Raw genomic sequence first — 461,373 nt, forward strand, 5'->3', positions numbered from 1 at the left:
TATTAAATCCGGATTTAACCTTGGAAGATGTAGCACAACAAGTGGGCTTTAGTGAAACCAGTACCTTCCATCGCGCATTTAAAAAATGGACAGGGGTTACCCCAGGGCTTTATCGTCAATTGCATGGTTATCATTAATCAAACATAGATGAATTTAAAAGTATTTTTGCTGATCCTAAGCCCAAGTGATACTTGGGCTTTTTTATGCCTGATCATTTCAGCTAAAATTTCTTGTAAGATATAAGCGGTAAAGCGCAAGCGAGTTATTTGATAGTGTACCTGCTTAATTCTGATCTGATTTAAACAGTGAGTTTGATTTAAATAAATAGACAGAAGCCATTTAAAATATTTTTGACTGGATATATAGATGACATGTTTGATTAGAAAAATTGATCCCTCAGATATAGCGCAACTGATCGAAATAGAAAAATCTGCTACACAAGCATTTTCAAGCATTCCCGAGTTATCTTGGCTGGTCGAAAGCCCCGTATTGTCAGCACAAGATCACTTACAATTGATTTCTTCTGCTTACGCATTTGTCGCGATTAATCAAAAGAATCAAGCTACAGGTTTTTTATATGCAGAAAGACAAGCGCTTGATTTATATATTATCGAGTTAGATGTGAGTGCTGCATTTCAAAAACAAGGGATTGGTCGGCAATTGATTGAATATGTGATTGCTACTGCTCAGGGAGAGGGCTGTGATGCTGTGACCTTAACCACCTTTCATGATGTGATTTGGAATCGACCATTTTATGAAAAATTAGGCTTTGAAAAGATCAATGCGCTTGAGATGCCTCTCTATCTTGAGCATAAACTTGAGCATGAAGTTGCATGTGGTTTTTCTCGTAACAGCAGATGTGCAATGAGATTGGCACTTAATTGAAATACGTGATTTGTTTTCGTTTTCCCATTCAGAACGAACCAGCCAATTGACAAAAAATATCAACTGACTATTTCGTTCTCGTCATTGAACTCTCAACTTTATAACGTACACTCAAAGCAGATAACAACCTAGAAGTCATAAGAAGGAACAGCTATGAGCGAGGCTTACATCATTGATGCCATTCGCACACCACGCGGAAAAGGAAAAAAAGATGGTTCACTGTATGAAGTGAAACCAATTACATTATTAACCACATTGCTCAATGAATTGAAAGATCGTCATCAGCTTGATACTTCAAAAGTAGACGATATCGTACTGGGTTGTGTAACACCAATTGCCGAGCAAGGCGGTGATATTGCTAAAACTGCTGCAATTGCGGCAGGTTGGGACAATGATGTTGCCGGTGTGCAAATCAACCGTTTCTGTGCTTCAGGTCTTGAAGCCGTCAATATGGCTGCACAAAAAGTACGTTCAGGCTGGGAAGACATTGTTGTTGCTGGCGGCGTAGAGTCTATGTCACGAATTCCAATGGGTTCTGATGGTGGGCCTTGGGCGCTGGATCCTGAAACAAATTTAAAATCACATTTTGTTCCTCAAGGGATTGGCGCGGACTTAATTGCTACGCTCGACGGTTATAGCCGTACAGATGTGGATGAGTTTGCTGCCAACTCACAACGTAAAGCTGCTGCTGCACAGGCAGCGGGACGCTTTGATCAGTCCGTGGTTGCAGTGAAAGATAAAGCTGGTGTTACGATTCTTGAAAAAGATGAATTCATTAAACCAAGTACAACTGCTGAAGGTTTGGCAAAACTTAATCCAAGTTTTGAAATGATGGGTGGAATGGGCTTTGATGCGATTGCATTACAACAATATCCAGAAGCACAAAAAATTAACCATGTACATCATGCTGGAAATTCATCGGGCATCGTAGATGGTGCTGCCGTAGTGCTGATTGCTTCTGAAAAAGCTGTCAAAGAGCAAGGTTTAAAACCTCGTGCAAAAGTGTTGGCAACAGCATTGGTTGGAACAGATCCAACCATTATGCTCACAGGTCCTGCACCTGCTGCGCGTAAGGCGCTGACAAAAGCAGGTCTCAGCATAGATGATATTGACCTCTTTGAAGTAAATGAAGCCTTTGCATCTGTGGTGATGCGTTTTATGACTGAACTTAAAGTTCCAGCTGAAAAAGTCAATGTAAATGGGGGCGCGATTGCAATGGGGCACCCATTGGGCGCAACAGGGGCAATGATTCTTGGTACGCTGCTTGATGAATTAGAACGTCAGGGTAAAAAACGTGGTCTAGCAACATTGTGTGTAGGTGGTGGCATGGGTATTGCGACCATTATTGAGTTGGTATAAGGAGAATAATAATGAGTGCAATTCAATATGAAAAAAATGCGGATGGCATTGTTATTTTAACGATGGATTCTCCAAACCAGTCTGCAAATACCATGAACGCTGATTTTCGTGTGGCTTTAGAAAATGTTGTGTCTAAGCTTAAATCTGAAACAGATTTAAAAGGTGTGATTTATCGTTCTGCGAAAAAAACTTTTTTTGCCGGCGGTGATTTGGATGAGCTGATTGAGGCAACGCCAGAACATGCCACTGAATTCTTTAATATGACTGCCAAGCTAAAAGGTGATCTTCGTACGATTGATACCTTAGGTGTTCCTGTGGTTGCGGCGATTAATGGTACAGCGCTAGGTGGTGGTTGGGAAATTGCTTTAAGTTGTCATTATCGTATTGCTTTAAATGATCCAAAAACCAAATTAGGTTTGCCAGAAGTAACACTGGGCTTACTTCCAGGTGGTGGCGGTGTGGTGCGTATGGTGCGTCTGCTAGGTTTGCAAAATGCATTCCCATTCCTCATGGAAGGTAAGCAATTCGGGGTAGATAAAGCCAAGTCTTTAGGTTTAGTCAATGAGCTTGCGGATAGCGAGCAAGACATGCTGGACAAAGCGATTGCTTGGATCAAAGCCAATCCAAAATCTCAACAGCCTTATGATGTGAAAGGCTATAAAATTCCAGGTGGCGATCCTAAAACGCCTGCGGTTGCTCAGATCCTGGCAATTGCACCTGCAATGCTGCGTGATAAAACCAAGGGCTGTTATCCAGCGCCTGAAGCGATCATGGCCGCTGCAGTTGAAGGTGCCCAAGTTGATGTAGATACCGCTTTCCGTATAGAGGGGCGTTACTTCACTTATCTTGCAACAGGGCAAGTTGCCAAGAATATGATTGGAACGTTCTGGCATGGTTTGAATGCAATTAAAGCAGGTGCAAGTCGTCCTAAAAACATTGCCAAGTGGCAAGCGACCAAAGTGGGTGTACTTGGTGCAGGCATGATGGGCGCAGGTATTGCATATTCGACAGCAATCAAAGGCATTCAAGTTGTGCTAAAAGATGTCTCTGTGGAAAATGCTGAAAAGGGTAAAGCTTATAGTCAAAAACTATTGGATAAACGTGTTTCGCAAGGTCGTATGAGCGCGGAAAAGCGTGATCAAGTTTTAAGTTTGATTACCGCAACAGCATCTGCAGAAGACTTAAAAGGCTGTGATTTGATTATCGAAGCTGTATTTGAAAATCAAGAATTAAAAGCCAAAGTGACTCAAGAAGCGGAACAATTTCTTGCCAATAATGGTGTCATGGCGTCAAATACATCAACATTACCGATCACGGGTTTAGCCAAAGCCTCTAAAGATGATACGCATTTTATTGGTCTACATTTCTTTAGTCCTGTCGATAAAATGCAACTGGTTGAAATCATCAAAGGTAAAAATACCTCTGCTGAAACCTTAGCAAAAGCCTATGACTATGTGCAACAAATTGGCAAAACACCAATTGTGGTCAATGATAGCCGTGGTTTCTTCACCAGCCGTGTGTTTGGTACATTTGTGCAAGAAGGTTTGCGTTTACTGCACGAGGGTGTACATCCTGCACGTATTGAGATGGCAGCACTAAAAGCAGGTATGCCTGTTGGCCCATTGGCGATTCAAGATGAAGTGGCATTAACGCTTTCTGAGCATGTGGCCAAAGAAACTCGTAAAGCCCTTCAGGCTGAAGGTAAGGATTTACCGCTTTCAGGTGCTGATGATGTTATTGAAACCATGATTCACACCTTTGAACGTAAAGGCAAGGCTGCGGGTGCTGGTTTCTATGAGTATCCTGAAGGTGGCAAAAAGCATCTTTGGGATGGCTTAAGCCACTGGAAGAAAGATGTTGATATTTCTGAACAGGAAATGATTGACCGTTTCCTATTTGTTCAGGCTTTAGATACCTTACGTTGTTATGAAGAACATGTCTTGGAATCTGTGATTGATGCCAATATCGGTTCAATTTTTGGTATTGGCTTTGCACCGTGGACGGGTGGTGCGATTCAATTCTTAAATCAGTATGGTTTAGAAAAAGCTTTGCTTCGAGCGAACTCGCTTGAAGCAAAATATGGCGAACGTTTTAAAGCACCGCAAAAGTTAATTGATCAAATTCCACATGGAAAGATTATCTGATTTTTATATATTGCTTTAAAAATTGTAGATGAATGTCTCAAGCATAGATTAGACAATGATTTGCACAGAAAGAGGTCAAGGACCTCTTTCTTTTTTCGAATAGATTTTGCTTTTTACAGAATAAAAGTGTATGAAAAATATGCAAAACCAGTTAATATCTGGCTACAGCTTTAGTACAAAAAATGTCAGTAACACTTATAAAATAAAGAGAGAAAAGCAATGTCACAAAATAAAACCGAAGATCAATATAATGCGATTGATTGGTTTAAAAAATGTTTAAGTAATTATGCCAATTTTTCTGGGCGTGCTCGCCGTAAAGAATATTGGTTCTTTGTATTGGTACAGTTTGCTGTGCTGATCATTGCAGCAATTATTGACTCAATCATTTTTAAGAAACCATCTGTATTGTATTTTATTAGTGCATTAGCGCTGATCGTGCCTTCAATTTCAGCTGCTGCTCGACGTTTACATGATACGGGAAGAACAGGTTGGTGGTACTTGATTGCTTTTGTTCCTTTTGGCGCTTTTGTTTTAATTTACTGGTTAGCTTCAGATACCAAACCTGAAACAAATCAGTGGGGTGGTCCTGCAAAGTAATTTTTGCAGATTAAAAAATAGGGCATTCGCCCTATTTTTTATGAATTAAATCAAGGTCATATTTTGTCTATCAAGTGAATATTTTATAGGTTAAATCGTGATAAAAGTGGATTGATTTGGTGTGTGATGGTGTTGCTAAATTTGAAAAAATAGCAATAATCGAAGGACCGACTAAAGTCTGATACTTCCCTTATAAAAGGATTGGGAATTCACATGGATTTAATACAAAGCAATGGTCAACCCCGTTATGGGCGTTTTAAAGATGTGCCGAGTAAGATTAATGTTAATCAATATATCTACAAAACCCCGTATGGCAAAGTATTAACAGGTTGGCGTAAACATTTAAAATATAAAAAGTTTAAATTTTGTGGTATCCAGCATGAACACTATTCTATCGGTATCGCAATTGCCGATATTGGTTGGGCAGGACATGGCTTTATTTATGTCTATGACCATTCAATGAATGAAGTTTTAGAATGGAATGCCAATACGATCTTAGGGCGAGGGACAAGCTTAGATGAGCAGCCTTTGTATAGCCAAAGTCACTTTAATAAATCACCTTTTGAATTTGAAATGCAACATGCCAATGGTGTGCGTTATATACGGGCAACTCGAAATGGTGAAGAGCAGTTAAAAGCCCGCATTTTTTGTGCAGGAACGGAACCTTTAAGCTTATGCAGTCCCAATGGTATTAATGGTTGGACTTATACGCAAAAGAAAACCACCTTGGCTGTAGAAGGCTTTTTTATCAGTAAAGACAAAGCACGTATAGATTTTAATGAAAAAACTTTGGCATCTCTCGATGACACCTGTGGATTTCTAAGACCCGAAACAGCATGGTTTTGGTTATCGTGTAACTTTTGGGATACGCAAGGAAACCGTATAGGTTTAAACCTCGCTTCGGGTGTAAACGAGAGTTTTGGCAATGAAAATTGTCTTTGGGTCAATGGTGTTCTATATGCAGTTGCCGATGTACTGTTTGAAAAGTTAGATGCAAACCTGTGGTCAATTCGCTCTTTAGACCAGAAATTAAATCTGACAGTAGAAACCGGCTGGCGGAGATTTGAAAACTTAAATTTACGTTTGGTGGGGAGTCAGTTTAGCCAATGGCAATCACGCATTAGTGGTACGGTCGAATCTGAAGTGGGTGAGTGTATTCAGTTAGATCAAGCCTATGGTTTGTTGGAACAGCATTACGCGAAATGGTAAGGCTGTTCTTATTTAAAGCTTTTTAACCTTATAAAGCAGCCTTCCAAAATGCTTCACCTGCTTGAATCGGATCATTGGTTTCGGCCAAAACATCGACCCAAACCTGATATTGTCGAATCACAGGGTGTTGGCTCGGATGAAAGTCAGGCTTAAACCAATCTAAGTATTGTTCACGCATTGCTGATAATTTACCGTGTTTGCCAAAAAACCATGGAATACCTTTGAGTGCAAATTGAGCACGTTGCAAACGACTGAATCCATCGTATTTAAGCATGACATTGGCACGGTAAAAGGTAAATCCAAACATTTGTAAAGTGACAAAGGCAAGCGCAAATTTACGCAAGTTTTCAGGAACTTCTCCAACCTCTTTCATGACATCAAAAGCGACATCTCGATGTTCCATTTCTTCGATTGAATGCCAAGCAAATAGAGCACGTACAAAAGGGTGAACCTCTGCTAAAGTCTCTTGTTTACTGTAAAAAGTTTCTGCCATTAATGCGGTAAGATGTTCTGCTGCGGCAGTCATGGCAATGTTGTACTGTTTGGAACGATGTTTCAGTATATGTTCGAAATGTGCACCCATAAATTTTACAAACTGATCAACAGGCATGCCTTGGTGCAGCATTTCTTCATTCATTTTGTCATGTGCAATACCGTGCTGTGCTTCCTGTCGAATAAAATCCGTGACACGTTGCTGTAAATCTGGATCGGTGATTTTGTCACGCAGTGCCCGAACACTTTGAATGAAATATCTTTCACCTACAGGAAAGGTCAAACTCAGCGCATCAAACATACGGGTACGAAAAGGGTCATTATCAAACCAAAAGCGTGGAACTTCATTCAATCTAAAATCTAAATTGCTACGAACCACAGGATCAACTTGGTGTTTTACATATGCATTCATTGTTTTATTTCTCGCATTATTCAGTTCAAATCCCTATTCAGGATAGAACTGATCGGTTTATATCAAGACAGCTATAGTCCAGCCTGCCAAAATGCTTCACCTGCTTGAATAGGATCATTGGTTTCAGCCATCGTATCGACCCAAACTTGATATTGTCGAATTACAGGGTGTTGGCTCGGATGAAAATCTTTTTTAAACCAGTCTAAATATTCATTTTTCATTGCAGATAAAATCCCTTTTTTACCGAAGAACCAAGGCAATCCTTGCGTTGCCATTTTTAAACGTTCTATACGGCTGAATCCATCATGTTTAAGCATGATATTGGCACGGTAGAGGGTAAAGTTGAACATCATTATGGTGGTAAAGGCTAAAGCAAATCGACGTAAGTTGTCAGGGACCTCACCGACTTGTTGCATCACATCAAAGGCCACATCTCGATGTTCCATTTCTTCAATAGAATGCCACGCCAGTAAGGCCCGGACATAAGGGTGTGCTTCAGATAAGGTTGCTTTATGGCGGTAAAATGTTTCTGCCATCAAAGCGGTGAGATGTTCAGCAGCAGCTGTCATCGCAATATTGTATTGAGGCGAGCGTTGGCTCAATTCAAATTTAAAAATCTTACTTAAAAGTTGGATAAATTGATCGACAGGCATGCCTTGATCTTTCATAACCTGATTCATTTTGTCATGCGCAATACCATGTTGGGCTTCTTGACGAATAAAATCAGCAACACGTTGTTGTAAATCTGGATCGGTGATTTTGTCACGGAAGAGTCGGACACTTTCTATGAAATAGCGTTCACCATCTGGGAAGGTCAGACTGAGTGCGTCAAATAGTCGTGTGCGGAATGGATCTCCACCAAACCAGAAGCGCGGCACTTCCTCAAGTTTAAAGTTGAGCTTGGTTCGAACCACTGGATCGACCTGATATGTAACTAATGCATTCATTTTATTTTACTTGCATCACTGTTGATGATTTCAGTATGTCGGGATTTTGCAAGTTTGTTTTGACAGATATTGCCATTTTTTATACATTTTACGACAAAATGAAAATTTGCAATGTCAATTTTCTAAGTTAAAGGATTAAAAAGAGTGCAAGACGATGCAGGAATTACAGATCCCAAATGGTTATTTTCATCTCTGGCAGATGTATCTGTCTGAACGAGGGATTGATCTTGCGACGCTTGATTTCTTACAAGTGGATGAAAAAAAACATTTAATTGGAATTTTGTCACAGCCGATTGATACACAATCTTCCTATTTCTTCTTTCATCAACTGATTGAAAAAACCAAACAAGCGCTAGATTGCCCTCAGATCGTTTTTGAAATGGCAGAATATGTGCGACCTGAGCATTTTGGTGTTTTGGGCTATATGGCATCACGAAGTACAACCGTGGCAGAAGCTTTACAAAATATTATGCGCTTTAGCCGTTTGGTGATTGATGGTGACGAAGTTATTCCAATGCAAATGCAGCTCAAGGGAGAATATGTACATTTAATTTGGCCCTTTCATCATGAAAAATATATTCTTATTAATGAATTTACCAATGCGTTAATGATGCATCTCGCGCGTAAAATTGTACCGCCAAATCAATTTCCATTGCATGCGGTGCATTTTGCTCATGCACCACAGATGGCAATCTATCATTATCAAAAGTTCTACGGCTGTGAAGTCTCTTTCCATCAACCGCAATATAGTTTTGTCTTAGCCTCAGCAGGTTTAAATTTAAAAATCCAACAGGCAGATCCATCCTTAATGCAGCTTTTGGTCAAACAAGCAGAGGAGGCTATTGCGTCTAAACCTCGCTATGAAACCATTGCTCAACGCTTACATTTGATTGTGGCAGAATATTTAAAGTTAAAACAACACGCCCCAAAAATCGAAGAACTTACTCAAGAACTTCATATATCCACACGGACTTTACAACGACAGTTAAGTGACTTACAGACATCGTTTAAAAAAATTGTAGAGATTGAACGGATGAAGCGTTGTGAGTTTTTATTGGAAAGCCACATGCCGTTCAGTGAAATAGCGATGCAGTTAGGTTATTCAGATCAGTCAGCTTTAACCAGAGCATATAAGGCCTTTAGTGGGCAGACCCTGCTCGAGAAAAAACAACAGTTGAAGTCATTGTGAAAAACCAGTGCAAACAAAGTATGCTTAAAAAGCCAAGCACTTAGATAGCATCGCTGCTATCTAAGTGCTTAGTACGATTGTGATTTTTTAATTTATGCTCAAAACACAGGTTGATCTGATTGTTGAATTGGTTTTTTAAAACCATGATTCAGCATGATTTCAAGTTGTCTTTAACTTGGGAAATCTAAATACGATTGCCAAGACTGCAAATATTGCCAATACCCAACAATAGTAAATCGAACCAATCAGCTCAACAGGGGACAGTTTGGCAATTGAGCATGCAAGTAATAGTTGTGCACCGTATGGAATCAAGCCCTGAACCACACAAGAGAAAATATCCATAAATGCGGCTGCACGTTTGGGATCAACAGCATATTCTTTGGCAACTTCTCGTGCCATGTCTCCAGATAAGATGATGGCAACCGTATTATTTGCGACAAACACATTTGAGAAAACCACAAGGAAACTAATTCCAATTTCTCCCGCACGTTGTTGACCGATTTTAAATCGACGAGTTAAGGCATAAATACGTTGAATTAACCATTCTAAACCGCCTTCTTTTTGCATAATGGCAGATAAACCACCTAAGAACATAGAAAGTAAGGCAACCTCAAACATACCCACAAAGCCATCATAAATAGCGGAATTGTATTTAAGTAGGGTAAATTCAGGATTTTCAATGATGCCAAGACAACCTGAAAGTACTATTCCGATAGTCAGTACTGCAAGTACATGTAAACGTGTAAATGCTAAAAAGAACACGATTACATAAGGCAAAATAAGCCATAAGTTATAGTTTTTATATTCAATAGTTTGTGCATGATGACTGGTCAAAATGTAAACCAATATAGTGATAATCGCAGCAGGCAGTGCAATCCAGATATTCACTCGAAATTTATCACGCAGTTCTACATTTAGACTTCGAGTTGCTGCAATAGTGGTGTCTGAAATCATGGATAAGTTATCACCAAACATTGCCCCACTGACCACAGCACCAATTGCATAAATGGGCTGAATATCCGTTGCTTGAGAAAAACCAAAAGCAATCGGCGCACATGCAGCAATGGTTCCCATCGATGTTCCCATTGCTGTGGCAATAAAGGCGGAAATGATGAAAAGCATCGGCAGGACAAATTCAGATGGAATAATTGATAAACCAAATTGAACAGTGCAGTCCACACTACCGATGGCACTGGTTACGCTGGCAAAGGCACCTGCAAGCATAAAGACCATAAACATCAAAATTAAATTGGGATGGCTTGCACCATGCAAAAATGTTTCTATAGCGGCATTGATTTTCCCTCTATATAGCAGGATGGCTAAAATAATTGCAGGAAGAGCAGCAATAGGGGCTTTCACTTGATAAAAAGCAAACTCAGTACCAATGATCGTGTGATAAATACCACTGCCTAAAAAAATGGCTAAAAAAACAATAAGCGGCAAGAGCGCAAGCACGCTGGCTTGCACTTTAGCCTGAGAATGTGTGGTCATAAGAGGAGATAAAAAATCAGAATCCTGACTAGTATAAACAGCTTTTGCAATTTCTGAAAAATAATTAAGTGATGTAGGTGATAGGGTGTTTGGCTGTAGAGTGATGATTTAACTTTATTTTTTACTCATAATGATATTTTTTTACAAGCTTGAAAATAGGTAGCTTTGATCATTGTCCTCAACTTGAAAATAGCGCTAAATGTATCCATGGGTTGTTTTATTATTTGTGATATAAAACAAGATACGCGAGAGCGACTATGTGACTCTATCCTTTGAGTAAAAAATAGCGTTACAATGCAGTGTCTTGTATTTATACATTTGGATGATTAAACCGTAAATAAATCCATTTTGAATTTATTTACTGGTGTTTAATGATCTAAAAACTCCTCAAGTTTGAACAATTCAAGGAATGTACAATCCTATGTCACGTTTAGCCACTCGTTTTGCACAGCTTAAATCTCAACAGCGTAAGGCTTTGGTTTCTTATGTTATGGCGGGTGATCCTCAACCACATGTAACCGTACCATTGTTACATCAAATGGTTGCAGCAGGCGTAGACGTAGTTGAACTTGGATTGCCATTTTCCGATCCTATGGCAGATGGTCCAGTGATTGCACTTGCAGCAGAGCGCGCTTTAGCTGCGGGTACCAATACCTTTGATGCCTTGAATATGGTTAAAGAATTTCGCCAAAAAGACACAACAACGCCAGTTGTTTTAATGGGGTATTTAAACCCTGTTGAAGTGATTGGTTATGAAAAGTTTGTGGCTTATGCGAATGACTGTGGTGTTGATGGTGTACTTCTTGTGGATTTACCACCTGAAGAAGCACAAGGTTTAGATGAAGTATTGCAAAAGTACAATATGGATCAAATCTTCTTGCTTGCACCAACCTCTACCGATGAACGTATTCAGCATGTAGTGAAACAAGCAAGTGGCTTTATTTACTATGTGTCTCTAAAAGGCGTAACGGGTGCAGCAACATTGGATACAACGGAAGTTGCAGCACGTATTGAAAAAATCAAAACCTTTACCGATATTCCAGTTGGGGTAGGTTTTGGGATTAGTGATGCCGCTTCTGCAAAAGCAGTAGGTCAAGTTGCTGATGCAGTGATTGTCGGAAGTGCTTTTGTCAAACCATTTGCAAATCTTGCACCAGAACAAGCTGTTGAAGCAGCAGTGAATAAAGTCAAGGAGCTTCGAGCCGCGCTCGATGAGTTAGTATGAATCAAGAAGTGAAATCAGGGAAAATCCTCAGCGCAACAACGCCGTGGACAGATCGTACAGTTCCAGGCATTCATATGCCTGACCAACAACAAACACTCAAAGCGACGTTTACAGAACCAACCATTGAGTGCCCTGAATGTCATGCACTCGTGACTCGTACTGCAATGTCTTTCAATGCTTATGTTTGTCCATCATGCGATGAACATTTGAAAATGAAAGCACGTGATCGTTTAAATTGGTTTTTTGATAATGTGACCACTGAACTCGGTCAAGAATTTGCTGCAAAAGATCCTTTACATTTTGTAGACAGCAAGCCTTATCCAGAGCGTATTAAAGAAGCGCAGGAAAAAACAGGTGAAACTGAAGCCCTTGTAGTGATGCAAGGTCAAGTTAAAAATATTGCAATGGTTGCATGCGCATTTGAATTCGACTTTATGGCTGGATCAATGGGTACTGTGGTCGGTGACCGTTTTGTACAAGCTGCTGAAAAAGCAATTAAAGACAAGCAACCACTGATTTGTTTTGCTGCTTCAGGTGGTGCTCGTATGCAGGAAGGCATGTTGTCTTTGATGCAAATGGCGCGTACCTCTGCGGCGATTCAAAAAATCAAAGATGCACATCTTCCGTATATCGTGGTATTAACCCATCCAGTGTATGGTGGTGTAACAGCATCATTGGCGATGTTAGGTGATGTACATATTGCTGAACCTAAAGCGATGATCGGTTTCGCGGGTAAACGTGTGATTGAACAAACAGTACGTGAGAAGCTGGAAGAACCGTTCCAACGTGCGGAATTTTTGCTTGATCATGGTGTAATCGATCAAATTGTTCATCGTCACGCATTACGTGATACTGTATATCGTATTGTAGCGAAACTGATGAATTTGCCTTGAACAACCAAACAGCACCTTTAAATACTGATGATTTACAAACATGGCTCGATTATTGGAGCCATGTTCACGTTACAGGGATTGATTTAGGCTTAGAGCGCGTGATTCCTGTGGCAGAACAACTCGGGGTGATTAACCCTAAAGCCAAAGTGATTACCGTTGCTGGAACAAATGGCAAAGGTTCAACCACAACAACTCTCGCTGCGATTTTGAATGCGCAAGGGTTGAATGTTGGTTTATACCAGTCTCCACATATTTATCGTTTTAATGAACGGGTTAAGCTGGCTGGACAAGAAGTTAATGATCAAACTTTGATTGATGCTTTTGTTGCGGTTGATCAAGCCCGCCGTATTTGTAACTTATCTTTATCTTTTTTTGAAGCCACGACTTTGGCTGCATTTGTTATTTTTAAACAAAAACAATGTGATGTTTGGGTACTTGAAGTCGGTCTTGGTGGTCGTTTGGATGTGGTCAATGTGATTGATCCAGATGTGGCTGTGATTACCAATATTGGTTTAGATCATACCGATTGGCTTGGCGATACGATTGAAAAAATAGCTTTTGAAAAAGCCGGTATTATCCGAGCAAATATCCCTGTCATTTTTGCCGGCGCACAAGATATACCACAAGCGATACAACATAAAGTACAAGAAACCAATGCTACGCTATATGCGTTAAATCATGATTATTTTTATGATAGCTCAGAAGATGGTCAATCTTGGAATTTTGCAAGCTCAGGAACGACATTAAAACTTCCTTTGGGACACTTGGCACTGGAAAATATTTCTGCGGCTGTTGCTGCAATTTTGGTAAGCGGTTTAACGGTTTCACAACAGGCAATTTCGCAAGGTATTCAGAACGCACAGTTGTCAGGGCGCTTTGAAATTAGAAAAATACACGATAAAACAGTAATTTTTGATGCGGGACACAATCCGCATGGTGTAGAATTTTTGTTAAAGCAATTGCGAAAATTCCTAGAATACAATAAACAGTACACAGAAGTTGTCTCTGTTTTTTCAATGTTGTCCGACAAAGATGTAGATTCTGTGGTCAAGTTGTTGAAAAATACTGTATTAAAGTGGAAAATTGCACCATTAACTGTGCCTCGTGCGGCATCATTGGAACAATTACAAACTGCTTTACAGCATGAGACAGTTGAACAGTTTGATTGTGTACAAGCAGCATTTCAATCAGCGCTTGCAGAAACCAATAATAATCAGCTGATTTTGGTGTGTGGTTCATTCCATACCTTAGAAGCGGTCTGGGAGTATTTAGACGAATGTCAATGAATAACAAACAACGCTGGATGGGTGGTGTTGTTTTATTAAGTGGTGGTGTTCTATTGGCGGCATTGCTTCTAAAAGGTAAAGAAGAAATCCACCAAAGCCAAGTAGAGACACAGCCGACAAGCCAAGCTCAGCAAAATAAAGCGACACCTGCAGGTGAGCCTGTACAATTGCAGCCATTGACTGTCGATGTTGCGACTGAAAAACGTCTGTTAGAAGAGCAGAAGCGTGCCCGTGAAAAAGCGGTTGCTGAACAAGAAGCAAAAGCAGCAGATTTTTTACGTACGCAACAACAGGCAGAAGCAGATGCTGCACGTAAAGCAGCTGAAGAGTATGCCGCTGCAAATGCAAGACGTGGTGCAGCTGCTGCGGCAGCACAGGAAGGGGCAGATATTCCTCCTGAGCTGGTACAGGATGAAAAAGCCAAAGCACAACAGAAAGCAGCAGAGCAGAAAAAACTTGAACAGCAAGATGCTCAATTAAAGCAAAAAGCTGATGCTGAAAAAAAGTTAGCTGAGCAGAAGCGTCAAGCTACCGCAGAAGCAGATAAAAAAGCCGCTGAAGAAAAGAAACGTAAATTAGAAGAACAACAAAAAGCAGATGAAAAACGTAAGCTAGATGCGGAAAAGAAAGCCGCTGCTGAGAAAAAGCAAGCGGAAGACAAGAAAGCAGAAGCGGATAAAAAGCACAAAGCACAAGAAGAAGCAAAGAAAAAAGCGGAAGCTGAAAAAGCACGTGATTTGCTTGAAAATGGTGATAAGCAATGGATGGTACAAGTTGCGCTTGCCGCCAATGAAGCCAATGCAGATGCTGTCGCTGCTAAACTACGTGCCAAGGGCTACAAAGTGACTAAGAGTCCAACCTCAAAAGGTATTCGTATTATGGTTGGACCATCGAAAGATCGAGAGACTGCGGATTCAGCACGTAAGAAGATCAATTCTGATGCGAGTCTAGGCATGAAGTCGGCTTGGGTAATCGAGTGGGTACCTCTAGATCGACGTTAAACGCTATGAGTTAGGTATTTGTGGTTAAAGATGGATTCGCGAGCTGCTCACGGATCCATTTTATATTTTCAGGGGTAAAAAGTTTTTCAATATTGCCCCAGATTGGATGAAAGCCATAACCGCCATGCTTCATTTCATTTAAAGCATCATTCACAGACCAGTTCTCAAAAATAATTCGGTACATTGCAACACTTGCCCCAGTACGATCAGAACCGTGATAGCAATGGATTAAAACCTTCTGGTTGTGGGCTTTTGCGATTTGAATTGTTTTCATGATATTGAGTAGATCATGACGATCAATTGCCCAAGTATTGATCGGGATATGAACCAATTGAAAGTTCTGTTTTGAAAAGACGGTTTTATCTTTATTGCGACTTCTTAAATTAATTACCATATCAATTTGATTGGTTTTTAACTCAGGAATAAGTTCAGCACTGGGTTGTTCACTGCGAAAAACGGTGTCACTGATCCGATAAAAATTATACTGTGGAGCAACGATGGTTCCCCATTGTTTTGGGCGCTCATGATCTGGAAGTGCAGCAGTTGTCATACATGCTGAAAGCTGTACGCTGAGTGCGAAGATAGTGGTATAACGTAATAATTGAGATTTAAGCATGTTTTAAATATCGGTCTAGTTCAACAGGATCGTGGGCACAGATAATTTCAATTTTTGCTTCATTCTGTGCAAGCAGTTGCAGTTGTGATAATGTTTTTAAGCGCAATGTATTATCTTCCGCTAGGAGATATTCAATTTTGTCGAGCGCGCGTAATTTATTCTTAGGGTTGAGTTCTAGATGATTAAAATAAGCATCGCCACAGAACAATAACCATCTATCTTGTTGTTTGATCGCTATACCGCAATGCCCTACAGTATGACCGACTAAAGGAATCAATAAAATTTCATCATTGAAAATATTAAAACCTTGAACTTTTTGGAAGTTAAACCATGCTTCGCCATTTTTAGGTTCAAGAAAATTCCAGTAACGATGATTTTTAAATTGTTGTGGTCGATAACGCAATTTATTCATGACTGAAAGTTTTTGTGCTGCATTAAACTCATTAGATAAGATGTGCACCGTGGCATTGGGAAAGTCTGAAATACCACCTGCATGATCTAAGTCTAAATGACTGACCAAAATATGTTGAACATCGGATGGTTTAAAACCCAATTGTTGAATTTGAGAAATGGCTGTGAGATTGAAATCAGCTTGTATGCCACTGATTTTAGTAAAAGCTTTACCTAAACGGGTTTGTGGATGTAGGTAGTCTTGCATCCCAAAACCGGTATCGACCAATACAAGACCTTTGTCTGTTTCAATCAATAGGCAATGGCACACCATTTTGCCATACAAACCTTTTTGTCCGTATAGTGGTGCACACATCGGACACATGGTTCCACAATGTAAATGATGTACCTTATAAATCATAATTAAGCATTTGTTTTTAGGATTGTGCTTTGTTTATAAACTGAATTGAGAAAAATACCAATCTAAAAATGATAGAGTTATGGTAATTCAATTATTCATGTTGAAATTAGGGGGAGCAGTTAAAGTTTTAAAATATGATATTTAGAAACTTTAACTTTATCAAGTTAAAACAAAGTATTGATTAACTCGGTGTAATTTGAGCTGATACTTTTGGATCTAATCTAAGGAAAAGTAAATAAGCGCTTATTCAAAAGCGCTTACATCACCTACACCACGACGGATAATTTCAGGGTTCGCTCCTGATAAATCAACGATACTGGTGGTGGTTAAGGTACCTAAACCACTGTCAATAAACACATCAATACGTTTTTCCAATAATTGTTCAATATCGTAGGGATCATCCATTGGTGCATCTTGACCAGGTAAAATCAAAGTACTGGTTAGTAAGGGTTCTCCCAACTCTTTTAATAGCATCTGACAGACGGGATTACTTGGAACACGTAAGCCGATGGTTTTTTTCTTGGGATGCATCAAGCGTCGTGGAACTTCACTGGTTGCGGGTAAAATATATGTGGTTACGGCTGGGGTATTGGCTTTAAGTAGACGATACATTGCATTGTCTACTTTGGCATAGGTTGCAATATCAGATAAATCTGCACAGATAATCGCGTATTGATGCTTTGCCCCTAGACCACGGATCTGAGCAATACGCTCCATTGCACTTTTATTTCCAATCTGACAGCCGATTGCATACGCTGCATCAGTTGGGTAAACCACAACATCACCTGCTCGAATTCTTTCGACTGCTTGGCTGATTAAACGTGGTTGAGGATTGTCAGGATGTACTCTTAAATGCAGCATATTTATTCTCCTGATTTATTGTTAATTCAATTATTACTTGGGAAAGTAAATCGTTGCAATCAATGTTTTAAAAAAATTACGGGTTTAATCAAGATCGTTACGATTAAATTCAGTGCTTTGTAATGTTTTGCCACCTCGAGTACATAGACAAATACACTGAATGAAGTGTTTTGCATCGCGTGGAAGTTTGGCTTTACCCGAAAAAAAATCCTGAACTTGTGCATAAACACTGTCTTTAAATGTCGAGCCGTCACCACCTTCACCAGTCAGATTATCCAGCGAAACTCGAAATTTTCGTCCAAATGCTTTGGAAAATAACCATTCAATGGCTTGAGGCTTGATTTCAACCTGCTCAAATAAGGCTTGTTGTTCAGCTGTACGACCATCGGGTGCATACCAATAACCGAGATCAGGCAATAAACGGCGTTGTTCTCCGGCAATGCTCCAATGACTGATTTCATGAAGAGCGCTGTTGAAAAAACCATGTGCAAACTGAATACGGGCAGGGTTGTGTTCGCTAGCAGGGAAATACTCTGGTTCAAAATCACCACGAACAAGCGTCACATTTAGGTGGGAAAACCAGTGATTAAAGTGTAAGATAAGCCAATCAACGTGTTGCACTTCTGTTTGTAAGTTAGCCCATGATAAGCGTTGCACATCGGCGGCTTGCAATGTGTTTTTAGAAGTTGAATGCGTATTGAATTGTAATGAAGTAGTGACTTCAGGTTGCGGCTGCAACTGATGCATGGCTTGTATTACTCAAGAGATCTGTCTAAATAAGTACAAAATTGTATCTTAATCTTTGACAGAGTACCTATGAATTTGTAGAATTGCCGCCTTAATTATGTCAGCAAATACCTTTCCGGCACAGATAGAGCCGTTTAAATGGGCTGAACAAGGCTTTACATGGTCAGGTACCCTGCCATTGTCTCGCTTTGTTCGTATTTCCCGTGAAGCTGTTGGATCAATTGATGATCAATTGATCAATATAGACTGTAAGCTATCAATGGATGCGTATCATCGTATTGTTTGGCTAGATGGTCATGTAGATACTAAAGTTCCAATGGAATGTCAGCGTTGTCTGGATTCTGTTGAAATTACACTAGTTTCTGACTTCCATTTGGCTTTAATAGATGATGAGTCACTGATAGAGCGCTTGGATGAGGATGCTGATTTCATCGTACTAGGTGAAAGTGAAGCAACAATTAAAGGGGATTATTTAACCAATACTCCTTCGACTGTTGATTTACTTGCACTTTTAGAAGATGAATTGTTATTGTTGATGCCTCTGTCTCCTAAGCATGACGCTTGTGAACATAAGCATCAACCAGCCGTTCAGGACACTGTTGAAGAAAAACGGGATAATCCGTTTGAAGTTTTGGCAGGTTTGAAGGGTAAACTTAACTAAATTTTGTGTTATACTGTTAAGTTAAGACAACCGAATTTGTTCTGATCCATTTTTTCGATTTGTAAGGAGCCATCATGGCCGTTCAGCAAAACCGTAAAAGTCGCTCTCGCCGTGACATGCGCCGTTCACATGACGCTTTAACCGAGAATGCATTAACTGTAGACCAAACTACTGGTGAAACTCACCGTCGTCACCACGTGACTAAAGATGGTTTCTACCGTGGTCGTCAATTATTCGCTAAAGCAGCTGATGCTGAATAATTGGTGAACTATTAAGCGCAAGCTTAGTAAAAAAATGGGAGCGAAAGCTCCCTTTTTTTGTTTTCAATGACTGGGTTTTTTGTTGTATTTCGCAATTAAATAAATTTTTTTTTAATGTAAAATTGCGCCATCGGAAACGATCAAGATTAAATAAGGGACTTTTTATATGTCTGCCAAACGACTCGAACAAGCAGCTCAAGCAACAAAAACTGCATTTTTGTTTCCAGGTCAAGGTTCACAAAAAGTGGGTATGCTTGCTGAACTTGCAGAACAGTTTAGTGGTGTACAAGAAACCTTTACTGAAGCATCAGATGCCATCGGTTTTGATTTATGGCACATTGCACAAAGCGGTGAAGGTTTAGATCAAACTGAAAATACTCAACCTGTTTTATTGACAGCAAGTATTGCTTTATGGCGTGTATGGTTAGATCTTGGTGGTGTTGCGCCAAAATACCTCGCAGGTCATTCATTAGGCGAATACAGTGCTTTAGTTGCTGCAGAGTCGATGACTTTGGCAGATGCAGTCAAGTTGGTAAATTTACGCGGTAAATTGATGCAAAGTGCTGTGCCTCAGGGGCAAGGCGCGATGGCGGCTATTCTCGGTCTGGATGACGCGAAAGTACTTGAACTGTGCGAGCAAGCCAATGTGCAAGGCCGTGGTTCTGTTGAAGCTGCAAACTATAATGCACAAGGCCAAGTTGTTATCGCAGGTGATAAAACTCTAGTCGAAGCTGTCATGACCGTTGCCAAAGAAAACGGCGGTAAAGCAATTGCATTACCTGTATCTGTACCATCACATTGTTCTCTAATGAAACCTGCTGCCGAACAGTTTGCAGAAGCTTTGGAACAAACTGCCATTGAGCTACCAAGCATTCCTGTAATACAAAATGTCAATGCTGGAATCGCGACAGATACAAGCCAATTACGCTTAGCGTTAACAGCGCAATTGTATCAGTCAGTACAGTGGACTAAAACCATGCAATTCATCCAAGACCAAGGTATTCAGTATGTTGCTGAATGTGGTCCAGGTAATGTATTGGCGAATTTAGCAAAACGTTTACCAAATATCGAAAAAGCATTTCCACTCGATACACAAAGTCGTATGGAAGATGCACTGAATGCTATCTTAGTGGCTGAAGGGAAAATTGCATGACACAAGAACGCAAAGTCGCATTAGTGACAGGCGCGAGCCGAGGGATTGGTGCTGCCATCGCTCAGCAATTGATTCAAGACGGTTATTTTGTTGTAGGTACGGCAACATCAGCAGTGGGCGCAGAAAAACTTTCAACAGTTTTTGCTGAAAATGGTGCAGGTGCATTACTTGATGTACGTGATGGTGCTGCAATTGATGCATTGGTATCTGACATTGAACAAAAATATGGTTCAGTGATGATACTTGTGAACAATGCAGGGATTACCAAAGACAATTTATTGTTACGTATGTCTGAAGATGATTGGGACGATATTCTCAATATTCATCTTAAAGCTGTATTCCGCTTATCTAAACGTGTATTGAAAGGCATGACCAAAGCGCGCTTTGGACGCATTATCAATATCAGTTCTGTTGTTGCGCATTTTGCTAACCCAGGACAAGCCAACTATTCTGCTGCAAAAGCAGGGATTGAAGCTTTCAGTCGCAGTCTTGCAAAAGAAATGGGAAGCCGTCAGATTACAGTCAACTGTATTGCGCCTGGTTTTATCGCAACAGAAATGACTGAGCAGTTAAGTGAAGATATTCGCAAAAAAATGAGTGATCAAGTTGCGTTAAACCGATTTGGTCAACCAGAAGATATTGCAAATGCAGTAAGTTTTTTGGCTTCTGACAAAGCCAGTTACATTACAGGCACAGTATTACACGTAAATGGTGGTTTATACATGGCGTAATGCGATGTATAAACTTTGAAAAAAGTAAATATTCAATTAAACTATCAGGCAATTAAAAGCCGCCACAAGCAATGAGGAGAATTCCTGTGAGCGATATCGAACAACGCATTAAACAAGCTGTTGCAGAACAATTAGGTATCAAAGCTGAAGAAATCAAAAACGAAGCATCTTTCATGGATGATTTGGGTGCTGATTCTCTAGACCTAGTAGAACTTGTTATGTCTTTCGAAAATGACTTCGACATCACTATTCCAGATGAAGATTCTAACGAAATCACAACTGTTCAATCAGCTATCGACTATGTAACTAAAAAACTTGGTTAATGTGTTGATTGTATAGCACGTTGTTGTTATACGTAAAAAGACCACCTTTAGGTGGTTTTTTTATGCCTGAATTTAGCTGTGTTGAGTGCATGCATGCTTGGCGATCCTTAACCTAAAAAAGCAATTAAATAAGTTTAAAATCAAAAACATTGGTTACATACCGTTACCTTTTTATCACCAATGACAACGCACACCCTGACGCTTTTTCGCTATAAAAATAGAGTTCTTAAATTTGTATAACAGTTCACAGTAATACATTCTCAGTAAAACAATTTTCAATAATGATATGGAGTACGACATATGGGTCTTTTTGATTTTATTAAAGGAATTGGCAAGAAAAATACTGCACCAGCTGAGCCACAAGCGGCACCAGCAACGCCAGCAGAACCATCTGCACAAGAAATTGCCAATAAGTTGTTGGGGCACATTAAAGCGTTAGGCTTGCCAGTAACAGGGCTTTCTGTAAGTTATAATAGTACTTCTGATTTGGCCACGATTCACGGTCAGGTACAAACTCAGGCTGATAAAGAGAAAATCATTCTTGCTGTGGGGAATATCGACCATGTGGCGCAAGTTGATGATCAAATGACAGTGGCAGCACCTGAGCCTGAAAGTAAGTTTTATACGGTTAAATCAGGTGATAATTTGTCTAAAATTTCAAAAGAATTTTATGGTGATGCCAACCAATATAATAAAATTTTTGAAGCGAACCGCCCATTGTTAAAAAATGCGGATGATATTTTCCCAGGACAAGTTTTACGTATTCCTGCATAACATTTGTTCGCTGATCTTTGATCATAAAAGGCACTTCGGTGCCTTTTCTATTTTTAAATGATTTTGTTTTTATTTTAGTATTTTATTATTTGACGTGTTTTGAAGGGTAAAAGTGTTTCGTTGCAATCAGTGGATCTTAAAAAAGACCACATCAAGTTTGGATGTGATCTTTTGAAGTTAGTTAGCTCTAATCTAAAAAAACAATATTGCATATTATTTGTTGGGTTGTGGGGTAAGACGAAGATAAGGCTTAACCGCCGTATAACCTTTTGGGAAGCGTTCTTTAAGCTCCGCTTCATCTTTGATCGACGGGACGATGACAACATCTTCACCATCTTGCCAGTTTGCAGGTGTGGCAACTTTATAATTGTCAGTCAGTTGTAATGAATCAATCACACGTAGAATTTCTTTAAAATTACGTCCAGTTGATGCAGGGTAAGTAATGATTAAGCGAACTTTCTTATTGGGATCAATAATAACTAAAGAACGTACGGTGAGGGTTTCGCTGGCATTTGGATGAATGAAATCATACAGCGTCGACACCTTACGATCTTTGTCTGCAATGATTGGAAAGTTTACAGTGGTATTTTGTGTTTCATTGATGTCATTGATCCAACCTTTATGTGATTCAACATCATCGACTGAAAGGGCAATGGCTTTTACCCCACGCTGTTCAAACTCATCTTTTAATTTTGCGGTATAGCCCAACTCAGTGGTACATACTGGCGTATAATCGGCAGGGTGTGAGAATAAAACACCCCAACTGTCGCCCAAGTAATCATAAAACTTAATTGGACCTTCACTAGATTCCTGAGTGAAATCTGGTGCAATATCACCTAATCGTAAAGTCATTTTGAAACCTCAATATCTAAAAATGTTGTTTGTTATTTGGCTCGTCCAAACTACTATTACCCAGTTTTTTTATAATTAAAAATAGTGTTTTTGTATTTCTTTATGAAGAAAATAGATATTAATAAAAGAAGCATATGAAAAAAAACATAGAATTGATCTCTACCTCACTGCAAATATCGGTTAAATTTGCTACATTAATGCGCCTTAGCTGATACGTGCTAGAACTAATCGTCAGATTTTTTTGATTGGATTTGTGCAAAACCCTTGTACTTCAAATTTCTACCACCATAATATCGTCTGAGAAAAATTTATTTCACAAAGATTTAGAGAGTTTATATGTTGGCAAGTCTGATCGGAGGAATCTTCGGTACTAAAAACGAGCGCGAACTAAAACGTATGCGTAAAATTGTCGATAAGATCAATGCGCTCGAGCCGACGACATCTGCACTCAGCGATGCAGACTTATCTGCAAAAACTGAAGAATTCAAACAAAGATATAAGAAAGGTGAAAGCCTAGATAAATTAATGCCAGAAGCGTTTGCGGTGTGTCGTGAAGCAGCAAAACGTGTCATGGGTATGCGTCATTATGATGTGCAGCTCATTGGTGGTATTACTTTGCATGAAGGAAAAATTGCAGAAATGCGTACAGGTGAAGGTAAAACCCTGATGGGTACTTTGGCTGTATATTTAAATGCAATTAGTGAACAAGGTGTTCATGTCATCACGGTCAACGATTACTTGGCACAACGTGATGCTGAATTAAACCGTCCGCTTTATGAGTTCTTAGGTTTAAGCGTTGGTGTAATCTATTCGATGCAATCACCAATAGAGAAAGCTGAGGCATATCGTTCAGATATTACTTACGGTACCAATAATGAATTTGGTTTCGATTATCTGCGCGATAACATGGTTTTCTCTATGGCAGAGAAAAAGCAACGTGGTTTGATTTATGCGATTATCGATGAGGTCGATTCGATCTTGATCGATGAAGCACGTACACCGTTGATTATTTCGGGTCAAAGTGATGATTCATCACAGCTTTATGTTGCAATCAATAGTATTCCACCGAAGTTGCATGCTCAAAAAGAAGAAAAAGTCGCAGATGGCGGTCATTTCTGGATTGATGAAAAGCAACGCCAAGTTGAAATGACTGAAGTCGGTTATGAAACTGTTGAAGATGAACTGATTAAAATGGGCTTGTTGGCTGAAGGCGAAAGCTTATATTCACCATCAAATCTAAATTTGGTTCATCATGTGTCTGCTGCAATTCGTGCACATTTCCTTTATCAACGTAATGTTCACTACATCGTACATGATGGTGAAGTAATCATTGTCGATGAGAATACTGGTCGTACCATGCCAGGTCGTCGTTGGTCTGAAGGTTTGCACCAAGCTGTTGAAGCCAAAGAAGCGTTAGACGTTCAACCTGAAAACCAAACTTTAGCAACAACAACATTCCAGAACTATTTCCGTTTATACAAAAAGCTTTCAGGTATGACAGGTACTGCTGATACTGAAGCTGCGGAAATGAAAGAAATTTATGGTTTGGATGTGGTGCTTATTCCAACCCATCGCCCGATGATTCGTAATGACCAAAACGATTTAATTTATTTAAACCGTAATGGTAAATACAACGCAATTATTGAAGAAATTCAGAAAATTCATGAAGCAGGTGTTGCACCTATCTTGATTGGTACTGCAACCATTGAAGCTTCAGAAATTTTATCTGATAAGTTACGAGATGCGGGTATTACCCATGAAGTCTTGAACGCTAAACAACATGAGCGTGAAGCAGACATTATTGCTCAAGCGGGTTCACCGCGTGCTGTGACCATTGCAACCAATATGGCAGGTCGTGGTACCGATATTTTGCTTGGTGGTAACTGGAAAGCAAAACTTGCCAAAATTGAAAACCATACTGAGGAAGATGAAGCCCGTCTTAAAGCGGAATGGGAACAAAACAATGAAATGGTGTTAAGTTCAGGTGGTTTACACATCATCGGTTCTGAACGTCATGAATCACGTCGTATTGATAACCAGTTGCGTGGTCGTTCTGGTCGTCAAGGTGACCCAGGTGTTTCACGTTTCTTCTTGTCATTAGAAGATGATTTGATGCGTATTTTCGCGGGTGATCGCGTTGTTGCAATGATGCGTGCGATGGGACTACAAGAGAATGAAGCCATTGAGCATAAAATGGTGTCGCGTTCTATTGAAAATGCACAGCGCAAAGTTGAAGCACGTAACTTCGATATTCGTAAAAACTTGTTGAAATACGATGATGTAAATAACGAACAACGTAAAATTATTTACTCTCAACGTGATGAAATTTTAGAAGAAAGCTCACTTCAAGATTATATTGAAGAAATGCATCGTGAAGTCGTAAAAGGCTTAATCGAAACCTATATTCCACCTGAATCAATCCATGATCAATGGGATATTCAAGGGCTTGAAAATGCATTGAATGAAGACTTAGGTATTAATCTTCCTGTAAATCAATGGTTGGAAGAAGATCGTCGTCTTGATGAAGAAGCCTTGGTTGAACGTATTTCTGATGAGATTGTCACGCGTTACCGTAATCGTCGTGAACAAATGGGCGATGATACTGCTGCGACACTTGAACGTCACTTCATGCTGGGTTCTTTAGATCGCCATTGGAAAGACCATTTGGCTGCGATGGATTATTTGCGTCAAGGGATTCACTTACGTGGTTATGCACAAAAGAACCCTGAACAAGAATATAAGAAGGAAGCCTTCAATTTATTCGTCAATATGCTGGGTGTGATTAAGTCTGACGTGGTTACTGATATTTCTCGTGTGCATATTCCAACACCTGAAGAGCTTGCTGAAATGGAAGCTCAACAACAGGCTCAAGCTGAATCTATGCGTCTTAACTTTGCACATGATGAAGTGGATGGTTTAAGCGGTACGCTTAGTAATGAGATTGTTGATGCACAATTCACTAATAGTGATGAGATTGCAGCACCAGAAAGCCGTAATGCACCTTGTCCTTGTGGTTCAGGTTTGAAATACAAACAATGTCACGGCAAAATCTAATTGAGTGAATAGACCCTGAAAGTGTTACAAAAAAGCAGAACAATTGTTCTGCTTTTTTTACAAGTTATTACCATGCGTTAATTTTTATTGCAGGAAATGTGATTAAGTGGTATTAAGTTGCTCAATTGGAAAAGATCTTTGGGAAGATAATGAAAAAATTATTAAAACCTTTATTTGTTGCAACTTTAGCAGTTCCAGCATTGGCATTTGCAGATACGGCACCACAAACGACGACAGTGGAAAAAGTACAAGCTGCTACAGGCGCAGTGACAGCCCAAGCAGAAGTAAAAAATGAAACCACGACTGTAATCAGTCCACGTACTGGTATTCGTTATACTTTAGGTAATACAGGCGGACGCCCAATTATTTTAAAAACTGCGGCGATTGCAGCGGTAACACCTGCTACGGTTAATCGCGTTGTTGCTTCAAATCCAGCATTGTCAGTATCTAGTCAAGAAAAAGTAAAGCAAGCATTATTGGCTGCGGATACCACGACTGCTGTTCAACAGTAATACGTTGCTGATGTAATGAAAGCCAGTATATTTACTGGCTTTTTTATTTTATATTCAAATGAATAAGCTTTTCTTATAGTAAAAATAAATAAGCATTTTAATAAGCTCGATTTTTATAGAGAATTCTAATAAGCTGTGTTTTCATTCTAATTCATGTGGACATTTGAAAATGGCTGTTGGTGACGTGTCTATGCCGCATATGCATGTGGTACAAGGTGTAAAAATTGGCTCTGCTGAGGCGTATGTCCGTTATCCAAATCGACGAGATTTAGTTATTTTTGAATTTGCACAAGGTACCAATGTTGCAGGTGTATTTACCCAAAATGCATTTTGCGCAGCGCCAGTTCATGTGTCGAAAGCGCATTTAGCACAAGCTAATCCACGCTATTTGGTCATCAATACTGGGAATGCTAATGCAGGTACAGGAAAATTGGGTATGCAAAATGCACAATTGACCTGTTTAAAGCTTGCTGAGTTAGCGCAGGTAGAAGAATTTGAGGTATTGCCATTCTCTACAGGGGTTATTGGCGAACAACTGCCGATTGAGCGTTTAACGCAAGGTTTACAGCCTGCACTAAATAGTTTGAATGACGCTTCATGGCCGGACGCTGCGACTGGGATCATGACCACGGATACCACACCAAAAGGCGCCTCAGAACAGTTCGAGCTTGATGGTATAACGTATACAATGACTGGGATTTCTAAAGGTGCAGGCATGATTCGCCCCAATATGGCGACCATGCTGAGTTTTGTTGCAACCGATGCGCCAATTGCACGAAATCTTGTGCAAAAAATGTTAAAAATTAGCGCAGACCAATCATTTAATCGGATTACTGTGGATAGTGATACTTCTACCAATGATTCATGCATCTTTGCTGCAACCGGAATGGCTGGTGGTGTAGAAATTAGCAGTGAAGATGATGCACGTTATAGTGTGGTTTTGGATGTTTTATCGCGTGTGATGAAGCGTTTGGCGCAACTGATTATTCGTGATGGGGAAGGGGCGACCAAATTCATTACTATCACGGTTGACGGTGGAAACGACACACAAGAATGCTGCGATATTGCTTATAGCATTGCTCATTCACCATTGGTTAAAACGGCAATTTTTGCGTCTGATCCAAACTGGGGGCGTATCCTTGCTGCGATTGGTTATGCTGGTGTGAAAGATTTGGATGTTGAAAAAATTCAAGTCTGGTTAGACGACGTGCAAATTTGTAAAGATGGTGGTGCTGCTGAAGATTATACCGAAGAAGCTGGTGCACGGGTAATGTCACAGACAGAAATGACCATTCATGTAAACCTTGGTCGAGGACAGGCCAAAGATACGGTCTACACCTGTGACCTATCCTATGATTATGTGAAAATTAATGCGGACTATCGTTCTTAACTACTGATTTTTTAAGGAGCCTCATTCGTGAGGCTTTTTTATAACAAAACATTTTTCGTGGTGAATTTATGTGCGCTAAACCGTACAATCAATTCACAAGTGTATAAACGCTAGCATGATGCCAGCGACAAGGAAAGAGAAGACCTCTTATGAATGATGCGAATAATTTAATTGCCAACGAAGCAAAATCGGTTGTGCAAGCGCATTTAGATCGTTTAGGTGAACCTAAGGACAATAGTCTGAGTCCAGCGGTAAAACAGCAGAAGTTTGCGCAAATTAAAGCTGAGTTGCAAAAGAACAATGCTGTTTTGGTGGCACATTATTATTGTGATCCAGATGTACAAGAACTTGCGGAAGCGACAGGTGGTTGTGTTTCTGATTCTTTAGAAATGGCACGTTTTGGACGTGATCATGAGGCATCTACTCTGGTGGTCGCTGGGGTTAAATTTATGGGAGAAACCTCAAAAATTCTTTCTCCTGAAAAAACAGTCCTTATGCCAACTTTGGAAGCAACCTGTTCGCTTGATCTCGGTTGTCCTGTAGATGAATTTACCGCATTTTGTGATGCGCATCCTGAGCATACTGTTGTGGTCTATGCCAATACCTCAGCAGCAGTTAAAGCACGTGCAGATTGGGTGGTGACTTCAAGTTGTGCTGTAGAGATCATTGAACACTTAGACAGTTTGGGCGAGAAAATTATTTGGGCACCAGATCAACATTTAGGCCGTTATATTCAAAAGAAAACCGGTGCTGATATGTTGCTTTGGGATGGTGCTTGTATCGTGCATGAAGAGTTTCGTGCCCGTGGTATTGAAAAGATGAAAGCGCTGTATCCGAATGCAGCTGTATTGGTGCATCCTGAGTCACCAGAATCCGTGATTGATATTGCGGATGCGGTGGGAAGTACCTCACAACTGATCAAAGCAGCCCAAACATTACCACAAGACACTTTAATTGTGGCTACAGACCGTGGCATTTTCTATAAAATGCAACAAGCTGTGCCGCATAAGACCTTGATTGAAGCACCTACAGCAGGTGAGGGTGCAACTTGTCGTTCTTGTGCGCATTGCCCGTGGATGGCAATGAATGAATTAGATGGTATTTTGGCAGTTTTGCAAAAGGCCGATCAAGAAATATTCGTAGATGCTGCTTTGGCTGAACGTGCTAAATTACCTTTAGATCGTATGTTGAACTTTAGTGCTCAATTAAAACGATAGAAATTGTATAAAAAACATCTGAAATGTTTGATTAATATACATTTGACGTGTTTTTTTTACTTTTTTTCAAGATAGGTGTTGACGTCTTGTGGCGTCACGCCTAGAATGCACACCGTACCGCACGATGTGCGATACACAAAAGCTGAGATGAACGGAGCATAGCACAGCCTGGTAGTGCACCTGGTTTGGGACCAGGGGGTCGTAGGTTCGAATCCTACTGCTCCGACCAATTCTTCAAGGCAAGTTAATCTGTGATATTAGTATCATTGGTCATGCGCCTGTAGCTCAGTTGGATAGAGCATCCGCCTTCTAAGCGGATGGTCACAGGTTCGAATCCTGTCAGGCGCACCATATGTTGCTTGATACTATAGATCCTAAAACTTAATGTGACGGTGGATGTAGCTCAGTTGGTAGAGCCCCGGATTGTGATTCCGGTTGTCGTGGGTTCGAGCCCCATCATTCACCCCAATTCCTTAAGTTAGTTGTAAATTCGGAGCATAGCACAGCCTGGTAGTGCACCTGGTTTGGGACCAGGGGGTCGTAGGTTCGAATCCTACTGCTCCGACCATTTAAGCATTAGCTTAAATATAAATTATCCGCTTAAAGGCGGTTTTTTTATGCCTGAAATTTGTGTTTGTCAACGAAGCGTCAAATTCTATAGATCTAAAAAAAGATCTCCGTAGAGATCTTTTTTAATAAAGAGAAGATTATCAAGGAATAATAATCACCGCAACACGACGGTTTTCAGCTTTATTCTCTTCTGAATCATTTGATTTAAGTGGCTGGTCAGCCCCTTTTCCAATCACTTGGATATTTTGTGGATTAAATTTTTGCTCAATGAATATATTTGAAACATTTTGAGCACGTTCTTTGGATAATTTTAAATTGTATTCAGGATTTCCGATATTATCGGTATGACCTACAATTTTAAGCTTATCGAGATGATATTTATTTAATTGCGTGGCTAAACGAACCAATTCAGTTTGACGTTCGGTATTAATATTCGATTCATTAAAACCAAACAATAAACGTTCTGGTAGACCTAGACTCCAACCTTCATCCGTTAATACAAAACCTTCTTTCTTAAGTACACGAGCTTGTTTATAGCTCAACCCACCTAGATTCATACAACCTGTAAGTGCTAGGCAGAGTATTGCAAGAATAGAAAGTTGTACGTTTTTTAAAGTCATAAAAACCCCCTAATATTATGAATGGTAAATAAACCAATGATGCTGTAAAGATTTTGCTTTGTACATGGCTTGATCTGCTTGAGAAATTAAGTCTTCTGGGCTTGAGGCCTGGCTAGAGATAGCAATACCGATACTAAAGCTAAAAGAAATCGATTGTCCTTTATAGATTAAAGGATCGTCACAACATTTAATCAGATTTTCCGCAATAGAGATGAGGTGTTCAATTTTAGAAATGGAACGTAAAATAATTGCAAACTCATCTCCTGCAAGACGCGCGACAAAATCATCTTGGCGAATATGGCGTCTTAATCGTGAAGCCATTTCTTTTAAAACTTCATCACCGACCAAATGTCCATATTGATCATTAATAGCTTTAAAATTATTATTATCAATAAATAATAAAGCTAAATTTTCACGTTGATTGGTGTCTTCATATAAATTACATAACACTTGATAAAAATAATTACGATTAGGTAATTCGGTTAAATGATCATGTTGAACTTGATAAGAAAGTTCACTATTCTCATTTTGAAGATGGGTATGCCAAGATTGAATTTCATCTAAGAGTTGGTTGAACACACTGTTTAAGTCTTGAAATTCTTTTACATCACTTTTTGGAAACCTTAAGTTATACGCCTTTTGATTTCTTAAGAGTTGTGCAATTTGTATAATTGGTAAAAAAGAACCCATAATATGGCGATAGGTTAAGTTTACTGACCACCATACAGCAAAAACCATAAAGAGCATGCCAAACGCTAAGCCAGTAAAAATTTTAAAAATAAACATTAAAATTTCATTGGAACTTCCATATAGAACAACTTGACCAACCAGCTTTCCTTGATGTTGGACGTTTAACTTGATGGAATCTTTTAAAAAGATATGATCAAAAAAGTTTTGAATATATGAATAGTGTTCAACATTTTTTAGGCTTTCAGCAACTTTATGACCTTGATTATCATAAACCTCAATCAGGCGTACTGAATGTTGAAAGGTGTATTCATTGATAATCTGCGAAATCGCGATTCTATCTGAGAACACCAGCGCAGGTTGAACACGTTCAGACACGGTTCGACTGATTAATAATAGGTTTTGTTTCGCATAAGATTCAACGGTAAATACTGAAATCGTGACAAAAGTAGACGTACTAATAAATAAAGTGATTGCAAAGGTCGTAAATTGAGATTTACGAAACAATGTTTGTAGAGAACTCGATTTAAAAAATTTATTCATCATTATTTTAATCCGAATTCTTTGCCAGTAATAAAACACGTGGGTCAACATGTATTTTAGACTGAGCTAAACTATCAAGATTCACTTTAAAAATAGTATTTCCTGTTTTGTTGGTGGATAAGCAAAAAACGCTGCCAATTTCACATTCAGAATTACTTGAGCTAAACGATAAAATAGATGAATTTAATGATTTCCCAATAAGGGCCTGTTCGGTTTGTGCTGAAGTATTGGAAAAAAATACCGCATCACAATGACGATTTTTTAGATCGGCGGAATGTATCGCACTTATATTAAAAGGAGACTTATTTGATTTGATATAAGCAGAAAATTGGTTTGCATAAGATGCATTATCAACGACGCATAATTCTGGATTCGGAGTGTTCCATTTTGCATAACTTAATATCGACAATGTCATCATGAAAATATTATGTGACGAATTGGCTGAGGAATAGTTGCAGCAAAAGAGCAAAATTCCTAAACAGAAGCTTCTTCTATTTATAAAACGGGCCATATTCGACTTAATTTATTAAATGATAAAATTATTTCAAATAGTTTAAAGAAAAAAAACAAATATAAATAGCTTAAAATTTAAATAAAAACATGTTCTGCTTTATTAGTATGAGAAAAAATGGTGCAAAAAATAGCTAAAAATGGACTTTTTTTGCTATTTTGGTCGAAAAAATGTCCAGTTGATAAAAAAGTTTAAAAAAAGGGGTTGTGTTGGATTGGGAATGCTGTAGAATGCACATCCATCGGCGGTGATGTTAAATAAAACTTCTGATAAATCAGGCACTTGATTAAGTTGTTAAGATTTCGAATTGAGATTTTAAGATGATGTTAGGGTTGGGTTTGTTAGAAAAAATAATTAACATTATTGATTGACTTTTTAGAGATAGAGAGTAGTATAGCCGACCTAGCTTGATGCTGACGAAGCATTGAGAAGATCATTAAGAGAATATGAAGAACAACTTGTGTGGATTTTTACTGATTGATTGATCGAAATATTATCATTGATTGATTGGTTTAAATTACTCGAAGTTTATTTGAGAGAATTTGTCAGTACATTGATGAGCCAGAATTGTGACCTTAAGTCACTAATGATTTTTAACTGAAGAGTTTGATCATGGCTCAGATTGAACGCTGGCGGCAGGCTTAACACATGCAAGTCGAGCGGGGGAGATTGCTTCGGTGATTGACCTAGCGGCGGACGGGTGAGTAATACTTAGGAATCTGCCTATTAATGGGGGACAACATCTCGAAAGGGATGCTAATACCGCATACGCCCTACGGGGGAAAGCAGGGGATCACTTGTGACCTTGCGTTAATAGATGAGCCTAAGTCGGATTAGCTAGTTGGTGGGGTAAAGGCCTACCAAGGCGACGATCTGTAGCGGGTCTGAGAGGATGATCCGCCACACTGGGACTGAGACACGGCCCAGACTCCTACGGGAGGCAGCAGTGGGGAATATTGGACAATGGGGGGAACCCTGATCCAGCCATGCCGCGTGTGTGAAGAAGGCCTTATGGTTGTAAAGCACTTTAAGCGAGGAGGAGGCTCCTGTAGTTAATACCTACAGTGAGTGGACGTTACTCGCAGAATAAGCACCGGCTAACTCTGTGCCAGCAGCCGCGGTAATACAGAGGGTGCGAGCGTTAATCGGATTTACTGGGCGTAAAGCGTGCGTAGGCGGCTTTTTAAGTCGGATGTGAAATCCCCGAGCTTAACTTGGGAATTGCATTCGATACTGGGAAGCTAGAGTATGGGAGAGGATGGTAGAATTCCAGGTGTAGCGGTGAAATGCGTAGAGATCTGGAGGAATACCGATGGCGAAGGCAGCCATCTGGCCTAATACTGACGCTGAGGTACGAAAGCATGGGGAGCAAACAGGATTAGATACCCTGGTAGTCCATGCCGTAAACGATGTCTACTAGCCGTTGGGGCCTTTGAGGCTTTAGTGGCGCAGCTAACGCGATAAGTAGACCGCCTGGGGAGTACGGTCGCAAGACTAAAACTCAAATGAATTGACGGGGGCCCGCACAAGCGGTGGAGCATGTGGTTTAATTCGATGCAACGCGAAGAACCTTACCTGGTCTTGACATAGTAAGAACTTTCCAGAGATGGATTGGTGCCTTCGGGAACTTACATACAGGTGCTGCATGGCTGTCGTCAGCTCGTGTCGTGAGATGTTGGGTTAAGTCCCGCAACGAGCGCAACCCTTTTCCTTATTTGCCAGCACTTCGGGTGGGAACTTTAAGGATACTGCCAGTGACAAACTGGAGGAAGGCGGGGACGACGTCAAGTCATCATGGCCCTTACGACCAGGGCTACACACGTGCTACAATGGTCGGTACAAAGGGTTGCTACCTAGCGATAGGATGCTAATCTCAAAAAGCCGATCGTAGTCCGGATTGGAGTCTGCAACTCGACTCCATGAAGTCGGAATCGCTAGTAATCGCGGATCAGAATGCCGCGGTGAATACGTTCCCGGGCCTTGTACACACCGCCCGTCACACCATGGGAGTTTGTTGCACCAGAAGTAGGTAGTCTAACCGTAAGGAGGACGCTTACCACGGTGTGGCCGATGACTGGGGTGAAGTCGTAACAAGGTAGCCGTAGGGGAACCTGCGGCTGGATCACCTCCTTAACGAAAGATTGACGATTGGTAAGAATCCACAACAAGTTGTTCTTCATTGATGTATCTGAGGGTCTGTAGCTCAGTTGGTTAGAGCACACGCTTGATAAGCGTGGGGTCACAAGTTCAAGTCTTGTCAGACCCACCAAGTCTACTGAACACAGAAGAGCAGATATATTAAGATCTTAAGCTGGGGACTTAGCTTAGTTGGTAGAGCGCCTGCTTTGCACGCAGGAGGTCAACGGTTCGACTCCGTTAGTCTCCACCACTAATTAAAGACTAAGTGATTACAGAACTTAGTAAGCCGATAGCTTATTAAGTTCTGTGATTTATCACAGTTAACTACTTGCTGACGAGGCGGTAGTGAATCATTAACAGAATATATTTGAGTTGAAATAATTGTTTAAACTCGTTTTAGTTGATGTTAGCAAGTAATTGTTAATGTTGAATGAAATGAGCACTAGCGATAAAACTGAATCAAGCGTTTTGGTATATGAATTAAATTGAAGCTGTATGGTGATTAAATTCACAGGCAACAAATAGAAGTGATTAAGTTCACATTGTTGATCCTCCTTGTAGGGATTAACGACTGTTTGGGGTTGTATAGTCAAGTAATTAAGTGCATGTGGTGGATGCCTTGGCAGTCAGAGGCGATGAAAGACGTAATAGCCTGCGATAAGCTTCGGGGAGGCGGCAAATATCCTGTGATCCGGAGATTTCTGAATGGGGAAACCCACTTACCATAAGGTAGGTATCGCATGATGAATACATAGTCATGCGAGGCGAACGAGGGGAAGTGAAACATCTCAGTACCCTTAGGAAAAGAAATCAATTGAGATTCCCTCAGTAGCGGCGAGCGAACGGGGATCAGCCCATTAAGTTATATGTGTTTTAGCGGAAAGCTCTGGGAAGTGCTACCGTAGAGGGTGATAGTCCCGTACACGAAAGGGCACATATAATGATGACGAGTAGGGCGAGGCACGTGAAACCTTGTCTGAATATGGGGGGACCATCCTCCAAGGCTAAATACTCCTGACTGACCGATAGTGAACCAGTACCGTGAGGGAAAGGCGAAAAGAACCCCTGTGAGGGGAGTGAAATAGATCCTGAAACCGCATGCATACAAGCAGTGGGAGCCGACTTGTTCGGTGACTGCGTACCTTTTGTATAATGGGTCAGCGACTTATATTCAGTAGCAAGGTTAACCGCATAGGGGAGCCGTAGAGAAATCGAGTCTTAATAGGGCGTTTAGTTGCTGGGTATAGACCCGAAACCGGGTGATCTATCCATGAGCAGGTTGAAGGTTGGGTAACACTAACTGGAGGACCGAACCCACTGTCGTTGAAAAGCCAGGGGATGACTTGTGGATAGGGGTGAAAGGCTAATCAAACTCGGTGATAGCTGGTTCTCCCCGAAAGCTATTTAGGTAGCGCCTCGGACGAATACCATAGGGGGTAGAGCACTGTTTCGGCTAGGGGGTCATCCCGACTTACCAAACCGATGCAAACTCCGAATACCTATGAGTACTATCCGGGAGACAGACTGCGGGTGCTAACGTCCGTAGTCAAGAGGAAAACAATCCAGACCGCCAGCTAAGGCCCCCAAATTATAGTTAAGTGGGAAACGATGTGGGAAGGCATAGACAGCTAGGAGGTTGGCTTAGAAGCAGCCACCCTTTAAAGAAAGCGTAATAGCTCACTAGTCGAGTCGGCCTGCGCGGAAGATGTAACGGGGCTAAAACTATATGCCGAAGCTGCGGATGTATACTATGTATACGTGGTAGGGGAGCGTTCTGTAAGCCGATGAAGGTGTATTGAGAAGTATGCTGGAGGTATCAGAAGTGCGAATGCTGACGTGAGTAACGACAAAACGGGTGAAAAACCCGTTCGCTGAAAGACCAAGGGTTCCAGTCCAACGTTAATCGGGGCTGGGTGAGTCGACCCCTAAGGCGAGGCCGAGAGGCGTAGTCGATGGGAAATTGGTTAATATTCCAATACTTCTGTGTAATGCGATGAGAGGACGGAGAAAGTTAAGTCAGCCTGGCGTTGGTTGTCCAGGTGAAAGGCAGTAGGCATGCATCTTAGGCAAATCCGGGGTGCTCTATGCTGAGAGCTGATAGCAAGCTAGTTTACTAGCGAAGTGGCTGATACTATGCTTCCAGGAAAAGTCTCTAAGCTTCAGTTACACAGGAATCGTACCCTAAACCGACACAGGTGGTCAGGTCGAGTAGACCAAAGCGCTTGAGAGAACTCTGCTGAAGGAACTAGGCAAAATGGTACCGTAACTTCGGGAGAAGGTACGCTGCTGACGGTGATAGGACTTGCTCCTTGAGCTATTGGCAGCCACAGAAACCAGGCCCCTGCAACTGTTTATTAAAAACATAGCACTCTGCAAACACGAAAGTGGACGTATAGGGTGTGATGCCTGCCCGGTGCTGGAAGGTTAATTGATGGGGTTAGCGTAAGCGAAGCTCTTGATCGAAGCCCCAGTAAACGGCGGCCGTAACTATAACGGTCCTAAGGTAGCGAAATTCCTTGTCGGGTAAGTTCCGACCTGCACGAATGGCATAATGATGGGGGCGCTGTCTCCAGCAGAGGCTCAGTGAAATCGAAATCGCCGTGAAGATGCGGTGTACCCGCGGCTAGACGGAAAGACCCCGTGAACCTTTACTGCAGCTTGACATTGAACTTTGATCTTACTTGTGTAGGATAGGTGGGAGGCTTTGAAGTAGTGACGCCAGTTGCTATGGAGCCATCCTTGAAATACCACCCTGGTAATATTGAGGTTCTAACTCTGTCCCGTTATCCGGGACGAGGACCATGTCTGGTGGGTAGTTTGACTGGGGCGGTCTCCTCCTAAAGAGTAACGGAGGAGTACGAAGGTGCGCTCAGCGTGGTCGGAAATCACGCGTAGAGTATAAAGGCAAAAGCGCGCTTAACTGCGAGACCCACAAGTCGAGCAGGTACGAAAGTAGGTCTTAGTGATCCGGTGGTTCTGTATGGAAGGGCCATCGCTCAACGGATAAAAGGTACTCTGGGGATAACAGGCTGATACCGCCCAAGAGTTCATATCGACGGCGGTGTTTGGCACCTCGATGTCGGCTCATCTCATCCTGGGGCTGAAGCAGGTCCCAAGGGTATGGCTGTTCGCCATTTAAAGAGGTACGCGAGCTGGGTTTAGAACGTCGTGAGACAGTTCGGTCCCTATCTACCGTGGGCGTTGGAAATTTGAGAGGATCTGCTCCTAGTACGAGAGGACCAGAGTGGACGAACCTCTGGTGTACCGGTTGTGACGCCAGTCGCATCGCCGGGTAGCTATGTTCGGAAGGGATAACCGCTGAAAGCATCTAAGCGGGAAGCCTACCTCAAGATAAGATTTCCCTAGGACTTTATGTCCTCTAAAGAGCCGTTGAAGACTACGACGTTGATAGGTTGGATGTGGAAGTGCGGTGACGCATGAAGCTGACCAATACTAATTGCTCGTGAGGCTTGACTATACAACACCCAAGCAGTTGTATACGAAGCATCATTTGATTCATAAAAGATCAAACATACTTGATTTAGTTGTAAAGCTAGTTAAACTATTCAACTCAAATGTTCTGTTAAACTCATTTGGTACGAAGTAAGGCATTTAAATAAGACCCGAACAAGTCCATAACAGTTTGCTGGCGACAATAGCAAGAGTGAACCACCTGATCCCTTCCCGAACTCAGAAGTGAAACCTCTTAGCGCTGATGGTAGTGTGGGGTTACCCATGTGAGAGTAAGTCATCGCCAGCTTTTAAATCTAAAACACCCCGATCTCTAACGAGAGCGGGGTGTTTTTTTATGGGTGGTGTTTATAGGCTTAATGAAAAGAAAACTGCGAAAGGAAATATAAAAGCTCTAGCCTTAGCAGGAGCTTTTAAAAATCATTAGAAAGATTCTACTTAAACAATAAAATCATTAATCTTTAAAATGAACAGGAATCCATTGATAGCTCTTCCCATTTGCTGAGTAAATATGTCCAATGCCTGGGAATGGTAAATGAGGTGCTGCGATGGTTTGCCCATGTTTTGCATAATCAGCAAACTGCTTTAATCGGGTTTGAACAGCTGTTTTCGGGTCAATATCATATTCTATTGCTGTTTCTGGTTTATCGAATTGTACTGTATGAGAGTGGACAATATCTCCAATAAAAACAATATCTTCACCCGTTGTTTTTAGTTTATAACTAAAATGCCCTGGGGTATGACCAGCAGTACTGATCACTTCAAATCCGCTGATGTTGTCACCCAGTTTAAATGTTTTAAACTGTTTTTTAACTTGATAGGGTGCAAGGGCGGCTTTGATCTTTTCGACAGTTGCTAAGTAATTGGCACGTTTATCTTGCGCTATTTTTTCAGCTTGTTTCGGATTTAGCCAATAATTTGCTTCATCTTCAGAGACATAGATGGTGGCATTTGGGTAGTTTGCTATGCCATTTTTACTGACACCACAGGAATGATCAGGATGTAAATGTGTCAGTAAAATCGTATTGACTTGTTCAGGTTGATGACCTGAAGCTTTGAGATTTTTTAATACAGAGCCTAGATGCGCACCGAAACAATCTGCAGTACCGCTATCCACCAAAACCAGTGATTTACCTGTGTTAACTAAAAATGCATTCACCGATGTTTGTACACCTTTGGCTTGATCTGCATGATATTTCTTTAAAATTTCTTGAACCTTATCCTGTGAAATATCTTTAAATAGTGTGGGAGACATAAAGTTGGTGCCATCTAGCAAGGCGGTAATTTGTGTATTGCCCAACTGATGTTGGTAAAACCCTGCTACTTGCGCTTGTTGTTCAATGATCGGTAATGTTTTGGTGATTTCTGCTTGTGATGTAAGAGGGAATAAGCCGAATAAAAGTACTGATAATGATAGGGCAGTTTTTTTCATTGGAGTTGATCAGAATTAATTTAACGAATTATTTTTTAACATGGATTGGTTCATCACGGCGCTTTTTATATATGAAAAACAATCTACTTTTGTAAGCGAATTTTTTATTAATATACACAATGATCGAATCAGCTATGTGAGGTCATTCATTGATATCCTGACGATTTCTGGCTCTTTTCCATTCAATAAAAGTACAAATTAGTGTTGTTGGTAGTATAAGGACAAACTGGAGATAAAGAAAAGTCAATAAAGGAGAAGGCGTGACTATAGCAATGATAAGAATAAAAGGGGCTAGCATAAAGCCTAAAAGACACCCATAGATTAAACTATAACGCCAAGAGGCTAACGCTAATTTACTTGCAAAAAAGTGCTTAAATAAGAGATTGGTAATAATGGCTGGAATGCATCCTAGGAGATAACCAATTGGAGTAATCAAGATGAATGCAGCGATCATTGGAAATATAATAGATGGTGTAATGAGTCCTTTTAAAAACCGCATTGGATCATAAAAAAATAATCCGCTGTGAAATGTGATAGTGATAATAAATGTACCAATGAATGGACCACAGAGGATAAATGCAGATATTTTTCCTTGGTTATTCTTTGATATATCCATATTGAGGCGAGCCCCTTTTTTTCATTTTTATAATGTGAATGTAGTAAAACATTAGCATAAAAAAAGACTTCCGAAGAAGCCTTTTAGTGATTTATGATCTTCTAGGATGAGATAATCAATAATTAAGAAACTTTATCACCTGGTTTCGCACCAGATTCAGGTGAAATCACCCAAACACCATCACCATTCCCAGCAGCAAGCACCATACCATTTGAAATACCAAAACGCATTTTACGCGGCGCAAGGTTTGCAACCATAACCACCAATTTGCCAGTTAAGTCTTCAGGTTTGTAGAACTCACGGATCCCACTGAATACATTACGTGGTTCAGCTTCGCCGACATTTAGAGTCAATTGAAGCAGTTTATCAGAACCTTCTACTGCTGCTGCTTCTAAGACTTCAGCAACACGCAAGTCGATTTTGATAAAGTCATCGATCGTAATGATTTCTGCTTCACCCACTTTGGCTTCAGGCTTTTTCTCTTTGGCTTTTTCAGTTTTCTTTTCTGCTTTTGCTGGTGTTGCAGCCGCTAAAGATTCTTTTGATGCATCGACCATTGCAGCAACTGCTTTTGGATCAACACGTTGCATCAATGGCTGGAATTGAGCAATTTCATGCGCAACTAGAACCGTTTTTCCTGAAGCAAAATCAAAACTTTCAAGTTTTAAGAAGTCTTGAACTTGTGTTGCTAAAGTTGGTAGTACAGGTGCTAAGTAAACTGCCAATTGGTGGAATAGGTTGATTCCAACAGAACAGACATCATGAACTTGTTGTTCCTGACCTTCTTGTTTTGCCAAAGCCCATGGTTTTTTCTCATCAATATACTGATTTGCACGATCAGCAAGTGCCATGATTTCACGTATAGCGGTTGAAAACTCACGCGCTTCATAAGATTGAGCAATCGAAGCACCCGCATCAATGAAACTTTGAACCAGCTCAGGTTCAGCACATGTTGCAGACAAGCTATTGTTAAAATTGCTGTTAATGAATTTTGCACAACGACTGGCAATATTCACAACTTTTCCTACTAAATCTGAATTTACTTTTTGTACAAAGTCATCAAGATTCAAATCAGAATCTTCAACCTTATCAGAGAGTTTAGAAGCAAAGTAATAACGTAAATATTCAGGATTTAAGTGCTGCAGATAGGTTTCAGCTTTAATAAATGTGCCACGCGATTTTGACATTTTTTGACCATTTACAGTCAAGAAACCATTTACGAATAGGCCTGTAGGGGTGCGGTAATTTGCACCTTCTAACATTGCAGGCCAGAACAACGCATGGAAATATACAATGTCTTTACCAATGAAGTGGTAGACCTCATTTTTAGAATCTTTTTTCCAGTAGTCGTCAAAGCTTAATTCTGGGCGTTTCGTTTTGATGTAATTTTCAAAACTTGACATATAGCCAATCGGAGCATCAACCCAAACATAGAAATATTTATTTGGTGCATCTGGAATTTCAAAGCCGAAATAAGGTGCATCACGAGAGATATCCCAATCGTTTAGACCATTTTCAAACCATTCATCTAACTTATTTGCGATCGAAACAGGTAAACGACCTTCGTCACGCGTCCATTTTTGCAAGTATTCGGCAAAGTTTGGGAGTTTAAAGAAATAATGATCTGATGATTTTTCAACAGGTGTCGCACCACTTAATGTTGAGCGTGGATTTAATAACTCTGTTGCATTATAGGTCGTACCACATACTTCGCATGAGTCGCCATACTGATCTTCCGCTTTACATTTTGGACAAGTCCCTTTAATGAAACGGTCTGACAAGAACATGCTTTTTTCAGGATCAAACAACTGAGTAACAGGACGAATCGCAATATTGCCTGCCTCACGGTTTTTAATATAGATTTCCTCAGAACGGGCTTTATTTTCATCGCTATTGGTTGAATCATAGTGATCGAAATGTACGCCAAAGCCATCAAAATCACGGATATGCTCTTTTTGCACATTGGCAATTTGCGCTTCTGGACTAATCCCATTTGCTTCTGCACGGAGCATGATTGCTGTACCGTGTGCATCATCCGCGCAGACATAAGTCACGTCATGACCCATTGCACGCATGGCACGAACCCAGATATCTGCTTGGATGTAGCCGAGTAGGTGACCCATATGAATAGGACCATTTGCGTATGGAAGGGCGTTAGTGACTAAAATATTTCGCACGGATATAACTCTCTTTCTCAAAGTTAATGCAAGGGCATTGATTTTAGCGTAATTGCTATGAAGATGCACAACAGAATAGGTGAATTCTTTTCAAATGTAGATTTTTATGCATATTCTTATATCTGCCAATTCATTATTATAGAATGGTGTATTCGTGTATTTCCCAAGAGCAATAAATCTATGATTGATGATGAATATTTTGATGATGACCAGCCTGTAACCCGTATTCCACAAAATCAAAATAGTAAAAATCTGATTGAAAAAAATATTCTGAAACAAGCTGAACGCTATTTTGCAGATATTTCTGAAAATGAACATCAGTATCTTATTGAAACACTCAATGGGTTTGCTCAAGAAGAGCCTTATTTTGAAGTTTTAGCCAATCAATTGGATCAGCCTGTAGGGGCTAAAATTGCCAATGATGCTCTCAATCTATTGCATTTTTGGCAATTGATACATGAAGCTGAAGATATTGCTCAGTTTAATCTTTTAGATGTGATCAACAGTGCGTTTTTTCAGTCTGAGATGTTTAAAGCTTTTGATCAATTAGCGCTGGGTGAGCAGAAGCCACAATACCAAGCTGTGTTAGAACAAAGCTTTAAACTCTATCAATTAGAGTTGTATGCGGGATGTATTCCATTGCTTTATGCTCAATTGGAAGGTTTGTTAACGGCTGTTTTAGTTCAAAATGGTTATTTAAAACAACAGGACACTAAGTTTATTGATGTCTATAAAATCGTTCCTGGGTTAAAAGGTCATGAGATTAAAAGTTTGTGGCATAAAGCTAAAATTGCCAATGAATTGAATCATTATTTTTTAGAGTTGGCTGCTTATAAGATGGATAGTAGTTCAACGGTGAGTATGACACGGCATAACATTCTACATGGTACGGATTTGAATCATTTTAATCAGGGTCGCAGTTTCGTATTGTTTATTTGGCTATTTGCGGCAGTCAGTTTTATGGGAAATGTCCGATCATAAAGTTCCAATCGTGATGATTCTTCACCTAAACTTCACATCCTAATCAAACACGCTACATTTTAATTTTAGAAACTAACACCAAGATCGAAGAAGGAGAAAATCATGCGGTCTTGGTATGTATTTGTTGCTTCAGCATTTGCAAGTTTAGCGGCTGTTCTCAGTTTAGTTGTGCCATTTTGTCTTTTTCTATATTTTTATCAGGGCGATTTATTTATTTCAGCTTCTGAACGAACTTCAAGCCGAGGCATGGAAGTCGTATTGTATTTAACTCCATTTTTACTACTGGTCGGGTTTTTTAGTTACACAGTTATTTTTAAAGTATTTAAAGTACCTCAAAAAATCATCGAAACAACACAGATTATAAAATCTATAACTTTGATCTTTATCATGATGCTAAGTTTTTTATTCTTAGTTTTATGTTTAGATGGTGCTCTATCTAGTTTTATCGAGGCATTGAGTTATTTAATCTTCGTTTATTTACTGTTATTGCTCCCGTTTTGTATCGGTCTAGTTCTCGGAAATGCAGTTTACTTCATTTTATGCAGAAAATTTAATGCGAAGAATATGTTTAGAAAACAAGTACATCATTGGGTTTAAATTTGCGTTTCATGTTATGTTCGAACTTCGATATCAATAAGAAATTACTTATGCTTAAACTGATTGCCGAAGACTTTATCCAAGTGGATAAAATTGATTTAGTTTTACCTTTATATCAACAATTAGTTGAGCAAACTAAACGAGAAGCGGGCTGTATTGCCTATGATTTATACCATGATTTACGCAATACAGGGCATTTTGTATTTATTGAGGAATGGGTGGATCGAGCTGCTTTAGATGCCCATGTTCAATCCTCCCATTTTCAGGATTTAGTCCCGCAAATTGATCAACATAGAAGACAAGACGGAATTTTTACCCATATGCAGCATTATGATGAATTGTTTAAAAAATGAATATTTAGCATTCATCTTCAATCATTTTCTTAATTTTGATTGCCTTTTCAAAATGATCAAGCTGATGGGTTTTAATCCACCATTCTGCTACTTGCATTAAGGTTTCTGGGTCATCATTTTTATTGGCAAAGAATGCATAAAAAGATAAACCAACATCATCTCCCTTTTTAGCAATTTTATCATTACAGACTCGGATAATTTTTTCTTTCATTAAGTGTTGCATTCGATAAGACTCAGTGTTTGTTTTAATTCAATGATTTTCAATCAATCAGAAGAGGCTATTTTATTCATTTTGAAACAAAAAAACACATCGCTACAAACTGTGTATGAATTGTTAAAGAAATGCATCTTTTTACATTTTATGGAGTTTCAGTTGTTATAACTAGGGTGAGACTTAATTAAATAGGAAGAAAATCATGACAAATTTAGACGATTTAAAAAACAAAGCTTCTGAAGTAATTGATGATGTGAAGTTAAAAGCCAAAGAAGCAAAATTAGGTGCTGAAAAGGTTGCAGATGACCTCAAACATAAAGCAAAAGAAACACTGCTTAAAGGTGAGCAAGCTGTAAATGATTTGAAGCACAAAAAAGATGATGAAAAGTAATTTGAACAATCACTGAACAGCGCCACGCTGTTCAGTGATACTTTTTATTTAAGGTTCTTTACGAATCCACTCGATTTCACGAATCTGATTATTCACTACCGTAAAAGTATAAGTTACATTCTCAATCTCATAGATATAGTTGGATACGGTAACCGTCGTTTTACCTTCTTTACGTTCATAAGTGTTCATTGAAATTGGAGATTGGCCAATCCGTGTCGACATTTCCGTCAAACTATCACCTACAGAAACCAATTGTCCTGAAGATGTACGCACCGCAGTTGTAGATGTTCCAGCAAAAGCTGAACTCGAAATGATTAAAGAAAAAACTAAAAATAATAGAGACTTCATAGACCTACCTTATTATTGTCAAAAATTACACAAAGTTGTTATGACCCAATGTGACTATAGCTATTTTTTATCCAGAATTTGTATGGGAATTATTAAGACAGCGTTTGTCATAGCAAACTAAATCGCAAAAACTAAAAGTTCATTCTGAACAATGAGATAAAATGATTGAATGGATTATTTTGGATGCTAAACCAACTAAATCAGTAGGATTAATAACAACATTCAAAAAGCTGAATAGAAGTTTGCTTAACCTCAGGTCAATTTACAGTTAAACTATCTGTTCTCAGTATTAATTGTATTTGCAAATTTGGAGCAAATCTATGTCGTGGCTTTCTTCGCTTAAATCAGTTTTTTCTCCTGCGCAGGAGGTGAAAGAGGAAGAAGTCCAATCTGTTTTGCAAAACTATATTTTGCCAAATTCAAATGTCTTAAAAGATCGTATTACCCAAGTGAATGTTGTAGGTCGAGTATTACAACTGACAATTAATACTTATCCTGAAGAGGCAGATCATTTACAAAAAATTCATGATGATCTCGCCAATGCATTGGAGAAGTGCGGTATTCAAGAGTTGAATCTGCATGTGATTCAACAAAAAATTCAACATGATTCGAGTTGTGGCAGTGACCAACATGGAAAAGCAGGGCATAGTTGCGCTTCAAAGCCCAAAGAGCAACATCCTAATCTTCCTCCAGTTGTCGATGCTTCTGCTAAAATGGCAAATACACAAGAAGATCCTAATAATCCACCGATTCAAAAAGCAGCACCACAACAACGAGATATTCCGAAACACCCTCGAATTCAAAATGTGATCCTTATATCATCGGGTAAAGGTGGTGTGGGTAAATCAACTACCACAGTAAATATCGCATTGGCTTTGCACAAACTAGGCTTAAAAGTCGGGGTTTTGGATGCTGATATCTATGGTCCAAGTATTCCAACAATGCTGGGGAATGCTGGACAAACACCTAAAATAGAAGGTGAAAATTTTGTACCATTAGAAGCTTATGGTATGGCGGTACTTTCAATCGGTCATTTGATTGGAAAAGAAAATACACCAGTTGCTTGGCGTGGTGCAAAAGCCACAGGTGCATTGATGCAACTGTTTAATCAAGCGCTATGGCCTGATTTAGACGTTCTAGTCATCGATATGCCACCTGGTACTGGTGATATTCAATTAACCCTTGCCCAGCGTATTCCTGTAACAGGCGCTGTGATTGTGACAACACCTCAGAATGTAGCCCTGATGGATGCGGTGAAAGGAATTGAACTGTTTAATAAAGTACATATTCCAGTTATGGGGGTGGTGGAAAATATGTCGACACATATTTGCTCAAACTGTGGTCATGAAGAACAAATTTTTGGTACAGGTGGCGGCGATCAATTGTCTGAGCAATATAATATTCCGTTGTTGGGACGATTACCTCTAAATGTTCAAATTCGTGAAAATGCTGATGCTGGTAAACCTTCTGTGGTAGCAGGAGATGTTGCTGCAGAAAACTATATGGCTATTGCTGAAAAAATTGCACAAGCTTTACCTAAAGCCGAAAAAGATCCGCATAGAATTTTCTAAGAATTGATCTCTAAAGCGTCCTCTCTTTATTTTAACCATTGAATTAAGGAGAGGATAATTGAGAATGAATCAATGAAATATTTAAACTTACTCGATAATAAGGTTTTTATTAGTCTTACCAATACTGCCAATGGTGATGTTAATAGTGCTACACGTTTTTATTATTCCCAAAAGGGGCTGATGATTACTGCAAAATACGAGGGTGGGATGATACAAATTGGTTCTATCGTTGGAAAGATGCTTTCAGATTTTGAATTCGAAATATATTATCAACATTTAACTGTGACGAACGAACTTAGAATTGGACAATGTAAAACAAAAATTGAACTATTGGATAATGATGTGATTAAGCTGATTGAAGATTGGCAGTGGTTGAATGGGGATTTATCAACAGGTCATTCTGAGTTAATTGAAGTTATTCCCAACTCAAAAAATAAAATTTAAATCGCCTTCTCTTAACTATCTGTATAAAAATATAGAAAATTGATCAACTGGTATATTCATTGCTTAGCTATAATTTCTAATTTAAACCATTGAGTAGACCATGCTATTAAAAAAAATCTTATGTGCTTTAGGAATCTGTAGTTCGATGTTCTTGACTGCATGTAATGATAGTGATTCAGATAAAACCAATTCTAATTCAATGACACAGAAATCATTGCAACCCATCATCATTCAAGGTGCATTACCTGTAGAGTCTGAGCAAATGGCCTCAAAACTAAGCAATTCTACAGTCGAAACGTTTGGTGGTTGGACGTTTTGGAAAGGAACCTATCAAGGTTATCCAGTGATTATCTCTAAAACAAGAATGGGAATGAGCAACTCTGCTGCCGCAACAGCAATTGCGATTGAACGTTATAAACCCATTGCGATTATTAACCAAGGAACATCAGGTGGACATGATCCAGATCTTAATGTCTATGATATTGTTTTAGGTCGTTACACCACCAATATTGGTGCATTTAGAACACCTAAAAAAGCAGTTGAAGAGGGTTCAAATTCTCTTGAATGGACAGAAGCTTTTGATGTGTTGCCTACGGATGAGTCTGATCCTGAACCGATTGCGATTCGTAAATTTGAAGCAGATAAAGATCTGTTATTGGCAGCACAGCGTGCAAAAACCAATTATAGCAAGGGCCGTGTGGTTGAAGGTACTATTGGTTCAGCAGATGTTTGGAACAATGAGTTGGACCGAATTGCATTTTTCCATAAAAACTATGGCACTTCTGTAGAGGAAATGGAGGCGGCATCTGTGGCACAAATTGCCAGCCAATATAAAGTACCATTCCTTGGTGTTCGTATTTTATCGAACAATATTACCAACGGGGGCGCATATGACCCAGGTACTGGAGAAGCATGCCAGCATTATGTTTTAGATGTGGTTGTTGAATATATGAAAGCTAAACAAGCCGCTTTAAAGTAATTTTTTATCAAAATAAATTGGAGTTTGCTTAGAGAGTTTTTGGCTGTTTTTTACGGCTATTCCACTTTTTAATCACGCTCCAACGCCAGTAAATACGTGTCACAATAAAGAGTAGCGATGCAAATACAAATGCTTCAATAAACAAACCAGTTGCAAGAATTTTGGCTAGGCTAAAATCAATATGCCCATGGCCAAAGTTTTTGATCCAATGAATGATTTGATGGAAAACACCGAGTAACATTTCCTTATTAATCATATGCACATGATAAATTTTGGAACCAATCCAAAAGGCAAAAATCAAAATTGGCACAATGGTTAAGGGATTCATGATCCAAGCTAAAATTAAACCAATCGGTAAATTAGCTTCAAAGAATAATACTGAAAAAATAATTAATAAGGTGTGGAATGGAATAGGCAAGATGCCCCAAAAGGTACCAATAAACATTGCCTTAGAAATTGATTTACGATTGACATACCAAAGCTGAGGACTTAAGGCTTTATCGCCAAAAATCTTCATGAATTTCAAATTATTGACTCGCTCTGGACTAGGGAGCCAAGACTGAAAAAAATGCTTTGCCATAAAAGTAGAAAATGCAAGAAAGGTAACTATTGTGCATCAATGTAGATAAAAACGACAACCTTTCTGACAAAAAACCTAATGAGTAAGAGAGAAATATGGATAAAGAATAGTCAATAAAACTGAAAATTTACTTAAAAAGCCCTTGATTCGTACCAAAGATAACCTTTAACGGAACTACTTGGTATTTTACCGCTAATCAGTGTGCTATTTGGGAATAAACTTACTGATTTAAAAGGTATTATTATTGATTTTAAAGTTTGATTTTGGACATAAAAACAGCATTTCTTCGATCAGTGACTTTGCAGTTTTTATCTGATTTTAAGTTTTCAAAGCATTGAAAATAAAATATATTTTTATTTAGGGTAATGTTCTTCAATAAGTTCTCTTACAATTAATTTTTTGCCAATTCAATTTAAAAGATTTAATCTGCGATCAATCCATTGATGAGGTCATTTAATGATTTCATGGTTTTTTATTGGCTTGGTGGTGACGATTCTTTTGACACCAGGACCAACCAATACGCTTTTAGCATCTTCTGGAATTCAAGTTGGAATTCGAAAATCTCTTGCATTAATTCCAGCGGAAGCGCTTGGCTATCTTATCTCCATTACCATTTGGGGATTAATTATTGGATCTGTGTCTAAACAGTTTCCAAGTGTACCTGTTATTCTTAAATTATTTAGCGCAGGCTATATTTTATTCCTGGCTTTAAAATTATGGCGTACAGCAAATCGAGATGAAAACTTTAATCATGCGACAATTCGGGCGCGTGAGTTATTTTTTGCAACCCTTTTAAACCCGAAAGCACTTCTTTTTGCTTCTGCAATTTTCCCAACCCACGTATGGCAAAATGCGTCTGCTTATACTTCACATATGTTGGTGTTTTTATTGTTAATCGTACCGATTGCATTTTTTTGGACATTTATTGGTTCTGTGATTTGCAGTAATAAAGTGACTTGGCTCAATCAGCGTAATATGCAAAGAACTGCGTCTTTAGTTTTAGTGAGTTTTACTGTACCACTGAGCTACTCAGCACTTTTAAGCCTTTAACAATCGATTATAGTTAAACTTAAGTTTGTACGTTTACTTACAGACTTGGGTTGCTCTATTTCGTCATAAACATTCCTTTCAAAAGCAATTTCAGTTAAAGTACAGCGCAGTAAATAGCACAGTTTTGGGATAGAGATAAATGGCAATTAAGTCTGATCGTTGGATTCGTGAAATGAGCGAAAAGCACGGTATGATTGAACCGTATGCAGAAAACCAAGTGCGTTATGATGAACATGGTGAAAAGCTAATTTCTTATGGCGTATCTAGCTATGGTTATGACGTACGTTGTGCGCGTGAGTTTAAAGTCTTTACCAATGTTCACTCTGCCATTGTCGACCCTAAAAATTTCGATGAACGTAGTTTTATCGACATTGAATCTGATGTTTGTATCATCCCTCCAAACTCATTTGCGTTAGCACGCACTGTTGAATATTTCCGTATTCCACGTAATGTTTTGACGATCTGCCTAGGTAAATCGACTTATGCACGTTGCGGTATCATTGTAAATGTAACGCCACTTGAACCTGAATGGGAAGGTCATGTGACATTAGAGTTTTCAAATACGACGAATTTACCTGCGCGTATTTATGCCGGTGAAGGTGTTGCTCAAATGCTGTTTTTTGAATCTGATGAAGTTTGTGAAACCTCTTATAAAGATCGTGGTGGTAAATACCAAGGTCAGGTTGGGGTAACCTTACCTAAAGCTTAAATTAAAGATGAGCTGAAAGAAGCAAGTGTAAATCACTTGCTTTTTTTATGTATATATCAACATGATAAATATGTTTAATATATTATTTTTCAATAAAAATTTTTAAATAAAATCATAATTAAACATAACCAAATGAGATTTAAATGTATTTAAAATTATTGTTTTTTTATCGGAAAGTGTAAAAAAATCTCGGTATAAATTTTAATCTATGATATAAAAAGATGCTAAATATAAATGTTATTTATATCATTTTATTTTTTCAAGATTCGAAGGATAATTTAGCGTTGGTATAAAAATAAGGTCAAGCTTTGCTAAGGATGGAAGCGTACAATGTTCGAAAGAAAATATTTAAGTGTTGTATTACTAATATTGAGTGTTTTAGCAATGAGTACGACTCATGCTGCGACTTTACAGGCATTGACTGACGAACAATTGTCAGAAACGACAGGTCAAGCACTCATGAGTTTGACTTATATTGCACCAACAGATACTGCGAATTTAGAGGCTCGCCGCACAGGTGGGGATAGTACTGTTGGGTTTTATAAACTAGGTTTAGAAGCGACTGTCGAATTAAATGCAAATATCAAAAAACTTCAATTAGGTTGTGGTGGTACCAATGGAAGTGGTGCTTGTGATTTAGATTTAGATAGTGTTTCTTTTGGTTGTATTACAGGGGCAGCAGGCTATTGTATTACATCTGCATCAACAAACCCGAATCAACCTACTGGCATTGATAGTAATAATGCCATTAGTAATCAAAAGAATATGAAGGATTTTGTCTTAACAAATCCTTATTTTCAATTTGCAATTAAAAATCCTAATAGTGCCTCTACTCGAGAAGTTGTTGGTATACGTATAGGAGCAGAAAAAGCAGAAGGCCCATTATCTATCGGTAATTTAAATAGTTTTAGTGGATATTTTACAGGAAAGGCAAATTTAACAATGTTAGGTGAAACAAATGTTTCACCTGTAACCTCAACAACCTGGAATTCAAGAGCGATATCAACACCTAGTGCTTTTCTAGGATTGGATGATGCTACAATTTTAAACCTAGGTTTAGCTTCAGTAAAATATAGTGAAATTACCGCAAATTATTCAACTGTAAGTAGAAATGGTTTAGCTGTTTCTGTCGTTGGGAACCGTGTTAGTCAAGCAAAAATAATAGGTTTGGACTTAAGTTCAGTTGTAGATGATATTATAAATGGTACTTCAACCACTTCAGCATTGGAGTTAAATACCAGTAACTCTTGTGTAAGGATTATTGGTATTTGTTCTGGATCTTTTGGTGCAAATATTGGTAATGCTTTATTACCAGTGTTAAGAGGCGGTATTTCCGATTATATTAAACAACAGTTAGCAACAGGATTAGGCACTTCTGTTTCGGGATTGAGCACTTATCAAATGCCTTATAATTTAAGTAACGTGCATCAAATAGATGTGAATTCAAATACTTTTGGTATTGCTCTATCTGCACAAAATTTACAATATCCTGATTATGCAGCAGCAGTGAGTAAAGGTTGGAGTATGTATCTTCAAGATGCTTTTACGCTTAATATTTCAGATAAAGTAAGTAATCTTGTGAGTAATATTGCTTCAAGTTCAAATGCGAAAGATGGAAATATTACTTTATTAGAACAGCCTTATCGTAATTGTTATGGTTCATTAAAATTCTGTTAATTTTTTATTGGTTTATAGTGACTTCAAAATAAAAGGACTAAGCCCTGTGCAGTACAGGACTCAGTCCTTAAAAACCCCTTAATTAATCCGTCCAACTTATAGGGGGCAGATCATTCAATGGGTTTTTTATAGTTTAAATTGTATTCCCACAGATGTCTGTCGTTCCAACTGGATAGGTGAACTGAATTTGTGTTTGAGTTGTATCAAAATCATAACTACATGCAGCCCAACTGCTTATAAAAATTGAATTTATCATTAAACCGAATATCATTCTTTTCATGGTGTATTCCTTTTTATTTTGAGATTTTACTATAAAGTTAAAATGGAATAGATTTGAAAATATCCGATAAAAAGGTTTAAAAAATTTAAATATTAAATACTTGATTTAAGTGGGTTCATTTTAATTAAAATGTTTGAACTATTTTTATATCTATCTTTGATTTTTTATTTATATTTGAATTTAAAAAGTTTTTATTCTTGAAAATTTCTATAGAATTTTTTTCATGTGTTTTGATGCTATTTGGCATTTTGGTTTACTAACAAAAATTACAGTCATTTTGTCGGAAATTTAACCTATATTTAAAAACATTATGATAGATTAATCACATTATATTTCTCTATTGAAAACTAAAATACATTTTCATAACAGTAAGAGCCTAAATTTTATGAAGTTTATCTAAGATTAGGTTTGGTTATTGGAACAGTAGAGTCTCACAATTTTGAACATAATCTAAGGATAAGGAGATGTTCATGCTTAAAATAAAGCCTTTGCGTGTAGCACTTTTTTCATTCAGTGTCTTTGCAATGTCTGCTGTATATGCACAGTCTACAACTTTAAAAAGTATGTCTGATGAGCAACTCTCTGAAACGACAGGTCAAGCCTTAATGAGTTTGACTTATGTTGCACCTACAGATTCAGCAAATATGGAAGCAAAACGAACAGGTGGAGATAAAAGTATTGGATTTTATAAATTAGGTTTAGAAGCTGAACTTGAATTAAATGCTAATATTAGAAAATTACAGTTAGGTTGCGGTGGTGTAAATGGCGCAGGGAACTGCGACATTGATATTGATAACTTGGGTTTGAGTGGTGTGGGAAACGCTGCAACATCTAATACAGATAGTGCTTCTGACCGAGCTGCTCGTGTAGGATCAAGTGCTGTTTTAACCAATCCATTTATTCAATTTGCAATTAAAAACCCTGAAAGTGCCTCTACACGGCAAGTCGTGGGAATAAATTTAAGTTCTGAAAAAGCAGTGGGGCTGCTGACGTTTGGTACTGAAAATAGTAGTACAAAAAATGGAATTAATTCCTTAAGTGGATATATGCAAGTTGCTGCTACGACTGGAACAGCATTGGTCAATGGTTTTGGTACGAGTAATGTTGCTGGAGAAGCAGCCAGAACACAGTTAAGACAATCTGATGGTTATAATGCGATTAATGGTAGGGCTTGTTGTCTTATATTTGGAGCATCAGTTGGGTTTTCTACGACTTCTTATGACCTTAATTTGAGGGATCAAGCAACTGGAAGTAATATTTTAAAGGGTGACTTAGTTCTTCCTCAACAAGTTATCACTGGTAAGCGTATCAATAGCGCAATTTTAAACGCCACTGCAAATGTTAGAACAATTGATTTATCCGGTACAATTAGTGCAACAGCATTGGCAATCATTCCCCTCAATAATAAATCAACTTCAGGAAGCATCAATAACTTAATCGTTGATGCAACAATTAATGAAGATTTGGGTTATTTTCATAAAGCCAGTTTAAATGGGACACCCGCTTCTTTATCTCTGCAAGGGCAAGATATTCAGTGGACAGGAAATAAATCAGTTGCTCAAAAGGGTTGGTGGTTAGAGCTGTCTAATCCAATTGATATTGGTAAAATTGATCCAACAGATAAGGTTGATATTCCAAAAGCGACATTAAACGCGATCATGGATCAAGTAGGTGCGTATTTAACCGATCATCCTGTTGATTGTGGTAGTTTTTTGGCTTTGAACTGCCTCGCAGGTACAGCCGTTCCTGTTGGGACTGTTGATTTAATTAATGCGCCTCATGCAACTATGCCATTAAATAATATACAGTTAGCTAAACAGGATTTTACTCCAAACTGTTACGGCTCATTAAAGTTTTGTTAATCAAATGCTTATTATGTTTTGGCAGTAACTGTGTTAAAACTTATGATGAGTTTATTGCTTAAAAAGATTCATTTGTCGGAAATGATGGATTTTAACCAAAAAAACTTTGTCATAATTAAAAAAATTACATAGTATGAAGTGTGATAGACATAACAAAACTGTATAAACAAGGATATGTGTTTTTGTACAGTTTGAAGTCGGAAATTTAAGAAATAAAATAAAATATGGTGCGGAGCATCGTATAACACAGGAAGGTCGTGGATGACTACACTCAATTATACGGTAAAATTTCATAAAACCGTTTTGGTGAGTTTCATTGGTTTATGTTTAAGCCAATCTTGCTTCGCACTCGAAGAAATGTCTGATGAAAAGTTAAGTGATACTACAGGCGAAGGTATTGCCTTATTGCCTAGAGACACTTATATGGTTTTTCAGGGCGCTGGAATTAACCAAACTCAAGATACTGTGCTTACAAATCGTAGTTTAGACACCGGCTATATCTATTATGTTCCTGTGGGACCATTGTCATCAATCGTTCAAGATACCAATAAAGATGGTGTTGTGAATGCCAGTGATCATTCAGTCGGGAAAGCTGATTTATATCTATATGGTTTAGCGTTGTCTAAAAATGCCAGCAATAATGCCAACCTTAGATTGGATGCGGGATCAACCAATGGCGTAGCGAATGCTGCGATTAAAAGCTGGGGAACTGCAACCAACCCTTGGATATTCAATGTAAAAACAGACCTTAATGTACCTGACTTTGGTGCAGGTGCGGGTTCTGTGACATATTTAAATTTTGAAGCGCCGTTATATGAAAATTTATATTCATTTGCTGCTGATAAGAAAACAGTGACGACCAGTGCTTTTGTCAATGATGTCGGTGGGGAAGATGCATATAACCTTAAACTTGCATTTTGGGCAGATGGTTTTGTACGCGATCAAAGTAAGGCAGACAAAGATCCAAATCAATTTAATTTAGGTGAGGGGTTTAGTACCACTGCAACAGGTCGAGCAAATCGTATTCGCTTGCAAGGTATCTTTAACGGTTTTGGATTAAATGGCAGTAAAATTCAATTATTCCAAACGCTCGGTGGTGCTACAAATACGGGTGGTATGAGTGCTTTTTATAACAATACTTTAGGTTTGGCTGGTGTTATACGATTAAATAGTGGTGATGGTTCAAAGTTATTGGGAACATCTACAGCAAACTCATGGACTACTCCAGCGAACTTGATGAGCCATGTTTTTAGGATTAGCACTCAAGAATGTGGAGTTGGTAACTTAAATGGTTGTACCACTCCAGCAGCGCAAGACATCTTATCGACTCCAGCAATTAATGGCGGAACAGCACCGACTTTTTCAGATAAAGAAGGTATTTATATCTATAATTTGAATACCAATTTGGTGCTCGGTTCATTATATCAGCCTTTGATTCTCGGATCTGATGGAACAAACTTTAGTATAGAGCTGGCTAGGATCCCAAATAAAGAATCAATTTATAAGAAGATCTATACGGATTATACAGGGGCGGATACTTCATATACAGGCTCCACTTGTAATGTTTATAACTGTGGCACAAGTTCAATTGCGGGTTATCAAGGCAGTTCAGCAACACACAGTAGTATCAGTATAGGGACTGTTTATAGTATGGATGCAGGGAAGACTTTACTTGCAGATAAATCAGCAGGGGCTGTAGGGGTTTCATTTAATCAATTAAATAATGCCACCAGTTCAAATGTACAGAATAACTTAGGATCTGCCTTGATTGATGGAATGCTGATTCAGCATATGAAAATAACCACCAAAGGCTTATAGGATAGGAAGAAATATAATGAAAAAAACAGTACTTCTTATTTTAACCAGTTTGGTGAGTTTTCATTTGGCTGCGATGGAGGCTTTAACTGATTCTGACATGCAGCAAGTCGAAGGGCAAGCAGGTGCCGATTTATCTTTAAAATTGGTACTGAATCAAATTAATGCAAGTGATTCATATTACACCACAAATAATGCTTATAAGTTCGATAATGGTACTGGCGGTATTTGTGAGAAATTACAATTTTGCCATTTGGCATTGTCTGTCAATAATCGCTATGTTGATGCAAATGGGTTAGCCAGTAGTACTGAAGGGAATAAACTTTGGGTGGTCTTTAAAGGTGTACAAGGGACAATTAATATTCAGAAATTAGGTTTGGATGGTGTTGATTTGGTCTATAAAAATACCACTGCTATGCAGATGATCAAGCCCGCAATTCAGTTATCTTTTGATGCGAATCAACCGATTCAAATTCGTAATTTTGGCTTCAACTCTCTTTCTATCGAAAAAGATGATTTCACCAGTAAGACCAATCCAGATGGAACAGTTACAGAAAATTCATCGGGTGCAACGGAAGGCCAGTATGGTTATTTAAAAGCCAATAAATATGTAGCAAAACCTCAAACAACGGGTGCTAATGGCTCAACGGCAAATAATTATGATGTGGGTCGAGAAACAGGCTTTATGGGCGTACAAATGAACGGTAATCTTGTGCTGCAGGGCAAGCTGATGATGTTTAGTTGTGATTCTACAATGAATAAGCGTTGCTAAAATAAATCTGAGGGTTTAGGGATGAACATTAAAAAACAACAACATGGAAAAAGATTTATTTTAAATACATTGGCTTTGAGTTTGTTGGCTATACATGCACCCGTTTATGCATTACAAGCTTTGGATGATAGCGATTTAAGAAATGTAAATGGTCAGGATGGCGTACATATAGAGGCAAGCTTAAAAGAAGCCAATATTAAAACATTGTACTGGACAGATCAGGCAGGTCGCGCAGAAGCAGATGCAACCAGTCAAGCGCTCGTTGCAACAGCAGATACAGTTAAAATACAACAGAGCAATACTTCTACAGATCCATTAAAAGCAGATATCAAGCTTAATATGGGAACTGTTGCGGGCAAAACTGGAGTGAATTTAGATTTATCACTCTCTCCTATGCTGATGACCGTCGATTCATTTCGTGTTTGTGATAGTGATCCAAGCGGAGCACGCTGTAGTGCAAAGTTGGGTAATTTAGCGGTACAAACGGCTTCAAATACCAGTATTGGATTAAAAACAAGCAATGGTCTTTTAAGTAAAACAGATCAAGTTGAGCTAACTTTAGGGCTTCAAAATGCCAACATTTATTTAGGCCAAAGCAGTGCCACAAATCAATTAAACCAACTGATTTTAAAGAATTTTAACTTTAACTTTAAAGGAAAAGGTTTTGCGTTTATCGATGCAGCTGAAGGCTTTAAATTACAAACGAATGCTGGAAGTAATATTGCGGGTGCAAATCAGGCACCAGATACGAACTATGGTTATGTGGATTTAACCCGTGTGGTTGATCCAGCTTCATTAAAGGCGGGTTTTATAAACACAGGCAGTTATGGAAATGGGACTTCCACAACCAATGCGGGTTTAAATCTTGAAATTATGGTGAATAATAAAGGCATCAATCCTACATCGCTTTATGATGTCGATAGCTATAATACGCCAACTGGTGCTAAAGGGCTGATTCGCGTAGGTGCCAGTGGGCGTATGGTGAATGGTTCATTGCAATTTCGTGGTGTACAGAATGCCAGTAGTTTAATTGGTTCTGCTGTTAATTCGAGTGGTGCAGACACTGGAAAAGATATTGTTGGTGGTTCAGGTATCGCATTTCGTATGAAGACGGATTTCACCAAAGAAGGTGACACCATGCTTGCTGGTGGTGGCGATGCAACAACTTTGGAAATTGGTGGTGCTGGATTAAATAGTTACGGTTTTGAGTTTGGTAATTTAACCGGTTTACAAAAGGGAACGCGTGCTTCTTTTGACACAGGAAATGTTTTTTTAAATCTTACCGACTCTAAGCAAGTTACGATACCGGTAAACACAACCTTCCAAAATTCAAGTTTTGGTAATGGTCAGGCTTTAACCAATTTAAGTGATTATAAACAAGATATTTATACGACCCTATCAGCGGGTAATCGCCCTTATGCTGTGGTCGCTTCAATTCGTGGTGGGGAGTTCCAAGCCATCTCTAGACGAGGGCGATTTACCACTGCCGCTGGTGTGGCTGCTGGTAATTTATTTACCGAGAGTGGTTTAAATAATCAGTGGGGGTTGGCTTTACCTTTTTATAACTTAAATGCCAATTTAGCCATGTATGGCACAACAGTTGATGCTGATAAAGCTTATTACTATTCAGCAGATGGTACGAAAAGCAGTGTTGCAGCTACAGCGGGCACACAAACCTCTAGACTCGGTTTTTCTTTAGGTTTAAGTACAGAGGGTGTGGATAAAAGTGGTACAACTAAGCTTGGCAATAAAACAACCTCGATTTTGGTGATTGATGGTGGTCAGGTAAAAAATGATGCAGGTGTTCCGATTGCCGGTACCTCTAAAGACTATTATTTAGGTTTAAGAAACATCGATATGTTGCTGAAAGGCAATGGTAGTATCGGGGTGGAAAACGGAAGTTTAAATTTAAGTTTAAAAAATATGTTGGTGGTGATGGCGGCTGAAGTTGCGGCAGGTTATCTACCTGGAACAACCTATGCATCATGTGCAGGTGGTATTGCAACAGCAAGCGTTGCTTGTGGCAACAAAGGAGCATCTGATTCCAATAATTTCGCCAAAAGTGATGATGTGTTGTTTGGTCTAAAACTTCGCTTTGGTGGGGATATGGATTTGTCACTTATTCCAAATAGTGAAATGAAAGCGGATGGTACAGGTAATCGTTTAACTGTGGTCGGTGATTTAAAATTAGCAGCTACAAATAACACCATCCAGATTAGTGATCCTGTCAATGGTTCTATACTTGGTTTAGATAACTTGACGGGTGATATTCGCTTTAACAATGCTATTGTGCTCAGTAAAAACTCAACGAGTGGGACTGGTCAGGTTGGATTTAATGCAAGTTTACAATTTAATCCAACACAGTCAGTCGGCGGTGTATTTAGAGCGAGAGATTTAAACTTCTATCCTCCATCTATGAATGGCGCTTTAGTTTCGGGTGCACGCTTAGGTGAAATTGCGTTGACAGGAGGTCGGTTGACCAGTGAATTTAACATTGTTCCTCGGAATTAATGCGTTATTGGTCGGCTAGTGCTTTTATCGTACAGAATTTCTGATTAGACTGTGATGTGGTAGGCAGTATATAAATTTTCCTAAGGATTAGGATAATGAAAAAAAATAGAAACCTAGGATGTATATCATTATTGATACTGAGTCCAATTGCGCTGGCAATGGAACCTATGGATGATCAAAGTCTTTCCCAAACAACGGGGCAAGATGGGATAAATGTTGGTATAAATTTGAGTAAAGTTCAACTCAATCAAATTTCAATTATTGATCGTGACGGGTTAGGCTCAACTGTGAATGATGCAAATAAAGCATCGCTGGTTCTTGCGGGTAAAAGTGCTGGTACGCTTGCTGACCAAACTGTTGATATCACTTTTCTAGGCGCTTCAAATACCCCAACGATGAACATAGTCATGGATACCGATGGGGGCGCTACAGGTGGAGCAAGTGGTAAACCTTTTGCCAATATCGGAATGAGCTTTGCAAGTAATATTACCGGGATTAAAGTTTCACCATTTGCGCTTTACTTGGCTGGAGCGAGTTCATCTTCAGGGCCTGCTGGATATCAATCTATTTTTACAGGTACCAGTGAAAAATCCGATGTCATTAAATTTTTAAAACTGAATGATGGTTTTGATATCAACTTTGCTGCTGCCAAACCCACCATTAATTTACAGTTAGGTAATGCACCTCAAGGGCGTATGATTGCTTTTGGTGGGGCAATTCAATCGATTTGTGGTACGGGATCAGGCTGTGCTATTGCACTTTTATCTGATGATAGCGATATTGGTGCAAATTTTAACTTCCAATTAACTGGAACAGATAAGGTCAATGGTTTTTCATTAAACGGTTTCTATGCTGGCGTTGAACCAACAGGTTTTGTCTTTGGTAATACGGGTGAATCGAGTAAGTTTGATCTGGGTATCAATCAGATGATTATGGGAACGAGTGGGGCAAGTGCGGCAGGGACTTTTAATGGTCTGCAAAATGGCTCGATGGGGAACTTTGGGGCAATCGGAACATCAGTTACAGATTTAAAAGTCAAAATTAATGGTCTGTAATGCTGGTCTATAAAATATCAAAGCATAAAAAACCCTATAAGTTGTGTGACTTATAGGGTTTAGTTTATTTCAGGGCTTTTTTAATGCGATTGAAAAATTACTTCACTAATTTAGCCAATAACTCATCTTTGCTTAAATTTACAGATTCGGCATCTCTACGACCTTTGTATTCAAAAGTTCCAGCATCTAAGCCTTTTTCACCAATGACAATACGGTGAGGAATACCTGTTAATTCCAAGTCAGAGAATTTAACACCAGGACGCTCATTACGATCATCCAGTAATACATCATAGCCTGCGGCTTGTAATTCAGCATAAAGTGCTTCAGCTGCTTCAAGCGTACGTGGAGATTTTTGCGCATTCATTGGCACAATTGCAACTTCGAAAGGGGCAATTGCAGATGGCCAAATAATACCTTTCTCATCAAAGTTTTGTTCGATCGCGGAAGCAACTACACGGGTTACACCAATTCCATAACAGCCCATTGTCACCACTAATGGTTTGCCGTCATCACCCAAAACTTTACAGCCGAGTGCTTCTGAGTATTTGGTACCCAATTGGAAAATATGACCGACTTCAATACCACGTTTAATTAAAATCGTGCCTTGACCATCTGGAGATGGGTCACCTTCAACCACATTACGTAAGTCAAAAACTTCTGTAAATGTTGCATCACGGTCCCAGTTGATACCAGTGGCATGCTTATCGACTTCATTGGCACCCGCAACAAAATCTGAAAGCACAGAGGCTGCACGGTCAACAATCACAGTTAAGCCTTTCTCAACCAGTCCTTGTGGTCCACAGAATCCCGCAGTTAAATCTAGAGCATTAAGTTGAGCATCTGTTGCAAATGTTAAAGGTGCTGCAATCAGTGGATGCTTTTCAGCTTTAATTTCATTGAGCTCATGGTCGCCACGCAGGAATAACGCGATTACAGGAACATGACCCTTTTCATCAGCAATACCTTGTACAAGTAAGGCTTTTACCGATTGCGCTGGATCTGTATTTAAAAATGCAGAAACATCAGCAATGGTTTTTTGATTTGGTGTGTCTACAATTTTTAGATCTTGGCTAGGTGCTGCACGCTCACCAGTCAATACTGCTTCAGCCATTTCAACATTGGCCGCATAGTCAGATTCGGTTGAGAAAGCGATATCGTCTTCACCACTTGATGCAAGTACGTGAAATTCATGTGAACCTGAACCACCAATCGAACCTGTATCTGCTTGAACAGGGCGGAAGTTTAAACCTAAGCGGGTGAAAATTCGGCAATACGTATCGTACATAACATCATAAGTTTCTTGTAATGACGCTTGATCGACATGAAAAGAATAAGCATCTTTCATAATAAATTCACGCGAACGCATCACACCGAAACGTGGACGAATTTCATCACGGAACTTAGTTTGAATTTGATAAAAATTCATTGGAAGTTGTTTATAACTTTTTAATTCATTGCGAGCCAAATCCGTAATGACTTCTTCATGTGTCGGACCCAGAACAAAGTCATTGCTATGGCGGTCTTTAAAACGCAACAGTTCTGGGCCGTATTGTACATAACGACCAGATTCTTCCCATAGTGAAGCCGGCTGCGTCACGGGCATTAATGTTTCCAAAGAACCTGCACGATTCATTTCCTCACGAACAATCGCTTCAACTTTATTGAGCACACGTACACCCATCGGCAACCAAGTGTATAAACCTGAAGCCAATTTACGGATCATCCCAGCACGTAACATGAGCTGATGTGAAATGACTTCAGCATCGTTTGGGGTTTCTCTTAACGTTGCAAATAAAAAGCGACTCGCGCGCATGGAAACTGTCCTAAAATTTTTAGATTTAAAGGAATGATTATACGATAAAAAAATACGATAAAAAAATAAGCTGAACATTTTTAATGATTGTTTAAATTGAAAACTTTATATTCTTATACTGACGATACCATCAGAGCTCGGTTTTAACTTGAAATTAGCCGATATCGTGAAAGGTTGTTTAAATCATTTATATTGTTTTGTTAAGTTCTTATCAATAATAGAGCCAAGGAATTCCGAATTAAAAGGTGATTATTCAAGTTTTTTAAGGCGGTTAATAATATCATCATAGTAGGTTTGTGTCTTGCGGTAGTTGTCTTGTAGGCTTCCAATATAATTCTTTGTTTTATCTAAGTTTTCAGAATTATATTTGATCCGATCTTTGAGTGTAACAGGAACAGAGTTACCTTTGCGGTAGTATTCCATTTCTTGTCTTTTAAGTATAATACGATCACTTTGAAGCTGTTTAAGTGTTTGGTTTTGTAGCGTTATTTGTTGTTTTATATTGCTTAGAAGTTCATTTCTTTTGTTGACAGCGACAGATGAGTTGCCATAGGCACGCTTTAAGCGCGCATCTTGTTCTAATTTACGCATTTCAGATGCGCGTGACGTCGATTGCTGTAAATCTTTTTCGACATTATAAGCATGATTACGTTTGATCACTTGCATGTTGCGATCAAGCGCTTCATAACCATTTTTTATGTGTGCTGGTGTAACCGAGGTGCTGATATTGGCCACCCCATTTTTATCATAATATCGATACCATACCGCTTTAGCCTGAGGCGTATCAGCATAGACCGATAAAGTACAGATGAGTAAGCTGACTGAAAGGGCGGTATTGCATATTTTTTTTGTTTTTGACGCTATATTTTGGTAATAGATTATTCTATCCATTTAAAGTCTACCATCCCCAAAAAATCAATGTAAGTTATATGATTTTGAAACTATCTTTGGTCATTTTATGTGGTTACAAAATTTTAATAAACAATTAACTTCTAAAAAAAAGCAGAATATTTTTTTTTATGTGAGCTTTACTGTGTTTTACTGTTTGAAGTGAGATTTCCGACAAGAAATGTTCATTGATAAAGTGAGTTAATATATGTTAAAAAAACATGATTAATTGTAAAAATAAATCTGTACAGCACAATTCATTCCAAGCTTACGGAAAGGGGCATTAAATGGACGATAAATTTCAAAATCTAAAAGTCATGGTGATCGATGATTCTAAAACCATTCGTCGTACTGCTGAAACATTATTACAAAGAGAAGGTTGTGAAGTTGTCACTGCTGTAGACGGTTTTGAAGCCTTATCTAAAATTGCTGAAGCAAATCCAGATATTGTTTTTGTTGATATCATGATGCCTCGTCTGGATGGCTATCAAACCTGCGCTTTGATTAAAAACTCCCAAAATTATCAAAATATTCCAGTCATCATGTTATCCAGTAAAGATGGCTTATTTGATCAAGCAAAAGGTCGTGTTGTCGGTTCAGATGAATATTTAACAAAACCATTTAGTAAAGATGAACTATTAAATGCTATTCGCAATCATGTGACTGCTTAAATGAACGGTTAATTTGGGGGAAATAATGACAAAAATTTTAATAGTTGATGATTCACCAACAGAAATGTTTAGATTTAAAGAAATTCTAGCTAAGCATGGATTTGAAGTGATTGAAGCAACCAATGGTGCAGATGGTATTACACTGGCGCAAGCTGAATTGCCGGATCTTGTGTTAATGGATGTTGTTATGCCTGGTGTAAATGGTTTCCAAGCGACTCGTCAGATCGCACGTGGTGCAGCCACCAAGCATATTCCAATTGTGATTGTAAGTACTAAAGATCAAGAAACCGACCGCGTTTGGGGAAAACGTCAAGGGGCTTGTGACTACTTAACCAAACCGATTGATGAGAATCAGCTGATCAGTACGATTAAGCAACATCTACAAGCAGGATAATGTATGGCAGCAAATGGATTTATCGAATTACTTCGATTGTCTAAGCGAGGAAATAAAAATTACGCTGACAATGAAAATGAAGTAAACCGATGGTCAGGCATTGCATTTGAAATGATGGGGCAATATTTTGTTGCGCCTTTGGGTGAGGTTTCAGAAGTTATTTATCCGCCAAAATACACACCCGTTCCCAATGTTCAGGGATGGGTGAGAGGTTTAGCGAATATTCGCGGACGGTTATTGTCAGTTTCTGATTTGGCTTTTTATTTAACGGGGCAAAGAAGCCAATTTCTACCTACTCAAAAAGTCTTATGTATTAGTCATAATGACCACTATGTTGGTCTGATCGTAGATCAGGTTTTGGGGATTCAACATTTTAATAAAAAAGGCTTTTTTTCTAAAAACAATCAATTAGAAGAAAACCTTCAAACCTATTGTCAGGGATATTTTCAGCAGCATAATCAGGCTTGGAATATATTCTTGTTTAGTCGTTTATTAAATGATCCTCAATACATGAATGCATCAGAAAAATTTATAAACTAGCTTTGACGCCTAATGAGAGTTAAGCGAATCGGGAGAAGCTGAATGGGCTTTAAACTAAAGAAGAAAAATACAGGGGATACTGCTCAAAAAAGTAGTTCAGGCGTATTAACCAAAACCAAATCAAAAATTGATGAATTTGCTAAGTTGTTTGGGGAAAGCGACAAATCAAAGCCATTTATTCAAATGGCAATTGCCAGCATCATCGTTGCGATTATTTTGCTTTTGGTTCTATTCTATACAGTTCCTCGAAATAACGACTTAACTCGTAGCTTGGGTGAATTAAAACTTTTATCACAGACCTTATCACGTCAAGCAACTGAAGCCACCGCATCGGGTTCGAAAGACTCAATTGATGCTTTAGTTGCATCGCAAAAGAAATTTAAAGAAAACTTAGATGTCGTCAAAGATATTCATGCGTCTTCAAAACAAGTGGAAGGCGTTGAAAAAACTTGGAAACAAGTTTCTGCTGATATCGACATGATTGCGACACACCAAAAAATCATTAACCAATTATATGACACCAACATTGCTGTTGCGGATGTGATCCCGGGCATGCAGGCGGAATATAACGCAATGGTTGATCAAATGGCACGTGACAACATGTCAAGTACACAGGTTGTTATCGCGAAAAACCAAGTATTCCTTGCAGAACGTATTTTACGTTCTATTGGTTCAGTATTAAGTGGTTCGGATAATACCCGTGCTTCAGCAGACGACTTTAATGCGGATACTGAAACATTTGGTACGTATTTAAATGCGCAACTCAATGGGAGTGCCGATTTAGGTGTAACACGTATTGATAAACCTGAACTACGTGAGTCTTTAGAAAGTATTAAAGCGGATTACAATGAAATTGTGCAATTGGCATCAACTTCTGTACTAAAGAACTCTGATCAGATTTTTAAAGTACGTCAGGCATCGTCAGACATCTTTGCGCAATCGGATAATTTATTAAAAGGTTTGGATCGACTTTCGGTAAATACTGGTGTGGGTACGATTTTACCTGCATTGATTTTACTTCTTGCTCTCGGCGCATTCTTATTTGCTGTATTTAAACTTCTTGGTTTACGTAGTGAGTCAGATAAAGTTCGTGTAACACGTTTACAAGACGAGTATGACCGTAACCAGAATGCGATTTTACGTTTACTTGATGAAATTGCCGATTTGGCAGATGGTGATTTAAGTTCGTATGCAACGGTATCGGAAGACTTCACTGGTGCAATTGCCGATTCGATTAACTTTGCGATTGACCAATTACGTGACCTAGTATCTCGAATTAATGACACTTCTCAAGAAGTTGCACAATATACGCAGAATACCCAACAGATTACCAACCAGTTGGCTGAAGCTTCTGAGCATCAGGCGCAAGAGATTGCAGGGGCATCAACAGCGATTAATGAAATTGCACAGTCAATTGACCACGTATCTGCAAATGCTGCTGAATCAGCAGAGGTAGCACAGCGCTCTGTACAAATTGCATCAAATGGTGCAGATGTAGTAAACCGTTCAATCGAAGGTATGGATACAATTCGTGAGCAGATTCAAGAAACATCTAAGCGTATTAAACGTTTGGGTGAGTCTTCTCAAGAGATTGGTAACATCGTATCGTTGATTAATGATATTGCCGACCAAACCAACATCTTGGCATTAAACGCAGCAATTCAGGCATCTATGGCCGGTGAAGCGGGTCGTGGTTTCGCCGTGGTTGCGGACGAGGTACAGCGTCTTGCTGAACGTTCAGCATCTGCAACCAAACAGATTGAAACACTGGTTAAAACCATTCAGACCGATACCAACGAAGCCGTAATTTCAATGGAACAAACCACCTCGGAAGTTGTGCGTGGTGCGAACCTTGCAAAAGATGCGGGTGTTGCCTTGGGTGAGATTCAAACAGTATCAAGTAACTTGGCTGGTTTGATTGAAAGTATTTCTGAGTCGGCGAAATTACAGTCTGCTTCAGCAGGTCATATTGCAAATACGATGAATGTCGTACAAGAAATTACTTCACAAACCACTGGTGCAACATTTGATACAGCCCGTTCGGTTTCTGAATTGGCAAGTATGGCGGATTCATTACGTCAATCAGTTTCAGACTTTAAACTGCCTGACTAAAACGATTGATACTTTATATATGTGCAATATCGACTGTAACAAGTGGCTATTGCACAGAATGGAACGCCTTCTAAAGCCATTCAACTTGACTGTATTTTGAAAGGTTTTAGTCCCAAAGACGGGAACTAACATAGAAGCCTGAGCTATGAAAGAAATATTAAAACATTTAGTGGAACACGTTACTTTACCTGAAGATGCGTATCTTGGTCAGGATGAGGAAATTTTAGAAATTTTTGTAGAAGAACTTGAAGAAATTTTTGAACAGCTACAAACCTCTCTTGATCGATGGCAACTCGAAGAGTTTAAAGATACCGAATTGGTCAATATTCGCCGTTATTTTCATACGCTTAAGGGGTCTGGGCGTATGGTGGGGGCTAAACGTTCTGGTGAACTTGCTTGGACTGTTGAAGATACATTAAATCGTATTATTACGAAAAATCTGGAACTTACTTCCGAGATTCAACACTATGTAAGTGCAGTATTTAATATTTATAAGTTCAAACTCTACTCAGAGTTTTTAAATCGAAAACCGCATCATTTAGATTTAGCACCTTTGGTATATTTGGGGCAACAGCTACAACAGAAACAAAGCTTAGAACCTGCTTTAGACGAGTTATTGGCATTATCAAATACACTGGATAATGAAAATGTCATTACTGGTTTGGAGATTGGTGAAGATACTGCAACAACAGAAGTAACCTCAATGACCACTCCGCATGTGGTTGATCTCGTTGCAGTTGGCTCTACAGATGCGACTGAAGAAGAAGTGGCAGTTGAATCGACTGTTGCAGATGATAGTTTAACCTCTGAAACCTTAGAAATCTTTGTTGAAGAGTCAGAGGAGCATCTGGCGGCAATTAAAGACTTTTTGCACTTAGAAGAACATACGCCTGATCAATATAATCGCTTGATTCGTGCCTTGCATACTTTGCGTGGCAGTTCTTCAATGGCGCATGTCAATGAGGTCTTTGAAGCAAGTGGTAAGGTCGAGCATTTATTTAAAGTATTGGTTCAAGAAGATACCGAGTCCTCAAAAAATGAAAATGCGCTACTGACTTACTATGCTGAATTTGTCAGTGATTATCTCTATGTTTTAAAGCTGAAAGGTAATCAAGCTGTTGAGCTACAAACCATTTATCAAAAATTTAATGATGCTTGGGAACGCTACGATTTCCAACATCAATATCAACATTCGCAAACGGGTTTAGTCACACAATTGGTTGATCTTGAGATCGATCTATTACTTGATGCCGAGTTTGAGTTTGATAAACGCGCCCAAGTTGAATATCCAGCATATTTCCAACAACTGGCTCAACAAGCGCAGATGTTGATAGATCATACCAATAATCGTGCTGCACAAGGCATTCATGATTTTAGTCTTGCTTTAAAAGATGGTTATGAACAAGTTATTCGCAAGCCTGATTTATTAAATACTGATTATGCTTTTGAAATGTTTTCTAAGGCCCATCAGGAATTTATTCATTTATTCGATACTTTGGCCTCAGGACAAAGAGTCAGCCTAAATGAATCAACACAAGCGATTTTGGCTGAGTTACATGACTATTTACATCAAGAAATTGACACTGGTGTTGCTGGTCAAATTGTTGAAACAAGGTCTGCGCTAGATACTCAACAGCAGCCAGATACAGTCTCAATGGCAGCGAACCCTGTTGAATCAGTAGGGAACTATGTACTGACGCAAATTAATCTGGATAAACAGAATATTGACTCAGAACATAGTCAACGTGAATTTGATGCTGATGTTCTCGATATTTTTATTGAAGAAGCCGACGAATTGTTGGTTGGAATGGACCATGACTTAAATACGTGGTCAAGCCATCCTGATGACACAACCGCATTAAACAATTTGATGCGTTATTTGCATACCTTAAAAGGTGGTGCAAATATGGTGCAAGCCACCCATATTGGTTTGATTGCGCACGAGTTGGAAACCATTTATGAACGCGTGATTAAAGGTCAACTCAAAGCAGAACCACACATTATTCAAGCGATTCGTTTAATTCAAGATGATGTGGCAGATCGTATTCAATTGATCCGTGAAAAATCAATTGATTATCCAGCTACTCATATTCTCAGTGTTTTACACAATATTGATCAGCAAGGTCCGATTGAAGCTGTTCAAGCATCAACTGCGGTTGAGCCACAATTTAGTCATGATGCAGTAGATTTACATGAACTTGAATATGTTGCAGATGATATCGTTTTAGCGATTGATCAAACTCCAGAACTGCTTGAAACTGAACCGTTGGATCAAGATCAACAACCTGCAATTGATGATGCTCAATTGTTTATAGATGCAAATCAAGATGCAGGTTTAGATCCTGTTGAAGTTGTTGCTCGAGAAACCTTTATTGAAGAAGCACGAGAGCTGATTGATGATGGTTTGAGCATCTTATCTCAATGGTTTGATCAGCGTAGCAACCGTAGTTTCCTTCTCCAATTACAACGTATTGCACACAGCTTAAAAGGCGGTGCAAAAATGGTGAAATTAGAAGAAGTGGCTGATATTGCATATGAATTAGAAAATGCATTTGAGCAATTTGGTTTACATAATTTTAACTCGAATGTTTATGATGGTTTATTGGAAAAAACCTTTCATTGGCTAGATGCTGCAATCTTTAAACATCACTATGATAATTTTGAAGGCTTAAAATCGAGCTTACATAGTATTGAATATGTTGATGTATCCGCACAGCTTCCAGAAAAACTATCTCGAACAAACTTAATCTTTGAGCAATCGATCAGTGAGTTTGTTCAAGGGGATGGTACAGAGCCACCGTCAATGTTGGGTGAATGGGATCTTTCACAAAAAACTGAATCCAACAATGAGATGATTCGTATCTCTGCGGATTTGGTTGAAAAAATGATTGACCTTTCTGGTGAAAACGCGATCAACCGTTCACGTATTGAGATGGATTTGGGGCAGTTAGGGAATACCCTGACTGATATGGAGTTGGCTATTCAACGTTTGGCAGATCAGCTACGCCGTATGGAAGGCGAGTTAGAAAGCCAAATCATTGCAAAACATGGCGATTTAAGCGCTCGCTATGCTGATTTTGACCCTTTAGAAATGGACCAATATTCATCTCTAAACCAGTTATCAAAATCGTTGGCTGAATCGGCATCTGACTTGGTTGATTTTAAGACCACGTTGGCTGAAAAGATTCGTGATACTGAAGGTTTATTGCTTCAGCAATCTCGTATTCAAGCTGAAATTCAGGAAAGCTTGATGCGTACTCGTCTGGTACCATTCTCAAGATTGCTGCCTCGATTACAGCGCTTGGTTCGCCAGACCTCTTCAACCGTGAATAAACCCACTGAACTTTTAGTCAATAATACTGAAGGGGAGTTGGATCGTAATATTCTGGAAAAATTAGTTTCACCGTTAGAGCATATGTTGCGGAATGCGATTGACCACGGGATTGAAGATGCTGAACAACGTCAGAAATCGGGCAAAGCGTTGACTGGTCGAATTGATTTGAATATTAGTCGTCAAGGTACGGATGTACTTGTCTCGTTTAAAGATGATGGTAAAGGAATTGATCCAAAAGTTATTCGTGATAAAGCAATCGAAAAAGGCTTAATCAAAACGGATCAACAGTTAGAGCCTGAGGAAATCCTACAGTTTATTTTCCATCCTGGTTTTAGTACAGCACAGCAAGTGACACAAATCTCTGGTCGTGGTGTTGGCTTGGATGTTGTGCAAAGTGAAATTAAATCACTTGGTGGACAAGTGAGTGTCAGTTCTGAGTTGGGGCATGGTTCAACCTTTACGATTACCGTACCTACAACAGTTGCGGTCAGCGATGCCTTGATGGTGAAAGTCGGTGATCAGCAATTTGCAGTCCCATTATCGCAAATTGATCGTATTGTTCGAATTTCACCAGCCGCTTTGGAAGAATATTTTGAAACTCAAAATGACTATTTTGATATCGATTTCCAAAGCTATAAGCTACGTTATTTGGGTGAGTTTACCTCGAATCAAGTCACTCCACGGTTACATGGGCTTGCACATTCATTACCAGTGTTGTTGATCAAGGGAAGCTTGGGGCAATCGATTGCCATTCTGGTTGATCAGTTAATTGGTTCGCGTTCACAAATTGTGGTTAAACCGATTGGTAAGCAGTTTGCTACCATCAATGCAATTGCGGGTGCAACTATTCTGGGTGATGGTCAGGTGTGTTTGATTCTGGATGGGCAAAATATTGCACGACAAGTTCAAGCATCTACCCGTGGTAGTGCTGAACATCTTCAACATGATAAACAACGTCATCGTGATCAACGCCGTTTGATTATGATCGTGGATGACTCAGTTACCGTTCGTAAGGTTACTTCACGTTTGCTCGAACGCCAAGGTTTCGATGTGATTACTGCGAAAGATGGTGTGGATGCGATTGAGCAACTTGAAAATGTCAAACCAGACTTGATGTTACTGGATATTGAAATGCCACGAATGGATGGTTTTGAAGTCACCAACTTGGTTCGCCACCACGAAATTCACCGCGATTTGCCAATCATCATGATTACGTCAAGAACAGGTGAAAAACATCGTGAACGGGCATTTAGCTTAGGTGTGACAAATTATATGGGTAAACCATTCCAAGAAGCTGATTTATTGGAAAATATTGAAGCTTTGTTGACGGTTAAATAGGAACGCTCATGACAAAGAATATTGAAAAATCTGCAATTGATAAAATTAGCACACGGGAATTACAGCATTTAATTACGGTGTCTACTGGGTTTATTGATGCATATATTATTGATTGTTATGATAAAGCGCCAATGTTATTACCCCAAAATGTGGTGCTTTCTGCTCAGAATAGTCCAACCTATGTCAATGTCGTGGAATGGCATGAAAAGAAGTTGCCGACATTTAGTGTCAGTGATCCTAAAAAGACCTTGGGTGTCGCACTGATCATTGAAGGGGAAGATGCAGATGAGCGTTTTGCCTTGATGTGCAATGAAATGCCAAGTTCGATACGGCTACGGATTTCAGAGGTGGTTGACGCAGAGGATAGCATCAAAGATAAGACGATTTTACAATATGTGAAAATTGGCGATAAGACTTATCATGTGCCGGATTTGGATCAAATCCAGTTACAGATTGGGATAAAGAAGACTTGATCTGTAATGCTTTCAAAGCTTATCTGTAAAAAAGGACGCATTTGCGTCCTTTTTTACTCAGTTACTCAGTGAGAATCGCTCAACTTAAGCGAGTAATTCGACTAAGATTTGTTCGTAAATTTCAGCCAAAGGCTCTAATTCAGCAATATTCACATGCTCATTAATTTGATGAATCGTCGCGTTTAAAACACCTAATTCAAGCACTTGAGCGCCTGTCGGTGCAATAAAACGACCATCAGAAGTTCCACCACTGGTTGAAAGCTCTGTCTCTGTTCCTGTCACATTTTTAATTGCAGTTCGTGCAGCATTAACCAATTCACCGACTGGGGTTAAGAAGGGCAAACCTGATAACGTCCACTCAATATCATAATCAACATGATGACGATCTAAAATCTCAAGAACACGTAATTTGAGTTGATCTGCTGTCACTTCAGTTGAGTAACGGAAGTTAAAGGTAACGGTCATCGTGCCTGGTACAACATTGGTTGCGCCTGTACCTGCTTGAATATTGGAAACTTGGAATGAAGTCGCAGGGAAGTATTCATTGCCATTGTCCCATACCGTATCACAGAGTTCAGCTAAGGCTTTTGACGCGGTATGAATGGGGTTGATGGCTAAATGTGGGTAGGCAACATGGCCTTGTTTCCCTTTTACTGTTAACACTGCATTTAATGAACCACGACGGCCATTTTTTACGATATCGCCCAGCGTATCTGTACTTGAAGGCTCACCGACAAGGCACCATGTCATTTTTTCATTACGTGCTTCTAAAGTTTCGACAACTTTAACCGTACCATTGATAGAAGGACCTTCTTCATCAGAGGTGATTAAAAAAGCAATAGAACCTTTATGGTTGGGATGATTCTTTACAAAACGTTCAGATGCAACCACCATTGCAGCCAATGCTGTTTTCATATCAGCACTACCACGACCATAGAGTTTGCCATCACGAATTTCAGGAAGGAATGGATCAGACTCCCATGCATCAAGATGACCTGTAGGCACAACATCGGTATGACCTGCAAAACAGAAAACTGGAGATGCCGTTCCGCGTCTTGCCCAAAGATTATCAACATCTTCAAAACGCATATTTTCAATATTAAAGCCAATAGCAGACAGACGATCTGCCATGATGGTTTGGCAGGTATGGTCTATAGGTGTCACAGAAGGCTGGCGAAGAAGTTGTAAACTCAGTTCTAAGGTATCCGAATGATTCATGGACATTGATCAAGTAAGTAAATTGAACAATATAATAGAGGAAGATAAAACCGAATGAAAACCTTAAAGCTTGAGAAAGGATAAAACTATTTAAATTGGCATTAAAAAAGCCTTATCTATTGAGATAAGGCTTATGTTGTAGAATGAAGTTGATACTTACAATTTATTTTCAACTTTTTCTGCAGAATTCGTAACAGCATCCCCCGCTTTAGATACATCCTTACCAACACCTTTAAATGTGTTGCAACCAGCTAAAACAAAAGCGAATAACATTGAAACTGCTAAAATTTTTTTCATTACTATCTCCGTGTTTCACGCGTTAATTAGAATTTTAGTATACGAGTATCAGGTTAATATATCGTTATGTTTTTATGAGTGGATTGGTTAATCCATGTATAAGAAACGTGAATAATTAAGCATTTATGTCAAAGAAAAGCGCCAGAGGAGCTTGGCGGTACATATAAAATTGCAGGCTATTTTTATTATGATATAAACCATTACACCAAAATTGGGCAGCAGCTGAACTTTGTTTTAGATCTGGGCAAATCCATTCATGCCGTTGTAGACGGTAAAAATCTTTTGCAATGTGATGTCCCCATTGACCCAATCGACGTTGCGTGTTGATCCATGAGGGCGGTGCAACATCGTCTTTATTGTCAGGCAGATAAAGCTGTCCTTTCATCACAGCCAGTTTCTTTTCAATTTTAAGATCTAAAGCCTCGGTAAATTGAAATTGTTTTTCTGAGAAATGATTCAGTTTTCGTAAAAGGGTGTCGCTACGATTTAGACCATACCAATGCTTTAAGTGTAAGTTTGATTCGCCTAAATAGTACTTTAAAGCAACTTCCCAATGCTCGATCTGTTTTGTGGCCTGATTACGAACAAGGAAATCAATTTCGCCTAATGTATTCTTTGCTTCAATAATTTGGATACTATGCTGAATCAGTTGATAGTGTTGATTGGCTTCATCTTGTAACCAGAACCAAAATAAATATTCAAAACGTAAACCTAAACGTGTGCTTTTAAGCTGTTGTACAAATTCAATGAGTGGGGTGGGGTCGTGATCGAGTTGATCTAAGCGTGTTTGAAAATCTATATATTGTTGTTGCCAAAATGCCGAGGTGTGTACTTCAAAACGATTTTTAATTTCTAATTCATCAGGCAGATGTTGAATAATATTGGGACTGGCAATGCAAAAAGCCAATTGACGAACAATAGGGTGTTTGTACTTTAACCAAGGTTCAAAGTAGTCTGTCATTGTATGCTGTCCTAAACTGAAGACTCACTCAGTTTATTTTTAAGAAAAGGTCTTTAGCGTGTTGAGATTCAAGCAAATAAGTGGATAAACATGCAAGCTCAATTTTGACTGTATTGGAAATGATGAACACCGTGATTTTAAAATACAATGATTTCAATTGATTTAAAATATACTGGCAAAATCATTTGGGCGGTATACTAGTCGAATGGGCAGATTGAGTTAATCTATGAAAGTTTTGTTTTGGCGAACATTGGTGATTGTTTTTATTGTACTCGGGTTTATTGGGGCAATATTACCGGGAATGCCAACGACAGTTTTCCTCATCTTGGCCGCTTGGGCGGCATCAAAAGGTTGGCCACAGGTTGATGCTTGGTTACTCAATCATCCAAAATATGGTGCAACGCTTCGTGCTTGGCGTGAAAATGGGACTGTGCCACGTAAAGCAAAGTGGATCGCCAGTATTATGATGTTGATCAGTGGGGTGATCATGTTATTCACCAATGCGCCACTGGCTGTGAAGATTTTTACCGATGTGACCATGTTGATTGTGGCTATCTGGCTTTGGTTGCGCCCTGAACCAAAACCTATTGTAAAAAATCTGAATGAAATGGATAAATTCGAATAGCCTTCATTCGATGTTTTGATCATTCAGTACTGAATATTTTATTAAGTTTATAGCAAATAGATAATAGGGTTAAAATATTGATTAAATGATCTACTCAATTTAATTAAAATATGGGTTTGAATATTTTATAAATAGATAAATAATAAACAAAAAACACCAATTTAAACTAAAATGATCTATTTTTTAATCACTCAAACCTAAAATAGGTAAAACATCGAGAAAAGCGTTTGACACTCAGTAAAGATTCTCTATAATGCACCTCACAAACGATGAAGTCGTTAGGGCGCTTAGCTCAGTTGGTAGAGCGTCTGCCTTACAAGCAGAATGTCGGCGGTTCGATCCCGTCAGCGCCCACCAAGCTTTAACGTTGAATTTTTAGTGCAGCGGTAGTTCAGTTGGTTAGAATATCGGCCTGTCACGCCGAGGGTCGCGGGTTCGAGTCCCGTCCGCTGCGCCACTTAAATTTAATCATCGTATGTATAGCAATTCATTTGTTAAAGTGCAGCGGTAGTTCAGTTGGTTAGAATATCGGCCTGTCACGCCGAGGGTCGCGGGTTCGAGTCCCGTCCGCTGCGCCACTTTAGAATGATTTTGCAGTGACATGTAATACTGAATTAGAGTCTAAATAGTTTTTTATTTATTCTAGTTTAGGGCGCTTAGCTCAGTTGGTAGAGCGTCTGCCTTACAAGCAGAATGTCGGCGGTTCGATCCCGTCAGCGCCCACCATATACAATGCAGCGGTAGTTCAGTTGGTTAGAATATCGGCCTGTCACGCCGAGGGTCGCGGGTTCGAGTCCCGTCCGCTGCGCCATTTATCTTATTTCCTGAGATCAAGATATTTGGATGTATAAGAATTTGAAAGGGAATATTGTTTTCTTTTATGTTCTGATAAAGTAATATTGTGATGATCCTCACTCAGGGCGCTTAGCTCAGTTGGTAGAGCGTCTGCCTTACAAGCAGAATGTCGGCGGTTCGATCCCGTCAGCGCCCACCATATACAACGCAGCGGTAGTTCAGTTGGTTAGAATATCGGCCTGTCACGCCGAGGGTCGCGGGTTCGAGTCCCGTCCGCTGCGCCATTTATCTTTTTTCCTGAGATCAAGATATTTGGAATGGTAAGAATTTGAAGTTTTTGATTTTTAAAGATCAAACATTATAGACTTCATATCGCTTACTCCCCATCTTTAGGATAGAACTTAAGATTAAATCATCGATTTTCTTATAGGTTCAAACAGAGTAAACAACTTTGTTTATCCACACTCAGGGCGCTTAGCTCAGTTGGTAGAGCGTCTGCCTTACAAGCAGAATGTCGGCGGTTCGATCCCGTCAGCGCCCACCACATTTTCCAATCTAGTTATTTGTTTAGAACTTCTGTATAATATATAAGCATAAGTATTTTAAAAATAAATTTTCTATGCGAAATCCATATCAACGTAAAGCTGCATCTTCAACTCAAAAAAACTCAGTCCAAACCCTAGACCAATACAAACATTTTGTCGAAATGATTGTTTCACAAACCAAGGTTTTTGTTCTTTATGATGATGGCTGGGCTTTGTGCGCATCACCGACAGGGCAACAGTCTTTAGCTGTTTGGCAAAGTAAAAATTTGGCACAACTTCTGATTAAAGATAACTGGAGCCGTTACGAAGTACAAGAAGTTGAACTCATTGTTTTTATTGAACAGATGATTCCTTTTATCAAACAAAATAATACCGCAATTTCTATAAATTTAACCCCTGAAGGGCGGAATATTTTAGTTTCGACAAATAAATTTTTACTCGATATCAAAAATTATTTATATCAGATGTATACGACTCAACCTGAGTTATTTCAAAACAATAAACGCTTACCGTTACCACGTAAAATTCGCTTACATCAGTAACGCTGTACAAACAATGATATGGCTTTCTGTACCTTAATATTCACCGAGCACCCAACCGCTAATATAAGCAAAATACTCTCTTAACCATGCGTTATAGCGTGTCGTGAGTGGAGTTTTAGCCCCTACAGTAATGAAGTTGTGATAGCCTTGCTTTCTGGCGATTGCTGCGGCACGTAAGGTGTGAAAATCACTGGTCACAATCGCAATTTTAGAGTCTAAAGTTAAACCATGCGCTTTTAAAATCGCTTGGCTATTTTTTAGATTTAAGTCAGTACTGGTACTTTTATTTTCTTGTAGGATTCTACTGGCTTGGATTTGCATATGCTCTTGTAAATATTGCGACATAATTTCTGCTTCAGGTTTTTCTTCACCAAAATCTAAACCACCACTGACAATGATCAAAGCTTGTGATTGTTGTTTTGCAATTTCACCGGCTTGATCTAAACGTTTTGCCAGGGTCGGTGAGGCTTTTCCTTGGGTAATGCCGCTGCCTAACACAATAATGGCTTGTAGATTATTTTCTGCTGTATTTTGTTGGGATTTTAAGTGGATGTAACCAAAGAAGCCGATTAAGCTGACTGACCAAAGTGTAAATAGAACCCATCCTAAGCGCCAGATTTTCTTTAACTTTAAGTGTTGGGCCAAATACTGCTGAATGTGTTGGCTCCATAGCGCTGTAGTGATAAAGACTAAGCCAATCAGCAAAGGGAGTATTGTTCCTAAGTGGATTTTTTTATATAAAATTAAAATAAATCCATCGAGGAATAAGACAAATCCCAGCAAAAAAAAGACAATGCGGAAGAGTTTATTGTTATACATGGGTGAAAACAAATCATTAAAAATTAGTCTAATTCTAAACGAAATCTGTGCATTTATTATATATGAATCAAAAAAAACCGAGCAATTGAGCTCGGTTTTGGCGGGTAAATTTATTCAATAGACCCTAATAAACATCACGACGATAACGACCATCTAAACGTAATTGTTCAACGGTGTCTTCTCCAAGGATAGCAATTAAAGCGAGATCAACATCAGTCGCCATACCATTGATACTGCCACAGACATAGATTACCGCATCATTGGCCACCCATTTTTTCAGTTCTTCGGCATGATCACGCAGTTTATGATGTACATAAATTTTTTCAGTTTGATCACGAGAGAAAGCTAAATCAATACGTTTTAGCATTGCTGTATTTTGCCAAGCTTGAATTGTATCTTTAAAGAAATAATCGTTTGCTTGTTGGCGTTCACCGAAAATCAACCAGTTTTCAGTATAGTCCATACGGACACGCGCATGAATCAAACTCATTAATCCCGCAATCCCGGTACCATTTCCGATGCAGATAATCGGGCGGTTATCGGTAATTAAATGGAAAGATTCATTATTCCGAATTCTTAACGCAATTTTATCACGCAATTGCACATGTTCTGTCAGCCAACCAGAACCGAGACCAAGCTCACCTTGAGGATTTTGTTGCTGACGAACCACCAAACGCAACACTTGCTGACTTGGAATACTGGCAATCGAATACTCACGAGTTGGTAGCGTAGGGAGTTGCTGGAGTAAGTGTTCCATATTGGCAAAAGGTTCAATAGCAACGGTTAAATCGCGATTCCAAAGCGCTTCTTGAATGCTTTGTTCGAGTGAATCCACTTTTGTCTCTGCATGAACTTGATATTTATCCAAGAACAATTGAATACGTTCTGGACTATTTCCCGTTTGAATTTCAGCAATATCACCTGCTTGCCAAGCTGTATCATAGCTGGCTTGTAATTCAAGATTAAATGCGGGTGCGCCTAAGCTGTTTGGATTGAGTAATTCTCGTTTTGTTAGACGCCATTGATCAAAAACTTTATCAATAGACATTGTTTGTAGATCGAGTTTTGTGGCTTTTGCTAAAGCATCATTCCAATGTTGGATATCTGCATTATTGCCATTATTGACTTCAAGCGTAGCAAACAATTGTTGCGCACCAGATTGTTTTAACCATGCGTCTATGCGATGCCCAAAGCTACAATAGGTCTCAGGATAGTCTTGTGAACCCAATGCTAGAACCGCATATTTTAAATGTGAAAGATCCAATGATGTAGCCATGAGCTTTTTCTCAAAGTGCGAGGCTAAGTCAGGTGCTTCACCTGTACCATAGGTACTTGCAATCAAGAGAATCTGTTTGGCTTGCTTGAGATCATCTTCAGAGAGTTGTTGTACAGCTTTTACCGTTGTTGGCTGATGGGCTTCTTGTAGACTGGTTGAGGTGCGCCATGCCAATTGCTCAGACATTCCTGTTTGAGAGGCATAAGCAATTAACCAAGGTGTTGCATTTGGATCAATTTGAATTGCTGAACCCGCTTGTTTTGCAGCAAGGGTGAGTCGCTTTTGCTTACGACGTTTTAAATACAGCATCCATCCCGTAACAAAAAATAATGGCATTGCCAATGCTGCAAGCATTGCGATGAATTGAAAAACTGGGCCAAAGAAACTACCACGGTGCACAGGGAGCATACTTCCCATGATTTTTTCATTGAGTGGTTTGCTTTCGTATAAGTCTAATTTTTCAATTTGTGCAGTTTGATAGTTATAGGTTGCTTTATTTCGTGCACGCTCATGTTGTGGAATAGCATCAACAAAGGTGAGTTCAACTTTACCATCTGGCTTTTTAGGAATCGAAACAGTCAGGGTCGAATAGTCACGTTTAATTTGAGCATTAAACCCATTCCATGTTTGAGTAAGTACATGTTGAATTTGTTCTGGTTTTAAACCTTCTTTATTCTCATGCTTATTTTCACGGTCTGGCTGTTGATGACCTGTCGTTGGATTTTGCTTTTCGCCACGTTGTTGTGGTTGTTGTTGAGGATTGCCCGAAGCCCCTTGACGTCCTTGACCTTCTCCACCGCGTGCCGCTTGCATTTCAGGCTGAGGTCGTTCAACCCCCATTACTTTAAACATACCATTACGCCACCAGTCATACGACCAATACAGCCCTGTACATGCTAAAAGTAAATAAAAGATCACCACCCACGTTCCGACAACTGCATGTAGATCCCAAAGGAAATTACGACCTTTGAGTTTAGGCTTAATGGCAAACCATTGTTTAAAAGAATGCTTTTTCGGCCAGCGTAAATAGAGGCCACTGAGTACAAAGAAAATTAACATCAAGGTACTGGCGCCAGTAATTTGTTTACCGACTTCACCCACAGTTAAGTTACGATGCAGTTGCTGTATAAATTGAAAAAAATCTTTGCCTTTCACTTCTGGAAGAACTTCGGCCGTGTAAGGGTTTACCATCATGGTATAACCTCTACGTGCGCCTTCTTTGACAATATTAATGTTTGAAGCTTCTTCAGCGGCTTTCGCGACAGTAATACTGTTGATCTTCATTTCAGGGTTTTGGGTTTGGAAATGTTGATAAATTTCAGCAGGCGTGAGTTTTGCCTGATTTTCAACTTTTACCGTGTAGCTGTCTGGATTTAACCATCTTTGAATAGGTTGTTCATAAGAATAGATTGCACCAGTCACTCCCATAATTGAGAGAATTAAACCAGCCGTAATCCCTAGAAACCAGTGAATTTGAAAAAAAATCTTTTTAAACATGGCAATGCAAAGGGCAGAATATTTTTGATAGCAAATTATAGCTGAATAAATCGGAGAGATAATGAATTTTGCAGATAATATTTATTCTCATTATCATTTTTATTAAAATAGCGAAGTACAAAAAAACCTCCAAAAATGGAGGCCTTTTAAAATTTTAAATTAAAGTGTCTTGGGTTCACCAACAACTTCTTTTAAATGTTTACGCAGTGTTTCAAAGGGAAAATTCTTGCTATCCATACGTTTAGGTAGAATATATGCGCCTTGTTGGCCTTTCACTTTAAAGTTTACCAGTAAGAATTCAGGGGTGTTGTACCATTCATAAATGTCTTTCCAAGCCACGGTTCCAACACCTTCTTGTACACCCATTTGTTGACGCATCACAATACCACTTGGCTGTACACCTAATTTTACACCTTTGATTTCCTGAACTGGAAATTCATTCATCTTGCGTTTTACATACCATTCAAGACCGAATTTGCGAACCAAAAGATAGATAGCAACTGCAGCAAGAACCACCCAAAAAATAATGGTTGAATAGTTTTTAATTAAAGCGATGCCAAGTAATGAGAGTATGACTGCTACACCCATGATTGCCCAAGCTTTAATCCCAATTTTATTGGTACTACGCCAAATTGCAAGTTGAGCGCCGCGTTGTTCGGCTTCCGAAACTTCGTACGGAACAGGTTGTAAGGTATAAGCGTAAATATTCTTGGCAGTCATAGTGTCAGTAATGTATGTAAATCTAGTCAGAGTTTAGCACTAAATCTCAAGATTTAGTGCACCTATTGTACCAAATAACGATGCAATTTTGATGCAGATTTATAAAGAAGCCAATTCAGTAGATTGATCATCTCGTTCATGGCTTAAATTCTGTTTCAAGCTACTCAGTTGCTTTAAAATACTGAACATTAATGACAATTGTTGAAGAATAATGAGTGATTTAGAGTCTTCTGACTCGGATTGGCTTAAACGGGTACGAATGGCTTTCAACATATTGTGCGCGGTTAAATCAGGCATTTCATCCCGTAATAAAGCCCCAGAGATATCATCTAAAGCTTGATCCAATAAATTAAGCACCTGTTGGTCTTTCACTTGCTCACGATGTGCACCGAGTGCTGCGATATAGCTAAGAAAGGTATGATTTAGACATAAGAACTCAAAAGCTAAGCTTTTTTGACTTGGGTCAAAATCTGGTTCAGTGGCAAGGGTTGAAATCAGTGAGGCAACATCTGCATCTCGATTATGTGCAGCACGACGAACAATTCGATACTCTAAACTATTATTGCGCCCTTGATGATATTGAGCGACAACATTGGCCAAATAATTGCATTGAGCTTCAAGTGAACGTTGAATGGTGCGGGGTAAACGACGGAACTTCCAGTCAGGGAAAATAAAGCTGACACCGAACCAGGCGAGGGCACAGCCAATCACTGTATCAATCATACGAGGTAGCGCTGCCTCATAGCCAAGTCCATCCAAGTTAAAATTGATCAATGCCATGATGGTAATAAAGGCAGTGGCTTGGGCATATTGTTTACTGCGTAAATCAAAAAACAATACACCACTAAGTACGAGTAATAAGAGTTGTCCTTCAATAGAGGGCACAAAATACAAAATTGCATAACCTAAAATAATGCCGCCTAAGGTTCCAATAATCCGTAATCTCAAACGTCGTTTGGTCGCATTAAAGTTTGGTTGGCTGACAAACAGTGCGGTTAATAGAATCCAGTAACCGTATTCAATATTGGTGAGTTGCACAAAAACATAGCCAATAAACAAAACAATCGAAACGCGAATTGCATGTCTAAAAAGTACAGACTCAGGGGTTAAATTTTGTTTGATTCGAATGACAATATCATCCCAACCTTTGAGGTCATCATCTTTAAGTTGGTTTTCGAAATTTTTACTTTGATCGTATTTTATATGTCGTTCAGTTTCGAGATTTTGTAATTGGGCATCAATCGACTTTAAGTTTTGATAAAGCGCAAACAGTGAATTGACCCAAATTAAGTCATAATTTTCTTCTTTTTTGAGTTTATCCAGCGAGTATCTGAGGTTTTTAAAAGCATGCTCAAAACGGACATTATGCTGGTAGGTGGTGCGGTGTAAGATACTATCACTCAAATCCTTACAGGCTTTACCTTGCAGCGCTAAAATACGTTGGAAACGAAATAACACATCGCTATGTTCAAACATTTTGGCCAGCTTTTGATAATCAATATGTGCTGAATCGGCCCGTTCATGAATATCTTGTGCAACAAAGTAATATTGTAAACTACGACGCGTATCACGTTGTCCTCGGTCACCTTTTAAACGCGTCAACAAGGCGGTACGCATATCATTAAAAATGCTGATGAGCTGTCCATTTTCCATAGACAAACTAATCATACTGTCTTGATAGCTGGTCGGTGTCATATCGACATCAAACAAATTAGATTTGGAAAACAGAAAATTACCTAATGATGAAAAACATTGAGACAATTTGTCTTGAACTTGCCGTACCGGGAACAGTAAAAAACTGATGGTTGAAATAAGCCCATACCAAATTGCACCAATCACCAATAGACTTGGCTGGATATACCATTGATCAAATAAATGCACCCCAAGCATGGAATACACAGAAACCACCAGACAGCCATAAGAAATGGTGGCATAGCGACGTCCCAAAGAACCCAATAAAATCCAACCAATACAAGAAACAATCAAACCTAAGGCAAACAGAATAGGGTATGGAAAGAGCAGGCTCACTGAGGCAGCGGTGATAAAGAATCCGATATAGGTATAGATCAAATTCATGATACGTACAGAGAATCGATCGTCTATATCACTGAGACCTGCTGCAACCACTCCTAAGGTCAGTGGAATGGTCATTAACTGCTGTCCCAACAGATAAGGTACAAATGCAGTCCCTGTGAAGGCAATGATCATTCTCAAGTTATACATGAAACTTGTGTTGTAGGTTGCTTTTCTGAGTTTTAACAGCCAAGTGTTCAAAGGAAATCCTTGTTAAATCAATAGGGTGTTATGTACTTGGGCAATGCGATTTGACTTATATGGCTTTTCACTTATCTTTGTGACAAATCATACAATGGACAGTGTAAACTTGTCTGCAACATTCCTTATCGAATTATAAACCATCTATGTCTGAAAAAAACGTGGGTCAGCAGTATTCAACGGGCTGGATTATGCTTTTGGCTTTATTTACCTCTTTGGGTCCCTTATCCATTGATATGTATTTGCCAGCATTGCCACAAATGGCGCAAGACTTTAATGTGACAACCCAGCAGATCGCCAATACCTTGCCTGCATATTTTTTTGGTCTTGCTGTTGGTCAATTGATTTATGGTCCAATCAGTGACCGTATTGGGCGTAAAAAACCGCTTTATTTTGGTATGACCCTGTTTGCTTTTGCCAGCTTGCTGTGTGTTTTAGCACCTGATCATTGGTCGTTGATTGCCGCACGCGTTTTACAAGCCTTAGGGGGCTGTGTGGGGGTGGTGATGGCACGGGCTGCAATTCGAGATCGTTTAGATGTACAAGGTTCAGCGCAAGCTTTTTCCAGTATGATGATTGTGATGGGGATTGCCCCGATTCTTGCTCCAACTTTGGGTGCCGCCATTCTACAATTCTTTAGTTGGCAAGGCGTCTTTATCGCCTTGTTTGTGATTGGTTTGTTCTGCTTGTTTTGTGTACACTTTTTATTTAAGGAAACACTCGCACCAGAACGCAGGCTGCATCTCAACTTTAAACAAGTGTTTATTTTATATGCTTGTATTTTTAAAGATCGAAGCTTTCGCTTTCCAATGTTGGCAGGTTGTTTTACTGGTGCAGCACTATTTTGTTATATCAGTTCCGCGGCAGCAGTGTTGATGGATGGTTATCATTTAACTCAGCAACAGTTTGCTATTGCCTTTGGTTTTAATGCTTTTGGTATCATTTTACTGTCTTCTATCAATAAGCGTTTAGCCAACAAACTCTCGGTGATCCTGCGCTTGAAAATTGGTGGTTTGATTCAGGTCACAGGCGCATTGATTATTGTCAGCGCAGGTTTCATGTCTGATGCACCATTGGTGATTGTCATGTTAGGTTTATTTTTCTCTGTTTCAGGGATTGGTTTTACTGGACCGAATGCGATGGCATTGGCGATGTCTGAACAAGGCTCAAGAGCAGGAACTGCAAGTGCAATTATGGGCAGTATGCAATTTGCGTGTGGTCTATTGGGCGGTGTGGTATTGAATTTTCTTGTATGGAATCATTTATTCAATATGGGAATTTTGATGTTGGCTTTTACTGTGGCTGGGTTTATGGCAATTTTAAAAGTGGCTCAACAGTTCAAGATGAAACAAATTTAAGTTTATACCGATACTGAACATGAGATCGTCTTGTTGATTTATAAGACAAAAGTGAGTTTTGATTTATCGAATCAAAGACGATCTGTATTTTTTTATTCAAGTATGAGGAAATTGACAGGTTCTAAGAGATTGTATTGTTAGAACAAGTACGCGATACACATACACGTGGTCAAAGCAGAAACGATAAAAACACAAATATCAGAAAAACAAAAGCCGACGATTCGAGTGATGAGTAAATCGTCGGCCAAAATACTTCGTTATAAAGATTCAGGCTGCTAAGTTGAATCTTAAGAAGCATAAGTTTTTAGTTTCTCTGAGAGAAGGTCTCCAAATTTCTTTGCGGATGCCGTGCAATCAATTTGGTTGCTGCAGACCTTATACTTATATAACGACAACAGTTTCAAATTGGTTGACAAGAAAATGAAAAAAAGTTGGAAAAAAATTATAATATTGTTCTTTATGCAATCTAGGCTGTCGTCATGGTGTCTTTAAACAAATATTTTTTGTGGTTTTTGCTGCTTTGTTTAGTCTTGACCATGGTTGCAGGTGTATTGGCTGCATTATTGCCCAATGAAATTGCTGGCGTGTTAACCGCAATACCTTATTTGATTGCGATGATTATCGTGTTATATCGTTTTCTCAAGAAACAACGCCGTGCGCCTACAGACCAAGAGCGTAAAAAACTGACTCTTGGTTATACCGCAATATTTTGGGGCTATAATTTACTTGGGGTATTTGCGGGTGTTTGGTTTTTTTCTCAGAATGATCCAGACGTGTGGAAAACTTTTGTGATGTATCTGCAAAATACTCAATTTTTGCTCACTGCATTGATCATGTTGCTGATGTTGGCAATCCCTTTATATTTAATTACCTATTGGTTTTATGGAAAGCAAGCACAGCGTATGGCGGCTAAAATGTTTGGTCAATGATCTGTTTAAATTGTTGACTTTACTTTGAGAAATAAAAGTCATTGATGAAATCTGCGTCAATACAAATAAGCAAAAAATAAATCTTATTTTTAAGCTATGGATATGCTGTTAGTGTACGAACATATCCATAAATTCGCGTAATTCTTGAATGGCAATTTCAATGTCTGTGGTTAACCACGTTGGTTCAAAGATCCCTGCATAATGTTCTAAACGATCTTGAGGCACAACAAGCCGTATCGGGCAGTCTTCTTCAAGTAAGCGCCATGGCACGATTGGAACTTCGTTATCCAGAAATGGCACAATATTGCGAATATCAATAATCATCGCATTGATACATTCTGGGAAAGGCATAACGGATAATTCATCTGTACGGCGACGGAAATACTCTAAATCGCCCCATTTTAGAATATAACTAGGCTTATTAAATTCAATAATTCCAATGAGATGGTCATCTCTTGAGGTATGTGTGAAGCATTGATGCGTGACATCAGTGTCCAAGTCCAACTCGACACTTTGTCGTTGATAAGCCATATCTACAATAGCCAAAAAATGGGGTACATATTATAGCTCATTTATCTTTCAAGAACTGCTCGAATTAAAATTTACTTTTGCTTAAAATATTTTTACACACAGATCATAAATAGCCTGTTAGTATAAAAATACATCAATTCGATGGAGGTGGACGTCATGAAACACGATTTCAATAAACCATCTTATGTAACAAGTACTGAAGATATAACGCATAAGAATCGCTTACCCATTTATATGCTTATTCTTGTGGGGTTATTTCTTGTTTCCTTGCTTGTTTACATGATCGCCGACTGGGTTTAATCCCATAATCATCTATAAAGATTATATTGATCAGACAAACTCTAGCTGCAAAGCTGGAGTTTTTCATTTTTGCATGCTTTTGTTGTATTTATGCAGTTAAATTTGCTCGTTATATAAGCAATAGATAAAGTAGAAGAGTAATTCATCAAGTATCCAATTCAAATAAAGAATGTTGCTTAAAGTCATTTGAGCACGCTCAGATTGTTATAAATCTATAACTTGAGGAAATAAAAAATGAATGAAATTTTACAAACAAGGGGGAGATTTGATGCCATGTATTATTGGGATCAATTTCACCCGATTCTCGCCGCTGTTGCCATCCTTATTGTGGGATGGATTATTGCACTGATTGTTGCAGCAGGAATTAAAAAAATCCTAGAAAAACTAGGTACAAATACAAAATTGTCTTCAGCAACAGGTCATCGTTCAAATATTGAAAGTATTGTTTCTCGAATTGTTTTTTGGGTGGTGATGGTGATCGCGGTGATTGGTGCATTAAATGTGCTGAATCTTACCAGCGTAAGCAGCCCATTTAGTTTGATGATTCAGCAATTCTTATTGTTTATTCCACAATTACTGGCTGCCGTCGCCATTGGGTTTATTGGCTGGATTGTGGCAAATCTGGTTAAAGTCGGCTTGAAAAAAGCCTTGGATCGGACTCAACTTGATGAGAAATTAAGTGCCGATGTTGGGGTCAGTCCGATCAGTCAGAATATCGCTGATATTGTGTATTGGCTAATTTTATTGCTGTTCCTACCAATTGTATTATCAATTTTAGGTTTGCAAGGCTTATTGCTTCCAGTGCAGAACATGCTGAATGAAGCAGTCTCTTATATACCAAATATTTTCATTGCGGGTGTCATCGTTTTTGTCGGTTATATCTTGGCAAAAATCCTGCGCGGGATTGTTGAGGGTTTAATCAACAGTCTAAATTTACAAACTCAAATTGAAAAAGTAGGGCTATTTAAAAACTCAAACCAAGGTTTAGCGAAGTTTTTAGGCTCTTTTGTTTTTGCCGTTGTCATGATTACTGCGTTAATTGTGGCTTTTGAAGCACTTGGTATACAAGCTATTTCACAACCAGCAACCGCAATGCTGGGCGAAATCATGTATGCAATTCCACATATTATTGCAGCTGGATTAATTTTAATTGTGGCTTATGTGGTGTCTCGTTTTGTGGGGCGTTTGGTTTCAGAAGTTGTTGCTGGAACGGGTGTTGATGAAATTCCTGCAAAATTAGATTTACAACGCTTTTTAGGTGACACGAAAGTTTCTTGTATCATTGGTTATCTGATTGTTTTCTTTACCATGTTATTTGCTGTTTCCGAAGCGGCAAATCGACTGGGCTTTGAGCAAGTTAGTCATTTGATTTCAATGTTTATTTACTTTGGTGCCAACATTTTGTTAGGCGCAGTGATTTTGGTGATCGGTTTCTGGTTGGCCAATATCGTGGCGAATGTGGTGCAACGTGGTGAGTACAATAGTTCAAGATGGTTAGGCAACTTGGTTCGTGTTTTGATCATGGGGCTGGTGATTGCAATGGGTTTAAAAGCCATGGGAATTGCCGATTCGATCGTTAATCTTGCTTTTGGCTTAACCTTGGGTTCTGTGGCAGTTGCTTTTGCATTGGCCTTTGGTCTAGGTGGACGTCAACCTGCAGAACGCGTTTTAACGGATTTAATCGATAAAGCCAAGAAAGAGGCAAATCAACCGAATCCATTAAAGCAAGAAAATACTTATTCATCACAGCCAAGTGGTACAGACGCTACGCAAGTAACCGCGGATACCCCTGCGATTGAAAATGAGTACAAGTCACTTACTGATTCATTGAAACAGGACAAAGATGACCCGAATTAACATTTAAATTCTTTTAAAGATCGATCAGGATTGATGCTTGATCGATCTTTTTATTTTTAGGTCAAAAGTGAGAGGGAATAGAGATGTCTAAGAAAAAGCCAAATAATTTCATTGCACCCATTGTGATTGCAGGAATCACTGTAGGGTTTTTAGCAAGTGCTTATAAATTTGTGTTTGCAAAACCGAAAAAGCAATCATCCGAAATTGTTAAGCAACAACATGAATCTCAAAACAAATCTCAAGAGTGATTGTGTTTACAAAGCATGAATTTTATCGGTTTTTTTATAGAAAATAGATAGACATCAGATGATTTATTGTCTAGATTGAATGGGTGAATATGTAGGCAATATAAAACACACTCATCTGATAAATATCATTTTCAAAGGAATTGAAATGAAGATCATCTATTTTTTACACAAAATTCATCAGTCGTTATTTGCAAAAAACCATGATCTAAAGTCGATGGATTTGGCGATTCAACGTGTGACCCAGAAGCAGCAAATCCAAAATCAACTTATTTTATTTAAAACAGATTATCTGGAATAAGCTTTCTATCTATTAATCAGTTTAGATTAAACATATTCTGAAGCGGCATGTGCTGAAGCCCATGCCCACTGAAAATTAAACCCGCCTAAATGACCAGTTACATCTAAGATCTCACCTATAAAAAATAAACCTTTTTGTTTTTTACTTTCCATGGTTTTTGATGAAACTTCAGTGGTGTCGACACCGCCTAAAGTGACTTCTGCAGTCCGATAGCCTTCAGTACCAGAGGGTTTGACTTCAAATTGCTGTAATTTATTGGCAATCGTTTCAAGTTTTTCATCACTTAATTGCCCAATCGCCGTTTCAGCCCACTCGGACCAAATGAGATTTTGTAGTTCAATCACCACACTTTTCGGTAAAAGTTCAGTCAGTAAGGTTCTGATTAACACCTTGGGCTGGCTTTGCTTTTTGCGCTTTAAAAAATCAAACAGCTCAAGACTTGGTAAAAAGTTAATATGGAATGCTTGTCCTGCATTCCAATAATTTGAAAGTTGTAATGAGCTTGGACCACTTAAACCACGATGTGTAAACAACAATGCTTCAGTAAATGCAATCAGTTCGTTAGATAGTGTTGCTTCAACCGCATTGCCGCTTAAACGAGTGGTAACTTCTTTAAATTGATCTGAAAAAGTGAAGGGAACTAAACCTGCGCGTGTAGGATAGATGTGGTGACCAAATTGTTTGGCAATTTCATAGCCGATGCCAGAGCCACCCAATGTTGGAATAGATAAGCCACCTGATGCAACAACAACAGATTCAGCCTGAAAATAGCCTAAATTGGTGGCAACTTGAAAAGTCTGATCGTCAAGCGTGTTAATCGCTTTGACTTCACAACTGGTTTTAATCTCAACATGATGTGTTTTTTCACATTCGTTGAGCAGCATGCTTAAGATTTCTTTTGCGCCATTTAAGGTAAACAGTTGTCCATGTTTGCGTTCTTCATAGTCAATGCCATATTCACAGACCATCCCAATAAAGTCCCAATTGGTATAACGCGTCAGGGCAGAGATGACAAAATGTGGGTTATGTGAAATAAAATTTTCAGGCTCAACATAAAGATTGGTGAAGTTACATTTGCCACCACCTGACATGAGGATTTTTTTACCAATTTTATTGGCTTTCTCAACCACTAAGACCTTACGACCACGGGCAGCTGCTTTTGCCGCAAGCATTAAACCTGAAGCACCCGCGCCGAGGACAATCACATCATATTGGTTAGAAGACATATCACACTCATGGAAACTTTGAGCAGGGGATTATAGACAAATTTAAAGTAATTTTCAGGACAATTATAAATAGGTAGGGTTTAGCTGCGTCCTTGCAAGCCACCACTATGCAGAATCAAGATTTTTGCATTTTCTTTAAAGTAACCTTTTGAAATTAAATCAAAAATCCCATAAAACATTTTCCCAGTATAAATCTGTTCAAGCGGAATGCGATATTGCTGCTCAAAGTTGTTTATGAAGCTAACTAATTCAACTGTGGTTTTGGCATAACCGCCAAAACAATAATCATCCAGTATTTTCCAATTGCTTTTATGGGTGAGTTGACTGACATCTTGTTGTAAAAAATCACCTTTAAGTGCTGAAAATCCTAAAATTTCCTGCTGTGATGAACTGGCGTTAATCAGCCCAGTGATTGTGCCACCTGTTCCTACCGCACAGCAAATCACATCATAATGATTTAAATCTTCTGTCGTTAAAATTTCCTGACAACCTTGTATAGCAAGCTCATTGGTTCCACCTTCAGGAATAATATAAGTATCTGGATAATGTTGTGTTAATTCATCGATCCAGTCATGATTATTTTTTTGTCTATATTTTTCACGTGAAACAAAAACTAGCTGCATGCCCAACTGCTGTGCTGTCGTTAGAGTAGGGTTGAGCGGTTTATGTGCTAACTCCTCGCCCCGAATGATCCCGATGCTTTTAAATCCAAATAACTGTGCTGCATAGGCTGTGGCAGCGATATGATTGGAATAGGCACCACCGAACGTCAGAATCTGTTTTAGGCCAAGCTGACGTGCTTCAATCAAATTATATTTGAGTTTAAAAAATTTATTGCCAGAAATTTGTGGATGGATTAGATCAAGCCGTTTAACTGTAAGTTGAACAGATCCAGCAAAATCTAAACTTTGGTAGGGAATAGTTTGGGCAATATGATCAAACATGCTGATTTTTTAACTGAATGGGGGTATATGAGTAGCTTTGCTTTGAATTAAGCCTGTTCAAGATATTCTAATCAAACCTGTAAAGCAAGACAGGTTTGATTGAGTTTCATGTCTATTATTGGGGATAAATTTCTAGGTTTTAACTCAAGCCTTTTTAACGCAAGCTTTTCACTTAGGCGGATCATTGAGTGCTGGTATCGACGGAAGTCACCACAGACATCCCCGGTCGTAAAAATTCTAAACCTTTTTGATTGGGATCAATAGCAATCCGCACAGAAATACGCTGTACGACCTTGGTAAAATTACCTGTGGTGTTGTCAGGCTTAAGCACACTAAACTCAGCACCTGCAGCAGGTGAAATCTGTTCAATACGGCCAGTAAATTTTTGATGTTTCATAGCATCTACCGTAAATGTTGCTTTTTGCCCGATGTGCATATCAGCAATTTGTGTTTCTTTGAAATTGGCAATCACCCAGGTTTGTTGCGGAATTAGATACATTAACTGGGTACCAGCTGCAACATATTGTCCCACACGAGGAGTAACTTCGCCCAACTGTCCATCCATCGGTGCTGCAATCACGCTGTAGTCTTTTGTCGTTACCGCTTGATCAAATTGTGCCTTGGCATTGGTGACTTGTGCTTTTAAGCCCGATTGAGCCACTTGAGCTGTTTTTAACGCTTCTTGAGCAACCAATACATTGGCTTCCGCTTGTTTGAGTAAGGCTAAATTATTTTTTACATCCGCAGCCGCTTTGTCTTGTTCTGTTTTAGAGGTTGCGCCAGTATTTCCCAATTGTTGATAACGATTGAGTTGTGCTGTTGAAAGTTCATAACTTGCTTTGGCTTGTTCAACTTTGGCTTGTGCAGCCACAATATCTGCTTTGCGTTGTTCAATCGCTTGGGTTTGATTGGCTAAAGTGGTATTGGCCTGATCAACACCTGCTTCAGCTTGAGTCACTTTCTGATCATAGGTTGTGGTATCAATATGCATTAACGGCTGACCCTTTTTGACATGGTCAAAATCAGTCACCAATACATCTTTGACATAACCATTGATTTGAGAAGATAAAACTGTGGTTCTGCCTTTGATATAACTATTGTCGGTGGATTCTATGCTGCTATCAAAAGGACCAATTTTCCATGCGCGCATAATCACAGCAATCCCCACCAACAAGACCAAGAGCATCAACAGCAATGTTCTTTTCGCTGTTGGAATAAGCTTACTGGATGGTGGTGGCGCTGCTGCTGTTGCAGGTGCTTGTGGTGGTGTAACTGCTGCTTGCTCTGTTGGTTTTTGATCTTGCGACATAAGAATTCTCAAATATTTTTTAATACATAGCGTGACATCATGGATCATCTGATTTCGGAATAGCCTGAGATCTGTCTAACTGCTATTGAGGACCTGTTGCTGTTTTTTGAGTTGATAGCGTGTCCAAGCAATATTAAAACTACTCCAAATCAACAGTAAAATGGCGAAAATTCCATTTAATGCAATCACATCATTATAGGCACGCACTTGTGCTTCTCGTGTCACAATCTGGTTTAAATTGCGATAAGCTTGGTTCTGTTCAAGTGATGCATCTAAAGTATATTTATTGGCTGCTTGCTGATAGGCCGCAAGTCGTTGCACCACCAATGGATCAGTTGGTGATAAGTCACTGACAATTTCAGCCCGATAATTTTGGGTGCGTAATTGTTGATAGGTTGAAAAGAATGAATTTCCAATTAAACCACCAAAGCTTTGTGTTGCAGAGAACAGCACCACAAAAGTGACCATGTGTGATGGGCCTTTTTGTAAGGCATTAATAATCCCTGTCAGCAACAATGGTCCGATAAACATACCACTGGCAAAGCCAACAATAAATTGGCTGCGGTAAAAATTCTCAGGTCGAACATCACTGGTGAGGTGATAGTCTAAAGCGCAGGCAATAAGAACCAAGACCACAGCACCGACCAAGTGCCATGAGATGCGTTCTCTTTTAAAGGTCATGGCGCTAAAAACGGTGCCGAGCACAATGCCAAGAAAAATCACGCTATACAAGGTAACGAACTGATCAGGTCCCATACCCATGGTTTTTAAAAAGTTAACGGCTGCGTAACTTTGCTCAGACATAAGCAAGCGAATCGCCAATGCACCAAACACAAATTTAAGTGTGGTGGCCGAACCTAGCCAACGGGTAATGATAAGCGGATTGACACGGTAATGTTCATAAGTCAGTCCGATAACAATAAGACTGAAGCCAGCAATTAAGGCATACCCTAACCATTTGACTTCAAACCACCAAAGGATTGGGCCTTGGGTCAGGACGATACATAGCAGGGCAAAGCCGGGTGCAAGTAAGGCAAAAGTGAAGAAATCCTGTTTTTCAAAGACTTCGATTCTTAAGCTACGTGGCAGTTTTAAAGAAACCACCATAGCCAAACAACATATCGCTAAACCCAGCTCAAAGGTATAGAGCACAATCCAGTCATTTACATCGACCAGAGATGGGGAAATGATCCATGCCAGTGGGATACCCAATTGTTGAAAGCCCAGCGCGAGATAAATTCCTCGCCCAAAGTTTTCTCGTTTAAAGGCTTGCATGATGTAGTACATGCCTAAAGAACTCAGGGGGGCGGCAACCAAACCGCTGATCACACGGACAAACAATGCCATTTCAAAGGTGTGCACAAAGATATGTAGCACCAACACACAAATAAAAAGCACTAAACCAATTTCAGAAAAAAGCCGTAACCCATATTGTTGCCGAGCTTTAAACAGAATCATGTTGGAACTAATATTTGCCATTACATAAGCTGCGGGAATCCATGCAGCCTCTGAAGGCGTTAGCGAGTATTCACCCTGAATAAGTGGTAAATTTGCAGTAATAAAACCATTACTTAAACTGCCTGAGATCGCAACAAACAGGCCAATAAAAAAATAAATCAGCTTTTTATGTGTTGGATGTGCAATAGCCGCAGGCGAGCCTGGTAAGGTTGGACGCTCTTCAGGTGTCCAATCTGGGGCAGGTTCAAGTAAACGTGGCGATTTATCCATAAGTGCCTCAATTACGCCTTGATGCCATCAATCAGTAAGTCAACTGCACGTGTGGCCAGTTGAACTTGTTCTTCGTCGGTTAGCCCTTGAAAGGAAGCCCTTAGAATACCAGTAATTAGCGCATAATCTTTTGGGGTAAGATCTGGTCGGCAAATTCGATGGGCAATGGCTTGATCAATCAGCGGTTGAAGAATTGCGTCACGCCGTTGATAAATATCCACCATACTTGGGTCATTACGATCAATCACACGCCAATATTCCATCAAGGCGGTGAGATAAGGCAGATTCTCGACATGATTGCGAATTAACCGAATCAAACCATCAGGATATTCTGAAAAGCTTTTTGCCCGTTCATCTAGACGAGTTAATGCTTGTTCCATCAAGGCGATGACCAACTCACGGCGATCTTTAAAATTACGATAAAAGGTTGCCCGTCCAACGCCAGCTTCATCAATCACAAGCTGTAATGGCGCACGAATCCCTTGTTTACGGAATATTTTCAGTGCAGCATTAAGCAAATCTTCGCGATTTTGTGCCGCTTGTTTTTGACGTATACGCATAGGGGAAATTGCATTAAATTTTATTCTGATATTTAACGGACATTTTTGTCCGTTGTAAATTGCTAACTCTGTGGATTTTTGTAAATTGCAGCTTTAAAGTTGATTAGATTGGTTAGAATGACTTAGGTCAATGATTAATAAATCCTATAAATAGGTTTAGATTTCTAAATATTTACCCTTTAAAATAAAACAATAAGTGTGCTGAAATTGTGAAAATTTTTAAAAATATTGTTATTTCGATCTGCTGCATCGGTGTATTGGCGTTAAATGCCTGTACGCCATCTGAGAAAAAAGCAGATCCGGCCGCATCTTCAAGAAAATCATCAGATCAACTGATTGAACAACAATTCAAGCTTTGGAAGGCGCAGCAAGACCCCCAATTATTGGCGGATTATTATCAGTTTATGTCGCAGTATTTAAAACATCCACCTAGTCTGATGGAGCTGACAACCAGCCGAAACTATATGCCGGAGCAGTGTTACTCAAAACGTTTTGCTATTCCACCTAAAGCCTTTTGGAAAAATGTGGTGAGTAGTTTGCAACTGGTGGAAAAGTTAAATCGAAATGAATATTTTAAAACATATACGATTTCAGCAATCTATCGTGCCCCTGAATTAAATAAATGCATAGGTGGGGCGGAAAAAAGTAAGCATTTAAGTAATTATGCAGTTGATTTTCATGTGCTATCACCCAAAGAAACTATTAAAAAAGATCGCGAATTATTAGTTAAAAAAATGTGTCATTTTTGGCAAGTGGAAGGCAAAAGTTATAAAATGGGTTTAGGCGTTTATGGTAATAATCGCTATCATATTGATACCCAAGGATATCGTACTTGGGGTAAGGACTTTAAATCGAAAAGTTCGCCGTGTGTAAAAAGTTAAAATTGTATTTTTGAGCAAGAATTGAACTTGAATCTATATTAAAAAATGCTGAGAGATTGGAACGTTATTTATGAAATGTTTACAGACCCTAATAAAGGGTTGTTTATTTGCTCTGCCTTTTTTCAGTAGTTATTCTGCTTTTGCGCAAGCTGATGCTGCCGTCGAAGTTGACCCTGAATACGAAGTATTGGGGCGTGCAGGAAAACTGAAAATTCAAAAAGAGTCTTGCACTCAGCATGGTTCTAGTTGTGACTATGTACTCTATGATGCTAAAGGAAAGAAGCAGGTATTAATGGAAAAATGGAGTAAAACTGCAAATGTTTATCAATTTAATCCAAATTTAATGGGTTTTTTGTTGGGGCTAACAGGAAGTGAGTATAATCTCACTGTGATTAATGATAAAAACCAACAAAAAGATTATAGTAGTTTTCTTGCGATGAATGGGCAGCAAAGTTGTTTTGTAACTTTTGAATCGAATTTAAAAAATATGCCGAATTCATTGGTATTTTATAGCATTCCTGATTTTCGGGTACGTTTAGTGCTCAACAACAAAGTGCCGCAATTTAAAAAGCTGAACTATCCTGCAACGGCAAATTTTGAGGATAATGGTGATTTTTCATTTAACTATAATATTAAGGTCGGAAACGAGATGGGGGTACAGGATGTTATCATTCAAAACCCTTGTCAGTCTGATTATCGGGTAATTATGAGTTAACATAAATAAAATAAAGTTATTAATTTTATTAAAATTCATCATTTTTATTTTTTAATTAAGTTGTCTATTGTCGTTTTATTCGACAACAAGGACACGACAATGACCACTCAACAGCAAGTTAATCAGGCACAATATCAAAATAAATCAGAAGCATACTTAAATAGCCAAGTACATGCACAAGGCATTGAGTTTGAAAAAATGCAAAATTTAATCCAACAGCATCAATTCAAACGAGTTTTGGATCTAGGCTGCGGTGGTGGGCATGTCACGTATCAGATTGCAGCATTCACTGAGCAAGTAATTGCCTATGATATTACGCCCGAAATGGTCAATCTTGTGACCACACAATCTCAACAAAAGGGATTCGATCATGTCATAGGGAAGGTTGGTGCAGCAGAGCAATTGGATTTTCCTGTTGAGCATTTTGATTGTGTGATCAGTCGTTATTCTGCGCATCATTGGCAAAGTATCACTCAAGCGATTGATGAAATTTATCGTGTATTACGTGCTGATGGCAAAGTGATCCTGTTTGATATTATTGGCAATTCTAATCCAATTTTAGACACCTTTATTCAGACCATAGAAACCATTCGTGATCCAAGCCATGTTCGAAATTATAGTTTGGCGGAATGGGTAAAAATCGTAGAACAAGCAGGCTTTAAGGTAGAAACCATTGAAAAGCAAAGTTTACAGTTAAATTTTCAAAGTTGGGTGGAGCGTATGCAAACACCAGTAGAGGGTATCCATACCATTCGCTATTTGCAGTCCAAAGCCGCTGATCAAGTACAACAGTATTATCAGATTCAGCAAGATGGCACATTTACCAGTGAAGCTGTATATTTGGTATTGAGTAAAACTTGATTAGAAATCTGATGTCAAAAAAAATAATCAATACAATAGTTCCGATATTATTTAGCATGATGGCTTATTCCAGTAGTGGTTATGCCGAGCAGATTCATCGCACAGTGGCCAAGATAGGGCAATTTTCGGTTATTCAGCAAACATGCGATGAAGATGCAAATAATCATTGTGATTTTGTACTCTATGAAGGCGATGATTATAAGTTGCCCTTGGTCATGGACTGGGAGCGTGGTTTAAATGTTGAAAACCAAACCGAGGATTTCTTGCATTTAAGTTATGGCTATACCTTTAATGTTCATCATAGTCTTTTCATCTCGAAGGCGGGGATCATTCAGGCTTTAGACAACGTTGTTGCTGTGGATGAAAACACTGGGTGTATCGCCCGATTTGAATTAAAAAATGCGCCTACGATTATTTTCCAAAAAGTATTTACTGCGAAAGTTTTAAATAAAATTCAACTTCAACCAGAGCAATACCCTAAAATTGAGTCTGTAAGCCTAGATGCTTTTCAATATTTTAGTGACATGGAATTTGATGGAAATGGTGGCTTTCACTACTATTACAAAAATAAAAATGGCGAAGATCAAGCTGTTTTAATGATACATCCTTGTGACGTATAACCACTTTCTATAGATAGACACCTTTTGAAATAAAAAATAGCTGTATTTTTAATCAGAACTGTTATGCTCGAACTATAAATAAAACAAAAAATGGAGGAGATGCCATGAAAAAGCTATCCATCAGTTTGAGTGTAATACTTGCAGTATTTTTGGCTGGGTGTGAAAAGAAACCACCTACACCAACAAAAACTGAAGTTCGTTCAATCCATATCGCTGGTATGCCTGTGTATGAGAAAGACTATCGTCTCAGTGCTCGTTCAGTGGATGCACAACCCTGATTTTTATTCAAAATATAAAAACGAGTGCATCAAAAGAGGATGCACTCGTTTGGTTTTAATTCAATTTAACTCAGTTGATTTTAAATGAATTAATGAAAAACTGTTTCTAACGCTTTTAATCCGACTTTAGGATCAAGTAATCCATTATAGATCTCAGGAATTTCACGTTCTACGCCAAAGAACTCATAAATTGCAATCATGGCACCACGAACAGAATATTCAACAGTAAAAACCACATCATCTTCAATTTCAACAAATTGCCCCAAGAATGCGAAGTTTTTTGCGCCTTGTGGAATAACCTGTGGGCGGTCACCAGGCTTACGGCAAGCAAATAAAGCCGATGCATAAGGCATCATAGCTGTTGTTACAATGGTGTTTGCTAGAACATGCTCAAGAATGTCATCAAAGCCGAGTTGTAGAATCAGTTCAGTGAGTATTTCGTTGCCTGTTGCTTGTGACATCGGTTTTTTGATGTAATCACCTGTTTGATCAATTTGGAAACCATAGCCCCAGAGGGTAAAGGTGCCTTCTGGTAAATTTGCAAAATGCGGTTGAGCAGGCACCACAATCGATAAATGCCAACCAGATTCAAACCAAGTCATCAGTGCCCCAGTACCTGGCTGGTTGCCTGTGTAATCAATGATGCGATTTAACAGAACATCATCTGTCATGGTGAGTGTAAAAGACTCCCATTTATGTTCATCAATGTTGCCATAAAAGGTCATTGGTCGGCCAAAGTCAGGTGCTTTTTTTGCAAGGGTTTCCCATAAGGTCCAACCATGATCAAGTCGATCACGAATCAGCGCTGGAACATCATCATTCCCTGCATAACGAGAATCTGCTGTAATTGAACCTAAAGTAAATATGGCAAGATCATTCTCTTGAAGATTGATTTGCTCAGTACCTTCAGGAAGATTGACATACAAGCGAGTTGCCCGACGTTCTAGGGTTGCTTCATCGGTTTGAAAGTCTGCATCTGTTACATAATTGCCAAAACGAACATCTACGCCTTGTTCAAGCAACCAACGTTGTAGCGGCAAAATCATGGAATCATATTGGTTGTATTTGGTTCTTTTTACCCCAGCGAGGGTATGAATACGTGGTAACTCTTGGATAAAACGTAAGAAATAGCGACGAAGTTCTGCTGCACTGTGCCATTTTTGGAAGGCAAATGTCGTACGCCACATACGCCAAAAGTTCGTTTCAAAGAAGGTCTCATCGAAAAATTCATCAATACGGCGGCTGCCAATTTTTTCTTCTTTCGCTGCCAATAAGCGTAACATTTGCGCGCGATGGCGTGTATTTAAACCCAGTTTAGCGGCATCTGAAATCACATGCTGCGCATCAATTAAACGGGCTTGTGCATGGGTTTTGATTTGCTCATTGAACTCACGACATTCTTCACGAACAGAAATTTCAGGATTTTCTAAGGATGGAATACTCGAAAATAAGTCCCAAAGACATAAATATGTTTCATCTGTCAGCATCCGCCCACCACGGGTAACCCATGCTTGTGCAGCATGTGGCGTGTGACCGCCATCCATTGAACCACCTGAGACATCTAACTCTTCGAGAATGTGAATATTTTTAGCTGGTACTTTGGCATCACGTATAGCAAATGCAGCAGCTGCCATTCCAGCAATTCCACCGCCAATGATCCACAAATGTGCTTGGCTTGCATCTAAACGGTTGGTTTTGTTGTTGTGCATTTTTTACCCCTGAGTATAAATATTGATTTTGGATAATTTAAAACCATAGTTTTATTATGGTTTTTTATAGCCTATAAATACATGAAAATGGAAGTTAATTTTTGTGATTAATGTGGTTTATTTTATGGATTTTTAGGATGTTTTATATACCTTTATGATTTTATTGATATAATTAAGATATTGAAAAATAAATTTTTTATTGAGTTTTTACTCTAAAAATATTTCTTTGCTCTGTTTGTGGTGATAATACACAAGTGTACTTAAATTTATGATTGAAATTTTGATAAATTTGCATTGAATAAAAGTGTAATCGCGAAATAATAAAGATTTTTATATCTTCAAAAATCGGTTGTAGCGTAAAATATCTATTCTTAAAAATAGTCTAGGTCGGGGTGTCTCTTGGAATCATTATTGATTTTAGGTTCAATTGCATTGGCATTAATGCTAGGTGCAATTAGCCCTGGTCCTACATTTGTCTATGTGGCTAAAAATTCAATTGCGATTTCTCGTAAACATGGTTTGTTTACCGCTTTAGGGACAGGCACGGGCGCAGCTTTATTTGGTTTTTTAGCTGTAATGGGATTACAAGCAATCTTATTGGCTGTACCTTCTGCATATTTAGCTTTAAAAATTTGTGGTGGTCTGTATTTACTTTGGCTGGCTTATAAAATTATTAAGCATGCTAAAGATCCAATCGCGCAGGCATCTGACTCATCCACGGTGATGAGTTATCAACAAGCGTTTCGTTTAGGTTTAATTACCCAGTTAAGTAATCCTAAAATTGCGATTATTTTAGCCAGTATTTTTACTGCGCTTTTACCCAAAGACATTCCAACGTATTTTTATTTTGTTTTGCCTATCTTGTGCTTCTTTATCGATGCAGGCTGGTATTCACTGGTTGCTGTTGCGCTTTCAGCGGAAAAGCCGCGCCGTGTTTATTTGAAGTTTAAAAAAGTCTTCGATCGAGTCGCGGGCGGTGTCATGACATTACTTGGTTTAAAGCTAATTTTTGGTATGAAATGATTGTTTTTACGAGCAAAAATGGTCACGGATTTTATCAGTAGATCTTGTTTGTTAAAAACTAATTAACAGTATGTTTAGTTTGTGTTATATATTTATTCATTATAATGGTTTAGACCTTAGAGAGAGATGTAATTTTGAAAAAAATATTATTGATTGCTGCCTTAAATGGCTTGGTACTTACTGCTTGTTCTACCACTGAAAGCTCTAAAACCATCCAAGCACCTCAAGTGGCTGCTGTGACTTCAGCGGTAAAATATTCAGGTGCGAAAACAGCAGTTTCGATTGGTAAGTTTGATAACCGCTCAAGTTATATGCGCGGTATCTTCTCTGATAATGTCGATCGTTTAGGCGGTCAAGCAAAAACGATTTTAGAAACGCACTTGCAACAAACCGGATATTTTTCAGTCTTAAATCGAGACAATTTATCAGAGCTGCAACAAGAGGCTGGTTTTGGTAAAGCAGCTCAATCCATTAAGGGTGCACGTTATGTGCTCACTGGGGATGTATCTGAATTTGGCCGCAAAGAAGTGGGTGACCATCAATTGTTTGGGCTATTAGGGCGTGGTAAAACTCAAATTGCCTATGCAAAAGTCAATATTAATGTTGTTGATGTAAAAACAGCAGAAGTTGTCCATTCTGTGCAGGGTGCAGGTGAATACGCGCTCAGTGAACGCGAAATTTTAGGTTTTGGTTCTACAGCATCTTATGACTCAACCTTAAATGGAAAGGTTTTAGATCTGGCTGTACGCGAAGCGGTTAATCACCTTGTCACAGATATTCAAACAAACAAGTGGTCCGTACAATAGGTTTGAATAAATGAAACGGGTTTTATTATTTTTAAGCTTTTTTACAACGTTAACTTTGCTTGGGTGTGCATCTGGACCACAGTCTTTATATAGTTGGGGCGGATATCCACAACAAACCTATTTAATGCTGGCGGTTCCAGAAAAAACTTCGCCTCAGCAACAAATTTTAGCGCTTGAAAAAGATGTTGAGAAAGCAAAAGCAAAAAATGCCGCAGTGCCGCCAGGTTTATATGCGCATTTGGGCTTGTTAAATCTGAATATTCAAAATGGCCCACGTGCAATTGAATATTTTGAGTTAGAGCGCCAAATTTATCCTGAGTCAACCGTATTGATGGATCGTTTATTGAAGAAAATGACCATTCAATCGACTGAGGTAAATCCCAAATGAAAAATATGAAACAATTATTGGTACTTGGTTTACTGATGATGCTTTTCACTGGTTGTGCGGTATCACCTAAGCAGAATCGTGATTTAGCAGCATATCGTGAGCATATCCCTAAGTCGATTTTGGTACTTCCTCCAATCAATGAGTCTCCTGATACGCGTGCAACTTATGGGTATTGGTCAACAGTAACATTGCCTGTGGCTGAGGCAGGTTATTATGTATTTCCAATTTCTGTTGTTGACACCATGTTTAAAGAGAATGGGGTGACCAATGGATTTGATGCCCAAGCAATCCCACCGCAAAAGTTAAAAGAGATTTTCGGAGCGGACGCTGCGTTATATATTAAAGTTAAAGAGTATGGTTCTAAATATCAGGTGATTCAATCTGTAGCTGCAGTTTCAGTAGAAGCCAAACTTGTAGATTTACAAACTGGTACATTACTTTGGCAAGGTGAACAGCGACTTCAGCAAGCCAATGATAATAGCAATGCGGGTTTGATTGGCGCGCTGGTCGGTGCTTTAGTTGATCAAATATCCAATCATTTGTCAGACAAAGCCTATACTTTATCAAGTGCTGTAAGCTCGCAATTATATTCACCGAGTCTAAATCAGCAAAAAGGTCTGTTATATGGACCACGTTCGCCAAACTTCACCCAAAATGCGGTGAAACCTTAAGCACTGGTACTGTTTGTGAGTATTAAATAAAAACCCCAATTTAAAAATTGGGGTTTTATGTTTAACGCATATTGCTGATTAGTGCACCATAGAAATCTTGTCTAAGAAGAATTTGGTTCTTTCATGACGCTCATCAGGCTTATTAAAGAAGTCATCTGTTGCACAGTCTTCTAAAATCTTGCCTTGATCCATGAAAATAACTCGACTTGAGACTTTACGAGCAAAGCCCATCTCATGAGTTACACACATCATGGTCATGCCTTCTTTTGCCAATTGACTCATGACTTCAAGCACTTCACCCACCATTTCAGGGTCTAATGCCGAAGTAGGTTCATCAAATAACATGCACACTGGATCCATACATAGACCACGGGCAATCGCAACACGTTGTTGCTGACCACCAGACAGTTGCCCTGGAAACTTATTTTTGTGAGCTGCCAGACCGACACGATCTAAATATTGCAACGCTTTTTTCTCTGCCTCTGCTTTAGACCGATTTAAAACCTTAAGTTGCCCAATGGTTAAATTATCCAAAACAGTCATATGTGGGAACAATTCAAAGTGCTGGAATACCATTCCCACACGAGAACGGAATTTTGCCAGATCAGTTTTTGAATCTTTTAAGGCTGTTCCATCCACAACAATATTGCCTTCTTGGAATGGTTCTAATGCATTTACAGTTTTAATCAGTGTGGATTTACCAGAACCAGAAGGTCCACACACCACCACAACTTCACCTTTTTCAATTGAAGTGGTGCAATCTGTAAGAACTTGAAAATCTCCATACCATTTTGAGATATGTTGTATTTCTATCATTGGCATATTGATTCTCCAATTATCGAATTATTGCTATTTTTTGATGTAAACGCTTCACAAGTCGTGAAAGCGCAAAGGAGATACAGAAGTAAACAACTGCTACAATCAGGTAGAAAGTTGCTTTGGTTTCAGCACCGTAGGTATTTGCTAAGGTATTGGCATTGCCCAAGAAGTCTGGCGCACTAATCACATAAACTAATGATACATCTTGGAAAAGTACGATAGATTGAGTCAAAATGACAGGTAGCATGTTTCTAAAAGCTTGTGGCAACACCACATTGGACATAGTTTGTCCATAGGTGAAACCAAGTGCATAACCTGCATTGACCTGACCTTTAGAAACAGACTGAATCCCTGAACGGACAATTTCTGAAAAGAATGCAGCTTCAAAAATTGCAAAGGTCACCACACTTGAAAACAGTGGACCATAATAGGTATCTGACTGAAACTCAAAAATCTTTGGCAATAAGAAATAGAAAATGAAGATCACTTGAATCAGTGGTACACCACGGAAGAAATCGACATAAACTTTAGCAAAATTACTGGCAACTTTATTGTTGGATAAACGCATCATGGCCAAAGGTGTGCCAATCAGAATCCCGCCAATAATCGATAAAATCGTCACCGTAACGGTAAATTTAAACCCTGCGATCAGCGTTTGAATAACATCTTGATTTTGTAAAATACTAAAATCCATGACTATTTACCCCCCGAGCCTAGACCAGGAACAGCCATACGTTTTTCAATCCAAGCCATGATTAACTTAATGGTATAGGTAATGACTAAGTAAACTGGTGTCGAAAGAATAAGAATAACAATATCTTGCGATGTTTCTTCACGCATGGTTTTGGTATAAGCAAAGAAGTTCAAAACGCTCAGCGCATAAAGTACAGCAGAGTTTTTGAAAATATTCATTGCTTCAGAGGTAAGTGTTGGCCAGACAATACGATAAGCGACAGGGAGAATGACATAGCGATAGCTTTGGCTTTGATTTAAACCAATTGCAAAAGCCGCATTTTTTTGTCCATTTGAAACCGTATTAATGCCTGAGCGCACTTGTTCAGCAATACGTGCTGCGGTATATAGACCGAGTGCAAATACCCCAACCACTGCGGGATTATCATTGAGAATATTTTGCCACCAACCACCATGAACCATCTCTCCACTACCAGTACTTAAGCTGAGTGGTAATAATTGCGGGAATACGAATGCCCAGAAAAATAGTTGTACGATCAGCGGGATATTTCGGAAAAGTTCGACGTAACAAGTACCAATAAATGAAAGTGGTTTATTGGGTAATGTACGTAAAATCCCGATGAGAGATCCAAGAAGAAATGCAATGAAAAATGCAGCAATCGCGGTCCAGACCATGGTCCAAACACCTGAGCCTAGAAGTTGTAGCCAGGTTGGTGCATCTGCAACAGGGGAATAACTTTCACCACCAATCGCTTTACAGACAGATTCAGCCCATGCAGCTTTATCAAGACTATATTCATTCGAGGGGAGACAATATGCTGTCCAGTTAAGTGAGCCTACGGACATGTGTGCTCCTTGTATTTTTAATTTTATAAAAATTTATAGACCAGACTTTAAACCGAATCTGATCTATAAACCGTTGTTTTAAACTACGTTATTAGTTAATACCAGCATCCGTAGGATTAGCTTTAAGCTTTAAATATGATGAGCTCATTGGCATATTTAAATTGACATTTTTAGGTGCGATTGGTGATTGGAACCATTTTTTATATAGCGCCGCCATTTGACCATTTTTCCACATTGTTGTTACTGTTTTATCTGCGATTGCTTTATATGCTGCATCGCCTTTCGGTAACATAATGCCGTACGGCTCAGAAGAAAGTACTGGACCTACAATTTTAAAGTCTTTTGGATTTGATGATTTTGCAATTAACCCTGCAAGAATATTGTCATCCATCACAAATGCTGCAGCACGGCCAGAAGCGACCATGGCAAATGAGTCTGAGTGGTCTTTACCGTAAACGTTGTTTACGTTGACTTTTTCGCCTTTCTCACCCATTTTGATGTATTTGTCAGATGTAGTCCCTTGGGTGGTCACAACTGCTTTACCATTTAAATCGGCAATTGTTTTAATTGGCGCATTGGCTTTAACTGCCATGCGTACTTCTGTTGCATAATAGTTGGTTGAGAAGCTCACTTGTTGTTGGCGTTGAACAGAGTTTGTCGTTGTACCACACTCCATATCGATATTACCTGCCAACATTTCTGGAATACGCGTAGAAGAGGTAACCGCTTTATATTCAACTTTAAGATTTGGCATCTTAAGCGTTTTTTTCAGCTCATTGGCAAAGTTATTACAAATATCGACAGCATATCCCATTGGTTTACCACCAACCACATAGGAAATCGGATCAGATGACTCACGGTAACCAATGATCACTTTCCCTGATTGTTTGATCTTTGCTAATGTATCTGCTGCTTGAACCTGTGAAAAAGCACCGCCAGCCATAAGTACACCAAGCGCTGTGGTTAAAACTTTTTTTGATAGTGTTTTTGTAGATAGTGTCATTTGAGTTCTCCATTACATGATTTTTTTGGCAGTTTAAGCCGCTCGTTTCTAAAATTAAGCAGTTATCGTGCCAAACCTTTTCCTTGAAACTACGATTCATCATATTTCTTTATATCATTATTTTTATACTCACTATTCCAATAAGTAAAGGATAAAAATAATAAATTTCACAAAGTAGAAATGTGACTGGTCTCACAAAGTGGAACCTATTTTATTTAAATATTTTGAAATAAATAGCCCTAAAGCCATTTATTTTTGCTTATAGGTTTTAAATCTCTATTTATATAATTGATGACTATTTCAACAGATCTGGATCAGAGGTCTTTTTAGAAAATTGAATAAAAAAACGACATAATTAAAATTTATCTTTAATTGATAAATAACAAACATTTTTATCTAAGGTATTCATTTTTTTACTGGTCCTAATCCATTTCCTGTGATATAAAAAATCAGTAGGCATGAATTTTGCATTGCTTATTCACATAAGATGAAATGAAATAATACAGTGTGGGAATTATGGGTATGAAGTTATCGGTTGGATTAAAAGTTGCAAATTCGTTGTCGCTTACGCCACAACTGCAACAAGCCATTCGATTACTGCAATTATCGAGTTTGGAGCTTGAACAAGAAATTCAAATTCAACTTGATAGTAATCCTTTGCTTGAAAAAGTTGAAGAAGAGACACATGAAAGCCCTGAAAATGTAAAACAAGAACAACAAGAATATGAACTTTCCGATTCTTTAAATGCCAACCACTTACCTGATGAGCTGCCTGTAGATACGGATTGGGATGATGTCTATACCCATCAATCAACTGCAATGGAACGCCCTGAATTTGAAGATCGCGAAGACAATCGTCATTCAGAAGCATCATTAAAAGAACATATGTTGGGGCAAGTCAATTTATTGCATTTTTCTCCAGTGGATAAGTTAATTGCGTATTGCATTGTCGATGCTTTAGATGAAAAAGGATTTTTGGCTGCCGATATTGAAGAAATTGTCAGCTCAGTACAGCATCTACTACAACAAATGGATTATGACATTGAGGTTGAAGAGGATGAGGTTCTGGTTGTTTTAAAACATATCCAACGCTTAGAACCGATTGGTATTGGTGCTCGTAGTCTTGCAGAATGTCTTTTTGTGCAAATTGAGGCTTTAGCTACCACCACACTGTTTAGGAAAGAAGCGCTAATGTTGTTGAAACATTATGAGCTTTTGGTCAGTAATGACTTAAATAAACTGATTAAGCAAACGGGTTTAAATGCCGAGTTATTAAAGTCAGCAATTGATTTATTGAAAACCCTTAAACCTTATCCAGGTGCTGAATTTGAGCAAAAAGAATCAGATTATCAAATTCCAGATGTGGTGGTGTCCAAGAAAAATGACCATTGGTATGTTCAACTGAACCCAGATATTTTACCAAAACTTCGAATTAACTCATTTTATTCAGGCATGATTAAACGTGCTGATCAAAGTGATGATAACCAATATTTACGCAATCAAATGCTTGAAGCGAAAAACTTTATTAAAAGTGTCGATGAGCGTCATAAAACTTTATTAAAAGTCGCAAGTTGCATTGTGCAACATCAACGTGAGTTTTTAGAAATCGGTGCTGAAGGAATGAAACCTTTGGTTTTGCGAGATGTTGCAGAAGAAGTTGAATTACATGAGTCAACAGTTTCCCGTGTCACCACCAATAAGTTTTTACTGACACCTCGTGGTCTATTTGAGCTGAAATATTTCTTTTCGAGTCATGTGGGAACAACTTCTGGAGGAGAAGCATCGTCGACAGCCATTCGAGCAAAAATCAAAAAGCTTGTTGCAGATGAAAATCCACGTAAGCCGTTGTCAGACAATACAATTGCCAATTTATTAAAAGAAGAGGGGATTGATGTGGCACGACGGACAGTCGCAAAATATCGTGAATCGTTACATATTCCGTCTTCATCTGACCGAAAAGTGTTGATCTAAATTTTAAAGTGTGGCTATTCTAATTGTTCATTATGACGAAATAATGAATCGCTTTTTGTCTTTTGGAGTAACTTAAATGATTGCATGATATTGAGCACAGTTTTTTCCTTGGTGAATGCTGTCATGAGATCGTTTGGGTTATGACTTTCATATTCCTATATAAGGAGAGGGATAAAGCTATGCAAATTACAATCCGTGGACATCACTTAAGTATTACACCAGCAATAGAAGAAAATATTCGAGATCGATTTGCCCAGATGACCAAGCATATTGATCAGGTCAATAGTATGCAGGTCAAGCTGAGTAAAGATCATCAATTGGATAAAAGATCAAAAAAAGGCAGTGCAAATCATATTGCTGAGGCAATTGTTCGTTTGCCGGGGATAGAGCTTTTTGCCCAAGCGAGCGCTGATGATATGTATAATGCGATTACAAAATTGACAGATAAATTAAAAAGGCAATTAGATAAGCATCGGAAAATGCAGTTGGATTATCAACCAATGGAAGTTTTAGCGACATAAAATTGATATTTTTAAAAGAGGTTGAAAAGACCTCTTTTTTTTATCTATATTTTTTTGTACGAGTTAATGAATTATTTCGGTGAGTTATAGTAAAATATCCCGTTTTTACACTGTCAGTCCTATAAGAGGTCGATGCAATGAATAGTGAACAGCTCACTGAAATCTTAAAAGCAGCTTTTCCTGATGCTGAAGTTGCTGTCAGTGGACAAGCAGGTAAATTTGACCTTCGTATTGTCGACAATCAGTTTGAAGGGAAACGTCCTGTTCCTCGTCAACAAGCTGTTTACGCGCCACTTAATTCTTATATTGCCAGTGGTGAGGTACATGCGGTAACTATTCGTGCAATGACTAAAGAAGAATGGCGCAAAGCCAGTATGTTTGGAGCTTAAGCGTCAATGGATAAATTTGTCATTCAAGGTGGTGTAAAACTCGAAGGTGAAGTTCGTATTTCTGGTGCGAAAAATGCGGCTTTACCTTTATTGGCTGCAATGATTCTTGCAGATACACCGATTACATTAAAAAATGTTCCAGATCTAAAAGACGTTCGCACTTTAGTTAAGCTGATTGGTGGTTTAGGTATCACCATGAGTTATGAGGGCGAAACGGTTATCGCAGATACCTCTACACTGGATAATCAATTTGCGCCTTATGAACTGGTTAAAACCATGCGCGCATCTATTTTGGTGCTTGGGCCACTGTTGGCGCGCTATGGTAGTGCAAAAGTTTCACTTCCTGGTGGGTGTGCAATTGGTTCACGCCCTGTTGATCAGCATTTAAAAGCCTTAGAAGCTTTGGGTGCACAAATTGAGGTCGAAGCAGGTTATGTTCACGCTAAAGTGGATGGCCGTTTAAAAGGTGGTGAAGTCATCTTTGATATGGTGACTGTCGGTGGAACTGAAAATATTTTAACTGCTGCAGTATTGGCAGAGGGTGTAACGACAATCCGTAATGCTGCGCGCGAACCTGAAATTACAGACCTTGCACTAATGCTTATTAAAATGGGTGCAAAAATTGAAGGTTTAGATACAGATACCTTGGTGGTCACTGGTGTTGAAAGTCTACATGGCTGTGAATATTCAGTGGTTGCTGACCGTATTGAAACTGGTTCATATTTAGCAGCGGCGGCTATAACGGGCGGTAAGGTCAAAACCACACATACTGATCCAAATCTTCTTGAATCTGTTTTAGATAAATTTGAAGAAATGGGTGCAGAAGTCACACGCGGTGAAGACTGGATCGAATTGGACATGCTGGGGAAACGTCCGAAAGCTGTCAGCTTCCGTACCTTGCCACATCCAGAATTCCCAACAGATATGCAAGCACAGATCATGGCGGTAAATGCCATTGGGCGTGGTTTTGCAACAATTTCTGAAACGATTTTTGAAAATCGTTTTATGCATGTACCTGAATTAGCACGTATGGGCGCAAATATTCAGGTTGAAGGCAATGATGCTGTAGTTACAGGTGTGGAAAAATTATCTGCTGCACCTGTTATGGCAACTGACCTACGTGCTTCATTTTCTTTAGTTTTGGCTGCTTTAGCTGCTGAAGGGGAAACCATCATCGATCGTATTTATCATATTGATCGTGGTTATGAAGATATCGAAGCAAAGTTACAAGGTCTAGGTGCCCAAATTAAGCGAGTGAGCGAGTAAGTTAATGAGCGATATGAGAAACGATGATCCAAACTTTGACGTAATGGGCAATTTTGATCATGGTTTAACTTTGGCATTGAGTAAAGGACGTATTTTAAAAGAAACGTTGCCTTTACTTGAAACTGCTGGAATTAACTTATTGGAAGATCCTGATAAATCTCGTAAGTTAATTTTCCCAACCACACACAAATCCGTTCGTATTTTAATCTTACGTGCTTCTGATGTGCCAACCTATGTGGAAAATGGCGCAGCGGATATTGGTGTAGCGGGTAAAGATGTGTTGATGGAACATGGCGCTCAAAATGTCTATGAACCATTGGATTTAAAGATTGCCAACTGTAAATTAATGACAGCTGGTAAAGTCGGTATGGTTCGCCCTAAAGGACGTTTAAAAATTGCCACCAAGTATGTAAATTTAACCCGTCAATATTATGCGAGCTTAGGTGAGCAAGTTGATGTGATTAAGCTTTACGGCTCAATGGAATTAGCCCCATTGGTTGGTTTGGGTGATTATATTGTCGATGTGGTAGATACAGGGAATACTTTGCGTGCCAATGGTCTAGAGCCTTTGGAAGAAATCTGTAAAGTATCTTCACGTTTAATTGTCAATAAAGCCAGCTTTAAGCGTAAGCAAACATTATTAAATCCAATTCTTACTCAACTTGAAAAAGCAGTAGAAGAACGTCAAAAGAGCAATTAATTCATTCATGTTTGTTCGATAAAGATACCGTCTAATTTTAGGCGGTTTTTTTATGCAATTTATGTTAAAAAATAACCATCCATGATTTAAAAAAAAGAGTTTATGAAAACACCTCAACAGCGCAAAGAACAGTCGATTTTAAAACTTAAAAAGTATTCAATTCCTTATATTGATTGGTTACCTGTGATCGAAGCTGCTGAAGACGTGCAAGCGCGCAGTGCAGAACAGATTGCAAAACGCGCGATTGCTTGTTTGTGGGTGATTCAAGTCGCTTGTGATCTGAATAATGATCAATATGATGATGAAACACAGCTATTTGTATTTGATATTTTGAAGAAAATGCAGGTGCTAGATGCTTTAACCGATAAAGAACAGGCAATTTTAAAGCGTGAGGCTTCAGCACAAGATATCATCAATATGGTGTGGAAATATGAAGCCTATTGGGTATTGTTATGGGCTTTGGGGATTGTGGATGAGTTGAGTTATCCAGCAGATATCGTTGATTGTGATTTTGCCATTCAGGCTGTATCGTCGTGCGATAGCTTTGCAGAATTTATGGCTAAAGTCCAGTTGCGGGATAGCGAAGAAATTTTAGATCAGGCTGATTTAATTTATCGTTATGATTGGGCATGTGTAAATGCGCGTTTAAAGCAACAGGATGCACCTGAAAATTTAAATTCATCTATTGTTGTGGAACGGCATGGTGCATTGAACTGGCTGATTCAGGCAGATAGTGATTGGGATCACCCAGATGTGAGCACCTAAATAAAAGTTTGCTGTGTCAAAAGTGATTTGCAATCAAACTTTCCTATTAAAGTAAGTTGAAATGTTGCGGTGATGTTGCCCACAAGATACTCAAAACAAGGTAAACTAAATCTTTCCTAAACAACCTTGTGGGTAAATTGATGCGACGTTTATCGACTCAAGAGCAGAACTTTAAACAAGTCTTTGCTGACTTGTTAGCTTTTGAAACAGTGAGTGATCCTGAGCTTTTAAAAACAGTAGAGCAAATTATTGCAGATGTACGCCAACATGGCGATGCACATGTACTTAAACTCACTCAACAGTTCGATCGACATCCAGCGCATCAATTTTCAGATTTAGAACTGACACAAGAACAACTTAAAGTTGCATTTGAGGGGTTAACCGTAGAAGTACGTGAAGCTTTGGAATTGGCGGCCAATCGGGTTCGCTCATTCCATCAGGCGCAAAAACAAGACGGTTGGTCTTATGTGGACGAATTAGGAAATACTCTGGGTCAAAAAGTCACCCCTTTAGACCGTGTTGGTATTTACGTTCCAGGTGGTTTAGCTTCTTATCCGTCCTCTGTGCTGATGAATGCTTTACCTGCGCATGTGGCTGGGGTAGCAGAAATTATTATGGTGGTACCTGCGCCAAATGGTGATTTAAATCCTTTGGTATTGGCAGCTGCTTATTTAGCAGGTGTAAGTCGTGTGTTTACGATTGGCGGTGCGCAAGCAGTTGCCGCGCTGGCTTATGGAACAGAAACAATTCCAGCAGTGGATAAAATTACAGGGCCAGGTAACCGTTTCGTTGCTGCGGCAAAACGTGCTGTTTTTGGTCAAGTCGGTATTGACATGATTGCAGGGCCTTCAGAAATTTTGGTTTATGCAGAAGGTCATAATGACCCGAAATGGTTGGCGATGGATGTTTTGTCACAAGCTGAACATGATACGGTTGCGCAAGCGATTTTTATTACGCCTGATGAACAGCTGTTAAATGATGTCGAGCAAGCCATTGAGGAACATTTGGCTGCACTACCCAAAGCTGAAATTGCACGAACTTCGATTGCAAATCGTGGTGCTTTGGTCTTGGTTAAAGATCGCCAAGAAGCCATTGATTTGATTAATCAAGTTGCGCCTGAGCATTTGGAATTGTGCTTAGATGACGCTGAGCTGATGTCAGAAAGTATTCGGCATGCAGGTGCAATCTTTATGGGGCGCTATACACCAGAAGCGATTGGTGATTATTGTGCAGGACCTAATCATGTCTTACCTACTTCTGGTACAGCACGCTTTTCGTCACCTTTGGGTGTTTATGATTTTCAAAAACGTTCAAGTTTGATTATGTGTTCTGAGCAAGGGGTAAAATCGCTTGCCAAGGCCGCAGATATTCTTGCACAACAAGAAAATTTAGATGCGCATGCCCGATCAGCAAGATATCGTTATCAGTAATTCACCAATGGCCCAATATCCGTAAAAATCCTTCTCCCTTAGGGAGAGGGTGTGGATGAGGGTGTAAAAATTTAACTGACTTAGTTTGGAGATTCTATCGAAATACCCAAACCCTCTCCTAGAGTGAGAGCGCTTATATAAAGTAAGTCAAGTGAGAAAAAATACGAGATAAAAATGCCAAATATTAGCCCTGAGCAAATGCGTTTTTGGAGTCCTGAAGTACGTGAGTTAGAACCGTATGTCCCAGGTGAGCAGCCTAAAATCCAAAACTTATTAAAACTGAATACCAATGAAAACCCATATCCACCATCGCCAAAAGTGGTTGCAGCGGTTCAGTCTGTACTTATAGATTCAGCAGATGTATTGCGACTTTATCCAGATCCAGATGCATCGGCACTCAAATACGCGATTGCGAAACAACAACATGTAGATGTCGCAAATGTCTTTGTTGGTAATGGTTCGGATGAGGTTTTAGCCCATATTTTTAAAGCATTTTTTGTTCAAGATAAGCCGATTCTATACCCAGATATTACCTATAGCTTTTATCCTGTTTATAGTCAGTTTTTTGGAATTTCAACCCAAACTAAAATCTTGCCGTTAAATGATGCTTTTGAAATTGACGTGGCTGATTATAAGCAGCCGAATGGTGGGATTATCATTACCAACCCTAATGCGCCAACCAGTATTGCATTGGGGCTGTCGGCAATTGAACAGGTCCTGCAAGCTAACCCTGATTCGGTGGTTGTGATTGATGAAGCATATGTGGATTTTGGTGCTGAGTCAGCTGTGAGTCTGGTTGAGAAATACGAAAACTTAGTGGTTTGCCAAACGACTTCAAAATCGCGTTCTTTGGCGGGTTTACGCGTTGGTTTTGCAATTGCACAGCCACATTTGATTGCCGCATTGGAAGCTGTTAAAAATAGTTTTAACTCCTATCCAATTGATCGTTTTGCAATAGCTGCAGCTGTCGCATCATTTGAAGATCAAGAATACTTTGTAGCACAATGTCAAAAAGTCATTGTAAGTCGCGACAAACTGGTTGCAGATTTAGCGGCGCTTGGGTTTAAAGTATTACCATCTTCAGCTAACTTTATTTTTGCGTGTTTACCCTCAAAAGATGCTGGTGAATTGGCGAAAGCCTTGCGTGAACGTGGCATTATTGTTCGATATTTTAATAAGCCACGTATTGATCAATTCTTACGTATCACTATTGGTACAGATGAACAAAATCAACGCCTTGTTGATACGTTAAAACATGAGATTTTAGTCTAGGATTCATGTTGAGGTTGATGCCATGTATTGAGTAAGTCAAGCATGGCAGCAACTTTATCAAAACATTCCTGATATTCTGCATCACAATCTGAAGCAATAGTAATTCCACCGCCTGCCCACAATGATACTTCATCTTGATATTTTTGAATTGAACGAATCAAAATGTTCCAAGAACCGGTTCCATCAAAATTAAAATAGCCCAGTGAACCACAATAAGCACCTCTTGGTGCACTTTCGAGTTCTTCAATAATTTGCATCGCACGAATTTTGGGTGCACCAGTAATTGAACCACCCGGCAATGCTGTAAATAAGATCTCAAATGGATTGACATCTGGCTTTAAAGTGGCAGTCACCTCACTCACCATATGATGTACTTGGTTAAAAGATTCAATATTAAACAATTTTGGGGTTTTTACTGAGCCAGTTTCAGCATAGACACTGAGATCATTGCGTAATAAGTCCACAATCATGACATTCTCTGCTTGATCTTTTTTAGACTGAATCAAAGCATTTTTTGATTGTGCATCTAAAGTTGGATCGTCATAACGTGGCATTGTTCCTTTAATGGGTTTGGTGATAATTTTACGCTCAGCTTCGAAATCAATAAATAACTCAGGTGAGCAACTCAGTAATTCAAAATCATTGATTTTTAAATAACCCGAATAGGGGGCATCTGTGAGTGTCCAAAACTTTTCGGCAGTATCTAAAAGTAAACCGTGTGCTTTTGCAGTGAATTCTTGAGTTAAATTAATTTGATAGCAGTCACCCGCTTTAATATATTCTTGAACTTGTGTAAATGCATGATCATATTGTGGCTTTGTCCACGTCGCAGTACAGTTTGATAAAAGTTTAAAGCTTTGATTCTGGGTGACTGGTGTGGTTAATAAATCTTGTATAAAGTTGAAAAACTCTTCTGCACAGGCTTCTAAACTATAAAAAAAGAATTGCTCATTTTCTTGTTTGATAAATGTTTTATAAATACCCATGTAAAAATTGGGCTGAGATTTGCTTTGAGCATCAACATATTGCTGACTGGCATAGTTATAGTCAATAAAACCCATATATCCACCCTGAAAACTGTGCTGTTTCGGGGCTGATTGAGCGGTGAAGTTAAAGAAGTGTTTTAAATGAGGATCGCTTTTATCTTTTTGATAATGGGTAAAATGATTTCTGGTATAACGATAAAGTTGTTGCTGGGTTGAGATACAGTATTGTTCAGGTGAAAAAGCAACAATGTCTTCGCCCGCGTTTTTTAAATAGATACAACCGAATAATGAGTCAAGACGGTGTAATAAATCTGCAGTGCTATTTGATGGAAAATCTAATAACTTCCGAAACATAGGGAGGTTTAACTCAAGCGCAAAAAGGGTTTGTAAGGCACTATTCTACCTGAAAATAGCACTTATAAAAGTGTTTACCGTTTATCGGTTTAATTGGGTTTTTGATAAACAGCAGTTGAACAAAAAGTAACATACCGTTAATTTAAAAGGGCAAAACGGACTACTCAAGGATTGGTGTTCTAAGTTGTAAAACAACTAAAAACAACAGGGAACTATGGAGAGTGGTTAAAAATGAAAAAAAATGCTCTTGGGAGAGTACAGATTATGAAATTATTTACTAAACTTGCTTTAGTTTCCGCAGTGGCTATGAGTTCAAACGCAATGGCGATGCAAGCAATGGATGATGCTGCGCTAAGTGCTACGACTGGTCAGGATGGTATCAGTATTGGTATCGATGCAGATAAAATTGAAATTGCAAAACTACATGTTTTTGATGGTGATGGTTTAGCTGCTACAGGTACTCCTGGTGTTACTGCTGGTTCTGGTGGTTCAGGCAAAGCAGGTGCAATTACTTTAAATAATGTGGTTGTAACTAAAACCGGTACAGGTAATTTAGCTGATTTGGTTATTGATACTGATGGTAGTGCTACCGCCGGTGCTACTGGTACACCATTCTTAAATGTCGCTGCTGCAATTAATGCATTAAAAATTGAGTTAGGCAAAATTGAAGTGAATAATGTTACAGGTTCAGCAGGTGCATATAAACCTGATGCTGGATCAGCTGAAATTTTAAGTGGCTTGACTGTGAATGTAGGTTCTACTACTGCAAATATTCAATTGGGTAATACACCTCAAGGTGCAATGATTAAACTGAATGGTTCGATGATTGGTGGTTTATCAATCAGTAACTTGGCCTTGAAAGATGCTTCTGGAGCAGGTGGTGGTTATATCGTACTGGGTGGCATAAAAGTGACTGACAGTGGTTCAGCTAATTTGGCTTTAGATGCTGATGTTGCGGTTACAACGAAAGGTTTGGCTGTAACTGCAATGAAAAGTACAACAGGTACAGATATTTACCTAACTAAAGTTGTATTGGGTGGTGGTAATGGCTTTGTTCCAGGTACGCCTGGAACCGCTGGTACAGGAACTGGTTCGGGTTCGATTGGTGATGTTGCGATTACAGGCATGAAATTCTTTAATGGCGGTTCAGCAACAGCAAATGGTGTAAAACTGTCGATTTCTGGTCACTAAGCCTAGAATTAAAATCTTAAAAAAGACGCATGCAAAGCATGCGTCTTTTTTTTACAAAAAAGCTGAGAAAAAGCGACAAAAGTTGAAAAAAAGACTGTTTTTTTTTTCAAAAACCGTTATCTTCATAATCACAGGGACGTAGAGTGTTCACTCTAAAAATAAAATCAGCACTTTAGGCAAAATACTGCCGACACTTGATAGTTAAAATTATGATAGAAATTACTTTAGGTTCGGCATTAATGTATTATTTTGCCAACCACGCCTTAGATGTGAAGCCCAAGCCAAAGGATGCGATTTACTACACTGAGCTTGCGGATTCCAGAGATAAATCATTTACACGTAATCATCGTGAAATGGTGCATGTTAAACCCGCCTTAGAAAACCAATTCCGTGGCATCGTACGTCAAGGATATGACTATAGCTGTGGTTCTGCTGCGTTAACAACATTGTTAAATGGCTATGTTGGGACAAATTTAACCGAACAGCAAACCATGGAAGGCTTATTACGGTTTGGAGAATACAACCGCATTATTGAGCGACGAAGTTTTTCATTGCTGGATATGAAGCGTTTTGTCGCTGCAATTGGATATGAAAGCGGTGGCTATAGAGGTGAGTTCACGGATTTAATCAATCAAAATCAACCGGTGATTGTGCCAATTTCTTATGCGGGTTTTAAACATTTTGTTGTGTTTAAAGCTTATAAAGATGGTCGTGTTTATGTGGCAGATCCAGCCTTGGGGAATATCAGTTTTGATCAAGAGCGATTTAAGCAAATTTGGGAAAATAACACCTTATTTGTGATCAATGCGCCAAAAGATCAACAACGTAACTTGTTGGCACTACAAGATGCAGATATGCGTCATGTCGATGATGCAACAATCAACCGTTATGCTTTAGTTGAAGCGCAATATTCAACAGATTATACCAATAAATTAGCAGATAAGGCTTCGACAATGCGTAAGGTGATTGACCAAGATACCAAGTCTGCAACATACAATCAGCCAATTACATCTTATATGCGACTCTATTATAAACGTAAGTAAAAGATGGATTAAAAAATTACATAACTGAATTGGAATTTTTGGAATAGGAAGAATATGAATAATCAATGGATGAAACGGACTTTACTTGCAGTGAGTATTCAGTTTGCAATTGGAAGTTTATATGCAGCTGAAACAGAGGCAAGTGCGGATGTAGTAGCAGATCAGGCTGCGAGTACAGACAATGCCAGTTCTGCAACCAGCAGTCAAACAGCTCCAGTTGCAGATGTTGCACAGGCTACAGAAGATGTCAAAATTAATAAAGATGAAACAAAATCTTTAGCACCTAAACCAGGTACACAAGCTGCAGAAGCATTGCAGAAGAAAGAAGGTGATGCTTCTCAAGAAACCAATTTACAAGAAGTTTTTACATCCAATGAACGTCAATACTCTTTAATTAAAAAGGGTGAGTTCTCAACTTTTTATGATTTAGATTATTCTTACTATCGTGATTCGCAATTAAATTTAGGAATTAACGAAGGCACAGCTTATCAACTTCGTGTTGATGAAGATGCAAGTCATACCATTAGTAATACTTTTACTGCACAGTACGGGATACGTGATAATTTAACCTTTACCGCATCTATTCCATTTATTGCTAAATCAGATAGCTTAAAAGATGCCACGGCTGCGGGCCTAGGGGATATTAACTTTGGTGCACGTTGGGAACCGTTCCCGCTGAAAGCAGGGCGTTTACCACTTATTTTATTTGGTAGTTTATCTACTAAGACTGGTGATAGTCCATATGAGATAAACCCAGAAAAAGACCTTTCAACGGGTAAAGGCTATTATTCTGTAGGTGTTGGCGCAAGTACCCGTAAATATATCGATCCTGTTGTACTGTTTGCATCGGTCTCTGCCAATTATGGATTTAAAGAAACTGGCTTAAATCAAGTGCGTGGTGGGGGCAATGCCAATGGTCAAGGTGGTGATCAGACCTATCAGCGCGTTTTAGAAGAGTTTGATCCTGGTATGACCGGTGGTTTCTCTTTTGGTTTTGCTTATTCATTTAACTATGATGTTTCGATGACCATGTCATACCAACAATCATTTAATATGAATACTTCGTTTAAGTATAGACCTACAGCGGGACTTGCAGATTCATATAAAGCAGCTGACCAATCTAGCGGGATGTTTTCCATTGCTCTAGGGGTGCGTGTCAATCCAGATACGATTGTCAATGGTACATTGGGGATCGGCTTAACTGAAGACTCACCAGATATTTCGCTTGGTCTATCTTTCCCATTGGATATTTTAGGCTTTGGTAAGAAGAAAGCGAACTAAAGGAGTGTAAAGTATGAAAAACATACGTTTGCGCCCATTAGTTACAGCGATTTTATTAACAGGGTGTTCAACTCAAGTATTTGCAGCGTTAGGACTTAACCTATCGGTTGATATACGCTCACTAACCATGGGGAATGCAGTAACTGCCGATCCACCTGGAATTAGTGCGATTCATTTTAACCCCGCAGCATTAACGAAACTCAAAGGCTTACAAACTGACGTACAAGGGATTGTTGCAAACTTTGATATACAACGTGAATTTTCTGCGCCACCTGGTTATAACGTATTTGGTTATTCTGATGACCCATTGATCTGTAATGATGCACCAGACAATCCTTCGGGGCTTTGTACAGATTATAAAGATTCAGTGCGTGGCGATGTAGAGTATGCAAGTTTATATATTCCCATTCTAAAAAAAGTCGTGGATTTGGGACCTGGCTGGCCAGTGTTAGCGCCAACGGGAGGGATTTCTTATAATCCTCCAGGTTCAAAATTGACCTATGCAACTGCTGTATATGCACCAATGGTGGCAGGTTTTGGCTCAGAGGATGGTAACCCAGGTAACTATATGGGGCAGCAAGTTGCCATTGAGCGTATAACCTATTTGTCTCCATCTATTGCATACCAAGTCAGCGATGAATTGTCTATTGGTGCTTCGATCGGGATGTCATATAACGCAATGGCATTAAAAACTGATCTACGATTTCCAAATGAAATGATCGGTGTTCTACGATTGATTGATGAGTCTGTTTGTGGGCCTTTCCGAAATAACTCGAATGTAATTACTGACCTTATATTATTTGGTATTTGTAATGCAGATGAGGGTATGAACCCATTTGGTCAATTCGGGAAAATGCAGGTCAGTCTTGAGCAGAGTTTAAGCCCAAGTTATAACTTAGGTTTGATGTGGGAGCCTACGGAAAACTTTGGTTTTGGTATGGTCTATCAAAGTTCCGCCAAAATGCGTATGAAAGGTAAATATTTTATCGACAATGCCAACGCACCACGCGAGCTTATAAAAGGCTTAAACTCTTCAGCAACAGGTCAGATTCTTGCGGCGATTTTAGGTTTTCCAGGCTATATTCCACCAACTGAATCAGGTTTGATTTCAATGGATTTGGAATATCCTGCTCATTTTCAAACCGGTATAAAATATAAAATTTTACCTGATTTACAGGTGAATTTTGATGTGGGCTGGACCGACTTTAAAGCATGGGAAAAGTTTCAGTTTGAATTTGATCGACAAATTTCAGCATTAAAAATTGCCAAATTATTATCCAATCAAGTCACAGATACCTCATTGGCTTTTCCACTCGGCTTTCAATCACCGTGGAGCTGGGGAATTGGTATTGAGTATTCAGCAAATGATCGTCTAAAACTTCGTGCTGGTTATGAACCTCGTGCTAGTGCGATCCCCGATGATAAACGGAATACCATGGTGCCGATTAACAATGCGCAATTATTTGGTTTAGGTTTAGGTTATCGTTTTGATGAAGATAGTGATATTGACTTATCGATCGGTTTCTTGCGTAGCCGAGATAATATTCCAGCAAACAGCAGTAGTTTGGCCAATAAAACAGGGGTGGATAACTTGTTACTCAACCCATATGCTGGTTTAAATGTAAAGACCAATACAAAAGTTACAATTCTAGGGCTTAACTACAGAACGAGATGGTAATGCGTTTGAATGTTGGAAAAAAAACAGTCGTAACTTCTTTGTGGCTAGCTTTAAGTTTTAGTCTAGCCACATCAATTTCTTATGCTGCCAATTTTTATACAATTATTGGCCCTGATGGACATCCGATGATTGTTCAGAAACCTGAAGTAGCTCCAAAAGTAGATGTAAAGCAAAAAAATAAACCAGTACAAGACGTTAAACCAATACAAGAAGTCAAACAAATACAAGAGACTCAAGCTGCCAAGCCTAATGTACCAGTAATAGAAGCTCCAGCCATCGTTAAACAAAGTCAAAAAGAGGGGGCGCCTAAAAATACGCCATCAGCGGTTACTACTGCTCAGCCTGCACGGCAATCCGCTTTAATGGAGCATAAAGCTAAAATTCAAAGCCCTGTTCAGATACCAGATCAGCCTTTAGCACCAGCGTCACAGACGATAGTACCTCAGCTTGTTGTGGAAAAACCTCCACAGCAGCCCGCTGATATTACTCAAAAAACCAATAAGGTTGAGAAACTAGAGAAAATAACGCCAGTAGACCAAACTGCGGTCAAGACCAATAAAGAAGTTGCCCCAAAAAGTACTCAAACGATAGAAGATCAGCATTTCACCGTTATTGATGGTGAACAATATGTCAATAATGAGTATTTAGAAGATCGTGAATTCAATTTAGAAGGTAAAAAAAGATTTTATATGACGCCTGAGATCGGCGCAGTGCATGGTCGTTATGAAACCGTCGAACGGCAAAAAGGTTTAAGTAAGAGCCTTTTAAATAGTATTCGTGGCAATTCAGAATCGAAAGAAAAAAAGCCAGTTGTTTTATCATCAAGCTACTTTCGTTTACCTAAAGATGAGGTTGTTCATAATTTAGAACAAGCGTGTTTTTCTGGTAAAAAAATAACTAAAGCAAAAGATTTATCCATAAAAAATCAAGAAGTTGGCTTGTGGCCAGTTGCACCAATCAAAGAGACTTTTGCTTATGAAGTCGTGAAATTAGATTCTCAAGTGCAAAATATTTTATTAACATCCTATGCATCTTCTTCAAAGCTTCAAAGTTATTATTGGCCTTTGGTGGTATTTTTAGATGGACAAGGTTGTGTCCTCGAAGGTGTAAGTGGTTTTAAAAATGAAGAATCCCACGACAATAATTTACAATATGCGGCTATGGAAGGCGTTTTAAGAAAACCTGATCAAGCTGTATATCTATTTTTAACACCACTATCCTCAGCATTAGATGTGGAAAATAAGCAATTAACAAATCATGGACAAATTAAGCTGAGTGTAATTCAGTAAGGATGAAGATATGAAAAAAAGATTATTCGCCCCTTTAGTTTTAACAAGTTTAGGCCTAGCACTCGCAGGGTGCGGTGGTGAAAGTGCAACAGTCAATGAAGACCCAAATAAAGGTATTCCAACCTATTCAAATGGTTGTGATGCAGATTCTACAGAAAAATGTTTAGGTTTTTATGTTGACTATCCAGTGGATGGTTTAAATTTTGATTGTAGTACAGATACCAGAAATCATTATGCGACTAAACTAGAAGGTGGTTTGGCACTTGGTGGCTGTTTAATTGGCGATAAAGCAAAATTTTATATAAAAGGTTCTCAATCGGAAAGAAAAATTGTTTTAGGTGATGTTGACTTAGCAAAAGTACGCCCTTTAAAAGTGCGTGGTCAACCTGCTGCAATTGGTTTGATTGATATTGCAACTGCTATGACAGGTAAAGAACCAACCAGTATGACCATGAGTGATGAGACATTTAAAGTAATGGTTGGATTGGTTCGCGTTTTCCAAGCGATTGGGTTGGAGCAGGATGCCAATCAGGTTGGCGATGTACAACCCCTTGAGTTAACAGATAATATTAAAAATAATTTAACAACAGTCAATGCAGATGTTGGGGTGGCTGATTTTATCAATGGTAGCTATGTTGAAAAATTAAAACCGTGGGTCAATATTGAAGCGGTTGATGAAGCTTCTGCAGTCGCGACTGCGCAACGCTTGGTTCAACAATCATTGGTAAATATTTATTCAACAAACTTCCTTATTTTCAGTGGTGCAAATGTTGATATTCAGGGCTTTACAGGTAAAAGTGAATTAAGCACCAAGAATGAATCTATCGCCAATATGTATTTAGTCACTGACCGTCAAGGTTATACCTCAGGTTATGCAATGCAATGGGTTGGTGTACCTCAAAAAGTAGAAGGCAGTACAATTGCTGACTCACTGTTAAAGTTTTTATTGCTCAATCAGGTTGTTCCACAAAAACTCAATGTAAATGGTCAACAAGGTTGGATCAATCCACTCACCCGTAAAATTACCTCTCCACTTGTATTTAAAAAAGATCAAAGTTCAACGGATAAACTTGAAATTTTTCAGGGCGCTTTGCTGAATAATACCAATGTCGCTGGTACTGAATATATGTATAAGCGAACAACGGGTGCAACTACGGCACCTGCGGATCCAACGATATATGGGAAATGGCGTCAAACTTTAAATGCTGATCAGCTTTCTGGTGGAATCGATATTTATAAAACCAATCCTGCCAATTATTTAGATCGAAAAGTTTTCCTCACTAAAAATACAGTAAAAGCTGGTGAAAAATACTATTTCCCACTGTATGCGAATATTACATTTGCTTTTGATAACAAAGAAGTTAATCCAAATACCCAAACACTCGGTATTGTGATTGATGAAAATGGAGATATCCGCACCAATTTAGGTAAAAATAGTGCGTTAAATTCAGATACATGTGCTGATGTAGATCCAAACACTTATATTGATAAAGAAACAGGGGTACAACAATATCGTATTGGTACTACGGGTACAGCTTATATAAATGGTAATGTTGAAAAGTCGATTACACTTCGTATGATTTTGGCCAATCCTGTATTTGGTAGTCTTGATGGTGCATTAGCCGGTTTAAATGAAACATTAGTTGTTCGACCAACCAGTGGTACATCTGCAGAAGAAATAGCCAACGCTTCAGTTTCCTCTGGCGGTATACGCTTAAACCTACAACGATTAATCAATGAGCAAAATACAAATAATGGTGTCAATATTACCAGTTGGGATGGGGATAAGACGATTACTGCAACATGGGTAAATTTGCATGCATTTTATCAGTCAGTTTATAACAATATAGAGGCCAATAAGGATAAGACCACTCCTGAGCAAAAAGAGCTAGCAAAGCGTTTATCAGGGACTTTAACTGTAAGCTTACCGCAGTGTTATACCATTAAAACCAAGTAATTTATCTTAATTAAAAAAGCCTCAATTCAAGTGATTTGAATTGAGGCTTTTTTTGTGCTCATATTTTTAATGCTCAACCATTGGTCGAAGCAATATCTATTTGTGATTATCCTGTCTGATCTAATCGGGTGCCTAATGTTTCAAGATGCATTGGAAAGGTATTGGTTTTACGGTCTTCAAAATAATGTCTTAATGTGCGTTCTACACTTGGGAAAGCTAAATCGTTCCAAGGAATCTCATGTTCTTCAAATAAACGACTTTCTATGGTTTCTTCACCAGCACCAAATACACCATCTTTTATTTGTGTTTTAAACAAAACATAAACTTGCCCAATACGTGGAATATTATACATGCAGTAAAGTTGTTCAATTTCAACCTCAGCTTCAGATTCTTCACGTGTTTCGCGTGCTGCACCTTGTTCCATGGTTTCAAAAAGTTCCATATAACCAGCAGGTAAGGTCCATAGTCCATAACGTGGTTCTATTGCACGGCGACATAGTAAAACTTTATTTTCCCAGATCGCCAAAGCACCACAAATCACTTTAGGGTTAACATAATGAATGGTGCCGCAGTGTGTACAAACTTTACGGATTTTTTGATCACCTAAAGGAATTTTTTCTATGGTTGGATGACCACAAGCACTGCAAAAACTCATAAGCTTCATTAAAAATGTGAGATAACTCAGCATAACTGAAAAATTCTACTTTCGCATCATTTATAGCCTTATCGATAAAATTTCCTATATGATAGAACGAGAACAAAAAAGATAGAGTGAGATCAATGAAGGATGATGAGCTAACCCAAGTGTTGCAAAATCGATTACGTTTTGGCAAAAGAACCTACCCGGCCAATGCCGCAGTACTGATTGCAATTACTCAAGAAGCTGATCCTAAAATTTTACTGACGAGACGCTCTGCCTACTTATCAAATCATGCAGGAGAAGTTTCCTTTCCAGGTGGAAAACGTGATCCAAATGATACCAGTAATATCGTTGTGGCTTTGCGAGAAGCATGGGAAGAAACCGCACTCAATCCCTTTGATGTCAAGCTGATTGGTGATTTACCCATGGAACGGGCGAAAAGTGGATTGACAGTAAAACCTGTAGTTGGATTAATTCCTCCAGATATTCAGTTGATTGCTCAGCCGAGTGAAATTGATCGTATATTCTATGCCCCGATTAAAAAAATGATGGAATCACAGCCTATTCCTTATGAGGTGCGTTTGGCACATCAATCGGTGTATTTTCCCAGTCTAAGAATTGAAAACGAAATCATTTGGGGGCTAACCGCCAGAATTCTGATTTCGTTATTTAAATATGGTTTGGATTATCAAAAAAACTGGCCATTTTTATTGAACTCGCCATCTTTTAAGTCACAGATATTCAATAAAAAATAATGTTGAAAAGCTATGATCAAAACCAATGCTCTTAAAATATCTCAAAGGAATGTAATACCATGATGTATAAATTTAAAGGTTTTGCGCCAAAAGCGTTGCATGCACCTTTTGATGGTTGGATTGCGGATAATGCGACGGTGATTGGTCAGGTCGAACTGGGGCAACACGTCAGTGTCTGGTTTGGTGCAGTCATTCGTGCTGACAATGCCAAAATTCATATTGGGAATTTTAGTAATGTTCAAGAAAATGCCGTTTTACATACAGATACAGGGATTGAATTAACCGTTGGTGATTATGTAACCATTGGGCATCAAGCCATGTTGCATGGTTGTACGATAGGCGATAACAGTCTAATTGGTATTAACGCCGTAGTTTTAAATCATGCTGTAATTGGTAAAAATTGTATCATCGGTGCAAATAGTTTGATTCCAGAAGGTAAAGTTATTCCCGATAATTCCTTGGTGGTGGGTTCACCGGGTAAAGTCGTGCGAAATTTGGATGAGAATGCGGAGAATTTATTAAAAATGAGTGCCTTGCACTATGCCTCTCATTACAAGAATTTTATTGATTTAGAAGAATTTAAATTTGATTAAAGTCGTGGTTTTAAAATTATCACTTAAATGCCAAGCACAATGTCTTGGCATTTTTATGGATTATTTTGGTCTAATGGATTTTATCTGACTGGCTTTATCTCTAAGTCCTCGCGCTATTGAAATGAGTGGAGTATCATAGGCAGCATTTTTAACACAGTAAGGTTGTGCATGAAATTGCTGGCATTGGAAACTGCCAATGAGCAGTGTTCCGTTTCGATTGTTGATGAAACTCAAACACTCTATTTTCAACTTGATACGCGAGCAAAAGCACAAACTCAAACCATTTTGCCGATGATTGAGCAAGGTTTTGAGCAAAATCAAATCTCCAGTAAAGACTTGACTGCAATTGCATTTAGCCGTGGGCCAGGTTCATTTAGTGGTGTACGTATCAATGCCGCAGTGACTCAAGCTTTAGCCTGGGCAAATGATATTCCTGTGATTCCAGTTTCAACCTTGCAAGCGTTGGCGCAAGCTGCTTATCAGCAAGCCCAATTGACTGAAGTCACCGCAGTTTTAGATGCACGTATGCAAGAAGTTTATATGGCAAGTTTTAAGCTTGACCAAAATAACATTATGCAACTTGTAGACGAAGAAAAATTATTAGACTATCAACACGCTGCAGAATATCAAAAATATACCTTGATCGGTTCAGGTTCAGCTTTGGTGAATGTAGAGGCAATCGCGTTTCAGCAGATTACTGCTTCTGCCAATGATATCGCCACAATTGCGCGTCAAAATGCACTGCAAAAGCAATGGTTCAGTGCAGAACAAGCTTTACCTGTATATTTACGTGATAATGCATGGAAGAAAATTCCAGAACAAGGTAAACGATAATCGTTTTTCGCTTTAATTTTTAGGATTTCACAATGGATCTTTTACTGCTACTCAAAGCAGCCATTATGGGTATTGTTGAAGGTATTACCGAATTCTTACCTATCTCAAGTACAGGGCATTTAATTCTTGCATCTGAGCTCATGAATTTCTGGACCAAAGAAAAGAGTGACTTATTTGTCGTTGCTATTCAAATGGGCGCAATCGCTGCGGTGATTTATGAGTATTGGGGCAAGCTTTGGGGCGCAGCAATCGGTCTATTTTCAGGTGAGCCGAAAGGGCGTCATCTTGGAGTCAGTATTATTGCAGCTTCTATTCCAATTATGCTGGTTGGCTTAACCTTTGGTGATATCGTAAAAGAGTTGTTGTTTAATGATATTTCTGTGGCGATTGGTTTAATCGTCGGTGGTTTAATCATTTGGTGGGTTGAAAAAAATCCACCAAAAGTCAATGCGGTTGAAGTGGAAAATATCTCGATTAAAGAAGCAATTTATATTGGTTTAATTCAGGTATTGGCGCTTATTCCAGGGACTTCACGTTCAGGTGCAACCATTATTGGTGGCATGATGCTGGGTGTATCGCGTAAGGCTGCAACCGAATTTTCGTTCTTCCTCGGTATACCTGTTATTGTTGGTGCAGGCTTATTAGATCTTTTTAAAAATTACCATATTTATGAAACAACTCAAGATTGGACCGTATTCTTTGTGGGGCTAATTGTTTCTTTTGTTTCTGCTTTAATTTTGATCCGTGTTTTGGTGGCTTATGTTTCTAAGCGTGATTTCATGGTCTTTGCTTGGTATCGTATTGCTTCAGGTTTGTTGATTTTATTGTTTGCATTAACAGGTTGGAAATTATGGTAAGCGAAATTCGCTTATTTACTGAATCCACATTTTTTGAGAAAGCACAGTCCTACCAAACTGTGCTTTCTTTACGTGGTGTCGTGGTAAACATTACAACGATTGAAAAACTCAATGCACGGTTTTTAAGACTGAATCCTGAACTTGCCTTGTGTGTTGATGAACAAGGGTTAAGCCTGTGTGCCAATGGCATGAAAATGCAGCCTGATTGGAAAGCTGAGATCCCACGTTTAAAACGTGCAACTTTAAAATCTGAAATGATTGCACGGGCATGTAATATTTCAGAAAAACCCAATTTAATTGATGCAACTGCTGGTCTAGGACATGACGCATTATTGATGGCACACTTAGGGGCGAAAGTAACCCTGATTGAACGTCATCCAATTTTATTTACCTTACTGGAAGATTCAAAAAAACAGCTGGAAAACGATCCGTTTTTAGCCAAAGTTGTTGAGCGTATTGATTTGGTTTTTTCTGATTCAGCTGAATATTTACAACAATTGATCATCACACATCAAATTGTCGATGTTGTTTATTTAGATCCGATGTTTCCGCAGCGGGATCAAAATCAGCAAGCCATTAAAAAACAGGCACAAGTGAAAAAGCAAATGCAGCTCTTACACATGCTTTTACCTGAAGATGGTGAAATGGATTTAGGCGATCATCTTTTAGTCTTAGCACGGCAAATTGCCAAGCGAGTTGTGGTAAAACGTCCTAGACTGGCTGTATTTTTAAATGATCAGGCAACCGATCATCAATGGCAAGGTGATGCTTGTCGTTTTGATGCCTATTTTAACAGCAATCTTATTGAGTAATTTGGTAACTGTTTCAATAATAGTCGAATTATTGATATATAGTTAAATCAAACATTGATAATTTTTTAGCCAAGCCTAAACTAGATAGGCTGATTGAAGCCACTGCCTTAACAGAATCTTTATGATAGATCTTAAACCCTCGATTAACTTTTGGCATGATTTGAAAAGTAACCAACGTGCAGGGATTTGGTTATTCTTAGGTTCGCGAAAGTCTTTACAAATTGTTCGTCCATCGATTCTTCAATTGATTTTTTGGGGACTGTTGGGTGCAGGTGCAAATACACTATTTAGCTGGTTAGTTGCCGGTGATGGTGGTGTTTTTAATCGACAAGGTCTAGTCAGCTACGCATTGTGGCCTTTTATTGCCTTGATTGTGGGGATTTTCCTATCACAACGGACCAATAATCCGCGTTTGATGTTGGTTCCAGCACTGTTATGGCTGGTACTTGATACGCACATCATGTTGTTTCAATGTTTGCTGCAATATTTAGGCAATCAAGATCTGCTGCCTTATTTCACTTATGATGTGATCCCACTGCTGTTTTTTGCTTTGTTTATTTGGCAAAGCCTTGCTGTGGTGTGGGTATTTTCAAGAGAATTACAATGGCCGTGGTGGGAACGTGCCTTGATCATGTTTGCGACTGTAGCCACTTTGTTTACTTGGCAGGTTTCGATTAAGGAACAGCCGATTTGGAAAGTAGAAGAGGTTCCTCCAAGTATTAGCGAAAGTGCTTTTTATGCACAAAGTCATTTACTCAATAAAGCCTTGGAACAGGTGCAGTTTGGCGAGTTTGCACAAACGCATTGGTATTTTTTAGGCGTTGCTGGTGCAAGTTATCAAGACGTGTTTAAATTTGAAATTGATCGAATTAAAGAACAATTTGATACCCGTTTTGGAACCTTTGGACGCTCTGTTGAGTTGGTCAATAATCCACAAAGCATTAAAGATACACCAATTGCTTCTAGAACCAGTATAGATCTGGCTTTACGCCGTATTGGTCAACAAATGAATCGCGAAAGTGATGTATTGTTTCTTTATATGACTTCTCATGGCTTGCCTAATCGTTTTGAACTCGAAAATGAACCGATTAATTTGGATGATGTTGATCCAAAATGGTTAAGAGAAACCCTCGATAAATCAGGTATTCGCTGGAAAGTGATTGTGATTTCAGCCTGTTATTCAGGTAGCTTTGTTTCAGCACTCCAATCACCAGATACTTTGATTATTACTGCTTCTGCAGCAGATCGCGCCTCATTTGGTTGTTCAAATGAAGCTGATTATACTTATTTTGGCCGTGCTTTCTTTGATCAGGCAATGCGTGAACAAGGTTCTCTCAAAGCTGCATTTAAAGAAGCGACTGAAACAGTTGCGAAATGGGAAAATGCACAAGGCTTTGATCCATCTGAACCGCAATGGGTGATTGGGAAAAATATGGAAATGATGTTACCGCAGTTGGAACAACATTTATTTCCACAACAAGGCGTTATTACTACTGCGCAAACCCAAAATGTAAAACTGGATACACAACAAAAACCATGATAAATAACGGCGCTTTAAATGCGAAAGTAAAAGCGCTTTAATTTATATTGAGTTGAATCTGTTGATGTTATAAGACGGTAGCCCTAAACAATTTAAAGATCAAAATGTGGAGCGATGCGCTGATGGAACTTTTAAGTAAAAATATCTGTTTTGATGGTGAACAAAGAATTTATCAAATTCAGTCAAATTATTTAAAAGGGGCAACGAAGTTTGCGACATATCTTCCGCCTCAAGCATTAAAAGGGCAGAAATGTCCTGCATTATTCTATTTAGCGGGACTGACCTGTACGGAAGAAACCTTTATTATCAAAGCGCATGCACAGCGCTTAGCATCTCAGCTTGGTCTAATTTTGATCGCACCAGATACATCACCTCGTGGTGAACAGGTTGCACAAGGCGATTCATGGGATTTGGGGCAGGGTGCGGGATTCTATCTCAATGCAACTCAAGCACCTTGGGCTGAACATTTTCAGATGGAAAGTTATATTGTAGATGAACTTTATCCATTGCTAATAAAAAGCTTACCGATTCAATCTGAAGCTGTGGGAATCTTTGGTCATAGTATGGGCGGGCATGGGGCATTAACACTGGCTTGGAAATATCCAAATTATTTTAAATCAGTATCAGCATTTGCCCCGATTTGTGCACCGACAGAATGCCCTTGGGGTGAAAAAGCCTTTTCACATTATTTAGGCGCTGATCAGTCTGAATGGGCAAAGCATGATGCGACCCAATTACTGCTTTCTAAAGGTCAGTTATTTGACGAAGTACTTATCGATCAAGGTATAAAAGATCAGTTTTATAGCCAATTGAACCCTGAGAAATACCAACAAGCCTGTCATAAAGTTGGGCAAAAACTCACATTAAGATTTCATGAAGGTTATGATCACGGTTATTATTTCATCCAAAGTTTTATTGATGACCATTTACAATTTCATGCCTTGCAACTACAGAAATAATTGAATCGTCTAACAAAAATTGGATTTTGAGTAAAAGTAAATCATTGTTTGCTTTTACTCTATTTCTTTCAGTGCAGAAAAAATATAAACTGCTTTTTGAGGTTTTTTATTTCATATCATTTTAGATTGTCATCAAATAATTTGAATAAAGAGAAGAATATGCAAGAACAAATACCGCCTCCATTTCCGAGTCATTTGAGTTTGGAAAAAGGCGCTACACCACCAGAAATACAGCAGCCCGCAGACCAGCAATATCCTAGAATTCATCGTTTTAAATTTCACGGTGATGCGATGGAATATTTTGGTATATGGATTGTGAATATCTTATTGACCATCATTACCTTAAGTTTGTACGCGCCTTGGGCGAAAGTACGTCGTTTACGTTATTTTTATGGCAATACTGAATTCTTTAAAAGACGTTTTGACTTTACTGGTATCCCCACCAAGATTTTAGTTGGACGTTTGATTGCATTGGGTATTTATGTCGCCTTTTCAATCTCCTCACAATATTCCATGATTGCGACGGTGGTTGGTTTAGTGGTGCTGTATGCAGCAGTACCATGGCTGATTCGGGCAACAATGCGCTTTACCGCAAGAAACAGTAAATTCGGCAACAGTCGCTTTTATTTTGCGGGAACCACAAAAGAATCCTATAAAGTCTTTTTTCTCAGTATCTTAATTTATATTTTTAGTTTAGGGATATTTGCTCCTGTTGCGATCTGGTTGTATAAAAAATACTACATCGATCATTTATATGCAGGGCAGTTGGATTTTAAATTGAATGCTGATTGGTCAGCTTATATGGCGGCAGTTTACATTCCAATTTTTATGTCTTTTGGAATCATGCTGGCATTTGGCATTATTTATTTCGGTATTATCGGTTTTATTGCAGGGTATACGCCAAACTTTTTTATCTTTGGTGTCTTTGCGATGTACGCTGTGGCAGGATTGTTTATTTATCCATTGATCGCAGCACGTATTTTTATTACCACATGGAACAATACAACGGTTGGAAGCAGTCAATTTAAAACAGATTGTAATCAATGGCGTTATGCATGGATTGTGGCATCAAATTGGCTGGTTAAAATATTAAGTATTGGTTTAATGTCTGCATGGGCGGCAATTCGTATTCACAAATATCAAGTTGATTCGATGAGTTTAATTTTGCATGATGATCCAGATCAAATGATGAATCTTGCACAGCAAGAGCAAAGTGCTTTAGCTGAAGAAATTAGTGACATCTTCGACATTGATGTTTCTTTATAATGATATGAGTTGAATAATTTATGTCACGACCAATAGAAGTCATTTTCTATGATGGTGTGGTGTCTAAACCACACCATGCCCAACTTTCCGCTCAATCTGAGTCCGAGGTATTGATTCAGTATGGTGAACGTTTAGAACATCAACGTCGTTATGCATATCGCGATATGGAGTTAATTGGCGCACTGGGGCAATTAAATCCAGCAATTGAGCTTAAAGATGATGCACGGATTGAATTTCAGGGGGCTTTACCAGAATGGTTTAATTTTGGGACTAAAAATGTTCAGCATTCGATCTGGAAATTAGAACGTTCTCCAAGTTTAATTGTATTCAGTATCATCTTTGTGGTGGCTTTTGTTTTTGCTTTAGTAAAATGGGGTGTTCCAGCAGCATCACATTATGTTGCTTTTCAGCTGCCTGAAAATAGTTTGAATAAATTAGGCGATGAAGCAGAAAAATATGTATTGAACAATTGGACTAATCCTAGTCATTTGGCACAGGGTCAAAAAGATCAAATTTCCAAGCAATATCTAAGTACTATCGCTGAAGGCAGACCAGCAAAATTGGTCTTCCGTGAAGGTGGGCGATTGGGCGCTAATGCAGTGGCTTTACCTAACAATACGATTATTATCACCGATGAACTGATTGAAATGGCGCATAGTGATCAAGAGATTTTAGGTGTATTGGCACATGAGCAAGGGCATTTGGTGGAACGGCATAGCTTACAACAAGGCTTGACCAGTTTGGGGTTGAGTGTGTTGTATATTGCCATGACGGGAGACAGCTCAGACCTATTGACCTCGTTACCTGCCGCGATGATTGGTGCAAATTATTCACGCAAATTTGAAGCTGAGGCGGATATGTATGCGCTGAAATTGATGGATCGTAAAGGCATTGAAGTGTCTCATTTTGCGAATTTCTTACAACGCTTAAGTGATGAAACTGCATTGGAAGAAAAACCAAAGCAGGCAGGCAAAACGGCTGAAGCTGATAAAAAAGCTGACCCAAATAAAAAACAACCTCAAAATGAGTCTAGTGAAAAAGAGAGCTCTTTAGAGATTTTTGATGCCTTGTCTTCACATCCTGCAACTGAAGAACGCATTAAAATGGTTCGTGATTTTGAGAAAAAACAACAGGCTAAACCTTAAACAGTATAGATAAGCGATGTTTATCTATAGATTGTGCAAGGTGGCGGTGACTGGATCTAGGGCTTAATGAAGCCCTTTATTTTTGTATTGTTCTCAAAAGATCAGATTATTCGTTAAAACCCATATCATCAAGTAATAGACAGTCGTTGATTCAACCAGATGATTGCTATGACCTGATAAATGAGCAAGATAAGTAAAACTGTTGCTTTTTAAAACAACCCAATAGGGTAAGTTTGTTATAATGGGAAAAATTTTTATCTTTGCCAGGTTGTTTCATGTCCAAGCCATATCTGATTGCACCTTCAATTTTATCTGCTGATTTTGCCCGTCTGGGTGAAGATGTGGAAAATGTATTGGCAGCTGGTGCAGATGTTGTCCATTTTGATGTCATGGATAACCACTATGTGCCAAACCTAACTTTTGGTGCGGGTATATGTAAGGCATTAAAGAAATATGGGATCAAAGCCCCGATTGATGTGCATCTTATGGTTTCACCTGTTGATCGTATGATTGGTGATTTCTTAGAAGCAGGCGCAGATATTATTACTTTTCATCCTGAAGCAACGCATCATATCGACCGTTCATTGCAATTGATTAAAGATGGTGGTGCTAAAGCAGGTTTGGTGTTTAATCCAGCAACACCTTTGCATTATCTCGACTATGTTTTAGATAAAGTAGATCAAGTGCTTTTAATGAGTGTAAACCCTGGCTTTGGCGGACAAAAATTTATTCCTACCACTTTGGATAAATTACGTGAGGCGCGTAAAATTATTGATGCTTCAGGTCGTGACATTCGTTTAGAAATTGATGGCGGTGTTGGCCCAGCAAATATCCGTGAAATTGCTGAAGCAGGAGCTGATATGTTTGTTGCTGGTTCGGCGATTTTTAGTAAACCTGATTATCAAGCTGTGATTAACGAAATGCGTGCTGAATTAGCAAAAGTTGGACAAGTTTCGGCTTAAACTTTTCCACAAATGTATTGTGTGAATTGTGGATAACTTTGATGATAACTATATGGATAACCATGTTGATAAGCATATGGATAAGCTGGGTATAGATTAATCAAAGCGTGATCAATCGTTTATCATACATGCAATTTCTGTTTAAAAAGAGCCCAAATGGGCTCTTTTGTTATAAAAATCATCCGCTATTCATCGATTTAATTATTCATTTTTTATTCAAAGTGCAGTTGATGCAAAATTATTCAGTGATATTGGCAATCTTTCCGCACGATATTTGCCAAACTCGTCATTATTGGCTATGCTCTTAGCTTCATCATAGATTAAAACATAGGTTTTAGTTTTGTTTAGACAACTGCACAAACGGCTTTGGTTTGTTTGTCTTATGGTTTTTGCCATAGGCTGGAGCAGTGTGTCTATTGCATCTGTAAATGTGATGCAACATGAGCAAATGATGAATTCATCACTTTTAGATGAACATCAATCGATAATGAAAAACAGTGCTGTACAAGAAATGAAACAACACTGTGCCGATATACAACAAAAACAAAATGATCAAAACTCGCATCTCAATCATGAGCAACAGCTGCAAAATCTAAAAGATTGCCATAATCAACAGGTTCAATCTCAAGATACGCAGCAGAGCAAATGCCCAGATTGTGCTGCATTCTCATGCCAATCTTCAGTGGTTTGGTTCAATCCTGATATTCCCAAATTGATTGCACCCGATCATCTGCACAATACTCAAGCCTATCAAATCAATTACCAAGCTCAGCACCTCGCAGGGCATTGGCAAGAAATCTTACGTCCTCCAAAAGCTTAATCTGATTTTAGACACTTTTTTATTCAAAGTTGCTTGTTAAAATTTAGGTTAAGTTATGTTTATTCAGTTATCTCAAAAGCGATTAGCTCAAAGCTTGGTTGCGACATTGTGCTTGGTTTCCTCAACTTGGGGAATTGCCGCAATCAAAGAATATCAACTCAGCATTGATGAAGGAATCGTCAATGTAACAGGTAAACCGGTAAAACGAATTACTGTAAATGGCCAGTTTCCCGCACCACTTTTAGAATTTGAAGAAGGTGATGAAGCGGTGATTCGAGTTAAAAATAATTTAAAGAATCAGGATTCATCGATCCATTGGCATGGCCTATTATTGCCCGGCATTATGGATGGTGTACCTGGCTTTAATGGTTATAACGGGATCAAACCCAACGAAGAATTTATCTATAAGTTCAAAGTTCGTCAGAGTGGAACCTATTGGTATCATGCCCATTCGAAAGGCCAAGAACAGGATGGTTTATATGGTTCGTTAGTGATTTATCCAAAGAATAAAAAACCGCTGGCAGCGCATGAACGCACAGATCGTGATTATGTGGTGATGTTGTCGGATTTTCATGAGCAAACCAGTGACCAGATCCAAAAAAATCTAAAGGTTTCCGCAGAATATTATCAAAATCGACGTGAAACCTTAGGGGATCTTTGGAAACAGTTACAACGTGATGGTCTAAAAGCAACGTGGTCTGATCGCAAAATGTGGAATCAGATGCGTATGTTAAAAACAGATATGTCAGATGTGACAGGTTATACCTTTCTTGTAAACGGAAAAACCCTTGAACAAAATTGGACAGGTCTGTTTAAGCCAAATGAAAAAGTTCGACTGCGCTTTGTGAATGCATCAGCAATGTCGTTCTTTGATGTACGTATCCCTCAGCTAAAAATGACAGTGGTCAGTGCCGATGGGCAGCCTCTAAAGCCAGTGGCTGTGGATGAATTTCGTATAGGTACTGCTGAAACCTATGATGTGATTGTTGAACCTAAAACCAATCATTATCAGATTGAGGCGGAGTCTATTGACCGTTCAGGATTTGCGATTGGAACACTCCACAATGAATTAACAACAAAAAGTGCTGCTATTCATATGCCTGCTGCTCGTCCACGTGCTGTGCTGACTATGGAAGATATGGGAGGTCATGGTGGCGGAGGGATGGATCACTCCAAGATGAGTATGGGTGATATGTCAGGCATGGATCATTCAAAAATGAATGCTGACGATATGCAGGGTATGGATCATTCAAAAATGAATGCTAACGATATGCAAGGCATGGACCATTCAAAAATGAATGCCAACGATATGCAAGGCATGGACCATTCAAAAATGAATGCCAACGATATGCAAGGCACGGACCATTCAAAAATGAATGTCAACGATATGCAGGGTATGGATCATTCAAAAATGAATGCGGATGATACGCAAGCTATGGATCATTCACAGCATCGCAATTCATCGGCAGCGCAAAAAAATGACCAAGTGGTTTATGGTTGGGCAAATGCCTCGACACCGCAAGGAGATAAAGCACTGCAATACAGTGATTTAAAATCACTAACCCCACAACCTGATACTCGGGATGCCACCAGTGAATTGGTGATTCGCTTAGGCGGAACCATGGAACGTTATGTTTGGACGATTAATGGTAAAAAATTCAGTGATGCTGAACCACTCAAAGTGAAATACGGCGAACGTATTCGAATTAAATTTATCAATGACAGTATGATGGCGCATCCAATGCATTTACATGGCATGTTTATGCAACTGGAAAATGGTCAGCCTGCTGTGGATATGCCTAATAAACACACCATTGTTGTACCACCTGCAAAAACAGTTACAGCATTATTAACCGCTGATGAATTGGGTGAATGGGCAATCCATTGTCATTTGCTCTACCACATGAGTGCAGGGATGATGAATAAATTGATTGTTGCCAATGTGAGTGATGGCAAAGTGTCCACCCAGCCAGTTCAAACAACAAATACCACTCAAAAGGCTGAAGTGAAAGGAGACGAACATGCAAATCATTAATCTTTTTTCTAAATCAGTTCTGGCAAGTTCATTACTTATGCTGAGTGGTTTGGCTTTGGCCCATGAAGGGCATCAGATGCAAAGTGATGCGAGTATTGCGACAGACCCAACTGTAGTGACTGATCGTTCAAGCATGGATCATTCAAAAATGAATCAGTTGGATGAGCAAAGCAATGCTGTAGATCATACACAACATCAAGCGCTTACAACCACTACGGGAGAGGAAAGCATAGCTTCACATAGTACCCATGATCATCGTAAAGAACATGGTGCGCAGGTTTATCAGCGAGTGACTATTGATAATGCTTGGATGCTGGATGAAGATGGAAAAGGTACTTTAGATTCATCTTTAGAGTTACGCATAGGTACTGATGAAAATAAGTTATTCATTAAAGGGAGCTCCAGTAAGGCTGAATCAGACAAAATAGAATATGATCTAAGTGCCCTCTATAGCCGTAACATTGCTGATTTTTGGGATGTACAGGCGGGTGTGCGTTACAGTGATAATCCTGAACGAACCACTGATCAGGAACGTGTAGATGCGGCTTTGGGTTTACACGGCTTGGCGCAGTACTTTTTTGAAACAGATGCTTATCTGTATTTCGGACAGGACAGTCGGGTTGCATTTAGCCTAGAAACTGAACGTGATTTATTATTGACACAAAAGCTGATTTTAAAGCCTTATTTAGATTTAAATGTGGTCTTTAGCGATGATTCACGCTATGCCCAAAAAACAGGCCTAAACAGTATTAAAACAGGTTTAGAAACCCGTTATGAAATCACAAAAAAGGTGATGCCTTATGTAAGTGTGGCCTATGCATATTCTAAAGGTAACAAAGAGACAGCATGGCAAACTGCAACTAACTCCGAATCAGGTTGGTTATATGGTGCAGGTCTGCGTTTTAGATTCTAAGCTTTCGTTTTTCGTATAAAGCAAAAGGTCACTTCTTTGGGAGTGACCTTTTACGTTTCTGCAATGCCAGCAACACGTTCAAGCTGGTTATTTACAAATTTAAATTCCATTCCATGCTCTGTATCTAAATCATAGTGAATAGAGAGGGTTAAGGTATCGGGTGTACTCACACGCAAATTTAACATGGTCTGTATATAAGGATTATGAGATCCCACATCCTGAATATTCAATGCAGCCTCACCTGATTTTTCTGGATTTTCATAATAATGTGCATAAAGCTTTTGATAGCGTTCAAAAGCATGTTGCTGAATGGTCTGAATATGTTGTTCAATACTATTGATAAATAATTGGTAGGTTTTTGCAAAAGCGTTGAGTTGATGAAGATTGGGCGCTTCTTCGATTTCATCGCCATCTTCATCAAACTCTTCCCCTAAGAAAATCTCCCGATCAGCATTTTGATTAAAAAAACAATGTGAAAAAAATGTTTCTGAACTAAACCCAGCCCAGCTCGGGTGGATATCACCCCAATAATCATGTTTCATGGTTTTGATTCCTGATTTTTATATTTAGCATGCTTGATCATAAAGTAAGCCTCATGAAAAAAAATTATTCGAAATGTAAAAAAGGTCAAATTTTGTAAATTTTAATAAATTCCTCAACATGAGTTGATATAATTAGCGTTCTTCAGGAGGAACGACCTCCCTCAATTTGAGAAAAATCGTCAGGACGGCCTGATTCTAATTTAAATTTGGAGCTGGTCATGGCTTGGGTTTTTCTTATTTTCGCAGGTATCTTTGAAATCGTTTGGGCATATAGCATGAAATTGTCCGAAGGTTTTACAAAGCTTACACCAAGTATTGTCACCTTATTTTTCATGATTTTAAGCTTTGGTCTATTGGCATATGCGATGCGTACTTTGCCATTGGGAACTGCTTATACCATTTGGACTGGGATTGGAGCGATAGGCTCATTCTTGGTTGGTATTTTTATTTTGGGTGAACCTGCAACAGCAATGCGTATGTTCGCTGCTGTACTGATTGTTTCTGGCTTAGTTTTAATGAAACTTTCTTCGTCTTAATTTATTGAAATGTTTAAGTGCTATTTCTGTAGGAGGTAGCACTTTTTTTATGTGTAGTTCATGGTGTAATCAATAGTGGAAACACCCAATAGAAAATGGTGAATGTGTAATGGCATGGGTTTTATTGGCAGTTGCGGGTGTGCTTGAGGTGGTTTGGGCATATTTTATGAAGGTGTCTGATGGGTTTACCAAGCTGACACCGAGTATCTTGACCATCATCTTTATGATTGCAAGTTTTGCATTACTTTCTTATGCAATGAAAACATTACCACTTGGAACAGCTTATACCGTGTGGACAGGGATTGGTGCGATTGGTTCTTTTGCCGTCGGAATTTTCTTTTTAGGTGAAGCAGCTTCAGCGATGCGGATGTTGGCTGCTGTATTGATTATTTCAGGTCTTATTTTGATGAAATTATCTTCAAGCTAAGTTAAGCTGTTGGTGAGTTGGAAAGGGAATAAGGACATGCAACTTTCATTTATGGAAATGAGCTCCCCAGTCGGGATATTAAAATTAGTCGCCCACGATCATGCCTTGGTTGCAGTACTTTGGGAAAATGAAAATCCTAAACGGGTTCGTTTGGCTGAATTAATTAAAAACAATACACATCCAGTTTTGTTGGAGACGGCGAAACAATTGAATGAATATTTTCAAGGAAAAAGAACCCAGTTTGATTTACCGCTAGATTTTGCGGGGACTGAGTTTCAGCAGAAAGTTTGGCAAGCTTTATTGACGATTCCATTTGGTGAAACGCGGAGCTATAAAGAGATCGCAGAACAGATTGGAAATGTCAAAGCAGTTCGGGCAGTGGGCGCAGCGAATGGTAAAAATCCGATCTCTATTATTGCGCCATGTCATCGTGTGGTCGGGGCTGATGGTAAATTAGTGGGTTTTGCGGGTGGGTTGGATAATAAGGATATTCTTTTAAAAATTGAACAAGTGCCATAGACTCAACGCTATTCATTATTACATTACAATTTAAAATGATTGCACAAATTTTTGCACCATTGTTATCAAATCTAGGTTGGATCGTTTTACTTTTGGTTGCGATTACGCTGGTTAAATTATTTAAGCCCTTTTTAAAAGGGAAAATAGGTGAATTTGCTGTCAGCACCCATGTAAAACTCTATTTAGACAAAGAAAATTATATTTTATTGAATGATTGTACGCTGCCTGATGAGCAAAATCAGACCACCCAAATAGATCATATTTTATTAAGTCCTTATGGTATTTTTGTCATTGAAACAAAGAATTATAAAGGTTGGATATTTGGTGGCGAGCGTCAAAAGATTTGGACACAAAAGATTTATAAAAAGAGCTATAAGTTCCAAAATCCATTACATCAAAATTATAAGCACCAAAAAGTTTTAGAAAGTGTGCTTACAGATATTGTTGATTCCACTCAGATCCATTCAATCGTGGTTTTTATGCCTGATTGCGAATTTAAAACCCAAATGCCAAACAATGTCTTTCGTGGTGCAGGTTGGACAGATTATGTCAAACAATTTAAGCAAATCAACATTTCTCCAATGAAATTAAAACGTATTCAGTATCGTCTAGAGAAAGAAATTTTAGAAAAGTCGTGGAAAACCAATCGCCAACATATACAAAGCCTTAAAGATAAATATACTGAGAAATGAACATATTACTCATAATCAACATCATACTGATTAAATTATATTTTTGTATGATTGGATCCGTATCCTGTAACTGTGGCATTAAGATCAGCAGAGGATGGGGGGAAAATCACTCATCCGCAGCTTTAGACTTTAACCATTTCCATTGCCCATTTTTAAATTGGTAAGTGTCGATCCACCATCTTGCACCACCTCGACATGAGCTGGTCATTTGTTTCTTCTGGGTAATCAGTTTGAGATCCATTAATCCAGAACATTGTGCATGGCTAAAATCAAATTTTTCTTGGTCCAACACTTGATAATCTTTACTTTTAGGTCGATAGAGAAAAATATCAAAAATAGAATAAACCCCCATTCCCATATCAGGTGTAGACACAGCAATATCGGTATATCCATCAAAATTATAGTCTTGAAAATGAATCTGTCGTTTTCGTTCAAATGGTAATTCTGCAAGATCAAATGCTTGCTGTTTAGCCGCTGTTTGAATGATGAGTTGACCTGATTCGTCATCGCCATCTTTAAAAATAAAATGGGTTTTTTGCCCATTCACTACATCGTTAATATTGCGATTTAAAGTTTGTTGTTGTGGTTGAGCAAATGCGAAAGGGGTTAAAAGTAAACTTGATAACATTATTGTCGTGAGTGTTTTATGCATTGTTATTCTCGTTGTCATTCTCATTGTTTTAGGGGATTTCCAAGTTTCAGCTGTTTAGTGAAACTTGGATGCTATTTTCAAAAGTGCAGAGCAATGTTCAGCATTTAAAAGCGCTTTGGAATTTTTTGGCCACCTTCAATCGGCGTTTCGGCATTTTTTAATACACCAAATAACCATGTTTCAGCATATTGTACCGCGATTTTAAGCGGATCTCCTAGTGCTAAACGTCCTGCAATAAAGCTTGCCAATGAACAACCTGAACCATGGTATTCACCTTCTAAACGGGGACATTTAGATTCAGCGATCATTTCACCATTCACATACAAGGCGTTGCGAATATAGTCAGGGGTATCTTCATGCCCACCTTTTACCAGAACAGCTTGTGCACCCATTTCAAACAGCTTGGCTGTGGCTTTTTCTATGTCTTGTTCTGCTGTTAAGGCACGTAATTCCACAGTATTTGGGGTAATGATTGTTGCCAGAGGAATCAGTTCGATAAAGGCTTTAACCAAGGTCTCTTGATTACCCAGTGAACCACCACTATTTGCCACTAAAACAGGATCAAGTACATATAGATAATCTGGATGTTCACGTAAAAACTCAGCCAGCGCAGCAATATTATCTGTCGTCCCTAACATCCCCGATTTGATGGCTTTAATAGGTAAATCACCGACAACGGCATTGGCCTGAGCAAGCAGTAGTTCTTTGGAGCTGGCTTCAAAACCAAAAACTTGTTGAGAGTTTTGAATGGTTAATGCTGTACAAGCAATTGCCGCATGTGCGCCACTTTGACCAATCGCTTCAATATCAGCCTGTATACCAGCACCACCAGAAGGGTCTAGACCTGAAAAACAAAGTACAGTAGGGCGCACGATGATGTCCTTAATTCACAAATTTACGTTAGTATAGGCAAGTTTACGAGAACACTCGATAGTAATTTGATAATTGTTTCAAACACAGATTTAAAGGATTGGATGGTGATAAAGAATATTTTAATTGATCTCGATGGCACATTAACCGACCCAAAAGTAGGCATTACGACATCTGCACGTTATGGACTTGCAAAGGTTGGGCATCCGATTCCTGACAGGGAAAATATCGACTGGATTATTGGTCCACCGTTAAAGGCATCATTGGCAAAGCTACTTAATGTTGAAGCAAATAATATTTTAGCTGAACAAGCTTTATTGGGTTATCGTGAACGTTTTGCTGTAACAGGCTTATTTGAAAACCATGTTTTTGATGATGTTGCACAAACCTTGCAAGCCTTAAAAAGTAAGGGCTATCGACTGTTTTTAGCTACTGCAAAACCTGAAGTTTATGCACGTCAAATCTTAGATCATTTTGATTTATTAAAATATTTTGATTATCCCTATGGCAGTGAGTTAAATGGCGAACGCACCAATAAAGGCGAGTTGATCACTTATATCCTTGAAAAAGAAAAGTTAAATCCAGAAGAGTGTTTGATGGTGGGAGACCGGGAACATGATATTTTTGGTGCACGTAAAAATGCGATTGAAACCATTGCGGTAGAGTATGGATATGGCTCAAAACAAGAATTGGACCAGGCAGCGCCGAAAACAAGAATTGCAAAGTTCTCTGAATTGTTAAACCTGCTCTAAATCTGCTTTTAGTTCAGACTTTTGAGATAATTCCAATTCACCTTAATCATCCCCAACATAGAGAAACCATACTCTGAGTTGGGGAGTACATGCAATTACATCGTTAGTAGTAATCACATATTTAAACAGGGGCTAAATCCCCAGTAATCTTTTAATGTCATTCACTCAATTGGGTAGAGATATTGCATGATGTGGAAGCATTAAACGCTTAAACCCATCACCGCTCAATTTACGATCCACTTGCAGTAAAACTTGGATCTAATGTGGAGAGATATTCAAATCTGCAATGCATCCCATTTCAGCCCATTTAAAGGTAAAAATGATGGAATTAACGCACATCCAAATACAATGATTCCTTAATTTCCTCCATCACTATATAGCTATGTGAAGAGGCTGAAGATGGAAGTTTTTTAAGTAAATCACCAAGTAAGCGTCGATAAGCGCTCATTTCTTTTAATCGGGCTTTGACTAAATAATCAAAATCTCCCGAAATAAGATGGCACTCTTGTACTTCTGGTATTTCCATTAAGTCCTTAGCCACTTGTTCAAACACATCACCAGACTTTGCAGATAAACTAATTTCAAGAAAAACCAATAAGTTACGATCAAGGTGTTTCGGGTTTAGGCGTGCATGATAGCCCATAATGATGCCATCTCGCTCCAAACGTTTGACACGTTCAGAACAAGGTGTGGTCGATAAACTGACCCGTGAAGCCAATTCGCTGATGGCAATTCGACCCTCATTTTGAAGAATATCTAAAATCATTCGATCTATACGGTCTAATTTACGCATCAATTATTCCCTTTTTTTTAATCATTTTTCACGACAATAAATTAAAACACCTAAATTTTAGCATTAAAAATAGTGAAATAAACTATTGAACCAAAAATATACTAGTGAAATAAACTAGTAAATGCATAAAGGATAAGAAATGCGTGTAATAGTATTAGGTAGTGGTGTGATTGGCGTAGCAAGTGCATATTACCTCGCGCAGCAAGGAGCACAAGTTACAGTTTTAGACCGTCAAGCTGGTCCAGCTGAAGAAACCAGCTTTGGTAATGCAGGTCAAATTTCTCCAGGATATTCGACACCGTGGGCTGCACCCGGTATTCCGTTTAAAGCGGTTAAGTGGATGTTTCAACATCATGCACCACTTGCGATTAATATCGATGGCAGTATGTGGCAGTTACAGTGGATGGCGCAAATGCTTAAAAACTGTAACTCAGAAAGTTATGCGATCAACAAAGAACGTATGACCCGTGTAGCAGAATATAGCCGAGACTGTTTAAGAGAACTGCGTAAAGATACTGGCATTGAATACGAAAACCGTTCAAAAGGCACATTGCAAGTTTTCCGTAATGAAGCTCAATTAGAAATGGTTCAGCGTGATATTGCTGTACTTAAAGAATGTGGTGTTCCACATGAGTTATTGCTTAAAGATGATCTTGCTAAAGTAGAACCAGCACTTGAACATGCCAAAGATAAATTGGTCGGTGGTTTACATCTTCCAAATGATGAAACGGGCGACTGCTATTTATTTACCAATGCTTTAGCTAATTTAGCCAAAGGTTTAGGTGTCGAGTTTAAATTCAACCAAAATGTTGAAAGATTGGTGGTTGAAGGTGATGAAATCAAAGGTGTTATGGTCAATGGTGAAGTGTTAACTGCTGATCGCTATGTATTGGCTTTTGGTAGCTATTCACGTGATTTCTTAAAGCCGCTGGAATTAAATTTACCAGTTTACCCAGTGAAGGGTTATTCTTTAACCATTCCAATTGTTGATCCAACATTTGCACCACAATCTACAGTTTTGGATGAAACCTATAAAATCGCGATTACTCGTTTTGATCAACGTATTCGTGTTGGTGGAATGGCAGAATTAAGCGGTTTTAATCATGGTTTAAATGCGGATCGCCGTGGCACATTGGAAATGGTGACCCAAGATTTATTCCCGGGTGGTGATTTGGCACAAGCATCATTTTGGACTGGTCTTCGCCCAATGACCCCAGACAGCACACCAATTATTGGCGCAACACGTTTTAAAAACTTATTCCTCAATACAGGGCATGGCACTTTAGGCTGGACAATGGCATGTGGTTCAGGAAAGTTGATTAGCGATCTGGTACTTAATCATCAAACCGATATCAGTACCGAAGGTTTATCTATTCAGCGTTATCCACACGCTGCTTAAGTGCCACTTTATTAAAACAGTGATAAATAAATTGTTTAGCGATAAATAATTTACAACGCCAATCCATATTCAGGGATGAATAAAATGCCTAGACCAATTACTGCCGTCATTCATCAGGATGCTTTGTTGCATAACCTGAATGTCGCCCGTCAATTTATGCCACAAAGTAAAGTTTTTACCGTGGTCAAGGCCAATGCTTATGGACACGGTATTGAACGTGTCTATGATGCATTCAAATCCGCAGATGGTTTTGCTTTGTTGGATATCGATGAAGCAAAACGCCTAAGAACATCGGGATGGACAGGTCCAATTCTGCTCTTAGAAGGCATTTTTTCAGCAGATGATTTATTGGATTGTGAAAAGTATCAATTAAGTTTTAGCTTGCATAATGAAGATCAAGTGAATTGGCTAGAACAATTTCAAAGCCAATCTCTCAAAGACAATCCAGCACAGACGCAATTCGATGTATTTTTAAAAATGAATACAGGAATGAATCGCCTTGGGTTTAAACCTGATGCGTATCGGGCAATGTGGCAAAGATTAAAGCAATTCGATGTGGTGAAATCTATCACGCATATGATGCATTTTTCAGATGCAGATGGTGAGCGTTTGGGGCAATCTGGGATTGCCTACCAGCAGGCTATTTTTGAACAAACCATTCAAGATTTAGACGGTGAGCGCTCAGTTTCAAATAGTGCGGCCATTCTCCGACATTCACAAGATTTACGTTCAGATTATATTCGTAGCGGGATTATGCTGTACGGCAGTTCTCCAGACTATCCAACACATTCAATTCAAGATTGGAATCTTAAACCAAGCATGAGTTTACGCAGTGAAATCATTGCAATTCAAGATTTACAGCCGAGTGAAACAGTGGGTTATGGATCTAAATTCACGGCAACCCAAGCCATGAAAATCGGTATTGTGGCATGTGGTTATGCAGATGGTTACCAACGTATTTCTATGGATGCACCAGTATTGGTTAATTCTGTACGAACCCAAACTATTGGTCGTGTCAGCATGGACATGTTAGCGGTTGATTTAACCCATATCCCAGATGCGCGAGTTGGAAGCGAAGTGGTACTTTGGGGACAGTCTTCAAATGGAACTGTACTGCCGATTGATGAAGTTGCAGCAAGTTCTGGAACCGTAGGTTATGAGCTCATGTGTGGTGTAACTGCACGGGTAAATTTTAAAATTTCAAAATAAGGACATCAACATGTCAAACAACGTTCAACACGCAGATATTCAAAAGCTCAACAGCAATCAAGTGATGAGTGCAGTCACCATTTTCAATAAAGTGGTGTATTTGTCTGGTCAAGTTCCTAAAAATACCCAACAGGATATTATTGGTCAAACTCAAGAAATCTTGGCAACGATTGATCAGTTATTGCTTGAGGCAAATACTGATAAATCACGTTTATTGTCTGCTCATGTCTACATCAAAAATTTAGATGATTTTGCAACTTTTAACACCATTTGGATTGATTGGTTAGAAGGCTGTGTTGCACCATCTCGTGCAACAATTCAAGCGGATTTGGTTAATCCAGATTGGTTGATTGAGATCGCAGTTATTGCGGCGCAGGCATAAATTAATCTCTTGTCATAAAGTAGAATTGATTATTGTCAATAATTAAAGCAGTATTTGCCCCGAATTAAAGCTGGTCACATGTAAACCATGTGGCCCAGTTCGCGTTAGGTAGAACAATAGAACGGGAATGTTCTTATGCCACAAGCGGGTTTTACCTCCAAAAAATTGTCAAAAAGGATATTTTTATGACAACTTCAAGCCATTCAGATGACGTACCATCGTCGCCAAATGAGCTACAACGGAAATTATCCAATCGTCACCTACAATTAATTGCGATTGGTGGTGCAATTGGTACAGGCTTATTTATGGGTTCAGGGAAAACCATTTCCCTTGCAGGCCCTTCAATTCTGATCATTTATATGATCATTGGTGCAATGTTCTTTTTCCTGATGCGCGCATTGGGTGAAATTTTACTTTCAAATCTGCACTACAAATCCTTTATTGATATGGCACATGACTTAATTGGACCGGGTGCTGGCTATTATATTGGCTGGTCATACTGGCTCGGTTGGATCTTAGTGGGTATTGCGGATTTGGCTGCAATTATCAATTATCTCAATTTTTGGCTTCCTGACGGAACCGCCTTTACCCCCATGGGACAAGCCTTAATTAGTGCTGGATGCGTACTCTTGGTATTGGGGATTAATCTCCTCACGGTAAAGTTGTTTGGTGAAATTGAGTTTTGGTTTGCTTTGATCAAAATTTTAGCCATTGTCGGATTGATTCTTATTGGTGGCTATATGGTGTTGAGCCATTTCCAAGCACCAACAGGTTCAGTTGCAAGCTTTAGCAATGTCTGGTCGCATGGTGGCATGTTCCCGAAAGGCGCAAGTGGCTTTTTAGCAGGTTTCCAAATTGCCTTGTTTGCTTTTGTCGGTGTCGAGCTGATCGGTACTATGGCGGCAGAAACCAAAGATCCTGAAAAGAACTTACCTAAAGCGGTCAATGCGATTCCGACCCGTATTATTTTGTTCTATGTATTGGCACTCTTTATCGTGATGTCGGTAACCCCTTGGAATGAAATTCCTGCGGATCAAAGTCCATTTGTCACATTGTTCCTACATGCTGGTATTGGTGCAGCGGCTGTGATTATGAACTTGGTGGTTTTATCCTCGGTAATGTCATCGATGAACAGTGGGGTATTTTCAACCAGTCGTATGTTGTTTGGATTGGCCAAAGAAGGGCAAGCACCGACGAAGTTGGCTGAGCTGTCTAAACGCGCCGTTCCTGCAAAAGGTTTGTTGTTCTCTTGTGGTTTTATTATGGCAGGTGCAGCACTACAATATTTTGTTCCAAATACCGTTGAAGCATTTACCTTAGCCAGTTCTTTATGTGTGATTTTATTCATTAGTATCTGGAGTATTATTATGGTGTGTTATATACGCTACCGTAAATTACGCCCAGAATTGCATGAGAAATCAAACTTTAAAATGCCGGGTGGTGTATGGATGTCTTATCTTGTTTTGATCTTCCTTGCCTTTACTTTGGTGATTTTAAGTCTTGAGCCTGATACTTTAAAAGCTTTAATCATCAGCCCATTGTGGGTCATTATTTTAGCGGTGACCTATCAAATGATGTATAAACCACGTATGAAAAAGCGTAATCAACAGCTTTAATGTTGAATATTCAATTGATCAGGAGATGGTGTTAGATCATCTCCTGAATAACTATGATATGAAAAATTTTGATATAAATTAAATTTAAAAATTAAACGCTTAGATTAAATATAAGATACTTAACTTTTTGGTTTTCCCCGTGATGGATTGCATAGATTCAATGTAAAATTTAACAAATTATTCAAAATAAAATACTGAAATAAAAATAAAAAACACGTTTAATAGCATCATTTACGCTAAACAACAGCATATATGCGCAATAACAAGATCGATCTCTTACGTGGAATTTCAATTTTATTGGTACTTCTCCACCATTTTAATATTCCTTATAAACTGCATGACACATTTCTCGGTATACAAATCTTTGGCGAAAGCTTAAGTACTTTAATTGCTCGCAATGGTAATTATGGTGTGACCTTATTTTTTGTGATTTCAGGTTTTTTAATCACCCAGCATACTTTACAAAGAAGTGGCACACTCGCGCAGATTAAACTCAAAGATTTCTATATTCGCCGTATTGCCCGAATTATGCCTTGTTTGGTCCTACTGGTGGTGCTGGTGACGGCACTGGGTGCAATGGGGTTAAAACCCTTTATCAATCAAGCGCCAAACGATATTGAAGTTTCTTACGGCTTAACTGTATTTTCTGCTTTTACCTTTTGGATGAATATCCTGATCATTGAAAATGGCTGGGTGAATTATGCACTTGGCGTGTTGTGGTCTTTATCTGTTGAGGAAGTCTTTTATTTAGTATTTCCGATTTTGTGTGTTGTATTAGGCCGTGGTAAAGGCTTTATTATATTTTTATTGGCAATCATCGTTTATGCACCTTATTTCCGTTCATTACATTTTGCCGAGGAAAGCGGGGCTTATCTTTATCATTACTTCTCAAGTTTTGATGGAATTGCGATGGGTTGCTTAACTGCTTTAATGACTCAGCGGATGAGTCAAAAAATACAGGTTTCAAGAATCGTGGTTCCAATCATTGTGGTATTGATGGTTACTGTTTATTTATATGCACCAATCAAAGAGGTTAGTACGTGGGGAATCAGCCTTTTTGCTCTATTGTCAGCAATGTTGATCTTCTGTTTTGCTCAGAACCCACATACTGAATCTCGCTCTATATTGTCAAAAGGTATAGCGTGGATTGGGCAACGTAGTTATGAAATGTACTTGTTTCATTTGATTATCTTGGGTTTATTTAAAGTTTTTTATTTTCCTAAAGAAACCTTAGCAAGTGAAAAATTAATGCTATTGCCAATTTATTTTATTGCTGTTTTTGTATTGAGTTGGGCCATTGAAAAGTATTACTCAACACCGATGAATGCAAAAATTAGAAATTGGCTAATTAAGCGCCATTGAACAAATCCTATACTTATTGAGTTTGCACAAGTAAATGGTTATTTGGGAACGGATCCAATTGGACTTGATGTTGAGTGCAATAGCGTGATTGTGCATTGTTTAAGGTAATAACAACTACTTTTTACATTATTGAATCGTATATGGAGTAATTATCGTATGGCGACATGGATGTCGCCGCAGCGCAAGGTTTGGCATCCCCTACGAAAAGTGGGGCATTGCCAGCTTAAACCTTGTATCTAAGATGTGGCAGTGAAGCCTCTATAAAGGCATGTATTAAGTGTTATGAATGATATTGTTGATTAAGTTTTTATAGTTTCATGTTGTTGAATTTATTAAAAAATTATTTAGGTGGGCCTGTAAATTACATACAATCAATAAAAAACCTCCATTTAGGAGGTTTCTATCTACAAGTTAAAATGTCGGTTTAACGACCACTAAAATCACCACTGCAAATAAAATCAGGGTTGGCATCTCATTGAAAAACCGCCAAAACTTATGCGATTTATAATGTGCATTGCCAATCAGTTTTTTACGGTAATAGCCACAAACAAAGTGGTAAATCACCAAAAGACCAACTAAACCGACTTTTAGATAAAACCATAAAGCTTCATGGTAATGACGTGTTGCATCACCCCAGTCTACGAGAAAATGTGCAGTGATTAATGTTGCGATCATCGAAGGCCACATAATGCCCCGATATAATTTACGCTCCATGATCTCGAAACGCTGATGACTTAGATTGTCATCGCTCATGGCATGGTAGACAAACAAACGCGGGAGATAAAACAGTGCTGCAAACCAACACACGACTGCAATGATATGTAAAGCTTTTACCCAAAGGAAAGCTTCTGAAGGAGCATCCATCAATTTACCCTTTTAAGGGCAGTGTGCGAGATGTCGATCATCCAAACTTATTTTAAATTTGAATGATCAACAATTCTTTGTTTAGCCTTCCCATTTTTTAAAAATGAGACAAGCATTGACACCGCCAAAACCGAAACTGTTACTCATCACAGTATTCAATTTTGTATCGCGTTTTTCAAGTACGATGTCATAACCTTTTGTGCCTTCATCAAGTTCAGTGACATTGATGTTTGGCGCGATAAAGTCATTTTGCATCATCAATACAGAATAAATGGCTTCTTGAACACCAGCAGCACCCAGGCTGTGACCTGTCATAGACTTGGTTGAGCTTAATGGTGGAACATTACCTTCACCAAATGCACGACCCATCGCAAGAAGTTCAGTCACGTCACCAGCAGGTGTTGAAGTACCATGGGTATTGACATAGTCAACCTTATCTACGCCATGTTGTTTAGCTTCTTCTAAAGCCATTAAAATACAACGGGTCGCACCTTCACCCGATGGTGCAACCATATCCGCACCATCTGAATTTGCAGCATAAGCAACCACTTCTGCAAGAATATTTGCACCACGTGCTTGAGCATGTTCAAGTGATTCAAGTACAACGAAACCACCACCACCCGCAATCACAAAACCGTCACGGTCAGCTGAGTATGGGCGTGACGCTGTTTCTGGAGCATCATTATATTTAGAACATAGTGCGCCCATCGCATCAAACAATAAGCTTTGTGACCAGTGATCTTCTTCACCGCCACCGGCCAACATTAAATCTTGTTTACCCAATTGAATCAGGTTGTAAGCATAGCCAATCGCATCAGCTGAAGTTGCACAAGCACTGGTGATTGAATGAGCAACACCTTGTAATTTAAATGCAACACCGACATTGGCAGTAATGGTGTTTGACATATTACGTGGTACGAAGAACGGGCCAATTTTACGCGCACCTTTTTCTTCTAAAAGTTTAACCATCTCTGTAACAGACGCAGTTGAGTTACCACCTGAACCCCCTGCAATACCGTAACGAGGATTACCGCCCAATTGCTCTGGCGTTAAGCCTGCATGTTCAACAGCTGCAAGCGCAGAATTGTAGGCATACATTGCACATACGCCCATGAAGCGCTTGAGTTTACGGTCAATACCATCAAAATCTTGTTCTGCTGCGGCACTGACATGACTTTTAAAATTAAGTTCTTCGTAAGTTGAATTATGACGTGTCCCTGAAATACCATTTTCCAAAGAGTGCTTAACAGCTTCCAATGTATTACCGATACATGAGTTAATGCCCATACCAGTGATGACAACACGACGGTTCATGCAAAGTCCTTTATTTTAGAATACAGAATGAATGTTTACATTTAAACGCGTTTACTTTTTTAGTTCAATGGCGAAAGATATTGATTCTTGTGCATCATTTAAAACAATATATTGTATGCTTAAAAGTTAATTAAATAACTGAAAATAAATATATTTATTATTTTTATAATAATATGAATTCATGATGGATATTTACATCAATTAGGCAAAACCATCCATAAGCAGGGCTTACCTGAGATGGTTTGAAGCACTAATTTTTGAAATAAATTTTAAATTGCTGGGATAAGCATGGTGTTTTATCCCTATTGTAGAACAAGGCTTCTCTTTACATGCTGAGTTGAATTATCCATATAACCGATATGATGACCATCAACAGTAATCATATCGGTTGCAATACAACTGTTATAGCCTGTAGCAAGCCTCAACAAAATTTCTTTGTCTTTATGAATTACCAAGGCGTTTTCTTTTCCCACTCTGGATCAAAACCTGATGTAGAAGCAGCAACTTTTAAATAATCTGCATAACTCTCAGCCAATAAAATTGGTGGAATCTGTTTAAGTGGAAGTTCATTGTTGTTCCAAGAGCGACTGGCTTTTTTGCTAAAAGTCAGTTCATAAAGTACAGCAGGAATATTTTCTTCTGGTACATAGCTTCCACTAAATGTAATTTCTACATCGATACCCAACTGTTTATAGGGCTTAGTATAGCGGTCAAATGAACCACCATCTTCAATGCTGGCACGTTGATAGCCTAATTTGGTTACAACACCACGTAGGGTAAAGGTGTCTGTAAGCCAGCCATTATGATCCTTAATTTCAGTGACATTATCATCTTCAAGCTTCGGCAGGTGATGAGTCATCTGTTCAAATAAGAATTTCACTTTATAGTCTTTAAAGTGTGCAATCCAATCTTTGGCTTCCTTTTCACCGACCAAAACCGCATGAGAAATTTGAATTTTGCTGTCTGCACTGAGTTCGATTTCATCATCATCTAAATTCAGTAATGCTCCATCATCACTTGGTCTAAAACTGATTTTTTCACCATTGGTTTTGATTTCAAGCCAAATCAGTTTTTGGATTAAGCGTCTCATGATTGGGTGGGCAAAGATATACTCTTGCCACTCAGCAACATTCCACTGACGTTCGCTACACATCGCCTCATACAAACGACCTGTTTGCATATCCACGACTTGTTTAAACTCTTTTTTACTGGTGCTAAATAGTGCTTTGGCTTCTTTGATCAGGCTTTCATCATCATTTTGGCGGGCAGCAGGTAGCGCTTTAACCTCTTTACTTTCTTCATTTTTAAGAATGAATTTGTCTTTATCATCAACAATGGCGCTAAAGTTACGTGAACCATATTGCAGTTGTAACACTCCATTTTCATCTAAACCTGCTGTTGGAATAGTACGGTCAGCCAGCTCATCACTTGTCCATTGATTACGTTCAGCAATCTCAGCAACCAATGTGTTTGCAAGTGTTTGCACTGAAGCAGTACGGTAACGACGTGAAAGTGAAAGCAACAGTTGGATGATTAATGGGTCATTACTGATCGATAATGCACTAATCATGGCTTCAATTTGTGAGCGACGAGGGTAGTGTTGCTTCATATAGTTCTGCAATTGTTTTACTGCAAAACTTCCTTGTGCATTGGCGGTCAGTGAAAGCATACCTTTACTTTTGATCGCGGAACCAAGATAAAGTCCTAAACGTTCGCGTTTAATCTCTTCAATCACTTCTTCTAAGGTGATGGTGCCATATTTGGCATAATATTCAGGGTATTTTTCACCATAACGTTTGTATGAATCCCGATAAGAACTTAGACGGCTAGGCGCTTCTGTAGTTGCATATTGCGTTGCTTCATCCAATGGTGTTTGTAAGGTATCTTGATGAATAAAACTGTGTAATAAATGATTGGCAAGTTGTACCTGATCTTTTTGATCGAGTAAGTCACTATAGCGTTGTAATAAGGCATTGGCTCTAGGCTCTTTAAGTTTTTCCGCCAATATCACCCACCATTTAATAATTCTAGGGTCAACCTCTTTACCATTCTGCCATTTCACTTTTGGCAATGTGTCAAAATCAAACCATGTAAAACTGCTTGAAAGTTTGCCTTTTAAACCGTCTTCTGCTTCTTTTAGCAGCACTTCTGGTTTGAGATAAGCACTAATATCCTGTCCAAGCTTTTCTAATGCTGTTAGAAGAGCAGCTCGAACGATTTCTTTCTTCTCTTTTTTAAGTAAAGCATTCAGCGGTTTTACTGCATCTTGATTTTGTAGACGTGCCAGCCATTCAATTGCTGTGATTCGAATGTCTTGTTTACCCGAATCTAGCGCTTCGATGGCACGTTGATGAATGTCAGGAAGGTGCTGTAAGGTTTCTTGCGCTTCATAACGCAAACGCTTATTTTCACCCAATGCAAATTCGAGTAAGCGCGGAATAAACTGTACTGGCAATGATGGGAAACATTTAAGTACAAAGATGGCATCGGATGGGTTAAAGCTTTGATATTCATTTTTTTCTAAAGATGGAGAAAGCCCCAACGCTTCTGTTAAATATTCTTGATTTTCCGCAAAAAATGGCCAAATTTTATCTTTTTCATAAATATGATCTTGTAAACTTTGATAATAGGATGATCCCGCTAGAATCCCTTGAGCCACTCTACGTTTTGGATCATTAAATTTAGCCGCAGCTAAGGCCTGAACGATATGGCGAAGTTCATAATTGGCATATTCTTCAGGTTTAAGCATTTCAAATAAATTAGGCCAATAAATCCAATTTCGATTGCGTATCGCAATGATTCTCATAGCATGATTAATGGAAAATTCAGGATATTTTTTATATTTATTTTTATGGGTAATAATATTTTCAACTTGGTGTACATTTTTAAAAGATGCATCACCGTTCAGTTGGTCAACAATCGACGTTAAGGTTTGATGATTAATTTTTTTAAGCTGCTTTAAATGATCTTGAGCCCAAGTTCTTTTATAACTTGCTGTTTTATTCTCTTCAATTTCATCGGCAGCATTCTGTTCAGCTTTTGCCAAAATTTCTTGATAATTTTCTAAAATTACCTCGGTAAAACTTGCTGGAATTTTTTGTTCAACAAACGGTTGAAAGGTTGGTGCTTCAAAATCTTGCTGTAATTGAGCAGTATCAACAGATCTTAAGCGCTGAATCGCGATTTGTAAGATTTGTTGTACAGATTTTTGTTTTTCCTGTGCAAATGCTTGTTCTAGTACAGTCAGATTGTCAGCACCTAAACGTGCCAATAGATCTGCAGAAAAGCCACGTTCCTGACTTGAACCTTCCAATAGATTTTGATTTAAATATTTTTGGCTATCTTCTGGATTTAAATTCGTCAATAAACTGGTGGCTTTAGTACGAATGATTTTAGATTTCCCTACAGAAAGTTTTACAATCAAGTCGGGAATTTGTTTGATCAATGTCGTTTGTTTGGCGATATAGTCTAAAAAGTTCTCTTGTCCAATGATACTCAGTGTTGGAATAAGTGTTCTGAGTTGATCTAATCGGGCTGAAATGAAATCTTGGGTGTCCTTGAGTAATAATATTTTATCTAATTTACTAGAATGATAACTGTCGATATTTTGGCGTTCAAATAAATAAGGCAACAGTTCATCGCCTAAACCCTGTTGATCACTTTCAAGCAAATCAAATAGTTTCTGTTGGGTCCAATTTTGCTTTAACAATTTATTCGGATCTGCTTCACTAAACTGCTGACTATCAAACGCGGTAATAAATGTATCTACCGTGAGATAAATAAACCAAGCGGGCACTTTTTCATAAATATTGGTAAAATTTTTCTGTTGTGTTGCCGCTTCAAGCACTTTGGCAAAACGAATGATTTGTTCAAATTCTAATTCTTCAAAGATCTCACCATAATAACGACGGCGTAGTTTTAGTGCCGCTTCAGCAAGCTTATTTTCTTTTTTATCCAGTGATTGATTGTTTTGAGGCCAATACCAGCTATAGGTACCCGGCTTTTCCAGTAAAAGCAGTGCTTTTTCATGCGGGTATTGCTGTAATTTAAGTAATATTTCTGGATTTTCTCCATCCAAAATAAACAAAACCACATTTTGATCAAGTTGGTCTTCAATGACGGCCAAAGGCTGGAAAATATGGTAGAGCTTTTCAACTTTATTTTTTAAATCTTCATTATGTTTTTGAATGTGGTCATAATCAGCGGTTGAGTTTGCTTGTTGCGTTTTCACTGCCTTATCCTCAGGCTTTAAAAACATCGACTCAATTTTTGAAAAAAGTTTATTTAACATCTGTATTCCTTTTGAGCAACTCGCTGTTGCTTTTCTATAGGCGCTAATACTTTAGGCTTTAATACTGTGCTTGGTAGTTCACTAAAATTATAGAAAAATATCATCAATTTAAATAGCAAGCTTAATTTATCACGACGTAACTTGTCCTTCTAAAGCGATTCTATGATTTAGGCGTTGTAGTTGTAATAAAACATGTCGCCATTTTAAAAGCTGACTGGCTAAATTGTGCTGTGTGGAATCTGATTTAAGTGAGTTTTGAATAAAGCTTAAACCCAAATCTGCAAACTTTTCAGCAAAATCATCCAGTTTAACCAGATCATCTGTATCCAATTTTGAACGACCTGTATTTGCATAGAATTCAAACAAGGCTTGTGATTCCAAGATCAAAAGGTCTAATGCAGATAAATGTTGCTGATGTTTCCATTGCTTTTTTTGTTCGAGCAATTTTTCAATTCGACCAGTAATCAGCTCAACCAAGCTACTTTTCTTCTGTACAGGATGATCATAATCCAGACTGAATATTTTTAAACCTTTTGGCGTTGTTAAAAACACACTACATGGAATGAATTGAATCTGTTGCTGTGTTGCTTCGATACGCACCAACGTTGCGATAATTTTTTCATTATGAATCAGTTGGGTGAGATGTTTAATTCGTGCACGGTATTCTGGTTCTATTGGAATGACCAGTTTGAGTGCTCTATTTTCATCATCAGTGATACGGTATTCAAAATATTGCTCTAGTTCGTTGAGTTCAGGTGCTGTGATACTTTTATGGCGAAGCAGTACATAACGTGATTTAAGCTGTTCTAGGCTTGAATGCGGAACAAGCATTTGCTGTAAAGATTGCCATGTTGAAATGCCAATATTCATTTGTTCTAAATCGGATTGGCTAAGTGCGTTGAACAAGCCCTTTGGTAAAAAACGAGTATCTGTGCTGGCACTGAGTTGTGTCTCTGAACTGGATTTTGCATGGGTTAATTCAAGTTGATGCTGGAGTAAAAAGCTGAGAGAACTTCCCCAAATCCCAGTATTGGCTGCACTGTGCATATCAAAGGTCCGGTCTAAATGATTGGCACGTGCCTGAGTCACTTCTTTGAGTTGTTGCTCTTTTACATCCCAGAAGCATAGCGTTAGACCATGTGCACCACTCTCTGTATTCCACCATTCACAACCAAGCGGGATTAGATGCGCTATGCTTTCTTGTTGATAGTCGCGTTGTACAGCACCACGAAGTTGTCGCAATGCTTCGGCTTGAACATCCGGATTTAAATGCTCGATTTCTGACAGTGCAGCCAAATAGGCATACAAATGTGCCAATTGATTAAAAATCTGCTGCTCATCTACCTGTACATCTGCTTCTAAAAACTGCTTCATTGAGCCATGTAAGGCACGCAATAAGCTCCCTAAACGTGGTAAGTTTTGTGCGCGTGCTTGCATATTTAAAATATGCAGTGACATGACCATTTCTTTGGCCAGATGTGACAAACCTTGCTGAATAAAGTTTTGACAAATGAGTTTAAGTTCTTGGATCAATACCTGATCATCAGGCGAAAGTTGCTGTGTAGGATGATGATGTTGCGCTGTTGTATCAATGGACCATTGCCATTTTTCAGGGGCATTTTTCAGAACTAAATAAGCAATACATGCCAAATGCCCAGCAACTTTTTGTTTGTCTGCAATTTCTGACAACATGCCTTCAAACCCTGTTGCAGGGTAGAGAACAACTGGATTGGGACTTAAATCGGTTAGAAAAGTGATTTTATGTTCTTGAATATCAATTTGACAGGATTCAGGTTGAAGCAACCAATTTTGTACAAATTCATGGGCCAAACGAATATTGGCTTTGCCTGCTTGTTTTTGGATTTTGCTTGGATCAAATTCTAAAACAGTTTCAAGGGCTGATGTTGTTACTTGCTCAGATGGCTCAGTATGTTGAGATGTTTCATGTTGAGCTAGCAGTACTGTATCTTCTAGATTATTGTTAGGGCTATTTTCACTTGGGCTATTTGCGGTAGTTAGTAGTGTTTCATGTTCCTGAATCCATAAAATACTGCTGAGAATATGTTTACAACAGCCTTGTGCTGAACAATTACACTGTGCTTTGGTGATGCCCTCAAGGGGCAGTTTAACTTCACATTCTTCGACTTTAAATACCAGTTGATCGTGCTCTTGTTGTAGTAGTTCAACAGCATCTAAGGCTTTACGGGCACGACGTAGAAGACCAGCATTGCTGTGCATGGTTAGGCTGTCTTCATCGTATTGGGTATAAATATGCCAACTCATTGCATCACCTCTGCAAACCATGTTGCCAAATGTTCAGGGGTCATTGCAGCGATTTGCATACCGCGTTCTTGGAGTTTTTGTGCCATATTGATGTCATAAACAGGATTGGCTGCTTGATCCAGCGCAGCAAGCCCAAGCAGTTTGCAGCCTTGTTGGTTGAGTTGGCTGGTGGTGTTGAGCATTTGTTGAACGGATGCACCTTCTTCAAAGTCACTGATCAAGACTAAAATACTGCGATTGGGTTGTTTAATTTTCTTTTGACAGTATTGCAAAGCTTGACCAATGTTGGTTCCGCCACCGAGTTGAATGGTCAGTAAGACTTCAACTGGGTCATGCGCTAAATGGCTTAAATCAACAATTTGGGTGTCAAACAGGACCAGACTAATTTTGACCGCAGGGAGAGCTGCCAAAATACTGGCACATACTGCTGCATACATGATCGAATCCATCATCGAGCCACTTTGGTCGACACACAGTACAATTTCCCATGGCAAATGTTTCTGTACACGGGCATTAAAATAAGGGGTTTGGATAATCAGTTTTTGTAAATCAGGCTGATAATTCTTGAGATTGGCTTGAATGGTCCGTTTCCAATCAAAGTTTTGTGCCTGTTTAAGATGTGAACGCTTAAAACGATTACGACGACCTTGTAGCGCTTTTAAAAATTGTGTGCGGATTTTTTGTAAGAGTTCTTCCACGACTTTTTGAATTAATTCTCGAATCGCATCCTTCATCTCATTGCTTAAACGACCACGCATACTCAGCAAAGCTTTAGCCACCGCAGGGTTGGGTTCAAGTTGTCTTACATGCTCTGGATTTTTAAATAATTCAGTTAATTCATAACGCTCTATGGCTTGTTTTTGCATACGTTCAAAAGTCGATTTTGGGAACAGTTTTCGACTTTGGTTGAGCCAGTTAATCGCGTTAAGCTGCGAAGCTTCCAAACCGCCATGGCGATTTTTCCCTTGTTGAATGCCACGACGTTTATATTCATTTTGGTAGAGATAATCGAGGTTGCGCTCAAGTTTCAGTTGATCGCCAGACAATGCCGCTGCTGATAAATTCAGGTCGGCATAGCGACCGAGCATCAAGCGCCAACGGCGTGCTTGATCCATTGCATCAAGAGAAGCGGGGGGATCTGAGTTTTCATCAAGATTTGGTTCAGGAGGTAATTGGCTCATTTATTCACTCCCTGTTGTTCTGATTGCGGTTCAAGCTGTTGTTCTGGGTTGAGTTGTTCTGGATTGAGTCGTTTTGAGCGATTGCTTGCCCAGCGATCTAAGTGATCATATTCAAATATTTTTTGCAGTTGCTGGTTAAGTTGTATGCCTTGGAATACATCCTGTTCCCCTATATGACTAAGCACCTGATCGAGAATGACATCCTCGCCAAGTCCTGTGGTTTTTGCGATAATTTTCGATACTTTGGTGCTTTGCTTTGGGGTGAGTTGACTAAAGATATAGCGTAAATCAGGTAAAATCCGAATAAAGGTGTCTTCCGTCCAATGACTGACCAATTGGTGAAGTGCATCAATTGCAACCTTGGATTGCACAAAGATTTCAGGCGCAATAAAAAACATGCCATGTAGGTATTGCACAGCATCTTCAGGATCACTTCCCACTGCAAAAGCCAGTTGTAATTGTTTTTGAAGCTGATTTTGCTCAATTTGATGGTCTAAAAACTGCAAAGTATGCAGCGCACCTTTGAGTGAACTAAGATGAAACTCATCAATTTTTGCCAGATCAATTTGGCTATACATCAGTTCCAGTAAATCTACATCTTGTGCATTTACGACTGCATGCTGTAGTGAAAGATTTCGTTGCTTGATATTTAAAATCAGTTCATGCAAGGTTTTTAAGTTGCTAAGATTTTGTTCAATTTTTTCTTCATGGGTATCGTAAATTTGATCAAGTAAAAAACAGGCCTGATAGACGGCAAAACTTAAACTTTGTATCACGATATTTTCGGGTAAATTTAACAGCTTGTGACCATGCCACAAATAATACAATTGCTGTGCTGCACCAATCACCGAGGCAAGGTTTTGATCGCTTTCTAAAAAAGTATCGAGTTGTTGACTGAGCAATTCTAAATGTTGCTTTAATCCTAAGCGACACGCCAAAGCCAGCAATTTGGCAGTTTCAAAGGCAGATTGCCCGACACCTTTTGCTTCATTTTCTTGCTGTAGTTTAATAATTTTAAGTAGTGCAATTTGTTCGAGTTGATTGCCCATTTCTGCCAGTTCAATCAAACGCGCTTCGACACTGGGTGTCCATGCATAACGCCATTCCTCAAACAGCAAATCCAGACTGGCACCTTGTACAAAATCTGGACCTGAAATACGTTGAGCAAAATTACAGCCGACAAATTCCAGTAAATGCAAATATTGGCTAATGTCCTGATGTAAAGGTTTACGATAAATATCGAGTTTTCGATTGCGTAAAATGGTGTCATTTAAATTAAAACGATAGGCTTTAATCTGTTGATAGGTATTTTGTAATAATGCAGGGCTGTGCTGATTTTGAGCAACCTTACCAAGTTGTTGTCCACTTAAAAATTGAAAAATCAGGGTAAATAAATGTTGTTGCCCATCATCCATTTCCCCTTTGATTAAGGCGGATTGTAAGGCATCGAGTAAATCATAACGGCTCGGTTGATAATGCCCTCGAAGGCAAGCCAATTGCCAAGCAAGTTCAGCGGTATTTTTTAGTGCGATATAAGGCGTTACATCCAGTGCATTTTCTTGGTTTAAAAAATGGCACAACTCATTCAAATATTGAAAAAATTGCAGTTGCGTCTGTTCAACCGTTGGATTGTTTGCAGATTTTAAATTTTGCCAATGTTGTTGATAATATGCAGGAGAGGGCATACCTGAAGCATAGCCATTTAAAGCATCTAAACGATCGAAACTATAGCGAATCAGCCAAGCTTGCTCTTGCCAGTTTTGCTTTTGATCTTGGACAATAAAACGTTCTGCTTGCTGTGGGGCTGCTAGATTTTCAATTAAGGCAAGACTATGAAAGCCACCCGTGATCACCAAAAGTTTATGTTTGGGATCAATACTGTCTTGGATGCAATTCCACATCACATCTTCACGATGTAATGAAGCATCTTGCAAAAGTACCTCACGCTCATAATCCAAACGTGCCAATGAACACCAAGCAAAAACATCATCAAAAAATGTTTGAGCATGTTGCAGTTGTTCAACATTTTGCAGCTCGAATAAATGATCCCAAAGTTCATCGTGATTTCGGCAATGCATGGTTTCAGCAAGTTTTTGGATATATTGGCTATGTGCAAAATAACGTTCAGACTGCAAACTTTTTTGTTGCCAGTCCAAATCGGACTGTTGCGTTTTTAAAGCACTTTGTTTTGCCCAATCCAAGTCAATAAATTTAACATCTGCTTGAATGAGTTTTGCCTGTTGGATGGCGACCCATTCAGGGGAGTATTCACAAAAAGGGAAGTAGGCAGAAAAGATTTCTGGTTGAACCTCGTCATCACTTTCATGTTCTTCGCCAGCACTCTCTTTATTTGCAGCGCCTTTTTTGGGTGAGGTTTTATTTGAAGAGCGTTGGGCTTGTGCAAATATGGCCACAGGAGGCTGAGTGGCTTGGTTCTGTAAGCTTTCAATTAAAAACTCAAAACTTGTTGGTGCTTCGATTAAAATGTGTGTGGGCTTCAGCTCATCGATATATTGTTTTAACGCGTATGCACAAGCGGGGCTATGATGACGGATTGGCGCAAAAAAAACGTTTTGCTCTGCCATTTGCTGTTTCAGTTGAAATGCCTGTTTTAAGCGTTCAGGCATTTCACCTCTCTCTCTATTTCGATCCAGCAGCTGCATGATTAAAACTCTCGGCTGGCGTCATAGAAACTTTTCCAGTCGGCATCTTTACGTGCACGCTCTTTCACCACAGTATCCAGATAGTAACGTAGGCGTTTAGCGTCATCTGGGTTATCTTTAAACACAACCCCAATCAATTGTTGTGCGAGGTGTTCTGCTTTTAATTTTCCATCACTGAGATAAATGGCTTGTAGACCTGCCGCATGGGCAATATTGACCGCTTCAGCAGTAGACATAACAGCATCAGGTGTTTTAAGTGTTGCGCCTTGCAGACTTTGTCCTGTTCTGAGCTCATTGAAAATGGTCACCAAGAGTTCGATAACTTCTGGGCGAACTTGGATTTCACTGTATAAATCAGCAAGCTGGTTCTTAAGTTGTAATCCCACCAGTTCGATTTCAAATTTTTGATCACGAATTGGTTTTACTGTTTCAAAGTTAAAGCGGCGCTTTAATGCTGCTGACATTTCATGTACGCCACGATCACGCAAGTTTGCTGTTGCGATGATGTTAAATCCTTGTGTAGCTTGCAAACTAAAATCTTGTCCCATTTCAGGGATCATCATTTGCTTCTCAGACAGTAAAGACACCAACACATCCTGAATTTCAGGTGGACAACGGGTGATTTCTTCAAAGCGGGCAATTTGTCCATTTTTCATGGCATAGAAGAGTGGGGAGGGGATCAGTGATTTATCTGTTGGTCCTTCCGATAAAAGGAGTGCGTAGTTCCAAGAATATTTAATATGGTCTTCTGTTGTCCCTGCTGTCCCTTGAATTGTGAGCTGAGAATTGGCTGAAATGGCAGCACTAAATAGCTCTGAAAGCATCGATTTTGCTGTACCTGGTTCACCCACCAGCATCAAACCCTGATTGCCCATCAACGTAACCAAGGCACGATCAACTAAGGCATCATCACCATAAAACTTTTTTTGAATATCCAGTTTGGCATCACCCAAGATAAATGAGCGAACAGCGTAAGCAGAAAGTTGCCAACCTGCTGGCTTTCTATGTTGATCTTGTTCTTTTAAGCGTTCTAGTTCCGCTTGATATTTTTGTTCTGAACTGTGCTTAATTTGATTTTGAAAATTTTGCTTCATAATGATTCTATATATATTTTATCCAATGAATCTATCATAACTGGCAAAGGCTGAGATGACCACTGGTACATAAGTTGTTCGCGACAAATTGTGACATCTGTTTGTTATAAAAAGTATTTTTAAGTAAATTGAGTGCTGTAATTGCAAGTGAACTAGGGTTAGATTGTTTATAATTGTATAGTATGATGATCTGTATTGAAATTTTGTGAAATAGTGATTGTATTGATTCGTGAATCAGTACATTAATGTAAGCGTTGAGAAACTATTTAATACAAGCTTTAGTGTTTGAAAAACCACAGTTACGAGGGTGCACATGGCAAATTCTAATAAAAAACAATCAGGCGGATTTATTTCAAACGCTTTTGGCATGGCCAAAAAGTTAAGCGAAACAGGCTTAAGTGTGATCAATCATGTTGCTCCTGGTACGGTGAGTAAATTGAGCCACAGTCCTAAAATTGAATCCGTTGTACAAGGCACTGCTCAAGAAAAAAGTGCTTTTGAACGTAAACAATATGAAAATCCTCAACAAATGCTACGGGAACATCTACCCAATGTAACTGGGCAGCTTTTGGGGAAACATTATAAAAAAATCAATAATGTCGCTTCGTTTATTTCACCAGATTTAAACGATAAATTGTCTGATTTTATTTTTGATAAGCTGAATGAGTTTGTTTCAGAACTGACTTCTGTAGAAGCTGTTCTAAAAGAAGTGGGTGCAAAAAGCTTGGCAGAATTGGCCAAGGATCCTGAACGTTCACAACGGATCAGTACTGCGCTGGCGAATCAGAATAAAATTATTGCTGCAATTCAAGGTACAGTGACAGGCGCGTTTGGCGGCTTAGGCGCAATTCTTGATGTACCTAGTTCACTGGCTTTGGCACTCCGAAGTGTTTATCACACTGGGCGAGCGCATGGTTTTGAGTTGAATGCAAAAGATCATGCTGTTGTTGAATACATTTTTAAACAAATTGATCTAGGCACTGTTGCTGAAAAACACGCATTGATGGCGGCAATACGAACTTTTGCAGGGGTGTTGCAAACCCACAATGTGAGCCAATTGCAACAGCTATTAGGTTCAAGCAATGATATAGAGCTGTTAAAAAAATGGGTGGCAAATGAGGATGGTACATTTAAGTTGCCATGGATGAATAATCTTCCACATTTTAGCCTGTTGACACGACTTACCCCCTTAGCCACGATGGGCATCAGTGCTGCATATAGCTGGAAACTGGTCGATGATGCAACCGATAAAGCTCAAATTGTATTTTCTGGTGCAAGGCAATATCTGCTACAGCATTCTGATGAAAAAATTGATGTATTAGATGCTTATGAAAAATTTAGTCAATTGATCTCAGATGCGCATCCCTTGCTTTTAGACGGTAGCAAAGCAGAAACACTTGCAGAGAAAGTCGAGTCTCAGGTTGAAAATGAAGCAATTACTCATGTTGAAGTGAAAGAAAAAACCAGTGAAACTGTTGATGAACCCAATGCTGAGCAAAAAGTTGAGCAGGGGATTCAAAAACTGGCTGAAACGCACATTGAAGATAAACATGCGACTCAACAGCAAGACAAAGCGACACCTGTAAAACCTCGACGTACCGCACAAAAGAAAGTCGCAGCAGTGGAGACCACTACAGCGAAAGTAACTGATGTGGCGAAAACATCGACAACTGCAAAAACTGTAACAAAAAAGCGTACCCCGGTAAAAGCCAAAGCTGCTACAGAAAATACGGTAAAAGCGTCTGAAAAAACGCAAGAAGCTACTGAAACAAAATCAGAAAGTAAGCCTGAGTAAGTTGAATCATTCATTTAGCCAAAGCTTGAAATGGTCAATATTTGACACCATGTTGAATGTTGACCATTTTTACTTCTTGGCTTACAATTGCATGCCCTCAAAAAGTGGTAATTTTTTGAGGCTTTTTATTAACGGGAGAATTGCCATATGGCAACAACAAATCAGTTGATCCGTAAGGGTCGCACAACTTTGATTGAAAAATCAAAAGTTCCTGCGTTGAAGGCTTGTCCACAACGTCGTGGTGTTTGTACACGTGTTTATACAACTACACCTAAAAAACCTAACTCAGCAATGCGTAAAGTTTGCCGTGTTCGCTTAACTTCGGGTTTCGAAGTTTCTAGCTATATCGGTGGTGAAGGCCATAACCTACAAGAGCACAGTGTTGTTCTTATCCGTGGTGGTCGTGTTAAAGACTTACCAGGTGTACGTTACCATACCGTTCGTGGTTCTTTGGACTGTGCTGGTGTTAAAGATCGTAACCAGTCTCGTTCAAAATACGGTACTAAACGTCCTAAGAAATAATCTTTTAAAGATTAGCTTCTTAAGAATATAGAGCCGCAATCCTTTATCGTCTCGCTTGTCTGATTTCTGCATTAATTTTGTGAAATTCAAGCGACGTGTAGTAAGGCCAGCGAATAGCACACGACACTTTGTGCTGATGCTGGATAAACCTGAAGTGTCATATTTATAGGTAGATTAAAATGCCAAGACGTCGCGTAGTCGCTGCTCGTGAAATCCTTCCGGATCCTAAGTTCAGTAGCCAAACAATCGCTAAATTCATGAACCACGTAATGCAAGATGGTAAAAAGTCTATTGCTGAAAGTATCGTTTACGGTGCTTTAGACCGCGTTCAAGAAAAAAATAAAGTAGACCCAGTTGAATTTTTCGAGACTACTCTTGAAAAAGTTCGTCCTATGGTCGAAGTAAAAGCACGCCGTGTTGGTGGTGCTACTTATCAGGTACCTATGGAAGTACGCCCATCCCGTCGTACTGCCCTAGCTATGCGTTGGTTGGTAGATGCTGCTGCTAAGCGTTCTGAAAAAACTATGGCGTTACGTCTTGCTGGTGAGTTGCTTGATGCAGCTGAAGGTAAAGGCGCAGCGATCAAAAAACGTGAAGATGTGCACCGTATGGCTGAAGCTAACAAAGCCTTCTCTCACTACCGCTTCTAAGCGGCTAAAACAGTCCCTAATCAGGAGAATACTCATGCGTACTGCAGCACGATTTAACATCGCCCTCTACCAAAGTGGGGGATTTGCGGGTATTTAAGTTGCCCATTACGTATCGAGTATCCGTACGCATCAATGCTTCATTGATGCGTCCTGTTTTAAACAACAAAATTTAGGAATGCAAGAAATCATGGCTCGTCAAACCCCAATTTCTCGTTATCGTAACATTGGTATTTCTGCGCACATTGATGCCGGTAAAACTACAACTACTGAACGTATTTTGTTCTACACAGGTGTATCTCACAAAATTGGTGAAGTACATGACGGTGCAGCAACAATGGACTGGATGGAACAAGAGCAAGAACGTGGTATTACAATCACTTCAGCTGCTACGACTTGTTTCTGGTCTGGTATGGGCAAGCAGTTCCCTGAACACCGTATCAACGTAATTGATACACCGGGACACGTAGACTTCACAATCGAAGTTGAACGTTCTATGCGTGTTCTTGACGGTGCGTGCATGGTTTACTGTGCTGTAGGTGGTGTTCAACCTCAGTCAGAAACTGTATGGCGTCAAGCAAATAAATATAAAGTGCCTCGTTTAGCATTCGTGAACAAGATGGACCGTACTGGTGCAAACTTCTTCCGTGTTGTTGAACAAATGCGTACTCGTTTAGGTGCTCATCCTGTACCTGTAGTGATTCCAATTGGTGCTGAAGAAAATTTCCAAGGTGTTGTTGACCTGATCGAAATGAAAGCAATCATTTGGGATGAAGCTTCTCAAGGTATGCAGTTCGAATATGGTGATATTCCTGCTGATCTTCAAGCATCTGCTGAAGAATGGCGCACCAATATGGTTGAAGCTGCTGCAGAAGCATCTGAAGAGTTGATGGACAAATACCTAGAAGAAGGTGATCTTTCTAAAGAAGACATCGTTGCAGGTATTCGTACGCAAACTTTGGCTGGCGAAATCCAACCAATGCTTTGTGGTACAGCATTCAAAAACAAAGGTGTTCAACGTATGTTGGATGCTGTAATTGAATTCTTACCATCGCCTACAGAAGTTAAGCCTATCGAAGGTATTCTTGACGACAAAGCTGAAACTAAAGCGATTCGTGAAGCATCTGATGAAGCGCCGTTCTCTGCATTAGCGTTCAAAATCATGAACGATAAGTTCGTAGGTAACTTGACTTTCGTACGTGTTTATTCTGGTGTTCTTAAACAAGGCGACCCAGTATATAACCCAGTTAAGTCTAAACGTGAACGTATTGGCCGTATCGTACAAATGCACGCAAATGATCGTCAAGACGTTGAAGAAATTCGCGCTGGTGACATCGCTGCATGTGTAGGTCTTAAAGACGTAACAACTGGTGATACGCTTTGTGATGAGAAAAACATCATTACACTAGAGCGTATGGAATTCCCAGAGCCAGTAATTTCTCTTGCTGTTGAGCCTAAAACTAAGGCTGACCAAGAAAAAATGTCTATCGCTCTTGGTCGTTTGGCTAAAGAAGATCCATCGTTCCGTGTACGCACAGACGAAGAATCTGGTCAAACGATTATTGCGGGTATGGGTGAGCTTCACCTTGACATCCTTGTTGACCGTATGAAGCGTGAATTTAACGTTGAAGCGAACATTGGTAAACCAATGGTTGCTTACCGCGAAACAATCAAAAAGAGTGTTGAGCAAGAAGGTAAATTCGTACGTCAAACAGGTGGTAAAGGTAAATTCGGTCATGTATATGTTCGTTTAGAGCCTATGGATGTTGAAGAAGCTGGTAAAGAATACCAATTCGCTGAAGAAGTTGTAGGTGGTGTAGTACCTAAAGAATTCTTCGGTGCGGTTGACAAAGGTATTCAAGAACGTATGAAGAATGGTGTATTGGCTGGTTACCCTGTTGTGGGTATCAAAGCGACATTATTTGATGGTTCTTACCATGATGTCGATTCTGACGAATTATCGTTCAAAATGGCAGGTTCTTACGCATTCCGTGATGGTTTCATGAAAGCAGATCCTATCTTGCTTGAACCAATCATGAAAGTTGAAGTAGAAACTCCAGAAGACTACATGGGCGATATCATGGGTGACTTAAACCGTCGTCGTGGTATGGTTCAGGGTATGGACGACTTACCTGGCGGTACTAAAGCAATTCGTGCTGAAGTTCCACTTGCTGAGATGTTTGGTTACGCGACTCAAATGCGTTCTATGTCTCAAGGTCGTGCGACATATTCTATGGAATTTGCTAAATATGCTGAAACTCCACGTAACGTGGCTGAAGGCATCATTTCTAAATTCCAGTCTGGCGGTAAAAAAGGTGACGACGAGTAATCTTTCGATTACTATAAGCCCAAACTAATTCATAGTTAAAAACCAAGTGCTCATGCAGTGACCCTGCATGAGTAGTTTAAAAAGGAAGCTCTCATGGCTAAGGCTAAGTTTGAACGTAATAAGCCACACGTAAACGTGGGTACAATTGGTCACGTCGACCATGGTAAAACAACTTTAACTGCTGCAATTGCAACAATTTGTGCAAAAACTTACGGCGGTGAAGCTAAAGACTACGCAGCAATCGATTCTGCACCAGAAGAAAAAGCACGTGGTATTACAATTAATACTTCACACGTAGAATACGATTCTCCAATTCGTCACTACGCTCACGTAGACTGCCCAGGTCACGCCGATTATGTTAAAAACATGATTACTGGTGCTGCTCAGATGGACGGTGCGATCCTTGTATGTGCTGCGACTGATGGTCCAATGCCACAAACTCGTGAACACATCCTTCTTTCTCGCCAAGTAGGTGTACCTTATATTCTTGTATTCCTTAACAAGTGTGACCTTGTTGATGATGAAGAATTACTTGAATTAGTAGAAATGGAAGTTCGTGAACTTCTTTCTACTTATGACTTCCCAGGTGATGACACACCTATCATCCGTGGTTCAGCGCTTGCTGCACTTAATGGTGATGCTGGTCAATATGGCGAATCAGCTGTACTTTCACTTGTTGAAGCGCTTGATTCTTATATTCCAGAACCAGAACGTGCTATCGATAAAGCATTCTTGATGCCAATCGAAGATGTATTCTCTATTTCTGGTCGTGGTACAGTGGTAACAGGTCGTGTAGAATCTGGTATCGTTAAAGTCGGCGAAGAAGTTGAAATCGTTGGTATCAAAGATACAGTTAAAACAACTGTAACTGGCGTAGAAATGTTCCGTAAACTTCTTGACGAAGGTCGTGCGGGCGAGAACTGTGGTGTTCTTTTACGTGGTACTAAGCGTGAAGACGTACAACGTGGTCAAGTACTTGCTAAACCAGGTACAATCAAGCCGCACACTAAATTCGACGCAGAAGTATATGTACTTTCTAAAGAAGAAGGTGGTCGTCATACTCCGTTCCTTAACGGTTACCGTCCACAGTTCTACTTCCGTACAACTGACGTAACTGGCGCAATCCAATTACAAGACGGCGTTGAAATGGTTATGCCAGGTGACAACGTTGAAATGTCAGTAGAACTAATTCACCCAATCGCAATGGACCCAGGTCTACGTTTTGCGATCCGTGAAGGTGGTCGTACAGTTGGTGCTGGTGTAGTTGCTAAAGTAACTGCATAATCGCTGATTGTGTAAAAAGAGCGCTCCTTTGGGGCGCTTTTTTTTATGGATAAAATAAAGCGTCTATAAATTGTTAGACAATACCCATCAAAAGCTGTCCTTAACTGATATTTGTGTGACCTAATCTGCAATTATTAAACTTTCATAAAAACGTAATATAAAGAAAGAGAAAAACAAACATAAAGAATTTAAGTGAAACTCACTTAATAGGAGGAATCGCAATGAATGCAAAAGTGAATATTTCAAACCGTGCTGGTGCATCTTTCCCTGTACGTCGTATGGATTTTAATTTTGACGATGTACCTGAATATTGGGCAAGTGGTTCAGCGGGTATTACACATTTCATGACTGCATTGTCAGCATTGTTCCCGGATGGTGAAAAACTTTTTATTGATTCTGTGCGTGCGGTACGTTATCACCCTGCGATTAAGGACAATGAAGCATTACAAAAAGAGATCAGTGCTTTTATTGGACAAGAAGCCATGCACACCAAAGAGCATGAAAACTTTAATGCTTCAGCAAAAAAGTTTGGTCATGATGTTGATAAATACGAGCGTGAAACAGGTGTGTTAATTCAAGGCGCACGTAAATGGTTTGCACGTGTAGTCAAGCCTTTTGGTATGACTCAAGAAATGGTGGATTTAACTGCGACCACTGCATTAGAGCATTTTACGGCAACAATTGCTTCGCAACTGCTGGTCAATGGGCATATTCAAAAGTTAATGACTGATCCAACCATGTCGTATATGTGGTATTGGCATGCTGTTGAAGAAAATGAACATAAAGCAGTGGCTTATGATGTCTATGAAGCAGTGTTTGGTAAAGGTATCAAGGCTTATGGCTTACGTACCACGGCTTTAGTTTTTGCAATGGTACTCATCTTTATGGCGCAATCCTCTTTTGTAGTGCGTTTATTAAAAGAAGATGGCAAGCTCAACCTAAAAGAGCTCGGTATTATTTATAAATATGCTTATAGCCCATCTAAAGGCATTATCACCGGAATGACCAAAGAAATGTTGGCATACTTTAAGCCAGGTTTTCATCCAAATGATCTAGATACAGTGAGTTTGCTTGAGACATGGAAAGCGAAACTGGGGCTGTAACGCTTAAAGTCAGCATTTTGGTTAAGGAGCAACAATTGTTGCTCTTTTTTATTAGACTTATTGGTTTAATTTCTTATAATTCATTTTTTATATTGAGTTGATGAACGCAGATGATTCGTTTAATGCAATCTTCAGATCTGCACGCTGTTTCTCAAATTGAAGACTTGGTACAAAGTCATCCTTGGAAAAAAAGTCAATTTGAAGAGTCTATAACAAGTTATTTAAGTACGGTGATTGAGCAAGACCATCAAGTGGTGGGCTTTTGTATTCTGCAACCTGTTTTAGATGAAGCCAATTTATTACTTATGGCGATTCATCCGAGCCAGCAGGGTAAAGGATTAGGCTATCAACTGTTAGATGAATCGATTGCATTATTAAAAAATAATCCAGTGCAAATCTTTCTTGAAGTGCGTGAGTCAAATAAAGCTGCGATTGCGCTGTATGAAAAAGCCAACTTTCATCAAATTGATTTAAGAAAAAATTATTATCCGAATCAACAGGGTGGCCGTGAACATGCAATTATTATGGTCAAAGCCTGTAGTGATGATTTTTCAAAGTTATTTAAATAAGTCTAAGCAATATCGAGAATGCGAACAGCGAAAGCCGATTATTTAATAATCGGCTCATTCCATTCTGAAGGCAGGGTGGTCATCAACATATCGCCCAACTCTTGAATTTCTTTGGCTTCCAAGTGACGATTGATCCGTCGCCATTGCCCATCTAATAATAATTCAAATGGTGCATATTGAGATTTGTAATTCATTTTCTCAGCATGTGGAACCCAATAACCGAGGTAGACAAAATCTAAATTCAACGATTTTACATATTCAATTTGTTTGAGAATCGCAAAAACCCCGAGTGAACGTTTACTTTCATTTGGATCAAAGAAGGTATACACCGCAGAGACACCATCATCCAATTGATCACAAGTAGATACGCTAATTAAACGATCATCTTTCCACAGTTCAAGGAAAAAGCTGTTGGTACAACTGTGAATCAGGAATTTTTCAAATTGGTCATAACTGGGTGGGAACATATCACCATCGGCGTGTCTTTCAATAATATAACGCTCGTACAGATGATAATGCGTTTGTGTGGCCTCTTGGGTCGAAATAATTTTAACGGTTAAATCTTGATTGCGTTTCCAGGCTTTTTTCTGAGCACTGCTCATTTTAAATTCAGTCACTGGCACCCGACAAGATAAACATTGGCGGCAAAGATGACATTCAGGGCGATAAACAAAATCACCACTGCGTCTAAAACCTACACGCGATAATTCAGAAAGTGTGACAACATCAATACGATGTACAGGGTCGAGAAACACCATACGGGCAGATTTATTTTCTAGATAACTGCAATCATGCGGTGGTGTAATATAGTACTGTAAGTCGTTTAATAGGGACTTAGGATGATAAGAATTCATAAATCATGTCCCTCCTTTTATTTTCATTCCATTAAGCGCGATAAAATCGCTATTGTTTTACTTGAAAATACACGCTCTTGATAACTTTTCCAATCTATAGAGGGTTGTTTTATTACATCTTGTAACGATTTAAGGTATTCATGGCGAGAAAGTGTACAAGCACCGAGGCTGAGTAAGTGATCATTGACCAACTGACAGTCAATCCACGGTAAATTATTTTCTCGGCCCAATAACATCAGTGTGTAAAAAGCCATTTTGGAAACATCGGTTTGAGTGCTAAACATCGACTCACCAAAACAACCATGGCCAATCGTTACACCATACAGCCCACCTACAATTTTATGTTGATCCCAGACTTCAACGCTATAGGCATAACCAGCTTCAAATAGTTGGCAATAACCGTGAATAATCTCCTCGGAAATCCACGTTTCATCCGCATAGCTACGTGGGAGCGAACAAGAACGAATGACCTGTTCAAAAGCATGATTGATGGTAATTTTATAATCAAACTTTTTCATATTTCGCAGTAGTGATTTACTTGGATGATAATCCTGAGGGTGAATGATGCAACGCGGCTCTGGACACCACCAACAAATTGGTTCACCTTCGGAAAACCATGGAAATAAACCATGCGTATAAGCTTCAAATAATGTAGAAGGCGCTAAGTCTGCGCCTATACAAATCAAGCCTTGTTCATCTGGATCAGCTTCTATTGGATCTGGAAAAATAAATTGTGAAAGGGGGAGTTGATTCACGAGAATTCATCAATAAAAAAGATCAGCTTTATCTTAGCTGATCATGTGATTAAATGTCTAAACAGACCTTATGCAAAAAGTTTCAAATGTTTTGCAATTTTGAGTTTGTCACTATCTAGAAAGAATTGGGCTTTCTCTTGAATAACTTCAAGGCTGGTTTTTGGATCTGAAACAGTGTTGCCTTGTTGGTCCAATACCAGCCAGCCTAATTGAGTCAGCACGTCCCAAACATATTGTGCAAATTGTGCGGCAGAGTCTAGCCCATCGATAAAGTGAGCGCGATAGAAGAGTTGGGTAAACTGATCGGCGGGAATACCAATCCCTGTGAGTGGGCAGGCCAAAACTTGATAATTGGTATGATAGCTGGCTTGCTCAAGGAAATAACGATTTAATTTCTGAGCATGTTTAACCATATCTGGATTTGAAGCTGCCTGACACGGTTGTGCCAAACCTAAGTGGCATAAAATCACCAAGGCATTAAGCAGCTTGGAATAAGTAATATTAGGGATGGCCTGTTCAAGCTCTGCAATCGTCTGCGGCTTATAGTCAGATTGTTTAAAATAAGCACCGAGTGGTTGATAAATCTCTTGGATTAAATCGAACTCACCTAAGTATCCTGAAATTGTTTTTGGTAATTTTTCTGGTGCAGTTAATAAGACAAAGGCTGTATTTCTCAAGCGATGCTGAATTTCTAATGCAGTTAAGGTGTTCTTCCCGCGGATATATAAGTCTTTTCTAAATTGTGTGTTGGCAAAATAATCACGGCATTGCTCTTTAAAAACTGGATGTTCAATGGTGTTTAAAAATTGCTGATGTTGCTCACTAAAATTAATGTTATCTAGATGCGAATTCAAATCTGTTGAACCTGCGTAGGTCAATTTAATTTCTTCTAAAATTCGCACCACTTGTTGAAAAGAGAAACACTGCCAATCTTGATTTAAGTATTCGTGGATCAAATAGTTTGGATTTTGTTTTTTTAAATCTTGCACTTTATTGAGTGCATTGGGATTTCTTTGGGCAAAGAGGGGATTTTGTGCTAATAGCTCTTCACTAAAGTTAAGTGAATCATTTACTTTTTGTAGCGGGTTGGTACTGGTGCTATTAAATTTAAAATGACTGTGAAATAACTCGCGGACTGGCATATTGGCAGCCCAACCGGTCAAGCAGTTATAGCTGATATAGACAATCCCATTGGGACTTAAAAACTTTCGGATAAATTGCAAAATAATATGTTGGTTTTCGTGGCTAATCCAACTCCAGATCCCGTGTAAGCTAATCGAGTCAAACATCGGTAAGTCTTTGTTGAGTAACTCTTCAAAACTTGCATCATAGAAGTGATGCGGGACTTGATTTTGTTCAGCCAAGACATTGGCATGGGCAGCATGAGCAGGGTTAAAGTCTGTACCAAAAAATAAACCAAAACTGGATGCAGCATGAATATTTAGACTGACACCTTGACCAAAGCCGAGTTCACAATGTTTGTGACGTTCATTGGTGGGTGGGCAATCAACCCCATTGAGTAATAAGCAAAACTTTTGGTAATTCGGGCTTAAGTCTCTATAGTAACCATAGGTGTAATTTACTTCGGTCTGGTAGCCATCGGTCCACGCTGTTGTCATGTTTTTTCCTATAATTTGTATTCATTTAAAGTCATTGCTCTTGTTTATTTATAAATCAAAAATAGACAAACCGCCATGTAGGCGGTTTGTTTTTACACAAAATAAATCAATTATTCTAAGCCATCTAAATAGCGGTCAGCGTCAAGTGCAGCCATACAGCCTGAACCTGCAGATGTGATTGCTTGACGATAGACATCATCAGCAACATCACCCGCAGCAAATACACCCGCTACAGATGTAGCTGTGGCATTGCCCGCAGTACCACTGCGTACTTGAATATAGCCATTACGCAGTTCAAGTTGATTTTCAAACATTGCCGTATTTGGTTTGTGACCAATTGCCACAAACATACCTGATACGTCAACGTCTTGAGTTGAATCATCTTGGGTAGACTTAATACGTACAGAAGTCACACCAGAATTACTATCACCTAAAACTTCATCAACTTGATGGTTCCAGATGATCGAAATTTTACCTTCTTTAACTTTTTCATTGAGATGGTCTTGAAGGATTTTTTCCGAACGTAATTTGTCACGACGGTGTACCAAGGTAACGTGTGAAGCGATATTGGAAAGATATAGTGCTTCTTCAACAGCTGTGTTACCACCACCGACAACCATGACTTTTTGGTTTTTATAGAAGAAACCATCACAAGTTGCGCAAGCACTTACACCTTGACCCATATAAGCCTGTTCAGACTCAAGCCCTAAATATTGTGCTGTTGCACCTGTTGCAATAATTAACGCATCACACGTGTACTCATCCATATCGCCTTTAAGTACGAAAGGGCGAACCTGAAGATCAACTTCATTGATATGATCGTATAAAATCTCAGTACCAAAACGTTCAGCATGCGCTTGCATACGATCCATTAATGCAGGACCTGTTAAACCTTCAGCATCACCAGGCCAGTTCTCAACATCAGTCGTGGTGGTTAATTGACCGCCGAGTTGCATACCTGCAATTAAGGTTGGTTTTAAATTTGCACGCGCGGCATAAACAGCAGCACTATAACCAGCAGGGCCAGAACCTAAAATAATTAACCGAGAGTGACGAGCGCTCATGAGTCATCCTTTTTTATGAAAAATATAGAAATTGTTTGAATTATACGTGAAACTTTATCAAAGTTGTGTGGCTTCAATGTCGATAATATTGATCATCTAAATCGAATTGAGCTATATAGAATAATCAAATAATATTGTTTGGCATTTTTATCGAAATAAAAGCTTAAATTTCTAACAATGCTTTACAACACAAGTAAATAATAGTGCATCTTTTTTTTAAGAACAGGTGCATAATATAAAAATTTCTTCTCTCAAGAAAGCTGATCAAGCTTCAGAAAAGAGTAATTTGAACAATTGGTTACAGGATAGTATATGACTGCGGTGTCAAATGTTTATGCACAGCGCTTTTTAACAACAATATTCTTGATTTCATTTGGGATATATCTGTTCCTTGCAACAGTCACATATACTCCATTTGATCCAGGCTGGATGCATATTTCGAGTGATACACAACAGGTTTCAAATGCCAGTGGTGTAGCGGGTGCTTGGATTGCTGATTTGTTGTTTGGTTTTTTAGGTTGGGCAAGTTTACTCATTCCTGTATTTATTTTTATAGAAGCAGTGCAAGTATGGTGGCCACGAAGTTTTGTGAGTCGCCCGTTTCGTTATGCTGCGCAATTTTTTATTTTGCTTGCGACCTCAAGCCTATTGTACTTGCTTTGGAATGTACCAGCAGACACATTAGCCAATGCTTCTGGCGGAATCATTGGTTATGAGCTCGGTGAAAGCCTATCTCAACTGATGAGTATTTATGGCGCAGTTGTATTTATTTTGCTTTTGCTCGTTGTTCTATTTACCTTAGCATTTGGTATTCAATGGAACAGAACGTGGGCAACACTAAAAGCCACGCCTGCTTATTTACAAGATTTATTTTATAAAAATGTTCCTGAAAGTGAATCTGCTTTTGATTTGACATCTCCGCAGAAAAATAAAAATCATGTGCATACGCATAAGGCTGAACCAATAACAGCTCAAGCTGAATTTGTCGAAGCTGATGATCAGGCACCAGTAAAAGAGCATTTGGTTGTTAAAAATACGAAACACAATCAAACAGCTGAACGCTTATTTGATGACATGATTGAGCAAGAAAATAAAACTCAACATCATGTTCAATTTGATCAAGACGATATTGATGATTTGGAATTAGAGCGGACTTTAGAAAAAGCACATCGTCTAGAACAAGACAGTCAACGTACTGTTTCATCTGGTGAAGTATGGAAAGCCTTACATCAAGATCAAGACCATAATCGTGATATTGATGCCTTGATCAAAGCGTCAGAAGATCAAACTGAAGATAAATATGCAGATCATTTGCCACGTGCGCATCAACATGATGTTGATCATGTGCAGATCAATAAAAAATCTTCACTTGATTGGGATGATGACCAAGTGTTTGATGAATTGTTGTCAGTTGTACCAAATGGACAAACTGCCACAGATATCCATAGCCCATTTAATACCCCTACGGCGCAGACTCATATTGAAGCTGCTTATGTAAATACTGCTGTTCAGGGTGGGCAAAGCGTTGCGAGTGGTGTCGCAGTAGCGGCAACTTCAGGCGTGGCAATACAAAATTTAGCCAATGAATTAGATGAGCTGGCATCGCTTGCAGATGAAGAGCTTACTGAAAGCCCAACTGCGTACCAACAAAATCAGCAATCTGTAGATGTTCGTACAACCAGTAATTATGCGCAATCTACGCCATTTACCCGTGCCAATATTCAAACCAATTTAAATGCATCAACCTTGGTCAGTGAAGAAGAAAAGTCTTTAATTGCTGCAGATAAAGATGCATTTAGAGATGCTTGGCAAGAAACTGCGGGTAAACCTCAAGACGAATTGCAAAGTGAGTTTGCAGAACTTGAAGATGATTTCGACTTAGATGCACCATTAACCGATGCATTTGGTCGTCCGATGTCACGTGCAATGCAAGTTGCAAATAAGCGTCGAGACTTACCAACGTTGCCGGGTTATGAACTGTTGGATAAAGTCGATCCAAATAAAAAAGTCAACTTTACCGCAGAACAACTGTCACGTTTATCTGAACTGTTAGAAATTAAACTTCAAGAGTTTAACGTCAAAGCCAAAGTCATCGAAGCCCAACCTGGGCCAGTGGTTACACGTTTTGAGTTAGATTTGGCACCTGGTGTAAAAGCCTCGAAAGTGACCAATATCTCTCGAGATTTGGCACGTTCGATGTCAATGGCATCTGTACGTGTGGTTGAAGTGATTCCCGGAAAGCCTTATATCGGGATTGAAGTACCGAATAGCAGTCGTGAAATGGTACGCCTGATAGAATTGTTGGAAACCCCCGTTTTTAAAGATCCAAATGGTTTGCTTTCAATGGCAATGGGTAAGGATATTTCAGGTAATCCTGTGATCACTGACTTAGGTAAAGCGCCGCATATGTTGGTTGCTGGGACGACAGGTTCAGGTAAATCAGTTGCTGTAAACTCAATGATCTTGTCGATGTTGTTGAAATATACACCTGATCAATTGCGTTTGATTCTGATCGATCCAAAACAATTGGAATTAGCGAACTACAATGATATTCCTCATTTATTAACACCTGTTGTGACTGACATGAAAGATGCTGTTAGTGCATTGAATTGGTGTGTCAATGAAATGGAACGTCGTTATAAGCTGATGTCTTTTTTAAAGATCCGTAAATTAGCCGACTATAACCGTAAAGTGGAAGAAGCCATTGCAAATGGTGAAGATCTGATTGATCCGACTTGGAAACCAAGTGATTCTGCGACTCAAGACCGAGCGCCACGTTTGCAACCATTGCCTTCGATTGTGATTGTTGCCGATGAATTTGCCGATATGATCATGCAAGTAGGTAAAAAAGCAGAAGAAATGATTACCCGTCTGGCACAAAAGTCTCGTGCAGCAGGAATTCATTTGCTGTTAGCAACGCAACGTCCATCAGTAGATGTAATTACTGGTTTGATTAAAGCCAATATTCCAACCCGTGTTGCTTTGCGTGTAAACAGTAAAATTGACTCCCGTACCATTCTAGATGGTGGTGGTGCAGAAGATCTCTTGGGCCATGGCGATATGTTATTCCTCGGTCCGGGTAAAATTGATCCTGAACGTGTACATGGTGCGTTTATTTCCGATGATGAAGTCAACCGTATTTGTGACGCATGGCGTGAACGCGGTGAACCGAATTATGTCGATGAAATTCTCACACCGTTCGATGAAGAACCGACCACGCGTGGTTTTGAAGATGGTGATGGAGATCCGAACCGTGATGCACTCTATGACCAATGTGTTTCATTTGTCTTAGAAACACGTAAAGTGTCTGTATCTTCACTGCAACGTAAGTTTAGCTTAGGTTATAACCGTGCTGCCCGTATTGTTGATCAAATGCAGGAGCAGGGTATTGTCAGCGAACAAGGACCGAATGGTAAGCGAGATATTTTGGTCTAATTTAAACAGCTTGCAATGAGCTTAGGCTCATTGCAATGATGTAGGATTGAGAAACAGAGCGAGTAAATACAAGCACCAAAAAATAGAAAATAACACGATAAGTATCATTTGAGCTTTACTAAATTTCTTTTGTTCAACGACCACAAATTGATTGGATTGTTGTTTGGCAAAATTGAGTGCCTTAAATGCCGGTATTAGAAAAATGAAATTCAATACGGTAATCAGATCATAAGGCTCAGGCAGTTTAGTCAGCACTGAAAAAAATATAAATCCTATAAACATCCAGCCTGATGAGAAATTTTCTGTATATCCTTGTTGCTTGGCATAGTTATTTATTTTTTTTAACAAGGGGTAAAGGAAAATAATATAAAGGACTGTCCGAAAAGCCGGCATGATGTCTAATTTGTCTTTTTGCATAAAGAAGCGCCATGCTTTAAACATCCACCAAATCAGATATAAATCCATCGTCAAAAAACATAAGAGCATAAATTTATTGATGCTGATGATCTTTTGCACTTCCACGGAATGATGTGGTGCTTGCTCAATGAGCGTGGTTGAATCTTTTTCTAAATTAAGCATGATTTATTTTTTAGTTAGGTTTTAGTTTTTGATTATAAAGATAAAATAATATTTTCTCCAATAATTAAAATCCGTCTTTTTAAAAGATCGTTAATTTTTATTTGTGATGTAGATTCATTGACGTTCAGCCTAAAGGATTTTATTGAAGTACAGATATTGATGGAAAAACATGAATTTTCACACTAATATAAATCTGTCTCGCTGAACGGAATCTAGTCTATGTTGATCGCATTATGTACGTTAATCTTTATTCATTTTTGTGCCCTGATTACACCAGGCCCTGATTTCTTTCTGGTCTCGCAAACCGCAATTAGCCGTTCAAGAAAGCAATCTATTTTTGTGGTTTTGGGGATTACCGCAGGGGTGATGTTTTGGGCTTTTTTAGCTTTGGCGGGGTTGAATATCATTTTTGAAAAAATGGCATGGTTAAAGCAGGTGATGTTGGTTGTTGGTGGGATTTATCTGTGCTGGTTAGGCTACCAAATGCTTAGATCAGCTTTGAGTAAGAAAGAAAATCTATCACAGCATCATTTTGAGTTACCACAAAGCAATCTACGTTTTTTTCTCAAAGGTTTCTTAACCAATTTATCAAACCCGAAAGCGGTGATTTATTTCGGTAGTGTATTTTCAGTGTTTTTAGCCAATCCACATTTAGATGGTGTGCATTCATTATTATTTATAATTGTTTCCGTGGAAACGCTGATCTGGTTTAGCTTTGTTGCCTTTGTATTTTCATTACCCAGCTTTAAAGCCGCTTACCAAAATGCCTCAAGATGGATTGATGGTATCTCAGGTGGGATCTTTACGCTCTTTGGTGCATATTTGATTGGTCATCGCTAAAAGCATACTCCAAAATTTAAAAAACCTGCTTCAAGCAGGTTTTTTATGCTCTTATTCGCAAATAATTTTTAAATTATTCCACGTCTTTGGTTAATTGATAAAGTTCAGCATTTGGACCTTCAATCTTTTCACCCGTCGCAAAACTACGTGCTTCTAAGATATTTTCGCCAACAAAGTATTTGCGGTTATCTGCATTTTTATCTAGACCGATAATCGATCCAGATTCATCAAAACTAAAATGACCTTGGGTTTTAAATTCTTTGCCTTCACCTTTAACCCCTTCATATTCTTCAGTCAGTTCATACGTGTGATCTGATTTTAGGATGAGTTTGGTTTTGATTCCTGAGCAATCAGCACACGGAAGTAAACCTTTGTATTCACCAGCCCAATCCAAGCTATTTTGAGCATTATGTTCTGAATCAATCGTTGGGCTTGCTGCTTCATGCGATGCAGCAGCCTGTGTTTGTGCTGTCGCTTTGATATCCTCTGACGCATTATGAGTCGGTTTAGAACAAGCGCTTAATGACAGCGCTAAAATAGACATGACGAAGAGTGTTTTTTTCATAACATAACCCAAATGAATAAATAATTATATGTGAATGATTTTATCCAGAATATAAATTATCTCCCTGATATGAAATGTGAATTATGTAAGAAATTGCTGAGTAATGTAGTTCGATGTTAAAAAGTTAGGCTATTATAGGTGTTCTCTTAGTGTGCTATTTATAAGTATTCCAATCTATGTCTCATTTGGCTGAATATGTTGCTCGTATTTACAATGAAAAAAACGACAATCAAAAAAGCAATGATCAAATCAAAATTGAAAATGTCACTTTGCAATGCGAAAAAAATTATGAGCAAGATATAGAGATCACTCAGACCACCAAAATTTATACATTTTCAGATGGCACACAATTGAAACAAACCATAGAACAAGACAATCAGTTGTTTGAAGTGGAGTCTTGTCTAGAAAGCTGGATTGAATATCAGGTCATCCAGCAGTCAAATGCGAATATTCAGCCACAAAAAATTCATTTTGATAATCATTGTCGTGAATTACATTGGATTAACTATTTTAACCAAACGAAAAATTGATATATGCAAATTCATTGCAGAATTTAATCAAAACTGAATATTTACTGACAAGTTTTGCAATGAATTAATTTTATACATTTATATATTAATTGCTGTTTTTCTATACAAATTAGATTTTTATCTGATCTATTGGTTGTTACAATCCAGCGCGAATTCTTTATGTTTTGGTGTGCTGGGTGTTTGAAAAATTAGCTGAACAAAGTTTGGGCTGGATGGGATGGCAAATTGATAACCATTGGGATTTAAACATCGACCAATGTGTCATGATTGCAGCGCCGCATACCAGTAATTGGGATGCACTCTATGCACGTTTAGCACTGAAAGCTTTGGGTGTTCATGTGCGTATTACCATTAAAGATAGCTATATGAAATTGCCTTTTGGACCTTTTGTGCGTGCTATGGGCGGAATTGGGATTGATCGCCGTCCCAAGCAAGATGGCGAGGAACGTCCAAGTATGGTTCAGCTGATGAGTGAGCTGTTTAAAACCCATCCTAAATTGGTGATGCTGGTAACGCCAGAGGGAACGCGTGCAAAGCAAGAACAGTGGAAAACAGGCTTTTATCATGTTGCTACCAGTGCTGGCGTACCTATAGCACTGGCGTATATGGATTATAAAAACAAGAAAACTGGGATTGGTAAAATTGTTTATCCAACTGGAAATTATGAACAGGACATGGCTGAAATCATGGAGTTTTACGCTCAGATCAATCCGAAACATCCAGATTTATTTAGTATAGATACCCGATTTATTCCAGAAGCTGAGTTTTGATTCGATAGTATCTTTGAAAACTCAAATACAATGAATTTAATTTTGATATGGGAAGGGTGATTTGGCACATTCCCATATTTTATTAGGGTTAAATATTTGCTGCTGTTCAGTTGATACAGTATCTGTGCATTTAGATATTATTTTATAAATAACCTATTTTTTTAGCTCAATTAAAATACTACTTTAATAATTCAAAAGATCTACATCGTTATTTAAGAATTACTTAATTTTTTAAAATGTCGTATATAAATAAATTGTTGAAATTGGCTTTAAGTTGAAAACAACTTAAAGCCATGGTGTAAATAATTCTAAAAGTTAAATTCAACATTTATTGGGCATAGACAGGGATAACAAGATGAATAATAGCGTCTATTACAATGCAAAATTTCATACCGTGAATCAACTGCAACCTTGGGCAGAAGCCATGTGGGTAAAAGACGGTAAAATTTTAGCGATTGGCGATCAGAATGAAATTCTGAGTTTGGCAGCGGATGCTGAAAAATATGATTTAAAAGGGAAATTGGTGATGCCTGGCATCCATGATGCACACACGCATCTTTTAAAAGCGGCACTTCTTCGATTGGAATATTCTTGCCAATTAAATGATCCGCAAACCTTGCAAGAATTGGCACAGCAACTCAAAGCGTATTGGGAAAAATATGCCTCCAAACGGACATGGATTTTTGCCGGGCTCTATAACCCATTGATTTTTACTGCTGAGCTACTGACACGAGAATGGTTGGATCAAGTCATTCCAAATGTGCCTATTGTGATTCATGATTTTTCATTTCATAACGTCATGGCGAACAGCCAAGCACTACATCTTGCAGGTATCACGCGTGATACACCGAGTACGACCCGCGCAAAAATTGAAAAAGATCCTATAACAGGTGAACCTACTGGAATTTTGCGTGAAGGTGGATGGGTAAAATTATATATGGTCGCACCCACAGAGACCGATGAGGAAAATAAGTTCGCGCTTAAAATGGCGGCAAGTATATGTAATCAATATGGTATTACTTCGGCTCAGGAAGCTTCAGCAACAAGGTCATTTCTGACAGCAGCTAAATCTTTGGATGATGACGATGAGCTTACACTGGATTTGATTTGTCATATTCCTTGGAAAGCAGAAATTATGTCATTGAGTGATCGTGAAGAAGATGAAAGGGTAATCGCAGAACGAGCGCAATATGCGTCAAAACGTGTCATGGTGAATGGAATCAAAGTGATGCTAGATGGTACATCTATGGCACCCACCTTTAGCCATGTGCCCTTAGATCCGATTTCAGATGAACCTATTACTTACAATTTACTTCTCGATTCTAATGAACTCACTGAAAAAATTCGTGAATGGACCGAAGAAGGTTTGATCGTTAAATCACATTGTACGGGTTATGGTTCTGTGCGTATTGGTTTAGACAATTATGAAAATGCCAACAATGTTGAACGTCAAACAGGGCAATTTCATGATATTGCACATGCTCATTATGTTTCTGCAAAAGATCGTAGCCGTTTTGCAGAATTAGACATTATTGCTGAAATGTCACCCGCGATTTGGCATATCCCAGAATATCAGCAAGCGCTTGGCAAAGCCTATGATTTTCGAACTTTGTATGATGCTGGTGCAACCATGACGATTGGTACAGATTGGCTTTTGCCACCTACGCCAAATCTCTTTCCCGCACTGGCTGGTATTTTACAGCACGGAGATGAAAGTGTGCCTTTGGACGTGGCAGTCAGAATTATGACGTTGAACGGCGCAATTGCTGTTGGGCATAGTCATCGTACTGGGAGTTTAGAAGTGGGTAAGGAAGCAACCTTTATAGTTTTGGATCGCAATATTTTTGAATCAAGCCCTGAAGAAATTGCTGAGACTCAAGTCATCACCACAGTATTACAAGGTCAGCATGTGTTTCAGCGTGCTAACTAATCTACTGGGTTAAATTATCGTTTATGTGCGTAAGGGAAGACATATATGAGCGGAATAAAACGTATTCCTGTGACCTTACTGACAGGTTTTCTAGGGAGTGGTAAAACAACATTGCTGCATCGTCTGTTGGCCGATGATCGCATGGCACACACGGCAGTGATTATTAATGAAATAGGTGAGGTTGGCTTAGATCATTTATTGATAGGTCGACTTGACGATGACATTGTCTTGCTAAAAAGCGGTTGTGTCTGTTGTAGCATGAAAACAGAACTTTCAGAAACACTTAAACTTCTTTACTGTCGTGCTGAGGCAGGGCAAATTCCTGTTTTTGACCGTGTTATTGTCGAAACAACAGGTATGGCTGACCCGATTCCCTTGCTTAAACTTTTGCTAGCAGATGAAAGTGTCGCGACTTTATTTAGTGTGCAAACTGTGATTGCTACGGTTGATACATTATTGTCCTTAAATGTCCCGCATCAGCGGACGGAGAGACTACGTCAAATCGCTGTTGCAGATAAAATCATTTTAACTAAAACAGATTTGTCGCATGCCTTTACAACATTTACCAAGCGCATCCGTACTCTGAATGCGAGTGCTGAAATTATTGATGGTGCGGATGTGGCGGCTGTTGCTTTGGTTATTTTTGATCGTGAAAAGTATCCAGTAACACGTAATTTACTTGGTGCGCAGTGGTTTACACATCAGGCAAATTCTCAAAACACTTTCAATAACGCACCGCATCATAATATTTTTACGCTGTGTTTATATGCCAACCAAGCTTTGTCTTGGGCGCGTGTGACCCATTTTCTTCAGAAGCTGGCACGACTTTATGGCGTGAACTTGCTCCGAATCAAAGGATTGATTCAGGTGGAAGAGTCATTACGACCAGTGATATTACACGGTGTTCAACATTATCTATTTCCCGAATCTTACCTAAATGCGTGGCCTGATGATGACCACAGATCGAGAATAGTGGTCATTTTTGAAGGGGAAATTCATCAACAGATCCAAGCATTATTTGATGCCATTGTGCTTGAGCCAATGACCACATAGCAGAACGCCTGCACCCATAATCCTCAGCATTTTCAATTGCGTAATTTAAGCGTAGGGGGATTTGCATCTTAAAAAAACAATTTGGTTGATCGTAATTTTTTAACGATTTCTCTATTAGGAGACACTCATGGAAGACAAATATATTCATTCGATTGAACAACATACCATTCAGCAAATCCCATTAAATGCGCGATACGGTAAGGCTCGGGATCTATTCACACTTTGGTTTGGTGGAAATTTGATGCTACTGACGTTTGTGACAGGATCAGTTTCAGTCACCATTTTTCATCAATCTTTTGTCTCTGCTATTTCAAGTATTATTCTAGGAACGCTTATTGGTGGCATCTTTGCCGCACTCCATGCCGCTCAAGGACCGCATCTCGGTGTCCCTCAAATGATTCAAACCAAAGGGCAGTTTGGTGCATATGGCGCGCTTCCAATCCTTGGAATCGTGGTCATCATGTATGTCGGCTTTCTAGCTTCAAATGCGACGCTGGCTGGACAAGCCATGAATTTGCTTATTCCCTCATTCAGTCAGTCATCCGGCATATTATTTACTTGTGTCGTTGCAGTGATCGGCACAATCGTTGGTTATCGATTAATTCATCTATTTACAAAAATAACCTTTGTGATCTCTGGTTTGGCTTTTTTGGCAGCATATGTGTGGGTGTTTTTTATTCAAGGTTTACCAGCAGACTTTTTCGCGCGTAATTCTTTTTCAGCTACAGGTTTTCTCGCTACACTTTCGATTGCTGCACTGTGGCAGATCGCATATGCACCCTATGTCTCTGATGCTACTCGTCATTTACCAAAAGAAACAGGGGCAAAGGCAGCGTTCTGGGCAACATATTGGGGATGTGGATTGGGTACCATCATTCCGATGTGTTTGGGGGTAACAATAGGATTGGTGACACCAAGTGGAGATGTTATCGCTGGGATGATCGCTTATGTGCCTAAGATGGGGAGTGTGTTTATTTTGATTTTGGTCATTTCCATCTCTGCTATTAATTCAATGAATTTATATTGTGGTGTACTGACTTTAATTTCTTTTATCCAGACATTTATTCCATCATTTATGCCATTGGCTAAGGGACGAATTGTGATTTCATTTTTGTTAATTGCTATTGCGCTATGGATTGGAATCAAAGCATCCAGTAATTTTCTGCCCATATTTATTAATTTTATTTTCTTGCTCATCTACGTACTTATCCCTTGGACGGCTGTGAATTTGGTTGATTATTACTGGGTTCGTCATGGGGAATATGATGTCGATTCGTTTTTCCATCAAGATGGGGGAATCTATGGAAAATTTAACCTCATGGCCGTTTCTGCATATATTTTTGGTGTCATTGTTCAAGTGCCTTTTATTGCGACAGACTTGTATACAGGTCCTATTGCCAAGGCGCTTGATGGTGCAGATGTTTCGTGGGTTGTCGGTCTAATTTTAACCTCTATTTTTTATCTGATGGGGATCAAAATTTTTGGTATCAAAGACCATTCATACAAGGCAAAAAAATAAATTACGGCACGGCTATTGTGATGATGCAGCCATCATATCACTTTGCCTATATGAGGTTTGCTACAGCCTATTTTTACTGCTTCTAAGGCTATTTTGATCATGAGATAGACTTTGCAGAAGGGACCGCTATATTGCACCACGGGTTGTATTTAAAAATTCAGCAGCAAAGGATGAAGGTCTAGGCAATTTTAAAAATGAACGCTGCTCATCATGATTTACGTTTATGATTTTAAAACACAATCATTTAAAACACGATATTTTTAAGATCATAAACGTTTTGCAGTATTCAAAAATAATCTGCTTATTTAGCGTTGCTTGTTGTTGAGCGTTGCACACCGCCAAGGGATTCACAGGCTGTTTTATAAATATCGTATTGTTGTTGAACCACTTCATCGAGAGGAATTTTAAATAATTCATCTCCAGATTTATAGCGATCGACGTACTCAGTGGCTTTTTCTTTACTCACTGCAAGTGAGCGTTCATGATAAGTATTAATTGAACTATGGGCCAATTCTGCTGTTTCAATATTATTACATTGAAATTGGCTGAGCAGTTTTTCCGCAGTTTTAATTTCACTAGATGTGCCAAGTACACATCCTGTTAAGAGAATACTGGCACTTAACAAAAATGAGTTTTTCATCACAGATATTTAAGAAAAATGAGTGGCGGAATTGTAGGATGAATCGAGTATTAAAAATAGAGCCGCTCGAATATTGTTTTCACTTTAGTAACCAATTGCTGAATAAATAGCCAGCGAAATTTATTCAACTTTCTCTTTCTTTGTTAAAGCAATGATGTCAGTAATAAGAAACAACCTGAGGCAAATAATAAACTCAGCACCAATTGTTTAAATTGTTTTTCTGATATTTTATAAAACATTTGCGCACCAATCAGCGCAGGAATACTCACTGTAAGAATGATCAGTGCAAAATAGGGGAGATGGACCTTGTGGATGGTTCCTTGGCAGAGATAAATAATAATCGTAAACAACTGAATCGCAAAATTAAAATGTCTTAAAATATAACGCTGTTGTTGTTTAGGCAGATTTTTAAGCATCACCCAAGCTGATGGTGCTGCGCCACAAAAACCACCAAGACCACCTAAAATACCGCCAATAAAACCAATGCTTCCATCTGCAAGTTTTCCCAATGCTTGAATACGAGGAAACACAGGGGCAAAGAACATGGTCGGACACCAAATCACTAAAAATAATCCAAGGATGGTCTTAAAGGTATTTCCATCAATGAGGTGTAAAAGATAGGTACCGAGAGGTACACCGATTAATCCTGCAATGATATAAGGAAGCACTAGAGAAAACGGGAGTTGATGTTTTTGTTCTTTTCCCAATGCAATGATATGGCTCCATAGAGAAGCAAACACCACTAATGGCGCTGCCAGTTGTGGCGGTAATACCCAAATCCAAAAAGACATCGCAATCAAGGCAAAGGCAAAACCAGTTAAACCTTGGACAAAGCCTGCAATCATGGCACCGAGAATAAAAATAAACCAAGTCATTTTTAAATTAAACAAAACTGAATAGGGTTAGAGCATAGCATTGAGATAGTCGATCTTGGTTGAATCAGCTGATTTTAAAAGAAATCGTGAGTTTTCATCATGACTTATTGAGATAAGTATATCTGTATCGTTAACATCTATACCATTAAAAACGATCAGGTGTATTAGATCATGAATAAAAATCTATCCAATAAAAAGCCCCTGATGACAGAGGCTGGTAATTAAGGGATTATGAGGTCAGTTCTATTAGTCATTGCTTGGTTTTAAGGATTGCGTTAAACCATTAATATCACCGCCTTTAATGCCTAACTCATTCATTAAGCTATCAATCAGTGGAGCTTGAGAACGATAGCGCAGCGCACTATTGACCACTTGATCAGACAAAGCGATTTGATTTTGTTCACCAGATTCACCTGTTGTATTTGAACCTGCCATACCGCCTAAACCATTGACTTGAAGAATCTTGATATCATCAATATTTTCCATTGGTTTAACACTTTCACGAATGATTTCAGGCAAGTATTTCAATAAAGCTAAACGGATTTGCATCTCAACTTGTTCTGTTGAAAGCACATTGTTGGCTTCATTGACTGCACGTGTACCTTCAGCATCAACTTGATATTGCTTTTCTTGTGCCGCAGCAAGCAACATTTTTGCATCTGCTTCACCTTTGGCTTTTAGACGTATTTTTTCAGCATCCGCTTGTGCTGCAATACGGACTGCTTCAGCATCATCTGCAGCTGCTTGTTTAGCGGCTTCTGCAGCTACGGTAATCGCAATTGCATCTGTTTCAGCGACTTGCTTTGCAGCCACCAATTCAACGGCTTTTAAACGCTCTGCACGCTGAGTTTCACGAACAGTTGTCACTTCTTCTTCCGCTTTTACCGCTTGTGCACGTGCTTGGTCAGCCAACGCTTTGGCTTCAGATTCAGCACGTGATTTTTCAGCAATCGCAATTGCACGATCTTGCTCGGCCAATTCAATGGTTTTCTTCTGTTCGACTTGGGCTTTTTGGATCAACTGCGCTTTTTGAATATTTTCATTTTCAACATCACGTGCAGATGCAATACGCTTTAATTCGACTTCACGTTCAGCAGCAATTTGAGCTTCTTCTGCTTCACGTTTTTTTGCGGCTTCTTGTGTTGCAATTTCTGCCGATTGCTCAGCTTTACGAATGGCGATTTCACGCTCTTGTTGAAGTTTTGCATATTCTTCTTCACGTAGAATTTGCAAGCGTGCTTGTTCTGTTTCTAAGTTTTTTGCTTTAATGGCTAAGTCATTGTCTTGTTCAATGTCATTGCGTTTTTTACGGCGGTCTTCAATGGTTTCAGTCAGTTTGGTTAAACCTTCTGCATCGAAAGCGTTTTGAGGGTTAAAATATTCAAAACTGGTTTGGTCTAAACCTGTCAGTGAAACCGTTTCTAATTCTAAGCCATTTTTAAACAGATCTTCAGAAACCACTTGTTGAACTTTTTGAACAAAATCAACGCGTTTTTCATGTAGCTCTTCCATTGCCATTTCAGCGGCAACAGCACGCAGTGAGTCTACAAATTTACCTTCCACCAAATCTTTGAGTTCTTGTGGTGACATGGTTTTTTTACCCAAGGTTTGGGCAGCTGTTGCAATAGATTCAGCTGTTGGTTTAACCCGTACATAAAATTCAGCCATCACATCTACACGCATACGGTCACGAGTAATTAACGCTTGATCTGTGGCACGTTTGACTTCAAGACGAAGGGTATTCATATTGACGGGAATCACTTCATGTAAAACCGGCAATACAATTGCACCGCCATTTAAAATGACTTTTTCACCGCCAAAACCAGTACGGACAAAAGAAACTTCTTTACTTGAGCGTTTATACAGGCGGGCGATAATAACCCCGATGACAATCAGTGCCACCAATATAATGCCTGCTAAAACAAGGATTTGATATAAGTTTGAATTCAACATTTTATTATACCCAGGTTTGTTATTGAAAAATTAAAGTGGCGTTGCTTGAAAGCCTAGTTTTGTTCTTTGTGTCAAAATCACACTTTGACCTTGTTGAAAGATTTCATCTAATTCTGGTTCAACCAAAATATAATGGGTCTGTCCAAATTGATCGATGACTTTGGCTTGTGCAGGGTAGTTTTGTTTTGCTTCACCTAAAATAATCTGAGCAGTACGCCCAATCAGTTCATCACTGTGAATCGCAGTGGTTTCATCTTTCGGTAAAATTTTTGCAACGAGTGCTGCACACACTCGGACAATTGGCATAGATAAAAAAAGACTGGCTGGCGCAATCAACCAAATAGAAAAATAATTTCCAGTGAAATTGAAAAATATACTTTGCACAATAAAACCAAATAGCGCATAAACAGTCAGAAAAATGATCAACCAAACCAAGACGGGGACACGACCAAGATAGAGCCAATCTAACAGTTGCACTAAAAGGTTGTGATCTGTATGGATGTCTAGATCCGCATGATGGGTTTCTAACAGTTGATCTGGAATAAACTGGTCTAAAAAACCTTGTGAGGTTGATCCAATAATAAGGAGTAAACACTCCACAAGACCCAATAAAAACATCAGGCACAGACTGACACTAAATAGTAAGTTGGATGAGTGTGTAAATAATTCCCACATATTGTTCTACTCAAAATTATTGTTGCGCGTTTTTATAAATAAAATTTTTAATTTGAACTGAATAATTAAATGATCATCAGTTAATTCAATTAATAAATTAAGTTTATCGGTTTTGTCGTAGTATTGCAACAAAATATTTTATGATATTAATTAAAATCAATATCTTATAATTTAATATATTCTTTTATATTTTGAAAATTGCTTGAAAAGTAATGCTTGCATTTTAGCCAACTATTCCTTATAACTGATTGAGTTTACAGAGGGAACTGAAGACAAAAAAATACGCAATGATTGGGGTGATCACTGCGTAGAACAACGAATCTGCTTTCACAGTTCGGTTAAGGAGAAATGTTATGAACTTTGGGGATTGTTCATAACTTAAGTTTGATAGTAGAGGTTCCCCTCTGTAAATTCATTGGTATTCACGTAAACAAGTGTTAAATCTCGTAAACATGATTAAAATGTGAACAACATCAACTAAAAACAAGATGTTAATCAATGTTTTTAAACATATTATTTAAAATAAATAAATTTTGCGCTGCATTTCCCCGATTAATCTTTTCTCTGCTTTTTCATGCAAATGAGACAGTTTTTATCAGCTATTTTAGTTAAATTTGCTATCGTTCAAAGCTTAAATTGCAGCTTTCAAAAGTGCTGATTAGTCTATGCTATTGAACTCAATTTGCTATATCGCATCATGTTTGAGCTTGCTGATTGAGATGCTGAAATACGATTTTAAAAATCAATACGCTATAAACTGTGATTTAAAGCTAATTATTTAATTTTTAATGAATTTATATTGTTGTCGTAACAATTATGCAAAAAACAAAACAACAGCATTTTTTGTGAATTTTAATTCAAAAAATTATATTAAAGATTCTGTTCTCAATTTTAGTTCTGGTTTTGCTTGCAATCATGCCGTATTTTTTCATAATAGCCTTTCCTGTCTTGATTAGCTTTTTACCATGTCACCATTAGAAATATTCGCGGTTATTATCAGTATTATTGGTGTCACATTGACGATTAAGCGAAATATGTGGTGTTGGGTATTTAACTTCTTTGCCTTTGTTTTATATGCCTATTTATTCTTTGAATTTAAATTGTATGGTGAAACAATCTTACAAGTGTTCTTTATGGTGGTGAATTTTTATGGTTTTTATCACTGGCTAAAAGGCAAGCAGCAAGATCATGAGATTCGAATAGAGCCGATTGCCGTACAAACCGTGATTCTGCAAATGATCATCGCAGCTGCTGGAGGGGTAATATTTGGTTTATCGCTACACTATTTTACTGATGCTGCTTTGCCTATGTTAGATTCCCAACTGGCTGCATTTAGTTTATTGGCAACCTATTGGACCAGCCGTAAACATATTGCGACTTGGGTGCTTTGGGTCTTTGTTGATATCGTCTATGTAGGGATGTTTATGTATAAAGAATTATTCCTAACAGCTGCTTTATATGCAGCGTTTGTTGGACTGGCTGCATTTGGATGGTGGCAATGGGAACAGGTTAAAAAGAAACAATCGGCGAGCATGTATAAAGGAATTTAACATCATTATTTAAGGGGCTGCCATGATTATTGATTTTGTTCAAATACAAAAACAAAAGTTTGAAGAACTTGTTGAAAGAATCATGGCTCAACCTGAGCAATATCTCGACTTTGATTCAGTCTCTGATTTTTACAAAGCCCCATGGTTAGATCAGTTCCCACAGGGCACAATGTGGAGCACTTCTGGTTTGGATGATGGCGCAGAAGAATTTTGTATTCAGATCAAATATAGAGCGCTGATTTTTAATATAGAAATTCAATCAACGTCTATCGGTTTAAAATTTAACAGTAAAACTATCAGAGTTTATAAAAAAATATAAAGCCAAGTTTTTTGGTTAAGCCTTTGAAAAAATATTTTATTTAAATCAAGCTTAAAACTGAATTCAAATGATTTTTGGGTGGTGCTGACACATTGATGTGTGCACTGAATTTAAATGACCATATTGATGGTGTGCAGTTTAAAACAGTATGACAATCAATACAGTGATTTAAGCCAATCTCATTGGATATTTCCAGTTTTTATTCTGCTAAAATGATGTTTCAAATTGTGAGCTTTAAAATTGATTTTTTGAGTATGTTTAAATATAGGTTAAAAATAAATTAGGATAAATTAACAATAAAATTATAAAGGTGAAAAATCTTGTTTTTAAAGTATTTGTATCTAACTTGGCGTATAGCCTAAAATAAGTTAAATGTTGACGGATATATCCAGTAAAATAAAAAACGATTCAATTCTGTCAGCGGAAAAACTTTTTTTTATTGAAATATTGGGAAAAAATTAAAGTTAAAATTGATAAAATAAATATGATAAAATGATTGCTCTTCAGAAAACATTTGCAAATAATATAAAGGATTAATATTCTAATCGTCAGGTTTATTTAGAATAAAAATCTATATTTTAGAAATACACTTATATAAAATTACTGGAGTGTTATATTTAACTGATGAGCAAAGATAAATAAAGCGACAGATAGAAGTTCACAATTTTATGGATTGGTTATTATATGGAACAAAAAAGTAGGATGGCAACACAGTCCTCAACGGAACACTTTATGCATGATGTCATGATCATGAATTGGAGTAATCTTAAGAAGTGTAGCCTTGTTCTATTCTTAGGCGGTATTGCTGTTTTATTGTGGATTGTATGGTGGTTTTTTAGCAACGCTCAAGTTGAGCTACAGGCTTGGATTAATCAAGATTTTTACCCTATTTATCTACGATTATTATTTTTTGCAGCAATTGGTTTCTTTGCACTTATTTTTATTATTCGTGCTTTAAATAAAAATTCTATTTTTGAAATTATAACTCCGTATATAACCATCGGATATTTTGGTCTTATCTTTGTTTTTGGTGCGCATTGTATTGGCATTTTTAGCCCAGCATCGGTTGCTGGTTATGTCAGCTTGGTCACGGTTGCATTGGTATTATTTGAACGAAAAGTGGTGTATATAATCGTCATTCCAATCACTTGTTTTATGTTAATCAGCCTTGGATTAAGTCTGATGCATAAAATAGCCTATGCACCAATTTTTAGTGAACACTTACAATCCATGTCGGTATATAAAAATACATTTTGGGTGTTTTGCATGTTGTATTTTTATATTCCGATCTTTTTAGCAAGCCTGATTTTATTTGAAATTCTTTTGACTCAGTGGCGTAAAAGAGAGCAAATGATTCAGCAAATTAGTGTACTCGATCCGCTTACAGGTATTTATAACCGGAGGAGAATTGGTGAGAATATTGACCTATTAAAACAACAACAAAGTTCTTTTGCGATCGTGTTATTAGATTTAGATTATTTTAAGAGTGTTAATGATCAATATGGGCACGATATTGGGGATGCTGTTTTAAAACAGGTTGCAAAAATTTTAACTGAAAATATTCGTGAGCAAGATGTTGTTGGGCGATTTGGAGGCGAAGAGTTCATTATTCTCATGAGTAATGGCGCATTAGAAAATGCGATGAGTCTTGCTGAACGATGTCGCCAAGCAATAGAAAAGGAAAAAATTCGATTAGATCATCAGCAGACCATCAAAGTGACGGCAAGTTTTGGTGTTGCAGTATCAACGAATCCTTTTTTAACAACAAAAGAGGAGTTGATTCGTCAGGCTGATCAAGCCTTATATCTGGCAAAAAACAATGGGCGTAATCAGGTTTGTCATTTCTTTGAAATAGAGCTTACCCATTCATTTGGATACAAACAACACCGTTAAACCCTTTCAAATTTTTTGCGATAAATGACACTTGTGATAAGGGTAATTAGACAAAGCACAACAATATAGTACACAGCACCAATATCGCGATATAAACTCAACCATTGTACCAATGGTAGGGTTAAGCCACCTGCAATTGCGTATGCAACATTGTATGAAAATGAAATTCCTGAAAAGCGAATTGGGGCGGGAAACATCTTGACCAAGCTATAGGAAACCACACCGACTGTGCCAGAAAATAGCCCCAGCAACATGTACAGTCCGAAGATCGTTGAATGAGCGGCATGCCCTAAACTGTAATAAAAAAGACCTGCAGTGATTGCCACACTGAGAGATCCTAAACAAATTACGCGCCCAGCACCAAAACGATCAGCGAGAAAACCTGCCAATATACAACCCAACATTTGCATCAGAATTGCCATGCTTTGCATTTGAAATGCATCCGCACGTGGAAAGTTAAAGGTGGTGGTCAGTAAATTTGGGGTAGATAGGATAATCACCACAACACAACCGGTCAAAAACCAAGTAAACAGCATTCCAATGACAACGGCAGATTTATGGGATGCCAAAACTTGTTTGATGGGTAGATCTTTTGAGAGTTCTTTACGCGCCTGCATCGCTTTAAATACTGGGGTTTCTTTCAAATAACTTCTTAGATATAAGGCAATTAATCCAAAAACTCCACCGACTATAAATGGGAGACGCCAAGCCCAAGCATGGATTTCTGCTTCGCTAAACTTAAGCGAAATAAACAGCGACATCAAAGCGCCCAGTAAGATCCCCAGTGACAAACCTGCTGTAAGCAAACCATTGGCAAAACCAATTTTCTTTGTTGGTACATGCTCTGAAACAAATGTCCATGCTGCGGGTATTTCTCCACCAATCGCAATGCCTTGAACCACGCGCATCAACAACAGTAGCAGTGGAGCAGCTAAGCCAATGTCTGCATAAGTTGGCATTAGACCGATAAACAAAGTGGGGAGTGCCATCAATAATATGGATAAACTAAACAGGCGTTTACGTCCGACGAGATCACCAAAATGCGCCATGATCACTCCACCTAAAGGACGGAAGAAATATCCTGCGGCAAAAATTCCGTAAGTATTCAGCATTGCCCAAAAAGGACTTAAAGAACTAGGGAAAAATAGTTCAGCAATGATTTTTGCGTAAAATACATAAATGACGAAATCATAAAATTCGAGCGCACCGCCCAGAGAAGACAATGCAAGCGTTCTTTTTGCTTCCTTATTGAGGCCCAATTTTTCGTCCATGATGCTGCAATGCCTTAAAAGAGATATTGAATGTGAATGTAATCATTTTAATTGACTATTTTTTACTTAAAAAATCAATATTTATTTTTATGCATCCTACTTATTTTTATAGGTGATCGAGGCAATTTAAAAATCATTTTTGCTTTAAAAGCATTGTAATCAGGTAAATTCTTATAGGTATAAATACTGATTATTTACATGCGAATCAACCACGGGATAACACTCAGAATAATACCGCATACAGACATAATCATTGTATTTTCAATAAAATAAGGGAAAATCATTAAAGTAATCCCACAGATAAAAGGCATGTTCATTCGCTGTCTTTTCCCATAGATAAAATAGCCTAAGCCAATTGAGCTAAAGATCAAGCCTAAGAATAGGGGTGCTGTATTCATTATTTTCAACGATAGACTAGACGCTTGTTATTTACACGATCATGATTAAAAATGGCTTAAAAGACAAGCTGTCATTTGGCTTAGGTAAATAGAAATTCATTTGTACATAACCTACATATTTTTGCACAATAATTGAATTGGAAAGCGCATTTCAAATGCTACACTCATATTTATTTAATTTACATTTGATCAAGGTACAAGATAATGAGTGCCGTGTTACCTGTCGCCCAACGTGGTGAAGACGTTTTAAAATTAATCGCAGCGCCTGTGGCTGAGGCTGAGTTTTCAAGTACTTGGCTAAACGAATTATCCAATGCCTTACAGGCCACCATGTTAGAGCGTAATGGTGTTGGGATCGCCGCACCACAAGTCTATGTTTCTAAACGGGTGATTATTGTTGCTTCAAGAGCGAATCCTCGCTATCCAGACGCACCCGAAATGGATGCAATCACAATGATTAATCCTGAAATCTTAGAGAAATCTGAACAGACCATCTTGGGTGAGGAAGGATGTTTAAGTGTGCCGAATGAAAGAGGGCAAGTGGCTCGTGCTGAAGCAGTTACTGTACAATTTTTTACGCTGACTGGCGAAAAGATTATTCAGCAATTTCATGGTTTTCCTGCACGCATTGTGCAACATGAAATCGACCATTTAAATGGAATACTGTTTGTTGAAAGACTTTAAACTGAGCAAGCTTGGCTAAAAATTATCTTGAATTTTATCTTTAATTTTAGCCAAGCTTTTCTAAGCAGAGTTGTTAATTGGATATTGTTAATTGGACTTCGCGCGCTGCAAAGCACCATTCCATAAGCTTAAATGATATTGTCTTTGGTCTGCGCTCATCTTCGGCTCAAAAGCACGATCTAATTGCCAAGATTCGGAAATTTCACTGAGATTATTAAAAACACCTGCCTTTAATCCTGCCAATGCAGCAGCACCCCAAGCGGTAGATTCCAAAAGTTTAGGGCGTAGCACAGGTACATTTAAAATATCTGCCTGAAATTGCATTAGCATATCATTTTGGCTTGCGCCACCATCCACACGCAATTGTTTTAAGGGCTGTGCGATATCCGATTGCATTGCAGTTAATACATCAGAAACTTGGAATGCAATGGATTCTAAGGCAGCTCTGGCAATATGTGATTTATTGGTTCCACGTGACATTCCACAGAGTAAAGCGCGCGCTTCACTGTCCCAATGTGGCGCTCCTAAACCTGTAAAGGCTGGAACCAAAACGACACCATCTGTAGTGTCAACTTGGCAAGCTAACTTTTCAACTTCAGCACTATTTTTGATAATTCCTAAACCATCTCTTAACCATTGCACAATCGCACCAGCCATAAATACACTGCCTTCTAATGCATAATGAGATTGGTCTTGGCACTTCCATGCTAAGGTGGTGAGTAATTTATTTTTGCTATATTGAATATCTGTTCCTGTATTGAACAGCATAAAACAGCCTGTCCCATAGGTGTTTTTGGCTGTTCCAGCTTCAAAACATGATTGCCCAAAGAGTGCAGACTGTTGATCACCTAATACGCCACAAATTGGAATTTCCGCGCCAAGAAGCCCTGTGGCGGTATTGGCAATATAACAATCGGATTGGATAATTTTAGGCAGAACACTCGCTGGGATATTAAATAATTCAATTAATTCCGCATCCCATTGCTGTGTTTTTAAATCCATCAACATGGTACGTGAAGCATTACTTGCCTCGATGACGTGTTCGGAACCTTGGGTTAAATTCCAAATCAACCAACTGTCGACTGTACCGAATGCTACATGATTTTGTTCAGCCAGTGCTCTTAAGCCTTGCACATTTTCCAATAACCAAACCAGTTTTCCAGCACTAAAATAAGGATCGATTCTTAATCCTGTTTTTTTGTGAATTTTTTCAGATAAATTGTTTTGAACTAACTGATTGCACCAGTCTGTAGCGCGGCGGTCTTGCCAAACGATGGCAGGGGCAAGTGGTTTACCTGTTCGCTTATCCCAAACTACAGTGGTTTCACGTTGGTTGGTTAAACCCAGTGCTTTAATGTCTTTGGCCAATAGTCTTGCCGATGCGATTGCTTGCTGTACGACGGTGATTTGTGTGGTCCAAATCTCCATGGCATCTTGCTCAACCCAGCCCGAATGTGGGGTTTTAATTTGGGTTTCCCGTTGAGCAGAGGCATATACCTTTCCGTGCTCATCGAAGATAATTGCTCTGCTAGAGGTCGTTCCTTGATCAAGTGAGAGTAAATAGCTCATCTTTTTTATATTTGTCCCTTGAAAAATAGTGATAGTAGCGCAATTATAGAACTAGGCGCATCATTTGATATAAATGTAGTGAATTATCTGCTTAATTTGCAACAATTATGTTATGATGGCCGTGTTATCTGGGGATGTTATTGGCTTCGACGCCGATGATGAAGCTCATAGATGCATGCCGAGAGCGCATTTTCTCTCGTAAATCAAATTTGCATATTTTAGTCGCAAACGACGAATCTTACGCTCTAGCTGCCTAAGGGCAGCTTGTCCGCTTCACTGAATACTTGTGGTCAGTGGACCCGACTGTAGCGCACGCACACAAGTCCGTATAAAGTCAAGCCTCGGGGCTTTATACTAAACTTAGAGGATCGCGTTTTGTACCCTGTTCGTCGGGTCACTTAATGTTAAAATAATTGACGATATCTAAGCATGTAGTATTCTCGAGTGTAGTGTTGGCGGACGCGGGTTCAACTCCCGCCATCTCCACCAAATTTGTAAATCATGATCTGTCACTTAGTTATACGATGTATCATGAAACTTAATAAAGCCTTGAAATTTAACAGTTTCAGGGCTTTTTTAATGCCTGAATATCTATCATGGACATAGACAGGCATTATTTGAAAATCACGCACTATCACTATATGATGTTACACAGGTGTGACACGCGTGTAACAGGTGAACTATGCTTTCAGACTCACAAGTAAAAGCTTTAAAACCAAAAGAAAAAAGATATTCACTTGCAGATGGTGAGGGTTTGTCAGTTGATGTATTTCCTACAGGTAAAAAGAAATGGATCGTTTCATACCGGGTTAATGGAAAACAGACTAGAAAGAATTTAGGTGAATACCCTGAGCTAGGGTGCAAAGACGCCCGCCAGTTAGCTCGTCAGTGTAAAGCTGAAGCACAAGGCAAAATGCTAAATTCACCATCAGTAAATGCTGTGATTGAAGAGTGGCTTAAACTGATGACGCCGCGTTGGTCCAGTAAAAAGTACATAGATACAGTTATTTATAGGCTGAATTATATTACTGAAGATTTTAAAAATCAGCCGATTGATGAAGTTGATAGAAAAATAATCGTTAAGAAAGTAAAAGAAATCGTGAATAAGGGAACACTAGAAACCGCAAAACGTTCACTACGATTACTAAATGAAATCTTTAACTTTGCTATTGCTTCAGATTATACGCAAAAAAATCCATGTACTTTGATTTCTGATGTTATCCCACAGCAAACCGTTCGTAATATGCCAAGTCTTGATGCAGAGCAGATGCCTGAGTTTTGGAACCGTGTAACACATAGTAATGTTACACCAGAACTGTTACACGCACTTAAACTCGCATGTTACACAGCCGTTCGTATTTCTGAGTTACTTCAATCGCGTTGGGATAGTGGCGAAATAGATTTAGAAAATAGACAGTGGGTGATTCCAGCATCTCGAATGAAAATGCGTAGAGATCATGTTGTACCTTTGACTGATCAAACTTACACGCTATTTAAAGAACTATATGATCATAAGACGGATAATGGTTATATCTTTAAGCACACTCGAAATCCTGGTGAGCATGTCCGATCTGAAAGTATTTTAGCAATCATCAAGCGAAATGGTTATGCAGGGCAGATGGTTACACATGGTTTTCGATCTTTATTCTCTACCCACACAAATAACTCAAAACTATTCAGACCTGATGTAATTGAATACCAAATTGCGCACGTTCCCAAAGATCGTATTCGCGGTATTTACAACAGAGCTGAATATTGGGATGAAAGGGTAGAGTTGATGAAGTGGTATTCAGAGCAAGTTGATCGTTGGATGAAAGGCGCTAATTAAGCGCCTTCCTTCAATATTTCTTTTTTCATCCTTAGCAAAGTTGAAGCTGTATATTTCTTTTGAACTCCAAACTCCTGATCAGGTGGATACTTCTCTAAATAGTATTTTTTGAAAGTATTTAGACACACACCTAATTCACTCGCTACTTGCGTCATAGAGTACCATTTCATAAACCTTGCTCCTTTTCTTCTAAAACCCATTTCAACATTTTAATTTGAGCCAAAATTTCTCCCAGCTTTCCAAGCATTAAATCAAATGCAAACTCATTGCCTTCTTTTTGATATTGATCTCGACGCATTACCGTAGACATCATTTCTACATTGAGCTCTTTGAGTTTAGATCGAATACCTATGTGATTTTTCACGCCACTTCCCCCAATGCTTTCCGAATATCCTTTGGCAAATCATCACTCATTTGATTATTCACAATAAAATCCGTAAGAATGTGATAGAACAAAGTGGTTTGATCTGCATCTAATTCAACTGTAAAGCCATTCCCACTGATTACACGTGGAGCTAACTGTTCAGCTAAATCTGATATGTAATCAATGTCATCATTTGAAATTGGTTTACTCATGCTGCAATTCCTTTCTTATCAAGTAATTCAGCCAAAACATATTGTGCTGTTTTTGCTTTGGCCAACATTTGTTTTTCTTTGATTGCATCACGTTCAAAACGAAGCGTAGTCACACGTAATGCTTTGTCGATATGATTTACTTCATGCAGATTGTCATCTTCATAGCCAATCAATTCGTATGGTGTATCAACTAAGCAATGTGCTAGTTCAGCTTGGTTTCTATCCCATAGGTGCATGTAGGCTAAGAGTTGCCATTCATACGCTGTTTTACCGCCTAGCTTCAATTGGTAGGGGTGAGTTGCTTTAGACCAAGAAGATTTGATATCAATGATTAGGCTGTTTTCCATATCATCAATGTCGCATTCGCCAGTGATTAGTTCTGAGTTTTTACGTTCAGTATTTTTCACATAACTTGTGAAGTTATAACTGTTATAAAGATCAATAGAATCTTGCTCAACAATGCGTCCTTTTTCGACCATGTTAAAACTTAAATCCTCATCCCAATCTAAAGCAACTTGTGATGCTAAGCACTCAAGATATGTATATGCGCCACTGCTTAAAGTATCTTTTTCAGGGTAGGGCATAATCCTCCCCATCGATGAAGCTCTAATTAGTTTCATTCTTCTTCACTCCATTTAATTGACTAAGCTGATCTTGAGTTAAGGCATATCCAGCAACTATTTGCTCAATGGTGTAATGTCCTGATTCAACTGCTTTCAATGCTTTATCGAACTGCTGCGGGGTAATTGGATGCAATACTTTCTGAACGTGTGGTACTTCTTTTCTGACTCGCAAACAAGCAACGATTTCACCAGCAACTTTTACAGATGACTCAAACACTGTGATTGATTTTCCAGCCCAATCCTCTAAATATGGACCATACATTCGTTCAATGGTTTTACAGTTGGTTCGGTTAAGAATCATAGGTTTTGAATTTACGAGTTGTGCGACAGTACATTCTTCTTTTTTACCTCCGTCACCAATAACAATTTCACGACCTACTGAACGGATCGTGATAGTCAGATCCTGCCCATTTGGGAGGCAATAAACACCTAAATATTTAGGATTAATTAATTGCTTCCAGTGCGTTCTATTTTGAACTTGAGAATTCATCTCTTTCTCCTAAGCCACTAATTCATAAACACTTGACTTAACGAAAGTTTTAATTTCATTAATTTTCTCAAGTTGTTGGTTTAAAACATAAATTTGTAAACTGTCTTGATGCTTACTGGCATTTAATAGAACTGATTTACTAAAAACCAATTCATTGTTTTCTATCTTGTGAATCCAAACTGATTCAGATAAATCTAAAGTTTCAAAGCCATACAAAGTGCAGGTTATTTTTAATTGCTTGATGGCTTTCTTAATTTTTGCTTTTAAGCGCGAAACCTCAATTTCATAGAGTTTCATAACAATCTCTCCTGAACTTCTTGCTCGATAGCTTCTTTTAGAACATCCCAATTTTGTGGATTAATATAAAAATGATCGAGTAAGCCATCTTCGTTGTATGCCTTGATATCGCATAGTTCTTCAATATCTGCATCTTTCCAAGTTTGAAAGCCATCCCCATCTTTGAAGTAACGAGCATTAAATTTCACTTCCAAACAAAACTCATCATTCTCAGTAAAGAAGTCTGCTTGACCTTGATCTAAACTGATTTCGTCAAGTCTGAAAGGTGGCTTGATGACTACTGGCAGTGTGAGTAGGGGCATATTCATTGTTTTTACCCCTGATACAAAGCTAAGTAAGCCATTGAGAAGAATAGAGTGAAAATAATTGCGAATAGAAAGAGGCTTTGGATACGACTCCAAATCTGACGCTTAATGATTTGATCTATCGTCAGTAGACGTTGTGGTTTTTTGTGTGACATAATTACCTCGTACTGAGTACAAGCCCACTTCTGATTTGCCGTCTAAGTGGGCTTTTGTTTGTGTATGAGATAAATATAACTTTAGTTATTATTATAGTCAACACTATAGTTATAAAAAATATACTTATAGTTATATTTGTATTTTAATAGACAAAAGAAAACCCACATAGGGCGGGTTGTTTTGATATTTTGGTATTAGCACTGAATATTGTATCTAGCTTTATACGAATCGATTGTTTTTAGAATATCTGTACTGGTATCAACATCTGCAGGCTCAGCTAGCTTTAGATAAATCGGAAGGTATTCTTGTTTATAGGTAATAGGAAATTCCTCACAAATAACTTTTTTACGTTCTTCTATAGATGTTGTTGGGGCTGCCAGAGTCCCAAGATACGATGTAATTTTCAGATCCACTTCTTTATATACCTCAAGAAGCTGTTCACGTTCAGGTGAAATTTGCTCTGGTTCATCGCAACCGAATATAGAAAAAGTTAATAAACATAAAAATGATACAGTTTCCATAAGGTAGATTCTTCTTAGGATTTTGTTTGGTGAAAGTAAACCGATGTAGGGGCAAATTAGATATTATTTTTACCAAATAGGCATTTTAAATAGCCTTCCATTTTGCCCATCATCATGTAAGGTTAATATAATTTCATTAGAAGAGAATACAGGATTATCTATTGTTGATAACTCTGAAACTTCAGACTCAATTGTAGTAATAATAATTTGGATACCGAATTCTGTATATTTTCTCAATACATTTAAGGTATTTCTTTTTTTGCGAATATCTAGATTATCAAAAACACCATCTATATATAAAAATTTAGGATAATTTTCATTTATATATGTTCGAGCCACTGCAAGATCAAAAGCAAAACATAATAACTGTCTATAAGAGTGCCCATCACCTTCACTTGTATCTATGCCTTTTTTATCTCTATATGTCGCATCAAATTCGAAGTTACCTTCATTGTTAAGATATACTGTTATACTACCTTCTTTATCTAAAATTTCACTTATTATTTCATTAAAGTAGATTCGAATTTTTGAAAAAGTACTATTAATATCCTCATTTACATTTTGGACATTAATCTGCATTTTACTTTGAATATCATCTAATTCTTTATTTAAATCTCTTTTATTTTTCTCTAACAGTAATACTCTATCTATTACTTCCTTTTGCTTATTTAAAAACTCAATATCGCCTTTTATTTGAGCCAGTTGATTATTAGATTTTTTGAACTTTTGAACAACTTCTGTCTCACCAAGGAAATTTATTTGTTTTGAACGCTCTTGGTTTAATTTAACTAATTGATTTATGGTTTCTTCCAACTCTTTCTTTAAATTTATTAGTTCCTCATTTAGATATGATTTTCTTTCTTCAGTAATTATTTTGTTGAAACTGATAAGCTGATCAAAATCCTTAGTTATTTGCTCAGGGAATAATATTGATGCTTCTGTAAATAATTTTTTAACTTTATTAGTGTCAAATTTTATTTCTTCAATATTAAGAGAATCTTCAATTCTACTAATATTATTCTTGATGGTGTATTCAGCCATATTTAACTGAGCAATTGTTACATCAAGATTATCCACTAACTCTTCAATTTTTTCTTGATCAAGTGGGGTGAAATTAAATTCATCAATAAATTTTTCAAGATTTTCTAACTCATTATTTCGGATTAATATTTTTCCATCAATACTACTCAATTCTTCATTAAGATTTTGATAGTTTTTAGAATGAGGCTTAATTTTTTCTTCAATCTTAGAGATTTCAGATTGCTTTTCATAGTTGGTAGTAGCTAATTCTCCTTTGAAGCCTAATAAGTCAGCCATATAAGGTTTCCAATATAGATCTTTACCTTGATGTTTCTGCAATTTAAAGACATTATTAAAATCATCTTGGGTACGAATGAGGTAACCTAAAATTTGTCTATAATTCCAATTCTTTAAAACATCAAAGTTTAGCCAACCATCCAATAAATTTTTAGCTTGATCAAAGGTAACTTTATCATGATTCCACTCATCATCTGCTAAATTTGAAAAGTCCTGAAATTTCTCTTTATGCAGTTTAAAGCTAATTCTAGTATTAGTCTCGACAGGCCGCTTAATTGTTAGAAACTGCCCATCATTTAACTCTATCTCTAAAAAAAAGATAAAACATTTAAAAGTATCAAATTTTTTGAATAAAAACTGTTTAGGATGCCTTTGAGCGAGAAACATGAAATCCAAAAGCTTGGCAAGGGTTGTTTTACCAAGATTGTGTGTATCTTTTTTATAGTTTTCAGGATGTTTAATTTGGCCGAGTACAACATTGAGTCCACTTTGGAACTCAATTGGTAAAAATAAAGTATGTTGATTACTATACAATTTAGATAGCTTCATGTGATTTCTCTGTGTACTCTATAGAGTCTGTTTTAGCACGATACTCAACCAAACCTAAGAGATACAAAAAGTCTAGGGCAGGTAAAAACAGAAATTCACCACTTGTGATTTTACTTTTTATAAATACAAGTAATTCATCGTATTTCATAACACGTTGTGAACTAAGCTTATCTAGCATTAGATAACTTGCATAAATCAAAGTTTTATCAGGGTGATTGTGCTTACTAGGTCTAATCATCTTCAGATGTCCCAATATCACAATGCCAATACATATAAAATACCATAATCCGAGTTAGCTTAATATTTGTTGATAAAATATAGTCTCTACTCAATAGAAGCTCAACTAAGTCATTGAAAATTTCATCAAAAAGTATCCCATTTTTTACTTGCTGCTTAGGCATGACAAAACGTAATTGGAATTCTTCAACTGCTTCATAGTATAGATCATTTAGTGATGAATTCTGAGGATCATCGAGAAAAGATGCTACTTGATGTGCATAGCTCATATAATTTCGATTAAAAAATGCTACCAACTCCTTAGTGATATTATTAAGTTCATTTTTTTTCTCGTATGTTGTTCTCTCTACTGGAGTAAACTCGTGACTTTTAATTGTTTTATTAAATGTTTTAGAAAAATGTTCAATTACTTCAGCTAACTGGTCTGGCCTGATGATTGGTGAAATAGTTAAGGGGGTTAAATTAACTATATTCACAATATATTGAAATCTTGCTAACCATTTATCTAGATCATCTATACCCAAAATAGCAATATTTTCAGGCGGTAATCCTGTTTTTTCAGCTATATATTTTTTGATAATTGGTTCAGCACCGCCAGTGAGTTTACGGTTAGCAAAAAGCATATAATTATCAAGTTCTTTATTTTCTATGAGCTTAATGATTTTTGCAATTTCTTCATCTACGATGCAACTTTTAGAGTTCTCACTATAAAAATCTGATTCTAAAAAATGTTTGTTAATTCCAGTTGTATGCTTGGCCTGTATAATTGTTGTACCGCTCCAAGGAGATGATCTGCTAGGATAAATATTTGCAGTGCCTATGAACTTTCCATCTTTTCCACTATCAGCACCTTTAGAAAACCCTTGAACCCCTTCTCCTAAAATCTCACAACATATTAATACAACTAATTTTTCAAAATCACTGTCATGTATATCGTGATATTGGTACATCATGCCAATTTACCTTTTATAAGAATAATTGCTTTGTAGAAATTTACGTAGAATGTATTAACTCACATCCCTATGCAACCCAAAATAATTTAAGGATTGTGTTGGGTTCGCTGTTTATTTATCTAGCAAATAAACATTGCTTTAGGCTTTTTATGCCTCAGAATACGTTTCTAAAAACTCATCTATCCATCCTTGTGCTACTTCTAGATTGGTTATATCTGTTAGCTTTAGATTAGTTTCTTCTGCTTCGTTAAAACCTTCAATAATTGCTTCAAAGATATTTGCTTCAGTAATGACCTCACGTGCAATTTCCGCAGCGTCATAGCTTTGCTTAGCTTTTTTAAGCGAGGCTATTTGTTTATCAATTCCTGCGCCAATTTTAGCTAATGCCAATTTAAATTCTTGACGATTAATTGTTAGCGCAGTTTTGTATTTATTAAGTGTTGCGATCATAACATTCTCTTTTATTTAAGAAATTTTAATTATCCAGCACGCCAGAATTGACGCCCCATTATTTTAAAATTAGAACCATTGTCTTCAGTTACCACTTTGTCTCTGTACTTCTCATTTAAACTATGAAGAATCAATGAGCCATCAGCTTCTTTAAATATCTGCTTAATCATGCCTTCTCCAGCAAAATAGAAAGCATAAATCTCACCATCAATGATCTCTGTTTGGGCTAAATTAATTCCTACTAAATCGCCGTCTTTAATGAAGTCAGCCATGCTATCGCCCTTGGCCTTAATGATCTTCATTGTTTTTTCTGTAACACCTTTATCTTTCATAAATGCAGGGGAAAAAGGGAATTTCCCATTTATGACATCAAAATGGAATTCAATTGACTCGCCAGCACCACAAGAAAAATTAGCCTCTACAACATCAATCCAAATAAAATCATTGTCTGATCCATGCTCAACAACAGTTGGTTTATGCACATCTTTAGCTTCAAAAGAATCACTTTCATTACCTGTAGTTAGCCAGAAAGGGTCGACCCCTAAAAATTGAGCAATCATTGGTAGAAATGCTGACTTTTGGTTTCTGCCAGATTCAAGCGCCTGGTAAGCAGGTTGAGAGATTTTTACTGCTTCAGCTACTTCCGCTTGTGTTTTACCAGCGATCTTTCTTGATTCTTTTAAACGATCTTTAAGCGACATAAACAAGTACCTCTATTTTATAACAATATATAACCTAGGTTATAAGTAATCAAATAACTATAATTATTGACTAGCAATAACTATAGTTATAATATTGGTTATATCTTTTGGAGATATAACTATGAGTAAGCAAACTAATAATAAGTTTCAGCTACTTGTTCAGCATTTTGGTAGTCAAGAAAGCACTGCTAATGCTTTGCAAGTAAAACAGCCAGCAGTTTCAGCTTGGGTCAGAGGCACAAAAAATATGTCCGAACTTGTAGCCATGCGAGCAGAAAAAGCAACCGATGGAAAATTTAAAGCAACAGAGTTGTGTCCATCTTTAAAAGAATTCCAACCTTTAAGCGCTTAGGAACCACCATGAGCAAAGTATCTATTGAATTAAGTGCAAGAGCCAGAAATACCCACACACAAATCTTGCAACGTCTTGCAGTGATAGTTAACAGCACACTTGCAGACGAATTAGGACTAGACGCATCTTGGCTATCTAAGTTTAAGAATGAACGTAAAAACAATGGTTTGACTGATCTTGAAACTATTTGCGTGATGTTGGACAAACTTGGAGTTCAAGTTATTCCAGAAACTTACGAGTGTTATGAGAGGAAGTTCGTGGAAGCGATTTTCTTTTTAGCTCGAATGCAAATTACACATTCTGGTGACGTTAACGACTATCAATTTGCGTCTATAGCACCACGATTAGCGGAATTTGGGTATTAAAAAACCACTGCCAGCGACAACTGGAGTGGTTTCAATTCATCAATTAGGAACCAATGAATATGAAAACAAATTTAGCACATGAACCGCCGATCCTACAAGGAGAGCTGGTTCAGTTTCCAAAAAAAGAGCGACAAGCTATGTCGGAGAAGAAATTCAATTATGTGAATGGGATTCGCTCAGTGGATCTACATTCCACAACAAAACTTGTTGGTATCATCTTAGCGACTTATGCGGATTATGAAACAGGCATTTGCTATCCAACAATTCAAACACTCATGGCTGACTCAGGGCTGTCAAATAGGGTTGTTTGTCATCATCTTCGTGAACTTGAAAAAGTGGGTTTGCTTGTTGCAAAAAGAGCAAAGGGACGAAACACGAAGTACAAATTTATTGCTGAAAATATCTCTAAAGCAGTGACGCAGAGTCACCAGTTACGGAAAGTCACCAGTGACTTTGATGACATAGAAGCAGTGACTTTAATACATGAAGCAGTGACTTTAAGCACACAAAGCAGTGACGCAGAGTCACACAAACATTTAATAACTACCATTAACTATAAGGAACAACCAGTTTGTATATCAGAACCTGAAAAAACTCAAAACAAGATCGAAGTAAAAAAATCAAATTTAGGAAAAGCCAAAACTACAATTCCTGAAAACTTCGAAATCAGTGTTCAAGTTCAAAAATGGGCGAATGAGAAAAATTTCAAACATCTTGAACAACACCTTGAGTATTTCATTAGCAAGTGTGAGGCAAACGGGTACAAGTATTTAAATTGGGATTCTGCATTCAAAACAGCAATTCGTGATGATTGGGCAAAACTTAACACTGTACAACAACAGCCGTATCAACCAAGACAACAAGCTCAACAGGTTCCTTTGATTGGATCAAACAAAAAACAATCTGAACGAACTGTAAGCACAATTGAAGTTTTGGAGGTTCGAAATGTTTGATTCAACTTTTCCAAGAAAATGGGCTGAAGAAATTGTTTCTCGTATGCAGAGATACTACCGAGCTAAGTTTTCAAACACTTTCCCGATTCGACCTGAACAAACTGCAAAAGAATACGAAAGTGATCTTATCGACGATGCTTGTGAAGTTTTTGAGGGTTTAAATCCTAACGATATCAAACGTGGTTTGGCACGAATGAAACGGTCAACATTCTGTCCTACTTTTCCAGAATTCGCAGGGTGGTGTGAACCTCAAACTGACAACTGGTTAGGTGCTCATGAGGCTTGGTCAATTGCTGAAAAATCTATTGGTTTTGATGGCGAGGAATTGACTGTGATCTGGACTGAGCAAATGTCTACGGCATTCAGTCGCTGTGAAGAATTGGTCAAGACTGGAGACAAGTATCAACGAGCTGAAGCGAAGAAAATCTTTTGTGATGCGTACGATCGTTTAGTGACTCAAGCAAAAGATCAAGGGTTAAAACCAGTCTATATCACTAGTTTAGGAACCAACAAAGATCAACAAATCACAGCAATTCAACAAGCAGAGTTGGAGGGATTTTTAACTGCATCAATTGCACAGGCTCAATTAGAACACAAGCAAACTGAGGCTGAGATCCAAGCTGATGCTGAGAAGTATAAAACGACAGCTCAAAAAGCATTGGAAAAGCTTGGTCCATTAATCAAACGCAATGTGAACAAGATGAAACCTGAGCTTAAGGACGTTCAGCCATGGGAAGAGGTGGAAGAACAGCATATTGATCCGTTCGACGATATGGAGCAGTACAAAGCGAGATTGGCACAAGACGGCAAGCCTGTTCCTAACGTGATCAGAAACTATGAAATGACTCTTGCTCAGATTGTTGAGGAGCGTAGAGCAATGATGCAAGGGGAGTGGGTATGAGCGTTCAAGTACAAGTAACTGAAATTAATGAACAACAAATGCAGTTCACAGTAATGGCTAACAACAATGGTCAATTGCTTTTGAAACGTGCATTCAAATTCAACACTAAAACAAGAAAGCATATTGAATCTGTTATTCGCAAAGAGCTTAAAACATTTGATAAACCAAGCTATGGCGGTATTGAGATTGAATTCATGTGCCGTATTGGAGGGTTGTCATGAGAGATAAAAATGATAGTCAGACTCTTGATTGGTTAGAAGAAATAGGCGTTGCTCAATACGGAGCAATAATTAATCACGGTACTGTTTACGCATACAACAAACACAAATGCCGTTGTGAATTTTGCAAAGAAGCGAAAGCAATAAGTAATCAGCGGTCTGCACTTAAAGCAAAAATGAAAGCTCAGGTTAATTTCATGGGGATTACTGCATGAGAAGAATTACAGAAATCTTTGATCAAATGCTGGATGTTTTGATTTTCATCACATTCAATTCTCGTGCAGTAAACCGATACGACATTACAGAAAAAGTTTTGGATAAAGAAATCAGAACAGCACAACGATATTTAAGAGATTTAGAACAGCTAGGATTTATTAAAAGTAAGCGCCGTAAAGGATATAACACAACGATCTTTTATGAACCTACCAAGAAAGCAAAAGAGTTATTTAAGGTGGCACTATGACAACTATAAACAACGATGCAAAGGAATTTAAGAAAGGTGATCTCGTCATTGCTCCAATTCTTGATGGGGTTTTTGTTGGGAAGATCATAGATTATCGAAGTGACATTGATAAATTTGATGTTCTTGGTACAACACATTGGGATTGGTACAACAAGTCACAGCTTCGTCATGCTGAAACCAAAGCAGGGCATAGTTTAGATGATGTCACTGATCATGTTACAGACATTCGCAATCACGTAAGTCCAAGCACAATGGTGGTGGATTTATGAGTTTACTCAATTGTGAAATTGCCATGATTCCGCCTAGTGTGAACCATTACTGGGTGGCAGCAGGGAAAAGACGTTACTTAAGCCAGCGAGCTAAAAATTTTCAGAAGATTGTGAGTTTGTTTGTTAAGCCTCTCAAAAGCACAGCTAGGCTCAAAGCAGAGATTACTTTTCATTTTCCAGATCGACGTACTAGAGATATCGACAATCATTTAAAAGCAGTTTTAGATAGTTTGGTGAAGTGTGGTTTATGTGAAGATGATGAACAGTTTGACGAGTTGCTAGTAAAACGTGGAAATGTGGTTAAGGGTGGATTGGTAAAAATTAAAGTGGTGGAAGTATGAGCTTAGTCAAAGTTTGGGACAAAGAGATCAAAGGCAAGCTCTATGCAGTCGGTGATATTCACGGATGCTACAACTTGCTGATGAATCGTTTAAATGAAATTGGTTTTGATTTTGAAAAGGATTTGTTGGTTGCAGTAGGTGATTTGGTGGATCGAGGCATTCAAAACATTGAGTGTGTTGAGTTGCTGTCAAAGCCTTGGTTTACGTCTGTTCTTGGTAATCATGAGGATTTATGTATAGGTGGGATTCAAGAAGAATCATATAAGCGCCGTCATATCTCAAATGGTGGAGAGTGGTTTTATCAGCTAGATGGACAAGCGATGTACAACATTGCAAAAGCCTTTTCTAAATTGCCTGTTGTGCTAGAGATCAATCACAAGGGGCGTAAATACGGTTTTGTTCATGGACACATAGAACAAAATGACTGGAATCAATTTAAAAGCTCATTTGAATATGAAATTTCACCATTTCGAGGACCAGTAGAATTGGCAATATGGGGACGTGCCCGTGCAAATACAGACAGTGAACAATATACCAATGTTTCAGGTGTAGATGCGGTCATCATGGGGCATACAGTCACTCCAAAGCCACTCAAGCGTGACAATTGCTATTACATTGATACAGGTGCGGTGCATTGGGGAACTATGACAATTTTAGATTTGAGTAAAGTTTAAGGGGCTTGGAATGAACGTAGCGGTGAGAGTGATGGATTGGTCTAAATACACAATTGATGGATGGCTTGAGCAATTTGGTGCATGGTGTGAAACCGCTCGTTTAAAAGGCGGTGAATTGCCTGATGGTCTACATGTTAATCAGATTTATTGGTTGATTCGTGAAGCAGATAAAACGCCACGTAACTCGAAGTGTTATATCCGTTGTGAGATTAGTGACTTTGAGGCAGAGCAGGTACAGGCATTGCTGACAAGTATTTTTAAAAGCGATTCAGTAGATTATCAAGCGAAGTATGCGGTGATGTGTTTGGTTAAGCATAAGGTGGAGAATCGTAGTCTTAGTGCAGTGGCTGAGATTACTAATCAGTCTAAAGGACAGGTGAATATTGTAGTTGGTTGTGCTAGATTCTTTCTATCAGGTCGTTATAGCTTTTTAATTATGGGGTAAAAATGATAAGTCCTTTACAAGTTACAATAGACTTTACTGGTAATCATATTAATGATTTAGCAGTTCAAATAAATGACAAATTAGATGAATTAAATGTTGGGCTAGAAGGGGAATTTATAAGAATCCTTCATATAAGTCATAACAGTCTAAACAAAGGCAATTTGACAGAATATACAGCATTAGTAGTTTTTGGTTTGGAGAATTGACTGTTTAAACGTAATATGGCATATTTCAGCTATAGTGGACGAAGTTATGGTAATCCACACAGTTTTAAAGTTTTATATACCCACTAGTTCCATCTAGTGGGTATTTTTTTATATTGAAAATGCTTTTATCAAATCAATCCTAACTCTTTTGCATGAGCTAAAAGGGCTTGTTTTACCGCTTTAGAGCGATTGTCACCGTAATGCGCCTGTAGCGCAGTTAAGGCATCAAAAACATCTTGTTCTTTCTTAGAGATAATAATCGGTGAGATTTTATCTAGTGCTTTATTACGGTAGTTATCAGCTGCTTTGAGTTGAGCATTTGAAGTCTTTATTTCTGACATATTGATTATCCTAATGGTTAAGCTATAATCAGGAGAGCAACCCCTTTCGAGGTTGCCGTTATCTTAGTAGGCTGACTGTGAAATCATTACCAAGATAACTAGAAGAATGATTATTAAGTATTTCATCTTCTAAGCTCCTGAGAGTTATTGTTTTGGTAACTTAGTTACCGCCTCCAAGTCTTGAACTGCCATTCTTGATTTGTTAAAAGCATTATATGCTAGCATATAAATATATGCAAGCATATAATTCGGAAAAGCTCGTTTTTTTAAGCGGGCTTTTTTTGTTTTCATTTTTAAGTAAATAATAATGTGTTGATCAAATACGGGATTATCCCTTATTTGGGTTACACAATAAGCTCATCAAAAAGGTGGGTTTTTTATTTGCCTGAATTAATCAGGCTTATTTAATTGTTCAACGTAAAGTTTGACAGCCTCAGTGATAATTTTAGCTTGAGATTCTCCAGTAGATTCTGAAAGTGATTTGATTTGCTCAACTGTACTTTCATGCAGTTTATAGCTTTTGCTCACGATACCGCGACGCTCATTACTTTCTTGATTAATTTCTGATCTTGATTTAGCCATAATTATGTCCTGTCGAAAATTAGATAATCTGCAAGTCAAATATCTACCTTATTTACTGATATTTTCATCATAGAAACGAATCGCTTGCATAAGTAATTCGTTATGGCTCAAGTCATGTTTCTTGGCAACTTGTTCAATGTATGCGATGTCATCAAGTTTGAGTTTAAAAGATTTAACTTTTACGCCTCGTTTTGAATCGCTATCACGCTGAATTTCTGTAGGTGATTTTGCCATTTTCTGTACTCCTGATAACTTCTTAAGTTAGTTAGTGCCACCCCTTTCGGGGTGGGCTTTCTTAGTAGACTTTCATACTGATTAACAGTAGAATTACTAAGATAACTAACTTAATCATGCCAGATTCCTTGTTAGTTCGTAAGTCTTGAGGACTTACACCCATCAAGTTGAGACTGCCATCTCGTCTTGATAATGATATTATAGGATGACCTATATTATAAGTCAACCTATTTTATGGAAAAAGCTCACTTTTTAGTGGGCTTTTTTATTGTCTAAAGTATATAAATTATATTCAATTAATAGGCTGAATTTAGTAGTATCGACCTAGAATTAATTGCATTGAGATAATCATGAAAAATAAATATTTATTTCTATTTATTATATTTATTTGTATTGGTTTTTTTATTTTATTAGTTAAAGGTGAATTACCATTATCTCAAACTGGCGGTATTGAAAAGGAATGTATAGGAGTAAATATTCCTGAGAGTGTAAAATATACAAAGTCACGACAATATTGCACATGTTTCAATAATCAGCTTAATTATAAAGATAGCAGTAGTGCTCAAAGTTTTTGTTTAAATAAAATTAACTAAAAATAAATTTCATCCGTCAAATAGTTTGATGGATTCACCATGACCGCCGAAAGGCGGTTTTTTTATGTCAGGAGAAAATGAATGACACTTGAAGAACGCCAACATTATGTAGATGTAATTAAAGCCCTCTACAAAACTTCTATTTCAGTTGATGAAAGTCAAATTTCAGATGAGGTAGTAGATATTGTAGATACAATTCTTTATGAAATTCGAAATTGCACTATGAATCTTGGCATTTTTATTTCTATTGTTGATGGTGTTACTGCTGGAATGAAAAACGTATTAGAGTCTTTGGGCTTCGGTACAGCTAGTTCTCAACGCAGTTTGATTGAAGAAACACTCAAAGATAAAACAAAAGCATGGTTAAAAAGTAAAGGCGAAACTTTTGGCTGGGGTTTTATCAAAGGTGTAGTTGAATCATGGATTAAGATTCTTGATAACAATACAGCTTCATTAGCATGTAAAAATTCAGCATTATTAAGTTATAAATCTCCTTTAGCAATTGCTTTGCTTGGTTTGTAATTAGAATTTAGACTTAAATAAGCTCATTTTCGGATGGGCTTTTTATTTGTCAAAATCTTAGACATTTTTATTCAAATTTTTTTATTAAAGAGATGATTTTAAATAAAAAATTTTTGACAAAAAGCCTGACATTAATTTGACAGGGTTTTTAATGCCTAGAGGAAAGTGGAATGAATAAGGTTGAAGCGCAAAAGAATCTAAAACTACTCGAACAAGATAAAGCACGCATACTTTCACTTAACCATCTCAATTCCACTTGGGCGTTTAAGAATCAGTGTGAGTTGAGAGTGAAGCAGATTAATGGGTTTATTAATTGCATTAAGAAGAATTTGTCAGTTGATACCACAGCGAATAATTGATAATTTATTGTTTCTAAATTAATTATAGAGATTAATGAAATGCTTCTTCAGGTTGATGATTTGGTAATTAATACTGACCAGATCAAGGTGATTAAAATAAATGATCAAGCAAATTTTGTAGTAATCTATTTTTCTGAAGAACATACAAGAAAAATTAGTTTCCCAAATTATGCTGATCTAGAAAGATTTTTAACTAAACTAGGTCGAAAAGATCATTTTGCTTAATTAAAGAATCGCATTAAACCTCCTCCGGGAGGTTTTTTATTACCAACAAAAAATAAAAGCCCTCACGGGCTTTCTCAAAAAAGATGCAACTGTTACCGCCTCATCTTTTAATCCTAATAAATTAGGGGTGGCGTCCTTCGTTCTTTAGGTCTGCTAGGGTGTTACCTTAACGCAAACAGACCAGCGTAATAGCCGACCCAACGGCAGGAACCCTGTGAAGTATAAATACAACCATCGGGAGTCCTTGCTCCTGCATTAACAATTATAAATTTTGAATTGAATTTAATCAATTGGGAGATTCCTTTATGGAAGATATTGAGCTTCCGAAAGGGAGTGAGCCACTCGAAGATGATCGGCGCGAACGGTTAGCACAAGAATATTTAAAATGCTTAAACATTGCCAAAGCTGGTGAATTGGCGGGGTATGCAGATAAGAGTACTTCTTGGAGAGCATTTGAACGTGATGAAGTTCAAGAACGTGTTGCTTATTTAAGTGCTTTAAGACTGGAGCGTACACAAGTTGATGCGGATTATGTTTTAAGGCGTTTGGTTGAGATAGATCAGATGGACGTTTTAGACATTATGGATGACTCTTACAACTTCAAACCAATTGGTGAGTGGCCTTTAATTTGGCGTCAATATGTTTCCAATATAGAAAATATTGAGCAATTTGAGGGCTTCGGAGAAGATCGTGAACAATCAGGCTGGCTTAAAAAAATCAAATGGCCTGATAAGGTTAAGAATCTTGAACTGATTGGTAAACATGTAAGTGTTGGGGCATTCAAAGATAAAGTTGAGCTTACAGGCTTAGTTACAGTTAAAACTATTTCAGATGTTATGGATGAGATAGGAGATGAAGATCTTTAAGGAGGTAAAATGCTCTCAAATAAACGAAGAGAACTCCTTAAAAATCGGTTCTGGCGCTTAAATAATCTTTATTTTGTAGAAGATAAAAATGGAAAATGTGTCAGATTTAAAATGACACCTGAGCAGTTAGAATACTTTGATGGTATGCATGACCGAAATGTCATTCTTAAAGCTCGTCAGCTTGGTTTCACTACAGAAGTTTGCATTATTCAGCTAGATCTAGCGTTATTTCATCATAAGCATTGTGCTTTGATCGCACACACCTTGCCAGATGCAGAGCGCCTATTTCGTAATAAGACCAAATATGCTTATGACCGCTTAACTGATGATGTTAAGCAGGCAAATAAAGTTATCAAAGAAACAACCAGTGAAATCGTATTCAAGAAAGGTGGATCCGTTACTGTTTCAACTTCATTTCGTGGTGGAACGCTATACAGCTTGCATGTTTCAGAATTTGGGAAGATTTGTGCAAAGCATCCTGATAAAGCAAAAGAGATTGTTACTGGTGCATTTGAAGCTGTTCCACTTGGTGGTCGAATTACTCTTGAAAGTACTGCAGAAGGACGCAGTGGTTATTTCTATCAATATTGCCAAGACGCTGAAAAGTTAAAACTTCAAGGTAAAACTTTAAACTCATTAGAGTGGAAATTCTTTTTCTTCTCATGGTGGAAGAACTCTGAATATCAAATCCCAGCAACAGAGATATCGGAACGATTAAAGGAATACTTCTCAGATTTAAAAGTTAAGCACAATATTCACACCACACCTGAACAACAGTCATGGTATGCATCCAAAGAAAAGACTTTGGGTGATGATATTAAACGAGAATATCCGAGTATTCCTGAAGAAGCATTTCAGCAATCAGTTGAAGGCGCGTATTACAAGAAGCAATTCAAATTCTTATATGCAAATGGCCGAGTTGGCGAATTACCAAGTAATGATCATTTGCCAGTAATGACCTTTTGGGATTTAGGCGTTTCAGACTCAATGGCAATTTGGTTTATCAGGAAAATTTCTGATGAATGTTATCAAATCATTGATTATTACGAAAACTCGGGTGAAGGCTTAAGACATTATTTTAAAGTGTTGAAAGATAAAGGCTACACATATTCAAAACACTATGCACCACACGACATCAAAAACCGTTCTTTAACAGGTGATGCTAAATCTCGTCTAGATATCGCTAAAGAAGGTTATGAAATCGATGGTGAAATCTATTCCGTACGATTTGAAGTAGTGGAAAGCATAGGTGTGATGGATGGTATAGAACAGACTCGTGAGATCCTTAAATACTGTGAGTTTGATGAAACCAAGTGTGAAGATGGTATTTCTCATTTAGAAAACTATCGTAAAGAGTGGGATGACAAAAAAGGGTGTTGGAAAGATAAACCTCTGCATGATCATACGTCTCATGGTGCCGATGCATTCCGTATGTTTGGTGTAGCGATGAATAAACCAAAACCAGTAACAACTCTCGATATACCAATTTTTGGAAGAAGAAGATGACAGGTGTAACTTCAAAGCATCCTGAATATATTAAAAACATCGATACCTGGAATAAAGTTGATGATGTTTGTGATGGTCAGGATGCAATTAAGAAAAAAGGTAAAACATATTTACCAGTGCCTGTCACTTTTGGTGATGGGGATGAAGATCGTTATAAAGAGTATTTAGATCGAGCGGTTTTCTATGGTGCGACTGGTCGAACTTTAATTAGTCATATTGGCTCAGCATTTAATAAGTTGCCTGATTTTAAAAGACCTGATGAGCTTGAGTATTTAGAGCGAAATGCAGATGGTGCAGGACGATCTATTTATCAAAGTTCACAACAAATGCTGCGATTGATTTTTAAGCATTATCGTTGTGGAATTTATGTTGATTTCCCACAAGTTGAGCCTAGTCGAAATAGGGCTGAAGATAAGCAAAAGAATGCATTCCCAATGATTCACACATTGAAAGCCCAATCCGTTATTAATTGGGATTTCATCATTGTGGGAAATCAGAAAAAACTATCTTTGGTCGTGATTGAAGAGAATATTTCAAAGCTTGATGATGATGGGTTTAGTCGTACAAGTGATACCCAGTACCGTGTTTTGAGATTACACAAAGGTCAGGATGATTTTGTTTATTCAGTACAGCTTTATGAGCGGAATGAAAAACAAATTTTTGAAGCTGGACCGCTTTATTACCCTACGGATTATCACGGTAAGCATTGGAACTATATTCCATTTACATTTTGTGGCGCGATAGATAATACAGACGAAATTAATAATCCGCCGTTGCTTGAATTAGCTGATCTAAATCTTGCTCATTATCGTAATTCTGCAGATGTTGAAGAATCAGGATTTATTGTTGGGCAGCCTATTGTTTCTATGCCGAATATTACCCCTGATCAATATGAAATCATTAAAAAGGACAATTTAGCGATTGGTGCTCGCAATGGATTTCCAACAAAAGTTGAAATTTCACAAGCGAGTGAAAATAACTTGGCCAAGCAATTAATGACAGATAAATGGGTACAAATGAAAGAAATGGGTGCTCGCTTAATTGAGGTGGGGTCTGCTAATAAAACTGCTACACAAGCAGATAATGAGGACTCTTTGCAGCATTCAGTTGTTTCACTGGCAGTGTCTAATATCAGCGAAGCATTACAAATGGCGTTACGTTGGTGTGCCAAGTTTGCCTTGCCTGATCACGATATAAAGCCTGATGAGCTGACCTATGTTATTTCTCAAGATTTTAATAAGCAAAAATACAGTGTGGAACGTTCAAAACTGATTTTAGAGATGGTCCAAGGTGATCTTCTGCCTCCTGAAATTCTTTATCAATATGAGCAAACTGGAACATTCTCAGATGCAAAGTGGGAAGAAATTGAGAAGAAGATTGAAGAATATCGGATGAGTAAGCCATTAGCTGGTTATCAGCCATATCAAGGTGTAGATGATGAAAGATCAACTGATAGAGCAAGCAATACTTGATGCCTTAAATCAACATAATTCTTATCTTCAGCGCCTTTCCTCTACCTCGGTCAATGAAATCTTAAAAAGTTTCGATGCTTTATCTATCCAAGCGTTAAATAACCTTCGCGACTTGCTCGATGATTTAAATGAATCTGAGAAGACTAGTTTAGCTAGTGCTAAATACTCTACTTCGTCGTTGAAAGAAATTCAGGGAGTCATGGCAGGTTGGCAGCAGTCAATTTCTACTGTTCTTCCTGAAATTCTTGATATTTCGATGATTGCTTTGGCTTCGTATGAATCGGCATATATTTATAAGTTAGCTGGTAAAAAAGTACCCAAGATTAATGGAGATGCTTTACTCAAAAAATCAAAGAAAACTCCTTATGCAGGTGGTCAATTATTAGATTATATTTTCCCTACCGTTGCTGAGAGTATTCGAAAGAAAGCTGAATATGTTATTCGTGATGGTGTGAATTTAGGTCAGACAAATCAACAAATTATTCAAAGAATAAAAGGTACTAAAAAGCTAAATTATGCAGATGGTCTGCTTAATCAATCACGAAATGCAATTGATGCTGAAGTGCGTACAGCTCGAGCACATTTAAGCAATGATGTTTATTTGCAGACGTGGTTGGCTTTAGGATTTGAATATACAAGAGATGTCGCAACTTTAGATGGTCGAACAAGTTTTGGATGTGCTGTAAAAGATGGTCGTGTCCAATTGGTTGGTGTTGGCCATCAAAAACCTCCTTATCACCGCCGTTGTAGAACTGTTCAGGTGGGATGTGAGAAAGATGGAACGTTGGAGGGTTTGAGACCTTTTGTTGCAGATAAACGCTCAGTTAAAAATATTCCCAAGGATCAGCGAGATGGAAAGATTGGCCAAGTTGATGCGAATACGACCTATAAAGAGTGGTTTAATCGGCAAGACGAGTCTTTTCAAAAAGAATGGTTAGGTCCTGTTAAATACACACTCTATAAAGAGGGTAGATTTCCAATTGATAAGTTTGTTGATCCACTGTCTGGTCAAAAATTCACTTTAGATGAATTGCGCAAGTTGGATGAAAAAGGCTTTGAGTCAGTGTTCAAATTTTCAAAAACTGGCAAGAGTTTTAAACAGCCTCAAAATGAACCAAGTTTTTATGATTTACCTAACAAAACACAAAAGCCTGACGTTTCAACACCTGCGAGAAAGAGAGCTGTTGCTTTTGAGGAAGAATTTAGAGAAAGCAGAAAGGAGTATGGGATATTTATTAGCAATGATGGTGAAAAATCTTATCCATTATCAGGAGACATTAATAAAGTTAACGTCCCTAGTGAGCTATGGGGTAAGGTAGTCGGAACAACATTCACACACAATCACCCAGGTGGCTCAAATTTCTCTGTTGATGATATTATTACTGCTGCTGAATTAAACTTAGCTGAAGTTAGAGCTGTTACTCAGCATATGCGCTTTATTATGTCTAAAGGTGAATCTAATAAATTATGGCCAAGTGAGAGTGAAATTAGACAAGCATTAAAAGAGTTAAATCCGAAAGCACTAGATTTAACTAGAAATATGATTAATAGTGATAGGATTAATTCAAGATATGCACAATCTGAGTTAGAACATCAATTGTGGATGTTGACTGCACAAAAACTTGGGCTTAAATATAAAAGAGAGAAAAGCTAATGGAAGAAGATCTAGAGCTTGAAAGACTCCGGTTTGAAAAGATAATGCTCGAAAAATTTGGGATTACACCTGATCAAATTATTCATACTAAAGATGTAGAGGCTTCAGGAGAGAAATATCTAACTTTTGATGGTCCGAATGCTGTTAAATATTGGAATGATCTGAAAGAACTTTGTGAAAAAGAGTTTGGTCCTCAAGAAACCAACTAGCATATTCATTTTAATACAAGCACCCAAAAGGGTGCTTTTTTATTGCCTGCCAAAAGTGGAAACGATTGGTGAAACGAGCGGAAGCTTAATTAAAAATGGTGGAAACCTATGAAACTCAAAACGATTCAAATCGAAAATAAGACCTACGCAGAAGTGAATGAAGAAGGTAAACCTTTATACCTCCATGAAGATGGAACAGAGATTGCCTTTGATGCACCACATGCGATTGCAAAAATTAATGAACTCGGATCAGAAGCAAAAAACCATCGAATTGCCAAAGAACAAGCGGAAGCGAGTTTAAAAACATTTGAAGGTTTAGATGCAGAAAAAGCCCGAAATGCTTTAAATACCATCAAAAACTTTGATGATAAAAAGTTGATTGATGCAGGTGAAGCAGAACGGGTACGAACTGAAGCAATTGATTCAGTAAAACAAACTTATGAAACACAACTTGGTCAAATCACAACTGAACGTGATGCATTTCAGCAGCAATTACATAATGAATTGATCGGTGGTGGATTTGCTCGTTCTAAGTTTATTCAAGAAAAAGTTGCTGTTCCTATTGATATGGTTCAAGCCATGTTTGGCCAAAGCTTTAAGGTCGAAGATGGCAAACCTGTCGCATATGACGGCAAAGGTCAAAAAATTTATTCCCGCACAAATCATGGTGATGAAGCTGCTTTTGATGAAGCTTTAGAAATCTTAATTGGTGGATACCAACACAAAGATTCCATTTTAAAAGGTTCACAAGCAGGTGGTGGTGGTTTTTCAGGTCAAGGCGGACAAGGGGGTGGCAAAGCGATGTCACGTCAAAGCTTTGAACAATTAGCGCCACCAGAAAAACAGTCATTTATGAAAGATGGCGGACAAATTACAGAAAATTAATTTTGGAGATTAGCGAATGTCTAATAATTTAAATGGCTTATTGCCAACGCTTTATGCAGCACTTGATATTGTTTCTCGTGAGATTACTGGTTTTATTCCAGCAGTAACACGTGATACAGGTATTGAACGTGCTGCAGTTGGTGATGATGTAAAAATTCCAGTAACAACCGTTGCAGAAGCACAAGATACTAAACCAGGTGTGCATGCACCAGATGCTGGTGACGGCACTGTAGATAATATCGTGGCTAAAATTACCAAGTCGCGAAATGTACCTATTCGTTGGAATGGTGAAGAAACCCGTTCACTACAGAATGCGGGAACTTTTGCAGCAATTCAAACCGATCGTTTTGCTCAAGCTATGCGTACGCTTGTGAATGAAATCGAACGAGATTGTTGGCTAGAAGCTTATAAAAATGCATCAATTGCTTATGGTACGGCAGGACAAACGCCGTTCAGTACTGCAGCTGATATGACTGATTTTGCTGGCACACTAGGTATCTTAGAAAACAATGGTGCTCCTCGTAATGACCTGCAATTAGTTTTAGGTCATGCAGCAATTGGTAATTTGCGCGGTAAGCAAGCAGGATTATTTAAAGTCAATGAAGCTGGTCGTGATGACATGCTACGAAATGGTATGACTGATCGTATTATGAACTTTGCGATTCGTCACTCTCATGCAGTAGGTGTACATGCTAAAGGGACTGGTGCTGGATATCTTGTAAATGGTGTTTCATCAGCTGGTGATAAGTCGATTGAGGTAAACACAGGAACTGGAACAATTCTCGGTGGGGATATTGTGACTTTTGCTGGTGATGGGACTCAATATGTATCTGGTGGTTTAGCCGGTTCTAATTTAATTCTCAATCATGGATTAGCTTTAGTCCCAGCTGATAAAGCTGCTGTTAGTGTTGGAAATAATTATGTTCCAAACCTCGCATTTTCACGATCAGCAATTGCATTAGCAACACGTACTCCAGCCTTACCAGAGGGTGGGGATAGTGCAGATGATCGTACGCAAATTGTAGATCCCGTTACTGGATTGGCATTTGAAATTGCGGTTTATCGCCAATACAAACAAGTTGTCTATGAAGTCAGTTTGGCGTGGGGTGTCAAAGCTATTGCACCGCGACACATTGGACTACTTTTAGGTTAACCAAAAGGGTGAGAAATCGCCCTTATTTTTTGGAAAATAAAAATGACTTTATTAAATACAGTTCAAATCAAAGATGGTGATGGATATCGTGTAATCAATGAATCTGATTTTATTCATGGACAACACGATCTTTATGGCGATTCTAAATTATCGAATTTGCCCAATCTAGCGCCAAATGTTGATTCAATTTTAGAATCAAAAAAGCAATTAGAAGAAGCTGAGATCAAATTAAAGGATTGTCTAGAACAGCTTCAAAACTCTCAAGGTGAATTTACTGCATTCCAAAATAACATCGATGCAATGAAAGCCCGTATTGCTGAATTGGAAGTTAATTCTAATAAAACGGACAAAGAAGAACCGAAAACTACAAAAGCTAAATAGGTGAGTTATGAGCTTTATCACTGTTGATGACGCAAATCGTAAATTGGGTAATGACTTTGCACCAGATGGTGATAAAGCTCGTCTTATTTTACTGGCAAATACTTGGATGAAAAATGAAATTGGTTTTGTTCCAGAACCATTTGATCCACTTTTAATCGATGCTGCTTGTGAAATTGTTAAAGGTATCAAAACTGGTGTGATTTACGCTGGTACTTCTCGTCAAACAACAAGTGAACGAGTAAAGGCCGATACAGTTGAAGTTGAAGAGTCATTTGTAGAGGGTAGTCGTGAAATTTCAGAATTTGAGCAGATTGCCAAAGCATTTATAAATTCGCTGGATCTAAAGCCCAAGGGATTCACATTCAAGGTGTATCGCGGATGAGAGATAAGATTCAATCTAAAGTGGCTAAGGCCTTTAATACTAAGCTTGCAGATACCATCACTACTTTCACTTGCTCCAAAGAAATCCAATCTGGTGATTTCGACTTTGAAACGCAGACTTATCCTACTGTGACTGTTGAACAATATGCTGGGCGGGGAAAATTAGATGGTAATTATGAAAAATACATTGTGAAACCAAGTGATTATCAAGTATCTGACCAAAAAGCCATTGTTTTAGCTAATGAGGTAACAGGCGAGCTACAAATTAATGATGTGTGGCAAACAAAATATGGTGAGCTTAAAATTATCAGTATTTTACCAATGTCCGCTGATGTGGGTTTTGTGGTGCAGTTAAGGAAAATAAGTGCTTAATTTAATTATAAGTATTGAATATTTGGTATAATAAATAATCAAGCTTGATTGGTGTTGGAAGCACAAATCAAGCTCTAATCAACCTGTTAATTAGAGTAACAAGATGACTGCGAGCAATTCTAAAGTCATGGCGATAGCTATGCAATCGAAAAACCATTTTAATGCATATTCCACTGTAGAGTTTGTAGAAAAAGCAAGAGAGAAATTTGGCGATAAATTTGATTACTCAAAGGTAGTCTACATTAATTCTCAAACATTGATTGAGATTACTTGTCCAACACATGGTAGGTTTTATCAAAAACCGCAGTTACACATCAACTCCATAACAGGTTGTAAGCTTTGTGGGATAGAAAGTCGGAAAAAATCAAGAGCTTTGTCCGTTGATAGTTTTATTGAGAGATCAAGTGCTATCCATCAAAACAGATATAAGTACGACAATGTGGTGTATTCTAATAATACAAGTAAAGTTTTAATAACTTGTTTAATTCATGGTGATTTCCTGCAAACACCAGCAAACCACCTTAAAGGCAAAGGATGTATTAAGTGTGCAAATGAATGTTTGAGGATTTTAAAAAAAAGCGATTCTCAAGAGTTTATTAAAAAAGCACTGGTGGTTCATGGCGGGTTGTATGGTTATGAAAAAGTGGTGTATGTATCTGCGATTCAAGAGGTGATAATCAGATGCTCAATTCACGGGTATTTTACGCAAACACCCAACGCTCACCTGAGTGGCTCAGGGTGTTACATATGTAAAGGCGGTATAAGATGGACATTAGAAAATTTCTTTAAAAAAGCTAGAAGAAAACACGGGTCCAGATATGATTATTCTAAAATTAAGAGCTATAAAAATAAAAATTCAAAACTAACAATCATTTGCAAAAAACATGGGGTTTTTCATCAAACAGCGATTGCTCACTTAAAAAGTGTGGGATGTGCAGAGTGTGCTGCTGAAACAAATAGATCAGGCATTAAACACAGCAAGATTTCAATGCTAGCAAGATTCACAAAGACTCATGGTAAAAGGTATGACTACTCCTTGGTGAGTTATATTAATTACAATACAAGAGTAAAAATAATTTGCCAGAAACATGGGGTGTTTGAGCAAACCCCAGCTACCCATTGGAAGGGTGGTGGGTGTGCGACTTGCTTAAAAGAAGAGAGTCCAACCTACATGTTTGGCAGAAAGGCGCACATTAAGTTTTGCAAAAGAAAGAATAGTGGGTTGTCAAAACTTTATGTGCTGAAGTGTCATTCCAAGGATGAGATGTTCTACAAAGTTGGCATTACTTGCAATAGTGTAAAAGCTAGATTTAATAACAAGGCGGCTATGCCTTATGATTACAGTATTGTTATAGAAGTTGTTGGTGAGGCTGGCTTTATATTTGATTTGGAAACTAGAGTTCATCAACTTTCAAGAGGGTTTAAATACAAACCGCTTAAGGATTTTGGTGGAAAATCAGAGTGCTTCTCAAAATTAAGCAAGCCGATTCTTGGTTTGCTAAATAAGCTTAATGAGTCAAAGCAAATAGAATGTTTAACATGATAACTAGTTGAACACAAAACCCATTTCGATGATTTCAAAGTCTTGAATGTAGGTAAAGATCCAAGCGGAAGTATTTGGGTTTGCCAGTTGAGGAAAGTTTAGTATCATCCTTCTGAAAATAGGGGGGATTTATGATTAAAGTTACTTTAAAAGAAAAGCTAAATAAAGCTATTTGCAAAGTGGTATTAGCATCAATAATATTTTTTATATTTGGCGCGATATTAAAAAGTGATGGTCCAAAACTAGATGTAAATAAAATTTACGAACTAGCCAAAGATACTTTATCATTTTGTGCCGCCTTTGTCGGTCCTGTAATCGCATATGTTCTTTTTAATGATTGGCGTCAAGAACATCTTGAGAAAAAACTTGAAAACGATAGTGAAATTATAATTAAAAATATCAATCAAATCATGAGAACTCTCATTAACTACTTAGGAATAATTGTTAGTGGTGAAAAAGAATCGGAAGAGCGGGGGTTAAAGATTAATAATACAAAAAATATACTTTTACTTGAGATAGATTCTGTGATTAGAGACATTAATAGGTTAAACAAAACAAATGAAAAGGTAGTTGATTTTATAGATTTAGCACTCACTGTCTCAGAAAAATTAAAAGAATCTACAGGTCTAATGTATCGTTTAGACAGAGATTATCAAATGTCAGATAATAAATTTAGTCCAAGTTTTACGGAGATTGATAAATCAATTAACAAACTAAATGGTATCATTAACCAACTTAATAATTTGCAAATTAACTTAAAGATTGGAAATTTAGATTAATCATATAAACCCACTTCGGTGGGTTTTTTTATGGGTGAAATATGGCTTGGAATGGATTAAGACCATCACAATTCACACTCCAAGTTTTGCGTGATGGCTCAGAATTACAAAGAAAAATCACAGCAGCAATGCTTCAAGGTGTAGTGCTTAAAAGTCCAGTAGATACAGGGGCTTTTAGAGGCAATCATCGAGTTTCAATTGGCAGTGTGGATTACACCAAAGACTTTCAGAAAAAAGATAAATCAGGTACGGCAACCATTGCAGATGGAATGGCTAAAATACTGAGCGTTCAATTGGGGATGAGAGTCTTCATTAGTAATAATCTGCCTTATGCTATCCGATTGGAAAACGGACACTCAAAAGAACAAGCACCACTAGGAATTTATTCAATCACATTCCAGTCAGTTAAGAGTAGATATAAATGATGACTTTATCAGAGGCTGAATTGGCGATATACAAGCGAATAGGTCAATTTAGTGGTGTGGAAAAAACAAATCTTCGTATTGAAAATCAGAAAACTCCAGATGGTAAACCATTTGATCCACCATCAAATAAACTTTGGTGCAAAGTTTATATTCAGTATGGAGATAGTTTGATTGCAGGTATTGGAAATAGACCCTGTATTCGAGATATAGGCACTATTTCAATTCAATGCTTTGCACCAAAGAATTCAGGCACGATTGAAATGACAAATCTATGTGTTAAATGGAGAGACTTCTTACAATCCTTTGGTGTTTCATTTCTTGAAGTCTATAAAGTCCATGCGCCACAAGATATGGATGATGACAATTTCTATGCAAAGATAGTTAGAGCTGAGTTTCGAGTTAATTAGCTTAATCACACAACAAACCTGAATTACTTTTAAACGAACCTGTCCTTAGTGGCAGGTTTTTTAATGCCTGAAATATGGCATCCAAGCCAACTAGGGTAGCTCCTGAAAGGAAGATGGTCGTTTCGACTACTCATTGCATCTTCTTGTTGGCTTTCTTTTATTTATGAGTGGTCGGAGCATAACAATGAATGCGATTGTAAAAATTGAAGGTAAAAGTCCATTTATCGAAGTGGAACTTAATGGAAAAATTCAACTTGGCGTAAATGCCCGTGATTTGCACAAAATGCTAGAAGTCAAAGCGGAGTTTTCTCATTGGATTAAACGACGAATTAACCAATGCAAATTTGAAGAAAATTTTGATTATACGGTTTTCGTCAAAAAAGACGAAAACCTAAAAGGTGGTCGTCCAACAACTGAATACATTATTTCTGTAGATATGACAAAGCATCTTGGAATGATGGAACGAAATGAAAAGGGTTTTGAAATCCGCAAGTTTTACATTGAGCAAGAAGAATTAGCACGCAATACATTAAATGGCATCCAAATTGAAATTGGAAAATTATCTTTGATTGCTGATCAGTGGAAAGAAACCTTATCCAATGCAGGAAGAATTCTAAGCGTTGGAGGAAAACAAATTAGACCACAGATACTGAAAAAATTAGACGAGCTTATTGAACATGCTCAACCAAGTTTAAAACTGGAGGGTTAGATTTCAAATCTAACCCTTTAATTAATCAATCCACCTCCTTAAAGGAGGTTTTTTTACGCCTAGATTAAGGAGAACTTAATGAGTTCTGGAGCTAAACAATTAACCCGAATTGGTTTTGAAGCATCACCTGGTGTGATTGCAACAACCTGGAATACATTTGCATTTACCACTAATGGTTTAGATGCATCAGCACAAACCACCGAATCACAAACGATCAAAGATTCACGAATTGCAGCTGGTACTTTAGTGACTGGTGTTGAAGTGCAAGGCGATATTGAATCTGAATGGGCTTATGGCATTCAAGATGGAGTCTTAGAGCTAATCGCCTTCAATGCTTGGAAGAGCAACGTTTTAACATTTGGTGGTACTACTCGAAGAACACTTTCGATTATTCGCGGCTTTAGTGATATCGATAACTTCCAAGTTTTCACAGGTTGCCACATTAACCAATGGACTTTATCAATTCCTGATGGTGGCATTGTGACTTCTAAATTCGCAATTATGGGAATGAAGCGCACAGCTTATGAGGTAGCTCCGACTGGTACCGTAACACCGGCAGTGGATGCAGTACCTTTAACTAGTCTATCTACCGGCGACATTCTTATTGATGGCGAAAAGAAACCAGGAATGTGCATCACTCAGATTGAATTAACCATTGATAATACAATGCAAATTCAGAAGTGCTTAGACTATGAAAATAACATTGCCGCAATCTTAGAAACCATTATGAAAGGCAGTGGTAACTTTACAATTGCATGGTCCAAAAACACTGCAGAACTTTATGAAAAACAATTCTTAAATGAGCCGATCGGCCTTGAATATTCATTGAAAGATACTGCAGGTAATAAATACACGCTCAAACTACCTAAGGTTCAAGTATCTGCGCCTTTGCCAAGTGGTGGTGCTGGTGATGTATTAACTACCCAATTCTCGTTCACAGTCGCGGATGTTGCACCGACTCTTACACGTATTCCTGTAGTTGCGGGGCCTTAATCATGTTAATTGAAATCGAAGAACAAAAGTCCATTGAATACGTTCAAGAATGGTTTGATTTTAAAGATGGTGTGAAACTACTCATTGCGAGTATTGATAAGCCATCGTTTCAGCGTTCACTTGAACTCAATGGGATTCAAGCTGAGCAAGAGCTTGCAGGCATTAAGGCAGTAACAGATGAAGGAGCGGTTAAGGCCAAATTAGGTTTTAACCGTGCTGTTTCACATCTATTGTTAGGATGGGTTGGGTTAGTAGGTAAGGATAAGAAGCCGATCGAATACAGCCAACAAAATGCTGAACTGATTTGTACAAGCTCAAAGCAATCACTTGAAATTATTGTTTTCATCATGGAAAAGGCTAAGGTGATCCATGACTCTAAGACTGAAGAGATTGCTGATGAAGTGGGAAAGTCCTCAAGCACTACGAACAAAGAAACATCAAATGGTGCGAAGAAAAAACCGCAGAAGTCTACCAAAAGCTCGGCATAAAACCACCTGAGCGGTTAGAGCCAAGTTACACCGCAAACCATATCATCAAAGCCTTTAATTTAATTTCAAAGGCACGCCGTTTTATTGCTTTTCCTAGCGGTGGTGGATCATATGATTCACTTACACTAGCAGACATTAAGAGTTATTTTGATGTTTATGGATGTGATATAGATAGAGCTGTTTTTGTAGAGTGTATTTTTGCGTTGGACGGGAAGTTTTTGGAAGGGTGTAAATAAATATAGAACCATCAAATGGTGATTTTTATTGGACGCAATTTATGAGCAATGAAAAATTTACATATCCATGTGATCTAGATGGAAACTCAGGCAAACAAAACTTCAATATTTTGACTTCGAAATTTGGAGATGGCTACGAGCAGAATATCTCAGTAGGCATCAACAATAAAAAGGGGGAATGGCCTTACAAATTTACATCTACCAAGGAAGAGATTCTTCAAATCAAAGCTTTTTTTGATCGACACAAAGGGGCTGATTCATTTCTATGGAATTCTCCATTGGATGGTGAGGTGCGCGTCAAAACAGATACAAGCTATACACCTAGTCAAGTGGGTGGAATGATCTGGACTATTTCCACTACCTTTACCCAAGTTTTTTACCCATAAATCTAATTAACTTCACGCCCCACTCGTTGGGGCTTTTTACTTGAAGGAACATGAAAAATGTCAAAACAATTTACACAAATTGAAGCAAGTTTTACTGCAGCACTCATAGTCAAAATTGAAGCATCAGCCTATGAATTTGGATCAAAAATAGATTATCTGTCGATTGATTATAACAAGGCCACAGATGATGTATTAATTGGTTTAAAAAAGGATAAAGAGCCTGATGCGAGCCGAGTCTCATTAAAAGAAGCACAATTCATAAGTTGGTTGATCCCTCATATTATTTCTTTGCAGAATCGCTCAGGAGTTTCAATCCAATCGATTCAAGCCATTTATGATGTGGAAGGTTTGGATCTTGATATTGTGGTGAATGACAATGTTAAACAGTGATTTTCAAAAGCTGTATGTAGATGGATTAATCACACTATTTGAATTAGACGCCAGTGCATTAGGAGCTGGCGTTTTGCGTTTTCATGGTCATATTTCTTATGAAGACTGGAAAAAGATTTATTCATCGATTGGTAATGATTCTGTCTCAATCGGTGAGGGATCTGATCCTGGTGATAAAAAAGTTTGGCAACGTAATATCATTTTTAATGGTCAGACTTTTGAGCCAATGGCGTTGCAAGTATCAGGCTTAGAAATGCGTAGTGATGGCAAGGCTTCAGCACCAACTTTAAGTATGGCCAACAATATTAAAGGTATTCAAGGTGCGGTAACAGCGTATTGTTTACAGTTTGGTGATTTTGCTGGTGCAAAGATCAAAGTCATTACCACATTAGCCAAATATCTTGATGCTGAAAACTTTAGTGCTGGTAATGCCACGGCTAATCCAAGTGAGAAGCGCGAGCAGATTTGGTTCATTGAACAAAAGACTTCTGAAAATGCTCAGCAAGTGACGTTTGAACTTTCTAATCCAGTGGATTTTGAAGGGCTAAAAATCCCTACACGGCAAATCTCAAACTACTGCAATTGGGACTATCGAAGTGAAGAATGCGGATATATCGGATCTGCAATGTTTACTGAAAAAGATGAATCGACAGACAATCCAGCTTTAGATCGATGTAACTATCGAACATCAGGCTGTCGTTGCCGAGAGAATGAGCTTCATTTTGGTGGATTCCCTGCATCTTCAATGGTGTAAAAATGAAATTAAATAAAAAACTAAAAGCAGCGATTCTATCTCATGCTGAACAATGTTTCCCCGCAGAATGTTGCGGGGTTATTGTTTCTGGTGTGTATATTCCATGCCGTAATGTCGCTGAAAAAGGTCAGTTTCAAATTCATCATGAAGACTTGGCGAATGCTGAAGATCAAGGTGAGATTCAAGCCTATGTACATTCACATCCAAATGCTACAGCTCGTGCTTCTGATTTAGATTTATTACAAATTGAACTTCATGAAATGCCATGGGTGATCTGTGCTTGGCCTGAAGTAGATTTTCAAGTCTATAAGCCATGTGGTTATAAAGCACCACTCATTGGTCGTGATTATCATCATGGATATCAAGATTGCTACTCAATTATTCGTGATTTTTATAATCGTGAATTAGGTATTCAGTTGATTGATTTTGAACGTAAAGATGATTGGTGGAGTGATAAAAATCACAAATCCCTTTATCTCGAAAATTTAGACGCAGCTGGATTTTATGAAGTCAGAGAACCTCAGTATGGTGACATGTTGGTGTGTAATGTTGGCCGTACAGAACACCCGAATCATGCTGTGATTTGGTTGGGTGATCAGTGGCAATTAAAGTCAGAAGAAAGCACAAGTTGTTTTGGTGGACCATTAATCCTACATCATCCTTATGGTCGAAAGTCAGTGCGTGAAATCTTTGGGCAACAATGGCAAGAGCGTGTTGTCAAAATTGTGAGGCATAAGAATGCTTAAAACGATCAAATTATATGGCGTACTCGGAAAGAAGTTTGGTAAGGAATTTAAGCTTGCTGTTGAAAGCACCCGTGAAGCTGTAAGAGCACTATCAGTCCAAGTGCCCGGCTTTGAACAATTCATGCTAACCGCTCATGAACAAGGACTTAGCTTTGCTGTTTTTCAAGATGATGAAAATATCAGTGAGGATCAAATCGACTTTGAAACTGGTGCCAAAGTTATCAAGATTGTGCCTAAAGTCATTGGGGCTGGGGGGAATGGAGCGCTTCAAACTATATTGGGTGTTGTGATGGTTGTTGCTGGTGCGGTAATTGGCTATGTTGCCGGATGGACAGGTATCGGGGCTCAGATTGGTGTGAGTATGATTGCTGCTGGCGTTGGTATGATAGTTGGAGGTATTGCTCAAATGATGATGCCAAAGATGGACGAGGAAGATCAAAACCAAGATGGAAATAAGTCTAACAAGGGATTTGGTGGAGCAGTCACCACAATCGCACAAGGCAATCCAGTTCCGATTCTTTATGGTCAGCGCGAAGTCGGTGGATTCATCGTAAATGCTGGTCAATTTGCAGTAGATACTTTTAGTTCTGCAGATGCTGGTTTTACAGGCGGTGGCAGCAGCGGTGGAAAGAAATAATTTAAGAATATAAGCGCATTAAGCGCTTTTTTATTGTGTGGGAAAAAGTATGCTTAAAACAGTAAAAGGCGCAAAAGGCGGTAGCAAAAACCAAAGACAACCCAAAGTTGCAAATGATACAACCGCTTCAAAAACCTATGCACGTTTACAGTATGGCATGAGTGAAGGAGAAGTTGAGGGCTTGGCAAATGGCTTTAAGTCAATCTTCCTTGATGACACACCAGTTGAAAACGATAGTGGTGCAAGAAACTTTCAAGATGTCACTCTAGATTTTCGCTCAGGTACCAATGATCAAGCATACATGGAAGGTTTTGAAAGCATTGCTTCTGAAACTGCTGTTGGTGTTGAACTTAAAAGTGATACGCCTTGGGTTAAAGGGATTACCAATCTTAATCTTGATGCCGTGATTGTAAGAGTGCGCTTTGGGGCTTTAAAACAGCAAGACCCAAGTAATGGCGATGTCTCAGGTATTGTTATTGATTACTTGATTGAAGTGCAGACTGATGGGGGATCATGGGAGTTAATGCTTGATACTCAAATGTCAGGAAAAACTTCAGCAAATTATGAACGTACCCATCGTATCGGCTTACCAAAAGCCAATAATAATTGGTTGATTCGAGTCACACGTAAAACACCGAATTCAAGCTCTGAATATGTCAGCGATAAGATGTATCTTCAAGCCATTACTGAAGTTGTCGATCTTAAACTTGCCTACCCAAATACTGCATTGATTGGCGTGCAATATGATGCTGAAACATTCTCGAATATTGCCAAAATTGCAGTTGATCTAAAGGGTGTAAAGATCAAATTACCAAGCAACTATGATCCAGTAAGCCGGACCTACATCGGAATATGGGATGGTCTATTTAAGCGTGCTTATAGTAATAATCCAGCTTGGATTTACTATGATTTATGTACCAATAAGCGATATGCACTTGGCAACCGTTTAACCGAGCAAATGATTGATAAATGGTCTTTATATCGTTTGGCTCAATATTGTGATCAGCTGGTGCCCAATGGCAAAGGTGGTCAAGAGCCACGGTTCACTTGTAATGTGTATATTCAAAGTGCCGAATCTGCTTTCGATATTTTAAGCAAACTTGCAGGTTTATTTCGTGCTATCAGTTATTGGGATGGCGCATCGATCGTATGTGAGGCTGATTTGCCTCAAGATGCTATTTTTACATATACATCTGCCAATATTATTGATGGCGTTCTTGGAATTAATTACACCGGTACGCGTGCACGGGATCGGCATAATGCTGTCAAAGTTGCTTGGGATAATCCGCAAAATCGCTATAAGACTGAATATGTTTTTGTGCGTGATGAAAAATCAATTGCAGAGGCTAAAGCGGTACGTTTATTAGAACTTGAGGCATGGGGCTGTACATCAGAAGGACAAGCACAACGTACTGGCCAATGGGCTTTAAAAACAGAACAACTTGAAACTCGAACTGTCACATTTAAAGTTGGGTTGGATGGCTATATTCCATTACCTGGTAAAGTGATTGAACTTGCTGATGAGTTGTTAGCTGGTCGTGCAAATGGGGGGCGTATTTCTTCAGTTAGTGCTGATTTAAAGCAAATCACTTTAGATCGTGATGACGTTGTATGCCGAGCTGGTGACCGTCTAGTTGTTAATGGCGAGAATGGAAAGGCACAAGCACGAGTTGTATCAAATATTGCTGGTCGAGTTGTTACTGTAGTATCAGCATTTGATAGTGTTGCCCCACAAAATGTATGGGTGATTGATGCACAAGATTTAGCGACGATGAAATTTCGTGTAGTTTCGATTTCACAAGATGAGCCACACCAATTTACCATTACTGCATTACAACATGCTGATTCTAAATTTAATGCCATTGATCATGGTGCATTTATTGATGATCGCCCGATCTCCATCATTAATCCTACAACTCAAGATCCTGTTGAATCAGTCAGCATTTCCAGTGAGCAAATGGTTCAGCAAGGAATGTCTGTTGAAACCATGGTGATCAGTTGGCCACAAGCCAAAGGTGCAACCAAGTATCAAGTTGAATGGCGTAAAGATAATGGCACCTGGTTAAAGCTACCAATAACTGGAAATAATTCGGCAGAGATAGCAGGTATCTACGCAGGTAAATATGAAGCACGAGTTGTTGCGATTAGTGCTTTTGATATTTCATCTTTACCGACCTATTCAATTTTGACTGAATTAAAAGGAAAGCAGGGCAAACCACCTAAAGTGGCGTTTATCCAAGCAACTGGTATTTTATTTGGTATGAAACTGGAATGGAGTTATCCAGCAAATGCTTTGGATACGGCTTATGTAGAAATTCAGGTCTCACCAGATGGTAAATCTAACATTGCTACATTAGGCTCTTTTGCTTATCCAACCTCAACCACAGTAATCCAAGGACTACAGCCAAATCTAACTCAATTCTATCAAGCACGTTTGATCGATAGAATCGGGAATGTTGGTGACTGGTCCGACTGGACAAATAGTACAACAACAACTGATGCGAAAGATGTACTTGAATTACTTGATGGCCAGATTACAGATAGTCAGCTAAATCAAGATTTGATTAGTCGTATTGAAGTGGGTTCAGAGGCAAAAGACTTAGTTTTAGAAGTAAATAAAATTGCAACAACTACTTCTTTACAAGTCGATAAGTTAACGAACGAGCTTACAGCAGAAACAGCACAACGGAGAGATGATACCAAAGCATTGAATGATGCTTTGACTCAGGAAACAGTACAGCGTAGAGAGGGTATCAAAGCACTCAATGATGGTTTAACTCAGGAAATTACACGAAGTAAAGATGCTGATAAGTCACAGATTGAAACGCTGGACAACTACAAAGCTTCAATAGATGGTTCACTATCTAATGTCCAAACTAGTATCAGTACGATTGCTACGGCAACTGAAGCCAACACTTCCAAGCTGACTGCATTAGATTCAGCGATTGATGGTAAAGCTGATGCGTCGGTAGTACAAAATCTAAAAAATGATGTAGTGACTATAGGAGATCAAGTTAATACTCAAAGTAGTATTATCACTGGGTTACAAAATACTGTAGTGAATAAGGCTGATGCATCAATAGTACAAAATCTAAAAAATGATGTAGTGACTATTGGAGATCAGGTTAATTCACAAAGTAATATCCTCACTGGTTTACAAAATACTTTAGCAGGTAAGGCCGATGCTTCTGCTTTAACAGCGCTTGACTCCAAAGTAGCAACCATTGATGGCAAAGTTACATCACAAGGGCAAGCGATTACCGCTCTTGAAAACTCGATTGCTGGCAAGGCTGATGCTTCTGCTGTCAATCAGTTGAAGACTACTGTTGAGCAACAGGGCAATACTATTTCATCACAAGGTCAATCAATCACAAAGGTTGAGGCTAAAGTTGAAAATATATCTGTTGGTTCAAGAAATTTAATTCTTGACGCTGAGACATGGGCAGGAGCTGGGACTGGTGGTACTGGAATTATTCCAACTATTAGTGAAAACAAGAAAGAGTTAACCATTGTTGTAGAGGAAAATAACCACAATTGGTATACGAACTTCTGGGACATTTACCAATTCGCAGATGTACAAACAAACTGTAATGAAAATGATGATGTGATTTTTTCTTTTGATTTCATGATCACTACTGGTTCAGTTGTAAAATCTCCAGATGTGTATTGGAAAGATTCTATGTCTTACTTACCAACACAATTGGTAAAAGGTCAAGAGTTGAGATACGACAGATGGTACAGATTTTATCACACTCGTAAATTTCATGAGTCTGGTGGTCTTGCATTCCATCTAGGATTTTCAGGATGTCTTGGGACATACAAAATTCGTAGACCGATTGTTGAGAAAGGCAATATCCCAACGGATTGGAGTATTTCTGACAATGATTTTGCTACCGCTAGAGCTGTTCAAACATTGGATGCTAAAGTTACGACAATCGGTGACAAGACAAATGCTAACGCAGAGGCTATCACTGATTTAAGAACTTCTGTAAACAACAAAGCTGATTCATCTGCATTGAACTCTTTGAAGTCAACTGTTGAACAGCAGGGTAATACGCTTACTTCACAAGGTCAGGCAATCACATCTGTGACAGCTCAAGCTGGACAGACAGCCAACCAAGTTGGGTATACAAAAAACTATACCTTAATAACAATTAGGAATGGTTTTAATCCTGCTTTGCATTATGGTTTGTTTAACTCTAAGAATGAGAAACTTGGTATTCTGGAGCGTGGTTTAAACATTTATGTGTTTAATGGTTATGGTGATCATGTAAACACTCGTTCTTTTGACACTTATGGTGTTGAGAATGAGGGTAAGCCTGTTCAGATCATTACCGACATGTTGAACTTCCTTGACTCCCTTGCTTATGGCACTTTCATTGCCATTGTGGGTGCAGATCACATTGGTTCTTTTGCCAACAATGCAATTTATGCAGATGTGAGGCAACGCCTGAACGAGCAATGGGGACTACCTAACGATTACTTGGGTAATTGGTATGGGAATGACTTACCAATTGTTATGACCATGCGAGGTGCTTCACAATACTCGTCAGTCAATGCTCTTTATACATCTAACACTGCTAATGATGTTTGGTCTAAAGTCTTTACATTCATTAATGGTGTTCCTAGCGAGTTTGGTGGTTCTTTTGAACAGAGGCAGATTAATGCCACATCCACTGCTGTCACTAAGTTAGATGCTACAGTCACACGACATGATAATGAGATTAAAGCAAATGCTTCTGCTGTCACTGGATTACAAAGTGCCATTGATGGTAAAGCTGATGCCAATGCTCTGAATCAGTTGAAGACTAGTGTTGAACAACAAGGGAATTCAATTACCTCACAAGGTACTGCTCTTACTCAAGTTGAAGCTAAGGCTGAACTTGCACTTAATGGTAGGAAATATCCTTTTGATTTGACAGCTTTAGATCCTAACACTTACTACCCTATCTTAATTCCTTTGATGTCCCAAGGTATTGGTGAGATGGCGTTTGAAATGCCACTTGGTTTTTCAAGCGCATCTTGGTCAAGTCATGGTGGTGGTTCTTTTGCACTATCATTACATTGGAGAGAACGAGCTTCTGCATGGGGCGCACAAGATCCAGAAAGACAAATCATAAACTTTAGTTATTTGTGGACTCAGAGTGGGCAATCTCCAGTACAAGCATTAGGACAGCTTACTCACTCAAGTCATGCTGTTGTATATGTTCGTGGTGGTACGTGGTATCAACTAACTTGCAACCAGTTTACAGGCACGCCAAAGCTTGTATCTACAGGCCATTGGGAAGGAGATGAGTATGTCGCACCCATGGGGTATGATACGACCCAGATTCCAGTTTCAATCAACAATAAGTTGAATGCGACAGCTACGGCAACCACCAATTTAGAAGCAACGGTATCTAACATTGATGGTAAGGTTAATGCAAACTCAATGGCAATCACACAGGTTGGTACGACTGTTGCTGGTATGCCTACTGGTTCAGGTAACTTACTTGCCAACCCTGACTTCTCTTTAGGGAATACAAATAGTTGGCAAAACTCCAGCTATATTTATGGCTATGACATTAACCTTGTAAAAGAGGGGAATGTAAATTATCCAAACTATGAAGCTTGGTATAAGCCTAGTATGAACTGTGCAATGCATGTTGCTGGTGATCAATCTGGAGTGGTTGGATACACGGAACTTTATCAAAGTATTCCAGTAACAGGAGGCAAGTTTTATCAGATTAGTGGTTATGTTCAGAACCATAGATGTAAGACAGTCTTATTTGCATATTTCTATGACAAGAATGGTGCATATATAACAGATTCTTATACAGCTCAACCTGATAAATCCATCCTGACAAGCTCTGGTGGAAATACAGCACAGATGCTAAGTGACATGCATCGACTTTACCAAAATGTCCAAGCTCCCTCAAACGCAATGACTATGGCTGTGGTATTTAGGCAACAGGAGTGTGGTTGGGAAGCGTACCAGTTCATGTCTAGAGCACAAGCTTGTGAAGTTCAGAATAACAATGGAAATGCACCTCCTGTACCTTGGCAAGATAACACAACGGCTAACACAGCTTTGGTCCAACAATCGTTGCAGTCTATTAACGGTATCAAGGCCCAGTACACTGTGAAAACAGATGTGAATGGTTATGTTGCTGGTATTGGATTGATTAACGAGGGTTCAGGAAAGAGTCTGTTTATTATTCGTGCTGATCAGTTTGCAATTGCAGCACCAGCATCGGTAGGAAATGAAGCCAAGTATGCTTTTAATTATCAAGCAGGACCAGTGACTTTACCAAATGGGACTGTCGTTCCTGCTGGGCTTTATCTTGATAACGCTAACATTGGTTATATTTCAGCAAGTAAGATTCATGCTGAAAGTTTGAGTGCTGTTAGTGCTAATTTAGGAACTTTTACAAGTTCAAGTAGTAACGGCACAACAACAATTACGGGCTCATATATTGAGGTTAAAGATAATCAAAACCGCGTAAGGGTCAAAATAGGAGTTTGGTAATGCCAACAGGTATTTTGTTGCAAGATGAACAAGGGAGAGTGTCATTCGATGGCACTCAAAGAATACCAAAAGTCTTAGTGGAAGTTACTATTAATGCCGGTGATGTGACAAAAACTGTTTCCTTACCAAGGGCCTTGAAAGGTCAGTTGTATTACTACTATATACCTTTGGAATCCAATGATACTGAACCATATTACGATCCAATGAGCTATAACTATACGGTTACCGTGAACGGGACTCAGTTGAAAGTTGACTATATACCTTATGCGGCATGGTCTACTGCACCTAAGTCATTCAAGGTATTAGTTGGAGAATATTAATGGCATCGTATTTGGAGCTTAATAATGATATTACCCAAGTGATTGATGATTCATTTTTTAATTTAGCATTTATACGTAAAGAGCGGCATTATTTCATTAAGACATCAGGACCAGGTATTTATGGGTGGATGGGTTATGACATAGATGTTTCAGGTATTGATAACCCTGTTGTTGCATTTAGTTCAGTATGCGGCTGTTGTTATTATAATATGTCTGCTACTACCATTCGTGTTATGGCTACAGGAGCAAACCAACAGAACATTCCTAACGCACGTGATAAACTTAATAATGAAGCTAACTACGTAGATATCTATATATTTGGTAGACCATTAGATAACACTCCAAACATTGGTTTTAAAGCTTGGGATGCAAATGGCAAATTGGTATTTGATGCAAATCATAGATATATGCAACCGCAGCAGATGTATCAGGAAACGGGTAACTATACTCCTATTACTCAAGGCGGTAAGTACGTAAATAGTAAGACTATCTCCTTACCTCCAGGACGAAAGTATGCAGCATATCCGTTAAACAGAATTTACTATGTCAGCGCTGAATGGTTAAGTAATGGTTGGGAGAGCTGGTATCAAGGAGATGTTTATTCATCAGTTACCGCTATAGAAGCCGGTACTGTATGGCTCACCTCAGGTAAAATTGATCAAGTTGAAGATATCTCTGGCGTATCAATTGGAGTATGTAGACATCACTATATGTTCCTAGACGTAACAAATTACTAAACATCAAAAATCTAAGGCACCCAATCGGGTGCTTTTTTATTGCCAAAAATTAGGGGAAAACAATGAACGATCCAATTTCAATCAAAGGTCTACCATGGCTTTTTAAAATTGTTGCAGCTGTTATTGGGGCTATTTTTGCACTTACTTTAAGTGGAGATATAGACACTCAAGGCCGTATCAAAATCACCATGGGCGTCATTATGAAGTTCACTTTTAGTGTGGCCATCAGCTTGTATGGTGGCTCAGCTTTTATTGAATACTATGACTTAGCCCATTACACACATATGGCACAAGGTTTTGTGATGTTGATTTTTGCCATTTTTGGAATGCTTTGTATTGGTATTGCTTATCAATCCGTACAGCTTCTAAAAGGCAAATCATTTAATGAAATCATCACAGAGATTAAAGAAGCATTTGGAGCAATATTTAAATGAATTTTGAGAAAGCATTTGCTCGATTAATTGGCCATGAAGGTGGCTACTCAACTGATCGTAATGATCCTGGTAACTGGACAGGTGGAAAAGTTGGGAAGGGAGTTCTGAAAGGAACTAAATATGGTATTGCTGCCAACACCTACCCGAATTTAGACATCAAAAACTTAACACTAGAACAAGCCAAAGCAATTTATAAAAAGGATTGGTGGGACAAACTGGGAGCTGAACAACTCCATCCTGCGATTGTTTATCAATTATGGGATTTCGCCGTGAATGCTGGAAAGAGTCGAGCCGTTAAAGAATTACAGCAAGTCGCAGGTGTCATTGATGACGGTATTTTAGGTGCAAAAACGATTGCTGCGGTTAAAGCATTATCTGTGACTGATGTTTTGATTTTATTAACTGCTGAGCGCTTGCGATTCTATACATCGTTAACCACTTGGGGAACTTATGGCAAAGGCTGGACGAACCGAGTTGCAGATAACTTAAAGTACGCAGTGCCAGATATGAAGAATGGTAATTAACGACATGAAAAATAGTCGTCAAACTTAGTTTTACTGAATTTATTAATAGGTACTAGAAAGCATCCAAATAGGATGCTTTTTTATTACCAATTTCACCCCAAGGCAGTCAGATGACTGTCTTTTTTTATATCTAAAGAAAAGGAAACACAATGAAAAAGAGCTTAGCTTTTTTAACTGGTATTTGTTTAGCCCTGAGTTCGGGTTTAGCAAGTGCCGCAATTGTTGGTGGTTGGAATGTAGGAAATCCAACTCCAGTGGGTGCAGCAGGGCTTGTAATTGCATCTAAATCAGTTGGTGATGTTGCCAAAACCTCTAAAGCCTTAATTACCCCCAACGCATCACAAGTCTCAAAAATTCTTCGCGGTGGTGTAGCAGGTATAGCACTGACAGTAGCGGTAAATGAACTATTAGATGGCATTGATTGGGTGATGGATCCAGCGAATAATCAGATTCGATTTAATGAAAAAAACGGATCTTCAGGTTCGTACTATTATATAAAAGGATTAGAAAAAATATATTTCTCAAATGTTGATACGGCATGTCGTCATTTCGCATCATCAATAAAAGAGTCGCGCTATCATTACGTATCATATATAAAAAGCTTAACTAGTGAGCAATACGGTTGTCAGTTTCAAATAGATGGATTTGGTGAGGAGCTTTTTGTCCAAAATTGGGTAAATGTAGTATCAGAAATCCCTGAAGAAAAAACTCTCCCACTTGACACTGCCTCTCAAAAAGTCATTGATAATGCCCAATCTGGTAATACTGATGCACAAGCAGTTACAGTTGCAGCAGCTCAAGATATCTTAAATGAAGCTGAGAATGATGCAGAGAAAGCTAAACCGATTGTTCAGCAGTTAGAAAATAATTCAACGAATTGTAATTCTGATGACCCAGATCCTGAAGATGTAAATTGTGGAATCGAACCTACAGAACATTCCAAACTTCGAGCATCAGAGGGAAGACCAGTTGGGAAAGTTGTAAATGATATTCAAAGAGCAAGAAACTCAGATATTTTTATTCAGACCAGTAATAATAGATTTATTGTAAGAGGGGTTAACTCGCGAGAGCATATCGTAAGCAAAGATGCTGAACATATTACAACTGTTGAGTTAAGAACGACCAAACAACATAATAAGCTTTTGAATCAAGGTGATAGACGGTTTGCAACTCAAGCTGAGATTGACCTTTTAAAATCATTTATCAAATAAAGGAAAAAACGATGACTAATGAAATTGATGAAAACGATGAAATTGTTACAGATGATGTTATTCAAGTGTGTTATGCATTATTAACAGAATCAAAACTATTAAGTGCAATGAACTCATTGTTAACTTTGGAAAAAAATCAGTGGTTGAATATATATGATGATTGGCTTGTACATGAATCGAAGTTATTTCATAGTAAATTAAAAGAAGTTCTAATATCTTATTCAATCGAATTAGAAGCTCTAAAAAATGCTTATGTTTTACGAACCGCATTGCCTAAAAGTAAAGATTCTAATTATCAAATGATCTTTTTTTTGAATGAAGAGACACTAGAGCAAGGTTCAAGTATTTATAACTTCGGTTTTTTAAAAGCTGAAATAGATCGGTTAATTAATCCTTCTACTTAATCAAATCTTACCGCCTATAGGCGGTTTTTTTATACCCAAAACAAAACCCCGACAGTTTGCGCTGTCGGGGTTTTGTTTATCAGCAATGCGCCATTAGGCGCTTTTTTTACGCCTAAGGAAAAGTCATGGCTGAACAACGTAGCACACTCATTATTGAAATTAGCTCAGAACAAGCAGCACGTAATGCACGTGCTTTAGATCGAGAGCTACAAAGTATCGAACGCACTGGTAATTACGCAACTACTTCAATGAACTCTATGTCAGTGGCAGCACGTCAATTGGCAGGGTATTTGGCTGGGGTTGTGACTGTTGGTACTGCGATATCTAAGATGGATACTTATACAGGTCTTCAAAACCGCCTAAAACTTGTAACAAATGATCAGAAAGCATTAAACCAAGCAATGCAAGATACCTTTGGTATTGCTCAAAAGACTGCTGCATCTTGGGATTCAACAGCTATGGTTTATCAGCGTTTTGCAGATAATGCTCAACGCCTTGGTATTACGATGAAAACCACTGCTGAGTTGACTGAGACTGTATCGAAAGCAATTTCAATATCTGGTGGTAGTGCTGCTAGTGCTGAGGCTGCTTTGATGCAGTTTGGGCAAGCGCTCGCATCAGGCGTTTTGCGTGGTGAGGAGTTCAACAGTATTGCAGAACAGGCGCCAGGCTTATTAAAAGCTATTGCACAAGGTATGGGCGTAAATATTGGCCAACTTAGATCTATGGCGGGTGAAGGAAAAATCACAGGTGATGCACTGGTAAGCGCTTTAACCAATGCAAAAACTTCTGTTGATGAATTATTTGGCAAAACAGATTTCACTATTGCACAATCTTTTACTCAATTATCCAATGCCGTTACTAAATTTGTAGGCGAGGCAGGCAAAGGAAGTGGGGCAGCATCTGCAATTTCGAGTTCTTTAAGTTCTCTTGCAAACAACCTAGATACAGTAACAAACATTGCCATGATCGGTGGCGCATACTGGTTAGGAACCTACATTCCAGCACTTTATACAAGCACAATGGCGGGTTATGGAAAAATTAAGCAACTTACTGAACAGACAGCTATTCAGTATGCAGCTATCCAAGCAGAGCGGATAGCAGCTGCTCAGGAACTCACATCAGCAGAGGCTCGTGTTGTTTCAACACAGGCAACTTTGGCGGCAATTGCAGCTGAAAAAGCCTTAGAGGTTCAAAGATTAAAGGAGCAAATCAATAGTATTGGTCGGACTGCATCAATAACACGAATGGCTCAACTTAGAAGAGTTGAGACTCAAGTTACTGCTGAATTAACAGTTGCTCAAAATGCTTTGGCCGCTTCTCAAAGCCGAGTTAATGCAGCCCAAAATCTATCAATGGGTGTTGGCCGTGGTTTACTTGGTGTACTGGGTGGACCAGTAGGATTAGGTTTAACTGTTGCGGCTGTTGCTGGTTCATATCTAATGCTTAAAGATAGTACCAAAGATACAACTGCCACGCTTGATTTACAAAAGGGCACTGTAAGTGAGTTGGTTGAAGAATATTCAAAGTTGGATGAGCTTCAAAAACGCACAACAATGCGAGAGCTCGAAAAGCAAGTTAAAAGCTTAGCCACGAGTTATACAGTTGCTTATTCAGATTTGAGCGCAATGATTGGATGGCTTGAAGAGTCAGGCTCGGTGTCAGAATCTACAGCAAGAGAAATCAATAAGCTATTCAAAGAATACAATAAGGGCAAAATAAGTTCATCTGAATTTGCAACAGCAGTAAATAACTTATCTGGAGTTCAGAAAAAGCATAAAGTTGAAATCGATGAGTTGACTACAGCCCATGCAAAAGCTGATGCAGAATATAAAAAGGTTAAAACTGCTCAACAAGCATTAACAAATCAAACTTCATCTGCAATAAAGGCAAATAAAGACGAAACAGACTCCATCCTTCTTAAGAAGAAAGCTCTTGAAGAGTCAAAAAAGGCCTATGACAATTATAAGTCAGGAGCTTTTGATGATATTAAAGAAATGGCAGCAAGGGCTAAATTGCAAAGTATGGGGCAGTCAGATGCCTTAATTGAGCAAAACTTGAAGGTTTTAAAAGCATTAAATTTTGATCCACTTAAAACTAAAACTCCTTACGCACAGGAAATGTTTAAGGTTGCTGATATTTCGGCAAAAATGAAGGAAAAAGAGGATTCAATTACCCAAGCGAAAAAAGATCAAACTAAGGAGCTTGAGAAGCAACTTAAAGTCTTACAGGTCAACGAAAAAGTTAAGGCTAATGCTGCTAAATATAACTTCGGAGGATTGGAAACCCAATATGGGCTTTTGCCAGGTTTACTGTCAGGTATCAATATGCAAGAGTCACGTGGTAAAGCCGATGCAGTTGGCCCAATGACGAAGTATGGTACAGCAAAAGGTGGATTTCAATTTCTTGATGATACAGCTAAGCGTTTCAAATTGACCGGAGGCGATGTATTTGATTTAGGTAAATCCGCAGAAGCAGCCGCTAAATATCTGCAAATTCTCTACAAAAAATTTGGCTCTTGGGATAAGGCTATTTCTGCTTACCATGCTGGCGAAGGCAATGTAGATAAAGGCACAAATATTGGACCAGTAAACCGTCAATATGTTCAAAATGTAAAAGGCTATATTGCAGGAACAAATGGTTTTGATGGCTCAACTAAAGACTTTGATACTTCTGTCAATGATTTGGTTAAGTTCTTGCAAGTTAAGCAAGATATTGAACTGCAATATTCAAGTGGTGAGATTCAACGCAGATCAGAACATGAGAAGAAATTAGCAGATATTCAATCTCATTTTTCAGGTGATACATACACAAAACTTGAGCGTCAAGAAAATGAACGATTTGCAAATGAAAATCGACTGGCTGAACTTCAATTTGACTTAAATGTGCGAGGTTGGAACTGGACAAATGAGCAACGAATTCAAAATGAAATCGACACTCAAAAAGTAACTATTTCTTTAAACAAAGAATATTCTGATATTCAGAAACAAATTGCTAAAGAAGAAGTTGATGAAAAATTTGCATACGAACTTAAGAAGTTTCGTGAAAACCAACTTCTTAAGCAATTAGAATACAATACGCAATATACAGATCGTGTTAATACTACGCGAGATAGAATTGCACAATATTCTTTGAATCCTTTTGACTATCAAAAATCAGCCTTAGTAAGTTCTCAAAGTCAGGCTTATGCTAGTAACAATAAAGCATACTCGGATGATCTTAAGATGGCTGATGACGCTCTACAAAAAGGAGAAATTGACCAAGAGCAGCATTTTCAAAGAATGCTAAATGCTAAACGGTTGTATACAGACAATGATCTCGCAATTTCGTTAGAGCATAAACGTAAAGAGGAAGAGTTAGTTAAAGCACAGTATCAAAATCAATTGCAAATATGGGGTAATTTACTGTCTTCGGGTCAAACAATGTGGTCGCAATTGACCCAGTCAGTTAAAGATGCTTCAGGAGAGCAAAGCAATTCATATAAAACTATGTTTGCAATGCAACAAGCTTTTTCTATTGCATCTACATTGGTCGCAGCACATGTTGCAGCAGCACAAACTACTGCCGACATTACTTTGCCATTTGTTGGAAAAGTTCCTGCTGCTAGTGCGATTCTTGCCTTTGGTTATGCACAGGCAGGATTGATTGCATCACAGACAATTGCTGGTTTTGCTACTGGTGGACCCATCACAGGTAGAGGTACTGGAACAAGTGATGATATTCCGATTATGGCCTCCAATGGCGAATTTATGATGCGTCAGTATGCTGCATCTAAAATTGGTCTAGTAGCTTTAAATTACATGAATCAGACGGGAGAGATACCATTTCAGCGTGAATATCTCGGTATGAAAACTCAGTTCTTAGGCTCTACTCAACTAGATTTAAATGTTCAAAAATTTAAAGATGGAGGTTTAGTTGGGGTTTCTCGGATAAATAATGCTGATGTAGAAAGAAGTCAGTTAGATTCGATTCTGCAGAGAAATACAGGATCACCTCAGCCAAAAGTAATCATTATCAATCAGACATCACAACCTGTTGAGGCTTCATCTCAGTGGGATGGAACTGAGTTAAAAGTGGTACTAAAGGAGATGCAAAAGCAGAATGAAGTGCAAACCAAGTCTTTAATAGCTCAGTCTTGGCGAGATGCAGAGCGTCAAGGTGGTCCATTAGATAGGATTAAAAAGAGTAGATAAGCCACTTCAGTGGCATTTTTTTTATTTAATTGATATTTTATAAGCACTTTAAGGAGTGCTTTAAAATGAAAAAATTATTAATCCCAACTTTTATCTCAATAATAAGTATTACTGGTTGTGTTACAACAGCAAATTTTTTTGATTTAAAGTCTACAACCATGGAAGATAGTGGAAATTGGACGGGTGCACATCAGAATATTTCTGTTGCTACTTTAAAAATTAAACAGGATGGCACAGGTATTATTTGCCAAGATTATAACGGTGTTGCTAAAGTTGTTGCTATAAAAAAAGTTCAAGACAAAATTTATACTCAGGATGGAAGTTTTTGGAAAATAAAGAACATTAGCTCTGATAACTTGGAACTTGCTTACGGTATGGGGGGGAGTTATTTCTTGAAGAAAGACGATAATTTAACTCTTGCAACTCCAGCTTGTTTAGAGAAATTAAAATGAAAAAAATATTATGGTTTTGTTTGATGGTGGGTTTGTTTGGTTGCAGCAAAAATCCCCAAGTTATGAGTGCTGAATTTACTTCAATGGATAATTGTTTAGCCGCTATTCAGAGAAACTCAGGAAGACAACTAGATATTGTGACTGACAAATTGGGTGATATTTCAGGATTTCTTAAAGACACAAAATTAGGATTTCAATGCAAAACCGAAGCTACTGGAACAAAAGGTGTGGTAGTTAATGGTTGGTATCAGACTGATGAATAAACAAAAAACCCGCTTAAGCGGGTTTTCTTTAATTCAATTCATCAAGCTAAATACCATTCCATTGAATGAGGCTGCTTATCACCAACATGATTAAGCGTAATGCCATAACCAATTGCTTTTCGGTTCAATAGATTGGCATGACACGAAACTTCTTGTGTTAAACCCATTAATCGACTTGCATAACTGCTTTGAATAACAGTTAGTGCAGGGTAGAGTTCATTTTTAACGAACTTTGCAAGAATCGGCACGTACCACATTAGAAATTGAACGTCTTTATCACTTAATACAGCTTGAATATGTGGCTCAGTGTCTTTGTGTTTGTTTGCCTGACTATACAAAGCAATCAAGTGATGAACATATTCCACTGCTACAGGAATCGTATCGTAAGGAATCTCATCAATGTGCTTTACGTTGAAGCGTTGATGAACGAGCTTGTATGCATCACTGTAGTTAAGATGTTTAGTCTTGGCTACGAGAAGATTTACAGCGTTTGTTAAGGGTTCGCGCTCTTCTTTAGTTGAGCGTGGGTTTACAGCAATACCTTTTGTCCAGTAATTCCAAAGAACATCGTCACACTCTTCTTGATATTTAATTACTGTATCTCTAAGTTCAGGCTTTACTTTATTTGGACTGATCGTCATCAGCCAGCCGAAAAGTTTTCTCAAGGGTAGGCAAATCATTTTATAAGATTTACCATCTTTTCCAGTTGTTATGATTTCCATAACAACTGAATTAAAGCGTTGTTTTAACTTTGAATATTGCGCTTCCCATGCTAAACCCATACCTTCAACTATTGGGCGCATAGGGGTGTATGGTTGCTGATTGTATTCAACAATTATTAACTCAACACCGTTAAATGGTGCACTTATTTGTGCTAAATTAGGCATGTCTAACTCTCCTATGATTTAGATATAACCCCTTGCAGACGTCGAAATCAGGCAAGGGGTTACTTGTTTTGACACTAAAATTAATGTCATTGACAATACAATAATATATTACTAAAATTAGTGTCAAGTTATTTTTGAGTTTAAGTTCATGAGCAGAGAAAAGCAGGATGAATGGAAGCGAACACAATTAAGAATTCCTCATGATCAGTATGAGGCTGTTATGGTGTATGCTGAAAAAAACAACCTATCTCTAAATTCTGCCATGTTGGAGTTAATGGAAAGGGGATTAAAGCCAATTAAGCATCTTGATTTAATCGAAGAAAAAATGGAGATTAGTGATAGTGTGATTGATTCTATAGCCGACAAGGTTGTGGAACGCTTAAACAAGAAACCTTAAGCCAGATTTGTTGTTCATGCTGAACAGGGTTAAATTTCACTTCGTTGAAACTTAATGTTAGACTTGTCATGTCACTTTTCCTTGAAAGAAAGTTGATAGAAGCCTCGATAGCCATCCAAAGTCATCGAGGCTTTTTTATATCCCCTATGGGGATGTTTTATAATTTAAAACGTTAAAAACTTCTTGTCAATCCCCAGTGGGGATACTATTATAAATTAAATTGTTCGAGTGCAGAAAAATGGCTAGAAGTTCAGACGTTGAATACAAGATGCGTATGACGCAGGATCTCAAAGATAAGATTGTTGAATCAGCTAAAGAGCATAATCGTTCGATGAATGCTGATATTGTTGCGAGATTAGAAGATAGTTTTATAAGGAATGATAGTTCAGCACCAACAAATGCCGATGTTAAAATCTTTCATTTAAAGAGCGGTATAAAACGAGTTGTTTATGGAAAGCTTTTAAATAATCTTAGCTTAGACTACACACAAGATCTCGATCAACTTCGTGACGATATTCATCTTGCTCTTGAGGTATTGAGTGGTTCTTCTTTTTGGAATTCATTAAAGTTTTTAGGTAAAGATGTGCTTGTATATAAGGGCGATAATCATATAAAAGTTGTAGATAACGGTAAAAGTAGCTTAGGGTGGTTAACTGTCGAAGACCATATAACTGACGAGTATATGGAAAAATTACACAACCAGAATTCTTAAATGAATGGAAAGATTGACATTTTCATTATGTGAGTAATGGTAAAATAGAGTTAACTTCCAAAAATTAATTATTTAAAGTGTTAATATGTTTTTTCGGCAATGAAACCTTGACTGACCAATGAAAATGAATTTCATTTAAATGGTTAAGTTTAGCAATATAGAGATGTTTAAAGGAAAATTTATGCCTAAAAGTAATCCCAAAAGTATTACAAAAGATAAAGCCGAATCTGTCGAATTAAAGGATTTGTATCTTGATCCTGAGAATCCTCGGTTACCTTCAAATGTGGGACGAAGTCAACTAGAGATGTTAAGCTATTTGGCTAAATATACCTCAATCGAAGACTTAATGAATGCGATTGCAGAAAATGACTATTTCGCAGGCGAACCATTGATCGCTTTTCAAAAAGATGATCGATATTATGTTGTTGAAGGAAATAGAAGATTAACAGCTCTAAAACTTATTACTGATCCTCATATTATTTCCTCTCCAAGTGGTCGAGTCTTAGATATATCACAAAATGCTAAGCATAAACCAAATAATATCCCTGTAATCCTTGTATCATCTAGAGAAGCAGCAATACCTTACTTGGGTTATCGTCATATTACTGGTGTTAAGCAATGGGAACCTTTAGCTAAAGCGCGTTATATAAGAAGTGTTCTTACAACTGTAAATCCTAATTTACCTTTCAATGATAGACTAAAAGAAGTTGCAAACATTGTTGGTAACCGCAGAGATCATATCAGAAGGAACTTAGAAGCATTAAATGTTTATGAAGTAATTGAGAAAAATGATTTTTTTGGTATAGAATCTTTAAATGAAACCAATATTAAATTTGCTGTTCTTTCAACAGCTTTATCTGATGAAAGATTTGGCGAATTTATTGGTCTAGAAAGTGGGACTGAATCAGCTATTACTGAACCAGAAACATTAGATGAAAGCAGAGTTAAAGAGTTAACAGAATGGATTTATAAAAAAGATAAAGACGGAAAGTCACGTTTAGGTGAATCACGTAATTTAAAATACCTTGGTGCGGTAATTTCTAACTCAAAAGCAATAGAGGCTTTTCGACGTGGTACAACATTATCCTCTGCCTATAGAATGACTAATCTTGCTGGTGAAGACTTCTTAAGTTACCTTTATGAGGCAGAAAACTTTATAATGGAAGCTGCTTCTTTAGTTGCAACTATAGATTATATGGATGATGGATTTGAAACAATCAAACGTATCAATAAAAATGTTAAGTTAATTGCTAATGCATTAAAAAGTAAAAAGATGGATGAGGACGATGAGTTTTAACATTGGTCCAATTGCCAAAACTAGTTCGCACTTATTCTCTGATTTAATTGAAATTTTAGTGATTTTAGATTATTTCAAAAAAGGAAATGCTTCTAAAAATGATATTGAAGATATTTTAAATAATAACCTTATAGATGCAGATGAGATAACTGACGAATTAATTAGAGAAGAAACAGAAGATGGATCTACTAGGCAAAATAGATTTGAGGCTAATATTGATGACGCTTGGTTTATGCTTAATCACAGAGCAAGTATCTATAGTAATTTATATCCTTTCAAAGTTATAGATGAGGCTATTGAATTAAAAGAAGATTTTAATGAAAATCATTATATATACGTACTTATTTTATTTTGTTCAAGATTAAAATCATTTAATGGCAATGGTATTAGACAGCGTTGGGCAAAATATTTTACTCAAATTTGTAAGTTTGTTATGGGAGGGCTTGCCCCCACTAACTCTATAATTAGAATTTTTGATGCGAACTCTGATGATCGAAGGGAATTTTATACTACAAATCTAAAGACTTCCATTCGAATGCTTGCAGCTGAAATGGCTGTAATGATTCAAGAAATACTTCTGGAACAAGAATCTACATCAGGTGATATGGGAATAGATATTGTATCAATATATCAATTTAATGATGGAGTCCGTACAGGAAACTTTGTTATGTTTGGTCAATGTGGAGCGCAAGGAGAAAACTGGCCTGCAAAAAACTTTGAATGCCACCCTGATAAATTCAGAGCTATTTTTTCAACTTACTCACCTATTATTTCTATTATGTTTACTCCTGCTGATTATCGTTTAGCTGATGGTGAGTGGACCAAAATTTCCAACGTTTCAGGTGGAACTGTAATTGATCGAAGGAGAATTATAAATTTATTACAAAACTCTGAAAATATACCAAACGTACTTAATCATGCTTCATTTGCAGAATTTATTACTGAACTTGAAGTAATCAAAGAAAATCTCTAGAAAACGATTTCTTTAAGTTTTCTAGCAATTACTTCAAATAATGGTGGTGGAACTGCATTCCCTACCACCTTATATTTATTTTCTAATGTAACTTCATCTTCCCTTGGGAAAATTAAATCCCCAAACCCTTGGATACGTGCAGCTTCTTTATAAGTAAAACGACGTGCTGGGGCATCAGAAACAAACTCCCAATGATCTTTCTTAACTTTGATCATATCAGGACTAATGGGGTGTAGAAGAGTATGTCTAGCACTACTCACAATTGTTCTTGCCGTTTCATCCCAATTACGTTTCCTATTACGCGACATATAGTACCAATGAAAACCATTATCATAGTACTCACGTTTACATGGCCAATCTGGCAATCCGTATAATGCGTCTCTGATAGTAATTTTTTGGCATATTTCAGTTCCATGTGTAGCTTCTGGGAATTCAAAATTAATACCCAAATCAGTACGAATACCTACTATAAAAATTCTTTTTCTTTCTTGTGCAACGCCATAGTCAGATGCATTCAGAACCTTATATATAACTTGATAACCAGCTTCAGTAAAAACTTTAATTTGATCCTGTAATAGATGTTGAAAAGTTCTACTAGTCATACCGGAAACATTTTCAACAATAAAAGCTTTAGGTTTTATTAGATTCAATGCTCGAGCAAATTCTAAGTATAGGTAGTTAAGTTTATTATCAGCTTTACGACGCCCCCCTTGACTAAATCCTTGACAAGGGTAACAACCTGCTAAGATATCTGCAGAAGGAAATTTACTTACTGTTTCAATATTTTGCAATAGATAATCAGTTTCTGGATGGTTTGCTAAATATACATCTTTAGCATATGTCAAAATATCATTTGCCATAACAATTTCAAAACCAGCCTTAATAAGACCAGCATCAGAACCACCACAGCCAGAGAAGAGTGAAACAGCTTTCATTGTTTTCCTTTAACAGATACTCCATTCAAGGAGTACTAGATTTCCATGAATACTACATCAAGTAGACATTTGGCACTAGCTTTCAAACTAAAAATTAAATCGAACGTATTTTTTTTATCTTAATAAATTTAGCTTGTAAATTGTTTGTTAAAATTTATTATGACGACTAAATATGTCGTTCTAATTCTCTAATTCAAAATTACTTTATTCATAAGAAGCTATATTTTTTTATTGTTTTTTAAGAAATTTGATATTTTAAAAAAACCAATGTTATGAAGTTATTGGATTTTTTTTGATTGAATTGAACCCACTCACCTGAGTAGGTTTGAACATTCCAGATCATCAATAATTACGAACCTTTAGATAGTTTTTCAACAATAAGTCAAATAAACTATATGAAAATAAGGGGAAATAAATGAAAAAATTATTATTTTTAGCAGTTCTTTTAGGTTTGACTGGTTGTGGTGAAACAGACCCAAACGATACTTCTCAAGCGACATTGCAAAGTTCTCAGTTAGCACCTACATCTGTTAATTATCGAATGGGAGCATCTCCAAGCACAATGAGTGCTCCTGTAGCATCTTTTGGACAGTGGGTTGTTAATGGTTATACAACTGAAGGTGCTTCAACAGTTCTAAATGCAAATAGAACTATAGGTGGAGTTGCTACTGAATCTAAAGCATTGATCACTCCGAATGTTTCGCAAATTTCAAAAATACTTCGAGCAGGTCTTGGTGGGGCAGCTCTTACATTTGCAGTTGATGAGCTGTTAGATGGTATTGATTGGGTTATGGATCCGGCTAATAATCAAATAAAATATAAAATAGACAGTGCTCAAATTTCTATATTAACTTCATTATGTAAAAATCTTGACTGGGTTAAAAATAATTCTGATGCCATAAATATTTCATCTGTTACAGCAGTTTTAGAGGAAAATAATAACTTTAGTTGTAAAGCAATTTTCAATTATTCTGGACAATATGGTTATGTAGCAACTTTTATACAAATACCAAACGAAGAAAAAACCCTCCCACTCGACGTAGTCTCCCAAGAAATAATCAACAACGCTGAATCAGGAAATGCTGACGCTCAAGCCGTAACATTGGCAGCAGCTCAAGCAATAGTTAGTGAAGCGGAGAATGATGCTACTAAAGCAAAAGAAATAGAGGATGAGTTTGAAAGAAATAGTGATGAAAAATGCAAAGATCATAACTTCAAAATGGACAGTCAAGCTGCCATAGTGCAATCAAGATATTATGAGTTATATGAGGATAGATTTAATCTTTATATGAATCACAAATTAGTATCTAATCCACTTATTTTAAATGGTAAAAGCAAGGGCTCTTGGGATGGGCATGTGAGTCAATATAAGTATGCTCAAGGTGTTCTCAGAAAAGCCTTTAGAGTAGGATGCCCAGCAACACCTAGAGCCGATAAATGGGTAAATATAGAACCACCTTCTCAACCTGGATCTTCATTGTAAGGATATTTAAATGATTAATGTGGCTATTAGTGAGTACTCTAAAAAGTTTTCGGTTAAAAAAGTATGTTTTTCTGATTCATTTGGAATATTCAGAATAACGTATCAAGATAAAAATGGCATACCAATTCTTGAACGATTAGAGGAAGAAGCTTCTCTGCGTAGTGCTTATTCAACAGTAATATTAGTTGGTGTTGAATACAGAAAGATAGCATATAGGAACTATATACGAGATTCAGAAAATCAACGTTTGACATTAGAAGATTACAAGTTGGTTGGCGATGAGTTCATTCTTATTAATAAGTCGGTGACTGAACTTCGTGATCTTGATAATCCTTATGAATTTAAACAGTCTTGTTATGATGGAAAAGGCAACCTTCATTATGTATCAATGGATAGTGAAGGTGAGTCTAAACGATATGACGCAGATGGAAGAGAGATAGATGAATCATCATTTAGTCTTAAAGGATTTGAGACAATTGATCATGTAGAGTCTCAATATTTAGAAGAGGCAATTAAAAACTCATCAAATTTAAAATTCAATAGTTAAAAATATGAAGTGCAACATAAATGCAACTATTTTTATTAAGTTATTGATTTATATGTAATGTAAAGGTGCTTGATGCGCCTTTACTTGTAAAGATATTAATTATTCTTACTAGATGACAAGGAAATATACGCTCTCCTGATCCAATAAATCACTTTTTTTCAAAATATGTATCTCAAAATTAGATATTTGAAGATTGTTAAACCAGGATCCACTTCGGTGGGTTTTCATTGACCCCAATTTATGAGCAATGAATAATTTACATTCCCATGGGTGTTAGCAGAAAACTCAGAGCTGACAGCTTGTTAAAGCAGCTCAAAGTTGTAAGCAGTTGATGCAGAGAGATTGAGGGAAGTATGGCGCTCTGAGTGAGGGTGAATTCAATTAATACAGAATGTTAAATTGAAAAAAATTTTATTTTAAAGTTTTTCTCTCTAATATACTCATACCTATATAACTGAGTAAGAGAAGTGAATTCAAAAAAAGCTACATTGATTGGTCTTACTGCAATTTTCTTATGGAGCTTAATTGTTGCTCTAATCAAAGAAGTTAGTAATTATTTTGGACCTATTGGTGGAGCAGCCTTGATATATTCCATTGCCTCGATTTTTCTTCTAGTTTCATTCGGTTGGACTAATCTGAAAGATTTTCCCACTAAATACCTAATTGGGGGCAGTATTCTTTTTGTTTCTTATGAAATTTGTCTTTCTTTGTCGATCGGTTATTCAATAAATAGTAAACAAGCAATAGAGATAGGCATGGTTAATTATTTGTGGCCTACCGCAACAATAATTTTTTCTATCATATTTAACAAACAGAAAGCTAATTTCTTAATTATCCCGGGTGTGTGTTTGTCAATTTTAGGAATTTGTTTAGTTCTTGGTGGGGATGAAGGATTTAGTATTAAGGATATATTATTGAATATTAAAGAGAATCCATTTAGTTATGGTTTAGCTTTAATAGGGGTTTTTCTGTGGGCTGCATATTGTACACTGACAGCACGAGAGGCCAATGGTAAGAATGGTATTACATTATTCTTTATTCTCGTGTCTATTGTTTTATGGGTAAAGTTTACTCTATCAGGTGATGTTTTGCTTAATTTTGATTTTAATTCAGTTATTTACTTGGTTTTAGCTGCCTTTGCTATGGGCATTGGTTATGGTGCATGGAATGTAGGAATAATGCATGGTAATGTAACTTTATTGGCTACAGCTTCCTACTTTGTACCAGTATTTTCCGCTATAGTATCAGCATTAATTTTAAGTACGAATTTAACATTAAGTTTTTGGAAAGGTGCTCTAATAGTGTGTTTTGGATCCTTATTATGTTGGATAGCAACAAAATCTAAATCTTAAACCTCAATATCTTAAAGTAATAGTCTGGGCAGGGGAAAGAAATCACACTTTGGATCATTGATACAGTTGCAAAATACAATGAATGTAGCTCTTTGAATGATGCGAAGAATAAGGCTCTTAAATAGGGCTTTATTGCTAAAATTGAAATCTGTCAACCAAAATTTATTGCTAAAACAGAGATTTGTCAACGAACCTCCAACAACCAATCCCAACTAAAATAATTCTGCGTCAATTTCCCTCGACTCATGTTCAATTTTCTGTTTTCCAATGATCTTGACCATCATGGGAAGAGTCAATTCAATTTAATTCTTTACGCTACATAATCCCTAACATTGCTGTCAGGCTCACCAGCTAAAATTGCAACAAGTTCAACTGCTGTTTCATTCGTTAGGAGATAAGGATTAAAGTCTTCCAAATCATAATTTCCAAAAAATTGTATGATTTTTTTATTTACTGGCAAAAACTTCATGTTCCAGTTAGAAAATAGATTTTCATCACAATCAATGTAATAAATTACTTCACAATTGATATGGCGTTTGTCGTTTGCAATTTTATTGAAATAAAGATCATCAATGATAGATTTCTTTCCTTCAATACATTGCAAAAAATATCCATACCCATAGTACAAGACACCCATCACATTGTTGCGATAGTTGAAGTCTACAGCCTCATCCAGAATATCAACTAAAGTCTTTTTTAAATCTGTATCTAATTTTGACACTTTACTAACATATAGAAGCCTTACATTTTTCATTAGTAATTCTCATTTTGGCTGGAAATTCACTTATATAGAAAATCTAAAGAATAGTATATGTATTTTTAAAATAATTTTTCAAAAAAAAGATCAATTTAAATAAGACTTAGCAGCATAACTAAGCACACCTGACCCAAGAATTTACTTAACTCTAATCATCCCATTCTTCGTAAAATAATTCTTAGGCAGCATATCCTGATTCATTGACCATTTACGGTCCTTGAAATAAAAAGGGCCAACTAAAATCTTTGTTTCTTAAGTGAAGAATATGCTGTTGATGAAGAAAGTCTTTTATTGCACCCAGCTGCCACACAATGGTTTTCCCACTTTCGGCTAATGTTCATTTTTTAGTGCATTTTTTTATTGCTTAAACTCCTTAAGAGTATAACTTTCGGGTTATTCAGCCAAAAATCAACTAATTGATGACGCTGCGCGACAACATTTAACGCACAAGAAGGTGCTGAAGTATTGACATTTTGAAATTGTTTCGTATTGACAGTTTTGTCACTATAGAATATTCTAAACATGTAGTCGCAGCGCGGTATAAATAATCCACGCCTAGGCTGAGGTACGATAAATTCTGCGATAATCGTAAACTTACTGTAAGTAAGTTGCCTCTAGGTGCCGCACCCGAATTCTTAAGCCTCTAAATATATTTAGGGGCTTTTTTAATACTTGATAATAATTTTATGCGAACATTTATATATTTAGATGAAAGTGGTGATTTGGGATGGAATATGCATGACCCATATCAACATGGCGGTTCTAGTAGGATGCTTACACTTGCTGCAATATGCTTACCAGAGGGGAAGGCTAAATATATCCAGCGTATTGTTAGAGCTTTATATGTAAAAAGAAAACGACCTTTAAAGAATGAGCTTAAATCAGTGGATTTGAATACAGCTGATAAAGAACTATTTCTTAATCTAGTGGCGAAACTGCTTATTGAGCATAAAGATATCCAGTTGAGATCTATTACAGTTCATAAAGAATTTGTAAATAATAAAATGAAAAACGATCCCAATGTTCTATATAACTACATGATTAAATGCCTATTATTAAAGCCAATATGTGGATCTAAGTTTGTTGACTTCATGCCAGACAGACGAAGTGAGAAGGTGAACACGAAATGGAATATGGGGGAATACCTAAATCAGATGATTTTGGAGCACTCCATAGAAAATGAAGTTAATAATCAATACTGTAATGTTATTCCGATGGATAGCTCAAAATGTCTTGAATTGCAATTTATTGATTTTTAAGCTGGCTTAATATGGTCGGCATACGAGTTTCGCGACAAAAAAGCGAGAAAATTTCTTGCGGAATGCCGCAATACTAACCATAAGTTGTTTTTTCCACACGAAGATAAATAATAATTTAAATTAATATGAAAATACTAAACCCACTCACCCAAGTGGGTTTCTTTTTAACCAATTAATTAGTATCTTGGTCTAAATAGATTAAGGATATATCATGAAAAAGATAATTTTAATAATTTTGATTAGTCAGGTACTTATAGCTTGTGCGAGCGTAGCTACCCAACGCTATGAAACACTTAATGATCTAATGCAATCATGGGTTGGATCTTCAGAAGAAAAACTTATAAATAAGTGGGGAGTGCCAGATAAGAGCTATACATTAACAAATGGAAATAAAATTATTTCTTATGAAACTTTTGTTCATCCAGGGCGTTATTGTGAAGAAAAATTCATGCTTGAAAAAGGGATCATAGTGAAGTGGGGGCACTCTCGTTGCGATTTAAGTTTCAGTAATGCTAAGAAAATATCAAAAGATATTCCAATTCCTCAACCGACTCTTTGATAGTCTAAACGTTGTGTAGTTTTATTGATTCAAACCTCCTTCGGGAGGTTTCTTTATGGCCTTAAAATTAGTATCTTGAACTAAATACTAGAGATATATCATGAAAAGCTTATTTATAATTTTCTGCTTATTGGTTTCCAGTTTTTGTTTTGGAGCAGATTCTCAGGTTCAAGAAGTGCAGAAAAGCACAAATGATAAAATGTTAGCTAAATGGGCGAGGCCGCCAAGAATATTTTTTAAAGATGAAATATTAAAAGGTTACGACAGAGATGTTTTAATCTCGTTTGAAACCGATGTGACTGGCTGGGTTAAACATGCTGAAGTAATTAAAAGTAGTGGTGTGGATGATGTAGATAATTTAGTTTTACAGGCGGTGCAAAAAGCAAAATTTAGAGCTTGGAATGATTGGGATGTAAAAACTAATTACCCAGCACGCGCAAAACAACCTTTTCACTTTGCAGTTTCTAGAGATCCTAAATTCGAAAATGAACCAAGAATCGTTCTAAAAAAATCAGATTTAGAAGGTGAAAACAGATCATTAAGTATTTATTTAGAAGCTGATAATAACGGCAAAATAACTAAATCTGAGATCACCAAAAGTAGCGGATTAACTAAATTAGATAATTACATACTCAAAGAATTTAAAGATAAAGCAAGTTTTAAGCCTTTAAATATCAACGGTAAGCCTTATCCGATTAAAAAGACGAAAGAATTTTACTTTTCTTTAGATTCTGCTGAAGAAGGATAAAGTATATTTTTACAAAAATGAGAAAACTAAACCCACTCACCTGAGTGGGTTTTTTATTGAACTAAATTTATAAGCAATGAAAAAATTTACCTTCCTATTGGTGTCAGCAGAAAACTCAGCGCTGACAGCTTGTCAAAGCAGCAAGCAGTCGCATGTCCAGTGCTTCCAAAGAAACCATATGATGGACACGTATCTGATGCAGAAAGGTTGAGGGAGGCGTGGCCCTCTGGGTGAGGGCTGATTCGGAAAACGGTTACTATGTTAAATGATTCATGATATTTAATGATTTTAAGAAACTTGCTTCAAGACCAACCCTTTTGACGATTAAGAGCGTAAGGAAGAAGTGAAGCCAATGCCAATACTGCCAGTACAGCACCAATCCATAAGCCTGAACGTAAGCCGTAACCATTCGTAATTGCTAGACCTCCAATATACGAACCGCCACCTAAACCTATATTAATCACTGAGGTGTGTACTGCATTGACCATAGGACCTGGATGAGCAACACTGACAATTCTTGCCATCATTGCTGGATTCATTGGAACACCAGATAATCCAATCAAAATTATTGTAATAATTGCTACTGTTTTATATTCGGCAAATATTGCAAAAGCGAATAAGGAGATACTTAATACGGTTAATCCGATAAGCATGATTTTTAGGCTGTGGTCATGTGCTAAACGGCCAGTAATAGTATTTCCCACGATATTTGAAAAACCAAATGCCATTAAAATAAATGGAACTACTTGCATGCTAAATCCAGTGATATCGACCAAAACAGGAACGAAATAACTAAATGCAGCAAAGCTTGCTCCAAGAATTAAGCAACTTGTTGCACATGCTTTCCAGTAAGCTTTATTTTTAAAGGCTTTAATCTCTTCTTCCATTCTAAGTTGCCCACTGCTTTTCACTTCAGGTAAAAGACGTAATAGAGCAATCAAACAAATGAATACCAATACTGCTACTAAACCAAAAGTAACACGCCAGCCCCATTGTTGGTCAATCATAGTCGCAAGCGGGACTCCAAACACATTGGAAATCATAAAACCTCCAATAACAATGGCTGCTGCTCGTGGGCGATTATGATTAGGAACCATAGCCATACTTGTGGCAAGTGAAAGACTCAAACAACCTGCACATAAGACGCCAGTGATAAAACGGATTGCAATCAAAATAGCATGGCTAGAGATAAAGGCGCTTAGGCCTTGGATTACTACATAGAGTGCAAACAGAATAAGTAAGACTTTACGATATTGAACTTTATATTTGAGGAAGAAGAAAGTGAGTACAGGTCCACCTAACATGACACCAAAGGCATAATATGAAATTAAATGTCCAACCTCACCTACACTGATTCCAAAGGCTTGGGACAAAGTGGCGGTCATACCAGCGACCATCAATTCTGCTGTACCAATTGAAAAAATCGCTAGACCTAATATATATACTGCTAATGGCATTTTTTGAATAAATTCCTATTTTTTGAACGTTCATTACAAAATGAAAGGGTTTAGTTTCTTTAACACTAAGTATGTGATTACAAATTAGCTAAGAGACCATTAACTACATCTTTCAGAAAGCTTTTATCTGAAATATTTTTGTTCAGTACACGCAAACCGTAGTAGCCAGCTAAAAATCCTCGAGCCATTTCAAGGGCTGAGGCTTTTGTACTGAATTCCCCATTGGCTTGTCCTTCGACAAATACTGTGAGGAGAGAGTTCTCTAGGCGCTGTCGATATTCTAGATTCAGGCTGGAGACAACCTGATCTTTATCACCCATTTCTAAAGCAGAGAATAAGACCATGGCTTCGTGCTGTTCTGATTGTGAAAGATCCTCAGCAATCCCCCAAAGTAAAAGGGATCGTAATCTCTCTTTGAACAGCCCCGACTGTGTGAGAATGGATAATTGAGCCGCCATGGTTTGTTCATGGCTACGTAACAAAGCTTGTTCATATAAAGCTTGTTTGCTACCAAAGGCGTTATATAAACTTCCGCGCCCTAATCCAGTAACATCACATAAATTCTGTGCAGAAGTACCTGCATAGCCATTGCTACTAAATACAGTTATAGCTGCATCAATGATTTCTTTATCTTCAAACTGTCTTGGACGGCCTGGATAATTGGATTTGTCATCACTCATGGATGAGCCTGAGTGGGAGTGAACTATGAGGGATACTAGATATTATGGAACGAGTTGTCAAATATTAAATTAAATCTTAAAAATAATAGCTTACTTATAGATTCTTTCTAATCGTAAAAATAGAGGTGTTGCTTGCTAAAATCGATAACTTAATCAATCACCAATAACAGAAAAACCTTGTTCAAATTTTTAAAACTTGAGTCAGGGCAAGGAAAAGAAATCACACTTTGGAACATTTATACAGTTGCTAAATAGCTTTCTTTAAATGATTTTTCCTAAATCAATTTGTCTATATAATCAAAGCTAATTAAAGATGGGATAAAACAAATGAAAAAAATAATCTGTATTTTGATTCTCAGTTGTAGCGTACTTTCAAGTTTCAGTCATGCCTGTGAATCGACTTCATTAGACTGGGAAAAATTTTATAAAATCTATGATTCAAATAAAAATGGTACTTTTGAACTTAATGAATTTCTAAAGGTTAAAGATTTTGAACCATATTCTTGGCCAGATGATAGACGGTTTCAAGGCAAAGATAAAACATTAAATTATTTAAATATCTAGATGAAAATCAAGATGGAAAACTTGTAGAAGATGAATTTGTCAAAATTCACGGTTTATTCCCTGACCCTTGTGCTAATTGGCTTCATAAAGCTTGGTGGAAATTTTGGTAAGTGATTTAAAATATATATCTTAAGGTGAGTCAGAGTAAGACGTTTTGTTTTTATAATGTTTTGCTTTAATAGTGAGGGAATGATGGTAAAATTAAGAAAGAGGATCTGAGTTCAATTCGGAAATCGGAAACCTAACTCAGAATAAGTTTTAAACTGTCACAAAAAATCATTAACTATCAAAGCTGTGTGTTACACATAAGTTACACAATACATATCCTAGACAATAAATATTTAATATATATAATGAGTTAAGGCTTTAATTAAACTCCCGCCATCTCCACCAAATTTGTAAATCATGATCTGTCACTTAGTTATACGATGTATCATGAAACTTAATAAAGCCTTGAAATTTAACAGTTTCAGGGCTTTTTTAATGCCACATATGCCACTTTTTTGCGCCAGATTCTTATAAATATAAAAAAAGCACTTATTAAGTGCCTGTATTTAGTTTTGCCATCTCTATCCTGCTTTTATCACCATGAATCCATTTAGCATATCGTTTAATTAACATTTGTAAGTGAAGTCCAAGTCGATCAAAGCTAATTTAACTTTCATAAAATGAAAGTTAAGTTTCCATAATCAATGTTCTAATATTCTTTTGATCCATCTAATCTACATCTATACCTTTATAAGATATGGAGTGGTAAATGAAAGGGAAGATTGCTTTAGAAGAACATTTTGCAATTCAAGAGACACTTGGTGATTCAGAACGATTCTTTGTGCCAGATGTTTGGAGAACTAAGCGGAGTCAATTACTCGATATAACTGGTGAACGTTTACGCCGTATGGATGAAACGGGTATTGAATACTCAATCATTTCTTTAAATGCACCAGCGATTCAAGCGATACCAGATCCCAAAAGAGCTGTTGAAGTTGCAAAAATTGCAAACGACACCTTAGCAGAATTAATCGCTAAACATCCCGATCGTTTTGGGGCTTTTGCTGCATTACCATTACAAGACCCAGAAGCAGCGACAAAAGAACTCAATCGATGTGTAACAGAACTTGGTTTTGCTGGTGCTCTAGTAAATGGCTTCTCAAATTTAAATAACGATGAAACAGCAAAATATTATGATGCTGAAGAATATTTAGATTTTTGGGCTGAGGTTGCTAAACTCGATGTACCATTCTATTTACACCCGCGTAATCCACTTTTAAGTCAGCAATTGGGTATCAAAGATCATCCTTGGTTAATGGGCCCTGCATGGTCATTCTCAGTTGAAACAGGTGTACATGCACTGCGTTTAATCGGTTCTGGTTTATTTGATAAGTATCCAAATATTAATATTATTTTAGGACACCTAGGCGAGTTAATTCAAAATAATATTTGGCGTACATCGCATTGGGCTTCAGCGAATGGCCGAAATCCACTCGGTGTAAAAGCAGAAAAACCATTTATTGATTATTTCCGTAAGAATTTTTATTTAACAACAAGTGGTAACTTCCGCACAATTACCATGAAAAATGCAATTGATGAAATTGGATCGGATCGCGTTTTATTCTCAAGTGATTATCCATTTGAAGATATGGAAGAAGCGACACATTGGTTTGATCATGCCGAAATTGGTGAGAATGATCGAGAAAAAATAGGCCGTCATAATGCACACAAATTATTCAAGTTAAGCATTTAAAGTAGCTCAAGCCAATAACAATGATTGTTATTGGCATTTTTAATGCAGTAAAAGGATTTTATGATGAAAATAATACTAGATATACAGCAAGCCGTTGATACTAGAAAATTATCTCGGCAGCAGTGGATAATATTTATACTTTGTTTTTTGGTGATTCTAGCAGATGGGATTGATACGGGGGTAGTCGGGTTTATCGCTCCTGCATTGTTAGATGATTGGGGGATCATTAAAAATGATCTACGCCCAGTGATGAGTGTTGTCTTAATAGGCATGGCGATTGGAGCAATATTTGCAGGAATATTAGCCGATAAGATTGGAAGAAAATGGGTCATCATTGGTTCGGCATTTATTTTTGGCGTTTTAACCATACTGACAGGTACTTCAAATAACACGACTGAAATGGTGATATATCGATTCCTAACGGGATTAGGACTTGGCGCTGCAATGCCAAATGCTGCAACACTTGTATCTGAATATATGCCAGCACATCGCCGTGCATGGATGGTGAATTTATTATTTTGTGCACTACCGCTTGGTATTACGATTGGTGGTGTTTTATCAGCAGGACTTCTATCAAATCATGGTTGGAAAATGGTCCTCTATATAGGCGGGGCTATTCCTGTAGTGGTTGCCGTTGTATCAATTTTTCTTTTAAAAGAATCACTACATTTTTTGATTAAAAAACAAGGACAAGTCGAAGCATTAGAAATTGTAAAAAATATACAGGGTAAATTTATCGATGCACAATTAGTTCCTGTTAAAAGCATAGATGCTGATTTAACTGAAAAAAATACCAATCCCGTGGGTCTTGTCGTCGGCAAGTTTATTGTACCCTCTGCAATGATGTGGCTCTGCTGCTTTATGAGTTTATTGGTATTTTATGTGCTTACAAGCTGGATGCCCACGCTTCTTAAGGAATCAGGATTTACACCGGAACAGTTTAGTTTAGTCACAGCAGTTTTCCCATTTGGTGGCGTTGCAGGAACAATCCTCATTGGTTGGTTTATGAGTAAGTATGACGTGAATAAAACCATCACTTTTGCATATTTTATATCAGCCGTATTATTCGTCATAACAGGATTTCTTACCCAAAATATTTATTTACTCGCATTGTTTATTTTCTTAGCAGGCGCTGGTTTGGTTGGCGCACAATCCTCTTTGCCATCTTTAGCTGCGATATTTTATCCTGCAGAATGCCGTGGAGTTGGTGTTTCATGGATGCACGGATTAGGCCGTTTTGGTGCTATTTTCGGGGCATTTTTTGGCGCTTATATTTTCACATTTAATCTCGGTATGAGCGGCATTTTCTTCGTACTTGCATTGCCTATTTTAATTTCGGCGCTAGCGCTTTATTTAAAAGGGCGTTATTCAACTTCTAAAGTGACAATTCCTCAAACTTCAAAAGTTTAAATAAAAAAACAATAACGACTACCTCAATGATTTTCAAGTAGTCAGGATTTTTACACCTTAAAGATTAAAGTAAAAATAGGTACATATCATGAAGAATATATTTTTTCTTGGATTAGTCGGCTTCACGACTACGCTTCCCACAATTACAAATGCTGAATTTATCAAAGATCGTAAAATATCGTTAACGACAAAAAATTATTACTTTGATAGAGATTACATAAATAATGTTCCATATCCTGCAGCAAGAGATTGGGCTCAAGGTTTTATCCTCAATGCTAAATCTGGATATACCAGTGGAAATGTAGGCTTTGGTTTGGATGTTCTTGCTTTAGCAGGTTTTAATCTTATGGGAAATAACAAAGATTATGCTGCTTCAGGTTTATTGCCTGTAGATAGAAACAATGAGCGTCCTGATCAAACAGGAGAGTTGCGTTGGACCCTGAAAACCAAAGTAAGTGATTCGACAGTTCATATCGGGACACTTTCGCCGATGTTTCCAGTAATTTTTTCAAGTCCTGCACGGTTATTCCAACAGAATTACCGCGGTGCACACGTGCAGTTTAATCAAGTAAAAGATCTTAAGCTTCATGGATTATATGTCGATCGAGTCAATCATAGGGACTCAACGAACTATGAAAAAATTCGTATAGGAAATATCAATGGGCGATTTAAAACAGCTGCTGAGTCTTCAGGCTTATATATGCTTGGTGCTGAATATCAATTTAGTGAAGGCGTTAAAGCAGATCTATATCACGCAAATTTGCATGATGTATATTATCAAAATTTTATTGGTGTCAAAACTAAACATGATGTCGGAATCGGTCATGTTTTTGGTGATTTTAGAGCGTTTCTCAGTGAAGATGCTGGAAAAGAATTAGCAGGGAAAATAGACAATCAGCATTTAAGTGGGATCGTCGGTTTAAATATTCAAAATCATACCTTGAGTTTAGGATATATGCACTCTTTAGGCGATACCGCAATGCCAACATTGGGGCATGCGGAACCCGCAGTATTTATGGATAGTATAAGTGCTGATTTCACCAATCAAAATGAAAAAGTTATCAGTGTTCGATATGACTATGATTTTAGAGATACTGCTTTCAATGGCTTAAAGTTTATGGCGAGATATAGTCAAGGGACTGATATTGAAATTCCTCGGTTAAAGGGGGAGTTATTTGAAGAAGACTCTTACGATTTTGATCTAAATTATCGCATACCTAGTGGAATCCTCAAGGGTGTTGGTATCCGTGCTCGCTATACGCGTTATCGTAATGATTTACCTAATGAGAGAATCGTATTCAGACCCGCCAATGAGACGAGGGTCAATGTTGATTACACGTGGAAATTTTAAAGCATAAAATAAATGGAATGTTATCGGTGGTTTAGCTTATAACATTCCAAGCAAATTCAATAATTAATATTGTCTTTGGTAAAGTTAATAAAATCTTTGACAACATCTCTCTTTTTTAATTTTGAATACACCATGTAAAGTGATAATTCAGATGAATGATTGTCTTTAAAACACTCAATTAATATACCATCCTCTAATTCTTGTTTCACCTCGTGATATAAACGATATCCGATACCAAATCCTTGAATCATCCATTGGTGCGTAACTTCAGCATTATTACTCTTTAAATAAGGGTGTACATGATTCGTCATTTATGCTGTATTTCCAATCTTGATATATGTGACGATTTCTTATTAGGCAAATGCAACGATGATTGAGTAAGTCTAGGGGATGTGTAGGATAGCCAAATTTATTAAAATATTTGGGTGATGCACAGAATATACGTCTAGTGTCGAGTAAAATCTCTGAGTTGTAGATTACATTATTGGGTTGTTCGAGTTGAAAAAGGATATCGAGTTCATTTTCCACAAGATCCATTTTCGAGTCAGAAAGAATGAGTTCGATTTCTAGATTTGGATGCGGTACGCTGAATTTTGCTATTAAATCGCCTAACTTACTACGCCCAAGATAATTTAAGCTACCAATACGTAATTTACCTGCAAAAGAATTCACATTTTGAGAAACCTCTTCATGAACTTGTTTCATTAAAGATGATATGTAAATACTGCGATCTAATAATAATTTACCAGCCTCTGTTAAATCAAATTGTCTAGCAGATCTGTTAATAAGCCTCTTACCATAAAAATATTCAAGTTTTGCTAACTTTCTGCTTACTGTCGGCAGGGGAATATCCATTTCAATGGAAGCACGCGTCATTGATTTTGATGAGGCTAATGTTATAAAAAAATCTAAATCACTAATTTCATCTTGCATAATTTGCTTTCCGTAGCATAAATCAATTTAATTTTTGCATAGCACATGTTTGTCCAAAATATAAATGATGCTTTTTAAAATTAAATTTGAAGTGTTTGATGAGTTGTTAACTTTTTATTTTTTTCAAGAATCCCATTTTCATTAAAATTTAAAAATAACGATTTGACTTGCAATGGTCATTATAGCAGTAGTTAGAATGAGTATGAGGAAAATTAATATTTTGAAAAATATAAGTTTAATTTAAAAACTGTAAATAAAATTGAATAAAAAGTGTTATGGCTAAATATGCCATAGAAAAATATGATTCTTTTAAAACTAAATCAAAGAACTTCTGTATTGAGCAGTATGGTAAGTATTTTTCATTAAATACTCAGCCTGTAAAGCAAAAAAAAGAGGAGTGCGCACAAATAACATTCAATAAATTAGCAAGAAGGTTAGATAAATACTGCGTGACCAGTTTCAACACATTAAAAACGGTGTAATAAGTACGATGTATTTTAGATAATTTCTCAATGCGACTAAGTTTATGATATTTATATATTTTAGTTAAAACTTTTCTTTTTGACATTTTTTCTGACACTTTCTTTGACATTTTTTTGATATTTTTTATTAAAAAATTGACTAAATAACTGAAATACAATAATAATGATTTGACATTTTCTTTGACATTTTTTCTGACAAAATATGCCTGAACAAAGTAAAACATGGATAGATGAAACGACGTTAAAAGTCATGACATATAAATCAGGCTTTTTTACTTTTCAATTGGGTTTTGAACATACTCAAGTTCAAGCGATGCTCAATCGTGTCAATGATTCACAAAAGCGCTTTAACAAAACCCCAAGTTTACCCTTAATTATTGATCAAGTGCAGGATAAGGTATTAGCAAGCAGTATTTACAGTACCAATACTATTGAGGGAGGGCAATTTACAGAACAAGAAACTGCAAACATATTAAAACAGGACCCTAAGACTATTCAAAAGTCAGAAGAGCGAAGACTGACAAATTTAAAAGAATCTATTGAATGGATAAAAAAATCCAGTTCTAAACAGTTAAAGCCTGTAGAAGGTAAGCCTTTTGAACTTTCTACGATGTTTCAATTACATACACTGGTATCTCAGAATTTAGAAGAGCAACATAATCCAGCAGGGCAGTTACGAAATAACCAGCCAACTCAAAAAACAATAGTTGGTAATGATTCTCATGGGGGGACATATCGACCACCCAAATGCATAGAGGATATTGAATATCTTATTCAGGCGTGGATAGAATGGTTAAATAGTCCAAACGTAATTAATCAACCAGCGATAATTAGAGCAGGGCTAGCACATTATTATTTTGAGCTAATTCACCCATTTTGGGATGGTAATGGACGTACTGGGCGTCTGATTGAAATGTTTATTCTTGAGCAGTCAGGATATCGGTTTAGTTCATCTGCTATTTGGAAGTATTATCAAACAAATATCCATGAATATTTTGCTTTATTCAATCAGTGTAGAAAACTAGCTGATAAAAAGGAAGATAATCCTAATCAACCATTTATTGAATTTATATTGAATGGTATGTTTGAAACAATTGAATATCTTCATGATGAAAGTAATAAATTAATAGGATATTTGCTTTACCAAACAGCTTTAAATAACGCTAAATTTAGGAAGGAAATCTCAGATAGACAATTCAACCTTATTCATAATGTAATGCGAGTGATGAGTGAAAATAATAAATTTTTGTCAAAAGCAGAACTTTATCGTATTCCACAAATCCAGATTTTATATGATAGAAAAACCGAAAGAACATTTTATAGAGATATTGATAAGCTTGTTGAATTAAAATTTTTATCTGAACAGGATGGATTGGTGGTTATGGGAAATTGATTAATAAGTGAATCCTTTAATTTTTTGTATCAACAATTTCAGTGCTTTTTTATGCCTAAATATCTATCATGGACATCTACAAGTACGATTTGAAAATCACGTACATTACAAATAGAGTATGATACATCGCTATGACTTTCACTATTTTGAGTTGAGTATACTTGATGAAAAAAATATTAATGTTGCTTATCAGTCCTGTAATTGCTGGTTCTGTGTATAGTGCTGAAGATTGGTCGAAAAAACCTCAATCCTATGTATTTTTACAAAATGAAGAACCTCAATATGGGAATAAAAATAGTGAACATGTTGATTTTTTTGAGTTGTCAAAGCAACAAGAGCAAGATCGTATCGCTCAACGTGATGTAAATGTCGCAAAAATGTATGAAAATCGAGCAAATACTTCTAATATGAGTCCATTTGAAAGATCTCAATATCTTCTGAAAAATAATGATACTCATGCTTTGAATGCACATGAAAGCGAGCAACAGCTAAAATCATTGCAAAAGGCCCGCAATAGAGGGGTAATTTCAGAGCGCGATTATCAACAGAAAATGATTAAGCAAAATCAGATGCCTTTAGAACAGAATAATAATCAACTTAAATATTCAATCCCTGTAGGGGAGTGATGATGAATATCTTTAAAAGTGATTGGTGTTGAACTAGTTTTTACTTACTTATTTTTATAAAGAAGTACCTTAGGGTACTTCTTTAGCACATTAAAAATTCAACTTCTCTACAGGTTGAAATCGTGATAAGCAATTCTATAATCTTTCGTTATCTTTGATTTAAGCTTTTATTATTTTAGTATTTACGATTCATCCGTATTTATCTAAAAATTAATTATATTAGACGGTTAGAATAAAAATAAACTAACTCTGGATCACCATCATCAAGATTTTCTATGTGACCGCTCGCGATAAATCCAGAATTTAGTAATAACTGCTGCATTGGCAAGTTAGATCGATTCGTTGTGGTAAAAAGCTTCGGATGTTGGCATTTTGACTTTAATGCGTTCAGTAATACACGTCCCGTACCACAGCGACGATAAGGTTCTGCGACCATCAGCATCTCAATAAAACCGCATCCGAAAAAATGGTAATTTAGAACGCCGTAGCCCATCACTTTTCCATTTTTTTCAACAAGAAAGCAGACACCTTGTATACACCAATTGTGGATTTGTAATATTCGCTGCGGATCGTGTGAGGCAACACTATCAATAGCGATTAAGTCTTTAGTGTCAGTTTCAGTCGCTAGGCGAATAAGCATATGTTCATTTATATCAGTCATTACGCTATTCACTATAGTAAACAATTAAAAATTATGGTCGTGATAAGAAATTCTAGATAGTTTCTTTATAGATCAATCGCCTAATAATAGCCTTGCCGCAAAAAATAGAATCAGGGCAGAGTAAAGATATTTTATTTTGAGGTATTGATACTATTGCTAAGCACAATGAGTGTAGGGCTTTGAATCATGCGAAGAATAAAGTGCTCAAGTGAGCCTAAATCAGATATAAGCTCATTTGAATATAGGCTTTAAGCTACGCTATCACTTCTTTTTATCACAACCGATTACGCTGGCATCGGTGATGATATTCTTACCGTCTGTGTACAGGGTGATATTGCAAAAGTAATCGATAACAGTCCGATTTTCTGTATATCCAGTCTTCCGATATACAGGTTCGCTACCAACTGGCATTTGGCCAACCACGCCACCGCCACCGATTCCAACCATGGTCGTCTTTTGGCCAATATACTCAACACCTGTCTGCACGAAAACTTTTTCTGGTGTTACATGAGTCTGCACTCGATTCCACCCATAGAAGCCACCACTACCATACGACGATGGACCTAGACCATGATCAGGTTTGCCAAATATTTTAAATGCATTACTGGCTGGTTGCCCGACTAGTTTTTGTGCAGCCACTTCGACTTCATTGGGTTTGGTGGCCAAGGTGGCGCAAGCGCTGATACTAAGCACCATGAGGGTGATACAACTATATTTGAATAAAGGCATGGAAAAGACTCCTGAAATAATCAATGTTATACGTACAGAGCAGAGCGAGATATTAATTCATCATAATTTATTATTTGGTATATATTTCACACGATTATATCGCATAACTATTGATAGTCAAAAGCCCATTCTTACTAAAATAATTTGGTGTTAACTTTCCTCTGCTCATAGTCCATTGATGATCTTTTTAGAAGGCGAGATCCTCGTATTGAGAACTGTTTTGGATAAACTTTATTATGTTGGGTTTGTTAATCAATATATTGATTTAATTGTAAATATTTCATAAATATCAAGTTGTGGTGAGCACGAACATCAGAATAAAAATAAGTAATGCCAATTCAAAATTTGAGTTTAGTGATGAATTATTTTAAGATTTAGAACGACTAAAAGTTAATTTAGAAATGATAGATATTTCACAAAATAATTTACGGCATGGATAAAACAATTATGGCTAAATACAATAGACCGCAGATCATACAATTTTTTATATCGTTAATTTCTCTTACTCTATTTTCTTTAACGATGTCAGGTGTTGCGCATGCTGAGGGGAATTGTCCTCCGGGCTATTATCCTGTCGGTGGTCAAGGTGTACAAGGCTGTGCGCCTATTCCAAATTATGGAAGCAGTGGGGGATATTCAGCTCCAAGCTATCGGACACCAAGCACAGAAGGTTATGTGGCTTCGGGTACAAATGGTGTAATCGGTGTGGCTACTGCAAAAATTTTCCGCGGAAAGTTAGAAGAGAAAGCATTACAAGCTTGCGAAAAAAAAGGTGGGACTGATTGCAGAATTTGGTTTACTTATGATGACAACCATTGTGCGACTGTAGGTCAAGCAGAAGGAACAAATAGGTTGTATAAAGCACGAACAACGGCGGGTGAAGTAAGCGATGTTGTTCCAATGTTAGTCCCAGGAAGTAGAAAAGCTTTAGGACGGAAGAAAGTTTTAGAGGCGTGTCGTTATGATGGCTTCCCAGAGACTCAATGCAAAATTATTTATGAAGATTGCCGGAGGCTTAATCTTCCATAAGCGTTTTATTTTGTGATTAAAATATGAAATACAAAGCTTGGGAATAAGGATTCGGAATCGAGCTAATATGATTTTTTGGGATAAATTAAACCTCCCTAAGGAGGTTTCTTTTTGAGTTAATTATTAGTATCTTATCGTCAATAATTTAGGGGGACTCATGAAAGGAATAATTTTAATTTCTAGTTTGTTGATTTCAAATTTGTGTTTTGGAACTGACTGGGTAGAGGTTCAAAATAAAGAAGGAAATTCAGTCCAAGTTGATATGGACTCAGTTCAATCTATATCTAATCAGAAAAAATTAGCATGGATGAGAGCCATGAAAAATGAAGATGGGGACTTGATAAAATCAACAATGCACGTTGAAGTTGATTGCTCAAAAAAAACTTTTAAAAATAAAGAATTAATTATTAAAACAAACGAAGAAGTAGTTTTTCAAAATAGTAAAATGAATAATAAAACCTATAACCCAAAGCCTGATTCGGGAGCTTGGTTGATTCTAAAAACTTTATGCACATAAGAAAACAGGAATAGCTTTTTGTATTGGCAGCTTTATAAGAATTACTTCGAGTACTTTTGCTTAATGAATGAGATGGGGCTTGGCCTCTGAGAGAGTTATGTATATAGAGCCAATTATGATATATAGAGGCTAAGTTAAGGTTTTTTTTATTTTTTCGATAAAATTAATTCCTGACTTCCGTTGTAAAAAATTAATGTATAGTTTTTTAAAATTTTCCCTTTCGAATTGATATAGAATCTCCCCTTAACAGGAACTTTCCATTCTGAACCAACATTACTTAATAAACTAATCCAAGCATGTCCACTAAAAACAAATATTTTGTTATTTTCTATATGAAAATCTTCAAAATAAATAGCATCACACCAAAAAGTATCAGATTTACCAAAATCTACTTTAGAAAATTTCCAACAACTTAAGAATGCAAAGTTGCTTTCAAACCATCTATCTTGATAGCTGAACTGAATATAATGATGAATTGCTTCTGCTGTAGTTTTTTCTAATTGCAGAACTCTTCGCTGAATACGTCTTTTACTTGAATAAATATACTTAGAATGTTTTTCTTCTTGGTATTTCTTTCTTTCCATGGCTTGAATTATTACATTGTAGTTTGTCTAAAATTAACATGATACATCTTATATTAGTTGCTTGAAGTTTCTCTATAAGCATCAATATCATACACTATGCAGTTCTAGAATTCAGCACACTGGAACAGTTTTACCGAGTAAGTCTTAAGTTTTTAAAAGTGGACTTTGATCTGTTTATCTGCCGTTCTGCATCGTATTTTTTGCTGTTCTATAGGTAAACCAATGAGTTCATCATAAGCATTCATTACCTGTTCATCTGTAGGGTCAATCTGTTCACGGGAAACCTTACATTTCTTTTGATTTTTTAAAAACAAAGCACTTAAGCTTTTTCCGTAAGTTGAATTTTCATCTTTATCACAAAGACTACTAAGAGCAACTAAACGAGCAAATTTTAATTGTTGAACTTGGATTTGACATGATGATTTGGATTTTGGTAACTCAGCCCAAGCTCCACCACTAATTAAGAGGGTGAGAAGTAGGAATTTTTTCATTTTTTGATCCTTTATTTTGTTCATTTAATGATAGGTTTTTTATTGAATAGTTGGTAAATTTTTATCGGATTTATTTCATAAAACTCATTTTCTGTTCTATATTTTATTTTCAAAATAACAAGGAATGGATAATGAAAAAATTAACAATAGCATTGGCAACTGGATTGATGAGTATGAGTGGGTGGAGTGCTTGTAGTTATAATTTTGATGCGACACAAGCTCAAATATCTGCAGTTTTCTCAGGATTTCAGAAATTCCCCAGTATAGTTGGACAAAAGACATCATTTACAACAGCTGTCACTCCAGAGAACTCTCAACAGATGTATATTGCAGCAAATGGTAATGCAATTTCAGGTCAAAGTAATGGTAGTGCTGTTCCACAGAGTGGAATCTTCGCTTATGAATACAAGATTAAAGTGCCAACAACCTTGCTTCCTAATAATGAACAGATATTTATGTATCCTAATTATGCTGATGCTTATTACGATAATGGAAAAGGTCAAATAGTAGCTCTATATGCAAATCATTTACTCGGTAGTACCACTCCAAATAAAGTCACAATTGGCGTGGGGAGTACTGTTGATGGTGCAACAGGTATGATTGAGCTGCCTTTGACAAGTACAACTGATGGATATCAAAAAATTGGTATATATGTTAACCAAGATACAAAGCAGGTTGGTGTCATTTATAATGGCGTTAATAAGGGTTATGTTTCAGCAAATCCAAGTAAGATTAATAGCTTAGCTTTTACAAATGGAATGGCTTACTATGGAACAGATTCGACTTCACCTAATATTGGAAAGGTCCATTCAGTAGAACTGATTACAGATAAAAATCAATTCCAATTTACTTATCCAACAGGTACGAAAGATATTTGTGGAAATACAATTTAAAAATTTTTTGTAATACAAAACTCTTCGATTTTCATAAATGAAAAACGAGTTTCAGTGATTTTAAACAATTGGGCCTAGTCAGACAACATTGCCTTATATTAAGCGACAATCAGTTGAGATGAACGTTTTTTCTCATCCATGCCTGATGAAATTCATCAGACATGAATTGAAGCGATTTCGATATGATTAGAACTTATATTGATAATTGATAAAGAAACGATTTTCTGTAAAATCACTCCCATAATCTTGCTGGTAACGTGTAAATAAGTGCTGTAAAGACAGTCCTTTTAGCGCAGGTTGCTGAAAATTATAGGTGGTCAGAACATCAAGTTCGGACTCTTTATTTTTATCACCATTGCTCATTTTAATATCTCGCCCAACCGCATATTTTGCAATACTGTTTAAACCGAGGATGTAATCTTTAAAATCATAACCATAAACAAAATGCCATGATTTTTCATTTTCTTTAAAAAAGCCTGTGACATTCCAGTTAATAAAATAAAGCTCAGGTAAAAAACCATCAGGCAAAGGGTAGGCGTCCCCAATAATTCGTTGATAACCGACACCTAAAGTGTGATTGTTCAGTTTCAATGTTTCCAATAAACCTACATTTTGGCTATCGATGTCTAAAGCACTGCTATTATCTTGCGAATTAAAATATCGTAATTTTGAATGCAGGGCGATATTGTCAGCAATTGGGTATTGATGCTCCACACCTAAATAGTGTTTATCATATAAATTTTCTAAATGCCCATAGTAATAATTGATATTAAAACCTTTATTTACATCATAAGATAAATTCAGGTAATCCAATCCATCTGAATAATGTTTTATACCTTTCTGCGTATAAGAAAATTTATAAAAATCCTCCTCATTGCGAGGAGAGTTTTTCGACACATGACCAAGTTCGACTTTAAGTTTTTCCTGAATTGGAAATTTTAAGTTCACACCTTGATAAGTCGTTAAAAGCTGACGGCTTGTGTCGATTGCAGTCATGGGTAAATTGAGCCATAACTCACCCACTCTCAATTCTGCCTGATCATATTTAAGTTTAAGTGTACCCCCATATTTTAAATAGTCTGCTGCTTGTTCTTGTTTGACGGGGTCAAAAGGCAATACGGTATCATTGACATGTTTGTCATTACTTAGACGTACCGCATATTGCACTGAACCATCAACGCCAATTTGCAGAGGATGTTTTAAAATTTCAATGGGTGTGTCATAAAATTGTGAGTGATAAAATAATGATACGCCTTGTGACCAACTCCCCGAATCTTTGACATTTTCTTGGTCAAAATTGCGATCAATATAGGCATTTTTTAAAGTTAATTTCCATTCATCTTTGGCTAGCGCTAGTTGTGTAAAAGCACAAGTATTGATGAATATGAGCGTAGTAAAAATCTTTGTGAATGGTGTATTGAATAACATAAGGCATCCTTGACTTAAGTTTATTTCCAGATGAAAGGTGATTTTTTCTGGGTTTCTTCAGCATCAGGTTCTAAAGCAATACCTGTACGGTCTTTAAAAATACAAATCGCTAAAAAAGCAATCACGGACATCACGGTTAAATATGCACTGACTAAATAAATACCGTTTACTTTGCCGATTAATGCTGCTGCAATTAATGGCGCGAACGCACCGCCAATGATCGAGCCAATCGCATAAGTGATGGATATACCTGAAAAGCGAATAGAAGCAGGGAAGAGTTCAGAATAAAAGACAGCTTGCACACCATAGGTGATTCCAATACCCATTGATAATAAGGCTAGACCAGACATGATGTAGCTATAGTTGCCTGTACTGATCAGTGGGAAAAGTACCAGAGCGGTAATGATTTGAATCAATGAGCCGAAAATATAAACTGGTTTACGTCCAAATTTATCTGAAAGCACTGCAGATAACCAAGTAAAGAAGGTCCAAATAACGGCAGAAATACTGATCAAGGTCAAAATGATTGGACGCTCTAAATTCAGACCATTTGGATTGGTGGTAAAGCTTTGAATAAAGCCACCAGCAGTCATGTAGCCCAGCGCAGTTGTACCAGCTATCAATAATGCTGAGCTAAAAATGACTTTTTTATACTGTCCAAAAAGTTCACGGATCGGTTTCTGTGTGGTGCCTTTCTGCTTTAATTCCTCAAAAATGGGGCTTTCTTCAACTGAACGGCGAATCCAGTAGCCTAAAGCAAAGAGAAAAATACTGCATATAAATGGAATTCTCCAACCCCATGCTAAAAACTCTTCTCCTGGTGAAACATAGCCAGTCATGATCACTAAAACCAGTGATGCTAGTAATAAACCAAGTGGAACACCGAGTTGTGGGAATGAGCTAAATAATCCACGTTTGTGGGTGGGTGCATGTTCAACGGCCATCAATACAGCGCCGCCCCATTCACCCCCTGCGGAAATTCCTTGTAAAATACGCAGTAAAATTAAAATGATAGGCGCAATGATACCCACGCTGTCGTAAGTGGGTAATAAGCCAATCAGAGTTGTGGTTCCACCCATCATGATTAATGTAGCGGCTAGAACGGTTTTACGTCCAAACTTATCGCCAAAATAACCTGCGATAAATGCGCCAAAAGGCCGAAAAATAAAACTGATCCCTACAGATGCAAAAACCAACAGGGTGGCAAAGGCTGGACCTGCGGGTTTAAAAAACAGTTGATTAAAAACTAAGCCTGCTACAGCGGCATAAATAAAATAGTCATACCACTCTATGGTGGTCCCAACAATCGTTGCTATCGCAATTTTGCGAGTACGTGATGCCGATGAAGTGGGAAGTGCAAGCGTCGAGCCGTGCAATTCTGCTTGAGAGTTTTCCATAGCTTTTCCTTTTTGTATTTCACTTATGCTTCAATCTATTCTTGGTTTTTTGATTGAAACAAAATCCTTGTCGTATTGACTCATCATGAATCAATCGAATAATTATGCTTGAATATTTTTTAAATGGATACACTATTTTTAAAATAAAATAAAAAAGGTATCTTTTTAATTTAAATTGGTAATGTTTTAAATTTTAAATAATGATATTAAAATATTTTAAATCAAATAATTGTGAGTTTTATCGATGTTTTGGTTTTAATTTTTAATTATAATTTGATACTTAAATTAAATAAATTATAATTTTTGGTATCTTTTTAATGTCTTTTATTAAGTCTTTTGCAACAAGAAAACCCAAATAAACTGATTTGGGTAAATATGATTTTGCAGACGAAGTTGAATCAGGTTTTATATAACTCCTTATAAGTTATATCCTCACTCAGCCATCCAATCGATTAAACTGTAATGTGTGCTGTCGTGTTATCAATCAACGTTGTATCCGTGTGAGCAATCACCTCATCTCAAGTTATTATGGTCGCGTGTAATTCCATGAATTTCATCTTTTTTAGGCAAATACATCATCACGACCAACAATGTGATTTATTAATGACTAGATTGCTGACTGAAATTGCATCTGTTCAGTATTTATTCTGGAGTAATTTATTCTGGTATAGGTTTGAAAAACTCCCCTAAAGCCAAGCTTTATCGTCACAAATGATTGAGGCTAACTTTGGAAATTTAGGGGAGCTGATTCAATAAAAATTAGTTTTAAACAAACGCTTAATTAGTCGCGATTGACTAAGGTTAAAATATCGTAAGTGGCAACTAATTCATGACGCTGGTTTTTTACTTTAATGTCCCAAACAACAACGCCGTGGGCTTTTTGGCTTGGGTCTTGTAAAGGCTTCGGAGTTTTTTGTTTACAAGTTAATTCGACTTGAATGGTATCTCCGATTTTAACAGGCTCTACAAAACGTAAATTGTCCATTCCATAGTTTGCAATCACTGGGCCTGGTGCTGCATCTACAAATAACCCCGCAGCGGCGGATACGATAAAATAGCCATGCGCAACACGATCACCAAATATTGAGTCAGCCGCAGCAATTTTGTCCATATGTGCATAGAAGTGATCTCCACTTAAGCCAGCAAAATTGACAATATCAGCTTCTGTCACAGTACGGCGAGCAGTCAATAGGCGTTCACCGATACGTAATTCATCAAATGATTTTTTAAAGGGATGAACTCGATCTTCAAAAACCTCTGAACCAATGGTCCAACTATGACCAATTTGTGTCATGGCTTTGGGTGAACCTTGGATTGCTGTGCGTTGCATATAATGTTTTACCGCACGTAAACCACCTAATTCCTCACCACCACCAGCACGACCTGGACCACCATGAACTAAGTAAGGAAGAGGCGAACCATGACCTGTACTTTCTTTGGCATTTTCACTATCTAGGATATGTACACGACCATGCCAAGGTGCAATTTTGGCAATGATCTGCTCTACATTTTCATCCGCATTGCGCACCACAGAAGCAACTAAACTACCTTCACCCCTTGCAACTAAATCAGCCAGCTCTTGAAGGTTTGCATAAGGCATTAAAGTAACAACTGGACCAAAAGCTTCTATTTGATGAATGGTCGTGGCTTGGCTTGGATTTTTACAGACTAAAACCGTCGGTGGATAAAACGCGCCTTGTTTAGGATTTTCAGCTTGAATGGTGAAATCTTGACGCAGGTGGCTACCAAATATAATTTCAGCCTCTTGATTGAGTTGCTCTACTTTTTCAGCCACATCATGTTTTTGTTTTACACTGGCTAATGCCCCCATAGTGACATTTTCACGTTCAGGATTACCCACGACCACATTTTTTAATTTTGCGATTAACCGTGTTTGTACTGTTTCAAGTAACTCTAGGGGAACAAAGGCACGACGGATTGCAGTACATTTTTGCCCGGCTTTTGTGGTCATTTCACGAAAGACTTCTCGTACAAATAGATCGGTTGTTTCCGTAGATGCGTGTTGAGTCAAAATAGCACTATTAACAGAATCTGCTTCCATGGTAAATGGAATTGAATAATGATTTAAATGCGCTGTTGCGCGTAATTTTTGCCCAGTGGACGCAGAACCTGTAAACGTTACTGTGTCTTGAGGGTTTAAATGTTCCAATAAATCATAAGTTTGACCACAGATAAGCTGTAATGCACCTTCTGCTAAGATGCCGCTAGCCAAAATGTCTTTGACAACAGCGTGGGTCAATTCTGCACCTTCCGTGGCCGGTTTAACGATACACGGCACACCCGCCAATAATGTTGGAGCAATTTTTTCTAACATTCCCCAAATTGGAAAATTAAAAGCATCAATATGCACAGCGACACCAGCCTTTGGGCTAAGAATATGCTTTGCACCAAAGGTACCGTTTTTAGACAGCGGAATCCAAGCATCTTCAACCAAGGCGGTTTCATCGCTGAGTTCACGACGAACTAAACTTGAATAGGCGAATAAAGTTCCGATTCCACCTTCGATATCAATCCAAGCATCTTTACGGGTACAACCTGTTGCTTTGGCAAGTTCATAATAGCTTTCTTTGCGTTCCAGCAAATATTGAGCGACTTGTTTTAATGCATTGGCACGTTGATGGAAAGTCAGTGATGCAAGTGCAGCACCTTTTTGTTTTGCATAATCAACAATGGCTTGCGTGTTGATTCCTTGACTACTCACTTGATAAATGGCTTCACCTGTTATCGCATGATAGACAGTACGGAAGTCTTGCTGAGCGATATATTCTTGTCCATAAACCAAAGAGCTTAATGTTTTAATCGCAGGCTGCGTGGTTGATTTTGTGGTCATTTCATCGGGTTCCGTATGGGGTATTGCCGTATCTAAATCAAGCATTACTCAAACTCCTTTTGTGATACGTTTTAGATGGTTTTCTATTTTTAATGACTCATAATTTGTCTTTTAAATTTTAAAATGTCAAATTTTTTTAGCTAAATATTGTGATATTAAAAATATAATAAAAACAATTTTAATTAAAACAATTATTTGTAAAATTAAATTTTAAAATAATTATGATACATAAAAATATGTATTGATTTTTTATTTGTATCGTTTTAATTTAAATAGCATAACACTTGGGATAAGTGAGGACACAATGAATAATCATCAACAAGATTTCGATCAATCTCTCGAAAAGGATATTTCGATTGAACCTAAAGATTGGATGCCAGATGCATATCGTAAAACTTTAATTCGCCAGATTGGACAACATGCACACTCAGAAGTTGTGGGAATGTTACCTGAGGGCAATTGGATCACGCGTGCACCAAGCTTAAAACGTAAAGCTGTTTTACTTGCTAAAGTTCAAGATGAAGCAGGGCATGCATTGTATTTATATAGTGCGGCTGAAACTTTGGGTGCCGATCGTGATGACATGATGGATAAACTCATTGCTGGGCAGATGAAGTATTCATCAATTTTTAATTATCCAACCTTAACTTGGGCCGATGTTGCTGCCATTGGCTGGTTGGTTGATGGTGCGGCAATTGTCAATCAAGTTGCGTTATGTCGTACCTCTTATGGTCCCTATGCACGTGCCATGGTGCGTGTATGTAAAGAAGAAAGTTTCCATCAACGCCAAGGCTTTGAAGCCATGATGCAGTTGGCAAATGGGACACCTGAGCAAAAACAATTGGCACAAGATGCAGTGAATCGTTTTTGGTGGCCTGCACAAATGATGTTTGGTCCGAGTGATGACAATTCTCCAAACAGCGCGCAAAGCATGCAATGGAAAATTAAACTCTTTAGTAATGATGCACTCCGTCAAAAATTTGTGGATAACACGGTACCGCAAGTTTTACAGCTGGGTTTGACTGTGCCAGATCCTGACTTACGTTTTAATGAAGCAACAGGGCATTACCAGTCTGGTGAAATTAATTGGGACGAATTTTTTGACATTCTTGCAGGTAAAGGCCCATGTAATCACGAACGTATCGAAGCACGCCGTAAAGCGTGGGAAGGTGGCAAATGGGTACGTGATACCGCTGTGGTCTATGCACAAAAAAAGCAACAACAAGCTGCTGCCAAAGTTGCTTAGTTCAGTGTTTTAGTCAAATTTAATAAGGATTTTATGATGGACAATAAAAATAACTGGTCGCTATTTGAAGTTTTTGTACGGAGTAAACAAGGTTTAAGCCATCGTCATGTGGGCAGTTTACGTGCACCAGATGCAGAAATTGCACTCCAGAATGCCCGTGATGTTTATACCCGTCGCAATGAAGGGATCAGTATTTGGGTGGTGAAATCTGAATGGATTACCTCATCTCAACCTGATGAAAAAAATGAATTTTTTGATCCAGCATTAGACAAGGTATATCGTCATCCGACGTTTTACCATATTCCAGATGGCATTGAGCATATGTAAGGGGGACGAAGATGAGTCATTTAGTATTTTCACAGTTCCTATTGCATTTGGGTGATAGCCAACTGATTTTATCGCATCGTTTGGCCGAATGGTGTGGTCATGCGCCTGAGCTAGAGCTGGATATTGCATTAGCCAATATTGGTTTGGATTTGCTAGGTCAAGCCAGAACATTGTTAAGTCTTGCCGGTGAAGAGGAAGGCTTAGGTCGTGACGAAGATCAATTGGCATTTTTCCGTAACGAACGTGAATATCGCAATTTATTGTTATGTGAACAACCCAATGCTGACTTTGCACAAACCATGGTACGCCAGTGGTTAATGGATCATTATCATCATTTGTTATTTGCTGCATTGAGCCATAGCCAACACAAAGCGTTAGCTGCATTTGCGCTGAAATCATTACGTGAAGTGAAATATCACTTACGTTTTTCTACCGCTTGGATGGAACGTTTAAGTTTAGGGACAAGCGAAGCACATGCAAAAACCCAATTAGGTTTAAACGAACTGTGGCGTTTTAGCAAAGAATTATTTGTCTTAACCACCGAAGAACAAGGCTTGGTATCAGAAGGCTTAATTCCAAATATTGAACCTTTAAAAGCGCAATGGCTGGATGTCGTAACAGCTGAACTGCAACGTTTTGAGCTTAGTTTACCTGAAACAGGGGCGTATCGTAGTGGTGCAAAACAAGGCTTGCATACCGAGCATTTAGGTTTCGTTTTGGCTGAATTGCAATATATGCAACGTACTTATCCCAATATGAGTTGGTAAGTTCAGCTTTTCACAAGGAGTGAAGCACATGAATTTAATTCGACAATTTAGCGATGATTGCTGGGATATTTTACAACAGATTTCTGATCCTGAAATTCCGGTGTTATCGGTTGTGGATTTAGGCATGATTCGTGGGGTGGAGTTGAATCAGGACAATAATATTGTGGTTCGACTCACACCCACCTATAGCGGTTGCCCTGCAACAGATGTGCTCAAAGATGAAATCGTACACGCGTTTACTGCAAAAGGTTTCACACCGATCCAAGTTGTGGTGGATTTATCTGAAGCTTGGACCACCGATTGGATGAGCCAAAATGGCAAAGACAAGCTGAAACAATACGGTATTGCACCTCCAAAAGGCGAGGCACACAGTTGTGGTACACATGTCGCATTAACCGATGGGATTGAATGTCCACATTGCCACAGCATACACAGCAAATTATTAAGCGAATTTAGTTCTACTGCATGTAAAGCCTTATATCAATGCCAAGACTGCTTAGAACCATTTGACTATTTCAAATGCATTTAAGTTGAACATTGTTCAACAGTTTGAAAAGTTAAAATGAAAGAGGGATTTTCACATGAGTCAATTTGTACCATTAACCATAAAATCAATTACGCCTCAAACTGAGCAGGCGATTTGTATTGCGTTTGATCTTACCCCAGAACAACAACAGCGCTTTCAGTATCAACCAGGGCAACATTTAACCATTCGCCATTTAACAGAAAGTGGTGAAATCCGTCGTTGTTATTCGATTTGTAGCGATGTTCAAGAAGACATGAGTATCGCGATTAAAAAAATTGATCAAGGTCAATTTTCAACTTGGGCAAATGACAATTTAAAAGCCGGTGATCAACTTGAAGTAATGCCTCCGCAAGGGATTTTTTTTCAAAAAGTTGCCAAAACTGGAGGAAAAAACTACTTAGGATTTGCCGCAGGCAGTGGAATTACCCCAATTTTGTCCATTATAAAAACAGTGTTATTACAGCAACAAGCTGCTAGTTTTACTCTGATTTATGGCAATCGTACTTGGAAACAAACCATGTTTGCTGAGCAAATCATGGATTTAAAAGATCGTTTTAAAGAGCGTTTTCAATTGATCAATGTCTTCTCTCGTGAAATGAATGACAGTGCTTTGTTTAATGGTCGGATTGATGCTGAAAAACTGCAATTGTTATTTAAAGCAAATCTGATTCATGCAGAATTTGATCATTGTTTTGCCTGTGGCCCCAATGAAATGATGGAGGCCGTCGAAACGGTTTTACCTGAATTTGGCATTGAACGCAGCAAAATTCATACTGAACGTTTTAATACTGGAGCTGTGAAAAAAGCCACAGCGCAGCACATTGGCAATCGTAATGAAGAAAAAGTCAATATTGTGCTGGATGGGCGCGAGTTGATCATTGAAGTCGCCAAAGAAGATGACAGTATTCTAGATGCTGCATTACGTGCCGGTGCTGATTTACCTTATGCATGTAAAGGTGGCGTGTGCGCAACCTGTAAATGCAAAGTACTTGAAGGCAAGGTCGAGATGGCAATTAACTATAGTCTTGAACCTGAAGAACTTGCAAAAGGTTATGTACTCAGCTGTCAAGCATTGCCAACGACTCCAAATGTGCGTTTGAGTTTTGATGAATAAAACGGAATAACATTGGAGCAAAGAGATGGATTTCTTAAAAACCAGTTTAGTGAAAACAGGCGTGATGCTTATCGAGTTAAATCGCCCAGAAAAACATAATGCGTTGAATAATGCCACCTTAAAACAACTTGTGGAGGTGCTGCAAGATTTAGAGCGGGACCAAAGTATTAAAACTGTTGTGATTACTGGTAATGAAACATGTTTTGCAGCGGGTGCTGATCTAAAAGAATTGGCAGCCCTTGATGTGGTGACAATCCAGCAAGATCAACGTCCGCTACTATGGAAACACATTGATGAGTTTTCAAAACCAATCATTATGGCGATCAATGGCTTTGCCTTTGGTGCAGGCTTTGAGCTCGCCTTGCATGGCGATATTGTGCTGACTGGTGAAAATGCACAATTTGCCTTACCCGAAATCGGTTTGGGTATGTTGCCTGGTGCAGGTGGTACACAGCGTTTAGCACGTTTGGTCGGACAGCAATTGGCCATGCGTTGGGCAATGACAGGGGAACGTATTTCTGCAGCGCTTGCATTACAACATGGCATTAGTAGCCAAATTTGCCCAAGCGCACTGACGGTGCAATATGCAATTGAACTGGCTGAAAAAATTGCCAAACAAGCGCCATTGGCAATCCGTGTCATTAAACAATCGTTGAAATCCATCCATGAAGTGACTTTAAGCCAAGGCTTGAAGCAAGAACGTCAGCATTTTGTCTGGCTTACGGCAACTCAAGACCGTAAGGAAGGTATTGATGCATTTTTTGAAAAAAGAAAACCAGAATTTAGAGGTGTGTAATGGATTACCAAACCATAATTGTTGAAGAAAAAAATGCAGTTGGCTATTTAACTTTTAATCGTCCAAAGCAACTGAATAGTTTTAATGAAACGATGCATCATGAAGTATCACAAACGTTAAAGGCCTGGGCCAAAGATTCAAATATTCGCGCGGTGGTGATTTCAGCCGAAGGTCGTGGTTTTTGTGCAGGGCAGGATTTAGCTGATCGAGTGGTTGATCCCAATGCAGACGCACCGGATTTGGGGGTATCGATTGAAAAATATTACAACCCATTAATCAAACTGATTACAGAAATGCAGAAACCCGTGATTTGTGCAGTAAATGGTGTGGCGGCTGGAGCAGGTGCAAATATTGCCTTGGCCTGTGACATTGTTCTTGCCGCAAAATCTGCATCATTTATTCAAGCCTTTTGTCGCTTAGGTTTGGTGCCTGACTCGGGAGGTACTTGGTTTTTACCCCGTTTGGTTGGACGCGCACAGGCGATGGGTTTGGCAATGCTGGGCGATAAAATTCCTGCTGAAAAGGCAGAGCAACTGGGCATGATTTGGCAAAGTGTTGCAGATGAACAACTCAAAGCTGAAGCGGAAAAATTGGCTGAGCATTTGGCAACACAACCCACCTATGGTTTGTCTTTAATTAAAAAAGCAATCCATGCTGCTGCTGACAATAGCCTTGATGATCAATTGATTTTAGAGCGTGACTTACAGCGTTTAGCCGGTCGTTCCAGCGATTATAAAGAAGGCGTACAAGCATTTATGCAAAAACGTAGCCCTGAATTTAAAGGATGCTAATCATGCAACAATTCAATTTACAGCAAGCAAATGTCGCTGTTATTGGTGCAGGAACGATGGGCATCGGGATTGCCCAACTGGCTGCGATGAATGGTCATCAAACGCTGCTCTTTGACCTTGATCTCAATACAGCCAAGGCAGCACTTGCACAGCTAACAGTACAACTGAATAAACGTGTACAAGCTGGGAAAATAACACAAGCCCTTGTGGACAGTACATTGGCAAATTTAACTGTGGTGGATGATATTCAGCAGCTTGCGGCAGCAGGATTAATTATTGAAGCTGTAGTGGAAAATAAAGAAGTGAAACAAAGCATTTTTCAACAACTTGCAGCGATTTGCTCTGAACAGACTATTTTTGCTTCTAATACCTCCTCCATTTCAATAACTGCAATAGCGTCTGTGATTCCACAACCTGAACGTGTGATTGGATTACACTTTTTTAACCCTGCACCAGTAATGAAACTAGTTGAAATTGTACAAGGCTTAAAAACTGCCAAAGTGAATGCAGATGCTTTGTTTAATCTGATGCAGACATGGAACAAAGTACCCGTTTTAGCCAAATCTACGCCCGGTTTTATTGTGAACCGCGTGGCTCGTCCGTATTATGCTGAAGCTTTCCGTGCTTTACAGGAAAATGTGACGACGCCTGAACAGTTAGATTTCATTTTACGTGAATGTGGTCGCTTTGCGATGGGACCATGTGAATTGACGGATTTAATTGGTCAAGATGTGAATTTTTCAGTGACACAGAGCGTTTATCAGGAATTTTTTTACGAGCCGCGTTATCGCCCCTCTCTTATTCAAAAACAACTGGTAGATGCAGGCTGTTTGGGGCGTAAAAATAAACAAGGCTTCTATAATTATCATCAAGAACAACCAACACCAGTATATCACTTACCTGAAATGACTCAGGATAGCTCACAGAACATGAATGTGAGTATCTATGGTGAATGGGCCAATCAAGCTGATTTTATTCAGCGCCTAAAAAATCAAATGACATTCAATATCAACAAAGTTGTGTCTCAACAAAATTATATTCAAATTGATGATATTGATCTCCAACTCACGCAAGGCGAATCTGCCGATATTGTTTATACACATCAAAAAGTTGTACTGATGGATTGGCATGCGGATTGGAACAAAGCTAAAGCAATTGCAGCGACTGCATCTCCAGCATGTTGCCAAGCAGATCAAGATAAAATGACACAATTCTTTGCTGCAATTGATATTCATGTAATTTGGACAAAAGATCATCCTGGGTTATATGTCATGCGAAGCATTGCAATGTTAGTCAATGAAGCTTGCGAGGCGGTTTTGCATGATGTCGCGACAGAACACGATATTGATGCTGCCATGAGATTTGGAGTGAATTATCCGCAAGGTCCGTTCCAATGGATGATGCAAATGGGTGCACAACAGATTTTGATGATTTTAGAAAATTTACATCAAGTTTATGGTGAAGAACGCTATCGCCCAAGTCTGTATTTAAGAAAAAAAGTTGCTGCTATGGCTTTACCCGTGCAGCAAACACAACAATTAAAACAAGCAGGATAAGGAGTAAAAAATGGAACAAGTGTTTATTTGTGCTGCTATTCGTACTCCAATTGGTCGTTATGCAGGAGCTTTAAGTAGTATCCGTACAGATGATTTGGCTGCTTTGCCGATTCAATATTTAAAACAACAACATCCTACGTTGGCTTGGGATCAGTTAGAAGAGCTTATCCTTGGTTGTGCTAACCAAGCCGGTGAGGATAATCGTAACGTCGCTCGAATGGCATCATTACTTGCGGGACTACCAGACTCAGTACCTGCGATTACGGTAAACCGTTTATGTGCTTCGGGATTAGATGCGATTGGTTTGGCTGCACGTGCTATTAAGTCAGGTGAAGCACAATTTGTATTGGCAGGTGGTGTTGAGTCAATGAGTCGTGCGCCATTTGTACAGTCCAAGCCAGAAACAGCTTTTAGCCGAACGCCAAGTATTTATGATACAACTATTGGTTGGCGCTTTATCAATCCAAAATTTAAAGCAAATTTTGGGGTGGACAGCATGCCCGAAACCGCAGAAAACGTTGCTGAAAAGTATCAGATTAGCCGTGAAGATCAGGATTTATTTGCTTTCAATAGTCAGAAAAAAACTGCAACTGCGCAACTTAATGGCGTGTTTGCAGAAGAAATATGTGCTGTAGAAATAATCGATCGTAAAAAAAATCTGACACGTATAACTGAAGACGAACATCCACGCGCAGAGACCTCACTGGAAAGTTTGGCAAAATTAAAAGCGCCGTTCCGCAAACAAGATGGTTCTGTCACAGCAGGAAATGCATCGGGGGTAAATGATGGTGCCGCTTGTGTGTTATTGACCAGTGAAGGCTTTGCAATGGCAAATCAGTTGAAACCACTTGCCAAAGTCATTGCGATGGCAAGTGCAGGCGTTGAAGCAAAATATATGGGAATTGGTCCAGTACCAGCAGTACAAAAACTGCTGAAACAGACAGGTTTAAGTCTGGATCAAATGGATGTCATTGAGCTGAATGAAGCATTTGCAGCACAATCACTTGCAGTAATGCGTGAACTAGGTCTGGATGATGATGATGCACGGGTCAATCCCAATGGCGGAGCAATTGCCTTAGGTCATCCATTGGGTATGAGTGGTACACGTTTGGTGATCACGGCAATGAAAGAATTGAAACGCCGTAATGGAAAATATGCACTATGTACGATGTGTGTGGGTGTTGGGCAAGGTGTTGCGCTTATTTTGGAAAATTTTGACGCATAACAGCCACTGCAAGACCAAACCAAGGATTTTAAGAAACAGCCAAAGGATGGCTGTTCAGGGAGTAACAATATGAATAACAATACATTGGAACATTTAGAAAAAGCATCGGTTGATGAGTTACGCAATGTTCAATTCGAACGTATAAAACAAACATTGCAACATGCTTATCAAAATAGTGCCGTCTATCGTCAGAAATTTGATGAAGTTGGGGTACATCCTGATGATTTTAAAACTTTAGCAGATCTAGCTAAATTTCCATTTACCTCTAAAAAAGATTTACGCGAAAATTATCCATTTGGCATGTTCGCAGTTCCGCAACAACAAATAGTAAGAGTACATGCTTCATCAGGGACAACGGGGCAACCCACTGTTGTGGGATATACTCAAAAAGATATTCAAGTTTGGTCTGATGTTGTGGCGCGTTCATTACGTGCTGCAGGTTTAAGTAATCAAGATATTATTCAAGTGTCTTATGGCTATGGACTATTCACTGGTGGTCTAGGCGCGCACTATGGTGTTGAGCGCTTAGGCGCAACGGTCATTCCTATGTCAGGTGGTCAAACTGAAAAGCAAGTACAATTGATACATGACTTTAAACCCACGGCAATTATGGTGACACCATCCTATTGCTTAAATATTATTGAAGCATTGGAAAAAAGATTTGGTACTGCCAAAGAGTGCTCCATTAAAACCGGAATATTTGGCGCGGAACCGTGGACCAATGAGATGCGTAAAGAAATTGAAGACCGTTTAAGGATTGATGCTCTGGATATCTATGGCTTATCTGAAGTGATGGGACCCGGTGTGGCGATGGAGTGTCTAGAGACTAAAGATGGTTTAACCATTTGGGAAGATCATTTTTACCCTGAAATTATCAATCCAGAAACAGGCGAAGTGTTGGCTGATGGTGAATTGGGCGAATTAGTTTTTACCACGATTACCAAAGAAGGCATGCCTGTCATTCGTTACCGAACTCGAGATTTGACTCGTTTATTGCCAGGTACAGCAAGAACAATGCGCCGTATGGATAAAATTGTTGGGCGTAGTGATGATATGATGATTATTCGTGGTGTAAATGTATTTCCATCTCAAATTGAAGAACAAATTTTACAAATCCCTGAATTGGTTCCTAATTATGAGATTCAGATTTGTAAACAAGGTCATCTGGATGGATTGCACATCCGTACAGAAATGCGTCAAGATATAACTCAGGAAATACACGCACAACTGTGTACTCAGCTCAAAACTAAGATCAAAACGATGGTTGGAATTACGGTAAGCATTGAAATTTTGACAGAAGGGGCATTGCCACGTTCAGAAGGTAAGGCTCAGCGTGTATTTGATTTGCGCAACAATAATCATGTTACACATCCATCAAGTACGCTTAGCCTTGGTTAATTTGAGTGTTGTTATTTGAGATTTTTAAATTAAGGTCCTATCGAACATTATGAATTCAAAATTAAAACTTGCTATAGATGATTTTATTACCAAAGAAATGTTAAGTGGAACTTCACTGATCATGACGGTTTTTGGTGACTGTGTGCATCATCACGGTGGGATTATCAGTCTTGCAAGTTTGATTCAGTTAATGAGTGTTTTCGGGCTCAATGAACGTTCGGTACGGACTGCTGTATTTAGACTGGTACAAAATGGCTGGTTAGTGTCTGAAAAGATTGGTCGTACAAGTTATTACCGTGTGACTGAAAGTAGTCTCAACGGTTTTACAGTCGCAGATACTAAAATTTATAATTTTAATCATAAAGAATGGGATCAAAGTTGGGATTTGGTCTTACTCAGTTCATTAGATATTGATAATAAACAAATTTTAAAGAAAGAGTTGGAGTGGCTGGGTTTTGCCAGTATCGCAAGTAATGTAATGGCTTATCCAAGTTGCGATAAATTGAAATTACAGAATTTATTGCTCAGTCAGAACATGACAGATCAAGTGGTAATTTTTAAAGCTGAAACTTTGCAACTGTGGCAAGAATCTTATCCAACGGTAAAACGAATGGTGGAAGTTAATTGGCCAATTCTTGAGTTACATTCACGTTATGAAAAATTTATCCAAGATTTTCGAGAGTTTTTAAATCTTGTGGAAAATTCAGATGATATGGATGCCGCACAAGCATTTCAAATCCGTATTTTGCTTATTCATCAATTCCGCCGAATTTTATTAAAAGACCCAAATTTACCATTTGAATTATTACCTTCAAACTGGTTATCGCTGAATGCGAGAAACTTAAGTAGTAACCTCTATCAACTGGTTGTTTTTGCAGGGGAAGAGTACTTTATGCAGTTTGCTCGCACATCAGAAGGTTTTATGCCACCTTTACATCCTATGTTTTATAAGCGATTTGGTGGTTTAAAAGTTGAGGAAATGGGTGTTTAAACCCACTAGTTCATTTAATTATTTAAATGAGTTGGGCTTTGAAAAATATGGATTATTCACATGCCTTGTTATGCCATTGATAATGTAATTCCAGTCGTACACCCTAACGCCTTTGTACATCCAACTGCTGTATTAATTGGTGATGTTATTCTTGAAGAGGGCGTTTATATTGGCCCTTTTGCTTCGTTACGTGCTGATTTTGGACAGATTCATGTCTGTAAAAATTCCAATGTGCAAGATAACTGTGTGATTCATGGCTTTCCGAAAAGTATTACCTTAATCGAAGAGTATGGGCATATCGGCCATGCTGCTATTTTACATGGCTGTACAATTGGCAAAAATGTTTTGGTTGGCATGAATAGTGTCATTCTTGATGAAGCTGAAATCGGTGAAAATACCATTATTGGTGCCAATAGCACAGTTAAAGCCAAGGCTGTTATACCAGCAAATGTGCTCGCTCTTGGAAGTCCTGCAAAAGTCGTTCGTGATTTACTAGAACAAGAAATTGAATGGAAGCGAAATGGAACAAATGAATATATTCATCTTGCACAGCGTTGTATAAATTCATTACGAGAGGTGGAACCTTTGATTTCTTTAGAAAATCGGTTGGATTTTACAAACTTTAAAGCTGAGCATAAGTTGTACTAGTAAAATATAAAGTTGTGATTAGATGTATCATCTGTAACGGAAAGGTATTAAGGAATATAGGTGGGTTGTATACGCTGAATATGTTAAATGGAAAAGTTAAAATCAATATAAACTATATGTATGAATCAATATTAAGGTAAAAAACGCCGTGTCTTTAACTTCGAAAACAAATCAAGAAATTTTTAAACAAATAATGGAAATCGCAAATAATTTTAACAGTGAGAAAGAAAACTATCTTCAAGCATATTCTTATTTTTTAAATTATTTTAGAAAAATTGATAGTATTCAATTGGATGATATCGTTATAGGAATAAGTTTTACTTATTCATGGATGCCAACAATTTTAAAAAAAATTGATCTTAAAATTCTGAAAATTTAATATTAATTTTGAATAAAGTAAAAAATGGAGAGGTAATCTCAATAGAAGAAATTAATTTATTAAAGCAAGCATTTAACAATTCTCTTGTTGGAACATCAAAGCTATTACATTTCATTAATCCAAATAAATATGCAATTTGGGACAGTAGAGTCTTTAAGTTCTTGAGTGGAGAAAAATCATATATTTCAAAATTTAAAGAAGCTGAAATTTATATTGAATATCTGCAGTTACTTGATAATTTGAAGTTAGAAGAGGATTTTAATATTTTTTTCACACTAATTCAGCATAAAGTTGGTTATGAAATTTCAGAATATAGAGCTTTAGAGTTGGCCTTTTACAAAGGTGGATAATTTAAAATTAAAAAATATGGTTTATGGTATTTTTATTTAAATATCAATATTTTGGTTTTAATTTTAAGTGCTCAGCGTACTGAAAAATTCTATTTTATGTATAATTTTAAAAGAAGTTAGGTTCGGGTTGTTTTTATTGAATAGTTAGTAAATTTTTATCGGATTTATTTCATATAATTCATTTTCTGTTCTATATTTTATTTTCAAAATAACAAGGAATGGATAATGAAAAAATTAACAATAGCATTGGCAACTGGATTGATGAGTATGAGTGGGTGGAGTGCTTGTACTTATAATTTGGATGCTTCATTGAGTCAAATACAAACATTAACTGGATATTCAGTACCTAATCTTGCACTTTTTCCTCAAATTTCAGATCAAAAAGCAAGTTTAAACTTATTGGCTGGATTGCCTGCTGGTTCAGCAGGTGATGTTATGACGCATTTTGCGACAAGTAGTGCTTATGCTAATAATATGATTGAATATTCGAAAACTCAAAGTGGCATTATTGGAAATAAATCGTTGCCTTTAAGCGGTACAGTTGCTGTAGAGTTTAGCTATAAGGTTCCATCCACAATTAGTCAAGGTGGATTATCCACACCAATTAGTGTTGGAGGAAATATGGAAAATGGTAAAATGTTCCAACTAGGAACATTTTATATAAATAATCGTGATGGTAATAATCATAACAATAATTTCTGGTTTTCATTAATAGCTGAAGGTGCAACTCAAGTTGATCTTAATAATTTAAATGGCTCTCAAGTCTCAAATACCTCACAATTACAAAAAATTGGTTTCTATATCAATCAAGCATCAAACCAAGTTGGTTTAATCGTAAATGGAGTAAATCAAGGATATGTTTACACACTTCCAAGTAAAGCAAAGAACATTGGAGTAATGCTAAGTGCTCTTTATCAAAATATTGCTGCGGTTGATGTTAATAAGGAATTTTCAGTAGAACTTATTACAGATAAAAATCAATTCCAATTTACTTATCCAACAGGTACGAAAGATATCTGTGGTAATGTAATTTAACTCAAATTAAATATATTCGCCTCTTTTTATAAATAGCGATTTAAAATTAATTAACCGCTTATTCTACCACTCCAATATTCATTAAAAAGATCGCATTAATGCGATCTTTTTCTTTTAAAACGAATACTTAAGTTATCCATGCTTATTTATTCTTTTTGCTGGCTTTTTTATATTCCAGATAGGCTTCTTCTGCAAATTTTCGTAATGAAGTCCCGATTGCTGCATATTGGAATTCATTTAAGTTGGCAAGCGAGGCGCGTGCAGAAGGGTGTTGAACACCAAAACCTGAACCCGGAAGTAGTACGACACCTGTTTCATCAGCAACTCGGAAAAGTAATTCTGTTGGATTCTTATTCTTCATCACCCAATCAGCAAATGCATCACCATATAGTTTCCGTGAGGTATTTTCTAAATTGACCAAGGTATAGTAATCGACTGCATTCGGATCTTGCGGAACTTCAACCCCAAGCTGTCTATAAAGCGCAGCATCACGTTCTCGAACTACAGATTTCACTGCTTTTTTATAGCTTTGGCGAGAATCCATCATATTAAATAAAGCAAAAAGAACCATTTGTACTTGTTGAGGTGTGGATAATCCAGCCGTGTGATTTAAGGCAACATTACGGCTATCGGCAACAAGGCGATCAATAAACTTAATACTAGATGGATCTGTGGTGAGGGATGAGTAACGTTCTTCGAGTTCTTTCTTGTCTTTTTTAGAAAGCGCCGCAATTTTTTTATCTAAAATATTATGATTACTCAAGGCAATGACCCCAAGTCTCCAACCAGTTGCACCAAAATATTTAGAGAAAGAATAAACCAGAATGGTATTGTCAGGGCAAATTGCAAACAAGGATTTAAAGTTATCTGCAAATGTGCCATAAACATCATCTGTTAAAATAATCAGGTCAGGACGTTTTTTAACAATATCAGCCAAAATCGCTAAACCTTCATCACTCATTTTAACCGAAGGTGGGTTGCTTGGATTCACCAAGAAAAATGCTTTAATCGATGGATCTTCTAATTTGCGTAATTCGGATTCAGGGTATTGCCAACCAAGATTAGGATCAGCCTTGATGAGTACTTCTTCGAGCTGATAATCGTTGAGTTTTGGAATTTCGAGATAAGGGGTAAAAATAGGCGAACCTATGGCAATACGATCACCATGTGAAATAATTTTATTTTCTTTTAATGAATTAAAAATATAAGCCATTGCAGCTGTACCACCTTCCACTGCAAATAAATCGAGTTCTTCTTTAGGCATACCTTGTACGCCCATTTCACGTAAAACATATTCTTTAATAATCTTTTCGCTGACTCTTAGCATTCGATCTGGGACAGGATAATTACAGCCAAGTATACCTTCGACCATTTCGAGTAAGAATGCATCAGGATCGAGTCCCAATTGGTCACGAACATAAGAAATTGCTTTACCCAGAAACACAACACCTGGCTTGTCACGATTTTCTAGGATGAAGTGGTCAAAGCGTGATTGCAATCCTTCTGCACGCGGAAATCCACCAAGCCCTTCTGGCATATAGGAAAAAGAAAATTCTGATTCAGTGGCAGAAAATAAACCCAATTGGAAAAAGGCACGCCGTGGAACAGTTGCAAGAAAGTTTGGATTTCCTCGTCCCGCATTGAGCATCATACGGTCGGTATGGCTTTGTGCTAAAGCAATCAATTCATCTTTGAGTTCAAATGGGCTCAGTTTTGCGTATTTTGAATAATCAACGTTCCCCATGGGAAGTCTCCTTAATTATCTTGAAGTGAATGAGTTTGAAATTTATAAAATTATTTATGCTAAACCGACAATCAGAGGGCCAAGCAAGGTTAAAAATACATTTGCGAGTGCATAGGTAATTGCAAATGGGACGGTCGGAATTGAGTTTCCAGCTTTGTCGAGTACGCCACCAAAAGCAGGATTTGCACTGCGTGAGCCAGTTAATGCTCCAGCCATTACGGCGACATTGTTATAACGGAGTACATAACGGGCAAACAGCATTGAAAGAATCAGCGGTACTAGCGTGACCACCACTCCGATCATAAATAGGGACAAGCCACTTTCTTTAATGGTTTGAATGGCCTGTAAACCTGATTGCAAACCGACAGCAGCAACAAAACCAGCAAGACCTAAATCTTTGAGAAGTTGTGAAGCAGCTAAAGGCATATTGCCGTGGACTTGGTTACGGCTACGTAGCCAACCAAATAACAGACCTGATAACAGCGCACCGCCACCTGCACCAAGAGTTAAAGGAACATCACCAATACGGACAACAAAGAGGCCAATGACTAAACCAACTACTAAACCTGCACCATGGAAAATCCAGTCTGTTTTTAAGCTTTCGGGTAAAGCTTTACCCGCTTCTTTGACTAAGCGTTCAAGATCGCTTTTAGTTCCATATACGGTGACCACATCGCCTTGACGCAGGACTGTATCATCACTTAAAGCTTGCGCTTCACTGTTACGTTTAATTGCCAGCACATAAATGCCATGCTTTAAGTAATCTGGGGTATTGGCTTTGATATCTCCAAGAGTACGGTTGGCATATTTTGAGTTTCGTAATATGACATCTGTGGTGTCCATGATCATTTCCATGCCTTGTGAGGATTGCAACTCAGATCCAATAAACTCGGCAATGGAAACGATACTTGCCCTGCGACCAACGACCAGAACAACATCATCTTTCTCTAAGGTAATTTCTGGCGCAACATCAATAAATTGATCTTTGCGTTTTAATCGTTCAATAGTGACGCTCGGTACTTGTGTTTCGAGTTCGGCAATGGTGTGTCCTGATGCTTGTTTGACTTTGTAAATACGACCAACAATTTCAGGCATAGCCAATTCTTGACCAGGTGCCAGTTCAAATGCACCTTTTAACTGCTCTGCTTGCGCTTTCAAAGCGTCATCATGAATTTCTCGCCCCATAAATTTTGGCAAGATATTCACACAGACAATAATTGCGCCTAAAGAACCAAAAATATAGGTCACGGCATATCCAATCGCAACATTGGCTTGAAGTTTCTGAATTTCTGCAAGTGGTAAGTCTAGGCGAGAAATCGCATCGCCTGCCGTACCAATAATCGCAGACTGGGTCATCCCACCTGCAGCCAAACCTGCGGCTAAGCCTTTATCTAGATTAAAGATTTTTGCCATGACTAAGACTGTAATGAGTCCACATACAGCCATAAAAATAGCCAGCAAAATTTCTTTAATGGATTGTGGCCCAAGCGATTTAAAAAACTGTGGGCCACTTTCAAAACCGACTGCATAAATAAATAAAGCAAAAAGAATCGCTTTTACACCATTGTCGATTGGTACGCCAATAAGACTTAGAATAACAGCGACAAGTAATGATCCTGCAACACCACCAAATTGAAACTTTCCAAATTGAAACTGACCGATCCAAAACCCTATTGCTAAGGATAAAAATAATAGGATTTCAGGACTATGTTTTAATTCACCTTGTAGCCATTCAATCATTTTACGGCCCCACCTTTATTATTTAATCTATATTTGATTATGAATAGAGTGTTCATTTTTTTTACGTTCAATGGAAAATACTATATCAGTCGAGGTTGTGTAAAATATCCATATTTGAAATATATTATTTCATGGTTTTTTTATTTATTTAAAGAATATACCAAATATGGTGAATATTAAATTATGCTTAAATAAGAAATAATTTAATTATTGTGGTGCCTTTTGCTTGCTTATTTATTTTTAATGAGATTTTTTGATTGATAATTTTTTATTAAAAGTTAATTTATTTAAAAAATAGATTTAATAAAAATAAACAAATTTTTTTGTATTTTTAAGGTGTTTGTATTGAGGGTTGTTTTATTATAAGTTATTGAAAATAATATATTATTTATTTTAATATTGGATATTTGTTTTTCTGGTGTTAGCAAAGTGTATCGTTTGGTAAACAGTATGGAAAAATATAAATATATTGTGCATTTTATTTGAAAAGTAATTAATAAATCAAAACATCATTATAAATGCAGGTATATATGTCATGAATAAAGTGTATAAATTGGTCTGGAATACTACAGTGGGAAGCTGGGTTGTAGTTTCTGAAATTGTAAAAGGTAATAAGAAATCGAAAATTAATAAAATTGTGAAAGGTTCGATGTTTTTATTATTTATTGTTAATTCAAATGCTATTTTGGCGCAAGATATTAACGAGAGTTTAAATGTAAATGGTAGTTTAACTGCAACTGGAGATGTAGTTGCAAATGGTGTTTCATTAACAACAGTAAATACTGATTTAAATCAAACAAAAACTGATTTAAATACCCTTGATGATCAAGTTAATAATACCTCTACGGGGTTGGTCACTAAGGTATCACAGGTTGATTTTGATAGCTTAAATAACCAAGTGAATGATTCAAGCACAGGGCTGGCGACGAAAGTGTCACAGTCGGATTTCAATAGCTTGAATAATCAGGTCAATGATGTAAACACAGGATTAAATAGCAAGGCATCTGCGACGGATTTGAATTCGCTGAAGAATCAAACTTGGAATATACAAAGCAATGGTGGAACGTCGAGCGCCGTAAAAGCTACAGATACCGTGAATTTTGTGAATGGTAAAAATATTGTTGTAACCAATGCGGGTACGGATATTTCAATTTCCACAGTGGATGATCCAGAGTTTAACTCGGTAAAAATTGGTGATACTGCAAATAATACTGTATTGACCAGTACAGCAAATGGTTTAGACCTGGGTGGCGATAAGCTCACAAATTTAGCCAACGGTAGTATTGCTGCAGGATCTACAGATGCAGTGACAGGCGGGCAAGTGAATGATTTACTTTTCCAAAGTGGTCAAGGTATCAAATATTTCCACACCAACTCATCGCTTGTTGATTCACAAGCCAATGGTTTAAATTCTCTCGCTATAGGCCCTGTGGCAAAATCTGAAGGTGAGCTATCAATCGCTATCGGTCATCTCTCAAATGCTACAGGACTCAACAGTATTGCTGTTGGAAATACAGCCAATGCCATCAATGATTATTCTATTGCTTTTGGTAAAGAAACAGGCGCACTTGGCGCCAATTCAACCTCTATTGGAAATGGTGGTCAAGCGAGAGCATTGACCCCGACTTATAACGTATCCAATACGCAACTGATTGCAATCAACGGTATTCCTGTCACCGCAATGGGAACGGATCCCAGCACTATTACTGAAATTAATGGGGTTGCTGTCTCTGCAACGCAAGTGAATCAATTCCTTACAGCTTTGCAAAATGGCGCCAATATGTCTGTTGGCGATAAAAGTGTTGCATTAGGGTCCTCTGCATTAGCAGGTGGGCCTTCAAGTATTGCAATTGGGGATGCTGCGATAGCAACAGGAACGCACTCAAATGCAATCGGTCAGGGTGCAAATGCCGTGGGAACCAATGCCAATGCGATAGGAACCTCGGCATCCGCTGCCACCAATGCCAATGCGATCGGAAATTCAGTGTCTGCAAGTGGAACTGCGAGTGTCGCAATCGGAAATCAAGCGACTTCAGGAGGCGCGAGTTCAATTGCATTAGGTGATGGCGCAAAATCTAGTGTGGTTAATGGAGTTTCAATTGGTAGTGCTGCAGGAGTTGGTTCTATTGGTTCAGGTACATTTGACCGCAATGGGCATATCGCTGTTGGAGCAAACGCGGGACAAAATATTAGTGGTAACCAATCGATTGCGATAGGGGTTGGTGCGGGTAGCAATTCAACAGTCAACTCAACAAGTTCTGATTACAATATTGCTTTAGGTAGCGATGCAGGAACAAACTTATCGGGTAATCAGAATATTTCAATTGGTTTTGGCAGCAATAAAGATAGAAACGCTACCGTACAAAGCTCAGTTGCGATCGGTGCGGCAACATTTACTGAAAGTTTAGGGGTTGCAGTTGGAACACGAGCAAGTGTTGCTCAAGGTGGTGTTGCACTCGGTTATGACTCGATTGTGACGGGTACTTCAGGGGTTGCAATTGGCTTGGATTCTTTAGCGGGTCAAAGTGATGTGGCACTAGGCTCGGGAAGTGTTGCGCAAAACAACTCACTTGGAAATGGCTATATCACCAATGTCTCTGGTGGTGTGGGAGGTTTTAACATTGTTTCGGTCGGGAATAAAAATGAGCAACGTCGAATTACCAATGTTGCCGATGGTTCAGAATTGCAAGATGCGGTGACGGTCAATCAGATTAAAGCTTTACAAAATGACATTATCCGTGTGATGGGCGCAACGGATGCAAAAGGTAATCCTGCAACTATTGGAAGTGGAGGTACTTTACCTCTAATCCAAGTCAATGTTAAAGATTCTTCAGGAAATACCAGTAAGCTTCCAACAACAATTCAAGATGCTTTTGATTTACTAGGTACAGGACAGATTGGCGGTGTAGTACCTGATGCTGTGTTGTATAACTCAGACAAATCAGTTGTGAATTTAGTCGGTACTGATGGAACGATCATTCGTAACGTAAAAGGCGATGAAAATGATCTGTCCTCAGCGGTGAATTTTGGGCAATTAAAAACAGCTGTTGCGGAAGCAGGACCACAATACTTTTCAGTAAATACCACGGATATCAATAATAAAAACAATACAGGGGCAAATGGCGACAATTCTTTAGCAATTGGTCCGAGTGCCAGTACATCTTCCCTTGCAGCGGGGAGTGTTGCTTTAGGTAGTAATGTGATTGTAGCAAGAGAAAAATCAGTTGCGATTGGTGCGGGTGCGGGTTCAGTAGGGGTTTCCTCAATTTCAATCGGTGATTCTTCGATTGCCACAGGCACAAATAATATTGCGATGGGAAAAAGCGCAGAAAGCCGTGGCGAAGATAGTATTGTCATCGGGAATGGTTCTGAGGCGGATGGAACCAAGTCAAACTATGCGGTCGTTGTAGGGAGTGACGCTGAAGTTAATTCCGCAGATCAAGGGATTGCAATTGGTCGTCAAGCATTGTCTCAGGGAGATAATGCGACGGCAATTGGTTATCAGTCTAAAGCCAATGGTGCACAGAGTGTTGCATTAGGACGCTTTGCCACAGCAACTGCTGAAGACAGTATGGCCTATGGAGATAATGCTAAAGCTTCGGGTGTGAATTCGACTGCAATAGGTTCAGATGCAAACAGTACTTCTCAAGATGGTTTGGCAATAGGCTCTCAAGCAAAAAGCTATGCAGCAAAGGCCACGGCAATTGGTCAAAACGCAGAAAGTGCTGGTGAAAATGCCATAGCGTTTGGTGTCAACAGTGTAAGTCGTGCTAAAGATGCCACTGCGATAGGTAATAATGCAACTTCAAATGGAATCAATGCGATTGCACTTGGCAAACAATCCAATGCAAACGCTTTAAATTCAATTGCGGTAGGTACGGGAACCAATGCACTTCAAGAGGATGCGGTCGCAATCGGAAATAGTGCTTCGGTGAGTGCGAAAGGCGCAACTGTATTGGGTAAGTCTGCAACAGCATCACATGAAAATGCTGTGGTTTTAGGAAATAACTCAGTTTCGGCAGCTTATGTGGCAACCAAATCAGCCACAATTAATGGCAAAACCTATAATTTTGCAGGAGCTTCCGCTGCATCTTCTAGTGTAAGTGTTGGGGATGTCGGGGCTGAACGAACCATTGTCAATGTCGCTGCTGGGCGTATCAGTAGCTCAAGTACAGATGCAATCAATGGCAGTCAATTGTATCAAACCAATCAAGCCATTACCGATTTGGCAGATACACCATTAAGCTTTGCCGGAGACACTGGCGCGAAAGTAGAGCGTAAATTGGGTGAGCAATTAAAGCTCACTGGTGGAGCGACTGGGGTACTTACAGATGGCAATCTTGGGGTTGTAAGTAATGGTACAGATACTTTGCAATTAAAATTGGCCAAAGATGTCAACCTGACCGCTCAAGGAAGCTTAAGCGTCGGCACTTCCAAAATTACAGATGGGCAGGTGGAAATTAAAGACAGTGCCAATAATAGTAATATCAGCACCTCCACTCAGACAGTGATTACTGCTGGGGCAAGCAGTAATAGCATAAATGCCAATACCATTAACTTAAAAAATGCGAGCAATAATGTTGTGTTAAGTGGCACAACAGGTACTTTGACAGGACTAACCAATAAAACTTTAACTGAATCAGACTTTGCCAAAATGGGGCGTGCAGCAACAGAAGAACAGCTTAAGTTAGTCAATGAGGTGGCTGAAAATGCCAACAAAGGTTGGAATTTAACCACCAACAAAGACGCTACAGGCACTACAAATATTGCAGCCACGGATACAGTCGATTTTTCAAATAGTGATGGCAATCTAGCCATTGGTCACACTGGTGCAAATGTCGATCTAAAACTTGCAGAAATCGTTAATGTGGGCGGACTTCCAGGTGGGGCAAACATTGCCATTAATGGCAAAAATGGCACGATTACAGGATTAACCAATACCACTTTTGATCCAAGTAACTATTTATCTGGGCGCGCTGCAACTGAGGATCAATTGGCAACACCAATTACATTTGCTGGAGATAATGCTGGTGTGAATGTCGATCGTAGATTGGGGCAACGCTTGAGTATTGTCGGTGGTGAATCTGTTGCGAGTAATTTAACCGACAATAACATCGGTGTGGTTGCAGACAGTACCGACAATAAACTAACCATTAAACTCGCTAAAGATATTCAGCTCGATAGTGTAAATGCGAGTGGCACAGTGATCGATAGCAAAGGCTTAACTTTTGTAAACGCAAGTGGCGGTGCTGTGCCGAATTCACCAAGTGTGACCGTGACAGGAATCAATGCGGGGACCAATAAAGTGACCAATGTTGCATTGGGTGATATTAGTGATAGCTCTATGGATGCTGTAAATGGGAGTCAGATTAAACAGATTATCGATAAAGGATTTAGCATTAGTGCAAATGCTGACAGTGCAGCAAAAGATACGATTGGTCTCGGTGAAAATGTTGATTTTAGTGCAACCGATGGCAACATTAAAATTACCAACACAGGCAATAATGGAATTAGCTTTGGGCTTGAGCCAGTGGTCAAGATTGGACCTGCCACAGGTGGAAATCCAATAACAGTCAATGGTAATACAGGAACAATTACAGGCCTAAGCAATACAACCACATCCAGTAATGACTTTGCTACAGTCGGTCGCGCGGCCACAGAAGAACAGCTCAAACAGATGCAAACTGGGCTCAATGATGCGGGCTTTGGCTTAACGGCTGGCGACGGCAATACCATCAACAAAAAATTGGGCGAAAGTATTGAGGTTATTGGTGCCGATAGCAATATTGCCACCAAAGTCACTGGTGGCAAAGTTGAAATAGAGCTCGCCAAAAATATTGATCTGAGTAGTGCAGGCAGTTTAACGGTCGGTACCAGTAAAATTTCTGATGGTCAAGTTGAATTAAAGGATGCGGGCAAATCGAATATTAGTACGGTGAATAGTACAATTGTCAGCGATGGTAGCAATAGCAGTACGCTGGGTGCAGGAAATATCAATGTCAGTAATGGCACTTATCAAACCCAAGTTGGTCCAACACAAATTGTTGTAGGTGGTGCAAATCCTGTTAGCGTAAATGGTTCAACAGGACGGGTGAGTGGTTTAAGCAATACCACTTGGGATCCAAATGCAATTTATAATCAAAAACAAGCTGCAACCGAAGAGCAGTTAAAACAAGTCAGTGATGTGGCTCAGAATGCCAATAAAGGCTGGAACGTCAAAACAGATGCTATTTTGGGGACAACGCAAGTCAAACCAGGCGATACGGTCGATGTTGGTTTAGCAACAGGTGAAACTAATTTAAATGTCAGTGCAAAAAATGATAGTAATGGAACGACAACCATTGATTTCAGTTTAAATAAAGATCTGAATATTGATAGCGTTACTGCGGGTACAGCAACGGACTCCACTGTACTGAATAAAGATGGTATGACCGTACAAGATGGTAGCACTCAAAGTGTGATCAGTTCTGGTGTGATCAGCGTCAAAAATACGGTCAATCAAGTTGTCCTTGATGCCAATAAAGGCACTCTAGAAGGTTTAACCAATAAGACTACATCAGGTAAAGATTTTGCTACCACAGGTCGTGCAGCCACAGAGGAACAGCTTAAAGAAATCCAAACTGGACTGAATGATGCCGGTTTTGCTTTAACCGCTCAGGATGGCAATACAGTAAATAAGAAATTAGGTGAAAGCGTTGATGTAATTGGTGCTGACAGTAATATCAGTACCAAGGTTGCAGCTGGAAAAGTACAGGTTGAGTTAGCAAAAAATATTGATCTTACTTCTGCAGGAAGTTTAACGGTTGGTAAAAGCAAAATCAGCGATGGCAAAGTCGAACTGAAAGATGGTGCTAAATCGAATATCAGTACCGTCGATGGTACATTGGTGAGTGATGCAAATAAAAATAGTAGTTGGATTGGTGCAGGCAGTATCAATCTAAGCAATGGCATTTATCAAACCCAAATGGGACCAACACAAATTATTGTGGGCGGTGCAAACCCTGTAACTGTGAATGGTGTAACAGGGACTATTGGTGGGCTGACCAATAAAACATTTAATCCAAATAACTTTGTCAGTGGTCAAGCTGCGACAGAAGATCAGCTTAAAGCGGTGAGCGATCGTATTCAAACAGCAAACCAAGGTTGGAATTTGACTACCAATGGAACCAATAGTAATCCAGTAAAATCAGGCGATACGGTCGATTTTAGTAACAAAGATGGCAATATTAATATCAGTAACAATGCCAATAATGTCAGTGTCGAATTAGCCAAAGATATTCAGGTTGACAGTGTGACCGCAGGCAATACCGTAATCAATAATGATGGTCTTAGCATTACTGGCGGGCCAAGTGTGACTAAAAATGGTATTGACGCTGCGGGCAATAAAGTCACCAATGTTGCAGAGGGGAGTATTGCTCAGAGCAGTAAAGATGCGGTGAATGGAAGCCAGATTCATAATATTATTGGGGATGGTGCATTCCAAGGCGGAGATGGCAATACCATTACCAACATCGGTGGGACAGGTGCAACCAACATTAATGATGCGATTAGCTCAATCAACCAAAAAGCTGGGCAACATTCTACAGTTATTGCTGGGCAGAATATGACGGTCACTGAAACAACCAATAGCCTAGGAGGTAAGGAATATAAGGTTGCAACAGCGGATGACGTAAAATTTAACACAGTTACCGCAAATACGGTTACTGCAGATAATGTCATAGCAAACACAGTCAAAGTGGGTGATGTTGCAATAGATCAAAATGGAATAAATGCTGGGAATAAAAAAATCACCAATGTTGCAGCAGGTGAAGTATCCAGCACTTCAAAAGATGCGGTTAATGGTTCACAACTCAATACATCAAACCAATACATCACAACATCTTTAGGCGGTGGCGCAAAATATGAAAATGGTCAGTTCACTCCGCCAACCTACAATGTAAATAACGGCTCATATCATAATGTGGGTGATGCTTTAGGTGCGCTTAATCAGGCTGATATTGATTTAGGTAATAAAATTACCAATCTAGGTGATCGTTTAGAGCAAGTATTTTATGACACCAATGGTCGCATAGATGATTTAGAGAAAAGAGCCAGTGCAGGCAATGCGCAAGCACTTGCAACAGCAGGTTTACCTCAAGCTTATATTCCAGGCAAAAGTATGATGGCAATCAGTGGGGGGACTTACCGTGGAGAAAGTGGGTATGCGATCGGGATGTCATCAATTTCAGATAATGGTCGATGGGTGTTTAAGGTGAGTGGAAGTGGTAACTCGCGTGGTGATTTTGGGGGAACTGTAGGTACTGGGATCCAATGGTAGTTTAGGGAAGCTAAGGCATTTTAGCCATGTAAACAGTGTCTTAGCTTACCATTTTTTGGATTCAAATTAACGAGAACAAGAATTTATGCGAGAGTCGACATATGAAAAATTTATTAATATTGAGTTTAATTGCCGTAACATTGAGTGCTTGTGCCACAGGAACCATTATTTCTAAAGAGGGTAAAACCGAGCAAGCGAAATGGCACAAGGTGGATGATGTCATTTTAAATAAAAAAGCGGGAACATTCCCAAATGTACAGAACTTGAATCAAGTCAGAGCAGGAATGACCAAAGATCAACTTTACGCGCTGATTGGTCGACCTCAATATGAGGATGGCTGGAGAGCTAGAGAATGGAATTATTTGTTCCATTTCACGACTGCAGACCGTACCAATGACACTATTACAACCTGTCAGTTTAAAATATTATTTGACCAAGAAAAGATCGCTAGAAGCTTTTACTGGAATCCGATACAGCCTAAAGATGGCCTCTGCCCTCCCTCTCTTGAATTAAAGTAACAATCAGTGTGTAGATGATTGAAGGCTTTAAAATTGTATACTTTAAGCATTTAATTTTTTGCGTGTAGAAAAATTCAATCTCAAACAACAGTGTGTAAAGAGAAAACCCACATCGATGTGAACACTTTAAATAAGCGGTCATATCGTTGTGGCACATTTAAATCATATACGTTTTTATGATGATGTTTTAACACGCCATTGAGGATAGATCGAAAGGATATACTCCTGAAATTGTTGTATTACTTTTGGATTGTTTGAACGTTTTAAATAGTCTAAAACACGATCTAAGTAAGCCTCACTGGGTTGTATCTCAAAGCCTAAATTTTGACTTAATTGAGCATAATGTTGTTTTATAAGATTGGGATTTTCTGGGATCGCTTTAACATTGACTCGCATACCTTCAAAAATATAACGCAAACCATCAAGATTACCTTTGATTGGTACAGTACCGTGATCTTCACCCTCATACTGGACATATTTATAGTTCAGTTGAGTAAAAGGCTGTTGACTTAAATATTGATTGAACTTTTTGATACCCTTGTAATGGTTGTCTAAACTGTCTGTATTTTCACTGGCACCAACTTGGGTTAAAAATAAAGTTTTATGCTGAAAATCTTGATTGTTCGCTTCCTTAAAACGTTTCAACATGATCTCATCATCCCACCAAATACTAGGGTCATGGACAATATAGGCTTGGATATTTTGTTGACCATTGAGCATATGATTGAGTGCGGTAATACCTCCGAAAGAATGACCAATCAATATATTTAACCCATTCGTACGATATTTTTTCTCAATATCAGGCATGAGCTCAGATTCTAAAAATTTAAAAAATGCGACATTTCCACCAGTTTCACCTTCAATTACACGTCCTTCATTAATTTCAGGCTTTTGCTTGGTTGGGGTTAAGTCTCGGGCACGCTCTGTATTGACGATCCCCACAACGACCATTTCAGGAATCGAGGGATAAGGTGACTTCGATAATTTCTCGACAATTCCTGTCAAATAATGAAAGTTAGTTTCGCTATCTAATAGATAAATCACAGGATATTTTTGCTTGGGATATTTGCCATATGTCGCAGGGAGATAGATCTGGATTGGTCTTTTTTCATTTAAAACTGAGGACACGAAGTTGTGTGTTTCCCCAATACGAATGGTGTTATCAGCAAAAGTAGGTATTGAGATTTGCATGATCAACACGCCTAGCGCCAAGTAGAGAGAAGTTTTCTTCAACATGAAAAATGACCTATTCGATAACAGTGATGTGATTCCCCCAATCGAGTAAACTTATTGATTGCTCAAGTATGGGTACGGATGATTTACAGAAAAAACAGAGATTAAATTCAGTTCAGGTTTCGTTGCTGGCTGTTAGTGCTTTTAGCAGAAACAGGTGTTTTGCAGCATCTGTTTGTATTTTTATAACTGACCAAAGTCATAGAGTTGAGTACACGATTTGCTATTGGCTGAATAAGAATAGATTGGATCATAAAATTGATTTTTATAAATATGCGAATAATAATTATTATCTTTTAAGCTGGTGGTAAAAATCAATATGGATCTTTATGTTTTATAAATTTATATTGTTTTGCGCTGTCATGAACAAGTTAAAGATTATGCGTTTAAAAAAATTAGCCTTTAAGCACTATGGCTCCAATCAAAATTTCTTCAACGTATTTTTAAACCATACTCCTTAACTCATAGGCTGTATTTCTCAGTAAAGGCAAAACTTGCTGAATCAGCTGTTCTTCAGTGACACGATGTGTTTGTGCAATACAGTTTAATGCAGCGACGGCTTTGCCTTGTGCATTTAATACTGGGACTGCAATGGCAATAACCCCTAATTCATGTTGTTCTTTTGATAGACAATAATCTTGTTTTTGAATTTCTGCCAATACTTGATAAAACTGGACTTCATCTTGAATGGTATAAGCGGTGAGGCGTTTCAAACTATATTTATTTACCCAGTGTTTTTGTTCTTCTAAATTTAATGCTGCCAATAAAACCTTGCCTGTTGAGGTTGCATGTGCAGGCAAACGATTGCCCAAATGCATCCCATACGGGCTGAGGCGTAAATTATCGTGTTGAGGTAAGTAGCTTCGCGCAATCGGAACGACTTCATGTTCATCTAAAACCACCAGCGAAAAAGTCAGGCTGGTTTGTGCGCTTAACAGATTGAGAATAGGTTGCACAACTTTAGGCAGATGAGCAGAGCTTAAATAGGAGCTCGATAAGCGTAATACTTTGTGAGTTAACCAAAAGTAGTGATCATCAGTTTCTAAATAACCTAAATATTTTAAAGTTCGTAAATATCTTCGTGCCGCTGTACGGCTCAATCCTGTGCGCTCTGCAATTTGAGTCGAATTGAGTTTTTGACGATCAACTCCAAAGGCTTCAAGCAAACTTAGTCCTTTGGCGAGTCCCGCGATGTAATCGTCTTGCTTAATGGTTTCACCTGAAACTTCGTTCTCAATTAAATCGTATCTCATCGTTCATCCATTCCCGATTATAATTTTATGGCCGATATACGGTCATTGTTGCCACTATACGGCGATTATCCAGTTTTCACCATATCAAAAAGAGATCAAAAAAATTAATTTAATGGTCAGGATATGGAGAAAATGTTATGGAAAATTTGACCACACAAGTGGCGATTATTGGTTCAGGCCCAGCTGGGCTATTGCTTGGACAACTGTTGTTTAAAGCAGGTATCTCCCACGTGATCATTGAGCAACGCAGTGCTGAATATGTAGCTGCACGTATTCGAGCAGGGATACTTGAACAAGTATCGGTAGATTTATTGAAGCAAGCGGGTGTGGATGAAAATCTAAACAAGTTTGGCTTAGCGCATGATGGTATTGAAATTTTAACCAATGGCTTAAAGCATCGTGTGGATTTATCTGAGTTAACTCAGGGTAAGCAAGTTACGGTTTACGGACAAACGGAAGTCACAAAAGATTTAATGCATGCACGTGAAGCGGCAGGTTTATGCACTTACTATGAAGCAGAGAATGTGCAAATTCATGATTTTGAGCAAAACCCGTATGTTAGCTTTCAGCAAAATGGTCAATCGTACCAGCTTAGATGTGATTTTATTGCAGGCTGTGATGGCTATCATGGGGTCTGTCGTGCAAGCGTGCCACAAGATAAAATCAAAACTTTTGAAAAGATTTATCCATTCGGTTGGTTAGGTGTGCTTGCAGATGTTCCACCTGTTTCAGATGAATTGATCTATGTGCAGTCAGAACGTGGTTTTGCTTTATGTAGTATGCGTTCAAAAACCCGTAGCCGATATTATTTACAAGTTCCTGTGACGGATCATGTTGATGAGTGGTCTGACGAACGATTTTGGGATGAGTTAAAAAATCGCCTTGATGACGAAAGTCGTGAAAATTTGGTTACAGGCACTTCTATTGAAAAAAGTATTGCACCTTTACGCAGTTTTGTGACAGAGCCAATGCGATTTGGGAAACTATTTTTAGCAGGAGATGCGGCACATATCGTTCCACCGACAGGGGCAAAGGGTTTAAATTTAGCTGCATCTGATATCGCTTATTTGTCAAATGCCTTAATTGAATTTTATCTCAATGGTTCAGAACAAGGCATCGAGGAATATTCTGAAAAATGCTTAAAACGTGTGTGGAAAGCAGAACGTTTTTCATGGTGGATGACGCATTTACTACATCGTTTTGAAACGGAAAGTGAGTTTGATCATAAAATTAAGCAGGCTGAATTGAGTTATATTTTAGATTCACATGCGGGTTTAACCACATTGGCTGAAAACTATGTGGGTTTACCTTATGAAATTAAAACATTTAATGAGGTTCAGGGGAGTCGTTCTGACTTGCTTAGTCATTAATTTTTGAAAAATAGAAAGTTACCTATTTTGAGCAAGGTTTTAAATCTTAATTAAATATAGGTGGCTTTCTTTTTCTTTTTTATACAAACAACCAAAGCATCATCCACAAAGTTGGTTTATTTAATTTAGGTAGTGGGCCTAACTGGTCATAGTAGAATAAGCCTTGTATCCTAGCTGGTATCCTTTGCATTTTATTGAACTCAAGGGGACGCCAAAATGAAAAGATCAAATATAACAAGAAAACCTTTACCCAGTAGCGTTTTAGTAAATCTTGAAGCTGAAGAAAAAGTGAATAAGCAGACTAGGTATCTAAAAAAACTGGAGAATCTGCTATTTCTCGTCTTGGTTGGCATATTAACATCTGGATGTTCTGAAAAGATGTTTCAACCACCGCCACCTGATTTTTTAGAATGGATTGCTCCAAATAGCAGCATTGTTGATGTTAAGAAAAAGCTGCTTGAGTGTGGTATGCCTGAACCCTCTGGTAAGAGTCCTGAATATCAGCAACTTGGCAGGAATGCACAAGTATCAATTTCGCTTTGCATGGTACATGCGGGCTTTAGTGACAAGGACGAATATCCATTATGCAAATATGAAAAGGATAGAGTTTTACCCGTTTGCGCTTCTGGGGCAGAAATACCTACTCCTGATATTAACAGAAGATTGAATAGCCACTATTGCAGAACAAAATCGAATTATCAATATTGCAAACAAAACGCACGATTTCCTGAATTGTGCGATAAAAATGATTATGTAAACCCACGCCCAGAATGTCTTCCTTAAAGCATGCTGTTATGAGTATTCGCTATTAAAATTAAAATGGTTAAGATACTTAATACTTTCTTGTGATTACGTGGTTGAGTACGGATGGGGGAAGACAGGGATAATTAAAATTAAGGGAAGGACTGCTTAATGAGAAATCTACTTTTTCTAGCTTTGGCCAGCATATTGGTATCTGGATGTTCTGAAAAGATGTTTCAACCACCGCCACCATCATTTAAGGCATGGTCGAAACAAGGTGTAGAGCTTATTGAGGTAAAAAAGAAACTGCTGGAATGTGGTTTTGACACTCCATCAGGCTTTTTGAGCTCTCGAACCTATGATGATCTAGCGTTTGCTTCATTTTGCATGGAGGCTGCAGGCTATAAGGCGCTAGGTGGACCTGCCAGATGGTGCCATAATCATCCGGACAAGAATTTAGCAGCGTGTGCTCCAGAGGCAGAAATACCCACTCCTGATATTAACAGAAGATTGAATAGCCACTATTGCAAAACAAGCACGAATTACCAATATTGTAAGCTGAATGCACGGCATCCAGATGCTTGTGATCTGGAAGACTATAATAATCCACGCCCAGAATGTCTTCCTTAAAGCATGCTGTTATGAATATTGGCGATTAAAATTAAAATAGTTAGGAGACTTAACACTTTCTTATAATTACGTGGTTTAGTACGGATGGGGGAAGACAGGGATAATTAAAATTAAAGGAAGGACAGCTTAATGAGAAATCTATTTTTTCTAGCCTCGATTGGCCTATTAACATCTGGATGTTCTGAAAAGATGTTTCAACCACCACCACCTGATTTTTTAGAATGGATTGCTCCAAACAGTAGTATTGTTGATGTTAAGAAAAAGCTACTTGAGTGTGGTATGCCTGAACCCTCTGGGAAGAGTCGCGCATATCAGCAACTTGATAGGAATGCGCAGGTATCAATTTCGCTTTGCATGGTACATGCGGGCTTTCGTGACAAGGACGAATATCCATTATGTAAATACGAAAAAGATAGAGTTTTACCCGTTTGCGCTTCTGGGGCAGAAATACCCACTCCTGATATTCACAGGAGATTAAATAGTGAATATTGCAAAACAAGCACGAATTACCAATATTGTAAGCTGAATGCACGACATCCAGATGCTTGTGATCTGGAAGACTATAATCATCCACGCCCAGAATGTCTTCCTTAAAGCAGGATATCAGCATGATCAAATAAGTAGACTTTTGGCCTCATCTAGTGGCTGTGAGATAAAGAATGGACATATTTGTGGACATCAAATGCCAAAAATTGATCAGGCTTTTTTGAAGCTTCAAACCAAATAGATTCAAATCGAAAATTTGTTTTCATTTTATAGATGAACTTGTTAGCATCAAAGGGTATTTTTGATAGCGTGTGACAGTGAATGTCTTCAGGTCAACAAGTTTTAATTAAACTTAGAAAAATGATTATTGCTGGGGAGCTAGAGGGCGGTGCCAGAGTGGCAGAGATCCCAACGGCTGAGTTGCTTGGGGTGTCCAGACAGCCTGTGCGTATAGCATTTCGTTTGCTTGAGCAAGAAGGCTTGCTGATTAAAAATCCGACTCGAGGTTATACGGTTCGAGAAATTTCAGAAAAATTGATCAATGATGCACTTGAAGTGCGTGGCATCCTTGAAGGACTGGCTGCTAAAACCATTGCAGAACAAGGTTTGACGGAAGAACAGAAAAAAACACTACAAAATTGCATTGTCGAAACTGAAAAACTTTTTGATGGAAAAACTGAGTTTGGTGATCATGAGCTGGAACGTTATCATCACTTTAATGTGATTTTTCACGATACCATTATTCAAGGCGCGCAAAATGTTGCATTGATCCAAGCCTTAGCCAAAAACAATCAATTGCCCATGGCCTCGGCCCAAGCCATTACCTATGACCAAACTCAAGCACTTTCAGAATATCGTCGCTTACATTATGCCCATCTACAACACTGTTCAATTTACGATGCTTTAATGCATAGACAAGCTGGGCGTGCTGAAACATTGATGCGGGAACATAGTAGTGTTGTGGTTTTGGGCGAGACCTTAAGAAACGTGTTGTCTCAATAAAACCGAAAAGAAATATCAACAGACCCTAAGCAGCTCTTTTAATCGAATCAAAGGGCTGTTTTTCATTAGAATTCAATCAGCAAATTTGTAGATTTTGCTCGAGAACAGCAGGGGGTAAACTGGTTATTTAATGCATGTTCTTCGTCAGTCATAAATACATCACGGTGATCTGGAATTCCTGCAAGCACACGCGTGATACAGGTTCCGCAAATACCTTGTTCACAAGAAACAGGGACATCAAAACCATTTTCAATTAAGGCTTGGGTTGCTGTTTGATGAGGCTGTACTTCGATTCGACGGTCACTGCCTTTGATTTCAATGGTAAAAGCCGCATTGTTAGATGCCCCTGACTTTTGTGCGACAAAGTGTTCTTGATGTAGCTGCTCTGTCTGCCAGCCCATGTGTTGAGCTGACTCCATCACAAATGCCATAAAACCTGCTGGCCCACAAACATATAAATGTCTATCGGATGCGTTCTGCTCCAAGACGGACGACATATCACATTGAGTTTCTGGTTGATCTTGAATATGAAAATGAATCTGACCTGTAAAGTGTTCGGTTAAATTTCCATAGAAAGCAATCATTTCATGACTACGTACAAAATAATGCAGCTCAAATGGGATCCGCTGAGCTTTAAGTCGATATGCCATTGAAAGAATCGGGGTAATGCCGATACCGCCTGCAAATAAGATTGCCTTTTGGGTATGAGGATGAATTTCAAATAAGTTACGTGGTGCGCCAATACGTAATTGATCACCTTCACGGTACTCGGTATGCATGCAACGAGAACCCCCTCTGGAATGCTCATCATGCAAAACACCAATCACATAACGATGTTTTTCACTACAACAGTTTGAAAGTGAGTATTGGCGTGTTAAGCCATTTTTGAGATGTACATCAATATGCGCGCCTGCCTCAAAGCTTGGAAGGGCAGAACCATTGCTTGAAATCAATTCAAAGGCTCGAATTGATGGAGTAAGCTGGTGAATTTTACCAATAATAACGTCCATGTGTATTCTCCTTTAAATCACCCGAATATTTGGAAACTTATGTTTTGTTGTTTCAGGCGTGAGCGTACTTTCTTGTGCCAGTAATCGCTCAATCACTTTACGTGACTGTACGCCACCAGCATCGATATTTAGCATCAGTAACTGGCGATGGGGATTTCGTAAAATATTTTGTTGCTGTTGTTCCAGCATTTCTAAATCTTCGGTAAAGATTTTGCCTTGACCTTCGCGGATGAGATCAGTGAGGGTCGGGTTATCTTGTTGGAAATTACGTGCCATTCCCCAAAAATACCAATGTGAGGTTTCTGTTTCAGGGCTAATAAAATCAACCACGATCGATGACACTTTTTTATCTTTAGGGGCATGATATCCGCCATGACCAGCATGAGCGACACCCACTTCAATATGTACATTACTTGGTGCAACGAAGTGGCAGCGTTGCCAACGATCTACGGCAACATCATCTGCTAAGTTATTACAACGAAGTGCCATTTGCCAAAATGGGGGAGCGATGACATTTTCGATATAACGTTCAGTAATGACATGGTCACTATCGACCTTGGTGACAGGAAGGGCTTCATCAATTTCTTTTTGCCCAATACTGCTCGAATGGACATAGGTTTCATGGGTCAAATCCATAAGGTTGTCAACCATCAAACGATAATCACAATGGATATGGAATAAACCACCGCCATAGCTCCACTCAGGATGATCTGCCCATTCTAGTGTTGGGAGTTTGGACTCATCAGCCAAAGTTTGATCTCCAGGCCAAACCCAAATAAAGCCAAACTTTTCTATGGCTGCATAGGCTTTATTGCAGGGGAAACCGTTTACACGTTGAGCTGGCATAGAAATGGTTTTTCCCTCGCATCCCATGACTAAACCATGATAACCACAAACTAAATTGCCATCTTCTACATAGCCTAATGATAATGGGGCGCCACGATGTGGACAAAAATCTTCAACAGCAGCGACTTTATTTTCTTTGCCGCGATAGAAAACAATTTTTTCACCACAGATGGTGCGACCAAGCGGCTTGTCTTGGATATCTTCAGGATAGCAAGCAACATACCATGCATTTTTTATAAACATTTGTGATGACTCCTTATCACTTGTTGGATCCAATTTATATCAACGCAAGTAAACGGTCAATCGATAAAATGATCATTTTTGATCATTGAAGTCTTTGATTTAGGCTCGTTTGTTTTGTGTTTATCGGTATTTTACTGTTTTTATTTAAAAAATATCTCTACGATATTTATGTGGTTATTTGTGCTTTTATTTATATTCTGGATCCAATTTGTATTTTTGTTGAATACCTATCACGTTGCGAAAACTGGAATATTTAAAAATAAGGGGGTGGGCTTTTTTAATATCCTGAATAAGGTCACTGACTTAGAAGAGGTTAAATGAACCAAATGGATCCATTTTAGTGTAATTTTCAAATATGTATATTCGTTTTTAATTCTTTTAATTTAAATATATTGAGTTAAATCATGTGTTTTATAGGTTTTAATCTAACTTTGTAAATATTTTTTAATAATACTATTGATTTTTTGGATCCAATTAATCAAGATGAAATAGAGCAGGACGCTCCAAAAAAATATTCTTGTTCAAAAACGAGTTTTAAAAATTAAATTATTCCTCTAGGTAATTATGGATACGGATATGCATAACCACCCAACGACGCAGCACAGCAATGTCGTGTGTATATCCTATCCAGATTGGGAGATACACAAATGGAAAGAGATGTGCTTGGTGAGATAAGTCAAAATAAGATGAGCCGCTATCAATGGTTTGTGATTTTGATTTGTGTTTTCCTCAATATTATTGATGGTTTTGATGTCATGGTCATGGCATTTACTGCACCTTCAGTTTCAGCGGATTGGTCGCTTTCTGGTGCTCAAATCGGTTTGTTATTAAGTGCTGGTCTATTTGGTATGGCTGCTGGTTCGATTTTTCTGGCACCACTTGCCGATAAAATTGGTCGCCGTTTACTGATCTTAATTTGTTTGGTGATTGCTGGAATCAGCATGCTGGCATGTGCTTTTGTCAATAGTCATAGCATGTTGGCCATGCTTCGTTTTGTCACAGGGATTGGGGTTGGCGGTATTCTTGCCAGTAGCAATGTTTTGGCCAGTGAATATGCCAATACGCGCTGGAGAAGTTTTGCGGTAAGTTTAATGTCTACAGGATATGGGATTGGTGCCACACTTGGTGGGATATTGTCACTGACACTGATTGAACATTTAGGCTGGCGCTCGATTTTCCTTGCAGGTGGGATCACAACCATTGCAATGCTGTTGGTGAGTATATGGTTATTGCCTGAGTCCTTAGATTATTTGTTGGCAAAAAGACCACAACAAGCGCTAGCGCGAATGAACTCAGTATTACAGCGTATGGACTTAAATCATCTAGATGCCTTACCTGATTATGCAAAAAGTGATGCAAAGGGTGGCGGAGATTTTGCCAAATTATTTGGTGGGCAGCAGGGCTTTCAAACATTGTGTCTATGGGGTGCTTTCTTTCTCGTAATGTTTGGCTTCTATTTTGTAATGAGTTGGACACCGAAAATTTTAATTTCAATGGGAATGTCGGCTGAACAAGGGGTTACCACAGGTATTTTAATTAGTATTGGCGGGATCTTTGGTGCAGCAATTATTGGTTTGCTAGCATCCCGTATCAAAATCTTCTATGCCTTAAGTCTATTTCTAGGACTAACTGCCGCATGTGTGTTTTTATTCGTGGCTGTCTCGGCCCAAGTGAGCGTGGCATTGATTGTTGGCCTATTACTTGGAACGCTGATTAATGGCTGTATTGCAGGTTTATATTCTATTTCACCTACAATTTACGACGCCGATATTCGTAGCCGTGGCGTAGGCTATGCCATCGGTTTTGGACGTATTGGTGCCATTTTATCGCCAACAATTGCAGGCGTTTTTTTAGATAAAGGTTTAGCGCCAGCCACACTTTATGCATATTACGGGGTGGTATTTATTTTGGCAATTGTGCTTATTTTAATGTTGGGTAATGCATTTTATCGACATAAAAATGAAGCAGCCTATACGCTTAAAACAACAACTTAATCCTCTAAAAATTGAATAGTTGAGATAAAAAAATGAAAAAAACATCCTTGTGGGTGTGGGTATACTTTTGCCCATTATTTAGTGCCCTGGCGCATGCCGATTTAGTGACAGACAGTAGTGCAGAGCTAACGCTTAGAAATTTTTACTTTGACCGAGACTATAAACAAGATCCATATCCTTATACTGCTGCGCGCGATTGGGCACAAGGTATTATCTTTAATGGTCAATCGGGCTATACCGATGGAACAGTTGGTTTTGGTGTTGATGTATTGGCAATGGCTGGATTTAACTTAATTGGAGATCGAGCCGATGACTATGCACGGAGTAACTTATTACCTGTAAATGCAGATAATTCACGAGATGATTATTATGGGAAAATAGGGCTGACTGGCAAAGCAAAATTTAAGAAAAATGAGCTTTTTGTGGGAGATTTGGTTCCACGATTGCCCACGATTTTTTCTTCACCTGCGCGTTTGTTCCCTCAAACTTATCGAGGTGCTCGGTTTGTTTCCAATGAAATTCCAAAGTTACAATTGGAAGGTTTTTACGTAGACCAAGTGCGACAGCGTGATTCGATTCATTATAGTGATGTCGGTACGGACAATATCAATCGCCGTTTTGATCAATCAGCAACAACAGATTACTTCTATAGTTTTGGTGGCGCTTATCAACTCAATGATGCATATCGAATCCGTGCTTATCATGCTGAACTGCATGATATCTACCAACAGCAATTTTTAGGTTTCAATGGTAAACAGCCTTTAAATGAACAGTTAACTTTTTTAAGTGATGTACGATTTTTCAATAGTCAGGAGGCAGGTAGACAAAAAATCGGTCATGTAGATAATCAGCATTTAAGTGGATTATTTGGCTTAAATTATCAAAACCATACCCTGTCTTTGGGTTATATGCAGGCCTTTGGTTCGACAGGCTTACCATTTTTATCGGGAACAGAAAGTCCAGTGGTGCTTGATTTTATGAGCTCGGATTATTCCAATAAAGACGAGAAAGTCTATTCACTGCGTTATGAATATGATTTTAAAAATGTAAAATTAGCTGATATTTCTCTCAATGGACTGCGTTTTATGACCCGCTATGCCAAAGGGCAAGATATTGATTTACTTAGTTATGGCGATAAACGTTTTAAAGAAGAATCGATGGAGCTAGATTTAGCTTATAAAATCCCAGAAGGGAAGTTAAAAGGTTTAGGCATGCGAGCACGTTTTTCTTATTACCGAAATGATATGCCAACCAATATGGTCTTTCATTCAGCCAATGAAACTCGTTTAAATATAGATTATAGCTTTAAGTTCTAAGGGTTCTGTATTACAAAACGGTTCTTTGATTTAAAGAACCGTTTTAAAATTCAGTTTAATGGTGAAGAGTGTGGGTTTAACTAAATTGTGATGAAAAGTATTTTATTAGTTCTAATACATTCATTTTTGGTCTTTATAAATCCAGCAAGTTTAAACTTTCAACAATACTAATCATGACATCGGCACAATCTTGACGAGCAAACCTTGCTTTAGCGTATTCTTCTGAATGATAACAAGCTTGTGCTGTTTCTAAATCAGCAAATTCAATAATGACATGGCGTTCATAAGATTTTCCTTCCATGCAAATAGAATTTCCACCTCTTGCAAGAAATTTTGCATTATATTTTTCAAACGCTAAGGGGGCTAAAGCCATGTATTGTTTATATTGTTCTAAATTATGAATCGTTACGTGCGCAATCCAGTATGCAGACATGGCTTTAATCCTTTAATTTCTTAAACCTTTATGTATTTAAAATATTCTTTGCAATCGAAGCAGCTTCAGCAATATGGGCAGCAACAGCTTGTTTGGCTTTTTCAGCATCTTGGTCTAAATAAATTGCTTCGCATATATTTTTGATTCGTTGAAAACCTGAAACTTCGCGTTTAGTTGAATTCATTGTCATTGCGCGAAGTCGACTAATACGACCATTTAAGCGTTGTACCACTTCCAAGGCGATATGATGTTTTGCTGTGGTAAAAATCGTTTCATAGAGTTTTGATGAGACTGAAATAATCAAATTAATGTCGTCTATAGCAAAAGCGTGTTCAAGCTCTATCACTAAAGCTTTTAAAGTTTCGGTGGTTTGAGAGGTGAGATTCCGAGTGCAATCAGCAACCGCACTTTGTTCAAGCAATAGTCGAATTTCATAAATCTGTGATGCAATTTCCCAGTTCAGCAAAGAAACAATTGGCCCTTTATTTGGCAAAATCTCAACCAAGCCTTCAGCTTCTAAATAACGAATGACCTCCCGTACAACAGAGCGACTCACACCCAGTTCTTCACATAAGCTTCTTTCAACCAGTCTTTTTCCAGAAGGAAAATAGCCAGTAATGATGGCATTGCGAACTTTGTCTAAACATAGCTCACGCAAGGTCACGGGTGGATTTTCAATTTTAAGATTCATAGAGGTTTAATCATTCCTGATTTTGCGAATACACAATTTCGTTACAAGTTCCTTGCTTAAAAATAGCATAGCAAACTATTGCATTTTTTGCATTATGTATTATGGTATACCATAATACGGACTACAAAATTAATTAACCAGCAAGGAAGAAAAATGAATCTGATACGTAAAACGGTGCTTCATGTCGAAACCACATATATCGATGGTGTTAAGGATGCACCTATACCCTTAAAAATGGTTGCAGCAGCAGCTGTGATTCAAAACCCGTGGGCAGGGCAAGGTTATGTTGAAAATCTTTCCCCAGAAATTCGTCGTATTGCACCAGTACTGAGTGAGCATTTAACCAAGCTTATTTTGGATGAAGTCGGTTCTGGTGAAGCAGTACAAGCATTTGGTAAGAGTGCAGTGGTGGGTTTAAACGGTGAGCTTGAACATGCATCAGCCCTAATTCATACCCTACATTTTGGAAATACTTATCGTAGTGCGGTCGGGGCAAAATCATATCTTGCATTTAACAACACTCGTGGCCCTGCAAATGCACCGATTTTAATTCCAATGATGGATAAAAATGATGAAGGGCGCCGTTCTCATTATTTAACCTTACAGTTTGCTATTCCAGATGCGCCAGCTGCTGATGAGTTAGTCATTGTGATTGGTGCTGCAACAGGTGGTCGTCCACATCATCGTATTGGGGATCGTTATCAAGATTTGGAAGAGTTAGGTCATGATCTCAAAAACCCTGCAGCTGTCAAATAATCGCCTTGCTCACTATTTTGAGCAGGGTCAAGGAGAACCTTTAGTTCTGATTCATGGTGTTGGAATGCAAGCCGAGGCATGGTATCCGCAAATTGAGTTCTTCTCAAAAGCTTATCGCGTGATCTCAGTGGATATGCCCGGGCATGGGAAAAGTACACCGTTAGCCCATGATGCATCGTTACAGGCCTTTGTGGATTGGATGATTGAGTTTCTGACAAAACTGAATATTGGAGCTGTCAATTTGGCTGGGCATTCAATGGGTTCGCTGATTACAACAGGTGTAAGTGCAACTTGTCCAAATTTGGTGAAACGTATGGCGGTATTGAATGGTGTTTATAAACGTTCAGAAAAAGCCAAGAATGCAGTGCTTCACCGCGCTGAAGCGATAAAAGCAGGTCAGCTTGATATAGAAACACCACTACAACGTTGGTTTGGTGACAGTGAGGCAGAGCGCCAAGCTGCATTAAAAGTGAAATCTTGGTTAAAGGCGGTCGATCTGTCAGGCTATGCAACTGCTTATTCAGCCTTTGCTCGAGGTGATTCAATTTATGCCAATGCCTGGTCAAAAATCACCTGTCCAGCTTTGATTCTCACGGGGACTGGTGATCCTAACTCTACAGCAGAAATGGCAATACAAATGGCCAGCCAAGCTCAAAATGCCAAGGCTATTGTGATTGAAAATGAAAGACATATGGTGAATTTAACTGCACCAGATAAAGTGAATAATGCAATGCAAGCATGGTTGGAAACCAGCGTCTAAATTGCTTGATAAAGGAATATAGCAATGAGTGAAATGGATACAATAAATAAAATACGGGAACTACGTGATGCTTTTGGATCATTTATGACAGGCGTGACCATAGTAACCACCTGTAAGGACGATGGAACACCATTAGGCTTTACAGCGAACTCTTTTGCTTCGGTGTCTTTGGACCCAGCTTTGCTTTTGGTTAGCATTGCCAAGACATCGAGCAATTATGATTATTTTGCACAGGCAACACATTTTGCCATCAATATTTTGGCAGAAGAACAAAAAGATATTTCCAATACCTTTGCTCGACCAAGTGATGATCGTTTTGCAAATTTGGATTGGCGCAAAAGTAATTGCCAAAATCCGATTATTGACCAAGTGAGTGCATGGTTTGACTGTACCACTTACCAAGTTGTTGATGCAGGAGATCATGCTGTATTGATCGGTAAGGTAGAAGGTTTTACTTCAACTGGTTTTGCCGGGCTGGGTTATTACCGTGGTGCTTATTTTACCCCCGCTAAATCATCGACGGATGTGATCTCTAGCATAAAGGTCATGATGATGGCATTAATCGGTCATGAAAACCAAATCTTGCTTGAGCAAACCTCGGAGCAAAAATGGACATTGCCACATTTGCTTGTAGATAAAGACGGTGCAGAAAAAGCACTGGAGAAAATCTTTGCGGTTTACCAGCCTGAAGCTTCGCCAAGCTTTATTTATTCTGTCTACGACGATATCACCACACAACAACAATATATTGCTTTTTTATGTAATACCCCAATTCCTGAAGCCCACAAAGGTCAATTTGTCGATTTAAATGACCTTGAACAACTCACTTTTGTCGATAGTGCTTTGGAAAGTATGTTAATGCGCTATCGCAAAGAAAATTATCTTAAAACTTATGGGGTTTATTACGGGAATCAAACCACTGGGACGGTTCGTCAAATTGTTAAAGAGGAAGTTTAACTATGCGTTTTTCATTATTTGTACACATGGAACGTGTTTCTGATCAAGAAACACATAAGCAACTTTATGATGAAATGATTGAGCTTTGCCAGATTGCTGATCGGGGTGGAATGCATGCGATTTGGATGGGTGAACATCATGCGATGAATTTTACCATAGCACCCAATCCATTTATTAATTTGGTTGACCTTGCCAACAAGACTCAGAATGTTCGCTTAGGCACAGGTACCGTAGTTGCACCGTTTTGGCATCCGATAAAGTTGGCAGGTGAAGCTGCCATGGCTGACATCATTTGCAATGGTCGTTTAGATATTGGCATAGCGCGAGGCGCATATTCATTTGAATATGAGCGTATGGTACCGGGGATGGATGCATGGAGTGCAGGTCAGCGGTTACGCGAAATGATTCCTGCAATTAAAAACCTATGGAAAGGCGATTATGAGCATAAGGGTGAGTTTTGGCAGTTCCCGAAAACCACCGCTTCACCACAACCTTTACAACAGCCACATCCATCGATTTGGGTTGCTGCTCGTGATCCCAATAGCCATGAGTTTGCAGTGCAAAATGGCTGTAATGTACAGGTTACACCTTTGCACTTATGTGATGAGGAAGTCGAAAAGTTGATGGGGCATTTCAATACGGCTTGTGAAAAGTTTGCTGATGTAGCTCGTCCTGAAATTATGTTACTACGGCATACCTACGTTGCTGACAGTGAGCAAGATGCACAGCTTGCAGCAGATGAAATGAATACATTCTATAATTATTTTGGGGCGTGGTTTAAAAATGAGCGGGAAATTACCCAAGGGCTTATTGCACCACTGAGTCAAGAAGAAATCGCACAACATCCATTTTATACAGCTGAAGCCATGCGTAAAAATAACGTCATTGGTCAGGCACAGGAAGTCATTGATCGTCTGAAAGTCTATGAGGCGATGGGGTATAACGAATATTCCTTCTGGATCGATACAGGAATGAGCTTTGAACGTAAAAAAGCCTCATTAGAACGTATGATTAATGAAGTGATGCCAGCATTTGCATAGGAGAGAAGAGTATGGCTTCTCCATTTCAGTTATATATTAATGGTCAATTTGAGAATGGTGCTGCGCAATTTGACAGTATCAATCCAGCAACTGGGCTGGTTTGGGCAAAAATGCCAGAAGCTCGAACAGCTGAGGTTAATCGTGCGGTTTCTGCGGCATCTCAGGCTTTACAAAACGCGGCATGGTCAGGTTTAACCGCTTCGCAACGTGGAAAATTGCTTTATAAACTTGCGGATTTAATAGAAAAAGCTGCACCGCAACTGGCACAGTATGAAACGTATGACACTGGTAAAATCATTCGTGAAACCTCAAGCCAAATTGCTTATGTGGCTGAGTATTATCGTTATTACGCAGGTATTGCAGACAAGCTAGAAGGTCGCTATTTACCGATTGATAAGCAAGACATGCAAGCTTGGACTATTCGTGAACCTGTGGGTGTAGTCGCTGCGATTGTGCCATGGAACAGTCAATTATTTTTATCCGCTGTCAAAGTCGGTCCTGCTTTAGCGGCAGGCTGTACGGTTGTGTTAAAAGCCTCAGAGCAAGGGCCTGCACCATTACTGGCATTTGCTCGCTTGGTTCATGACGCTGGTTTTCCAGCAGGTGTCGTGAATGTGATTACGGGTTTTGCAACTGAATGTGGAGCGGTTTTAACGCGTCATTCTGGCGTTGCGCATGTGGCATTCACTGGTGGACCTGAAACAGCACGACACATCGTACGTCATTCTGCTGAAAATCTTGCCAAAGTATCGCTTGAACTGGGTGGAAAATCGCCATTTATTGTTTTTGCAGATGCTGATTTACAAAGTGCTGTAAATGCCCAAGTCGCTGCGATTTTTGCCGCAACGGGGCAAAGTTGTGTTGCAGGTTCACGCTTACTGATCGAAGAAAGTATTAAAGATGAGTTTCTTCAACGTTTGGTTGAGCGGGTTCAACGGATCAAAATTGGTTTGCCGTATGATATGGCAACGGAATTTGGTCCACTGTGTACTTTAGGTCAACGCCAGAAGATTGAGCAAGTGGTGGCAAGTTCAATTCAGCAGGGTGCACAACTACTCACAGGTGGACAAGCCATTGATCGTGCAGGATATTACTATCCACCTACAATTCTAGATTGTAGTGATGCTCCGCAGGCCGATTGTGTCATGACAGAATTGTTTGGCCCTGTATTGTCGGTGGTTAGTTTTCGCACTGAAGCGGAAGCAATTCAAACAGCCAATCATACTACGTATGGACTTGCCGCTGGGATATTTACCCATAACTTAAGTCGTGCTCATCGGATGACCAAAGCGATTCGGTCAGGCATTGTTTGGTTGAATACCTATCGGGCAGTTTCACCACTCGCACCCTTTGGTGGTCATGGTTTATCTGGTCATGGTCGTGAAGGTGGTTTTGAGGCGGTATTCGATTACACCACGACAAAAACCGTTTGGTTACGTACTTCAGATGAACCTATTGATGATCCTTTTGTGATGCGATAAATCTTAAAAGGTCTGATTTAGAAATTTTAACTTCAAGGATGAAAATATATGCACAACACTGAAATTCCATAAATTTTACTTGCGGTTTAAAAATACCTTTTGTTGAGCTTTTAAAAAGCCTCAACTGGAGCATTTTTATCTTTTTTTAATGATTGATTAAAACTGCTGAAAATCAATGTACAGAATAAGAGCAATAAAGGTCAGGTCATCTCGCTATGGTGCTGACAAGGCAGGTTGTGAAACCTAGGTTTATGCTCACAAATAAATTGATATTGAGGAAAATGAATTCCTCAAAGAGAGATTAAGGATATGAATCAAAATGAAAAAAATGCTTTTGTGATAGAAAGCCATTCAATTGACTATGTCGATCCATCAGAACGCCATGGAAAAGTTCGGGATCTTTTTACCTTGTGGTTTTGTACCAATATCGCACCCTTAGCGGTGATTACCGGTGCAATGTCAATGTTAACGTTTAATCTGAATTTGGTCAGCGCTTTAATTGCAATTTGTGCTGGGCATTTCTTTGGGGCCGCAATTTTGGCATTGACTTCAGCTCAAGGACCACAAGTGGGTATTCCGCAAATGATTCAGAGCCGCGCACAGTTTGGGCGTTATGGTGCATTGTTGGTTGTATTATTTACCACCCTGATTTATTTGGGGTTCTTTATTTCAAATATTATTTTATCTGGCAAAACTTTACATACCGTTGTACCTGCAATACCTGTACCGATGGCCACGGTGATTGGGGCAATTGCTGCAACCACGATTGGTATAGTGGGTTATCACCTTATTCATAAGTTCAATAAGATTGGCACGTGGTTTATGGGAGGCGCATTATTAATTGGTCTGATGATTATGCTTCCACATATCAATGCAGATGTCTTGGCAAAAGGTGCTTTTAATATGAAAGGCTGGTTTGCCATGTTTGGTTTATGCGCCGTTTGGCAAATTAGTTTTTCACCCTATACCTCGGACTATTCAAGATATTTACCTAAAAGTATTGGGATTTTTAAGCCTTTTATTTTTACCTATTGGGGCGCATCTCTAGGAACGATTTTTGCCATGGTATTTGGCACAGTGGCAGTCAGTATCGGTTCTACTACAGATGCAATGGAAGCGGTCAAATCGGGGACAGGATTGTTTGGCTATGCACTGATGATTTTATTCCTCTGTAATATTATTGGTCACAATGCCATGAATTTATATGGTGCGGTCTTATCTTGTATTACATCGATTCAAACCTTTGCCGGTCAATGGATACCAAGTAAAAATATTCGTGTGGCTTTATCTATTGCGGTACTTGTTCTCGCTACATTTACTGCGCTCTGGGCATCTAGTAACTTTATTAGTTTCTTCCTCAATGTGGTTTTTGCCTTGCTATTTATCTTGGTGCCGTGGGTATCGATTAACTTGTTGGATTTCTATGTGGTGAATAAGAAATCCTATGATATTCACTCTATTTTTGCTCAAGATGGTGGCATTTACGGCAAGTTTAATGCAAAAGCTTTGACCGCCTATTTTATTGGGATTGCAATTCAAATCCCATTCCTGACCAATGCATTTTTTACAGGACCTTTCGCCAACGTTATTCCAGATGTTGATGTGTCATGGGTGATAGGTTTAGTGGTTAGTTTTGTTGTGTATTACCTATTTAATCTTGGAAAGATTAAAGGGGGATTAGAAAGGAATCTGCAAAATGAAAAAAAATAATTTACAACTGATCGTTGCTTCAATTCTCGTTGCTTTTATTTCGCCAAGCTATGCAGGAATCAGTTTTGGTGATCGTAATAGTGAAACTGGTCAGCTCACGGTATCTGGTTATGTGCGAGGTAATTACCAACTTAAGCAGTATGGTGAAAATGCAGATGATCAAAAAATTCGTTTTGATGCAGCACAACTCAAACTAGATTATGAGCGCGGTGATCTGTTTGGGCGTGCTGAGTATAGATGTTATCAATATGAACGGCTGTGTGACTTTTCGACCATGATTGATGCTTATGTGGGATACCGTCTCAATAAAACCGATCAGCTTGTAGTTGGGATGCAACCGATTCCATTTGGTCCAGGACGTTTCTGGGGCAATAGTCTATTTGGTAGTATCAATACCACTGCTGGGTTGGAAGATGTGCATAATGTTGGTGTGAATTATCATGCTGAATTGCCGACAGCAACCAAGTTTGATTTAGGTTATTTTACTATAGATGGTGGTCATTATTCAGGAACATATACACCTAATTCAGGGCGTTATACTGCGAATTATGTGCGTTCAGATGATGAGTCACAAACCAATTTACAGGAAAAAAATATGTGGGTTGGGCGTATTACGCAGGATATACCTTTGGCTGTTGAGGGGTTGGATACGCAGATCGGTGCATCATACTGGATCTCAGAAATTGACAATAAAAAGACCAATCAAACAGGTCGTCGTAAAGCGTGGTCAGTATTTAGCAAACTCAATTATGGTGCTTTAGGGCTGACATTAACAGGAGGTGAAAATGACATCAGCAATAAAGATCTGAATCACCCTGATACCTCGTTGATGGGATCGTATGACAGTGAATATGCTGTTGCCAATAAAGCAACTTATTATACCGCTGACCTTGGATATACCTTTAAAGATGTTCAACAGATTGGCAATATTACCCCTTATTTTATGCACAGCCGTTACAACAAAGATCTGTCAGGATCACAAGATTCTACGCGTAATATTTTAGGTGTCTCCATTGATCATAAACAGCTTTCTTTGCTTGCTGAATATATCGTGAGTAAAAATGATCCATTTATTGGCGGTAATATTTCATCACTGGCGCAGGGTGATGATAACAAATGGAATAAGTTGTTGAATTTGACTTTATTCTATTATTTCTAAAACAAAGCAAATCACATTCGGGCAACCGAAAATTTTTTTCACGATTCTTTTGGTATGCCATCATACAGGATGATGAGAGATAGATCATTGATCGACTGATTTGATGATCTATTTCCCCATACCAGAGTCTAACAAGGATAATTTGTATGCAACTTAATGCAATGCCACTTTTCCATCAACAGGCTTTCGTTGCTGGTCAATGGTGTGATGCCGATAGTCATCAAAGCGCTGATATTTATAACCCAGCAACACAAGAAATAATTGGAAGCGTGCCAAATATGGGCAAGGCAGAATCTGAACGGGCGATTAAAGCTGCTGTTACAGGTTGGGCAGCGTGGAAAAACAAGACCGCAAAAGATCGTTCAATCATTTTAAAAAAATGGTTTGAATTGATGATTGAAAAGGCGGATGAGCTGGCATTTATTTTAACCAGTGAACAAGGCAAACCTTTAGCGGAGGCGAGAGGAGAAATTTTATATGCCGCCAGTTTTGTCGAGTGGTTTGCTGAAGAAGCGAAGCGTGTGTATGGCGATGTTATTCCAAGTCCTTATACCGATGCACGTATTGTTGTACAGAAACAAGCAATTGGTGTTGTCGCAGCAATTACGCCTTGGAATTTCCCAGCTGCAATGATTACCCGTAAAGTTGCACCAGCATTGGCAGCGGGTTGTCCGTGTATCGTGAAGCCCGCACCTGAAACGCCATTTACAGCTTTAGCTTTGGTGGATTTGGCCGTTCAGGCGGGAGTGCCTGCTGATATTTTCAGTGTGATTACTGGTGATGCGGTAAGTATTGGCGATGCAATTTTTGAAAGTCATGAGGTGCGTAAGTTTACTTTTACTGGTTCTACCCCTGTGGGAAAACTGCTTTATCAACGTTCAGCACAGACCTTAAAGAAAGTATCTCTTGAATTAGGGGGAAATGCGCCATTTATTGTTTTTGATGATGCCGATTTAGATGCAGCGGTCGAAGGTGCACTGATTGCAAAGTATCGTAATGCAGGTCAAACCTGTGTTTGTGTCAATCGTTTTCTGGTACAAGCTGGGATTTACCACAAATTTATTGCCGCATTAAGTGAGAAGGTGAACGCTTTAAAAATTGGCAATGGTTTAGATCAAGGGATTGAAATTGGCCCCTTAATTAATAGCAATGCTGTTAAAAAAGTCGAAGCGCATGTTGCAGATGCATTAGCCAAATCGGCACGTTTGGTTACAGGCGGTAAACGACATCATGCAGGCGAATTGTTTTATCACCCCACCATTATTGCTGATGTCAATGCAGACATGGATGTTGCCACACAAGAAACATTTGGTCCTCTTGCCGCCGTATTTAAATTTGAAACCGAACAACAAGCCGTAGACATGGCAAATGCCACGGAATTTGGTTTAGCTGCATATTGCTATACCAAAGATTTAGGACGGGCTTGGCGCATGAGTGAACAGCTTGAATATGGCATGGTTGGAATCAATAAGGGGCTCATCTCAAATGAAGTTGCTCCTTTTGGCGGAATGAAGCAGTCAGGTTTAGGCCGTGAGGGATCTAAATATGGAATTGAGGATTATCTTGAAATCAAATACACCTTATTTGGAGGATTAAGCACATGAGCAATGACAAATTTGAAAAAGGCCTCGCAATTCGTAAACAAGTGTTGGGTGAGGCCTATGTAAATCACTCTATGAACGATGCCGATGATTTTAATTTACCTTTACAAGAGCTGGTTACGGAATATTGCTGGGGTGCAGTTTGGGGGCGTGAAGTGTTGAGTAAGCCTGAACGTAGTTTGATTAATCTTGCGATGATTTCTGCGCTTAATCGTCCACATGAATTAAAATTACATGTTAAAGGTGCATTGAGAAATGGTTTATCTAAAACTCAAATTCGTGAAGTACTTTTGCAAGTTGCTATTTACTGTGGTGTACCTGCGGCAGTCGATAGTTTTCGTATTGCAAAAGAGGCAATTTTAGAATATGAACAAGAACGTAATGAATAAAACGTTATCGGTTATGCGAATGTCCTCTTCTCAGTGAATGTTATTTGTATAAAAAATCTATGTTTCGTCAGAGTGGATCAAGGATATCTTTCTGACGATTTTTAAGTATGTGAATATAAACCCATTTAAAAGCAGAAGGTACTCGATTTATAAATGAGTACAGCATTGATTTGATTATGGTTTGTTAGCAAGTCATTTTAGTCCTGACTCATGGTTTGATTTTTGAGCCATAGACTAAAGGCCTCAATTTTTGGCCAGTGGCGATCTTTCAGTGAAGTGATATAGTAATGTTGCTCGCAGAGTAAAAACTGATCAGGGAATGGTGCGATTAGTTCGCCTTTTTTAATGGCTTTTTCAACCAATCGTTTTCTCCCCATTGTCACTCCAAGGTTATTTTTGGCAGCAATTGAGGCGAGATCTGATCGATTGAAGTAAAGCGCTGAAGGGGTATCAATATTGATATTAAAATGTGCGGCCCAACTGTCCCATTCACCCGTTCCAGTCTTATTACACCATGCATGGCTGTCATGAAGTAAAGTACACTGGTTTAAATTCTGCCAATTGTTTACAAGGTTGAATTTTTCAGCATACTCAGGACTACATACAGGTAAGATATGTTCATCCATTAAGTATTGATAATTCAATTGCGGGCAGGGTTGGTTATCAAAATAAAGTGCTAAATCTATCCCTTCTCGTTGCAAATTAACATTTTCATTGCCAGTCAAAATGGACAATTCAATAAAAGGATAGCGCTGTATAAAGTCAGACAGTTTGGGAACCAACCAATTTTGTGTAATCGATGGCCTAGCATAAATTGTGAGTGGTCCAGATAAAGTTTGATTTTGGATGGCCTTAATTTCAGTATTGAGATGGCCTAAAGAAGACTGCAATGCCCAAAAAATGTGCTTGCCTTCAGCCGTGAGTTCAACTTTACGGTGTAAGCGTAAAAATAGTTTTATATTGAGTTCTTTCTCTAATAAATTGATTTGGTGGCTAACAGCACTAGGTGTTAAACATAACTCTTTTGCCGCTAATGAAAAAGACTCATGCCTTGCAGCTACTTCAAATGTATGAAGTTTAGATAATTGAAAACCTGTTAATGACTTATCTAAGTTCATCACTTTATTGCTCGCTGTCATATATTTTATAATTCATGTGAAATATTAAATAAAAATTTTAAAATAGATACTGCTTTCTAAATCAAAATATATTTAAAGATCAATATTTAACCTTATGTTTTTTCAGGTGAATTATTTTAACCCAAAGGCAAATTTTTATCATTTGACGTATTAACCCTAATTCATTATTTTTGCGTACCTTAAATATTAAACCGTGAAATATGTCACGAAAAAGCGTGTTTTTAGGTAGCCTTACTGAAATTTAAAGTATTGGTCTCGCTGTCTAAAAGGTTTTTATGTGCAACCTCTACGAAGCTTAAACGTTTCGTTGTAGAGGTTTTTTACTTTTAAATTCTGTAAGGAACAAATTTTAATGATGGTCACAAATAAAGGCTTGTTGGTCACAACACTACTCTTCAGCTCAATCTTGTCTGGATGTGCTGTGAAAGGTGGTAGTAATGGTACGGCTGTTGAAAAGTGGCATAACTTTGAAAATCAAAAAATTAATGAAAAAGTAAATAAAAATAAAGCAAATGTTGTTTTTGTTCGTGATGAGAAAATTGAGGGAAAAGCGGTAAATATTTTTGTAGGTGGAGAATATTTGGCTTCATTGTTACCCAATGCTTATAAAGAGCTTGAAGTTTGTCCTGATAACCAAAAGTTGGTTGCAATTGAAACGGATGTCAAAGATCGCTATGCAACCAAAGAAAAAGGTGGGCAATACTATAATTTACCTCTCGAAAAAACCACCTACTTACGTGTGAGTCTGGATCAGAATGGGCAGACTTATTTCTTAGCAATGAATGAGGATGAAATTAAAAAAGCTCAGCAGCATTTAAAAGAACAAGTCCATACCTTGCCACGTGTTGATCGCGATTTAAAGTGTAAGCCTACCGTTAAAATGTTGAAGAAATTTACATTACAAGCTGGCGCTTTGTTTCAGTTTGATAAATCAGATGAAGCAAATATGTTAACTCAGGGTAAACAAGAAATTAAGAATGTTGCAGATGCCATTCGTAATGAAACAGCCGAGATTAGCCATATAGATGTTATTGGTTATACAGATCCAGACGGTACGGAAAGTTATAACCAAGTGTTGTCAGCGCATCGTGCGCAAAGTGTAAAAAATATGATGGTAAATTATGGTTTATCTGCTGATTTAATTGCTGCAGAAGGCCGTGGTAAAACAAATTTATTGATCACAGATTGTTCTGAAAAACACACTCAAAATCGTACTGCGCGTTTGGCATGTAATCAGCCCAATCGTCGAGTTGAGATCCTTCTTTATGGTACTCAGCCGTAATTACGCTTCATTTCAAAACTTAGTATTTTGATTCTATTAATTAATGCTTAATTATTGAAATTAAGGAAATAAACGTGACTGTAAAGAATATTGTTCTCAAAATTAATGCTAAAAAATCAACACTCGATACCTTGAATATTGAAGGGGGCGAGTTTGGTCGTGGTTCTCAAGGGAAACCATTAAAAATTGCTGCAAAAGCAAATGTTCATTATGAGTTTACCGATAAAGAGACTTCATTTGGGCCAGAAAATATTGCGACTAAACGCCATGATAAGGATTTGTGGATTAGTTTCGAAGGTGGGGATGTTGATCAGCCAGATCTGATTATTGAAAACTATTATGCTGCAAATGGTGAGTTGGGCTATTCAGAAGGGGAGTCTAACTTACTGATCGGTCAGCATGAAAATGGTAAATATTACCCTTATGTCCCAGAAAGTTCAGAAAAAAGTGATGCAGTAAGTTTGCTTGCGGATCAAGTTGAAGCTGGTCAGGCTTTAGGTGGTGAAGAAGTTGCAGCATTTTGGGCCTTTAATCCATTATGGCTATTGGCTTTGGTTCCGATAGCGGCAGTGGCTATTGGTCAAGGTCATGATAACAATAAAAAATCTCCTGTAATTGAACATCCTCAGCATGTTCCTATCGCAGAAAAAGACAGTGCTAACACCAAAGAAGACACGCCTATCATCATTGATGTGACTGCAAATGATACCGATAAAGATGGTGACTTAGATCCAAGTACGGTGGTGATCACGAAACAGCCTCAGAACGGTACGGTCAGTGTTGATCCAATCACAGGTGAAGTAACCTATACTCCAAACAAAGGTTATGTTGGTCCAGACCAGTTTGAATATACCGTCAAAGACAAAGCTGGCAATGTTTCTGATCCTGCAACTGTAGTGGTTGAAGTCAGTGCAAATCCTGTTGCAGTTGATGATAGCGCTAACACCAAAGAAGATACCCCAATCATTATTGATGTCACTTCAAATGATAGTGACAAAGATGGTGACTTAGATCCAAGTACGGTGGTGATCACGAAACAGCCTCAGAACGGTACTGTTAGTGTTGATCCAATTACAGGCGAAGTGACTTATACCCCAAACAAGGGTTATGTCGGTCCAGATGTATTTGAATATACAGTCAAAGACAAAGCGGGGAATGTGTCTGATCCTGCAACTGTGGTAATTGATATCACAGCCAATCCTGTTGCGGTTGATGATAATGCTAACACTAAAGAAGACACGCCTATCATTATTGATGTGACTGCAAATGATAGTGACAAAGATGGTGATTTAGATCCAAGTACAGTAGTGATCACAAAACAACCACAGCATGGTACGGTCAGCGTTGATCCAATCACAGGTGAGGTGACTTATACCCCAAACAAGGGTTATGTCGGTCCAGATCAGTTTGAATATACAGTCAAAGATAAAGCGGGGAATGTCTCTGATCCTGCAACTGTAGTGATTGATATCACCGCCAATCCTGTTGCGGTTGATGACAGTGCTAACACCAAAGAAGATACCCCAATCATTATTGATGTGACTTCAAATGACACTGATAAAGATGGTGACTTAGATCCAAGTACAGTAGTGATCACAAAACAACCACAGCATGGTACTGTCAGCGTTGATCTAATCACAGGTGGAGTAACTTATACCCCAAACAAGGGCTATGTTGGTCCAGACCAGTTTGAATATACTGTCAAAGACAAAGCTGGCAATGTGTCTGATCCTGCGACTGTGGTAATCGATATCACAGCCAATCCAGTTGCGGTTGATGACAGTGCTGAAACTAAAGAAGACACCCCAATCATTATTGATGTGACTGCAAATGATAGTGACAAAGATGGTGATTTAGATCCAAGCACTGTAGTGATCACGAAACAGCCTCAGAACGGTACGGTCAGTGTTGATCCAATCACAGGCGAAGTGACCTATACCCCAAACAAGGGTTATGTCGGTCCAGATGAATTTGAATATACCGTCCAAGACAAAGCTGGGAATGTGTCTGATCCTGCAACTGTAGTGGTTGAAGTGAGTGCAAATCCTGTTGCAGTTGATGATAGTGCTAACACCAAAGAAGATACTCCAATTATTATTGATGTGACTTCAAACGACACTGATAAAGATGGTGACTTAGATCCAAGTACGGTGGTGATCACGAAACAGCCTCAGAACGGTACTGCTAGTGTTGATCCAATCACAGGTGAAGTGACCTATACCCCAAACAAGGGTTATGTTGGTTCTGATGCATTTGAATATACAGTCAAAGACAAGGCTGGCAATGTGTCTGATCCTGCGACTGTGGTAATCGATATCACCGCTAATCCAATTGCAGTTGATGATAGTGCTAACACCAAAGAAGACACCCCGATCATTATTGATGTGACTGCAAATGACACTGATAAAGATGGTGATTTAGATCCAAGCACTGTAGTGATCACGAAACAGCCTCAGAACGGTACTGTTAGTGTTGATCCAATCACTGGAGAAGTGACTTATACCCCAAACAAGGGTTATGTCGGTCCAGATGAATTTGAATATACAGTCAAAGATAAAGCGGGGAATGTCTCTGATCCTGCAACTGTAGTGGTTGAAGTGAGTGCAAATCCAGTTGCGGTTGATGACAGTGCTAACACCAAAGAAGACACCCCAATCATTATTGATGTCACTTCAAATGACACTGACAAAGATGGTGATTTAGATCCAAGCACAGTAGTGATCACGAAACAGCCTCAGAACGGTACGGTCAGCGTTGATCCAATCACAGGCGAAGTGACTTATACCCCAAACAAGGGTTATGTCGGTCCAGATGAATTTGAATATACAGTCAAAGATAAAGCGGGGAATGTCTCTGATCCTGCAACTGTAGTGGTTGAGGTAAGTGCCAATCCAGTTGCAGTTGATGACAGTGCTGAAACCAAAGAAGATACCCCAATTATTATTGATGTGACTGCAAATGACAGTGATAAAGATGGTGACTTAGATCCAAGTACTGTAGTGATCACGAAACAGCCTCAGAACGGTACTGTTAGTGTTGATTCAATCACAGGCGAAGTGACCTATACCCCAAACAAGGGTTATGTTGGTCCTGATGCATTTGAATATACAGTCAAAGACAAAGCTGGCAATGTATCGGATCCAGCTCACGTAACTTTAGATATAAGCCCTACAGGTACCTTAACCGAGATACTCAAAGAAGCTGATTTAGGAGATGGTTCAACAGCCGCTGTTGTAAATGGTGAATTGAGTTTAGATAACCCTAGTAATGCTGACATTAGCGATATTTTAATGACATTGCCAACAGTGGATGTCACTTCTGGTGGTGAGACAATAAACTGGACTCAAACAGCAAATGGCGGCTTAGTTGGAACCACGCCAAGCGGTCAAGAAGTGATGTCGATTACTTTGGGTACACCAGTGACCAGCAATGGTAAAACCACAATTCCTTATGAAATTGGTCTTAAAGCGCCAGTGGATCATGTTGGTGAGAACAGTGAACGTTTAGATCTTGATTTTGGTATCAATACCAATATTGGCGATGCTAACCTTATTATTACTGTGGAAGATGATAAATCAGTAGCAGCGCCAATATCTGTAGTTGCAGATGGTGAGACGACTTTTTATGCGAACGTGATCATTAGTCTGGATCTCTCTAGCAGTATGGGTGCAAGAGATAGCGGTATTCCAGATCCAGTAAATGGTGGCGAGAAAATGCGTATGAACGCAGCTGTCGAAGCGATTGAAACGATGCTAGATAAGTATCAGGAGCAACTTGACAGTGTAGCCCCAGGTAATGGAGACGTGAAAGTGAATATCATTGGCTTCTCAAAATTAGCCAAGCATCTTTCGTTACCTGGTCAAACAGATACATGGGTGTCATTAGACGACGCCAAGAAAATTGTGAAAGGATTATATAATTTTGGCACTCGACCAAAAGATATTGGTGTAGATACCAACTACGATGCGGCTTTACAAGAAGTTATTCATAGTTATTTGAATAATCAAGGTGCTGGTCCTGTTGTCGGTGTGGACGGCGCTAAGGTGAACAATAGTTTGCTCTTTGTCAGTGATGGTATTCCAAACTTTGGTAATGGCACTGATGGAGTACGTGGTATCCAACCAACGTCACCATCAAATTATGAACCAGGCAATCAAAATATCGATATCGGTGAAGATAAGTGGACAGCGTTCTTAAAAGAACAAAACATAAAATCTATTGCGATTGGTATTGGTCCTCAAATGGATGAGGGTGCAGATTTCTTAAAACCAATTGCTTTCGATGGCGAAAAAGGCACCAACAAAGATGGTTCGAGTGACATTATTATTTTGAAAGATATGTCTGATCTCGGCGGTATTATGTCTGAGTTGGTTCCAGAAGCTACTGATACTCAGGGGTCTATTCGTACGGATGATGTGGGCAATATTGTTTCATCTTTCGGTGCCGATGGTGCTGGTCAGTTAATCATTCAGATTGATGCGTATGACTATACTTATGACTATGCAACAAACCAAATCACCAGTAGCAATAGCAATGCGAGTATTTGGCAAGATGCTGGTAATGGTGTATTGATGGTGAAAACAGAGATCGGTGGTAGCTTTAAATTAAATATGTCAGCAGATAAGTTTGGTGACTTTAGTTATAACCCAGCTCCGACTCGTCCTGTAGGTAAAACCCAAGAAGAGTTTACATTTACACTTGTCGATAAAGATGGCGATAAATCTAGTGATAAATTGCTCATTGATATTCAATTAATTCCTGAAGCAAGTGCCAGTAAAGCAGCACTGAGCATGAGTAATCAGTTGGATCATTTAGAGGTTTTTAATGCAGTTGGTCATACTTTAGATGGCTTTGCCAATACGCCAAATCCAGCTGAAGTTGTGAATACAAACCATATCAATGTCTCACAACATTTAGAGCAACTCAGTGTTGAGCAGCCTAACTTAATTTAAGTCTAATTAAGCCGTACAAAAAGCATTTTCTACATCCTGTAGCGAATGCTTTTTGTATATTTATCTGGGTTTTTTAGTGTGGTTTGGCATGCACGTGATGGTGCTATACCACATTTAAATAATACTTCAATGCAAATTTATTGAAAATACAGTTAAAACAAATGGTTATGTTTATAGCCATTGATTGTATTTCTGGTAGCCGATAGAACTCATCAATGCAAATGAATAGAAAACTGACGCGGTCAATATCTCTGTGTTTTATAGGGATGTTGGCAATACATGGCCCATTGGTACATGCAGCGACGTTAAAAGAGATACTCAAACAAGCGCTGGTCAATGATCCTGTGATACAGGAGGCTCAGGCAAATGTGTCTTTTGCACATAGTACGATGCAGACGACTAAGGCTGAACATTATCCGATTGTCAGTGCTATAGGGACTCAAGTACTCGGTCAACAACATAAATATGAAAGTAATGCGCGAGAAACGCATTTTGCTCCTGGTCTACGCGCGACCGTCAATGTTTATGCTTGGGGTGGGATCGAAGCAGCCGTTGATCGAGATAAGAAAAAGGAAGCTTATTATCAATATACTGCTGAACAAACCAGAGAAGACCTTGGTTATAAAATCAGTAAATTGTATTTAACCGCATTAAGGACCAAAGAGTCTTTGGTTGTTGCAGAACGAAATTTAAAACGTCACGATAAAATGCTGCATGATTTAAATATTATTGTGCAACATGATTCAGGTCGGCTCAGTGAGTTGGCCCAAGCTCAGGCACGTCGACTAAAAGTAGAAACAGGTATTGCTGAATTACGACGTACTTTAGGTTTAACTGTGAGTCGATTAGAAGTCTACACGCAAGATTTTTTAGCACCAGATACGATTGTTGATCCTTTTTATGGAATGGCATCTCAAGATTTTATTACCCAATACCATCGTGCTGAAGTTGATCAAATACCCAGCTATTTAGCACAAAAAGCAGAACATGAAAGTGCACTTGAAGATATTAAAGTGTCTAAAGCGGCTCAAATGCCGAGTATTAATTTAGAAGGGACGGCAAGTCCAGATAATAAAGAAATCTATTTAAGAATGTCATGGGACATCTTTAACCAAGGTTCAAAGCATAAGATCTCACAGAAAAATCAAACCAAGATCGCTGTAGCGTCGCGTATGCAACAAAGCTTACGCGATACCATTGAACGTAGTCGAACAGCCATGTTCGATATGTCTCAAAATGAACAACGCGTTAAATTAGTGAATCAATATATTGATGTTCAACAAAAAGTCGTTTGGGCTTATGAACAACAATTCAAAATCTCTCGTCGAACATTAATTGATGTACTCGATGCTTATAACGAGCTTGCAAATATTGAAGCAACAGAAGTGGAAGCTCGTAATGATTTTAGAGCTGCGACTTTAGAGTATTTATTGGCTCAAGCCAAAATCAGTCAGTGGGCTGGTGTCACAAACTAACTTGGTTTCCCGATTATTTTCAAAGTATTTATTTAAGTAGAACAACATGAAATCTATTATTTCACATATCGCATTAACGACTAAATTATTAGGTAGTCCGATTAGTGAAGCTGCTTTATTGGCACGGGTTGGGCGTGATCAAGATTTAAAGATTGATTATGGCACGCTCACAGAAGTTTTACGGAGTTATGGTTTTGATAACCAATTGTCGAGGCGATCTTTACAAGATATTCCAACACTTGCTTTACCTGCCACGATCTTATTAAAAAATGAAGAAGCTGCGGTGATTACCGAAGTTACATATCATGCTGACGAACGGACTTATCATTTATTGCAAACAGATGGGATGACCAAAGTCATCACTGCAATGCAGTTGGAACAATTGTACTTAGGATTTTGTTGGTTTATTAAGCCAAAAGTTCAATCAGATTTGCGTTCTGATTTACCTGAATATCATTTGCCTAAAGCTTGGTTTTGGAAGGTGATTTGGCGATTTAGAAAATATTATTATCAAGTTGTATTGGCAACACTGATGATTAATTTTTTAGCTTTATTAAGTTCACTATACGTTATGAATGTATATGACCGTGTTATTCCAAACCAAGCTTTTGAAACATTATGGGTGTTAAGTATTGGTGTGATCATCGCGATTAGTTTTGAGTTTATTTCTAAATTAATTCGTTCTTATTTAACTGATATTGCAGGTAAAAAAGCAGATTTAATTATTAGCTCGGCACTCTTTAGACGCGTTATGCAGTTACGTTTAGTCGATCGTCCAAGTTCGGCTGGGGCCTATGCCAATAATCTACGTGAGTTTGAAGCGGTTCGCGAGTTTATGACCAGTGCGAGTTTACTGACCATTGTTGATTTGCCTTTTTTATTTTTATTTATCAGTGTGATTGGATTAGTCGGTGGCAAGCTGGCCTTTGTGCCCTTGGCCTTAATCCCAATTATGATTGCAGTGGGCTTCTTTGTGCAAAGACCATTGGCTCGCTATATCAATGAATCTATGAAGGAGTCATCTCAAAGACAAGGCTTGGCAGTTGAAGCAATTGATGGAATCGAGACGTTAAAAACCAATAATGCCACAAATTGGGCGCAGCAACGTTGGGATAATTTCACTGCAAAAACTTCTGTATCTTCGATTAAAGTTCGAAATTTAAGTAATTTGGTGGTGAATTTTGCCGCAAGTATGCAGCAGTTAAATACCGTCTTCTTGGTGGTATTCGGGACTTATTTAATTCACAGCAGTAATCCCGATTATAAAATTACCATGGGGGCTTTGATTGCTTCGGTGATTTTATCTGGTCGAGCACTTGCGCCATTATCCCAAATAGCCAGTTTAGCGATTAAATTTCAGTCAGCCAAATTGGCCTTACAAGGGATTAATAATATTGTTGCAAGACCTATTGAGCGCGATCCTAGCCGGCAATATATCAGTTTAGCATCGGTCGAAGGTCAGATCGCTTTTGAGCATATCCAATTTCAATATCAACGAGATGCAGCACCAGCAGTCAAAGATATAACCCTAAATATTAACTCAGGTGAAAAAGTTGCTATTTTGGGACATATTGGGAGTGGAAAAAGTACTTTATTAAAACTCGCAAGTGGTCTTTATGAGGCCAATGCAGGTCATGTTACTTTAGACAATATTGATATACGTCAAATCGACCCAAGTGATTTACGAAGCAAAGTCAGTTTGCTTAGCCAAAGCCCTCGCTTATTTTTGGGTACGCTTAGGGACAATCTCGAATTGGCAAGAACTGATCATTTTTCAACTGATCAACAGTTAATGCATGTATTACATCAGTTTGGCCTCGATAAGGTGATCAATCAGCATCCGCAAGGCTTAGACATGCAACTCGGTGAAAACGGCTTAGGGTTATCTGGCGGGCAAAAGCAACTCATTGCTTTAGCAAGATTAACCTTACGTGACCCACAAGTGGTACTGCTTGATGAACCCACCACTGGACTAGATCAAGAAACAGAATTATCTGCCTTAGATGCGCTTCAAAACTGGGCAAAGCAAAGAACATTATTGGTGGTTACCCATCGTCCCCAAGTCCTTGCATTGGTTGATCGTATTATTGTAATGGAAAATGGCGCCATTGCGATGGATGGTCCTAAAGCAGAGATTCTTGCCAAATTAGTTCAACAACAGCGGCAAAATATTCCTCCTGTAAAACCCAAAGTTCATCGGGTGAGTGTCAGTGCTCGGATCCGTAAATAACCTGATGCTTTAAACGTCAAGATTTGGTCGGATGAGAAACGATGTTGTTATGATTATGCAGATTAAGTAAGTGAAAGAAATGAAAAAACAAACTAAACAGCCCCAAATCAGCCAATCTGATTTGAAGCTGTTAAACGATTTGAATGGTGCCTTACAGCAAGAAAAACATTATGGCTATTTCGCGGTAATTGTTTTGCTATTCGTGTTAATCGTCGTATTTTTAATTTGGGCGTATAACAGTACCTTAGAAGAGGTGACGCGAGGCCAAGGAAGTATTATCTCTAGTAGTCGTGAGCAAATTATTCAAAGTTTAGACCCTGGGATTATCATGGAAATGAGAGTAAAAGAAGGGGATGTTGTTGAAAAAAATCAAATTCTACTCAAACTAGATGATACTCGCAGTTCTGCTATTTTAAGAGAGAGCGAGGCTAAGGTTGAAAATTTAACCGCAATTGCAGCACGATTGAAAGCGGAAACTACAGAGACGAAGCCGATATTTCCTCAAGAGATTTCAAGGGAATTAAAGCAAAGAGAATATCAGGCTTATACGGTAAGACGACAGTCGATGGTCGATGCGATCGAAGCATTAAAAGCCAGTAAAAGTTTCTTGGATCATGAGATTTCGATTACCCAACCGCTGGCACAGCAGGGATTGGTTTCAAATGTGGAAGTATTGCGTATGCAACGACAATCCGCAGATCTGGGGGCGCAAATTTTAGATCGGAAAAATCGCTATTTAACCGATGCGAATAATGAGTTGGTAAAAACAGAAGCTGAATTGGCACAGGCGCGAGAAAATATGGCGATGCGTGCGGATCCTGTTGATCGTTCATTTATTCAAGCACCACTTCGCGGTATTGTGAAAAATATTAAAATTAATACAGTGGGCGGTGTGGTCAATGCAGGACAAGATATTTTAGAAATTGTTCCTTTAGATGACAAACTTTTGGTTGAAGCTTATATACGCCCACAGGATGTGGCTTTTCTTCGTCCCGGATTGCCTGCTGTTGTTAAAATAAGTGCCTATGATTATTCGATTTATGGTGGCTTAGAGGGGGTGGTGACACTGATTAGTCCCGATACTCTGAGTAATGACAAACGTAATAGTGAATTGAAATTAAACCAAAATGAAGTCTACTATCGTATCTTGGTCAAAACCGATGCAAATAGTTTAGTAGATAAACAAGGGAAAAAGCTTCCGATTATTCCGGGTATGGTGACCACTGTTGATGTAAAGACTGGTGAAAAGACCGTATTTCAATACTTGATTAAACCGATTACGCGGATGAAACAAGCTTTACAAGAACGATAAAAACCGCGGGCTTAAACGGTTAAGTTAGAGTCATTTCATATTTTGATCTATCCCCCAAATATGACCTTGTCGTTGATAGGTCAAGATTGGGGGAGGTGATTTTATAGAACGATAATATTTATTGTTTTTAGATCTATGATGAAAAAATCTGAATTAATTATTTACAAAATGTCATAATTTCGAAATAATAAAACGTGAAATTTATCATAATTATTATTGACATGCAGAACTTCATCTATAAAAGAACCACTTTAGCCGTTTTTTTAACGCTTTTGGGTACAGTAACAAACGCAGCAGATCCTCAATTACGTCCAGACTTAGAAATAGATGCCGTACAACGCCAACAACAACGTGATGAAGCATTACAAAAGCAATTACAGCCGGAAGCTGTAGTGCAAACGGGACTAGAAAAACAACTTCAAATTCAACCACAACTGCAATATCTAAAATCAAACAGTGAAGATGTGTGTTTTGAAATTAAAAAATTTGTATTGATTGGGGATGATGCACGTCAATTTACTTTTGCGATGCGCCCCGTCACGCAAGGTCAACATAATCTCATTGGCCGATGTATTGGGGTACAAGGCTTAAACCAAGCCTTAGATCTAATTCAAAACAGTATTATCAGTCATGGGTATGTCAGCACCCGCATGCTGCTACCTCAACAGAACATTGCTTCAGGTGAAATTAAACTGCAAGTGATTGCTGGGAAAGTAGATCAAATTCAATTTGTTCAAGGGACGTCTAAGCGTGCTCACAAATTTAACGCCTTGCCTGTTCAGTCTGGGGATATTTTAAATATTCGGGATATTGAACAAGGTTTAGAAAACTTTAAACGCGTGCCGACTGTTGAGGCTGACTTTAAAATCAAACCCTCAGAACAGCGTAACCAACCTGGCTATAGTGATTTAGAGTTGGCATGGCAACAATCAAAACCCTACCGGATTCATTTAGGTGTTGATGATGCAGGCTCAGATTCAACTGGGAAATACCAAGGCACAGCAACCTTATCTTTAGACCATCTGTTTACTGCAAATGACTTGTTTTATGGCAGTTATAACCATGATTTGGGTGGGGGAGATCAAGGTAAACGCGGAACGGACGGCTATTATTTAAGTTATAGCATTCCACTCAAATATTGGTTACTCAGCACCAGTTATAGCCAGTCTGATTATAACCAAACGGTTGCAGGTGCCAGTGAAAGTTATAGCTATAGCGGCAAAAGCAAACTGATTGGGGCAGATTTATCTCGGGTACTTTACCGTGATGCCAAACGAAAAACCACCGCCAGTGTGGGAGGATGGTATCGGGAATCACAAAACTTCATCAATGATGTAGAAATTGAAGTACAACGTCGAAAAACCGGTGGCTGGAAAGCCAGTTTGGATCATACAGAATATCTAGCCAATGCGACTTTAACAGGCAATTTAACCTATAAACGCGGTACAGGTGCATTTAATGCAATGCATGCACCTGAAGAGCAATTTGGCGAAGCCTATACCCATGTCGGTATTTTACAAGCCAATGCCAGTCTGCAAGTCCCATTTAAAGTTGGTAATCAATCGCTACAGTATCTTGCTGAATGGCGAACGCAGTACAGTAAAAAACCACTGACCCCACAAGATCGATTCTCGATTGGGAATCGCTATACCGTAAGAGGGTTTGATGGTGAACAAACTTTATTGGCAGATAACGGCTTTTTAGTCCGTAATGAAATCAGTGGCTCGATGTTTAAGCTTCCGATGCAATGGTACACAGGAATTGACTATGGTGAAGTTGGGGGTAAAACCGCACATGAACCAAATCCATTGCTGGGAACAAGTTTAATGGGTGCTGCCTTTGGATTACGTGGGCAAGTCTTAAAATCGGTCAATTATGACGTTTTTGTTGGGACGCCGTTAAAAAAACCAGACCACTTTAAAACAGACAATGTGACGACAGGATTTAGCCTGAACTGGATGTATTAATCCATTACATCCCATGTCCATATGCAACATTCAATCTTGAAAAAATATTAAAACATTTAGGTAAAACATTATGAATAAGAATCGTTATCGCGTTATTTTTAGTCAAGCACGTGGCATGTTTATTGCGGTTGCTGAGATTGTAAAAAGCCGTACAAAAACAGCGGGGCAATCACATAGCATTGGTGAAATCGAAATAGAGGATGTCACGGGAGCATCTTCAATCACCTATAAAAAACTCAATCCTGTCAATTTTGCTGTGGTGAGCCTATTGGGTGCAGCAATTTACACCTTGCCGATGGCAACCATCGCTGAAAGTCAAATTGTGGCAGATCGATCAGCACCAAACTCTCAACAAGCCACCATTCTAAACAGCAGCAATGGCTTAACCCAAGTTAATATTCAAACCCCAAGTGCCGGTGGTGTATCACGCAATACCTATACCCAGTTTGATGTGGGTCAGGAAGGTGCGATTTTAAATAATGCACGAAATAATACCCAAACCCAATTGGGTGGTTGGGTACAAGGTAATCCATGGCTAGCCAAAGGTGAAGCCAAGGTAATCCTGAATGAAGTGAACAGCAGTAATCCGAGTCAATTAAAGGGCTATTTGGAGGTTGCGGGTAAACAAGCGCAAGTGGTGATTGCCAACCCATCTGGCTTGATCTGTGATGGCTGTGGGGTGATTAACGCAGATCGTTTTACCTTAACCACGGGTCAAGCAGTAATGCATCAAGGTTATCTTGATTCATTCCGAGTACGTGAAGGGCAAGTCACGATTGAAGGGAAAGGCTTAAATGGAAGCTTAACCCCTTATACTGATATTTATACACGTGCTTTAAATGTCAATGCGGGTCTATATGCCAATGAACTAAAAACCGTGTTGGGTCAAAACGACATCAATGTTCAAGATCAAAACTCAACAAAGATTACTGCCACAACAAGTACCACATCTTCACCTACACCGAGCTTTGCCCTTGATGTTGGAAAATTAGGTGGCATGTATGCTGGAAAAATCTATTTGGTCGGTACTGAAAAAGGTTTAGGGGTGCGTAATGCCGGGTCACTCAATGCCACGACAGGTCAAATGTATTTAAATGCCAATGGTGACTTAACCAATACAGGCAATATGATTGCCAATAAAGATCAACTGCAATTAAATGCAGAAAATATTAAAAATACAGGAAACATCAGTAGTGCTACCTCACAAGTTAGAGTGGATAGCCAAAATTTGGATAACTCAGGTTTAATCAGCAGTGCAGACGAACTGTATTTAAACCAACAAAAAACTTTAACCAATGCAGGAGTATTAAACGCTGCACGTATTGTGCTGGATGCCAATAGCTTAAAAAACAGTGGCTCAATTGAGCAGACTGGGGCGCAATCACTAGATTTAATCTCAGGCTCAATAAGCAATACTGGCGGCAGAATTGGTCTTACTAAAAATTCAGCAACATCAGGTGACACTGGTGTTAATAATGGAGGAAGTGCAGGTGAAACAAGTGGTTCAGGTTCAACTGCAGTAAAACCGAACAATCCAGCTCAAGATGGTGGCAGTGTTGAGATTGCCAAGGACAGTTCTACGACAAATGATCCAAAAGACTATGATAAGGGTTATATCCATGTCAAGGAACAGTTGAATAATGATCAAGGCGCGATTATTGCCCGTGGTGTGATCGATTTGGATACCAATAATGTTTTGGCGAACCAAGGGGGTAAGCTGAATCTAGGTCATATTAAAGTTCAGGGCGAAAACTTTAATAATGATCAAGGTCAATTAACAGTTCAACAGGCAGATATTCTCAGCACAATTTTAAGTAATCAATCAGGTCAGATTGCAGTCAATAAAAGCTTAAAGGTTCAATCAACAAGTGCGAATAATAACAAAGGCACCATTCAAGCTGTTGAGCAAGTTGATATTAATATCACCGACTCGTTAAATAATAGCGAAGGAAAAATTGCGAGCGGACAACAGCTAAGCATTCAGGCAGGACAAGTTAATAATCAATCTGGCCTACTCTATTCTGAGCAACAAGATATTGGTCTAGACGTTCAACAAGCATTAGATAACACATCAGGTATTATTCAAGCGAAAACCCAGCTGAATCTGAATAGCCAAAACTTAAATAACAACTCAGGTCAAATTCTAGCTGAAAATATTCAGCAAAAACATGGTTCAGTCGATAATACTCTAGGATCCATTGTTGCAAAACAAAACCTAATCAGTAATGCCATTCAATTTGATAATAATCAGGGGCAGATTCAAGCTAATAATATTGAATTTGAACATAAACAATTGAATAACAGTGGCAGTATTTATGCCGATCAAAATCTGAATATCATAGGGCAAAACTTACAAAATACCGGATCTTTGAGCGCAGGACAGGAAATTCAGCTCAAGAGCGAAACCTTGCAACATCAACAGTCTGGTTTAATCGCAGCAGGGCTGGACCGTCAAGGTAAACTAGGTACAACAGGCAATCTTAAGATTACTGCAGGTCAGGTGGAGCTACATGGACAAAGCTTTGCAGGTGAAAATCTTAATGTGCAAAGTCAAAATCACATCGATGCGAGTAAAGGGCAACTTCAATCCAAAAATATTGAATTAAATAGTCAGTTAGGCAATATCTCGACGCATTCAGCTCAGGTGATTGCAGAACACTTATCATTGAATAGTCATGATGTTATTAATAATCAGCAAGGTACTTTAAGTGCTAAAGACCTTAAGCTAAATGCCAATAGTTTAGATAATAGTCAAGGTCATATCTTACACACTGGAACTGATCAGTTGGATTTGAATTTTAGTCAGAGCCTAAATAACCAGTCAGGTGAGATTCGTAGTAATGCAGCACAGGTCAATCTCAATACGACATTATTAAATAATACTGCAGGTCAACTTATCCATGCAGGAACAGGACAACTCGATATTCAGGTTAATCAGTTACAGGGTAATCAAGGAAAAATACTCAGTAATGGTCAATTACAATTACAAGCAGGAATTCTTGATTTAAGTCAGGGTGTAACTTCAGCTGAACACATTATCCTGAAAGCGAATCAATTAAATCATCAGCAAGGACAGCTTATCCAGCGTGGTAAGCAGAGCCCTCTGACTTTAGCGATACAGCAACAACTGAATAATCAGTTGGGTTTTATCCAAAGCCAGACAATATTGAATATGGATACGGGGGCATTAAATAATCAGGGTGGAACACTTAGTACAGCACAGGGACAGGATCTGAACCTTAAGGTTAAAGGGCTTTTAGACAATAGTCATTCAGGTAAAATTTATGTAGGTAATAATGCCAATATTCAGGCAGGTTCGATTGATAACCATACGCAAGGTCAAATCAATGTTCAACAAAATCTTAAATTAAATAGCCAGTTACAGGTTAACAATCAAACTGGGCAAATTGCAGCAAATGCCGATGTTCAAATTCAATCTCAGGGTATTGATAATAGTGAAGGTCAAATCAGTTCTGTACAGGGCAGATTAGAGTTAGATGCAGGTACAGGATTACTGAGTAACCAATCAGGCTCACTGCAATCAGCGAAAGACATTGAGATTAAAGCAGAGCGCTTACATAGTCAGTCGGGTTTAATCAATGCGCAAGGCTCGATACAAGCACAGATTCAACAAGAGATTGATAACAATGCAGGACAGATCATTGCAAATCAATCAGTGCAGCTCAATAGTCAGGGCTTAAATAATAATGCGGGTCAAATCGGCAGTGTTGAAAGCACACTGAAGGTAGATGCTGGTCAAGGTGTAATCAGCAACCAACAAGGCAAACTGCAGTCTAAACAAGAGCTGAGTTTGAATGCACAAGGGATTGATAACCAGTCAGGTTTAATCGCGACCCAAGGCCATCTTGAATTACAACAACACTGGTTAAAAAATAATAAAGGGCAAGTGATCTCAGGTGAAAGCCTGAATTTAACAGGTCAAGATTTAAATAATCAGGGTGGATTACTGCAAAGCGGTCGAGACTTAAGTTTTAAACTGATTGGCAAACTAGACAATAGCCAATCAGGGCAGCTGATTAGTGGCGGTCATACGCAGATTGATGCACAGCAATTAGAGAATAGCCAGCAGGGTTTAATCAATGCACAAGGCAGCTTGAGCATTAGGACTCAGCAAGACGTCAATAACAATGCAGGTATCATTGCCTCCAACAAGTTTGTCGAAATTCAGAGTCAAGGACTAGATAATAGCCAAGGCCAACTTGGCAGTATCAAAGAACAGGTGACGATCAACACAGGCAAGGGCGCACTGCTTAACCAATCTGGTACGCTACAGTCGACAGGTGATTTAAACGTACAGAGTACGGGGCTGAACAACAATAAGGGTACACTGAATAGTTTAGGCAAAGTCAGCTTAGTGAGTGATGGAGATCTCAGTAATGATGGCGGTCAAATTGCTTCAAATGGTCAGTTAGAGATTACAGCAAATGACTTAAGTAACCAGTCAGGATTGATCCAGACAGGAGAGAAGTCGAATCTAAATCTCAAGTTGGGTGGTGCATTAAGCAATCAAACGGGTCAAATTCACAGTGGAGCAGACCAGCAGATCACAGCGCAAAGTGTTGATAACAGTGTACAGGGTCAAATGACTGCACAGGGACAGCTTAACATTCAGAGTCAAGCTGAGATTAATAACCAGACAGGTAAACTGATCGCCAATGGATTATTACAGGTTAAAGGCGAAGGGCTCAACAATACCCTAGGACAGATCGGCAGCTTACAAGATCAGGTGATTGTACAAGCTGGGCAAGGCGCATTGATCAACCAGTCGGGTACGATCCAAGCGAAGAAAGACTTAAGTGTTACAGCACAAAGTATAGATAACCAGTCTGGTCAAATGAACAGTCAGGGCCAACTGCAACTGAACAGCCAACAGGCAATCAACAACCTAGAAGGTTTAATTGCAGCGGATTTGGGGTTAAAACTCAACAGCCAAGGTTTAAATAACAACCGAGGTCAGATTGGAAGTGCACAGGGTGATGTTGATCTGAATGCAGGCAATGGCTTATTGAGCAATCAGGCAGGCGTGGTGTTGTCAGGCAAAGCGTTAATGCTCAATGCAGGCCAAGTCGATAACAGCAACAAGGGACAGATCAATAGCCAAGCAGATTTAGCGATCAGCACGGTAAAAGAGATCAATAACCAAAGTGGTGTAATTGCTTCAAACCAACAACTGAGCTTAAAGAGTCAGGGACTCAATAACAATGCAGGACAAATCGGCAGTATTCATGCAGGCGTTGTAGTCGATAGTGGTTCAGGAGTTGTTGATAATAATTCTGGTGTGATACAGGCACAGAATGATATCCAGCTTAAGGCTCAAGAATTAAATAGCCATTTAGGTAAGATCAGTTCAGAGAAGAGTATTGAACTCAGCATTGACCAAGGCATAGACAACAGTGCGGGTCAGATTGTTGCCAACGATGCGATTGCTATTCAAAGTCAGGGACTGAACAATGATCAGGGTCAAATTGCCAGTATCAAAGCGCAATTAAGTATTCATGCGGGAGCAGGATTACTGAGTAACCAATCGGGATCACTGCAATCAGCGAAAGACATTGAGATCAAAGCAGAGCGCTTACATAGCCAGTCAGGCTTAATCAATGCGCAAGGCTCGATACAAGCACAGATTCAACAAGAGATTGATAACAATGCAGGACAGATGATTGCAAATCAATCGGTGCAGCTTAATAGTCAGGGCTTAAATAATAATGCGGGTCAAATCGGCAGTGTTGAAAGCACACTGAAGGTAGATGCTGGTCAAGGTGTAATCAGCAACCAACAAGGCAAACTGCAGTCTAAACAAGACCTGAGTTTGACTGCACAAGGGATTGATAACCAGTCAGGTTTAATCGCGACCCAAGGTCATCTTGAATTACAACAACACTGGTTAAAAAATAATAAAGGGCAAGTGATCTCAGGTGAAAGCCTGAATTTAACAGGCCAAGATTTAAATAATCAGGGTGGATTACTGCAAAGCGGTCGAGACTTAAGTTTTAAACTGATTGGCAAACTAGACAATAGCCAATCAGGACAACTGATTAGTGGCGGTCATACGCAGATTGATGTACAGCAATTAGAGAATAGCCAGCAGGGTTTAATCAATGCACAAGGCAGCTTGAGCATTAGGACTCAGCAAGACGTCAATAACAATGCAGGTATCATTGCCGCCAACAAGTTTGTCGAAATTCAGAGTCAAGGACTAGATAATAGCCAAGGCCAACTTGGCAGTGTCAAAGAACAGGTGACGATCAACACAGGCAAGGGCGCACTGCTTAACCAATCTGGTACGCTACAGTCGACAGGTGATTTAAACGTACAGAGTACGGGGCTGAACAACAATAAGGGTACACTGAATAGTTTAGGCAAAGTCAGCTTAGTGAGTGATGGAGATCTCAGTAATGATGGCGGTCAAATTGCTTCAAATGGTCAGTTAGAGATTACAGCAAATGACTTAAGTAACCAGTCAGGATTGATTCAGACAGGAGAGAAGTCGAATCTAAATCTTAAGTTGGGTGGCGCATTAAGCAACCAGACGGGTCAAATCCACAGTGGAGCAGACCAGCAGATCACAGCGCAAAGTGTTGATAACAGTGCACAAGGTCAAATTAGCGCACAGGGACAGCTTAACATTCAGAGCCAAGCTGAGATTAATAACCAGACAGGTAAACTGATTGCCAATGGATTATTACAGGTTAAAGGCGAAGGGCTCAACAATACTCAAGGACAGATTGGCAGCTTACAAGATCAGGTGATTTTACAAGCTGGGCAAGGCGCATTGACCAACCAGTTGGGGACGATTCAAGCGAAGAAAGACTTAAGTGTTACAGCACAAAGTGTAGATAACCAGTCTGGTCAAATGAACAGTCAGGGCCAACTGCAACTGAACAGCCAACAGGCAATCAACAACCTAGAAGGTTTAATTGCAGCGGATTTGGGGTTAAAACTCAACAGCCAAGGTTTAAATAACAACCGAGGTCAGATTGGAAGTGCACAGGGTGATGTTGATCTGAATGCAGGCAATGGCTTATTGAGCAATCAGGCAGGCGTGGTGTTGTCAGGCAAAGCGTTAATGCTCAATGCAGGCCAAGTCGATAACAGCAACAAGGGACAGATCAATAGCCAAGCAGATTTAGCGATCAGCACGGTAAAAGAGATCAATAACCAAAGTGGTGTAATTGCTTCAAACCAACAACTGAGCTTAAAGAGTCAGGGACTCAATAACAATGCAGGACAAATCGGCAGTATTCATGCAGGCGTTGTAGTCGATAGTGGTTCAGGAGTTGTTGATAATAATTCTGGTGTGATACAGGCACAGAATGATATCCAGCTTAAGGCTCAAGAATTAAATAGCCATTTAGGTAAGATCAGTTCAGAGAAGAGTATTGAACTCAGCATTGACCAAGGCATAGACAACAGTGCGGGTCAGATTGTTGCCAACGATGCGATTGCTATTCAAAGTCAGGGACTGAACAATGATCAGGGTCAAATTGCCAGTATCAAAGCGCAATTAAGTATTCATGCGGGAGCAGGATTACTGAGTAACCAATCAGGCTCACTGCAATCAGCGAAAGACATTGAGATCAAAGCAGAGCGCTTACATAGTCAGTCGGGTTTAATCAATGCGCAAGGCTCGATACAAGCACAGATTCAACAAGAGATTGATAACAATGCAGGACAGATCATTGCAAATCAATCGGTGCAGCTTAATAGTCAGGGCTTAAATAATAATGCGGGTCAAATTGGCAGTGTTGAAAGCACACTGAAGGTAGATGCTGGTCAAGGTGTAATCAGCAACCAACAAGGCAAACTGCAGTCTAAACAAGACCTGAGTTTGAATGCACAAGGGATTGATAACCAGTCAGGTTTAATCGCGACCCAAGGCCATCTTGAATTACAACAACACTGGTTAAAAAATACTAAAGGGCAAGTGATCTCAGGTGAAAGCCTGAATTTAACAGGTCAAGATTTAAATAATCAGGGTGGATTACTGCAAAGTGGTCGAGACTTAAGTTTTAAACTGATTGGCAAATTGGACAATAGCCAATCAGGGCAACTGATTAGTGGCGGTGATACGCAGATTGATGCACAGCAATTAGAGAATAGCCAGCAGGGTTTAATCAATGCACAAGGCAGCTTGAGCATTAGGACTCAGCAAGACGTCAATAACAATGCAGGTATCATTGCCTCCAACAAGTTTGTCGAAATTCAGAGTCAAGGACTAGATAATAGCCAAGGCCAACTTGGCAGTATCAAAGAACAGGTGACGATCAACACAGGCAAGGGCGCACTGCTTAACCAATCTGGTACGCTACAGTCGACAGGTGATTTAAACGTACAGAGTACGGGGCTGAACAACAATAAGGGTACACTGAATAGTTTAGGCAAAGTCAGCTTAGTGAGTGATGGAGATCTCAGTAATGATGGCGGTCAAATTGCTTCAAATGGTCAGTTAGAGATTACAGCAAATGACTTAAGTAACCAGTCAGGATTGATCCAGACAGGAGAGAAGTCGAATCTAAATCTCAAGTTGGGTGGTGCATTAAGCAATCAAACGGGTCAAATTCACAGTGGAGCAGACCAGCAGATCACAGCGCAAAGTGTTGATAACAGTGTACAGGGTCAAATGACTGCACAGGGACAGCTTAACATTCAGAGTCAAGCTGAGATTAATAACCAGACAGGTAAACTGATCGCCAATGGATTATTACAGGTTAAAGGCGAAGGGCTCAACAATACCCTAGGACAGATCGGCAGCTTACAAGATCAGGTGATTGTACAAGCTGGGCAAGGCGCATTGATCAACCAGTCGGGTACGATCCAAGCGAAGAAAGACTTAAGTGTTACAGCACAAAGTATAGATAACCAGTCTGGTCAAATGAACAGTCAGGGCCAACTGCAACTGAACAGCCAACAGGCAATCAACAACCTAGAAGGTTTAATTGCAGCGGATTTGGGGTTAAAACTCAACAGCCAAGGTTTAAATAACAACCGAGGTCAGATTGGAAGTGCACAGGGTGATGTTGATCTGAATGCAGGCAATGGCTTATTGAGCAATCAGGCAGGCGTGGTGTTGTCAGGCAAAGCGTTAATGCTCAATGCAGGCCAAGTCGATAACAGCAACAAGGGACAGATCAATAGCCAAGCAGATTTAGCGATCAGCACGGTAAAAGAGATCAATAACCAAAGTGGTGTAATTGCTTCAAACCAACAACTGAGCTTAAAGAGTCAGGGACTCAATAACAATGCAGGACAAATCGGCAGTATTCATGCAGGCGTTGTAGTCGATAGTGGTTCAGGAGTTGTTGATAATAATTCTGGTGTGATACAGGCACAGAATGATATCCAGCTTAAGGCTCAAGAATTAAATAGCCATTTAGGTAAGATCAGTTCAGAGAAGAGTATTGAACTCAGCATTGACCAAGGCATAGACAACAGTGCGGGTCAGATTGTTGCCAACGATGCGATTGCTATTCAAAGTCAGGGACTGAACAATGATCAGGGTCAAATTGCCAGTATCAAAGCGCAATTAAGTATTCATGCGGGAGCAGGATTACTGAGTAACCAATCGGGATCACTGCAATCAGCGAAAGACATTGAGATCAAAGCAGAGCGCTTACATAGCCAGTCAGGCTTAATCAATGCGCAAGGCTCGATACAAGCACAGATTCAACAAGAGATTGATAACAATGCAGGACAGATCATTGCAAATCAATCAGTGCAGCTCAATAGTCAGGGCTTAAATAATAATGCGGGTCAAATCGGCAGTGTTGAAAGCACACTGAAGGTAGATGCTGGTCAAGGTGTAATCAGCAACCAACAAGGCAAACTGCAGTCTAAACAAGAGCTGAGTTTGAATGCACAAGGGATTGATAACCAGTCAGGTTTAATCGCGACCCAAGGCCATCTTGAATTACAACAACACTGGTTAAAAAATAATAAAGGGCAAGTGATCTCAGGTGAAAGCCTGAATTTAACAGGTCAAGATTTAAATAATCAGGGTGGATTACTGCAAAGCGGTCGAGACTTAAGTTTTAAACTGATTGGCAAACTAGACAATAGCCAATCAGGGCAGCTGATTAGTGGCGGTCATACGCAGATTGATGCACAGCAATTAGAGAATAGCCAGCAGGGTTTAATCAGTACTCAGGGTGATCTTCGTATTACCAGTGTGCAAGACATAAACAATGCAGCAGGCATCATGGTTGCTAAACAAAATATAAATTTAAGTAGTCAAGGTTTAAACAATAATAAAGGTCAGATTGGTACTGAACAGGGAGATTTGAAGATTCAGACTGGTCAGAAAGGCCTAGACAACCTTACAGGACAAATTCAGTCAGCTAAGACACTTAATATCAGCAGTAGTGGTCTAACAAACAGTGGTGTAATTAGTGCATTAAATACACTCAATATTGATAGTCAGGGTGATATTCATAATGATGGCGGTCAAGTTGCTTCAAATGGTCAGTTAGAGATTACAGCAAATGACTTAAGTAACCAGTCAGGATTGATCCAGACAGGAGAGAAGTCGAATCTAAGTCTCAAGTTGGGTGGTGCATTAAGCAACCAAACGGGTCAAATCCACAGTGGTGCAGACCAGCAGATCACAGCGCAAAGTGTTGATAACAGTGTACAGGGTCAAATGACTGCACAGGGACAGCTTAACATTCAGAGTCAAGCTGAGATTAATAACCAGACAGGTAAACTGATTGCCAATGGATTATTACAGGTTAAAGGCGAAGGGCTGAACAATACTCAAGGACAGATCGGCAGCTTACAAGATCAGGTGCTTGTTCAAGCTGGGCAAGGCGCATTGACCAACCAGTTGGGGACGATTCAAGCGAAGAAAGACTTAAGTGTTACAGCACAAAGTATAGATAACCAGTCTGGTCAAATGAACAGTCAGGGCCAACTGCAACTGAACAGCCAACAGGCAATCAACAACCTAGAAGGTTTAATTGCAGCGGATTTGGGGTTAAAACTCAACAGCCAAGGTTTAAATAACAACCGAGGTCAGATCGGAAGTGCACAGGGTGATGTTGATCTGAATGCAGGCAATGGCTTATTGAGCAATCAGGCAGGCGTGGTGTTGTCAGGCAAAGCGTTAACGCTCAATGCAGGCCAAGTCGATAACAGCAACAAGGGACAGATCAATAGCCAAGCAGATTTAGCGATCAGCACGGTAAAAGGATCAATAACCAAAGTGGTGTAATTGCTTCAAACCAACAACTGAGCTTAAAGAGTCAGGGACTCAATAACAATGCAGGACAGATCGGCAGTGTTCAAGGACAGATTCAACTGGATGTAGGACAATTCCGTCTTGAAAATCAACAAGGGCTAATCCAAGCTGGTCAAGGGATCAATATTGTCGCGAATGGTGTGAATAACGCTCAGGGGCAAATCAATAGTAAAAATTTACTACAACTCAATAGCCAAGGGCAGCTACTGGATAACAGTCAGGGAACGTTAAGTTCTGAAAGTATTAAAATTGACTCTGGACGATTAAACAATAATCAAGGGTTGATTCAGGCTCAGCATAACATCCAGATTGATACTCACAATCAGGATCTTGTAAACACCAATAGTGGTCAACAAGGAGGCATACTGAGTCAAGGTGATATACAGCTAAGTAATGTTAAAACGTTGAATAATTCACAGGGATATCTTGCAAGTGCTAAAGAGCTAGGTATCCAAGTCAATCAAGTATTGAATCAACAAGGCACAATACTCGCAGGGAAACAATTAAATATTTGGGGAACAGGACAAAACCAACTACTGGATAATCAGTCTGGACAATTGTTGTCTATGGGGGGAATGACACTCAATATTGATCGAATTAATAACAATGGTAAGTTAAAGCCAAGTGATGCTGATAGTCATATCATGGCAGTAGGTGACTTAAATATCACCACACAACAATTGGATAATCAAAATACACTGACAATCAGTCCAACTGACACATCAATTCAGGGGATTGATGCAAATAATTTAAATATCACGACCAATATTTTAAATAACCAAACAGGTGCTATCCGCAGTAGTGGTAACCAAAATCTGAATATTCGTCAAATATTGAATAATCAATCAGGTCAAATCAGCAGTGAAAAACAACTGATCATCGTGGGCGATCAACTAGAAATTAATAACTTAAAAGGGCAAATTTTATCAGGCACTGGACTGAATTTGACAGCGAAATCCCTTTCAGGGAATGGCAAAGTTTTAAGTTTGGGTGATGCTCAAGTGAACTTAAAAGAGAGCTATACTCATGGTGTAGGTGCTCAATTACAGGCCAATCAAAACTTAAGCCTGATTACTCAAGGCAATATCATTAATTATGGAACGATCAATTCAGGTAATCGACTGGATATAAATGCCGTCAATATTGGCAATATGGTTGATGCTAAAATTGAAAGCCATGAAACCCGATTGACTGCACAAAATGAGTTGAATAATACCGGATTGATCAATGGTGATTATACTCGCCTACAAGCGAATACACTCAACAATCAAGGTACTGGACGTATTTATGGAACAACGCTTGCGATCAATGCAAATACTTTAAATAATCAACCTAATAGTGCTGGTGTTGCTCCAGTGATTGCTTCACGTGGTGATATGTATTTGGGTGTTCAGGTTTTGAATAACTTGGCAAACACAGCTGACTATGCAAGCCAATCATTGATTTTTAGTGCTGGTAACTTATATCTCGGTGGTGGATTAGATGCCAATGACAAGACTGTCGGGCAAGCCTTAGTGATCAATAATGAAAGTGCGACGATTGAATCGTTAGGCAATATGCGTTTGTCAGCGAAGCAAATCAACAATATTAATAAGAACTTTAAGACCCAACTGGTTGAAATTGAGCGCAAGGATAATCTTGAAAAATTTTATCAGGGTGATTGGAAAACATTTGATGGGGTACTTATTGCAAGAAAAGATAAAAAGGAAGATTGGGCCAAATATACTTATAGCCAAGTGACTTCTGAGACGCGAGTCATAGAATCCGCGCCTGGTCAAATTAAAGCGGGTAGTGCTTTAAATCTTGATGGTGCTCAAGTGCTGAATGATAAAAGCCAAATCTTGGCAGGTGGCGTATTGTCTAATTTAGGCGGGAGTATCACATCTGGTGATCTTGAGGATACTAAAGGGATTAGAAAGGTTGTGGCAACTGGTACACAGCGTTTATCTGAAATTGTGTACAACAGTTGGGGGAAGAAGAAGCGTAAAACCAAAAATAAATCTTTTACAAATACCCAAACAGAAACATTTGATTTAGCGGTCAGTCAAGCTTTGGGCAACCAGAAGTTTAACCAAAATAAAATTGTGACAACATTGGTGTCTAACAATCAAAGTGGAGATAACACTCAATCAAGTCAAACTCAGCAAACCAATCTAAATGGATTAAAAGATACCAATAATTCGACACAGGTTAAGCAAACTCAAAACTCTCAAGGAGAGAATTTAACTGTAAAAGAAGCTGGGAATGTATTGAACAGCATACAGTCTCAAACAGGACAGAAGAACCAGCCGTTGCTACAATCAAAAGATTTGGATTTAAATGTTTCAGGGTCACAAGTCACGGTATCAAAGGTTGAACAAGCCAATGCTCAAAATCTGACTACTGGTCAGGCATCTGATCTTACCAACAGTATCCAGACTCAGAAGGGTCAAGGGGCTCAAGCTTCATTACAATCAAAAGATTTGGATGTAAGCGCTTCAGGGGCAAATATTAATGTATCGCAAGCAGAGCAGGCCAATGGCAAAAATTTAACAACAGGTCATACAGCTGATTTATCAAATACAACCCAGACACAAACAGGTCAATTCAATCAGCCATCACAACAATCAAAAGATTTAAATGCAAATCTGCTTGATGAAAATGTAAGTTTATCAAAAGCAGGACAAGTGAATGACCAAAACCAACAGCTTACTGATACAAAGCAAGTCGATAATAGTAGTCAAGTGAATGGCTTACAGCAGAATTCATCTTCATTACAGTCTAAAGATTTAAATATTTCTGTAGGGCAAACATCGCAAAAACAAGGTGATACTGCTGGTCAAGCACAAGCCAATAATTTTACTCAACAGGCCAATGCACCTAGTGAAACCGATGAATCAACACAATATGAAATACGAACGCTTAATTCAAGTGAGCTAAAAGTTCCAAATAGTGCTCTATATCGTGTCAATGCAAACAGTAAAGCTGGATATTTAGTTGAAACAGATCCGAGCTTTACCAATTATAAAACTTGGTTATCCTCTGACTATATGTTGGATGCACTTGGGCTGGATCCTGCTTTGCAACAAAAGCGTCTAGCTGATGGTCTTTATGAACAACGTTTGGTGCAAGATCAGATTGCGAACCTAACTGGTTATCGCTTCCTAGAAGGTTATGCCAATGATGATGAGCAATATAAAGCACTCATGAATAATGGGGTAAGTTTCGCCAAGTTGTATGGTCTTCGCCCTGGAATAGCATTAACTGCTGCTCAAACAGCACAGTTGACCAGTGATATTGTTTGGCTCGTTGAACAAACTGTGATCTTACCAAATGGCACAAAGGCTCAAGCCCTTGTTCCACAAGTATACGTTAAAGCAAGAGTGGGTGACTTAAAAGGAGATGGTACCTTACTTTCTGGTGATGCGATTCAGTTTAAGTTAGATGGTGATTTGATCAATGGCGCTACGATTGCGGGTCGCCAAGCAGTACAAATTACTGCTGATAATGTCCAAAATTTAAATGGACGGATTCATGGTAATCAAGTTGCTATCGAAACCAAAAAAGATTTGAACAACATCGGTGGTCAAATTAGTGCCAAAGAATCTATGGCATTGAAAGTTGGCGGGAATTTGAATATTGAATCAACAACGCTTTCAACGGAATCGAAAATTGGTGGTTTTAGTTCATCACAAACTAGTATTGATCGTGTGGCGGGAATTTATGTTGGTTCAGGCAGTCAGAAAAAGCTTGATCCAAGCCAAACTACTTTGCTTATAGATGTCGCGGGGAATACCAACTTAAAAGCTGCTCAAATCAATAATAGTAATGGCACGACCATCCTTAATACATTGGGCAATCTTGATATTGGAACAGTAACTACAAGTCAAACAGAACAATTGAAAATTGATTCAAAAAATGGTTACCAGTATAAAAAGCAACAGGACATAGGCAGTCAAATCAATAGTGAAGGTTCGTTGGTATTGAATGGGCAAAATATTAACATTCAGGGTTCAGCACTTAATAGTGAGCAAGGTATAACTCAAGTGACTGCTAAAGATTTTATTCATATCGAAGAAGGACGTAAAATCAGTGATATGGAGAGTCAATGGTTTAATAAGAGTAGAGGCTTGTTAGGAAGTAAACAACAAAGTAGTTATATACATGATAAAAGCGACGAGGCTCTTGTCAGTACGATCACTGGTAAGAGTGTTATTTTAAACGCAAATAATATCGATATTCGTGGTAGTCAAATTGTTTCAAATGATCTTACACAAATCCAAGCAAAAAATAATATCAATATTATTGCAGCTGAAAACTATTATTTGAACGAATCACAGGAGATCAAGAAAAAATCTGGATTTACTGCAAGTCTTTCAGGTGGTGTAGCAAGTGTTGGTTATGGTAAGTCAAGTTTAAAAACTGAGCAGAAAAATCAATCAACTGCTTTAGTTCAAAGCCAAATCATCAGTACCCAAGGAAATACCAATATTCTAGCAGGTAAGGATTTGACATCAGAAGCAGCGATTCTGGGTGCAGGCAAAGATTTAAATTTACAAGGCGTGAATGTTAATCTAAATGCTGGCTATGAAAGTAATACGCTACATTCACTAATACAAAGTAAAAATTCAGGTGTTTCAGTTGGCTTAACTTATTCACCAATGGCAGCAGTTGTATCGACCTATAAAAAGAATGCAGGTAGCGACCAATTTTCTGACAGTGCTGTGGGTCAACTTATGTCAAGAGCTGAAGCATTAAACAAAGCAGCTCAGGCAGCAATAACGCCTGTTGTTGTCACTGCAGGCAGCCATAAATCGAGTCAGACCAGTGATTACAATAACACTCAAGCAGTTGTTACCCAAGCAATAGCGAAAGGTAATTTAAATATTATTGCTACAGATGGCAGTATAAACAGCCAAGGTGCGCAACTTGCCGCAGAAGGAAATGCACTATTACATGCGAAAGACAGCATAAACTTGGACTATGTGACCGATCATGAAGCCCAGACAGCAAATAGCAAACAAAGCGGCTTTAGTATAGACAATCGTGATAAATCTGCGCCTGCAGGTGTTTATAACAATAAAGACAAAGGTCAAGGAAATGTAGATAAGGTTACAGGTACACAACTTTCTGTGGGTGGAAAAACTACATTACAAACAGAAAAAGGTGACATCAATATCCTTGGCAGTTCAGTCGCTTCACAAGGTGATGTGAAGATCAATGCTGCGAATGATGTCAATATTAAATCAGCACAGAGTAGTCAAAGCCAAAGTCAAAGCAGTTCAAATAAAGGCATTGGTAGTGCTCAGATTTCAGATACTGAACAATTTTATGGCTATATGAAGGGTAAAAACCAAAGCAATAGTCAAAGTATTGAACAGCAACGTAGCCAAGTCGGAAGTTTAGAGGGCAATGTCAATATTCAGGCAGGCAATAACTATAATCAGCAAGTTGCAGATATTGTTGCCAATAAAGATATCAATATTACTGCGAAACAAATTAGTGTATTGGATGATTACAATACTGGAAGCTCAGACAGTTCATCGAAAGATTTAAAAGTCGGTGTATTTAAACGGATAAGTTCACCAATTTTAGATTTGCTGGGTTCGGCAGACAAAGCCACTAAAGGCAATGCCGCAGATGATCGTACCCAAGCTTTACAGGGATTGGCAGCGGGTGCGCAAGCCTATCAAAGTTATAGTGACATCAAAGGCGGTTCTGTTGCTAAAGCTGAGGCTGGTATAGGTTTTAGTACCAGTAAAAATCAACAAAGCAATAGCTATGTGACTTCACAACAGAACCAGATCAGTGCGGGTGGTAACGTCAATCTCACCAGTACAGCAGGTGATATTCATTTACAGAATACTCAAGTCAAAGCGAAAGAAACAATAAGCTTAGATTCGGCTAAAAATATTCTTTTAGAATCAGGACAAAGCCAAGAAAAGGCACAGGGTAAAAATAGTAATGCTGGTTTAAGTGTCGGTGTAGGTGCATCGGTAGGAGCACAGACAGGTGCGTATATCTATGCTGAGGCAGGCTACGGTAAAGGTAGTAATCAGCTTGATCGCAACACGCATACTCAAACGACATTAGAAGCTAATAAAGTGAGTTTGACGAGTAAGGGGGATACAACTTTGGCTGGCGCTAAAGCCACAGCAAATCGTATTGATGCGGATGTGGGGGGCAAGCTCAGTATCATCAGTCAACAAGACCAAGTTGAACAAAAGATAGATCAAAGTGGTGCAGGAGCACGTGTCCAAGCTTCATTGGGTACAGCATGGCAAGCGTCTGGAAATCTATCCAACAGTAGCGCAAACGCTTCATCCAATAGTGTGAATCAGCAAGCAGGCTTATTTGCTGGTGATGGTGGTTACCATGTCAAAGCCGATCAAGTTGATCTCAAAGGTGGTGCAATTGTTTCTACCTCGAAGAAAGAAAATAATGATTTAACTGCAAATCGTTTGACGTTTAGCGATATCAACAATAAGAGCAGTTATGATGCGACTTCGGTGAGTTTATCTGGTGGAACAAGCTTTAATAAAGACAAGCCAACAGGTGATGGAAAAGCATCGAATCCGACCAATAATGAAAACTGGCGTAATGCAACAAGTTTTAGTCCAAGTCTACCACAGCATGAATCAGACAAAGACAGTAGTGTCACTCGTTCAACCTTAAGCGAAGGTAATATCACGATTGGTGGTCAAGCAACAACGACTACAGCGTTAGGGATCCATAGTGATGCCAGTACAGCACATCGAAGTGTAGACACCTTACCAAATCTACAAGAGATATTAGACAAGCAAAAAACCGTAGCAGATGCGACTTCAACCATTGCGGCAGCATCAAGAACCTATAGTCAAAATCAGCAAAAACAAGCGGAAGCAGAGAAGAAAAACACTGAACAAACAGCGATAGCAGAACTACAAACCAAAGGTGGTGAAGATTGGAATAAGTATCAAAACTCAGACAATGAAGCTCAGAAACAAGAACTTCTGAAAAATAATTCACCGAGTTACAAACAAGCTTCAGAAACAGCTCAAGATTGGGGCATGGGTGGAGATAAGAGTCGAGCAGTCAATGCAGTAGCCATGGCAGTTACAGGTGCATTGGGCGGTCAAACAGATTTACAAGTTGCAGCCAATGCCCTTGCACCATATGCAGCAAATATTATTGGAAAAGAGTTAGGTCATGGAGAGGACAAAAACAAAGCTGCTCAGTTGGCTGCCCATGCGATATTGGGAGCAGCACTTGCCTATGTAAATGGCGGTAACCCAGCAGCAGGGGGCAGTGCAGCAGTTGCAAGTGAAGCAGCAGCGGATTATCTCACCAATCAATACAAAGACAAAAAAGAATATCAAGATGTCAATGGAGAGTTCCAACCGAACCTTTTACCAGAAGATGTGAAGACTCAAATTCGAGATTTGACAGCAGCGATAGGAGCAGTGGTTGGTGGAACTGTTGGGGACTCCTCATTTAATGCACAGTTGAGTGGTGTGGTTGGACAGAATGCGGTGGAGAATAATGCATTGATTACAGAATCTCCAGATGGGAAAAGCCGACATTACACACCAGAAGACAATAAATTTAATTTATTGCAATATTTGGTTGCGACAGGGCAATTAACACTTGACCAAGTACCAGATAGCATTTTTGAAGATATGGCAAACAGGGGGTATACTTCTTTGACTGATGGAGATAAAGCCCCAAATAATTCATCTGAAGAGGAAAAATATAGACAGAATTTCATAGAAGGAATAAAAGACGAACAAATCATAAGTGAACAAAAATTTTTAGAACTTATGAATAAAAACCCTGAAATGTGGGCTGAAGTAAAAGAAGCAATTGAAACTAAACAATTCTGGGAAGGTGTTAAAGAACCAGTTTTTAAATATGTATTACCTGGGCTTCAATTGGGAGGTGGTGTAGTACAAACTATTGGTGCAGGTGCTATTGATGTAGTGGGCTGTGCCACAATAGTGGCTTGTGGTGTAGCAGTAGGTGGTTCAAGTTTACTCATTATCAATGGTCTTGATGATATAAGAACAGGCTGGAATAATTTTGGTGGGCTACCAGAAGGTCAAACTGTTTCATCCACATTAACATCATTAGGTGTTTCGGAAGGTACAGCTGGCTGGGTTAAACTAGGAGTAGGTGGTGCCAGTATTGGTGCAGAAGCAATAGCTATAAATCAAGGTTTGAAAGCAACAACTAATACTTTTGATAATGTTACAAATACTTCAAATCAGCCTGTTATCTCTGAAAAAGTTTTACCTGGAAAAACAAAAGAATTAATCAGTGGTTCTGATAAAGCTTTATTAAATGGTGAAGTAGTTTATCCACAGATATACAAAGAACTTTATCATGGTGCAGATGCAAAATCGTTAAATTTACCAGATAATTTATCTTCAGAGCAATTGGCATCGTATATACAAAAAAATGGTCTAAATGCAAGAGGGACAAATATTGAATTAATGTCTCATCAAGCAGGAAATAGAGATACTGCATTTAGAGGTACGACGACTAGTGTTATTTCTCAAGGAGGTGATGCAGGAGCGGCATATTGGGCAGGACCAAATGGAATTGTTGTAGAGTTAAAGAATGTCAAAGGTTATGATCTAGATGCCCTTCAGTCGACCTCTTCAAAAGGTATTGGTATTAGTGGTATGGTTCAAAAAAATACTTTGGGTGGCGAATTAGAAATTTCTGTACCAGCTCAAATTGATCCTTCACAAATTAATAGAATTGGTATTGTAAAAACAACACCGAATGGTAAAACGTATGTAGACTTTGATTGGGGGGAATAAATGAAAACTGAAAATAAGTGGGACAAAGAAGTTGATTATGTTTTTTTAAAAAAATGGATTAAAAGTCACTTGCAGTGGGATGAGAATTTAGGAATTGATAAAGCTCTATATGAGAAGTTACCAAAAGTAATAATGCAAGAAGATAAGTCAGAGTTAATAGATCTATCTTTTATAGATTTAAGTAATTTAAGCTTTGGAAAAGTGTGGATGGGACATTATTTATCCCATGCAAATTTATCGTGTTCAAAATTTTTAAGGACGCACTTTCATCATGCTGTAGCAATTGATACTAATTTTTCGGGATCTTTTTTTGAAAGAGTACAATTTATACCATTCTTTTCTCCAAATTCAAATTTTGAAAACTGTTATTTTAAAGATTGTTTAGCATTTGGTAATGGTGGAAATCCAAGAAATAGTTATTCTTATAATAATTTTAACAGTTGTAACTTTAAAAATACAAACATCATTGGTTGTGATTTTTCGAAATCTAGTTTTAAAGCTTCAAATTTCGAAAATGCAGAAATAAAAGATTCAAAATTTGAAGGAGCAATATTTTTAAATGCTAACTTGAAAAATGCTCTATTTGATAATTGCTCATTCTCTAGCTTGGAATATGATGGAATAAGTGATTTTATAACAAATTTGGATTTCTCTTGCTCCGATGGTGTTAAATTTATTAATTGTAATTTTCAAGGAGTTAATATTAATTTTTAGTGTAATTAATAAAGTAAAAACTATCTAAATAGTGTTAATTTATTATTGCAGAAAGTAGATTGATTGAAGTTTTACTGTAGATGGGCTTTATTACATAAAGATTACTTAAGTGTCTGATTTAAAAGGTTTTGAGTGTTTTTTGATTTAAAATTAAGTGTATTAAAATCAAATACTTATATATTTATGGAACAAAGCCTTTTTATATTCCAGAAAATGTAGATTATACAGAAGTATCAGCTGACTTGGATTTAGAAGATATACCTGTTGCAAGAGTTCAAGGCGTAATAGATTTACTTAAAAGTTCTGATAAATATATAGTTTTCAGGCAGCTAAGTTGTTGACTTTTGGGGGGGTGATGTTGGTTTTTCCAAGTTGGTTAAATTATTAGAAGAAGATCATATTAGTGGTTTTATTAATAATAGACTATATGGTTATGATGAAACATTAAAGCATGCGTTAGATGCTTTAATTAGTTACTGGGCTGTTAAATCTGACCAAGGGGAAGGGGATAGAGATGTAGCAAGAGCGAAAATATTCCCTTATATTTTGAAAATTATAGATGCTTCTAATGATCAATCTTTTCAAATAAGCTCATTATTCTGGATCATTATTAAATATAATTATTCCGAGTACATTATGCCATTAAAGGTACATCTAGAAAAAATAATAGATTACCCCGAAATACATGGTTGGAAAATACATGATGTTATTGAATTACTATTAAAGATTGATCCTGAATTTGTAAACGAACTTTTGTTGAAAAAAAGGAAAACATTGCAAGAGTTTAACTTTTAGAGCGTGTAAATTATTTTGTGTAAGTTGATTTTTAAGTTTTCTGATTATTAATAAATGGATTGATACTTCTACCTTAAATGTAGAAGCATCAAATTCATGCCATTTATACTTTACAAAACTCAGCCCAATCAGCAATCAAAGCCTTACGTTTCTCAAGATAAGCACCATGTAAGTAAGCTGCTTCAACCTCATCAGGTAGTTTATGGGCGAGTACATGTTCACAGATTTCACGGGGTAATCTGTTTTATCGGCTGACGAATCGTGGAATGTTGAACGGAACCATGTGTTGTAATCACACGATTTTTTTTGGGTTAATGTTAAGCCATTTTCTTTAAGCTTTTGTTCATGCATTCTCATAATCAAAGCAGTTGAAGGCATATTAGAAATTATGTCACTACCACGAGGTGCAGGGAAAATATAGACTTGGGTTTGAGTATCAGCCTGAATTGATTCAAGTAATGAAATGGCATGTTCTGATAATATTTATAAATTTCAAGATAATGATGGTTTAGGGTATGATAAAGTAATTGTATTTGGTGTTAATGGGCGAGGTGATTATATAGCCTTTGATTATCGCCAAAACCATACGACTGATGATTCACTAGTGGTAATTATGTATCATGATGATTTTATAGAAGAAAATGGTAAATCTAAAATGAGAGTTGTCAAGGTGGCAGATACTTTTGATGAGTTTTTAAAACTACTGCATGATTAGTAGGTATTTATTAAATAAAAGAGCTTTTATTCATGTAACAGATTTTTATTTAACTTAATATGGAAATAAAAATAATTTTAGGTTTGGAGTATTGTATTAATTATTAAGATAGCTGGTTGGAAATGAAAAAAATTGGAAACAATCAAATTTTTTTAGAATTTGATGAAGAGTTTAAAAAATCGAAATTAATACCATTGAGATTATGTATTGGTGGAGAATACTTGGGTACTTTAGATTCACCAACTTATGTTACTAGTTTTATTAATTCTTTGAGAAAATTATTGACGGATAGTTATTATTACAGTGAGTTTGTTAATGATGAAAACTATAAATGTTTTTTTTACTCTGAAGGGGTAATTTCTGATTATTACAGGATTGTATTAGAAGAAACATTTGATGATTTTTGTAAGAGGACTGCAAGGAATAATGATACAATTTATTTCACATGGTTTTTATATGAAGATCATTTTTTTGAATATAAAGATAATATTGAAAATAAGTTGGTTTTTTCTAAATGCAAATGTTCGGATTTACTTAATTTAATAAATAGTTTTCTTGAGGAAATAAATTGATTAGTAAAGAAAAACTTGTTGAAGTATTAATGAATAATTATCCAGAAGTTGTTGGGGTATGTAGTGAGAGAGTGGATCACTTAATTAAAGAAAATAATATTCCTTTGAGACCAGAGCATAGAAGCTTTTTTGTTTTATATGGTAATACTACTTCATTAATAACTAGTATGTTTGCTGATTGTACGTTTGATAGATTTGAACAATATTATTTAGCTCAACCTCCATTTGAAGAAATTCATGATGAAGAAAAGGTTTCGTCTGGAACAATTTATTTTGGCCATGATTTTAATGATGAATTTTTATGTATTGAAAATAATACAGGAGAAATTTATGTTTATGGCTTCCAAGAAAAAGAAGCACCAGCATATTATGAGAATATTGATAGTTTTCTAATTTATTGTTTTTTTTGGCTTAATGATAAGGATCACTTTTTTGAAATTGTTAAAAAAGATATTGTTGTTGAAAATATTGAACAATTTAAATTAGATAATGAAGCTTTTAAAATAAAAAAACTTAAATTTAAGGGCATTAATTATTACTACTATTGTGGTGTATTAATTGAATTTAATGCAGAAACAGGAAGTTATAATTTATATAAAGGTGGAATATTAAATTGTTTGACTGATCTTGTATTTGGGAATGGTTAATAAATATGAGGTAATGAATTTATTATGAAATGCCTTGATAATACAGGGGGTGATCAAGATGGAATTTAGTTATTCTTAAGTAAAAATAACTTAAAAATAGGACCTGAATATTGAAAATTTATGATGAGATTTGAAAATCTTGGAGATTGAATTGGAAAATATATTGAAAGATAAGTAATATGGGACATTCTGCTTGGGTTGTTGAAGAGCAAAAAAATAATCAATATGATTTTTATTTAGAAATTTTAAATCTTAATAAAATTGTTACTGAGAATGGTATGGTATTAGATTTAGCAGATTTTATTTCTAATGCTGAAATTGTAAATATTCAGAGTGAAATTGATATATATGTACATGGTGAAACATATATCGATGAAAATGGTGAAGAAAGTGTTGAAACTTTGGAAATTTTTTTTACTAATCTAAGTGTTGATAGTGATTTTTATATGGATGCTGATAAAGAATTTGTTAAGTTAATTAAAAGTGTAGAAGAAAATTTTTATAAACGTCAGTTTTATATTCATGATATTAATTGGTGTGTTGATAAAGCATTTAGAATAATTTTGAGCTATATGAGGTCGAAAAAAATCAAAATCCATTGTTCTTTTCAGAATCAATAGTCGGTTTTTTAACACTAAGTGACTTAGAACGCTTATATGAATATTATGGTGGAAATTATATTAAAATTAAACCAGATATTTGGTGCGGTGTGGCTTGGGAGAAAATGTTGGAAATGAGAAGGTCTTAATTTTTTAGGATGAATATTTACAAAAATAAGGTTTTTGATTTATTAAAGAGATTTTATGATGCAGTATATGATTGAGTGGTTAAGAAACAATCGAAATGATATCTTACAAAAATATCCAGAAGCAGACCCTGAATTGTCTTTCTTTATGGACTATTTTGTTACATGTACTGGAGGGTATACTTTTATTGATATCCTTAAAAATGCTATTCGAAGTGAAGGTTATAGCCTCCAAGAGACATCAACTTATTTACTCATGAATAGTGTTGTGGATGAAGGACATGTGTTTGATTCAGCAGAATTTTATTTTTATGATGAACTTGATGGTAAAGTGCCATTTGAAGTTTTTGCCTCGGTTTTGGAATTAATAGCATTAGCATATGCTGAATATAATCCAGAGGATAATGAACAGATTATTGATCTTATACCACGCCTTAAACGAGTTTATGGTATTTAATTAGAAGCCTATCCATGCTTTTAAAAAGAAATGACTTTTATTTTTTAAAGTTAATTCATAATCATAATTACAAAGATAAAGCTAATTTTGATTCTATTGCTATTAATTGCAAGAACAATGAATAGCAATTTAGACTTTTTGTATAAATAAACTCTTCACACAATTTAACTCGATGAGGCTAAATTGACCAATGTTTCATGTAGATAAACCCAATAACATTGACCTGATTCAACTTTGATACAAGCCGTCGATATGCGTAATGTATCAGGTTCATGGCTTTGTTGATGTTCTTGATATTGAATCCAGCAGTAGTTGTCTGCTTCAAATAAAGCACGCGTATTCAAGATTTTAATTTTTAACGCAGGTTTATTACCTACATTTTGACTAAACAAGGCATTTATTTCGGGTAAACCAATGACATTGCCTTGCGTCGTAATCATTTTAAAATTTGGATCAAAACTGGCTAAGAGTTGATTTAGGCTTTCTTTTGCATTTTGACCTGTAAATACGTTTTCAATCAAAATATGTAAATCGATGACATGTTGTAATGCATTGTCCATAGGATTAGACATGGGTTTTCTCCTTAAAAATGGAAATTAATGATAAAAGGCAGAGCACAGCTGCAATCAAAAACGTATGCTGATAACGTATTAAGTCATTTGCAGCAGGCAACAGACTAAAGATTGAAATAAGAAGAACTGTACCTAAACTAAAAGCGACTTGTCGATTAATGTTCCACAGCACACTGCCTTGTAATAAGTCTTGGCCGTTAAAATCGATAAGGGCACTGATTTGGGCAGTATTGGCACTTAGACCACCACCCATTCCCATCAGTAGATAAGCAACAATTAAGGTACTTAAATCATTGGCATTTGAAACCCAGAACAACAGTGAAATTCCTAAACTATGTAGCGTAATACCGATTATAAAGAGCTGCTTTTTACCGAAATGGCGATAGAGAAGCCCACCACTGGTCATCGATACCAATGCACCCACTGCATAGAGCAGCATAAATAAGCCAGTCTGTTTTGCATTAAACCCAAGGTTACGTTGTAAATTAAAGATATTCAGTAAATTCACACCAGTAAAAATACCGGGTACTGCGTAATAAACGATAAATGCATTGCGTAAATTATAATTTTTTAACAATTGCAAATTAAGAATCGGATGAGCAGATCCTTTCGCGTATTTGAGGTAAATCAGAAGCATTGTGACGGAAAGCAGAAAGCTACTGATCGCGAGTACAACACTATGGTAATCATTAAATAATGAGAAAGAGAGTAACAAACACAACAAGCTGACATTGACCATAAACAGTCCTAAAAAGTCAGGTTTCCCAGACGTTTTAGCTTGAGTTTCTTTGATCCATCGCCACGCTAAAAAAGCAGTGATCATGGTAAAGGGGATATTGGCGAAAAACACCCAACGCCAAGACAAAGCATCAATAATTATGCCGCCAATCGTTGGTGAAAAGGCGGGTGCAATTAATGCGATTGCCATGATCATTGTGGAGATACGTTGCCGTTCATGGTTTGGAAATAGTGCAAATACCAATGCTTGACCGACAGGGATTAATAATCCGCCAGCCACACCCTGAACAAATCTCCAAAAAATTAAACTATGGATTGATTCACTCATGCCAATCAACCAAACGCTGACGGAAAAGAGCAGCATTGAATAACACAGCAATTTCCGATCACCCAATACGCTTGCTAACCATAAGCTCATGGGCATGATTAAAACCAAACCTAAAATATAAGCATTGCTTACCCATGCAACCATCGATGGGCTGACTGAGAAAGCTGTTGCTATATCGGGTAAGGCAATTGCAGACATGAAAATATTGATGCAATCAATAAAAAACCCAAGTAAAAACACTGTTGCTATTTTATAGCGATATGACATAGCGACCTCCAAGATGCAGGAGGGTACGATTCAGGCCTTTTATTGTCGATGCATGCGAAGTAAAATCATTGTTTAATAATTTCAAACAATCAGTGTGATTATGCAAAAAAACCTAAAACAGATTATCAGTTTTCTGCAAGTGGTTGATTCAGGATCATTTACCAAGGCAGCAGAGATTTTGGGTTTAAGTCGATCGATGGTGAGTATTGATATCAAGCATTTAGAACAGCATTTAAATGTGAGTTTGCTGATTCGTAATACGCGTAATATCGCACTGACTGAAATAGGCAAAAGCTTTTATGAGGATTTCAAACACATTCAATTGCAAATCGAAGAAGCTTTTGAGCGCAGTCAAAACTTAGCCACAAGTGTCACAGGGATATTGCGTTTTTCATCGACCAATGAATTTGGACGGAAATTCATTTTACCTTTGCTGGGTGAGTTTTGCCGCCAATATCCTCAATTACAACTACAATATTCATTTAATTCTTCCTTAGATGATTTAGTCACTGAAAAATTAGATTTGGTCATTCGGTTGGGAAACTTAAAAGACTCATCGATGCGGACACGAAAAATTGCTGAATATCCGATTTATTTGGTTGCCAGCCCTGAATTTTTACAACGTTATCCAATCAATAACATTGCTGATTTAGCACATGTTCCTTGGATTGGTCATCGCTTATTGAATTGGCAGGATGCGCAATATGTTTTACAAAATGATCAAGGTGAAAAACATACATTGCCTTTTGTTAGAAGTCAGTATGAATCTAATTCGGCAGAAGCAATACATCAGATGACACTTGCATCATTGGGTGTTGCGATATCGCCAGCTTGGTTGGTCGATGAAGATATTCAGCAAAATCGTTTAACTCGGGTGTTAGCTGATTTTGATTTACCTGTACAAAATGTCCAATTGCTCTATCCGAATACGGGAACCTTGCCTGCAAAAACCCGTGTCTTTATCGATTTTTTGGTGCAACGACTGTGTCTTTAATCATGTCAAAATAGGCACTTGCTATTGCAAATAGATAAAATGCGTGGTCAATTGTTAGACTAGATTTCGCCAGATCAATTGTTTATATAAAACCAACAGGATATCATCAAAAAATATCACAACTCATCTGTATACATCCCAGTAAAATATAGCAAGATGAGCTTCGGTCTAAAAAGAATTTATAAAATGGTGTTGATGTTCTATGCGTGAGCCGTCCTCCTGTCCGTCAGTTTCTGCGCCTATGAATCAGCAAGCATTGATTCAAAATGGTGATATTGCACCGCAAACGCTGGTTGCCTGTGAGGAATGTGACACGCTCTATCATCGAATTCAGCTGACCCAAGGTGAGCGTGCTTATTGTCTCTGTTGTGGTGCTGAGCTTTATCGGCAAAGCAAGCCGTTTAGTGTCTTACTGGCAATGGTAACAACAGCGCTGATCGTATTTGTGATTGCCAATAGTTTTCCGATTGTTAAGGTGGAATTGCAGGGGAATGATTCCCAGACAACATTACTGGGTGCGGCATGGGCAATGTTTCATGCCGGGCAAGGGCCAGTAGGTGTGTTGATTCTTATCACGACTTTCGTGGTGCCTCTATTGGATTTATTGCTGCTGTTCTATGTCCTTTCATCAGTTCATTTTTTTAAAGTTCGGCCTAGTTATTTAGTTGCAGCATTTCGTACTCTGTTTTTATTTAGAACATGGGGAATGGTTGAAGTATTTTTGATCGGGGTATTGGTCACCTTGGTTAAACTGGTCGGGATGGTTGTGGTGATTCCGGGCGTTGCATTATGGGGATTCTCCATACTGAGTGTGTTGCTGGTTTATATTGCCTCAGTAAAAGTCAAAGATCTTTGGGATGAGATCGACAGGAGACTCTCATGAAAACTGAACAGTCTCAGGCTAATTTTTCAAAATACTCAGCGAATATCGACAATAAAAATTCGTTGCAATACCCAAGAGCCAAAGATTTGTCTTTGGTGCTTTGTCATTGCTGTGGAACACTCAATAAACAGGTTCCAGAGGTTGAAGAAAAACATGCTTCACATTGCTTGAAATGTCATAGTGTGCTGCATCAACGTAAACCAAAGAGCTTAGACAGAACCCTTGCTTTGGTGATTGCGGCGAGTATTTTATATATTCCAGCCAATGTACTTCCGATGACCGTCACAGATTCTTTGTTAGGCAGTCAGCAAGATACGATCATGAGTGGTGTGATCTATTTTTGGCAGAATGGGGATTATTTGGTATCTGCTGTTATTTTTATGGCCAGTATCTTTATTCCCATGTTAAAACTTTTAATTCTGTGTTTTCTGTTGATTGCAGTAAAAATGCAGTCTTCTAAACGATTGCATTTTTCACCTGAGCATTGCTCAATGCTTTATCGGATTGTCGAGTTTATCGGTCGATGGTCGATGATTGATGTTTTTGTGGTGGCTTTATTGACCGCCCTGATTCAGATTCAATCACTGGCAACTATTCTCGCTGGGCCGGGCGCGGTTGCTTTTGGTGCAGTCGTGGTTTTAACCATGTTTGCTTCACTGAGTTTTGACCCGCGTATTATTTGGGATAATTATTCTGCTGCCCAGAATACGCGCAACAAGAACGGGCTTTCCCTGCAAGGCTCAGATGTGATTCATGTGGATCATGCTCCCTTGAATCATGATTTATCTAATTCCAGTCAATAAAACAATGATGGGTGTGTATGTCTGAAAATAAAACCAATAACGAAAGCTCAGATCATCAGGATCCTCATGCTGTAGATGAAACGCAGCAGATTTTGCCTGAACCTGAGAAAAATAAAGGACGCTGGCGACCATCGTTGATCTGGCTGATTCCGTTTATTGCCTTGTTGATAGGTCTGTCGTTGGCAGTCAAAGCGGTATTAGATACTGGTCCGACCATTAATGTTGCTTTTAGAACGGCTGAAGGGCTGGTTGCAGGTAAGACGACTGTTCGTTTTAAACAAGTGGATATCGGTCTTGTTCGCCAAATTGATCTTGCCGATGATCATTCACATGTCATTGCCAAAATTGAACTGCGTAAGGATGCCAGTAATTTTGCTGCAAAAGACTCACGCTTCTGGGTGGTTCGTCCACGAATTGGTGCCAGTGGTGTCTCCGGAATTGATACCTTATTGTCGGGTGCTTATATTGAGGTTGATGGCGGTAAGGCAGAACAAAAACAGGATGAGTTCACTGGTTTAGAAGTTCCTCCAGTCATCTCATCAGATGTACCGGGTAAAATCTTTTTCCTCAAAGCCAATAACTTAGGCTCACTGGATATCGGTTCTCCTATTTATTATCGTCAGATCAATGTGGGTCAAATCACGGCTTATCAGTTGGCCAAAGATGGTAAGAGTGTTGAGTTACAGACCTTTATTCAAGCACCTTATGATAAGTTTGTGACTACAGATGCGCGTTTTTGGCAGGCCAGTGGTGTCGATGTCAGCTTAAGTGCATCAGGATTTAAACTAGATACCCAGTCTCTGGTGAGTATTATCGCTGGCGGGATTGCTTTCGGTTATCCTGAGAATTCACATGCTGCTGTTGCTTCGGATCAAAGTCGTTTTAATTTATGGGATTCTCGTACTGAAGCTTTGAAAGAGCCAGATGGAAATCCACATCGTATCATTATGTATTTTGATCAGTCTTTACGTGGCTTGTCGGCAGGTGCACCGATTGACTTTATGGGGATTGAAATTGGTAATATTCAGTCGATTAATGCGGAGTTTGATGCAAATTATACTCAGATTCGGATGCGGGCTGAGGGGGTCATTTATCCATCTCGTTTAGCCAATGGCAAAGAACTTGATCCTGATGGTGTGATTTTTAAACGCTTTATCGAAAGAGGCTGGCGTGCTCAGATGCGTACTGGAAATCTACTGACAGGGCAGAACTATATCGCCTTTGATTTATTCCCTAAAGCAAAACCAGCAAACTTAATCATCAGATCAAATGGTGTGATTGAGGTTCCAACCACACCAACCGAGTTGAAGGGATTACAAGCACAAGTATCGCAAATTGCGGATAAACTGAATAAATTCCCATTGGTGGAAATTGGGCAGGATGTACGTAAAACCCTCAATAATATGAATTCAGCGATTAGCTCTACAGATAAACTGGTGAAGCAGTTGGATGGGAAAGTCGCGCCAGGACTACAGGCGACGTTGGATGATGTACGTAAAACCATGCGCTCTACTGAAACCATTCTATCCAGTGATGCGCCAATGCAACAGGATGTCCGCCGTGCTTTACAGCAAATGACACGTGCTGCCGCATCTTTACAGTTAATGGCTGACTATATTGAACAACACCCTGAATCACTCATTCGTGGGAAAACGCCTGAGGTTAAGAATGCTAAATAAAAAAAATAGCTCACATTTTTTGTCCTATTTGCCGCAGTCTAGTCGAGCAGGTTGTGCTCTGTTACTGGCCATTGTGGGTTTAGCTGGCTGTTCCAGTTCGCCTACACCAAACTACTATAGTTTGACGCCAATGGTTAAACCGTTGGTGAGTTCAAATGTACGGGTGATTGAAGTCCTGCCAGTGGGATTACCCGACCGTTTAAACAGGGCGCCTTTGGTCTTACAGGACAGCAGTGGTAAATCTAATGTATTGGATAACGAACGCTGGACGTCCACGTTGGGGGCAGAGTTACGTGATGGTTTGTCTGCGGGTTTGCAACAGAAATTAGGTGCTGTCGATCGTTACAGCAGTGGTATGACGGGTGGTAAAGTCTCTTACCGTATTGCAACCGACTTTTCTCGCTTTGATATTATTGAACACTCCGACACACGTTCGTTAATGGGTGCGATGAATCGGGATATTGAGGTGGCAGTTGCTTGGATTATTAAACGTGATGATCCAGCCAGACCCTTAAATCAGCCAACAGGTGTACAAAATGCAGTTTTGCCGAACCGACAACTCAGTTGTCGAATGGTATTTACCGATGCAGTTGGTGCAGATGGCAATAAAATTGTTGATATTGTCAGTGTTTCACGGCAGTCATTGAGTAAGGTGGTTGAAGCGATTGCCGCTTCTGTTGTTGCGACTGAAGCCAATAAAGCTGTGGTGATGGAAGGGGTGACTTGTTCCTAAGCAAGCGCTATAAAAAAGCACCCCAGTTTTAAATAAAATCTGGGGTGCTGTTAAATTTGATTCAGTGTTAACAATCTAAAAAACTGAATATTCAAAATTCTTTAAATATTACACCATCGCTGGATCACTGACAGAATCTGCACCTGTTTCAACGCGTCCTGCAAAGCGTCGATAAAACTTAGTGTCCTGAGTACAAGTTACGGCAAAATCATACCATTGCCATGTATCTTTCAGTTCCCAATGTCGTGTTGATGTTTGACCTGCTTTTACACTGATTTTTAACGCTGCGTCACTACGATAGACGACTGGGCTAATGACCAGTTCAACATCTTTTGTGCCCGTGTTGGTCAGGTCTAAATAAACATTACCATTGGCAATATCATAACACACTCGAATTTCAGGATTGATTTGCAGGCTTTGATTACGATTTAAATCACCTTTGAAATGGCGATGAAAACCATTTGGTCCCATTACCCAAAGATCATACAAACCTTGATTATCCTTTTTCACATTCCAAACATCATCCAGTGTTTTACCCGCTTCTACAATGTAACGACGCGGAACACGACTGAGATTTAACTTATCATAGACATGAAAAACTGCACCTTGAGTCCCTGTATTCGAGAACAAGAGTTTGACTGTTCCATCATTTTGACAACGTGCACTGGTATGTAATTCATAAGGCAATGCTTTAGATGGGCGAATACCACTGGCTTGAATTGGAAGTTGTAAATTGGTTGGAATCGGAACATTTGGTAATTTCTGCTGAGCTGAACGAAGTTGATCTGCTTGCTCACGGGTTTGTTTACCATTTAATTCTGGCAGTACATCTTCATTTGGGGTTTTAAAATTAAATGCTGAGGTTAAATCACCACAAATCGAACGACGATAAGGACTGATATTCGTTTCTTTTACCCCAAAGCGTTGTTCTAAAAACATTAATACTGACGTATGATCAAACACTTGAGAGTTAACCACACCACCACGACTCCATGGTGAAATTACAAAGAGTGGTACCCGTGGGCCCGGTCCATAAACACCATTGTCTTTTTTAGGCTGGCTGCTGCTGGCACTACCCAAAGGCGCGTCATGCACATAATATTCATACTGCATATCAGCTTGGCTAAGTGTGGATTTACCCGCATAAGTATTGTCTGCTTGTAAGCTTGGTGCAGATGGAGACGGAACATGGTCAAAATAACCATCATTTTCATCAAAATTGATCAAGAAAACGGTTTTACTCCAAACCTCTGGCACTGCTGTTAAAGCATCTAAGATTTCTTGAATAAACCAAGAACCTTGTACTGGGCTTGATGGACCTGGATGTTCACAATAGATAGAAGGTGCATTGATCCAAGACACTTGGGGAAGTTTGCCTGTTTTGATATCATTTTTAAACGCATCTAAAAATTCTTCGGGTTTATTGCCGGGCAGGGTGTTTGCAATACCTTTATACAGTGGATTTTTAGCATTATCGGTTGTGGCATCATAAGCTTTATAAGGCAACGGTTGCGCTGCTTTATTGTATGGACTATTTGGCGCACCACCACTTGAAACTGGGTAACCTGAAGCAATATTGGCTTTTTTAAAGGTACGGAATGCACCGAGCATGTTATCGCCCCATTCGTCTGGCATATTTTGATAGCAAATCCAGTTAACACCTGCCTCTTCTAAACGTTCAGCATAGGTTTTCCATGTGTAGCCGATATCAACGTTTTGGGGATCGCCATCAATCCAGTCCCATTCATTATTGACAAACGCAGTACTGGTCGGTACTGCACCATTAGTGCCCGTTAAATGAAATGAACGGTTGGCATCTGTACCTGTGTGCATTGAACAGTGATACGCATCGCAAATGGTAAAAGCATTGGCTAAAGCAAACTGATAAGGGATTTCCTGCTCTTTAAAATAACCCATTGCATAATCAGTTTTATGGGTTGGCCAGTTTGACATACGGCCGTTGTCCCAAGCTTTTTGGCTATCCACCCAAGTATGATTTGTACCGGGTGCACGTTGTGCATTATTACTCGATCCATCTAAATGAAAAGGGGTTAATAAGGCACCGTTACTTCGTTGTTGTTGCCATACAGTACGATCATTTTGCAAAGGAATGGTTAAGCGGTCGGCAAAACCACGAACGCCTTTTAATGTACCAAAATAATGGTCAAATGAACGGTTTTCCTGCATCAGGATAACCACATGTTCGACATCTTGAATGGTTCCTGTTTTATTATTTGCAGGAATAGCCAATGCTTTTTGAATGCTGGCTGGAAATGTAGATAAGGCAGCAGCACCAAAACTTGTTTTAAGTGTATTTGCTAAAAATTGACGACGATTAATCACAATATTTCCCTTTGGTATTTTTATGTTTATGGTGCGCAACGCATTAATGGTTTTTTAGATCCATCAGGCTGTGTGCTGGTCTTATCATCATTTGAATCATTACAAGCGGTGAGTGCCAGTAAAATGGGGAAAATATAAATGTAGGATAGCCATTGTTTCGATTTTCTTAACATGTGTTTCATCCATTATAAAGATGCCCACACATTAGACAGCGCTTGTGACAGCAAGGTGTCACCTTTATGACAAATCATTGACATGGCAATAGCGCTAGAAATTGAGACAGAAATCCAGATAGAAATAGAAAATAAAACTGAAAAAGCTTAATCGGTTTTGATGGAGAGATTAGAGGAGGATGTTTAATTTTAATTTGAACTGTTGTTGAACTCTAAGATATCAACTAAGTATTTTTATTTTAAGTTATTAATTTTATTGGTTATATTTTATGGGCATGAATAATCATGCATCAGGTGAAAATGCGATGGATAAAAACAGCTTTTAAGTTTTTGGCTTAGATCGATTGTCTTTATAGGAATGATACTGTCATTTAAGGACAACCTGAAGCTTTAACGTATTCACATCATTGACAAGATCAACATGGACCATTATTTTAATTTTCCGAGTTCTTTTTTGGAACTTGTTATTTTAAGATAAATTCTTGAGGTGAACCATGTCTATATCAGCGGTGAAAGAAAAATCAAAGCAAAAAACACCTGCATCATTTCCAGTACGTCGTATGGATTATGAATTTCAGGATATGCCCAAGTATTGGTGTAATGACGAACCAACCTTTACCCATTACTTCACAGGTCTATCGACGCTTTTTCCTGAAGGTGAATCGTACTTTGTCCGTTCAGTGCGCGCCTTACGTGGAAAAATTAAAAACAATCCACAATTAGATCGTGATATTGGTGCCTTTATTGGGCAAGAAGCCATGCACTCTAAAGAACACCATGCTTTTCATGTCAGTGCACAGCAATATGGTTTAGATCCTGAATCTTTAGAAAAAGCCACGGGGATCATATTAAAAGCGGTAGAACGTGCTTTTCCTAAAAAATGGAATCTCTTGGTCACAGTGGGTCTGGAACATTACACCGCAGTGTTGGTGGTGGAGATGATGAAAAATGTCAATGAGTTAATGACCGATACCACTATTCGCAATTTATGGTTATGGCACAGTGTTGAAGAAACCGAACACAAGGCTGTGGCTTATGACATGTATGAATACTTATATGGTAAGGGCTTAGATGCCTACATTCCTCGCGTGGCGATTTTTACATTTAGTCTTGTGCTGATCACACTATTTTCTAATGTATATCAAGTGGTGTTAATGTCGAGAGACAAACAATTATTAAACCTTAAGTCTTGGACTAAGTTTGCTGGGTTTACAGTGCAAGCCTATCGTAAGCTGGTACCGCAATTTTTCTCTTATTATCAGTTTGATTTTCATCCGAATGATACCGATGAATCCGAAATTGTCGCACAAACTAAAGTAAAAATTGGCTTATCCCCTGAACAATCAACCCTTCTCCAATAAGTATTTTATTTATCAAAATAGGAAATAGTGATGAATCCACTCAATATGACTGGTCTGGAAATTATGCAAGCATTCCAAAAAGGACTGGTGCCAGCGCCTGGTATTGCAAAAACCATGGGGATGGAGGAAGTAGGAGACGTTGAATATGGTCGCATTGTATTTATGGCCTTTGCGGATGAACGTCATAGCAACCCATTGGGTGGAGTACATGGTGGTTTTGCCGCAACGATATTGGATTCAGTAACAGGGTGTGCCACACATACCGTCTTGGCTGCGGGTGAGGGTTATGGAACCACTGATCTTGCGATAAAAATGTGCCGTCCAATGCCGTTTAATAAAAAGTTAATTGCTGAAGGTAAAGTCATCAACGTAGGGAAAAACTTAGTCATTTCAGAAGGCTATCTTCGAGATGAAGAAGGAAAATTGTATGCACATGCAACAGCAACCAATATGATCATCCGTCGTTGAAAGATTCTATTTCTGCATCATGGTTTTGAACTAGAATTTTTGGATCATGGCTTTAAAAGCAGGCCTTTGAAGTATTAAGTGCTGATCCTATGATGTAGTTTATCGAATATCAATCGACCCAACATTAAGCTGAGAATATAAAATGAATTCAGTTGTATTACATCAATGGGAAATCTCACCTTTTTGCCAAAAAGTTGCTAGGATGTTGCAATTTAAAGGGATTGCTTATCAGACTGTGGATTATAACGGTGTACTGGGTGCAAAAGTGCCAATGCTCAGTAAAGCAGGCAAGGTTCCTGTTCTAGATATTGATGGTCAACGTATTCAGGACAGTACCCGTATTGCACGTTATCTTGATGATGCTTATCCAGACTTACCACGTTTATATCCTGAAGATCCTTTGCAAAAGGCCTATGTTGAACTTTGGGAAGATTGGTCAGACGAGTTGTTATATTTTTATGAGGTGCACTTTCGTGTCAGTGATGCTGCTGCCTTAGATCATGCGGTTGAAATGAGTGCAAAAGGTCGCCCCAAACATGAAATATATTTGTTAAAACCCTTGCTCAAAGCAACATTAAACCTGCAACTTAAAATGCAGGGGACAGGTCGCATGGCCAAGCAGGATATTGAGGTGGAATTTATTCGTCATTTAGAGCGTATCGAATTGGTGTTGGCGCAAACAGGGTGGTTGGTTGGCGAGGGTAAAACACTGGCTGATATTGCGGTTGGTTCGCAGCTTTTAGAGATTGTCCGCACCAGTAAAATTTGGGGCGCTAAAATTAAAGCTTATCCTTCTATTGCTCAATGGATAGACTTGCTATGAATACGCAGAATGCAACATCTCAAAATATAGCAACACTTCCATGTGTGGTTGTTATGGGCGTAGGTGCTGAACAAGGAATTGGAGCAGCAGTTTGTCGTCGTTTTGCTCAAGAAAAATTAAAAGTACATGTTGTGGGGCGTACTTTAGCGAAAGTGCAAGCCGTGGCTGATTCAATCAATGCGCAAGGTGGACACGCCGTAGCACATGCTTTGGATGCTGAAAATGAACAACAAGTGCAGACTTTTTTTGCGGAGAGGAATGCGCAAAAGGAGCATCTCGTCGCTGTTATTCATAATGTGGGGGGCAATATTCCCTCAATTTTTTTAAAGACCTCTCTTCAGTTTTTTACTCAAATGTGGCGTTCTACTTTTTTATCGGCTTTTTTAGTGTCACAACAAGCCTTAAAAATCTTTGAACAACAGCAATATGGCACACTGATTTTTACTGGGGCAAGTGCATCTCTTCGTGGTAAACCTTTTTTTGCGGCATTTACCATGGGCAAATCTGCATTACGTAATTACGCATTGCATCTCGCCCAGATATATAAGCCTCAAAATATCCATGTTGCACATATTATTGTTGATGGCATGGTCGATGGTGATCGTGTTAATAAAGCTGTATTTGGTTTAGGACGCTTACTGAGACTTACACGAGGCACAGGTGGATTAAATATAGAAGCGATTGCTGAGAATTATTGGATGCTTTATCAACAAAAACGTGATTTATGGACCCATGAGCTGGATTTACGTCCTTATCAGGAGAAATTCTAATATGTACAATTTAATTCCTCCATTGCTGAGAAAAAAATCCAAACTACAGGGCTGTATTGTTGTTATTGGCAATGAAACCCACTCGCTCAGCCAGCTTTTTGTGGATCAAGCACATAACAGGGCAATGCCTGTATATCAAGTTCAGCATGATCCTATGCAAACCAATCTAAAGATTGAGCAACAAGATTCAGGTCTAAAGCGGGTTCGTTTGAATCTGATCAATCCGACTGCTTTAAAAAATTTAGTTGGCCATATTCAACGAACAGGGCATTCAATTGAACTGTGTATTTTCCAAGCTGATTTTTCAAAATCATTGTCGAATTCCGATGCTTCAGCCCAACAGGTCGAACAGCTTTGGCAAAATACTGGTTTGGCTGCGGTAAATATTGCCCAAGCGATTATTCGCCAGATGTTGATAAAGTCACAAGGAACTTTGATCTTTCTAGGAACACAGCCCAACTTGATCGCTGAAAATAATGGCTTAACTCAGAGTATGTTTGCCAGTATTCGGGCATTGGCACAATCTTTGGCAAGAGAATTTCATCCTAAAGGCATCCATATCACTTATTGTATGTTGGAAAGTTGGCATAGTCAGAATGTTGTCTTGATGGATTCGGTTAAAAATATGTGTTGGCATCTTTATCAACAACCTGATTCAACTTGGAGTCAGGAATTGGGTGTTGGCGTATAAATGCTATGGGGATCAATGCGAGAGAGCGCTAGTTAATCATATCTATCAAGCAGCGTGATTCAAACTTCAAAGCAATGGATTATCCTGAAACAATCGTACAATCCATTCGATAAAAACTTTTTGTCGTGGTGAAACCAGTGTTTTTGATGGATAAAGTAAAGAAATAGGCAGGGATGGAACAGGATAGTCAGTTAAAATTTGACAAAGTGTGCCTTGCTCTAGCTCAGATAAATAACCATAACGCGGTGCTTGGATGATGCCAAAATGCTGTTTGGCTGCTGCTGCATAGGTATTTGCACCATTGACTTGAATCTTTAACGGCAACTCAAAAAACTGTGTTTTCTTGCCTGTCAGAAACTCAAGCGGCAGTGGCTTTTGTCGAGCAGAAGAATAAAATCCGACCATAAAATGTGATTGTAGATCTTCTAAGCGCTGTGGTGTGCCATATTTTTCTAAGTATTTTGGACTGGCTAAAGTCACTTGTTGAATATCGCCCAGATGCCTAACAATTAATTCACTATTATTGAGCTGACCTATACGAATGACACAATCAATGCCTTCTTTTATCAGATCTACATAACGGTCACTTTCGGTGAGTTGCAACTGTATCTGTGGAAACTCTGTTAAAAAATCATCTAATTTTGGCAGAATAAAATGCGCAGCAAAAATACCATGAACTGAGATTTTTAAAGGCCCTTGAGGTTTTGCATCAAGAAAATCATGATCAGACTCATTGATATAAGCCAAGATATATTTGCAGCGCTCATAATAAATATGGCCTTCATCGGTTGCTTTTACCTGACGAGTGGTACGCAACAATAAGCGCGTATTGAGTTGGAATTCTAATTGTTTAATTGCATCGGTCAGGGTTGAGCGTGGCAGATTTAAGATCTGCGCAGCTTTGGTAAAACTTTGTTGTTCAACCACATTGACGAAAGCAGACATTGCATTGAGTTTATCCATACGCCATTCCAATTGTTCGATTTATTCGGATAAAGATGTCAGGTTTAACTAGATTATCTGGTTTTATCTGAACAGTATCATAGAAGCGATTAGAGGTATATTTTATTCCATGAGGTCATCACGATGCATACAACAGATCAAACACAGCAAGAAAAAGTGATTTTAATTACAGGCGCTTCTCGCGGGATTGGTGCATTTACTGCCAGCTTATTGGCACAGCAAGGCCATAAAATCATTATCAATTATGCCAGTAACGATAAAGAGGCGGAGCATGTCTTGAGCAGTATTCAAGCGTTAGGTGGAACAGCGAGTCTCTTTAAAGCCAACATCAGCTATTCCAATGAAGTGACTGCATTATTTGATTATGCAATTCAAACCTATGGTCGATTGGACGTGCTGATCAATAATGCAGGGATTTTGAAATTAAGTAAGATTGAACAATTAGACGATGAAAGTATTGATCAAGTTTTAGCAATTAATATTAAAGGCCCCTTATATACCATGCGTGAAGCTGCTAAGCGACTGCAAAAGGGCGGAAAAATTATTAATTTATCCAGCAGTGTGGTGGGGATGAAACTCGAAACCTATGGTGTTTATACTGCATCAAAAGCTGCCATTGAATCCTTAACAGCTATTTTAGCCAAAGAGTTAAGAGGAAAAAATATTACGGTAAATGCAATTGCACCTGGGCCTACGGCAACTGAACTTTTTCTTGAAGGCAAAAGTGATGAATTGATTGCTCAGTTGAGCAAAGCTGCACCTTTAGAGCGTTTAGGCACTGTAGAAGATATTGCCGCAGTGTTGGATTTCGCCGTAAATGAAGCGAGTAATTGGGTCAATGCCCAAGTCCTTCGGGTTAATGGTGGGATCGTTTAATTCCATAGGGAAAATCCTGACCCAAGTCTTTAATTAGGGCGATAGAGGAGAATCACTTTATTTATCTGCTACCGCCCCAGATTCTGATGAGATCAAGACCTGTGCGAATCAAGTCTATACAGATTATTTTTTATAGGCTTTCGCTTGAGTTAAGTATTTTTCCATTTCTTCATCTGGAACCATTCCTCCTCCAGTCCCCCAGACAATGTGATTGGCATTTTCCAATTGCTGTTGGCTAAAGTGATGTAGCGCGGCATAGTCTTGATGTTGATTGGTCAAAATTGGTCCAAGCATACCCGCCAACGCAGAAGGTTCTAATTTAAGCTGTTCTGCATCATTGAGCATGCCCAAGAGTACATACATGGTTTCATCGGTTAATGTATAAAAACCGTCTAATAACCTTTGCATGGCTCGACCCACAAAGCCAGATGCTCGCCCAACAGCGAGGCCATCAGCAGCGGTGATATTGTCTATGCCCAGATCTTGAACTGAAATTTCATCATGTAAACCTGTTGCAACACCGAGTAACATACAAGGTGAATGGGTTGGCTCGGCAAAAATACAATGTACATGATCACCAAAGGCCATTTTTAAGCCAAATGCAACGCCACCGGGACCTCCACCAACACCACAAGGTAAATAAACAAATAAAGGATGTTGTTGATCAACCAAAATATTTTTTTGTTCTAATTGTTGTTTTAAACGTTGCCCAGCAACTGCATAACCTAAGAATAAGGTTTGTGAGTTTTCATCATCGATAAAAAAGCAGTTTGGATTTTCTAATGCTGCCTTTCTGCCTTGTTCTACGGCAACACCATAATCTTCAGCATATTCAACTACTGTGACATTGTGCGCACGTAACTTATCTTTCTTCCATTGACGTGCATCTGCTGACATATGCACAGTCACATCAAAGCCTAATTTTGCACTCATGATACCAATAGAAAGGCCTAAATTTCCGGTAGAACCGACCGCAATACTGTATTGACTAAAAAACTGTTTAAACTCTGGACTATCCAGTTTTGCATAATCATCTTCAAGGTTTAAACGTTGTGCTTGAATCGCAAGCTTTTCAGCATGACAAAGCACTTCATAGATGCCACCACGCGCTTTAATTGATCCCGATATAGGAAGATGGCTGTCTTTTTTAAGCCATAATTGACCATGGATCGATTGTCCAAAATACTGTTCCAACTGTTGCTGCATTTGAGGAATCGCTGCCAGTTTGGATTCTATAATACCTTGAGATGCCGCTGTTTCTGGAAAGGCTTTCATCAAATAGGGTGCAAAGCGTGTCAAACGTGCACTAGCATCATCAATATCTTTTTGGTCCAACCCGACATAGGGCAGCCCTTCTACCAGTGAGGTAAAATTGGGATTAAACCACGCCACTTCTTTGAGTGCGATAAGGTCTTTAACAATCGGATATTTGGCAATAAGCTGATTAATCTGTTGAGCGTTCATAAAATACTCCTAAAGGCTTAAATAAAATGAGAAAGCAGGAAGGTGCAGCCCAATGCGGTGAGGGAGGCAAGGAAAGTTGCAGAGGTATAGTATTTAAAGGTTTCGTTTAATGTAGCACCACAGTATTGTTTGACTAACCAAAATAGAGAGTCGGTCACAATGGTAAAACCGATGGCACCTGAACCAATCGCAATCGCCATGATTTCAGGACTAATATCCGGATAGAGCGGTAACATTGGCGCCACGATTGCAGTTGCGCCCATCATTGCAACAGTGGCAGAACCTACAGCTGCATGTAAAATCAGCGCAACCAACCAAGCGAGTAAAATTGGATGCATATGCAAGTGGGAAAGCGTGACAGCCATTGAGTCAGCTAAACCACTGGCTTTTAAAATACTGTTAAATGCACCGCCAGCCCCAATGATGAATAAGATGTTGGCAATTGCAGAAAATGAGTCTTCTGTGGCTTTTAATAAGCTTCCCATCTGCATATTACGGCGTAGACCAAGGGTGTAGTAAGCAACAAATACCGCAATAAACATGGCGGTGATTGGGTTTCCTATAAAGCCTAAAATATGTGAAAGCTGAGTGGATGTATGATTATTTAATTCAGCCACAGTTTTGATTAACATTAATCCGATTGGAAGAAAAACTGTAAATAAGGTGATTTTTAAAGAAGGTAAGTTGTGTTCTTCTTTTAAGGTAAGCTTTGAAAATTCGACAGGTACTGCTTTAAACGGTAAACGTTGACCAACTAATTTTAAAAACAGTGGGCCACCAACCAGTGCTGCTGCTAAACCCACCATTAAGCCAAAAATAATCACGGTACCGACATCAGCCCCTAGTTTATTGGTGACATAAAGTGCCGCAGGATGAGGCGGTACTACACAGTGTACAGCCATTAATGCGGTGCATAATGGAATCGCCAATTTAAACAAAGAGGTTTTGGTATGCTGCGCTATAGAAAAAGCCAAGGGAATTAATAAAACCACACCAACTTCTACAAATAAAGTGATGCCACAAAATAGCCCAATCAGCACCATGACCACATCACTGGATATCCAGTGACATCGCTGCAAAGACAGGGCGATACGTTCAGCAGCGCCAGAGATTTCCATCATTTTGCCGAGAATGGTACCCAGTGCAATGACTGTGGCAAGGAAACCCAAGGTGCTTCCAATCCCATTTTCAATTGCATTGACCATATCCAGTAATGGCATTTTCATTGCTACACCGACAAAGAAGCTTGCCAGAAGCAAAGCTAAAAAGGGATGCAGTTTAAATTTTAAAATAGTGAAAATTATTAACCCGATACTGGTTAATAATATACCGACATCCACGAAATTGGTTTCCATACCATATATCTCTGTGACAAAAGTTGTTCTTTGTCTATTGAAGTTAAACCCGAGAAATCCGTCAAACGATGATATTTGATCTACGGGTTAAAATAATTCACTTGAAAAATAAATCCTAAATAAATTTTGATTTTTAAATGATTTATACGTTATTTATATGGGCATAGGACAGCAAGAAGCATGTGATCAATCATTTTGTTTCAGCAAAAAGGAAAAAGGCATGACCAACGCACATAAAAATCTAACCGGTTTTCAGCTCTCAAAACTGTATACATTTGAAGTTGCGGCTAGACATGAGTCTTTTGCACTCGCCGCTGAAGAACTGTCTTTAACCCCAAGTGCGGTAAGTCACCAAATTAATTTGTTAGAAAAAGAACTTAATATCAAACTGTTTTTACGCTTGCATCGGAAAGTAAAGTTAACCACTGAGGGACAGCGGATTTTAGCTGCTTTACAATTTTCATTAGACTCGTTAAATGTTGAAATTAAGGCACTGCAAAATCAGCAACTTGTTGGCTCACTCACGATTTATGCAAGACCATCGATTGCTCAGTGTTGGTTAGTGCCTCAATTGCCTGATTTCATCCAACGCTATCCATTGATCCAACTCTCAGTTTTAACGGGTAATGAGGATGTAAATTTTCAACGTAGCGGAATTGATATTGCGCTTTATTTTGACAATCAACCGTCTTTTCAGTTGAATTATCAGTATTTAATGGACGAATATATTATCCCGGTATGTAGTCCTGCATATGCGGAAAAATTTAACCTCTACGATCATCTAGACAACTTAAAAAACTGCACATTGCTGCATGACTGCCAAGCATGGAGTAACGGCACAGGCGCAGATGAATGGAACAGTTGGACGCAGCATTTTAATGTAAATATGGATCATTCTTCAGAGATGAGTTTTGACCGATCTGATCTGGCTTTGATTGCTGCTAAAAATCACTTGGGTATTACCATGGGACGTAAAAAACTAGTAGAAAAAGACTTAGAAAGTGGTGAGCTGGTAATGCCATTTAAAAACATGTATTTAAAATGTGATCAGCATTACTATATTACATCATTGAAAAATAATGAATTACCTAAAGTTAAAGCATTTAGTGACTGGATAAAAGCACGAGCAAACTCAGAAATAGGGCATCAATGAAAAACTCTAAACCCTAGAAAAAGCCTAAACTCTAGAAAAAGCCGAGCAAGCCTTGAATAAAAAATCACGAAATCAATTTTATGCTAAAACGTAAAAATTAATATTTTTTGCTGTTAGAGCTTTTATAATACTTGATTATTATGATTAATAGACTTCTTTCATAAGTCCTTTTTAAAACCATAAATCAACATAAAAGCGCCCTCATCCTAGCCTTCTCCCAAAGGGCATAGGTATCTACACAATTAAATCTATTTAAGTTAAATTGGAGAGCATGCTCTCCAATTTAACATTCCACACTTAGATAACCGATTAGTTAAACGCTACGGACGTCTTGTAAAACTTAATATGAATCCACTTGCTTCATTAGCTCCAGCGCTTAAAGATATTGCTTCTACCCAAAAGACTAGCTTTGCTACAACCCAAGCAGTTTGGCGTTTCTTAAATAACGAAAACGTTTCATTTCAACAACTCAATCAGCCTCTTCAAAAACTTGCGTTTGAACAAATCGCTCTATCGAATCACCACTATGCCTTAGTTGCTCATGATTGGTCTCAACTACAATATTTCAAACATAACAACAAGTTAAATAGATTCAAAAGAACACATGCAAGTGACAAAGGCTATGAATTACAAAGCAGTTTATTAATTGATGCTGAAACGGGTTTACCCATTGCACCATTAGATCAAACTTTATGTGATGCTACTGGACGTTATTCAACATTTACTGATGGGCATAAAATAAAAGAAACCCACTTAAATGCACTATGTGAACAAATCGAACATATTGAGTCTTTACCAATAGAAAAGAAACTCGTACATATTATTGATCGTGAAGGAGATTCAATTGCTCATCTTAGATTATTGAATCAACAAGAACATTTATTTCTTATTCGAGGTAAAGAAGGAAATCGTGTTGAATATCAAGGAGAAGATGTTAAGTTAAGGGAAGTGTCAGACCAAATACCAACTACACAAACCCATACAATTCAATATAAAGGGAATTGCGAACAACTCTATGTTGGTGAAACTCAAATCAGTATTACACGTAATGCAAGACCAATGCAGAAAGACGAAACGGGAAAAAGAGTTCCACCACAAAAGGGAAAGTCATTAACCGTTCGACTGATTGTAGTTGAAGTTAAAAATAAGCAAGGAAAATCACTTTCTCGTTGGAGCTTATTAAGTAATGTATCATCAGAAATTCCAAGTATAGAATTGGCAACTTGGTATTACTGGCGTTGGAAAATAGAAAACTATTTTAAGTTGTTAAAACAGGCGGGCCATGACATTGAGTCATGGCTACAAACAACTCCGCAAGCGATATTAAGACGACTCTTAATTGCAAGTATGGCATGTGTGTTAACTTGGCGAATACAGCGAGAAAATGATGAGAAAAATTCAAGAGTTAGAGTCTTTCTAACACGTCTATCAGGAAGACAACAAAAAAGAGGAACAAGGGAAAGTGCTCCTGCAATTTTGGCTGGTCTGTCAATATTACTGAATACACTACAATTATTATCTGAACATTCGGTTGATGACCTTAAGCTGATTGCTGAAATTGCATTAGAGTCTCTACAAAAAGATGTGTAGATACCAATGCCCAAAGGGAGAAGGAATTTTCAATACCAATATGCTTTACTTCACATGATCATTTATTGATGTATGAAAGATCTTTAATATTTGAGTGTTTATATTTGAATAACGCCAATCAGAATAAAAAATAAACAAACCTAAATATAACGAGAAATTAAAGAGAAATAAAAAGAAAGATGCAATAAATTTTATATTAACAATAGGATGATTGAGGTGGAAAAGCTAAACTGAAAATGACATTTTAAAATATAAACAACAGCAAAATATACAAATTTTAAGACAGTAAGATCATCGAAAAATACAGATTCTCTCTCTAAAGTCATGTTCAAATTTTTATAAAAAAGTGAAGTTTAATTATAAATATTTATTATTTTTCAATATTTTGATGGATTTTGTTAAAGGTTAAAAAGCAGATCTAGCAACATTGTTATTGTAAATAAAATTGTAATTGATTATTATTCTCATTTGTTGATTGTGTGTGTATATTTGTAATCCATATTTTTACTTCTGATTTGAAGATACTGGATGACCTGAAATATACACATTTAATGATGATTAATATCATTGAATAAGATTTCTCCCTCATCAATCTAAACCCTGTTGAGCTATATGAATAGGGGCATGATGAGGGTAATCGATATAACAAGTATCGCATTTAAATATTGATTTTTTAAACAGCAAAATGGAAAGAATTTTTTAATTCAACAAATATTCACCTCCAAGGAAACGAACATGAAAAAATTGGCGCTATGGATGACCAGTTTAACTGCAATGGCAACTGCTGGATCAGCGGTTGCTGCTACAGTCGATCAATCCAATGCTTATCAACAGGCATATGCATTATATGTGCTTTATCATCCTAATAATAAAGAGCAGAACAGTAGCACTTTAATTAAGCAATATACTCAGGACTATGCCGAATTGTTTAAGGCGAATAAAAAAGTCAATCAAGTGCAGTTTGTTCAATATGAGCAAGCCCGTTTAGAGCCATTACTTAAGCAGCGCCGTGAAATGTCAGAAAAACAGGCGCATGTACGTTATGGCATTCTCGATAATAATAAAGACCAGAAACTGACCCTAAAGGAATTTCAGGAGACGGGTTTAAAAACCTTTAATGAGTTTGATAAAAACTTGGATGGTTTAGTAAATGCAGAAGATGCCAAATTAGCGGGCAATAGTAATGCAACGCATGATGGATTCCGCGTGAAACTACCAATTTCAATGCCCATGCCGAGTAACATCAACGAATTTATTAGCCAATATGGTCAAGGGAAAAACTATGTAACGCTTGGAGATTACCTCACAGCGCGTGACAAACAATATTTTGCAACCGATGCGAATGGTGATCATATTGTCACTGAGAAGGAATATGTGGATGAGTTTATGCAACGTTTTGATGCCAATATCGCAACAGGTAAAGTCAAAATGCAGGAAACGGCAGCACAACAATTTCAAGTGATTGGCAAAGGTAAAACAACAATTCAAGCCAGTGATATTCAACAATTTGCTAAAAATGTGGATCAAGCGATCAGTCAATAAATTATCGCCAATACGTGATAAACAGTTTCTCGGTCATCTTGAGGATGATCGAGAATTTTTTTATTTAAAAGCGATAAACTTTTGATAAAATTATAATAATTTTGAATTAAATTTTTGTTTAAGATTTACCAAATGTCCCATTCGAGTATGTTGCGTAGTCTTATAAATGAGTTGGATGAATTAAAAATTCAATTAAAAGGGCAAACCGAGCTCTTATTTTCTTTATTTTTCTGCTAAGATATTGCTAATAATTCTCATTCTCTTTAAGTATGTCTGATCCTATTAGCACACTATATCGTCATCACCATTCTTGGTTATATCAATGGTTAAAACGTCGCCTCAATCATAGTGAAGATGCCGCTGATTTAGCCCATGATACTTTTCTGCGTATCTTAAAGCGTAAAGATGAATTGTATTTTGATCAGCCGCGTGCAATTTTGACCACAGTTGCCAAGGGAATTTTGATTAATTGGTATCAACGTAAATCGATTGAAAAAGCCTATTTAGAGGCGCTTTCAAGCAGACCTGAATATGATGAAATTACACCTGAGCAAAAAATATCGGCAATTGAATCTTTATGTTTGATTAATCAATTACTCAATCAATTGCCTGAGCGCCAGCAAGAGGTCTTTATTTGGTCACAATTAGAAGGGCTGACTCAACAGGAAATTGCAACACGCTTAAATATTTCTACCCGAACCGTGATGCGTGATCTGGTTTCAGTACTGAGTCAATGTTTAGCTGTTATGGATTAATGCCTGCATGTTGCATGATCAAATTTATCAAGAAACAGCGCAATGGATCGTTAAAATCCAACACGCACCATTGAATGAAACTGAACAGCTTGAATTTGAACAATGGAAACAGCAAAGTTCCCAACACCAAGCTGCATGGTCTAAAGCCGAACGTTTATTGTATAGCCTTGAGGAATTTCCCGAAGATGGGCAGCAGCTGATTCAGCAAGGCAAGAAAAATGCCCAATTTAATTTAAACAAACAACTGGTGCTTGCCTGTTTACTGTGTTTTGGCAGTGTCATGCTATGGAACTCGGATTATCGCTATATATGGTTATCGGATTATCGTACTGCGGTGGGTCAGCAGAAACAGCTTGAGCTGGAAGATGGGACACAACTTCAATTAAATACCCATACGGCTTTGGACGTGCGTTATACAGCGCAACAACGTATTGTAAAATTACATTATGGCGAAATACAAATACGTACAGCCAAAGAAAAAAATCATGCTTATCGCCCATTCTTGGTCGAAACTGAATCGGCAAATCTGCAAGCGCTTGGCACTGTATTTAATGTTCAGTATTTCAACAACAGTGAAAAGCAAACCTGTCTAGGCGTCATAGAAAGCGCAGTGAAAGTCAGTTTGAACCAGTCCAAACACACTAAAATTGTCCATGCTGGTGAGCAGCTATGCTTTGATGATCGCAATTTTAAAGCATTACAAAGTTTAGATCCGAATATATTGGCATGGAAAAACCATATGGTCATGGCTTTTGAAATGCCGTTGGAAAAATTGCTTCAAGAGATTGGGCGCTATCAACACCAATATATAGATATTGCCCCTCAATTGAAGTCGTTAAAAGTTTCAGGTTCATATCCAGTCAATGACTTTGGCACCTTACAAACAGCATTGCAATTCAGCTATCCAATCAAAGTAGAACGTTATTTCGGGGATCGTGTGTTGAGTATTCAGCCTAAAGCTGAAAATCAGAAAAGTAAAAATAATTAAGAAATGATGTCAGTTTTTACAGACAAGGCGGGTAATACAGTTAAACCAAACAAACTGGAGAAAATTGATGAGCACCTCATTCACACTCAACCGCCTTGCATCTCGTTTAAAAACAGAGACAGCCAGTCAACATGAATATATGCATCAATTAATGGAAAAAGCCCAAGTATTTAAAGATGTCGCACATTATGCAAAATTTACTTTGTCACAGTATTATTTTCAAAAAAATGTCGAATATTTATTTCAACATCCCAAGGTTGCAGCCTTGATTTCTGATTTAGATATTCGTGGACGTTCGCAAGCAGCTTACTTAGACCTACAAGACCTTCAGATCGAACCAGAATCGTTGGCCTTGGTTACTGAAAAGATCGGCTTTCCTGAAGCGCTGGGTTGGATCTATGTATCAGAAGGTTCTACGCTGGGTGCAGCATTCTTATTTAAACAAGCCCAGCAAAGTTTGGGGTTTTCCGCAGATTTTGCTGCAAGAAATTTAGCTGCCTATCCAGAAGGGCGGGCCAAAGTCTGGAAACACTTTATTGAGGAACTTGATCAGGCTGACTTTACTCAAGACGAGCAAGATCGTGTCATTTACGCTGCTCAACAAGCCTTTGATTATTTTGGCGCATTATTAAAAGACATTCATTCAACATGAAGAAAGTGTCTTCTGTCAGCAATCACACACAAGGCAAAGACTTAACGCTGTTAGCGTCTTTGCCGGTAACGCCATCCGCAAATTTACATTCATCCTCAGTGGTGCGTGTGATCTGCATCATCTTGGCAATTTTGTGTCTTGTTCTCGCTGTGGTGGGCATTGTATTGCCAGGGATTCCAACTTTTGATTTTCTCTTTTTGGCAACAATTTTTGCCTCAAAAGGTTCAGCACGCTTGCATCGTTGGTTACATCAAAATCGTTATATTGCAATGTTGCTCGCACAATATCGTGGCGGTTTTAAACAGATTTCGCGTTCACGTAAATGGATGATGACATTGAGTATTTTATTCGGTACGACAATGTTAATGGTGTCTTCACTGCATCTGCACTTAAAACTTAGCCTGCTGGTCATTTTGCTGATTGGGTTGATCTGGATTTGGACCAGACCAGAAAAAATATAAATTTTCATGTCATGTTTTAACAATTCACTGGGTAATGATTATTGAAAATGAAAATCATTCACAAGTGTGGGCGTTCCTATGAAGTTTAAAAAACAAACTCTGGCCATGTTAATACAGTGCTTTTGCATCAGTGGTGTTTATGCACAAATTACTCCCAATGTTTCAATGGCAGCGAAAAAAGCGCCAGAAAAATATTATCAAATTTCAGAGAACCAATTGGGCTATGTGTTATCAAGTTTTGCAGCACAGTCGGGTATTGCCTTAAGTTATGATGCAAATATTTTAAAAGGGTTAAAAAGTAAAGGAATTACCGGGCATTATAGTGTAAAGCAAGGCTTCGATTATTTACTTACAGATCATCCTTTTCGGGTAGAGCAGCAAGGTGCGACTTATGTCTTAATTGCTAAATCTGGCTCAGCTAAACCGAATACAGAGAAAAACACTGCGATTGCAAATACAAGCACTCCGTTAAATAACCCTTCGCTTTTCAATAATACGGACAGTGATGTTGTTACGCTTCCTCAGATTAAAGTCAATGCTGTACAACAAAAACAAAAGGTCAATACAACACAGCTGAATCGTGAACACATTAGCCGATTTAGAGGCACGGGGAATGGTGATGTGTTTTCTGATATCGCTGGCGTACAAGTCAATAGCCTACGTAACGAAGCGGGTGCAATTGATATTGGTATCCGTGGAGTACAAGGTGAGGGGCGTGTCCCTGTAATTATTGATGGTAGCCTACAATCCAGTCATACCTTTCGAGGCTATCAAGGAGAGAGTGATCGAACTTATATCGATATGGATTTGATTAGTCAGATTGAAGTCGAAAAAGGCGCATCGCGAGCGAAATTTAGTGTGGGTGGTATTGGCGGAATCGTGAAAATGCGTACCCTCAGTGCAAATGATATTTTGCTGCCTAATCGTCAATCAGGTGTCATGCTAAAGGGCAGTTTTTATAACAATAACAAAGCACCACAGACTTCAGATAATGAGCGTGAGCAGATGTCTTATCTGCTTCGTAATAAACTGTCCTCGAATAATTTTCAAAATGGCGCTGGCACAATCGCTGCTGCTTATCGGAATGATGTATTCGATCTGGTCGCTGCTTATAGTAAACGCGAAGTCGGCAATTACTATGCTGGAAAACATGGCATTGATTATTATGAAGCGCGCGATATTGTTGATGTTGGACCCGGTCAAGAGGTGGTAAATACCAGTTATAAAAGTGATTCAGGCATCATCAAAGCGGGTATGAATATTACAGACGAACATCGTGTTGAAGTGAATATGCGCCGCCATATGCAAAAAGCGGGTGAGGTCATGGCTTTTTATTGGAATAGATCGCAAGTGATTGATCCCAACTCTCCACCTTGGGGATACATCGATGGTGATTATGTTCTACCCAAATATATAGAGGGCGCATATACCATGCCACAATGGTCCCTTGGAACCGCAGCGATTAATGCATTCAGTGCCAACTATACCTATAAGCCCAAGAATAATCAGTGGTTTGATTTAGAGTTAGGGGTTTGGCATACCAATGCCAAATATCGCCAGCACAATGGCATGCTTGGCATAGCCAATTCTCATTATGGCGACCAATACTGGGGAAGTTTTCAGGACTATCGTAGTGGGATTAATTTAGAAAACACCAGTAAAATTGATGCTTTAACCTTGAATTATGGTCTGACATATGACGAGCAACGGATGAAGCCACAAAATCTTATTGATACTGAAATCGCACGTGATGGATTACGTCAAGAATCCTCTTTATTTCTCAATGGCGATTATATCTTTAAAGATTTTACCCTGAGTTTAGGCAGTAAATGGCATAAGGCAAAAGTTAAGGATTATGGAGACCAGTATGTCGCAATGAGACCGGTCGCCAATTCAGATTTAAATGACAAAGGCTATGCGCTTCGAGATTATGATGGAAAGATCGACTGGATGGCGCAGCTGAATTATCAGTTGCTGAATGGTATTGATGTCTATGCAAAACTCTCCAATATGTACCGCAGTCCAAGTTTGTTTGAATCGACAGTTTCCAAACAAACTTTTAGTTATGATCCAGATTTGCCGATTAAATCAGAGAATTCTCGTCTTGTTGAGTTTGGCTTTATTGGGCACAACGATAACGTTTTCACTGAAGCAGATCAGTTAAAATTCAATATCAATTATTTCCGTAATCAAACCCAAAATTTCCTGACCCAAGGAGTAAAACGTAAAGATATTGTTAATGAGATCACGCCAGATTTTATTTTACCTTATACCACCTCATATACTTTCCTAAATTATGAGCAAGTTGTATTGAAAGGTTTAGAGCTTAATCTTGCTTATCAGCATCCAAGTTTCTTTGTAAACATGAACGGAACTTTATATCAAGCGCCGAAAGTATGCCCAGCGACGAAAGATGACTGTAATGAGGTCGGAGATTCTTGGAGTCTGATTTCAACACGCTTGCCACCACGTAAACTTTTTAATATTAGCTTAGGCAAGAGTTTGTTTGAAAATAAACTCAATGTGGGGGTACGTGCCAGATATCATTCTGAAAAGAAAAATCCTAAAGGTTGGTTACAGGGTACAGGGGTGAGTGGGCGTGCAGTGACCGAAATTTCTTCGGAAACCTTAGTTGATATTTTTGCGAGCTATAAACTGAATCCAAATCTAAATCTCTCGTTTAATGTTGATAACTTAACCAATCGTTATAACTTTGACCCTGGTACAGTGATCGGTATGCCGATTCCCGGTCGTACCATCAAAGCAGGGTTCGAAATGAGATTCTAGAATCATAAAACAATCAAATCGGCAAAACCCAACTGTAAAAATATGAGTGAACAAAGTAGTGAAAAATCAGTCGCTCTAAATCAATAGCTCTAAATCAGTAGCTAGAATCACGCATTAAAAAATTGATAAAGTTCTATAGATATAGAACTTTATCAATAAAAAATTATATTCAAGCGATCTGATTATATACAGAAGCTTAGGCAGCAGTATGCTGGCCGTTCAGCCCACTCAACGTCATGATTTTTGCGCCTGTTGGTCAATCTGTTGTAGCTCTTGTAAACGGCTAGAGTGAAGGTCTTGATTGTGTTGACGAGCCAACAGACTGTAAATGGTAGGTAAGACAAAAAGCGTAAAGAAGGTCCCGATCAACATACCACAGACAATTACAAGCCCTAGACCAAAGCGACTATGTGCGCCAGCGCCTGTGGCAAAAAGGAGAGGAATCAGCCCAAACACCATTGCCGCCGTGGTCATCAGAATTGGACGTAAACGAATTTGAGCAGCTTTTAGAATGGCCGCTCGCCGATCTAAACCTTCATGAACTTGTAATTCATTGGCAAACTCAACCATTAAAATACCATGCTTACTGATCAGTCCAATCAGTGTGACTAAACCAATCTGAGTGTAGATATTGACTGTGGCAAGTCCAAAAGCCAAGGGGATTAATGCGCCACAGATCGACAGCGGAACCGTAATTAAAATAATAAATGGATCCATTAGGCTTTCATATTGAGCGGCTAAAACCAGATAAATCACAATCAGCGCGGCTAAAAATGCAAACATCAAAGCGTTACCTTCCTGTACATACTGACGTGCATCGGCTTGCCAGTCATAACTAAATCCAGTCGGTAACTCAGATGCAGCCTGTTCCAGAAAACTTAAAGCTTGACCTAAGGAAACCCCAGCGGCGGGGATTGCTTGAAAAGTTGCAGCATTTTGTTGATTAAATTGAGTGAGTTTATTGGGTTCTACCTGTTCACTTAGACTGACCACAGTCGATAAGGGAATCAGTGTACCTTGGTCGGTACGAATAAACTGTCGTGTCAGTGCTTGAGCTGTCAAACGTTGTGTATTGATGCTTTGAGGAATCACATCATAGGCACGACCTTGCATACTAAAACGATTGATATAATTCTCCCCAACCAATGTCGCCAAGGCTTCACCGATATCTTGCATACGAATACCCAGACTATTGGCTTTGGCCCGGTCAACCTCGATTCGAATCACGGGGTTATTAAAGTCGAGATCACTGTCGACCACCACAAAAAGGCCACTTTCACGGGCTTTTTGCTTGATGTTCTGCATCGCCTGATAAATGGTTGAATAGTCTTGTGCACTACGCAACACCATTTGTACGGGTAAACCACCTGTTGAACCGGGAAGCGCAGGATTTTGGAATACAAAAATACTGCTGCCTTCTACATCACCAACTTTGGCTTGAAGTTGCTGTTGAATTTCATCCGCAGAATGCACTCGCTCAGACCATGTCGAAAGGGTTGTTCCACCAAAACTTGATGCAGGCCCATCTGTACCATTAATAATCCACGTGGTACTGGTTTCGGGGAAAGTCCAGAAGATTTCATCAAGTTTTTGATTAAAGTGCTCAGCATAATTCAGATTGGCATGTTGTGGTGCTTTGATGGCTGCCAATACACTGGCTTGATCTTCATTGGGCGCCAATTCTTTTTGAGGAAGTTGGTAAAGCAATGGAAGGCTAATAAAAATAGCGATCGCAAAAACCACAGTGATCCAACGATGATGTAATGAAAAATTGAGCAATGTACTGTAAAGCTGAGTCAAATGTTCAAAGAACCATTCGGCTGCTTTTGCCATTTTACCTTCCTGCTGTTTGGATTGAAGTAGAAATGAACTCATAACAGGAGATAGGGTTAAGGCAATAATCCCTGAAACCAAAACTGCGCCCGCTAAAGTAAAAGCAAATTCTTTGAATAAGGAACCAGTTAATCCACCCATTAAACCAATCGGAGCATACACTGCGGCCAGTGTAATGGTCATTGCAATTACAGGGCCTGCGACTTCTCGTGCCCCGATCAGAGCTGCTGCAACTGGGGATGCTCCTTCTTCAATATGTCGATGGACATTTTCAACCACCACGATTGCATCATCTACAACCAAGCCGATGGCGAGTACCATGGCTAAAAGCGTGAGTAAATTGATGCTAAAGCCACATAACAGCATTAAACCCAAGGCACCTAACATTGACAGTGGAATTGTCACTACAGGGATCAAGACACTACGTAAAGAACCTAAACACAGATAGATCACCGCAATAACAATAATCAGCGCTTCGATAAAAGTATGTAAAACTTCATCAATAGAGGCATCAATAAAGCGGGCTGTTTCATAGGCAAGATTGACTATAACCCCCGGTGGTAAGGTTTTTTGGATCTCAGGCAATTTATCTTTAATTCCCTGTACGATCACCAAGGGGTTGCCTGTAGGCGTCGCTTGTAGACCGACAAAAATTGCAGGTTTACCATCCATATAGGCACTTGTTTCTGTCGAAGCAGCGCCAAGTTCAACTGTTGCCACATCTTGTAGACGAATTAGATTTTGAGCATCATTGCGTATCACCAGATTTTTAAAGTCCTGAATACTGGTGAGATCTGTGGAAACATTGACATTTGAAACCACCAATTCGCCTTTGACCTGACCCGGTGCGGCTTGATAGTTATTTTGACGGATCGCATTGGCGACATCGGCGGCAGTTACCCCACGACTGGCCAAACGATCTGCATCCAACCAAATCCGCATAGCCAAACGCTGACTACCATAGGTCTGTACCTTGGCAACGCCATCAATTGTAGACAGCATGGGCTCTACCACCCTAGACAAATAATCGGTTAATTCAGCCAAGGACAGTTGTTCGCTGGAAAATCCAATATAGGCAACATCAGTAGATTCACCTGAAGAACGTTCAATGACTGGATCAAATGCCTGTTCTGGTAGTTTATAACGGACTTGATTAACCTTTGCCATCACCTCTGTTAACGCTTGGGTTGAGTCACGATTTAATTGCATACGTAACGTTACAGCACTGCGACCTTGTACAGTAGAAGAACTGAGATAGTCGATGCCTTCTACCGAAGACACTGCTTGAGCAATGGGTTGGGTGACAAAACCTTGCATAAGTTCAGCAGATGCACCGGGATATTCTGTATTGATACTTATCGTTGAGGTTTCAAGTAAAGGATACTGTCGGATAGGCAGTTTATTCAGGGAAAACAAGCCTGCCAGCAAGATCAATGTGCTGACGACCAAGGCCAATACAGGGCGTTTTACAAAAAGGTCAGTAAATTTCATTCGCTTATCTCCCTAGACTTTGGGCTTGATCGAGGAAGATTGGGGATGCTCAAGTGTATTTAAGGTCGGCTCAACTTGCATACCATCACTTAATTTAAGTTGTCCTGATACAACAACTTGATCACCTGCTTTGAGCCCAGATTTGACCACAACTTTGGCTTGATGGCGCTCACCGAGCACTACCGCCACACGTTGCACAATCAGCTTGTTATGGTCTTGTTTTGCAAGGAAGACAGTATTGCCATAAGCTGTATAGGTAATTGCAGTTTCAGGAACCACCAAGCTTGGAAGTTCAGATTCTTGGATGTCTAATTTGGCATACATGCCCGGTTTTAACTGTTGATCATGGTTATTTAAAATTGCTTGCCCCTGCACAGTTCGCGATGTTGTGATCAGCGGTTCGATTGCACTTACCACAGCTGTAAAGGACTTTTCAGGAAATGCATCAATTTTGAGTTGTACAGATTGTCCGATTTTTAACCTTGATGCCAATTGTTCATCCAATGTGAAATTGGCAAGAATTTGTCGAAAGTCGACCAGATTAGCAATACCAGTGCCTGCCTCTAAATATTGCCCTTGATGTACTTGGCGTATTCCCATGACACCAGAAAAGGGGGCACGAATCGCTTTCTGTTTTATGCTGGCTTGTAGCTGTTGGATTTCTGCACGCGTCATATCTCGATCAGCCAATGCGGTATCCATTTCTGCCCGTGAAATTGCATGACTATCAATCAGAAGTTTGCTGCGGTGATAGGCCATTTCAGCTTGTTTCAATTTTGCTTGCAAGCGACCTAATTGAGCTTGTTCAACATCGGTATTGAGTTGAATCAGTATTTGACCTTGTTGAACAGCTTGTCCAGATTGGAAATAAATCTGTTTGATCATACCTGTTGTTTCTGTTGACACTTTGACTTGTCGGATTGCTTCCAACTCACCAATACTGGAAAGCACTTGTGGAATATTTTGTTCGACCACTGTACTCAAGGCCACTTTGACTGGAGGGTAAGCGCCAGATTGATGCGTTTCACTTGAACGAGAATTTAAATAAAAATAGATTGCGACACCCACGAGAATTAAAGTGATCGCGATTAGAAAAAGCCATTTGTTGTTTTTCATGCGACAACTCCAAGGTTGCGGAGTTGTTGTCGAAAATGACTGGCAATGGTCAGCGCTAAAAGTCCGCCAATCACTGAAATATGTTCAAGTGCAAAGTAAAAGGCGATATTGGCTTGAATACCAGTCATGTTCCAAAAGTGATGCACAATCACAATTGTCAGTGCTAAAAATACTGAAAGAATCATTGTGCCAAACCACATATGCCGCTCAAATAAAATACAATAGGCGCCCACAAGCAGAATCAACGCAGAAGCATAATTAAATAACCATGCAGGCTCTAGACCAGCCGCCCGCATTTCCAAAAATCCTGTTTCTACAGCAAGAATTTTACTAAGTCCTGAACTTAGAAATAGAAGCGCAAGACAACATCTGCTGATGGCCCACAGCCATTGGCTTTCTAAACTTAATTTAATGAAATATGGCATGAGAATATTTCCTGAAGAAATAAGACTGGATGATTAAAACCTTTAAAATTAATAGCTTGTTGTTATTCATAACAGCTGTGGCAAGCAGTCTAAAACCTCAAGTTATATTTAGGTCAATGGGCTTTGATCAGAAAATTTGTGGAGAGATAAGATTTTTACAATGGCTTAAATTGGCGATAGCTTTTTTGTATTTTGAGTTGTAATGATGAAAAGGCACGGCAGCTAAGATCAATTGACAAATGTACTTTGCTGAATTATAAAACCTCAAGTAATGTTGAGAAATATCAAAATGCAGGCAGAAGAAAAAATTGATTTTAATCGAATGATGACAGTAGGAGAGGTGGCTAAACGGAGTGGTGTAGCCGTTTCAACCTTGCATTTTTATGAGTCGAAAGGGCTAATTAAAAGTATCAGAACAAATGGAAATCAGCGTCGTTTTCCATCAATTGTCTTACGTTATATTGGCATTATTAAGGTTGCACAAAAAGTCGGAATTTCTCTGGAAGAAATTAAAAATGCATTAAGTGTTTATCCTATGGGAAGTAAATTAACCGCAGAACAATGGTCAGTATTATCGTCGCATTGGCGTAAGGATTTAGATGAGCGTATTCAAAAACTAACACGTTTAAGAGATGAAATGGATTGGTGTATCGGTTGTGGTTGTTTATCTTTAAAACAATGTCCTTTACGTAATCCAGAAGATGTATTGAGACACCAAGGATCTGGTCCCCGTATTTTAGAGCGTGAATAAGAACCCAATATTAATATTGGATACGTTTGATATTTTAGCTTTTTATCTTGGGCTGTTGATCACTTATGTTTGGTGAAAAAACTCTAAGCGCGCTTTCAAGCTTTTAATCAGTGCAAATGACTATTATCAATAATGATATTGAGCTAAAAAAGGCATATTCAAAACCTAGTCAGTGTTGTGTAAATAACCAGTAATAAATAGACAGGTCTGTATAGACAGTCCGCCTAACTTTTTAGTAGAATACATCACAATTTAAAATTAAATAATAATGCATGTCTAACAATATTTACGCTGCTTTGGAGCAGCTTGGCTTATCAGCACAAAAACGTGCGATTCACGTACAATTTTCTAATTCGGCGTTGAGCCAGCAAGTATTCCTACAACGTATCGATGGAACACATCAAATCAATGAGGGTGTTCGGCTCCAACTCATCTGTCTTGCAACGTCAGCAACTATCCCTTTAAAAAGCTTTATTGGAACTCAAGCTGCAATTGATATCGTCACAGATAAATCCGAATTAACCCGTATTTCAGGGATTGTGACCCAAGCCGATATTGGCGCATCTGATGGTTCTCTTACCATCTATCGTTTGACTGTAGAAGACCCAACAGCACTTTGGAAACATCGTAGAAACTCTCGAGTATTTATGAATAAGTCGGTTGTGGATGTGATTCAGACCGTGTTCCAAGAATGGGCACAACGCAGCCCGCTGTTTGCTTCAAGTCTAAGTTTAGATAAGAGTGGACTGAGCAAAGACTATGATGTGCGTCCATTCATTATGCAGGCATCTGAAAGTGACTTTGACTTCCTGACCCGTTTGATGAGAAGTGAAGGGATTAACTGGCTGATCGATGAAGCCCAGCTTAAAGTGTCGAGTTCAACAGAACAAATCCAAGCACAAAAGCTTCGTTTAATCGATGATAATTCGCAATTTAGTGCCTTAGAACGCCGCAATATTCGCTTTCATAGAAGCAGCGCCGTAGAAAAAACTGATTCAATCACCAATTTTATTGGTCAGCGTTCCATTCAACCGACTTCAGTGTATATCCAACGTTGGCAAGCTGATGTATTGGATATTGATGAAGGCGCTGGCAGTGTCCAAAGTAAACACAGCCATAGTGAAAATTATGACAATGCCAGTTTAGCTTTAGAACAAGCATGGCATTTTAGCCCTGCATGGATTCAAGACCTTAATGGTGAAGATGGCGCAACGCCATCGGGCAACAGTCAGATTGAAAAATTTAACCAAAACCTCAGTAACTATTACGATTCACAAGCCAAACAATTTACAGCAACGTCAACTGTGCGCGATGCACATGTTGGTTACTGGTTTGAACTGAATGAACACCCTGAGATTGACCAACACTCAGGTGCAGACAAAGAATTTTTAATCACGGCTAAAAGCTTTTATAACCAAAATAACTTACCCAAAGATCTCACTGATCAAGTCACCGCTTTAGTTCAACAAAGCAATTGGCAAACAAGTCAAATCACCAGCAACACGAGTGATGAACGTCAAGCCAGCAATTTAACCATTCAACGTCGTAACATCAGCACGGTTCCAGCCTATAACCCATTACAACACCGACCGATTGCATCACCACAACGGGCCAAAGTAGTGGGGCCAAGTGGAGAAGAAATCCATGTTGATGAATGGGGGCGTATCAAAGTTCGCTTCCTGTTTAGCCGTAATGAAGACAATACCCATGATGGCGGTGCGGGTTCCAATGACAATGACACAGATTCAGCTTGGGTCGATGTCCTGACCCCATGGGCAGGCGAAGGCTATGGTGCGCGATTCTTACCGAGAATCGGTGAGATTGTTGTGATTGATTTCTTTGATGGCAACATTGACCGTCCATTTGTGGTTGGGCGCATCCATGAAGCGCAACGTCATCCAAGCAAGTTTGATGACAAAGGTAAACTTCCTGACACCAAGAAACTGGCAGGAATCAAAAGTCGAGAGTATCAAGGCAGTGGCTACAATCAGCTAAGGTTTGACGATACTACTGGCCAAATCAGTAGCCAGTTACAAAGTAGTCATGCCGCCAGCCAACTCAACTTGGGCAAACTGAGTCATCCTAAAGACAAAGCGGAAAGTGATGATCGTGGTGAAGGCTTTGAGCTGAGAACTGACCAATGGGGAGCAGTACGTGCAGGGCAAGGTTTACTGCTTTCGACCTATAAACAAGACCAAGCTAAAGGTGATCATCTTGATGCTGAAATTGCCAAGAAACAGTTAGAAGGCAGTCAGACCAACAGTAAAGCCTTAAGTGATATTGCCAAGAATCAAAAGACGGATGAAATTGAATCAATTGAACAACTAAAAGAATTTACAGAACAGCTTGAGCAAAAAATTGCTAAATTCAATAAAGCCTTGCTTTTATTAAGTTCACAAGATGGGATTGCCTTAAGTACCCCTGAAGATATTCATTTATCAGCAGATTCGCAGATCAATCAAATTGCAGGCGATAGCATCAACTTGAGTACGCAAAAGAATTTGATTGCACACGCGCAAAACAAACTCAGTTTATTTGCTGCTCAAGGTGGCATTAAAGCTATTGCAGCGCAGAGTAAAGTCGAGATTCAGGCACAGTCAGATGCTTTAGATGTATTTGCCAAACTGGGAATTAACATTTCATCTACTGATGACAAAGTTGTGATTAGTAGTCCTAAAGAGGTTGTGATTACAGGTGGTTCATCGCAAATTGCACTGAATAATTCAGGAATTTTCCCAAAAACAGGTGGGAAGTTTGAGGTGAATGCTGGACAGCATGTGTTTCAGGGCGGGGCAAGTGTTAGTGCTAAATCTAATCTACCACCACCACCGAAACGTGCTTCAGGTATTTTGGAGTTATTACATGATTATTCGCATGGTGAATTTGTTAAAGGGGCTGGTTATACAGTCACAGACACTTTGGGCAAAGTTGTCAATGGGAAGTTGGATGATAAAGGTTTTGCGCGTGTTTCAGGTTTAGCGACTGGTTCAGTCAAAGTTTTATTTGAGCCTGATCCTCGTGATCCATGGGATGAATCGAGTGATTTTAAACGTAAAGTAGATTGGCCAAATAAAAATGATGAAGAAGGGAATATTGGTATTCAATCTGGTACTAAAGGTTTAACGGATACTTTGAAAAATGGTTTTAAGCAATTGAGCCAGCTTGCGAGTAATGTTAAATCGGTACAACAAAAAATTGAATCTGTTAAAAAGTTGAAAGACCAAGGTGCGAAAGCTTTATTACCAATGGTGATGCAACAGGTGGCAGGCTCAAGTGAGATTACAAATTTAAGTCAGTCGTTTGGTAGTAGCACAGGTTTTGTAGCATCGGATCAGCAAAGTAATCCATTAAGAACATTAACACAGTCTTCTCAGCCGAATATAAGCAACAACATTACATCTAATATTCAATCACCATTTAAAACATTTTTATAATTAGAGAAGAACATGGCACAAAGTACTCCTGAAGTTGTCGCACCCTTAAATACATTAACAATTGCTGATGTCCAAAATTCTAAAGCAAAGATCGATAAATGGTTAAAAGCTAAAACAAATAATAATGTTACTTTGGATCGAGTTGAAACGGTGGCAAGAAATATACCATTTTTAGGGAGTATATTTGCTGCTGTTGATGTGGTCTCTGATGTGATGCAAATTTATGATAAGGGATTTAGCAACGCTGATATTATAGATTGGGCAAATTTAGGAATTGATGCAATTGCAATTATCCCAGGTCCAGCAACAGCGACTGCCCGCACAATGGCGCGTCCTGCATTATTTTTAGTTAGAGAAGAAATAAGACGAATTACCAAAAATGGTGTAAAAAAATTCACTAAAGAGCAACTTGGTCCCGCGATTAGCGCAACTATTGTTAGTGTTATAGCTGAGCATTTAAGCTCGGCATTGGCGGGCGATGTCGAAAAGTTTGCGACTGAAGCTCAGAAGAGATTAAATTCAACACTGACTGACACGGGTGCATGGGTTGAAAAGAGTGCAACAACAATCAATACAGGAATACGTGAAATTGTTGAGAAAGGGACAATTGCAAAACCTGATGCCAATTATAAAAGAGCAGAAGAACAAAGAGCTGCCATTATTCCTCGCTTAATGAATGGCGAGATTCTAAGAGCAGGAAAAAATATAGTTTACACTGTTGAGAATACTTGGAAAGGAGATGCAAAGAGTGGTGCTAATTTACTGACCAAAGGTGCAATGTGGGTAATTAAAAATGAAGATAAAGCTGCTGTTTTAAAACTCGGTAGCAATATTAATCAACTCGGAATAACAGCAAACACAAAAATAAAAAGTTTAGGGGGTGCTGAAACAGCTTTCACCATCGGATGGCTGTTATCTGTTTTACTATTGGCAGTAAAAAAACATAAAAAAGATGCCGCTAAAGCAGCACAAATCAAAGCACAACAAACAGCTGAAGCTAAAAAACAACATAATGATGCTCGATTAGAAAAATCAACGTCTCAAGCCCCAGCAAATAAAAATGCCAGCCAATGTAAAAATTGTATGGGGAGTACGAGTGGTGCAATTACCTTTGCCATGGGGACGGAATTCTTCTCCCATTTTGATGCTCAAATTGGCGGTATGATTCAAGACAGTATCAATCGTACCTATGCGTCAAATTTGTATCAGATGGATGACTCCATTTTTGGCGCACGTTGGATTACACCTTTCACCACTAAAATTTCACGTAAATTCAAATACGATCCTAAAAACAAAGAGCAAAAAGACTACCAAAAAGGCTTGGAATATATCGGTTTGGATGGACGACCAATTGATCTGCCTGAGTTAAAGAAAGGTCAAAGTATTTATGATCCAGTCGAACAGCATACTTATACGGTACTGTCAGATCAATTACATCTCATCGCTTATGGTGATGATGAAAAGCGATTCTATGAAAAATATGGTGAAGACTATCGCCTGTCTTATATAGAACGTAAACATGGATTTAAAGTTGCACTACGCTATGACCATGTCAATGCAGAGAAGAAATCTATTCTTTCGGACATTCTATTCAAACAGGACGACCGTGAACTGGCACATCTCGCTCTACAGCTCACTCCACAAGGCTTAGTTTCTGATATTTGGACAGTCAAAAAAGGTCAGTTAGATCGTGTATTAGCCAGCTACGATTATGATGAGCACGGTGACTTAATCAAAGCCACCAACGAATTTGCTGCATCCTACCATTACCAATATAAGCACCACCTTATCACTCGATATACTGATTTGACCCAACGCGGTATGAATCTGAAATGGGATGGTATTTTACCGACATCTAAAGCCATTGAAGAATGGGCAGACAATGCCAGTCGTGCTGCAAAAATTGACTGGGATCAAAACATTCGTAAAACCTATGTGATGGATGTTGAAGGTAATACCACTGAACATTTTTACGATATCGATGGCTATACCTATCGTATTGTCTATCCCGATAATTTTCAGGAATGGTTCTTTAGAGACAATGCCAAAAACATCACTTTGCATATCGCTAAAGATGGCTCAAAAACCTCTTATACTTACGATGAGCGTGGTAATGTCTTAACCAATACCCAAGACAATGGTGCAACCAGTTATTTTGAATATGATGACAAAGATAATCTGATTGGGATGGTTGATGCAGAACAAGGTCGTTGGTTTAAGCAATACGATAGTTCAGGCAATCTGATCAAAGAGATTGATCCACTGAAACATGAAACTGCTTATGCTTACAATGGCATGGGTTTAGTGACTTCAATCACCGATGCCAAAGGTGGCTCTAAAGCCCTGAAATACGATGATCAAGGTAACTTACTTAGCTATACCGATTGTTCAGGCAAAGAAACAAAATGGCAATACGATGAACGTGGCCGTGTTAAAAATATTGAAAATGCTCTAAAACAAAAAGTTGAATATTTCTATACTGAGCTGACCACTGAAAAAAGAGAACCAATCATCAAAGGCTTACCTTTAAATGCCTTTGGTCAACTGGAAAAAATCCAACATGCTGATGGCGCAGTAGAACACTTTGTTCATGATGCTGAAGGACGCTTACTGGTTCATATTGATCCAAAACAACATCAAACACGCTATGAATACGACGAAGCAGGTTTAATCCTGTCACGTACCGATGCACTCAACCATAAATTGAAATACAAGTGGGATCGCCTTGGACGTTTGACCCGATTGATTAATGAGAACGGTGCAAGTTACCAATTCTTCTACGATCTTGGTGGACGCTTAATCAAAGAAATTGACTTTGATGATAAAGAAACCATTTACCACTACGATGAAGGCACAGGACAGCTTGCGACCAGTATCGAAGTTGCTTCAGCACATGGGCAAGACCTCAAAGACCGTGCTGCCCCGAAAGATCGAATTCAACAATTCATCTTTGACAGTATGGGGCGTTTGGAACAACGTACCGCAGGCTATGGTCACTACGGCTTAGAACTTGAAGCCAAACAGACTGAAGAATTTGCCTACGATTACATGGGGCGTATTTTGCATGCCAAGAATGCAGAGACTAACCTACAATGGTTCTACGATGCCGCTGGCAATGTAATCAAAGAACATCAACAGGATTATAAGACGCATAAGACAGCGATATGGAAGCATAGTTATGATGAAATCAATGATCGAATCAAAACCATACGCCCTGATGGACAAAATATAGATTGGCTTACCTATGGTACAGGTCATGTACAAAGCCTGATTGTCAATGGACAGGATTTGGTGAGTTTTGAGCGAGATGACCTACACCGTGAAGTGGTACGTCACTATGCCAATGGCATCAGCCAAGAACAACAGTTTGACTTAGCAGGGCGCTTACACAGCCAAATCATGCTCAATGAGCATGACAATGGCTACCAAAACCAATACAAAGTCCCAAACCAAGAAAAGAACAATGCACTACAACAAACTAGCCAATTGGTACAACGACTATATCAATATGATAAAACAGGTGAGCTGACAGCGATCAAAGATACACGTCGTGGCAACATTGCATATAAATATGACCCTGTTGGACGCTTACTTGAAGCCAGTAGTAAACTCGGTAAAGAAACCTTTAGTTTTGACCCTGCCAGCAATATTGTTGATCGTTACAACGATGGTAAAGCCAAACATCAAGATCAAAACCATGTACAACGAGCAGAAGAAAAAGGTTATGGTTATCATCGTTTAGTTAATAATGTGGTCAAAGAATACCTTGATCAACAATACCAATATGATGCATACGGACAATTGGTCCGACAAAAATCAACGCAAGGTGATTTAAATCTTGAGTGGGATGTTTATGGTCGAATGATCAAAAGCCGCAACAGCCAATACACAGCAGAATATCGTTATGATGCTTTAGGTCGTCGCATTCAAAAACATAGTAAACATCATCACACAGGTGTCGAACAGAATGTAACTTATGGCTGGGATGGTGACACATTGGCTTATGAGTCAACAGAACAAGCCACTAAGCACTATATCTACGAAAAAGACAGTTTTGTACCGATGCTTCAGGCAGTTTATCAAAGCCCGATAGAGTTGCATCAAACACCTGATTGGTCAGACAAGCCGTATAGTGTACATCGTGACCCATTGTGGAAAACTACCAAACAAAGCAAAGGCTTTGATGATGTATGGTTCTATCATTGTGACCACTTAGGTACGCCACAGGAAATGACAGACCACTCAGGGGCAATCATTTGGAAAGCACAATATAAGGCTTGGGGTGAATGTCAAACAGAGAAAGCGAAGTCTAATTTCTTTGAAAATTCAGAAATCATCAGCAATAATATTCGTTTCCAAGGTCAGTATTTCGATTTAGAGACGGGTTTACACTATAACCGGTATCGTTATTACTCGCCCTATGTGGGACGGTTTGTAAGTAAAGATCCAATTGGGTTGTTGGGGGGAAGTAATAATTATGCTTATACCCCAAGTCCTACAGAATGGGTTGATCCACTAGGATTAAGCTGTCAAAAAATACCAAAAGGCTTTAAAAGCTTTGGTCAATTAAAGCAGTTTGGACAAGCGATGCAGGCAGGGTTTTCTAAATTAGGATTTAAAGGTGCGACGATGTATATGCAAGGAAGTGCACATAGTGGTAGAAGTTTTGAGACGGGTAAAGCTTTTGATGATGGAAGAGTAAGTGATTTTGACATAGCTGTGATTCAACCAGAATTATTTGAAAAAGCAAAAAAAATGGGTTTAGCAAAAGGTAATCGTACATTACCTATTGAGATAAACTCAGTCGAAGCAAATAAATTAGGTATTAATGGTGTACTTCAAAAGATGTCAAAACTCGCGGGAGGACGGGATGTAAATGTTATGATATTTGATAGTCCAGAAAGTGCCAAAGCTAAAGCGGAAGGTACAAGAATTCCAGCAAACTGTATGTAAGGTGTAAAATGAAAAAGAGTTTTTTTTTAGCATATACGACAAACTTAAACCCAATTGATTTAGTTCGAATTTTTGAAAAAAAATTTGATATTTCTTTTATTGAACATAGCAGCGATTATTTGGGAAATTATTACTCTTATGAGGGATTATTTTGTGATAATTTTAAAATATTGCAAAATAAGTTACCTGATGGTGATTTGCAAATAAATGACGGTGGAATAGAAACTATTTTGAAATTGGGTTTTTTTAATGGAAAAAATAAAGAAAAACAAAGTAAGTATGAATTTATGAAAAAACAATTAGCGAGTTTGGATAATATAAATTTACATTCATTTGATATTTTTGAAGAGGAATGAAGGCACTAATACGATAAGAGACCATGTGAAAGGAACATAAATGAAGACTTGGGATCAAGTAGTAGAAAGTGCAGCTGAATTTATATCTTTTTTGGAAAAAGGTAATTTTTATAATACTAAGTTTAGTACTGAAAAAGATTACAAGATTATTTTTGATGCTAATTTAGGGATAGATTATGCGACTAATGATAGTTTTGATGATTTTGATGAATGGGAAACTGTGACTGATCCCCCCCGATATTTTTCTAGAAAGCTTTGAATGGAACGATCGGATTAAATATAAACTAAAACAAAAAAATTATTTTGGATTTGAAAATCAAGACTTTAACGGAGCTAAAGAAAAATGGATAACGGGTGAAGCTTGTCTGATAGTAGAGTTAATGTATAGAGATATAGGTATAATATTTCAATGTTATGCAAATGACTATTTTCCTACAATCTGGAAAGAAATTTTAGAAATATATTTAAATGGTGGTTTTCCGTGTGGATGGGATGGTCATCTACCTGAAGGGAAAATTGTAGTTTTTTCTAATCAATAAAATTTAAAATCAGATAAGTTATTTCAAATTATACAAAGCTCAATGATAGCTTCATTGAGCTTATTTTTATTTTAATGATTCATATAACGTACGCCAAAATTTGCTATCGAAAACCACCAAGCAAAGCAAAGGCTTCGATGATTTATGGTTTTACCACTGTGACCACTTAGGTACACCACAAGAAATGAGTGATCAGTCTGGTGCTGTCATTTGGAAGGCGGAGTATAAGGCGTGGGCTGAATGTAAGACTGAAAAAGTAAAATCAAGTTTCTTTGAAAATTCTGAAATTATTTCAAATAATATTCGTTTCCAAGGACAATATTTCGACCAAGAAACTGGGCTTCATTACAATCGTTATCGTTATTATTCGACTAATGTTGGAAGATTTGTTAGTAAAGATCCAATTAGTTTGCTTGGTGGAAATAATTTATATAAATATGCTTCAAACCCAATAGAATGGGTTGATCCGTTAGGTTTGTCACCTAATAAAAATTCTAAAACTAAAGGCAATTCTGCAACAACTAATGAAACTAATAGTTGTTGTGACCAAGATCCATGTGCAAGTTTAACAGATGTACAATGGTCTAATCATGGAAACAAACACGTTCCAGCACCAAATTTAAGTTGGCAAAAAATAATTGAAAGTACAGGTCATCAAGGGAAAGCAAAATATAAACCGGGTGTGAATATTAAGGCTTTAGAAATGACAGCTTGGAGTACTGGTACAAAAATAAATGCTGGAGCGGGTAAAAATTCAGTTTGGAAAGTATTTAAAGCTCCTGATATTATTGGGTTAATGATGGTAAAGAAACTGAATATATGCGTGTAGAATGCTCACAGGGAGTTATTCATGTACATCCAATTTCTAAAACGACACATGATAGTTATATTAAGAGGTCAAAATGAGTATTTGGTGGGAAATAGACATTAAAACAGGAATTGTAGATCATGACTCGATTTCTTGGATAAATGATAATTTTGAAGTAACAGAAGATACAGTTTTTGATTTATCTCAAGATTTATTGCAAATTAATTTTAAAAATCAAAAAATTATTTTAGATGTAGGGTGGTATCCTGATTTAGATGCAAATGGAGCATTTAGAACGGAATTAATTAAAGATAATGATTGGGAAAACCTAATTATTTCTGTTGAATCTAAAGATATAGGAAGTCTGAAACATGATATTAGTAGAGTTATTAGTGACCGAATATATGAATAATAAATTTATACTAGATATCTTGTAATAGTCGAGATTCAAATAACTTAAATCTGCATTAATAATGTATTAGTGTGTTGCTAAAACTAAGTAAAATCATTATTGATTTGAGTTCAAAGATAATCAAACGAAATAATTCACTGATGATTACTTGGAATAAACTACAAACTGCTAATGGAAATTCAATTAATTTTCCAAAAGCTTTAGAGCTTCTATGCTCTCCTGATGAAAATGAAAGAAAGGCTGGTTATTGGATGATTGATAATCATGCGATTTTGCAATCTGATCTCTATGAGGCTGCATATTATGTTATAGCCCCTTAATTTGATTATTTATATTCAACCAGTTATAAAAAATAAATTCTAAATTTGTTAATCAAAATAGCAACAGGCTTTACTCCTTCTGATATTCATATAAATATTAATGGTATAGATGCTCTTTTAATTGATGCATGTCAGAATAGGATTAAAGAGAAAATAAATATTTTAATTCAAATTGATCGAGATGATATTTCTTTAGAAGAATTTTAATTAATAAATGAAATTATAGATGATTAGTAATTTGTTTTCTTTTATGATTATAGGATTTTTAAGTGTATGTTTAAAATTGTGCAAAATAATTAAATATTAGTGTTTTGAATAAATGTAATTTATTAGCTTGAGTAATTTAATGACTATAAAGTTGTAAATTTTAAATGAGTTGTTAAGGTATGATTATAAAAAAAGAATATTTTAAATCATTAGGAAATAATTTTGATATAAAATAAAGTGATAAAACTTTAAAAATCGTTAGATTGGTTTATAACTTTTTTGTTCAAAAATTTGAAAATTACTCTGTGATCAGAGAATTTTTAGATAGTATAGAGTTTTGAGATTTTAATCGTGAAAATTCAATCTAATGGGCAAGTCTTTGTTATTTATATTAAATTAAATATGTTGTAAATGAGGATATTAACTTAAGAAAAGAAATTATTTCTATTTTAATGAAAGATCTTAATGATAATAAAGTAATGGAAGAAAAGCGTTTTAATCGGGTAATGAATGGAAGTGAAATAGCTTCTAGAGTTGAGACTAGGAACAAGGAAAAAATTGGGACCAGAATTTTATTATACTAACTCTATAGTATTAATAATTGATATGCTGAAAAATATATATGGGTTCAAAGATAAAGAAGACTCTTTTTTATTACAGGTTAATATTATTTTTGAAATTAATGAGTTAAAAAAATTTAATTGGGATAAACCAATTTTCACTTTAAATACAAATAAAGTCAATATGTTGATTGAATTAATTTAAAATTTTATTAAGTTGATTTGTACAAATAAAATTTAATTTATAATATTTATTTATATTAAATTTACTTATAGAATAAATGCAAAATATAGTAATCAGAGGTTAGTAGCTGAGTCAATGGGAATTATAAATGATTATTACTAATAATGACTGGTATTGGAGAATAAATGGCCTGCTTATATGATAGATATGAAATTGGAGAAATTGCTGAATTGGTTATTAAAAATAAAGGTTTTTCAATAATCTATCATGATGAATTGGAAATTTATTTGGCAAAAAATGAACAAGGTTGGAATTTTAGAGCTGAAACAATTTGCGCTTTATTAGGACTAATAACTGTACATGAAGAGAATCTTGATATTGCTTCAGATGATAGACTAAATTTATACGAGTTTAGTGATGTTTTGCCTTTAATAAAAACTCAAAAGCCAAACTATATTGCAGTATATGAGAAAAAGAAATGATCAATTTATCAGATGGGTATGAAGATTTTCCTATAATATTTAAAACAATACTTGATAAAGGATACCAAATTTGGATCGATGAATTAGGTAGTTTTTGGGCTGAAAAGGATGGATGGGATTTTGTCTCAGATAATCCAGCAGGTCTATTAGGATTAATCGCAATTTATGAAGCGAAGAAACCAGAAAAATTTAAAGAACGATGGTGGGAATAGTCATTCCTATAATTTTTTACCTATAAATTGAAGCAATTGAATGACTTGTAAATGAAGTATAGAGTTAAATTAAATTACTGATTGTAATGATCTTATAATTCATTAAAGTATTTATAGTACCTAACAGTGATCACTTAGGTACTCAATAAATCACCACTCAAAGATGATTATTTGAATCGTTCAATATCAAACTTAAGAAAAGTGAAAAAGAACCTTAAATAGAAAACTTATAACAATTCCAAGTTAATTTTCATTTTGTTCAATCCATTGAACCAAGTCATAAATTTTTTCAGCGACTTCAACTCCTTTATTTTCAGATAAAGAATATTCTACATGTGGCGGAATAATTGGATATTCCTTACGAATCACAAAACCATCATTTTCCAAATCACGTAAAGTTTGAGTCAACATTTTTTCACTGATGCCATCAATTCTCCGTCTTAACTCACTAAAACGGTGAGTCCCTCTTCTTAAACAGAACATGACCAAAACGCCCCAACGATTGGTTAAATGCATAAGCTTAACCCGAGACGGGCAATTCTTTGACAACACATTTGCGGCTAAACAAGATTCATCAGTATTCATAAACTTTCCACGACTAAAAAACACTTACTTTTTAGTAAGTACTTACAAAAAGTAAGTTTATTATTTACTATAACAAATATCAGCAAAACTGTGTGGCTTTTCACATATTTTGAATCATATATTTATAGATGAGAGTTAATTTATGGCTTCTCCAATTCTACACTGGATTATCGACCCGATCTGCGGCTGGAGTTATGGTGCACTGCCTTTAATTAATGCAGTCGAAGAAAAATTTCCAAATCTACAACGTCTACATTTTGGTGGACTTTATAGTGAAGATCATCAACCACAAATGACAGCAGCAATGCGAACCCAGATCATTCACTATGATGAACAAATCCATCAACTCACAGGTGTTGATTTTGGTGATGAATATAAAAATGGTTTGCTTAAAGACAGCACACTGATCATGAACTCTATCCCTGCAACTCATGCGTTACTGAGTATTCAGCAGGGGGTAGGGCATAGCGCGATGATATTGTTATTAAATTTAATACAACAGGGCTACTATCAAAAAGGTCTAAATGTCACACAATATAGTGTACTGGCGCAACTTGCTGTCGAGTTAGGACTGAATAATGACCAATGGTCAAAATATTTAGATGCGATTGATCAAGATCAACAAGATGAATATATTCAACATGCACGCCAATTATTATCCCATGTTCGAGGACAAGGTTTTCCAACATTGGTGTATGAAAATCAACATGGTGAAATGGGCAAAATACCGCTTCATGGTTTTTATAATAAATCAGAGGATTTTGTACGTTTTTTAGATCAACAACTACTTAAATCTTAATTTAATTCTAAAGAGAGCCAACAATATGAAATTATTCTTAAAAACACTTCTTGCAAGTTCAGTGATGTTGAGTGCTTCTGCATTTGCAGCAGAGTTAAGCTATAAAGTTTATAACCCACAAGCACAAGGCATTTTTCCGGTTACATCTACACTTATTTCGGGTGAAAAAGATGCAGTGCTGGTCGATGCGCAATTCAGTGTTAACGATGCAAAGAACTTGGTTAAAATCATTCAAGACAGCGGTAAAAACCTTAAATATATTGTGATTACTGCGGGTGATCCAGATTTTTATTTTGGTTTAGAGCCGCTGGTACAAGCGTTTCCAGATGCAAAAGTAATTGCAACCCCTGAAGTTGTTAAACATATTGAAGCAACCAAAGAAGGCAAGTTTGCTTATTGGGGACCTATCTTAAAAAATGGTGCGCCATCTCAAGTGATTGTACCAAGTGCTAGTGAAGATAAAACAATTGTGCTAGAAGGTGAAAAAATTGAGATCAAATCACCGGGTAAATATGTATCTTATCTATGGGTTCCAAGCAATCGTACAATTCTAGGTGGTGTAGGGTTATCTTCAGGGATTCATCTGTGGACAGCAGATGCACAAACTGAAAAAGAACGTAACGAGTGGCGAAAAACGCTAAAACAAATGAATCGTTTAAATCCACGTGCAGTGATTCCTGGACATTATATTGGTGATATTCCAACAGGAACTCAAGCAATCGACTTTACTTATCAATACCTTGTGGATGTTGATCAAGTTTTAAAAGATCATAAAGATTCAGCATCAGTGATTGCCGCTTTAAAAGAAAAATACCCAAACTTGGCTGAAGAAAGTTCTTTGGAGTTAAGCTCTAAAGTGTTGACGGGTGAGATGGAATGGAAATAATTTAACGATGACCTATTGTTTTAAATTCATGAACTTCGTCATTGTTGGTGAACGAGGATAATGGGTTAATCTAATCAGGTGAAACTTAATCTAAGATCACGGTTAAGTTTCATCATTGAAGCCATTGATTTTTTCTAAGCGGAATTTTGAGTTTCAAAGTCTAATACACAATCAACATTTAAAAAATCTCTCACAGTATTTCATTTCATCTCTACGTTGTATTTCTGTATCGAGCGTGAGTATGGATCGTAGAAAATATAAAACTTTCTTAAAATCTAATTAAATAAAAATCATATACTTAGTGTTAATAAGGCAGGGTTTATTGGCAGCGATAGCGTGATTAAAATTGAATTCAGCATATGTTTTAAAAATGTAGGAATAGGGGTTTTCCCTCATTCAAAAATCTTTTTAGGGCAGAATATACTGTGCATGTTGAATATATCCTCTATAAGAACGCTTGGAGTAAAAAATGACTGAACTAAGTAAAATACCTACACCAGATACTGCTGAAGATAATGCATTTTTTCCATCCCCTTATTCTTTAAGCCAGTACACCGCATCGAAAACAGATTATGACGGTACGACTTATCCCAATCCATATCGTGGCGACAAAAAAATTCTGATGATTGCAACGGATGAGCGCTATATCCTGATGCAAAACGGTAAATTCTTTTCTACAGGAAATCATCCAGTTGAAATGTTACTTCCGGTATTTCATTTAGACAATGCAGGTTTTGAGTTTGATATTGCAACGCTCTCAGGCAATCCTGCCAAGTTGGAAATGTGGGCGATGCCGAATGAAGATCAAGTGGTTTTAGATACTTATGCAAAGTATGCTGAAAAACTTAAAAACCCGTTAAAGCTTGATGATATTTTGGACGAGATCATTGCTGGAAACTCGCCATATGCAGGGGTTTTCATTCCCGGTGGTCATGGTGTACTCGCGAAAATTCCTGAAAGTAAAAGTGTAAAAAAAGTTTTAGAATGGGCGATAAACAACGATAAATATGTGATTACACTGTGTCATGGACCCGCAGCTTTACTTGCCGCAGCCGTCGATGAAAAACCAGAAAACTATATATTTAAAGATTATGAAATTTGTGTATTTCCTGACTTTTTAGATAAAGGCGCAAATATTGAAATTGGTTATATGCCTGGGCCATTACAATGGTTGGTGGGTGAAAACCTCGATAAATTAGGCGTTAAAATCCTAAATAAAGGTATCACAGGGCAAGTTCATAAAGACCGAAAACTTCTGACTGGAGACAGTCCTTTGGCATCGCATAATTTAGGTAAGTTAGCCGCTGAAACCTTATTGGCTGATCCTGAATTGGTATAAGCATCAATCAAGAGGTTGTTTCTATTTAGACGCAATTTTTTATCTCAATATTGGAGATCTAGAGGCGATTTGCTACTGATCTCCAATATTTTAGTTTTAAGTGTTCAGTTTAGTGAGAAGACGGCTTTATGAGACTTGCAAGCAATCAACTGGCCGATTTATTGTTTCAGACTGTTCACCAATTGAGACAAGCACGTGACCTCGAAAGTCTATTTAAAATTCTGGTGGGATTTGCTGCTCAGCTAAATTTTGATCGGATTATTGTATGTAGTGTTTCACCTCTAAACCAACATGAATGGATTGATGAAGTTTTCTTTGTCCATGGCAATTGGGTTGATCGCAGCAATATCGAAGAGCGTGAAGTATATTTACGCCGCTGCCCAATCACCAAGCATATTTTTGAATACGATGAAGCCTTTTTTTGGGCAAAGAGCTTGCATAAAAAAACTGCAAAAGAAACCTATCGGATTATCAAAAGCCCTCTGCATCTTGGTGAGGTCAATGGAATACAAGTGCCCGTATTTGGTCGAACAGGTTTAGAGGGTGCAATTTCATTTGCGGGTGAAATTTCGGATATGGGTGCTGATTTTAAACTCACAGTACAGATGGTTTGTAATATTGCCTTTGGTGAAATTTTACATAAACAAAAGCATAGAATTGCGCATAAAAAAATACTGACCAAACGTGAAAAAGAAGTTTTAAAATGGGCGGCAGTGGGTCAAAAGCATTTTGAGATTGCCGACATTTTAAAAATTTCAGAGAGAACTGTTGAAAATCATTTACGCAGTATAAGAAAGCGCTTAGGAGTAAAATCTACTGCTCAAGCAATTGCTTCTGCCATCATCAGCAGAGAAATTAAATTATAAAGCAGCTCGATGTTTGCGACTTTTAAACATTCAGGTTTAGCCAAAAGCGCAGCGATTCTTTTAAGAAGCATAGCGTGAGCATTGAGATTTTAAGCCCCCCCTCAAAAAAAAAGAAGAAAAGAAATAAAATAATAATGATCGCCAAATAAAAACCAGAAGGATTCTTTATTTGGCGTGTATGTGTAGAAAATTTGGTTAGTCTTCCCTATGCCCAAATTGAAGTAATTAGATTTATCAATGCTTAAAAATAAATAAATTTTGAAATTTTATCAGCATACTCAACTACATTTTGAGAAATTTCACCTCTAAATAAATCTTCTGTATAGGTGCTCAATGGGCAGCTTACAGATAATACGGCAGCGATTTCTTGAGTTGCCTGACTATAAATCGGTGCAGCACTGGCAGCCATATCGGTATTAAAGTGCCCCCAACTGATCATAAAATCCTGACTGCGGACATAGTTTAAACGTTCTAATAAACTCGCCAAATCGCGTGGTGTACGATCAGAATAGACTTTCCAATCGGTAAAATGTTCATAGCGCTTAACCACTTCAGCCTCAGAAAGGCGAGATAAAATTAATTGTCCAATTACGGTAGCATGGGCATGCCAACGTGTACCAATATGCACATTACTGGTAAATGAACCAATAGATTGGGCATTGCTGATAAAGACGATATCAGTGCCTTCTAAAATCGAAAGATGCACAGCGATTTTAATTTTATCGCGTAATTCACGCATGATGGGGCTAGCCAAATCAGTCAGCGATGATTTGGATAAGCTGTTAAAACCAAGTTCCATCACATTGCTGTTCAGCGCATAAGTCTTTTGCGACATTTTTCTTAAATAACCACAAAACTCTAAAGTGTGGATTAAACGAAAAGCACTCGAACGGTTTACATCTAATTTTTCTGCGATTTCAGAAATGGTCATTTCCTGATGCTGTTGATCAAATAATTTTAAAATGGCTAAGCCACGCACCAAACCCGGTACTAAATAACGTTCATCATTATTGGGTTCAGCATTTTGCTCCAAGAGAGCATCATTTATTAAGTTCATTGCCAAGTTGCCCTATGTTTATTTTGCAATTCCTGCACATGGAATACCACTATAGTAATCATCAATTTTTCTAATCTCAATGTTTATATATAAAACATTTTTTTGATTAAGAAACATCTAAAAATATAACTTTTTATTAATTCATTGAAAAACATAAAAATATAGTATTTGACAAGCAAAATGATCAAAGCTTATGCTATTCATTATGTTTTAAATGCTAAATTAAGTTTTATATATAAAACAAATAAGGATGCAAAAATGAGTTGGATCTCAGTTTGTCAGCAAGATGACATTACCGAAGACGAGCCGAAAGCCATAGAAGTCGAGGGTAAGAAAATTGGTGTTTTTTTTATCGATGACAATTATTTTGCGATCGAGAATGTTTGCCCACATGCCTTTGCGTTGCTAACAGAAGGTTTTATTGAAGATCAAACCGTGGAATGCCCATTACATGAGGCAATTTTTGATATTCAAACAGGTGAGCTAAAGAGTGGACCGGGATGTCGTGATTTGTGTACTTATCCCGTACGTGTTGAAGGGCAGGACGTTCAAATTCAACTATAAGTCTTATTTATAAGGATGGAATCTCATGAAAACATTTAATGAGAAGCTAGCGAACTGGATTCATGCCACGCCAGCGACCGAAGCAGGGATTAACAATATTCAAATACCGGGACAGCCAGAACTTCTGGTTTGGCAAACACGTTATAAAGTGCCAACAGTCTATGAGCAGGATTTTGTTCAACATTTAATTCAAGCCTTTTCTTCAGGCGTAACAGAACTTACCGATTTAGTTCAATCTTTAAATCAACAAGGTTTTCGTTGCGAGTCTGGTGAACTTTGGACTTCTGAAACATTTTCTGAAGAAATGCAACGTTTAGGTTATTGATTCAAGGAAGAACAGTGATGAATGCAGCAGTAACAGTGACTCCGAGTGTTGAGGAGTATTTAGATTTAGGTTTGCGTGATCAATGGCATCCTGTACTGGCAAGTTGGGAAGTCGCAGCCAATCCTGTGGGTATTACCCGTTTAGGTGAAAATATCGTGGTTTGGCGTGATGACCAAGGTCAGGTGCATGCTTTAGAAGATCGTTGTCCGCACCGTGGTGCGCGTCTTTCTTTAGGTTGGAACTTAGGTAATCGCGTGGCATGTTGGTATCACGGCGTTGAAGTTCGCCATGATGGCAAGGTTGAAGATGTACCCGCAGTACATGAATGCCCAATGAAAGGCACAACCTGTGTGAAAAGCTACCCAGTGATTGAGCAACATGGTGCAATTTTCCTGTGGTTTGGCATTGATCCAAATGAAGTCGCTAAACCACTTGATTTTCCTGAACAATTGGCGAGTGAGGAATGGAGTTCATTTCTATGCCAAGCGGATTGGAAGGTCAATCATCAATATGCGATTGATAATGTGATGGATCCAATGCATGGCACCTATTTGCATTGTACCTCGCACTCAATGGCGGACGGTGAGCGTACTGCAGAAATGAAACACCGCTCAACTGAAAATGGTTTTGTCTTTGAAAAAGAAGGGCAAACAGGGGTCAATTTTGACTGGGTTGAATATGCCAATACTGGTGCAAGTTGGTTGCGTCTTTCGATTCCTTATCGTAAAGATTTTGGTCCAGGCGGTGAGTTTTGGATTGTGGGTTATGCCACACCGATTGATGCTCAAAATACCCGTGTTTTCTTCTGGCGTTGTCGTAAAGTCAGTGGTTGGCAACGTAATGTTTGGCGTTTTCTTTATCGCAATCATTTAGAAAAACTGCACTGGGATGTCTTGGAACAAGATCGAATTATTTTAGAAAATCTTGCGCCAAATGCACGTCAACATGAATTCCTCTATCAACATGATGTCGGTTTATCGCGCTTACGCCGTTTAATGAAAAAAGAAGCGGAAAAGCAGTTAAAGAAAATAGCGACATTGAATAGCTCAAACCGTATTGAAATGCAGGAACAAGTTCATGGTTAATGTCGCATTGTTGCAGGGCAAGAAAGTCTTTGTTACAGGCGCAGCAAGAGGCTTGGGACGAGACTTTGCACAGGCCATTGCCGAAGCTGGTGCTCAAGTGGTCATGGCGGATATCTTGACAGATCTTGTGCAACAAGAAGCAGTAGTATTGCAGGCACAGGGTCTACAGGTGACTGCGGTCACGATTGACTTGGCCAATGCTGATTCGATTCAACAGGCTGTTCAGCAAGCAGCTGAACATTTAGCTGGAATAGATGGTTTGGTGAATTGCGCTGCACTTGCGACCAATGTGGGTGGTAAAAGTTTGATGGATTATGACGCCGATCTATGGGATCGGGTCATGAACATCAATGTCAAAGGGACGTGGTTGGTCACCAAAGCATGTGTGCCATATCTCAAGCAGTCCGATGCAGGCAAGGTAATTAATGTGGCATCGGATACGGCTTTATGGGGCGCACCTAACTTAATGGCCTATGTTGCAAGTAAAGGTGCTTTGCTGGCAATGACCCGTTCGATGGCCAGAGAGTTAGGGCCATTTAATATTTGTATCAATACGCTTTCTCCAGGATTGACGTTGGTTGAAGCAACAGAATATGTACCACAAGAACGTCATGATTTATATGTAAATGGTCGTGCGATTCAACGTCAGCAGTTACCACAGGATCTGAACGGAACAGCACTTTATTTACTTTCGGATTTGTCCTCATTTGTGACTGGACAGAATATTCCCGTAAATGGTGGTTTTGTCTTTAATTAAGGAATTGTTTCATGATTACAGGGATCGAGATTTTAAAGTTTGGCGTTGAGGATCGGGCTGCTTCAAATAAATTTTTGGCAGATTTTGGTTTAAAGCCAAGCCAATCAGATATTGAGGGTACGGATCTTTATCAAACCCAGAACGGCAGTAGAATTTATTTATTTGATTGTGATGATCCGCGTCTACCACAGGCCATCGAGTCAGGCTCAACTTTACGTGAAGTGACTTGGGGCTTGGATGATGCAGCACAGGATTTGGCTGATTTAGCGACTCGCCTGAAAGATGTAGATGGTTATCAAGCCACGGCTGACATGCTGCAATGCTTAGACCCAAATGGGATGACCATTCGCTTTCAAGCCAGCTTTACCCAAGAGCTACCTGCGTTAAAAACAGAAGGGATTAATCAATACGGCAGTATCACTCGTGTCAATGCAGCCAGTCCAGTGTATGAAAAAGGGCAACCTGTTGCGATTGGACATGTGGTGTTCTTTACCCCAGATTTAGAAAAAACAGAATCTTTCTATATCGAAAAGCTCGGTTTCTTCTTATCGGATGCTTATCGTAATCGTGGTGCTTTTTTACGTTGTCGTGGCAAAGGCTATCACCATGATTTGTTCTTGCTTTCGGTACCCAATAAACCTGCTGGACTCAATCATGTGGCCTTTGTGGTGCGTGATATTCATGAAGTGATTGGCGGTGGCTTAAACATGAACCGTTCTGAATGGTCTACTTTTATTGGTCCAGGTCGTCATCCAATTTCTTCGGCTTACTTCTGGTATGTCAACTCACCTTTGGGTGGTGCATTTGAATACTACACCAATGATGATTATTTGACGGAAGAATGGCAACCACGTGTTGAAGAACATTGTTTAGAACTCTTTACTGAGTGGGCGGTTGAAGGTGGTTTAGATGACCACACTCGTCGCCAAGTCAAACCTGTATAAGCAGTTGGAACAGGGAGATTAAGCTATGCAAAGAATTGTCATCGTTGGCGCAGGACAAGCCGCAGGTTGGGCGGTCAGCACACTCCGTCAACATGGATTTCTAGGTGAAATTCATGTGGTATCCAATGAGGAACGGGTATTTTACGAACGCCCACCGCTGTCAAAACAAGTCCTCTCCAAAGAAGCCAGTTATGACAGTTTGCATCTGTTCTCTGCTGAACAGATGCAAGATTTTAACATTGAGTGGCACAAACCCGCTGTGGCAACACAAGTGGATCGCCAACAAAAACATGTGGTTTTAGAAAGCGGTCAAGTTTTGCCTTATGACAAATTATTGATTGCGACTGGAAGCCGAGCACGTGTGCCAGTCAATACATGGCAGTTTATTCCCAATGTGGTGACTTTACGGAATGTACAAGACTGTGAACGTTTAGCCGAAATCTTACAACATACGCAAAAGTTAGCAGTAATTGGTGGTGGTTGGATCGGCTTGGAAATTGCAGCAACGGCACGGAAACAAGGCAAACAAGTGCATGTTTTTGAATACGGTGATCGACTTTGTGCACGTAGCGTTAGCCCTGATGTGTCTGAATTTTTGCAAAATATGCATCAACAACAAGGTACTCAGATCCATTTAAATAGTAAAAATGTGCATTTGATTGAAGCCGGTCAACAGCAAGTTGAAGTGGTGAATCATCCAAATGCCAGTGAACTGTTTGATTGTGTAGTAGTGGGTGCGGGTGCAGATATTGCCAAAGAGCTAGGTGTGAGTGCGGGTTTAGACGTTAAAGATGGCATAGTCGTCAATGGTTTTGGACAAACTTCAGACCAAGACATTTATGCCGCAGGTGATGTGGCGATACATCCAAGTTTGGGCTATTGCATTCAGTCTTGGGCCAATGCGCAAAATCAAGCCATTGCCACGGCAAAGTCAATGTTAGGTATGGATACGGAATATCTGGATATTCCTTGGTTATGGTCAGACCAGTATCACTACAATATTCAGATTTTAGGGACTTACCAACCTGAAAAAACCAAGCAGATTGTACTACGTCAAAATGCAGCAGATCAGTGCAGTTATCTTTATCTGGATGAGCAAAACTGTTTGATCAATATGATTGCGATCAATGACTCAAAACTGGTCAAACTGGCAAAGCGCTGGATGCAATCCAATACCGTGTTAGACCCCCAATTATTAGCAGACCCTGAATTTAATGTCATGAAATTAAAACCATAAACATTAAATCCGGTTCATGACTCAATCGAAGGAATGAAATATGAGTAATGAAGAAAAAAGTGGATTGAAGCATTGGGTTCCTGCTTTTGTCCTGATGATCTGTGTCGTTCTGGCATTTTTCGACAAAATTAGTATCGCAGTCTTATTTGCGGACCCGCACTTTCAGGGTGCGATGGGGATTGCCCAAGACAAAGCAAAACTTGGATGGTTAATGACCAGCTTTTTATTGGCTTATGGTTTTTCCTCAGTGTTTTTAAGCTTCTTAGGCGATATTTTTAGTCCTAAAAAAATGCTGTTTTGGAGCGTCTTATCTTGGGGAATACTCATGTTCTGTATGGGTTTTACCACCAACTATACAGGGATGTTAATTCTCCGCGTTCTGCTTGGATTAGCTGAAGGCCCATTATTTGCCTTGGCTTATACCATCGTGAAACAAACTTATACAGATCGTCAGCAAGCACGTGCTTCCACCATGTTTTTGTTGGGTACACCGATCGGTGCTTTCTTGGGTTTTCCAATTACCGCGGCTGTTCTCGCAAAGCATGATTGGCATACCACCTTCTTTGTGATGGCTGGTTTAACTGTGATTGCACTGATTGCGATTGTGTTTGGCTTACGTAATTTACAACTCAAGAAAACCATTGAGCTGGAATCGACCAGTAAACGTGTCAATTTTAAAGGGCATATCCACAACACCAAAGTGTTATTACAGAACGGTTCTTTTTGGTTGGTGTGTATTTTCAATATTGCACTGATGACTTATCTGTGGGGATTAAACAGTTGGGTTCCATCCTACCTGATTCAAGACAAGGGCTTTAACCTTAAAGAGTTTGGTATTTATTCAAGCTTCCCATTTATCGCCATGTTGATTGGTGAAGTGATTGGTGCATTTCTTTCTGACAAGTTAGGTCGTCGTGCCATTCAGGTATTCAGTGGCTTACTGGTGGCCGGCATCTTTATGTATGTCATGGTCATTATGACAGATCCAATTTTAGTGATTGTAGCAATGTCTCTCAGCGCAATGGCTTGGGGCTTTGGTGTCGCAGCAATATTTGCACTACTTGCTCGTGTGACCACCGCTGATGTGGGCGCGACTGCGGGTGGGATTTTTAATGGACTGGGTAATTTTGCCAGTGCAATTGCACCCGTTCTGATCGGTTACATCGTGATGCAAACCCACAGTTTTAATTTAGGAATTACCTTCTTAGCAGCAGTTGCTGTGATTGGATCGTTCTTCTTGGTTCCTTTACTAAAACGTTATTAATTCAAGATATCTAGGAGTTAAACATGACTACTCAACAATTCGAATCATGGTCACAGCCTGAAGGTACAAGCTTACAAGATTGGTTAAATACCCGTATCGCACGTTTTGAAACACGTAAATATGATTTTGATGCCTTGAAGTTCCAAGCGGACTATGACCCCAAATATCGCCGTGCCCAAATGCGTTATATGGGCACGGGTGCAACAGGTGTAGTCAATGATGGCAACACTGTTCCAGCAGAAAACTTCACTTTTTCAACCATGGTTTTACCTCCGCAGTGCGAAGGGCCTTTGCATATTCATCATGATGTTGAGGAAGTGTTTTTTATGTTGCGTGGTGAGATTGACCTGTTTATCGAACATAACGGTGAGAAATTTCAAACCAAACTTAAAGAGCGAGACCTGATTTCAATTCCACCTGGAATTTACCGTGGCTTGTTTAATCCGGGTCAGGAAGATGCCTTGATGTGTGTGATGTTAGGTGCGGGTAAACCGACCATTCCGAACTATCCACCAGAACATCCATTGTCGCAAATCAAACGTTGATTGAATCGACAAAGCCCAGCCCTACAGCAAAGGAATCCAGCCATGACATTGCTTGATCGATTAGCCAAATATCCAGTCAAAACCATTGTAGTGGATGGTCAAGTACACGCCTATCGTGAGGCAGGTCAAGGCCAGCCGTTGATTTTGCTACATGGGATTAGTTCGGGTTCTGCTTCATGGATCAACCAGCTCGATGTACTGCGTCAGTCTTTTCGTGTGATTGCTTGGGATGCACCGGGTTATGGCTTATCAGAAGGTTTAAATACAGCGCAACCGAATGCAGAAGATTATGCACAACGTTTGTTGGGTTTAATCGATGCTTTGGCAATTTCGCAAGCCATTCTGGTTGGTCATTCCCTTGGGGCTTTACAGGCCAGTGCTTTTGCTCATCTTTATCCTGAACGTGTAAAGACTTTGCTGATTGCCAATGTGGCACAAGGTTATCAACGTTCAGATGAGGAAAGCAAATCACAGGTCTATCAAAAAAGACCGATGTTGTTGAAAAGCTTTGGTCATGCAGGCATGGCGGCAAGTCGTGGACCGCATTTAATTTATAAACAAGATGCTCAAGCTTTGGCTTTGGTCACAGCGGTGATGCAGGATTTGACCTTAGACGGTTTTACCCATGCATCGTATTTGCTGGCCTATGACGAAATTAGAAATTATTTAACAGATATTCGTGTTCCTTGCGTCGTGATTGCAGGCGATCAGGACCAAATTACACCTGCACAAGGTATCCAAGACCTTGCCGCAGAAATGCAATTGAGCCGATGTCATCTGATTACAGATGCAGGTCATCTGAGTTATGTCGATCAACCACAACAGTTTAACGACATTATTTTATCGGCATGTTAAGACTCAAACGAGAGAAAAATATGAGCTTCCAAGTTGAAGGAAAAGTAGCAGTAGTAACAGGTGGCTCGTCAGGCATTGGTTTGGCTGCTGTCGAAATTTTAGTTGCAGAAGGTGCCAAAGTGGCATGGTGTGGTCGGGATGAACAGCGTCTAGCAGAATCAAAAAATTATATTTTGGAAAAGTATCCGCAAGCCCATATTTTTACTCAAGCCTGCAATGTTTTAGACAAACAAGATGTAAAACGCTTTGCACAACAGGTCAATCAAAATTTAGGCAATGTCGACATGTTGATCAATAACGCAGGTCAAGGGCGTGTATCCAATTTTGAAGACACCCAAGATGAAGATTGGATGAAAGAAATTGAATTGAAGTATTTCAGTGTCTTGCATCCTGTTCGTGCATTTTTAGATGATTTAAAACAGTCGGCCTGTGGATCAATCACCAATGTCAATTCCCTACTGGCCTTGCAACCTGAACCACACATGATCGCGACTTCATCGGCACGCGCCGCTTTGCTGAATTTAACCCACTCCTTAGCGCATGAATTTAGCCAATATGGGATTCGGGTGAATTCAATTTTATTGGGCATGGTGGAGTCAGCACAGTGGAAACGCCGTTTTGAAACACGTTCAGATAGCCAAGCGTCATGGGAACAGTGGACAGGCAATATTGCAAAAAACCGTGGTATTCCAATGCAACGTCTAGGTAAACCTGAAGAACCAGCACACGCTTTGGTGTTCTTGGCTTCACCATTGGCATCCTATACCACGGGTGCAGCCTTGGATGTCTCTGGTGGATTTAACAAACATTTATAAGGTGTGCCCATGAAACAGTTGATGATGATTGGTTTCGGTGCAATGGCAGCAGAAGTGTATGCACATATGCCACAAGATTTACAGCTTAAATGGATTGTGGTGCCTGCACGCAGTGTTGAAAAAGTACAGGCACAAGTATCCGCTCAGGTACAGGTAATTAGTTCGATTGATCAATGCCTTGGCACGCCTGATTATGTGATTGAAGTGGCAGGCCAAGCGGCGGTAAAAGAACATGCCCAAAAGGTGTTAGAGAAAGGATGGACTATTGGTCTGATTTCAGTGGGAACCTTAGCCGATAGCGAATTTTTCTCTCAACTGAAACAGACTGCGGAACAACACGATGCCCATCTACATCTTTTAGCGGGTGCGATTGCGGGGATCGATGGTATCTCTGCGGCAAAAGAAGGTGGTTTGGAAAAGGTCACCTATAAAGGCTGTAAAAGTCCGAAGAGTTGGCGTGGCAGTTATGCTGAACAATTGGTTGATCTCGATCAGGTCAGTGAAGCTATGGTTTTTTTTCGTGGTACAGCCAGAGAAGCAGCACTGAAGTTTCCAGCCAATGCCAATGTTGCAGCGACCATAGCACTCGCAGGTTTAGGCATGGATGAAACCATGGTTGAGCTTACGGTTGATCCAAAAACCAATAAGAACAAGCACACCATTGTGGCAGAAGGCGTGTTTGGTGAAATGACCATTGAATTGGTGGGTGTGCCTTTGGCAAGTAATCCCAAAACCTCAACTTTGGCTGCGCTTAGCGTGATTCGTGCATGTCGCAATAGCGTTGAAGCAATTCAGATTTAAAAGGATTTGATCATGGTAAAGGAAATTTATATCGCAGGTGAATGGCGATTAGGTAAAGGCAATACGATTCAAAGTCTGTTTCCAGCAGATCAATCTGTAAATGCTGAAATTTCTACAGCGAGTTTAGATGATGTCAATGAAGCAATTGAAAAAGCAGATTTGGCATGGCGACAAGCAGGCTGGCGCAATAGCATGCCACATGAACGTGCGCGTATTTTGTATAAAGTGGCAGAGATTATTGAAGCGCGTGTAGATGAGCTTGCAAAATTACAAACCCGTGATAATGGTAAGCCACTGGCTGAAACACGTGGTTTAGTGATGAGTGCAGCCGCTACAGCACGCTATGTTGCCGCAGCATGTGAAACGCTGAATGATGAACTCACCACACAACGTGCGGCTGACTTTATGACCATGAGTGTGCATGAACCTGTCGGTGTGGTGGCCGCGATTACACCGTGGAATTCACCGATTGCCAGTGAAGTTCAAAAACTTGCCCCTGCGATTGCTGCTGGAAATGCGGTGATTCTTAAACCGGCAGAGGCAACGTCTTTAATTGCCTTGGAACTCGCCAAAATCTTTGAACAAGCAGGATTGCCAAAAGGCTTACTCAGTGTTTTAGTGGGCCGTGGTTCTGTAATTGGTGATGCCATCGTAAAGCATCCTTTGGTCCGCAAAATTTCATTTACTGGCGGAACCACTACAGGGCGTCATTTGGCTCATCTTGCCGCAGATAAATTGATTACCACCTCATTAGAGCTTGGTGGAAAATCCCCTACGATTGTTATGCCTGATGCAGATATTGAATTGGCTGCTAAAGGTGTGGCTTATGGGATCTTTAGTTCCGCAGGACAAGCCTGTATTGCAGGTTCACGACTCTTCGTGCATCACGGTATTTACGATCAGTTCCTTAAGCGTTTGGTTGAAATTACCAAAGCTTTACGAGTGGGACATCCAGAAACAGCGGGTGTACATTTGGGCTCTTTAATTAATCCAAAGCATTTGGCTTCTGTCGATGCCTATGTGCAATTGGCCAAGCAAGAAGGTGGTCAAGTTATAGTGGGTGGTCAAGCGCTGACGGATGGTGATTTAGCGAAAGGAAGTTATTACTTACCGACCATCATCACGGGCTTAAATAATACTGCACAAACCTGTCAGGAAGAGATTTTTGGTCCGGTCTTGGTGGTGATGAAGTATCACGATGAAGCTGATTTAATCACCCAAGCCAACGACAGTTGTTTTGGGCTTGCAGCAGGAATCTGGACTGAAAACTACCGTAAAGCTTGGCAAATTGCACGTGCTTTGGAAGTCGGTACAGTCTGGATTAATACCTATAAAAAATTCTCTATTTCGGCACCGTTTGGTGGCTTTAAAGAAAGTGGTATCGGGCGTGAAAAAGGGCGTTTAGGTATTTTGTCTTATATGCAGCAAAAAAGTATTTATATGGGATTAAGCGAACAGCCAAATCCTTGGTGTGAATAATAAATTCATGGAATGAAAAAGTTTTTGAGGAATAAACAATGACAGAACGTGTAAATGTAGGCGAAGCAATCGCGCGTGTTTTAGAAGCACACCAAGTGGAAAGTATCTATGGGGTGATTTCAATTCATAACCTACCAATTGCAGATGCCGTAGGGCGTCGTGAAAAAATTCGTTTTGTGGCAGCGCGTGGCGAAGCAGGTGCAGTCACTATGGCAGATGGTCACTCACGCTTTAAAGGTTTAGGGGTTGCTTTGACCAGTACCGGTGCAGGGGCAGGCAATGCAGTAGGCTCATTGATTGAAGCGATGAATGCTGGGAGTCCTGTGTTGCATTTAACTGGGCAAGTTGAACGTGAATATCTTGATCGTGATGCCAGCTTTATCCATGAAACCAAAGATCAACTGACCTTCTTACGTGCTTCAAGCAAAGCTGCATTTCGTATTACCAGCCCAGACAATGCAGTGGGTGTAATTCGTGAAGCAATTCGTGTTGCAACCACAGTACCGATGGGGCCTGTAAGCGTTGAGCTCCCGATTGATGTGCAAGCTGCAGAAATTGACTTGCCATTGAATTTAGGTCCTGTCAAAGCGCTTGAATTACCGCAGGCTGAGCAAGTTGAAATTGATTTAATTGTTGAAGAAGTTAAAAAAGCCAAACGCCCCATCTTCTGGATTGGTGGTGGCACGTTAAATAGTGTTGATGAAGTGAAAGCTATTGCAGATCTTGGGATTCCTGTGGTTTCTTCGACCCATGCCCGTGGTGTGTTAGCGGATGAGCATCCACGCAGTTTAGGTGCATTCCATAACTCAGCAGGGGTTGAGCAACTGTTAAAACAGGCTGACTTATTGGTGGTAGTGGGCTCGCGTTTACGCAGCAATGAAACCAAAACCTATTCGGTGCAGTTCCCTGATAATCTGATTCAGATTGATGCCAATCCAGTGGCGCAGCAACGTAATTATAAAGTTCGTAACTTCATTTGTGCTGATGCCAAAGATGTATTACAACGTGTGCTCACAGGGCTAAGCGGTATCTCAAAAGTTGATGCAGATTATGATGCAGCGGTTGTTGCAGCAAAACAGTCCGCTATTGAGGCACTGCGTACTCAGCTGGATCAATATGCACTGATCTGTGATCACTTACGTGCGGCACTGCCTCAAGACGGTATCTTTGTACGTGACATTACCATGTCAGGCAGTACTTGGGGCAGCCGACTATTTCCAGTACAAGCACCAAATCAAAATATTCACTCACTTGCAGGGGCAATTGGTCTTGGTTTAGCCACGGCAATTGGCGCTTCTATTGCCAATCCAGATAAAAAAGTGATTGGTCTCGTGGGCGATGGTGGTTTGATGCTCGGTATCGGTGAGATTGCCACCATGGCACAAGAAAATACCAACATGGTGCTGATGATCATGAACGATGGCGGTTATGGCGTAATGCGTGGTATTCAAAAGAATTACTTTGGTGGGCGTCAATATTTCAACGAATTGCATACCCCAGATTATAAAGTCTTAGGGGAAGCAATGGGAGTGAAAAGCTGGAAAGTGGGCAGTGCAGATGAGTTTAAAAGCGTGATTCAACAAGCAGTCGATTTTCAAGGGCCAAGTGTGATCGAATTGGATATGAATTCGATTGGACCACTGAACTTTGCAGGACCGCCGCAGAAAAAACTCTATTAAATCCAGTTGAACATTCGATGTTGGCATCGGATGTTCAGTAAATTCACCAGCAAATTTTTTTGCTCAAAATACAATAAAAACTATGTTTTATAGGTAAAACAAAAGTCCAACAGGATCGTTGGAACACAAGGGAAGGACGCAATTATGAAAAAGACAGCTATCGCGATGCTACTTGCAGCATTGTATTTGGGTACCTCATCCAATGTTTTGGCGCAAAGCTCAGCATTAGAATGGAAAAGTGAAGATGAGACGGACTCTATAAAATTGGGTGGCGTGGTGCGATTAAACCAACGCTATGAAAATTGGGAAGGACCGAATGATGGCTTTGGCAAACTCTATTTTGATATTTTTAGAGTCGATGTCAAAGGTAAATTTGACGATGCCTATTTTAATGCAAGCTACTTGTTTCAAGACCAAGAGAAACGCTCGATCGAAAAAGCCTACGTGGGCTACAATTTAGATCAACAGAATAGTCTAGAAGCCGGCTTTGTATATAAACCTTTTGCGATTTATCCTTATCCGCAAAATGGTTGGACTTACCATATTCCATTCTTTTTGGGCTATGGCAATAACATTGCCCCAGGTTTGAACTGGAATTTTCATAATCAGGACTGGGATGTAAAACTGGGCTATTACCCTGAAATGCTGGCAACCAATCTGCGCTATTCGCCGGAAAGTGCCACTTATGATGATCTTGCCGACAATGCATTTCCAAGTCAAAAAGCCTATCAAAATGAAAAGCGCCATCAATTCAATACGCGGATTGTGCGCAAGTTAGACACCAAGGTGGGTAAGCAGGAAGTTGGGGTATCGGGGGCAATTGCGCAATTGCATAATAAAACCACCGATAAAAATGGCCAATATTATGCAGTAGGGGTGCATAGCGATAACAATTACAAACGCTTTAATTTACAAAGCTCTGTGATTCATTATCAATATGATGCAAAGAACCCTGACGGGGTCAATAATGATATGACTTTAATGGGGAATAACGGATTTACCCCTGCTTATTTTATTGCCTCTGAAGCGACAGTTGCCAGTTTAAATCTTGCCTATACCTTACCTATGCAAAATATGGGCAAACTCAAAGCGATCCGTTTCTACAATGATTATAGTTATATGGATAAGAAACGTGATGATTGGTCAGATTCTCAAATGAATACCACCGGGATGATGTTTATTGCGTCACCCTTTATGGTGTGGGCCGATTATACTTGGGGGAAAAATGCCAATATTATTGGCGGTGCAATGAATTCAACCGGTTTTAGCTCGACCGTTTCACCCTATAGTGACCAATGGTTGTATCGGATCAATTTAAACCTTGGATTTAGTTTTTAAAAAGTTAATTTGGGAATTGATCTGTTTGTTATGGCGATATTTGCTATGGCAATAACTGCTTTGTTGCATTTAGATTTAAACACCGATGGATGACATTTACTCATCATTTGAGTATTTGTCAAATGAGTATCTGTCAAAGCAGCAGATCGGCTGTGTATGCAACAAAGCATGTTTATCGGATCAATTTTATAACTTCACAAGCGTATACTAGGATCGTTACGCTTGTTTTGCTAAGGCCATCAACGACTTTAATTGCTGAACTTCTAGTGGAGTGGCATGTTGTAACGGTTTTCTTGGTTCACCTACAGAAAAACCTAATTCATTTAAACCTGCTTTGACTGTTTTCGGTAGGCCGCCTTGTACAATAAAGCGCAACAAAGGCAATTGACGATAAAACAAGGCTTTGGCGTGGTCTAAATCACCATCTTTGACTGCCTGATATAATTGACTTGGTAGCTGACCGAGTAGATTTGGCGCCACAGTACACCAACCACTTGCACCTGCACAAAATGCTTCAAGCGCCAAAGGATTACAGCCATTATAAAAGGGCAACTGTCCTTGAGATAATTCATGAAATTTATGCATGCGCTGAATATCACCTGTACTGTCTTTAACCATGCAAATATTCTCAATTTCTTGAAACATTTTCACGATCAATTCTGGTGACATATCTACGCCACTGGTTGCAGGGTTGTTATAGATCATGATCGGCAGTTTGGTGGATGCAGCAATTTGCTGATAATAATCATAGATTTCTTGATCATTGAGTTTCCAGTAAGACACGGGAATCACCATAATTAGATCAGCGCCAAGCTCCTCGGCTTTTTGGGCTTTTTGAATCGCCATCGCCGTTGTGAGTTCAGAAATTCCCAACATGACCGGGACACGTTGATTAACGACTTCGATACTTTTTTGTGCGACTTGTTGCCATTCTTGCCAAGATAAATAAGCACTTTCACCAGCACTGCCCAATGGCACAATCGCATTACATTGTTGTTCTAGCAGAGCATTTAATGTGATGGTCAGCGCATCAACATCGACAGCTTGTGTGTCTGGGTGAAATGGTGTGATTGGGTATGCAATAATGCCTTCTAATTTCATTTTCATTACTCCTCGATACAGTCCGCATGATTTTTTAAAGCTTTACGCGCATAGTAGGCAAAATTGACATTATTACGCTTGTTGGTAGAGACCCAGTCATGAGCTTCTTTTGCCAGTTCATGTGGGATCGGTTGAATTTGTCCAGCAGCCATTGCCAAAAGCTGAAGGCGGGCAGCGCGTTCAATTAAAATGGCTAAGTTGCAAGCCTCTTCAATGGTTTTACCTGCCACCAACTGACCATGATGTGACAGCAGTACAGCGCGGTTTTTACCTAAGGCTTCTGAAATAAAAATACCTTCTTCATTGCCGACGGGGACTCCCGGCCATTCTTCCACAAAAGAACAGTCTTCATATAAAGCGCAGGTATCCATTTGTGCGATCGCTAAGGGCACACGGAGCATCGACAACGCTGCAATATGTGTTGGATGGGTATGGATAATGCAATTCACTTCAGGATGTTGTTTATAAATCCATGTATGAAAGCGATTTGCAGGATTTGCCATGCCTTGTTGATCAAGTGGCTTTAGATCTTCATCAACTTCCAATAAGTTTTGCGCGGTAATTTCATCAAAGCCGAGACCAAAACGCTGGGTGATAAAGCTATTGCCTTGCGTGGTACGACAAGTGATTTGTCCAGCTAAGCCAGCATCATGGCCGTGGTCAAATAAAATACGGCAGCTTAATGCCAACTTTTGTCGATCTGTGTAGTTTGAATCTTGAATAAATTGCTGCATATTTTGCTGCGCATTTTGCATCAATTGCTGTTTATCGAGTTGTGCCGTTTGCATAAATAAAACCTCTCGCTGAGTTGATTTTCACATCGCCTAAGTACAGAATAAAAATTCTGTGGATGGATTAAAATATCCAGTTTCTAAAACTTATATGGGCCAGAGAGTTATGCGTCAGCCTTGGAAAATTCGGCTACATTTAGAAGATCGTGAAGAAAAGACCCTTTTTTTAAAGTTGGCAAATCAGATTATTCAAGAGATTTTATCTGGCAGAATTACTCAGGCAACACGCTTGCCAGGTTCACGTACACTGTCGGATGAACTCGGGATTAACCGAAAAACTGTACAATCGGTATATGAAGATTTGGAGGCACAGGGTTGGCTGGTTTCAAAAGCCCGGCAAGGCACCTTTGTCTCTGAGAATTTACCTGACTTAAAAGCGCAGTCATCGCCTACACCCGAACAGGTCGATATCACAGCAGTTTTGCCAACTCAGATGCTGATCAAAAATGATGGTGTGCCTGACAATCGGCTGATCCCGTATGAATTGTTTTCACGGGCTTATCGGCATGCATTGATTCAAGTAACACGTCATCAAACCATGGGATATGGAGATCCGCAGGGAAGTTTAGAACTTCGTCAAGCCTTATTAAAGATGTTGTCTATGGAGCGTTTTATACAGACCTCTATGGAAAATATTTGTGTGGTTCGTGGCAGTCAAATGGGGATTTTTCTAGCTGCGCGGGTTCTGGCTCAACATCAGTCTCAGCGTCATATTATTGTGGTAGAGCAATGGGCTTATCCACCTGCAGTGGAAACATTCCTGTCTAATCATTATCAAATTATTCGCGTGCGTTTGGATAAGCATGGTCTAGATACCGATCATTTAACTGAAATTTTGTCCAGCCATGCAGTTGCTGCGGTATACACCACACCTCATCATCAATATCCAACGACAGTGACGATGTCTATGGATCGAAGATTAAAGCTGTTAGAGCTGTCTAAAGCCTTTGATTTTTATATTATTGAAGATGATTATGACCATGAATTTCATTATGACAGTCGACCTATTCCGCCGTTAATCAGCTTACCGGCAGCAGACAAAGTGATTCATATCGGCTCTTTGTCTAAAGTGTTTGCGCCCAGTTTAAGAATTGGTTATGTGGTGACCAATGTGCAAATTATTCAGGCGATGAAACAAGACATTTTGCTGATCGATAAACAGGGCAATGCGATTACTGAATTGGCAATGGCTGAACTGATGCAGCAGGGTGAAATTAAGCGGCATATCCGTAAAATGCGTAAGATTTATCAGCAACGTAGAGATTTTGCTGTGAGGGCTTTTCAGCAAACTTTTGAGAACTGGGTTGAAATAGCCCCACCTGCAGGCGGCATGGCGTTGTGGGTAAAGTTTAAATTGCCTTTTCAACAGCAGTTTTTAACGGTTTTAAAGCAATTACATATTGATTCTGAATATGATTTTGGTTCGGAATGGCATCATTCTGATCACAGTTTCTATATTCGTTTTGGTTTTGCAGCCCTGACCGAATTGGAAATCCGTCAAACTGTTGAAAAGTTGTATCAGGTTTTTGTGAGCTGATGATGCTCAATATACTTAGAAAGTATTTTGAATCTTGTTGAACTGACTTTAGAAGGGTTTAAGCAAAAACCAGAAGCATTGTGTTTCTGGTTTTTTATGGATTAATTTAACGCCATACGATATTCAATGACCCCTGGTTTTTCAGCAATCCAGTCATAGAGTTTTTGTGCAGTTTGATTGCTTTGTTGCGTGTGCCAATACAAGCGCGCGCAGGGTTGAACAATCGCTTGCTGTTGTACATATTCAATCAGGCGCTTGCCTACATGTTGACCTCTTGCCTGTGGAGAAACATATAAGTCTTCAAGATAGCAAAAGTTGGCCTCGGCCCATGTCGAGCGATGGATAACATAATGTACAAAGCCCAGAACATGCTCACCTTGTTTAGCAACAGCACAATATATCGGTTCTTGATCATCAAAAAAACGTTGCCAAGTGGTTTGCGTAACTGTATTGGATAAAGCCACTTGGTAAAAGTCTTGATAAGCCAGCCAATACTCCACCCATTGTTTATAGTCTTGTTGTGCAACAGGCACAATTTGAACCACTAAATTTTCCACAGGTATTCTCCAGTCGTCGGGAAAGAAAGAGGAGAAATGAGTTTAAGTGTGATTGTGGTATTCAAATAAGATACACTTTGAGTATTTTTAACAGTACCAGTTTTACTTATGGCGACAGCAGCATCGGCTTATTTCCCCCATTTGATCTTGCCTAAAGGGGTGATTAAAGAGGGTTTATATAGCGTTTTACGTGATGCAATTTTGGATGGTCGTCTGGCTTCTGGAACCAAATTGCCCTCTAGTCGTGTCTTGGCGGAAATGATGTCGATTTCTAGAAATTCAGTCTTGGCTGCAATGGATCGTTTACTGGATGAAGGCTATGTTGTGACCAAGCCAAGCTCTGGTACATATGTCGCTGAGCTGATTCCTGACCAATTAATTTCTATACAAGAGATAGCGATAGAATCTGCATCTGACATCTGTCACAAGCTAAATATTAATCCGCATATCGCAAATTTATTACCTGCTTGGCAGAAACAAAATGTATCTGGGCAGGGTGAAAAAATATTTCATGTCGGCGTTGGCTGTACCGATTTATTTCCCCATTCACTTTGGGGGAAATTATTGGGACGTGCTTGGCGGCAGTCTCATCAGCAATTGGGTCAGTTTCATGATTGTCGTGGCTATTTGCCTTTACGTCAGGCTATTTGTGATTATGTTCGTTCTACGCGGGGGCTAAAATGCGATGTACAACAAATTTTGATTGTAAATGGTACCCAACAAGCGATTCATCTTGTAGCTTATGCATTATTACAACCTTTGGATCAGATCTGTTTAGATGAGCCCGGCTATGATGCCGCTTTAAATATTTTTCGGAGTTTTGGCATTCAAGTTCATCCTGTATCAAGTGATCACGAAGGGATGAAAATTGCTGAGATTATTCAGCATTATTCCGAAAGTAAATTCATCTATACCGCACCCTCTCATCAGTTCCCTTTAGGTGGAACACTCAGTTTAAGTCGACGATTGGCCCTATTGGAATGGGCCGCAAGTCAGCAAAAATGGATTTTTGAAGATGATTATAATAGTGAGTTTAGATATGGAACGCATCCAATTCAAGCCTTACAGGGCTTAGACCAACAGCAAAGAGTAATCTATTCAGGTACTTTTTCTAAAATGATGTTTCCTGAGTTTCGACTTGGATTTATGGTGGTTCCAGAATCGCTGATAGAAACATTGAGTCTGGCAAAATATTATACCGATACGCGGAGTGCTTATTTAGAACAAGCGGCTTTGGCTTTGTTTATCAAAGAGGGGCATTATGCACGCCATGTCCGTAAAGTGCGTAAAGCTTGCCAAGAACGTCAACAGGCATTAATTGCTGCGATTCAACAGTTTCTTGCAGATGTATTGACTGTTCAGCCAACCGACTCAGGGATTCATGTGATTTGTTGGCTAAAAGCCCCATGGACTGAGCAAAGCTTTATTGATCAGTGTCTTGCTATTAATCTGGCTGTTCAGCCTTTATCTCGCTACTGTCAACAGCCTTATGAAAAAGCAGCAGTATTGTTTGGCTATGCAGCGCATACTCCAGATGAGATTAGCATGAATATTCAGAAGCTGGCGCAACAGATCAAGCACACCTAATACGGCTTCCTTTTTCATCTTCTATATTTCTTTATTTCCGATATAAATCACTAGCTGGTCTAGCTGTATAAGCATTGATGATAATTGTTGTACATCTGTTTATGTAATGTTATAACATAACAATAAATTACAATCCGGAATCCATGATGCGTCACCATACTTTAGCAATCGCTATTTCTTTACCGGTCTTTCCTGCATATGCGATTGAAAATAAACAACTGACTGTACTTCCAGTGATTCGAGTCAATGCTGAAAATGATCCATTTATCAATCAAAGTATCGTTGTAGAAAATAGAAATGCAGACAATAAAACTTTAGGTGATGCTTTAAAGCATCTTTCAGGAGTACAAAGTAGCGCTTTTGGTCCCAATTCAGGTGCGCCTGTGATTCGCAGTTTGAGTGGAAACCGGGTGCAGATTTTGGAAAATGGTCAGTCTATTTATGGGATGAATAGTATCAGTGGCAATATTAATATCCCTTTTGATCCTTTATTCACTCAATCTGTTACCGTCAATAAATCTTCAGACAGTGTACGTTATGGTGGTAATGCCATTGGCGGAAGTGTGAATATTGATTCTGGTCTAATCGATACAGCGATGCCGAATAAAAGTTCTCAATTAGAGCTTGTAGCGAAAAAGGGCTGGAATGATTTTGATGCCAAAGGCTTTAAACTCAATCTCAATAACCAAAGTAATTTTTCTACCAATGTATTGTTTTCTAGCCAAGATATGTCAGCTTATAAAATTCCGGGAGAGGGTAAAGCGAGCATATGTAATACTGGTGTATTTCCAGCGACGGGTGGGGTAAATACAGCATTGGCAGATGCTTGCCAAAAAGAAGCACGCATTCAAAAAAATTATAATACTGCATCACAGCCTTATATTGACCAATTTATGACGGAAAATCCTGATTGGGCAGATGGTTCATTTTCCTTCTATACAGATAAACCTACCTCAGTTTGGAGTGGAAAAACCTATACCAATCCGATAAACCCTAAATATGTGCCCAATACCCAGCAATATACTGAAAATAAAATTAATAAAGATGTCACACCCAACTATAAAAACAAGCTGGGCAATAGCTATTTAGACAATCAGCACTTTGCGATTGGAAGTACTTATTTTCTCAACAATGGACGTATTGGGCTCAGTGCTGATTCAAAAAAAAGTGAATATGGGGTACCTGGATTTTCTCTTGAAAATAAATCTTTTCAATCTACCAGTGACAGCATACCAGTCGGGGTGAAAACAGATCAGCGAAGATATGCCTTAGACAGCGAGTTTAATTTTAGCCCGTTGTTATTGAAACAAATACAATTTGATGTGAGTAAGAGTGTCAATACATCAGGGGAATATTTAGGATCAAAAATGGCCAATAACTATAAATTTGATACCCAACAGGCTGAATTATTACTGAAGCATAGACCTGTTGAATTTTGGAATGGTTTTATTGGCTTTAATCAGATTGATCGTAAAGTGGTAGGACATGGAAATTTACGTTATTTACCGAATATCAATACGCAAACACAAGCCGTGTTTATCAAGGAAAAATTAGACTTTGATTGGCTAGAACTCGATGCTGGTTATCGTAACGAAAAGGTTGAACATAAAATTCAAAAAAGTGATTTTGTACCATCCAGAAATTCACCGAATACAAAACTCACCGATACAAAATTTAATCTTGAAAGCTACAGTTTCGGTTCATACCTAAAATATAATGATCTATTGGGTTTAAAGTTGCGTTATTCAGTGTCAGATAGAGCGCCTGAAATTAATGAACTTTATGCCAGCAATCCACATTATTCAATTATGTTACAAGAAGAAGGCAATCAAAAACTCAAAGAAGAAAGGTCCAAAAATCTTGAGTTAACAGGCCTGTTCAATTATAAAAATTTTAATTTTGAAGCGACTGTATATAAGATGAAATATGACAAGTATTTGTATTTGACCCATTCAGGGGCACAAATGCGTAATCGCTTGCCGCTTAAATATTGGACCCAGACAGATGCTGAAATCACTGGATTTGAAATTGATTTAAAACAAAAGTTTGAACTCAATCAGTATGGCAATCTTTTGATCTCTGCTTTTGCTGACTTGGTGAAAAATAAAAACCTCAATCCAAACAAAACCAGTTTGGCAAATGATGGAAATTACTTACCCAATATGCCAACGAACCGTTATGGGCTAAATCTTGAATGGAATAAGAATGATTGGTCAGCACGCTTATCCAATATTTACTATGATCAAGCTCAGTATTTAGGCAAAAATGTGTCTAAAGAAATTCCATTGCCGTCTTATAACTTGTTGGATCTACAAATTCAGAAACACTTCAAATTACAAAATGCCAATTTTGATGTTTTTCTCAATGGGTCTAATTTGTTAAATGAAGATGCACGACCACAGAACTCGCCATTAAAATACATTGCACCACTTCCTGGGCGTGGGGTACAGCTGGGTATAAGTATGAAAATTTAATCGCTTAACTTTTGTTGACTAAGTCTTATATGCTGGATCTTAACTTAAGATTTATTATCGGGGTCAATAAGTTGCTGTTGTCGAGAAGACTTCAAGCAACGTGTTGGCCCCTTTATTTTGATAGATTGAGAGTAACAAATTGATGTCATTAAATTAAAAATAGCTTTTAAAAATAGTCTATTCGATTCAATCATTACAGCTTGATTTATTGCTGCACCAATTCCTTAACATGCGATGGCTGCTTCACGTTCAAAAATAGATTCAACACTTTCAAATGCCAAATGACAAGCTTGGTTTTGATATTGTCGAGCATAACTGTTTACTGCACTTTCAAGCACTTGTAAAAAATCATTATAATTCTGTTCAAAGTCTAATAAGTCGAGTAAGTCTGATTTTTTGCTGTTATGGCAGTTATATTTTTGAATAAAATCAAGCATTAATTTTTGAATAGGCGCATGGGTAAAATAAATTAAATAAGTTGCTGCCGAACCACAATGCAAACAACCTTGTTCAAGATAAATTTCTTCACTGTTTAACCAGCAGCATTGTAAGGTAAAAAATGCTCGAATCGCTTCAGTCGCTAGAGTAGGCTGTTCCAAAGTGTTCACCAATTTTTCAGATAATGAAATTGATAATCATTATCAATTAAATTTTGCAAAAAGTCTATGTGATAATCGGTAAATTTTTTAAGTGTTGCTGTGAAATAACGGTACAAATTGATGTTTTGTATATTGTTCGCTTCTATATTTTAAAGGTTTTATATTTGCGCGTATTTGCCTTGTTTGGAAAAAATCATGGAGGTTATTTTGGTGTCGATTCAGTGTCTACATTGTGGTGGATTGCGCTCATTATGAGCATGCTTCAGCTATCGTTTAAGAGGTGGATCAAATAGCCCAATCAACGATGATGGTGCTGTTTGATCCAATAGATGTTGTCATCGAAGCATGGTGTTAAATGACAGCTTTAAATTTATTGGCTGCCCAAACGATGTCCTGATTTAAAACCATTTTTATGCGCAAAAAATACAATAGATAACCCCAATAATGATAATGCGATGATACAAACAAAAAATGAGTCTATGCCTACATTTTGTAGCAGGATACCACCTAAAATACCGCCCCCTGCAACCGCAAGATTAAACACCGTCACCAGCATGGATTGGGCAATATCTACATTTTCACTTGCGACATCTGCCAACGCAGTTTGTAGTAGGGTTGGTGCACCACCAAAAGTCATTCCCCAAAGTACGATACCTAGCATCACAAGCCAAATGTGATGACCGCTCAAGCCCATGAAAAGAGCAGCGATGGCAAAGCCTGTTAAACTGATCAGGGTTAATTTGCGTAATGATCTATCGATCCAAATCCCTGTAATCCAAATACCGAATATTGAAGAAAGACCAAAAATAAGAAGGACAAGATCAATATGCTCACTCAGATGTACAGCAGCCAAATAAGGTGAAATAAAGGTATAAAGTATATTATGTGCCAAAATCCAAACAAAAATAACCGCCAAAATTGCGCCTATACCGGGGTGTACCAAGACGTTGAGAATGGATTGTTGTTTGTTTGCTGGTTGTCCTGCCAAATGAGGAAGGCTTATTTTTATCCAGATGATCAGGATTAAAGCAAGTCCTGAAATCATCCAGAAAACCCCACGCCAGCCAAACAGATTGCCCAACCCAATAGCTAAAGGCACACCCAGACATAATGCGATGGGTTGACCAACCCCAACGATTGCCATCGCTCTGCCTTGTAGATGGGCAGGAACCAGACTTCGAGCATAACCCGCCAAGATACCCCAGATAATTCCAGCTGACATTCCCGCAATAAATCGTGAAATCAGGATGACAATATAGCTGGAAGATAGCGCTGTTAGACTATTGAAGACAAACAAGCCTGTGATTGCCAATAACAATAAAGGTTTTCTTGACCAACTCCGTGTTGCAGCAACCACAGGGATCGCTGCAATGACCGATCCTAGGGCATAAACTGAAATCATTTGTCCTGCTAAAGCTTCAGACACCTCTAAGTCATGACTGATCAATGCCAATAAGCCCGCAGGTATGATTTCCGTCATAATGGTAATAAAACCTGCAACCGTAAATGCCAATAATTTCCATATCGGTAAGCTGAGCGCAGATCGGTTCTGCTCTGATCTGTTGTTGAACTGATTCATGCGCTATACCTCTGTGTATGATTGACAGAAAGGTCATCTCGTTTAAGGAATATAGGCATCCCAAAATTTTCAAGATTAATATTCATTGTTTACTCCATGTTGTATTCATATTGGAATGATCGTTCCATTTTAAGGTAAATAAAACCCTCAGCATTGCAAACTACCCAGTCGGCTAAGGGGGTGAAACTAAAAATTAATACAAGGTATTTAGTGCGACTTCAGCAACATTCTCTAGATATTGCTGACGATTTTCTGCGCTACAGCCTTTGCTCAAAACGCGAATGCCTTGAATGGTATTCACGAAAAAAAGTGCTAAGGCTTGTGGAGAACTGTGTAGGGTGATTTCACCAGATTGCTTTCCTCTGATCATAAGCTGTTCCAGTGCGAGCTGTAATCGTTCAAAGTTGTACGTGACAGATTCTGCAGTCTTTTGATCGTGTCCTGCTAACTCCAAACAGGCATTGGCCATTAGGCAACCGCGATGTTGCGGATCATTTAATTCATCTTCAATGATACGAGATAGTAATTGTTGGATGATACTTTTGACTGATCCATCACTGGATAATAAATCAATATTTGATTTACTGATCAGGCGTTGATAGCGAGATAAGGCCTGTTGGTAGAGTTGCTCTTTATTTTTAAAGGAACTATATAAACTGCTGCGTGAGAGTCCAGTTTCTTCAACCAAATCTTGAATTGATGTCGCTGCAAATCCTTTACGCCAGAAAACTTGCATCACCGCATTTTCAACTTCTTCAGGATCAAACTCTTTCGTACGCATAATGTTAATTTATACTGGAACAATCGTTCCTAATACTTTATACAAACAATCAATGGCTGTCTAATGATAATTCAACAGTATGGGGAGATTTGAGTTTGCTTTATTGAAATAAGCCAAGATATAAGTCAACCTGTCAAAAAAGCTCAGACACAAGAATATAATTTCTTTTAATGAATATTTTTAATTAAATCAATTGCATGAGAAAATAAATTATTTAATTATAAAAAGCTTGCAATGCCACACCTTACATTCAAAGTTTAAATAGCTTTGTGTAGGCGATGCCTCACTTTTCAGAGATGAAAAGTGACAAAAATCTTCTATTGGGCGAGGGGTACGTCCTGTACCCCCGCCCAACGGCGACATCCATGTCGCCTCACGGTAGAATCACCATCTATAATTCAAAAGTAAAAAAATGAATTGATAACCAACAGTTTCTAAAAGCACATACAAAAACATAAGTTCATTTCTGATCAATGACTTGATAGAAATCACTTGTATGAATAATTAGGGGGGTGACTATAGACATTAAAAAACCATGCTTATGGAGGGCATAGTTTTTGGTTGATCTATAACAGGTTACTAAATATTTAAACTTTAGTTTAAAACTTTTTAGTGAGTGAAAAAGTGAGGGTGGAATCAATTGGATTTGAAATTTTGGCATTGGGATTGCCATTGCTGTATTTTTGATAATATCCGTCTTTGTCCCATGCTTTGCTATAACTTAAACTGGAAGATAAGCCATAAGGCAGCGCTTTGTTAATGGCAACACTGGCATCTTGAAAGCTTGCGGCAGAAAAGTTTTTTATACGTTGATTGCCATAATGCATATTCAGCGACCAGCCTTGAGCGATGGGTTGTAACCAATTCACATCTAAATAGCCTGAACCACGAGAGTGCTTATTGGAACCAATTGCTAAGGTGTCAGAATTATTGCCAAAATAATCTTGGGTATAAGTGATTGCATATTTAACACTCAGCGGACCATAGCTGATTTCTGGAATAATTTCACCATAATCAAAACGGGTATGACCTGTTTCAGCAGTGGTTTTTGCCCCAGGATAGTAGTAATAAGCGACTTTAGTCCCCAGATTTAACTGACCGAAACTACGGCTATAACCAGTATAGACATCCCATTCAACATTGGCATCACGGATGAAGTTATCACTCACAGTAGAAGCCCAAGTTCCTACATAAAAACCATTGGGATGAGCATAATCAAATCCGCCTTGTACAGCAGGGTTGCCCCAGGTCTGTTGAAAACCACGTGAGATATATTGGCTGGCCACTGTCAAATTTGCACTATATGGAGACGGCGTTTCTACACCAGATTCATTGGCATGTAGGGTTTGAAAAAATAAACTCAAAGGGATGGTCAATAATAATTTTTTTCTCATGTTATTCGTCCTTGAAAGATGCGACACACTCAGTCAAAACTGAGGTGTCGCTAAAATATGAATACTTTTACACGATCGGACGTAAAGGCGCTTTGCGCACAGGTGCTGTGCCAGCTTTGTAATAACCCGCTTCAGAACGTGGCAATTTTTTGCCACGAATTTGATCTGCGATTTTTTCCGCGATCATAATCGTTGTGGCATTTAAATTTCCAGTAATGATCAGCGGCATAATCGAAGCATCAACAACGCGCAAGCCTTGTAGACCATGTACACGACCTTGACCGTCAACCACTGCCATTTCGTCTTCACCCATCTTGCAACTACATGAAGGATGGTAAGCAGTTTCAGCATGGTTGCGCACGAAATCATCCAGTTCAGCATCAGTTTGCACCTGTTTTCCAGGACTGATTTCATCGCCACGATATGCATCTAATGCAGGCTGTTGCATGATTTCACGGGTGATACGAATGGCATCACGGAATTCACGCCAGTCTTGCTCAGTCGACATATAGTTGAACAGAATACTTGGATGTTCAAATGGATCTTTAGATTTCAGCTTAATTCGACCACGTGCTGGTGAGCGCATAGAACCAACATGCGCTTGGAAGCCGTGTTCTTTCACTGCATTACTGCCGTTATAGTTAATCGCAACGGGTAAGAAGTGATATTGAATATTCGGCCAGTCAAATTCATCTGAGCTGCGGATAAATCCGCCTGCTTCAAACTGGTTGCTTGCGCCAATACCAGTTCCATTCAATAACCATTCAGCACCAATTGCAGGCTGGTTAAACCATTTTAAAGCGGGGTAGAGTGAAACAGGTTGCTTACATTTGTATTGTAAGTACATTTCCAAATGGTCTTGTAAGTTTTCACCGACACCCGGTAAATCATGTACAACATCGATGTCCATTGATTTAAGGAAGCTACTTTCACCAACACCCGAACGTTGTAAAATTTGTGGTGATGCAATAGCACCCGCACAAAGCAAGACCTCACGGTTTGCACGTGCTTGGGTGAGATTGGTTTTATCCGCACCGATGATATATTCCACACCAATCGCTTGTTTTTGATTAAATAAAATTTTATTGGTGGTGGCATGGGTCACGATCGTTAAATTAGGACGGCCTTTTGCCATGTCTAAATAACCACGCGCAGTACTCGAGCGACGGCCTTTTGGTGTCACGGTACGATCCATTGGACCGAAACCTTCTTGTTGATAACCATTTAAGTCATCTGTACGTGGATAACCTGCTTGTACGCCTGCTTCAACCATGGCATGGAACAAAACATTGTTGCCATTTTTAGGGGTTGCCACAGATACAGGGCCATTGGCGCCATGGTAGTCATTGCCACCAATATCACGGGTTTCAGCTTTTTTATAATATGGTAAGCAGTCTGCATAGCTCCAGTCTTCTAGCCCTTTCAGCGTCGACCAGTTATCTAAGTCCATTGCATTACCACGGATATAACACATCCCGTTAATCAATGAGGAACCACCTAAACCTTTACCACGGCCGCATTCCATACGGCGATTATTCATATGTGGTTCAGGATCAGTGAGATATGCCCAGTTGTAACGGCGCCCTTGTAGTGGGTAGGCCAACGCTGCTGGCATTTGAGTACGGAAATCTAAACGGTAGTCTGGGCCACCTGCTTCCAAGAGTAAAACAGTAACGTCTTTATCTTCAGTTAAACGTGTTGCGAGCACATTTCCGGCAGATCCTGCGCCGATGATAATGTAGTCATATGCTTGAGTAGTCATAATTATCCTTTTTGTATTTTTTAAAAGTGCCAATGCAATCAGGTGATGACATGGCACATAGGATTGATATACGGAGAAAGTGTGAGTGCATTAAAAAATGCTTTGATACTCACCTAACTCAACTTGAACTGATTTGATACGGGTGTAATGCCCAAGTGTGGTTAAACCATTTTCACGGCCGACACCTGATTGCTTATAGCCACCCACTGGCATTTCAGCAGGGGATTCGCCCCATGTGTTGATCCAGCAAATACCTGCTTCGATTTGATGAATAATGCGATGTGCTTTGGTGATGTCTTGTGTCACAACACCCGCTGCTAAACCAAAAGTGGTGTCATTGGCACGACGAATGACTTCTTCTTCAGTTTCATAACTGAGAATGCTCATGACAGGGCCAAAGATTTCTTCTTCAACAATGCGCATATCATCTTGGCAGTCACTGAAAACTGTCGGTAACACATAAGCACCTTGCGCCAATTCAGCTTCTGTCGCACGGCCACCGCCAATCAGCAGTTTGGCACCTTGTTGTTTGCCTGACTCAATGAACGACAGGACTTTTTCCATATGTGGGAAGCTGGTGAGTGGACCAAAGTTGGTTTGCTCCGCCATTGGATCGCCGATACGGATTCGTTTTACCCGTTCTACAATAGCGGCTTCAAAATCTGCCAACAGGGCTTTTGGAACAAAGACACGTGTACCATTGGTACAGACTTGACCTGAACTAAAGAAGTTTGCCATCACCGCAATGTCTGCTGCACGATTGAGGTCAGCATCATCACAAATAATTAAAGGGGATTTACCGCCGAGTTCCATGGTCACTTCTTTGAGTGTAGAACCTGCGGCACTTGCCATAACTTTCTTGCCTGTTTCAACACCACCAGTGAAAGAAATTTTTTCAATGACTGGATGTTCAGTTAACCATTGTCCAATCTCACGGCCTGCACCTTGTACCACGTTAAATACGCCATCTGGTAGTCCAGCTTCAGTATAGATTTCAGCAAGTTTAAATACGCTTAGTGGTGTGGTTTCACTTGGTTTAAAGATCATGGCATTCCCAGCAGCTAGCGCAGGGGCAGATTTCCATAATGCGATTTGAATTGGATAGTTCCAAGCACCGATTCCCGCGACAACACCAAGTGGTTCACGACGGGTATAGAAAAAACTTGATTCACGAAGCGGAACTTGCTCTCCCTGAATTGCAGTCGCGAGACCTGCGTAATATTCGAGTACATCGGCACCTGTGACAATATCAACGGTCGATGTTTCGCTATAGGCTTTACCTGTATCGAGGGTTTCTAAGCGAGCGAGTTCATCATTACGCTCACGTAAGATGTCGACAGCGCGACGTAAAATACGAGAACGCTCCATCGATGTCATTGCGGCCCAAATTTTTTGACCTTGTTGTGCGCTTTGAACAGCCGCTTCTATGTCTTGTTGTGATGCTTGTTGAAGGGTTGCGATCACTTCACCGTTGGCAGGGTTAATACTGGTAAAGGTCTTACCACTGGTCGCTGCTACATAGCGACCATGGATGTACAATTGATGAACTTGTGAATCACTCATTCTGTCTCTCCTGCAAAGGTTTTTTCGCAAATTGCAATTGCGTTTTTACATAATCGTAAGCAATGGAACGCGCCAGCTGGCTGTCAAATTCATCATGACTGCTTAAACTGCCACGTAACCATAATCCGTCAATCAATGCCGCTAAACCACGAGCGGCAATGCTTGCCTGTTCTTTGTCCAATAACTTGAGAAAGTGAAACTTCAAGTTTGAATACAGGCGTTGATCATTAATTTGTTGCAAGCGCCCAAGTTCGGGTAGGTGCATGCTTGCAGACCAAAAGTCTAACCAGATGCGCATGGCTTGTTTATTGACCTGACTAATATCAAAGTTAGAATCAATAATTGCTTTAAGTTGGCTTTCTGGATGCTCGTCTGCTTCAGTTTTATTTTGGTCGGTTTTACGACGTAAAACATTCAGCATTTCTTGCATGCAGGTATTTATTAATCCCTGTTTATCACCAAAATAGTGACTCACAATACCTGTGGATAGCTCGGCTTTCTTTGCGATTTGTGCAATGGTCATATTGGATAAGCCCACTTCATAAATCACATCAAATGCGGCGTTAATAATTTCTTCACGTCGCACATGCTCTGGTTTGACTCTACGTTTTGTCATGTATATCCACTTAAAGTGCTGAAAAGGCACTTTTTATTTAACATTACTCAATGTAGAACATCTTAGCATTTTTTTATAATACTTTTTATTGATTGAACGTTCAATCAATAAAAAGTATAATCTGCAAAAATCAATAATTTTTTGATGAGTAATAAGAAATGTAAGTGTATACATCAACATTCTGATCCAACAGGATGTTCAGTAAAAATAGTACATATCCTATTATTTTTTAAGAAAATACACCGATTGCAAGGAGCAATAGCATGGTGTCAAATAGCCATAAAGGATATTCGTCCGAACGGATTCGATTAAATTTATTTGTGTTTGGAAGTTCTGCAATCAGTATCGGTATTTTTGGCCTATTGTTTGTTTTATTTCCAGAAAGAAGTCAGTTTTGGCTGACCTATGTGCAAGAGCAGGCCAATCAACTCTTTGGTTGGTATTACATGCTGGTGATTGTGGCATGTCTGGGTTTTGTCGGATGGTTGGCTTTTTCACGTGCTGGACAACTTCCACTTGGAAAAGATGGTGATAAACCTGAGTTTGGTTACTTGGCTTGGGTGTCTATGCTGTTTTCAGCAGGTATCGGCATTGCCTTACTGTATTATGGTGTTGCTGAACCTGTCGATCATTTCTTAAGACCACCTGAAGGCGAGGGCGGCACAATCCAAGCTGCCAGAGATGCCATGATGTATAGCTTTTTACATTGGGGTATACATGGTTGGGTGCTCTATGCCTTATTGGGTGTCACCTTGGGCTATTTTGCCTTTCGCTTAGATTTACCTCTGGCTTTACGTTCTGCGCTTTATCCAATTTTTGGCGATCGGATCTATGGTTTGATCGGCGACTTTGTGGATGGTTTTGGGATTTTAGCCACGGTGATTTCTTTGGTCACCAACCTAGGTATTGGTGCACTGGTGTTGGTTTCGGGCATCAGCTATTTAGTCCCAGCCATTCCAGACAACAATGTTACCCTGATTGCAGTGGTATTGGTGATGATGTCTGTTGCGACCATCACCACAGTGGTGGGGATTGAAAAAGGACTGGCTTGGCTTTCACGGATTAACTTACGTTTACTCTATGCGTTACTGTTATTTGTGTTCTTAACTGGACCCACCAATCATTTACTCAATGGTTTGGTACAGAACGTGGGTGACTATCTTAACCATTTTGTCGCGAAAAGTTTTGATGTGTATTTATACAATCCACAAGCGAAAGGCTGGCTTGGTTCTTGGACGGTGTTTTATTGGGCTTGGTGGATTGCTTGGGCGCCTTTCGTTGGGATGTTTATTGCGCGTATTTCAAAAGGGCGCACCATTCGTGAAGTGGTCTTGGGTGTGTGTCTGATCCCTTTAGGCTTTACTTTGGCTTGGATTTCCATTTTCGGAAATACTGCAATTGATTTAATTTTGAATCAAAAACAAAAAGTTTTGGGCGATATGGTTCTTACTGATCCAGCTTTGTCTTTGTTTAAATTGCTCGAATATTTACCTTTTAATCCTTATGTGGCTGGGATTGTTGTGGTGATTTGTTTTGTACTGTTCTTGACCCCAGTGGGTTCGGGTACGCTGATGATTGCAAATCTGTCTACAAAAGGCGGAAGCAATGAAAGTGATTCACCGATTTGGTTGCGAATTTTCTGGTCTGTGGTGATTACCATTGTCAGTATTGGTTTACTGTTAGCAGGTAGTTTCCATTCGATGCAAAGTGCCGTGGTGCTATGTGGTTTACCATTCTCGGTGATTATTTTGCTGTATATGTTTGGTTTAACCAAAGCAATTAATCAGGACTTAGCCAGCCCGCAACCACCACAAGCTGTCAATAAAACGACTGATTCTTCTGAACCCGTCAAATAAAAGTCAGAAATTAAGGTCTGTTGACAATTCGTCTACACAAGCTGAGCAATGAATAATAAAAAGACTCGGATCGCGAGATCCGAGTCGGCTGCTGTCAATTGTGTCCAATCATCATTGAGTTAGGCCATAATAAAGCCAGAACATCGATCTCAAGAATTGAGATTTCCATTTCAAATACTCCCCTAAATAACCGTCTTAAGAAAAGTGAGATGGGGTGATTTAAATCGGGCAATGGTTTCAGTTAAACAGGCATATCTAGATCATCAAATGTTTCTAACGTTTTACCTTGTTCTAGATGTTTTTGATAATATGCGACTCGGCTCAGATCTAATGTTGAGCTGGACATGCCGACATTCCAATAGCCCGCTACACGAATATCATCTTTACTCAAATGACTGTGTTGGGTAAACAGCTTACGTATCGCTCTTGCTTCATTACGTTCACAGGCTGCCCAAACGCTTATATCTTCACGATCTTTAAACTGCTCGGCAACTGTAAGTAGCATGCCCAATTTACCCGCTTGCTGTGGTTTTTCCCGATGGAGCAAATGCATATTTACTCCATGATGTTTTGGCAAATCATCAATAATATTGGCTTCACAACTTTCAATATAAATCTCTCCCTGAATCCCCGGTTGCCAATGCTGTAAAATTGAATAAACGGCAGGAATGGCGGTTTCGTCAGCAAACATCACTACGCGTTTGGCTGGGGTAAAATTGGGGATGAAGTGCGGTCTTGGACCCGTAAGTTGAATTTTAGTGCCAATTTTTGCTGAATCTAGCCAAAGCATTGCTGGACTTGGGTCAGCATGTAGAACAAAGTCAATTTCAATTTGACGGGTACTTGGATCAAAGCAACGCACGGTATATACACGTGATATAGGTAAGCTGTCTGCTTGTTGATGCACTTCTAAACGAATGGCAAGGTTAGGTGTTGTCCATAAGTCTGGCTGTGTTGTATTAATTTCCCCCCGAATACGTACAATTGATGGGAAGGGATGGGACATCGCTGTTATCGTCATCTCAATGACTTCCAGATTCCGCATATGATCATCTTGTTTCAGTATCGTTTTTTGGTCTGATACTGTTTTTTTGTCTGAAACCGTTTTTGGGTCTGGTACTATTTTTTGATCTGATGTCGTTTGTTGTTGGCTATTCATTATTAAGTCTACCTATATTTATTGAGCAATAAACCACAATTGCCTTTCTTTCATTGCTGAGCGGATTGAGAAGATCTGCATGGTGTTAAATGTAAAATATAATCATTATCATTTAAAGAGTATTTATGTTTAAATTATTTGTATTTTAATTTTAGCAATTGATTTATTGCGGAGAGAGGTAAGATTGTGAGGCGTTGTAGTATTGATCAGGCTAATGGTTTATTTTAATTGCGTGAAAAATATATTAATTTTAATCTTGTAATTTTCTATATAGGACTAATGATCTAGACTACTTTTCTGTCGCCGGTCTTAAAAATTGATCTTAGATCGATGCATTTATTATTTCTTTATACAAAGCAACTTCAAGCAAAACAACTTCAAGCAAAAACATAGCTCGCTTGAAGAGATGTATTCTACTTTACTCAACTTTATAGCCTTAAACATCGGAGCAAAACGGCACTGTACTACAAGTTGTGCAATAAAATATCTAAGTTCATTGAGCCTAAAGTAATTTTAAAAAATACGCGCGATGCTGACTTTGTTCAGGCAATAATTCCAGTACCCGTTGTATTGCATCATTACGTTCAGGAAGACGACTAATAATTTTTAAAAGTGGGTCAATATCCTGAATTTGATAAATCAGATGACTTAAACGCGCATCGAAACAATCACGCCATGTGGTCAAGAAAGGGCTTTCTGATTTGGCCAAAAAACTTCCTTTGTAGAGTGAAAATGTACTGGCGAGAAAACCTGCATTGAGGGATTGCTCAGCTCTGGTAAAGTCGGTTTGAATCTCACAAACTAACTTATAAGGGCGCGATAAAATACAGTTGGGGAGCAAAGTGCGTAATTGTGACATTTCTGCTTTTAAAGTTTTTTCACTAATGTCCCGATCACCGTATAACGCATAGTGCAATTCATCTAGGTTAATACCCTCTGGGTGTAACACAAGAATGCATAGAATTTCAATTTGTCGATGGGTCAAAGTTAAAAGCTGTTGGTTAAATTGAACTTTAGGTGTACCAAAAACTTTGAGATAAAGCATGTTTTTTTGTTCAAATTGAATCGCACGTTGAACCAACTCTGCGCAGCGCTCTACAGCCAATACACCCAGTGAAGTATGCTTCTTGTACTTGGTCGATAAATTAATCACACCATGAAATTGTCCAGATACAGGATCAACAATCGGCGCGGCATAACAAACCCAATCCTGTACACTATTCATCTGATTTTCATGTGAATAAACACAGCTAGAGAGATGATTATTTAAGGCCAAACCAATCGCATTTGTACCGACAGCCTGTGTTGACCAATGTCCACCTTCGACAAAATGCACTTGTTCCGCCGAGGAGAGCATAGCACGGCTGCTCCATGTCCAAAGTAATGTGCCATGATGATCTGTGATTCCAATTGCCATTTCAGAATCATCTGCAATTTTTAGTAAATCCGCATAATTATGTTGAAGAGAACGACGAAACAGTGATGGTTCTGGTTCGGGAGGTAAAGCGAGAAGTGGCGCAGCAGTGACGGATTCGATATTGACAAAATGTGTGGTCTGTAAACGAAGCGCTTGTGGCTGTAATTGATTCAATAGCTTCATATCATATTCCTTTATGATGAATGGTTATGCCATTAATACCTTGTATTCTTTGTCGTTGTGTCTGGTGATTTTAGTTGATGATCACACCAGATTTTAAGCTATATTCAAACAAATAGTGTTTCGAAAATAATCATCTTTATTAATTCATTTATTTCACTTTAGAAGTTAATGTTTCGCTTTGAAATGAGTTTTCTGCTCACAAATGTTAAATAAAGTTACCAATAAAAAGACAGTGTGATCTTTTTAGTACTCATTGTTTAATGTTTAGGCGTCCATATTCACTTTAACACTGAATCATCCTAAATTTCTGTGACAATGTTTTCACGTGTAAACGGCTTGGGTACAGGCTCGCCCTTGTATTGACGATCAGCAAAATAGCTGGAACGAACCATTGGCGCACTCCATATATTTTTAAACCCTAATAACTCACCATGTGCTTGATAATGTTCAAACTCTTTCAATGAAACAAAACGATGTATTGGGGCATGAGATTTAGACGGCTGTAAGTATTGACCAATGGTGATATAGTCCACCTGATAGTCACTGAGGTCATTCAGCAACACAATAACTTCTGCTTCGACTTCACCCAATCCCACCATCAAGCCACATTTCGTTGCGATGTCTGGACGTAAATGCTTAAATCGTTTTAACAGTTCCAAGGAATGTTGATAATCTGAACCTGGACGCATTGCACGGTACAAACGAGGGACCGTTTCAATATTATGATTAAATACATCTGGCGGGGTTTCGCTCAGAATGTTGAGGGCAACTTCTAATCTGCCCCGAAAATCAGGGACTAAAATCTCAATCAGCGTATCTGGGCTACTTTTACGGATTTCTCGAATACATGCAGCAAAGTGTTGTGCTCCACCGTCAATAAGATCATCACGGTCTACTGAGGTAATCACCACATAGTTTAAATTTAGATTTTTAACGGTTTCTGCTAAATGTTTCGGTTCATCAGCATCTAAAATATTGGGACGTCCATGGGCCACATCACAAAATGGGCATCGACGGGTACAAATATCTCCCATAATCATAAAGGTCGCTGTTCCACCACCAAAGCATTGTGGCAAATTGGGGCACGCGGCTTCTTCACATACGGTATGTAGTTTTTGTTGACGTAATAAATTTTTAATACGTTGCACCTCTTCAGGCTGGCTGATCTTGGCGCGAATCCATTCAGGCTTTTGTGGGATCTGTTCAGTACTGATAATTTTTACTGGAATACGTGCCAATTTATCTGCACCACGTAGTTTTTGTCCCGTGGTAACTGAAACTTTTAAATCCATTTTAAATAGTCCATTAAATAAAATAATTAAATATAAAATGACATTTTTATCTATGATGTCAAATATATTTAAAATATTTATCAATATAATAAAAGAGTGCAAAATATTAATATTATAAAATAAAGGTTGGTTAAAGGTTTGATTTTTTAAGTTTTTGAAAATTATAAAAATTTACAAATATTTTTTGCTTTATAAGGTACTGTTTTTAATATTTTTATTGTGTTTTATAAAGAAATATTTTTTTAGTCTAATATTAATTTTGAATGAAATAATTTTATATAAATATACGAATTTTAAACACCAGTGTTTATTTTTAAATATATGGTTTTTACTTTTAACTGTGAACATGAAGGAATAAGTATATGCAATTAACGGAAGAGCAATTGCTAGCAGCATACAGACGGATGCGAGATATTCGTGAGTTTGAGGATCGACTTCACGATGAAAATAATACAGGTGATATTCCCGGATTTATCCATCTTTACAGTGGTGAAGAAGCGGTAGCCGTTGGGATTTGTGAAAATTTGACCGACAAGGATTTTATTACCTCAACCCATCGTGGTCACGGTCACTGCATTGCCAAAGGATGTGATATTCACGGCATGATGTTGGAAATTTTTGGTAAAGACGATGGTTTGTGCCGCGGCAAAGGCGGTTCAATGCATATTGCTGATTTAGACAAAGGTATGTTGGGAGCCAACGGTATTGTTGGTGGTGGGCCGCCTTTGGCAATTGGTGCTGCGTTAACCGCAAAAACCTTAAAGACGGGTGGAATTGGTCTGTCATTTACTGGGGATGGTGGTTCTAACCAAGGTTTGACCTTTGAAGCGATGAATATGGCTGTGGTTTTAAAACTCCCAGTGATTTTTGTTTTTGAAAATAATGGTTTTGGTGAAGGTACTGCGCATGATTATGCAGTCGGAAGCAAAGACATTGCAGGTCGTGCTGCGGCTTTTGGTATGCCTGCTGAAAAAGTAGATGGGACAGATTTCTTTGCTGTGTATGAGGTCGCCCAAAAAGCTATTGAACGTGCACGTCGTGGTGAAGGCCCAAGTGTGATTGAAACCATTACCAATCGTTTTTATGGACACTTTGAAGGTGATCCAGGACTAATTCGTTCAAAAGAAGAGCTCGATTATGTCAAAGAGCATAAAGATCCGTTGAAAATTTTCCGTGAAAAAGTCAAAGGCAAGATTGCTGAAACCACGCTGGATGCAATTGATGTTGAATCAAAAGCCAATGTCGATGCTGCTGTCGCAAAAGCACGTGCTGCCAATTATCCAGAACTTTCTCAACTTCTTACCGACGTTTATGTCTCTTACTAAAGGAATAGTAAAGCAATGCCAAATAAAAGTTATCGAAACGCGATTAAAGAAGCGATTGAATCAGAAATGCGCCGTGACCCAAGTGTGATTGTTGTCGGTGAAGATGTCCGTGGCGGGCATGGCGGTAAAAATACGGATGACAATAAACTCGAAGGCTTTGGCGGCGTACTTGGTGTCACCAAAGGGCTATGGACAGAGTTTGGCTCTGAGCGTGTGATTGATACCCCGATTACTGAATCTGCAATTATTGGAATGGCGGCAGGGGCTGCTGCAACAGGTTTACGACCTGTGGCTGACCTGATGTTTATGGACTTCTATGGCGTATGTCATGACATGTTGTATAACCAAGCGGCCAAATTTCGTTATATGTTTGGTGGAAAAGCCAAAGCGCCTTTGGTGGTTCGAGGCATGATCGGCGCAGGCTTTTCTGCTGCCGCACAACATTCACAATCCCCGTATAACGTGTTTGCTGCTGTACCCGGTTTAAAAGTCGTGGTGCCATCTAGTGCGTATGATGTAAAAGGCTTATTGATTCAAGCCATCCGTGATGATGATCCCGTGGTGTTTTGTGAACATAAATTGCTTTATGACATCAAAGGTGAAGTTCCTGATGAGCCATATACCATTCCTTTTGGTGTAGCAAATTACACCCGTGAAGGAACCGATGTCACGATTATTGCGCTAAGTTTAATGGTGCATCGTGCAAATGAAGTCGCGGATAAGCTTGCCAAGGAGGGGATTTCTGTCGAAGTTGTTGATCCACGAACGATTTCTCCACTGGATGAAGAAGGTATTTTAGAATCTGTCGCGTCAACAGGGCGTGTGGTGATTGTTGATGAGTCTGCTGCCCGTTGTGGTTTTGGGCATGATGTGGCTGCATTGATTGCACAAAAAGGCTTTCATTATCTCAAAGCACCCATTGAACTGGTGACACCACCGCATTCACCTGTGCCATTTTCACCAGTATTAGAAAAACAATGGCTACCAAGTGTAGAACGTATCGAACAGGCTGTACGTAAAACGTTGGAGGCTTAGGATGAGCGAAATTAAAACTTTAGAAATCCCAAAATGGGGTTTGTCGATGGAAGAGGGCACCATTGCCCAGTGGTTGATTCAAGCAGGCGAGCAATTTAGTAAAGGACAAGAAATTTGTGAAATTGAAACCACAAAAATCGTCAATGTCCTTGAAGCACCGTTTGATAGTACCTTGCGTAAAATCATTGCCAATAATGGCGATACTTTAGTGGTTGGCGGGATCATTGCAATTTGTGCAGATGCGCAAGTTTCTGATGCTGAAATTGATGCCTTTGCTCAATCTTTGGCTGGTGCACCTATTGTCAATAAAAGCAAAACTGTTGAAGTGGTTACTGAAAAGCAGACGGCAACTCAGCCTGAAACCAAGACACAAGTTGTGCCTAAACAGAATCGTACTGAGCAGGTATCAAAAGCTGTTGCCCAAAATGGCTATGTAATTCCTGCGGCATTACAAGGTTACCAACATGTTGAGGATGTTTTTGCAACACCGCATGCCTTGAAATTGGCTGAAAAGCATCAAGTGAATTTGGCGCTGGTTTCAGGCTCAGGGCGTGAAGGTCGTATCAGTGTGCAAGACATTCAAACCGCAGTTCAAGCTACGGGTGGATCATGGCCCGATATTCGACAGCAACCGAGTGGTAAAGTGGCGAAATCTAAAGCAGATGATAGCCAAGTGTTGGCAACACCAGTTGCACGTCGTTTAGCCAAACAATGGGGCATTAATTTACATGACTGCCGAGCCTCAGGCTCCAGAGGACGTATTTGTAAGGAAGATGTTGAAGCAGTTTATCAGCGTGAAAACCCTGCACCTGCCTCAAATAGCGCTGATGTAATGCTGACGGAAACTGCCAAGGTGACCACCGTTGCGATGAATGGTATGCGTAAAGCCATTGCTTCACGCTTACAGACAGCAAAACGCAATGCACCACACTTCCGTTTAACAGTAAATTTAAATGTAGATGCTATTCAGGGATTACGTCAGCAAATTAATGCCACTGTGCCGCAAGTGAAATTGTCAATCAATGACATGCTGATTAAAGCGGCAGCAGCTGCATTGATCAAAGTGCCGCAGGTCAATGTTCAGTTTGATGAAGAGAATCAGCAGATTTTGCAGTTTGATCAGGCGGATATCTCGGTTGCCGTAGCGATTGAGAATGGCCTTATCACTCCAATCATTAAAGCTGCCAATACCAAGTCTTTGGCACAAATTTCCAATGATATGCGTGATCTTGCAACACGTGCCAAAACCGGCAAATTGGCGCCTGATGAATTTCAGGGCGGCAGTTTCAGTATTTCGAATTTAGGTATGCTCGGTGTTCAACAGTTTGACGCGATTATTAACCCACCCCAAGGTGCGATTTTAGCTTTAGGTGCAGCAGAAAAACGGGCAATTGTTGAAAATGAGAGCATCGTGATTCGACAGATGGTGACCGCGACCTTGTCCTGTGATCATCGGGTAATTGATGGTGCGTTAGGCGCACAGTTCTTGGCAGCATTTAAGCAGTTTGTTGAAAATCCTGCATTGATTTTGGTGTAGGAGCATGAGCATGTCAGACACACAATTTGATCTTATTGTGATAGGCGCTGGTCCAGGGGGCTATGTGGCTGCGATTCGCGCAGCCCAACTGGGCTTAAAAACTGCCATTGTTGAAGAACAGCATTTGGGTGGTATCTGCCTAAATTGGGGCTGTATTCCAACCAAAGCTTTATTGAGTGGCGCGGCACTTGCACAGCAATTTAAACATTCACAACAGTTTGGTTTTTCTTTGGGTGCGATTGATTTTGATATCCAACAACTAGTACGTCATAGCCGTCAGGTGTCTGAACAATTGGTACAAGGGATTGGCCAATTACTGAAAAAGAATCAAGTTACTGTTTTTAATGCAAGCGCTCAATTTATCGCGAAAGAACGCTTAGAATTGACTGATACAAAGGGTCAAAAACAACAGATTTCTGCACCGCATATTATTGTGGCAACGGGTGCTAGAGCCGCCAATTTAGCGCATGTTCCTGTCGATGGA

At 38.6% G+C, this 461,373-nt stretch carries 406 protein-coding genes, 14 tRNA genes, 3 rRNA genes, 1 other RNA gene and 4 pseudogenes (2 of these 428 running past the window's edge); 300 read left to right on the forward strand and 128 right to left on the reverse strand.

Translation table 11 applies throughout. The annotated features are described in order from the left end of the window. From ACQ7EO_RS03265 to ACQ7EO_RS03290, 6 genes are all read left to right on the forward strand, one after another. Positions 1-137 carry the end of an AraC family transcriptional regulator gene (locus ACQ7EO_RS03265; protein ID WP_004724010.1) on the forward strand. Its footprint begins 874 nt before the window's first position, so only the last 137 of its 1,011 coding nucleotides appear in the window; the start codon falls outside the window, past its left edge; the stop codon is at positions 135-137. A 229-nt stretch (positions 138-366) separates the two neighbouring features. After that, complete coding sequence (locus ACQ7EO_RS03270) at positions 367-885, forward strand: GNAT family N-acetyltransferase (RefSeq protein ID WP_239044906.1); 519 nt, start codon at positions 367-369, stop codon at positions 883-885. A 153-nt stretch (positions 886-1,038) separates the two neighbouring features. After that, positions 1,039-2,244, forward strand: a complete 1,206-nt coding sequence (locus ACQ7EO_RS03275; RefSeq protein ID WP_434278873.1) for an acetyl-CoA C-acetyltransferase — start codon at positions 1,039-1,041, stop codon at positions 2,242-2,244. Positions 2,245-2,255: 11 nt separating this feature from the next. After that, on the forward strand, positions 2,256-4,388 hold the full coding sequence (locus tag ACQ7EO_RS03280) for a 3-hydroxyacyl-CoA dehydrogenase NAD-binding domain-containing protein (protein WP_034614601.1): 2,133 nt from the start codon (positions 2,256-2,258) through the stop codon (positions 4,386-4,388). Between the two features lie 219 nt (positions 4,389-4,607). Continuing rightward, positions 4,608-4,985 carry a DUF805 domain-containing protein gene (locus ACQ7EO_RS03285; RefSeq protein WP_004817765.1) on the forward strand — a complete coding sequence of 126 codons (378 nt, stop codon included), beginning with the start codon at positions 4,608-4,610 and terminating at the stop codon, positions 4,983-4,985. A gap of 213 nt (positions 4,986-5,198) precedes the next feature. Further along, positions 5,199-6,194, forward strand: coding sequence for a DUF2804 domain-containing protein (locus ACQ7EO_RS03290; RefSeq protein WP_434278874.1), 996 nt, complete (start codon positions 5,199-5,201; stop codon positions 6,192-6,194). Between the two features lie 28 nt (positions 6,195-6,222). Here the strand turns inward: ACQ7EO_RS03290 and ACQ7EO_RS03295 are convergent, their stop codons facing one another. Together ACQ7EO_RS03295 and ACQ7EO_RS03300 are read right to left on the reverse strand one after the other, a co-directional pair. Continuing rightward, positions 6,223-7,098, reverse strand: coding sequence for a metal-dependent hydrolase (locus ACQ7EO_RS03295; protein ID WP_056514002.1), 876 nt, complete (start codon positions 7,096-7,098; stop codon positions 6,223-6,225). A gap of 71 nt (positions 7,099-7,169) precedes the next feature. Next, complete coding sequence (locus ACQ7EO_RS03300; RefSeq protein WP_004723993.1) at positions 7,170-8,045, reverse strand: metal-dependent hydrolase; 876 nt, start codon at positions 8,043-8,045, stop codon at positions 7,170-7,172. Positions 8,046-8,199: 154 nt separating this feature from the next. On the opposite strand from ACQ7EO_RS03300, the gene ACQ7EO_RS03305 reads away from it, so the two are divergent. After that, positions 8,200-9,234, forward strand: a complete 1,035-nt coding sequence (locus ACQ7EO_RS03305; RefSeq protein ID WP_419315422.1) for an AraC family transcriptional regulator — start codon at positions 8,200-8,202, stop codon at positions 9,232-9,234. A 159-nt stretch (positions 9,235-9,393) separates the two neighbouring features. Here the strand turns inward: ACQ7EO_RS03305 and ACQ7EO_RS03310 are convergent, their stop codons facing one another. Beyond that, positions 9,394-10,725, reverse strand: a complete 1,332-nt coding sequence (locus tag ACQ7EO_RS03310) for a Na+/H+ antiporter NhaC family protein (RefSeq protein WP_434278875.1) — start codon at positions 10,723-10,725, stop codon at positions 9,394-9,396. A gap of 421 nt (positions 10,726-11,146) precedes the next feature. On the opposite strand from ACQ7EO_RS03310, the gene trpA reads away from it, so the two are divergent. From trpA to ACQ7EO_RS03330, 4 genes are read left to right on the forward strand one after another with little or no spacing between them, the layout of a single operon-like run. Then, positions 11,147-11,950 carry a tryptophan synthase subunit alpha gene (gene trpA / locus ACQ7EO_RS03315; protein WP_434278876.1) on the forward strand — a complete coding sequence of 268 codons (804 nt, stop codon included), beginning with the start codon at positions 11,147-11,149 and terminating at the stop codon, positions 11,948-11,950. Further along, positions 11,947-12,843: an acetyl-CoA carboxylase, carboxyltransferase subunit beta gene (accD, locus tag ACQ7EO_RS03320; protein WP_004723984.1), complete on the forward strand. Its 897-nt coding sequence runs from the start codon at positions 11,947-11,949 to the stop codon at positions 12,841-12,843. The genes trpA and accD overlap by 4 nt, the downstream gene beginning before the upstream one ends. Next, positions 12,840-14,129, forward strand: coding sequence for a bifunctional tetrahydrofolate synthase/dihydrofolate synthase (folC, locus tag ACQ7EO_RS03325; RefSeq protein ID WP_434278877.1), 1,290 nt, complete (start codon positions 12,840-12,842; stop codon positions 14,127-14,129). Before accD ends, folC begins: the two co-directional genes overlap by 4 nt. Further along, positions 14,120-15,130, forward strand: coding sequence for an SPOR domain-containing protein (locus tag ACQ7EO_RS03330; protein WP_434278878.1), 1,011 nt, complete (start codon positions 14,120-14,122; stop codon positions 15,128-15,130). Before folC ends, ACQ7EO_RS03330 begins: the two co-directional genes overlap by 10 nt. Positions 15,131-15,140: 10 nt before the next feature. Here the strand turns inward: ACQ7EO_RS03330 and ACQ7EO_RS03335 are convergent, their stop codons facing one another. The 4 genes from ACQ7EO_RS03335 to ACQ7EO_RS03350 all read right to left on the reverse strand — a co-directional run bounded on the left by ACQ7EO_RS03335 (position 15,141) and on the right by ACQ7EO_RS03350 (position 18,165). Continuing rightward, positions 15,141-15,746, reverse strand: coding sequence for a dual specificity protein phosphatase family protein (locus tag ACQ7EO_RS03335; protein WP_434278879.1), 606 nt, complete (start codon positions 15,744-15,746; stop codon positions 15,141-15,143). Beyond that, complete coding sequence (locus ACQ7EO_RS03340) at positions 15,739-16,557, reverse strand: MBL fold metallo-hydrolase (RefSeq protein ID WP_434278880.1); 819 nt, start codon at positions 16,555-16,557, stop codon at positions 15,739-15,741. Before ACQ7EO_RS03340 ends, ACQ7EO_RS03335 begins: the two co-directional genes overlap by 8 nt. Positions 16,558-16,800: 243 nt before the next feature. After that, positions 16,801-17,418: an L-threonylcarbamoyladenylate synthase gene (locus tag ACQ7EO_RS03345; protein WP_004817743.1), complete on the reverse strand. Its 618-nt coding sequence runs from the start codon at positions 17,416-17,418 to the stop codon at positions 16,801-16,803. An 84-nt stretch (positions 17,419-17,502) separates the two neighbouring features. Then, positions 17,503-18,165: an elongation factor P hydroxylase gene (locus ACQ7EO_RS03350; protein WP_434278881.1), complete on the reverse strand. Its 663-nt coding sequence runs from the start codon at positions 18,163-18,165 to the stop codon at positions 17,503-17,505. A 97-nt stretch (positions 18,166-18,262) separates the two neighbouring features. On the opposite strand from ACQ7EO_RS03350, the gene ACQ7EO_RS03355 reads away from it, so the two are divergent. The 6 genes from ACQ7EO_RS03355 (at position 18,263) to lysM (ending at position 22,067) form a co-directional block, all read left to right on the forward strand. Then, positions 18,263-18,826, forward strand: coding sequence for a YceD family protein (locus tag ACQ7EO_RS03355; protein ID WP_004723966.1), 564 nt, complete (start codon positions 18,263-18,265; stop codon positions 18,824-18,826). A gap of 74 nt (positions 18,827-18,900) precedes the next feature. After that, positions 18,901-19,086, forward strand: coding sequence for a 50S ribosomal protein L32 (gene rpmF, locus ACQ7EO_RS03360; RefSeq protein WP_004723964.1), 186 nt, complete (start codon positions 18,901-18,903; stop codon positions 19,084-19,086). 166 nt (positions 19,087-19,252) lie between these two features. After that, positions 19,253-20,239 carry an ACP S-malonyltransferase gene (gene fabD, locus ACQ7EO_RS03365; RefSeq protein WP_154130636.1) on the forward strand — a complete coding sequence of 329 codons (987 nt, stop codon included), beginning with the start codon at positions 19,253-19,255 and terminating at the stop codon, positions 20,237-20,239. After that, a complete protein-coding gene (fabG, locus tag ACQ7EO_RS03370) occupies positions 20,236-20,970 on the forward strand; it encodes a 3-oxoacyl-ACP reductase FabG (protein ID WP_262086885.1) in 735 nt (244 codons plus the stop codon). The genes fabD and fabG overlap by 4 nt, the downstream gene beginning before the upstream one ends. 86 nt (positions 20,971-21,056) lie before the next feature. After that, positions 21,057-21,293, forward strand: a complete 237-nt coding sequence (acpP, locus tag ACQ7EO_RS03375) for an acyl carrier protein (RefSeq protein ID WP_004723957.1) — start codon at positions 21,057-21,059, stop codon at positions 21,291-21,293. Between the two features lie 300 nt (positions 21,294-21,593). Next, positions 21,594-22,067 carry a peptidoglycan-binding protein LysM gene (gene lysM, locus ACQ7EO_RS03380; protein WP_004817740.1) on the forward strand — a complete coding sequence of 158 codons (474 nt, stop codon included), beginning with the start codon at positions 21,594-21,596 and terminating at the stop codon, positions 22,065-22,067. Between the two features lie 213 nt (positions 22,068-22,280). Here the strand turns inward: lysM and ACQ7EO_RS03385 are convergent, their stop codons facing one another. After that, positions 22,281-22,919 carry a peroxiredoxin gene (locus tag ACQ7EO_RS03385; protein WP_096735080.1) on the reverse strand — a complete coding sequence of 213 codons (639 nt, stop codon included), beginning with the start codon at positions 22,917-22,919 and terminating at the stop codon, positions 22,281-22,283. A gap of 336 nt (positions 22,920-23,255) precedes the next feature. On the opposite strand from ACQ7EO_RS03385, the gene secA reads away from it, so the two are divergent. From secA to ACQ7EO_RS03425, 8 genes are all read left to right on the forward strand, one after another. After that, positions 23,256-25,973 carry a preprotein translocase subunit SecA gene (gene secA, locus ACQ7EO_RS03390; protein ID WP_434278882.1) on the forward strand — a complete coding sequence of 906 codons (2,718 nt, stop codon included), beginning with the start codon at positions 23,256-23,258 and terminating at the stop codon, positions 25,971-25,973. A gap of 149 nt (positions 25,974-26,122) precedes the next feature. Continuing rightward, positions 26,123-26,485: a hypothetical protein gene (locus ACQ7EO_RS03395; RefSeq protein WP_004817737.1), complete on the forward strand. Its 363-nt coding sequence runs from the start codon at positions 26,123-26,125 to the stop codon at positions 26,483-26,485. Positions 26,486-26,654: 169 nt separating this feature from the next. After that, entirely contained in the window at positions 26,655-27,875 is a 1,221-nt protein-coding gene (gene argJ / locus ACQ7EO_RS03400) for a bifunctional glutamate N-acetyltransferase/amino-acid acetyltransferase ArgJ (protein ID WP_434278883.1), read from the forward strand. Between the two features lie 149 nt (positions 27,876-28,024). Further along, entirely contained in the window at positions 28,025-29,092 is a 1,068-nt protein-coding gene (gene nadA / locus ACQ7EO_RS03405; RefSeq protein ID WP_004817734.1) for a quinolinate synthase NadA, read from the forward strand. A 152-nt stretch (positions 29,093-29,244) separates the two neighbouring features. Then, positions 29,245-29,321, forward strand: a tRNA-Pro gene (locus ACQ7EO_RS03410). Positions 29,322-29,366: 45 nt separating this feature from the next. Next, a tRNA-Arg gene (locus tag ACQ7EO_RS03415) sits at positions 29,367-29,443 on the forward strand. 41 nt (positions 29,444-29,484) lie between these two features. Beyond that, positions 29,485-29,560 (forward strand) — tRNA-His (locus tag ACQ7EO_RS03420). 23 nt (positions 29,561-29,583) lie between these two features. Then, positions 29,584-29,660 (forward strand) — tRNA-Pro (locus ACQ7EO_RS03425). A 142-nt stretch (positions 29,661-29,802) separates the two neighbouring features. Here ACQ7EO_RS03425 and ACQ7EO_RS03430 read toward each other — a convergent pair. The 3 genes from ACQ7EO_RS03430 to ACQ7EO_RS03440 are packed head-to-tail and all read right to left on the reverse strand — an operon-like array spanning position 29,803 to position 32,023. Next, positions 29,803-30,282, reverse strand: coding sequence for an OmpA family protein (locus ACQ7EO_RS03430; RefSeq protein ID WP_004723848.1), 480 nt, complete (start codon positions 30,280-30,282; stop codon positions 29,803-29,805). A 15-nt stretch (positions 30,283-30,297) separates the two neighbouring features. Beyond that, positions 30,298-31,515: a sensor domain-containing diguanylate cyclase gene (locus tag ACQ7EO_RS03435; protein WP_004723846.1), complete on the reverse strand. Its 1,218-nt coding sequence runs from the start codon at positions 31,513-31,515 to the stop codon at positions 30,298-30,300. 4 nt (positions 31,516-31,519) lie between these two features. Beyond that, the gene (locus tag ACQ7EO_RS03440) at positions 31,520-32,023 is read right to left on the reverse strand and encodes a YfiR family protein (RefSeq protein ID WP_004817733.1); all 504 of its coding nucleotides are present in this window, start codon (positions 32,021-32,023) and stop codon (positions 31,520-31,522) included. Between the two features lie 594 nt (positions 32,024-32,617). Here ACQ7EO_RS03440 and ACQ7EO_RS03445 point away from each other — a divergent pair. From ACQ7EO_RS03445 to rrf, 5 genes are all read left to right on the forward strand, one after another. Next, positions 32,618-34,156: ribosomal RNA gene (locus ACQ7EO_RS03445) — 16S ribosomal RNA — on the forward strand. A gap of 59 nt (positions 34,157-34,215) precedes the next feature. After that, positions 34,216-34,292, forward strand: a tRNA-Ile gene (locus tag ACQ7EO_RS03450). Between the two features lie 44 nt (positions 34,293-34,336). Beyond that, positions 34,337-34,412: transfer RNA gene (locus ACQ7EO_RS03455), tRNA-Ala, on the forward strand. Between the two features lie 337 nt (positions 34,413-34,749). Continuing rightward, a 23S ribosomal RNA gene (locus ACQ7EO_RS03460) occupies positions 34,750-37,640 on the forward strand. A 167-nt stretch (positions 37,641-37,807) separates the two neighbouring features. Then, positions 37,808-37,922 (forward strand): 5S ribosomal RNA (gene rrf / locus ACQ7EO_RS03465). The 16S, 23S and 5S rRNA genes sit together here with 2 tRNA genes alongside, the layout of an rRNA operon. Before the next feature lie 165 nt (positions 37,923-38,087). Here the strand turns inward: rrf and ACQ7EO_RS03470 are convergent. The 3 genes from ACQ7EO_RS03470 to metG form a co-directional block, all read right to left on the reverse strand. Beyond that, positions 38,088-39,065 carry an MBL fold metallo-hydrolase gene (locus ACQ7EO_RS03470; protein WP_434278884.1) on the reverse strand — a complete coding sequence of 326 codons (978 nt, stop codon included), beginning with the start codon at positions 39,063-39,065 and terminating at the stop codon, positions 38,088-38,090. A 142-nt stretch (positions 39,066-39,207) separates the two neighbouring features. Beyond that, complete coding sequence (locus ACQ7EO_RS03475; protein ID WP_434278885.1) at positions 39,208-39,681, reverse strand: hypothetical protein; 474 nt, start codon at positions 39,679-39,681, stop codon at positions 39,208-39,210. A gap of 122 nt (positions 39,682-39,803) precedes the next feature. Continuing rightward, entirely contained in the window at positions 39,804-41,858 is a 2,055-nt protein-coding gene (metG, locus tag ACQ7EO_RS03480) for a methionine--tRNA ligase (protein ID WP_434278886.1), read from the reverse strand. Between the two features lie 180 nt (positions 41,859-42,038). Between metG and ACQ7EO_RS03485 the strand changes: the two genes are divergently transcribed. From ACQ7EO_RS03485 to ACQ7EO_RS03495, 3 genes are all read left to right on the forward strand, one after another. Further along, complete coding sequence (locus ACQ7EO_RS03485) at positions 42,039-42,839, forward strand: hypothetical protein (protein ID WP_434278887.1); 801 nt, start codon at positions 42,039-42,041, stop codon at positions 42,837-42,839. Between the two features lie 102 nt (positions 42,840-42,941). Beyond that, complete coding sequence (locus ACQ7EO_RS03490; protein WP_434278888.1) at positions 42,942-43,436, forward strand: hypothetical protein; 495 nt, start codon at positions 42,942-42,944, stop codon at positions 43,434-43,436. Positions 43,437-43,486: 50 nt separating this feature from the next. Then, entirely contained in the window at positions 43,487-43,789 is a 303-nt protein-coding gene (locus tag ACQ7EO_RS03495) for a putative quinol monooxygenase (RefSeq protein ID WP_056515254.1), read from the forward strand. Positions 43,790-43,793: 4 nt separating this feature from the next. Here ACQ7EO_RS03495 and ACQ7EO_RS03500 read toward each other — a convergent pair whose 3' ends face one another. Then, on the reverse strand, positions 43,794-44,012 hold the full coding sequence (locus tag ACQ7EO_RS03500; protein WP_004723831.1) for a DUF6500 family protein: 219 nt from the start codon (positions 44,010-44,012) through the stop codon (positions 43,794-43,796). Between the two features lie 193 nt (positions 44,013-44,205). Between ACQ7EO_RS03500 and ACQ7EO_RS03505 the strand changes: the two genes are divergently transcribed. Continuing rightward, the gene (locus tag ACQ7EO_RS03505) at positions 44,206-44,394 is read left to right on the forward strand and encodes a hypothetical protein (RefSeq protein WP_004723829.1); all 189 of its coding nucleotides are present in this window, start codon (positions 44,206-44,208) and stop codon (positions 44,392-44,394) included. A 48-nt stretch (positions 44,395-44,442) separates the two neighbouring features. Here the strand turns inward: ACQ7EO_RS03505 and ACQ7EO_RS03510 are convergent, their stop codons facing one another. Further along, complete coding sequence (locus ACQ7EO_RS03510; RefSeq protein ID WP_034615993.1) at positions 44,443-44,742, reverse strand: hypothetical protein; 300 nt, start codon at positions 44,740-44,742, stop codon at positions 44,443-44,445. A gap of 320 nt (positions 44,743-45,062) precedes the next feature. Between ACQ7EO_RS03510 and apbC the strand changes: the two genes are divergently transcribed. The 3 genes from apbC to ACQ7EO_RS03525 all read left to right on the forward strand — a co-directional run bounded on the left by apbC (position 45,063) and on the right by ACQ7EO_RS03525 (position 47,736). Continuing rightward, positions 45,063-46,313, forward strand: coding sequence for an iron-sulfur cluster carrier protein ApbC (gene apbC / locus ACQ7EO_RS03515; RefSeq protein ID WP_434278889.1), 1,251 nt, complete (start codon positions 45,063-45,065; stop codon positions 46,311-46,313). Between the two features lie 72 nt (positions 46,314-46,385). Beyond that, positions 46,386-46,757 (forward strand): hypothetical protein, encoded by a 372-nt coding sequence (locus ACQ7EO_RS03520; protein WP_434278890.1) that lies wholly within the window; start codon positions 46,386-46,388, stop codon positions 46,755-46,757. Positions 46,758-46,857: 100 nt separating this feature from the next. After that, entirely contained in the window at positions 46,858-47,736 is an 879-nt protein-coding gene (locus ACQ7EO_RS03525; protein ID WP_434278891.1) for a 5'-methylthioadenosine/S-adenosylhomocysteine nucleosidase, read from the forward strand. 28 nt (positions 47,737-47,764) lie between these two features. Here ACQ7EO_RS03525 and ACQ7EO_RS03530 read toward each other — a convergent pair whose 3' ends face one another. Then, positions 47,765-48,316, reverse strand: coding sequence for a DUF2062 domain-containing protein (locus ACQ7EO_RS03530; RefSeq protein WP_303577634.1), 552 nt, complete (start codon positions 48,314-48,316; stop codon positions 47,765-47,767). 456 nt (positions 48,317-48,772) lie between these two features. On the opposite strand from ACQ7EO_RS03530, the gene ACQ7EO_RS03535 reads away from it, so the two are divergent. The 3 genes from ACQ7EO_RS03535 to ACQ7EO_RS03545 all read left to right on the forward strand — a co-directional run bounded on the left by ACQ7EO_RS03535 (position 48,773) and on the right by ACQ7EO_RS03545 (position 51,752). Further along, positions 48,773-49,366: a LysE family translocator gene (locus ACQ7EO_RS03535; protein ID WP_004723817.1), complete on the forward strand. Its 594-nt coding sequence runs from the start codon at positions 48,773-48,775 to the stop codon at positions 49,364-49,366. A 139-nt stretch (positions 49,367-49,505) separates the two neighbouring features. Then, positions 49,506-50,075: a dCTP deaminase gene (gene dcd / locus ACQ7EO_RS03540; RefSeq protein WP_004723815.1), complete on the forward strand. Its 570-nt coding sequence runs from the start codon at positions 49,506-49,508 to the stop codon at positions 50,073-50,075. Between the two features lie 330 nt (positions 50,076-50,405). Then, positions 50,406-51,752 carry a hypothetical protein gene (locus ACQ7EO_RS03545; protein WP_034615990.1) on the forward strand — a complete coding sequence of 449 codons (1,347 nt, stop codon included), beginning with the start codon at positions 50,406-50,408 and terminating at the stop codon, positions 51,750-51,752. 133 nt (positions 51,753-51,885) lie between these two features. On the opposite strand, the gene ACQ7EO_RS03550 is transcribed toward ACQ7EO_RS03545, so the two are convergent. Then, positions 51,886-52,032, reverse strand: coding sequence for a hypothetical protein (locus ACQ7EO_RS03550; RefSeq protein WP_434278892.1), 147 nt, complete (start codon positions 52,030-52,032; stop codon positions 51,886-51,888). A gap of 470 nt (positions 52,033-52,502) precedes the next feature. Between ACQ7EO_RS03550 and ACQ7EO_RS03555 the strand changes: the two genes are divergently transcribed. From ACQ7EO_RS03555 to ACQ7EO_RS03575, 5 genes are all read left to right on the forward strand, one after another. Beyond that, positions 52,503-53,894, forward strand: a complete 1,392-nt coding sequence (locus ACQ7EO_RS03555; protein WP_434278893.1) for a hypothetical protein — start codon at positions 52,503-52,505, stop codon at positions 53,892-53,894. A gap of 261 nt (positions 53,895-54,155) precedes the next feature. Next, positions 54,156-55,712 (forward strand): hypothetical protein, encoded by a 1,557-nt coding sequence (locus ACQ7EO_RS03560; protein ID WP_434278894.1) that lies wholly within the window; start codon positions 54,156-54,158, stop codon positions 55,710-55,712. Between the two features lie 16 nt (positions 55,713-55,728). Beyond that, a complete protein-coding gene (locus ACQ7EO_RS03565) occupies positions 55,729-56,481 on the forward strand; it encodes a DUF6160 family protein (protein ID WP_004817710.1) in 753 nt (250 codons plus the stop codon). 21 nt (positions 56,482-56,502) lie between these two features. Beyond that, a complete protein-coding gene (locus ACQ7EO_RS03570) occupies positions 56,503-58,992 on the forward strand; it encodes a DUF6160 family protein (protein ID WP_434278895.1) in 2,490 nt (829 codons plus the stop codon). A gap of 95 nt (positions 58,993-59,087) precedes the next feature. Further along, positions 59,088-60,047: a DUF6160 family protein gene (locus tag ACQ7EO_RS03575; RefSeq protein ID WP_239044972.1), complete on the forward strand. Its 960-nt coding sequence runs from the start codon at positions 59,088-59,090 to the stop codon at positions 60,045-60,047. Positions 60,048-60,144: 97 nt separating this feature from the next. Here the strand turns inward: ACQ7EO_RS03575 and ACQ7EO_RS03580 are convergent, their stop codons facing one another. Together ACQ7EO_RS03580 and ACQ7EO_RS03585 are read right to left on the reverse strand one after the other, a co-directional pair. Then, the gene (locus tag ACQ7EO_RS03580; protein ID WP_314339788.1) at positions 60,145-61,860 is read right to left on the reverse strand and encodes a proline--tRNA ligase; all 1,716 of its coding nucleotides are present in this window, start codon (positions 61,858-61,860) and stop codon (positions 60,145-60,147) included. 249 nt (positions 61,861-62,109) lie between these two features. Next, positions 62,110-62,751, reverse strand: coding sequence for a hypothetical protein (locus tag ACQ7EO_RS03585; RefSeq protein WP_434278896.1), 642 nt, complete (start codon positions 62,749-62,751; stop codon positions 62,110-62,112). A gap of 284 nt (positions 62,752-63,035) precedes the next feature. On the opposite strand from ACQ7EO_RS03585, the gene pilG reads away from it, so the two are divergent. The 6 genes from pilG to ACQ7EO_RS03615 all read left to right on the forward strand — a co-directional run bounded on the left by pilG (position 63,036) and on the right by ACQ7EO_RS03615 (position 71,610). Then, positions 63,036-63,419, forward strand: a complete 384-nt coding sequence (gene pilG / locus ACQ7EO_RS03590; protein ID WP_004723803.1) for a twitching motility response regulator PilG — start codon at positions 63,036-63,038, stop codon at positions 63,417-63,419. A 25-nt stretch (positions 63,420-63,444) separates the two neighbouring features. After that, on the forward strand, positions 63,445-63,813 hold the full coding sequence (locus ACQ7EO_RS03595; protein WP_004723801.1) for a response regulator: 369 nt from the start codon (positions 63,445-63,447) through the stop codon (positions 63,811-63,813). A gap of 3 nt (positions 63,814-63,816) precedes the next feature. Beyond that, positions 63,817-64,353: a chemotaxis protein CheW gene (locus ACQ7EO_RS03600; RefSeq protein WP_004723799.1), complete on the forward strand. Its 537-nt coding sequence runs from the start codon at positions 63,817-63,819 to the stop codon at positions 64,351-64,353. 42 nt (positions 64,354-64,395) lie between these two features. Further along, a complete protein-coding gene (locus ACQ7EO_RS03605; RefSeq protein ID WP_004817697.1) occupies positions 64,396-66,465 on the forward strand; it encodes a methyl-accepting chemotaxis protein in 2,070 nt (689 codons plus the stop codon). 145 nt (positions 66,466-66,610) lie between these two features. After that, positions 66,611-71,137 (forward strand): Hpt domain-containing protein, encoded by a 4,527-nt coding sequence (locus tag ACQ7EO_RS03610; protein WP_434278897.1) that lies wholly within the window; start codon positions 66,611-66,613, stop codon positions 71,135-71,137. A gap of 8 nt (positions 71,138-71,145) precedes the next feature. Continuing rightward, on the forward strand, positions 71,146-71,610 hold the full coding sequence (locus ACQ7EO_RS03615; protein ID WP_004723795.1) for a hypothetical protein: 465 nt from the start codon (positions 71,146-71,148) through the stop codon (positions 71,608-71,610). Positions 71,611-71,694: 84 nt separating this feature from the next. Here the strand turns inward: ACQ7EO_RS03615 and dapE are convergent, their stop codons facing one another. From dapE to ACQ7EO_RS03630, 3 genes are all read right to left on the reverse strand, one after another. Further along, on the reverse strand, positions 71,695-72,828 hold the full coding sequence (gene dapE, locus ACQ7EO_RS03620) for a succinyl-diaminopimelate desuccinylase (protein ID WP_004723792.1): 1,134 nt from the start codon (positions 72,826-72,828) through the stop codon (positions 71,695-71,697). 156 nt (positions 72,829-72,984) lie between these two features. After that, the gene (locus tag ACQ7EO_RS03625) at positions 72,985-73,125 is read right to left on the reverse strand and encodes an entericidin A/B family lipoprotein (RefSeq protein ID WP_004723791.1); all 141 of its coding nucleotides are present in this window, start codon (positions 73,123-73,125) and stop codon (positions 72,985-72,987) included. Positions 73,126-73,240: 115 nt separating this feature from the next. Continuing rightward, positions 73,241-74,086 carry a DUF1853 family protein gene (locus tag ACQ7EO_RS03630; protein ID WP_434278898.1) on the reverse strand — a complete coding sequence of 282 codons (846 nt, stop codon included), beginning with the start codon at positions 74,084-74,086 and terminating at the stop codon, positions 73,241-73,243. 226 nt (positions 74,087-74,312) lie between these two features. Between ACQ7EO_RS03630 and ACQ7EO_RS03635 the strand changes: the two genes are divergently transcribed. The 10 genes from ACQ7EO_RS03635 (at position 74,313) to ACQ7EO_RS03680 (ending at position 76,593) form a co-directional block, all read left to right on the forward strand. Then, entirely contained in the window at positions 74,313-74,711 is a 399-nt protein-coding gene (locus ACQ7EO_RS03635; RefSeq protein WP_303577624.1) for a YbaN family protein, read from the forward strand. A 281-nt stretch (positions 74,712-74,992) separates the two neighbouring features. Beyond that, positions 74,993-75,068 (forward strand) — tRNA-Val (locus ACQ7EO_RS03640). Positions 75,069-75,091: 23 nt separating this feature from the next. Beyond that, positions 75,092-75,168: transfer RNA gene (locus ACQ7EO_RS03645), tRNA-Asp, on the forward strand. A gap of 44 nt (positions 75,169-75,212) precedes the next feature. Beyond that, a tRNA-Asp gene (locus ACQ7EO_RS03650) sits at positions 75,213-75,289 on the forward strand. A 72-nt stretch (positions 75,290-75,361) separates the two neighbouring features. Then, positions 75,362-75,437: transfer RNA gene (locus ACQ7EO_RS03655), tRNA-Val, on the forward strand. An 8-nt stretch (positions 75,438-75,445) separates the two neighbouring features. After that, positions 75,446-75,522: transfer RNA gene (locus ACQ7EO_RS03660), tRNA-Asp, on the forward strand. A 107-nt stretch (positions 75,523-75,629) separates the two neighbouring features. Then, positions 75,630-75,705, forward strand: a tRNA-Val gene (locus ACQ7EO_RS03665). An 8-nt stretch (positions 75,706-75,713) separates the two neighbouring features. Then, positions 75,714-75,790: transfer RNA gene (locus ACQ7EO_RS03670), tRNA-Asp, on the forward strand. Between the two features lie 184 nt (positions 75,791-75,974). Then, positions 75,975-76,050, forward strand: a tRNA-Val gene (locus ACQ7EO_RS03675). 75 nt (positions 76,051-76,125) lie between these two features. Next, positions 76,126-76,593 (forward strand): DUF2750 domain-containing protein, encoded by a 468-nt coding sequence (locus ACQ7EO_RS03680; protein ID WP_004817692.1) that lies wholly within the window; start codon positions 76,126-76,128, stop codon positions 76,591-76,593. A gap of 33 nt (positions 76,594-76,626) precedes the next feature. On the opposite strand, the gene ACQ7EO_RS03685 is transcribed toward ACQ7EO_RS03680, so the two are convergent. The 4 genes from ACQ7EO_RS03685 to yccS form a co-directional block, all read right to left on the reverse strand. Further along, on the reverse strand, positions 76,627-77,412 hold the full coding sequence (locus tag ACQ7EO_RS03685) for a YdcF family protein (RefSeq protein WP_314337706.1): 786 nt from the start codon (positions 77,410-77,412) through the stop codon (positions 76,627-76,629). A 124-nt stretch (positions 77,413-77,536) separates the two neighbouring features. Beyond that, entirely contained in the window at positions 77,537-80,185 is a 2,649-nt protein-coding gene (locus tag ACQ7EO_RS03690) for a PepSY domain-containing protein (protein ID WP_434278899.1), read from the reverse strand. A gap of 159 nt (positions 80,186-80,344) precedes the next feature. Further along, entirely contained in the window at positions 80,345-80,905 is a 561-nt protein-coding gene (locus ACQ7EO_RS03695) for a YcxB family protein (RefSeq protein ID WP_004817689.1), read from the reverse strand. 99 nt (positions 80,906-81,004) lie between these two features. Continuing rightward, positions 81,005-83,179 (reverse strand): YccS family putative transporter, encoded by a 2,175-nt coding sequence (yccS, locus tag ACQ7EO_RS03700; RefSeq protein WP_081401510.1) that lies wholly within the window; start codon positions 83,177-83,179, stop codon positions 81,005-81,007. A 146-nt stretch (positions 83,180-83,325) separates the two neighbouring features. Here yccS and ACQ7EO_RS03705 point away from each other — a divergent pair, with 146 nt between their 5' ends. Both ACQ7EO_RS03705 and ACQ7EO_RS03710 read left to right on the forward strand, forming a co-directional pair. Then, positions 83,326-84,537, forward strand: coding sequence for a multidrug effflux MFS transporter (locus tag ACQ7EO_RS03705; protein WP_004817686.1), 1,212 nt, complete (start codon positions 83,326-83,328; stop codon positions 84,535-84,537). Positions 84,538-85,016: 479 nt separating this feature from the next. Further along, complete coding sequence (locus ACQ7EO_RS03710) at positions 85,017-85,466, forward strand: ABZJ_00895 family protein (RefSeq protein ID WP_434278900.1); 450 nt, start codon at positions 85,017-85,019, stop codon at positions 85,464-85,466. A gap of 108 nt (positions 85,467-85,574) precedes the next feature. Here the strand turns inward: ACQ7EO_RS03710 and ACQ7EO_RS03715 are convergent, their stop codons facing one another. Beyond that, the gene (locus tag ACQ7EO_RS03715) at positions 85,575-85,997 is read right to left on the reverse strand and encodes a hypothetical protein (protein WP_004817681.1); all 423 of its coding nucleotides are present in this window, start codon (positions 85,995-85,997) and stop codon (positions 85,575-85,577) included. Positions 85,998-86,531: 534 nt separating this feature from the next. Here ACQ7EO_RS03715 and ACQ7EO_RS03720 point away from each other — a divergent pair. The 3 genes from ACQ7EO_RS03720 to ACQ7EO_RS03730 all read left to right on the forward strand — a co-directional run bounded on the left by ACQ7EO_RS03720 (position 86,532) and on the right by ACQ7EO_RS03730 (position 88,700). Beyond that, on the forward strand, positions 86,532-88,154 hold the full coding sequence (locus ACQ7EO_RS03720) for a mechanosensitive ion channel (protein ID WP_004817679.1): 1,623 nt from the start codon (positions 86,532-86,534) through the stop codon (positions 88,152-88,154). Positions 88,155-88,237: 83 nt separating this feature from the next. After that, the gene (locus ACQ7EO_RS03725) at positions 88,238-88,402 is read left to right on the forward strand and encodes a hypothetical protein (RefSeq protein ID WP_004817677.1); all 165 of its coding nucleotides are present in this window, start codon (positions 88,238-88,240) and stop codon (positions 88,400-88,402) included. A gap of 145 nt (positions 88,403-88,547) precedes the next feature. Continuing rightward, a complete protein-coding gene (locus tag ACQ7EO_RS03730; protein ID WP_004723764.1) occupies positions 88,548-88,700 on the forward strand; it encodes a hypothetical protein in 153 nt (50 codons plus the stop codon). A 26-nt stretch (positions 88,701-88,726) separates the two neighbouring features. On the opposite strand, the gene ACQ7EO_RS03735 is transcribed toward ACQ7EO_RS03730, so the two are convergent. The 5 genes from ACQ7EO_RS03735 to ACQ7EO_RS03755 all read right to left on the reverse strand — a co-directional run bounded on the left by ACQ7EO_RS03735 (position 88,727) and on the right by ACQ7EO_RS03755 (position 94,467). Beyond that, positions 88,727-89,926 carry an NAD(P)/FAD-dependent oxidoreductase gene (locus ACQ7EO_RS03735; RefSeq protein WP_239044981.1) on the reverse strand — a complete coding sequence of 400 codons (1,200 nt, stop codon included), beginning with the start codon at positions 89,924-89,926 and terminating at the stop codon, positions 88,727-88,729. Between the two features lie 80 nt (positions 89,927-90,006). After that, positions 90,007-90,870: a 1-aminocyclopropane-1-carboxylate deaminase/D-cysteine desulfhydrase gene (locus ACQ7EO_RS03740; RefSeq protein WP_434278901.1), complete on the reverse strand. Its 864-nt coding sequence runs from the start codon at positions 90,868-90,870 to the stop codon at positions 90,007-90,009. Positions 90,871-91,051: 181 nt separating this feature from the next. Beyond that, positions 91,052-92,179 carry an HlyD family secretion protein gene (locus tag ACQ7EO_RS03745; protein WP_034613784.1) on the reverse strand — a complete coding sequence of 376 codons (1,128 nt, stop codon included), beginning with the start codon at positions 92,177-92,179 and terminating at the stop codon, positions 91,052-91,054. Between the two features lie 75 nt (positions 92,180-92,254). Continuing rightward, entirely contained in the window at positions 92,255-93,907 is a 1,653-nt protein-coding gene (locus ACQ7EO_RS03750; protein WP_004817668.1) for an MFS transporter, read from the reverse strand. Positions 93,908-93,918: 11 nt separating this feature from the next. Continuing rightward, positions 93,919-94,467, reverse strand: coding sequence for a TetR/AcrR family transcriptional regulator (locus ACQ7EO_RS03755; protein ID WP_034613789.1), 549 nt, complete (start codon positions 94,465-94,467; stop codon positions 93,919-93,921). Positions 94,468-94,676: 209 nt separating this feature from the next. Here ACQ7EO_RS03755 and ACQ7EO_RS03760 point away from each other — a divergent pair, with 209 nt between their 5' ends. The 5 genes from ACQ7EO_RS03760 to ACQ7EO_RS03780 all read left to right on the forward strand — a co-directional run bounded on the left by ACQ7EO_RS03760 (position 94,677) and on the right by ACQ7EO_RS03780 (position 97,822). After that, on the forward strand, positions 94,677-95,348 hold the full coding sequence (locus ACQ7EO_RS03760) for a D-Ala-D-Ala carboxypeptidase family metallohydrolase (RefSeq protein WP_419279302.1): 672 nt from the start codon (positions 94,677-94,679) through the stop codon (positions 95,346-95,348). Between the two features lie 70 nt (positions 95,349-95,418). After that, positions 95,419-96,063 (forward strand): hypothetical protein, encoded by a 645-nt coding sequence (locus ACQ7EO_RS03765; RefSeq protein ID WP_434278902.1) that lies wholly within the window; start codon positions 95,419-95,421, stop codon positions 96,061-96,063. Positions 96,064-96,162: 99 nt separating this feature from the next. Then, positions 96,163-96,924, forward strand: coding sequence for a class I SAM-dependent methyltransferase (locus tag ACQ7EO_RS03770; RefSeq protein ID WP_004817661.1), 762 nt, complete (start codon positions 96,163-96,165; stop codon positions 96,922-96,924). A 56-nt stretch (positions 96,925-96,980) separates the two neighbouring features. Continuing rightward, positions 96,981-97,544, forward strand: a complete 564-nt coding sequence (locus ACQ7EO_RS03775; protein WP_434279588.1) for a hypothetical protein — start codon at positions 96,981-96,983, stop codon at positions 97,542-97,544. A gap of 104 nt (positions 97,545-97,648) precedes the next feature. After that, a complete protein-coding gene (locus tag ACQ7EO_RS03780; protein WP_171497835.1) occupies positions 97,649-97,822 on the forward strand; it encodes an NF038215 family lipoprotein in 174 nt (57 codons plus the stop codon). An 89-nt stretch (positions 97,823-97,911) separates the two neighbouring features. Here ACQ7EO_RS03780 and ACQ7EO_RS03785 read toward each other — a convergent pair whose 3' ends face one another. Continuing rightward, complete coding sequence (locus ACQ7EO_RS03785; RefSeq protein WP_434278903.1) at positions 97,912-99,531, reverse strand: oleate hydratase; 1,620 nt, start codon at positions 99,529-99,531, stop codon at positions 97,912-97,914. Between the two features lie 399 nt (positions 99,532-99,930). Here ACQ7EO_RS03785 and ACQ7EO_RS03790 point away from each other — a divergent pair, with 399 nt between their 5' ends. The 4 genes from ACQ7EO_RS03790 to ACQ7EO_RS03805 all read left to right on the forward strand — a co-directional run bounded on the left by ACQ7EO_RS03790 (position 99,931) and on the right by ACQ7EO_RS03805 (position 102,419). Further along, positions 99,931-100,554, forward strand: coding sequence for a LysE family translocator (locus ACQ7EO_RS03790; protein WP_419313772.1), 624 nt, complete (start codon positions 99,931-99,933; stop codon positions 100,552-100,554). Between the two features lie 134 nt (positions 100,555-100,688). After that, positions 100,689-101,360 carry a CsgG/HfaB family protein gene (locus tag ACQ7EO_RS03795; RefSeq protein ID WP_034613806.1) on the forward strand — a complete coding sequence of 224 codons (672 nt, stop codon included), beginning with the start codon at positions 100,689-100,691 and terminating at the stop codon, positions 101,358-101,360. Between the two features lie 10 nt (positions 101,361-101,370). Then, positions 101,371-101,748 carry a DUF4810 domain-containing protein gene (locus ACQ7EO_RS03800; protein WP_034613811.1) on the forward strand — a complete coding sequence of 126 codons (378 nt, stop codon included), beginning with the start codon at positions 101,371-101,373 and terminating at the stop codon, positions 101,746-101,748. After that, a complete protein-coding gene (locus tag ACQ7EO_RS03805) occupies positions 101,745-102,419 on the forward strand; it encodes a DUF799 domain-containing protein (RefSeq protein ID WP_434278904.1) in 675 nt (224 codons plus the stop codon). The genes ACQ7EO_RS03800 and ACQ7EO_RS03805 overlap by 4 nt, the downstream gene beginning before the upstream one ends. A 78-nt stretch (positions 102,420-102,497) precedes the next feature. Here ACQ7EO_RS03805 and ACQ7EO_RS03810 read toward each other — a convergent pair whose 3' ends face one another. The 4 genes from ACQ7EO_RS03810 to ACQ7EO_RS03825 form a co-directional block, all read right to left on the reverse strand. Then, positions 102,498-103,241, reverse strand: coding sequence for an amino acid ABC transporter ATP-binding protein (locus ACQ7EO_RS03810; RefSeq protein WP_004723740.1), 744 nt, complete (start codon positions 103,239-103,241; stop codon positions 102,498-102,500). A 13-nt stretch (positions 103,242-103,254) separates the two neighbouring features. After that, on the reverse strand, positions 103,255-103,932 hold the full coding sequence (locus ACQ7EO_RS03815) for an amino acid ABC transporter permease (protein WP_004723739.1): 678 nt from the start codon (positions 103,930-103,932) through the stop codon (positions 103,255-103,257). Between the two features lie 2 nt (positions 103,933-103,934). After that, positions 103,935-104,777: an amino acid ABC transporter permease gene (locus ACQ7EO_RS03820; RefSeq protein WP_004723738.1), complete on the reverse strand. Its 843-nt coding sequence runs from the start codon at positions 104,775-104,777 to the stop codon at positions 103,935-103,937. Between the two features lie 91 nt (positions 104,778-104,868). Beyond that, positions 104,869-105,780, reverse strand: a complete 912-nt coding sequence (locus ACQ7EO_RS03825; RefSeq protein ID WP_239044990.1) for an amino acid ABC transporter substrate-binding protein — start codon at positions 105,778-105,780, stop codon at positions 104,869-104,871. 522 nt (positions 105,781-106,302) lie between these two features. On the opposite strand from ACQ7EO_RS03825, the gene ACQ7EO_RS03830 reads away from it, so the two are divergent. The 8 genes from ACQ7EO_RS03830 to hisC all read left to right on the forward strand — a co-directional run bounded on the left by ACQ7EO_RS03830 (position 106,303) and on the right by hisC (position 114,094). Continuing rightward, on the forward strand, positions 106,303-107,751 hold the full coding sequence (locus ACQ7EO_RS03830) for an RNA polymerase factor sigma-54 (RefSeq protein ID WP_034613871.1): 1,449 nt from the start codon (positions 106,303-106,305) through the stop codon (positions 107,749-107,751). Between the two features lie 179 nt (positions 107,752-107,930). After that, positions 107,931-108,272: a ribosome hibernation-promoting factor, HPF/YfiA family gene (gene hpf / locus ACQ7EO_RS03835; protein ID WP_034613825.1), complete on the forward strand. Its 342-nt coding sequence runs from the start codon at positions 107,931-107,933 to the stop codon at positions 108,270-108,272. A gap of 137 nt (positions 108,273-108,409) precedes the next feature. Next, positions 108,410-108,661 carry a BolA family iron metabolism protein IbaG gene (gene ibaG, locus ACQ7EO_RS03840; RefSeq protein WP_004723729.1) on the forward strand — a complete coding sequence of 84 codons (252 nt, stop codon included), beginning with the start codon at positions 108,410-108,412 and terminating at the stop codon, positions 108,659-108,661. 6 nt (positions 108,662-108,667) lie between these two features. After that, positions 108,668-109,927, forward strand: a complete 1,260-nt coding sequence (gene murA, locus ACQ7EO_RS03845) for a UDP-N-acetylglucosamine 1-carboxyvinyltransferase (protein WP_004817645.1) — start codon at positions 108,668-108,670, stop codon at positions 109,925-109,927. Between the two features lie 4 nt (positions 109,928-109,931). Continuing rightward, a complete protein-coding gene (gene hisG, locus ACQ7EO_RS03850; protein WP_004723724.1) occupies positions 109,932-110,627 on the forward strand; it encodes an ATP phosphoribosyltransferase in 696 nt (231 codons plus the stop codon). A 102-nt stretch (positions 110,628-110,729) separates the two neighbouring features. Next, positions 110,730-111,392, forward strand: coding sequence for a DUF4272 domain-containing protein (locus tag ACQ7EO_RS03855; protein WP_419313766.1), 663 nt, complete (start codon positions 110,730-110,732; stop codon positions 111,390-111,392). Between the two features lie 128 nt (positions 111,393-111,520). Continuing rightward, positions 111,521-112,822, forward strand: coding sequence for a histidinol dehydrogenase (hisD, locus tag ACQ7EO_RS03860; protein ID WP_419313763.1), 1,302 nt, complete (start codon positions 111,521-111,523; stop codon positions 112,820-112,822). Between the two features lie 174 nt (positions 112,823-112,996). Further along, complete coding sequence (hisC, locus tag ACQ7EO_RS03865; RefSeq protein WP_434278905.1) at positions 112,997-114,094, forward strand: histidinol-phosphate transaminase; 1,098 nt, start codon at positions 112,997-112,999, stop codon at positions 114,092-114,094. Here hisC and ACQ7EO_RS03870 read toward each other — a convergent pair. Next, positions 114,091-115,434 carry an anthranilate synthase component I family protein gene (locus ACQ7EO_RS03870; RefSeq protein WP_434278906.1) on the reverse strand — a complete coding sequence of 448 codons (1,344 nt, stop codon included), beginning with the start codon at positions 115,432-115,434 and terminating at the stop codon, positions 114,091-114,093. The two genes, hisC and ACQ7EO_RS03870, sit on opposite strands and share 4 nt — an antisense overlap. A 264-nt stretch (positions 115,435-115,698) precedes the next feature. Between ACQ7EO_RS03870 and filA the strand changes: the two genes are divergently transcribed. The 6 genes from filA (at position 115,699) to filF (ending at position 123,873) form a co-directional block, all read left to right on the forward strand. Further along, complete coding sequence (filA, locus tag ACQ7EO_RS03875; protein ID WP_239044993.1) at positions 115,699-116,625, forward strand: putative pilus system protein FilA; 927 nt, start codon at positions 115,699-115,701, stop codon at positions 116,623-116,625. Positions 116,626-116,834: 209 nt separating this feature from the next. Continuing rightward, positions 116,835-117,668, forward strand: a complete 834-nt coding sequence (filB, locus tag ACQ7EO_RS03880; RefSeq protein ID WP_034613839.1) for a putative pilus system C39 family peptidase FilB — start codon at positions 116,835-116,837, stop codon at positions 117,666-117,668. 54 nt (positions 117,669-117,722) lie between these two features. Beyond that, complete coding sequence (gene filC, locus ACQ7EO_RS03885; RefSeq protein ID WP_004723711.1) at positions 117,723-118,949, forward strand: putative pilus system protein FilC; 1,227 nt, start codon at positions 117,723-117,725, stop codon at positions 118,947-118,949. 13 nt (positions 118,950-118,962) lie between these two features. Then, positions 118,963-120,627 carry a putative pilus system OmpP1/FadL family transporter FilD gene (gene filD / locus ACQ7EO_RS03890; RefSeq protein ID WP_004817633.1) on the forward strand — a complete coding sequence of 555 codons (1,665 nt, stop codon included), beginning with the start codon at positions 118,963-118,965 and terminating at the stop codon, positions 120,625-120,627. After that, positions 120,627-121,916, forward strand: a complete 1,290-nt coding sequence (gene filE / locus ACQ7EO_RS03895; RefSeq protein WP_434278907.1) for a putative pilus assembly protein FilE — start codon at positions 120,627-120,629, stop codon at positions 121,914-121,916. The genes filD and filE overlap by 1 nt, the downstream gene beginning before the upstream one ends. A gap of 10 nt (positions 121,917-121,926) precedes the next feature. Further along, positions 121,927-123,873, forward strand: a complete 1,947-nt coding sequence (gene filF, locus ACQ7EO_RS03900) for a putative pilus system protein FilF (RefSeq protein WP_419313752.1) — start codon at positions 121,927-121,929, stop codon at positions 123,871-123,873. A 106-nt stretch (positions 123,874-123,979) separates the two neighbouring features. On the opposite strand, the gene ACQ7EO_RS03905 is transcribed toward filF, so the two are convergent. Beyond that, entirely contained in the window at positions 123,980-124,528 is a 549-nt protein-coding gene (locus tag ACQ7EO_RS03905; RefSeq protein WP_034613876.1) for an NUDIX hydrolase, read from the reverse strand. Between the two features lie 125 nt (positions 124,529-124,653). On the opposite strand from ACQ7EO_RS03905, the gene ACQ7EO_RS03910 reads away from it, so the two are divergent. From ACQ7EO_RS03910 to ACQ7EO_RS03970, 13 genes are all read left to right on the forward strand, one after another. Continuing rightward, positions 124,654-125,268 (forward strand): CoA pyrophosphatase, encoded by a 615-nt coding sequence (locus ACQ7EO_RS03910; protein WP_004817626.1) that lies wholly within the window; start codon positions 124,654-124,656, stop codon positions 125,266-125,268. A 59-nt stretch (positions 125,269-125,327) separates the two neighbouring features. Further along, positions 125,328-125,861: a gamma carbonic anhydrase family protein gene (locus ACQ7EO_RS03915; protein WP_434278908.1), complete on the forward strand. Its 534-nt coding sequence runs from the start codon at positions 125,328-125,330 to the stop codon at positions 125,859-125,861. Positions 125,862-126,029: 168 nt separating this feature from the next. Next, positions 126,030-126,695: a tRNA (adenosine(37)-N6)-threonylcarbamoyltransferase complex dimerization subunit type 1 TsaB gene (gene tsaB, locus ACQ7EO_RS03920; protein WP_434278909.1), complete on the forward strand. Its 666-nt coding sequence runs from the start codon at positions 126,030-126,032 to the stop codon at positions 126,693-126,695. Between the two features lie 32 nt (positions 126,696-126,727). After that, on the forward strand, positions 126,728-127,552 hold the full coding sequence (locus tag ACQ7EO_RS03925) for an undecaprenyl-diphosphate phosphatase (RefSeq protein ID WP_004817618.1): 825 nt from the start codon (positions 126,728-126,730) through the stop codon (positions 127,550-127,552). Continuing rightward, positions 127,546-128,364, forward strand: a complete 819-nt coding sequence (locus ACQ7EO_RS03930) for a class I SAM-dependent methyltransferase (RefSeq protein WP_004817617.1) — start codon at positions 127,546-127,548, stop codon at positions 128,362-128,364. The genes ACQ7EO_RS03925 and ACQ7EO_RS03930 overlap by 7 nt, the downstream gene beginning before the upstream one ends. Before the next feature lie 121 nt (positions 128,365-128,485). Beyond that, positions 128,486-129,904, forward strand: coding sequence for a C13 family peptidase (locus ACQ7EO_RS03935; protein ID WP_434278910.1), 1,419 nt, complete (start codon positions 128,486-128,488; stop codon positions 129,902-129,904). Between the two features lie 122 nt (positions 129,905-130,026). Next, entirely contained in the window at positions 130,027-130,863 is an 837-nt protein-coding gene (gene fghA, locus ACQ7EO_RS03940) for an S-formylglutathione hydrolase (protein WP_004817613.1), read from the forward strand. 159 nt (positions 130,864-131,022) lie between these two features. Then, a complete protein-coding gene (locus tag ACQ7EO_RS03945; RefSeq protein ID WP_434278911.1) occupies positions 131,023-132,129 on the forward strand; it encodes a YjgN family protein in 1,107 nt (368 codons plus the stop codon). Positions 132,130-132,149: 20 nt separating this feature from the next. Further along, positions 132,150-133,274 carry a M48 family metallopeptidase gene (locus ACQ7EO_RS03950; protein ID WP_096735028.1) on the forward strand — a complete coding sequence of 375 codons (1,125 nt, stop codon included), beginning with the start codon at positions 132,150-132,152 and terminating at the stop codon, positions 133,272-133,274. A 275-nt stretch (positions 133,275-133,549) separates the two neighbouring features. Further along, complete coding sequence (gene rpe, locus ACQ7EO_RS03955) at positions 133,550-134,236, forward strand: ribulose-phosphate 3-epimerase (protein ID WP_034613857.1); 687 nt, start codon at positions 133,550-133,552, stop codon at positions 134,234-134,236. A 409-nt stretch (positions 134,237-134,645) separates the two neighbouring features. Beyond that, entirely contained in the window at positions 134,646-135,056 is a 411-nt protein-coding gene (locus tag ACQ7EO_RS03960; protein WP_434278912.1) for a hypothetical protein, read from the forward strand. 55 nt (positions 135,057-135,111) lie between these two features. Further along, positions 135,112-137,091: a multicopper oxidase domain-containing protein gene (locus tag ACQ7EO_RS03965; RefSeq protein ID WP_434278913.1), complete on the forward strand. Its 1,980-nt coding sequence runs from the start codon at positions 135,112-135,114 to the stop codon at positions 137,089-137,091. Next, the gene (locus ACQ7EO_RS03970; protein WP_434278914.1) at positions 137,078-138,004 is read left to right on the forward strand and encodes a copper resistance protein B; all 927 of its coding nucleotides are present in this window, start codon (positions 137,078-137,080) and stop codon (positions 138,002-138,004) included. The genes ACQ7EO_RS03965 and ACQ7EO_RS03970 overlap by 14 nt, the downstream gene beginning before the upstream one ends. A 50-nt stretch (positions 138,005-138,054) precedes the next feature. On the opposite strand, the gene ACQ7EO_RS03975 is transcribed toward ACQ7EO_RS03970, so the two are convergent. Next, complete coding sequence (locus tag ACQ7EO_RS03975; RefSeq protein WP_434278915.1) at positions 138,055-138,546, reverse strand: DUF6985 domain-containing protein; 492 nt, start codon at positions 138,544-138,546, stop codon at positions 138,055-138,057. 218 nt (positions 138,547-138,764) lie between these two features. Here ACQ7EO_RS03975 and ACQ7EO_RS03980 point away from each other — a divergent pair, with 218 nt between their 5' ends. The 4 genes from ACQ7EO_RS03980 to ACQ7EO_RS03995 all read left to right on the forward strand — a co-directional run bounded on the left by ACQ7EO_RS03980 (position 138,765) and on the right by ACQ7EO_RS03995 (position 140,720). Then, positions 138,765-139,082, forward strand: coding sequence for a DMT family transporter (locus ACQ7EO_RS03980; RefSeq protein WP_004723678.1), 318 nt, complete (start codon positions 138,765-138,767; stop codon positions 139,080-139,082). Between the two features lie 109 nt (positions 139,083-139,191). Next, the gene (locus ACQ7EO_RS03985) at positions 139,192-139,509 is read left to right on the forward strand and encodes a DMT family transporter (RefSeq protein ID WP_034617609.1); all 318 of its coding nucleotides are present in this window, start codon (positions 139,192-139,194) and stop codon (positions 139,507-139,509) included. Between the two features lie 36 nt (positions 139,510-139,545). Next, on the forward strand, positions 139,546-140,028 hold the full coding sequence (locus ACQ7EO_RS03990; protein WP_004723675.1) for a methylated-DNA--[protein]-cysteine S-methyltransferase: 483 nt from the start codon (positions 139,546-139,548) through the stop codon (positions 140,026-140,028). A 35-nt stretch (positions 140,029-140,063) separates the two neighbouring features. Further along, positions 140,064-140,720: a nuclease-related domain-containing protein gene (locus ACQ7EO_RS03995; protein ID WP_004723674.1), complete on the forward strand. Its 657-nt coding sequence runs from the start codon at positions 140,064-140,066 to the stop codon at positions 140,718-140,720. A 106-nt stretch (positions 140,721-140,826) separates the two neighbouring features. On the opposite strand, the gene ACQ7EO_RS04000 is transcribed toward ACQ7EO_RS03995, so the two are convergent. Together ACQ7EO_RS04000 and ACQ7EO_RS04005 are read right to left on the reverse strand one after the other, a co-directional pair. After that, positions 140,827-141,372 (reverse strand): XAC2610-related protein, encoded by a 546-nt coding sequence (locus ACQ7EO_RS04000; RefSeq protein ID WP_434278916.1) that lies wholly within the window; start codon positions 141,370-141,372, stop codon positions 140,827-140,829. Positions 141,373-141,476: 104 nt separating this feature from the next. After that, positions 141,477-142,244: a hydroxymethylpyrimidine/phosphomethylpyrimidine kinase gene (locus tag ACQ7EO_RS04005; protein WP_434278917.1), complete on the reverse strand. Its 768-nt coding sequence runs from the start codon at positions 142,242-142,244 to the stop codon at positions 141,477-141,479. A 102-nt stretch (positions 142,245-142,346) separates the two neighbouring features. Here ACQ7EO_RS04005 and ACQ7EO_RS04010 point away from each other — a divergent pair, with 102 nt between their 5' ends. After that, positions 142,347-142,994 carry an HAD-IA family hydrolase gene (locus ACQ7EO_RS04010; RefSeq protein WP_434278918.1) on the forward strand — a complete coding sequence of 216 codons (648 nt, stop codon included), beginning with the start codon at positions 142,347-142,349 and terminating at the stop codon, positions 142,992-142,994. Positions 142,995-143,322: 328 nt separating this feature from the next. Here the strand turns inward: ACQ7EO_RS04010 and ACQ7EO_RS04015 are convergent, their stop codons facing one another. Next, positions 143,323-143,787 (reverse strand): Lrp/AsnC ligand binding domain-containing protein, encoded by a 465-nt coding sequence (locus ACQ7EO_RS04015; RefSeq protein WP_004723670.1) that lies wholly within the window; start codon positions 143,785-143,787, stop codon positions 143,323-143,325. Between the two features lie 139 nt (positions 143,788-143,926). Between ACQ7EO_RS04015 and ACQ7EO_RS04020 the strand changes: the two genes are divergently transcribed. The 5 genes from ACQ7EO_RS04020 (at position 143,927) to ACQ7EO_RS04040 (ending at position 149,755) form a co-directional block, all read left to right on the forward strand. Then, on the forward strand, positions 143,927-145,186 hold the full coding sequence (locus ACQ7EO_RS04020) for a D-amino acid dehydrogenase (RefSeq protein ID WP_434278919.1): 1,260 nt from the start codon (positions 143,927-143,929) through the stop codon (positions 145,184-145,186). 84 nt (positions 145,187-145,270) lie between these two features. Next, complete coding sequence (gene alr / locus ACQ7EO_RS04025) at positions 145,271-146,395, forward strand: alanine racemase (protein WP_151956467.1); 1,125 nt, start codon at positions 145,271-145,273, stop codon at positions 146,393-146,395. 10 nt (positions 146,396-146,405) lie between these two features. After that, a complete protein-coding gene (locus tag ACQ7EO_RS04030; RefSeq protein WP_004723667.1) occupies positions 146,406-146,777 on the forward strand; it encodes a RidA family protein in 372 nt (123 codons plus the stop codon). 185 nt (positions 146,778-146,962) lie between these two features. Beyond that, positions 146,963-148,393 carry an amino acid permease gene (locus tag ACQ7EO_RS04035; RefSeq protein ID WP_004723666.1) on the forward strand — a complete coding sequence of 477 codons (1,431 nt, stop codon included), beginning with the start codon at positions 146,963-146,965 and terminating at the stop codon, positions 148,391-148,393. Positions 148,394-148,645: 252 nt separating this feature from the next. Next, positions 148,646-149,755, forward strand: coding sequence for an acyltransferase family protein (locus ACQ7EO_RS04040; protein ID WP_434278920.1), 1,110 nt, complete (start codon positions 148,646-148,648; stop codon positions 149,753-149,755). 411 nt (positions 149,756-150,166) lie between these two features. On the opposite strand, the gene hemJ is transcribed toward ACQ7EO_RS04040, so the two are convergent. From hemJ to ACQ7EO_RS04075, 7 genes are all read right to left on the reverse strand, one after another. Then, positions 150,167-150,619, reverse strand: coding sequence for a protoporphyrinogen oxidase HemJ (gene hemJ / locus ACQ7EO_RS04045; RefSeq protein WP_004723664.1), 453 nt, complete (start codon positions 150,617-150,619; stop codon positions 150,167-150,169). Positions 150,620-150,700: 81 nt separating this feature from the next. Next, positions 150,701-151,933: a beta-ketoacyl synthase N-terminal-like domain-containing protein gene (locus ACQ7EO_RS04050; RefSeq protein WP_004723663.1), complete on the reverse strand. Its 1,233-nt coding sequence runs from the start codon at positions 151,931-151,933 to the stop codon at positions 150,701-150,703. Between the two features lie 448 nt (positions 151,934-152,381). After that, on the reverse strand, positions 152,382-156,224 hold the full coding sequence (locus ACQ7EO_RS04055; RefSeq protein ID WP_434278921.1) for a DUF4132 domain-containing protein: 3,843 nt from the start codon (positions 156,222-156,224) through the stop codon (positions 152,382-152,384). Positions 156,225-156,353: 129 nt separating this feature from the next. After that, positions 156,354-158,507 (reverse strand): hypothetical protein, encoded by a 2,154-nt coding sequence (locus ACQ7EO_RS04060; RefSeq protein ID WP_434278922.1) that lies wholly within the window; start codon positions 158,505-158,507, stop codon positions 156,354-156,356. Then, on the reverse strand, positions 158,504-159,688 hold the full coding sequence (locus ACQ7EO_RS04065) for a VWA domain-containing protein (RefSeq protein ID WP_434278923.1): 1,185 nt from the start codon (positions 159,686-159,688) through the stop codon (positions 158,504-158,506). The genes ACQ7EO_RS04060 and ACQ7EO_RS04065 overlap by 4 nt, the downstream gene beginning before the upstream one ends. Further along, positions 159,685-162,315, reverse strand: a complete 2,631-nt coding sequence (locus tag ACQ7EO_RS04070) for a DUF5682 family protein (RefSeq protein ID WP_434278924.1) — start codon at positions 162,313-162,315, stop codon at positions 159,685-159,687. Before ACQ7EO_RS04070 ends, ACQ7EO_RS04065 begins: the two co-directional genes overlap by 4 nt. A 38-nt stretch (positions 162,316-162,353) precedes the next feature. After that, on the reverse strand, positions 162,354-163,445 hold the full coding sequence (locus tag ACQ7EO_RS04075) for an ATP-binding protein (RefSeq protein ID WP_004817563.1): 1,092 nt from the start codon (positions 163,443-163,445) through the stop codon (positions 162,354-162,356). Between the two features lie 313 nt (positions 163,446-163,758). On the opposite strand from ACQ7EO_RS04075, the gene ACQ7EO_RS04080 reads away from it, so the two are divergent. The 7 genes from ACQ7EO_RS04080 (at position 163,759) to rimI (ending at position 171,694) form a co-directional block, all read left to right on the forward strand. Beyond that, positions 163,759-165,240 carry an EcsC family protein gene (locus ACQ7EO_RS04080; protein WP_434278925.1) on the forward strand — a complete coding sequence of 494 codons (1,482 nt, stop codon included), beginning with the start codon at positions 163,759-163,761 and terminating at the stop codon, positions 165,238-165,240. 147 nt (positions 165,241-165,387) lie between these two features. After that, positions 165,388-165,762 carry a 30S ribosomal protein S12 gene (gene rpsL, locus ACQ7EO_RS04085; protein WP_004648013.1) on the forward strand — a complete coding sequence of 125 codons (375 nt, stop codon included), beginning with the start codon at positions 165,388-165,390 and terminating at the stop codon, positions 165,760-165,762. Positions 165,763-165,941: 179 nt separating this feature from the next. Beyond that, on the forward strand, positions 165,942-166,412 hold the full coding sequence (gene rpsG / locus ACQ7EO_RS04090) for a 30S ribosomal protein S7 (protein WP_004655203.1): 471 nt from the start codon (positions 165,942-165,944) through the stop codon (positions 166,410-166,412). A 187-nt stretch (positions 166,413-166,599) separates the two neighbouring features. After that, positions 166,600-168,738 carry an elongation factor G gene (gene fusA, locus ACQ7EO_RS04095; protein ID WP_004723654.1) on the forward strand — a complete coding sequence of 713 codons (2,139 nt, stop codon included), beginning with the start codon at positions 166,600-166,602 and terminating at the stop codon, positions 168,736-168,738. 93 nt (positions 168,739-168,831) lie between these two features. Further along, entirely contained in the window at positions 168,832-170,022 is a 1,191-nt protein-coding gene (gene tuf / locus ACQ7EO_RS04100) for an elongation factor Tu (protein WP_004723653.1), read from the forward strand. 221 nt (positions 170,023-170,243) lie between these two features. Next, the gene (locus tag ACQ7EO_RS04105; protein WP_314339391.1) at positions 170,244-171,125 is read left to right on the forward strand and encodes a metal-dependent hydrolase; all 882 of its coding nucleotides are present in this window, start codon (positions 170,244-170,246) and stop codon (positions 171,123-171,125) included. Positions 171,126-171,235: 110 nt separating this feature from the next. After that, on the forward strand, positions 171,236-171,694 hold the full coding sequence (gene rimI, locus ACQ7EO_RS04110; protein ID WP_004723651.1) for a ribosomal protein S18-alanine N-acetyltransferase: 459 nt from the start codon (positions 171,236-171,238) through the stop codon (positions 171,692-171,694). Between the two features lie 38 nt (positions 171,695-171,732). Here the strand turns inward: rimI and ACQ7EO_RS04115 are convergent, their stop codons facing one another. The 4 genes from ACQ7EO_RS04115 to trxB all read right to left on the reverse strand — a co-directional run bounded on the left by ACQ7EO_RS04115 (position 171,733) and on the right by trxB (position 175,986). Then, complete coding sequence (locus ACQ7EO_RS04115) at positions 171,733-172,548, reverse strand: arginyltransferase (RefSeq protein WP_004723650.1); 816 nt, start codon at positions 172,546-172,548, stop codon at positions 171,733-171,735. A gap of 23 nt (positions 172,549-172,571) precedes the next feature. Beyond that, complete coding sequence (aat, locus tag ACQ7EO_RS04120) at positions 172,572-173,303, reverse strand: leucyl/phenylalanyl-tRNA--protein transferase (protein WP_434278926.1); 732 nt, start codon at positions 173,301-173,303, stop codon at positions 172,572-172,574. A 68-nt stretch (positions 173,304-173,371) separates the two neighbouring features. Beyond that, the gene (locus ACQ7EO_RS04125) at positions 173,372-174,922 is read right to left on the reverse strand and encodes a class I SAM-dependent methyltransferase (RefSeq protein WP_434278927.1); all 1,551 of its coding nucleotides are present in this window, start codon (positions 174,920-174,922) and stop codon (positions 173,372-173,374) included. A 110-nt stretch (positions 174,923-175,032) separates the two neighbouring features. Then, the gene (trxB, locus tag ACQ7EO_RS04130; RefSeq protein WP_004723647.1) at positions 175,033-175,986 is read right to left on the reverse strand and encodes a thioredoxin-disulfide reductase; all 954 of its coding nucleotides are present in this window, start codon (positions 175,984-175,986) and stop codon (positions 175,033-175,035) included. 312 nt (positions 175,987-176,298) lie between these two features. Between trxB and ACQ7EO_RS04135 the strand changes: the two genes are divergently transcribed. After that, a complete protein-coding gene (locus ACQ7EO_RS04135) occupies positions 176,299-179,421 on the forward strand; it encodes a DNA translocase FtsK (RefSeq protein WP_434278928.1) in 3,123 nt (1,040 codons plus the stop codon). 27 nt (positions 179,422-179,448) lie between these two features. On the opposite strand, the gene ACQ7EO_RS04140 is transcribed toward ACQ7EO_RS04135, so the two are convergent. Beyond that, positions 179,449-180,000: a hypothetical protein gene (locus ACQ7EO_RS04140; protein ID WP_434278929.1), complete on the reverse strand. Its 552-nt coding sequence runs from the start codon at positions 179,998-180,000 to the stop codon at positions 179,449-179,451. Positions 180,001-180,219: 219 nt separating this feature from the next. On the opposite strand from ACQ7EO_RS04140, the gene rhtC reads away from it, so the two are divergent. Beyond that, a complete protein-coding gene (rhtC, locus tag ACQ7EO_RS04145) occupies positions 180,220-180,840 on the forward strand; it encodes a threonine export protein RhtC (protein WP_004817545.1) in 621 nt (206 codons plus the stop codon). A 73-nt stretch (positions 180,841-180,913) separates the two neighbouring features. On the opposite strand, the gene ACQ7EO_RS04150 is transcribed toward rhtC, so the two are convergent. Next, positions 180,914-181,405, reverse strand: coding sequence for a copper resistance protein NlpE (locus tag ACQ7EO_RS04150; protein ID WP_004817543.1), 492 nt, complete (start codon positions 181,403-181,405; stop codon positions 180,914-180,916). 176 nt (positions 181,406-181,581) lie between these two features. Here ACQ7EO_RS04150 and ACQ7EO_RS04155 point away from each other — a divergent pair, with 176 nt between their 5' ends. The 5 genes from ACQ7EO_RS04155 to ACQ7EO_RS04175 all read left to right on the forward strand — a co-directional run bounded on the left by ACQ7EO_RS04155 (position 181,582) and on the right by ACQ7EO_RS04175 (position 187,207). After that, entirely contained in the window at positions 181,582-181,935 is a 354-nt protein-coding gene (locus ACQ7EO_RS04155; RefSeq protein WP_244013897.1) for a hypothetical protein, read from the forward strand. Between the two features lie 176 nt (positions 181,936-182,111). Beyond that, complete coding sequence (locus tag ACQ7EO_RS04160; RefSeq protein WP_004817539.1) at positions 182,112-182,705, forward strand: 1-acyl-sn-glycerol-3-phosphate acyltransferase; 594 nt, start codon at positions 182,112-182,114, stop codon at positions 182,703-182,705. A 355-nt stretch (positions 182,706-183,060) separates the two neighbouring features. Continuing rightward, positions 183,061-184,635: an amidohydrolase gene (locus ACQ7EO_RS04165; protein WP_434278930.1), complete on the forward strand. Its 1,575-nt coding sequence runs from the start codon at positions 183,061-183,063 to the stop codon at positions 184,633-184,635. A gap of 45 nt (positions 184,636-184,680) precedes the next feature. Next, the gene (locus ACQ7EO_RS04170; protein WP_434278931.1) at positions 184,681-185,688 is read left to right on the forward strand and encodes a CobW family GTP-binding protein; all 1,008 of its coding nucleotides are present in this window, start codon (positions 184,681-184,683) and stop codon (positions 185,686-185,688) included. A gap of 127 nt (positions 185,689-185,815) precedes the next feature. Beyond that, entirely contained in the window at positions 185,816-187,207 is a 1,392-nt protein-coding gene (locus ACQ7EO_RS04175) for a purine-cytosine permease family protein (protein ID WP_434278932.1), read from the forward strand. A gap of 301 nt (positions 187,208-187,508) precedes the next feature. On the opposite strand, the gene ACQ7EO_RS04180 is transcribed toward ACQ7EO_RS04175, so the two are convergent. The 4 genes from ACQ7EO_RS04180 to ACQ7EO_RS04195 form a co-directional block, all read right to left on the reverse strand. Then, positions 187,509-187,847, reverse strand: a complete 339-nt coding sequence (locus ACQ7EO_RS04180) for a hypothetical protein (protein ID WP_034614080.1) — start codon at positions 187,845-187,847, stop codon at positions 187,509-187,511. 143 nt (positions 187,848-187,990) lie between these two features. Beyond that, complete coding sequence (locus ACQ7EO_RS04185) at positions 187,991-188,722, reverse strand: sulfite exporter TauE/SafE family protein (RefSeq protein ID WP_004817531.1); 732 nt, start codon at positions 188,720-188,722, stop codon at positions 187,991-187,993. A 246-nt stretch (positions 188,723-188,968) separates the two neighbouring features. After that, positions 188,969-190,675 (reverse strand): flotillin family protein, encoded by a 1,707-nt coding sequence (locus ACQ7EO_RS04190; protein ID WP_105714682.1) that lies wholly within the window; start codon positions 190,673-190,675, stop codon positions 188,969-188,971. Between the two features lie 30 nt (positions 190,676-190,705). Then, complete coding sequence (locus ACQ7EO_RS04195; RefSeq protein WP_270386389.1) at positions 190,706-191,350, reverse strand: YqiJ family protein; 645 nt, start codon at positions 191,348-191,350, stop codon at positions 190,706-190,708. Between the two features lie 965 nt (positions 191,351-192,315). Here ACQ7EO_RS04195 and pnuC point away from each other — a divergent pair. The 3 genes from pnuC to ACQ7EO_RS04210 all read left to right on the forward strand — a co-directional run bounded on the left by pnuC (position 192,316) and on the right by ACQ7EO_RS04210 (position 195,112). Beyond that, positions 192,316-192,900: a nicotinamide riboside transporter PnuC gene (pnuC, locus tag ACQ7EO_RS04200; protein WP_034614071.1), complete on the forward strand. Its 585-nt coding sequence runs from the start codon at positions 192,316-192,318 to the stop codon at positions 192,898-192,900. A gap of 22 nt (positions 192,901-192,922) precedes the next feature. After that, on the forward strand, positions 192,923-193,219 hold the full coding sequence (locus ACQ7EO_RS04205) for a hypothetical protein (protein WP_034614068.1): 297 nt from the start codon (positions 192,923-192,925) through the stop codon (positions 193,217-193,219). 732 nt (positions 193,220-193,951) lie between these two features. Beyond that, positions 193,952-195,112 carry a GGDEF domain-containing protein gene (locus tag ACQ7EO_RS04210; protein WP_434279589.1) on the forward strand — a complete coding sequence of 387 codons (1,161 nt, stop codon included), beginning with the start codon at positions 193,952-193,954 and terminating at the stop codon, positions 195,110-195,112. Here the strand turns inward: ACQ7EO_RS04210 and ACQ7EO_RS04215 are convergent. Together ACQ7EO_RS04215 and ACQ7EO_RS04220 are read right to left on the reverse strand one after the other, a co-directional pair. Beyond that, positions 195,109-196,383 carry an MFS transporter gene (locus tag ACQ7EO_RS04215; protein WP_434278933.1) on the reverse strand — a complete coding sequence of 425 codons (1,275 nt, stop codon included), beginning with the start codon at positions 196,381-196,383 and terminating at the stop codon, positions 195,109-195,111. The genes ACQ7EO_RS04210 and ACQ7EO_RS04215 overlap by 4 nt on opposite strands. Positions 196,384-196,577: 194 nt before the next feature. Then, on the reverse strand, positions 196,578-196,781 hold the full coding sequence (locus ACQ7EO_RS04220) for a hypothetical protein (protein ID WP_004723627.1): 204 nt from the start codon (positions 196,779-196,781) through the stop codon (positions 196,578-196,580). A 204-nt stretch (positions 196,782-196,985) separates the two neighbouring features. Between ACQ7EO_RS04220 and def the strand changes: the two genes are divergently transcribed. Continuing rightward, positions 196,986-197,465, forward strand: coding sequence for a peptide deformylase (gene def / locus ACQ7EO_RS04225; RefSeq protein ID WP_034614064.1), 480 nt, complete (start codon positions 196,986-196,988; stop codon positions 197,463-197,465). Between the two features lie 87 nt (positions 197,466-197,552). Here the strand turns inward: def and glpK are convergent, their stop codons facing one another. After that, a complete protein-coding gene (gene glpK / locus ACQ7EO_RS04230; protein ID WP_034614061.1) occupies positions 197,553-199,034 on the reverse strand; it encodes a glycerol kinase GlpK in 1,482 nt (493 codons plus the stop codon). 130 nt (positions 199,035-199,164) lie between these two features. Between glpK and ssrA the strand changes: the two genes are divergently transcribed. Further along, positions 199,165-199,523, forward strand: a transfer-messenger RNA (tmRNA) gene (gene ssrA / locus ACQ7EO_RS04235). Positions 199,524-199,716: 193 nt separating this feature from the next. Next, complete coding sequence (locus tag ACQ7EO_RS04240) at positions 199,717-200,862, forward strand: tyrosine-type recombinase/integrase (RefSeq protein WP_434278934.1); 1,146 nt, start codon at positions 199,717-199,719, stop codon at positions 200,860-200,862. On the opposite strand, the gene ACQ7EO_RS04245 is transcribed toward ACQ7EO_RS04240, so the two are convergent. The 13 genes from ACQ7EO_RS04245 to ACQ7EO_RS04305 all read right to left on the reverse strand — a co-directional run bounded on the left by ACQ7EO_RS04245 (position 200,859) and on the right by ACQ7EO_RS04305 (position 208,037). Next, positions 200,859-201,032 (reverse strand): hypothetical protein, encoded by a 174-nt coding sequence (locus ACQ7EO_RS04245; RefSeq protein WP_171252532.1) that lies wholly within the window; start codon positions 201,030-201,032, stop codon positions 200,859-200,861. The genes ACQ7EO_RS04240 and ACQ7EO_RS04245 overlap by 4 nt on opposite strands. Further along, positions 201,029-201,226 (reverse strand): hypothetical protein, encoded by a 198-nt coding sequence (locus ACQ7EO_RS04250; RefSeq protein WP_303577975.1) that lies wholly within the window; start codon positions 201,224-201,226, stop codon positions 201,029-201,031. The genes ACQ7EO_RS04245 and ACQ7EO_RS04250 overlap by 4 nt, the downstream gene beginning before the upstream one ends. After that, a complete protein-coding gene (locus ACQ7EO_RS04255) occupies positions 201,223-201,438 on the reverse strand; it encodes a hypothetical protein (protein WP_434278935.1) in 216 nt (71 codons plus the stop codon). Before ACQ7EO_RS04255 ends, ACQ7EO_RS04250 begins: the two co-directional genes overlap by 4 nt. After that, the gene (locus ACQ7EO_RS04260; protein WP_434278936.1) at positions 201,435-202,058 is read right to left on the reverse strand and encodes a hypothetical protein; all 624 of its coding nucleotides are present in this window, start codon (positions 202,056-202,058) and stop codon (positions 201,435-201,437) included. The genes ACQ7EO_RS04255 and ACQ7EO_RS04260 overlap by 4 nt, the downstream gene beginning before the upstream one ends. After that, entirely contained in the window at positions 202,045-202,551 is a 507-nt protein-coding gene (locus tag ACQ7EO_RS04265; RefSeq protein ID WP_434278937.1) for a hypothetical protein, read from the reverse strand. Before ACQ7EO_RS04265 ends, ACQ7EO_RS04260 begins: the two co-directional genes overlap by 14 nt. Before the next feature lie 9 nt (positions 202,552-202,560). Further along, positions 202,561-202,848 carry a hypothetical protein gene (locus ACQ7EO_RS04270; protein WP_434278938.1) on the reverse strand — a complete coding sequence of 96 codons (288 nt, stop codon included), beginning with the start codon at positions 202,846-202,848 and terminating at the stop codon, positions 202,561-202,563. Beyond that, on the reverse strand, positions 202,845-203,156 hold the full coding sequence (locus ACQ7EO_RS04275; protein ID WP_303577970.1) for a hypothetical protein: 312 nt from the start codon (positions 203,154-203,156) through the stop codon (positions 202,845-202,847). Before ACQ7EO_RS04275 ends, ACQ7EO_RS04270 begins: the two co-directional genes overlap by 4 nt. A gap of 347 nt (positions 203,157-203,503) precedes the next feature. Then, positions 203,504-203,830, reverse strand: a complete 327-nt coding sequence (locus ACQ7EO_RS04280) for a hypothetical protein (protein WP_434278939.1) — start codon at positions 203,828-203,830, stop codon at positions 203,504-203,506. Positions 203,831-203,899: 69 nt separating this feature from the next. Then, entirely contained in the window at positions 203,900-205,696 is a 1,797-nt protein-coding gene (locus ACQ7EO_RS04285) for a DUF2326 domain-containing protein (RefSeq protein ID WP_434278940.1), read from the reverse strand. Then, complete coding sequence (locus ACQ7EO_RS04290; RefSeq protein WP_434278941.1) at positions 205,683-205,934, reverse strand: ABC-three component system middle component 8; 252 nt, start codon at positions 205,932-205,934, stop codon at positions 205,683-205,685. Before ACQ7EO_RS04290 ends, ACQ7EO_RS04285 begins: the two co-directional genes overlap by 14 nt. Further along, positions 205,927-206,886 (reverse strand): ABC-three component system protein, encoded by a 960-nt coding sequence (locus ACQ7EO_RS04295; RefSeq protein WP_434278942.1) that lies wholly within the window; start codon positions 206,884-206,886, stop codon positions 205,927-205,929. The genes ACQ7EO_RS04290 and ACQ7EO_RS04295 overlap by 8 nt, the downstream gene beginning before the upstream one ends. A gap of 147 nt (positions 206,887-207,033) precedes the next feature. Next, on the reverse strand, positions 207,034-207,336 hold the full coding sequence (locus tag ACQ7EO_RS04300; protein WP_434278943.1) for a hypothetical protein: 303 nt from the start codon (positions 207,334-207,336) through the stop codon (positions 207,034-207,036). Positions 207,337-207,365: 29 nt separating this feature from the next. After that, on the reverse strand, positions 207,366-208,037 hold the full coding sequence (locus ACQ7EO_RS04305; protein WP_327857664.1) for an XRE family transcriptional regulator: 672 nt from the start codon (positions 208,035-208,037) through the stop codon (positions 207,366-207,368). Between the two features lie 121 nt (positions 208,038-208,158). Here ACQ7EO_RS04305 and ACQ7EO_RS04310 point away from each other — a divergent pair, with 121 nt between their 5' ends. The 12 genes and pseudogenes from ACQ7EO_RS04310 (at position 208,159) to ACQ7EO_RS04365 (ending at position 213,224) form a co-directional block, all read left to right on the forward strand. Beyond that, the gene (locus ACQ7EO_RS04310) at positions 208,159-208,389 is read left to right on the forward strand and encodes a Cro/CI family transcriptional regulator (RefSeq protein ID WP_096734592.1); all 231 of its coding nucleotides are present in this window, start codon (positions 208,159-208,161) and stop codon (positions 208,387-208,389) included. Between the two features lie 8 nt (positions 208,390-208,397). Then, positions 208,398-208,754 carry a hypothetical protein gene (locus ACQ7EO_RS04315; protein WP_434278944.1) on the forward strand — a complete coding sequence of 119 codons (357 nt, stop codon included), beginning with the start codon at positions 208,398-208,400 and terminating at the stop codon, positions 208,752-208,754. A 59-nt stretch (positions 208,755-208,813) separates the two neighbouring features. Then, positions 208,814-209,707: a helix-turn-helix domain-containing protein gene (locus ACQ7EO_RS04320; RefSeq protein WP_434278945.1), complete on the forward strand. Its 894-nt coding sequence runs from the start codon at positions 208,814-208,816 to the stop codon at positions 209,705-209,707. Continuing rightward, on the forward strand, positions 209,700-210,608 hold the full coding sequence (locus ACQ7EO_RS04325; protein ID WP_434278946.1) for a hypothetical protein: 909 nt from the start codon (positions 209,700-209,702) through the stop codon (positions 210,606-210,608). The genes ACQ7EO_RS04320 and ACQ7EO_RS04325 overlap by 8 nt, the downstream gene beginning before the upstream one ends. Further along, entirely contained in the window at positions 210,605-210,829 is a 225-nt protein-coding gene (locus ACQ7EO_RS04330) for a hypothetical protein (protein WP_419820061.1), read from the forward strand. The genes ACQ7EO_RS04325 and ACQ7EO_RS04330 overlap by 4 nt, the downstream gene beginning before the upstream one ends. Beyond that, positions 210,826-211,041 (forward strand): hypothetical protein, encoded by a 216-nt coding sequence (locus ACQ7EO_RS04335; RefSeq protein WP_434278947.1) that lies wholly within the window; start codon positions 210,826-210,828, stop codon positions 211,039-211,041. Before ACQ7EO_RS04330 ends, ACQ7EO_RS04335 begins: the two co-directional genes overlap by 4 nt. Then, positions 211,038-211,289: a hypothetical protein gene (locus tag ACQ7EO_RS04340; protein ID WP_434278948.1), complete on the forward strand. Its 252-nt coding sequence runs from the start codon at positions 211,038-211,040 to the stop codon at positions 211,287-211,289. Before ACQ7EO_RS04335 ends, ACQ7EO_RS04340 begins: the two co-directional genes overlap by 4 nt. Next, positions 211,286-211,558: a hypothetical protein gene (locus ACQ7EO_RS04345; protein ID WP_434278949.1), complete on the forward strand. Its 273-nt coding sequence runs from the start codon at positions 211,286-211,288 to the stop codon at positions 211,556-211,558. The genes ACQ7EO_RS04340 and ACQ7EO_RS04345 overlap by 4 nt, the downstream gene beginning before the upstream one ends. 2 nt (positions 211,559-211,560) lie before the next feature. Further along, positions 211,561-211,899: pseudogene (locus ACQ7EO_RS04350) on the forward strand (RusA family crossover junction endodeoxyribonuclease); the annotation flags it as partial. Further along, on the forward strand, positions 211,896-212,573 hold the full coding sequence (locus tag ACQ7EO_RS04355) for a metallophosphoesterase (RefSeq protein ID WP_434278950.1): 678 nt from the start codon (positions 211,896-211,898) through the stop codon (positions 212,571-212,573). The pseudogene ACQ7EO_RS04350 and the gene ACQ7EO_RS04355, both read left to right, overlap by 4 nt. 10 nt (positions 212,574-212,583) lie before the next feature. After that, positions 212,584-213,018, forward strand: coding sequence for a hypothetical protein (locus ACQ7EO_RS04360; protein ID WP_434278951.1), 435 nt, complete (start codon positions 212,584-212,586; stop codon positions 213,016-213,018). Between the two features lie 2 nt (positions 213,019-213,020). Next, positions 213,021-213,224, forward strand: a complete 204-nt coding sequence (locus tag ACQ7EO_RS04365; RefSeq protein WP_434278952.1) for a hypothetical protein — start codon at positions 213,021-213,023, stop codon at positions 213,222-213,224. Positions 213,225-213,352: 128 nt separating this feature from the next. Here ACQ7EO_RS04365 and ACQ7EO_RS04370 read toward each other — a convergent pair whose 3' ends face one another. From ACQ7EO_RS04370 to ACQ7EO_RS04380, 3 genes are all read right to left on the reverse strand, one after another. After that, positions 213,353-213,565 (reverse strand): hypothetical protein, encoded by a 213-nt coding sequence (locus ACQ7EO_RS04370; RefSeq protein ID WP_333667726.1) that lies wholly within the window; start codon positions 213,563-213,565, stop codon positions 213,353-213,355. Between the two features lie 390 nt (positions 213,566-213,955). After that, positions 213,956-214,147 carry a hypothetical protein gene (locus ACQ7EO_RS04375; RefSeq protein WP_434278953.1) on the reverse strand — a complete coding sequence of 64 codons (192 nt, stop codon included), beginning with the start codon at positions 214,145-214,147 and terminating at the stop codon, positions 213,956-213,958. Between the two features lie 48 nt (positions 214,148-214,195). After that, positions 214,196-214,381, reverse strand: coding sequence for a hypothetical protein (locus tag ACQ7EO_RS04380; protein WP_434278954.1), 186 nt, complete (start codon positions 214,379-214,381; stop codon positions 214,196-214,198). Positions 214,382-214,731: 350 nt separating this feature from the next. On the opposite strand from ACQ7EO_RS04380, the gene ACQ7EO_RS04385 reads away from it, so the two are divergent. From ACQ7EO_RS04385 to ACQ7EO_RS04550, 34 genes and pseudogenes are all read left to right on the forward strand, one after another. After that, positions 214,732-214,974: a hypothetical protein gene (locus ACQ7EO_RS04385; protein ID WP_434278955.1), complete on the forward strand. Its 243-nt coding sequence runs from the start codon at positions 214,732-214,734 to the stop codon at positions 214,972-214,974. Between the two features lie 81 nt (positions 214,975-215,055). Beyond that, positions 215,056-215,496 carry a hypothetical protein gene (locus tag ACQ7EO_RS04390; RefSeq protein ID WP_434278956.1) on the forward strand — a complete coding sequence of 147 codons (441 nt, stop codon included), beginning with the start codon at positions 215,056-215,058 and terminating at the stop codon, positions 215,494-215,496. A gap of 889 nt (positions 215,497-216,385) precedes the next feature. Then, entirely contained in the window at positions 216,386-216,946 is a 561-nt protein-coding gene (locus tag ACQ7EO_RS04395; protein ID WP_434278957.1) for a terminase small subunit, read from the forward strand. Positions 216,947-216,955: 9 nt separating this feature from the next. Continuing rightward, a complete protein-coding gene (locus ACQ7EO_RS04400; RefSeq protein ID WP_434278958.1) occupies positions 216,956-218,452 on the forward strand; it encodes a terminase in 1,497 nt (498 codons plus the stop codon). Then, on the forward strand, positions 218,449-219,924 hold the full coding sequence (locus ACQ7EO_RS04405) for a DUF4055 domain-containing protein (RefSeq protein ID WP_434278959.1): 1,476 nt from the start codon (positions 218,449-218,451) through the stop codon (positions 219,922-219,924). Before ACQ7EO_RS04400 ends, ACQ7EO_RS04405 begins: the two co-directional genes overlap by 4 nt. Further along, positions 219,890-220,990 (forward strand): annotated as a pseudogene (locus tag ACQ7EO_RS04410) (phage head morphogenesis protein); the annotation flags it as partial. The gene ACQ7EO_RS04405 and the pseudogene ACQ7EO_RS04410, both read left to right, overlap by 35 nt. Before the next feature lie 587 nt (positions 220,991-221,577). After that, positions 221,578-221,787, forward strand: a complete 210-nt coding sequence (locus ACQ7EO_RS04415) for a hypothetical protein (protein WP_303578025.1) — start codon at positions 221,578-221,580, stop codon at positions 221,785-221,787. 108 nt (positions 221,788-221,895) lie between these two features. Then, the gene (locus tag ACQ7EO_RS04420; RefSeq protein ID WP_303578024.1) at positions 221,896-222,672 is read left to right on the forward strand and encodes a DUF6651 domain-containing protein; all 777 of its coding nucleotides are present in this window, start codon (positions 221,896-221,898) and stop codon (positions 222,670-222,672) included. 16 nt (positions 222,673-222,688) lie between these two features. Beyond that, positions 222,689-223,825, forward strand: a complete 1,137-nt coding sequence (locus ACQ7EO_RS04425) for a P22 phage major capsid protein family protein (protein ID WP_327857645.1) — start codon at positions 222,689-222,691, stop codon at positions 223,823-223,825. A 42-nt stretch (positions 223,826-223,867) separates the two neighbouring features. After that, a complete protein-coding gene (locus ACQ7EO_RS04430) occupies positions 223,868-224,206 on the forward strand; it encodes a hypothetical protein (RefSeq protein WP_434278960.1) in 339 nt (112 codons plus the stop codon). 7 nt (positions 224,207-224,213) lie between these two features. Then, positions 224,214-224,588 carry a hypothetical protein gene (locus ACQ7EO_RS04435; RefSeq protein ID WP_434278961.1) on the forward strand — a complete coding sequence of 125 codons (375 nt, stop codon included), beginning with the start codon at positions 224,214-224,216 and terminating at the stop codon, positions 224,586-224,588. After that, positions 224,585-224,959, forward strand: coding sequence for a glutamate 5-kinase (locus ACQ7EO_RS04440; RefSeq protein ID WP_434278962.1), 375 nt, complete (start codon positions 224,585-224,587; stop codon positions 224,957-224,959). Before ACQ7EO_RS04435 ends, ACQ7EO_RS04440 begins: the two co-directional genes overlap by 4 nt. A gap of 103 nt (positions 224,960-225,062) precedes the next feature. Further along, positions 225,063-226,502: a hypothetical protein gene (locus tag ACQ7EO_RS04445; RefSeq protein WP_434278963.1), complete on the forward strand. Its 1,440-nt coding sequence runs from the start codon at positions 225,063-225,065 to the stop codon at positions 226,500-226,502. Positions 226,503-226,633: 131 nt separating this feature from the next. Continuing rightward, positions 226,634-227,281 carry a hypothetical protein gene (locus ACQ7EO_RS04450; RefSeq protein WP_434278964.1) on the forward strand — a complete coding sequence of 216 codons (648 nt, stop codon included), beginning with the start codon at positions 226,634-226,636 and terminating at the stop codon, positions 227,279-227,281. A 41-nt stretch (positions 227,282-227,322) separates the two neighbouring features. Continuing rightward, positions 227,323-227,706, forward strand: coding sequence for a hypothetical protein (locus ACQ7EO_RS04455; protein WP_434278965.1), 384 nt, complete (start codon positions 227,323-227,325; stop codon positions 227,704-227,706). After that, positions 227,703-228,113: a hypothetical protein gene (locus ACQ7EO_RS04460; protein WP_434278966.1), complete on the forward strand. Its 411-nt coding sequence runs from the start codon at positions 227,703-227,705 to the stop codon at positions 228,111-228,113. The genes ACQ7EO_RS04455 and ACQ7EO_RS04460 overlap by 4 nt, the downstream gene beginning before the upstream one ends. Positions 228,114-228,297: 184 nt before the next feature. Beyond that, positions 228,298-228,822, forward strand: coding sequence for an antA/AntB antirepressor family protein (locus tag ACQ7EO_RS04465; RefSeq protein ID WP_434278967.1), 525 nt, complete (start codon positions 228,298-228,300; stop codon positions 228,820-228,822). A 78-nt stretch (positions 228,823-228,900) separates the two neighbouring features. After that, positions 228,901-229,815, forward strand: a complete 915-nt coding sequence (locus ACQ7EO_RS04470; protein ID WP_434278968.1) for a phage tail tube protein — start codon at positions 228,901-228,903, stop codon at positions 229,813-229,815. Positions 229,816-229,817: 2 nt separating this feature from the next. After that, a complete protein-coding gene (locus ACQ7EO_RS04475; protein ID WP_434278969.1) occupies positions 229,818-230,303 on the forward strand; it encodes a hypothetical protein in 486 nt (161 codons plus the stop codon). 277 nt (positions 230,304-230,580) lie between these two features. Continuing rightward, complete coding sequence (locus ACQ7EO_RS04480) at positions 230,581-230,925, forward strand: phage tail protein (RefSeq protein ID WP_287839110.1); 345 nt, start codon at positions 230,581-230,583, stop codon at positions 230,923-230,925. Positions 230,926-230,982: 57 nt separating this feature from the next. Continuing rightward, positions 230,983-231,315, forward strand: coding sequence for a hypothetical protein (locus tag ACQ7EO_RS04485; RefSeq protein WP_434278970.1), 333 nt, complete (start codon positions 230,983-230,985; stop codon positions 231,313-231,315). After that, positions 231,302-232,069: a phage minor tail protein L gene (locus ACQ7EO_RS04490; RefSeq protein WP_434278971.1), complete on the forward strand. Its 768-nt coding sequence runs from the start codon at positions 231,302-231,304 to the stop codon at positions 232,067-232,069. The genes ACQ7EO_RS04485 and ACQ7EO_RS04490 overlap by 14 nt, the downstream gene beginning before the upstream one ends. 2 nt (positions 232,070-232,071) lie before the next feature. Further along, positions 232,072-232,815: a C40 family peptidase gene (locus ACQ7EO_RS04495; RefSeq protein WP_434278972.1), complete on the forward strand. Its 744-nt coding sequence runs from the start codon at positions 232,072-232,074 to the stop codon at positions 232,813-232,815. Further along, the gene (locus tag ACQ7EO_RS04500) at positions 232,808-233,452 is read left to right on the forward strand and encodes a tail assembly protein (RefSeq protein ID WP_434278973.1); all 645 of its coding nucleotides are present in this window, start codon (positions 232,808-232,810) and stop codon (positions 233,450-233,452) included. The genes ACQ7EO_RS04495 and ACQ7EO_RS04500 overlap by 8 nt, the downstream gene beginning before the upstream one ends. Before the next feature lie 49 nt (positions 233,453-233,501). Continuing rightward, the gene (gpJ, locus tag ACQ7EO_RS04505) at positions 233,502-239,960 is read left to right on the forward strand and encodes a TipJ family phage tail tip protein (protein WP_434278974.1); all 6,459 of its coding nucleotides are present in this window, start codon (positions 233,502-233,504) and stop codon (positions 239,958-239,960) included. Beyond that, a complete protein-coding gene (locus ACQ7EO_RS04510) occupies positions 239,960-240,280 on the forward strand; it encodes a hypothetical protein (protein WP_303578005.1) in 321 nt (106 codons plus the stop codon). The genes gpJ and ACQ7EO_RS04510 overlap by 1 nt, the downstream gene beginning before the upstream one ends. Then, complete coding sequence (locus tag ACQ7EO_RS04515) at positions 240,280-241,017, forward strand: hypothetical protein (RefSeq protein WP_434278975.1); 738 nt, start codon at positions 240,280-240,282, stop codon at positions 241,015-241,017. Before ACQ7EO_RS04510 ends, ACQ7EO_RS04515 begins: the two co-directional genes overlap by 1 nt. A 62-nt stretch (positions 241,018-241,079) precedes the next feature. Then, positions 241,080-241,451 (forward strand): hypothetical protein, encoded by a 372-nt coding sequence (locus tag ACQ7EO_RS04520; protein WP_303578003.1) that lies wholly within the window; start codon positions 241,080-241,082, stop codon positions 241,449-241,451. Then, on the forward strand, positions 241,448-241,975 hold the full coding sequence (locus ACQ7EO_RS04525; RefSeq protein WP_434278976.1) for a glycoside hydrolase family 108 protein: 528 nt from the start codon (positions 241,448-241,450) through the stop codon (positions 241,973-241,975). The genes ACQ7EO_RS04520 and ACQ7EO_RS04525 overlap by 4 nt, the downstream gene beginning before the upstream one ends. A gap of 149 nt (positions 241,976-242,124) precedes the next feature. Next, positions 242,125-243,186: a hypothetical protein gene (locus ACQ7EO_RS04530; RefSeq protein ID WP_434278977.1), complete on the forward strand. Its 1,062-nt coding sequence runs from the start codon at positions 242,125-242,127 to the stop codon at positions 243,184-243,186. A gap of 11 nt (positions 243,187-243,197) precedes the next feature. Next, complete coding sequence (locus tag ACQ7EO_RS04535) at positions 243,198-243,590, forward strand: hypothetical protein (RefSeq protein ID WP_327857625.1); 393 nt, start codon at positions 243,198-243,200, stop codon at positions 243,588-243,590. Positions 243,591-243,715: 125 nt separating this feature from the next. Then, positions 243,716-247,783 carry a tape measure protein gene (locus ACQ7EO_RS04540; RefSeq protein WP_434278978.1) on the forward strand — a complete coding sequence of 1,356 codons (4,068 nt, stop codon included), beginning with the start codon at positions 243,716-243,718 and terminating at the stop codon, positions 247,781-247,783. A 65-nt stretch (positions 247,784-247,848) separates the two neighbouring features. Next, positions 247,849-248,235: a J517_1871 family lipoprotein gene (locus ACQ7EO_RS04545; RefSeq protein WP_434278979.1), complete on the forward strand. Its 387-nt coding sequence runs from the start codon at positions 247,849-247,851 to the stop codon at positions 248,233-248,235. Further along, positions 248,232-248,498: a hypothetical protein gene (locus ACQ7EO_RS04550; RefSeq protein ID WP_434278980.1), complete on the forward strand. Its 267-nt coding sequence runs from the start codon at positions 248,232-248,234 to the stop codon at positions 248,496-248,498. Before ACQ7EO_RS04545 ends, ACQ7EO_RS04550 begins: the two co-directional genes overlap by 4 nt. Positions 248,499-248,539: 41 nt before the next feature. Here the strand turns inward: ACQ7EO_RS04550 and ACQ7EO_RS04555 are convergent, their stop codons facing one another. Continuing rightward, entirely contained in the window at positions 248,540-249,385 is an 846-nt protein-coding gene (locus tag ACQ7EO_RS04555; RefSeq protein ID WP_434278981.1) for a phage antirepressor N-terminal domain-containing protein, read from the reverse strand. Between the two features lie 148 nt (positions 249,386-249,533). Between ACQ7EO_RS04555 and ACQ7EO_RS04560 the strand changes: the two genes are divergently transcribed. From ACQ7EO_RS04560 to ACQ7EO_RS04575, 4 genes are all read left to right on the forward strand, one after another. Continuing rightward, the gene (locus ACQ7EO_RS04560; protein ID WP_434278982.1) at positions 249,534-249,782 is read left to right on the forward strand and encodes a hypothetical protein; all 249 of its coding nucleotides are present in this window, start codon (positions 249,534-249,536) and stop codon (positions 249,780-249,782) included. A 238-nt stretch (positions 249,783-250,020) separates the two neighbouring features. Continuing rightward, on the forward strand, positions 250,021-250,494 hold the full coding sequence (locus tag ACQ7EO_RS04565) for an Arc family DNA-binding protein (protein ID WP_434278983.1): 474 nt from the start codon (positions 250,021-250,023) through the stop codon (positions 250,492-250,494). A gap of 181 nt (positions 250,495-250,675) precedes the next feature. Next, positions 250,676-251,791 carry a ParB/Srx family N-terminal domain-containing protein gene (locus ACQ7EO_RS04570; protein WP_434278984.1) on the forward strand — a complete coding sequence of 372 codons (1,116 nt, stop codon included), beginning with the start codon at positions 250,676-250,678 and terminating at the stop codon, positions 251,789-251,791. Continuing rightward, positions 251,781-252,764, forward strand: a complete 984-nt coding sequence (locus ACQ7EO_RS04575) for a hypothetical protein (protein ID WP_434278985.1) — start codon at positions 251,781-251,783, stop codon at positions 252,762-252,764. Before ACQ7EO_RS04570 ends, ACQ7EO_RS04575 begins: the two co-directional genes overlap by 11 nt. On the opposite strand, the gene ACQ7EO_RS04580 is transcribed toward ACQ7EO_RS04575, so the two are convergent. Next, positions 252,761-253,699: a DNA cytosine methyltransferase gene (locus ACQ7EO_RS04580; RefSeq protein ID WP_434278986.1), complete on the reverse strand. Its 939-nt coding sequence runs from the start codon at positions 253,697-253,699 to the stop codon at positions 252,761-252,763. The two genes, ACQ7EO_RS04575 and ACQ7EO_RS04580, sit on opposite strands and share 4 nt — an antisense overlap. A gap of 415 nt (positions 253,700-254,114) precedes the next feature. Here ACQ7EO_RS04580 and ACQ7EO_RS04585 point away from each other — a divergent pair, with 415 nt between their 5' ends. The 3 genes from ACQ7EO_RS04585 (at position 254,115) to yddG (ending at position 257,081) form a co-directional block, all read left to right on the forward strand. After that, on the forward strand, positions 254,115-255,182 hold the full coding sequence (locus tag ACQ7EO_RS04585) for a hypothetical protein (RefSeq protein ID WP_434278987.1): 1,068 nt from the start codon (positions 254,115-254,117) through the stop codon (positions 255,180-255,182). 10 nt (positions 255,183-255,192) lie between these two features. After that, positions 255,193-255,729: a hypothetical protein gene (locus ACQ7EO_RS04590; RefSeq protein WP_434278988.1), complete on the forward strand. Its 537-nt coding sequence runs from the start codon at positions 255,193-255,195 to the stop codon at positions 255,727-255,729. 467 nt (positions 255,730-256,196) lie between these two features. Beyond that, positions 256,197-257,081, forward strand: a complete 885-nt coding sequence (gene yddG, locus ACQ7EO_RS04595) for an aromatic amino acid DMT transporter YddG (RefSeq protein ID WP_434278989.1) — start codon at positions 256,197-256,199, stop codon at positions 257,079-257,081. Between the two features lie 310 nt (positions 257,082-257,391). On the opposite strand, the gene ACQ7EO_RS04600 is transcribed toward yddG, so the two are convergent. Continuing rightward, entirely contained in the window at positions 257,392-257,835 is a 444-nt protein-coding gene (locus ACQ7EO_RS04600) for a BLUF domain-containing protein (RefSeq protein ID WP_434278990.1), read from the reverse strand. Positions 257,836-258,524: 689 nt separating this feature from the next. Here ACQ7EO_RS04600 and ACQ7EO_RS04605 point away from each other — a divergent pair. The 3 genes from ACQ7EO_RS04605 (at position 258,525) to ACQ7EO_RS04615 (ending at position 260,404) form a co-directional block, all read left to right on the forward strand. Continuing rightward, the gene (locus ACQ7EO_RS04605; protein ID WP_434278991.1) at positions 258,525-259,097 is read left to right on the forward strand and encodes a DUF3800 domain-containing protein; all 573 of its coding nucleotides are present in this window, start codon (positions 258,525-258,527) and stop codon (positions 259,095-259,097) included. A 211-nt stretch (positions 259,098-259,308) separates the two neighbouring features. Further along, a complete protein-coding gene (locus ACQ7EO_RS04610) occupies positions 259,309-259,656 on the forward strand; it encodes a hypothetical protein (RefSeq protein WP_434278992.1) in 348 nt (115 codons plus the stop codon). 100 nt (positions 259,657-259,756) lie between these two features. Beyond that, positions 259,757-260,404 (forward strand): TonB family protein, encoded by a 648-nt coding sequence (locus tag ACQ7EO_RS04615; protein ID WP_303577986.1) that lies wholly within the window; start codon positions 259,757-259,759, stop codon positions 260,402-260,404. A 302-nt stretch (positions 260,405-260,706) separates the two neighbouring features. Here ACQ7EO_RS04615 and ACQ7EO_RS04620 read toward each other — a convergent pair whose 3' ends face one another. Together ACQ7EO_RS04620 and ACQ7EO_RS04625 are read right to left on the reverse strand one after the other, a co-directional pair. After that, a complete protein-coding gene (locus ACQ7EO_RS04620; RefSeq protein ID WP_056513403.1) occupies positions 260,707-261,861 on the reverse strand; it encodes an MFS transporter in 1,155 nt (384 codons plus the stop codon). 77 nt (positions 261,862-261,938) lie between these two features. Further along, positions 261,939-262,541: a TetR/AcrR family transcriptional regulator gene (locus ACQ7EO_RS04625; protein WP_262086776.1), complete on the reverse strand. Its 603-nt coding sequence runs from the start codon at positions 262,539-262,541 to the stop codon at positions 261,939-261,941. 327 nt (positions 262,542-262,868) lie between these two features. Between ACQ7EO_RS04625 and ACQ7EO_RS04630 the strand changes: the two genes are divergently transcribed. From ACQ7EO_RS04630 to ACQ7EO_RS04645, 4 genes are all read left to right on the forward strand, one after another. Next, a complete protein-coding gene (locus tag ACQ7EO_RS04630) occupies positions 262,869-263,105 on the forward strand; it encodes a hypothetical protein (RefSeq protein ID WP_434278993.1) in 237 nt (78 codons plus the stop codon). A 757-nt stretch (positions 263,106-263,862) separates the two neighbouring features. Beyond that, positions 263,863-264,846: an amidohydrolase family protein gene (locus ACQ7EO_RS04635; protein WP_434278994.1), complete on the forward strand. Its 984-nt coding sequence runs from the start codon at positions 263,863-263,865 to the stop codon at positions 264,844-264,846. Positions 264,847-264,909: 63 nt separating this feature from the next. Continuing rightward, entirely contained in the window at positions 264,910-266,256 is a 1,347-nt protein-coding gene (locus ACQ7EO_RS04640; protein ID WP_434278995.1) for an MFS transporter, read from the forward strand. 88 nt (positions 266,257-266,344) lie between these two features. Next, the gene (locus tag ACQ7EO_RS04645; protein WP_434278996.1) at positions 266,345-267,607 is read left to right on the forward strand and encodes an OprD family outer membrane porin; all 1,263 of its coding nucleotides are present in this window, start codon (positions 266,345-266,347) and stop codon (positions 267,605-267,607) included. Positions 267,608-267,883: 276 nt separating this feature from the next. Here the strand turns inward: ACQ7EO_RS04645 and ACQ7EO_RS04650 are convergent, their stop codons facing one another. Further along, entirely contained in the window at positions 267,884-268,540 is a 657-nt protein-coding gene (locus tag ACQ7EO_RS04650; protein ID WP_434278997.1) for a LysR family transcriptional regulator, read from the reverse strand. A 684-nt stretch (positions 268,541-269,224) separates the two neighbouring features. Here ACQ7EO_RS04650 and ACQ7EO_RS04655 point away from each other — a divergent pair. Beyond that, entirely contained in the window at positions 269,225-270,415 is a 1,191-nt protein-coding gene (locus tag ACQ7EO_RS04655) for a Fic family protein (protein WP_434278998.1), read from the forward strand. Between the two features lie 164 nt (positions 270,416-270,579). Further along, on the forward strand, positions 270,580-271,041 hold the full coding sequence (locus tag ACQ7EO_RS04660) for a hypothetical protein (protein WP_434278999.1): 462 nt from the start codon (positions 270,580-270,582) through the stop codon (positions 271,039-271,041). 214 nt (positions 271,042-271,255) lie between these two features. On the opposite strand, the gene ACQ7EO_RS04665 is transcribed toward ACQ7EO_RS04660, so the two are convergent. Continuing rightward, a complete protein-coding gene (locus tag ACQ7EO_RS04665) occupies positions 271,256-271,702 on the reverse strand; it encodes a GNAT family N-acetyltransferase (RefSeq protein ID WP_434279000.1) in 447 nt (148 codons plus the stop codon). A 261-nt stretch (positions 271,703-271,963) separates the two neighbouring features. After that, complete coding sequence (locus ACQ7EO_RS04670; RefSeq protein WP_434279001.1) at positions 271,964-272,431, reverse strand: hypothetical protein; 468 nt, start codon at positions 272,429-272,431, stop codon at positions 271,964-271,966. 447 nt (positions 272,432-272,878) lie between these two features. Between ACQ7EO_RS04670 and ACQ7EO_RS04675 the strand changes: the two genes are divergently transcribed. Then, the gene (locus ACQ7EO_RS04675; protein WP_151803223.1) at positions 272,879-273,460 is read left to right on the forward strand and encodes a DUF4189 domain-containing protein; all 582 of its coding nucleotides are present in this window, start codon (positions 272,879-272,881) and stop codon (positions 273,458-273,460) included. A 157-nt stretch (positions 273,461-273,617) separates the two neighbouring features. Continuing rightward, complete coding sequence (locus ACQ7EO_RS04680) at positions 273,618-273,977, forward strand: surface-adhesin E family protein (protein WP_004817324.1); 360 nt, start codon at positions 273,618-273,620, stop codon at positions 273,975-273,977. A gap of 146 nt (positions 273,978-274,123) precedes the next feature. Here the strand turns inward: ACQ7EO_RS04680 and ACQ7EO_RS04685 are convergent, their stop codons facing one another. Further along, positions 274,124-274,561, reverse strand: coding sequence for a hypothetical protein (locus ACQ7EO_RS04685; protein ID WP_004817322.1), 438 nt, complete (start codon positions 274,559-274,561; stop codon positions 274,124-274,126). A 152-nt stretch (positions 274,562-274,713) separates the two neighbouring features. Then, entirely contained in the window at positions 274,714-275,052 is a 339-nt protein-coding gene (locus tag ACQ7EO_RS04690) for a hypothetical protein (protein WP_096734983.1), read from the reverse strand. A 131-nt stretch (positions 275,053-275,183) separates the two neighbouring features. Here ACQ7EO_RS04690 and ACQ7EO_RS04695 point away from each other — a divergent pair, with 131 nt between their 5' ends. Beyond that, positions 275,184-275,945: a DUF4882 family protein gene (locus ACQ7EO_RS04695; RefSeq protein ID WP_166781927.1), complete on the forward strand. Its 762-nt coding sequence runs from the start codon at positions 275,184-275,186 to the stop codon at positions 275,943-275,945. 186 nt (positions 275,946-276,131) lie between these two features. Here ACQ7EO_RS04695 and ACQ7EO_RS04700 read toward each other — a convergent pair whose 3' ends face one another. The 3 genes from ACQ7EO_RS04700 to paaZ all read right to left on the reverse strand — a co-directional run bounded on the left by ACQ7EO_RS04700 (position 276,132) and on the right by paaZ (position 281,621). Continuing rightward, positions 276,132-277,373: an OprD family outer membrane porin gene (locus ACQ7EO_RS04700; RefSeq protein WP_434279002.1), complete on the reverse strand. Its 1,242-nt coding sequence runs from the start codon at positions 277,371-277,373 to the stop codon at positions 276,132-276,134. A gap of 20 nt (positions 277,374-277,393) precedes the next feature. Beyond that, complete coding sequence (locus ACQ7EO_RS04705; protein WP_096734980.1) at positions 277,394-278,770, reverse strand: MFS transporter; 1,377 nt, start codon at positions 278,768-278,770, stop codon at positions 277,394-277,396. A 781-nt stretch (positions 278,771-279,551) separates the two neighbouring features. After that, positions 279,552-281,621, reverse strand: coding sequence for a phenylacetic acid degradation bifunctional protein PaaZ (gene paaZ, locus ACQ7EO_RS04710; RefSeq protein ID WP_434279590.1), 2,070 nt, complete (start codon positions 281,619-281,621; stop codon positions 279,552-279,554). A 304-nt stretch (positions 281,622-281,925) separates the two neighbouring features. Between paaZ and paaA the strand changes: the two genes are divergently transcribed. The 15 genes from paaA (at position 281,926) to ACQ7EO_RS04785 (ending at position 294,770) form a co-directional block, all read left to right on the forward strand. Then, positions 281,926-282,867, forward strand: a complete 942-nt coding sequence (paaA, locus tag ACQ7EO_RS04715) for a 1,2-phenylacetyl-CoA epoxidase subunit PaaA (protein WP_151802502.1) — start codon at positions 281,926-281,928, stop codon at positions 282,865-282,867. A gap of 36 nt (positions 282,868-282,903) precedes the next feature. Then, complete coding sequence (paaB, locus tag ACQ7EO_RS04720; protein ID WP_004717766.1) at positions 282,904-283,194, forward strand: 1,2-phenylacetyl-CoA epoxidase subunit PaaB; 291 nt, start codon at positions 282,904-282,906, stop codon at positions 283,192-283,194. An 11-nt stretch (positions 283,195-283,205) separates the two neighbouring features. Continuing rightward, positions 283,206-283,961, forward strand: a complete 756-nt coding sequence (gene paaC, locus ACQ7EO_RS04725) for a 1,2-phenylacetyl-CoA epoxidase subunit PaaC (protein WP_434279003.1) — start codon at positions 283,206-283,208, stop codon at positions 283,959-283,961. A gap of 28 nt (positions 283,962-283,989) precedes the next feature. Then, entirely contained in the window at positions 283,990-284,490 is a 501-nt protein-coding gene (gene paaD, locus ACQ7EO_RS04730) for a 1,2-phenylacetyl-CoA epoxidase subunit PaaD (protein ID WP_151957653.1), read from the forward strand. A gap of 52 nt (positions 284,491-284,542) precedes the next feature. Continuing rightward, complete coding sequence (locus ACQ7EO_RS04735) at positions 284,543-285,601, forward strand: 2Fe-2S iron-sulfur cluster-binding protein (protein ID WP_096734974.1); 1,059 nt, start codon at positions 284,543-284,545, stop codon at positions 285,599-285,601. A gap of 25 nt (positions 285,602-285,626) precedes the next feature. After that, positions 285,627-286,397 (forward strand): enoyl-CoA hydratase-related protein, encoded by a 771-nt coding sequence (locus tag ACQ7EO_RS04740; protein WP_262086765.1) that lies wholly within the window; start codon positions 285,627-285,629, stop codon positions 286,395-286,397. Next, positions 286,397-287,188: a 2-(1,2-epoxy-1,2-dihydrophenyl)acetyl-CoA isomerase PaaG gene (gene paaG / locus ACQ7EO_RS04745; RefSeq protein ID WP_303577531.1), complete on the forward strand. Its 792-nt coding sequence runs from the start codon at positions 286,397-286,399 to the stop codon at positions 287,186-287,188. The genes ACQ7EO_RS04740 and paaG overlap by 1 nt, the downstream gene beginning before the upstream one ends. Before the next feature lie 2 nt (positions 287,189-287,190). Then, complete coding sequence (locus ACQ7EO_RS04750) at positions 287,191-288,744, forward strand: 3-hydroxyacyl-CoA dehydrogenase (RefSeq protein WP_434279004.1); 1,554 nt, start codon at positions 287,191-287,193, stop codon at positions 288,742-288,744. A 10-nt stretch (positions 288,745-288,754) separates the two neighbouring features. Next, positions 288,755-289,969: a 3-oxoadipyl-CoA thiolase gene (pcaF, locus tag ACQ7EO_RS04755; RefSeq protein WP_434279005.1), complete on the forward strand. Its 1,215-nt coding sequence runs from the start codon at positions 288,755-288,757 to the stop codon at positions 289,967-289,969. A gap of 69 nt (positions 289,970-290,038) precedes the next feature. Next, entirely contained in the window at positions 290,039-291,367 is a 1,329-nt protein-coding gene (gene paaK / locus ACQ7EO_RS04760) for a phenylacetate--CoA ligase PaaK (protein ID WP_434279006.1), read from the forward strand. 49 nt (positions 291,368-291,416) lie between these two features. Continuing rightward, positions 291,417-292,358 (forward strand): PaaX family transcriptional regulator, encoded by a 942-nt coding sequence (locus ACQ7EO_RS04765; protein ID WP_434279007.1) that lies wholly within the window; start codon positions 291,417-291,419, stop codon positions 292,356-292,358. A 60-nt stretch (positions 292,359-292,418) separates the two neighbouring features. Beyond that, entirely contained in the window at positions 292,419-293,006 is a 588-nt protein-coding gene (locus ACQ7EO_RS04770) for a gamma carbonic anhydrase family protein (RefSeq protein WP_174762197.1), read from the forward strand. A 148-nt stretch (positions 293,007-293,154) separates the two neighbouring features. Continuing rightward, on the forward strand, positions 293,155-293,385 hold the full coding sequence (locus ACQ7EO_RS04775) for a hypothetical protein (RefSeq protein WP_434279008.1): 231 nt from the start codon (positions 293,155-293,157) through the stop codon (positions 293,383-293,385). An 8-nt stretch (positions 293,386-293,393) separates the two neighbouring features. Continuing rightward, positions 293,394-293,735: a hypothetical protein gene (locus tag ACQ7EO_RS04780; RefSeq protein ID WP_434279009.1), complete on the forward strand. Its 342-nt coding sequence runs from the start codon at positions 293,394-293,396 to the stop codon at positions 293,733-293,735. Positions 293,736-293,960: 225 nt separating this feature from the next. Further along, positions 293,961-294,770, forward strand: coding sequence for a DUF4882 family protein (locus ACQ7EO_RS04785; protein WP_434279010.1), 810 nt, complete (start codon positions 293,961-293,963; stop codon positions 294,768-294,770). A 142-nt stretch (positions 294,771-294,912) separates the two neighbouring features. On the opposite strand, the gene ACQ7EO_RS04790 is transcribed toward ACQ7EO_RS04785, so the two are convergent. Next, positions 294,913-296,514 (reverse strand): bifunctional aspartate transaminase/aspartate 4-decarboxylase, encoded by a 1,602-nt coding sequence (locus tag ACQ7EO_RS04790; protein ID WP_056513354.1) that lies wholly within the window; start codon positions 296,512-296,514, stop codon positions 294,913-294,915. 54 nt (positions 296,515-296,568) lie between these two features. Then, entirely contained in the window at positions 296,569-298,254 is a 1,686-nt protein-coding gene (gene aspT / locus ACQ7EO_RS04795; protein ID WP_004817270.1) for an aspartate-alanine antiporter, read from the reverse strand. Between the two features lie 535 nt (positions 298,255-298,789). On the opposite strand from aspT, the gene ACQ7EO_RS04800 reads away from it, so the two are divergent. Next, on the forward strand, positions 298,790-306,571 hold the full coding sequence (locus tag ACQ7EO_RS04800; RefSeq protein WP_434279011.1) for a YadA-like family protein: 7,782 nt from the start codon (positions 298,790-298,792) through the stop codon (positions 306,569-306,571). Positions 306,572-306,672: 101 nt separating this feature from the next. Further along, the gene (locus ACQ7EO_RS04805; RefSeq protein ID WP_004717738.1) at positions 306,673-307,089 is read left to right on the forward strand and encodes an outer membrane protein assembly factor BamE; all 417 of its coding nucleotides are present in this window, start codon (positions 306,673-306,675) and stop codon (positions 307,087-307,089) included. A 174-nt stretch (positions 307,090-307,263) separates the two neighbouring features. Here ACQ7EO_RS04805 and ACQ7EO_RS04810 read toward each other — a convergent pair whose 3' ends face one another. After that, on the reverse strand, positions 307,264-308,325 hold the full coding sequence (locus ACQ7EO_RS04810) for an alpha/beta hydrolase (protein WP_434279012.1): 1,062 nt from the start codon (positions 308,323-308,325) through the stop codon (positions 307,264-307,266). Between the two features lie 440 nt (positions 308,326-308,765). Then, positions 308,766-309,575 carry an IclR family transcriptional regulator domain-containing protein gene (locus tag ACQ7EO_RS04815; RefSeq protein WP_056513343.1) on the reverse strand — a complete coding sequence of 270 codons (810 nt, stop codon included), beginning with the start codon at positions 309,573-309,575 and terminating at the stop codon, positions 308,766-308,768. Positions 309,576-309,712: 137 nt separating this feature from the next. Here ACQ7EO_RS04815 and pobA point away from each other — a divergent pair, with 137 nt between their 5' ends. From pobA to ACQ7EO_RS04840, 5 genes are all read left to right on the forward strand, one after another. After that, positions 309,713-310,945: a 4-hydroxybenzoate 3-monooxygenase gene (gene pobA, locus ACQ7EO_RS04820; RefSeq protein WP_434279013.1), complete on the forward strand. Its 1,233-nt coding sequence runs from the start codon at positions 309,713-309,715 to the stop codon at positions 310,943-310,945. A 216-nt stretch (positions 310,946-311,161) separates the two neighbouring features. Continuing rightward, positions 311,162-311,728, forward strand: a complete 567-nt coding sequence (locus ACQ7EO_RS04825; protein ID WP_434279014.1) for a hypothetical protein — start codon at positions 311,162-311,164, stop codon at positions 311,726-311,728. Positions 311,729-311,857: 129 nt separating this feature from the next. Next, positions 311,858-312,316 carry a hypothetical protein gene (locus tag ACQ7EO_RS04830; RefSeq protein WP_434279015.1) on the forward strand — a complete coding sequence of 153 codons (459 nt, stop codon included), beginning with the start codon at positions 311,858-311,860 and terminating at the stop codon, positions 312,314-312,316. Between the two features lie 129 nt (positions 312,317-312,445). Beyond that, on the forward strand, positions 312,446-312,910 hold the full coding sequence (locus ACQ7EO_RS04835; protein ID WP_434279016.1) for a hypothetical protein: 465 nt from the start codon (positions 312,446-312,448) through the stop codon (positions 312,908-312,910). A gap of 213 nt (positions 312,911-313,123) precedes the next feature. Further along, on the forward strand, positions 313,124-313,804 hold the full coding sequence (locus ACQ7EO_RS04840; protein WP_434279017.1) for a GntR family transcriptional regulator: 681 nt from the start codon (positions 313,124-313,126) through the stop codon (positions 313,802-313,804). A gap of 65 nt (positions 313,805-313,869) precedes the next feature. Here ACQ7EO_RS04840 and ACQ7EO_RS04845 read toward each other — a convergent pair whose 3' ends face one another. Both ACQ7EO_RS04845 and ACQ7EO_RS04850 read right to left on the reverse strand, forming a co-directional pair. Continuing rightward, on the reverse strand, positions 313,870-314,814 hold the full coding sequence (locus tag ACQ7EO_RS04845; protein WP_434279018.1) for a PDR/VanB family oxidoreductase: 945 nt from the start codon (positions 314,812-314,814) through the stop codon (positions 313,870-313,872). Positions 314,815-314,826: 12 nt separating this feature from the next. Then, positions 314,827-315,903, reverse strand: coding sequence for a Rieske 2Fe-2S domain-containing protein (locus tag ACQ7EO_RS04850; protein ID WP_434279019.1), 1,077 nt, complete (start codon positions 315,901-315,903; stop codon positions 314,827-314,829). Positions 315,904-316,550: 647 nt separating this feature from the next. Here ACQ7EO_RS04850 and ACQ7EO_RS04855 point away from each other — a divergent pair. Together ACQ7EO_RS04855 and ACQ7EO_RS04860 are read left to right on the forward strand one after the other, a co-directional pair. Continuing rightward, a complete protein-coding gene (locus ACQ7EO_RS04855; protein WP_434279020.1) occupies positions 316,551-317,897 on the forward strand; it encodes an MFS transporter in 1,347 nt (448 codons plus the stop codon). Between the two features lie 32 nt (positions 317,898-317,929). Further along, positions 317,930-319,213, forward strand: a complete 1,284-nt coding sequence (locus ACQ7EO_RS04860) for an OprD family outer membrane porin (RefSeq protein WP_434279021.1) — start codon at positions 317,930-317,932, stop codon at positions 319,211-319,213. A 133-nt stretch (positions 319,214-319,346) separates the two neighbouring features. Here the strand turns inward: ACQ7EO_RS04860 and ACQ7EO_RS04865 are convergent, their stop codons facing one another. Then, entirely contained in the window at positions 319,347-319,646 is a 300-nt protein-coding gene (locus tag ACQ7EO_RS04865; RefSeq protein ID WP_434279022.1) for a DUF1330 domain-containing protein, read from the reverse strand. A gap of 28 nt (positions 319,647-319,674) precedes the next feature. Then, a complete protein-coding gene (locus tag ACQ7EO_RS04870; RefSeq protein WP_434279023.1) occupies positions 319,675-320,337 on the reverse strand; it encodes a GntR family transcriptional regulator in 663 nt (220 codons plus the stop codon). A gap of 153 nt (positions 320,338-320,490) precedes the next feature. Here ACQ7EO_RS04870 and ACQ7EO_RS04875 point away from each other — a divergent pair, with 153 nt between their 5' ends. From ACQ7EO_RS04875 to ACQ7EO_RS04915, 9 genes are all read left to right on the forward strand, one after another. Then, positions 320,491-321,093 (forward strand): amino acid synthesis family protein, encoded by a 603-nt coding sequence (locus ACQ7EO_RS04875; RefSeq protein ID WP_434279024.1) that lies wholly within the window; start codon positions 320,491-320,493, stop codon positions 321,091-321,093. Next, on the forward strand, positions 321,062-321,853 hold the full coding sequence (locus tag ACQ7EO_RS04880; protein ID WP_434279025.1) for an alpha/beta fold hydrolase: 792 nt from the start codon (positions 321,062-321,064) through the stop codon (positions 321,851-321,853). Before ACQ7EO_RS04875 ends, ACQ7EO_RS04880 begins: the two co-directional genes overlap by 32 nt. Before the next feature lie 24 nt (positions 321,854-321,877). Next, positions 321,878-322,810 (forward strand): flavin-dependent trigonelline monooxygenase reductase component, encoded by a 933-nt coding sequence (gene tgnA / locus ACQ7EO_RS04885; protein ID WP_434279026.1) that lies wholly within the window; start codon positions 321,878-321,880, stop codon positions 322,808-322,810. A gap of 2 nt (positions 322,811-322,812) precedes the next feature. Then, positions 322,813-323,850, forward strand: coding sequence for a flavin-dependent trigonelline monooxygenase oxygenase component (gene tgnB, locus ACQ7EO_RS04890; RefSeq protein ID WP_434279027.1), 1,038 nt, complete (start codon positions 322,813-322,815; stop codon positions 323,848-323,850). Between the two features lie 11 nt (positions 323,851-323,861). Next, a complete protein-coding gene (gene tgnC, locus ACQ7EO_RS04895) occupies positions 323,862-325,331 on the forward strand; it encodes a (Z)-2-((N-methylformamido)methylene)-5-hydroxybutyrolactone dehydrogenase (RefSeq protein WP_434279028.1) in 1,470 nt (489 codons plus the stop codon). Positions 325,332-325,640: 309 nt separating this feature from the next. Beyond that, complete coding sequence (locus ACQ7EO_RS04900; protein ID WP_434279029.1) at positions 325,641-327,041, forward strand: purine-cytosine permease family protein; 1,401 nt, start codon at positions 325,641-325,643, stop codon at positions 327,039-327,041. Further along, the gene (locus ACQ7EO_RS04905) at positions 327,028-328,200 is read left to right on the forward strand and encodes a hypothetical protein (protein ID WP_434279030.1); all 1,173 of its coding nucleotides are present in this window, start codon (positions 327,028-327,030) and stop codon (positions 328,198-328,200) included. Before ACQ7EO_RS04900 ends, ACQ7EO_RS04905 begins: the two co-directional genes overlap by 14 nt. 146 nt (positions 328,201-328,346) lie before the next feature. Then, complete coding sequence (locus ACQ7EO_RS04910) at positions 328,347-329,804, forward strand: NAD-dependent succinate-semialdehyde dehydrogenase (protein WP_434279031.1); 1,458 nt, start codon at positions 328,347-328,349, stop codon at positions 329,802-329,804. Then, entirely contained in the window at positions 329,801-330,190 is a 390-nt protein-coding gene (locus tag ACQ7EO_RS04915) for a carboxymuconolactone decarboxylase family protein (protein WP_434279032.1), read from the forward strand. Before ACQ7EO_RS04910 ends, ACQ7EO_RS04915 begins: the two co-directional genes overlap by 4 nt. A 197-nt stretch (positions 330,191-330,387) precedes the next feature. Here ACQ7EO_RS04915 and dsdC (ACQ7EO_RS04920) read toward each other — a convergent pair whose 3' ends face one another. Next, positions 330,388-331,308 carry a DNA-binding transcriptional regulator DsdC gene (gene dsdC / locus ACQ7EO_RS04920; protein WP_434279033.1) on the reverse strand — a complete coding sequence of 307 codons (921 nt, stop codon included), beginning with the start codon at positions 331,306-331,308 and terminating at the stop codon, positions 330,388-330,390. Between the two features lie 373 nt (positions 331,309-331,681). Here dsdC (ACQ7EO_RS04920) and ACQ7EO_RS04925 point away from each other — a divergent pair, with 373 nt between their 5' ends. The 10 genes from ACQ7EO_RS04925 (at position 331,682) to ACQ7EO_RS04970 (ending at position 366,093) form a co-directional block, all read left to right on the forward strand. Then, positions 331,682-332,611, forward strand: coding sequence for an OmpA family protein (locus ACQ7EO_RS04925; RefSeq protein WP_434279034.1), 930 nt, complete (start codon positions 331,682-331,684; stop codon positions 332,609-332,611). A gap of 74 nt (positions 332,612-332,685) precedes the next feature. Further along, on the forward strand, positions 332,686-337,563 hold the full coding sequence (locus tag ACQ7EO_RS04930) for an Ig-like domain-containing protein (RefSeq protein ID WP_434279035.1): 4,878 nt from the start codon (positions 332,686-332,688) through the stop codon (positions 337,561-337,563). A 266-nt stretch (positions 337,564-337,829) separates the two neighbouring features. After that, entirely contained in the window at positions 337,830-339,038 is a 1,209-nt protein-coding gene (locus ACQ7EO_RS04935) for a TolC family protein (protein WP_434279036.1), read from the forward strand. 46 nt (positions 339,039-339,084) lie between these two features. Then, on the forward strand, positions 339,085-341,268 hold the full coding sequence (locus tag ACQ7EO_RS04940) for a type I secretion system permease/ATPase (protein ID WP_434279037.1): 2,184 nt from the start codon (positions 339,085-339,087) through the stop codon (positions 341,266-341,268). Positions 341,269-341,347: 79 nt separating this feature from the next. Beyond that, complete coding sequence (locus tag ACQ7EO_RS04945) at positions 341,348-342,580, forward strand: HlyD family efflux transporter periplasmic adaptor subunit (RefSeq protein ID WP_434279038.1); 1,233 nt, start codon at positions 341,348-341,350, stop codon at positions 342,578-342,580. Positions 342,581-342,801: 221 nt separating this feature from the next. After that, positions 342,802-344,547 (forward strand): ShlB/FhaC/HecB family hemolysin secretion/activation protein, encoded by a 1,746-nt coding sequence (locus ACQ7EO_RS04950; protein ID WP_434279591.1) that lies wholly within the window; start codon positions 342,802-342,804, stop codon positions 344,545-344,547. Positions 344,548-344,617: 70 nt separating this feature from the next. Beyond that, a complete protein-coding gene (locus ACQ7EO_RS04955) occupies positions 344,618-355,774 on the forward strand; it encodes a filamentous hemagglutinin N-terminal domain-containing protein (protein WP_434279039.1) in 11,157 nt (3,718 codons plus the stop codon). Positions 355,775-355,941: 167 nt separating this feature from the next. Beyond that, on the forward strand, positions 355,942-364,584 hold the full coding sequence (locus ACQ7EO_RS04960; protein ID WP_434279040.1) for a hemagglutinin repeat-containing protein: 8,643 nt from the start codon (positions 355,942-355,944) through the stop codon (positions 364,582-364,584). After that, on the forward strand, positions 364,585-365,298 hold the full coding sequence (locus ACQ7EO_RS04965; RefSeq protein WP_434279041.1) for a pentapeptide repeat-containing protein: 714 nt from the start codon (positions 364,585-364,587) through the stop codon (positions 365,296-365,298). A gap of 372 nt (positions 365,299-365,670) precedes the next feature. Next, on the forward strand, positions 365,671-366,093 hold the full coding sequence (locus ACQ7EO_RS04970; RefSeq protein WP_157762369.1) for a hypothetical protein: 423 nt from the start codon (positions 365,671-365,673) through the stop codon (positions 366,091-366,093). 103 nt (positions 366,094-366,196) lie between these two features. Here ACQ7EO_RS04970 and ACQ7EO_RS04975 read toward each other — a convergent pair. Next, positions 366,197-366,573: pseudogene (locus tag ACQ7EO_RS04975) on the reverse strand (tyrosine-type recombinase/integrase); the annotation flags it as partial. On the opposite strand from ACQ7EO_RS04975, the gene ACQ7EO_RS04980 reads away from it, so the two are divergent. The 5 genes from ACQ7EO_RS04980 (at position 366,557) to ACQ7EO_RS05000 (ending at position 369,229) form a co-directional block, all read left to right on the forward strand. After that, positions 366,557-366,808, forward strand: coding sequence for an SMI1/KNR4 family protein (locus ACQ7EO_RS04980; protein WP_434279042.1), 252 nt, complete (start codon positions 366,557-366,559; stop codon positions 366,806-366,808). The pseudogene ACQ7EO_RS04975 and the gene ACQ7EO_RS04980 sit on opposite strands and share 17 nt — an antisense overlap. 122 nt (positions 366,809-366,930) lie before the next feature. Next, positions 366,931-367,380, forward strand: a complete 450-nt coding sequence (locus ACQ7EO_RS04985) for a hypothetical protein (protein WP_434279043.1) — start codon at positions 366,931-366,933, stop codon at positions 367,378-367,380. Then, positions 367,377-368,027 carry a hypothetical protein gene (locus tag ACQ7EO_RS04990; protein ID WP_434279044.1) on the forward strand — a complete coding sequence of 217 codons (651 nt, stop codon included), beginning with the start codon at positions 367,377-367,379 and terminating at the stop codon, positions 368,025-368,027. Before ACQ7EO_RS04985 ends, ACQ7EO_RS04990 begins: the two co-directional genes overlap by 4 nt. Positions 368,028-368,206: 179 nt before the next feature. Beyond that, positions 368,207-368,647: a thioesterase gene (locus ACQ7EO_RS04995; protein WP_434279045.1), complete on the forward strand. Its 441-nt coding sequence runs from the start codon at positions 368,207-368,209 to the stop codon at positions 368,645-368,647. 183 nt (positions 368,648-368,830) lie between these two features. Then, positions 368,831-369,229, forward strand: coding sequence for a hypothetical protein (locus ACQ7EO_RS05000; RefSeq protein WP_434279046.1), 399 nt, complete (start codon positions 368,831-368,833; stop codon positions 369,227-369,229). Between the two features lie 164 nt (positions 369,230-369,393). Here the strand turns inward: ACQ7EO_RS05000 and ACQ7EO_RS05005 are convergent, their stop codons facing one another. Both ACQ7EO_RS05005 and ACQ7EO_RS05010 read right to left on the reverse strand, forming a co-directional pair. Further along, complete coding sequence (locus ACQ7EO_RS05005) at positions 369,394-369,801, reverse strand: hypothetical protein (protein WP_434279047.1); 408 nt, start codon at positions 369,799-369,801, stop codon at positions 369,394-369,396. Next, positions 369,794-371,134, reverse strand: a complete 1,341-nt coding sequence (locus ACQ7EO_RS05010; RefSeq protein WP_314341184.1) for an MFS transporter — start codon at positions 371,132-371,134, stop codon at positions 369,794-369,796. Before ACQ7EO_RS05010 ends, ACQ7EO_RS05005 begins: the two co-directional genes overlap by 8 nt. 100 nt (positions 371,135-371,234) lie before the next feature. On the opposite strand from ACQ7EO_RS05010, the gene ACQ7EO_RS05015 reads away from it, so the two are divergent. From ACQ7EO_RS05015 to ACQ7EO_RS05035, 5 genes are all read left to right on the forward strand, one after another. Continuing rightward, positions 371,235-372,128: a LysR family transcriptional regulator gene (locus ACQ7EO_RS05015; RefSeq protein WP_434279048.1), complete on the forward strand. Its 894-nt coding sequence runs from the start codon at positions 371,235-371,237 to the stop codon at positions 372,126-372,128. Positions 372,129-372,369: 241 nt separating this feature from the next. After that, positions 372,370-373,011 (forward strand): paraquat-inducible protein A, encoded by a 642-nt coding sequence (locus ACQ7EO_RS05020; RefSeq protein ID WP_434279592.1) that lies wholly within the window; start codon positions 372,370-372,372, stop codon positions 373,009-373,011. Beyond that, entirely contained in the window at positions 373,008-373,814 is an 807-nt protein-coding gene (locus ACQ7EO_RS05025) for a paraquat-inducible protein A (RefSeq protein WP_434279049.1), read from the forward strand. The genes ACQ7EO_RS05020 and ACQ7EO_RS05025 overlap by 4 nt, the downstream gene beginning before the upstream one ends. A gap of 11 nt (positions 373,815-373,825) precedes the next feature. Further along, positions 373,826-375,493, forward strand: coding sequence for an intermembrane transport protein PqiB (locus ACQ7EO_RS05030; protein ID WP_167468956.1), 1,668 nt, complete (start codon positions 373,826-373,828; stop codon positions 375,491-375,493). Beyond that, positions 375,483-376,226: a PqiC family protein gene (locus ACQ7EO_RS05035; RefSeq protein ID WP_434279050.1), complete on the forward strand. Its 744-nt coding sequence runs from the start codon at positions 375,483-375,485 to the stop codon at positions 376,224-376,226. Before ACQ7EO_RS05030 ends, ACQ7EO_RS05035 begins: the two co-directional genes overlap by 11 nt. A 108-nt stretch (positions 376,227-376,334) precedes the next feature. Here ACQ7EO_RS05035 and ACQ7EO_RS05040 read toward each other — a convergent pair whose 3' ends face one another. Both ACQ7EO_RS05040 and ACQ7EO_RS05045 read right to left on the reverse strand, forming a co-directional pair. Next, positions 376,335-378,569 (reverse strand): phosphocholine-specific phospholipase C, encoded by a 2,235-nt coding sequence (locus ACQ7EO_RS05040; RefSeq protein WP_434279051.1) that lies wholly within the window; start codon positions 378,567-378,569, stop codon positions 376,335-376,337. 26 nt (positions 378,570-378,595) lie between these two features. Next, positions 378,596-378,742, reverse strand: a complete 147-nt coding sequence (locus tag ACQ7EO_RS05045) for a hypothetical protein (protein ID WP_171077790.1) — start codon at positions 378,740-378,742, stop codon at positions 378,596-378,598. 494 nt (positions 378,743-379,236) lie between these two features. Between ACQ7EO_RS05045 and ACQ7EO_RS05050 the strand changes: the two genes are divergently transcribed. The 5 genes from ACQ7EO_RS05050 to ACQ7EO_RS05070 all read left to right on the forward strand — a co-directional run bounded on the left by ACQ7EO_RS05050 (position 379,237) and on the right by ACQ7EO_RS05070 (position 382,855). Beyond that, positions 379,237-380,103, forward strand: a complete 867-nt coding sequence (locus ACQ7EO_RS05050; protein ID WP_004823502.1) for a metal-dependent hydrolase — start codon at positions 379,237-379,239, stop codon at positions 380,101-380,103. A gap of 30 nt (positions 380,104-380,133) precedes the next feature. Continuing rightward, on the forward strand, positions 380,134-380,571 hold the full coding sequence (locus tag ACQ7EO_RS05055) for a PaaI family thioesterase (protein ID WP_434279052.1): 438 nt from the start codon (positions 380,134-380,136) through the stop codon (positions 380,569-380,571). Between the two features lie 142 nt (positions 380,572-380,713). Further along, on the forward strand, positions 380,714-381,394 hold the full coding sequence (locus tag ACQ7EO_RS05060) for a glutathione S-transferase family protein (RefSeq protein ID WP_434279053.1): 681 nt from the start codon (positions 380,714-380,716) through the stop codon (positions 381,392-381,394). Continuing rightward, positions 381,391-382,164, forward strand: coding sequence for an SDR family NAD(P)-dependent oxidoreductase (locus ACQ7EO_RS05065; protein ID WP_434279054.1), 774 nt, complete (start codon positions 381,391-381,393; stop codon positions 382,162-382,164). Before ACQ7EO_RS05060 ends, ACQ7EO_RS05065 begins: the two co-directional genes overlap by 4 nt. A 1-nt stretch (position 382,165) precedes the next feature. Beyond that, a complete protein-coding gene (locus tag ACQ7EO_RS05070) occupies positions 382,166-382,855 on the forward strand; it encodes an SDR family NAD(P)-dependent oxidoreductase (protein WP_434279055.1) in 690 nt (229 codons plus the stop codon). A 66-nt stretch (positions 382,856-382,921) separates the two neighbouring features. Here ACQ7EO_RS05070 and ACQ7EO_RS05075 read toward each other — a convergent pair whose 3' ends face one another. Continuing rightward, positions 382,922-383,818, reverse strand: a complete 897-nt coding sequence (locus ACQ7EO_RS05075; protein ID WP_434279056.1) for a LysR substrate-binding domain-containing protein — start codon at positions 383,816-383,818, stop codon at positions 382,922-382,924. Between the two features lie 123 nt (positions 383,819-383,941). Here ACQ7EO_RS05075 and ACQ7EO_RS05080 point away from each other — a divergent pair, with 123 nt between their 5' ends. Further along, positions 383,942-384,694, forward strand: coding sequence for an SDR family oxidoreductase (locus tag ACQ7EO_RS05080; protein ID WP_434279057.1), 753 nt, complete (start codon positions 383,942-383,944; stop codon positions 384,692-384,694). A 123-nt stretch (positions 384,695-384,817) separates the two neighbouring features. Here ACQ7EO_RS05080 and ACQ7EO_RS05085 read toward each other — a convergent pair whose 3' ends face one another. Together ACQ7EO_RS05085 and dsdX are read right to left on the reverse strand one after the other, a co-directional pair. Continuing rightward, entirely contained in the window at positions 384,818-386,158 is a 1,341-nt protein-coding gene (locus tag ACQ7EO_RS05085) for a D-serine ammonia-lyase (RefSeq protein ID WP_434279058.1), read from the reverse strand. Positions 386,159-386,175: 17 nt separating this feature from the next. Further along, the gene (gene dsdX, locus ACQ7EO_RS05090) at positions 386,176-387,513 is read right to left on the reverse strand and encodes a D-serine transporter DsdX (protein ID WP_434279059.1); all 1,338 of its coding nucleotides are present in this window, start codon (positions 387,511-387,513) and stop codon (positions 386,176-386,178) included. Between the two features lie 220 nt (positions 387,514-387,733). Between dsdX and dsdC (ACQ7EO_RS05095) the strand changes: the two genes are divergently transcribed. The 8 genes from dsdC (ACQ7EO_RS05095) (at position 387,734) to ACQ7EO_RS05130 (ending at position 397,441) form a co-directional block, all read left to right on the forward strand. After that, a complete protein-coding gene (gene dsdC / locus ACQ7EO_RS05095; protein WP_004717679.1) occupies positions 387,734-388,666 on the forward strand; it encodes a DNA-binding transcriptional regulator DsdC in 933 nt (310 codons plus the stop codon). 345 nt (positions 388,667-389,011) lie between these two features. After that, positions 389,012-390,256, forward strand: coding sequence for a transposase (locus ACQ7EO_RS05100; protein ID WP_244012863.1), 1,245 nt, complete (start codon positions 389,012-389,014; stop codon positions 390,254-390,256). Positions 390,257-390,991: 735 nt separating this feature from the next. Next, a complete protein-coding gene (locus ACQ7EO_RS05105) occupies positions 390,992-391,798 on the forward strand; it encodes a hypothetical protein (RefSeq protein ID WP_434279060.1) in 807 nt (268 codons plus the stop codon). 269 nt (positions 391,799-392,067) lie between these two features. Then, positions 392,068-392,553, forward strand: a complete 486-nt coding sequence (locus ACQ7EO_RS05110; RefSeq protein WP_434279061.1) for a sigma-70 family RNA polymerase sigma factor — start codon at positions 392,068-392,070, stop codon at positions 392,551-392,553. Between the two features lie 7 nt (positions 392,554-392,560). Continuing rightward, positions 392,561-393,541 carry a FecR domain-containing protein gene (locus ACQ7EO_RS05115; RefSeq protein WP_434279062.1) on the forward strand — a complete coding sequence of 327 codons (981 nt, stop codon included), beginning with the start codon at positions 392,561-392,563 and terminating at the stop codon, positions 393,539-393,541. 67 nt (positions 393,542-393,608) lie between these two features. Then, on the forward strand, positions 393,609-394,193 hold the full coding sequence (locus tag ACQ7EO_RS05120; protein WP_004823487.1) for a biliverdin-producing heme oxygenase: 585 nt from the start codon (positions 393,609-393,611) through the stop codon (positions 394,191-394,193). Beyond that, positions 394,190-394,654: a YbaN family protein gene (locus tag ACQ7EO_RS05125; RefSeq protein WP_434279063.1), complete on the forward strand. Its 465-nt coding sequence runs from the start codon at positions 394,190-394,192 to the stop codon at positions 394,652-394,654. Before ACQ7EO_RS05120 ends, ACQ7EO_RS05125 begins: the two co-directional genes overlap by 4 nt. Before the next feature lie 78 nt (positions 394,655-394,732). After that, positions 394,733-397,441: a TonB-dependent receptor domain-containing protein gene (locus ACQ7EO_RS05130; RefSeq protein WP_434279064.1), complete on the forward strand. Its 2,709-nt coding sequence runs from the start codon at positions 394,733-394,735 to the stop codon at positions 397,439-397,441. A gap of 234 nt (positions 397,442-397,675) precedes the next feature. On the opposite strand, the gene ACQ7EO_RS05135 is transcribed toward ACQ7EO_RS05130, so the two are convergent. From ACQ7EO_RS05135 to ACQ7EO_RS05145, 3 genes are read right to left on the reverse strand one after another with little or no spacing between them, the layout of a single operon-like run. Next, a complete protein-coding gene (locus tag ACQ7EO_RS05135) occupies positions 397,676-400,765 on the reverse strand; it encodes a MexW/MexI family multidrug efflux RND transporter permease subunit (RefSeq protein ID WP_434279065.1) in 3,090 nt (1,029 codons plus the stop codon). Between the two features lie 12 nt (positions 400,766-400,777). Beyond that, entirely contained in the window at positions 400,778-401,881 is a 1,104-nt protein-coding gene (locus tag ACQ7EO_RS05140) for an efflux RND transporter periplasmic adaptor subunit (protein WP_434279066.1), read from the reverse strand. After that, positions 401,878-402,306, reverse strand: coding sequence for a DoxX family protein (locus ACQ7EO_RS05145; protein ID WP_434279067.1), 429 nt, complete (start codon positions 402,304-402,306; stop codon positions 401,878-401,880). The genes ACQ7EO_RS05140 and ACQ7EO_RS05145 overlap by 4 nt, the downstream gene beginning before the upstream one ends. 289 nt (positions 402,307-402,595) lie before the next feature. Here ACQ7EO_RS05145 and soxR point away from each other — a divergent pair, with 289 nt between their 5' ends. The 10 genes and pseudogenes from soxR (at position 402,596) to ACQ7EO_RS05195 (ending at position 415,524) form a co-directional block, all read left to right on the forward strand. Next, on the forward strand, positions 402,596-403,057 hold the full coding sequence (gene soxR / locus ACQ7EO_RS05150; RefSeq protein ID WP_154130881.1) for a redox-sensitive transcriptional activator SoxR: 462 nt from the start codon (positions 402,596-402,598) through the stop codon (positions 403,055-403,057). Between the two features lie 272 nt (positions 403,058-403,329). Beyond that, positions 403,330-406,491: a type VI secretion system Vgr family protein gene (locus ACQ7EO_RS05155; RefSeq protein WP_434279068.1), complete on the forward strand. Its 3,162-nt coding sequence runs from the start codon at positions 403,330-403,332 to the stop codon at positions 406,489-406,491. Positions 406,492-406,503: 12 nt separating this feature from the next. Beyond that, a complete protein-coding gene (locus ACQ7EO_RS05160) occupies positions 406,504-411,444 on the forward strand; it encodes an RHS repeat-associated core domain-containing protein (protein WP_434279069.1) in 4,941 nt (1,646 codons plus the stop codon). An 8-nt stretch (positions 411,445-411,452) separates the two neighbouring features. After that, the gene (locus ACQ7EO_RS05165; RefSeq protein ID WP_227549130.1) at positions 411,453-411,800 is read left to right on the forward strand and encodes a hypothetical protein; all 348 of its coding nucleotides are present in this window, start codon (positions 411,453-411,455) and stop codon (positions 411,798-411,800) included. A gap of 40 nt (positions 411,801-411,840) precedes the next feature. Next, on the forward strand, positions 411,841-412,059 hold the full coding sequence (locus ACQ7EO_RS05170; RefSeq protein WP_434279070.1) for a hypothetical protein: 219 nt from the start codon (positions 411,841-411,843) through the stop codon (positions 412,057-412,059). A 383-nt stretch (positions 412,060-412,442) separates the two neighbouring features. After that, positions 412,443-412,821, forward strand: a pseudogene (locus ACQ7EO_RS05175) (RHS repeat domain-containing protein); the annotation flags it as partial. A 420-nt stretch (positions 412,822-413,241) separates the two neighbouring features. Next, the gene (locus ACQ7EO_RS05180) at positions 413,242-413,559 is read left to right on the forward strand and encodes a hypothetical protein (protein ID WP_434279071.1); all 318 of its coding nucleotides are present in this window, start codon (positions 413,242-413,244) and stop codon (positions 413,557-413,559) included. A gap of 140 nt (positions 413,560-413,699) precedes the next feature. Beyond that, positions 413,700-413,879, forward strand: a complete 180-nt coding sequence (locus ACQ7EO_RS05185; RefSeq protein WP_434279072.1) for a hypothetical protein — start codon at positions 413,700-413,702, stop codon at positions 413,877-413,879. Between the two features lie 1,136 nt (positions 413,880-415,015). Further along, the gene (locus ACQ7EO_RS05190) at positions 415,016-415,312 is read left to right on the forward strand and encodes a hypothetical protein (RefSeq protein ID WP_434279073.1); all 297 of its coding nucleotides are present in this window, start codon (positions 415,016-415,018) and stop codon (positions 415,310-415,312) included. Then, positions 415,309-415,524, forward strand: a complete 216-nt coding sequence (locus ACQ7EO_RS05195; RefSeq protein WP_151956927.1) for a hypothetical protein — start codon at positions 415,309-415,311, stop codon at positions 415,522-415,524. Before ACQ7EO_RS05190 ends, ACQ7EO_RS05195 begins: the two co-directional genes overlap by 4 nt. A 243-nt stretch (positions 415,525-415,767) precedes the next feature. Here the strand turns inward: ACQ7EO_RS05195 and ACQ7EO_RS05200 are convergent, their stop codons facing one another. Beyond that, positions 415,768-416,109 (reverse strand): winged helix-turn-helix transcriptional regulator, encoded by a 342-nt coding sequence (locus ACQ7EO_RS05200; protein ID WP_004717650.1) that lies wholly within the window; start codon positions 416,107-416,109, stop codon positions 415,768-415,770. A gap of 142 nt (positions 416,110-416,251) precedes the next feature. On the opposite strand from ACQ7EO_RS05200, the gene ACQ7EO_RS05205 reads away from it, so the two are divergent. From ACQ7EO_RS05205 to ACQ7EO_RS05220, 4 genes are all read left to right on the forward strand, one after another. Then, a complete protein-coding gene (locus ACQ7EO_RS05205) occupies positions 416,252-416,908 on the forward strand; it encodes a DsbA family protein (protein WP_434279074.1) in 657 nt (218 codons plus the stop codon). 25 nt (positions 416,909-416,933) lie between these two features. Beyond that, complete coding sequence (locus tag ACQ7EO_RS05210) at positions 416,934-417,794, forward strand: Vmh family MBL fold metallo-hydrolase (RefSeq protein ID WP_434279075.1); 861 nt, start codon at positions 416,934-416,936, stop codon at positions 417,792-417,794. Positions 417,795-418,263: 469 nt separating this feature from the next. Next, positions 418,264-419,133: a glyoxalase III HchA gene (gene hchA / locus ACQ7EO_RS05215; RefSeq protein WP_262086708.1), complete on the forward strand. Its 870-nt coding sequence runs from the start codon at positions 418,264-418,266 to the stop codon at positions 419,131-419,133. Between the two features lie 128 nt (positions 419,134-419,261). Continuing rightward, the gene (locus tag ACQ7EO_RS05220; RefSeq protein WP_434279076.1) at positions 419,262-419,999 is read left to right on the forward strand and encodes a PA1136 family autoinducer-binding transcriptional regulator; all 738 of its coding nucleotides are present in this window, start codon (positions 419,262-419,264) and stop codon (positions 419,997-419,999) included. A gap of 241 nt (positions 420,000-420,240) precedes the next feature. Here the strand turns inward: ACQ7EO_RS05220 and ACQ7EO_RS05225 are convergent, their stop codons facing one another. Next, a complete protein-coding gene (locus ACQ7EO_RS05225; protein WP_004717641.1) occupies positions 420,241-421,056 on the reverse strand; it encodes an IclR family transcriptional regulator in 816 nt (271 codons plus the stop codon). A gap of 258 nt (positions 421,057-421,314) precedes the next feature. Here ACQ7EO_RS05225 and ACQ7EO_RS05230 point away from each other — a divergent pair, with 258 nt between their 5' ends. From ACQ7EO_RS05230 to ACQ7EO_RS05295, 14 genes are all read left to right on the forward strand, one after another. Continuing rightward, on the forward strand, positions 421,315-421,620 hold the full coding sequence (locus ACQ7EO_RS05230) for a non-heme iron oxygenase ferredoxin subunit (protein ID WP_034615827.1): 306 nt from the start codon (positions 421,315-421,317) through the stop codon (positions 421,618-421,620). A 25-nt stretch (positions 421,621-421,645) separates the two neighbouring features. Then, on the forward strand, positions 421,646-421,945 hold the full coding sequence (locus ACQ7EO_RS05235; protein WP_004823462.1) for a recombinase-like helix-turn-helix domain-containing protein: 300 nt from the start codon (positions 421,646-421,648) through the stop codon (positions 421,943-421,945). A 17-nt stretch (positions 421,946-421,962) separates the two neighbouring features. Further along, positions 421,963-423,030: a Rieske 2Fe-2S domain-containing protein gene (locus ACQ7EO_RS05240; RefSeq protein WP_434279077.1), complete on the forward strand. Its 1,068-nt coding sequence runs from the start codon at positions 421,963-421,965 to the stop codon at positions 423,028-423,030. Further along, positions 423,023-423,787 carry an SDR family oxidoreductase gene (locus tag ACQ7EO_RS05245; protein ID WP_434279078.1) on the forward strand — a complete coding sequence of 255 codons (765 nt, stop codon included), beginning with the start codon at positions 423,023-423,025 and terminating at the stop codon, positions 423,785-423,787. Before ACQ7EO_RS05240 ends, ACQ7EO_RS05245 begins: the two co-directional genes overlap by 8 nt. Before the next feature lie 11 nt (positions 423,788-423,798). Continuing rightward, on the forward strand, positions 423,799-424,731 hold the full coding sequence (locus tag ACQ7EO_RS05250; RefSeq protein ID WP_434279079.1) for a VOC family protein: 933 nt from the start codon (positions 423,799-423,801) through the stop codon (positions 424,729-424,731). 25 nt (positions 424,732-424,756) lie between these two features. After that, complete coding sequence (locus ACQ7EO_RS05255; protein WP_239045103.1) at positions 424,757-425,968, forward strand: NAD(P)/FAD-dependent oxidoreductase; 1,212 nt, start codon at positions 424,757-424,759, stop codon at positions 425,966-425,968. 40 nt (positions 425,969-426,008) lie between these two features. After that, positions 426,009-427,232, forward strand: coding sequence for an MFS transporter (locus ACQ7EO_RS05260; RefSeq protein ID WP_004823455.1), 1,224 nt, complete (start codon positions 426,009-426,011; stop codon positions 427,230-427,232). 23 nt (positions 427,233-427,255) lie between these two features. After that, complete coding sequence (locus ACQ7EO_RS05265; protein WP_004717620.1) at positions 427,256-427,777, forward strand: cupin domain-containing protein; 522 nt, start codon at positions 427,256-427,258, stop codon at positions 427,775-427,777. 42 nt (positions 427,778-427,819) lie between these two features. Beyond that, positions 427,820-428,632, forward strand: a complete 813-nt coding sequence (locus ACQ7EO_RS05270; protein WP_434279080.1) for an alpha/beta fold hydrolase — start codon at positions 427,820-427,822, stop codon at positions 428,630-428,632. 20 nt (positions 428,633-428,652) lie between these two features. Further along, the gene (locus ACQ7EO_RS05275) at positions 428,653-429,447 is read left to right on the forward strand and encodes an SDR family oxidoreductase (protein WP_270383507.1); all 795 of its coding nucleotides are present in this window, start codon (positions 428,653-428,655) and stop codon (positions 429,445-429,447) included. A gap of 9 nt (positions 429,448-429,456) precedes the next feature. Next, positions 429,457-430,248, forward strand: a complete 792-nt coding sequence (locus tag ACQ7EO_RS05280) for an aspartate dehydrogenase (protein ID WP_004717614.1) — start codon at positions 429,457-429,459, stop codon at positions 430,246-430,248. A gap of 12 nt (positions 430,249-430,260) precedes the next feature. Continuing rightward, positions 430,261-431,727 (forward strand): aldehyde dehydrogenase, encoded by a 1,467-nt coding sequence (locus tag ACQ7EO_RS05285; protein WP_303576385.1) that lies wholly within the window; start codon positions 430,261-430,263, stop codon positions 431,725-431,727. 38 nt (positions 431,728-431,765) lie between these two features. Continuing rightward, positions 431,766-433,406: a thiamine pyrophosphate-binding protein gene (locus ACQ7EO_RS05290; RefSeq protein ID WP_056513148.1), complete on the forward strand. Its 1,641-nt coding sequence runs from the start codon at positions 431,766-431,768 to the stop codon at positions 433,404-433,406. A gap of 144 nt (positions 433,407-433,550) precedes the next feature. Beyond that, positions 433,551-434,744: a hypothetical protein gene (locus ACQ7EO_RS05295; RefSeq protein ID WP_239045108.1), complete on the forward strand. Its 1,194-nt coding sequence runs from the start codon at positions 433,551-433,553 to the stop codon at positions 434,742-434,744. A gap of 216 nt (positions 434,745-434,960) precedes the next feature. Here the strand turns inward: ACQ7EO_RS05295 and ACQ7EO_RS05300 are convergent, their stop codons facing one another. Together ACQ7EO_RS05300 and ACQ7EO_RS05305 are read right to left on the reverse strand one after the other, a co-directional pair. After that, a complete protein-coding gene (locus tag ACQ7EO_RS05300) occupies positions 434,961-435,845 on the reverse strand; it encodes a dihydrodipicolinate synthase family protein (RefSeq protein ID WP_434279081.1) in 885 nt (294 codons plus the stop codon). Positions 435,846-435,850: 5 nt separating this feature from the next. Then, entirely contained in the window at positions 435,851-436,633 is a 783-nt protein-coding gene (locus ACQ7EO_RS05305) for an aldolase (protein WP_004823445.1), read from the reverse strand. Between the two features lie 109 nt (positions 436,634-436,742). On the opposite strand from ACQ7EO_RS05305, the gene ACQ7EO_RS05310 reads away from it, so the two are divergent. Next, positions 436,743-438,173 carry a PLP-dependent aminotransferase family protein gene (locus tag ACQ7EO_RS05310; protein WP_244013732.1) on the forward strand — a complete coding sequence of 477 codons (1,431 nt, stop codon included), beginning with the start codon at positions 436,743-436,745 and terminating at the stop codon, positions 438,171-438,173. A gap of 101 nt (positions 438,174-438,274) precedes the next feature. On the opposite strand, the gene ACQ7EO_RS05315 is transcribed toward ACQ7EO_RS05310, so the two are convergent. After that, on the reverse strand, positions 438,275-438,730 hold the full coding sequence (locus ACQ7EO_RS05315; RefSeq protein WP_419309533.1) for a GNAT family N-acetyltransferase: 456 nt from the start codon (positions 438,728-438,730) through the stop codon (positions 438,275-438,277). Positions 438,731-438,838: 108 nt separating this feature from the next. On the opposite strand from ACQ7EO_RS05315, the gene ACQ7EO_RS05320 reads away from it, so the two are divergent. After that, the gene (locus ACQ7EO_RS05320; RefSeq protein WP_434279082.1) at positions 438,839-440,317 is read left to right on the forward strand and encodes a PLP-dependent aminotransferase family protein; all 1,479 of its coding nucleotides are present in this window, start codon (positions 438,839-438,841) and stop codon (positions 440,315-440,317) included. A gap of 146 nt (positions 440,318-440,463) precedes the next feature. Then, complete coding sequence (locus ACQ7EO_RS05325) at positions 440,464-442,791, forward strand: TonB-dependent receptor (RefSeq protein ID WP_270383529.1); 2,328 nt, start codon at positions 440,464-440,466, stop codon at positions 442,789-442,791. Positions 442,792-443,015: 224 nt separating this feature from the next. Here ACQ7EO_RS05325 and ACQ7EO_RS05330 read toward each other — a convergent pair whose 3' ends face one another. The 7 genes from ACQ7EO_RS05330 to betI form a co-directional block, all read right to left on the reverse strand. Continuing rightward, the gene (locus tag ACQ7EO_RS05330) at positions 443,016-443,390 is read right to left on the reverse strand and encodes a hypothetical protein (protein ID WP_167321156.1); all 375 of its coding nucleotides are present in this window, start codon (positions 443,388-443,390) and stop codon (positions 443,016-443,018) included. A gap of 370 nt (positions 443,391-443,760) precedes the next feature. Next, positions 443,761-444,969, reverse strand: a complete 1,209-nt coding sequence (locus ACQ7EO_RS05335; protein ID WP_434279083.1) for an MFS transporter — start codon at positions 444,967-444,969, stop codon at positions 443,761-443,763. Positions 444,970-445,162: 193 nt separating this feature from the next. Continuing rightward, positions 445,163-445,750: a TetR/AcrR family transcriptional regulator gene (locus tag ACQ7EO_RS05340; protein WP_004823436.1), complete on the reverse strand. Its 588-nt coding sequence runs from the start codon at positions 445,748-445,750 to the stop codon at positions 445,163-445,165. Between the two features lie 599 nt (positions 445,751-446,349). Beyond that, positions 446,350-447,144 carry a TorF family putative porin gene (locus ACQ7EO_RS05345; RefSeq protein ID WP_434279084.1) on the reverse strand — a complete coding sequence of 265 codons (795 nt, stop codon included), beginning with the start codon at positions 447,142-447,144 and terminating at the stop codon, positions 446,350-446,352. 67 nt (positions 447,145-447,211) lie between these two features. Next, the gene (gene betA, locus ACQ7EO_RS05350; protein ID WP_434279085.1) at positions 447,212-448,906 is read right to left on the reverse strand and encodes a choline dehydrogenase; all 1,695 of its coding nucleotides are present in this window, start codon (positions 448,904-448,906) and stop codon (positions 447,212-447,214) included. A 90-nt stretch (positions 448,907-448,996) separates the two neighbouring features. Next, a complete protein-coding gene (betB, locus tag ACQ7EO_RS05355) occupies positions 448,997-450,469 on the reverse strand; it encodes a betaine-aldehyde dehydrogenase (RefSeq protein WP_434279086.1) in 1,473 nt (490 codons plus the stop codon). Beyond that, positions 450,462-451,085 (reverse strand): transcriptional regulator BetI, encoded by a 624-nt coding sequence (gene betI / locus ACQ7EO_RS05360; RefSeq protein ID WP_004717575.1) that lies wholly within the window; start codon positions 451,083-451,085, stop codon positions 450,462-450,464. The genes betB and betI overlap by 8 nt, the downstream gene beginning before the upstream one ends. Positions 451,086-451,348: 263 nt before the next feature. Here betI and ACQ7EO_RS05365 point away from each other — a divergent pair, with 263 nt between their 5' ends. After that, positions 451,349-452,941 carry a BCCT family transporter gene (locus ACQ7EO_RS05365; protein ID WP_004823430.1) on the forward strand — a complete coding sequence of 531 codons (1,593 nt, stop codon included), beginning with the start codon at positions 451,349-451,351 and terminating at the stop codon, positions 452,939-452,941. Positions 452,942-453,182: 241 nt separating this feature from the next. On the opposite strand, the gene ACQ7EO_RS05370 is transcribed toward ACQ7EO_RS05365, so the two are convergent. From ACQ7EO_RS05370 to lipA, 3 genes are all read right to left on the reverse strand, one after another. Then, a complete protein-coding gene (locus ACQ7EO_RS05370) occupies positions 453,183-454,100 on the reverse strand; it encodes a siderophore-interacting protein (RefSeq protein WP_004823429.1) in 918 nt (305 codons plus the stop codon). 502 nt (positions 454,101-454,602) lie between these two features. After that, positions 454,603-455,700 carry a helix-turn-helix domain-containing protein gene (locus tag ACQ7EO_RS05375; RefSeq protein WP_004823428.1) on the reverse strand — a complete coding sequence of 366 codons (1,098 nt, stop codon included), beginning with the start codon at positions 455,698-455,700 and terminating at the stop codon, positions 454,603-454,605. Positions 455,701-455,999: 299 nt separating this feature from the next. Further along, complete coding sequence (lipA, locus tag ACQ7EO_RS05380) at positions 456,000-456,992, reverse strand: lipoyl synthase (RefSeq protein WP_434279087.1); 993 nt, start codon at positions 456,990-456,992, stop codon at positions 456,000-456,002. Positions 456,993-457,354: 362 nt separating this feature from the next. On the opposite strand from lipA, the gene ACQ7EO_RS05385 reads away from it, so the two are divergent. The 4 genes in view from ACQ7EO_RS05385 to lpdA are tightly spaced (at most 15 nt apart) and all read left to right on the forward strand, a layout consistent with a single transcriptional unit that may run on beyond the window. Continuing rightward, complete coding sequence (locus ACQ7EO_RS05385) at positions 457,355-458,317, forward strand: thiamine pyrophosphate-dependent dehydrogenase E1 component subunit alpha (RefSeq protein ID WP_004823426.1); 963 nt, start codon at positions 457,355-457,357, stop codon at positions 458,315-458,317. A 15-nt stretch (positions 458,318-458,332) separates the two neighbouring features. After that, positions 458,333-459,352: an alpha-ketoacid dehydrogenase subunit beta gene (locus tag ACQ7EO_RS05390; protein WP_004717558.1), complete on the forward strand. Its 1,020-nt coding sequence runs from the start codon at positions 458,333-458,335 to the stop codon at positions 459,350-459,352. A gap of 1 nt (position 459,353) precedes the next feature. Next, the gene (locus ACQ7EO_RS05395) at positions 459,354-460,889 is read left to right on the forward strand and encodes a 2-oxo acid dehydrogenase subunit E2 (RefSeq protein ID WP_004823425.1); all 1,536 of its coding nucleotides are present in this window, start codon (positions 459,354-459,356) and stop codon (positions 460,887-460,889) included. Between the two features lie 10 nt (positions 460,890-460,899). After that, positions 460,900-461,373 carry the 5' end (the start) of a dihydrolipoyl dehydrogenase gene (gene lpdA / locus ACQ7EO_RS05400; RefSeq protein WP_004823424.1) on the forward strand. It continues 927 nt past the right edge of the window, so only the first 474 of its 1,401 coding nucleotides appear in the window; its start codon is at positions 460,900-460,902; its stop codon lies beyond the right edge, outside the window.

The sequence above is a fragment of the Acinetobacter sp. CE-15 genome (assembly GCF_051059255.1).
In the GTDB taxonomy this organism is placed as follows: domain Bacteria; phylum Pseudomonadota; class Gammaproteobacteria; order Pseudomonadales; family Moraxellaceae; genus Acinetobacter; species Acinetobacter guillouiae.

What these genes read in the sequence shown, in the direction of transcription:
- ACQ7EO_RS03270 (WP_239044906.1), top strand. Translation starts at nt 367, where the DNA reads ATGACATGTTTGATTAGAAAAATTGATCCCTCAGATATAGCGCAACTG.
- ACQ7EO_RS03275 (WP_434278873.1), top strand. Translation starts at nt 1,039, where the DNA reads ATGAGCGAGGCTTACATCATTGATGCCATTCGCACACCACGCGGAAAA.
- ACQ7EO_RS03280 (WP_034614601.1), top strand. Translation starts at nt 2,256, where the DNA reads ATGAGTGCAATTCAATATGAAAAAAATGCGGATGGCATTGTTATTTTA.
- ACQ7EO_RS03285 (WP_004817765.1), top strand. Translation starts at nt 4,608, where the DNA reads ATGTCACAAAATAAAACCGAAGATCAATATAATGCGATTGATTGGTTT.
- ACQ7EO_RS03290 (WP_434278874.1), top strand. Translation starts at nt 5,199, where the DNA reads ATGGATTTAATACAAAGCAATGGTCAACCCCGTTATGGGCGTTTTAAA.
- ACQ7EO_RS03295 (WP_056514002.1), bottom strand. Translation starts at nt 7,098, where the DNA reads ATGAATGCATATGTAAAACACCAAGTTGATCCTGTGGTTCGTAGCAAT.
- ACQ7EO_RS03300 (WP_004723993.1), bottom strand. Translation starts at nt 8,045, where the DNA reads ATGAATGCATTAGTTACATATCAGGTCGATCCAGTGGTTCGAACCAAG.
- ACQ7EO_RS03305 (WP_419315422.1), top strand. Translation starts at nt 8,200, where the DNA reads ATGCAGGAATTACAGATCCCAAATGGTTATTTTCATCTCTGGCAGATG.
- ACQ7EO_RS03310 (WP_434278875.1), bottom strand. Translation starts at nt 10,725, where the DNA reads ATGACCACACATTCTCAGGCTAAAGTGCAAGCCAGCGTGCTTGCGCTC.
- trpA (WP_434278876.1), top strand. Translation starts at nt 11,147, where the DNA reads ATGTCACGTTTAGCCACTCGTTTTGCACAGCTTAAATCTCAACAGCGT.
- accD (WP_004723984.1), top strand. Translation starts at nt 11,947, where the DNA reads ATGAATCAAGAAGTGAAATCAGGGAAAATCCTCAGCGCAACAACGCCG.
- ACQ7EO_RS03330 (WP_434278878.1), top strand. Translation starts at nt 14,120, where the DNA reads ATGTCAATGAATAACAAACAACGCTGGATGGGTGGTGTTGTTTTATTA.
- ACQ7EO_RS03335 (WP_434278879.1), bottom strand. Translation starts at nt 15,746, where the DNA reads ATGCTTAAATCTCAATTATTACGTTATACCACTATCTTCGCACTCAGC.
- ACQ7EO_RS03340 (WP_434278880.1), bottom strand. Translation starts at nt 16,557, where the DNA reads ATGATTTATAAGGTACATCATTTACATTGTGGAACCATGTGTCCGATG.
- ACQ7EO_RS03345 (WP_004817743.1), bottom strand. Translation starts at nt 17,418, where the DNA reads ATGCTGCATTTAAGAGTACATCCTGACAATCCTCAACCACGTTTAATC.
- ACQ7EO_RS03350 (WP_434278881.1), bottom strand. Translation starts at nt 18,165, where the DNA reads ATGCATCAGTTGCAGCCGCAACCTGAAGTCACTACTTCATTACAATTC.
- ACQ7EO_RS03355 (WP_004723966.1), top strand. Translation starts at nt 18,263, where the DNA reads ATGTCAGCAAATACCTTTCCGGCACAGATAGAGCCGTTTAAATGGGCT.
- rpmF (WP_004723964.1), top strand. Translation starts at nt 18,901, where the DNA reads ATGGCCGTTCAGCAAAACCGTAAAAGTCGCTCTCGCCGTGACATGCGC.
- fabD (WP_154130636.1), top strand. Translation starts at nt 19,253, where the DNA reads ATGTCTGCCAAACGACTCGAACAAGCAGCTCAAGCAACAAAAACTGCA.
- fabG (WP_262086885.1), top strand. Translation starts at nt 20,236, where the DNA reads ATGACACAAGAACGCAAAGTCGCATTAGTGACAGGCGCGAGCCGAGGG.
- lysM (WP_004817740.1), top strand. Translation starts at nt 21,594, where the DNA reads ATGGGTCTTTTTGATTTTATTAAAGGAATTGGCAAGAAAAATACTGCA.
- ACQ7EO_RS03385 (WP_096735080.1), bottom strand. Translation starts at nt 22,919, where the DNA reads ATGACTTTACGATTAGGTGATATTGCACCAGATTTCACTCAGGAATCT.
- secA (WP_434278882.1), top strand. Translation starts at nt 23,256, where the DNA reads ATGTTGGCAAGTCTGATCGGAGGAATCTTCGGTACTAAAAACGAGCGC.
- ACQ7EO_RS03395 (WP_004817737.1), top strand. Translation starts at nt 26,123, where the DNA reads ATGAAAAAATTATTAAAACCTTTATTTGTTGCAACTTTAGCAGTTCCA.
- argJ (WP_434278883.1), top strand. Translation starts at nt 26,655, where the DNA reads ATGGCTGTTGGTGACGTGTCTATGCCGCATATGCATGTGGTACAAGGT.
- nadA (WP_004817734.1), top strand. Translation starts at nt 28,025, where the DNA reads ATGAATGATGCGAATAATTTAATTGCCAACGAAGCAAAATCGGTTGTG.
- ACQ7EO_RS03430 (WP_004723848.1), bottom strand. Translation starts at nt 30,282, where the DNA reads ATGACTTTAAAAAACGTACAACTTTCTATTCTTGCAATACTCTGCCTA.
- ACQ7EO_RS03435 (WP_004723846.1), bottom strand. Translation starts at nt 31,515, where the DNA reads ATGATGAATAAATTTTTTAAATCGAGTTCTCTACAAACATTGTTTCGT.
- ACQ7EO_RS03440 (WP_004817733.1), bottom strand. Translation starts at nt 32,023, where the DNA reads ATGGCCCGTTTTATAAATAGAAGAAGCTTCTGTTTAGGAATTTTGCTC.
- ACQ7EO_RS03470 (WP_434278884.1), bottom strand. Translation starts at nt 39,065, where the DNA reads ATGAAAAAAACTGCCCTATCATTATCAGTACTTTTATTCGGCTTATTC.
- ACQ7EO_RS03475 (WP_434278885.1), bottom strand. Translation starts at nt 39,681, where the DNA reads ATGGATATATCAAAGAATAACCAAGGAAAAATATCTGCATTTATCCTC.
- ACQ7EO_RS03485 (WP_434278887.1), top strand. Translation starts at nt 42,039, where the DNA reads ATGATTGATGATGAATATTTTGATGATGACCAGCCTGTAACCCGTATT.
- ACQ7EO_RS03490 (WP_434278888.1), top strand. Translation starts at nt 42,942, where the DNA reads ATGCGGTCTTGGTATGTATTTGTTGCTTCAGCATTTGCAAGTTTAGCG.
- ACQ7EO_RS03495 (WP_056515254.1), top strand. Translation starts at nt 43,487, where the DNA reads ATGCTTAAACTGATTGCCGAAGACTTTATCCAAGTGGATAAAATTGAT.
- ACQ7EO_RS03500 (WP_004723831.1), bottom strand. Translation starts at nt 44,012, where the DNA reads ATGCAACACTTAATGAAAGAAAAAATTATCCGAGTCTGTAATGATAAA.
- ACQ7EO_RS03505 (WP_004723829.1), top strand. Translation starts at nt 44,206, where the DNA reads ATGACAAATTTAGACGATTTAAAAAACAAAGCTTCTGAAGTAATTGAT.
- ACQ7EO_RS03510 (WP_034615993.1), bottom strand. Translation starts at nt 44,742, where the DNA reads ATGAAGTCTCTATTATTTTTAGTTTTTTCTTTAATCATTTCGAGTTCA.
- apbC (WP_434278889.1), top strand. Translation starts at nt 45,063, where the DNA reads ATGTCGTGGCTTTCTTCGCTTAAATCAGTTTTTTCTCCTGCGCAGGAG.
- ACQ7EO_RS03520 (WP_434278890.1), top strand. Translation starts at nt 46,386, where the DNA reads ATGAAATATTTAAACTTACTCGATAATAAGGTTTTTATTAGTCTTACC.
- ACQ7EO_RS03525 (WP_434278891.1), top strand. Translation starts at nt 46,858, where the DNA reads ATGCTATTAAAAAAAATCTTATGTGCTTTAGGAATCTGTAGTTCGATG.
- ACQ7EO_RS03530 (WP_303577634.1), bottom strand. Translation starts at nt 48,316, where the DNA reads ATGGCAAAGCATTTTTTTCAGTCTTGGCTCCCTAGTCCAGAGCGAGTC.
- ACQ7EO_RS03535 (WP_004723817.1), top strand. Translation starts at nt 48,773, where the DNA reads ATGATTTCATGGTTTTTTATTGGCTTGGTGGTGACGATTCTTTTGACA.
- dcd (WP_004723815.1), top strand. Translation starts at nt 49,506, where the DNA reads ATGGCAATTAAGTCTGATCGTTGGATTCGTGAAATGAGCGAAAAGCAC.
- ACQ7EO_RS03545 (WP_034615990.1), top strand. Translation starts at nt 50,406, where the DNA reads ATGTTCGAAAGAAAATATTTAAGTGTTGTATTACTAATATTGAGTGTT.
- ACQ7EO_RS03550 (WP_434278892.1), bottom strand. Translation starts at nt 52,032, where the DNA reads ATGAAAAGAATGATATTCGGTTTAATGATAAATTCAATTTTTATAAGC.
- ACQ7EO_RS03555 (WP_434278893.1), top strand. Translation starts at nt 52,503, where the DNA reads ATGCTTAAAATAAAGCCTTTGCGTGTAGCACTTTTTTCATTCAGTGTC.
- ACQ7EO_RS03560 (WP_434278894.1), top strand. Translation starts at nt 54,156, where the DNA reads ATGACTACACTCAATTATACGGTAAAATTTCATAAAACCGTTTTGGTG.
- ACQ7EO_RS03565 (WP_004817710.1), top strand. Translation starts at nt 55,729, where the DNA reads ATGAAAAAAACAGTACTTCTTATTTTAACCAGTTTGGTGAGTTTTCAT.
- ACQ7EO_RS03570 (WP_434278895.1), top strand. Translation starts at nt 56,503, where the DNA reads ATGAACATTAAAAAACAACAACATGGAAAAAGATTTATTTTAAATACA.
- ACQ7EO_RS03575 (WP_239044972.1), top strand. Translation starts at nt 59,088, where the DNA reads ATGAAAAAAAATAGAAACCTAGGATGTATATCATTATTGATACTGAGT.
- ACQ7EO_RS03580 (WP_314339788.1), bottom strand. Translation starts at nt 61,860, where the DNA reads ATGCGCGCGAGTCGCTTTTTATTTGCAACGTTAAGAGAAACCCCAAAC.
- ACQ7EO_RS03585 (WP_434278896.1), bottom strand. Translation starts at nt 62,751, where the DNA reads ATGGATAGAATAATCTATTACCAAAATATAGCGTCAAAAACAAAAAAA.
- pilG (WP_004723803.1), top strand. Translation starts at nt 63,036, where the DNA reads ATGGACGATAAATTTCAAAATCTAAAAGTCATGGTGATCGATGATTCT.
- ACQ7EO_RS03595 (WP_004723801.1), top strand. Translation starts at nt 63,445, where the DNA reads ATGACAAAAATTTTAATAGTTGATGATTCACCAACAGAAATGTTTAGA.
- ACQ7EO_RS03600 (WP_004723799.1), top strand. Translation starts at nt 63,817, where the DNA reads ATGGCAGCAAATGGATTTATCGAATTACTTCGATTGTCTAAGCGAGGA.
- ACQ7EO_RS03605 (WP_004817697.1), top strand. Translation starts at nt 64,396, where the DNA reads ATGGGCTTTAAACTAAAGAAGAAAAATACAGGGGATACTGCTCAAAAA.
- ACQ7EO_RS03610 (WP_434278897.1), top strand. Translation starts at nt 66,611, where the DNA reads ATGAAAGAAATATTAAAACATTTAGTGGAACACGTTACTTTACCTGAA.
- ACQ7EO_RS03615 (WP_004723795.1), top strand. Translation starts at nt 71,146, where the DNA reads ATGACAAAGAATATTGAAAAATCTGCAATTGATAAAATTAGCACACGG.
- dapE (WP_004723792.1), bottom strand. Translation starts at nt 72,828, where the DNA reads ATGAATCATTCGGATACCTTAGAACTGAGTTTACAACTTCTTCGCCAG.
- ACQ7EO_RS03625 (WP_004723791.1), bottom strand. Translation starts at nt 73,125, where the DNA reads ATGAAAAAAATTTTAGCAGTTTCAATGTTATTCGCTTTTGTTTTAGCT.
- ACQ7EO_RS03630 (WP_434278898.1), bottom strand. Translation starts at nt 74,086, where the DNA reads ATGACAGACTACTTTGAACCTTGGTTAAAGTACAAACACCCTATTGTT.
- ACQ7EO_RS03635 (WP_303577624.1), top strand. Translation starts at nt 74,313, where the DNA reads ATGAAAGTTTTGTTTTGGCGAACATTGGTGATTGTTTTTATTGTACTC.
- ACQ7EO_RS03680 (WP_004817692.1), top strand. Translation starts at nt 76,126, where the DNA reads ATGCGAAATCCATATCAACGTAAAGCTGCATCTTCAACTCAAAAAAAC.
- ACQ7EO_RS03685 (WP_314337706.1), bottom strand. Translation starts at nt 77,412, where the DNA reads ATGTATAACAATAAACTCTTCCGCATTGTCTTTTTTTTGCTGGGATTT.
- ACQ7EO_RS03690 (WP_434278899.1), bottom strand. Translation starts at nt 80,185, where the DNA reads ATGTTTAAAAAGATTTTTTTTCAAATTCACTGGTTTCTAGGGATTACG.
- ACQ7EO_RS03695 (WP_004817689.1), bottom strand. Translation starts at nt 80,905, where the DNA reads ATGACTGCCAAGAATATTTACGCTTATACCTTACAACCTGTTCCGTAC.
- ACQ7EO_RS03705 (WP_004817686.1), top strand. Translation starts at nt 83,326, where the DNA reads ATGTCTGAAAAAAACGTGGGTCAGCAGTATTCAACGGGCTGGATTATG.
- ACQ7EO_RS03710 (WP_434278900.1), top strand. Translation starts at nt 85,017, where the DNA reads ATGGTGTCTTTAAACAAATATTTTTTGTGGTTTTTGCTGCTTTGTTTA.
- ACQ7EO_RS03715 (WP_004817681.1), bottom strand. Translation starts at nt 85,997, where the DNA reads ATGGCTTATCAACGACAAAGTGTCGAGTTGGACTTGGACACTGATGTC.
- ACQ7EO_RS03720 (WP_004817679.1), top strand. Translation starts at nt 86,532, where the DNA reads ATGAATGAAATTTTACAAACAAGGGGGAGATTTGATGCCATGTATTAT.
- ACQ7EO_RS03725 (WP_004817677.1), top strand. Translation starts at nt 88,238, where the DNA reads ATGTCTAAGAAAAAGCCAAATAATTTCATTGCACCCATTGTGATTGCA.
- ACQ7EO_RS03730 (WP_004723764.1), top strand. Translation starts at nt 88,548, where the DNA reads ATGAAGATCATCTATTTTTTACACAAAATTCATCAGTCGTTATTTGCA.
- ACQ7EO_RS03735 (WP_239044981.1), bottom strand. Translation starts at nt 89,926, where the DNA reads ATGTCTTCTAACCAATATGATGTGATTGTCCTCGGCGCGGGTGCTTCA.
- ACQ7EO_RS03740 (WP_434278901.1), bottom strand. Translation starts at nt 90,870, where the DNA reads ATGTTTGATCATATTGCCCAAACTATTCCCTACCAAAGTTTAGATTTT.
- ACQ7EO_RS03745 (WP_034613784.1), bottom strand. Translation starts at nt 92,179, where the DNA reads ATGTCGCAAGATCAAAAACCAACAGAGCAAGCAGCAGTTACACCACCA.
- ACQ7EO_RS03750 (WP_004817668.1), bottom strand. Translation starts at nt 93,907, where the DNA reads ATGGATAAATCGCCACGTTTACTTGAACCTGCCCCAGATTGGACACCT.
- ACQ7EO_RS03755 (WP_034613789.1), bottom strand. Translation starts at nt 94,467, where the DNA reads ATGCGTATACGTCAAAAACAAGCGGCACAAAATCGCGAAGATTTGCTT.
- ACQ7EO_RS03765 (WP_434278902.1), top strand. Translation starts at nt 95,419, where the DNA reads ATGAAATGTTTACAGACCCTAATAAAGGGTTGTTTATTTGCTCTGCCT.
- ACQ7EO_RS03770 (WP_004817661.1), top strand. Translation starts at nt 96,163, where the DNA reads ATGACCACTCAACAGCAAGTTAATCAGGCACAATATCAAAATAAATCA.
- ACQ7EO_RS03775 (WP_434279588.1), top strand. Translation starts at nt 96,981, where the DNA reads ATGATGGCTTATTCCAGTAGTGGTTATGCCGAGCAGATTCATCGCACA.
- ACQ7EO_RS03780 (WP_171497835.1), top strand. Translation starts at nt 97,649, where the DNA reads ATGAAAAAGCTATCCATCAGTTTGAGTGTAATACTTGCAGTATTTTTG.
- ACQ7EO_RS03785 (WP_434278903.1), bottom strand. Translation starts at nt 99,531, where the DNA reads ATGCACAACAACAAAACCAACCGTTTAGATGCAAGCCAAGCACATTTG.
- ACQ7EO_RS03800 (WP_034613811.1), top strand. Translation starts at nt 101,371, where the DNA reads ATGAAACGGGTTTTATTATTTTTAAGCTTTTTTACAACGTTAACTTTG.
- ACQ7EO_RS03805 (WP_434278904.1), top strand. Translation starts at nt 101,745, where the DNA reads ATGAAAAATATGAAACAATTATTGGTACTTGGTTTACTGATGATGCTT.
- ACQ7EO_RS03810 (WP_004723740.1), bottom strand. Translation starts at nt 103,241, where the DNA reads ATGCCAATGATAGAAATACAACATATCTCAAAATGGTATGGAGATTTT.
- ACQ7EO_RS03815 (WP_004723739.1), bottom strand. Translation starts at nt 103,932, where the DNA reads ATGGATTTTAGTATTTTACAAAATCAAGATGTTATTCAAACGCTGATC.
- ACQ7EO_RS03820 (WP_004723738.1), bottom strand. Translation starts at nt 104,777, where the DNA reads ATGTCCGTAGGCTCACTTAACTGGACAGCATATTGTCTCCCCTCGAAT.
- ACQ7EO_RS03825 (WP_239044990.1), bottom strand. Translation starts at nt 105,780, where the DNA reads ATGACACTATCTACAAAAACACTATCAAAAAAAGTTTTAACCACAGCG.
- ACQ7EO_RS03830 (WP_034613871.1), top strand. Translation starts at nt 106,303, where the DNA reads ATGAAGTTATCGGTTGGATTAAAAGTTGCAAATTCGTTGTCGCTTACG.
- hpf (WP_034613825.1), top strand. Translation starts at nt 107,931, where the DNA reads ATGCAAATTACAATCCGTGGACATCACTTAAGTATTACACCAGCAATA.
- ibaG (WP_004723729.1), top strand. Translation starts at nt 108,410, where the DNA reads ATGAATAGTGAACAGCTCACTGAAATCTTAAAAGCAGCTTTTCCTGAT.
- murA (WP_004817645.1), top strand. Translation starts at nt 108,668, where the DNA reads ATGGATAAATTTGTCATTCAAGGTGGTGTAAAACTCGAAGGTGAAGTT.
- hisG (WP_004723724.1), top strand. Translation starts at nt 109,932, where the DNA reads ATGAGCGATATGAGAAACGATGATCCAAACTTTGACGTAATGGGCAAT.
- ACQ7EO_RS03855 (WP_419313766.1), top strand. Translation starts at nt 110,730, where the DNA reads ATGAAAACACCTCAACAGCGCAAAGAACAGTCGATTTTAAAACTTAAA.
- hisC (WP_434278905.1), top strand. Translation starts at nt 112,997, where the DNA reads ATGCCAAATATTAGCCCTGAGCAAATGCGTTTTTGGAGTCCTGAAGTA.
- ACQ7EO_RS03870 (WP_434278906.1), bottom strand. Translation starts at nt 115,434, where the DNA reads ATGTTTCGGAAGTTATTAGATTTTCCATCAAATAGCACTGCAGATTTA.
- filA (WP_239044993.1), top strand. Translation starts at nt 115,699, where the DNA reads ATGAAATTATTTACTAAACTTGCTTTAGTTTCCGCAGTGGCTATGAGT.
- filB (WP_034613839.1), top strand. Translation starts at nt 116,835, where the DNA reads ATGATAGAAATTACTTTAGGTTCGGCATTAATGTATTATTTTGCCAAC.
- filC (WP_004723711.1), top strand. Translation starts at nt 117,723, where the DNA reads ATGAATAATCAATGGATGAAACGGACTTTACTTGCAGTGAGTATTCAG.
- filD (WP_004817633.1), top strand. Translation starts at nt 118,963, where the DNA reads ATGAAAAACATACGTTTGCGCCCATTAGTTACAGCGATTTTATTAACA.
- filE (WP_434278907.1), top strand. Translation starts at nt 120,627, where the DNA reads ATGCGTTTGAATGTTGGAAAAAAAACAGTCGTAACTTCTTTGTGGCTA.
- filF (WP_419313752.1), top strand. Translation starts at nt 121,927, where the DNA reads ATGAAAAAAAGATTATTCGCCCCTTTAGTTTTAACAAGTTTAGGCCTA.
- ACQ7EO_RS03905 (WP_034613876.1), bottom strand. Translation starts at nt 124,528, where the DNA reads ATGAGTTTTTGCAGTGCTTGTGGTCATCCAACCATAGAAAAAATTCCT.
- ACQ7EO_RS03910 (WP_004817626.1), top strand. Translation starts at nt 124,654, where the DNA reads ATGAAGGATGATGAGCTAACCCAAGTGTTGCAAAATCGATTACGTTTT.
- ACQ7EO_RS03915 (WP_434278908.1), top strand. Translation starts at nt 125,328, where the DNA reads ATGATGTATAAATTTAAAGGTTTTGCGCCAAAAGCGTTGCATGCACCT.
- tsaB (WP_434278909.1), top strand. Translation starts at nt 126,030, where the DNA reads ATGAAATTGCTGGCATTGGAAACTGCCAATGAGCAGTGTTCCGTTTCG.
- ACQ7EO_RS03925 (WP_004817618.1), top strand. Translation starts at nt 126,728, where the DNA reads ATGGATCTTTTACTGCTACTCAAAGCAGCCATTATGGGTATTGTTGAA.
- ACQ7EO_RS03930 (WP_004817617.1), top strand. Translation starts at nt 127,546, where the DNA reads ATGGTAAGCGAAATTCGCTTATTTACTGAATCCACATTTTTTGAGAAA.
- ACQ7EO_RS03935 (WP_434278910.1), top strand. Translation starts at nt 128,486, where the DNA reads ATGATAGATCTTAAACCCTCGATTAACTTTTGGCATGATTTGAAAAGT.
- fghA (WP_004817613.1), top strand. Translation starts at nt 130,027, where the DNA reads ATGGAACTTTTAAGTAAAAATATCTGTTTTGATGGTGAACAAAGAATT.
- ACQ7EO_RS03945 (WP_434278911.1), top strand. Translation starts at nt 131,023, where the DNA reads ATGCAAGAACAAATACCGCCTCCATTTCCGAGTCATTTGAGTTTGGAA.
- ACQ7EO_RS03950 (WP_096735028.1), top strand. Translation starts at nt 132,150, where the DNA reads ATGTCACGACCAATAGAAGTCATTTTCTATGATGGTGTGGTGTCTAAA.
- rpe (WP_034613857.1), top strand. Translation starts at nt 133,550, where the DNA reads ATGTCCAAGCCATATCTGATTGCACCTTCAATTTTATCTGCTGATTTT.
- ACQ7EO_RS03965 (WP_434278913.1), top strand. Translation starts at nt 135,112, where the DNA reads ATGTTTATTCAGTTATCTCAAAAGCGATTAGCTCAAAGCTTGGTTGCG.
- ACQ7EO_RS03970 (WP_434278914.1), top strand. Translation starts at nt 137,078, where the DNA reads ATGCAAATCATTAATCTTTTTTCTAAATCAGTTCTGGCAAGTTCATTA.
- ACQ7EO_RS03975 (WP_434278915.1), bottom strand. Translation starts at nt 138,546, where the DNA reads ATGAAACATGATTATTGGGGTGATATCCACCCGAGCTGGGCTGGGTTT.
- ACQ7EO_RS03980 (WP_004723678.1), top strand. Translation starts at nt 138,765, where the DNA reads ATGGCTTGGGTTTTTCTTATTTTCGCAGGTATCTTTGAAATCGTTTGG.
- ACQ7EO_RS03985 (WP_034617609.1), top strand. Translation starts at nt 139,192, where the DNA reads ATGGCATGGGTTTTATTGGCAGTTGCGGGTGTGCTTGAGGTGGTTTGG.
- ACQ7EO_RS03990 (WP_004723675.1), top strand. Translation starts at nt 139,546, where the DNA reads ATGCAACTTTCATTTATGGAAATGAGCTCCCCAGTCGGGATATTAAAA.
- ACQ7EO_RS03995 (WP_004723674.1), top strand. Translation starts at nt 140,064, where the DNA reads ATGATTGCACAAATTTTTGCACCATTGTTATCAAATCTAGGTTGGATC.
- ACQ7EO_RS04000 (WP_434278916.1), bottom strand. Translation starts at nt 141,372, where the DNA reads ATGCATAAAACACTCACGACAATAATGTTATCAAGTTTACTTTTAACC.
- ACQ7EO_RS04010 (WP_434278918.1), top strand. Translation starts at nt 142,347, where the DNA reads ATGGTGATAAAGAATATTTTAATTGATCTCGATGGCACATTAACCGAC.
- ACQ7EO_RS04015 (WP_004723670.1), bottom strand. Translation starts at nt 143,787, where the DNA reads ATGCGTAAATTAGACCGTATAGATCGAATGATTTTAGATATTCTTCAA.
- ACQ7EO_RS04020 (WP_434278919.1), top strand. Translation starts at nt 143,927, where the DNA reads ATGCGTGTAATAGTATTAGGTAGTGGTGTGATTGGCGTAGCAAGTGCA.
- alr (WP_151956467.1), top strand. Translation starts at nt 145,271, where the DNA reads ATGCCTAGACCAATTACTGCCGTCATTCATCAGGATGCTTTGTTGCAT.
- ACQ7EO_RS04030 (WP_004723667.1), top strand. Translation starts at nt 146,406, where the DNA reads ATGTCAAACAACGTTCAACACGCAGATATTCAAAAGCTCAACAGCAAT.
- ACQ7EO_RS04035 (WP_004723666.1), top strand. Translation starts at nt 146,963, where the DNA reads ATGACAACTTCAAGCCATTCAGATGACGTACCATCGTCGCCAAATGAG.
- ACQ7EO_RS04040 (WP_434278920.1), top strand. Translation starts at nt 148,646, where the DNA reads ATGCGCAATAACAAGATCGATCTCTTACGTGGAATTTCAATTTTATTG.
- hemJ (WP_004723664.1), bottom strand. Translation starts at nt 150,619, where the DNA reads ATGGATGCTCCTTCAGAAGCTTTCCTTTGGGTAAAAGCTTTACATATC.
- ACQ7EO_RS04050 (WP_004723663.1), bottom strand. Translation starts at nt 151,933, where the DNA reads ATGAACCGTCGTGTTGTCATCACTGGTATGGGCATTAACTCATGTATC.
- ACQ7EO_RS04055 (WP_434278921.1), bottom strand. Translation starts at nt 156,224, where the DNA reads ATGTTAAATAAACTTTTTTCAAAAATTGAGTCGATGTTTTTAAAGCCT.
- ACQ7EO_RS04060 (WP_434278922.1), bottom strand. Translation starts at nt 158,507, where the DNA reads ATGAGTTGGCATATTTATACCCAATACGATGAAGACAGCCTAACCATG.
- ACQ7EO_RS04065 (WP_434278923.1), bottom strand. Translation starts at nt 159,688, where the DNA reads ATGAGCCAATTACCTCCTGAACCAAATCTTGATGAAAACTCAGATCCC.
- ACQ7EO_RS04070 (WP_434278924.1), bottom strand. Translation starts at nt 162,315, where the DNA reads ATGCCTGAACGCTTAAAACAGGCATTTCAACTGAAACAGCAAATGGCA.
- ACQ7EO_RS04075 (WP_004817563.1), bottom strand. Translation starts at nt 163,445, where the DNA reads ATGAAGCAAAATTTTCAAAATCAAATTAAGCACAGTTCAGAACAAAAA.
- ACQ7EO_RS04080 (WP_434278925.1), top strand. Translation starts at nt 163,759, where the DNA reads ATGGCAAATTCTAATAAAAAACAATCAGGCGGATTTATTTCAAACGCT.
- rpsL (WP_004648013.1), top strand. Translation starts at nt 165,388, where the DNA reads ATGGCAACAACAAATCAGTTGATCCGTAAGGGTCGCACAACTTTGATT.
- rpsG (WP_004655203.1), top strand. Translation starts at nt 165,942, where the DNA reads ATGCCAAGACGTCGCGTAGTCGCTGCTCGTGAAATCCTTCCGGATCCT.
- fusA (WP_004723654.1), top strand. Translation starts at nt 166,600, where the DNA reads ATGGCTCGTCAAACCCCAATTTCTCGTTATCGTAACATTGGTATTTCT.
- tuf (WP_004723653.1), top strand. Translation starts at nt 168,832, where the DNA reads ATGGCTAAGGCTAAGTTTGAACGTAATAAGCCACACGTAAACGTGGGT.
- ACQ7EO_RS04105 (WP_314339391.1), top strand. Translation starts at nt 170,244, where the DNA reads ATGAATGCAAAAGTGAATATTTCAAACCGTGCTGGTGCATCTTTCCCT.
- rimI (WP_004723651.1), top strand. Translation starts at nt 171,236, where the DNA reads ATGATTCGTTTAATGCAATCTTCAGATCTGCACGCTGTTTCTCAAATT.
- ACQ7EO_RS04115 (WP_004723650.1), bottom strand. Translation starts at nt 172,548, where the DNA reads ATGAATTCTTATCATCCTAAGTCCCTATTAAACGACTTACAGTACTAT.
- ACQ7EO_RS04125 (WP_434278927.1), bottom strand. Translation starts at nt 174,922, where the DNA reads ATGACAACAGCGTGGACCGATGGCTACCAGACCGAAGTAAATTACACC.
- trxB (WP_004723647.1), bottom strand. Translation starts at nt 175,986, where the DNA reads ATGAGCGCTCGTCACTCTCGGTTAATTATTTTAGGTTCTGGCCCTGCT.
- ACQ7EO_RS04135 (WP_434278928.1), top strand. Translation starts at nt 176,299, where the DNA reads ATGACTGCGGTGTCAAATGTTTATGCACAGCGCTTTTTAACAACAATA.
- ACQ7EO_RS04140 (WP_434278929.1), bottom strand. Translation starts at nt 180,000, where the DNA reads ATGCTTAATTTAGAAAAAGATTCAACCACGCTCATTGAGCAAGCACCA.
- rhtC (WP_004817545.1), top strand. Translation starts at nt 180,220, where the DNA reads ATGTTGATCGCATTATGTACGTTAATCTTTATTCATTTTTGTGCCCTG.
- ACQ7EO_RS04150 (WP_004817543.1), bottom strand. Translation starts at nt 181,405, where the DNA reads ATGAAAAAAACACTCTTCGTCATGTCTATTTTAGCGCTGTCATTAAGC.
- ACQ7EO_RS04155 (WP_244013897.1), top strand. Translation starts at nt 181,582, where the DNA reads ATGTCTCATTTGGCTGAATATGTTGCTCGTATTTACAATGAAAAAAAC.
- ACQ7EO_RS04165 (WP_434278930.1), top strand. Translation starts at nt 183,061, where the DNA reads ATGAATAATAGCGTCTATTACAATGCAAAATTTCATACCGTGAATCAA.
- ACQ7EO_RS04170 (WP_434278931.1), top strand. Translation starts at nt 184,681, where the DNA reads ATGAGCGGAATAAAACGTATTCCTGTGACCTTACTGACAGGTTTTCTA.
- ACQ7EO_RS04175 (WP_434278932.1), top strand. Translation starts at nt 185,816, where the DNA reads ATGGAAGACAAATATATTCATTCGATTGAACAACATACCATTCAGCAA.
- ACQ7EO_RS04180 (WP_034614080.1), bottom strand. Translation starts at nt 187,847, where the DNA reads ATGAAAAACTCATTTTTGTTAAGTGCCAGTATTCTCTTAACAGGATGT.
- ACQ7EO_RS04185 (WP_004817531.1), bottom strand. Translation starts at nt 188,722, where the DNA reads ATGACTTGGTTTATTTTTATTCTCGGTGCCATGATTGCAGGCTTTGTC.
- ACQ7EO_RS04190 (WP_105714682.1), bottom strand. Translation starts at nt 190,675, where the DNA reads ATGTTGAATTCAAACTTATATCAAATCCTTGTTTTAGCAGGCATTATA.
- ACQ7EO_RS04195 (WP_270386389.1), bottom strand. Translation starts at nt 191,350, where the DNA reads ATGTGGGAATTATTTACACACTCATCCAACTTACTATTTAGTGTCAGT.
- pnuC (WP_034614071.1), top strand. Translation starts at nt 192,316, where the DNA reads ATGTCACCATTAGAAATATTCGCGGTTATTATCAGTATTATTGGTGTC.
- ACQ7EO_RS04205 (WP_034614068.1), top strand. Translation starts at nt 192,923, where the DNA reads ATGATTATTGATTTTGTTCAAATACAAAAACAAAAGTTTGAAGAACTT.
- ACQ7EO_RS04210 (WP_434279589.1), top strand. Translation starts at nt 193,952, where the DNA reads ATGCATGATGTCATGATCATGAATTGGAGTAATCTTAAGAAGTGTAGC.
- ACQ7EO_RS04215 (WP_434278933.1), bottom strand. Translation starts at nt 196,383, where the DNA reads ATGGACGAAAAATTGGGCCTCAATAAGGAAGCAAAAAGAACGCTTGCA.
- ACQ7EO_RS04220 (WP_004723627.1), bottom strand. Translation starts at nt 196,781, where the DNA reads ATGAATACAGCACCCCTATTCTTAGGCTTGATCTTTAGCTCAATTGGC.
- def (WP_034614064.1), top strand. Translation starts at nt 196,986, where the DNA reads ATGAGTGCCGTGTTACCTGTCGCCCAACGTGGTGAAGACGTTTTAAAA.
- glpK (WP_034614061.1), bottom strand. Translation starts at nt 199,034, where the DNA reads ATGAGCTATTTACTCTCACTTGATCAAGGAACGACCTCTAGCAGAGCA.
- ACQ7EO_RS04240 (WP_434278934.1), top strand. Translation starts at nt 199,717, where the DNA reads ATGCTTTCAGACTCACAAGTAAAAGCTTTAAAACCAAAAGAAAAAAGA.
- ACQ7EO_RS04245 (WP_171252532.1), bottom strand. Translation starts at nt 201,032, where the DNA reads ATGAAATGGTACTCTATGACGCAAGTAGCGAGTGAATTAGGTGTGTGT.
- ACQ7EO_RS04255 (WP_434278935.1), bottom strand. Translation starts at nt 201,438, where the DNA reads ATGAGTAAACCAATTTCAAATGATGACATTGATTACATATCAGATTTA.
- ACQ7EO_RS04260 (WP_434278936.1), bottom strand. Translation starts at nt 202,058, where the DNA reads ATGAAACTAATTAGAGCTTCATCGATGGGGAGGATTATGCCCTACCCT.
- ACQ7EO_RS04265 (WP_434278937.1), bottom strand. Translation starts at nt 202,551, where the DNA reads ATGAATTCTCAAGTTCAAAATAGAACGCACTGGAAGCAATTAATTAAT.
- ACQ7EO_RS04270 (WP_434278938.1), bottom strand. Translation starts at nt 202,848, where the DNA reads ATGAAACTCTATGAAATTGAGGTTTCGCGCTTAAAAGCAAAAATTAAG.
- ACQ7EO_RS04275 (WP_303577970.1), bottom strand. Translation starts at nt 203,156, where the DNA reads ATGAATATGCCCCTACTCACACTGCCAGTAGTCATCAAGCCACCTTTC.
- ACQ7EO_RS04280 (WP_434278939.1), bottom strand. Translation starts at nt 203,830, where the DNA reads ATGGAAACTGTATCATTTTTATGTTTATTAACTTTTTCTATATTCGGT.
- ACQ7EO_RS04285 (WP_434278940.1), bottom strand. Translation starts at nt 205,696, where the DNA reads ATGAAGCTATCTAAATTGTATAGTAATCAACATACTTTATTTTTACCA.
- ACQ7EO_RS04290 (WP_434278941.1), bottom strand. Translation starts at nt 205,934, where the DNA reads ATGATTAGACCTAGTAAGCACAATCACCCTGATAAAACTTTGATTTAT.
- ACQ7EO_RS04295 (WP_434278942.1), bottom strand. Translation starts at nt 206,886, where the DNA reads ATGATGTACCAATATCACGATATACATGACAGTGATTTTGAAAAATTA.
- ACQ7EO_RS04300 (WP_434278943.1), bottom strand. Translation starts at nt 207,336, where the DNA reads ATGATCGCAACACTTAATAAATACAAAACTGCGCTAACAATTAATCGT.
- ACQ7EO_RS04305 (WP_327857664.1), bottom strand. Translation starts at nt 208,037, where the DNA reads ATGTCGCTTAAAGATCGTTTAAAAGAATCAAGAAAGATCGCTGGTAAA.
- ACQ7EO_RS04310 (WP_096734592.1), top strand. Translation starts at nt 208,159, where the DNA reads ATGAGTAAGCAAACTAATAATAAGTTTCAGCTACTTGTTCAGCATTTT.
- ACQ7EO_RS04315 (WP_434278944.1), top strand. Translation starts at nt 208,398, where the DNA reads ATGAGCAAAGTATCTATTGAATTAAGTGCAAGAGCCAGAAATACCCAC.
- ACQ7EO_RS04320 (WP_434278945.1), top strand. Translation starts at nt 208,814, where the DNA reads ATGAAAACAAATTTAGCACATGAACCGCCGATCCTACAAGGAGAGCTG.
- ACQ7EO_RS04325 (WP_434278946.1), top strand. Translation starts at nt 209,700, where the DNA reads ATGTTTGATTCAACTTTTCCAAGAAAATGGGCTGAAGAAATTGTTTCT.
- ACQ7EO_RS04330 (WP_419820061.1), top strand. Translation starts at nt 210,605, where the DNA reads ATGAGCGTTCAAGTACAAGTAACTGAAATTAATGAACAACAAATGCAG.
- ACQ7EO_RS04335 (WP_434278947.1), top strand. Translation starts at nt 210,826, where the DNA reads ATGAGAGATAAAAATGATAGTCAGACTCTTGATTGGTTAGAAGAAATA.
- ACQ7EO_RS04340 (WP_434278948.1), top strand. Translation starts at nt 211,038, where the DNA reads ATGAGAAGAATTACAGAAATCTTTGATCAAATGCTGGATGTTTTGATT.
- ACQ7EO_RS04345 (WP_434278949.1), top strand. Translation starts at nt 211,286, where the DNA reads ATGACAACTATAAACAACGATGCAAAGGAATTTAAGAAAGGTGATCTC.
- ACQ7EO_RS04355 (WP_434278950.1), top strand. Translation starts at nt 211,896, where the DNA reads ATGAGCTTAGTCAAAGTTTGGGACAAAGAGATCAAAGGCAAGCTCTAT.
- ACQ7EO_RS04360 (WP_434278951.1), top strand. Translation starts at nt 212,584, where the DNA reads ATGAACGTAGCGGTGAGAGTGATGGATTGGTCTAAATACACAATTGAT.
- ACQ7EO_RS04365 (WP_434278952.1), top strand. Translation starts at nt 213,021, where the DNA reads ATGATAAGTCCTTTACAAGTTACAATAGACTTTACTGGTAATCATATT.
- ACQ7EO_RS04370 (WP_333667726.1), bottom strand. Translation starts at nt 213,565, where the DNA reads ATGTCAGAAATAAAGACTTCAAATGCTCAACTCAAAGCAGCTGATAAC.
- ACQ7EO_RS04375 (WP_434278953.1), bottom strand. Translation starts at nt 214,147, where the DNA reads ATGGCTAAATCAAGATCAGAAATTAATCAAGAAAGTAATGAGCGTCGC.
- ACQ7EO_RS04380 (WP_434278954.1), bottom strand. Translation starts at nt 214,381, where the DNA reads ATGGCAAAATCACCTACAGAAATTCAGCGTGATAGCGATTCAAAACGA.
- ACQ7EO_RS04385 (WP_434278955.1), top strand. Translation starts at nt 214,732, where the DNA reads ATGAAAAATAAATATTTATTTCTATTTATTATATTTATTTGTATTGGT.
- ACQ7EO_RS04390 (WP_434278956.1), top strand. Translation starts at nt 215,056, where the DNA reads ATGACACTTGAAGAACGCCAACATTATGTAGATGTAATTAAAGCCCTC.
- ACQ7EO_RS04395 (WP_434278957.1), top strand. Translation starts at nt 216,386, where the DNA reads ATGGAAGATATTGAGCTTCCGAAAGGGAGTGAGCCACTCGAAGATGAT.
- ACQ7EO_RS04400 (WP_434278958.1), top strand. Translation starts at nt 216,956, where the DNA reads ATGCTCTCAAATAAACGAAGAGAACTCCTTAAAAATCGGTTCTGGCGC.
- ACQ7EO_RS04405 (WP_434278959.1), top strand. Translation starts at nt 218,449, where the DNA reads ATGACAGGTGTAACTTCAAAGCATCCTGAATATATTAAAAACATCGAT.
- ACQ7EO_RS04415 (WP_303578025.1), top strand. Translation starts at nt 221,578, where the DNA reads ATGGAAGAAGATCTAGAGCTTGAAAGACTCCGGTTTGAAAAGATAATG.
- ACQ7EO_RS04420 (WP_303578024.1), top strand. Translation starts at nt 221,896, where the DNA reads ATGAAACTCAAAACGATTCAAATCGAAAATAAGACCTACGCAGAAGTG.
- ACQ7EO_RS04425 (WP_327857645.1), top strand. Translation starts at nt 222,689, where the DNA reads ATGTCTAATAATTTAAATGGCTTATTGCCAACGCTTTATGCAGCACTT.
- ACQ7EO_RS04430 (WP_434278960.1), top strand. Translation starts at nt 223,868, where the DNA reads ATGACTTTATTAAATACAGTTCAAATCAAAGATGGTGATGGATATCGT.
- ACQ7EO_RS04435 (WP_434278961.1), top strand. Translation starts at nt 224,214, where the DNA reads ATGAGCTTTATCACTGTTGATGACGCAAATCGTAAATTGGGTAATGAC.
- ACQ7EO_RS04440 (WP_434278962.1), top strand. Translation starts at nt 224,585, where the DNA reads ATGAGAGATAAGATTCAATCTAAAGTGGCTAAGGCCTTTAATACTAAG.
- ACQ7EO_RS04445 (WP_434278963.1), top strand. Translation starts at nt 225,063, where the DNA reads ATGACTGCGAGCAATTCTAAAGTCATGGCGATAGCTATGCAATCGAAA.
- ACQ7EO_RS04450 (WP_434278964.1), top strand. Translation starts at nt 226,634, where the DNA reads ATGATTAAAGTTACTTTAAAAGAAAAGCTAAATAAAGCTATTTGCAAA.
- ACQ7EO_RS04455 (WP_434278965.1), top strand. Translation starts at nt 227,323, where the DNA reads ATGGCTTGGAATGGATTAAGACCATCACAATTCACACTCCAAGTTTTG.
- ACQ7EO_RS04460 (WP_434278966.1), top strand. Translation starts at nt 227,703, where the DNA reads ATGATGACTTTATCAGAGGCTGAATTGGCGATATACAAGCGAATAGGT.
- ACQ7EO_RS04465 (WP_434278967.1), top strand. Translation starts at nt 228,298, where the DNA reads ATGAATGCGATTGTAAAAATTGAAGGTAAAAGTCCATTTATCGAAGTG.
- ACQ7EO_RS04470 (WP_434278968.1), top strand. Translation starts at nt 228,901, where the DNA reads ATGAGTTCTGGAGCTAAACAATTAACCCGAATTGGTTTTGAAGCATCA.
- ACQ7EO_RS04475 (WP_434278969.1), top strand. Translation starts at nt 229,818, where the DNA reads ATGTTAATTGAAATCGAAGAACAAAAGTCCATTGAATACGTTCAAGAA.
- ACQ7EO_RS04480 (WP_287839110.1), top strand. Translation starts at nt 230,581, where the DNA reads ATGAGCAATGAAAAATTTACATATCCATGTGATCTAGATGGAAACTCA.
- ACQ7EO_RS04485 (WP_434278970.1), top strand. Translation starts at nt 230,983, where the DNA reads ATGTCAAAACAATTTACACAAATTGAAGCAAGTTTTACTGCAGCACTC.
- ACQ7EO_RS04490 (WP_434278971.1), top strand. Translation starts at nt 231,302, where the DNA reads ATGTTAAACAGTGATTTTCAAAAGCTGTATGTAGATGGATTAATCACA.
- ACQ7EO_RS04495 (WP_434278972.1), top strand. Translation starts at nt 232,072, where the DNA reads ATGAAATTAAATAAAAAACTAAAAGCAGCGATTCTATCTCATGCTGAA.
- ACQ7EO_RS04500 (WP_434278973.1), top strand. Translation starts at nt 232,808, where the DNA reads ATGCTTAAAACGATCAAATTATATGGCGTACTCGGAAAGAAGTTTGGT.
- gpJ (WP_434278974.1), top strand. Translation starts at nt 233,502, where the DNA reads ATGCTTAAAACAGTAAAAGGCGCAAAAGGCGGTAGCAAAAACCAAAGA.
- ACQ7EO_RS04510 (WP_303578005.1), top strand. Translation starts at nt 239,960, where the DNA reads ATGCCAACAGGTATTTTGTTGCAAGATGAACAAGGGAGAGTGTCATTC.
- ACQ7EO_RS04515 (WP_434278975.1), top strand. Translation starts at nt 240,280, where the DNA reads ATGGCATCGTATTTGGAGCTTAATAATGATATTACCCAAGTGATTGAT.
- ACQ7EO_RS04520 (WP_303578003.1), top strand. Translation starts at nt 241,080, where the DNA reads ATGAACGATCCAATTTCAATCAAAGGTCTACCATGGCTTTTTAAAATT.
- ACQ7EO_RS04525 (WP_434278976.1), top strand. Translation starts at nt 241,448, where the DNA reads ATGAATTTTGAGAAAGCATTTGCTCGATTAATTGGCCATGAAGGTGGC.
- ACQ7EO_RS04530 (WP_434278977.1), top strand. Translation starts at nt 242,125, where the DNA reads ATGAAAAAGAGCTTAGCTTTTTTAACTGGTATTTGTTTAGCCCTGAGT.
- ACQ7EO_RS04535 (WP_327857625.1), top strand. Translation starts at nt 243,198, where the DNA reads ATGACTAATGAAATTGATGAAAACGATGAAATTGTTACAGATGATGTT.
- ACQ7EO_RS04540 (WP_434278978.1), top strand. Translation starts at nt 243,716, where the DNA reads ATGGCTGAACAACGTAGCACACTCATTATTGAAATTAGCTCAGAACAA.
- ACQ7EO_RS04545 (WP_434278979.1), top strand. Translation starts at nt 247,849, where the DNA reads ATGAAAAAATTATTAATCCCAACTTTTATCTCAATAATAAGTATTACT.
- ACQ7EO_RS04550 (WP_434278980.1), top strand. Translation starts at nt 248,232, where the DNA reads ATGAAAAAAATATTATGGTTTTGTTTGATGGTGGGTTTGTTTGGTTGC.
- ACQ7EO_RS04555 (WP_434278981.1), bottom strand. Translation starts at nt 249,385, where the DNA reads ATGCCTAATTTAGCACAAATAAGTGCACCATTTAACGGTGTTGAGTTA.
- ACQ7EO_RS04560 (WP_434278982.1), top strand. Translation starts at nt 249,534, where the DNA reads ATGAGCAGAGAAAAGCAGGATGAATGGAAGCGAACACAATTAAGAATT.
- ACQ7EO_RS04565 (WP_434278983.1), top strand. Translation starts at nt 250,021, where the DNA reads ATGGCTAGAAGTTCAGACGTTGAATACAAGATGCGTATGACGCAGGAT.
- ACQ7EO_RS04570 (WP_434278984.1), top strand. Translation starts at nt 250,676, where the DNA reads ATGCCTAAAAGTAATCCCAAAAGTATTACAAAAGATAAAGCCGAATCT.
- ACQ7EO_RS04575 (WP_434278985.1), top strand. Translation starts at nt 251,781, where the DNA reads ATGAGTTTTAACATTGGTCCAATTGCCAAAACTAGTTCGCACTTATTC.
- ACQ7EO_RS04580 (WP_434278986.1), bottom strand. Translation starts at nt 253,699, where the DNA reads ATGAAAGCTGTTTCACTCTTCTCTGGCTGTGGTGGTTCTGATGCTGGT.
- ACQ7EO_RS04585 (WP_434278987.1), top strand. Translation starts at nt 254,115, where the DNA reads ATGAAAAAATTATTATTTTTAGCAGTTCTTTTAGGTTTGACTGGTTGT.
- ACQ7EO_RS04590 (WP_434278988.1), top strand. Translation starts at nt 255,193, where the DNA reads ATGATTAATGTGGCTATTAGTGAGTACTCTAAAAAGTTTTCGGTTAAA.
- ACQ7EO_RS04600 (WP_434278990.1), bottom strand. Translation starts at nt 257,835, where the DNA reads ATGAAAAATGTAAGGCTTCTATATGTTAGTAAAGTGTCAAAATTAGAT.
- ACQ7EO_RS04605 (WP_434278991.1), top strand. Translation starts at nt 258,525, where the DNA reads ATGCGAACATTTATATATTTAGATGAAAGTGGTGATTTGGGATGGAAT.
- ACQ7EO_RS04610 (WP_434278992.1), top strand. Translation starts at nt 259,309, where the DNA reads ATGAAAAAGATAATTTTAATAATTTTGATTAGTCAGGTACTTATAGCT.
- ACQ7EO_RS04615 (WP_303577986.1), top strand. Translation starts at nt 259,757, where the DNA reads ATGAAAAGCTTATTTATAATTTTCTGCTTATTGGTTTCCAGTTTTTGT.
- ACQ7EO_RS04620 (WP_056513403.1), bottom strand. Translation starts at nt 261,861, where the DNA reads ATGCCATTAGCAGTATATATATTAGGTCTAGCGATTTTTTCAATTGGT.
- ACQ7EO_RS04625 (WP_262086776.1), bottom strand. Translation starts at nt 262,541, where the DNA reads ATGAGTGATGACAAATCCAATTATCCAGGCCGTCCAAGACAGTTTGAA.
- ACQ7EO_RS04630 (WP_434278993.1), top strand. Translation starts at nt 262,869, where the DNA reads ATGAAAAAAATAATCTGTATTTTGATTCTCAGTTGTAGCGTACTTTCA.
- ACQ7EO_RS04635 (WP_434278994.1), top strand. Translation starts at nt 263,863, where the DNA reads ATGAAAGGGAAGATTGCTTTAGAAGAACATTTTGCAATTCAAGAGACA.
- ACQ7EO_RS04640 (WP_434278995.1), top strand. Translation starts at nt 264,910, where the DNA reads ATGAAAATAATACTAGATATACAGCAAGCCGTTGATACTAGAAAATTA.
- ACQ7EO_RS04645 (WP_434278996.1), top strand. Translation starts at nt 266,345, where the DNA reads ATGAAGAATATATTTTTTCTTGGATTAGTCGGCTTCACGACTACGCTT.
- ACQ7EO_RS04650 (WP_434278997.1), bottom strand. Translation starts at nt 268,540, where the DNA reads ATGCAAGATGAAATTAGTGATTTAGATTTTTTTATAACATTAGCCTCA.
- ACQ7EO_RS04655 (WP_434278998.1), top strand. Translation starts at nt 269,225, where the DNA reads ATGCCTGAACAAAGTAAAACATGGATAGATGAAACGACGTTAAAAGTC.
- ACQ7EO_RS04660 (WP_434278999.1), top strand. Translation starts at nt 270,580, where the DNA reads ATGAAAAAAATATTAATGTTGCTTATCAGTCCTGTAATTGCTGGTTCT.
- ACQ7EO_RS04665 (WP_434279000.1), bottom strand. Translation starts at nt 271,702, where the DNA reads ATGACTGATATAAATGAACATATGCTTATTCGCCTAGCGACTGAAACT.
- ACQ7EO_RS04670 (WP_434279001.1), bottom strand. Translation starts at nt 272,431, where the DNA reads ATGCCTTTATTCAAATATAGTTGTATCACCCTCATGGTGCTTAGTATC.
- ACQ7EO_RS04675 (WP_151803223.1), top strand. Translation starts at nt 272,879, where the DNA reads ATGGCTAAATACAATAGACCGCAGATCATACAATTTTTTATATCGTTA.
- ACQ7EO_RS04680 (WP_004817324.1), top strand. Translation starts at nt 273,618, where the DNA reads ATGAAAGGAATAATTTTAATTTCTAGTTTGTTGATTTCAAATTTGTGT.
- ACQ7EO_RS04685 (WP_004817322.1), bottom strand. Translation starts at nt 274,561, where the DNA reads ATGGAAAGAAAGAAATACCAAGAAGAAAAACATTCTAAGTATATTTAT.
- ACQ7EO_RS04690 (WP_096734983.1), bottom strand. Translation starts at nt 275,052, where the DNA reads ATGAAAAAATTCCTACTTCTCACCCTCTTAATTAGTGGTGGAGCTTGG.
- ACQ7EO_RS04695 (WP_166781927.1), top strand. Translation starts at nt 275,184, where the DNA reads ATGAAAAAATTAACAATAGCATTGGCAACTGGATTGATGAGTATGAGT.
- ACQ7EO_RS04700 (WP_434279002.1), bottom strand. Translation starts at nt 277,373, where the DNA reads ATGTTATTCAATACACCATTCACAAAGATTTTTACTACGCTCATATTC.
- ACQ7EO_RS04705 (WP_096734980.1), bottom strand. Translation starts at nt 278,770, where the DNA reads ATGGAAAACTCTCAAGCAGAATTGCACGGCTCGACGCTTGCACTTCCC.
- paaZ (WP_434279590.1), bottom strand. Translation starts at nt 281,621, where the DNA reads ATGACCACAAAATCAACCACGCAGCCTGCGATTAAAACATTAAGCTCT.
- paaA (WP_151802502.1), top strand. Translation starts at nt 281,926, where the DNA reads ATGAATAATCATCAACAAGATTTCGATCAATCTCTCGAAAAGGATATT.
- paaB (WP_004717766.1), top strand. Translation starts at nt 282,904, where the DNA reads ATGGACAATAAAAATAACTGGTCGCTATTTGAAGTTTTTGTACGGAGT.
- paaC (WP_434279003.1), top strand. Translation starts at nt 283,206, where the DNA reads ATGAGTCATTTAGTATTTTCACAGTTCCTATTGCATTTGGGTGATAGC.
- paaD (WP_151957653.1), top strand. Translation starts at nt 283,990, where the DNA reads ATGAATTTAATTCGACAATTTAGCGATGATTGCTGGGATATTTTACAA.
- ACQ7EO_RS04735 (WP_096734974.1), top strand. Translation starts at nt 284,543, where the DNA reads ATGAGTCAATTTGTACCATTAACCATAAAATCAATTACGCCTCAAACT.
- ACQ7EO_RS04740 (WP_262086765.1), top strand. Translation starts at nt 285,627, where the DNA reads ATGGATTTCTTAAAAACCAGTTTAGTGAAAACAGGCGTGATGCTTATC.
- paaG (WP_303577531.1), top strand. Translation starts at nt 286,397, where the DNA reads ATGGATTACCAAACCATAATTGTTGAAGAAAAAAATGCAGTTGGCTAT.
- ACQ7EO_RS04750 (WP_434279004.1), top strand. Translation starts at nt 287,191, where the DNA reads ATGCAACAATTCAATTTACAGCAAGCAAATGTCGCTGTTATTGGTGCA.
- pcaF (WP_434279005.1), top strand. Translation starts at nt 288,755, where the DNA reads ATGGAACAAGTGTTTATTTGTGCTGCTATTCGTACTCCAATTGGTCGT.
- paaK (WP_434279006.1), top strand. Translation starts at nt 290,039, where the DNA reads ATGAATAACAATACATTGGAACATTTAGAAAAAGCATCGGTTGATGAG.
- ACQ7EO_RS04765 (WP_434279007.1), top strand. Translation starts at nt 291,417, where the DNA reads ATGAATTCAAAATTAAAACTTGCTATAGATGATTTTATTACCAAAGAA.
- ACQ7EO_RS04770 (WP_174762197.1), top strand. Translation starts at nt 292,419, where the DNA reads ATGCCTTGTTATGCCATTGATAATGTAATTCCAGTCGTACACCCTAAC.
- ACQ7EO_RS04785 (WP_434279010.1), top strand. Translation starts at nt 293,961, where the DNA reads ATGAAAAAATTAACAATAGCATTGGCAACTGGATTGATGAGTATGAGT.
- ACQ7EO_RS04790 (WP_056513354.1), bottom strand. Translation starts at nt 296,514, where the DNA reads ATGGGGAACGTTGATTATTCAAAATACGCAAAACTGAGCCCATTTGAA.
- aspT (WP_004817270.1), bottom strand. Translation starts at nt 298,254, where the DNA reads ATGATTGAATGGCTACAAGGTGAATTAAAACATAGTCCTGAAATCCTA.
- ACQ7EO_RS04800 (WP_434279011.1), top strand. Translation starts at nt 298,790, where the DNA reads ATGAATAAAGTGTATAAATTGGTCTGGAATACTACAGTGGGAAGCTGG.
- ACQ7EO_RS04805 (WP_004717738.1), top strand. Translation starts at nt 306,673, where the DNA reads ATGAAAAATTTATTAATATTGAGTTTAATTGCCGTAACATTGAGTGCT.
- ACQ7EO_RS04810 (WP_434279012.1), bottom strand. Translation starts at nt 308,325, where the DNA reads ATGTTGAAGAAAACTTCTCTCTACTTGGCGCTAGGCGTGTTGATCATG.
- ACQ7EO_RS04815 (WP_056513343.1), bottom strand. Translation starts at nt 309,575, where the DNA reads ATGAGATACGATTTAATTGAGAACGAAGTTTCAGGTGAAACCATTAAG.
- pobA (WP_434279013.1), top strand. Translation starts at nt 309,713, where the DNA reads ATGGAAAATTTGACCACACAAGTGGCGATTATTGGTTCAGGCCCAGCT.
- ACQ7EO_RS04825 (WP_434279014.1), top strand. Translation starts at nt 311,162, where the DNA reads ATGAAAAGATCAAATATAACAAGAAAACCTTTACCCAGTAGCGTTTTA.
- ACQ7EO_RS04830 (WP_434279015.1), top strand. Translation starts at nt 311,858, where the DNA reads ATGAGAAATCTACTTTTTCTAGCTTTGGCCAGCATATTGGTATCTGGA.
- ACQ7EO_RS04835 (WP_434279016.1), top strand. Translation starts at nt 312,446, where the DNA reads ATGAGAAATCTATTTTTTCTAGCCTCGATTGGCCTATTAACATCTGGA.
- ACQ7EO_RS04840 (WP_434279017.1), top strand. Translation starts at nt 313,124, where the DNA reads ATGTCTTCAGGTCAACAAGTTTTAATTAAACTTAGAAAAATGATTATT.
- ACQ7EO_RS04845 (WP_434279018.1), bottom strand. Translation starts at nt 314,814, where the DNA reads ATGGACGTTATTATTGGTAAAATTCACCAGCTTACTCCATCAATTCGA.
- ACQ7EO_RS04850 (WP_434279019.1), bottom strand. Translation starts at nt 315,903, where the DNA reads ATGTTTATAAAAAATGCATGGTATGTTGCTTGCTATCCTGAAGATATC.
- ACQ7EO_RS04855 (WP_434279020.1), top strand. Translation starts at nt 316,551, where the DNA reads ATGGAAAGAGATGTGCTTGGTGAGATAAGTCAAAATAAGATGAGCCGC.
- ACQ7EO_RS04860 (WP_434279021.1), top strand. Translation starts at nt 317,930, where the DNA reads ATGAAAAAAACATCCTTGTGGGTGTGGGTATACTTTTGCCCATTATTT.
- ACQ7EO_RS04865 (WP_434279022.1), bottom strand. Translation starts at nt 319,646, where the DNA reads ATGTCTGCATACTGGATTGCGCACGTAACGATTCATAATTTAGAACAA.
- ACQ7EO_RS04870 (WP_434279023.1), bottom strand. Translation starts at nt 320,337, where the DNA reads ATGAATCTTAAAATTGAAAATCCACCCGTGACCTTGCGTGAGCTATGT.
- ACQ7EO_RS04875 (WP_434279024.1), top strand. Translation starts at nt 320,491, where the DNA reads ATGAATCTGATACGTAAAACGGTGCTTCATGTCGAAACCACATATATC.
- ACQ7EO_RS04880 (WP_434279025.1), top strand. Translation starts at nt 321,062, where the DNA reads ATGATCTCAAAAACCCTGCAGCTGTCAAATAATCGCCTTGCTCACTAT.
- tgnA (WP_434279026.1), top strand. Translation starts at nt 321,878, where the DNA reads ATGAGTGAAATGGATACAATAAATAAAATACGGGAACTACGTGATGCT.
- tgnB (WP_434279027.1), top strand. Translation starts at nt 322,813, where the DNA reads ATGCGTTTTTCATTATTTGTACACATGGAACGTGTTTCTGATCAAGAA.
- tgnC (WP_434279028.1), top strand. Translation starts at nt 323,862, where the DNA reads ATGGCTTCTCCATTTCAGTTATATATTAATGGTCAATTTGAGAATGGT.
- ACQ7EO_RS04900 (WP_434279029.1), top strand. Translation starts at nt 325,641, where the DNA reads ATGAATCAAAATGAAAAAAATGCTTTTGTGATAGAAAGCCATTCAATT.
- ACQ7EO_RS04905 (WP_434279030.1), top strand. Translation starts at nt 327,028, where the DNA reads ATGAAAAAAAATAATTTACAACTGATCGTTGCTTCAATTCTCGTTGCT.
- ACQ7EO_RS04910 (WP_434279031.1), top strand. Translation starts at nt 328,347, where the DNA reads ATGCAACTTAATGCAATGCCACTTTTCCATCAACAGGCTTTCGTTGCT.
- ACQ7EO_RS04915 (WP_434279032.1), top strand. Translation starts at nt 329,801, where the DNA reads ATGAGCAATGACAAATTTGAAAAAGGCCTCGCAATTCGTAAACAAGTG.
- dsdC (WP_434279033.1), bottom strand. Translation starts at nt 331,308, where the DNA reads ATGAACTTAGATAAGTCATTAACAGGTTTTCAATTATCTAAACTTCAT.
- ACQ7EO_RS04925 (WP_434279034.1), top strand. Translation starts at nt 331,682, where the DNA reads ATGATGGTCACAAATAAAGGCTTGTTGGTCACAACACTACTCTTCAGC.
- ACQ7EO_RS04935 (WP_434279036.1), top strand. Translation starts at nt 337,830, where the DNA reads ATGTTGGCAATACATGGCCCATTGGTACATGCAGCGACGTTAAAAGAG.
- ACQ7EO_RS04940 (WP_434279037.1), top strand. Translation starts at nt 339,085, where the DNA reads ATGAAATCTATTATTTCACATATCGCATTAACGACTAAATTATTAGGT.
- ACQ7EO_RS04945 (WP_434279038.1), top strand. Translation starts at nt 341,348, where the DNA reads ATGAAAAAACAAACTAAACAGCCCCAAATCAGCCAATCTGATTTGAAG.
- ACQ7EO_RS04950 (WP_434279591.1), top strand. Translation starts at nt 342,802, where the DNA reads ATGCAGAACTTCATCTATAAAAGAACCACTTTAGCCGTTTTTTTAACG.
- ACQ7EO_RS04955 (WP_434279039.1), top strand. Translation starts at nt 344,618, where the DNA reads ATGAATAAGAATCGTTATCGCGTTATTTTTAGTCAAGCACGTGGCATG.
- ACQ7EO_RS04965 (WP_434279041.1), top strand. Translation starts at nt 364,585, where the DNA reads ATGAAAACTGAAAATAAGTGGGACAAAGAAGTTGATTATGTTTTTTTA.
- ACQ7EO_RS04980 (WP_434279042.1), top strand. Translation starts at nt 366,557, where the DNA reads ATGGCATGTTCTGATAATATTTATAAATTTCAAGATAATGATGGTTTA.
- ACQ7EO_RS04985 (WP_434279043.1), top strand. Translation starts at nt 366,931, where the DNA reads ATGAAAAAAATTGGAAACAATCAAATTTTTTTAGAATTTGATGAAGAG.
- ACQ7EO_RS04995 (WP_434279045.1), top strand. Translation starts at nt 368,207, where the DNA reads ATGGGACATTCTGCTTGGGTTGTTGAAGAGCAAAAAAATAATCAATAT.
- ACQ7EO_RS05000 (WP_434279046.1), top strand. Translation starts at nt 368,831, where the DNA reads ATGATGCAGTATATGATTGAGTGGTTAAGAAACAATCGAAATGATATC.
- ACQ7EO_RS05005 (WP_434279047.1), bottom strand. Translation starts at nt 369,801, where the DNA reads ATGTCTAATCCTATGGACAATGCATTACAACATGTCATCGATTTACAT.
- ACQ7EO_RS05010 (WP_314341184.1), bottom strand. Translation starts at nt 371,134, where the DNA reads ATGTCATATCGCTATAAAATAGCAACAGTGTTTTTACTTGGGTTTTTT.
- ACQ7EO_RS05015 (WP_434279048.1), top strand. Translation starts at nt 371,235, where the DNA reads ATGCAAAAAAACCTAAAACAGATTATCAGTTTTCTGCAAGTGGTTGAT.
- ACQ7EO_RS05020 (WP_434279592.1), top strand. Translation starts at nt 372,370, where the DNA reads ATGAATCAGCAAGCATTGATTCAAAATGGTGATATTGCACCGCAAACG.
- ACQ7EO_RS05025 (WP_434279049.1), top strand. Translation starts at nt 373,008, where the DNA reads ATGAAAACTGAACAGTCTCAGGCTAATTTTTCAAAATACTCAGCGAAT.
- ACQ7EO_RS05035 (WP_434279050.1), top strand. Translation starts at nt 375,483, where the DNA reads ATGCTAAATAAAAAAAATAGCTCACATTTTTTGTCCTATTTGCCGCAG.
- ACQ7EO_RS05045 (WP_171077790.1), bottom strand. Translation starts at nt 378,742, where the DNA reads ATGTTAAGAAAATCGAAACAATGGCTATCCTACATTTATATTTTCCCC.
- ACQ7EO_RS05050 (WP_004823502.1), top strand. Translation starts at nt 379,237, where the DNA reads ATGTCTATATCAGCGGTGAAAGAAAAATCAAAGCAAAAAACACCTGCA.
- ACQ7EO_RS05055 (WP_434279052.1), top strand. Translation starts at nt 380,134, where the DNA reads ATGAATCCACTCAATATGACTGGTCTGGAAATTATGCAAGCATTCCAA.
- ACQ7EO_RS05060 (WP_434279053.1), top strand. Translation starts at nt 380,714, where the DNA reads ATGAATTCAGTTGTATTACATCAATGGGAAATCTCACCTTTTTGCCAA.
- ACQ7EO_RS05065 (WP_434279054.1), top strand. Translation starts at nt 381,391, where the DNA reads ATGAATACGCAGAATGCAACATCTCAAAATATAGCAACACTTCCATGT.
- ACQ7EO_RS05070 (WP_434279055.1), top strand. Translation starts at nt 382,166, where the DNA reads ATGTACAATTTAATTCCTCCATTGCTGAGAAAAAAATCCAAACTACAG.
- ACQ7EO_RS05075 (WP_434279056.1), bottom strand. Translation starts at nt 383,818, where the DNA reads ATGGATAAACTCAATGCAATGTCTGCTTTCGTCAATGTGGTTGAACAA.
- ACQ7EO_RS05080 (WP_434279057.1), top strand. Translation starts at nt 383,942, where the DNA reads ATGCATACAACAGATCAAACACAGCAAGAAAAAGTGATTTTAATTACA.
- ACQ7EO_RS05085 (WP_434279058.1), bottom strand. Translation starts at nt 386,158, where the DNA reads ATGAACGCTCAACAGATTAATCAGCTTATTGCCAAATATCCGATTGTT.
- dsdX (WP_434279059.1), bottom strand. Translation starts at nt 387,513, where the DNA reads ATGGAAACCAATTTCGTGGATGTCGGTATATTATTAACCAGTATCGGG.
- dsdC (WP_004717679.1), top strand. Translation starts at nt 387,734, where the DNA reads ATGACCAACGCACATAAAAATCTAACCGGTTTTCAGCTCTCAAAACTG.
- ACQ7EO_RS05100 (WP_244012863.1), top strand. Translation starts at nt 389,012, where the DNA reads ATGAATCCACTTGCTTCATTAGCTCCAGCGCTTAAAGATATTGCTTCT.
- ACQ7EO_RS05105 (WP_434279060.1), top strand. Translation starts at nt 390,992, where the DNA reads ATGAAAAAATTGGCGCTATGGATGACCAGTTTAACTGCAATGGCAACT.
- ACQ7EO_RS05110 (WP_434279061.1), top strand. Translation starts at nt 392,068, where the DNA reads ATGTCTGATCCTATTAGCACACTATATCGTCATCACCATTCTTGGTTA.
- ACQ7EO_RS05115 (WP_434279062.1), top strand. Translation starts at nt 392,561, where the DNA reads ATGTTGCATGATCAAATTTATCAAGAAACAGCGCAATGGATCGTTAAA.
- ACQ7EO_RS05120 (WP_004823487.1), top strand. Translation starts at nt 393,609, where the DNA reads ATGAGCACCTCATTCACACTCAACCGCCTTGCATCTCGTTTAAAAACA.
- ACQ7EO_RS05125 (WP_434279063.1), top strand. Translation starts at nt 394,190, where the DNA reads ATGAAGAAAGTGTCTTCTGTCAGCAATCACACACAAGGCAAAGACTTA.
- ACQ7EO_RS05130 (WP_434279064.1), top strand. Translation starts at nt 394,733, where the DNA reads ATGAAGTTTAAAAAACAAACTCTGGCCATGTTAATACAGTGCTTTTGC.
- ACQ7EO_RS05135 (WP_434279065.1), bottom strand. Translation starts at nt 400,765, where the DNA reads ATGAAATTTACTGACCTTTTTGTAAAACGCCCTGTATTGGCCTTGGTC.
- ACQ7EO_RS05140 (WP_434279066.1), bottom strand. Translation starts at nt 401,881, where the DNA reads ATGAAAAACAACAAATGGCTTTTTCTAATCGCGATCACTTTAATTCTC.
- ACQ7EO_RS05145 (WP_434279067.1), bottom strand. Translation starts at nt 402,306, where the DNA reads ATGCCATATTTCATTAAATTAAGTTTAGAAAGCCAATGGCTGTGGGCC.
- soxR (WP_154130881.1), top strand. Translation starts at nt 402,596, where the DNA reads ATGCAGGCAGAAGAAAAAATTGATTTTAATCGAATGATGACAGTAGGA.
- ACQ7EO_RS05155 (WP_434279068.1), top strand. Translation starts at nt 403,330, where the DNA reads ATGTCTAACAATATTTACGCTGCTTTGGAGCAGCTTGGCTTATCAGCA.
- ACQ7EO_RS05160 (WP_434279069.1), top strand. Translation starts at nt 406,504, where the DNA reads ATGGCACAAAGTACTCCTGAAGTTGTCGCACCCTTAAATACATTAACA.
- ACQ7EO_RS05165 (WP_227549130.1), top strand. Translation starts at nt 411,453, where the DNA reads ATGAAAAAGAGTTTTTTTTTAGCATATACGACAAACTTAAACCCAATT.
- ACQ7EO_RS05170 (WP_434279070.1), top strand. Translation starts at nt 411,841, where the DNA reads ATGAAGACTTGGGATCAAGTAGTAGAAAGTGCAGCTGAATTTATATCT.
- ACQ7EO_RS05180 (WP_434279071.1), top strand. Translation starts at nt 413,242, where the DNA reads ATGAGTATTTGGTGGGAAATAGACATTAAAACAGGAATTGTAGATCAT.
- ACQ7EO_RS05185 (WP_434279072.1), top strand. Translation starts at nt 413,700, where the DNA reads ATGATTACTTGGAATAAACTACAAACTGCTAATGGAAATTCAATTAAT.
- ACQ7EO_RS05190 (WP_434279073.1), top strand. Translation starts at nt 415,016, where the DNA reads ATGGCCTGCTTATATGATAGATATGAAATTGGAGAAATTGCTGAATTG.
- ACQ7EO_RS05195 (WP_151956927.1), top strand. Translation starts at nt 415,309, where the DNA reads ATGATCAATTTATCAGATGGGTATGAAGATTTTCCTATAATATTTAAA.
- ACQ7EO_RS05200 (WP_004717650.1), bottom strand. Translation starts at nt 416,109, where the DNA reads ATGAATACTGATGAATCTTGTTTAGCCGCAAATGTGTTGTCAAAGAAT.
- ACQ7EO_RS05205 (WP_434279074.1), top strand. Translation starts at nt 416,252, where the DNA reads ATGGCTTCTCCAATTCTACACTGGATTATCGACCCGATCTGCGGCTGG.
- ACQ7EO_RS05210 (WP_434279075.1), top strand. Translation starts at nt 416,934, where the DNA reads ATGAAATTATTCTTAAAAACACTTCTTGCAAGTTCAGTGATGTTGAGT.
- hchA (WP_262086708.1), top strand. Translation starts at nt 418,264, where the DNA reads ATGACTGAACTAAGTAAAATACCTACACCAGATACTGCTGAAGATAAT.
- ACQ7EO_RS05220 (WP_434279076.1), top strand. Translation starts at nt 419,262, where the DNA reads ATGAGACTTGCAAGCAATCAACTGGCCGATTTATTGTTTCAGACTGTT.
- ACQ7EO_RS05225 (WP_004717641.1), bottom strand. Translation starts at nt 421,056, where the DNA reads ATGAACTTAATAAATGATGCTCTCTTGGAGCAAAATGCTGAACCCAAT.
- ACQ7EO_RS05230 (WP_034615827.1), top strand. Translation starts at nt 421,315, where the DNA reads ATGAGTTGGATCTCAGTTTGTCAGCAAGATGACATTACCGAAGACGAG.
- ACQ7EO_RS05235 (WP_004823462.1), top strand. Translation starts at nt 421,646, where the DNA reads ATGAAAACATTTAATGAGAAGCTAGCGAACTGGATTCATGCCACGCCA.
- ACQ7EO_RS05240 (WP_434279077.1), top strand. Translation starts at nt 421,963, where the DNA reads ATGAATGCAGCAGTAACAGTGACTCCGAGTGTTGAGGAGTATTTAGAT.
- ACQ7EO_RS05245 (WP_434279078.1), top strand. Translation starts at nt 423,023, where the DNA reads ATGGTTAATGTCGCATTGTTGCAGGGCAAGAAAGTCTTTGTTACAGGC.
- ACQ7EO_RS05250 (WP_434279079.1), top strand. Translation starts at nt 423,799, where the DNA reads ATGATTACAGGGATCGAGATTTTAAAGTTTGGCGTTGAGGATCGGGCT.
- ACQ7EO_RS05255 (WP_239045103.1), top strand. Translation starts at nt 424,757, where the DNA reads ATGCAAAGAATTGTCATCGTTGGCGCAGGACAAGCCGCAGGTTGGGCG.
- ACQ7EO_RS05260 (WP_004823455.1), top strand. Translation starts at nt 426,009, where the DNA reads ATGAGTAATGAAGAAAAAAGTGGATTGAAGCATTGGGTTCCTGCTTTT.
- ACQ7EO_RS05265 (WP_004717620.1), top strand. Translation starts at nt 427,256, where the DNA reads ATGACTACTCAACAATTCGAATCATGGTCACAGCCTGAAGGTACAAGC.
- ACQ7EO_RS05270 (WP_434279080.1), top strand. Translation starts at nt 427,820, where the DNA reads ATGACATTGCTTGATCGATTAGCCAAATATCCAGTCAAAACCATTGTA.
- ACQ7EO_RS05275 (WP_270383507.1), top strand. Translation starts at nt 428,653, where the DNA reads ATGAGCTTCCAAGTTGAAGGAAAAGTAGCAGTAGTAACAGGTGGCTCG.
- ACQ7EO_RS05280 (WP_004717614.1), top strand. Translation starts at nt 429,457, where the DNA reads ATGAAACAGTTGATGATGATTGGTTTCGGTGCAATGGCAGCAGAAGTG.
- ACQ7EO_RS05285 (WP_303576385.1), top strand. Translation starts at nt 430,261, where the DNA reads ATGGTAAAGGAAATTTATATCGCAGGTGAATGGCGATTAGGTAAAGGC.
- ACQ7EO_RS05290 (WP_056513148.1), top strand. Translation starts at nt 431,766, where the DNA reads ATGACAGAACGTGTAAATGTAGGCGAAGCAATCGCGCGTGTTTTAGAA.
- ACQ7EO_RS05295 (WP_239045108.1), top strand. Translation starts at nt 433,551, where the DNA reads ATGAAAAAGACAGCTATCGCGATGCTACTTGCAGCATTGTATTTGGGT.
- ACQ7EO_RS05300 (WP_434279081.1), bottom strand. Translation starts at nt 435,845, where the DNA reads ATGAAATTAGAAGGCATTATTGCATACCCAATCACACCATTTCACCCA.
- ACQ7EO_RS05305 (WP_004823445.1), bottom strand. Translation starts at nt 436,633, where the DNA reads ATGCAAACGGCACAACTCGATAAACAGCAATTGATGCAAAATGCGCAG.
- ACQ7EO_RS05310 (WP_244013732.1), top strand. Translation starts at nt 436,743, where the DNA reads ATGCGTCAGCCTTGGAAAATTCGGCTACATTTAGAAGATCGTGAAGAA.
- ACQ7EO_RS05320 (WP_434279082.1), top strand. Translation starts at nt 438,839, where the DNA reads ATGGCGACAGCAGCATCGGCTTATTTCCCCCATTTGATCTTGCCTAAA.
- ACQ7EO_RS05325 (WP_270383529.1), top strand. Translation starts at nt 440,464, where the DNA reads ATGCGTCACCATACTTTAGCAATCGCTATTTCTTTACCGGTCTTTCCT.
- ACQ7EO_RS05335 (WP_434279083.1), bottom strand. Translation starts at nt 444,969, where the DNA reads ATGAATCAGTTCAACAACAGATCAGAGCAGAACCGATCTGCGCTCAGC.
- ACQ7EO_RS05340 (WP_004823436.1), bottom strand. Translation starts at nt 445,750, where the DNA reads ATGCGTACGAAAGAGTTTGATCCTGAAGAAGTTGAAAATGCGGTGATG.
- ACQ7EO_RS05345 (WP_434279084.1), bottom strand. Translation starts at nt 447,144, where the DNA reads ATGAGAAAAAAATTATTATTGACCATCCCTTTGAGTTTATTTTTTCAA.
- betA (WP_434279085.1), bottom strand. Translation starts at nt 448,906, where the DNA reads ATGACTACTCAAGCATATGACTACATTATCATCGGCGCAGGATCTGCC.
- betB (WP_434279086.1), bottom strand. Translation starts at nt 450,469, where the DNA reads ATGAGTGATTCACAAGTTCATCAATTGTACATCCATGGTCGCTATGTA.
- betI (WP_004717575.1), bottom strand. Translation starts at nt 451,085, where the DNA reads ATGACAAAACGTAGAGTCAAACCAGAGCATGTGCGACGTGAAGAAATT.
- ACQ7EO_RS05365 (WP_004823430.1), top strand. Translation starts at nt 451,349, where the DNA reads ATGGTGTCAAATAGCCATAAAGGATATTCGTCCGAACGGATTCGATTA.
- ACQ7EO_RS05370 (WP_004823429.1), bottom strand. Translation starts at nt 454,100, where the DNA reads ATGAATAGCCAACAACAAACGACATCAGATCAAAAAATAGTACCAGAC.
- ACQ7EO_RS05375 (WP_004823428.1), bottom strand. Translation starts at nt 455,700, where the DNA reads ATGAAGCTATTGAATCAATTACAGCCACAAGCGCTTCGTTTACAGACC.
- lipA (WP_434279087.1), bottom strand. Translation starts at nt 456,992, where the DNA reads ATGGATTTAAAAGTTTCAGTTACCACGGGACAAAAACTACGTGGTGCA.
- ACQ7EO_RS05385 (WP_004823426.1), top strand. Translation starts at nt 457,355, where the DNA reads ATGCAATTAACGGAAGAGCAATTGCTAGCAGCATACAGACGGATGCGA.
- ACQ7EO_RS05390 (WP_004717558.1), top strand. Translation starts at nt 458,333, where the DNA reads ATGCCAAATAAAAGTTATCGAAACGCGATTAAAGAAGCGATTGAATCA.
- ACQ7EO_RS05395 (WP_004823425.1), top strand. Translation starts at nt 459,354, where the DNA reads ATGAGCGAAATTAAAACTTTAGAAATCCCAAAATGGGGTTTGTCGATG.